This is a genomic window from Streptosporangium sp. NPDC002524 (assembly GCF_040295985.1).
GTDB lineage: Bacteria > Actinomycetota > Actinomycetes > Streptosporangiales > Streptosporangiaceae > Streptosporangium.
The window spans coordinates 1-439,161 of the sequence record NZ_JBEOWK010000008.1 but is presented as its reverse complement, the minus strand read 5'-3'; the positions used below and the strand labels follow the sequence as shown (position 1 = coordinate 439,161).

The following is a 439,161-nucleotide window of genomic DNA, read 5'->3' as shown; positions in this document are numbered from 1 at the left end:
CCACTCCCGCTCGCCCCCGCCCCCCGCTCCCGCCTTTCTAAATAAACGCCGCCCCCCCCCCCCCCCCGGGGCCGGGGGGGGGGGGGGGGGGGGCCGGGGGGGGGGGGGGGGGGGGGCCGGGGGAGGTGATCCGGCCGTGCGCCGCCCCGGATCGGAGCGGCGCCCGGATCGGAGGGGCACCCGACCTCCGACCGGCCCCGGAGCCGACCTCGGCACCGTCTCCGGCCGGCCCTGGAGCAGCCTCGACCACTGGCCCCGACCGGCCCCGGAGCGGCCTCGACGCGGCCTTGGCGCGCCACCCAAGCCGACCTCGGCCGCACCCCGGAGCCGACCTCGGGCGCGCTCCCGGAGCGACCTCAAGCGCCTCCTGGAGCGACCTCAAGCGCCCCCGGAGCCGTCTCAGAGCGGCTGGGCGCGGACCTGGTCGCGGTAGGCGCGGGCCACCGCGCGCAGCTCGGCCTCCGGGTCGAGCCCGGCCTCCCCCGCCTGCCGTACGAGCTCGAAGAGCCGCGCCCCCAGGCCGTCGGCGGGAACGCCCTCGGGGAGGGCGGCGGGGGCTCCGGCGCGCTCGGCGCGGCGCAGGAGCTGGGCGGCGAGGGAGAGGGCGGGCTGGCCCATCGGGACGCCGTCGACGGCCGAGCCCGGGTCGCCGCCGTTCTTGGCCGCCCGCTCGGCGGCCTTGATCGTCTCCCAGTTGGCGCTGACCTCGCCCGCGCCCTCCACCCGGGTGTCGGCGAAGACGTGCGGGTGGCGGCGGACGAGCTTGGCGACGATCCCCTCGGCCACGTCGTCGACGTCGAACCCGTCGTCGGGCCTCTCGGCGGCGACCCGCGCGTGGAAGGCCACCTGCAGGAGCAGGTCGCCCAGCTCCTCGCGCAGCGCGGCGTGGTCGCCCTCCTCGATGGTCTCCAGCACCTCGTAGGCCTCCTCGATGAGGTACGGGGCGAGGGACTCGTGGGTCTGGCGGGCGTCCCACGGGCACTCGACCCGGAGGCGGTCCATCACCGAGACCAGGTCGAGCAGCCGCGCGCCCGGCAGGTCGTACGAGCCCGGCACGACCTCGATCACCGGCGGGTCGTCGAGCGCCACGGCGGCGTAGCCGATGGAGCGCATCAGCGCCTCGTCGGCCTCCAGCCACACGACGGTCGCCGCCCCGGCCTCGCGGACCAGCGCGGCCGGGTCGGGGACGACCACCTCGACCTCGACCCCGGCCTCCGCCAGGTAGGGCAGGTGCGGGTGGTCAGCGGACCCGGTGCGCACCGGGCCCTCCTCCAGGACCCGCCACGCGTGGCGGCTGAGCAGCCCCGGGGCGACCCGGGGCGAGGTGGTGACGACGATCAGCGGCATGCCCGGAGGCTACTGCTGCGGCGGCGCGGGCGGCGCGTCGGCGGGACCGGGGGCGGCGGGGGCGCCGAACCGGCCGGCGTCGACGAAGACGCTCGGCTGCTGCTCGCTCCGCTGCGTGTTCGGCGTGCCGTACCGGGGGTTCCAGGTGATCGGCATGGCCTGCAGGTCCTTGATCGCCTGCTCCTGGCCGCGCTGGATGGCCGCCTCGTCCGTGCCGCCGCCGTACTTGGCGATGAGCTTGCTGAACAGCAGCTGCGCCCGGATGAAGGGACGCATCTGCGAGGGGGCCACCGCGTTCTGGAGCATCTGCTGCTCCAGCTTCTGCTGGCCGCCCTGGCCCGCGACCAGCTGGTCGATCTCGCCCTCGGTGATCGTCATGCCCTTGCTCTCCGCGACCTTGGTGAACTGCTTCGCGTTGGCCAGCTGGAAGAGCACGAGCTGCGGGACGCTGTCCTGGAACTTGAGGTCAGAGGGGGTGACCCTGGCCTTGGCCAGCGCCGCCTCGTACTCGCGCACGTTCCTGTCCAGCTCACCGGAGCTGATGCGCTCCCCGCCCACGACGGCGGCGGCGCCGGCCTGGTTCGGAGTGCAGGCGGTCAGCGCGACACCGGCGGCGGCGACCGCCAGGATGACGCGGATTCGAGTCGACTTCACATGCGTTCCCTTCACGACAAACGCCGCTTACTCTACCCGCACCGTTTCGAGGAACATCGCCTCGACGAGATCACCGCACCACTTGAGCAGATCCAGGTCGCGCAGCGGCTGGCCGCCGAGGGGCCTGGTCTTGGGCACCGGCACCAGCAACGTACCGGCCGCCTGCTTCAGCAGCGCCTTCGGGTAGAGCCTTTGCAACCTGACCTGCTGGGAGTCCTTCAGGTCCACCGGCGCGAACTTGATGTTCTGCCCCTGCAGGGTGACGTCGGTGAGCCCGGCCCGGCGGGCGCGGACCCGGAAGCGGGCGACCTCCAGCAGGTTCTCCACCTGCTGGGGCGGCCGTCCGTAGCGGTCGACGAGCTCGTCGCGCACCGCGCCGATGTCGGAGTCGGAGCCGATCGCGGCGATCCGCTTGTACGCCTCCAGCCGCAGCCGCTCGGAGGTGACGTAGTCGTGCGGGATGTGGGCGTTGATCGGCAGCTCGACCTTGACGTCGGGCCGCTCGTCCTCCTGGTAGGTGCCCGCCAGCTTGGCCTTCTGCTCCTGCACGGCCTCGGCCATCATGCGGACGTACAGGTCGAAGCCGACGCCCGCGATGAAGCCCGACTGCTCGGCGCCCAGGATGTTGCCCGCGCCGCGGATCTCCAGGTCCTTCATCGCGACGTACATGCCCGCGCCCATCTCGGTGTGCTGGGAGATGGTGGCGAGGCGCTCGTGGGCGGTCTCGGTGAGCGGCTTCTCCGGCGGGTACAGGAAGTAGGCGTAGCCGCGCTCGCGGCCCCGGCCGACCCGGCCGCGCAGCTGGTGGAGCTGCGACAGGCCGTAGTTGTCGGCCCGGTCGACGATCAGGGTGTTGGCGTTGGGCACGTCCAGCCCTGACTCGACGATCGTGGTGCAGACGAGCACGTCGAAGTCGCGCTCCCAGAAGCCCACCATGATCCTCTCCAGCTGGTGCTCCTGCATCTGGCCGTGCGCGACGGCGATCCGCGCCTCGGGCACGAGCTCGCGCAGCATCGCCGAGACCTTGTTGATGCTGGCCACCCGGTTGTGGACGAAGAAGACCTGGCCGTCGCGCATCAGCTCGCGCCGGATCGCGGCGCCGATCTGCTTCTCGTCGTACGGGCCGACGAAGGTGAGGATCGGGTGCCGCTCCTCCGGCGGGGTGAGGATCGTGGACATCTCCCTGATGCCGGTGAGGCCCATCTCCAGCGTCCGGGGGATCGGGGTGGCCGACATGGCCAGCACGTCGACCTGGGTGCGCAGGTGCTTCATCGCCTCCTTGTGCTCGACGCCGAACCGCTGCTCCTCGTCGATGATGATCAGGCCGAGCTGCTTGAACCTGACCTCCGGCGAGAACAGCCGGTGCGTGCCGATCACGATGTCGACCGAGCCCTCCCGCAGGCCCTCCATGGTCGCCTTGACCTCGCCGTCGCTCTGGAACCGCGACAGCGGCCGCACGTTCAGCGGGAACCCGGAGAACCGCTCGGCGAAGGTCGACATGTGCTGCTGCACCAGCAGCGTGGTCGGCACCAGGACGGCCACCTGCTTGCCGTCCTGCACCGCCTTGAACGCCGCCCGGACCGCGATCTCCGTCTTGCCGTAGCCCACGTCGCCGCAGATCAGCCGGTCCATCGGGATCGGGCGCTCCATGTCGCGCTTGACCTCGTCGATGGCCTCCAGCTGGTCGCCCGTCTCGGCGTACGGGAAGGCGTCCTCCATCTCCCGCTGCCAGGGGCTGTCGGGCGCGAAGGCGTGTCCGGGCGAGGCCATCCTGGCGGAGTACAGGCGGATCAGCTCCCCGGCGATCTCCTTGACCGCCTTCTTGGCCTTGGTCTTGGCCTTGGCCCAGTCGGCGCCGCCCATCCGGTTGAGGGTGGGCGACTCGCCGCCGACGTAGCGGGTGACCTCGTCGAGCTGGTCGGTCGGCACGTAGAGGCGGTCGCCCTTGGCGTACTCGATCACCAGGTACTCGCGGGTGGCGCCCTGCACGGTCCGCTGCACCATCTCGACGTAGCGGCCCACGCCGTGCTGCTCGTGCACGACGTGGTCGCCGACCTTGAGCTGGAGCGGGTCGACCATGTTGCGGCGCCGGGAGGGCAGCCGCCGCATGTCCTTGGTCGACGCCTTCTGGCCGACCAGGTCGAGGTGGGTCAGCACGGCCAGCGCCGGGGTCACGAACCCGTGCTCGACCAGGCCCGTGGTGACGTGGACGACCTTCCTGTCGGGCACGGTGTCGAGGCCCGGCTCCAGGCGCGCGGGCAGGTCGACGCCCTTGAGCAGCTCGACCATGCGCTCGGCGGGGCCGTGGCCCTCGCTCAGCAGGACGACGACCCGGTCGGAGTCGAGCCAGCCCTTGATGTCGGACAGGGCCCGCTGGGTGTCGCCCCGGTAGGACTCCACCTCGCGCGCCCCCAGCGCCTGCCCGCCGCCCGGGGCGGTGTCATCGGTGCCGGCGCCGAACGGCGCGAGCGACCACCAGGGCTGGCCGAGCCGCCGCGCGTGGTCGCGGACCTCCTCCAGGTCGCGGAACGCCGCCGCGCCCAGGTCGATCGGCGCCTCGCCCCCGGACGCCGCGTTGATCCAGGAGGCCTCCAGGAACTCCTGGCTGGTCCGCACCAGCTCGTCGGCGCGCCCCCGGATGCGCTCCGGGTCGCACACGAAGATCGCGGCCTGCCCCGGCAGGTGGTCGATGAGCAGGTCCATCTCCCCGGCGAGCACCGGCGCGAACGCCTCCATGCCCTCCATCGGCACGCCCTCGGCCAGCTGCTCCAGGATCTCGGCCAGCGAGGGGTGCGCCTCGGCGAGCTGCCTCGCCCGCTCCCTGACGTCGGCGGTGAGCAGCAGCTCCCGGCAGGGGGCGGCGAACAGCCCGTCCTCGGCCACCTCCAGCGAACGCTGGTCGGCGACCTTGAACCAGCGGATCTCCTCGACGGTGTCGCCCCAGAACTCCAGCCGGAGCGGGTGCTCCTCCGTGGGCGGGAAGACGTCGAGCAGGCCGCCCCTGACCGCGACCTCGCCGCGCTTCTCCACCATGTCGACCCGGTGGTAGCCGTTCTCCACGAGGCTGTGGACGACCGTGTCGAGATCGGCGTCGTCCCCGGCGCGCAGCCGCACGGGGCTCAGGTCGCCCAGTCCTCGTACGATCGGCTGGAGCAGCGCCCTGATCGGCGCGACGACCACGTGCAGCGGGCCCGCCGAGTGGTCGCCCTCGACCGGGTGCGCCAGCCTGCGCAGCACCGCCAGGCGCTGCCCCACGGTGTCGCTGCGCGGCGACAGGCGCTCGTGCGGGAGCGTCTCCCAGGCGGGGAAGACCGCGACGACGCTCTCGTCCAGGAGGCTGGTGAGGGCCGAGGCGAGATCCTCGGCCTCGCGCCCGGTGGCGGTCACCGCGAGGACGGTCCTGGCCGCCCCCTTGGCCCCCTCCCTGGCCAGCGCGGCCACCGCGAAGGGGCGCAGCGCCGGCGGCGCGACCAGCGACACGTCGGACGAGTCGCCCCCGCGCACGTCCTGAAGAAGGGAAGCCAGCTCAGGCTCCCCGGCGACAAGGTCCAGAAGTCCGGAAAGACTCATCAGATTCGCCCACAGCCCCACGACGGCAACACGACAGCCCCGGGCCGGGAAGACACGGGGGGTACCTGTTCAAGGCTACTTGCCCGGCCGCCCGCTCTCGCAAAGAGTGGTAAATGCGCGACGAATCGTGCTGAGTTGACTACTCTCGGTTACATGTCAGAGGTGAGGTCGGTCGTCGCTCGCGACGATCTGTTGAGTCAGCGGATCAGGGAGCAGTGGAGCGGCCAGCTCGGCCGGCGGCTCGACATCCTGATCGCCGGATGCGGATGGCCCGAGCCGCTCGATCTTGCGCAGACGGAGTCGAGGGTCATCGGGATCGACGAGGACCTGCCCGTGTTGCGCACGAGCACGTCCGCCCGCAAGGACCTGGACTCCTGGGCGCTGGGCGACCTGCGCTCGGTGCCGGTGCCCCCGCGGGCGTTCGACATCGTCTACGTGTCGTTCCTGCTGGAGCGGATCGAGCACTCCGAGCTGGTGCTCGACCGGCTGCTGACCGGTCTGCGCCCCGGCGGGCTGCTGCTGGTCAGGATGCGCGACCGGGACTCGGCCTACGGAGCGTGCGACCGGCTGGCGCCGGCGCGGCTGCGGCGGGCGGTGTGGCGCAGGTTCGCCCCCGCGGGGACCGTGGGCCCGCTGCCGGCCGTCTACGAGCAGATCGCCTCGCGCGAGGGGATGCACTCCTTCTGCCTGGTGCGCGGGCTGATGGTGACCGAGGACGTCTCCGCCAGCAGCGGGTCCGCGCTCCGCGGACCTCTCGGTAAGCTTGCCCGCGCCGCCTGCTCGGTGGTGGAGGCCCTCTCCAGGGGAAGCCGGCCCGCGTCTCACGACGAGATAACCATGGTGATCCGCAAGCCCCAGAGCCACTTCGCCCGGTTGATCTGAGATCCACCGGCCGGGGCACCCGGGATTCACCGGACCGGTGGATCCCAGGCTCGCCGGACAGGGGCCCATCGCGAGCGGGCGAGACACGAACGTCCGACGATCACGATGGTGGAGCAGATGACGGCGCCCTTCGAGTGGACCCCCGACGCCCGCGAGCTGGCCGACCTCGAGCTGCTGCTCTCCGGCGCCTTCAGACCGCTGACGGGCTTCCTGAGCTCGGCGGACGCCCACGCCGTCGACGAGCGCGGCACGCTCGCCGACGGCACGCCGTGGCCCGCGCCGGTCACCCTCACCCTGCCCGACGACCACCCGGCCTCCCCCGGCGACCGGATCACCCTGCGCGACCCCGAGGGCGCGGCGCTGGCCGTGCTCACCGTCACCGGGCGCGAGAACGGCTTCGCCGCCGGTCCCGTCGAGCCCCTGGACGCCCCCGAGCACGGGCCGTTCGCCCGGCTCCGCCTCACCCCGGCGCTGGTACGCGAGAAGCTGGACGGGCGGGAGTCGGTCCTCGCCGTCACCATGCGCGGCCCCCTGGGCGACCTCGGCGAGATCGTCGCGACCGCCCAGGAGCTGGAGGCGTCGATCCTGCTGCTCCCCCTGGCGTACGGCGAGGGCGGCCCCGCGGTGGTCCGCGCCGCGCTCAAGGCCCGCGACGGGCTGCCCGATGACACGCTCGTGGCGGTGGTGCCGCTGGCGTCCAGGGAGCCCGCCATCGACCTGGAGCTGCGCGAGCGCGTGGCCGAGGCCTACGGCGCGACCGAGCACCTGGCGGGCCCCGAGCCCGTGACGCTCCCCGGCCCCCCGCACCGGCGGGGGCTGGTGGTCTTCTTCACCGGCCTGTCCGGCTCCGGCAAGTCGACCGTCGCCCGGGGGCTGCGCGACGCGCTGCTGGAGCGCGGCAGCCGCACGGTGACCTACCTCGACGGCGACGTGGTCCGCCACCTGCTGTCGGCCGGGCTGACCTTCTCCAAGGAGGACCGCGACCTCAACATCCGCCGCATCGGCTTCGTCGCCGCCGAGGCCGCCCGGCACGGCGGCCTCGCGATCTGCGCGCCCATCGCGCCCTACGCCGCCACCCGCGAGGAGGTACGGGAGATGGTCGAGGCCGTCGGCGCCGACTTCCTGCTGGTCCACGTGTCCACCCCCCTGGAGGAGTGCGAACGCCGCGACCGCAAGGGCCTCTACGCCAAGGCCCGCGCGGGGCTCATCCCCGAGTTCACCGGCATTTCCGACCCGTACGAGGAGCCGGACGACGCCGACCTGGAGATCGACACCACCGGCATCAGCGTGGACCGGGCGGTGCACCAGGTGCTCGACCCGCTGATCCAGGGCGGCTGGATCCGCTGATCCACTGATCCACTGATCCACTGATCTGCGGATCCGGGTCCGACGGTCCGGACTCCGCGCCCGCGGTGGGGGCGGTGGAGTCCGACGGGCGCGGTCGCGGTCTCGCCGGTCGCGGCCGTGGCCGTGGTCGTGCGGTCGCGGCCGTGGTCGTGCGGTCGCGGCCGGTGGTGCGGTGGCGGCCGGTGGTGCGGTGGCGGCCGGTGGTGCGGTGGCGGCCGGTGGTGCGGTGGCGGCCGGTGGTGCGGCGGGGTCAGCCGGCGGGGACGGCGGCCTTGAGGCGCGCGTCACGGGCGAGCTCGCCGAAGGCCCTCCGGCCGCCGGGCGTGGTGTCGAACCGGGTGTCGCCCCGGGGGGCACGAGGCGAGTCGAAGTAGATCAGGGCCTTGATCTGCGGGTATTCGCCGATCTCCCGGCGTACCGAGGCGAAGAACGACTCCTTGAACCCGGGTCTGTCGTGCCGCTCGAAGACGCCCCACTCGGCGAGCATGATGGGTTTGTCCGGGAAGCGGTCCCGCATCCACCGGTAGAACCCGGACCACCGGGGGAACTCGGGGCGGGTCTTGTTGACCAGGTCGTCGAAGCTGTGGACCCGGTGGTCGACGTAGGGGTCCATCGCCACCCAGTCGACCACGTCGTCACCGGGATAGAGCTTCTCGAACCACGGCTCGGACGCCCAGTTGGGCGCGCCCATGTAGGTCATCACCGTGACCGCGTTGGTCACGCCCCCCTGCCGCAGGCGCGTCACCACGTGCCGGAACATGGCGGCGTAGTCGGCCGCCGTCATCCCCCTGCCCCGGGCCTCCCGCACGTCGTTCTCCGGCTCGTGGTGGACGGTGAGGAAGAACCTCTCGGGGAAGGTGCTCGCGATGTGGGCGGCCAGCCGGTCGATCCGCGCGTCCAGCGCCCCGCGGGCGATCTGCGCCCAGGTGTGGTCGAGGGACGGCTTCCAGTTGACCAGCAGGAGCCTGCGGCCGTCCGGGTCGCGGGCGACGGCGCGCTCCGCGGGGGTCGGGAAGAGCTCGTCGCCCCGGTGGTAGACGTGCATGACGTCGGCCCGCCGGCCCATGCGCCTCTCCGCCCTCTCCAGGGCCCGCCCGGGGGGCCTCCCCGTGAAGATCTCCGGCGCGATGCCCCACCAGGCTCCGCAGGAGGGGACGAGCCTGGCGTCGACCTCGCAGGCCGCCCGGGACGGCCCGGCCGACGGGTCCGGCGCGTTCGTGACGCCCGGCGCCTCCGGGGTTCTCCCCGCGCCCGCGGCGTTCGAGGTCCGGCCGCCCCCGGTCAGCCCCACGATCACCAGCACGAGGGTGCCCAGCCCTATCGCCAGGACGAGGCCGGAACCGGCGATTCTGACCACACGCGGAATTACGTCTATAGCGTCATTTTTCCGATGCACCGGTTCCTCACAACTGTCGCGCGTACGCATTCGTGGACGGTCCTCGACCATCACGGGGGAACACCTTCCCATCGCCCGGACGTGCCTCGTCCCGGATTTTGCCGGTCCGTGCCGTAGCCCCGGAGCGAACGACAGGAAATATCGGATAAACGGTTGTTATTCCCCTGTGATTGGCGGGGCCGACGCAAAGAAAATCTTGTGTATCGGTTCGGGGAAATGGGAACCCGACCTATAGTTCCAAGGGTTCCCAGCGTCTGTTCGCCGGAGAGGCACCCGCGACACATGAGCCCGTCACCGGACGCTCCCGTCCGCCGCGAAGGCGAGGACCTGGCGGACTACGCGTCGCTTCTCCGCCGCCGGTGGCCGATCGTCCTCTCCCTCTTCCTCGCCGGAGCCGGGTGCGGCCTCACCCTGCTGTGGCTCACCCCGGCCTCCTACACCGCCTCCGGGCAGGTCCTGGTGACCGCCACCGGCTCGCAGGAGCAGACCAACCAGGTCACCGGCCGCCAGCGCGAGCCCCTCAACCTCGACACCGAGGCCCAGGTGGCCCGCTCCGCGGTGGTCGCGGCGAAGGCCCGCGGGCTGTTCGGCGGCCTCTCCTGCCCCGCGCAGGTCTCGGTGCCGCCCAACACCTCCGTCCTGGAGATCTCCTGCGCCGCCGCCGACCCGAAGGCCGCGGCCTCGGGCGCGAGCGCCTACGCCCTCGCCTACCTGGCACAGCGCCGCGAGTCCGCCACCCAGCTGCTCACCGCCCAGCTCAAGGTCGTGCTGCTCAAGCTGCGGCAGGCCAACGCGGGTCTCACCAAGGTCGCCACCGAGCTTCCCGGCCTCGCCAGGGGGACCACCGAGCGGGCCCTCGCCCTCCAGCGGCAGAACGTCCTCGCCCGCCAGGTCCACAGCCTCACCTCCAGGTACGACGCCATCAAGACCGTCGCCGTCACCCCCGGCTCCGTGATCAGCCAGGCGGTGGCACCCGCCGGGCCCACCGCCCCCCGCCCGCCCCTCTACCTGGGCAGCGGTCTCATGGCGGGGCTGCTCTGCGGGGTCGGGGCCGCCTGGCTCCGCGACCGCCTCGACACCACCCTGCGGACCACCGCCGACGTCAGGCGCCTGACCGGCCTCGACACCGTCAACGGCGTCGTCAACGGTGTCCTCAACGCCGGGGAGGCACCCGGGCCGGCGGGCGCGGTGCTCGTGGTCGCCGTCCCCGGCACCTCCTCCCGCGAGGTGAAGGACGCCGTACGGGCCCTGAACGAACGCGGGGTTCCCGTGGTCGGCGCGTTCGTCGTCGGCGACGAGGCCCCGTCGTCTCCGTCGTCCCCGTCGTCCCCGGGGGGTTCCTCCGCTCCCTCGGCGCGGGGGCCGCGGGCTCCGCACGCCTCCCACCACGTCTCACAGGTCACCCACGTCCCACAGGCTCCGGGGGTCTCGCCCGTGCCGCGGTCCGGCGGGGCGCGAGACCCCGAGGGCCTCCCGAGGAGAGCCGGGCGGCCACTCGCCGGCCTGGCGAGCGGCCCGGTGAGCGGCCCTGGGAGCGACCCCGGGAGCCGCCCTGGGAGCCGCCCGGTCGTCCCCGGGTCGAGCGGCGAGGGCCCGGAGGCGCCCGCCCGGCCGGGAGCGCACGGGATGAACGGGATGAGCGGAGCAAGCGGGACGAACGGCGCGGGTGGCGACAGAGCGCGCGGGGCGCACGGAGTCGTCAGGCCCGAAAGGTCAGCCGGGCCACCGGAGGCACTGCCCGCGCCCGGCGCGTACGGGAACGTTCCATCGGCCGGGCAGGCGGCGGCCGGGCGGAGGGGGCGCAGGTCGTGAGGGGTCCGCGCCCGGCCGTCTGGCCGATCGCCGCGCTCCTGGTGGGATACCCGGTCTGGTGGGCGCTCGGTTTCGGGGGCCTGTCGGTGATCGTGGTGGCTCCGGCGATGGCGCTGGTCCTGTGGCGGAGACGGCCGATCAGGGCGCCGCGCGGCTTCGGGCTCTGGCTGCTGCTCCTCGCCGGTTACCTGATCAGCGCGCTCATGCTCGGCGAGATGCCGCCCGGCACCTACGGCGAGTTCGGCGCCGGACGGCTGATCGGCTACCTGATGCGCCTGTGCCTCTACGTCGCACTGTTGATCATGGTTCTCTATCTGGGCAACCTGACGCGGGAGGAGCTGCCGCAGCTCACCCTGGTGCGGATGCTCGGCGCGCTGTTCCTCACGACCGTCGCGGGCGGCCTGCTGGGCGTGTTCGCGCCGCGCGCCGAGTTCACCTCGCCGGTCGAGATGGTCCTCCCCGGCTGGATCAGCGGCAACTCCTTCGTCCACAACCTGATCCACCCCACCGCCGCCCAGGTGCAGCGGGTCCTCGGCCACGCCTCGCCTCGCCCCGAGGCGCCGTTCGAGTGGGCGAACGCCTGGGGCGGCAACCTCTCGGTGCTGCTCGTCTGGTTCGTGGTCGGCTGGTGGGTGTACGGCGGGCCGCGCAGGCGCCTCGCGGTGGTCCCGCTGGTCGCGCTGGCCGCGATCCCCGTCGTCTACTCGCTCAACCGGGGCCTGTGGATCGGGCTCGGGGTCGCCGCCGCGTACGTCCTGCTGCGCCTGGGCACGCGCGCCCGCGTCGCGACCTGCGCGGCCCTGACCGCGGGGGCGCTGGTGTTCGCCCTCAGCCCGCTGCAGGCGATGGTGACCCAGCGGCTCGACAGCCCGCACAGCAACGACATCCGCGCCTTCACCGTCTCGGCGACCCTCGCCGCCGCGGGCACCGCGCCGCTCGTCGGGTACGGCAACACCCGCAACGCCACGGGCAACCACCGGACGATCACCACCGGCAAGAGCGGGTGGTGCCCCACCTGCGGCCACCCGCCGCTGGGCGGGGACGGCCAGCTCTGGCACCTGATGATCACGCAGGGGTTCACCGGGGCCGCCCTCTACGTGGCGTTCTTCGCGGGGGCCGTCCGCCGCCACTGGCGTGACCGGAGCCCGATCGGCCTAGCCGGGGTCCTCGTGATGATCCTCACCCTCCTCTACATGTTCGTCTACGACGGACTGGTCACCCCGCTCAGCCTGTACCTCGTCTCGTTCGCGCTGCTCTGGAGGAACTCGATGGCGAGCACGGCCGCATGAACGACGCCCGCGCCCGCCTGCGCTACCTGGACCAGACCCTCGACCTGCTCTTCCCCGGTCCCGGCGACCCGAGCCCGTACACCCTGCTCCCGCACCGCCTGCTCCCCCGCAGGCTGGTCCCCCGCGCGTGGTGGCACCCCGGCAGGCGGGTCACCGTGCCGTCGGGCCGGGACGGCATCGAGAGCCACCTGAGCGAGGTGTTCGGCACCCCCGTCCGCGTCACGCTGCGCGTGCGGCCGGCCCGGCGGGCCAACCGCAAGCCGATCCTGGAGGCGCGCGCCGCCGACGGGCCGATCGCCTTCGTGAAGATCGGCGACACCGACCTGACCCGGGAGCTCGTCGCCCACGAGGCGCGGACGCTCGCCCTGCTCGCCGGTGTGCCGCTGAAGACCGTCGTCCCGCCCGCCGTGCTGCACCACGGATCCTGGCGCGGCCTGTCCGTGCTGGCGCTGACCCCGCTTCCGGTACGACGGGGACGGATACCCGCCGACGTCCTCACCGACGCGATCGCCGAGATCGCCCGCGTCCCCGGGGACGCGGCCCGGGGCACCGAGGGGCAGGGGTTCTCCTGGCACGGGGACCTGACGCCGTGGAACATCTCGCGCGGTCCCGACGGGCGGCTGCTGGTCTGGGACTGGGAGCGGTTCGGCACCGGGGTCCCGCTGGGCCTCGACGCCGTCCACCACTTCTTCCAGCGAGCCCTGCGGCGTGACGACCCGGCCACCGCGGCCAGGGCCTGCGTGGCGCGGTCGCTGCGGATCCTGGCCCCGTTCGGGCTGTCGGCCGCCGAGGCCCGGCTGACCGCGCTCCACTACCTGATCGCCCTCGCCGGCCGCCACGCGGCCGACGGCCACGCGCCCCTCGGCCCGCCGGAGCTCTGGCTCACCCCCCTCGCCGACTCCCAGGAGACCCTGTTGTGAAGGTTGTGAATCCCGCGCTGAAGCGTTCGGCCCACGCGGCGTCGGGGGCGATAGGCCGCCTCACCTCGGGAAGCCGGGTGCTGCCCTCCTTCCTCGTCGTCGGGGCGCAGCGCTGCGGCACCACCTCTCTGTACCGCGTCCTGTCCCAGCACCCGCTCGTCATGAAACCCGTCCTGCGCAAGGGCGTGCACTACTTCGACACGGCGTACGACCGGGGCCTGTCCTGGTACCGATCGCACTTCCCGCTGCGGATGTCGGCCTCCCGGCTCGCCCGCAGGTACGGCAGCCGCCCCCAGGCGTTCGAGTCGTCGCCCTACTACCTGTTCCACCCGCTGGCCGGTCCCAGGATCGCCCGCGACCTGCCGGGCGCCAAGCTGATCGTGCTGGTCCGCGACCCCGTGGAGCGGGCCTTCTCCGCGCACGCCCACGAGCTGGCCAGGGGCTTCGAGACGGAGCGGTCCTTCGCCAGGGCCGTACGGCTGGAGGAGGAGCGGCTGGCCGGGGCGGAGGAGGCCCTGATCGCCTCGCCGCACGCGACGAGCACGGCCCACCGCCACCACGCCTACCTCGCCCGGGGCCGTTACGCCGAACAGCTCGCCCGGCTCGAACCGCTGGTCGGCCGCGACCGGCTGCTCGTCCTCGACAGCGGCCGGTTCTTCGCCGAGCCCGAGCTCGTCTACGACCGCGTGCTGGCGTTCCTCGGGCTGCCGCACCTCGGCGACCCGGTGTTCGAGCGGCACAACACCCGGGCCAGGCCGGGTCCCATGTCCCGCAAGCTCCGCCGCGAGCTGACGGCCTACTTCGCGGAGCAGGACACCCTGCTGACCCCGTGGCTGGGCGCGGAGCCGTCGTGGCGTCGCTGAACCCCGCCCGCCTGACGGGCCTGACCGGGCTCGCGCGAGGCGGGGTGGCGGGGCTGGCGGGCGCGGGAGCGGGAGCCGCCGCGCAGTTCCTGACGGTCGTGGTCGTCACCAGGGGGGTGGGGCAGGAGACGGCCGGTCTCTTCTTCTCGGGGACCGCCCTGTGCCTCGCGGTCGCCACGGTCCTGCGGCTGGACGCCGGGAACGGGCTGGTCTACTTCATCGCCAGGTCCCGCTCCCCCGGCCACCGCCACACCTCCGGCACCTCCGGCTACGTCCGCGCCGCGCTCGTCCCGGTCGCCGCGCTCTCGCTGGCGACCGGTGCGGCGGTCGTCCTCACCACCTCCGACCTGGTGCTGCGGGTGCTGGCGGTGGCCCTGCCCGCGGTGGCGTGCTCGGGCGTCGTGGTGAGCGCGACCCGCGGGTTCGGCTCGATGCGGCCGACCGTGCTGCTGGACGGGGTGCTGCAGCCGGTGGCGCAGCTGCTCCTGGTCGGGGTGGTGGTGCTCACGGGCCGCGACTCCGTGCCGCTGCTCGCCACGGCGTGGGCGCTGCCGTACCTGCCGGTGCTGCTGCTGGCCTCGGTCTGGCTGCGCCGGCGGCTGCCCCGGTCCCCCCGCGCGCCGGGCACCGCGCGCGACCTGTGGCGCCACACCTGGCCCCGGTCGCTCGCGTCCGGGATCCAGGCGGTGTTCCAGCGGCTGGACGTCGTGATCGTGGCGGTGCTCGCCGGGCCCGCCGAGGCGGCCGTCTACACCGCCGCCACCCGTTTCAAGATCGTGGGCCAGCTGGCCGGTCAGGGGCTGGCGCAGGCCACGCAGCCGGGGCTGGTGCGGGCCCTCGCCGAGGGCGACCTGCCGCGCGCCCGGGAGCTGTACCAATCGGCCACCCTCTGGCTGGTCCTGCTGACCTGGCCGGTCTGGCTGGGGTACGCCGCGCTCGCGCCCTGGCTGCTCGGCGCCGTCTTCGGGGACGGCTACACCGGCGGCGCGCCGGTGGCGTTCGTGCTGGCCGCGACGATGATGCTCGCCACGGCGTGCGGGATGGCCGACGTGGTGCTGACCTCCGCCGGGCACACCGGCTCCAGCCTGGTCAACCTGGTCGCCGCCGTCGCGACGGCGGTCACGCTGGACCTGCTGCTGATCCCCTCGACGGGCTCGCTCGGGGCCGCCCTCGGCTGGGCGGGCGGCACGGTGGTCAAGAACCTGCTGCCGCTCTGGCGCATCCACCGCCTGTACGGCCTGCGCCCCTTCGGCACGCACAGCCTGGCCGCCCTGAACCCCCGGTGGGCTCCGTGACCACGCGCCCCGGCCGTCCCGGCCGTCATGACCACGCGCGGTCCGACGATCCCGTTCGTCACGACCACACAAGGCGCGGGCGCCCCGGACTCCGTGACCACGCGCGCTCCGGCCGTCCCGTTCGTCACGACCACACACGGCCCGGACGCCATGACCACGCGTGGTCCGGCCGTGCCAGGAGCTTGGACGGGCGGTGGGGGCCGTGACGCCCGTGCTGGTCACCGGGCTGCCGAGGACCGGGACGAGCTGGACGGGCAGGATGCTCGCGGCGAGCGGGGAGCTGGTCTACGTCAACGAGCCGCTCAACCCCGAACACCCGCCGGGCCGCTCCCCGGGCGTCCTCGACGCCGTGGTCGGCCACCGCTTCCAGTACATCTGCCCCGACAACGAGCGGGCCTGGCTGCCCGCCTTCGCCCGTACGGTCGCGCTGCGCTACGGGTTCCTGGCGGAGCTGCGCCGCAACCGGTCGCCGTACGACCTGGCGCGGATGGTCCGGTACGGCACCGCGTTCACGCTGGGGCGGCTGGGCGGGCGCCGGGCGCTGCTGGACGACCCGTTCGCGCTGTTCTCCGCGGGGTGGTTCGCCGACCGGCTGGGCTGCCGGGTGATTGTCCTGTCGCGCGACCCGGTGGCGTTCGTCGGCAGCTGGCAACGGCTCGGCTGGACGGTCTACTTCCACGAGCTGCTCGAACAGCCGCTGCTGACGCGGGACCAGCCCCACCTGGAGGCGTTGCGCCCGCTGGTCGGCTCCCAGGACCGCGTCGCCAAGGCCGTGGCCCTGTGGCGGGCGGCCGGGATCACCGCCGCCGGCCTGGCCGACCGGCACCCGGGGATCATGCTTGCCCGCTACGAGGACCTGGCCCGTGACCCCCTGACGGGCTTTCGCCGCTTGTACGAGTGGGCCGGCCTGACCTGGTCGGCCCGCGCCGAGGAACGCGTCCGCCGCGCGTGCACGACCGGTCCGGAGACGACCGGCTCGTGCACGACCGGCTCGGGCACGACCGGCTCGGGCACGACCACCCCGGGTAAGGCCGCCTCGGGCACCGGCTCCGGCGGTTTCGCCTGGACCGGCCTGTCCCGCACGGCCTACCGGCCGATGGACTCGCGCCGCGCCCTCGCCGAGGCCGGTGCCCGGCTGAGCCCCGAGGAGGCCCGCCGGGTCAGGGAGCTGGCCTCCGCGAAACACTGACGGCCGATCACGATGACGACGATCGGGAAGCGCGGTGAGGACCCCGCCACCGGCGCCTCACGGCCTCGGGAAGGTCCTCAGGAGAAGAGGCCGCGTACGAGGGAGACCGTGAGGAGCCGGAGCGCGTACGGCAGGTCGTCGACCAGGTAGCGGCGGGCGAGCCTGCCCGGCTCCCGCGTCAGCCGGAAGACCCACTCCAGGCCGCCGCGGCGCATCCACACCGGTGCCCGCCGGACGGTGCCCGCGGCGAAGGCGATCGCCGAACCGCAGCCGACGAACCAGGTGCCCGGCAGGTCCCGGCGGAGCGAGGCGATGAGCCGCTCCTGCCGGGGGAAGCCGAGCCCGACGAAGACCAGTCGGGGAGCGGCGGCGATCACGGCGTCGCGCACCCGGGCGTAGCTCTCGGGATCGTCCTCGAACCCGTACGGCGGGGCGCCGACCCCGGCGATCGCCAGCTTCGGATGGCGGTTCACCAGCTCGCGGGCCGCCTGCTCGGCCGTGCCCCGGGGGCCGCCCAGCAGGTACACGGGGTGGCGGTAGAAGGCGGCGGCCTCCGACAGGGACCAGATCAGGTCGGCGCCGGTGACCCTGCCCGGGAGGGGGGTGCCGAGCAGTCTCGCCGCCCACACCAGCGGCATGCCGTCCGCCACCGCGAGGTCGGCGCGCTCGACGAACCGGCGAGCCCGGGGGTCGTGGGCGACGGCCCGGCTGATGTCGACGTTCGGGGTGACGAGGTGGCCGCCCTCGCCGCGCTTCAGGGCGGCGACCACGTGGTCGACGACCTCGCTCTCGGTCATCGGGTCGATCGCGACCCCCGCCACGCGCACGCGCCTGCGCAACCGCCTGCGGGTGGCCCTGTCGGGCCGGGGCCTCCGGCGGGGGACGCCCGAGGTCGTCCCCCGCCTGGCGACCGGCGTTCCGGCCCGCCCTGCGACGGCGGGCAGGCCGGGCACCGGATCGTGACCGGTGGTCGCGGACCGGTGGTCGGTGAGGGGCGGGACCGGTGTCACGAGGTCACGGAAGGCCGGGGCCACGGGCCACGTCACCACCGACACCATGACCGGCGAATCGTGGCGTGTGACCACGGGCGAGACGACCGGTAAATCGTGACGTGTGACCACCGGCGACACGACCGGTAAATCATGACGCGGGACCACGGACGACACGACCGGCGAATCGTGACGCGGGACCACGGACGACACGACCGGCGAATCGTGACGCGGGACCACAGACGACACGACCGGCGAATCGTGGCGCGGGACCACCCGCGTGGGCTCGGCGGGCCGATCCGGCGCGAGCGGAACGACCGGCAGGCCGCCGCGGACGTTCGCGCGCGGGCGCTCGACGGCCTGCCCCGCCGCGGACGGGGCGAGCACCGGCCCGTGGGTGAGCACCGGCCCGTGGGTGAGCGTCAGGTCGTGGCGGGGGAACACCGGCGGGCGCTTGGCCGCCTGCCCCGCCGGGAGCGAGACGACCGGCGGGCCGTAGCGCGCGAGCGCCGGCGGACGCTCGGCGGCCTCGGCCTCGGCGTCGACGGCCTGGTCCGTCGTGGACGGCACGATCCAGGCACCGTGGCGGAGGGTCACCCGGGGCTGCTCGGTGATGGGCGCCATCAGATGCCGTGCCCTCGGTGGTGCAGGACGCTGAGCATGGTCCTCGCGGAGACCAGGCCCGCCGCCACCGCGAGCGCGATGGGCGCGCGGGGCTCGCCGTGGCGGGCGGTGAACGCCCGCCAGGCCCAGCGGCCCGCCTCCCGCCGCTGGCCGAGGGCCGCGTGGTGGAAGGCGAGCTGACCGTAGACCCGCGCCGCGCCGCGCGGATCCACGGCCAGATCAGGGTGCCGGGCGAGCATCCACTGCAGCCCGGCGATCCGGTCGGCCCAGCGGGCCACGTACGAGGAGCCGCCCCAGCGCACCCGGACCAGGGGCCGGTCGACGTGCACGATGGGGTGCTGGGCGGCGGCGCGCAGCGCCAGGTCCCAGTCCTCGTTCTGGCCGCTGGGGGCGCTCTCGTCCGCCCAGAGCCCGCCGCGCCGGAACAGGAAGGTCGAGGAGTGCACCATCACCATCCGCGAGCGCACCAGGTGGCGGTAGGTGACGCGGCTGGTCCCGGCCAGCCGGGGGATGCGGCGCGATCCGTACTCGACCTCGATGGCGCAGCTGGAGAAGCGCGCGTCCGGCTCCGCCTCCAGGGCGGCGACCTGGGCCCTGACCTTGCCGGGCAGCCACTGGTCGTCGTCGTCGCAGAAGGCGACCATGTCGGTGCCGAGCGCCGCGATGCCGGTGTTGCGGGCGCCGGGCAGCCCCGGGGTGAGCCGGTTGGCCATCACCCGCACGCCGCGTGCGGGCGCCTCGCGCAGGCCGGGCGCGAGTGCCCGGCTGGCCAGGAGGTCGGCCACCTGGTCGGCGACCCAGGCCGGATCGCCTCCGTCCACGACGACGACGACCTCGACGGGGCCGGGGTGGTCCTGGCCGAGCACGGCGAGTGTGGCCGCGCGCAGCTGGTCGGGCCGGTGTCCCCGGGTGGGGATGACGACACCCACCGATGCGTTCACGCGAGTCTCCTGTGATAGCCATACTTGATCATGAGGGGCCAGGTCAGCGCCGTGACCAGGCGCGACTGCCGGGACGACGCGACGGCGCGCCAGCTGTCGTCCCTGGTCAGCTCCGTGCGGCCGACCGTGAAGCGCACGGGGTTGCCCGAGGCCGTGTGCGCCGTCGAGAGCTCCGCGCAGTTGCCCGAGAGGAAGTCGAGGCGGCACGGGAGGCCGATCCTGGCGACCACGCGCCTGAGCGTGTCGGCGGGGGCGTCGAGCAGGTCCTCGTAGCGGATCCGGGTGACCGGGACGCCCCTGCGGGCGAGGAGCTCCAGGCTGAGGTTCTCGCTCAGCCAGTGCAGCGAGGTGCGGGAGGGCGACCAGTGGGTCATCGGGCTCCCGTCCTCGGGACGCTCGACCCTCCTGCGCCAGGAGTGCGCGACCGCGCGGGGGTCGCGGACCACGTGGACGACCTGGACGTCGACCCCGGCCGCCGCGAGGCAGAAGGCGAGCGAGGCGTGCTTGCTGGAGTCGATCACGACCGGGCAGTCGGCGACCTCGCCCGCCGCGTTGTACAGGTCGCGGTGGACCGCGGCGTACTCGTCCAGCTCGGCGGTGCCGGGCGTCGGCCACCTGCCGGTGCCCGCCTGCTCCTCGGCGAGCAGCCGGGCCAGGGTCGGGATGCGCCGGGTGCGGTCGACACGGGACCTGAGCGCGATCATCCGGTGGGCGAGGCCCTCGGACCAGCCGCCGAACGCGCGCTCGCCGACCTTCTCCCAGAAGGGGCACGACCCGAAGGGCTCGCCGCAGCCGCAGGACTCGTCCGCGAGCGCGCTCCTGGCCCAGAGGTGGACGACCTCGCCGAGCGGCGCGATGCCGGGGACCTCCCCCAGCAGGCGCTCCAGCAGCGTGGTCCCGCTGCGGCCGAGGCCGCCCAGAAATACCACCCGAGCAGGTGACGGACTATCAGACACAGGCACGAATCCTTACCCGACGGATACGGAACGTGCCGAGGCTAGCGCGGAGCGTAACGGAGGGGTCAGAGAACGGACAAAGGATCTACCCAGCGGGTGTAACGCCGCCCGTCTCCTGAACAGGAGGGCACCGGAACCTCACACCCCCTGCGCCGGACGACCCCCTGGCCGGGCCGCACACGGGGAGACGTACGGCTCCCCGGACGGTGAGCGACGACCGGCGCGCACCGGACGGCGGCCGACGCGAAGCGACCGCAGGCCGGCGGATAAGCGACCGCAGGCCGGCGGATAAGCGACCGCGGACCGGCGGACACGCGACCGCAGGCCGGCGGACATGCGACCGCCCACCGGCGGACACGCGACCGGAGCCCCGGGAAGAGCCCCGCCTCGCCGGACGGCCCTCTCGGGAGGGTCGTCCACGGCACCCGGGCGGCTCCGCGGACGCCTCCGGAGCGGCTCTGCGGACGACTCCTGGAACGGCACCCGCAGACGACTCCGGGAACGGCACCGCGAGCGACTCCGTGGACAGCTCCGCGGACGACTCCGTGGACAGCTCCGCGGACGACTCCGGGAACGGCGGACCGCCCGTGGCCCGTCGTGGCTCCCCATCCCGTAGCGGGGAGGCCACGACGACCGCGGGCGGCCAAGGCGAACCGTGCCTATCGGGCGTCGACGATCATCCCGGCGCCGACCGTGTTGTTGGTGGACTCGTCCACGAGGATGAACCCGCCGGTGAGGCGGTTGCGGGCGTAGTCGTCCACGAACAGCGGCTGGGTGACGCGGAGCGAGACCCGCCCGATCTCGTTGAGGCTGAGCGACTGGGCCGTCTCGTCCCGGTGCAGGGTGTTGACGTCCAGCCGGTAGTGCAGGTCCTTGACCAGGGCGCGGGCCGTGCGGGTGGTGTGCTTGATGGTCAGCTTGGTGCGCGGGGCCAGCTTGGCGGTGTCGGCCATCCAGCAGATCATCGCCTCCAGCTCCTGGGAGACCTGCGGCTGGTTGTTCGGGCGGCAGATCATGTCGCCGCGCGAGATGTCGATGTCGTCCTCCAGCCGGAGGGTGACCGACATCGGCGGGAACGCCTCGTCGACCGGCCCGTTGAAGGTGTCGATCGACGCGATGCGCGTGGCCAGGCCGGAGGGCAGGTGCATCACCTCGTCGCCCGGCTTCAACACCCCTCCGGCGACCTGGCCCGCGTAGCCGCGGTAGTCGTGCAAGGAGGGGTCGGTGGCCCGCTGCGGGCGGATGACGTACTGCACGGGGAAGCGCACGTCGACCAGGTTGCGGTCGGAGGCGATGTGCACGTGCTCCAGGTGGTGGAGCAGAGAGGACCCGTTGTACCAGGGCGTGTTCTCCGAGCGGGACACCACGTTGTCGCCGTGCAGCGCCGACATCGGGATGAACGTGAGGTCAGGCGCGTTCAGCTTGGAGGCGAACGCGGTGAACTCCTCGCGGATCTCCTCGAACCGCTCCTGGGAGTAGTCGACCAGGTCCATCTTGTTGACGGCGAGCACCAGGTGCGGCACCCGCAGCAGCGTGGTGAGGAACGCGTGCCGCCGCGACTGCTCCAGCACGCCCTTGCGGGCGTCGATCAGGACGATCGCGAGGTCGGCGGTGGAGGCGCCGGTCACCATGTTGCGGGTGTACTGGATGTGCCCGGGGGTGTCGGCGATGATGAACTTGCGCTTGGGAGTGGCGAAGTAGCGGTAGGCCACGTCGATCGTGATGCCCTGCTCCCGCTCGGCCCGCAGGCCGTCGGTGAGGAGCGACAGGTCGGTGTACTCGGTGCCGCGGTCGCGGGAGGTGCGCTCGACGGCCTCCAGCTGGTCCTCGAAGATCGCCTTGGAGTCGAAGAGCAGCCGCCCGATGAGCGTCGACTTTCCGTCGTCGACACTTCCCGCCGTGGCGAAGCGAAGAATGTCCATTAGCGCTGCTCTCCAGGGGTCGTACGGCGTGCGCGGCGGGACCGCGCGGGAAGGGACTCACGCGAAGCCGGGTGAGCCGGGGGGCACGAGGAGGCGGGGAGAAGGACGCTCACTAGAAGTATCCCTCCCGCTTGCGGTCCTCCATGGAGGCCTCCGAGGCGCGGTCGTCGGCGCGGGTGGCGCCGCGCTCGGTGATCCGGGTCACCGCGATCTCCTCGATGATCGCCTCGACCGTCGCGGCGCTCGACTGGACGGCGCCGGTGCAGGTCACGTCGCCGACCGTCCGGTAGCGGACCGTCATGTCCAGCAGCGACTCGTCGTCGTCGCGGGTGATGAACTCGCTGTCGGCGAGCAGCATGCCGTCGCGCTCGAACACCTTGCGGGTGTGGGCGAAGTAGATCGACGGGATCTCGATCTCCTCGCGCCGGATGTAGTCCCAGATGTCGAGCTCGGTCCAGTTGGACAGCGGGAACACCCGGATGTGCTCGCCCTTGCGGATCCTGGCGTTGTAGAGGTTCCACAGCTCGGGGCGCTGGTTCTTCGGGTCCCACTGGCCGAAGTCGTCGCGGAAGGAGAACACGCGCTCCTTGGCGCGGGCCTTCTCCTCGTCGCGGCGGGCACCGCCGAAGACCGCGTCGTACTCGTTCTCCTCGATCGCGTCCAGCAGCGTCGTGGTCTGCAGCCGGTTGCGCGAGGCCCTGCGGCCGGTCTCCTCGGTGACGCGCCCGGCGTCGATGGAGTCCTGGACGCTCGCGACGACGAGGCGGGCGCCCAGCTCCGCGGCGCGGCGGTCGCGGAACTCGATCACCTCGGTGAAGTTGTGCCCGGTGTCGACGTGCATCAGGGGGAAGGGAATCGGCGCCGGCCAGAAGGCCTTCTCCGCGATGCGGAGCATGACGATGGAGTCCTTGCCCCCCGAGAAGAGCAGACAGGGGCGCTCGAACTCGGCCGCGACCTCGCGCATGATGTGAACAGCCTCTGCCTCGAGGACGTCGAGCTGCGACGTGGTGTAGTCGCGCTGAAGCATCAGACTCTCCTAGCGGGGATTAGCGGTGCAGATCCCGGATTCCAGCGAGCAACGTTGGCGCCAGTCCCGGTAGGGATACAAGAATATCCGGCAGCGAGGGGTCGGGCTGGTTGTAGACCAGCGGCGAGCCGTCGATGCGGCTCGCGTGGACCCCGGAGGCGAGGGCGACCGCGACGGGCGCGGCGGAGTCCCATTCGTACTGGCCCCCGGCGTGGACGTACGCCTCGACCTGGCCGGTGAGCACCGCGGAGATCTTGGCGCCCGCCGAGCCGATCGGCACCAGGTCGGCGCCGGCGAGGCGGGCCAGGTTCTGGACGAACTCCGGCGGGCGGGTCCTGCTGACCGCGATCCGCGGCCTGGCGCCCGCCTCGGGGGCGGGCGGCACCGGAGGTTCGAGGGTGGAGAGCGTACGGCCCTGGGCGGGCAGCGCGACGGCTCCGGCCGTCAGCGTGCCGTGCTCCCAGAGGGCCACGTGGACCGCCCAGTCGGAGCGGCCCTCCTCGGCGAACTCGCGGGTGCCGTCGAGCGGGTCGACGATCCAGACCCGCTCGGCGCGCAGCCTGCGCGGGTCGAGGCGCTCCTCGCTCGTCGCCTCCTCGGACAGCACACTGTCACCCGGGCGCAACCGCGACAGGGCCTCCATCAGGAACACGTGGGAGGCGGCGTCGCCCTCCTTGCGAAGCTCGGACGGGTCGCCGAAGCCCCGCTCCGCGCGCAGGGCCGCCAGCTTCTCGCCGGCCGTCGTCGCCAGCTCCGCGGCGAGTGTGTGATCGTCGCGAACGGTCATCAGTATGCTCCAGCTCCTCGCGCGACAGCCGACCAAGTCTTCCACAGGATCTGCAGGTCCAGCATGAGGGACCAGCTCTCCACGTAACGCAGGTCCAACCGTACGGATTCCTCCCAAGAGAGGTCTGAACGACCACTTACCTGCCAGAGGCCGGTCATGCCTGGTTTGACGAGTAATCGGCGGCGGACGTCGTCACCGTACCTGGCGACCTCCTCCGGCAGTGGCGGCCGGGGGCCGACCAGGGACATGTGTCCCATGACCACGTTGATCAGCTGTGGCAGCTCGTCCAGCGAGTGGCGGCGCAGCCGGGCGCCCAGCGGGGTCACCCGCGGATCGTCGCGGATCTTGAAGAGCATGCCGGGCCCGTCGCTGGACAGGGCGATCTTCCGGCGCTCGGCGTCGACGCGCATCGTCCGGAACTTGTAGATCGTGAACTCGGCGCCGTCGCGGCCCACCCTCGTCTGCCGGAAGAACGCGGGACCCGGCCCCGAGGCGCGTACGGCCACCGCCACCCCCGCCAGCAGCGGCAGCAGCGCCGCGAGCAGCAGCCCGGCGCCCGCCCGGTCGAACAGGTTCTTGAGCACCTGGCGCAGGCCGGAGATCTCGGGGTGGTCCACGTGCAGCAGCGGCAACCCGGCCGCCGGGCGGATGGTGATCCGCGGCCCGGCCACCTCCATCAGCGCGGGGGCCACGATCAGGTCCGTGTCGGTCTTCTCCAGCCGCCAGGCCAGCCGCCGCAGCGCCACCCCGTCCATCTCCGGGCAGGCGAGCACGGCCACGGTGTCGGCCGAGACCTGCCCGACCGCGAGCGCGACGTCGGAGAGGTCGCCCAGCACCGGCACGCCCTCCACGTCGCCCGTCGCGTCGTGCGGGGCGCACGCCGCGACGACCTCCATGCCGTGGTAGCGCTCCCGGCGGAACCTGCGGACCAGCTCGGCGATCGCCGCGCGGTGGCCCACGGCCACCACCCGCCGCATGCACCCGCCCCGCGCCCTCCTGCGGTGCAGGGAACGGCGCAGGCCGTAGCGCGCGAGGAGGGTGAGCAGCGTCGTCAGCGGGAGCGCCAGCACCACGTAGCCCCGGGCGACCTCGATCTTGGTGAGGTAGGCGCAGACGGCGAGGGCGGCGGTGAGCATGAAGCCGCACTGCAGGATCCGCTGGAACTCCTCCGAGCCCAGGCCGATCAGCCGGGGCTCGTAGGCCCGGTTCAGCGCGACCACGCAGACCCAGACGGCGGGCAGGGCCGCGCTCAGCACGACGTACGGGAAGACGTAGGCGGTAACCTCGCCGAATCGAACGAACAGCGCGAGGGCCCCGGCCAGGGCGGCACAGGCGGTGTCGGCGGCGACGGCCGCCGCGCGGTGCTTGCGCACCCAGCCCGGCATGCGCCGGCGCGCGGCCGGAACGGCTCCTCGCCCGGTCTCGCGTGTCTCCTGCGTCTCCTGTGTCTCCTGTGTCTCCTGTGCGGCCTGGACTGCGGTCACGTCGCGCACGCGCTCCCCCTGCGTAACCGTTCATGGACAGACAGTTATGGAATGGTAGCGGCGGTGGGAGAGGCCCGAAGGTTGAAGACCGAAACATACATCTCTGTGGATGTAGAGGCTGATGGCCCTATTCCAGGGCCGTATTCGATGGTCAGCTTTGGTATGTCGGTGGCCGGGCGGATGACCGGAAAGGTCTTCGAACCGGTGGATCCACAGAAGCACACGCACTACGTGGAGCTGCGGCCGATCAGTGAGGACCACGTCCCCGAGGCGCTCGCCGTGAGCGGGCTGGACCGGGAGACGCTGCTCCGCGAGGGCCGCGACCCGGCCGAGGCGATGCGGGACGCCGCCGCGTGGGTCCGCGAGGTGTGCGGGAACAGCTCACCGGTGCTGGCGGCCTACCCGCTCTCCTACGACTGGATGTGGATGTACTGGTACTTCATGCGCTTCACCGGCGTCTCGCCGTTCGGCCACTCGCGCTGCGTCGACCTCAAGACGCTGTACGCGGCCAAGGCGGGCGTGCCGATCGGCTGGGCGACGAAGCGGCAGATGCCCGAGCACCTGCGGTCGCGGCGGCCGCACACCCACAACGCGCTGGACGACGCGGTCGAGCAGGCCGAGCTGCTGCAGAACCTGATGGCCTTCGACCCGCCACGCCCCTGAGCGGACCGGCCTCCGAAGGGACGGGCGTCCAAGCGGGCCGGCGTCCGAACGAGGGTCGGCCACCCGGACCGGCGCCCGAGCGGGGCCGGTCACCTGGGCGGGCGGGTCAGCCGGATGGGCGGGCCACTTGAGCGGGTCGGCCGGATGGGCCGGTCACCTGGATGGACGAGGCACCCGGCCGGAGGCCGCCGGTCACCTGGGCGGGCCGGAGATGTTCAGGTCGCCGGTGTGGAAGGCGTTCTGGGTCGGCTCCAGACCGGCCCTGATCAGCGACTCCACCACGTCGGAGGCCCGGTCGACCAGGAACGCGAGGTCCTTGCGCTCGGCGGTGGCGAAGTCGCGCAGGACGTAGGCCGCGGCGTCCATCCGGCCGGGCGGGCGGCCGATGCCGAACCGTACCCGCAGGTAGTCCTTGGTCGCCAGCGACTTGGTGATCGACTTCAGCCCGTTGTGGCCGTTGTCGCCGCCCCCCAGCTTCGCCCTCAGCGCGCCGTACGGGATGTCCAGCTCGTCGTGGACCACGACCACGCGGGCCGGGTCGACCTTGTAGAAGTCGGCGAGGGCCTTGACCGGCCCGCCCGAGAGGTTCATGAAGGAGAGCGGCTTGGCCAGCACGGCGGGGACGCCCGCGAGGCGGCCCTCCAGCACCTCCGCCCGCGACCTGTGCGCCTTGAAGCGTCCCCCGGCCCGCGCGGCGAGCTCGTCCAGGACCATGAACCCCGCGTTGTGCCGGTTCCCGGCGTACTCCGGCCCGGGGTTTCCCAGGCCCACGACCAACCAGCGGTCCACGATCGGCATCCCTTCACACGCGTCAGGGCGGCCCGTTCCCGGGCCGCCCTGACAGATCTAGCAGAGAAAACTACTCGGCGCTCTCGGAGCTCTCGTCCTCGGCGGCCGGGGTGGCCTCGGCCGTCTCGGCGGCCTCGCCCTCCGGCTCGGCGACCGGGGTCGGGGCGACGATCAGGACCAGCGCCTCGGGGTCGGCGGCGAGCGTCGTGCCCTTGGGCAGCTTCAGGTCGGCGGCGGTGATCTGGGTGCCGACCTCCAGGCCCTCGACGTCGACCTCGACGCCCTCGGGGATGTGGGTGGCCTCGGTCTCGACGGAGACGGAGACGAGCTGCTGGTCGAGGATGCCGTCGGCGACCTCGCCCACCACGGTGACGGGGATGTCGACGGTGACCTTCTCGCCGCGACGGACGAGGATGAGGTCGACGTGCTCCAGGAAGCCCCGGATCGGGTCACGCTGGACGCCCTTGGGCAGGGCCAGCTCGGCCACCGCGCCCTCGAGACGGATCAGCACGTTCGGCGTACGCAGGGCGAGCAGCAGGTCGTGACCCGGCAGGGACAGGTGCTGGGGGTCGGTGCCGTGCCCGTAGAGGACGACGGGGACCTTGTTCTCGCGACGGATCTTGCGGGCTGCGCCCTTGCCGAACTTGTCACGGAGCTCGGTGGTGATGACCACTTCGGACATGGCTGATCTCCTAGGGATCTTGGGAATCGGAGAGGTGCGTTCCCCCTCACCCGCCCTAGCGGAAGGCGTTACGAACGCACGCAATCCCACAACCCTACCGTGTCAACGGCGACGCGAAACGCACCGCGACCCCGGCCGCCCCCGGAAGGGCCCCGGCCCGCCGTCCCGGAAGGATCCCGAACGCCCGCGGAAGGGCGTCGGCCCGCCCTCCCGGAAGGATCCCGGCCCTCCTGGAAAAACCGGGTCCGGCCGGGCGGCGAAAGGCCCCGCTCCCGGAAGGCCCCGCTCCCGGAAGGCCCCGCTCCCGGAAGGCACCGCCCCCGGAACGCGTGGACGACGGTTCCCGGGAGACGGGGCCCGAGTGTCAGCTGTCGCCCTCGAAGAGGCTGGTCACCGAGCCGTCGCTGAAGACCTCGCTGATCGCGCGGGCGATCAGGGGGGCGATCGACAGCACGGTGAGCTTGTCGAACCGCTTGTCCTCGGGGAGCGGCACCGTGTTGGTGACGATGACCTCGGAGATCCTGGAGTTCTTCAGCCGGTCGACCGCGGGGTCGGAGAAGACCGCGTGGGTGGCGGCCACGACCACGTTGGTGGCGCCCTGCTCGTACAGCGCGTCGGCCGCCTTGCAGATCGTCCCCGCGGTGTCGATCATGTCGTCGATCAGCACGCAGGTCCGGCCCCTGACCCGGCCGACGACCTCGCTCACCTTCACCTGGTTGGCCACGTCGAGGTCGCGGCGCTTATGGATGAACGCGAGCGGGGTGCCCAGCGTGTCGGCCCAGCGCTCGGAGAGCCGCACCCGGCCGGTGTCGGGCGAGACAACCGTCGTGGTGGCCAGGTCGAGCTTGTCCTTGAGGTAGTTGACCAGGACGGGCATGGCGAACAGGTGGTCCACCGGGCCGTCGAAGAAGCCCTGGATCTGGGAGGTGTGCAGGTCGATCGACATCAGCCGGTCGGCCCCGGCCGTCTTGAACATGTCGGCCATCAGGCGGGCGGTGATGGGCTCGCGACCCCGGCCCTTCTTGTCCTGGCGGGCGTAGCCGTAGAACGGCATGATCACGGTGATCCGCTTGGCGGAGGCGCGCTTGAGGGCGTCCACCATGATCAGCTGTTCCATGATCCACTGATTGATCGGCCAGGTGTGGCTCTGCATGACGAACGCGTCGCAGCCGCGGACCGACTCCTGGTAACGGGCGTAGATCTCCCCGTTGGCGAAGTCGCGCAGCGTGGTGGGCGCCGCGTCGACCCCGAGGTGGCTCGCCACCTCGTCCGCCAGCTCCGGGTGCGCGCGCCCGGAGAAGAACATCAGGTTCTTCTCGCCGGTCTTCTTGATGCCGCTCATGCCGTCTCCCTCGCCTGAGAGCACACCGATGTCCGCGCGACGCTGCCGTGCCCGCCGGGCCGCTCGCTTCGCTCACTCACGTCTGGCTCCCCTGCTGTTTCCCGGCCTCGGCGGCCCTTAACGCCGCCCCGGCCGATCTGGTGCCCGCGCGCCTGCGCACGACCCACCCTTCGATGTTGCGCTGCCGCGCGCGGGCCACCCCGATCGCCCCCGGGGGGACGTCCGTGTCGATGACCGAGCCCGCGGCCGTGTACGCGCCGTCGCCGATGGCGACCGGCGCGACGAGCATGGTGTCGCACCCGACGAAGGCGCCCTCGCCCACCGTCGTGTGGTGCTTGTCGACCCCGTCGTAGTTGACGAAGATCGCCGAAGCGCCGATGTTGGCGCCCGCGCCGATCGTGGCGTCGCCCACGTAGCTCAGGTGGGGCACCTTCGCACCCTCCCCGACCTGCGCGTTCTTCATCTCGACGTACGTCCCCGCCTTGGCCTTGCGCGCCAGGACGGTGCCGGGGCGCAGGTAGGCGTAGGGCCCGACCAGGGCCTCGGGGCCGATCACGGCGTCGACGCAGACGGCGTTGCGCACCAGCGCGCCCGCGCCGACGATCGTGTCGGTCAGGGTGCTGGCGGGGCCGATCTCGGCGCCCTCGGCGACCGTCGTGCAGCCGTGCAGCTGGGTGCCCGGGTGGATCACCACGTCCGCCTCGAGGATGACGTCGACGTCGACCCACGTGGCGGCCGGGTCGATCACGGTCACCCCGGCCCGCATGTGGGCCTCCAGCAGGCGGGCGTTGAGCACCTTGCGGGCGAAGGCCAGCTGCACGCGGTCGTTGACGCCCTCCACCTCCACGTAGTCGGCCGCGACGTGCGCGCCGACCCGGTGGCCGTCCTCCCGCAGGATCGCGAGGACGTCGGTGAGGTACTCCTCGCCCTGGGCGTTGGAGGCGGACACCCGCTTGACCGCGTCGGCGAGCAGGAGGCCGTCGAAGGCGTAGACGCCGGAGTTCATCTCCTTGATCGCCCGCTGCGCGGGGTCGGCGTCCTTCTCCTCGACGATCTCCAGGACCGCGCCCGAGTCGTCGCGGACGATCCGGCCGTAGCCGTGCGGATCGGGCACCTCGGCCGTCAGCACGGTGACGGCGTTGCCGTCCTCGCCGTGCCGTTCGAGCAGGGCGGCGAGGGTCTCGGTGCGCAGCAGCGGCGTGTCGCCGTACGTCACCAGGACGGTGCCGCCGATGGTGCCGGACGCCTCCAGGGCGGTCCTGACGGCGTGGCCGGTGCCCTTCTGCTCGGCCTGGACGACGGTCTGCGCGTCGGGGTCGGTCCCGGCGAGGTGCGCCTGGACCCGCTCCCGTTCGTGGCCGATGACGACAATGAGCCGCTCGGGGTCGAGGCCCCTGGCGGCGACGAGCATGTGGTCGACCAGGGTTCGGCCGCACAGCTCATGGAGGATCTTCGGTGTTCTCGACTTCATCCGGGTGCCCTCGCCTGCGGCGAGGACGATGACGGCTGCCGGGCGCGGCACACTCACGGACGAGGCTCCCTCGGCGTCGCGGCTGAGACATGGCGAAGCGCGATGACGGATGGCCACCCCCGGGGGGCGGCATCGTCACCTGCTCGACAACGTGAGGATACCTTCCCCCCCGGGAACCCACTCAGCCGACCAGCCGAGCGAATAAAACAGACACAAGGGATGGCTCCGGCACCAGGACTCGAACCTGGACAACAAGGACCAAAACCTTGCGGGCTGCCAATTACCCAATGCCGGATCGACCAGGCGATCGGGACGGTGCCCGCGCGCCCGGCACCCCTACGATACAGAGCCCGCGCCGCCGAACGCGCCTCGATTACGGACCCGCTTCGGCGGCCCGTCCCAGCGCCCGCCCACCCGCGACACACGCCCGCGCGCGAGGCACCCGTTTAGCAGGTCGGCCGGGGGTAGAACAAGTGATGGACCCGCTACGGCGTCAATCCCGAAGAGTCATGTTCCAGACATTCGGTTCTTAGGTGTTCCTAACTTACGATGGCGTAGGTTACGGTGGCGTAGCCGCACATGAGTCCTTGGCCTATTCCGAGCCACCGCGAGGTATCGCATGACCCTCATCGAAGAACGCCCCGCTAAGGGCCCCAAACCCGACGTCGACCCCGAGCGGAAGACCCTGCCCGAGATCATCACCTTCGGGGTGGTGGTCGGCGCACCGCTGATCGCGCTGGTCGCGGCCGTCCCGTTCGCCTGGGGGTGGGGGCTCGGCTGGTCCGACGTCGTCATCGCGGGCGTCTTCTACGTGGTCACCGGGCTGGGCGTCACCGTCGGCCTGCACCGCCACTTCACCCACGGCTCGTTCAAGGCCAAGCGCCCGCTGAAGATCGCGCTGGGCATCGCGGGCAGCCTCTCCATGGAGATGTCGGTGCTCGACTGGGTCGCCACCCACCGCAAGCACCACAGGTTCTCCGACAAGGAGGGCGACCCGCACTCGCCGTGGCGCTTCGGCACGGGCTTCGTGGCGGTGTCCAAGGGCCTGCTCTGGGCGCACATGGGCTGGCTGTTCGAGGCCGACCGGGCCAACCGGGAGAAGTACGCGCCCGACCTGGTCAAGGACCCCGACATCATCAAGCTGCACAAGTTCTTCCCGGTGCTGGCGATCACCACGATGGTCGCCCCCGCCCTGCTGGGCGGCCTGCTGACCTGGTCGTGGTGGGGCATGGCGACCGGCTTCTTCTGGGGCACGCTGGTCAGGATCGGCCTGCTGCACCACGTGACCTGGTCGATCAACTCCATCTGCCACGTCTTCGGCGAGGAGGCCTTCGAGTCGCGCGACAAGTCGCGCAACGTGTGGTGGCTGGCCATCCCCTCCTTCGGCGAGTCCTGGCACAACCTGCACCACTCCGACCCCACCTGCGCCAGGCACGGCGCGCTGAAGGGTCAGATCGACCTCAGCGCCGGTGTCATCCGCTGGTTCGAGAGGGCCGGATGGGCGTACGACGTCCGCTGGCCCACGCCCGAGCGTCTCGCCGCCAAGCGCATCGCCGCCTGACCCGGAATTCCAGTGCCGTCCGACACCGGGGAAACGCCATTATGAGAACCGTGAGCGAACCCCGACGGCGCATGTCAGGCAAGGAACGCAGGGAACAGCTGATCCAGATCAGCAGGACCCTCTTCGCGGAGAAGGGGTTCGACGGCACCTCGGTGGAGGAGATCGCGGCGACCGCCAACGTCTCCAAACCGGTGGTCTACGAGCACTTCGGCGGCAAGGAGGGCGTCTACGCGGTCGTCATCGACCGGGAGATGCAGAAGCTGCTGGGCCTGGTGACCGAGGCGCTCTCCGCCTCGCACTCGCTGATCAAACTGGAGCGGGCGGCCCTGGCCCTGCTGGCCTACGTGGAGGAGAACAGCGAGGGTTTCCGCATCCTCGTCCGCGACTCGCACGCGGCCTCGGGGACCGGCACGTTCGCCAGCCTGATCAACGACATCGCGAGCCAGGTCGAGGACGTCATGGTCGACGAGTTCGTCGAGCGCGGCTACGACCCCAAGCTGGCCCCCATGTACGCCCAGATGCTGGTCGGCATGGTGGCGCTGACCGGCCAGTGGTGGCTGGACGTGCGCAGGCCGCCGCGCGAGGAGGTCGCCGCCCACCTGGTCAACCTCGCCTGGAACGGCCTCACCGGCCTGGACCCCAACCCCCGGCTCACCGCCGCCTCGCGCGGCCTGGAGCACCGGCTGTCCCACCCGCAGCGCCCGGCCGAGGCCCCCTCCCCCGGCCCGGCATCCCGCGCCGCGGAGACGGAGGGGGAGTTACCCGCCGCGGGGGCGGGATCACCCCCGCCTCCGCGTCCCGAATTACCGCCGCCCCCGACCGAAAAGGAGATCCGGGAGCTGGAGAAGGCGCGCGAGCGGGAGCTGAGGAACCAGGAGAAGCTGCGCGAGCGCGAGCTCAAGGAGCGGGAGAAGCTGCGGCAGCGCGAGGAGCGCGAGGCCGAGAAGCTGGCCAGGGAGCTGGAGAAGGCGCGGCTCCGCGAGCAGCGGGAGCTGGAGAAGGCGCGCGAGCGGGAGTATCGGGAGCAGCAGCGGTTGCTGAGGGAGCAGGAGAAGACCCGCCTCAAGGAGGCCAGGGCCGCCGAGCGCGACACCCTCAAGCACGCCAAACTCGCCGGCGAGGAGCGGGAAAAGCTTGAACCAAGTGGATAAGCAACAGCGCTCGTTGAGACTAAATTAACGTTCCGTTCAACCAAAGCGGGCATTCTGGTCATATGTCCGCTGAACTCGTTCGCCCCACCCCCGACGGGCTTCCTCTACCCCAGGAGCGCTTCCTCAACCGAGAGGAGAGCTGGCTCCAGTTCAACCAGCGAGTTCTGGAGCTGGCGGAGGACTCGTCCCTGCCTTTACTGGAACGGGTGCGGTTCCTGGCCATCTTCGCCAGCAACCTCGACGAGTTCTTCCGAGTCCGGGTGGCCGGGCTGAAACGGCGGATGGCCACCGGGCTGCTGCTCCGCACGAAGAGCGGGCTGAAGCCCCGCGAGGAGCTGGCCAGGATCGCGGCGATCGCCAACGACCTCGCGCAGCGGCAGTCGGCCTGCTTCTACGAGCGGATCTGCCCGCAGCTGGGGGCCGAGGGCATCGAGATCGTGCGCTGGGAGGACCTGGGCCGTGACGAGCGCGGCGAGATGCGCAAGCTCTTCAGGGAGCGGATCAGGCCGGTGCTGACGCCGCTCGCCGTCGACCCCGCCCATCCCTTCCCGTACATCTCCGGCCTGTCCCTGAACCTGGCCGTCACCGTCCGTAACCCCTCGACGGGGAACACGGTCTTCGCCAGGGTCAAGGTGCCCAGCCAGCTCCCCCGCTTCGTCACGGCGTCGGTGAACCGCTTCGTCCCGCTGGAGGACGTGATCGCCGCCCACCTCGGGCAGCTGTTCAAGGGCATGGAGGTTGTCGAGCACCACGTCTTCCGGGTGACCCGCAACGAGGACCTCGACGTCGACGAGGACGTCACCGAGAACCTCATGCAGGCGCTGGAGCGCGAGCTGCTCAAGCGCCGCTTCGGCCCCCCGGTCCGGCTGGAGGTCGAGGACACCATCACACCCGAGGTGCTCGACCTGCTGGTGGACGAGCTGGGGGTGGCCGAGCACGAGATCTACCGGCTGCCGGGGCCGCTGGACCTGACCGGGCTGCACGCGATCGCCGACCTGGACCGGGGCGAGCTGAGCTTCCGCCCGTTCGTGCCCGCGGAGGTCGTGCACGTCGAGGACGACATCTTCGCGGTGCTGCGCGAGCGGGACGTGCTGCTGCACCACCCGTACGACTCGTTCTCCACGAGCGTGCAGCGGTTCATCGAGCAGGCCGCGGCCGACCCCGCCGTCCTCGCCATCAAGCAGACGCTCTACCGCACCAGCGGCGACTCGCCCATCGTGGACGCGCTGATCGACGCCGCCGAGGCGGGCAAGCAGGTCGTCGTGGTGGTGGAGATCAAGGCCAGGTTCGACGAGCACGCCAACATCACCTGGGCGCGCAAGCTGGAACGCGCCGGATGCCACGTGGTCTACGGCGTCGTCGGGCTGAAGACCCACTGCAAGCTCGCCCTGGTCGTGCGCCAGGAGTCCTCTGGCGAGCTGCGCAGCTACTGCCACATCGGCACCGGGAACTACAACCCCAAGACCGCCAGGCTGTACGAGGACCTCGGCCTGCTCACCGCCGACCGGCTGGTCGGCGAGGACGTCACGGACCTGTTCATCCACCTGACCGGCTACTCCAACCACTCGGCCTACCGGCGGCTGCTGGTCGCCCCGCACTCCCTGCGCGGCGGGCTGCTGGCCAGGATCGAGCGGGAGATCTCCCACCAGGAGGCCGGCCGCCCCGCCAGGATCAGGATGAAGACGAACTCCCTGGTCGACGAGCCCATCATCGACGCCCTCTACCGGGCGTCGCGGGCCGGCGTACCGGTGGACCTGTGGGTGCGGGGGGTCTGCACGCTCCGTCCCGGCATCCCCGAGATGTCGGAGAACATCAGGGTGAGGAGCGTGCTGGGCCGGTTTCTCGAACACTCGCGGATCTACGAGTTCGGCCACGGCCGGCGCCCGGAGATCTGGATCGGCAGCGGCGACATGATGCGCCGCAACATCGAACGCCGGGTGGAGGCGCTGGTCAAGGTCTCCAGCCAGCAGCAGCGCAGCTACCTCAGCGACCTGCTGGACCGGGCCATGTCGGACGACACGACGACCTGGTGGCTCAACTCCGACGGGACCTGGACCCGCCATCCCGGCGACGACCTGCAGACCCACCTGATCGGCACCCGCCGATGGAGAGCGATCGATGACTGAGCGCGACACCGGCCGGGACGACACGATCCGCGCGGCCGGGGTGGTCGTCTGGCGCGGCTCCCCGGCCGCGCCGGAGATCGCCCTCGTCCACCGGCCCAAGTACGACGACTGGTCGTTCCCCAAGGGGAAGCTGAAGCGCGGCGAGCACCCCGTCGCGGGCGCGCTGCGCGAGCTGGCCGAGGAGACGGGGATCGTCGCGGAGTTCGGCCGGTCGCTGCCGTCGAGCCACTACCTGAAGGGCGGGCGGCCCAAGCGCGTCGACTACTGGCTGGCCAGGATGGTCGCCGAGGGTTCCCGTACCGACACGCACGAGGTCGACGACGTGGCCTGGATGCCGGTGGACGAGGCCGCGCGGCGCCTGAGCTACGAGTGGGACGCCGGGCTGCTCCACGCGCTCGGCGAGGCGACCCCGGCGACCACCCCGCTCGTCCTGGTACGGCACGGCCTGGCGGGCAACCGGCAGGACTGGAAGGGCGACGACGACGATCGGCCGCTCGACAGGCACGGGCGCGGCCAGGCCGGGGTCCTGGCGGCCGTGCTGGGCGCCTTCCGCCTCACGGAGCTGGTCAGCTCCCCCAGCAGGCGGTGCGTGCAGACCCTGGAGCCGTACGCCAAGCGGGCCGGTCTGCCGATCCGGCTCGAAGCCGTCCTGTCGGAGAGCGGCTACGACGCCCAGGCCTCCCTGCGGCTGGCCACGGAGGCGATGGCCCTGAACCGGCCCGTCGCGCTCTGCAGCCACGGCAAGATCCTGCCCGAGCTGATCACCGGCCTCGACGAGCGGGCGGGCGGCACACGGCTGGCCAAGGGCGCGTTCCTGGTGCTGCACCACGCGGGCGGCGACGTCGTGGCCGCGGACGGGTACGAGGTCTGACACCTGCGGGGTTCGCGGCCCAGTCCTCGGAGGGCGGGGCCGCGGACCCCTCGGTCCCACCGGCCGCGAAACCCCCGGTCCTACCGGCCGCGAACCCTACGGTCCCATCGGCCGCGAACCCCCCGGTCCCGTCGGCCGCGATCCCGGGAGGGCGCCCTCCGGTGGAATCCGCCGCGGGACGCCGGGGTGTTCGGGAAGGGGTCAGAGGAGCTTCGCGACGGCGGCCGTGGTCTCCGCCCAGACCCGGGGGAACTCCTCCCAAGCGCGCGCGGCCCCGGCCCGTTCCACGCCGGTCAGCACGCCGTAGGTGAACGTGTCCTCCCCGGCCAGGCGGGCGTTCGCGGCCTCGGCCGCGAGCCGCTCCTGCGCGACGACGCCGTCCATGTGGGTGCCCAGCACCTCCTGCACGGCCTCCGCCAGCTTGGCCAGCCTCTTCATGCCGAGCACCTCTGCGGTGTAGCGGGCCCGCTTGGCCGCCTTGCGCACGTCGTGCATGGCGATCTCGCGCTCGGACTCGTTCTCGATGGCCTGGGCGGTGTCGTAGGCCCTGGTGACCCGGCGCCAGCTCTTGGCGGCGACGGCGTCCAGGGTGTCGGCGGGCTTCTTCGCGGCCTTGGTGAGCACCGGGGTGCCGGTCAGGTCGTCGAGGGCGTCGAGCAGGGCGAAGTAGCGCTCCCCGCCGAGGGTGTCCCTGATCCGGTCGAGGGCCTCGTGCTCGTCGTCCAGCAGGTCGGAGCTGAGGCGCGCCCTGACCGGGCCCACGATCAGCCCGTCGTCCAGGGCGTCGAGCCTGCGCGCGAACCGCTCGCGGACGACCTCCAGGTCACGGGCCTCGCCGAGGACCGCGCCGAGCCACTTGAGCTCCTCCTGGAGGTTGTCGGTCCCCTCGACGACCGTCTTGAACGACTTCAGCGCGCTGCGGAGCCTCCGGGCGGCGACGCGCATCTGGTGGACGGCGTCCTCCTCCGCCTTCCTCACCCGGGGGTCCTGCGCGAGCAGCGCTCCGGCCTGGGCGGTGAGGTAGCCGACGACGACCTCACCCGCCGACCCCGGAGCGGTCTCGGCGCGCGGATGCTCCGAGACCGCTCCGGCGCCGCCGAGCAGGCGCGCGAGCTTGCTGGCCGAGTCGGCGGGGACGGCCCCGGCCTTGCCCAGCCGCTTGCCGACCTTCCCCAGCAGCCTCTCGTCGCCCTGGAGCAGCTCCGCCTCGACCTCGCGCCAGCGCTCGACGTGGGGTTCGTCGCCGAACACGGTGCCCTTGACCCGGTCGTCGGCGATCTCGACCAGCCCGACCCCGGCGCCGTTGACCAGGGTGGTGACGGCGCGGCGGGTGTCCAGCTCGGCGATGGGCCCGAGCGGGGCGCCCCGGGTGTAGGCGAGCACCAGGTCCGCCAGCTCGGCGGGGACGATCTTGGCGCTCCGGGTCAGCGGGTGGGTGATCTCCTGCCGGACGCCCTTGGCCTTGGGAAGCTTGAGGTGCCAGCCCGGGTCGGTGCCGCCCCTGCGCCTGCGCAGGGTGATCCCCCGCGCGGCGAGCCTCAGGTCGGGCGTGTCGAAGTAGAGGGCGACCAGCTGATGGGTCTTCGGACCCACGACCTCCGCCGAGCCCGGCAGGCCCGTGAGATCCGGCACCTGGTAGTCCACCGGCACGTCGAACTTGTCCTCAATCTCTATTCCCACAGGTCATCCCCAGATTTGCCCAGATATCTACCATGTCTTCGCAGTATTTATTGATGCCCTGTTATCCGTCCAGGAACCCCGGCCGATAGCCTCCGAGGCCGCCGGGGTGATGGCACCACCGGCCGCCCGTCCGGCCGAGCGGCAGGTCACGGGCGTGTTCGGACCCGATCGGCCGCTCGGCCGCACGGGCGCCGGTCGATTACGGCCGCCTCCCGGCACGACCGGGTCACGGGGGTGAGGTGACCATCTCACCGCGCGATCGGGTGACGGAGGCGGTGCAGCCGTCTCCCGGGCAGCCGTCTCCGAGCACGACCGGGTCACGGAGCGGGCGTCACGTTCTCCGGGTGCCGCAGGCGTACGGGGGTGAAGAGGGCGGTCACCGCGATCAGCAGGCAGCAGGCGCCCGCCAGGACGAAGACCGGGGTGGCGCCGTAGCGGGCCGCGCCCCAGGTGAGGGCGGCGGCGCCGATGGGGCCCATGGAGAAGTGGATGGTCCAGAACGCCGAGGTGACCCGCCCGAGCAGGTGGTCGGGGGTCACCTGCTGGCGCAGGGACATGGAGCAGATCCCCGCGACGCTTACGCAGCCGAGGTAGAGGGCCACGACGGCCGCCACCCCCCAGACGGAACCCGCGAACCCGGCGCCGACGATCGCGAGCCCGGCCACGGCCTGCGCGCCGATCCACGCGGGGCCGAACCCCACCCGCGCGCGCAGCCGCGCGACCAGGAGAGAGCCGATCACCGTGCCGACCGCGGCGATGCCGAGGACCACCCCGACGGCGGAGTCAGGCCGGCCCAGGTCGTACTTGAGCCGGTAGATCACGAGGTCGGTCAGCCCGAGCGTCAGGAAGACGAAGAACGACAGCAGGACGGTCAGCACGCGCAGCACCGGGTGGCGCCACAGGAAGACCGCCCCGGCCAGGATCTCGCGCCACGGCTTCTCCCGTACGGCGGGCGCCGCGGGTCCGCCGGTGGTGCGGGGGATGCGGATCAGGTAGACGCCGATCGCGGACACCGCGAAGCTCGCGGCGTTGATGCCGATCGCGGCGGTCAGCCCGAACCTGCCCGCCACCACCCCGGCCAGCATCGGGCCGAGGATCCCCGCCGCGGCGGCGGTCGCGTAGAGCTTGCCGTTGGCGTCGGTGACGCGTCCGTCGCCGACGAGGTTGCGCACCGCGGTCACGTAGGTGACCTGGAAGACCATGCCGACGGCCTCGGCCAGCGGCAACACCACGTACAGCAGCCAGATCCGCGGTCCCGTCATCCAGGCCAGCGGGATCAGGGCGTACAGGACGAGCCTGGCGAGGTCGCAGACGATGAGCAGCGTACGCCGGTCGAACCGGTCGACGAGGACCCCGGCGAACACCCCCGCGACGACCGAGGCCGCGCCCGAGACGCCGGTCAGCAGGCCCATCTGCGCGACGGATCCCGTCACGTTCAGGATCAGGAGGGGGACGGCGATGAGGGCGAACGAGTCACCGGCCACGGAAAGGGTCTGCGCGCCCCAGAAGACGCCGAACGAGCGATCCCGCCACAGCGGGCGTGGCGCTTCCGCTCCGGACCCCGCCGCTTCTCTCACCGGCCGCCTGACGCTCGTCCAATGGATCGCCGGGCCCGCCGCGACCGGGCGTGCCCGCCCGGCTTGGCCTGACACCCCGTGAGCGCGGCCCGCGTACCGCCCGGATCACACCAAATCACACCGTTCATCACTGGATCAAGCCACTTCAAGCCACTTCGGGGCGGGGCCTGGCGAACAGCTCCGGCTGCCCCCGGGCCACCGCGCGGCCCACGGGTTCGTAGGATGGCCGGTGCCCGGCGGGCGTGACCCGTGTCCGATTCCGGCTCGGGCTCGGGCTCGGATCCGGCTCCGGTTCCGGTTCAGGCTCCGGCTCCGGTTCCGGCTCGGGTTCCGGTTCCGGTTTCGGCGAGAATCCGGCTGGTATCGCGCCTTCCCGGACCGTCGCCCGGGGCGGGCTGACACTTTTCGCGCCGCTCGCCCGTCCCAATGGGGCGAGCATGTCGCGGAGACGGCTGATACAGCGGCGACAGCGACGGCAGTGGCGACAGCGGAGACAGCCGCGACGATCGGGAGGCGGATCATTGGGCGAGGCGGGAGCCGGGGACGGCGCGCTCGTCGCCGCCGCGCGGGCGGGCGACGAACCGGCGTTCGCCGAACTCGTCGAACGCCACCGGCGGGAACTCCAGGTGCACTGCTACCGGATGCTCGGCTCGTTCGAGGAGTCGGAGGACCTGGTGCAGGAGACGTTCCTGCGGGCGTGGCGCGGGCGCGAGACCTTCCAGGGCCGCTCCACCTACCGCGCGTGGCTCTACCGGATCGCGACGAACGCGTGTCTCGACTTCCTCGACCGGCACCCGCGCCGCCCGCGACCGCGTGAGACCGGACAGGCACAGGACGCGTACGCGGTGCCGCCGCCGGCCGAGGTCCGGTGGTTGCAGCCGTACCCGGATCGGCTGCTGGAGCCTGCGGCGTCCGGGGAGACGGAACCGGACGCCGCCGTGGTGGGCAAGGAGACCATCGAGCTGGCGTTCCTCGTCGCCCTCCAGCACCTGCCCCCGGGGCAGCGGGCGGCGCTGATCCTGCGAGACGTGCTCGGCTGGCCCGCCGGGGAGACCGCCGTGCTGCTCGGGACGAGCGTCGACTCGGTCAAGAGCGCCCTGAAGCGGGCACGATCGACCCTGAGGACGCACCTTCCGGAACACCGGCTGGAATGGTCGCCGCCGGCGGCCCCGACCGCGCGCGAGCGGGAGTTGCTGCGGCGCTTCATGGACGCCCACGAGCGGGCCGACACGGCCGCGCTCGCGGAGCTGCTGAGCGAGGACGTGCGGATGACGATGCCGCCGCGTCCGTTCTGGTTCTCCGGTCGCGAGGCGGTCGAGGCCTTCTCCGCACACGCCTTCGGGCCGGACTCGCCGCTGTACCGGGGAGAATGGCGGAGCGTGCCCACCCGGGCGAACCGGCAGCCGGCGGTGGCGGGGTACGTCCGGCTGCCGGGAGACTCCGCGTACCGGCCCCAGGTGCTCAACGTGCTGCGGACCGGGGGCGGGAGGATCGTCGAGATCACCGTCTTCGAGCCGCGCCTGTTCCCCGCGTTCGGGCTGCCGTCGACGTTGTCCTGACCACCGGCCGGCCCCGCGCCCGGCCGGTGACCCCTTTTCCGGCGCCTCGCCGTCTCAACACGTACGACCCCGGCAGGCGGGGTCGAGACGACGAGGAGCGAGCCCGATGGTGATCGACGACCGCGAGGACGTGATGGCGCTGCCGCAGGGGGACGTCCGCCTGCTGGGCAGTGAGGTGGCGCGGCGCCTGCTCGCCTCGAAGGAACTGGCGCGGCTGGCGTACGTGGCGGCGGACGGCACCCCGCGCGTGTTCCCGATGTTGTTCCACTGGACGGGCACCGAGGTCGTCATGTCCACGTTCGCCGGGGCGCGTAAGATCGCCGCCCTGCGGGCGAGGCCCGACGTCGCCATCACCATCGACGCCGCGTCCACGCCGCCCGAGGTGCTCCTCGTCCGCGGCCGGGCGTCGGTCACCGACGTCGAGGGGATCGTGCCGGAGTACGCGCTCGCCCAGCACCGTTACGCCGGGGCCGAGCAGGGCGCCGCCAACGTGTCGGCGGTGGATCATCCCGGTACGAGGATGGCCCGCATCGCCGTCCGTCCGGCCTGGGTCGGGGTCCTCGACTTCACGACCCGGATGCCCGGGGGCGCCGGCGCGGAGGACTTCGAGCGCCGGGGCCGGTTGTGACGGCCGGTCCGGACCCCCGCCCACCTCGGAAGGAATACCGGACATGACCACCTACGTACTGATCCCCGGTGCCGCGTCCGACTCCTGGTACTGGCACCTCCTCGCCGCCGAGCTCCGGGCGCGCGGCCATGACGTGGTCACGCCCGACCTGCCGTGCGACGACGACTCGGCCGGGCTCTCCGAGTACGCCGACGCGGTGGTCGACGCCATCGGTGACCGTGGCGACCTCGTCCTGGTCGCCCAGTCCTTCGGCGGGTTCACCGCGCCGCTGGTGTGCGAGCGGGTGCCGGTCGGCCTCCTGGTGCTGCTGACGGCGATGATCCCGTCACCGGGCGAACCGCCCGGCGCCTGGTGGGCGAACACCGGCTGGGAGGCGGCGAGGCGCGAGCAGGACGAACGCGACGGCCGGGCGCCGGACGACGACATCGCCCTGTTCCTCCACGACGTCCCGCCCGAGCTGGCGGCGGAGGCGCTGAGGAGGGGCCGAGGGCAGTCCGCCACCCCGTTCGCCGAGCCGTGGCCGCTCGACGCCTGGCCGTCCGTGCCGACGAGATTCCTGCTGTGCCGCGACGACCGCTTCTTCCCCGCCGGGTTCATGCGCCGCGTCGTCGGGGAACGGCTGGGAACCGTCCCCGACGAGATCGGCGGAGGCCACGGCATCGCCCTCAGCCGCCCCGGGGAGCTGGCCGACCGGCTGGAGGCGTACCGGGCGGCCATGGACGGTCACACCGTGACGTGAGTCCCCTTTCGCCGGGGTTCCGGGTCATCTCCGGGCGACCACGAAGATCCTGCGGAAGGGGAAGACCGTGCCGTACGGCCCGCGCGGGTAGGCCTCGCGGAGCAGCGCGGCGCAGTCGGCGAGGAAGGCGGTGGCCTCGGCGGGCTCCAGGCGGTCGAGCACGGGACGCAGGGCGGTGCCGGTGATCCAGGCGAGCACGGCGTCGTCACCGGGCAGGACGTGCAGGTAGGTGGTCTCCCACGCGTCCACCCGGCAGCCCAGGCCGGTGAGCAGGCCGAGGTACGCGGCCAGGTCGTCGACCGGGGAGGGACGGACGAGATCGCCGAGCCGGTCGCGCCACGCCGTCCGGCACAGCTCGCGGACCAGGGCGTGGCTGGGGGCGTCGAAGTTGCCCGGGACCTGGAAGGCGAGCCAGCCGCCGGGGGCGAGGGTCTCCACCCAGCGCGGCAGCAGCTCGCGGTGCCCGGGCACCCACTGCAGGACGGCGTTGGACACGATCACGTCGACCGGCCGCTCGGGACGCCACCGCGTGACGTCGTCGACGGAGAAGGTCAGCGAGCCGCCCGCGGGGGCCTTCTCGACCATGGCGGGCGAGGAGTCGAACCCGTGGACGCGGGCGCCGGGCCACCGCCGGGCGAGCTCGGCGGTGAGCTCGCCGGTGCCGCAGCCCGCGTCGACAACGTGGCCGGGGCGCTCCGCGGCTATCCTGGAAACAAGATCGAAGAATGGCCGCGAGCGCTCGTCGGCGTAGCGGCCGTAGACCAGGGGATCCCACATATCTCTTGACATCAAGACAAGTGATATCCGGCGAGATATCTCGATGTCAAGACAGATAGACTCGCGCCATGACCCTGCACCACGCGGACCACGGCCCCGGGCGTCCGTCCGCCGCGAAGGACGAGCCCGTCGCGGCCGGCGCGCCCGGCAGGGGCCCCGACGGGGACCCCCGCAGGGACTCCGGCAAGGACCTCGACAGGGACCCTTCCAAGGACCCCGGCATGGACGTCGGCAGGCACTCCGGCAGGGACCTCGGCGGGAACTCCGGCAGGGACCCCTCCAAGGACCCCGGCAAGGACGTCGGCAGGCACTCCGGCAGGGACCTCGGCAGGGACGAGGTCGACCTGCTCGTCGCCGCCTGGCGTCAGGAACGCCCCGACCTCGACGTGGAGCCGCTCCAGGTGCTCAGCCGGGTCTCCCGGCTGGCCCGCCACCTCGACCGCGCCCGCCGGGCCTCCTTCGCCGAGCACGGCCTGGAGACCTGGGAGTTCGACGTGCTCACCGCCCTGCGCCGGGCCGGGGAGCCGTACGAGATGAGCCCGGGGGCGCTGCTCCGCGCGACGCTGGTGACCTCGGGGACGATGACCAACCGGATCGACCGGCTGGCCGCGGCCGGGCTGGTGAGACGGCGCCCCGACCCCGAGGACCGGCGCGGCGTCCTGGTCTCCCTGACCGACGCCGGGCGGACGCGCGTGGACGGCGCCTTCGCCGACCTGCTGCGCCGCGAGCGCGATCTCCTGTCGGGCCTGGGAAAACGCGAACAGCAGGCCCTTTCGGACCTGCTGCGCACGCTACTTGTCCCTTTTGACGCCACCGACACCGGAGTGCGCTGACCCTTCATGCCCTCCGAGGAAGATCCAAACCCGGGCCTTCCCCGCTTCGGGACGAACCCCGGGCTCACTCGCCCAGGCGGTCGGCCAGCTCCAGCCACTCGCCCTCGATCGACTCCTTCTCCGCGAGGATCTCCTTCAGCTGCGCGTCGAGCGAGGCCAGCCGCTCGTAGTCGGCGGCTGCGTCGGCCATCGACGCGTGCAGCTTCGCCTCCCGGCCGCTCAGCTTGTCGAGCTGGCGCTCCATCCGGGAGAGCTCCTTGCGGAGGTCGCGCTCGTCCTTCGCGGACAGCCCGGGGGCCGTCTCCTTCGCGCCGGTGGACGAGGTCGCCGAGGCCGTACCGGACACCGCGCCGGACGCCGCCCGCGCGGACAGGGCCGCCCCCGAGGCGCGGCGGGCGAGGTATTCGTCGACACCGCCGGGGAGCATCGACAGCTTGCGGTCGCCGAGCAGCGCGACGGTCCTGTCGGTGACCCGCTCCAGGAAGTAGCGGTCGTGGCTCACCAGGATCAGCGTGCCCGGCCAGCCGTCGAGCAGGTCCTCCAGCTCGTTGAGCGTCTCGATGTCGAGGTCGTTGGTCGGCTCGTCGAGCAGCAGCACGTTGGGGTCGTCCATGAGGAGGCGGAGCAGCTGCAGGCGGCGCCGCTCGCCGCCGGAGAGGTCGCCGACGACCTTCCACTGCGCGTCGCCCTTGAAGCCGAGGCGCTCCAGCAGCTGGGAGGCGGTCCACTCCTTCTTGCCGACCTGGATGAACTTGCGGACCTCCTCGACGGTCTCCAGCACCCGGCGCTCCGGGTCGAGCTCGCCCAGCTCCTGCGACAGGTGCGCGAGGCGGACCGTCTTGCCGCGTACGAGCCTGCCCGAGTCGGGGTGCACCGTACCGGCGAGCAGGCGGAGCAGCGAGGACTTGCCCGACCCGTTCACGCCGATCAGGCCGACCCGGTCGCCGGGGCCGAACTGCCAGGTCGAGCGGTCGAGGACCATCGGCCCCTGACCGGGTCCCCCGGCGTGCAGGGTGACGTCCTCCAGGTCGTAGACCGTGCGGCCCAGCCGGGCGGCGGCGAACTTGACCAGCTCGACGCTCTCCCTCGCGGGCGGCTCGTCGGCGATGAGCGCCTGGGCGGCGTCGATGCGGAACTTGGGCTTGGACGTGCGCGCGGGCGGGCCCCGGCGGAGCCAGGCGATCTCCTTGCGCATCAGGTTCTGGCGGCGGGCCTCGGTGGAGGCCGCGACCCGGGCGCGCTCGGCCTTGGCGAGCACGTACGCGGCGTATCCGCCCTCGTAGCGCTCGACCGAGCCGTCCACGACCTCCCACGTCCTGGTGGAGACCGCGTCCAGGAACCACCGGTCGTGGGTCACGACCACCAGCGCGGTCCTGCGGCCGGCCAGGTGCCTGGCGAGCCAGTCGATGGCCTCGATGTCGAGGTGGTTGGTGGGCTCGTCCAGGATGATCAGGTCGTGCTCGTCGATGAGCAGCTTGGCCAGGGCCGTACGGCGCCGCTCACCGCCCGAGAGGCTTCCGGCGAGCGCCGTCAGGTCGATGTCGCCGAGCAGGCTGGCGAGGATCTCGCGGATGCCCGCGTCGCCCGCCCACTCGTGCTCGGACCTGTCACCGAGGACGATCTCGCTCACCGAGCGCGCCGGATCGAGATCGTCGCCCTGTGACAGCGAGCCCACCTGGAGCCCCCGGTTGTGGGTGACCCGTCCGGTGTTCGGCTTGAGGTCGCCGGCCAGCACCGAGATGAGGGTGGTCTTGCCGCCGCCGTTGCGACCGACCACGCCGATGCGGTCGCCCACCTCGATGCCGAGGGAGACGTCGCGGAGCAGGGGCTTGGGACCGTAGGAGTGGGAGACCGACTCAAGATTGACCAGATTCATCGCCACACAAGCGTATCCGCTCCCGACCGGCGCGCTCCCCCACCGGGAACGCCCCGGCCCGCGCGACCCACCCCGGAAACGACCGCCACCCGCGCCCCCGCCGTAAACGGCCCGCGCGGCCCGCCTCCCGAAACGACCGCCACCCGCGAGGCCTTCGCCGGGAACGGCTCCCTCCCGCGACTCGGCCGGGGAAAACAGCCCTCTCCTGAGCCCTCACCGGAAACACCCACCGGGGAAACGTCCCTGACGGGAGCGGGAACGGCTACACGATCACGGGGCCGGGGACGGGGCCGTGCGCGGTGATGACGTCGCGGGCCACCCCGGCGTCCTTCAGGGAGGCGGCCAGCTCGCCCGCGTGGGCCTCGGAGCGGGCGAGGAAGGCGCAGGTGGGCCCGGAGCCGGAGACCAGCGAGCCGAGGGCGCCGTGCTCGCGGCCGGCGTCCAGGGTGCGGGCCAGGGAGCCGCGCAGCATCACGGCTGCGGGCTGCAGGTCGTTGCGCAGCTCGGTGCCGAGGATCTCCGCGTTCCCCTCGCGGAGCGCGGCCAGCAGTGGCTCGGCGGCCTGGGGCCAGGCGACCCGCTCGCCGGTCGCCTGGCGGAGGCGGTCGCACTCGGCGTAGACCGTGGCCGTGGACAGGCCGCCGTCGGCGAGCGCGAACACCCAGTGGAAGGTGCCCGCGACGTCCAGCGGGGTGAGCCGCTCGCCCCTGCCGGTGCCGACGGCCGTACCGCCGAGCAGCGCGAACGGGACGTCGCTGCCGAGGTCGGCGGCGATCTCCATCAGGTCCTCCAGCGGCAGGCCGAGGCCCCACAGCTCGTTGCAGGCGACCAGGGCCGCGGCGGCGTCGGCGCTGCCGCCCGCCATGCCGCCCGCCACCGGGATCGACTTGCGGATGAGCAGGTTCACGCCGTACGAGCGGCCCGCGTGCCCGGCCAGCGCGAGGGCGGCCTTGATCGCGAGGTTGTCGTGGTCGCCGGGCACCTGGTCGGCGGACTCGCCCTCCACCCGGACGCTCATCCCGGTCTCCGCGGTGGCCGTGACCTCGTCGAAGATCGAGACGGCGTGGAAGACGTTGACGAGGTCGTGGTAGCCGTCGTCCCGCAGCGGCCCGACGGCGAGCTGCAGGTTCACCTTCGCGGGCACGCGGACGGTCACGGAGTTCATGCGTCCCTCATCGGGGCTCGCTCACTGGTCACGACGTCAGATCGTAACGGGATCCCTCCACCGCGCACACAAACCGGCCTGCGAATCACGCCACACCGCTCTCCGCCGCGCCCTCCGCCGCACGGTGCTCGGCGATTCGCGCGAAGTCCTCGACGGTGAGCTGCTCGCCGCGCTCGGAGGGGTCGATCCCCGCGGCCCGCAGCGCCCGCTCGGCCGCCGGGGCCGTGCCCGCCCAGGAGGCGAGGGCCGCGCGGAGGGTCTTGCGGCGCTGGGCGAAGGCGGCGTCCACCACCGCGAAGACCTCCTCGCGGGTGGCGACGGTCGTGGGCGGTTCGCGCCGGACCATCGCGACCAGGCCCGAGTCGACGTTGGGAACCGGCCAGAAGACCGTACGGCCGACGGGACCTGCGCGGCGGACGTCGGCGTACCAGGCGGCCTTGACCGAGGGGATGCCGTACACCTTGGAGCCGGGGGCGGCGGCCAGCCGGTCGGCGACCTCGGCCTGCACCATGATCAGGACCTTGTCCAGCGACGGCTGCGTCTCCAGCAGGTGCAGCACCACCGGCACGGACACGTTGTAGGGGAGGTTCGCGACCAGCGCGGTCGGCCTCTCCTGCGGCAGGTCCGCGGGCAGCACGCGCATGGCGTCGGCGAGCACCACGGTGAGGCGGTCGGCGAACTCGGGGGCGTGCTCGGCGACGGTCAGCGGGAGCTGGGCGGCGAGGACGGGGTCGATCTCCACGGCGATCACGCCGCGGACCTCGGGAAGCAGCGCGAGCGTGAGCGACCCCAATCCGGGGCCGACCTCGATGACGACGTCGCCGGGCTCAAGCCCGGCCACCCGCACGATCTTGCGGACCGTGCCCCCGTCGATCACGAAGTTCTGGCCGAGCTTTTTCGTGGGACGAATGTTGAGCTTGTTCGCCAAAATACGTATTTCCGCCGGACCAAGAAGGCTCATGCTGGTTCTCCGCACGGCGGCTGAAACCCGGCATCCACCGGTCCGCCGTGGTCTTCGACTCGTCTGCCTCGATCACCCAAGGTTGCTCTCCCATGCCATCCGACCAGTTTCCCGCACCGAAGACGATGCAAAGACGCTCGATGAAGCGCGAGGGGTTCCGTTGTGGATAACGTTGCCGTACGGGGGCCCAACGGTGAGAAAGGGAATCTTCCCGGTGAAGAGGACGTGAACCAGCCCGGTGTCGAGGGGCTGCGACCCGCCGACCCCGAGCAGATCGGGAGTTATCGCCTGCTCGGACGTCTCGGCGAGGGCGGGATGGGAACCGTCTACCTGGCGCTGGCGCCGACGGGGAGGCCGGTCGCGCTCAAGGTGGTGAAGGCGGAGTTCGCGATCGAGGAGGGCTTCGCGGCGCGGTTCCACACGGAGGTCGAGAACGCCCGGCGGGTGGCCTCGTTCTGCACCGCGCAGGTGCTGGACAACGGCAACGACGACAACGGGCGGCCGTACATGGTCACCGAGTACATCGCGGGCACGCCGCTGTCCCGCCAGATCATCGAGCACGGCGCCCTGGAGCAGGGCACCCTGCACGGCGTGGCCCTGGGGGTCGCGGCGGCGCTGGCCGCGATCCACGTCGCCGGGCTGGTGCACCGGGACCTCAAGCCCGCCAACGTGATCCTGTCCATGTCGGGCCCCCGCGTGATCGACTTCGGCATCGCCAGGGCCCTCGACTCCACGCACAGCTTCACCCGCTCGGGCGAGGTGCTCGGCAGCCCCGGCTGGTGGGCCCCCGAGCAGGTGCGCGGCCTGGAGATCACCCCGGCCGCCGACGTCTTCGCCTGGGGCTGCATGGTCGCGTACGCGGGCAACGGCCGCCACCCCTACGGGCGGGGCGACATGATGACCATGGCCACCCGGCTGCTCACCACCCCGCCCGACCTGGGCGCGCTTCCCGCTCCGCTGAACGACCTGGTCCGCCGCGCGACCGAGATGGACCCCTACCAGCGGCCCAGCGCCCAGGACCTGCTGATCGCCCTGGTCGGCGGCGGGATCGCGGCCCCGGCCGTCCCGGTTCCCGTCCGGGCCGACCCGCCCACGCTGATCGCCACGGACATGCTGAGCGAGTCGTGGGAGCCGCCCGCCAACGTGGAGCCCGACTCGACCCAGACCCTCAGCGCGCTGAACCTGGAGGCGGGGTTCACCGACCCGGCCACGGCACCGACGCCCATCCCGGGATCGATCCCCCGGTCGATCCCGGTCAGGGACCCGGCGGACGCGCCCTCCGTACCGGCCTCGTCCGCCGCCGGGGCGGCCTTCGCGCCCGCGCCCCCGGAGACCCCGGGAGTCACGGCGCCCTCCTCGACCTCGGCGGCCTCCGCGACCTCGCCGTCCGGGCCGTCCGGGCCGTCCACGATGCCTCCGGCCTCCGGGTCCCGGGCGGCGTCGGCCTCTCCGACCCTGCCCGCCTCCCCGACCTCGCCGACCTCGCCGTCCGGGCCGCCGGGATCCTCCGGGCCGCCTGGGTCGTCGGGGTCTTCTGGGTCGTGGGGTTCTTCGACGGCGCCCGAGTGGACCCCGCCGCCGAATCCGCTCCCGTACCCCATGCGGGCCGAGCCCGCGACCTCGCCGTCGCGCCCGTTCACGCCCCCCTTCCAGGCCCCGCCGTCCGGCCGGGCGGCGGGCGTCGCACCGGGCCCGGACGCGGGCCGGGGGCCGGGGCAGGAGCCGGGGCAGGGCCAGGCACGAGGCCACGCACAGAGCCAGGCGCCGGGTCAGGTACCCACGCTGCCCCCGACCGGCTTCCAGGTCCCGCCGGGATCGGCCACGCCGGACGCGAAGGGCTCGGCGCCCCGGCGGCGCTGGCTGTTCGCCGGGCTGGCCGTGCTCGCGGCGCTCGTCGTCACGGTCGTCGTCCTGATGAACATCCCCGGCGGGGACACGGGCGGCCAGGCTCGGACGGGCACCACCGGCGCCCCCGGGCAGACCGGCGACCTCGCCGGTACCGGCGCCGGCGACGTGGGCCGCAAGATCGCGACCGGCTCCTTTCTCGCGGACCCCCAGCTGATCGTCCCGCGCACCCCGGCCTGCGGGCTCACCTCCTACGGGAACGCCACCCCGGCGAAGGGCCGGTTCTGCGCGGTCCCGCTGACGCTGATCAACACCGGTGGCGAGTCGGTCCAGCTCGGTGACACCGCCGCGATCACCCTGACCGACGACCGCGGCTCGGCGCACACCCCCGAGCGGGTGTCGACGGGCCTGCCCGCCGCCCTCCCCCCGGGCACGAAGGTGGAGGCCGTCCTGGTCTTCGACCTGCCCCCGGCCCGCAGGCCCGCCAAGCTGACCGGCGTACTGATCAAGGAAGGCAGGACGATCGAGGTGAGGCTGTCGTGAGGCTGCTGCTCTCCGTCGCCGCGACCGCCGCGATCGCGCTCTCCTCCACCGGGGCCGCCGAAGCCGGGGCCGCCGAAGCGCTCACCGCGCCCGCCGGGGCCCTCGCGGCCACATCCGGTACCTCGACCGGCTCCTCGACCAGCACTGCTTTCGCCGCCTCGTCCGCCGACTGCGCCGGGGCGGGTGTGAGCGACTTCGACGGCGACGGCCTGGAGGACTCCGCGGTCGGCGACCCCTTCGCCAACCCCGGGGGGCTGACCGGCGCGGGAGCCGTCCACGTGCTGTTCGGGCGGGGAGAGAGCGGGAAGGCCGTGACCGTACCCGAGACGAAGGCGGGGGACGCCTTCGGGTGGTCGGTACGGCTGGCCGAGGTCGACGGCGACGGCTGCGCGGACCTGCTCGTCGGCGCCCCGTACGCGGACGTGGCGGGCCTCGCGGACGCGGGCGCGGTCTACGTGGTGTACGGCGGCCCCGGGGGCAGGACGGCCCGCCTGGCCGCCCCGGAGCCGGAGGCCGACGCGCACTTCGGCTGGTCCCTGACCTCGGGCGGGACGCTGGTGGCGGTCGGAGCCCCGCACGAGGACGCCGACGGCACGGCCGACTCCGGCGCCGTCTACCTCTTCGACACCCCGGCGCCCGGCACGGGACGGGACGGCGGATCTCCCAGGAGACCGAGGGCGTGTCGGGCAACGGCGAGGTCGGCGACATGTTCGGCTGGTCGCTGGCGATCGGCAGGTTCGGTGGCGGCGCGGACGAGCCGGATCTCGCGGTCGGGGTGCCGTACGAGAACGACGACGGCGCGGGCCGCCAGGTCGACTCGGGCAAGTCCGACTCGGGGTCGATCGCGGTCGTCTACGACGTGCGCGAGCCCAAGGACGAGTACGCGAGCAGGAAGTGGGACCTTCGTGAGGTGGCCAGGTCCGAGGAGGGCGACCGGTTCGGCTACTCGATGGCCTACACCGAGCAGGGCGGCATCGGTTACCTCGCGGTGGGCGCCCCGCTCGGCGACGGCGGCGAGGTGAAGGATTCCGGCCTCGTCCAGCTGTTCCAGTCCTCCGGCGACCGGGAGGTCAGCCCTCTCGCCACCCTCCACCAGGGCGCGGAAGGGGCCGAGGGCGAGGGCTACGGATTCTCGCTGGCCTTCACCGGCGAGGGCGCGGGAGAGGTCAGGCTCGCCGTGGGCGTGCCCTTCGACGGCACCGGCGGGCAGGGCGGCGTGCGGCTGGTCACGCTGGGCGAGCAGGCGACGAGCACGCTGGTCGCCCAGAGCGAGGCGGGCGACCACTTCGGCTGGTCGGTCGGGTTCAGCGGCAACCGGCTGGTCGTCGGAGCGCCCGACAGGGGAGGCGCCGGAGCGGTCGTCCTGCTGGGCCGCAACGACCCCCAGGGCATCCCGCTCTCACCGGGCACCGGGAAGATCCCCGCCCTCGAAGACGCCGCCTCTGCCGACTTCGGGTCCGCCGTGGGCTGAGCCTCCCGGCTTCGGGTCCCGTCGTGCGCCGGGACTCCCGGGTTCGGTCCTGTCGTGCGCAGGCATTTCCGGCTCGGTGTTGTCGTGCGCCGGGACTCCCGGGTTCGGTCCTGTCGTGCGCAGGCATTTCCGGCTCGGTGTTGTCGTGCGCAGGCATTTCCGACTCGGTCCCGTCGTGCGCGGGCATTCCCGGCTCGGTCCTGTCGTGAGCCGGGGCTCCCGGCTCGGTGTTGTCGTGGGCCGGGCTCCCGGGTTCGGGCCCATGACAGGACCGAGCCGGGCCGGGCTTTCCGGTTCGGGTCCCGCCGCGAGGCGAGGCCGCGCGGGTTCGGGGCTCGTCGTGGGCCGGGAGCGCATGAGATCCGGCCAGCTGGTACGAGAGGCCCGGAACCCGGCGCCCCTCACCAGGAACCGAAGACGGTCTCCCCGTTGGCGCTGATGGCGGTGGCCAGGTCGGTGAGGTCGGCCGCCTTGACCTCGGCGAGGCAGCGCAGCGTGAGCGGGATGAGATAGGGCGCGTTGGGCTTGCCCCGGTGGGGGGTGGGCGGCAGGTAGGGCGCGTCGGTCTCGACGAGGATCAGCTCCCTCGGCGCGACCCGCGCGGCCTCGCGGAGGTAGGCGGCGTTCTTGTAGGTGACCGGGCCGGAGAACGACATGAAGTATCCGGCGGCGACACACCGCTTCGCCATCTCGGCGTCGCCGGAGAAGCTGTGAAACACCACGACCTCGGGGGCGCCCTCCTCGGCCAGCACGCGCAGCACGTCGTCGTGGGCCTCGCGGTCGTGGATCACCAGGGCCTTGCCGGTCCGCTTGGCGATCTCGATGTGCGCGCGGAAGCTGGCGTGCTGGTCCTCCTTCGACGCCCAGTCGCGGTAGTAGTCGAGACCGGTCTCCCCCACCGCCCTGACGTGCGGCAGTCCGGCCAGCCGTTCGATCTCGGCGAGGGTCTCCGGCGTCGAGGCGTGCGCCTCGTTGGGGTGGATGGCCACCCCGGCGTAGACGTCCGCGTGCAGGGCGGCCGTCTCGGCGTTCCAGCGGGAGGACGGCAGGTCGTAGCCGATCGTGACGAGCCGCGTCACGCCGACGGCGCGGGCCTCGTCGAGAATGCCCTCGACGCTCGTCCGGGCCGCCTGCGCGGCCTGGGCGACCGGATCACCCGAGGACGCCTGGCGGTTGCCCACCATGATGTCGAGGTGGCAGTGGCTGTCGAACACCTCTGCCGGCAGAGGCCTGGGTGCGTCGGGAAGCTTCGGCGTGCTCACGGCGTCCAACCTACCGAGAAGCCGGTGCGGCCCGCGCCCGGTGCCGGGCGCGGGCCGCGAGAGCCCTGGTCGCGGGCCACGACTCATGGAGAACCCTGGTCGCGGGTCGCGGGCCATGACTCGTGGAGAGCCCTGAGCGTGGGTCGTGGGTCGCGGTTTACGAGTCTCGGAAAGCCGGAGGCAGGCCGCGGGCCGCGAGAGCCCGTCCTACTCGCCCAAACGGGCCAGCTCCTCCTCGACGATCTTCGGGTCGAGCTTCACGAACAGCGGGGTCGGCGGGGCGAGCGGGGAACCCACCCGGATCGGGGACGACTCCCAGCGCGCGGCGCCGTCGTAGGAGCCGGTGATGATCGGGTACGTCCTGCCGTCGTCGTCGGTGACCTCCTGGATCTCCGGCATGCCCGACCAGACGCCGGTGCCGCCGAGCATCGCGTAGATCTTGTTGGAGGAGTTGGGGAGGACCGGGGTGAGCAGCGTCTTGGCGTCGTCGACGACCTGGAGGGCGACGTGCAGGATGGTCTTCACCCGCGCGGGGTCGTCCTTGATCTTCCAGGGCTCCTGCTCGGCCAGGTAGCGGTTGGCCTCGCGGATGACCTCGAACGCCTCGTTCGTCGCGTTCTTGAAGCGGCAGTGCTGGAACTCGGCGGCGACCTTCGGGAAGGCCGCCCGGCTGCGCTCCAGCATCGCGCGGTCGGCGTCGCTGAGCTCGCCCGCCTCGGGGATGACCCCGAAGTTCTTGGCGGCCATCGAGATCGAGCGGTTCACCAGGTTGCCCCAGGCCGCGACCAGCTCGCCGTTGTTGCGGTTGAGGAACTCCGACCAGGTGAAGTCGGTGTCCTGGTTCTCCGGGCCCGCCACGGCGATGTAGTAGCGCAGCGCGTCGGCGTCGTAGCGCTCCAGGAAGTCGCGCACGTAGATGACCACCGAGCGCGAGGAGGAGAACTTGCGCCCCTCCATGGTCAGGAACTCGCTGGAGACGACCTCGGAGGGCAGGTTCAGCGCGCCGAGGGAGCCCGGCTCGCCGTCACGGGCACCCTGGCCGTTGTAGCCGAGCAGCATCGCCGGCCAGATCTCCGCGTGGAAGACGATGTTGTCCTTGCCCATGAAGTAGTAGCCGAGGGCCTCGGGGTCCTGCCACCACTGGCGCCAGGCCTCGGGGTCGCCGGAGCGGCGGGCCCACTCGATGGAGGCGCTGAGATAGCCGATGACCGCGTCGAACCAGACGTAGAGCCGCTTGTTGGCCTGGTCGCTCCAGCCCTCCAGCGGGATCGGCACGCCCCAGTCGAGGTCGCGGCTGATCGCGCGGGGGTGCATGTCGCCGAGCATGTTGAGGGCGAACTTCAGCACGTTGGGCCGCCAGTCGCCCTCCTTGGAGGACAGCCACGACGCCAGGACCTCGGCGAACGCGGGCAGGTCGAGCATGAAGTGCTCGGTCTCCACGAAGATCGGGGTCTCGCCGTTGACCTTGCTCACCGGGTCGATCAGCTGGATCGGGTCGAGCTGGTTGCCGCAGTTGTCGCACTGGTCGCCGCGGGCGCTCTCGTAGCCGCAGATCGGGCAGGTGCCCTCGATGTAGCGGTCGGGCAGGGTGCGCCCGGTGGAGGGCGAGATGGCGCCCATCGTGGTCTGGGGGAAGATATAGCCGTTGGCGTGGAGTCCCTTGAAGATCTCCTGGGTGACCGCGTAGTGGTTTTCCGTGGTGGTCCGGGTGAACAGGTCGTAGGAGAGCCCCAGCGCCTGGAGGTCCTCGACGATCACTCTGTTGTAGCGGTCGGCGAGCTCGCGGGCGGTGAGGCCCTCCTTGTCGGCCTGGACCTGGATCGGGGTGCCGTGCTCGTCGGTCCCGCTCACCATGAGGACCTTGTTGCCCGCCATCCGCTGGTAGCGGCTGAAGACGTCGGACGGCACGCCGAATCCGGAGACGTGCCCGATGTGGCGGGGGCCGTTGGCATATGGCCAGGCGACCGCGGTCAGGATGTGCTGGGACATGGTGCAAGCCTAAGGGACGCGGCCTCGGGCCTTGGTGCTGTCGTGGTTCTCCGCGGCCCCCGACTTTCCGGGAGCTTTCCCCGGCGCCGCCGCGACACTCGCGGTCACCGCGGCGCCGGTGACGCTACGGCAGCCTCGGGGCCGCCGGAGTGACGCCGTCGGCGGGGACGTCCGCCGGGTCGCCCGCCGCGGCGCGGCTGACGGCCTCGGCGGCCTCCTCCGCGGCGGAGGCGGCCACGTCGATGGGCGTCTCCTTGGTACGGCGGATGCCGAGGATGCTGATGAACAGCGCCGCGAAGATCGTCTGGAAGCTCACGATCAGCGCGGTGGCCGAGGGCACGACGATGCGCAGCGACTCCGACGGGATCAGCGGGCCGAAACTGCGCGTCTGCCAGTGGACCAGGGAGGCGACCAGGCCGCCCAGGCCGCCCAGGGCGAGCAGTCCGCCGACGATCAGGCCCTTCTCCAGGCTCACGATGTCGACGAGCTTGCGCACCCTCCGGTCTTCGGGCAGGAAGCCCTCCTCGGCGGCGTACACCTTGGTGAACAGGGCGAACAGCGACGCCTGGAAGCCGATCACCACCATGGCCGAGGCGCCGACCAGGGTGTCGACGTCGAAGGCGAGCTTGCCGATGTAGACGGGGCCGAAGGTGAGGGCGGCGCCCGCGACCAGGCCGAGGGTCATCAGGACCAGGCCGGGGATGAAGAACAGCCAGCGCGGGCTGTAGAGCATCAGGAAGCGCAGGTGGCGCCAGCCGTCGCGCCAGGAGCGCAGGTGCGGCGGGCGGGAGCGGCCGTCGGGCGAGAGCGTGGTGGGCACCTCGCGCACGTCCAGCCCGGACAGGGTCGAGCGGACCACCATCTCGCTGGCGAACTCCATGCCGCCGGTCTGCAGGCCGAGCTTGAGGATGGAGTCGCGCCGGAAGCCGCGCAGGCCGCAGTGGAAGTCGCCGATCGCGCTGGGGAAGAACAGGCGGCCGATGAAGGAGAGCACCGGGTTGCCCAGGTAGCGGTGCAGCGGGGGCATGGCGCCCGGCGCGATGCCGCCCTTGAACCGGTTGCCCATCACCAGGTCGGCGCCGTCACGGAGCTGCTCGACGAACGGCAGCAGCGCCGTGAAGTCGTAGGAGTCGTCCGCGTCGCCCATGATCACGTAGCGGCCGCGCGCCGCGCGGATGCCACCCATCAGGGCGTTGCCGTAGCCCTTGGCGTCGACGTGCACCACCCGGGCCCCGGCCTCGCGTGCGAGTTGCTGCGAGCCGTCCGTGCTGCCGTTGTCGGCGATCAGGACTTCCCCGTCGATCCCGTGCTCCCGCATGCAGGCGAGCGCCTTGCGTACGCAGGTCTCCACGGTCTCCGCCTCGTTCAAGCAAGGCATGACCACGGTCAGTTCCACGTCTCAACCCTTCACTCACTGCACAAGCCAATCTCACCATGATGCCCTCTACAGTCCCCTGCCCGGGTCAACTCCCCGAAACGGCTGGCATCCTGTAATGCATGGTGACCGCCGCCGACCGCCCTCGCCCGGACGCGCCTCCGCCCGCCCGGGGCACTCGCCTGCGGGCGTTCCTGTACCGGCATCGCCTCTTCGTGGCCGCCCTCGCGCTGGCGTTCCTGCTGCGTGTGATCACCATGCTCGGGTACGGCCCGGCCCAGTGGTTCAACGACTCCTACGAGTACGTCTCGGGGGCGGTGAACCCCGATCGGCCCAGTGCCCTGCGGCCGAACGGCTACTCCTTTCTGCTCCTGCTGCTGAGGCCGCTGCACAGCTTCGGCCTGGTGGCCTTCGTCCAGCACCTGATGGGCCTGGGCGTCGCGGTGCTCGTCTACTCCCTGCTGCGCGTCAGGTTCCGGCTGCCCGGCTGGGGGGCGACCCTGGCCGCGCTGCCGGTGCTGTTCGACGCGTACCAGATCCAGCTCGAACACCTGATCATGTCCGACGCGATGTTCATGCTGCTGGTCGTGGGGGTGGTCACGCTGGTGCTCTGGCACCGGCGGATGTCCTGGCGGCTCGGCGCGGTGATCGGATTGCTGCTCGCCCTCACCGCGCTCACCCGGTCGATCGGCCTGCCGATCCTCGTGCTGGTCGTGATCTACCTGATGGTGAAGCGCACGGCCTGGAAGACGATCGCGGCGATGATCACGGCGTGCGCCCTCCCGGTGGTCGGCTACATGGCCTGGTTCGCCTCGGCGCACGGCAACTTCGCGATGACCAACAGCGACGGCGCGATCCTCTACATGCGGACGGCGCTGTTCGCCGACTGCCGGAAGATGAACATCGACCCCCGGGAGGAGCTGGAGCTGGCGCTGCTGTGCATCAGCGCGCCGCCGGGCCAGCGCGGCTTCTCCGGGCAGAAATACCTCTGGTGGGCGCAGAACGGCCAGCGCTTCCACGCCTTCGGGGTGGGCAGCACGTTCACCCCCGAGACGAACAAGACGGCCGGGTCGTTCGCCCAGCGGGCCATCCTGTCCCAGCCGCTCGACTATCTCGGCCTCGTGGCCGGTGACTTCTTCCGCGCCTTCCACTGGGGGAGGCCGCGCTTCCCCGACTTCAACACCTACCGGCAGTACGAGTTCCTGCCGGAGACCAAGGTCCTGCCCGCCTGGTCGTCGTACCGGGGCAGCACCGACACCGACGCGCTGAAGTACGACCCGGGCCTGCGGACCGCGCCGATCCAGGGCAAGACGCGCGTGATCGGCACCGACGTCAGCGACCCGTGGGCCGGTTTCCTGCAGGTCTACCAGCGGATCGTCCGGCTGCCCGGCATCGTGCTCGGGGTGCTGCTGCTGATCGGGCTGGGCGGGGTCGCGGCGCGCTGGCGCAGGCTGGGCGGGCCGGTGCTGCTGCCGTGGCTGGCCTCGTTCGGGCTCATCCTGGCCCCGGCGGCGACGGCCGAGTTCGACTACCGCTACCTGCTGCCCGCGGTGCCGCTGGCGTGCCTGGCGGCGGCGATCTCGCTGCGCCACGGGTTCTCCAGGCCCGCCCCGGCCACGCCCGCCGCCGTCACCCCCGACGACGTCGGAACCGTCGACCCCGTCGACGCCACGACCGGGCCGATCATGATCGGCCCCGCCGCGCCGCCGCCCGCTCCGGCCGCGCCCGACCCCGTCACACCCGACCCCGTCACACCCGACCCGGTCACACCCGACCCCGTCACACCCAGCTCCGGAACAGCATCCGCGCCCACCACTCGGAGTGCGGGATGAGCTCGGCGACCAGCACCGGGTAGAGCCACCCGAGGTTGATCAGCGCGAGGAGCGTGAAGGCCCCGACGACCGCGGCCCCCACCGCCCTGCGGTTGGGCGCGGCGTCCGCCCGCCCGATGATCAGCCCGGCGGCCAGGGTGAGCGCGAGGATCATGAAGGGGAGCATCGTGATCGCGTAGAAGAGGTACATGGTGCGATTGTCGGCGAGAGCGTAGTAGAACCAGGGGAGCCATCCGGCGGCGTAGCCGAGGAGCACGGTCCCGGCGCGCCAGTCGCGGGTGGAGACGTACCAGGCGACCATGGCGATGAGCGCGGCCAGGCCCCCGTACCAGATGACCGGGGTGCCGACCCCGAGGACCGCCTCGGCGCAGCTGTCGGCGCCGCACCCGGTCTTGTTCGCCGGGTAGTGGAACGCCACCGGGCGCGACAGCAGGGGCCAGGTCCAGGGGGCCGACTGGTAGGTGTGCCCGCTGCTCAGGCCGGTGTGGAAGCCGAGCACCTGCACCTGGTAGCTCAGCCAGGACCGGAGCGAGTCGAAGACGAAGAACCCCGGACCCTGCGAGGTCGCCTGCGCCCAGTTGCGGCCCCAGCCCAGCGGCGAGGCGAACCAGCCGGCCCAGGAGACGACGTAGACGACCACGGGCAGCAGGCCCAGCGCCAGCACGCCGCCGGTCAGGTCCCTGTTCAGCGCCCCCACGTACGGCCTGTGCAGGCCGATCGCGCGGCGGGCCCCGGCGTCCCAGGCCAGGGACATCACCGCGAAGGCGACCAGGAAGAACACCCCCGACCACTTCACCGCGCAGGCGGCGCCCAGGCACAACCCGGCCGCGATCCGCCAGGGCCGCAGCCCCAGCCCCGGGCCCTGGTCGCTCAGCGGCGAGGTCTCGTACCAGGTCACCAGGCGGTCGCGCACCCAGTCGCGGTCGACGACCAGGCAGGCGAAACCGGCCAGCACCCAGAACATCAGGAAGATGTCCAGCAGAGCCGTGCGCGACAGCACGAGGTGCAGCCCGTCGAGCGCGAGGAGCAGCCCGGCGAGGCAGCCCAGCATGGTCGAGCGGGTCATCCGGCGCGCCACCCGGGCCAGGATCAGGATCGACAGCACCCCGACCACCGCCGCGCCGAACCGCCACCCGAAAGGGGTCATCCCGAAGAGCTGCTCGCCCACGCCGACCATCCACTTGCCCAGCGGCGGGTGGGCCACGTAGAGCGGGCAGGGATCGGCCTCCGGCGGCGAGCACTTGACCAGGAAGTCGGTCCTCCCCGCGATGATCATCCGGTCGGCGACCGGGTCCTTCACCGTGCCGAGCGAGGCCCGCTCCACCCCGTGGTGGATCATCGCCCAGGCGTCCTTGGCGTAGTACGTCTCGTCGAACACGACCGCGTGCGGCCGCCCGAGGTTGACGAACCGCAGGACCCCTCCGAACACCGCGACCAGCAGCGGTCCCAGCCAGCCCCAGGCCACGCTTCCCTGCATGGGCGGCAAGAGGCGATCCCGTATTAATCCCATTCGGGCAATTATGGTGATAAATCAGTTGCGATGGACAGCGTCATAAAGATCGCGTTTGGGGATTCCCGCCGCCTTCGCCACGTCCATGATCGCCTGCTTCTTCGGCACCCCGGTCTCCTCCCGGCGCGCCACCTCCTCGACCAGGTCCCCGATCACCGGCGGCAGGGCCTGCCCGGCGTACCCCGCGACGACGACCGTGATCTCCCCCTTGACGCCCCCGGCCGCCCACTCGGCCAGCTCCCCGAGGCCGCCGCGCCGCACCTCCTCATACGTCTTGGTGAGCTCCCGGCAGACCGCCGCCCGGCGGTCGGCGCCGAACGCCTCGGCCATCGCCGCCAGCGCGACCCGCAGCCGGTGCGGCGCCTCGAAGAAGACCATGGTGCGCTCCTCCTCCGCGAGGGCGGAGAGCCTGCGGGAGCGCTCACCGGACTTGCGCGGCGGGAAGCCCTCGAAGCAGAAGCGGTCGCTGGGCAGCCCCGAGACGGCCAGCGCGGTGGTCACCGCCGACGGCCCCGGCAGTGAGGTGACGGTGATCCCCGCCTCGACCGCCAGGTGGGTGAGGCGGTAGCCGGGGTCGGAGACGCCCGGCATGCCCGCGTCGGTGATGACCAGCACGGTCTTGCCGTCCTGGAGGGCCTGGAGGAGCTCGGCGGCCCGCCCTGCCTCGTTGGCGTCGTAGTAGGAGACGACCCGGCCGCCGATCTCCGCGCCCAGCTCCCCCGCCAGGCGGCGCAGCCTGCGGGTGTCCTCCGCCGCGACCACGTCGGCACTCTCCAGCGCCTGCCGCAGCCGGGGCGAGGCGTCGCCCACCTGCCCGATCGGAGCCCCTGCCAGCACAAGCCTGCCGTTGTCCGTCACCGTCCCATCCTCCCGCATCCCCAAGGACCCCCAGCCTGGGAAGAAGTTCGCGAATTGGGCATCTGGCAGATTTTTCCTGGGCTGGGGGTGGTGGGGGGACCGTACGATGTCCGGGTGGCCGTGACCGACTTCACCAACCAGGCACCGAAGCAGCCGGAGCCCCAGGAGCCCCAGCCGCCCGGCGGGGCGAGGGGCTCGGCGCGCGACCGGCTGGTGCCGCCGATGCCCGGCGGCGCCCTGTGGGGCTGGCTGGGCCCGCTGCTGGTCGCGGCGTTCGGAGGGGTCCTGCGGTTCACGAACCTCGGTCACCCGCGCGCGGTCATGTTCGACGAGACGTACTACGCCAAGGACGCCTCGGCGCTGCTCACCTTCGGCGCCGAGCACAACGTCGTCAAGGACGCCGACAAGATCCTGATGGGGGGCGGCACCGAGATCTGGCAGAAGTGCGCGCCCGCCGAGATCGACAAGTGCGCCTCCTACGTGGTCCACCCGCCGCTGGGCAAGTGGATGATCGGCGTGGGCGAGCAGATCTTCGGCATGACGCCCTTCGGCTGGCGGTTCGCCGGGGCGGTGGTCGGGGTGCTGTCGATCCTGATCCTGGCCCGGGTGGCGCGCCGGATGACCCGCTCGACCATGCTCGGCTGCCTCGCCGGGCTGCTCCTCGCACTCGACGGGCTCCACTTCGTGCTGTCGCGCACCGCCCTGCTGGACATCTTCCTGATGTTCTGGGTGCTGGCCGGTTTCGCCTGCCTGGTGGCCGACCGCGACTGGGTGCGTGATCGTCTGGTGACCTGGTACGAGACCTCGCCGCTGAGCGACCAGGGCCCGGGGCTGGGGCTGCGGCCCTGGCGGATCGCGGCCGGGTTGTGCCTGGGCGCGGCCTGCGCGGTGAAGTGGTCGGGGGTCTTCTTCCTCGTCGCCTTCGCGGTGATGTCCCTGGCCTGGGATGCCGGGGCCCGCCGCGCGATCGGCCTGCGCAGGCCGTACGCCGGGGTCCTCGGCAAGGACCTGCCGAGCGCGCTGGCGGCGATGGCCCTGCTCCCCGCCTTCACCTACATCGTCTCCTGGGCCGGCTGGTTCGCCTCGGCCGGCGGCTGGGGCCGCAACTGGGCGCAGGCGACCTCCCAGGGCCCGGGGTTCTTCGTCTTCGACTCGCTCCGGTCGTGGCTGAGCTACCACTTCCAGGTGCTCGGCTTCCACACCGGGCTGGCGACCCCGCACAACTACGAGTCCGACCCCTGGACCTGGCCGCTGCTGCTGCGCCCGGTGGCGTTCTTCTACGAGAGCCCCAAGGGCGCCTGCGGCGCCGACAGCTGCTCGCAGGCGGTCCTCGGGGTCGGCACCCCGGTCATCTGGTACGGGGGTCTCGCGGCCCTCGTCGCCATGGTCGCCTGGTACGTCGCCACCCGCGACTGGCGCGCCGGAGCCGTGCTCCTCGCCTACGCCGCCGGATGGCTCCCCTGGTTCTACTGGGCGATCGCCGACAACCGGACCATGTTCCTGTTCTACGCGATCCCCATGGTCCCCTTCATGATCCTCGCGATCGTGCTCGCGGCCGGGCTGATCATCGGCCCGGCGCGCGCCCCGCAGGGACGCCGGACCGTCGGCGCCGCGGTCGTGGGCGCCTTCGCCCTGCTCGCGCTCGTCAACTTCTGGTGGCTCTACCCGGTGCTGGTCGCCGAGATCGTCCCGTACGCCGAGTGGAGTTCGCGAATGCTTTTCAAGAAGGGCTGGATCTGAGCGTCCGCATATGAGCCACTTAGAAGACATTTCCTAGGGTAGGCACCGTGCAGGATCCATTACGCCACGTCCATCGTCAGAGCAGGCCCGCATACGGCAGACTTCGAAGCATGCCTGCACCGGACGTGGCCGCACTCCTGTCGGAGCTGGAGCGTTCCGAGCCCGCCGCCGCCGAGCACGCCCGCAGCGCGATCGACTGGCTGACCGGCGGCGAGCCACTGGAAACGATCACCGAGCTCAACGTGTGCGAATTCCTCTGGTACACCCTGCCCTCCAAGGTCACCGGAGACCGCCCGGCGATCGCCCGCGCGCTGGGCCGGTTGCTGCGGCTGGGCGGCCTGGAGCGCTACGCCGCCCTGTGCTCGTCGTCCACGACGACCCAGATCCTGCGCACCTACGCCCGGCTGGGCGAGGACGCCGGGATGGCCGCCTACCAGACCGCCCTGGACGCGACGGGCGTGCTCCCGCCCGACGTGCCCGAGCTGCGGTGGAGCTCGATCATGGGCCCCGAGGAGCTGGGCGCGCACGGCGCCTGCTCGGCCGCGCTGGAGCTGGCCATCGTCTCCGGGGAGCTCGTCCCCGACCCCGCCGAGCGGCAGAAGCTGACCAGCCACTGGCTCACCACGCCCCGTCCCGAGCTGGGCGGCGACAACTGGCTGCACCGGGTCCAGGGCGAGCGGCTCAACCGCTGGGTCCTCGGCCGGGGCACCGCCTGGCGCGAGCTCGCCCAGCCCTTCGAGGTGCGCCTGCACGCGCCCATCCCCGCGCCGGACGAGGCCCACCTGGGGGCGCTGCGCTGGCTGCTCACCGTGGGCCGCCGCCCCGAGGGCATCCCGCTGACCCAGCGGCACAACCTCGCCCGTTCCGTGCTCGCCGAGAGCACCTGGAGCGCCGCGGAGCTGGCCGCCGTCCGCGAGGTGGCCCAGGACCAGATGGGCGCGCTGCGCCGGGCCGGCAGGCGCCTGGTGACCACCCCGGCCGGCGAGCGCCTGCTCGGCGACGCCGACCTGCTCTGGGAGACCGCGGCCGCCGCCCTGCTCGCCCCCGCGTCGGGGGAGAACGGCTTCCGCGCCTCGGCCAGGGAGGTGGCGCTGATGCTGCTCGCCGACGGCGCTCCCGCCGACCGCGACCACGTCACCGCCGTGATCGACTGCGCGGAGTGGCAGACCCTGGAGGTCGACGCCTCGCTCACCGAGCTGGGCAGGCGCCTGGACGCCTTCGGCCTCCGCGTCGACGGCCGCCTCACCCCCGCGGGCCGCTCCGCCGCCCTCGCCGCCCTGCGCGGCCACGCCCTGCGCCCCCGCCAATACGTCAACATGCCCTGAGGGCTCCCCCGTCCCTCCCGTTCCTCTTCTTTCCCCTCGGCTTCCCCTTCGGCCGGAACCGTGCGGTGACCAGGGAAAGTATGGTTGGCGAAAGCCGACTATCTCTCTCTGGAAAGGGCAGTGGCAGCTGGTGCCCGACCCCATATCCGCTGACCGCGCCCCAGCGGCGGCAACATCCCCGCCCGCCCCCGGCGTCCCGTCCGCGGAGGCGGCCACCTCGGCTTCGCCGACTTCATCGGCTTCGTCAACTTCATCGCCTTCGTCGGCTTCGTCGCCCTCGTCGCCTTCGTCGGCCGGACCGGCCGGACCGGCCGGACCGGCTTCGTCGGCCGGACCGGTCGCCGAGCCCGTGGGGCCCGTAAGCCCCGCGCTTCCCGCGGGACCCGAGCCGATCCTGACCTCCGCGGGCCCCCTGATCCTGCCGGACACCCCGTCCGCGGGGTCCGGCGTTCCCGCGAGCGAGGCCGCACCCGCGGGCACGGCCACCGCGGTGGCCTCCGGCGCGGGCACGCCGCCCCCGGGTGCCGCGACGAACCTCCCGTTCGGCCGTCCCGGGCGCTCGATGAGCAACAACCCGTTCGTGTTCGGCTTCACCGCCGCCCTGGGCGTGCTCACCGCCTGGTGGCTGGTGCAGGCCGTGATGAGCGCGAGCTCGGTGCTGATCCTCATCATCGTCTCGCTCTTCCTCGCCATCGGCCTGAACCCGGCCGTCGAGTTCCTCCAGCGGCGCAACGTCCCGCGCGTGGCGGCCATCACCGCCGTCTTCCTGGGCGTCATCCTCGTCTTCGTCGTCTTCGGCCTCGCCGTGGTGCCCCCGCTGACCACGCAGTCCGCCCAGTTCGTCGAGCAGCTCCCGCAGTACGTCCAGGAGCTGCAGAACAACCCGATGATCCGCGACCTGGACCAGCGCTTCCAGCTGCTGGAGAAGCTCCAGACGTATGTGACGAGCGGCGACTTCGGCACCCAGATGTTCGGCGGCGTGCTCGGCATCGGGACGGTCCTCATCGGGGCGGTCTTCAACTCGCTGACGGTGCTGGTGCTGACGCTCTACTTCCTGGGCTCGCTGAAGTCGCTCAAGCGGATGGCGTACCGTCTCGTCCCCCGGACCCGCCGGACCCGCGCGACCCTGCTCGGCGACCAGATCATCGACAGCATCGGCGGCTACGTCGCCGGGAACCTGATGATCTCGCTCATCGCCGGTGTGACGACCTTCTTCTTCCTGAGCATCATGCAGGTCCCGTACGCCCTGGCGCTCGCCCTGATCGTGGCGCTCACCGACCTCATCCCCCTGGTCGGCGCCTTCATCGGCGCGGGGGTCGCCTCCCTGGTGGGGTTCTTCGTCTCCCCGACCGTCGGCATCGTCTGCCTCATCTTCTTCACGATCTACCAGCAGATCGAGAACTACTGGATCGCCCCGGCGGTGATGAAGAGCTCGGTCGACGTGCCGCCGCTCGCCACGATCGTCGGCGCGCTGCTGGGCGGTGCGCTGCTCGGGGTGGTGGGCGCGCTGCTGGGCATCCCGATGGCCGCGGCCATCCTGCTCATCGTGCGCGAGGTGGTCATGCCGCGCCAGGAACGCGCCTGACCCTCACTACATCCGTACATATCGTCACAAAAAGATTTTTTCGCCTCTTCACCGCAAAAGCACAGAGATCACGACAACATGCGGTAAAAGATCACTTGTACTTACTGCCTCCCCTTGGGGTACACGTGAAGAAGCACCTTCGACTCCTCTCGGCCCAGCTGCTCGCCACGGCGCTCGTCGTCACCGCCTTCTCCGGCCCGGCCCGCGCGGACACTCCCGACAGAGACCCCCAGCTCGCCGCCGAGTGGCAGACCGCCTGGGACACCTACAAGTTCTACAAGGACGTCCCGCCCCTGCCGGGGTCGGGACGGAGCCGGGCGAAGGACAGCGTCTCCATCACGATCAACGCCCCCATCAAGAAGGTGTTCTCGGCGTACTCGAACATCAACAACCACCTGGGCATGCACTCGTTCCTGAAGCGCGTCGTCACCCACAAGAGCTGGACCCAGGCCGGCAAGCGCAACGTCAACTTCACCGCGGTCGAGGAGATCCCGTACGAGGGCACGATCGTCACCAGCAACACGCACGCGCAGCAGCGCATCGACCAGGACGGCTACTACTACGAGACGGACACCTGGTCGCTGCCCAACGTCGTCACGCACCAGAAGATCGTCTTCAAGAAGCTGACCGCCGGGAAGACCCAGGTCACCGAGTACCTCACCTTCGACGCGGACACCACACTGATCGACTTCGTCGTGCAGGGCGGCGTCTCCTCCCACGAGGCGACCCAGGCGGGCCTGAAGCAGGCCATCGAGAACGGCGACATCTGACCCACCGCCCGGCCGTCTCCTGATCACGGGAACCGTTGGCCAGACGAAGCCGAAGCCACCGAAGAGCGGGCGGTGTTCCCGCCGGGAGAATGTGACGGGAACACCGCGACGACCGGCGACACCTTGCCCGGGGCGTCGTCCGGTCGCGCTCGGCCCCGCGAGCGGCCCCTGGTCTGCGCACCACCGCTCGCGGGAGTCGGGCGGCGGCGACACGGAAGCCGATCCCTCCGTGCCGCCGCGCTGCTCACGGTGGGATGTCCGGCTCGGTGTAGTGATCTCCGAGCTGTTCGGCGATGCGGCGGGCGACCTGCGGCAGGTCGTCGGCCGGGGCGTGGTCGGCGGGTTGTTCCAGGTCGACGGTGCCCCAGCAGAAGGACATGCCCTCGCGGTCGGCCCAGACGGTCAGCGTGTCATCGCCGATCACCAGGCGGGGCTGCCCCTCGTCGTAGGCGATGGCGGGATAGATCCGGTGGGTGTGCAGCTCGGTCCGCAGACGCTGGAGCGCGGTGACGGCGCCGGGCCGCCAGGTGGCCGCACTGAGCCGGTCGCCTACCGGTGTGCCGTACGACGGAATCACAACCGCTCCCTTCCGACGCTCGGCGTCAGCGCGGGACGACATGGTCGGCCAGGATCACGTCGGCCAGCAGCGGCAGCTCGCTTTCCAGCACACTGGCGGCGGGCCGGGCGCGCAGGATCCGGTAGTGCCTGGCGAGCTGCTCGGCGACGACGGGCAGCGTCAGCTCGGAGCTGAGCAGCGGGCTGCCGGAGTCGCCGTGTTCGGGGCCGGTCCACCAGAACCTCTCCCCGTCGGTGTAGGCCAGCAGCCCGTAGTGGACGGACACGATCGCGTTGCCGGAGACGAGCTTGTGGACGTCGGCCGAGATGCCGTAGACGTCATCAAGTACGGCGACGAGTTCCTCGGCACGCTGTACGGCGGGTGACCGCTCGGGCGGATCCGGCAGCGGAGTGAGCAGCGGCCGGGCGTTCGACTCCTGGCCCGTGCTCGGGGATGGAGCGTCGGCGGAGCAACCGCTCGCCGTGGGCCGGTTGAGAACCGGAGCATTAGGGTTGGTCATCGGGTCAGGACTCGCTTCCTGATCAAGGGGCCCGTTCCGGTGTCAGCTACCGGTGACGGGCTCCACCTGTTTAGGTAGTCACCTCATGAGATCGCTGTAAAAGCGCGTGCGGCCAGGTGAGAGTGAGGGAAACTGAGGGAAAGAGTTCTTTCCCTGCCTCCGAAGAGGTGTGTCAATGACCGGCGAGACTTCCCGCGACGAGATTCCTTCTTGGTCTGTGCGATTGCGAGAGGAACGGCGCAATCATGGATGGTCTCACCGGGACATGGCCAGGAAATTAGCGGAGGCAACCAGCGAGGAAGCACGTAACCGTCTTCCTGCACGTGAAAGCATCGTTCGCAACATCAAGAACTGGGAGGCGGGCAAGCATCGCCCGAAAGATCCGTATCCAAAGTTGTATGCTCGCGTTTTCGATCTCGACGAGACCGCTATCTTCGAGACCTCACCACCCGCACCCTCGACTCCCGCCGAGAGCGATGAATTAGTGGGTGTAGTGGTGGCTGAACAGAGCCTCCCATGGGTATGGGAACCGCGATCTACAGCAAGTGCCGTTTACGACCTCAGCAGAAGTGATCTAATGCTCGACCGTCGCCAAGCTATCAAAGCGCTTTCCATAACAGCAGGACTCCCGCTCATCGATCCTGTTCAGCGCTGGCTCACCAAGACCTCAGACGACCTTCCCGCCATCTCTCATCCGGGCCGCATCGGCGCTGACGAAGTGACCCGGCTTGAGGCGACTGCGGACGTCTTCAGAACATGGGACGACTCCCAAGGCGGAGGTCTGGCGCGGAAGGCCGTAATCGGCCAGCTCAACGAGGTCGCCGACCTGCTACGAGATGCACATCCGCAGGACATTACGGTGCGGCTGTTCCACGTGATGGCCGAGCTCGCGAAAATCGCCGCCACGATGAGCTGGGACTGTGGCATGCAGACCGCAGCGCAGAAGTACTACGCCCTGGCACTACAGGCGTCCAAGCCCGCCAAGGACAAGCCGTTTGGAGCCAGCGTCCTGGCGTCCATGGCCCGCCAACTGCTCTACCTCGACCAGCCACATGACGCACTGGAGCTGGTTCGCCTGGCACTGGACGGGGTTCAGGGAGTCGGCACTCCCAGACTGCGGGCCATGCTGCACACCCGCGAGGCATGGGCTTATGCCGCGCTGGGCAGGCCCGAGGCGTTCCGGCGGGCGACAGACGCGGCAGAGGACGCGTACGGCGCGATCCGCGCGAAGGATTCCGACCCCGACTGGATCACTTACTTCGACGAGGCCGAGCTCGCCGGTGTCACCGGAGGCCGCTATCTGGAGATGTCGCGCCGCAGCGGTCAGCATGCGGCCGTCGCCGTGATCCACATCGGCCGAGCGCTGGAACTCCGCCGACGGACCAGCACACGCAGCCTCGCCCTGGACCAAGTCGGGCTCGCTCAAGCGCACCTGCGCAACGGCGACCTGGACGAGGCGGTCGCGGTAGGAAGCACCGCCGCAGACACGGCTGGTCAGGTGCAGTCCGATCGAGTCCGCGTCCAGCTGCGTGAGCTGCACGCGGAGATCGCAACGCGACGAGACCCTACGCTAGCTGGCCTGAGGGAGCACCTTCAGGAGACACTGGCGCGCTGAGAAGATCGCCGTCGATCAGGAGACGCTGATGGTGCGTATCGGTGTGACCGGCCACATGAACCTGACCTCGGATACGGCTCGCCTCGTGTCCGATGCGCTTCGCTCACACCTGGAAGCGGTGGCCGATGACGTGACAGGAGTGTCCTGCATCGCTCGCGGGGCCGACTCACTGTTCGCCGAGGCCGTCCTACAGGCCGACGGCGCGCTCGAAGTCGTCCTGCCGTCCCGGGACTACCGGGAGGCCAAGGTCAAGCCGGATCACGCTGAGCAGTTCGACCGGCTGCTGAGCAGGGCTGCCCGGGTCCGTGTCATGGATTTCGACCACGCCAGCCGGGACGCGTACGTCGCGGCCAACGAGGCGATGCTGGGTTCGGTCGACGAGCTCGTGGCGGTGTGGGATGGCGAGTCGCCTGTGGATGCGGGCGGGACGGCAGGCGCCGTGGCGGAGGCCCAGCGACGTGGTGTGCGGGTGGTCGTGATCTGGCCCGAGGGTGCCACCAGGGAGTGATCGGCGTACGCCTGGACGGGAGTGAGCCCGCGCGGGTCTCACTTCTCGTTGGCGGCGTGGCCGGTGGGAGGGATGTGCCGTAGTGCGGTGAGGGCGAGGACGGCGATGCCGATCACCACGACCCCGGAGACGGCGGCGGTGAGGTTCAGGCCGGTGGTGAAGGCGTCGCGGGCGGCGGCGAGCAGGGCGGTGCCGGGGGCGGCGGGGAGTTGCCCGGCCACGGTCGCGGCGGCTTCCACATTCTCCCCGGCGGCTTCGAGCAGCCGGTCCGGGACGCCCGCGACGGTGACATCGCCGAAGGCGCTCCGGTAGACCGCCGTGGTGAGGCTGCCCAGGACGGCGATCCCCAGTGCGATTCCCAGGTCGGCGCCGGTCTCCGAGATGGCCGCCGCGGATCCGGCCTGCTCGGGCCGGACGGAGCCCACGACGAGGTCGGTGGCGAGCGCCGTGATCGGACCGGCGCCGAGGCCGACGAGAATGTTCCCGGCCACCACCACCGGTAGCCCGCCGACGGCGGCGGCCTGGGTGAGCAGCAGGTATCCGATCACCGCCACCCCGAGACCGGCCACGATGACGTACGCGGGGCGCACCCTCCGCGCCAGGACCGGGGTCGCCATGGCACTGATGATGATCACCAGGGACGCGGGCGCCAGCCACAGTCCCGCGCCGAGGGGGGAGAGCCCGGCCACCGTCTGCAGGTACAGGGCGATCAGCAGCGAGATCCCGCCCATGAGCGCGCTGTTGAGCGTCATGCCCGCCACGCCCGCGCCGAACGAGCGGCTGCCGAACAGCCGCAGGTCCAGCAGCGGATGAGCCAGCCGCCGCTGCCGGTTCACGAACACCAGTCCCAGGATCACCCCGGCCGCGAGGGCGACGACGGGGACCGGCCGCACCCCGCCCGAGGCCAGTTCCTTGACGCCGTAGACGACCGGCAGGATCGCTCCCAGGGACAGGGCCACGCTGGTCAGGTCCAGCCGGCCGGCGCCGGGATCGCGGTGGGTGGGCAGCAGGAACGGCGCGGCCACCAGCAGCACTGCCATCACCGGCACACCTATCAGGAAGACCGAACCCCACCAGAAACGCTCCAGCAGGACACCACCGATGACCGGGCCGATCGCCGTACCGCCCATGAAACAGCTCACCCACACCGAGATGGCCGTCGAGCGCTGTCCCGGGTCGCGGAACATGGTGCTGATCAGCGCCAGGGTCGAGGGCATCAGCGTGGCCCCGGCGATCCCCATCAGCGCCCGCGTGACGATGAGCATCTCCGCGTTCACGGAGAAGGCCGCGATCGCCGAGGCGACTCCGAACAGCGCGGCCCCGACCAGCAGCAACCTCCGGCGGCCGATCCGGTCGCCCAGCGTGCCCATCGTGATCAGGAAACCGGCGACCATGAACCCGTAGACGTCGGTGATCCACAACTGCTGGACGCCGCTCGCCCCCAGGTCCGCGCTGATGCTCGGGAGGGCGAGGTAGAGGACGCTGAAGTCCAGCGCCAGCAACAGGGTCGGCAGGGCCAGCACCGCGAGGCCGATCCACTCCCTGCGGCCCGCCCGGTGGGGGGAGGGGGAAGAACCGTGCTCCCGCTCGTCACCCGCGCTCTCGGCCCCGGGCCCAGGCCCAGGCCCAGCCGGGGACGTGGCAGCGCCCTCGGCCGGGGACGTGGACCCGCTTGCGTCCCCGGTCTCGGGGCCGGTCGCGTTCGTGGTCACGAGCCCGGCCGCCGCAGTTCCCCGTCCAGCTTGTCGAGCCAGTCGCCGGTGCCGCGCTCCCGCCACTCCGGCTCCTCGTGGCCGTCGAGGAAGGCGTCGTGCTCGGTGAGGACCAGCCGGGTGCCCTCACCCTCGGGGACGAACTCCACCGTCGTGAACGACACCGTGACCAGGTCCTCCCCCGAGGAGAGGGTCGAGGTGTAGACGATCCGCTCGTCCGGGACGATGTCCTGGTACGAGGACTCGAACGTCATGCCCGGACCGTTCTCCGGGCCGCCGCGGTTGACCTCCTTGCCTCCCACCCGGAAGTCGAGCTCGTGCTTCCCGTCGGGAACGGCGAACCACCGCGCCTTCGCCACGGGGTCGGCCCACGCGGCGAACACCCGCGACGGCGGGACGGCGTACGCCCGTTCCAGGGTGAACGAGGCATGCCTGACAGAACGATCGGTCATGGTCTTCTCCTTGAGTCCTTGAGTCCTTGGATCCTTGAGTCCTGGGCTCCCTGGTTCCTTGGTTCCTTGGTTCCGAACATCCCGGCTCACTCGTCCAGGAGGTCGCCGAGCCGGTCGAGCCGGTGCTCCCAGGTGGTGCGCTGCCCGGAGAGCCAGCTCTCGGCCGCCCGCAGCGCGCCGGGCTCGATGTGACAGGTGCGGACCCTGCCGACCTTCTCGGTCCTGACCAGGCCGCACGCCTCCAGCACCTGGAGGTGCTGCATCACCGCCGGCAGCGACATCGCCAGCGGCCGGGCCAGCTCGCCGACCGACGCGGGCCCGCGGACCAGCCGCTCGACCATCTCGCGCCGCGTCGGGTCCGCCAACGCCTGGAACACACGGTCCAGCGAGCCACCTTGGTTAAGCATGTCCTTAAGTATTGCCCCGGAACCGGCGAACAGTCAAGCATCCACTTAACTATCAGTCGCGGGTTTGACCTTGTCGTAGCGTCAACGTTTCTAATGAGGGCATGCGGATCGGCGAGCTCGCCGCGCTGGTCGGGGTGTCCACCCGGACCGTGCGCCACTACCACCACCTGGACCTTCTCCCCGAGCCCGTACGCCTGGGCAACGGCTACCGGGAGTACGGGCTGCGCGACGCGGTCGTCCTCTCCCGGGTGCGACGGCTCGCCGAACTCGGCCTGTCGCTGGACGAGATCCGCGACGTGCTCGCCGACGACCGGGGCAAGGAGCTGCGCGAGGTGCTCGCGGGGCTGGACGCGGACCTGGCCAGGCAGCAGGAGGGGATCGGCGCCAGGCGAGAGCGGCTGGCCGCGCTGCTCGCGGAGACGGACCCGCACCCCGACTCGATGGTCTCCCCCGCGATGGCGGCGGTGCTCCGCGACCTTCCCGCCACCGGGTCGAGGTTCGCCGAGATCGACCGCGAGCTGCTGGCCCTGGTGGACACCGTGGCCGACCCGGCGGGCCGGGCCCAGATGCTCGACCTGATGCGCCCGCTCACCGAACCAGACGCGCTCGCGCGGGGACACGAGCTCTACCGGCGGCTGGACGAGCTCGCGGACGCGGATCCCGGCGATCCCCGCGTCGCCGCGCTCGCCGCCGACCTCGTCGCCCACATCCCCGGCGAGATGGCCGCGGCGATGGTCGCGAACCTGGCCGCGGACCCCGGGCACCCGCCCGGCCCGGCGGGGGACGCGGACGGCGGGCGGTGGCTGGAGACGATGTACGCCGAGGTCTCCCCCGCCCAGGCAGAGGTGTTCCAGCTGGTCATGACGACACTCAAGGAGAGAACCTGATGCTCAGGGCCGCCCGTGCCGCGCTGTTCGCCGTCATCCCCATGGAGCTGCTGCTCGTGATCCTGCTGGTGTCGGGGGTGCCGCTGCCCGGCCCGGTGATCGTGGCGGCGGAGCTGCTCGTCGCGTCGATGCTCGTCCTGGAGGCGGTGACCGCGTACCGGCTGTTCAGGGCCGAGCGCCGGGGCGGCGCCGACCGGCGGGCGGCGCTCGGCGCGACCTTCCGCCTCCTGGTGCCCGTGCGGGTGCGCAGGCTCGTGGGGTTCGAGCTGAAGGGCGTGGCGAGCGTCGCCCTGTGGATCGCGCGCCGCCGCGACGGCGTGCCGCCCGGCGCCACCGCCGCGCCGTACGCGCGGGAGCAGGCGTCGATCCAGCTGGTGCTGCTGTTCGTGCTGATCGTGGAGACGGTGGGGATCGAGCTGCTGCTGCGGGCGCTCGACGTACCGTCCGCGCTGCGTATCGCGGTGCTGGTGGCCGACGTCTACGGGATCGTGTACGTGCTGATGCTCGCCGCGGCGAGCGTCACCCGCCCTCACGTCGTGACCGCCGACGAGCTGCGCGTCCGCTCCGCGATGTACTTCGACCTGCGCGTCCCCCGCGAGCTGATCTCCTCGGTGCGGCTGTCGCGCGACTACAACGAGAGCGGCATGATCACCTTCAGGGGCTCGCGGCTCAGCGTGGTGGTGTCCTCCCAGACCAACGTGGTCGTCGAGCTGGCCGAGCCGGTCACCGCGGTCCGCCCGCTCGGCGGACGCGCCGAGGTCACCACGATCCGCTTCTTCACCGACACCCCGGACGCTTTGCTGAACGCCCTGCGATCCCCCGCTCGGCACAGCGCCCCCTGAGCCCCCGGGGCCCGAGGTCGCGAACCGGCGCCGAAAATTCTGATCAGATTCAGTCATATCCAGTCAGAGTCGATATTGACTTCGAACGCATTAAATGTAAAGTTTCTTTCGAGAGAGCGCTCTCACGCCTCGTCCACCCCCCAGTCCCCCAAGGACCAGCCGTGAGATTCAGCATGCTGACCAGCGTGGCGGTACTCGCCGCCTCGCTCGTCGTCCCGTCCGCGACCGCGCAGGCCGCCGCGGTGCCCGAGCCCAGTCCCGACCCGTCCAAAGCGGCCACGGCCGAACAGGCGATGAAGCGGGACCTCGGCCTGACCCCCACGCAGGCCCGCGTCCGCCAGGCCCACGAGGCCGGGGCGACCGTCGTGGAGCGGCAGCTCCGCACCCGTCTCGCCGACCGCTTCGCCGGAGCGTGGTTCACCCCCGGCGAGGGACGGCTGAGCGTCGGCGTCCTGAACGGCGGGGACGCCGACGTCGTCCGGGCGGCGGGCGCGCTGCCGGTGCCCGTACCCCGCAGCGAGAAGCAGCTGGCCACCACGAAGGCCACGCTCGACCGCGCCGCGGGCTCCGCGGGCAAGGACATCCACAGCTGGTACGTGGACGTCGCCGCGAACACCGTGGTGGTGTCGGCGGCCGACCGCGCCGCCGCCGAACGGTTCGTCGAGGCGGGCGCCGTCGACGCCGCCGAGGTGCGGCTCTCCGTCAGCGAGGCGCCCAAGCCGCTGTACGACATCCGGGGCGGCGACCAGTACGTCATCAACGGCAACACGCTCTGCTCGGTGGGCTTCTCGGTCAACAACGGCGGCTTCGTCACCGCCGGGCACTGCGGCGGCACCGGCAGTCCCACCCTCGGCTACAACAACGTCGCCCAGGGCACCTTCGCCGGGTCGTCGTTCCCCGGCAACGACTACGCCTGGGTCCGTACCAACGGCAACTGGACGCCCCGCCCCTGGGTCAACAACTACGGCGGCGGCAACGTCGCCGTGGCAGGATCCCAGGAGGCCGTGGTCGGCGCCTCCATCTGCCGGTCCGGGCGCACCACCGGCTGGCGCTGCGGCGTCATCCAGGCCAAGAACGTGACCGTCAACTACTCCGGCTCGCTGGTCTACGGGCTGACCCAGACCTCCGCCTGCGCCCAGGGCGGCGACTCGGGCGGCGCCTGGATCACCGGCGACCAGGCCCAGGGCGTCACCTCCGGCGGCTCCGGCAACTGCACGACCGGCGGCAACACCTTCTACCAGCCGGTCAACGAGATCCTCGGCGCGTACGGCCTCACCCTGACCACCACCGGAGGGGGCGGCGGCGGCCGTCTCATCGGCTGGCAGGACAAGTGCATCGACGTGCCCAACAGCAACGGCGTCGCGGGCCAGCGCCTGCAGCTGTGGGACTGCAACGGCACCGCCGCGCAGAACTGGACGTGGCCCGGCGACGGCACCGTCCGCGCCTTCGGCCTCTGCATGGACGTGGCCTGGGGCTCCACCGCCAACGGCGCCGCCATCCAGCTCGCCACCTGCAGCGGCAACCCGGCCCAGCAGTTCGTCCTCAGCGGCGCCGGTGACCTGGTCAACCCGCAGGCCAACAAGTGCGTGGACGTCACCGGCTGGGGCGGCTCCGGCACGCCGCTGCAGCAGTGGGAGTGCAACGGCGGCGCCAACCAGAAGTGGCGGCGCGGCTGACCGTCCGTACGATCCCGCCGGGACGGTGAGTGTCCTCACCGTCCCGGCGGCGCTCCGGCAGCGCTCCGGCGGCGCTCCCGCAGCGACCTCCACACCGCTCCGGCAACGCTCCCGCAGCGACCTCCACACCGCTCCGGCGGCGCTCCCGCAGCAAACCTCCACACCGCTCCAGCAACGCTCCCGCAGCGACCTCCACACCGCTCCGGCAGCGCTCCCGCAGCGACCTCCGCACCGCTCCGGCCCGCACGCGATGAACGCCCCCGCGCCGCACCGCGCGAACCGTGCGCCGCCTGTCCGGCGGCGTGCGGTGACCACGCGATGCGCGCGTTCCCGCCACGCCGGAGCCGGAGCCGGAGCCGGGTCCGGGTCCGGGTCACCGACACCGGCGCCCTCGGCGGGACGTCACGACCAGGCGCCGGTGGCGGCGATCCGGTTCACGTAGGTCCCGAACAAGATCGGGGTGCGGCCGAGCACCCGCTGGACCCCGTCGACGGGCTCGGCCGTGTGACCGCCGCGGTGCAGGGCGAACAGGGCGTCCAGCGCGTCGACCGCGGCCACCGGGTACCCCTGGGCGAGCAGCTCGGCCCGGTAGGCCTCCGGGGTCAGCTCGACGTACTCGATGGACCGGCCCGCGGCCCGCGCGATGGTGTCGACGGCCGCGCCGAAGGTGATCCCCTCCGGCCCCGACAGTTCGTACGTCCGTCCCGCGTGCCCGTCCCCCGTCAGCACCGCCGCGGCGACCGCGGCGACGTCGTCGGCGTCGATGAACGCCTCGGGCACGTCGCCGATCGGCAGCGCCAGCCGCCCCGCGCGCAGCGGCGCGTGCCACAGGTCCTCGTCGAAGTTCTGGTTGAAGTTGTTCGGTCGCAGGATCGTCCACTCGGCCCCCGAGTCGCGCACGGCCCGCTCGGCGGCGGCCATGCCCTGCCCGAAGTCCTCGCCGACCAGGTCCATGCCCCGGCCGGACAGCACCACGAACCGCCTGACGTCCGTGGCCCGCTTGACGAAGTCGCCGATCGGGGCGGGGTCGTCGGGAGCCACCAGGTACACGGCCCCGGCGCCCCGCAGCGCGTCGTCCCAGGTCGCGGGCTCCGACCAGTCGAACCGCACCTCGCTGGAGCGGGACGCGGCCCTTACCCGCTCTCCCGTCGCGCGCAGGTGCCGCACCACGCGGCGGCCGGTCTTGCCCGTCGCGCCAAGAATCAAGATCTCGTTCATGTCCTAGAGCCAACCGCGCGGGGAGACGGCCGCACATGGCCGGGCGTACGCCGTGCCTGTCCGATCGTCCCGTCGCCGTGGCACCCCCCGGGCGTACGCCGCGCCGGTCCGGTCGTCCGGCTATCGTGAGCGGCATGGACCCGTACGACGACCTGTTGCGGGGTGTGCGCGGCGAGGGCTCCGTCTTCGGCGCGTCGGTGCTGTCGCCGCCGTGGGCGCTCAGGTTCGCCGACGGCCCCTCCCTGACGCTCGTCGCCCCCCTGCGCGGCGAGGGGTGGATCGTCCGGGGAGACGACGACGCCCGGCGGGTGCGGCTGGGCGAGGCGGCGATCGTGCGCGGGCCCGAGCCCTTCGTGGTCGCGGACACCGACACCCCGCGCCCGGCGCTGGACGTCCGCCGTGACGGCGCCGTCGCCGGGGACCTCACCGGCCGGACCATCCTGCTGGCCGGGTCGTACCGGGTCAACGGCGAGGTCGCCCGCCGCCTGGTCAGGGTGCTGCCCCCGGTGCTCGTGGTGCCGGACGACCACGACTGCAGCAGCATGGGCGCGTACCTGGAGGCGCAGCTCCTCTCGGGCCGCCCGGGGCACCAGATCGTGCTGGACCGGCTGCTCGACTGGCTGCTGGTGTGCACGCTGCGCGACTGGTTCGACCGGCCGGAGACGGTCAGCCCCGGCTGGTACGCCGCCCTGGGCGACGACGTGGCCGGACCGGCGCTGCGCGCCATCCACGACGACCCGTCCAGGCCGTGGACGCTCGCCTCCCTCGCGACCGCCGCGAGCGTCTCGCGCACCACCCTGGCCAGGCGGTTCACCGAACTCGTGGGCGAGCCGCCGATGACGTACCTGACGGAGTGGCGGATGGCGCTCGCCGCCGACATGCTCGCCGAACCGGCCGCGACGGTGGCCACGGTGGCGCGCAGGGTCGGCTACTCCGACGCGTTCGGCTTCAGCTCGGCGTTCAAGCGCGTCGTGGGCATGAGCCCCAGCGCCTACCGCGACGGCATCGGCACCGGCGCCGCCCGAACCCACCCCTCCCTGCGGAACGCCTGACGGGGACGCCTCTCCAAAGAGACGTCCGGCCGTGTCGATCGGACGATGCGGGCCCGCCGCGCTCGCGGCGAGGATGCTCCGCATGACGAGGGAAAGACGAACCACCCCTGACACCGTGCACCGTGACGTGTGGTTTCCCGGCCGCCTGATCGGAGGGGTGGCGCTCGTCGCCGGGCCGATCGTGTGGTTCGCGGGCCTGCTCCTGCGCCACCTGGTCCTCCACTCGGGGATTTTCACCTCCGAGCAGCTCGCCCGGTTCGGCGAGCAGCCGTTCGCCGCCCCCGCGCAGCTGGCCGCGTACGCGCGTGATCCGGCGCTGGTCACGGCCGGTTACGCCGCCTTCTGCGCGGGGGCCGTGCTGTTGCTTTTCGCGATCGTCACGTTCGCGCGCGTCATCGCCACCCGGTGTCCCGGGCTCGCGTCCTGGGGTGCCGGGCTCTTCGTCCTCGGCCTGTTCTCGCGGCTGTACTTCACCGGCGTCGAGCAGACCCTGTTCCAGCTGACGGGGCCGCTGGGCCTCGACCGGACGACCGGGCTGGCGATGGACCTCTACGTGGACATCTCGTACGGGCCGTGGCTGGTTCCCGTCCTCTGCTCCGCCGGGGCGTACCCGGGGACGCTGCTCCTGGCCGTGGGGGCCTACCGGTCGGGGACGTTCGGGCTGGTCCGGTGCCTTCTGGTGCTCGGGTGGGGGACGCTGTGGGGAGGAGTGCTCAAGGAGAGCCAGCTCCTCGACGTCGTCGGGGCCGGTCTCGCCTGCCTCGCGTTCGTTCCGCTCGGTGTCCGGGTGCTGCGGGGCGGCCCTCCGGACGCCCGGACGCGGACGGAGCGGGCCGGCCGCGTGCCGCCGCGGCTCCTGGGCTCGCGGTTCCCGGGCTTGTGGCTTCTGGGCTCGCGGCTCCCGGGCTCACGATTCCTGGGCTCACGGTTCCTGGGCTTACGGCTTCTGAGCTCACGGTTCCTGGGCTCACGGTTCCTTAGCTCGCGGTTCCTGAGCTGGTGACGGGCCGGTCTACCCTGGGTCCCGTGGTGGACGCGTCATGGGTGTGGTCGCTACGCGGTCGCCTGGCGCCTCGCGTGCTGCCCCTCCTCGCCTTCTGCGCCGCGTTCCTCCCGGTCGTCAGCGGGTCCCGGTCGTACGTCCAGGACCTCATGCAGCTGTCGCCGGTCCACGACCTCGTGCAGGCCACGGCGGTCGGGCTGCTCGCCGCGGCCGGGGTCGCGGTGGCGCCGAGGCGGATGTGGCCCCTGCTGGCGGTCACGGCCGTGGACGCGGTGACGCGGCCGTCCGGCCTGCTGGTGGCGGTGACCTCCTACGTCGTGGCGACGACCTGCTCGCGCCGGCCCCATCTGGCGGTCTACGCGATGTCCGCGAGCCTCCTCTTCGTGGTACCGCCGCCGCCCGGGACGGCCCTGGCCTCCTCGCTCGGCGGCGTGGCCCTGTTCGTCTGGCTCCCGATGGCGCTCGGGCTGTGGGCCACCGCTCGCGGGCAGGTGTTGGAGGGGCTGCGCGAGCGGGCCGACCGGCTGGAACGCGAGCAGTCCGCCCGCACCGAGCGGGCCCGCGCGCGGGAGCGGGCCCGGATAGCGAGGGACATGCACGACGTGGTGGCGCACCGCGTCTCGCTGATGGTGCTGTACGCGGGAGCGCTGGAGATCAACGCGGCGGAGCCGGTGACCGCGACGCGGGCGGAGCTCATCCGCACCACGGGAGTGGAGGCGCTCACGCAGCTCAGAGCCGTCCTGGAGGTGCTGCACACCCCGTCGGCCGGACCTCCCCGGCCCGGCGGGGAGCCCCTCGTCGAGCGGCCCGCGCTGGCGGATCTCGACCGGCTGCTCGACCGGTCGAGGTCGGCCGGTGTTCCCGTCGACCGGCGGGACGAGGGTACGGCGCGTCCCCTTCCCGCGATGGTGGAGCACGCCGCCTACCGCGTCGTACAGGAGGCGCTCACCAACGTCCACAAGCACGCGGGCGCGGTCGCGACCCGGGTGACGCTGCGGTTCCTCCCCTCCGCGCTGGAGGTGACGGTCGGCAACGCCCCGGGGGGCGGTGACCGCGTCCTGCCCGGTGGCGGGTTCGGCCTCGCCGGCCTGAGGGAGCGCGTCAAGCTGCTGGAGGGGGAGTTCACGGCCGGGCGGGAGGCGGACGGGGGCTTCACGGTGCGGGCATGGCTCCCGACGTGATCCGGGTCCTCGTCGTCGACGACGAGGCCCTCGTACGGGCCGGGCTCCGCCTGATCCTGGAGGCGGCCGACGACATCGACGTCGTCGCCGAGGCGGAGAACGGGAGCCGGGCGGTGACCGCCGTCCTCGGGCACCGGCCCCAGGTCGTGCTCATGGACGTCCGGATGCCCGGCATGGACGGCCTGTCCGCGCTGAAGGAGATCAACCGGTCGCCGGGAGCGCCGAAGGTCGTCATGCTGACCACCTTCGACCTCGACGACTACGTCCACGCCGCCCTGCGGCTGGGGGCGGCGGGCTTCCTGCTGAAGGACACCGCGCCCCGCGACCTGATCGCGGCCGTCCGCACGGTGGCCGAGGGCAACGCCATGCTCGCCCCGACGGTCACCAGACGGCTGATCGACGCGTTCGCCGACCGGCGATCACCGGACGCCCACGCCGCCCGGGAGCGGCTCGCCGCCCTCACCGGCAAGGAGAGGCAGGTCGCCGGTGCCGTCGCCCGGGGGCTGGCCAACAACGAGATCGCCCGCGAACTCGCCATGAGCGAGACCACGGTCAAGGCCCACGTCAGCCGCTCGCTCGCCAAGCTCGGGCTGACCAACCGCGTCCAGCTCGCCCTCCTCGTCCGCGACTCCGACTCCCGGTGACCCCGCGGGTCCTCCCGTCTCCTGTCTCCTGTCTCCCGTTTCCCACGTCCCGTCTCCCGCTCCCGCTCCCGGCGAAACCGAGGGCATCCGGCGAACGCGGACACTCGTATCCGGCGCGCGCGTCCGGCCTCCCGGCGAAGCCGAGGGCATCCGATGAACGCGGACACCCGTACCCGGCGCGCCCGGTGATCGGCTCGCCGCTCGTACGGGCCGGTGTTTCTGTCGGTGCGCGGCGCTAGGTTCCCGAGTCATGATCGACCGTTCAGCGGCCGGCAGGGCCGCATGGGAGCAGTGCAGCAGGGTGCGGGTGGTGCCCCCCGTCCAGCCCCGCAAGCTGGCGAAGGTGCCCTTCGTCGAGCTGGCGGACGGACGGCTGCAGGGCGTCGTGTCGAGCGGCTCGGACATCAGCCGCGTCTACGTCTCCTCCGTCGCCGCCGGAACCCACGCCTACAACTGCAGCACCAACAACAACCGCCCGTGCGGCGGCTTGCACGGCTCGCCGTGCAAGCACCTGCGGGCCCTCGCCGCCGAGGCCGTGCTGCAGTACGGCACCGACCGGGTGGCCCGCTACCTGCGGGCGGAGGTCCCCGAGGGAGCCGAGCTGATCGACTGCCTGCGGGGCGGCCACGAGCCCGCCCCCGCGGCCATGGTGTTCAGCCGTTTCCTGCGCCATCTGGCCTACCTGGAACTGCCCGACACCACCGCGCCGATCCCCGAGCTCCACTGGTTCCCGGCCACGTCACCGGCCACGTCACCGGCCGCGTTACCCGCCACGGGGGTGCGCTGATGCTCCCCGTGCAGCTGACCCGGCTGCTCGACGGCGGCCCGGCGGGCCTCGACGAGGCGCTGGAGCTGGTGACCGGCCTCGACGAGGCACTGGTGACCGGGCTGGCCCGGCTCTCCGAGGAACGCGCAGCGGCGCTGACCGCGCTCGCCGACGCCTTCGCGCTCACCCCGCTGGGCGAGGCGCTGGCGGAGGCCACGGCCGGGATCACCTCCGGCTTGGTCACCGAGGAGTCGCTGACGACGCTGGCCGGCGGCCGGGCCGCGCTGCTCGGCGCCGTGCACGACGCCCTGCTGGCCGACCTGGACGAGGCGCTCGGGCGCGAACGCGACACGTGGCAGGCCGCGCCCGCGCCCGCGCCCGCGACGGAATCCGGCAACCTGCTCGGTGCCGCCCGGTCCTGGCTGTGCGAGCTGGCCATCACCGGCTGGCGCGGGGTCGACCACGGTCTCGTCTCCGCCGCCGACCAGGTCATCGAGGCGCTGCTGGCCGTACCGGAGCACCGCAGGCCGGCGGTGCTGCTCGACGGCCTCGCCGCCGAGCTGCGCGCCTCCTGCCCGGTCGGCACGATGGAGCGGCTGCCGGTGCGGCGCTGGGCCGACCTGTGGACCCGGGCCCTCCTCCTGACCGGCGCGGGCGGCCGTACCGGCGAGCCCGCCCAGACCGACCCTGCGCGGGAACTGCGGGAACTGTCGGGACGGCTGCTGATCCTCGGTGTCGACGTGCACGAGCACTCCACCGCCGTCCAGGCGCAGGTGCACGGGGTGCTGGAACCCTCCGACGGCGGGCAGGCCAGGCTCGTACGCGCCACCGTCGCCGCCGCCAAGGTCGACACCATCTCCGGGCCCGCCGTGTGGAAGCTGCTGCACCGCCACCCCGTGCTGCTGGGCGCGCTGGCCGGGCGTCGCGGCCTGGAGATCACCGGCATGCCCGTGCTGGCGAGCGGTGACCTGCTGTGGGACGACGGCCGGGCGCGGGCCGGAGAACCGGCCGACCCCTTCGCGGTGGCCAGGCTCCGGCTGGGCGGCGTGCTCGCGCCCGCCGTACCTCCCCTCGACCGCCATCCGGTGGGCATCGCCGAGCCCGTGCTGGTGGAGGATTACAAGGTCACCGCGGAGGGCTCGTTCGATCTGGGCGACGCGGTGCTCGCCGTCGACACCGGCCTGCTGCCCGCCTGCGGACCGCTCACCCCGAAGATGGTGGCGGCCTCCTCCGCGTGCGTCGGGCTGGTCCGCTGGGACGACGGCCGCTGGCTGCTGCAGCCGCTGGCCGTCCAGACCAAGGTCAAGCGCGACACGCTCGGCGCGCACACCGGTGACTGGGCGCTGGGGCCCACCGACCCCAAGGTGGTGAAGGCCGAGGCCAGGACCGGGGACGCGGTCACCATCCTGCGCGAGCGGGCCGGACGGTTGCTGCGACGATGAGCGAGAACAGCCACGACACCGTGACGAGTGCCGAACGCAACCGGCGCCAGGTTCTCTACTGGCGGCTGCTCGCCCGCCTCTTCGACGGCGACGAGCAGCCCGCGCTGGAGACCGCGAGCGCGGCCGTCGTCGACGACCTCGGCCTGCCCGCGGCGCTGCTCGACCCCTCGGTGTCGATCGACACCCTGGTGCAGCGCTTCCCCGAGCTGGCCGACGACTTCCAGACGCTGATGACGCCGCCGGAGCACACGACCGGTCAGCCCGAACGGGCCGGTGAGTCCGTGCGCAGAGCGGCACTGGTCTCGAAACTGCTGCTCAACGTCTTCGCCACCGGGACGGGAGAGGTCACCGCCACCCAGCTCGCGGCCTGGCAGCGGGACGCGGGCTGGTTCAGGCAGGCCCTGGACGACACGCGCGGCCCCGGGACCGGTTCCGGAGCCGGTTCCGAAGACGACCCCGCCCACGGAACCGGCCAAGGGAACGAGGACGAACACGGGAGCGGCCGCGAGAGCGAGCACGGGGACGGGCGTGCGAACGGCCACGGGCGCTCGGGGGGCCGGGAGAGCGGCCTCGGCGGCGGCACCGAGAGTGACCGCGAGCTAGTCGGGGTGCTGGCCGGTCTGGAGGCCGACCTGGTCGGCCGCATGCGGCTGCGCGAGGTGCTGGCCGACCCGGCGCTGGCCAGGCAGCTCACCCCGAGCATGTCGCTCGTCGAGCAGCTGCTGCGCGACAAGTCCAACCTCTCGGGGGTGGCGCTGGCCAACGCCAAGGCGCTGATCCGCAGGTTCGTCGACGAGGTCGCCGAGGTGCTCCGCACGCAGGTCGAGAAGACCAGTGCGGGCGTCATCGACCGGTCGGTGCCGCCCAAGCGGGTCTTCCGCAACCTCGACGTCAAGCGCACGATCTGGAAGAACCTCGTCAACTGGAATCCCGAGGACCAGCGGCTCTACGTCGACCGGCTGTACTACCGGCGCACCGCCAGGCGCACCACCCCCGCCCGGCTGATCGTGGTCGTCGACCAGTCGGGCTCGATGGTCGACTCGATGGTCAACTGCACCATCCTGGCGTCGATCTTCGCCGGGCTGCCCAAGGTGGACGTGCACCTGATCGCGTACGACACCCGCGCCCTCGACCTCACCCCGTGGGTGCACGACCCGTTCGAGGTGCTGCTGCGGACGAAGCTCGGGGGCGGCAACGACGGTCCCGTCGCGATGGCCATGGCCATGCCGAAGATCGCCGATCCGCGCAACACCGTGATGGTGTGGATCTCCGACTTCTACGAGTTCGACCGGTCCCAGCCGTTGTTCGACGGCATCCAGGCGGTGCACCGCTCCGGTGTGCGGTTCATCCCGGTGGGCTCGGTGAACAGCGGCGGCCAGCAGAGCGTCAACCCGTGGTTCCGGCAGAAATTCAAGGACCTGGGCACCCCGGTGATCTCCGGTCACATCCGCAAGCTCGTCCTCGAACTCAAGACCTTCCTCGCTTAGGAGACCCCCATGACCAACGAGATGCTGCGCGCCCCCGCCGAGGTGAAGTACGCCGAGGAGCTCGACTGGCTGGAGTCGGTCGACGACGGCCCCAAGCCGTTCTCCTGGCGGCTCAGCCCCCGGATGGTACGGCTGTTCGTGCTCGGCTCCGAGCGCTCCGACGGGCTGGAGCGGGAGATCCCGCAGAAGTGGTTCGGTGAGCGCGGCTTCGTCGAGCGCAGCATCGTGACGCTCGCCTCCGACCGCGGCCTGCTGTTGATCGGCGACCCCGGGACCGGCAAGAGCTGGCTCGCCGAGCTGCTCTCCGCGGCGATCTGCCGCAACTCCACCCTGGGCGTCCAGGGCACGGCCGGGACGACCGAGGACCACATCAAGTACTCGTGGAACGTCTCCATGGTGATCGCCAAGGGCCAGTCCCGCGAGTCGATGATCCCCTCGCCGATCATGACGGCGATGGAGCAGGGCGTGATCGGGCGCTTCGAGGAGCTGACCCGCTCGACCAGCGACGTGCAGGACGCCCTGATCTCGATCCTGTCCGAGAAGTACATGTCCATCCCCGAGCTCGACACCGACAACATCGTGTTCGCCCGGCCCGGGTTCTCCATCATCGCCACGGCCAACAGCCGCGACCGGGGGGTGAACGACCTGTCCTCGGCGCTGAAGCGCCGGTTCAACTTCGTCAGGATCCCGGTCGTGACGAGCAAGGCCAGCGAGGCGGAGATCGTCCGTTTCCGTACCGAGGAGCTGCTGCGCCGCCACCGGATCGAGCTGGACCTGCCGCCCACGCTGCTGGACATCCTGCTGCGGAGCTTCGCCGACCTGCGCGCCGCGGCGGCCTCGGCCCGCAGCGAGGACGAGAAGCTGGAGTCGGCGCTGTCCACCGCCGAGCAGATCGGCGTGCTGGAGGACGCCATCCTGCACAGCAACTTCTTCGGCGACCGCGTCCTGCGCGCCCAGACGCTGGCCGGTGCCCTGGTGGGCTCGCTGGCCAGGCGCGCCCCCGAGGACCTGGCCATCCTGAACAAGTACTGGCACGGGGTCGTCGAGCCGCGCAGCCAGCGGGAGGGCGGGGAGTGGACGAACTTCCTCGAAGGCGGCCGCCAGGCCATCTCCACCCTGTCATGAGCACCGCCGTGAACCCCGCGACGAACACCGTCACGAACACCGCCGTGAACCCCGCGACGAACCCCGCCACGAACACTGCCACGAACACCGCCACGAACACTGCCACGAACACCGCCACGAACACCGCCACGAACACTGCCACGAACACTGCTACGAGTACCGTCCCGAACGCCGCCACGGGCACCGCCGCGGACAACGCTGCGAACGCTGCCTTGAGCACCGCCACGAGCAGCCCCACGAGTACTGCCACGAGCACCGCCACAAGCACCGTCACGAGCGCCTTCGCCGCGCTGCGCGAGCAGCTCCTCGGTGCCGCCGCCGCGTTCGCCGACGGCCCGGACGCGCTGCCGGAGATCCTGACGGGCCTGGTCGACGACGTCGGCCGGGCACTGGGCGAGGAGCTGGAGATCTTCCCGGTGTGCCACCACTCACCGGCCTCCGCGCTGGCCATGACGCGGCGGCTGCGCGAGAAGCGGCCCAAGGTGATCTACCTGGAGCTGTGCGAGGACCTGCGGCCGCTGCTGGAGGAGCTGCGCAACTGCCGTCTGCCGGTGGCGCTGCAGGCGTTCGCCACCGAGCTCGAAGGTTTCCCGCCGGGCTCGGGCCCGCTCTGCGTGGTGGCGCCGGTCACCGAGGCGTCGGCGGAGTACCAGGCCATCGCCTACGCCCTGGAGACCCCGGACGTCGAGCTGGTGCTGGTCGACCGCTCGTCGGACCACGTCTTCCAATGGCTGCCCAGGGAACCGGCCGAACCCTCCGAACCAGCAAAACCGGGTGAACCGGTCACCTCCGGCCGTACCGGTGAAGGTTCCGGAGAGGGCGCCGGTGACCTGCACGGGGACGCCGTGGGCGTGGAGGTGGGCGACCTGCGCCCGCGCTTCGCCGAGCTGGAGGAGCACCTGCTGCGCCACGGCAAGGTCCGGCACTGGTCGGAGTGGTGGGACCAGTACGTCGAGCAGCCGCTGACCGGCGCGGACCACGACACCTACCGGCAGGCGATGGCCCTGGTCGGCAGCCTGTTCCGGCGGCTGGCCCCCGGGGGCGACCGGCTGGCCGAGGACGAGGAGCGCGAGCGCCACATGTGGACCCGGATCCACGAGCACCTCGCCTCCTCCGGCGCCGACCCCGCGCACTGCCTGTACGTGTGCGGCGCCTTCCACGCGGTCAGCACGGTGCCCGAGTTCGGGCTCGCGTCCACCGCGCGGGACTACACCGTCACCCCCCGCACGGCCACCCGCTGGCTGTACGGGCTCATCCCCTCCAGCCACTCGGCCATCGAGACCCAGTTCGGCCTGGCCCAGGGGTCGGTGTCGATCGCGGCGGCCACCTGGGCCAAGGCCGCGACGCGCGGCGGCGTCACCCCGTACCGGATGGGAGGGCAGCGGAGCACCCGCGCGAGGACCGCGCGGGCCGCCGGGCCGGTCCCGCCGGAGCCGGTGACCGACCGGCTGTCGGGGTTCCTGTCCACCCCGCCCGCGCTGGACGGCCTGGACGAGGCCGAGCTGCGCGGATGGTGCGTCGACATCGTGCGGCTGGCCCGCCGCAACGGCTACGCGGCCAGTACGGCCGACGCCATCTCCGTGTTCGAGACCTCGATCCTGCTCGCGGGGCTGCGCAACCGGGCCAGGCCGACGCCGTACGACTTCCAGGACGCCGCCGTCACGTGCATCGAGAAGGACGCGGTGCCGGGCCGCCGCGACATCCGCCGCCTGTGCGAGATCCTGCTGGGCGGCGACCGGATCGGCCAGGTGGGCTACCACGCGCTCCCGCCGCTGGCCCGCGACGTGTACGACCGGCTGGAGCCGCTCGGGCTGGACCTGACCAGGCGCACCCAGCAGCGGGCGCTGCTCGACCTCAGCGCCGATCCCGGGCTGGTGCCGTGCTCGGACCTGCTGTGGAAGCTGCGCTACCTGCTGCCCGAGGGCGCGGTCCGGCCCATCATGGGGACGCGCCGCCTGGGCGAGCGGCCGATCCAGGAGAGCTGGGACATCGCGATCGGCCGCCACCAGCGGTCGGTCATCGAGCTGGGCTACGAGGGCGTCACCGTCGAGCAGGTGCTGGAACAGCGGCTGCGCCGCAGGGTGCGGGAGCCGCGGGCCACCGCGGGGACCGCGCTGGCGGCCGTGGAGGACGCCATCCTCTACCTGGGCGGCCACCGCCTCACCGACGAGCTCGGCGACCGCGCGGTGGAGCTGCTCGCCGCCGAACGCACCGTGGACGACGCCCCGGAGGTGCTGCACCGGATCCGCCGGTTGCTGGCCCACTACCGGGCCACCCGGCCGGACCTGCCGGCCTGGTGCGAGGCGTTCGTCACGGCCGGTTACGCGCACTACTGCACGCTGTTGCCGACCGCCTTCGTGGACGAGGACACCGGTGTCCGCCAGGTCGGCGCCACGCTCGGTTTCCTGTTCGGCATGGAGAGCCTCGCGCTGTCGCTGGGCTGTGACCGGACCCAGCTGGAGCTGGCGGTGCGGCAGTCGCACCCGGAGGCTCCCGCGAAGGTGGCGCTGCTGTGGGCGGCGAAAACGCAGCTGGGCCTGCTGTCGCCGGCCGAGCTGCGCGCCCGGTGCGACGAGCTGCTGTCCAACCCGCTCGTCGTCCCCTCCTTCCCGCTCTATCTGAGCGGGTTCGTCCAGGCTTTGGAGCCGGTTCCGGCCCTCGCGCCGTTCGTGGTCGAGGTGCTGTCCAAGGCGTTCGCCCGGCTGCCCGATCCGGTCCTGCTGCCGTGGCTGCCGACGCTGATCACGACGCTGCGGCGGCACGCGCCGGAGCTGGTGCCCGTGCTCGTCCGCGAGGCGGGCCGGACCTTCCCCGGCGATCTGGCCGGGCTCGACGCGTGGGTCCCGCCGTGGGAGAGACCGGCGCCCGCGCCCGCGAAGGCGGTCCCGCGCGCGCCGGGCGGGCCGGTGGCCGGGCCGGTGACCGCCCTGCTGGCCGGGCACCCGGGGACGTGCGACGCCGTGGCCGCGCTGCTCGGCCTCCCGGCGGAATGGCCGGCACCCGTCGACGACACGGCGGCGAGGGGTGGCACGGCGGCGGGCGAACTGCTCGCCCGGCACCCCGCGACGACCGGCGCGGTCGCGGCGCTGCTCACCGGCTGAGGGCACGGGCCGAAGCCACGGGAACGGTGAGATCCCGCCGGATTCCCGTCCGATCGACGCGATCGGGCGGGATCTCACCGCTCCCGGGTCTCGCCACGGTGTCCTCATCGGGTTCCCTCCGATACCCCTGCCGGGTTCCCGCCGACGGGTGTGCGGTGTCGAAAGCGTCCCGGCGATGACGGCGGTGTCCAAAACGTCCCCGGGGACGACGGCGGTGTCGAAAACGTCCCCGGGAAGCGCCCGCACGAAAGCCCGCACCTCCTCCAACGCCCGCCGCGCGTGCGCCTCGACATCGGCCGGCAAGTTCAGTGATCGCGCGGGAGAAGCTCTCCGGGCCGTGCTGTCCGTCATCTGCCGGGCATCGGCGGACCACTTCCCTGTCAACTCGATGTCATGAACATGGGTCAGATTCGGATCGCAGGATTCTCCGACTTCGAGGAGACCCATGTTCCGACGACTAGGCCTCGCTGTCATGACCACGCTGGCGGTGCTGGCGGCGGTCGTTCCGCCGGCCGCCGCACGGCCGCCGGCACCCACCACGGTCGCCCACCGCGGAGCGTCGGCGTACGCGCCGGAGAACACCATCGTGGCCTTCGAGCTGGCGGACGCGCAGGGCGCCGACATGTTCGAACTCGACGTCCAGCAGACCAAGGACCACAAACTGGTCCTGATGCACGACACGACACTCGCCCGTACCACCAACGCCGAGAGACTGTTCCCCGGCCAGGCGCCCTGGAGGGTCGGCGACCTCACCCTCGCGCAGATCCGCAGGCTGGACGCGGGTTCGTGGTTCGGCACGAAATACGCGGGCGAGCCGGTGCCCACGCTCGGAGAGACCCTGCGCGCGATGAGCGCGAGCCGGCTCGGCCTGCTGCTGGAGATCAAGGCGCCGGGGCTTCACCCGGGCATCGAGGCACGCGTCGCCGACGAGCTGCGACGCCACCCCTCGTGGCTGGAGCCCGGACGGCTCGTCGTGCAGTCGTTCGACTGGAACTCGATGCGCACGTTCCACCGGTTCATGCCCCGAGTCCCGATCGGCCTGATCGGCACACCCGCGATCTCCGACCTCCCGGGACTTGCGAGGTTCGCCGACCAGATCAATCCGCCCTACAACGAGCTCACCGCCGAGTACGTCAGACGCGTCCACCGCCACCGCATGGAGGTCTTCACCTGGACGGTGGACGATCCGGCGGTGATGCGGCGCGTGACCTCCTACCGGGTGGACGGCATCATCACCAACAAACCCGACCTGATGCCCTGAAGGGGGGACCCTCGCCCGGCCCCCGAGGTCTCCGGCTCCTCGACGGGACCCCCGGTGGGCCCCGGTGGGCCTTGTTACCGCGACAACGCGGAGACCGGCTCGACACCTCCTCAATACCTCCGCGACCACGACCAGGCCATCACCCCGCCATGAACCCGATTCATGTGGCCTGTCCCACCTTTTCGATCAGGGCGGCGAGGTCGGCCCGCTCGTCGTCCGCCAGGTCGGTCAGCGGGGGCCGCACCCGCCCGCCGTCGCGTCCGACCGCGGTGAGACCGGCCTTGATGATGGAGACCGCGTAGCCGCGGGCGCGGTCGCGGATGTCGAGGTAGGGGATGACGAAGTCGTTGAGCATCCCGTAGACGGCGGCCCGGTCCTGGGCGCGTACGGCGTCGAAGAACCGCAGCGCGAACTCGGGCACGAAGTTGTACAGGGCCGAGGAGTAGGTGTTGACGCCGAGCTGGAGCAGGGGCAGCGCGAAGGTCTCGGCGGTCGGCAGGCCACCGATGTAGACGAGCCGGTCGCCGACCCTGGCGTAGGTGCGCGTCATCCGCTCGATGTCGCCGACCCCGTCCTTCAGCCCGACGAGGTTGGGGTTGCGGTCGGCGAGTTCGGCGACGGTGACGTCCTCCAGCACGGCGTTGGCCCGGCTGTACACGATGACGCCGAGATCGGTCGCCCGGCAGACGGCGCCGACGTGCGCGATCAGCCCGGCCTGGCTCGCCTCGGTGAGGTACGGGGGCATGAGGAGCAGGCCGGCGGCTCCGGCGCGCTGCGCGGCGGCGGCCTGGGCGATCGCCTGGCGGGTGCCTCCGGTGGCGGGGGCGACGACCGGCAGCAGGGCGCCGACCTCGCCGACCGCGGCACGGACCACGGCGTCGATCTCCTCCGAGGTGAGCGAGAAGCCCTCCCCGGTGCCGCCACCGGCGAACAGCCCGGCGACACCGAACCCGGCCTGCCACGCGAGGTGGTCACGGTATCGGGGCTCGTCGAAGGCGAGCCGGTCGTCGAAATGGGTGACCGGGAACGAGAGCAGCCCGCTGGTCAACCGGCCGGCGAGCTCATCAGGAGGAGTCAGCGTCACCTGGCCACGGTAGGAAGCGACGACGATGCTTGTCCAAGAGTGTTTCCGTATCGCGTAATACCCCGAGAGCATCGACGTACCCGAAGAGCGTCGACGGCGGGAGCTCAGCGGGGCGCCTCGGTGTCCAGGACGGCCAGCACCCGGCCGAGCGCCGGGTTGCGCGAGTGCCGCGACCACAGCAGATGCAGCTCCACGGGCTCGGGGACGTGCGTGGCGATCGGCGCGTACGCCACGTCCGGGACGCCCAGCAGGGCGGCGGAGGCGGGGACGAAGGCGACGCCGCGACCGGCGGACACCAGCCAGAGCATGGTGAGCACCTGGCTCACGCTGTGGATCACCCGCTCCTGCGTGAGCGGCACCATGCTGACCACCAGGTCGTAGAAGTACCGGGCCCGCCGCTGCGAGTGGAAGATCAACGGCTCGGTGGCGAGGTCGGCGGCCACCACGGGCCGGTCGAGCCCGATCAGCGCGTGCCCCGCGGGGACCGCGAGCAGCAGCGCCTCCCGGTGCAGCAACCGGGAGTCGAACAGCTCGGAGTCGAACGGCGGGCGGGCGAGACCCAGGTCGAGGTCACCCCCGGCGAGGGCCGCGACCTGCTCGCGGGTCACCATCTCCGTGAGCTCGACGCGGACCTCCGGCAGCCTCCGTTCCAGCCGGTTGAGCAGATCGCCGAGCATCCCGAAGGTGGACGCGGCGGTGAACCCGAGGCGGATCAGCCCGTGGGAGCCCGACTGGACCCGTTGCGCCAGGTCGGGCGCCGCCTCGGCGATCGCCAGGATGCGCCGCGCCTCACCGAGGAAGGCCTCCCCGGCCGGGGTGAGCGCCACGCGCCGGTTGTCCCGTTCGAGCAGCCGCACGCCGACGGACGCCTCGAGTTTCTGGATCTGTCTGCTCAGGGGTGGCTGGGTCATGCGGAGCCGCGCCGCCGCCCGGCCGAAGTGCAACTCCTCGGCGACCGCGACCAGCCCGCGGAGCTGCTCCAAGGTGTACGCCATGCGCGGAAGGTATCACTCCACGCGTCAGGAGGGCCGGGCAGGCATGAAGGGCGGTCACAGGCTGCCCTGAGTCGCGGGCCGTGCCCCTTCCCCCGGCTTGAGGAGCTCTCATCCACGGCGGGCCTCGGGCATCGCGCCACGCGCGTCGGCCTCCCCGGCCCGCGGAGAGCCCGCCGCACCTCGCGGGTTAGGCATGCCTTACATATATTCGGGTGGTGAACCCTTCTGAGATCCGTACGGTGACGACCGAGGCCGAGCTGCGGGAGATCGCGAAGGAGCCGCCGCGGACCATCTGGGACAAGGACATCGCCCGGATCGACGAGCACGCGCGCACGATCATCGCGCACTCGCCGTTCGTGCTGCTGGCGACCTCCAACTCCGACGGCACCTGCGACGTCTCCCCCCGGGGAGACCCCGCCGGGTCGGTGCTCGTCCTCGACGACCACCGGCTGGTGCTCGCCGACCGGCCCGGCAACCACCGGCTCGACAACCTCCGCAACGTGCTGCACAACCCCCACGTCGGGCTGCTGTTCATCGTGCCGGGGATGAACGAGACACTGCGCGTGAACGGCCGCGCGACGCTCGTGTCCGACGCGCCGTTCTTCGACGACCTGGTGGTCCAGGGCAAGCGGCCGAGGCTGGCGGTCCTCGTCGACGTCGAGGAGCTCTACATGCACTGCGCGAAGGCGTTCCTGCGCTCGTCGCTGTGGAAGCCCGAGACCTGGCCGGACCGCAAGGAGCTGCCCACGCTCGGCCGGATCACCAAGGACCAGATGGGCCTCAAGGGGGTCCCCGCCAAGGCGATCGACGCGGGGCTCGCCCTGGACGCCAAGATGAACCAGTACTGACCCCGCGCCCGCCGTCTACCAGAACCGCACCTCGGGATAGCGGGTGGACGGCCCGTCCAGCAGCGGCTGGCGCCTGCCCTTCAGATGCAGGTCGAGGAAGGCGGTGACGTACGCGCGGGTGATCTCCGTGGAGCGCTCGCCGCCGATCGGGTACTCCGGCAGCCCGAGCTGCGGCTGGAGCACCGCGTAGTCGATGAAGCTCATGTGCTCGGCGCCCGTCACGGTGAGCCAGCGCTTCCAGTCACCGGTCACGTGCGGCCAGAACAGGTCCCAGGAGCCCTTCTTCCCACCGCCCTCCGGCTCCTGCCTCGGGTTGCCGATCATCATGAACGGCTTCCCGACCGGCTTCGCCGGTGTCGGCGGGTTGTAGGAGCCGTCCAGGTTGACCGCGGCCCTGATCCGCCGGCTCAGGGGAAGGAGCTGCGCGGCACTCTGACCGCCGACCGAATGCCCCACCATCGCGATCCTGCTCTCGTCGGCCAGCCGGTTCCAGCGCGTGCTCCGCTCAAGCCTGTCCAGCACGAACGTCGTGTCGGCGGCCCTGACCCGGGCGACCTTCTCCCCCAGCTCCGGGGTCTGGCCGCCCTTGCCCGCCTCGAACGTGACGGTCCTGCCGCCGGGGAACGTGGTGGCCACGGACTCGTAGGTGTGCTCGATGCCCGCCACCAGGTATCCCCTGCTCGCGAACTCCTCGGCCAGCGAGGTCATCGTCGCGCGGGGCAGCGTCATGCCGGGCGACAGGACCACCAGCGGCCATCCTCCCCTCCGCCCCAGCGGGGGCGCGTCGACGCGGGCGTACGTCCTCGTCCCGGCGAGCGTGTCCGGCGGCACGTCCTTCAGCTGCGGCGCGCTCTTGACGATCAGCTCCGACTCCTGGGGCGTGACGTACCGGGCCGGCCGGCCCGCGGCCTTCCGCGCCGGGTACCAGACCGAGACCATCAGCTCGCGCTTCCTGCCGGCCACCCACGGGTCGGGACGGCCGGAGTCGACCAGGTGCAGGACCGACCGTCCGACGGCGTGGCCGCCCGTCGGCGCGGGCAGGGCGAGGGCGGGAGCGGGGGCGAGGGCGGGAGCGGGGGCGAGGGCGGGGGCGAGGGCGGGGGCGGACGCCGCGGCGTCCGCCGTACCGGCGCCGGCGAGCGGGGAGAACGCGGTGAACGCGGTGAACGCGGTGAGCACGGAGAACGCGAGCACGCTCGCGGTGGCTGTCTTCCTCATGTCCCCGACCATGCGGCACGGCACGGCCGTACCGTCCCCGGCGAAAGTCACCCGGCACCCGCGACTTTCGTAGGGGTACGCCGTCCGGGCCGCCCTATAGCCTCTGACCATGACGTATGGCGACGCCGGGATCGTCGAGCGGAGCACGCCGTGGGCGCTCGGCGCGGCGGTATTCCTGCTCTCCATGGCCTCGGCGTCCGGTTCGGTGGGCGTCGAGTCGACGCTGCCCGATCCGGTGCTCGTGGCCGTCGCCGCCGCGTCGGCGGTCGCCGCGGCCCGTGCCGGGCACTCGTTGGGGCCGCTCGTCGCGGTGGGCGCCGTCGCCTACGCGTGGCTGGTGATGTGGCCCGCCGCCGTCGCGGCCTCCTACTACGCGGGCACGCGCCTGCGCCGCCGCGACCTGTGGCTCTACACCGGGGGCGCGGTCGCGGTCTTCTCGTTCAGCACTCTCGTCTCCCACCGGATCGGCGGGTACCGGGCACTGGTCGTGGACACTCCGGCCAACGCGATCCTGATGAGCGGCGTGATGATCGGGCTGCCCCTGGTGGCGGGGCTGTGGGTCCGCGCCAGGCGGCAGGTGCTCGCCACGATGCGCGAGCGGTCGGAACAGCTGCTCCGCGAGCAGGTGCTGCGCGCGGAACGGGCACGCGGCCAGGAGCGAGCGCGCATCGCACGGGAGATGCACGACGTGGTCGCGCACCGGGTGTCGCTGATGGTCCTGCACGCCGGAGCCCTGGAGGTCGGCGCCCCCGACGAGCGCACGGCCGAGGCCGCGGCGCTGATCGGCGACACCGGCAGGGAGGCGCTGAGCGACCTGCGCGAGGTGCTCGGCGTGCTGCGCTCGCGGGATCCCGTACGCGACCCGCAACCCACATTGGCCGACCTCGACCGGCTCCTCGACCAGACCCGCGCGCTGGGCATCGTGGTCGACCGTCACGACGAGGGGCCCGCGCGCCCGCTCAGTCCCGTGGTGGAGCGCACCGCCTACCGCGTGGTCCAGGAGGCGCTGACCAACGTGCGCAAGCACGCCGCCGACGCCAGGACCGACGTGTTCGTCCGCTACCGGCCCACCGGCCTGGAGGTCGTCGTGCGCAACGAACCCGCCCCCGGCGCCTCCGGCGACCTGCCCGGCTCCGGCTGGGGGCTGGTCGGCCTGCGCGAACGCGTCGAGCTGGTCGGCGGCAGGCTGGAGGCCGGTCCGCGGGACGAGGCCGGCTTCCAGGTCGTGGCCAGGATCCCGGCCACATGATCCGCGTGCTGATCGCCGACGACGAGGCGCTGGTCAGGTCCGGGCTGCGGATGATCCTGGAGGCGACGGGCGACATGGTGGTCGTCGGGGAGGCCCGCGACGGCGACGAGGCGGTCGCCGCCACCGCCAGGCTCAGGCCCCAGGTCGTGCTGATGGACGTGCGCATGCCCGGCACCGACGGCCTGGCCGCCGGGGCGCGCATCCTGGCCGCGCCCGACGCCCCCAAGCTGATCATGCTGACCACCTTCGACCTGGACGAGTACGTCCACGAGGCGCTGCGGCTGGGCGCGGTCGGGTTCCTGCTCAAGGACACCCCGCCCCGGGAGCTGGCCGCCGCCGTGCGCACGGTCGCGACGGGCCAGGCCACGCTGTCCCCCACCGTCATCAAGCGGCTGATCACGTCGTTCGCCGACAGGGCCCCCTCCCGCGCCGAGTCCGCGCGCAACCTGCTCGCGTCGCTGACCGCCAGGGAGGAGGACGTGGTCAGGGCACTCGCCCGCGGCCTGTCGAACGCGGAGATCGGGCGTGAGCTCAAGCTGGCGGAGGCCACTGTGAAGGCGCACGTCAGCCGGTTGCTCGCCAAGCTGGGCGCGGCCAACAGGGTGCAGGCGGCGATCCTGGTGCACGACGCGGACCTCGGCTGACGGCGGCCCGGTGAACGGGAACACCCGTCGTCGCGACAAGGCAGAGGCCCGCCGCAGTCCCGCGTGCCCGCGTCGTGACGGGCGAGCCGGTAGGCGTCACCGGTGAGGGCGGCCGGCCGCCAGGTCCGCGAGCTCCGCGAGTTCCGGGTCGACCCCGGGAAACGAGCCGTCGCCGAACAGGACCCGCGCCGCCAGGGCGCGACCGGCACGGCCGCGCAGCGCGGCCACCGCCGCCTCCGCCGCGACCGGGGACCGGATGCCGGCGAACGCGCGGCGCAGCAGCAGCCGGCCCCGGAACCGGCTCCGCAACGCGTTCCCGTCGTACCGGCTCAGCACGCGCCCGTCGCCGGTGCGCAGGTATCCGGCGGTGACCGCCGCGGCCAGTTCGGACATGCGCAGGCAGGGGTCCAGCCCCCCGGCCGTGAGCGGCGACACCGCGCCCGCCGCGTCCCCGACGAGCAGCCCGGCGGGGCACGCCAGCCGTCGCAGCACGCCGCCGACCGGGATCGGACCGCCCCGGCGCTCGACCGGCCCGGCGGGCGGCGTGCCGCCGGGCGCGTCCGCGGCGAAGGCGTCCAGCAGGTGGCGGACGCCGGCGCGCATCGCGTCCGGGTATCCCGCGACGCCGACATGCGCGTACCGGCCGTCGTCGACGACCCATCCCAGGTACCCCGGGGCGATCCGGGGATCCAGCACGCAGTGGAACGCCGGGGTGGTCGTGCCCGGCGCGATCGGGTGGACGATCTCGGCACCGACGAGGAAGCGCCGGTTGACGTCGAGGCCGAGGTCACGGGCCACCCGGGAGCGGGCGCCGTCCGCGCCGACGACGAACCGGGCCGTCACCGGCTCCGCGTCCGCGAACCGCGCGAGACCCGTCGACGAGCCGACGTACCGTACGCCCAGGAGGACCCGCGCCCCGGCCGACTCCGCCGCGCGGCGCGCGTGCTCGTAGACGGCCGCCATGTCGGCCACGCGGTACTCGTCCCGGTCGCTGGTGAGCCGGATCGGTGACCGCCGCGACGGCGGGTACAGCAGCACGTCCCTGACCCCCGGCCCGAGCAGGTGGTCCGGCAGGTCGAAGTCGTCGAGGGTGCGGCGTACGAAGATTCCCGTCGTGCGGATGCCCGCCGACAACGACCTGCGACGGTCGACCACCATCACGTCCAGTCCCCGTCGCGCGAGCAGGCGGGCCGTGCGCAGGCCGGCGAGACCCGCACCCACGACCAGTACGTCCACAGTCTGCATACCTCGCGACGGTAAGGGCGATACCTCATCCGTACGATGCTTTGCACGCTACCTGCCGCATACCTCCACACCGTCGCCACACTCGGGACTCCGGGCCGGGCTTACTCGGCCGACGGCCCGCACGGAATCGACGGGCCAGGCCTTCTCAGTCGGTGGCCCGCACGGAATCGACGGGCCGGGCCTTCTCAGTCGGTGGCTCGCACGTAGTCGCCGGGGGCGACCACGCCGTGGCGTCCCTCGCGCAGGACCGTGTCGAGCACCGCCCCGGCGGCCGCGGTGACGTCGGTGTCGCGCCCGACCCGGGCGATGAGCTCGTCGCCGACGGCCTCGACCCGCGCGACGCCGGGGCCGAGGGCGAGGTCGGCCGCGGCCTGGACACCGGCGAGATCGACCCAGCCCGAGCGGGTACGCGCCCAGCCCGGCCCTCGTCCCGCCGGGGGGACGCCGAAGCCCGCCGGATCGACGTCGCCGTCGGCGGCGGCGACGATGAGCCGCTCGACCCCGCCGAGGATGCCCGCCGTCTCGTCGGCGGTCGCGAGGCGGGCGTCGAGGCCGAGCCCGCAGCCGAGCGTGCCGTCCAGCCGGTAGATGTCGAACTCCGCGGGGGCGCCGAACACGCGGTCGCCGACGCCGGGTTCCACACCGTCCCCGGGCAGGATCACCCGCGCGTGGCCGGTCGTGTTGTTGACGACCACGTCCCGGTGACAGCGCGTGCCGCGGGCACGTTCCACCTCGTCCTTCGCCTCGGTCAGCCGGGCCGGGTCGTAGCGGCCGTACCTGTAGGCCGCCAGGGCCGAGGCGTTCGTCTGGGAGGCCGACCGCAGGAACGAGGGCGACGCGGTGAAGGGGATGATCGTCTCCTGGGCCACCGTGCCGACGTAGTCGCGCAGCTCCGGGGAGAAGCGGTTGTTGCACAGGCAGTGCAGCTGGCATCCCGGGGCTCCGGTCCAGCTCGTCAGCAGCGCCGCGAACGCGGCCATCACGACCGCCGGTGGCCGCGCGCCCGTGTTCGCCGCGATGCGCGCCAGCGCCTCCGCGGCGGGCCGGGAGCCCAGCAGGACGTGGTGATGGCCGCGGGCGCCGGGAAACCGGAAGGGCAGGCCGAGCGCGCACAACGGCCGCTCGGCCACCTGGCGGGCCCAGTACCTGACCGAGCCCTCCAGCCGGCGCCGCCCGGCCGGGCTGAGCTCGTGGACGGCCTGGTCGGCGGGATGGTACGCGGCGGGCGGGAGCGACCGGCCCGCCAGCAGGGCGGCGAGCTCGGCGCGCAGCACCGCCATCGCCGACAGGTCCGCCGCCACGTGCGACACGTGCAGGACCACCAGGAACGGGGATCCCGACCGGGTCACCACGCTCGCCCGCACCGGGAGGTCGGCGGCGGGGTCGAAGGCCCGGCCGGGCGGGAACCAGCCCTGGCCGGTGCCCGTGGCCTCGACCACCTCGGCGAGGAGCGTTCCCGACGCGCGCACGAGCTGCTCGCCGTCCCGCAGGAGGGTGCGCAGCGCCTCCTGGCGGCCGATCAGCGCGCCCAGAGCCGCGCCGACCGCGTCCATGGTGCTCCCCCGGGGCACGCGCACCATCGTCGAGAGGATGTCGGCCGGGCCCGGCAGGTCCGGGCTGATCCACTCCAGCACGTTCTTCTGGCCGACCGTCATGGGCCACCGCCCCGATCGGGGGCCCGAGAAGCGGACCTTCAGGTCACTCACCTCCGACACCACCACCGGTCATCGCGGTCCGCCTCGCACGGGGGCGCGCCGAACCCGGCGCGTGCCCGCCTCTCCCGGGGATGAGCCCCGAACGGTGATCGGCGACTGATCAGCAACATAGTCACCCGTCCGTCGCCCGGCAATGCGAAGGGCCACTCCCGATCCCTCGGAAGTGGCCCCTGACCTGGTGGGGACGACCGGCGGCCTCAGCCCCCGACCTGGTGAGGGCGACCGGCGCCCTCAGCCCCCGACCTGGTGGAGACGACCGGCGCCCTCAGCCCCCGACCTGGTGGAGGCGATCGGCGCCCTCAGCCCCCGGCCTGGTGGAGACGACCGGCGGCCTCAGCCCCCGACCACGAGCACGCTCTCCGGAATGACCGCCGCCGCCGCTTCCGGCCGCGGAGCCGCGAGAAGTTCCGCCAGGTGGTCCGCGATCGCGGAGATGGTGGGCTGCTGCCACAGCAGGGTCGCGGGGAGACGGCGGCCGAACCGCTTTTCCAGCCGCCGCCGGACCATGACGGTCATCACCGAGTCCAGCCCCTGCTCGACGAGGGGACGCCGGGTCGCCAGGTCCTCGGGGGCGAGCCTCATCACCGCCGCGATCTCCGCGCGGATCTCGGGCAGGACGCGCTCGCGCAGGTCCTCGGGCGCCAGGCCGGCGAACGACTCCGCAGCCCCGCCGAGATCCTCCTCGGCCAGGACGGGCGCGTCGATCACCGGGTAGCGGAGACCCGCGAGGTGTCCCACCACCCGGCCGTCCACGTCGGCCAGGATCGCCCGGACGGTGTCGTCGGCGGACGGGTCCACGGCCGCGTCGACGATCACCGTCGAGGGCGGCGTGCCGGTCAGCACCACCTCGTCGATGTGCACGACCATGCGCAGCACCGGATCGCCGGGGAACACGCAGGGCGCCACGGACATCACCGCGTCCAGCGCCGGCGCCCAGCTCCCCGGGTCCCCGGTGTGGACGGTGGCCCGCAGCGCGCCGTCCCCGCCCAGCAGCGTCTCGATCGTCCAGTCGAAGCCCGTCGAGGGCACGCCGACCGCGGCCAGCCGCCCGTGCACGAACCCGGGATCGATCGGGGCGAGAGTCCCGGCGTCCGGCAGCACGTCGGGTTTGGCCTGGCCCGGGGCGGCCACGTCCGCGGTGACGTGCACCAGCCAGGCGGGTTCGGGCTCGTCGGGGCCGGCCGGGGTGCGGGCCGCGAGCCGGATCGCCGGGGGCTCGTGCACGACCTGGACCTGCCTGCGTTCCGCGGTCATCAGCGGGTGCGTCATCTCCACGTCGGTGAGGGTGACGTCCTCGTCCTCGGCCGCCCGCAGGAACGTGTTGACGAGCACGGCGGCGGGCACGATCTCGATCCCGTTGAGGGTGTGGCTGCCCGGGTAGGGCCGGTTGGCGTCCTCCACGCTGGTCCGCCACACCCGGGTCCGGCTGCCCGCGAGGCCGCTCCCGGCCCCGAGCAGGGTGTGGGAGCCGGCGTCGTGCCCCGGGTTGCCGTCCTCGGCGTACGACTCGCGCCAGTGGCGGCGGTGCTGCCAGGCGTACGGCGGCAGGTCGGCCAGGTCGCCGGACGGCTGCAGCCGGCTCCAGTCGACCTCGACGCCGTGGCAGTGCGCCGTGCCCAGCGCGACGAGGAAGGTGAGCGGCTCCGGCTGGTTCCGGCGCAGCGACGTGCCGACGAACACGTCCTCGAACCCGTTCTCCGAGAGCGTCTCGGTCACCGAGTGCGCGACCACGGGGTGCGGGGAGATCTCCAGGAACACGCGGTGGCCGTCCTGCGCCGCGGCCGTCGTCGCCGCGACGAGCCGCACCGGGTCGCGGAGGTTCGCCGCCCAGTACGCGCCGTCCAGGACGGGCGTCGACCGGGGGTCCGCCAGCGCGGTCGTGTACATGGGGATGCGGGGCGTCCCGAACGAGAGGTCGCCGACGGCGGCGGCCAGCTCGACGGCGAGGGAGTCCATGTGCGGGCTGTGGAAGGCGACGTCCGACGCCACCCGCCGCACCACGATGCCCTCGCCCGGCCACTCGTTCACCACCTCCTCGACCGCGGCGACGTCGCCGGACAGCACGGTGGAGCCGGGCGCCGACGCGATCGCGGCCACCAGGTCGGTACGGCCGGCCAGCCGCTCCGCCGCCTCCTCGAAGGACAGGTCGACCATCACCATGGCCCCCTTGCCCTCGGCCCGGCGCAGCAGCCGGGAGCGGCGGCAGATCAGGCGGGCGCCGTCGGCGACGGTCATCGCGCCGGCCGTCACCGCCGCCGCGAGCTCGCCGACGGAGTGGCCGATGACGGCCTTCGGGGTGACCCCGTACGCGTTCCAGAGCCTGGCGAGGCCCAGCTGCATCACGAAGATCATGGTCTGTACGCGGTCGATGGTGTCGAGGTCGCCGTCGGCCAGGACCTGCCGGGGGGAGAAGCCGATCTCCTCGGCGAAGATCGGCTCCACCTCGTCGACCAGGGACGCGAACTCCGGCACGGAGAGCAGCTCCCGCCCCATCCCGCGCCACTGGCAGCCCTGCCCGGAGAAGACCCAGACCGGGCCGGGACCGAGCTCGGGCAGCACGTCGCCGGTGAGGACGGCCTCGCCCGGTACGTCCTCCGCGAGCCTGCGCAGGTTCGCCACCAGCTCGTCCCGGTCCGCCCCCACCACGACGGCGCGACGGGCCAGGTGGGTGCGCCGGAGCGCCAGCGTGTGTCCCGCCGAGGCGAGGTCGAGGCCCTTGCCGAGGCGGCCGGCGAGCGTGCCCGCGTACTGCCGCAGCGCCTGCTCCGACGCGGCCGACAGCGGGAACAGCCGCTCCCCCGTCGTCTCGTCCCGGGGCGTCTCCGGGGCCGGGGGGGCCTGCTCCAGCACGATGTGCGCGACCGTGCCGCCGTACCCGAAGCTGGAGACGCCCGCCCGGCTGGGGTGGTCGCGCTCCGGCCAGGCCGACCGCTCGGTCACCACGCGAAGACCCGAGGTCTCCCACGCGATGGCCGGGTTCAGGCTGTCCAGCACGCTCGGCGGGATCTCGCGGCGGTGGAGGGCGAGCACCGCCTTGATGACGCCGGTGATGCCCGCGGCGCCCTCGAGGTGGCCGATGTTGGACTTGACCGAGCCGATGAGGCACGGGTCGTCCGGGGAGCGGCCCGCGCCGTACACCGAGGAGAGCGCCCCGGCCTCCAGCGGGTCGCCGAGCCGGGTGCCGGTGCCGTGCGCCTCGACGTAGTCGACGGTGGACGGCGCGACGCCCGCCTGCCGGCAGGCACGGGCCATCACGTGGGCCTGGGCCTCCCCGCAGGGCGCCATGATGCCGTTGGTGTGCCCGTCCTGGTTCACGGCGCTGCCGACGACGAGCGCGAGGATCCGGTCGCCGTCGCGCCGCGCGTCGGACAGCCGCTTGAGCACGACCACGCCGACGCCCTCGCCGCGCCCGTAGCCGTCGGCCGACGCGTCGAACGACTTGGACCGCCCGTCGGGGGCGAGGGCCCCGGCCGTGCCGAGCGTGAGGGTCTGGCCCGGGGTGACCAGCAGGTTGACGCCGCCGGCGAGGGCGACGTCGTTCTCGCCGAGCCGCAGGCTCTGCGCGGCCAGGTGCAGCGCGACCAGCGACGCCGAGCAGGCGGTGTCGATCGCCATGCTGGGCCCGCGCAGGTCCAGGGAGTAGGAGATGCGGTTGGCGACGGCGCAGGTCGCGGCGCCGATCCCGGTCCACGCCTCGATCTGGGGCAGGTCCTCCAGGAGGCGGCCCCCGTAGTCGGCGGTGCAGACCCCCATGAACACCCCGGCGTCGGTGCCGGCCAGCTCGTGCGGCGGCAGGCCGGCGTGCTCCAGGGCCTCCCACGCGGTCTCCATCAGGATCCGCTGCTGCGGGTCCATCAGCTCGGCCTCGCGGGGCGACAGGCCGAAGAACTCCGCGTCGAAGCCCTCGATGTCGCTCAGGAAACTGCCGTGACGTACGGCGTCACGCAGCGCGGCGGCGTACTCGGGGCTGCGGTTCTCGTAGCGGCGCCAGCGTTCGGCGGGCAGCGGCCGGGTCGTGTTCCGGCCCTCGGACAGCAGGTCCCAGAACTCGTCCGGTGAGCCGGTGTCGCCGGGAAGGCGGCATCCGATCCCGATCACCGCCACTGGTTCCGCCCGGACCCCGCGCGGACTGTCGACCATCTGTGTTCGTTTCCCTTCGGTTCAGGCCCGCTCTTGGGTTCAGGCCCACTGAGGACTGTCGATGATCTTGATCACGGCGCTGGAGACGGTCACTCCCGGCCCGGTGCCGAGCATCAGCATGTGGTCGCCGGGGCCCAGTTGCCCGGTCAGGAGCAGGTGGTCGAGGGAGAGGACCTGGTCGCTGGCCCCGCAGTGGCCGATGGTGCGGCCGTGCTCCCAGGTCGAGCGGGACATGGGCAGGTCGAGCATGGCCATGCACCGCTGTTCGACGATCTCCTCCGAGTAGTTCATGAACGCCACCCGGGTGAGGTCGCCGGCCTCGATCCCGCTCTCGGTCAGCGCGCGCTCGACGACCTCCATCAACGCCCGCTGGATCTTGAACAGTGCCGCGGTTGCCTCGCCCCTGGGCATGACCTGCTGCCGGAACTGCTCGTTCCTGGCCGCGAAGCTCATCTTGCGCCCGACCGTGACGCCCGGCGGGAACAGGGGTTCGCTGCCCCGGTGCAGTTCCTCGGCCTCGGTCACCGTCGTCGTGCAGACCGACGTCAGGCGCGCGAAGCCCGTCCCCTTGGTGAGCACGAGCGCGCTCGCGGCGTCCCCGCCGATGTAGCCGGGGCCCATCCGCCACCGGTCCATCAGCGGGGTGCCGTAGTTGTCGGCGGCGACCAGCAGGGCGGCCTGCCGGCCGGGGACGGCGTCGAGGTGCCCGGCCGCGAGCTCCAGGCCGATGAACATCCCGTTGCAGCCCTGCCGGATCTCGGTGGCCAGGACGTCCCCGCCGACGAGATGACGCTGCAGGTAGGAGTGCGGGGGCCAGCCGTCCGGCCCCTGGTGCCACGTCGAGGCGTACAGGAGGAGGTCCAGGTCGCCCGGCGCCCGGCCGCTGCGCTTGAGCGCGCTCCGCGCCGCGTGCAGGGCCATCTCCGGAGCCGGTACGTCACCGGCCACCACCGCCCCGGCCAGGTTGTGCAGCTCGGCCTCCTCGGGTGGGTACCAGCCCTTGGCCACGGCCTTCTCGACGCTGACGACGGTCCGGGGCAGGAACGCTCCCACCCCGCTGATGTACGTGTCCGCCAACCGCATGACTCTGCCCTCGCCCGGCTAGACGGATTCGAGTTCTTCGACCATCGCCACGATGGTCACGACGTCCCGGAAGTTCTCGGGGTCGAGCCGCGCGGCGGGGATCGGGACGCCGACGTCCCTGCGGAGGAAGTTCAGCAGCCGCGCCGTCCGCAGGGAGTCGAGGAGACCCGACACGAGGAGCGGGGTCGTCTCGTCGACCTTGACGTCGTCGTCGTCCTGGACGAGGTTCTCCTGGATGAAGTCGACCAGCCTCCGCGTGAGCTCGGCCGTCCGCGTGTGCGTGAGCTCGCTCATGCGCGTGCCCCTTCCGTTTCCGTTCCCATGACGGGAGAGGCTTCCGTGACGGGAGAGGTGGCGAGGATCCTGAACACCGCCGCGGCGACGGACGTCCCCGAGCCGAACCCGACCATGAGCAGGTGGTCGCCGGCCACCAGCCCGCCGGTCGCGATCAGGTGCTCGAAGGCGATGAACTGGTCCACCGCGCCGCAGTGGCCCACGCGCCTGCCGTAGTCCCAGGTCGTCTGGTCCTCGTCGATGCCCAGCCAGGACATCTGCCCTTCGAGGTCCTCGCGGCGGCCGTGCGGCAACGCCACCCGCGTGATGTCGGAGAGCCCGATCCCCGCCTCGTCCAGGGTCTGCTCGACCTGCTGCATCATCGTCTTCTGGATCGTCAGGTGGATCCCGGTCCCGTGCGCCTTGAGCAGCCGCTGGCGGAACTCCTCGTGCCGGTCCCCGAAGCTCAGCCCCACGCCGACGGTGGCGTCCGGGGGGAAGAGGGGGTAGGCGCCGTCGTTGACCGCGTCGGCCTCCGGGATCACCGTCGCGTTCACCGACAGGAGCTCGGCCATGCCGTACCCCTTGCCGAGGAGGAGCGCGGCGGCGGCGTCGCCGATCAGCGCGCCGGGGGTCATCCGCCAGCGGTCCACCAGCGGGGTGCCGTGGTTGTCCGAGGAGACGACCATGGCCGTCTCCCGGTTCGGGTCCGCCTGCAGGTAGCTCGCCGCCAGTTCGAGCGAGCTGATCATCCCCACGCAGCCGCTCCGGATCTCGAACGCGGGAACGTTCCCGCCGAGGAGGTGCATCTGCAGGTAGTGCTGGGGCTGCCAGCCGTTCGGGCCCTGGTGCCAGACCGACGGGTAGAGCAGGAGGTCGAGGTCGCGCGGGGAGGACCCGCCCCAGCGGTCGTACGCGTCCAGGACCGCGAGCCGCGCCATCTCCGGCGCGGGCATGTCTCCGGCCACCGCCGCGCCGATCTGCTGGAACCTCTCGGCCTCCTCGGAGGGGTACCAGCCCTCGCGAACCGCCTGCTCGACGCTCACACTGTCAGGCACATATACGCCGAGGCTCCTGACGAACATGTTGGATGTACGCACACGTTTCCTAACTCATCAACTCGGCGACGATCCCGGACAACGGATTTCGGGCAGCGGAAGGCGGCTTATCCGATTTATATTCGGGCGCCGGGATATCAAGCGACCCTCGGCCGGTCCGTGAAAACAACGGGAAATAGGCCGACGAGCCGTCACGGGCAACAATAGGGGCGGCTCATCGGGGAAAGCAATATGAAGGCGAGCAATCCGGTCAGCGACATTCCGTGATCGAGGCCAAACGGAACGTGTCGGGTTCTGGAAATGCGCCTTTCCGCTCCACGTCACGGTTCCCGGATGTAATTTTCACGATCCGGGCGACGGGAGAACGGTGCCGGGCCGTCGCCGTTCGGCTCGGGCCCGGCACCTCGTATCAGGCGGGCACTCTCGTGCAGACGATGTTGTTGAGCTTGAACTGGGCCGGAATGGCGTTCGTCCCGGTGGCCGTCGCCGCGAAGCCGAAGCTCTGGCTGGAGCCGGGGCCGATGTAGGAGTTGTGGCCGGCGTCACGGGCCGTCACCTGGGTGCCGACCTGGGTCACCGCGGCGTTCCAGGCGGTCGTGATGTTCTGGTTGCCCGACCAGCCCCAGGTGAGGGTCCAGTCGTCGATGGGGCTCGTGCCGGTGTTCCTGATGGTCACGGTGCCGTTGAAGGCGCCGTTCCAGACGCCGGTGGCGTAGGTGACCTCGCAGGAGTTGCCCATCTTCAGCCCGGCGCGCAGGAAGGTCGTGAAGTTGGGCCAGGTGGGGTTCAGCGTGCCGGTGCCGACGGTCTCGGCGCAGTCGGTGGTGGTGCGGACGGTCTGCAGGCCGTACTGGGCGGGGTCCATGATCTGGGGCATCATGTGGTCCGCGGCGGGCACCGAGACGAACGTGGCGTCGCCGCACTGGGCCTTGATCCTGTTGTAGAGCAGGACGCTCTGCCCGTGCGGCACCAGGAAGTCGGCCTGGCCGTGCAGGAACAGCAGCGGCGGGTCGTTGGCGTCCACGTAGGTCATCGGGTTGGCCTGGGCCACCGTGGCCGGGCAGGTCTGGATCGGGCAGCCGACCAGGAGGGACTCCGGCGAGGCGGGAGAGTTGTGGTCGAGCCCGCCGGTCGGCAGGTTCTGCGCGTTCATCTGCAGGAAGTCGGTCGGGCCGTAGAAGGCGAGTCCCGCCTGCACGGCGCTGGAGACGCCGGTCGTGCCGACGGTGCCCTCCATCGCCGCCACGCCGCCGGAGAAGGTGGCCATCTCCGTCAGCCAGCCGCCCGAGGAGTCTCCCATGATCGCGAAGCGGTTGGGGTCGAGGTTGTAGGTGGCGGCGTTCGCGCGCAGCCAGCGGATGGCCGCCTTGATGTCGTGCACCTGGGCCGGGAAGATCGCCTGGGCGCTGGACCGGACGCTGACTCCGGCCACCGCGAAGCCCAGCGGGTTGAAGACACTCGCGATCGCGTCCGCGCCCACCTTGCCGTCGTCGCTCGTCCACGCCGAGCCGGTGTGCCAGATCAGCAGCGGCCGGGGGGTGATGCCGGTGGACGGCAGGTGGAGGTCCAGCAGATGGCCCCTGCTACCGGCCGGTTGTGCGGGTGCGTAGGCGATGTTGCTGATCACCTGCATGGCGTGAGCCGGTGGCGCCAGGGGCGCGGACACACCCACGACGGCCAGCATGGTCATCACCATGCCGACAATCATGGCCCTGCGGATTTGAGCTTGCATGGTACGACTCCGGTCGGGTCGGATGATCGCCGCTTCCCCGGTGACCGTCCGTGTCTCCTCCCGAGCCTGGGCGGCAGCGGCCAGCACGCTGACCGTGGCGCCTGCGAGAACAACGTCCTGTTCGAGTGCCGCGACTTACATCGATATGGGCGGGGAGAAGATATGACACGTAAGTGACGGTGGTCAAAGTTTTCTTCATATCGTCGCAATCGAACAGGAGAATAAGCATAAATCGTACTTTGTAGACATGTGGTACGAAGGCACTACAGATGATCCATGGCAAGCACAGGCGGTCGGATACGCGCCTGCGAGGCCTTTCAAGGCCGCCGCGTACGGAATTGGACGACGGCCGACATCTCTCCCGGGAACATGCGCCCGGGTAACCGATGCCCGTTTTACCGGCGGTAAACACCTGTGAAACACACGCCATCCGGAGATGACACCGGCGGGAGTTTCGGCTCTCTCCCGCAACTGATTCGGACATGACAATTTTCCTGGAGCCTGACGGGTGATAATGTCCACCGTCATGATCTCCACCGTTACAGGAGGACGAATGCGAAAGGCACGCGCTGTTCTCGTCTCGGCCGTCATGGTCCTCGGAGTGTCGCTGACGATCGGTGCCACACCGGTGAACGCCGAGGCCGAAAGGCTGGCGGGCGTCTTCAGGGAGCACGCGGACTGCGAGCGGATCGGCACCCAGGGCGTCAACCAGGACTGGTGGGACGACTACTCCTGCGAGTGGGAGGGCCGGTACCGCTACTACTTCCTCTACGCGTGACCCGAGCACGCGTGACCCGAGCACGCGTGACCCGAGTACGCATGACCCGAGTACGCATGACCCGAGACCACACGTGACCCGAGACCACACGTGACCCCGCGGCCCCGAGCCGCGGGTTCCTCCGCCTGCCCTGACAGAAGCGGTGCCGGACGCGAGAGGGGTGCCCCGCGGATCGCGGGGCACCCCTGGTGACGTCGCCGGGCGGGGTCAGGCCTGGACGGGCGTGCCGCCGTTGTCCACGATCAGCGCGTTGGCGTCACGGACGAGTGTCGTCCTCACCGCCGGGTCGGAGACGGTCTTCGGGTCGTTGACCGCCTCGACGAAGCGGTCGAGCTTCTTGACGATCTTCTTCTTGTCGCGCTCGCGCTCCTTGTCCTCGGAGACCATGACCTTGGAGATCTTGTCCTGGAGCTTCGCGGCGCCGGTGGGCGACAGCTGGCTCACGGCCTGGAGGCGCTCGATCAGGGCGGAGATCTCGTCGGTCGAGGTGACGGTGGTGAACCTCACCGACTGCTCGTACGTGCCGCCGGACTCGGTCTCGACGGTGACGGTGAGCGTGTGCTCGCCCAGGGCGAGCGTGTGGAGCGGCTGGACGGTCCCGGACGTGAACGGCCGGTCGTCCAGCGTGCCGGTCACGGCCTTGACCCCGGTCCCGGCGACCTCCCAGGCGATGGTGAGGTCCCGGCTGTTGCCGTACTCGGTGCCGTCCGCGACACCGGAGACGAGGATGGCGGTCCCGGTGTCCGGGAGGGCGCCGTAGACCCTCATCTCGTAGATCGAGTAGCCCCACTGGCCGGACTTCGCGGTGCCCAGCATCCGGACGTACCGGGTGTCGGTGTTCAGGTCGACGAGGTCCGTGCCGCCGTTCCCGGCGGTCTCGGTGAACCTGTCGGTCCACGTCCGGCCGTCGGGAGAGGTCTGCACCTTGTACCCCTTGGCGTAGGAGTCCTCCCAGTCGATGGCGACCTGGTGGACGGTGTAGGTGTCGCCCAGGTCCACCTGGAGCCAGTTGTCGGCCGCCTCGCTCGCGCCCCAGCGGGTGGTGCCGTCGCCGTCGAAGGCGGCGGCGGCCGTCTGCTGGGCGTTGGACGCCGACGAGGCGGTGGCCGTCTTGCCGAGGGCGATGTTCGGCGCCTCCCGGCCGTAGACCTCCATCTCGTGCAGCGAGTAGCCCCACTGGCCGGACTTCTCCACGCCCTGCATCCGCACGTGGCGGCCCAGCGCGTTCAGCGGGATCCGCTCGGTGCCGCCGGAGGAGTTCGCCTGCGTGTGGACGTCCTTCCACGCCTTGCCGTCGATCGACACCTGGATCCTGTATCGCTTGGCGTAGGAGGCCTCCCAGCGCAGGCCGACCTCGGTCAGGGCGTAGATGCCGCCCAGGTCCACCTGGAGCCAGCTGTCGGCGCTCTCGTTCGCGGCCCAGCGGGAGACCGGGTCGCCGTCGAACGCCTTGGCTGCGGCCTGGTCGGCGCCGGACTGCGAGGAGGCGGTCGCGGGCTTGTTCAGGGCGAGGTTGACCCGCGAGGTGTCCCTCAGGGTCAGGTCGAGCGTGACCGTCTGGCCCTTCTTCAGGGCGAGGACGCGGGCGATGTTCCCCAGCGGCGAGTCCTGGATCTGGACGCCGGTGCCGGTGATCTGCTCGATGCCGTCGCGCTGGATCAGGGTGAGGTTCTGGTCGACGTCGGAGGTGAGCGTCACCTTCACCTTGCGGGCGTCGGTGTCCCAGTCGAGGTCGTCGATGCTGAACCGGCTCTTGCCCAGCATGCCGGAGATGGAGCCCTTCTTCAGGCCCCTGGGCAGCGCGGGAAGCAGCTCCAGCGTGCCGGGGTCGGTCGTGGCCAGCATCTCCATCATGATCGTCGGCACGGAGTTGACGACGTCGGTGGCGAACACGCCCTTGTTGTTGTAGTGCGACGTCGCCAGGCTGCTGTAGTAGTAGTCGTCCTTGGCGAACCGCATCAGCTTCGCGTTGACGGAGTCGGCGTTGTTCAGGTTGGCGGCGATCAGCGCGCCGTGCAGCAGGCCGTGACCGGCGTTCTCGTAGTTGCCGCCGTCCTTCTTCTGCAGGAACACCTTGGCCGCGTCGTACAGCGGCTTGCTCTTCTCCGGCGTGACCTCGCCGTACGGCCAGACGGGCATCAGGCCGCTGGAGTGCCGGTGCTGGTAGGCGTTCTTGTTCGCCAGGTCGGGCCAGGCCCACTCGGCGAGCGCGCCGTCGTTGTTGACCAGGTACGGCGGCAGGTTGTCGAGCTTCTCCTGCCAGATCGCGATCTTGTCCTGGTCCTTGCCGAGCGTCTTGCTCGTCTCGATCAGGGTCGAGAGCGCGAACCGGGCTCCGGCGATGTCGTACACCGAGTTGACCGAGAGCGGCACGCCGCCTGCGGGCCGGTTCTCCGGCGAGATGGACCCGGAGAAAATGTACTTGCCGTTAGCGTCCTTCTCCACGAGGAAGTCCTGGTAGAAGTCGCCCATGTCCCTGATCAGCGGGTAGTACTGCTCCTCCAGGAACTTCCGGTCGCCGGTGATCTGGTACTGCTCCCAGAAGGGGTAGAGCAGCCACGACTCGCCGCCCGTGACGTACTGGTACGGGTAGTCGAAGTTGATGTTGGAGATGAGGCCCTCGCCGTTGGGCGTGTTGCCGCCCGTCAGCATGCCCCGGGTGCCGAGCAGCTTCTGGGCGTTGGTCCGGAAGTCCTTCTGCCACGCCTTGTTGATCGCCCAGTAGCCCGCCATCACCTCCGGCATGTCGCCGATGTTGCCGCCGGAGATCTGCAGGTTGAGGTTGGCGTCCAGGTGGTAGTAGCCGTCCCAGCCGACGTTGCTGTCACCGGTCCAGTTGCCGAGCAGGTCGGGCGGGGCCGTCGCGCTGCTCGAACCGAGCAGGTGGTAGCGGCCGGAGGCGAACAGTCGCTCGAACAGCGCCGGGTTCGGCGTGTTCGCGGTCTTCTGCTGGGCGAGCAGTTCCTCGTTGGACTTCGAGCGGTCCTCGGGGCTCGCCCCGAAGTCGACGGAGACGCGGTCGAAGATCTCGCTGTGCTTGGCCGCGTGGCGGGTGAGGAGCGTCTGGTAGTCGCCGGGGAGCGTCGCCAGTCTCGTCTGCAGGAGCCGCTTGTTCCAGTCCTGCTCGGCGGGCACGCCGCCCTCGTAGGTGCCGTCGTAGCGCTGGGTCAGCGACAGCAGCGTCACGTAGGTCGCGCCGGTGACCTGCACGTCGGTGCCGGCCATCGCCTTGACGCCGTCCGTCACGATCCGCGTGACGCCCTCGTACCCGGCGTTGTAGCTGCCGTTGGGGTACTTCACCCGCAGGTTGAGGTAGTCGACGGTGGAGTTGTTGACGGCCGTGAGGCCCTTGTTGAGCAGGTTCATGCCGGGGTCGATGGACAGGCCGAGCCTGACGTCGAGCTTCTGCCCGGCCGGGGCCGGCAGGTGCTGGACGGTGACGCCGTCGGTCTGCGACACGAAGGTGTCGCGCTTCCAGTCGCCCTTGTCGTCGGTCCAGTTCACCGAGACGACGCCGGAGGAGTAGTCGGTGGACCGGACGTAGTTGACGACCTCGCCCGCGGCCGGGCTCTGGAGGGTCATCTTGAAGCCCGGGTGCTTGCTGCCCTCGCCGCCGCCCTGGTAGCCCTGCACGTCGGCCGCGAGCTGGTTGGCCTCCTGATACCTGCCCGCGATCAGCAGGTCCCGGATCCTCTTGATGTTCGCCGCGCTGACGGTGTTGAACGTCCGGTGCGGGCGGCTCTCCGACCGCGCCATGAAGAAGTCCCGGTCGTTGAAGACGACCGTCTCGGCACGCGGGTCGCCGAAGACGATGACGCCCTGCTTGCCGTCGCCCGCGAGCAGGCCCTCCTCCCAGTCCGCGTACGTGCGCGGGTAGGAGGTGGACAGCGCCCTCGTCGCCGGGTTGCCGGGCGCGGTGAACGTCCTCGTCAGGCCCTGGCTCTCGCCGCCGCCGCTGAGCGCCGTCACCTTCACGGTGTAGGTCCGGCCCGCGGCCAGCCCCGTCACGGCGTAGGCGCGGGCGTCCGCCCCGAGCGTGGCCTTCAGCGCCTGGCCGAGGTAGACCTTGTAACCGGTCACCCCCTGGCCGTCCGCGGCGGGCCAGGTGACCTTCGCCCCGGTGGCCGCCACCTCGCTCACCTGGAGCTGCGCCGTCATCGGCCAGTTGGGGCCGGCGTCGGCGGGCTTCACCGTGCCGTACACCTCGAACTCCCAGAGCGACAGCCCCCACTGGGTCGCCGCCCTGGTGCCCTGCACGCGGACGTAGCGTCCCTCCGCCGCCGGGTCGAGCGCGATCTCGTCGGTGTGGTCGCCGGTGGGCGCGGAGTCGTCGTGGGAGCGGACGTCCTTCCAGGCGGTGCCGTTCTCCGACGTCTGGATCCTGTACGCCGAGGAGTAGGCGGCCTCCCACCTGAGCACGACCCTGTCCAGGACGTGCGTGCTGCCCAGGTCGACCTGGAGCCAGTTGGTGTCCCCGGGGTTGGAGCCCCAGCGCGTGGCGGGGTTGCCGTCGAAGGCGCGGAACGCGGAGCGGTCGTTCTGCGGCTGGCTGTCGGTCTCGCCGCTGCCGTCGTTGGACTGCGACGACGCCGTGTACGCCGACGGCGGCCGGTTCAGCGCGACGTTGACCGGGACCTCCGGCACGGCGGGCGTGCCGTAGATCTCGAACTCGTACAGGGAGTACCCGTACTGCGTCTGCGGCAGGACGCCCTGCATGCGGACGTAGCGTGCCTTCTTGCGGATCTGCACGGTCTCGACGCCACCGGCGCCGGTCGTGGTCGAGAAGGCGTCGGCCCACTTCTCGCCGTCGCCCGAGATCTGAATCCTGTACGACTTCGCGTAGGCGGCCTCCCACGACAGGACGGCCCTGGACACGTCGTACTCGTCGCCGAGGTCGACCTGGATCCAGGCGCCGGGGTCGTTGCTGTGGTCGCTCGACCAGCGTGAGGAGCCGTTGCCGTCGATCGCGTTCGCAGCGAGCAGGTTGGCGTCCTCGTAGGAGGCGGTGGCCTTCGCGCCGGGGTTGCGCGACAGGTTGACCGGCACGTCGACCGGCGGCGCGGGCGGCGTCGGCACGGTCTGGCCCGCCGGGGGCCACAGCGTGAAGGAGTTGGCGCCGTTCTTCGCGGCGGCGAACGGCCCGGCCATCACGTTCCCGGTGTTGACCGGCCGGCCGAAGAAGTCGGTGGTCACGTCGGCGGCGATGCTCTCGCCCGCGAGCGGGATGATCCCGACCCTGGCCTTCGTGGCGGGCGTGAGGCCGTTGATGCCGGAGGCGTCGAGGGTGAAGCCGAGCTTCATCTCCCGGTTGGTCGCGGTGACCTGGACGCCGGACAGGACTCCGGTGGAGTTGCCCTCCTTGACGTGCGTCTTGCCGGGCGCGTCGGCCGGCAGCGCCGAGCCCTGGACCAGGTTGTTGTACCAGAAGAACTTCTGGACCGGGTTGGGGGCGCTCGTCTCGTTCATCGTGCCGGGCTGGAAGTAGTAGTTGTCCCGGCCGCCGCCGTCCACGGCGATGCGGCCGTTGTCGACGAACATGTTGTTGGCGTACACGACGCCGGTGGCGTCCAGCATCCGGATGTCGCTGTTGCCGATGAAGACGTTGTTGTCCACGAGGATCGGACCGTGGACGGCCTCGGCGTAGTAGCCCCACGGGCTGTTCAGCACGATGTTGCCGGTGACGCGGACGTTCTGGTTGCCCCAGTCGGTCCAGATGCCGGCGGAGTTGCCGCCCTTCGAGTTCTTGAGGTAGTTGCCCTTGATGAGCCCCTCGTTCATGTAGTGGACCTTGATCGGGGCCGTCTCCGCGCCGCTGAACTCGCCGCGGTAGTTCGTGTCCTCGATCAGGTTGTACAGGATCTCGGAGTTCCAGGAGAAGACGCCCGCGATGCCGGACTGGCCGGACTTGCCGATGTAGTTGTTGCGGACGATGTGCGAGCCGTACCTGGCGGTGTCGCGGAAGTGCGTCCGGGTCTGTCCTGGCCGGTTGCCGGCCCACTCGTCACAGCCGAGCCCGATGTCGATGGCGATCGTGCGCGCGTTGACGACGGTGTTCTGCTCGATGATCCACCTCAGGCCGCCGTTGACGCTGATCGCGCCCGCCTGCCGCCGGGAGGGGCTGCTCGGGAAGTCGGAGTAGGTGCCGGCCGCGTGCTTGACGGTGAAGCCGCGGACGGTGATGTAGCCCAGGCCCCACGCGTCCGGCGCGAACACCTGGCGGCGCACGTTGATCTCCGCCAGCTTGGCGTTCGGGTCGGCGCCGTCGAAGTTGGCGTAGACGGTGGTGTTGCCGCCGGCCACCTCGGTGAACCAGGTGCCCGCCGCGGACTGCACGCTCGCCAGCGACGCCTTCTCGTAGTAGGCCTGCTCGTTCAGATAGACGTCACCGGCGGTGTAGCCGGGGAAGGTGCCGCCCTCGCCGCCCTGGGGCTGCCCGGTGGCGTACGGGTTGTAGTCGCCGAAGAAGCTCGCGGGCAGCGTGACCTTCCACACGTCGCCGCTGTGCCGGGCCCAGGTGTCGATCTCCTCCGAGCCCTTGACGACCACCTCGCCGTCACCGGCGTTGGTGTAGGTGATGCGGTTGGCCTCGGCGTCGCCGCCCCGGGCGGGCTTCACCGTCTCGCGGTACAGCCCGGCGTGCACGAGCACCGTGTCGCCGGGCTGCGCCTCCTGCGCCGCGCGGTTGATCGTCAGGTACGGCGCGGCCGCCGTACCGGCGTTCGTGTCCTTCCCGTCCTTGGACACGTGGATCTGGCGACCGGCCTGGGCGGCCTGGACGGCCTGCGCCGCCTGTGTCGCCTGCGCCGCCGCGATCGACGGCGGTGGTGGCATCGCCGAGGTGACCATGACGGCGCTCAGTATCGCGCCGAGCGCGATTCTCAGGGTCCTTCGAGGTTTCATGGGGTTCCTTCGTTGCGGATCGACTTCCCAATGGGGCCGGTGACCTCGCCGAAGGACCGGACCGACAGATCGAGCAGGGAACTGGGGAGAGCGGCGGCGCGGTCCGGGGGGATCGCGCGGCCGTCTCTGCGGGTGATGCGGAACACGTGGCTCTCGCCCGGCAGGAGGGTGACGAGGGCGTCGTCCACGGCGAGCGAGGGCGGCTCCAGGCCGAGCGGCTCCGCGAGCCGGTCGGCGAACACGCACACGTCGCGCAGCGGGGTCACCGCGGTGACCGTGACGAGCAGCGCGCCGCCGTCGGCGGTGACGCCGACGGTGCGCTCGGGTCTCGGGGCCAAAAGCTCCCGCTCCGGGCGGTAGGCCCAGGTGGTACGCACCCCGTCGGCGTCGACGACGAGCATCTCGGCCCGCGGGTCGGCGGGCGACCCGACCCCGGGGTCGACGGCGAGCCGGACGAGGCCGCCGGCCGGGCAGACGGCCCGCACCCGCGTGCGCGCGTGCTCGTGGCCGTCCAGGCCGACCCGTCGTACGAGGACGTCGGGACACCAGTCGGCGTCCGCGTCGTTCACCAGCACGAGCACGAGGCCCTCGTCGCCGGTGGGGTCGTGGGTCGGTCCCGGGCTGACCGGCTGGACCGTGGCCAGCCGGGGGGCGAACGAGTGGCGCAGGGCGTACCAGAGGGGCTTCTCGACGCCCGCGCCGTCGACGGCCGACCAGCTGATCACCGGCCAGCAGTCGTTGAGCTGCCAGACGACGGCCCCGCCGCAGCGCTCGCGCGAGCGCAGCCACTCGACACCGGCCGAGACGGCGCGGGCCTGGACCACCTGGGTCGCGAAGTGCCAGTCGGCGTCGTCGCGGGGGGTGGGCACGTGCGGCTGGAGACCGCGGGTCAGCTTGTGCACGCCGTCGATCGCGCGCAGGTGGTGGCGGGTCTGCGGCGAGTCGGGGCCGGGCGTCTCGCCCACGACGACGCGCCCGAGCGTGGTCCACGCGGGGGGACCGCACCAGCCCATCTCCGCGACGAACGCCGGGTCGTGGTGGCGGTAGTGGGCGTAGTCGCGCTCGTTCCAGGCGTCCCACAGGTGGCTCAGGCCGTGCGTGTCGGCGAGCGGGTCCCGGTCGACGGCGCCCGACCAGGGCGAGTTGGGCACGTAGGGCCGCGTCGGGTCCAGCCGGGCCAGGACCCCGGGCAGCACGTCGAGGTAGTAGCGCGCGCCCCACCCGCGTACGCCCATCTGGTCGGCCCACCCCCAGTGGTGCCAGCCGAGGACCGTCTCGTTGCCGCCGCACCAGAGCACCAGGCTCGGGTGGGACGACATCCGCGCGACGGCCTGCTCCGCCTCGGCGGTCACCAGCCCGGCCGTCTCCTCGTCCTCGCTGTAGGCGGCGCAGGCGAAGAGGAAGTCGTGCCAGACCAGGACGCCGCGCTCGTCGCAGGCGTCGAGGAACTCCTCGGTCGCGAAGTGGCCGCCACCCCAGACGCGCAGGAGGTTGGCGTTCCCCGCGACGGCCTGGTCGATCCGGTACGCCACCCGTTCGGGCGTGGCGCGGCTGGCGAAGGTGTCGTCGGGGATCCAGTTGTAGCCGCGTACCCGCACGGTCCGGCCGTTGACGACGAGCGCCCAGCGGGTCCCGAGCCGGTCGGGGGTCTCGTCGACCGCGACGCCGCGCAGGCCCACCCGGACGCTCGTGGAGTCGAGCGTCACGCCGTCGTGATCGAGCTCCGCGTGGAGGCGGTACAGCGGCTGCGCGCCGAGGCCGACCGGCCACCACAGGTCGGGGTCGTCGACACGCAGGACGATCACCGCCTCGTCTCCGGCGACCGCACCGACGGCCGACCCGGCCGGACGCCCGTCCGGGCCGGTCAGCTCGACGCGCACCTCCGAACCCCCGGGCGCGTCCACGCGCACGTGCGCCGTCACGTGGGCGGCGGTGTGACCGGGGTCGAGGCGGACGAGCGGCCGGACGTGGTCGATCCGGCCGGTGTAGGTCTCCAGCCGGATGTCGCGCCAGATGCCCGCGGTGACGTAGTGCGGCCCCCAGTCCCAGCCGAAGTTGGCCGCGGCCTTGCGCACGTGCGCGTAGGGCTCGTCGTACGGGCTCGGCAGCGGGCCGTGCGCGCGCTCGTGCTCGCGGGCGGCCTCCCACGCCGAGGCGAAGCGCACCTCGACCAGGTTGTCGCCCGGCAGCAGGACGTCGTCCACCCGCCACCGGTACGCCAGGTGCTGGTCACGCGCCGTCCCGACCTTCCGGCCGTTGACGTACACGTCGGCGATCGTGTCGAGGCCGTCGGCCACCAGGTCGGTGCGGGCCCCGGGCGTCGGCGACCAGTGGAAGTGGCGCCGGTAGACCCAGTGGGAGTGGCCGACCCACCGCTGCGCCAGCTCGCCCCACCCGACGTCGGGGTCGGCGATGAGACCGGCCGCGAGGAGCGCCGTGTGCACCTCGCCGGGCACGTGCGCGGGAACGGCCGCCGTGCGGACGGCCTCGGGGACGTCCTCCGGGCCCGCAGCCCAGGTCAGCTCCCACTCGCCCCCGAGGTCGAGCCGGACGGCGGTCCGGACGGCGGTGGAGGTGGTGGCCTGCGTGGTGATCTGTGTCATCCCTTGACCGCCCCTGCGGTGAGTGCTTCCTGCATACGACGGTTCATGAGCGAGTACACGACGTACACCGGCAGGACGGTGAGCACCGTGCCCGCGGCGAGGACGCCGAGGTTGGTCGCGTCGGAGACGAGCGTCGGCAGCGCGACCTGGACCGTCCGCACGTCCGGGCTCGTGCCGGTGATGGTCAGTGAGAACAGGTACTCGTTCCAGAACGTGAGGATCTGGAGGATCGTCACGCTGACGACGCCCGGCATCGCGATGGGCACGAAGACGCTGACCAGCAGCCGCCAATGCCCGGCGCCGTCGAGGGCGGCCGACTCCACCAGTGCCTTCGGCACCGTTCGCATGAACTGCGTGAGGAGGAGCACCGACAGCGGGAGCGCGCTCGCGGGCAGGAACAGCATCTGGAACTCGCGGGTGCCGTAGAGCCCCAGCTGGATCGCGAGGACCACCGTGGGGATCAGCGCGGCGAACGGCGGGATGAGGAACCCCGCGGAGAACGTGCCCGTGATCACCCGGGCGAGCCGGTTGTCCGTCCGGGCCAGCGCGTACGCCGCGGGCACCGCGAGGCACAGCGTCAGCACGACGGCCACGAGCGAGACGAGCACGGAGTTGAGCAGCGCGCGCCCCAGGTCGGCGGTCCGCCAGGCGGTGCCGAAGTTCTCCCACAGCCAGTTCGCCGGCAGCGAGAACGGTCGGGTGAAGATCTCGATGTTGGACTTCAGGGCGCTGACCGCGAGGTAGTACAGCGGAGCCCCCAGGAGCAGCGCGTACGACCAGGACAGGACCGTCGCCAGGGGGGTGCGGGTGCGGCGTGGCTCTTTCATCGGGAGTCCTCCTCGGAGCCGCGCAGCAGCGCGCGGATCAGGAACATCCCGGCGACGCCGAGCAGGAGCAGCGCGACGCCGACCACCTGGCTGTAGCCGAGGTCCCGCTGGGAGAAGGCCTTGGCGTAGACCAGGTACGACAACGTGGTCGACGAGGTGCCGGGCCCGCCCTTGGTGAGCAGGAGGATGAGGGCGGCCGAGGTGAACAGCGTCCAGAGGAACTGCAGCATCGCCAGCGTGCGGACGTAGTCCCGCACCATCGGGAAGGCGATCCGCCACATGATCCGCGTCCGTCCCGCGCCGTCGATCTGGGCCGCCTCGACCACCTCGGCCGGCAGGCTCGCCAGCCGGGCGGAGAACAGCACCGCCGTCCAGCCGACGCCGCGCCACAGGTCGATCGCGATGAGGCTCGCCAGCGCGGTGTCCGGGTCGGCGAGCCAGGCGGTGGCCCAGGAGTCGAGGCCGACGCCGCGCAGCAGGCCGTTCACCCCGCCGTTCGGGGACAGCACCCCGTAGAAGATCATCCCGGTCATGGAGATGGAGATGAGCCCCGGCGAGAAGTAGAGCACCGACAGGATCCGGTAGCCGCGCGGCCTGGTGGAGAGGTGGTAGCCGAGCATGAAGGCGAGCGGGATCATCACCGGGATCGCGACGGCGACCTGGATCACGCTGTTGAGCACCGCGGCGTGGAACGTCGGGTCGGCGAGGACGCGCCCGACGTTCTCCAGGCCGATGTACGCGGGCTCGTACAGCAGCCCCTTCCACCGCAGCGTGGCGATGACGAACATGGCGGCGAGCGGGCCGACCGAGAAGACGGCGAACCACACGAGAGAGGGGACGGTCAGCCACAGGACCCGGGACGGCCGCACACGGGGGCCGGTCAATGACATCGTGCGTTTCCTTCGGGCGGGGTGGGGCCGCCTGGCACGGCGGCCCCACTCGGCGGTCGGACCTCAGCCCTTGGTCGCGGTGTCGAGGCCCGCGCAGATCTCCTGCGGGGTCGCCTCGCCGTAGGCCCCGGTCAGGACCTGGGTGATCGGGTCGGACGCGGCGCCGATCCAGACGTCGGGCAGGACCGCGTAGCCGACCTCGGCGTCGAGGCCGAGCGAGGCCTTCAGCAGCGGGTCGGTCGCGGAGGAGGCGAAGTCGCCGGTGACCGGCGGCAGGATGCCCGCGTCCTTGACGAAGTCGCCGACGGTCGGCTGGTCGTAGAACTTCGTCACGAGGCGGCGGACCCTGTCGATGTTGCCGGGCTCGGCCCCCTGCTTCGTGATCATGAAGCCGACGCCGGTGAAGCCCTGGTAGGCCGTCGGCTTCGGGTAGACCGAGCCGTCCGGGACGGGGAACCCGCCGAGGGCCGTGCGCGTCTCGATCCCGGTGCCCGAGGCCTTCGACTCCGTGTACGCCCACGAGCCCGCGGACATGATCGCGGCCTTGCCCGAGTAGTAGGAGGCGTACATGTCGTCGGCGCTGAGCCCCGCGGCGTTGTCGACGAACACCTTGGCGTCGCGCAGGTCGGTGAAGAGCTTGATGCCGTTCATGACCGACGGCGTGGCGCAGTAGCCGCCCTCCGTCATGATCTTCCGCATCGCCGCGGCGTCGGTGAACGACTGCGCGATCTGGTAGAAGAGCTTCTGCCCGCTCCAGTCGTTGCCGCCGACGGCGACGGGCCCGACGCCTGCGGCGCGCAGCTTCTTGGCGGCGGCGACGAGCTCGTCGGTGGTCTTCGGGACCTCCGCGACACCGGCCTTGGTCAGCAGCTCGGTGTTGTACCAGAGCGGCCAGCTGAACCCGGAGAACGGCAGGCCCTGGATCTGGCCTCCGGCGGCGCCGCCGACCCGCCACTCGTCGAGGGCCTGCGGCTTCATCCTGTCGGCGAGGCCCCAGTCCTTGACGTACTGGTCGACGGGGACCGTGACGCCCGCGTCCAGCCAGCCCACGGTCTTGTCGAACAGGTTGACGATCACCAGGTCGGGGGACTTGCCCGCCGCCACCGCGGTCTCCACCTGGTCGTCGATGGCCTCCAGGCCCTCGATGAGGTTGATCTTGATACCCGTCTCCGCGGTGAACGCGTCGAAGACGCGCTTCTGGGCCGCGGCCGCCGAGTTGCCCGCCGTCCAGCGGGTGACGACGTCGATGGAGCCGCCGCCGCTCGCCGCGGTCGCCGGGCCCGCCGGTTCGTCGGAGCCGCAGGCGGTGAGGGAGAGGAGCAGGGCTCCGGCGGCGAACGCGGCCACCCCGCGTACGGCCCGAGGCGTGGTGCGGTGCATGGGGCTTCCTTTGCTGATGTTCCGGGGGGTGGTGGGGAAGCGTGTGTCCCAGGAGTTACCCGTGGGTTGCACGGAGATTGCGGACGCCGCCCGCACCACAGCGTGCAGGACGGGCCGACCGGAAGTCAACAAGAAAGATTAGTAATTTATTAAATGCTCGAACCGCGAACGACCAGCGTCGCCGGCGCGGCCGTGATCACCCGCGGCGCCGCCCCCGCCAGAATCTCGGCCACGGTCTCCCCGACCAGCTCGCCCAGCGCCTGCACGTCGTGGCTGACGGCGCTGAGCGGCGGCTCCGCGAGCTGGCACAGGGCCGAGTCGTCCCACGCCACCAGGGACAGGTCGGAGGGGACCCGCAGGCCGAGACGGCGCGCCTCGTGGAGCGCGCCCAGCGCCATGACGTCGTTGTCGAAGACCAGCGCCGTCGGCCGGTCGTCAGTCCCCGCGAGGGCGGTGACCGCGCGCACCCCGGCCCCCTCGGAGTAGTCGCCGTCGAACGTCGTCGTCCGCACGCCGCGTTCCGACGCGACGGCGTGGAACGTGCGGCGGCGGATGATCGTGTGCGCCATCTCCGCCGGTCCCGCGACATGGCCGAGATGCGTGTGCCCGCCCGCGACCAGCGCGGCGACCACGTCGCGCATGGCCACCTCGTCCTGCGTCCACACCGCGGGCAGCCCCCCGGCGGTGACCGGGTCGCCGATGACCACGGCCGGCATGCCCAGCTCGCCGACGAGCGCGACCCGCTCGTCGCCGGGGAGCAGGTCGATCAGGATGACCCCCCGCACCTGCCCCTGGGCCGCCCACGCGCGCATCCGGTCGCTCGCCTGCCCGACCGTGGCGACCACCTGGAGGAGCACGGGCACCCCGAGGGGGACGAGGATCCGCTCCATGCCCGCGATGAACTCGTGGAAGAAGGGCTCGGCGCCGAGGACCTCCGCGTCGCGTACGAGGGCGAGACCCACCGGCGTGCCCGTCCGCGGACGCGTCTTCGTGCCCGTCCCTGCCGCGACCATCGGTGCCCTTCCCTCGCGCACTGCCTTCGTGAACTAACCTCGTGCCCTGTAACGTAGTGCCGCCGTACGTGCGGCCGGGGCGAGAGGCGGTTGAGCGTGGCCCGACGAGAGTCCGCGGCCGCGGGACCGGGGAGCCGCGCGCTCGTCGTCGACCTCATCCGGTCCTCCGGGCCGATCAGCCGGGTGGAGCTCGTCGAGGCGACCAGGTTGACCCAGCCGACGATCTCCAACATCGTCCGGCGCCTGATCGACGACGGCGTCGTGCGCGAGACCGGCGCCACGGTCGCCACCGGGGGCAAGCCACGGACCCTGCTCGTGATCAACTCCCGCTCAGCATACGGCGTCGGGATCCGCGTCGGGGCCGACACCATGACGTGCGTCGTGACGGACACGCGGGGCGGCACGATCGGGCGCGAGCTCGTCTCCTCGCCTCCCGCCGAGAAGCCCGAGGACGTCGTGGCCCAGCTGGCCGCGCTCTACGGCGACGTCACGCGGGGGCTCGGGCTGTCGCCGCAGAGCGTGGCGGGGCTCGCCGTCGTCGGGCCGGGTCCGGTCGACGTGGCACGGGGCAGGTTCCTCGCGCTCCCGGGACTGGAGCGGTGGGCCGACCTCGACCTCGGCCAGGCCCTGGCCACCAGGCTGGGCGTGCCGGTGCTCGTCGACAGCGACGCCGCCGCGGCCGCCGTGGGCGAGTTCTGGGGACGGCAGGTCTCGCGGGAGCGGACCTTCGGGTGCCTCTACATGAACTCGGGAATCGGCTCCGGGGTCGTCCTCGACGGCGCGCTCCATCGCGGCGCCAGTTCCAACGCCGGTGAGATCGGCCACGTCTCGGTGATCCGCGACGGCGAGCGGTGCCGCTGCGGCGGCCGGGGCTGCCTGGAGCTGTACGCCGCCCCCTCCGCGCTCGTGGAGCGTGCCAGGTCCACCCCGGACCTCGCGGACCGCCTGGGCATCCGTTCCGACGACCCGGACTCGCGGGCGTTCGACGTCCTCGCCCGTGCGGCGATCTACGGCGACGGGCAGGCCCGCGCGCTGGTCGACGAGTCGGCCCTGCTCCTCGCCGACGGCGCCCTGACGCTCGCCAACCTCTGGGACCTCGACACGCTCGTGCTCGCGGGGCCGGGCTTCGCCGTCGCCGGTTCGCTCTACGTCAGCGAGATCCGCCGCCGCCTCGCGGAACGGGCGTTCTCACGCGGGGTGCACGCGGTGGAGGTCGACCTGTCGAGCAACCCCCGCGACGCCGCGGCCATCGGCGGGGCGGCCCTCGTCCTCCAGGGCTCCGTCGCGCCCGGCCACGGGCCACAGGTCACCGCGCCACAGACGTAGCGCGTCCGCTCCGGCGGCTCCCGGCCGGGCGCGACGGCACCGTCCCCGGGCGGTCACCCACCCGGGGACGAACCGACGTCGTCTTATGTCACCTCACGTCATCTCGTGTCAGCCCACGTCATCTCATCTCGGCTTACGTCGGCCTATATCCGCTCACGTCGCGACGGTGAAGGTGTCGACGTCGTACAGGTTGCCGCCGCCGCCCACGAAGACCAGGTACAGCGGCCCCGACGCCGACCCGCTCAACGTCGTCGACACCGTCGCGTAGGTATCCCAGCCACCCGTGGGCGACACCGCGACCGACCCCAGCAACGTCCCGGTGGCCGACCCCGAACGAATCTGGATCGTCCCACCGGAGCCCGCAGAGGAGACCCGGGCGCTGAACGTCCGCAACCCGGCGGTGTTCACCCCCGCGTACGCCGCCCAGTCACCGTTCTCGATGTACCCCACCGAAGCACCACCACTGGCACCCGGATGATCGGCCCGCTGCACCCCCGACTGCGACGTGAACGCCTCACCCTCGACGACGGTCTGACCGCCGGTGCCGACGGTGAAGGTGTCGACGTCGAACAGGTTGCCGCCACCTCCCACGAAGACCAGGTACAGCGGCCCGGAAGCCGACCCGCTCAGGGTCGTGGACACCGTCGCGTAGGTATCCCAGCCACCCGTCGGCGACACCGCCACCGACCCCAGCAACGTCCCCGTGGCCGACCCCGAACGAATCTGGATCGTCCCACCGGAGCCCGCAGAGGAGACCCGGGCGCTGAACGTCCGCAACCCAGAGGTGTTCACCCCCGCGTACGCCGCCCAGTCACCGTTCTCGATGTAACCCACCGTGGCTCCGCCGCTGGCACCCGCGTGGTCGGCCCGCTGCACCCCCGACTGCGAGGTGAACGCCTCACCCTCGACGGTCTGGCCGCCGGTGCCGCCGCCCGGCTGGAAGGTGATCGTGTACGTCTTCCCGGCGGTGGCGTTCCAGCTCAGCGTGTCACCGGTGCGCGTGGCGGTGACCGTCGCCCCCGCCTCGTCCTTGACCTGGTAGGTACCGGTGGCCGCGGCGGTCCTGACCTTGATCGGGGCCGTCTTGCCGGTCCGCAGGGTGACCGTCGTGGCCTTCCCCGCGCTCCAGGCGGTGTCCACGGTGACGTCGCCCCGGGCGCGCAGGCCGGTCACCGAACCGGTCGGCCACGCGGCCGGCAGCGCGGGCAGCACGTGCACGGTGTCGTGCTGGCTCTGCACGAGCATCTCCGCGACCCCGGAGGTCGCGCCGAAGTTGCCGTCGATCTGGAACGGCGGGTGGGTGTCCCACAGGTTGTCCAGCGTGGAGGACTTGAGCTGCTCGCTGAGCAGCTTGTGGGCGCGGGTGCCGTCGAGCAGCCGGGCCCAGAAGTTGATCTTCCAGGCCTTGGACCAGCCGGTGCCGCCGTCGCCGCGCGCGTTCAGGGAGACGCGGGCCGCCGCCGCCTCGGCCGTGCCGGGCAGGATCTGGTTGCCCGGGTGCAGGGCGAACAGGTGCGAGACGTGCCGGTGGGTGTCGGTCTGGGAGTCCCAGTCGGTCTTCCACTCCTGCAGCTGGCCCCAGCGGCCGACGCGCAGCCCCGGGTCGAGCCGGGACAGGGCGGTGCTTACCTCGTTCTGGAAGGCGGTGTCCACGCCCAGCGTGCGGGCGGAGGCCAGCGCGTTGGTGAACACCTCCCGGACGATCTGCTGGGACATCGACGCGCCCGCCGAGAAGTCGCCGTTCTCCGGCGAGTAGCTGGGCGAGACCACGAGCTTGCCGTCACGCGGGTCGGTGTGCAGGAAGTCCAGCCAGAACTCGGCCGCGCCCTTGATCGCCGGGTAGGCGGTGTTGCGCAGGTAATTCGTGTCGCCGCTGAACCGGTAGCTGTCGTACATGTGCTGGGTCGTCCAGGCGGCGGCCTCGGGGAACCAGAACGACTGCGGGTAGCTGTGCACGCCGGTGAAACCGTAGGGGTTGGTCTCGTTGTTGACCACCCAGCCGCGGGCCCCGTACATGTTGGTGGCCGTCACCCGGCCCGGGGCGACCATGCTCGCGACGTACCTGTCATACGGCCGGGTCGTCTCGCGCAGGTTGGTCTGCTCGGCCGGCCAGTAGTTCATCTGCAGGTTGATGTTGACGTGGTAGTCGGCGTCCCAGGGTGGATTGGTGACGTTGTTCCACACGCCCTGGAGGTTGGTCGGGAGGATGTCGTTCTCCCGCGAGGAGGAGATCAGCAGGTAGCGGCCGTAGGCGAAGAACATCGCCTCCAGCGCGCGGTCCTGCGTCGAGGAACCGCCGGTGTAGCCGCTGCGCAGCTGGTTCGTCGGCACCGTCGGGTTCGTCTGGCCGATGTTCAGCTTCACCCGGTCGAACAGGTTCTTGTAGTCGGCGAGGTGCGCGGCCTTCAGCGCGTCGTAGGTCTTGGCCGCCGCCGTGGTCACCCGCGAGGTGACCCCGGCCTGCGGGTCGGTGCCCCGGTAGGCCGGGTAGGCGTCGGAGTAGTTGGTGCCCGCCGACAGCACCAGCATCACGCTGTCGGCCCCGGAGACGGTGACGCGGTCCCCGGAGTCGGTCCTGGTGCCGCCCTGGTTGACCACCTGCACCTGGCCCTCGAACCGCAGGCCGTTGTTGGCGAGCTGGCCGCGGATGGTGAGCCGGCCGTTCGAGGCGGTCACGGTCTTGTCGTTGCGCGGCGAGGTGTGCCGCAGCGTGAAGGAGACCCGGCCGGTCTGGTTGGCCGAGATGCGGGCCACGATCACGTTGCCGGGGTTGCTGGCGAAGTACTCGCGGGTGTACTCGACGCCGCCCGCCGTGTAGCCGACCCGGGCCACGGCCTCGCGCAGGCTCAGCTCACGCCGGTACCCCGTGGTGCTCGACGGCGGGTTGGCGAAGTCGAGGAACAGGTCGCCGAAGGTCTGGTACGAACCGAAGTTGGTCTTGCCCTGGCCGAGCGCGTTGGCGACGGTCTGCGGCGTGATCCTGCCGTTCTGGTCGATCTGCGCCTGCATGTTGTCGATGGCCCCCGGGCGGGGTGAGGTCCAGTTGCCGTGGTTGTAGCCGCCGGAGGCGCCGGGACCGCCGGTCCACAGGGTCTTCTCGTTGAACTGGATCTGCTCGGAGGCCACTCCGCCGAACAACTTCGCACCCAGCGGGCCGTTGCCGATCGGCAGCGCCTGAGTCTCCCAGTCGGTGGCCGGTGAGTTGTACCACAGCGTCAGGTCGTCGGTCGCGGGCAGCGCCACTGCCTGCGCCGAGGTGGGCGTACTCATACCGGCAAGCATCGCGACCACACCTAACAGCGCGATACCCAGTCTGGAGCGCGGGAACTTGATCACACAAATTCCTCCGATCAGCGAGGGGGGTAGACAAGGAAATACCACCGAAACAAGGCTGAAACAAGCCTTCACATCCGATGTCTCTTGACCTGCTGATCAGACCCGTCTGTCGACCCGGATGTCGTAGGCCCGAGACGGCCGTGGTTCGAACGCGCACCGGCGTTCGTGGATCGCGCTCCTCCGCCGCACGGGGCCGCGACCGCGCGGAATAGGTGGGATGTTATCCGCCGGACCGCGCGTGATCCGGTCCGGCGACCCGCCTACTCCCGGTGTCGTAGAGGGACGGTTTCTCCTCCCGGTGCCGTACGGGCGGGAGCCTCCCGCGGTGGGACGACCCGCGTCGGCGGGCGAGCGACGATTACCGCCATGAGAACCCCAGCCAGGTACGTCCACGGGGCCGCGCTGCTGTCCACCGGGCTGCTCGCCGGAGCCTTCGGGTACGGCGCGGCCAACGTGGTCCCCACCTTCAGGACCGTCCCGCTGGACGTGCGTCTGACCTTCCACACCGCGATGATGGAGGTCAACGAGCCGGTCATGCAGAGTGCGATGGCGCTGGCGATCCTCACCTCGTTCGGCCTGGCCTTTGTCTCCCGAGGCCTGCCACGGCGCCTGGGGCTCGCGGCCGGCGCCCTGACGGTGGCCTCGCTGCTGGTGACGGTCTTCGGCAACATCCCGCTGCACGCCCACATCAGGCGATGGGCCGCCGCCGGCTCCGCCCCGGCCGGTCACACCGAGATCCTGCGGCAGTGGGAGCTCTTCCACACCGTCCGTACCCTGACTGGCCTGTCCGCCTTCGCGCTGACGATCGGCATCGCCGTCCTCGCCGGGCGCGAACCCGCCGAAAGAGCTGGGCGACTCACCTGGTCCAGGAGATAAGGCGGCCAAGTCCGCCCCGGTCCGCGACCGCGCCCCGGCATCGGCCGGGGGACGCGGCTCACGGCCACTTGACCTCGATCGAGCTTGAGGTTGGAGACTACTCCGCACCGGTGTTCGGACAGCCAGACGCGGGGGGCGACCGACGTGCGAGTGGTGAGGGTCACGAGTTTCGGAGATCCCGGGGTGCTGGTCCCGGGCGAGGCGCCGGATCCGGTCGCCGGGCCGGGGCAGGTGGTGGTCGAGGTGTCCGTCGCGGGCATCACGTTCGTCGAGACGCAGATCCGGCGCGGCGTCGACAGGTGGCAAGCCAGGCCCGAGCCGCCGTACGTGCCGGGCGGCACGGTGGCCGGACGGGTGGGTCCGCTCGGGGAGGACGTCGACCCGGACTGGTCCGGACGGCGCGTCGTCGCCGGAACCGGGGAGAGCGGCGGCTTCGCCGAGCGCGCGGTGGCCGCCGCGCGGGACCTGATCCCGGTGCCGGAGGGGCTGGGGCTGCCCGAGGCCCTCGCCCTGTACCCCGACGGCGGCACCGCGCTGGGCCTGGTCGAGGGGGCCCGGATCCGTCCCGGGGAGTGGGTGCTGGTCGAGGCGGCGGGCGGCGGTGTCGGCAGCCTGCTGGTGCAGCTGGCCCGGGCGGCCGGTGCCCGGGTCGTCGGAGCCGCGCGCGGCGCGCGCAAACTGGAGCTGGCTCGCGACCTGGGCGCGGAGGTCGTGGTCGACTACTCCGACCCGGACTGGGCGAAGCGGGTACGCGAGGCGACCGGCGGCGCGGGTCCCGACGTGGTGTTCGACGGGGTCGGCGGGGAGATCGGCCTGGCCGCGTTCGAGGTGACGGCGGACGGCGGCCGTTTCTCCGTCCACGGCGCCTCCAGCGGCGAGGTCACGGCGATCGACCCCGCGCGGGCGCGGCGGCACGGGGTGGAGGTGATCGGGATCGAGCAGCTCTTCGGCTTCGGGCCGAAGATGCGGCACTGGGCCGGGCGGGTGATGTCGGAGGCGGTGGCGGGCCGGATCCGGCCGGTCATCGGCCAGACCTTCCCCCTGGACCGCGCCGCGGACGCGCACGCCGCGATCGAGTCGCGCGGCGCCCTGGGCAAGACCCTGCTCCTGGTCTGACAGCCCTTCCAGGACGCCCCGCCGCCGGCTGCGACGAGCACGCGCCGAAAGGACCGGTTCGTGACACCCGCGCGGCGGTGACGGCCGACGACGCGACCGCTCGCCGGCTCACGCCTCCGACGTGGCCTGGGCGGCCGGGCGATGGCGCGGGGCGGCGAGGTCGTGGGCGGAGCGGGCCAGCCAGATCATCGTCAGCACGCTCGGAAACACACCGAGAGCCTCGACGGCACCTCCCTCGTCCGAGAACGGCAGTGCCGCCAGTACCAGAAAGAACGGCGTCACCAGGGCGGCGACGCCGTACGCGACGGTCGCCGCCCCCCAGCGGTCGTCATCCCCCTGGGCCCGCAGGACCAGCACCGTCCACGCCAGACCGGCCAGGCCACAGAGCATCTCCACCGCCTCCGGGACGGACCGGCCGACGAGGTCGAGTACGCCGATGACGGTGAACCCGCCGTACCCCAGCACCCCCGCGCCCCGCGTGAACTGCCGGTCGCGGCCCAGCACCCGCGTGAACAGCACCACGACCACCCACATCACCGCGGAGCCGATCACCGCCACCGCGTCCGCCCAGATCCACGACGCGGTGACGTGAAGCGACCACGTCGTGGCCGTCGCGCCGTAGAGCGCCACGCGCGGCCACAGGGTGTCGCCGTCCTGCGAGGACGGCGGCCCCGTCAGCGGCCCGCGCAGGATCTGCCAGATCCCCCACGCCCAGGACAGCCCGGCCAGGACCAGAAGGAGCAGGTTCTGCCCCGTCGCCGCGACGCCCTCGTCCACGGCCGCGAACACCGTCAGCCACCACAACGGGCCGAGATCCCCGGAGATCAGGGCGACGACGACGGCGACCGTCAGCGCGGCCCCGTACAGACCGGTGACGAGCAGGGCGGGGAGGGTTAAACGGTGACGACGCAACACGGGACGCTTCCCGGGGATTCGGAGGGAGGAGAGCGAATCACCTCACCCTACAATCGATCATGAGGAGCGACGCCAGGCGGAGGGCGGGCGTCCGCGGGCGCCTTTGAACGCCGTACCGGGGTGTTCACAAATCGTTCCACACACCTTTCCGATTTCCGAGCAAACGGCGACGATCGCAACAGCCCGGCTCAGGCGCTCACCTGGGACGAGTCCGGTCATCCCAGCCATCGTTGGATCGCCGCCCGGAGCGACGCGCGGGACTCCGCGTCCGGCCGCGGGACGTCGGAGGCCCACGCCACGTATCCGTCGGGCCGCAGCAGCAGCGCCGTGCACGGTACGGCGGAGCCGGGCAGTGCCGCGGTCGCGGGGTACCCCCAGTCGCCGCCGGTGAAGTCGACCAGGTGCGGGCGGCCGTCCCTGGTCAGCTCGGCGAGCCGGGCACCGTCCTTCAGGTCCAGGTCGGGAGCCCACCGACCGGCCAGCGGATGGTCGACGCCCACGTCGTAGCGGATGTCGGCGCCCGACATCAGGTCGGCGATACGACGGACGTTGCGCGGGTCGCCGAGGAGCTCGGCGAACAGCGCGCGCAGGCCGGTGACCTCGCTGCCCGGGGCGATCAGCGCGGACTGGGCGCGCGAGGACATCACCACCCGTTCGGCGGCCGGGCGTCGCTCGGACTCGTAGGTGTCGAGGAGACCGGCGGGGGCCGTGCCGCGTACGTCGGCCGCGAGTTTCCAGCCGAGGTTGACCGCGTCCTGCAGGCCGAGGTTGAGGCCGGGCCCGCCGATCGCCGAGTGCACGTGGGCGGCGTCGCCGACCAGCAGCACCCGGCCGTCCCGGAAACGCTCGGCCAGGCGGGTGTTGCCGCCGTTGAGCTTGCGCATCAGGTGCGGCCCCTGGCCATCGGGCGGGCCGAAGGCGATGTCGGCTCCGAGCACGCGGCGGGCGCTGGCCCGCAGTTCCGCGAGCGTGAGGGGTCCCTCGGCGTCCTGCCCGTTCCACTCCATGGTGGAGATCAGCGGTGCGGGGCCGCCCGGCAGGGGCGCGTACACGAACAGCCCGCGCTCGGTCCGGTGGTGCATGAACGGCGGGATGGGTCCGTACCCGGGAATGTCGAGGCCGCCGCTGACCGGATCGAGGAGCCCGGCCGGTACGGCGGCGTGCGCGGTGCGCGCGATCGTCTCGTCGGTCGTCACGCCGGGGAAGGCGATCCCGGCCAGCTTGCGTGTGACGCTGTGCCCGCCGTCGGCGCCGACCAGGTAACGGGTCTCGATCGTGTACGGCCCGGCCGGCCCGCCCACCTGGAGGGTCACGCCTTCGCTGTCCTGGGTGAACCCGGTGAGCTCGTGGCCGCGCCGGATCTCGACATGGAGCTCGGCGGCCCGTTCCTCCAGCATCCGCTCGATCCTGAGCTGCGGGACCTGAAGGAGGTAGAGGGGGTTGTCGTCCAGCGCGCTCAGGTCGAGGGGCAGCGCGCCGAAGACGAACCCGGGGGCGGGCGGGGGCGGGCCCTGGTTTCCGGTGAGCCGCTCGTACAGGCCCCGGCGGTCGAGCATCCGTACCACCTGGCCGACCAGGCCGTTGGCACGGTTCTCCCGGGTGCGCTCCGGCAGGCGCTCCAGGACCAGGGGACGGACTCCGGCCAGGCTGAGCTCGCAGGCCAGCATCAGGCCGTTGGGCCCGGCTCCGGCTATGACGACATCGGCGATCATGGCGCTCCTTCTGGGCATGACGGATCGACCGGCGGCGGGCCGGCTGATCCTCTACGGGGAAGACGGGAAAGGCGTGGGAAGGGTCAGGGAAGGGTCAGGGCGTGGGCAGGCCGGCCGCGACCTGGCCGAGAGCGTCACGGAGCAGTCGCTCGAACGGTGCCGGCGCGTCGCCGTGGAGCCACAGGTTGATGGCCGCGAGTATGGCGGCGCCGACCGTGCCGGCGACCAGGTGCGGATACAGATCACGATCGGCGTCGGTGCCGGTGCGCTCGGCGACCGCCGCGGCCAGCACGTCCAGCGCGGCCGTGTGGGCTTTGAGGAACTCGCCCCGCTGCTCCGGATGCTGAGTCATCAGCCTGACCCCGGCGCTCCAGCGCTCGTCGGCCGGACGCTCGGCCTCTCGCATGCCGAGCGCGAACCGGGCGAACACGGCGTTGGTGATGGCCTCCCACAGGGGTTCGCCGTCCGGCCTGGACCTCAGCTCGTCGGCGATCTGCACCGCTCGGTCGAAGTGCCTGGCCGCGATCGCCTCACCTTTGCTGGAGAAGTAGTTGTTGAACGTGCGGTGTGAGACGCCCGCCTCGGCGGCGATGTCCTCCACCTTGACATTGTCGAAGCCACGCTCGACGGTCAGCTTGATCGCCGCCCAGCTCAGCGCAATCCGGGTCTCTTCCTTCTTGCGCTCTCTCAGCCCCATGCGAGCACCCTACACAAATTTGCGAGTCACGCAAAAATGCGAGTCACGCAAAAATGCGTGACTCGCATGTATATGGCGGCCTCGCCCGATATCCCCTCCTCGCGCCACCACATCGAGCATCCCCTCCTCGCGCCACCACATCGAGCGGCCCGGCCACGCGCACTCACCCGCCCGGCACGTCGACAACACACCGACGGCCGCTGGGCGCCCTCGACCCAAGAAGGCCCACACGGTCAAGAGACTGGAATCGCTCACCGCTGGGACACCTCGCCAATGAAGACTCCGCTCAGCCGCTCAACCTGAGGTGACCACCACCGCTCCCCGCGACCGGCTCGAATGTGTCGGTCTCGTACGCCATGATCGGCGCTCGCATCCAGTACATCCCCTCAAGGAGTGCCATGGCCGTCACCGAAGGAGCCGGATGGTCCGGCATGCGCTGGAAGGACTGGACGGATCTCACTCTGGTCCGTGCCCGGCTCGACGCGGGCGCCGACCCGAATTCGGGAACGGACTTCCGTGGACGGCCCCTCCGTCAAGCGGCCCAGGACGGTTCGCCGGAAGTGGTCGCGGAGCTGGCCCGGCGCGTCGACGACGTCGACGCGGAGGACGAGGGCCGTACCGCGCTGTGGGCCGCCGTCTTCAACAACCGTCCCGGCAACGCCCGCGCCCTGGTCGCCGCCGGAGCCGCCCCCTGGCGGCCGATGATGAACGGCTGGCCCCCCGGACGGCTCAGCCTGGCCGGCCCCACCCCCGACCTGTTCACCCTCCCCGCCGACGGAATCGGCCTGTCGGCCGCCGAGGCCGCCGCCGTGACGGAAGCCGAACGTCTGATCACGGCGTTGGGAGACGTCGACTCCGACGGCTTCAGCCTGGCATGCGTGGCCGGCCTCACCGCGGCCGAGGCGGTTCCGCGCCTGGAAGCCGTGGTGGCCGATGACGACGACATCGAAGAGGTCATGGATGACCCCTTCTCCGACCTCGACGACAGCCTGACCGTCATCGGGGTCACGGACGTGCCCGGCGGATGCGTCGTCAGCCAGCCCTGGGGGTACGCCGCCTACGCCCACCGCGTCATGAAGCGCCTTTCCACGGGGACCGTCTGCTACGCGATGTACGACAACCCCAAGAGCGGCAAACAGGGAGGCGTCGCCCGCAACGGGGGCGTCGAGACGTCGGACACCCATCCCGGCGGCGGCAACGTAGCCGGCGACGAGCCGGCCGAGGAGATCCTCGCCGCCTACCTCTACCAGTTCCAGGCCATGGCCTACTGCTACGCCGGCGCGGGCCTGCGCCCGGCCGACGCCAGGTCGATCACCGGCCCGCCCGGCATGTGGCTCAGGCTGCCCGATCGGAACTGGTGAAGCGGCACAACGAAAAGGACCCGGCTCCATCACCGGAACCGGGCCTTTCGTCTTGCAGGGCGTTCACCAGAGCGGACGATCTGGCGGAACAGGCGCGTCTGAAGATCGCTTCCCGCGTGAGGATCGATCGTTTCCCAGCGCGCCGGACGGACTTCCACGGCCAGGGCGGGCGGTTCGCCCGGCAGGCATCCGCTCCCGTTCAAGGCGGCGGACGCCGACGGTGAACGTGGCCTCCGCCGCCGAACCGCCCGATGCCCTGGACGACAATCCCACACTATGCGAATATGTGTTCGATTGACGAAGATCGTCAACGGGGCGGGTCCCGTAGTCATGCCGGGGTGCTCGACTCCCCCTTCCCCTCCAGAACGGAGCGCCTGTGCGCCTGCCAACCTCTGCCCGCACTCCTCTGTCCCGCCGATTGGTCGCCTGGGCCGGGCCCCTGTTCCTGACGGCGGCCCTGCTCGTCACCCAGGCGCCTACCGCCGCGACCGCCGCGGCCCCCGCGACCGTCACCGACCTCGGCGTCACGGGGAAGGGTGGGGACGTGGTGGCGCGCAGCAGGAAGGTCTTCGTCGCCGCCGGTGACCAGATCGTGGTCGCGTCCACCGACGGCAAGGTCGTCGACACGATCCCCGGCCTGTCCGGCGCTGTCGCCCTGGCCTCGCCGGAGAGCGGCGGGAAGGTGTACGCGGCGCTGCGCGACTCGCACGAAGTGATCGAGATCGACATCGCCACGCTCGCCGTCACCAGGCGCATCGACCTCACCGCGTACCCGTGCCCGTCGAGTCTGGCGCAGGAGTACGACCGGCTGTGGATCGGATTCGGTTGCGGCGAAGAGGGACAGGGAGGGGTTCTCGGCCTCGTCACGTGGCCGGCCCCGCCCACCCCCGCCGTCCGGGTGGGGCCGGCCACGACCCGGGCTCCGCTCGTCGCCGTCTCGGGGAACACGCTGGTGGCCGGGGAGCCGGGAGTCAGCCCCGCCACCGTCAAGGTGTACGACATCAGCACCACGCCTCCCACTTCGCGCGGCGAGATCCGCGGAGAGGCGAACGAGCTGCCGGCCCTGCGGGATCTCGCACTCGCCGAGCACGGATCGGCGGCGCTGTCGGCACTGGACGGCACCCGCCGGTTCGACGCCTGGGACACGACAGCCCTGACCCGGGGCCGCGCCTACGACAGCAGCGGATTCGGCGAGCACGGCCTCCCCGCCGCAGTCGCGGCCAGCCCTGACGCCCCCTACGTCGTGGGCGGCTGGAACTCCTCCGCGGGCGACGCGGCGGAGCTCGTGGTGTACGACGCGACCACCGCGGAGGTCATCTACACAGCCGCCCACCAGGGGAAGGCGGTGGTGGCGGGCAGCATCGAGTTCTACGGCACAGTCACCTTCGCGGTTCTGAAAGAGCCCGGCACCGGACGGATGCACCTCTGGTGGCTGCCGCCCTCGCCCTACCACTCCTCCACGCTGACCTTGACGGCTCCCTCCAAGGTGACCGCGCTCAAGCAGTCGACCTTCAGCGGACGACTCACGCTGAGCAGCGCCCTGCCACCCGGCGTACAGACGCTCGAACTGCACAGCTGGCTCCCCGACGGCACCTCCAGGCCGTTCCAGGAGATCGCCACGGCGGCGGACGGGACCTACCGGTTCACCGACGCCCCACCGTCCGTCGGGGCGTTCAAGTATCAGGTGTACTGGCCGGGCAACTCATGGTTCCGGGGCAGCGGCTCCTCGGCGACCGTCACGGCGACCTCGTACGAGCCGACGCTCACCGTGACCGGACCGGCGGCGGGCGACGTCGGCGAGCGGCTCGACTTCGACGGCACCTTCGGCGCCGACGGCATCACCTTCCCGCGGACGACCATCACCGTCTCGCGCAAGGTCGTTGGCCCGGATGGCACCGTCACCTCGAAGAGCCTGGTGAAGTTGACCCCCGCCGCCGACGGGTCGTTCAGCTTCTCCGATACGCCGACCACGGCCGGCGAACACACGTACACCGTCAACTTGCTCGGCGACTCGACCATCAAGTCGGCGCGCACCACCCACGTGGTCACCGTCCTCCAGCCGCCCGCGTAGCATCCCGACGCCCGGGTGACGGCAACTCGACCCGCCGTCACCCGGCCGCCCGCCCCGTGGCCAGGAGAAGCCGCGTTTCCCGCGACCGGCCCGAATTTGTCGGTCTCGTACGCCATGATCGGCGCTCGTATCAGTACATCCCCCTCAAGGAGTGCCATGGCCGTCACCGACAGAGCCGGATGCGTCCGGCACGGGCTGGAACGGCCGGACGCATTCCGCTCAACTGCATGCCCAGCCCGACGCGGGCGCCGGCCCGAATCCGGGAACGGACTTCCGTGGACGGCCCCTCCACCAAGCAGCCGGGCGCGGCCCGCCTGAAGCGGCTCTCGCGGTGGCCGCACCCGGTCAGCCATGACCCAGAGCTCTGTGAACAGCTCGACACGACCGGACACCGCATCGACCTTCCCCATGCACCGATCTCCCCACTCTCGGCGAGAGCGTCATGACCGCTACGTACAGGAGGCAAGCGTGAAGCTTCTTCTCACTTCCGCCGGCGTCAAGAACCCGAGCATCCACAGCGCGCTGGTCGGCCTACTGGGCAAACCGATCGCCGACTCCAACGCCCTCTGCATCCCCACCGCCAGCTACGGGCACCCCCAGAGCAATCCCGGTGGGGCGTGGCGTTTCATCAGCGGTCAGTCCTCCACCCCCATGTGCGAGCTGGGCTGGAAGTCCCTGGGAGTGCTGGAACTCACCGCGCTGCCCAGCATCGACGAAGAACGCTGGATCTCCTGGGTCCGAGAGACGGACGTCCTGCTGGTGAACGGCGGCGACCCCCTGTACCTCTGCCATTGGATGCGGCAGTCGGGGCTGGCGGACCTCCTGCCGTCGCTGCGCGAGACGGTCTGGGTGGGACTGAGCGCCGGAAGCATGGTGATGACCCCCCGTGTCGGAGAGGACTTCGTCGGCTGGAAACCGCCTGCCGGAGGCGACAACACACTGGGCATCGTCGACTTCTCGATCTTCCCGCACCTGGATCACGAGCTCATGCCGGAGAACAGCATGGCCCACGCGGAAAGATGGGCGGCCGAAATCCCAGGCCCGGCGTACGCGATCGACGACGAGACCGCCATCAGAGTGACCGAGGGCACCGTCGACGTCGTGTCCGAGGGGCACTGGAAGCTGTTCTCCTCCTGACACCGACAGTGCTCGCACAGTGGTCGCCGGCTTTTCGCCGACCCCGGTCCGCCAAGGTCCTCCGGAGGCCGTTGTTGAACTCCTCCGCCTGGAATGCCGACGCGGTCCGCGACGACCTGCGAGCGTATGTGGTGGAGCAACTTGGTGGCACCAACGGGGTGTTGATCGTCGATGAGACCGGATTCCTCAAGAAGGGTGAGCGCTCGGCCGGGGTGCAACGCCAGTACTCCAGCACGGCCGGATCGAGAACTGCCAGATCGGCGTGTTCGTCGCCTACGCCTCACCTCGGGGGAGGGGCATTGATCGACAGGGAGCTCTACCTGCCCAAGTCCTGGGCGGCCGACCCAGAACGCCGTGCTCGGGCGGCGATTCCGGAGGAGGTCGCTTTCGCCATCGAACCGGCCATGGCGCGGGCCACGCTGGAGCGCACCCTGGTGGCCGGGGTGCCTGCTCGCTGGATCACCGCCGGTGAGGCCTGCGACGTCCCCGGTCATCACCTGAGATCCGTTCTCCGCCGCCGGGCCGCCGGGAGGTGGTAATCGCCCCCGGTGCGACCTTTCCGCGGCGGAGGGACGCGTCCGGGCGCGCGAGGAAACCTTCCGGTCTCCGGGGTCGACCTCATGTCCGGCGCGCAATTCCACAATTCCCGCGAATGGCCGCTTGTCAGGGGTGTTGCGGATGCGGTCAATGATGTGTTACTTTTCTGCGCGTTCGACTGCTCGGTAAGTGATTCCTGTTTCTCCACCATTCGACTGCGTACGGGGACGCCGTGAGTGTGAGAAAGGCACTGTTTAGAGCCACGAAGCCGGCGCCCTGGCGAGCCATGGGCCATCCGGACCGCTTTCCATCGAACCGTCGCGGGGCACGGCGCAGCCGCTCATCGCCTCATTGCGCCTACCCTCCCGATTGCCCGTCCGAACCTTGACCGTAGTCGTGTCCGCGCCGGTCACATGACCGGTGAGGCGCACTTACGCGTGTCCTGCCGCACGAAACGCGTGCGGCTTCCGTCGCATTCCAGCCGCCTGCCGTGCTGACATCGTTCCGCGATTTCGCATGGCCGAAAACGCTTGCCGAGCAAAGCTGCGCATGCACTGCCGCGTTATGCGCCGAGTGGCGGAAATACATTCCCCTCGCCGCCGTCAGAGTTTCATCGAATATAAAGGGAGAGAGAAAGTGAACGCTTCCAGGATCAACCTCAAGGGCAGGTTCGCGGTCGCGGCGTCGCTGGCGGCGGCCGCGCTACTCGCCGGCGGCCTCACCGCCACCCCCGCCGCCGCCTCGTCGGCCTCGGCGCTCGGCGGGACGTGCGAGTTCAGCCGCACCCTCTGCTTGTTCGAGGGCGCCGATCGCACCGGCGCGAGGTTCACCGTGCAGTCGTCGGCTCCTCCCGCGGGCACCTGTGTCAACCTCGTCGCACACGGCTGGGGCTCGGGGCGGGCCCACTCGGCGATCAACACCGCCAACCAGGTCGCCACGCTGTGGACCAACACCAACTGCACCGGTACGCCCATGACGCTGTTCCCCGGCAGCCCTTCGAGCTTCACCTTCAACGCGGGCAGCGTCTTCGTGTACTGATCCCCAGAGGGCGTCGCACCGCGGGGAGGGCCACGAGCGGCGGCCCTCCCCGCGGGCACGTTGCGCCCCGGCGCTTCGCCGTGCGGCCGAGATTCGTCAACGGTTGACCGGGGGACTGTCTCGTACGCGCCTCCGGCGGCCTGGAGGCGATGTGCTCAGTGGTCCCGGAGTCGGAGCGGGAGTACGACGACAACGGCATCGATCTTGACACGTGCCGCACCTCGCTGGCCAGGCCGCTCCCGATCTCTCGGAAACGGCCTCTGGCCTGGTGGAGATGAGGGGATCCAAACCCCTGCCCCCTTGGGTGCGAACCCCGGTGGGACGCACCGCTTCCGATCGACGAATGCCGTCCGGTGCCGTCACGTGCCGCGACGATGCCGTCCATTGGTCTCGGTTGCGCTCCCGTGCCAGCGGGTCCTGACTTTTCGCTGACTCCGCTCAGCCGCCCGACCTGGGGTGACCACAGCTACGGGAAGTTGTGTCTCCCGCGACCGGCGCGAATTTGTCGGCCTCGTACGTCATGATCGGCGCTCGTCTTCAGTACGTCTCTCAAGGAGTGCCATGGCCGTCACCGAAGGAGCCGGATGGTCCGGCATGGGCTGGAACGCCTGGACGGATCTCGCCGCGATCCGTGTTCGGCTCGGCGCCGGCGCCGACCCGAACTCGGGAACGGGCTTTCATGGAGCCCCCTCCATCACGCGGCCGAGGAAGGCTCACCGGAAGTGGTCGCGGAGCTGGCCCGGCGCGTCGACGACGTCGACGCGGAGGACGAGGGCCGCACCGCGCTCTGGCTCGCCGTCTTCAACAACCGTCCCGGCAACGCCCGTGCCCTGGTCGCCGCCGGAGCCGACCCGTGGCGGCCGATGATGAACGGCTGGTCTCCCGGACGGCTCAGCCTGGCCACTCCCACCCCTGATCTGTTCACTCTCCCCGATGGAGGGGCCGGCCTGTCGGCCGCCGAGGCCGCCACCGTGGCAGAGGCCAGACGTCTGACCGCCGCGTTGGGGCGTTTCAACGACGACGGCCACAGCCTCGCCTGCGTGGCCGACATCACCGCCGCCGAGGCGGTACGGCGCTTGGAGGCCGTACCGGCCGATGACGCCGACGTCGAAGAGGTCATGGAGGATCCCTGGGCGGATGTCGATGCCACCCTGTCCGTCATCGGCGTCACCGATGTGCCCGGCGGATGCGTCGTCTTTCAGCCGTGTGGACACGCCGCGTCCAACCCCGGCGTCATAGAACGCCTGTCGGTGGACACCGTCTGCCACGGGCTGTTCGCCAATCCCAAGAGCGGCAACCAGGGAGCCGTCGCCCGCGACGGCGTCATCGAGGAATGGGACACCCACCCCGGCGGCGGCAGCGTCTACTCCGGAGAACCCGCGGAGGAGATCCTCACCACCTACCTCTACCACCACCAAGCCGAGGCCTACTGTTTCGCCGGAGCGGGCCTTCGGCCGGCTGACGCCCGATCGGTCAACGGCCAGGCCGACATGTGGCTCAAGCTGCCCGAACAAGATTGGTGGAGTTGACCGGAGACACGGCGGGAAAGCTCGATTCCGCTGTCTGAGATCGGGCCTTCATCCTGTGGCTCGACCTCGCCACAATGATCATGTGATCGACTACTACCGCGATTTCTTCGAGCGGCATCAGTGGCTGGAGAACGCACTCTCCTGGACCGTCGTGCAACCCCTCGACGAGGAGATCACGGTGGACGATCTCCTGCCACGGTTGAACGGAGGCCGCGCCCCCGAGCAGCGCGTCATGGAGTGTCCCCGAGAAGAGGCCGGAGAGGAGGGTTGCCCCGTCCTCCTCGTCTCCGAGGGCGAAGGAACCTGGGGTTTCCTCGACCTCGCCGGAGGTTTCGGTCTGTCCGACCGCGTCCTCACCGCACTCAGCACGGAGTCACGTGTGTGGATGGTGACCTGGCACTTCAACGGGGGATACACGATCCTCCATGCGGCCGGCGGTGAGATCAGGGCGCGGATGCGCGACTTCCTCTTCACCGAGCACGTCGTCGAGGAAGGTGACCCGAGCATCCTGGCCGACTTCCGCGCCATGCTCGACGGCCTCGACCCGGAGGACTACCGCGGCAGACGCGGTGCGGCGTTCGCCTTCATCGAGGCGGCCACCGGCATGCGCCTGGACAGCGAGTTGCCGGATGTGGAGGACGCCCCCGTCGTCATCCTCGACAACCCTGCCGCCTGACCGGTTGTCGGCTGGCCTGCTCGCAGCGGTGGCAGCCATCCACTCCGAAGACGTCCGCTGACTTTTCGCTGGCTCCGTCCCGGAACCCTCAACGGACACCACCCCGCCCGGCCCCGGCCCCTGACGACCTGCACGCCACCTGAGCAGCAAAAAGGCCCGGTTCCATGATCTGGAATCGGGCCTTTCGTCCTGTGGGGTGTTCACGAGTAGATCTGGCCTGGGGCGCGAGAGGGATTGCGAAGATCGCTTCCCGTGCCCAGGAAGATCGCTTCCCGGCAAGAGTGCTTAACAGAATGAGCTCGGCTGCGCTTTGATATCTCGCTGTAGACGACTCCGTGCCCTTACCGTATCAACGCGCTTAGGGCAAGGACGTGGTCGTCCCTATCGCAGAAGCAGAGGTTTCCGTTCTGAAGGCCGGACTCTTTCGCTGACCACCTCGCTCAGACGAACATCCAGCAGTAGAGCAGTTGATCGTGCTCTTTCGCGCGGCGGGCTAGCCCGACAAGATCCTTGACCAGGGACACCATGTATTCCCTATCATCCGAGGAGTAGGAAGAGAATTCCTCGATCTTCGTCCAGCGTTCCGCCGCCGCGGGCAGGGACGAGTCGTCCGCGTCGGCGAGGATGTCCCGTGCGTTCACCGGCAACTCGTAGATGGCCGCCCCACCCAGGTAGGGGGAGTCCTCGGGCAGGGCGTCCCACTCCTCGTCGGTCTGCGGGGCCGGATCGGGATACGAGGGGTACAGGGGCACCGCGTCAACCAGGCCGAGGGAGAAGTCGACACCGCCGATGAACGCCACAAGTTGGCCCAGGATCACCTGAGGGTCGACCCATTTGGTCTCCACGGCGTCGAACCCGGCGACTCCGTACTCAGGATCGTCGATCACACGGGAACGGTCCGGTTGAACGGTCGCCGCCACACGATCCGCAGCCCGGTAGTACTCACAGAAGACGCTCACGCGAGCGATCCTGGCCCGGCGCGCACAGTAGGGCAACCACTCGGGCATGCCTACCCTGACCACTGTCGGACATGACCGACGCCTTGAAGCCGACAGGCTCACGGTAGGACGCTTATGTAGGCCATGTTGTCCATCGGCAGCCCCGTGGCCGCAACCTGCTCACGCAAGTCGCTGTTCATGTGCGCCCCCTTGAACTGCTCCACCGTAACGATGGCGGAAGGCCATCTGGCCGACTCAACCCAGATTTCAGGCGGCTCCCTGCGCGATACGGACCAGCCACTCTGGTTCAGCCGTTGCTCGGCCGCGGCGAGTATGTCGTCTTTCACATCGCCGTCGAAATAGATCACGAGATCGTTCACTTCAACGTACGCGTTCTCCCACTCGTGGACCATGACGGCCTCTTCGGCGACAACCCGGCCGACGGTTCGCAACTGCGAGAGCACGGCCGGGTCCACGCGCCGCACATCGGATCCGAAGAAGAAGTACAGCGCGGCCCATCCCAGGCCGACCACCAAGAAGACAGCACTCAGCGGACCCACGAGGCTCTTCAGACGTCTGTTCATACGCGACAGCACCATGCTTCCTTCACCTCCTCAACCGAATGATCATGCTGTCGGACAACGCGCCCGGCAATCAAGGGCCGGCGAGTTCGATCATCCATCCGTGGGGTCGCGCCCGGCGCCGAAGGCTTTGCAGCGACAACGGTGCAAATCTGTCTTCATCAGGGGACTGTACGGTTTTCGGCTCTGGCTCACTTTCGGTGGTAACGGAGCGTGCGCATCGAGCTGACGTCGCGGAGTTGGGTGGCTTCCTTACCAAGTGTTTGTGAGATCGTGTGCTCGCCCCTGACCATGATCACCGGACTGGGCTATGACATCCTTCTGACCAGCTAATTCGTCTTAAGTGCGTCTTTATCGCCCACGATCACGCTTGGTCACCACCGAAAGTGAGCCAGAGCCGTTAACTGGACAGACCCACCTGCCGCGGTCGACCTGACCGACGCCCGACAGCGAGCGGCTCACCTCGCGGCAAAGCCCCGCGTTCTGCCCCCGCAGCCCGACCTGAAGGCCGGCGAACTGCCGAAGATCTGCCGCCAGCACACCATCACCCTGGGCAAAGACGACCTCGGCCACCTCGACAAGTTCCGCCAGGACCTGGCCTACCTCAGTCCCGCCTGGATCGGGACCTACAAGTCTGTCCGCGCCAACACCGAAGGCATCAACGGCCGGCTCAAGGGACACGACCTCGACCTCGGCGATCCCAAGAACCGGCTCGCCCACGGACGCGTCGCCCAAACCATCCTGGTCGCATTGCTCGTCACGGTCGCCAACGACCACTTCCTCGACCAGTGGCGCCACACCCAGCAGCCTCCAGACGGGTCCGACACCTCGGCCGACGTCCTCGAAATCACAGCAGAGCAGGCCGACCGCATGCCACCCCCGGATCGGAGCAGGCCACCACCCATTCCAAGAGCCGCAATTCAGATCCCCCTGTCGCACCCAGCTCGGCGTCGGCTTCGCCATGCCCAACGACGCGAACTCGGTCCTCGACCAGCGGTCTGACACCACCTAGACCTTCCCGGGCACCTGCTCTGCAGCTTCCAAACCAGCACGAACCCGATTCGGAAACCCCCGAAACGACAAGATCCCGCCTGATCGTGATGATCAGACGGGATCCCGTCAACCTCAGTCCAGCCGTTTCAAGAACGGCTCCTGGTGGGATGTTCACGAGTAGGTCTGAACTGCGGCGAAGAATCCTTCTGAAGATCGCTTCCCGCAACCAAGAAGATCGTTTCCCGGCGCCATGGCCGCTTCACGTCTGCATCACACCGTCGGCAGCGTCACCAGTACCGGTGCCTGCTCGGCCGAGGCACATGCGGCGAGTTTGACCCGGACGGCAGCAGGCCCGCCCGTGAGCACCCGGTCATGAGACAGGCTCCTTACAAGCGATCCTTGATCATTTGTGGATCGAAGAAAATCCGCTCACGGGACTGTGGCCCACCAGTGTTGGCCTGCTCCCGAACGATAAGCGTCACTTGCCCGGCCGATATCGATGCCGAGTCGGGCTTGTCCGATCCGCGAGGTCCTTAAGGACCGAGACTCCACACCCGTATCGTCTTGTCCCCGCTGCCGGAGATGATGACGGGAGTCCCATCGCTGCGCTTACCGATCGCCAGGCCGAGGAGAGGAGCGGAATGCCCCTTGAAAGGGTCTCCAATCGCATCTCCGGCGCCCAGGTCCGATATCGACATATTGCCGTAGACGATGGCAGAGGAATCATCACCGCGTCGTCCAACCGCCATGTCAAAAAATCACTAACTGGGGCCTTGATGGGCTCACTGACAGGCTTTCCGGCGTTCAGGTTCCAGATCCGAATGGTTTTGTCATAGTTATTGGAGATGATGACAGGAGTGCTGTCACTGCGCTCGCCGACAGTCACGGCCATCACAGGGCCCGTCTGACCTTTGAAAGGATCGCCGACCAGAGTACCAAGGGGGCAACGTCGACGGAGAGCTAAAACCCTGCGGTCGAACTGGACAGCTGGACCGGTGCAAGGCCGATTTCGGACGCTGCTCTCCCCATCGATAGACTCAGCGATCCGGCGGCCAGCAACACACCGATCGTTAAGGCCAAGCTTCTTGGTCTGAATGGGGCGATACAACCCATCTCACCCACCTCGTATCCCAGCAGTCGCAATAGCCTCGTTTTCGCGTTCAAGGTCAGCAAGCTCCATTAGCAAACCTGCACGCCGACCGCACCTACGATCACGACCGCTATCGCCTCCAGATGCGGGAAAAGAGAATCGACCCACTCATACTCCCGCAGGATTTCGCACAGCTCCAGCCTGGGCGTACTTCGATGGAGGAGTCAAGCAGATCATTGCCCTACTGCACTGGTTTCGCAGCAACTGGTGGGTCCCCATCGCCAGCTTGATCACCAACAAATCTTGCTACCTAGAAGCTGATCTATCGCACTCGCATGGCACCAAGACTGCACGGAGAGAAGAAGGGTTCACTTCAGCATTGTCAAGGCAGCTCAAACTCTATAAAATCCCTTGACCAATCCAACATTGCACACTGTCGATCGGCTCGCCCTCACGGGAAAGAGTCGGATCAAACAGACGCATTATCGCCGCCCCCGATCAGCAGCTTCACCGCCAAGACCGATCCAGAATTCTACTCGCGCTAACACCAACCATCAAACCTCCGCAATAGCCAGAATTGTCGGCCAGTCCTACAGGTAAAGGAAGTGAAAATATCTCAACTAAACAAGAAAGGTCACGTTTGCTATTCACTCTGACCTACATTCACAATCACAAGCACTTCCGGATCAATCGATTTTTCTTTAATAGCTTTAATGGCCGCTTCTGGATACATCCCGACATGCAGGGGGTCAAATAATTTAATACTCAGATAGGCGCCCTTCCATATAGGCGAATGCATCTGCACGATTTGAGGGTCCTTCTGTGGAGCAGCAATCCATTTACGTTTACGCAGAAGATCACTGGCCTTATTTAAGGCCTCCTGAGCATTGGCGCCTCCGACATCGACGACAAATTTATTATCAACTTCGGTCGTCCCGTTCCAAAAGCTTTCGGTCTCAGACTCTCCCAGCACCTTACCGATGCTGCGCACCTCGCCAAGAACGGCGGGATCGGCGCGCAGCGTTACAGCACACCCCGAAACTAGAAGATAGGTACCAAGGACAATCATAGCTGTCCCGAGAGCGCAACTCGCTTTCCGTAATCCCATGGCATTGGTCAGTGACATTTTCTCGTAGACACCATCCTCACATCAGCCATCACAACTCTTAAACCCTCCCATTTTACGGGAATATGTGACACAACTCCAGAACTCATCAGCAGTCCCCCCCGATTTCATTACTGCTTCTATAAATGCCCTACGCTTCACTGCTATTGCCTTATTTGTTTCACTACCCTGCGGGACTCCAGTTTTCATCCATATTTCGAATTTCTCAAAAAGTAACTCAGTGGGCTTCTCTTTATTTATGGTCACCCCTGAGCATCCACAGTAAGCAATAGCGGCCTGTTCGTCATTAATATGATACGTACTCCCGTCCGGCAGTTTCCATTTTACGTTCTCTTTCAAGTGTTTCATCCAGGCCGCAGCCAGATGAATGGCCCCACTCGGATTATTATATAAATAGTCGGCTATTCGGCGAGAGCTTGCCGAACCCCAGTTGTACTGCTCTATTCCGGTAGTATTCTTAACTAGCATCTGTCGTGCCTTGTAAACCTCCAATTGAGTAATGCCGACCGACGTCCCTTCCCCGCTTCCGTTTATGATCATATTTCCCCAGTACTTTTTTTCGTAGCCAGAACGACCTTGCTTCACCTCCTCTTGATTGCTTTCCCAAACGAGAACGGCAAGGAGAACATTTTTCTTTATTCCATGATTGTAAGCGGCACTTTCAATGTCCCTCCAGTACGGGAGGAGATGACTATACGTATCGTAATTATTGAATTTTACTTTTCCTACAGAAGTTTGATAGTAAGCGACGCCCCCCGCTGTCACCGTGACCTTTTCTGGCTCGAAATTGTCCATCCCTCCATACATCGACCAGTTGGCGGCCAATTCCTTTTCGTCTAGTTGCGGAGTCCAGTGCTTGATATAATCCATCCGCGCTTTTTCACTGGTGCTCTCGTCCCAGTAGTTCGCCTGGTCTATCTCCCTACCGTTTTCCATGACGCCGATCCTCAGAGCCTCGTCACGATCGAACAGCGGGAACTTCGTCCACTCCCCGAAATTATCGTTATACCATTCGTAGTCCGCTTCCGTGGTCCCGTTGAACGACAGGTTCGAGGGCTGGCTTCCCCACGGGTTGTACACCGGGGGGGCCGGGTTGGCCGGCCAGTGTCCAGTCGGATCGACATGGTTGAGAGGAGCGGCATTGGCGTAGGTGTAGCGGTTGGCCTGGACCGATGGCTCAGGGTTGAGGGTCACGGTGTCACGGGAGGTGAACGCGCCTGTGCCGGGCTGGTACCAGCGGGCGTTCATGTTGACCTTGCCGGTGTCCGGGTCGGTGTACTCCCCCTGATACCCCAGGCCACGGGTGGCGCCGGTGCGATGGGTGACCTGCCCAAACGGGTCATAGGCGGTCGAGTCGACCAGCGCGGTGCCGGAGAAGGTACCCACCAAGTCTCCGTGCAGGTCGCTCATCGTCGCCAGAGCGGTAGTGCCGCCCTCTTGCAGGCTGAGAAGACCGCCGGAGACATCGCGACCATATTTGGCCTGGACGGCGCCGACGCTGTCGGTGACGGCGGAGATATCGTTGGTTAGCCCGGAGTAGACGAACCGCTGCTGGGTGCTGCTCTTGGTGCGGGAGGTGACCCGGCCCAGAGCGTCGTAGCCGTAGGTGGCGTCGCCGTCGGAGATGAGGCGGTCGAAGGCGTCGAAGGCGAGGTTGCGGGTGACACCCGCCTTGGTCTCGGTCGCGGTGGTGCCTCGTGGAGTGTAGGTGTAATCGGTGCCGTCACCGGACAGGAGTCGGTTGCGCTCGTCGTAGGTGTAGGTCTTGGAACCGGCCGCGGTGCGGTTTCCGGAGTCGTCCCAGGTGTAGGCGGTGGTGCCGCTCGGGGCGGTCCAGGAGGTCAGGCGTCCGGAGTGATCGTAGCCATAGGTGTTGGCGCCTGCTCCCGCGGTGCCGACGGTGGTCTTCGCGGTGATGTTGTCGTCCTTGTTCCACCCGTAGGTAACCTTCGCCAACTGAGTGCCGGAACTGTTCTTCAGCGTATGGGTGGCGATCCGGTCCATGGCGTCGTAGACGTAGGACTGAGTGTTGACCGGGCTCGCGGAGGTCTGGCTGGTCAGCCGGTTGCCGTTGTCGTAGCCGTAGGTCCAGGTGCGACCGGTCACCGGGTCACCAGCGGTGGCCAGGCGGTTGGCGTTGTCCCAGGTGAAGTTCGCCGTACCGGTCGGATCCACGCGCTGGGTCGGGTTACCGAGGGCGTCGTAGGTGTAGGTTGCGACCTGGACGGTGGCCTTGGATACCTTGGTCGTCAGGCCGCGGTCGTTGTATTCGAGGGCGTAGTCGCCGATCGCGGTGATCCGGCCTGCTTGGTCATAGGTGGCGTCACGGTCCGGGGTAGTGACTGAGGCACCGGTACCGGCCTGCTTGACCACCCGACCCATAGGGTCAAAGGTGCGGTCGTTACGCACCCCGCCCGGCTGCACGGTGGCCACCGAATTTCCGGCGGCGTCATAGACGGTGGTCCAGGTCCGGTCGGCCGCGTTGGGGTGAGCCGTGGTCGAAGGTTCGATCACCGACTCGGTCAGGCCAAGGCTGTTGTAGGTGGTCCAGGTGGCGTTGCCTCGGCCGTCGGTGGTGCGGGTGCGGGCGTTGGCGGCGTCGTAGCCGAACGTTGTGGTGATCGTCTTACTGGCGGAGATCGGCTCGATCATCGAGGTCATGCGGCCCAGCGCATCAAAGGTGCGGTTGGTGACGTAGCCCTCGCCTGAAGTGGTGCTGGTCGGGTTGTCCGCCAGGTCGTAGCCGTATCCGATGGTGCGTACCGTCGCGCTGGTGTTGTCCAAATTCTTGACAGAGGTCTTGCGCCCGGCTAGGTCGTAAACGACCTCGGCGGCGTTGCTCAGGGCGTTGGTGACCTTGGTCTGACGGCCTCGGATGTCGTAGAAGGTGTTGGTGGTGTGGGTAAGCGGGTCGGTGGTCGCGGTGACCTCTCCAGCGGCGTTGACCGTGTAAGTGGTGGTTTTGTTATTCGGTCCCGGCGCGACGCTCTTAATGAGGTTGTTGGCGGTGTCGTAGGTCAGTGCGGTGGTGTACGCCGCACTGGTCGGGGTGCGCTCGATCTGCGTCTGGGTGATCGTGCGACCCAGGTCGTCGTAGGTCGCCTCGACCCGCGCGCCGGTCGGATCCACCGTGGCGAGCTGTTCTCCCAGTAGGTCGAACTCCGACACCCATACCCCGCCAGGCCCGGACGGTCCAGGATCGGTCTTACGCACCGGCCGGCCCAGCGCGTCGTAGTCAGTCTTGGTGATATAACCGCGCGGGTCGGTGACCTGCGTTGCGCGACCCGCCGCGTCGTAGGTGAAGCCGGCCGTCGGAGTGATCGGGCTGCCACCGGGCGGGGTGTAGGAAGGAGAGGCGGTCGAGACCAGACGGCCTGCCTTGTCGTAGACCGAGGTGACGGTGCGTCCTTCTCCGTCCACACTTTGGGTGCGCAGGCCCGCGTTGTCGTAGCCGTACTTCACTGTCGGTCTGCCGTTGGCCGCGGCTGTCCCGCTCTTTTCGATCTTTACCTGCGGGGCTTTGGTCTCCACCAGCTGTCCGGCGATGTCATAGCGCATCGTGGTGGTGAAGTCCGCAGCGATGGCACCGGAGGCGTTGCCCCGCGGATCGGTGGTGGTGGTCATCAGACCGCGCTCGTCATAGGTGCTGGTGGTCACCAGATCGGTGGTGCCGTTCTCCACCGTCTGCCGCGTCACCTGTCCCAGGGTGTTGTGGAGGTAGCTGGTGATTTCGGTGCGAGTGGTTCCCGCCCCGGTGAAGGTCTCTCGGGTGACATTGTTGACCGCGTCGTAGACGTAGGCGGTCTGGCGATTGAGAGCGGCCGGATCCAGCGTGGTCGAGGTCTTTCGGCCGGCGGCGTCGTAGACGTAGGCGACGGTGGTCTTGCCGCCACCGCTGATCTGCTCGACGAGGTTGCCCGCCGGGTCGTACTCGCTGGACTGCAGCACCACATCGGCCGGAGTGGTCAACCCGTTGAGCCGGGCGTCGTCGGCGACGGTCTGCGACAGCTGGTTGTCCATCCAGTACGTCAGGGCCTTCTTGCGGCCCATCGCGTCGACTTGACCGGCTGTGCGTCCACCGGGGTCATAGGAGTAGGACTCCAGCACCACGTCCTGGGCGGGCTGCGGACTGACCGGGCTGCCGGTCCAGTTCTTCAGTGTCTTGGAAGCCAGCTCACCGCGCTTGGTGTAGCCGAATGTCGTGACCGTGCCCATCGGGTCGGTCGCCGACACCTGCAGACCCGTGGCGTCCCAGGTGGAGCCCATCACGCCCCCCTCAGGGTCGGTGATGGTCGCGACCCGGCCGTGGGTGTCGTAGGTATAGGTGGTGGTACGGGCAGGATCACCACCGGTCAGGTCGGTACGGGTCTCGGTGAACTTGTCACCGTCGGCGTTGTAGACGACCGTGGTCTTGGAAGTGTGGGTGACGTTGGTGACCTCGTTCTTCACCCCCGGGTCGGTCTGGGTGAGCGGGCGCCCCGTCCCGTCGTAAGTGAAGGTTGTGGTGCTCCCCGTGGGATGAGCGGTGGAAACCTCGGTGCGAGAGGTGACCCGGCCCACAGCGTCCCGCGCCGAGGTGATGACCAGCCCGGAGGGTGTGGTCTGCTCGGCGATGTCTCCGGCCGCGTTGTAGCGGTAAGTCGTCTCCTCGTTCTTGGCGTTCTTTTGCGTTTCCAGCAGTCCGACCGGGGTTGCTCCACCACCGACCGCCGACTCCGTACCATCGGTGTAGGTGGAGGTCATCGACCTGCCCGATGGGAAGTCCGGGGTGGCCGGGGTGGTCACCTTGGCCACCTCACCATAAGCGGTGTACTCGGTTGTAGTGACGTAGGTGTTGTCGGTCTCCGACGCCGACCGACCATCCCGGTAAGCGATCACCTGGTCGTTACGTGGATCGAACGAGTCAGAGGCGTTCAGGTAGTACTTCTTGAACTCCAGCGCGCATTCACCCGGAGCGCGACAGTACTTACGGGCCAGCAGGTTGCCACGCTCGTCGTAGTAGACGTCGTTGGCGATGTCATTACGGTCGATCACCTTCGACAACGAACCACTCAGGTTGTACTCGTACCACTGGGTATGACCCAACTGGTCAGTTTCGCCCAGAATACGGTAACCACGCTCAGCGTCGTACAGGTACGTGAGCGTCTCGTTGTGCGGGTCGGTGACGATCACCTGCGCGGCACTGGAATGAGGATCGAAGGTCTTGACGCCAATCTGCCAGGTACCGCCATTGGTGTCGGTATGCGTCTTGAGCCGATCAGTGGCCGCGTCATAGGTGTTGGTCACTGACACCCGCCCGGACGGCAGGGTGACGGTGGTCAACTTGTGCGGCACCTGCAACCGGGCACCGAAATGTCGCTGCACCTCGGCCACCGTCAACGGCTTGTCATAAATCGCGACTTCGTCGATTACACCCTTGAACGGGAACGCCTGCCTCGGCGAAGGTACCGCCGGAGAGATCGCCGGGTCTGCCACGCCGTTGCCGACCGTGGCGCTGTTGCGCCACGTGGACACCGCGCCGGTCAGCGTGCCGACCTGTGCCCCGTCCAGATACAGCGTCTGGTCCGATCCCGTGGCGGTGAGCACCACATGATGCCAGGCGTCATCGTTGACCACCGCCGCCGAGGTGATCGGGGAGGCAACCGCAGCCAAGGAGCCGCGCAGTTTGCCGTCAGTACCGACATACAGCATCGGCCCCCACGGAATTCCGCTGGTCTCCTGGGTGCCAGCGGCCACCAGCACCCCAGACTGGCTGGTCTTGAACCATGTCTCCACCGATACCTGGTCACCCAACTGACCGACGATGTTGGCCGGCAGTTTCAAAGAGGAGCCGGTGGTGAATTCCACCGCGGTGTCCGGGGTTCCGGCCAGCGCGCCGGGCTTGCCATAAGTCACGCCCTGGTAGGTGGCGTCCTCGGCTGCCGCGCCCAGGTCGGCTGCGGTGGTGCCGGAGGCTTCGCCCAAGGGCCAGTATCCATAAGGATCAGAGTCCAGCACACTGCTGCGGTACTGCGAGCCGTTGCCGTAGGCGTAATGCGTGCAGTTCGGAGCGGCCACCGGCGCGCACACCCCGGTCAGCTTGTCCCCGTCATAGTGATAGGTCCAGGTGATCGGCGTGCCACCGACCGGGTTACTGGACACCGCGGTGACGTGGTTCCCGGTCCAGGTGAAGGTCAGCGACCGGCCAGCGGGGGCGGTCACAGTAGACAGTTTGCCGCCGACGCCGTACGTCAGGGTCTGAGCACGACCCCGGGCATCGGTCACCGAGGTCATCTTTCCCTGGGCGTCGAAAATGTAGGAGGTGGCGGACTTGTCCATCAGTCGCCAACCACCCCCGCTGACCTCGGCCAGCGTGGCGAACATTCCCGGCGGCGGCTGGAAGGTGCTGCCGGTCTTCATGAACCGCACCTGACGCCCGTCGGGGTAGGTGATCAGTGCCGCGGTCGCCGCGCCACGCACCTCCTGCACCAGCTTCATGTCCCAGCGACTCGACCAGCCGGCGCCGAAGATGCCGTTGGTCCGCGAATCCATGCTGTTGTAAGTGCGCACCACCGACAGCGGCGGCCCTGCGCTGGGCACCGACAGGTCGGTGAAGGTGGTGGTGTAGTTACCGGCCAGCTGGTTGAACTCCCGGCCGGCGGCGCCGGCGGTGGCCAGCTGCGAAGTTAGCACCGGCTGTCGCACACCGGTGACGAAGGAACGGCCCACGGCAATCGACAGAGAGTTGGAAGTGTCGGTGATGGTGACCTGCCACCAATACTGCTTGCCCCAGGCCAGCTTGTTCGCCGGAACCTTCCAGGTGCTCACCCCGGCGGCCAGGGTCCCTGAGGAGGCGCAGCCGGTGCCGGTCATCGCCGGCACGTCACAGATATTGAACGCGTACCGCAGCGGCCCCGTCCCAATGGTGACACGCCCTTGGGCTCGCAGAGTCGGGGTGAGGGAGTCGACTAGCATACCGTCGCGGGGGAAGGCGTCCAGCAACGTGGGCTCCCCGGCCATCAATGCCGCCAGCGACGATCCGCCCGACTTTTCTTTGGCACTTTTGGTCGGCTGTGCCCCTTGGCCTCCGGAGGTGTTCTGGTCGATAAACCGTTCTTCGCGAGGCACCGCGTCTTCGGGCGGCTCTGCTTCTGTCTTCCATCCCTTGCCATCCACCGTGGTGGTCGTCACATCGGTTTTCACCAGGGAGGAAAACCCAGCCGCCGACCCGGCCAACTGCTTGGGCGTGACAGGCTGTGGCGCCGAAATCCGCAACACATCGGCAACGGCCACACCAGGCACTATGGGGATCAGTAACAGTCCAGGAAGGGCCGCCAGCAGCGGCACAATCTTCCAACGAGCCGAACGCGAGCATGACGAACTCCGGCGCATATGCCGCCACTCTCCGAACCTTCAACACGCAGGCCAACGACCCGCGTTATTCATCCCAGAGGAAGCCCACACAAGGGATGAAAATTGCGGTTCGGAGCATGCAACTCGATAGACGAGCAGAACGGTATACATGCACCGTTCCATCAAGCAAGATCTACATAAGTAACAAATAAAATAAACATGATTTCGGAGTGATGCAAATCACTCACCTATCACTTGACATTGGCCATCCAATCTGATTATGCGCTGGCAACACGCCTTAAGAATCAGATTGAATAGCTGGGCGCACATCAAAGTCTCCACACAACCCGGCGCGGTTCACTCAGGTGGGTTGATCTGCTTTGTCGGACACGCGTAGCACGGTGGCCTGATGTGCGTAGATTACTCATGAAAGGGAATTTTCCGCAGAAACACAATGGTATTTCTCGCAGGCGGCTGCGAGACTATTCGTGCGGGCTCTCTATGTCAGCGTTCGTATCTAATCCATTCTTTCCCTTCTGCGGCGATCCCCTCCAAAACGTGCAGGGTTTGATGAAGTCCCGAAGCATCTAGTGTCACCTCGGACACCGTTCCGGGATCCTCTCCCTCTTGGAGTATCTCCATTCCCGGGCTCATCACTTGAACGCTGATCTTCTGCCCGTCGACGAGAGCCAGTTCAAAGGTGCGTTCGTCGTTGTCCCCCTGGCCCACCCGCACGGCCGCGACCGCGTCGAAACGGTAGCTGCTCCGCTCCCGAACGTGGAATGCGCCTTCCGTGAAATCGAGGTCGACGGTGAGCTGGCGTACTCCGTCCGCAGTGAGAAGGAAAGCGAGGAGCCGATACTTCCTGTAGCGCCAAGGACCGTCCTTTACTCGTGCACGCCTGGTGGAGGGGGCAGGCGCTTCGATGAAGGCGTGCGCGACGACGTTGCTCATAACCAGCCTGTAGTGCTTCAGAGCGTCGTCCAACAGCACTTTCCTGTCGGAATCCAGCCAGACGGCCATCTCCTGGTCTTTGGGCTTATCCGCCAGCTTTGCCCGCCATCGCCTGAAGGCTTCCCAGTCACCGTCCAACGTCCGGCCACTCTCGCGCTCATCGGCCGCGAACCGCCATCGCTCCAAGAGGACGCCCAATAGGGCACGGGCGCCGATCCACCCACTCGCCAGCACGAGGACCGTCGAACCGGACGCGCCCAAAGGGGCGACGAGCACCGCATCACTCACTGCCCAGGCCCCACCGCCTACGAGAGCGGCAAGCCCGAGAACCGCTCCGGCCTTGGTGGACAAGGGCGTGGCAAGCTCCTCACGGTAGCTCCACAGGACGCCCTCCCGCCAACGACGCCGGACATCGTCGACCCGGTGCCTGATCAGCCAGTTGATCCTCTCTACCCCAACCCTCTCCTCCCGGTAGATCTCAACCAGTTCGTCGCGTAAGCTCCTGCGAATCCCTGCCGTTTTAGCCAGCCAGACCTCGCGCTGCACGCCATGAGGGACGTACACGGCAAAGTAGTGATCAAATCGCTGATCCACTCTTTTGGCGAAACCCTCGGGCTGCGTGTTGGTCCTGCGAGCCGAAGGCGGCCCGTACTCCATGTCCTTCGTACGGCGTCGCACTACACGGAAGCGCCACTCCAGGCCCTCGCGCGCGCCGTAGTATCCGCCGACGGCGCTCGCTAAGCAGATCATGAGGGCGAACACCCTGCCTCCCTGGACCAGCACGTAACCGATGTGGATCGTGGCCGCAAGGAAGACGGCCGTCGCCATCACGATGCGAACACAGACCCTGAGGGGGGTATCCGGCCGTCGCACTGCCCGTTCTCGCGGCTTGGACGGGGCGGGTTCGAAGAACTTCCAGATCCGGTTCGCCCGGTCGCCTGCCATTCGCTCATCCTTGGCCTGCGACAGGGTACGGTGCCACATCTGTTCGGCGATCGGACCGTCCAGGAATTGTTCCAGGTGACGCAGGATCATGGCACGTTGGGGATCGCCGAGTGCGTCCAGTTCCTTAAACAGGACGCGAGTATCCGCGTCCTTCTTTTCCGCCGAGGCCAGGAGACGGCGAATGGTTTTCACGCCGTTCACCCACTCGTCGTCGTCCGTGAGACGGAATATGTTCCGCTCGTTCCGCAACGCTGCCATCTCTTCCTTGGACAGCCCATGCCGCGTTCTCCCGCTCACCAAAGCGAGCAGCCAGTAGAAACAGACTTCGTTGGTCTTGTATCCCCCTACGACGGCTTCTTGGATGAGCTGCCAGGCTCGGCTCGACATGCCGCCGTCAAGGATATGGACGCCCGCCTGAAACTTCTTCTCAGGCGGGCTATCCGCGTAGGTCGTGTACTGGTTGACATCGCCGTGCACGACGCCCGCCTGCATGGCGACGTACGCGGAGTCCGCGGCGACGTTCGTCGGTGTGGCCTCTGGCACTGTCACGACAGCCCCTGGGCCAGGGCGATGACGATCGACAGGTTCGCCGCCAGTTCGGCCACGTCGGCGATGAGCCCGCGCACCTTCTTGAGCGCCAAGCTCAGCGCGCTCCGGCTTTGTGGCGTGTTCGACCGCAGCGCCTCCTCGGCCACGGTGAGTTCCGCCTCTGCTGCGGAGTAGGTGTCCTCATCCAGCCGCCTGGCCGCCCGCGCCCGCTGGAGCTGAGCGCGAAAATCGGAGAGCGCCGCCGCCAGGTCGGCGGGCTGGCCGGGCTCGGAGGTGATGCGAACACCGCCGTAAACGGTGCCGGCCTGCACGCCCACTCGCGCGTTGTCCTTCGCGATGTTCCGTGTCGTCTCCTGCATCGCCGAACTCCCTTTCGGTTCCGTGGCCCTGGGTTCACCGTCGTGCTGTTCGTCGGCCGCCAGCGCTTCGGCCAGAGCCGCGGCGAACGACGCCGCGTTGGCCACCGCTCGCGGCTGCCATGCCTCTCGATCCGTGACTTCCTTGCTGCCGTCCGCGCGGTCGCTGATCCCCCGCACCACGACCACCGGCAGTGCCCGGTTCAGCTGTCCGGCCTGGGCCACACCGGCGCCTTCCATTTCGATGGCCAGCGCGTCGTTGTAGTGCTCCCGGATCCAGCGAGCGTGCGCGGAAACCCTGGAATTCAGGACCACCTCGCCGGCGGCGATCGGTCCGAAGTGCACTTCGGGAAAAGGGCGGCCAGGAGAAAGATCATGACCCCAGGCACGGCTACGGTTGATGTGTCGGGCGATCTGATCGGCGATGTGCGAGGTCTCCCAGACCCGGGGCCGCCCCAAGAACCCGTCGTCCTGGCTCGTTCCTCCGTGGAACGCGTAGACGTGCGTGGCCATCACCACATCGCCCAAGGCGATGTGGGAATGCAGGGCACCGGCCACACCGACGAAGAGCAGGGCGGCGGGCTTGAACTCGGCGATGGCGCGTTCGGCCAGCACCGCCGCAGAATGGTTGCCTTTGCCGACGTGGGCCAGGGCCACCCGGCATCGGCCGTCCGCGAGGCGACCGACCTCGAAACGAGTGCCCTGAGGGTGTCGGCGCAGACGCGGAACGACCAGCTTCTCTCGGATCGCCTGGTACTCCAGATCCAGCGCCGTAAGAATGACGATCGGGGGGGTGCTCACTTCACTGCTCCTTTTCGCTGGACGACTCGAAGGGCCGGACCATCGGCGGGTACAGAACTTCATAGGGGCCGGCCGTGAACAGCCGGGCCGGTCGCCCGGTAGCGGCCTTCCGCACCGAACCGACGTCGACGATGAATCCTTCGGCCTTCTGGACCTTGCGGTAGAAGTTGCGGGGATCCAGCGGGATCCCCCATACCGCCTCGTACACCTCCTGCAGGTCCGTGATCGTAAAGGTGGGCCCGCAGAACGCCGTGGCGAGGGCGGTGTGCTCCAGCTTGACGCGGGCACGCTCGACGCCGTCCGTGACAATCCGCCGATGGTCGAAGGCGAGCTCCAGGTCTCCGGAAAGCACTCGCGCGACCGACTGCCATCTGGCGCTGGCCGCGTCCGTTCCGGCGATCGGTTCCGGCAGCCGTGGCGCGATCGCGAGGTAAGCCACAGAGACCACCCGCCCACGCGGGTCACGACCGGGGGCGCCGTACACCCCCAAGTGCTCCAGTCGTAGCTTCTCAACGTCCAGCTCGGCTTCCTCCGACAGTTCACGATGGGCCGCAGCGACGAGATCCTCTTCGGAGTGCTGCAAGAAGCCGCCAGGCAGCGCCATGACGCCTTTGTAAGGCTCGATGCCGCGCTCGACGAGCAGTATGTGCAGCTCCAACTCACGCAACGTCAAGATCACCAGGTCAATGGCGAGCAAGATGCGCGGCGGCTCCCATCCGTCATCAGTCATGCACGCGAGCCTAGCTTTTTGTCTTAATGACAAAAAAGCCAGTGTGCTGTCACCTTTGGACGCGCGTCCTGGCCGCACCTCGCCCGTTATGCCTAACGCTCTACTGACCGAACCAGAGCCACCAGGGTGCCGGGCATCGACGAACCTGTCGGATGCCCTCAGGATCAAGAAACCGGTCTCGGAGTGCTGGAGGCGGACCGAACAATTAGAGAGCGACTTCGTCGATCTATCCGGCGTCGGCACCCTGCTCGGATAATCGCCGGTCGTACTCGCAAGCCCGTGCTGGACTGACTGGAAGCACGGTACGCGTGATGGTGATCGCCCCGGCCACCTGCTACCGCACCGCACCCGCCCTACTTCAGACAGGTCGAGCACAGACATGAAGGTGCCGCTCCTGATGCCCTCGCCTCGGCAGGGGATTCAGCTATATGTCTGACGCAGGATCTCTTTCGCGGTGCACATCCGCGCCGGGAAACAGCTCCCGCGCTGGCACTTCGAGGGCGTCAGAGATCTTGAAGATCTGGTCTAGTAACGGACTGTACATGCCGTTCTCGATCCGGTTGATCGTCTTACGATCAACATCGGCCAGTTCCCCCAAACGTTCCTGGGTCAGCCCGTGCTGCTCACGTACCTCGCGGAGCCGACGACCGAATTGAATGCGCAGCTCAGTGAGTCGACGTGAAGAGGGAAAGGGCACGAACCCCAAGCTGGTGCTCAGCCCCGGCCAAGGTCCGTACCAAACTTGGTATACAGCACTCAGCGTGACGGCAGACGCGGTAGCTTGCGGTGGGCACGACAGGCGAGCCAGCGTTCTGATCACATCTCTCGCTTGGTCCCTAACGTGCTCCCGCCTACTGCCTCCGCGCAACTGATCACCTGTTGACTTGGAGGCCTACGCAGGTGTGGACACCCTGGCCGTAAATCTTGCCCCGTGGAGGAGAACCGGTGACACGCCCATCAAGGTTCGGCGTTGAGTTCAAGAAAAACGCGGTGAACCTGGTTCGTTCGACGGGTCGAAGCTGTGCGGATGTGGCACGGGAGCTCAACGTGAACCGCGAGACGTTGCGCACCTGGGTGCGTAACGCTCCAGACGCTAAGGCTCACCTGGCCCACACCGAACGTGAGGAACTCGCTCAGCTGCGCGAACAGGTTGCCATACTAAAGACAGAGAAAGAGACCCTCCGCAGGGCGGCTGCTTATTTCGCCAGGGAGATGGCCCTCTAACTTCTGCGGTCAGCGGTGAATGCCGCCAGCGCCCCAACCGTCTTGGCCTGCGGGTCAACTCATGAGGGTATCCACAGGAAGGCGTACCAAAACGGTGTCGGCCGGATCAACATCCTCACGATGCACCAAAGTGATCATCCAGCTCTCGTCGCTGAGGCCGGCGAGTTCTACACCGAGGACTGCTTGGTCAAAGGCCTTCTTGATGGATATTCCCGCCGCGATGGCGGCGTAGAAGCGGGCGGCAAAGACCGCTGCGGTGGCGTCGAGCACCGTGGAGGCCATAGCGATGACCACCGGCACGATGGGCAGCAAGTCCTCATCGGCGCCTTCGACGGTGTCGCAGGCATTGAGTACTAGCAGCACCGGCGGCGGAGCGGCAGTGTCGAGCGCTCGACCTAGCCGATCAAAGGTCAGGTCACGAGCTTGAGGGTCGTCGACGTTGCTGTTGTCCATCACGATGGCTCCCGCACCGCCGTGGCCAGAAAAGTGCACGACGTGAGGCTTGAGATCGTTGAGACCATCCAGCAGGTCTTCAGGAGCCGCGGCTGGGCGATGGTTGATCTTCACGGAGTCCCGATGCAGAGCGCCTCGTACTGCGCGCTGGACCTGAGCGACCTCGGCATCGACGCGCAGATCCGAATCGGGGTTGGCGGTTAGATAGAGCAGGCGAAGCTCTTCGATCTGGGGTGTCGGCACGCTGCGGATCTCATGGACGTGGCGAACCACCGGCCGAGACAGTTGAGCAACTTTACGGGCGTGATCGAGCTCGACACGGCGCTGCTTGGCCGAGGCTTGATCGTCTCGACGAGTGGTGGCGCGCTGGACGCGAGCGAGGCCGCTCTCAGCTGTGTGGAGTTTTTTCGTACGATCGGCAATTTTGCCTGCCAGATCGGCCGCTTTCTTTTCGCTTCCCGCGGCTTGCTTGTCGGCACGCTGGGCAGCGCTCTCGTAAGAGCGTGCCATCGACGCGCTGGTCGTAGGTTTGATCTTCGCCCGGGAGGTGGCGGCGCTGGCGCGAGCTTTCCCCGCCGCCGTTTTGGCTGCGGCCTCGTCCTTGCGAAGCGCGGCAAGCTCCTTGGTGTAGCGGTCGATCTGGTCTCGATACTGTTTTTCCGACACTCGCTTCTCCTGCACATCGTCACGGCTATCAAGCATCATGATGGTCCGGCCCGACAGTTCCGTGTGCCCGTAGCGAACCTTTTGCCGATGAAGCACGAGGGCCTGCAGATCGACCTGCGCAGCCAGTTTCACTGCGGCGGCGACCCAGAGCACACCCACTGGGTCAAGCAGTTGCTCGGTCTGGTGCCGGAGAATTACCGCCCGTGGCGGCCACTGGAGAACTACGAACTGCACGTCGCCCCCGAGGCGATGAAGAAGTTCCTCAACAACCGCGCCACCGAGACCAACAGCAGTGCGCGCATTGCGGTCGGCTTCTGCTGGCCCTGGTCCTCCCTCGCAAGGACGGCACCCTCATGAACAATGTGCGCATAGGCTCGCACCACGCCGTGGTGCACCACGGAGCACGAGAAGTACTTCGCCTGGCACCGCACCGTACCTTCAAGGTTGACATCCCCTCATAGGACGCATGCTGAGGCTGCTATATGCAGCATCGCCGCAGCCGATCAGACTCTCCAGTCCTGAACCGCCTGAGGCAGCCGCCATACCTCGCCTCATCCCACCCGCTCACACTCCCCCAGGACACGCATTGCCACCGATCATCTATCTCGACCAGAACCACTGGATCACCCTGGCGCGCGCTCGGCACGCACGGCACAAAGTGCAGCATCCCGATGAGCTCACGGCGGCGGACGCATTATGGAAGATGGCAGCCAAGCAGGAGATTCGCCTCCCGCTATCTGTGGCACACCTGGTCGAGACGGCGCGCGCCGGCGGAGGGCAACGACGCGCAGAACTGGCCGACACGATGCTCGAGGCCTACCACGGCTGGCACATGAGCCACCCTGTCGACGTACGAGCCGCGGAGATAGCCGCTGTACTGAGTGGTGAAGCCGCCGATGTCGAGGTGTTCAGCCGACAGCCCGGGACACCTTTCCTCTCTTCTCAGTTCGAGCCGTTCCACTCAGCAGATCCAGAGCTGACAGAGGACGCCCAGCGGCTGGTAGACGCACTGGTATGGCGCGACACCTGGAACTTCGCCTTGCGCCATGAGACCCAGAGCTCAGAGCAGAACAAGCAGGCTGACGTAGTCATCGAAGGATGGGCCCGTTCCCACCAGGAGTTCCAGACGTATCTCGCAGAGCACCCTGCGGAACGGGATCCTCGCCAGGTCGCAGCAGCCTGGACGCTGGGCGATCTACGCGTGGAGATCTCCATGATCGCGCACGACCTCGGTCTGTCTCCAGAGGACTTTGCGGCCACGATGAGTGCCAACAGTGTCCTAAGCGTGTTCAGCGTGATGCCGTTCATTGCACGGGTTACGGAAATTACCCACCTGCGCTTTCGCGACTCGAACGACTCATGGAAACGTAACGACCTCAACGACCTGATGTACGCCATCTGCGCGGCCGGCTATGCGGACTTCGTCGTCGCCGACAACAAGTTCGCTCACCTCGCTAACCAGGCGAGCAAGCACAGCCCGCCGGGTGCGACCGTCACCAGCAACCTCCGCACGCTTTGGGCCGATCTCCAGGCCGCCGTTTCCTGAGGAGGCTGGGGCTGGCCACCTGCGAAGGCCAGCGAAAGTATGAATCGCTCCGGGTCTGATGGAGCCTCCACTGATCCCGGAGCAGTTCATAACTTCTGCTGGGCGGTGGTCAACCCGCCCCGTCCGGGGGCGTCCGCGAGCAGACCACCCTCGAGCGCTGGCAGCAGGTTCACGACCTCCTCGGCAAGAGGGTTGGCTTGCTGGAATGCGCCCGCCGACTCGACGTGTCTCTGAACACCGTCCAACGCTACGCCCGCAGAAGCGAGCCCGACGAAGTCCGCCGTGCTCCGCGCTACCGACAGACCCGCGTCGCCCCCTACCGCGACCACCTGCGCGCCCGCCGCGCTGAGGACGCGGCCGTCCCGGTGATGCGGCTGTTCCATGAGATCAAGGAACTCGGCTACACCGGCAACCTCAGCCTCCTCTACCGCTACCTCGCCCCGGGCCGAGCCAAAGGCGACCAGCCCGTCATCACTGCCCGCCATTTCACCCGGCTCTTACTCACAGCCCCTGACCGGCTATGCGACGCCAACAGCCACCTGTTGCAGGATCTCACCGCCGCATATCCCGAACTGACCCCACTGGCTCGTCTCATCCACCCCTTCGCTGAGCTGCTCATCCCCGCCGTCGGAAACGACACCTAGCTCACCGCGTGGATCAACGCCACACGCGCTGCCGACCTACCTCACCTGCACGGCTTCGCCAATGGACTAGAGCTCGACCGCGCAGTCATCAATGCCGCTCTCCCCCTGCCTCTCCACAACGGCTGGACCGAAGGCGTCAACACCCGCACGAAAAGGATCATGAGACAGATGCACGGCCGCGCCGAATTCGACCCCCTTCGCCACCCCCCTCTTCCCGTGACCATCACCCAGCGCTACCACCGATTACGAGACAGAGCCGAAAACCGCACAGTCCCTGTGCACCGCTGCGTTCAGGAGTGCGCACACGGAAGCCTTAATAATCTATCCGAAATACCTCATAAAGGATGACCCTTTCCTACGTGTGTGCAGATCAGATCGCCAGCCGATAGCGAAGAGAGCAGCATCCGAGACAGATACAAGATCGCCACCCGTCAGCCCCCAGCCATGAGACCTGTTGAGAATGTTGCCCCAGTAACACCGACAGCAACACTGCACAGACGCATACATCCATGAATCGACTCCCCCATCTGCCACTCTTCGGTTAACCTGACCAACACTCACCAGTAGAAGAACCGAACTCGCCACAGGGTGCCGAGGTGCCATCACCATGCCGCACCCTGTAGCCGTAGATCGCCTCAGCGTGCATCGATCTTGGTGCAGCGTGCGAGCCGCATGTTTCTGGAACGTGCCAAGAGGTGTCGGCAGTGAAACAGAAGGGATGACTTCGGTGCACATCAAATCGTTTCGGGTAGAAAATTTCCGTCGCCTTAGAAGCGTAAGGATAGACCTAGACAAGGAAGCAACGGTCTTTGTTGGAGCAAATAACAGCGGCAAGACATCCGCAACGCATGTGTTTCAACGCTTCCTGGACCCGAAAGCACGCTTTCAAATATATGACTTCTCCGCTTATTGCTGGGAGGTCTTCGATAGCTTCGATCCCGTCAATGAAGACCCTCAGGTTTTACCCGAGATTAGTTTTGACATATGGCTCGAAGTAGACGACGAAAATATTCATCGAGTAATGGATCTCATGCCTGGGCTGGACTGGGACGGTGAACCCATCGGTGTACGTATGGCTTACGCCCCCAAAGACCCTCGATCACTGATCCAAAACTATCAAGAAGCACGCAAAGATCGAAAGAAATCTGATGAGAAGGTGGAGGCCGTCTACGAGCCGTGGCCCCGCAGTCTTACCGACTATCTAAGCAAACGACTTCTCAATGAGTACGAGATGCAGTGCTATATTCTGGATAGCCGAGAATTTGATAATGACTTGCTCCCGAAGCCCGGCTACGAACCACACTATCTCGCTACAGGATCGTCTAGCGTCAGCTCTATTGTGAGCAAACTTATCAGAGTCGACTTTCTCCATGCTCAGCGACATCTAGCAGACTCGGAATCGCACGGCCGTTCGGAAGATCTTTCCCGAAGGCTCAGTAGATATTATCAGCGAAACTTGCAGAAATTTGAGGCCGGCCTGGATGCTCTTGAGGCAATCGCCGGGTCAGAATCCGCACTAAACCAGCACCTTGAGCAGGCCTTCGAATCAATTTTGAAAAGTATAGACCATTTGGGCTACCCGGGTTCAGTCAATCCTGGACTCATGGTCAAAGCTTCTTTCGATATACAAAACATTCTGAGCACAAGCGCCAGAGTTCACTACTCACTTCCGGGCGCCAGCGGCAACGAATCTTCAAGAACGTCACTAGCTCTTCCTGATCTATATAACGGACTTGGTTACAAAAATCTGATCTACATGGCCGTCGAAATCTTCGACTTTCATCTCGCGTGGGAGAACACGGGCGACGAACGCCCACCGGTGCACCTCATCATAATTGAGGAACCTGAAGCCCATCTACATGCACAACTGCAGCAGATATTCATCAGCAGGGTGATTGGAATGCTACCTGAAGCGAAATCCGGGTTCCATACACAGATGGTTGTAACGACGCATTCCTCTCATGTCCTGTATGAGAGAAACTTCCGGTCGATTAGATACTTCTGTCGCGAGAGACGAAACAACTCATCAAATTTCAGCGATGTCAAAGACCTCTCAATCTTCTATGGTGGCGGAGAGGATCCGACACGAAAATTCCTGCAACAATACCTCAAACTAACGCACTGCGATCTCTTCTTTGCAGATGCCGCAATCCTGGTCGAGGGAAACGTAGAGCGCCTCCTGTTGCCGCTCGTAATCGAACAACATATCTCCGAGCTGAAGAAATGTCATCTCACGATACTCGAAGTCGGCGGTGCATTCGCTCACGTGTTTCAAGAGTTGCTGGAATTCCTGGAGATTACTACCCTTGTGATCACTGACCTCGACAGCGTTTCGGCATCACGAGAACCGAATAAGGAAGGCAAGCTAGAGAAAAACGCTAAAGCCTGCATGACGACTGAATCAGGTGCAGTCACGTCGAATGAGACGCTCAAGCACTGGTTCCGCGAAGAGACTTCGATCGAGGAATTGCTAGACCTTGATGACAGTCGGAAAATCGTCCATATTGAAAACGGAGGGTCTGGGAAAATTCGAGTCGCCTACCAGACTCGGCAATCCGCAGTCTGGAACGGCGAGAAAGCCGATCTCGCTGGTAGAACTCTCGAAGAGGCATTCGCTCTCGAAAACCTAGACTGGACGCAGGAGCAGGCAAAATCGTCCATTGGGCTACAAGTTCGGGGATCCGATAAGCTTAGCCTCCAAGATTTACACAAGAATATCTACGAAAAAGTCAGGAACCTCGACAAGACGAGGTTCGCACTCGCTCTTATCGCTGAACAGGACAAAGAGTGGAAGCCTCCGCAGTACATCCTCGATGGCCTGAATTGGCTTAGTGATCAAATGCTTCCAGCCAAGGAGGTACCTCCTCCGAGCTCACTTGACCTTGAGGAACCCAGATGACGCGCCGTATCCATGCACCTGATACTGATGCCGATAGCGAACTCAAAGAACTGCTGGACGCAGAACCCCTTCAATGCTTTATCATGATCGCAGGGGCTGGCTCGGGAAAGACCACATCCCTTGTTAAAGCACTCAGCCATATCGTCGCCAAACATGGATCGCGCTTAAGCGCCCGAACCCAGCAGGTCGCCTGTATCACGTATACGGAAGTTGCGGCCAAGGAGATCCATTCAGACGTGGGCAACAGCCCACTCATCTTTGTTTCCACCATTCATAGTTTTTTATGGTCTCTGATTAAGGGCTTCCATCGCGATATCTCGGCATGGGTCCAGAGACATCTAGAACGAGAGATTCAGCAGATTATCGAAAAGCAGAAAAGTTATTCTTCGAGAACCAAGAACACAACCATCGAGAAAGATCTCTCTTCTCTGCATAAACTCCAATCTCAACTGGAAATTATCCCTTCGATTAAGAAGTTCTCTTACGGAGTCGGGAGTGACTACACGAAAGGTGTTCTGGGCCACGAAGACATCATCCGCATGACCCCTGAGGTAATCAAGGAGAGTAAGCTATTTCGGCGGATTATCGCTAAAAAATATCCCTATATATTTGTCGACGAGAGCCAGGATACTTTCCCGGAAGTGATTGAAGCGCTCAAGAGCATCGGCACTCAGGCGAAAAACTCGGTTTGCCTCGGGTTCTTCGGAGATCCGATGCAGCAGATTTATCAACGCAGCGTCGGCCCTATTTCGCCTGAGCCTGACTGGAGAACAATTGAAAAGCCGGAAAATTTCCGGAGCTCCAGGAGAGTGCTCGAAGTCATTAATCAGGTAAGGTTCCAGGCCGACGGTTTAGTACAGATCTCAGGTCTTGACAGGGAAAAACAGCCGGAAGGAGAAGCGTTTTTCTTCGTCCTACCAGCTGATTGTGAGCGGAACAGCCAATTAAAACGTGTTCGAGAATGGCTAAGTGTTCATAGCACATCTGGGAGCTGGGCCAGTGACACAAAGGGAAGTGCGGATGGCGCAAAGATCTTGATGATCGTGCACCGCATGGTTGCAAAGGAAATGGGGTTTGAAGAACTATATAAGGCGTTTCATGACAGCAACTCCAAGAGCTTGAAACTAGGATTTGAAGAGGGAAGTGCGTGGCCCCTCCGGCCATTCAGGGAAGTCATAATTCCTATCTCCAATGCGGTGTCCATCAAGTCTCCTTCGATCATCAGGATTCTTCGACAGCACAGCACAGTTCTTTCCTCTGACGTCACTCATCAGTCCTTCAAAGACAGACTCGCTATCGCACGAGAGGCCGTCCTTCGTCTCCGTCGAATCATGGATTCTGGCGGACCTGGCTCCGTGAGAAACGCGCTGGAGTTGGTGATCCAAGAGGGCTTAGTCAGCGCCGACCCGAGGTTCCATTCGTATCTCTATCCCGATGAAACAGATGAGCCCACTGCGTTGCCGTCGACAACCGTTGAGGTCCTTGATTCTTTCATGGCGTGTGATATCGCGGAAGTTCGACCCTACTGTGAATACATCGACGAGCAATCTCCCTACTCCACTCAGCATGGCACTAAGGGTGCCGAGTTCCCCAAAGTCATTGTTGTGCTAGACGACATGGAAGCAAACTACAGTCTTTACTCATACGAGAAGCTTTTAGGGATTAGAGAATTATCCGATACAGACATTAAAAATGTGGATAGCGGAAAAGATTCTGTCTTGGGGCGGACGCGCAGGCTGTTCTACGTTTGTGTTTCGAGAGCAATTAACTCACTCGCCGTCGTAATTTTTGCAAGTGATCCCGCAGTCGCCAAAACTGCCATTGAGCAGTCAGGCATATCGGCAGAAGCCAAAGTGCTCACCATAGACGACATCGCCGATGAGAATAGCCAGCAACAAGGTGCTGTACAATTTTTTCAGAATCGCATGGACTAGGTCGATTTAATCGGTGCTCGCAACACTTCGTCGTTAAAGGTACTAGTGAGTAGGCCTGGGTAAGAAGCAGCAGGCTGTCCGGTTGGATCTCCTAACAAAGGTCTCCGGTCTGGAAACCGAACTCTTCCGGTGACTATCTCGGTCAGACGAACATCCAGCAGTAGAGCAGTTGGTCCTGCTCCTTTGCACGGCGAGCGAGCCCGACAAGGTCCCTGACTAGGGACAGCAGGTACTCCCTGTCGTCCGAGGAGGAGAAAGAGAACTCTTCGATCGTCGTCCAGCGTTCCGCCACCGCGGGCAGGGATGAGTCGTCCGCGTCGGCGAGGGTGTCACGCGCGTTCACCGGCAACTCGTAGATGGCCGCCCCACCCAGGTAGGGGGAGTCCTCAGGCAGGGCGTCCCACTCCTCGTCGGTCTGCGGGGCCGGATCGGGATACGAGGGATACAGGGGCACCGCGTCGACCAGGTCGAAGGAGAAGTCGACATCGCCGATGAACGCCACGAGCTGACCCAGGATCACCTGAGGGTCGATCCATTTGGTTTCCACGGCGTCGAACCCGGCGACTCCGTACTCAGGATCGTCGATCACCCGGGAAAGGTCCGGCTGAACCATCGCCGCCGCCCGATCCGCAGCTCGGTAGTACTCACAGAAGACGCTCACGCGAGCGATCCTGGCTCGGCGCGCACAACAGGGCAACTACTCAGGCATACCTGCCCGGTACCCCTTGAAGGCTTCGCCGAGCTTCCCACAGTGCCGATAAGGAAGGATCTTGAAGTGTGCTAGTGACTGCCAGTGCTGCACCGTTTACAGTGTGGAGTGGTTGGTCGCATGGCGTGAATGCGGCAGGCGGCTATGACTGCTTCTCCCCTGGGAGGCGATGGCGATGTCACTGTTGGAACGTGTGACTCAAGCCGAGGCGACCGCACGGCAGCAGGCGGACGAACTACGAGCGCAACTGGCCGCCATCGAAGAGCAACTGCGCCGGCTGGCAATCACCCGTGAGACTCTGACGGAGTTCGCCGACGACGAGCCCAGCGAAACCGATACGGCCGCAGACGACGGCGTGGTCATCGAGGAGCCGTCCGGCTCGGCCCATAGCGATCTCACTGACGAGCTGCCACGCCTACCGCCCTTACGGGGCTTCCGGCGGCAGGTGGTGGCGCTTCTGGCCACAGCCGAGAAGCCCATGCGGGCGCGGGAGATCGCACAAGCCATCGGCAAGCCGGATACCCGCTCACAAGTGGAGGGGATGCGCTCCCGGCTGCAGCGGCTGGTGAGCGACGGCTGGCTACGGCGCGAAGCGGATGGGCTTTATGCGCTCGCCCCCAATATCAACGGGCACGCGCCCAGCTGGGAGGCCGTTTGACCGCCGATATGTGATCACGGCCCCTGCCGTGAACAAATTGGTGCCGCCGAGATTAGGCCCTCGGCGGCACCCGGGTTGCGTGAGCGCCCAGCAGGACTAACCGACAGTGGCTCCCGCATTCCCGAGAGTAACCTGAACGAGGTGTCTTGGGGAGACGTCGAGCCCGGATTTCGCCTGCCCTGCCATCGGCAGGGTCGCGGGCGGGAAGGACCGACGATGCCCTCACCAGGGCGAAACCGAGCTCGTCCCGAGTCAGCTTCTCTTCGGCCTGATGGGCGGATCAGGCCACAACCGGATGCCCAATCCCGCCTCCAACTGGGCGATGGTGGCCACATCGGGCCAGCAACGGCCGACGGCCACGTCGTTGACGGTCTGCCGGTTCACCCCAGATACCTCAGCCAGGCGGCGGAAACTCAGCCTCTGCTCGGCCATCACGTTCTGCAGAGCGGCGGCGATGGCCTGAACGGCGAGGGCGGCAGGATGGCCGGACAAGTCCGCGTGGGGCCAGTTCTCCGGGTCCTCGGCCAACTCCCGGGGAGAGCGAGAGCGCGCGCGTCCTCCGACCATAACAAACAGATCCTTTCGGTGGATGTCGTCGCTCTGCGTAACGGCAGGTTGTTCTGCCGCTATGGATGGGGTGTGACCCTCGATACCGCGACCTCGGCAAAGATCACCAGCTACCGGCCGCAGAACGCTCCACCGGAGTGGGACCACATCTGCGGGCATGTGCGGATGCTGGTCGCCGCCAGCGCTGAGCGCTCCCCCTACCGGGTGGAACGGCTGCTCACCGCGACCACCCGCCTGGCCGTGTGGTGCCACCGCTCCGGCCTGCCGGATGACCCGGAAGTGTGGCTGCGACACGAGACGATCGACGCGTTCGTCCTGACCGGCTGCACCGACCTGGCCCCGAGTTCGGCGCAGACCTACCGCAGCTGGCTGCGGCACATGCGCGCCACCCTGGCCTGGCTGGAACGCGGCGAACAGACGCCGCCACCGATGAAGGCCCCCAAGAAGGTCAGCCCGCCGTACTCGCCGGCCCAGCTCAGCCGCCTTCGCGGCTGGGCCGAACACCTGCACGGCCAGGCCAGAGGCGACGCACTGGCATTGATGGCACTTGCCTTCGGCTGCGGTCTGACCTCTGGGGAAGTCGCCGCCGTCCGAACCGGGCACCTGCGTCGCCTGGACTCCGGCGCGATCGTGGTCACCGTCCCCGGCACCGAGCGGTTGATCGTCTGCCGCGTTGCCTGGGAGGACATCCTCGCTCAAGCCACGGACCGGCCCGGCGACGCCTTCGTCTTCCGGCCCGGGCGTGCCTCCCAGCGTGCCAAGAACCTGTTCAGCTCCTGGACGGCCCGCCACCGGCCGACCGGCGGCCTGCCCGCGCTTTCGGTGCGCCGACTGCGCTCTTCCTGGATCGTCGAGTTGCTGAGCGCGCGGATCGACGTGGGCGTGGTGGCTGCTGCAGCCGGGATGAGCGCCTCCGCGCTGGCCCGTTACCAGCATTTCGTCCCCGCCCTGGACGAGCTCACCGCGGTCGCGCTGCTGCGCGGCCGCGGCAGGTGAGTACGGCGAAGCCACGCGCCTGGCCGCCGCGCACCACCCGAGCCCGAACCACCCGCCCACGGTCTCCCACCAAGCAGACGGCACAGATCCCCGACGCCGTCATCGGCCACTACGCCCGGCTGCTGGATGACTCCGGCATCATGACGTTGATCGACGACGAGCTCGGCCCACGCCCTGGACCGGCGGGAATGCCGATCCGGGCGGTACTCGTCTGCCTGATGGTCTCGATCCACCACAGCGGCAAAGCCACCCTGGCCGAAGCCTGGCGGCTGGCCGCCTTCTGTCTGTCCCCGACCGCCCGGGAGCATCTGGGACTGGACGCCGACCGGCCACCTGCCGACGATCCGCACGCCTGCCTGGCCGACAACCGGCGTTTCTACCGCGCCTTCGACCGGCTCACCAGCCTCCTCGATCCGGCCCGGCACGACCGCCGCACCCGCCTGCCCCAGCACCAGGCCGATCTGCTCGCCGCCGCCTGGGAAGACGACGATCCCGGCCACACCCGCAAGCGGGACCTGCTGCAAGACCTCGTCACCGCGCTCGTGCTCACCCCGGTCCGCTGGGGCAAAGGCCGCGGCCACCTGGCAGGCTTTCGCGGTGACGTCGGCATCGACACCACCGCCGCCCCGGTCTTCGCCCGCCCACCCCGAACTCGCCGCTCCACCGGCGAACTGATCGCCTCCACCGAGATCACCGCAGGCTGGCACCACTCCGCCGGGGCCGGCCCACCCGAGTACGGCTACAGCGCCACCCTCACTGTCGCAGCCCGCACCCGCTCGGTTCTCGGTTCCTTCCCGCAACTGGCGCTCGGCCTGGTCCTCGACACCCCACACAAACGCATCGGCGCAGGCGCCATCACCACCTTGAAACCCCTGGTCGCGCTCGGCTTCCCTACCGCCTTCGCCGTCGTCGACCGCGCCTACACCGACCAACAACCCGCCCACTTCGCCCAACCCGCACGCGAACTCGGCTACCGGCTCGCCCTCGATTACAAAGTGGATCAGCGAGGAGTGCAGGGCAGCGCCCACGGCGCGCTGCTCATCGACGGCTCCCTGGCCTGCCCGCTGATGCCTGACCGGCTCGCCACCGCCACCACCGGCCTGGACGACGCCGCCATCCGCAGACCATCGGAAGAACTCACCGCGTTGATCACCGCGCGAGAGCCGTACTTGCTGCGTCTCAAACAGAACGCGAATGCAGACGGCGCCATCCGCTTCCAGTGCCCGGCAGCAGGCACCTCTCCATCGCTCACCTGCCCCCGCTTCGACCGCCTCCACCAGCGCGGGCCGCTCCGGCCTGCCGCGGTCGACCTGACCGACGCCCGACAGCGAGCGGCTCACCTCGCGGCAAAGCCCCGCGTTCTGCCCCCACAGCCCGACCTGAAGGCCGGCGAACTGCCGAAGATCTGCCGCCAGCACACCATCACCCTGGGCAAAGACGACCTCGGCCACCTCGACCAGTTCCGCCAGGACCTGGCCTACCTCAGTCCCGCCTGGATCGGGACCTACAAGTCTGTCCGCGCCAACACCGAAGGCATCAACGGCCGGCTCAAGGGACACGACCTCGACCTCGGCGATCCCAAGAACCGGCTCGCCCACGGACGCGTCGCCCAAACCATCCTGGTCGCATTGCTCGTCACGGTCGCCAACGACCACTTCCTCGACCAGTGGCGCCACACCCAGCAGCCTCCAGACGGGTCCGACACCTCGGCCGACGTCCTCGAAATCACAGCAGAGCAGGCCGACCGCATGCCACCCCCGGATCGGAGCAGGCCGCCACCCATCCCATGAGCCGCAATTCAGATCCCCCTGTCGCACCCAGCTCGGCGTCGGCTTCGCCATGCCCAACGACGCGAACTCGGTCCTCGACCAGCGGTCTGACACCACCTAGACCTTCCCGGGCACCTGCTCTGCAGCTTCCAAACCAGCACGAACCCGATTCGGAAATCCCTGAAACGACAAGATCCCGCCTGATCGCGATGATCAGACGGGATCCCGTCACCTTCAATGCAGCCGTTTCGAGAACGGCCCCCTGTGGAGATGAGGGGATTCGAACCCCTGACCCCTTCGATGCGAACGAAGTGCGCTACCGGACTGCGCTACATCCCCAAGACGTGGACTAGATTAGCAAACTTCCGGGGGCACTCGCGCCATCCGGAGCGCGGGTCAGTCGCCGACCGCGCGGCGGGGGGTCTCCGCGTACTGGTCGAAGATCTCGTCGCGGTGTGCGGCCAGGTCGATGATCTCGGCCACGGGGCGCTGGGCCTCCATGAGGGCAGCACGGCGGCGGGCGCGCTTGGCACGTTCCGCGTGGGCCCTGGCGATGGCTTCGCGCCGCTCGGCGTCGATCTGGACCGTGACCCTCAGAACGGCCGTGTAGGCCCCCAGGAGCACCACTGAGGGCGCCACGCCCCACCAGGGGATGACCTGGACGGCGGCGGTCACCACGGAGGCGAGCAGGAGCAGCACGCACCAGAGCGTGAGGCGCCTGCGCTTGGCCACCTGCTTGCCCCGGCGGCGGAGCTCCGCGCGGCGACGCTCGGACAACACGGCCCTACCGGTCGCGGGCTTTCCTGCCGGGGGCCGGGCGGGCTGGGCCTCGCTCGCGGTTTCCGAGGCCGCCTGAACGTTCGGCGAGACCTCCCCGGGCTCTCCGGACCCCCCTGGCTCCCCGGAAGAACCCGGGGACGCGGGCAGGTCGTCGGAGGTGACGGGCAGGGGCTCGGTGAGGGTCTCGGCGGAGTCCTCGTCGATCACCCGCTCGTCGTAGGCGTACGGCTCGATGTCCTTGTGGTTCTCGGACAGGGTGTTGCGGTCGCGGTGCAGCCACATGGGCACGAGCACGCACAGCCACATGACGACGATGGCCAAATAGAGAACGACACCGCTGCTCACGGCCACCTCCGGGCAGCATGAAGACGCGCGTGGTCTCCCGGCGCCTTCAATCTGCTCATGTCACGCACCGTAAGACCGCGTGTCACTATTTGACGAGCATTCGATGCGGTGTGTCGCGAGATCTTCAAACCTCTTCATGCGGAGTGCCACCGTGGGCGGCCGCCTCACGGGCCCGCCGCCACCGTACGAGCAACCCCCTCGGCGCGTCTTCGACCGTGAGCGCGTAACAGATGTGGTCGCGCCAGGCACCGTCGATGTGCAGGTGCCGACGTCTGACCCCTTCTTCCCTGAATCCCAGCTTTTCAACCACTCTGCGGCTCGCATGATTCTCCGGCCGGATATTGGCCTCCACGCGGTGCAGGCCGGTGGTGAAGAAACAGTGGTCGACGGCCATGGCGACCGCGGTGGGGGTGATCCCGCGACCGGCCAGCGCGCCGTCCACCCAGTAACCGATCTGGGCCGACCTGGCGGAGCCCCAGACGATGGCCCCGACGGTGAGCTGCCCGGCGAAGGCGCCCTCGTAGGTGACGACCCACGGCAACGCGAGCCCCTGCCTGGCCTCCCTGCGGAGGGTCCCGGCCATGGAGATGTAGGGACCGAGGCCGGTCTTGAAGAGGGGGGTCTCGGGGTTGCTCGGTTCCCAGGGACGGAGCCAGTTCGCGTTGCGCAGCCGCGATTCCCGCCAGACGCGCACGTCCCGCAGCCGCAGCGGCCGAAGTCCTACCGGGCCTTCCGTAAGGGTCACCGGCCAGCCACGAAGTCGATCCACATCCTCATCATCTCCCGAAGAAGGCCCGCCGTGCCATGGAAGGGAGGGAGGCGGATCAACGGGGGTGATCCCCTCCCCTGATCTGGTCCACGGCGTGCCTGAGCACGGGAGACAGCACGCCCATGCCGTCGCGCACCCCTCCCGAGGAACCCGGCAGGTTGACGATCAACGTACGGCCGGCCTGCCCGGCGAGCCCGCGGGACAGGATGGAGGTGGGCACCCTGTCCCGGTTCACGTGGCGGATGGCCTCGGCGATGCCGGGAACCTCCCTGTCGATCACCCTCCGGGTCATCTCCGGGGTGAGGTCCGCCGGGGTCAGGCCGGTGCCGCCGGTGGTGACGATCACGTCGTACCCCTCGGCGACCCCGGACCGCAGCGCCGCCTCGACCGGCTCGCCGTCGGGAACCACCTCCGGGCCGTCCACGTCACACCCGGCCGCCGCCAGCAGCTCGGCCAGCAGCTTCCCCGACGTGTCCTCGTACGTCCCGGCGGCGGCCCGGTTGGAGGCGGTGATCACCAGAGCTCTCATGGGGTCATCCTCCCAGGGTCTCGGGGGCCCGGTCTCTTGAAACCAGGTCTCTTGGAACCGGGTCTCTTGAGGAACTGGTCTGTGTGAGGACCCGGTCCGTGTGAGGACCCGGTCTGTTGAGGACCCGGTCTGTTGAGGACCCGGTCTGTTGAGGAACCGCTCTCCCGGGGGCCCGGCCTCCTGAGGAGCCGGTCTTCGGGGATCCGGTCTCTCGAAGATCAGGGGTCGTCGTGACGGGATGCTCCCGACAGGACCGGATATCCCGGAGCGGGATATCCGGGGACGGGATATCCAGGGGTGAGATATCTCGGGACGGGATGTCAGGGGCGGGTCCAGGTGCCCGTCTTGCCGCCGGTCTTCTCCTCGACGCGGACGTCGGTGATCACGGCCGCCGGGTCGACCGCCTTGACCATGTCGATTAGGGCGAGCGCCGCGACCGATACCGCGGTCAGCGCCTCCATCTCGACGCCGGTACGGTCGGCGGTCTTGACCCGGGCCGTGATCTCCACCCCCTCGTCGGCCACGGTCAGCTCGACCTTGACCCCGTGCAGCGCGATGGGGTGGCAGAGCGGGATCAGGTCGGGGGTCCGCTTGGCGCCCATGATCCCGGCGATCCGCGCGGTGCCGATCGCGTCGCCCTTGGGGACCTCCCCCGACCGCAGCAGCGCCACGGCCTCGGCGGACAGCAGCACCCTGCCGGTGGCGGTCGCCGTACGCAGGGAGACGTCCTTGGCCGAGACGTCCACCATGCGCGCCGCGCCGGTCTCGTCGAGGTGGGTGAATCCGGCCGCCTCGCCGTTGTCCCGGTCGTTCGCAGAGTTCGCAGGGTTCACAGAATTCGCAGGGTTCGCAGGGCTCACAGGGGGATGACCTCCACGTCCGTGCCCTCGGGCAGCTCGGTGACGTCCTCGGGCACCACGATCAGGGCGTCGGCCGCGGCCAGGGCGGCGAGCTGGTGGGAACCCTGCCTGCGCACCGGGCCGACCGTACCGCCGGGGCCGAGCACCCCGCGCAGGTAGGAGCGCCTGCCCTCGGGCGAGCGGAGCGGGCCGGTGGTGACCGCCCGCACGGTCGGCGTGGGCCCGTCGGGCAGACCCTGCATCTTGCGCAGCGCCGGACGGACGAACAGGACGAACGACACGAACGACGAGACCGGGTTGCCGGGCAACGCGAAGATCGGTATCTGGTCCTCGCCGACCACGCCGAAGCCCTGGGGCATGCCCGGCTGCATGGCGACCCGTTCGAACCGGACCGTCCCGAGCGGGCCGAGGGCCTCCTTGACCGGCTCGTACGCGCCCATCGAGACACCACCGCTGGTGATCACGAGGTCGGCCCGCAGCAGCTGCGCGTCGAGCTGGTCGAGGAACCCCGCGGCGTCGTCGCCGACGATCCCCGCCCGGTAGCCGTCGCCGCCCGCCTCGCGGACGCCGGCGACCAGGGCGAAACTGTTGGACTCCCAGATCTGTCCGGCCCCCAGGGGCAGGCCGGGCTCGACCAGCTCGGCCCCGGTGGAGATCACGACCACCCGCGGACGGGGCCGTACGAGAACCCTGCGGCGGCCGACACCCGCCAGCACGCCGAGTTGCGCGGGACCGATCGGGGTCCCCGCGGGCAGGACGACGTCGCCCGCCCGCACGTCCTCCCCGGACCTGCGGATGGCGTTGCCCTTCACCGCCGGGCGGCCGATCGCGACCCGCGCGGTGCCGCCGTCGGTCCACTCGACCGGGACCACCGCGTCGGCCCCGGCGGGCAGCGGGGCCCCGGTCATGATCCGCATCGTCATGCCGGGACCGATCGCCTGCAACCGGCCGTCCCCGGCCGCGATGTCGTCGACCACCGGCAGCGTCACCGGGGCGTCCGCGACGTCCTCGGCCCGCACGGCGTAGCCGTCCATCGCCGAGTTGTCGAAGGGCGGCATCGCGACCGGGGCCGTGACCTCCTCGGCCAGCGTGGTGCCCAGCGCTCGTTCCAGCTCCAGCTCCAGCGGGGCGAGCACCCGCACGGTGCGGAGGATGTCGGAGAGGTGGTCGTCGACCGATTTCATGGAGCTCATCGCGAGGCCAGGAACTCCTTGAGCCAGGGCATGAACTCGGGCGCCAGGTCGGGACGCTCGGCGGCGAACTGCACCACCGTGCGCAGGTAGTCGAGCTTGTTGCCGGTGTCGTAGCGACGCCCCCTGAACAGCACGCCGTGCACCGGGCCGCCCTGGTCGGTGCCGCGTCCGGCGAGGGTGCGGAGCGCGTCGGTGAGCTGGATCTCGTCGCCCCGTCCCGGAGGGGTGTTCTCCAGGACCTCGAAGACGGCCGGGTCGATCACGTAGCGGCCGATGATGGCCCAGTTGGACGGGGCCTCGTCGGCGGGAGGCTTCTCCACCAGGTCGGTCACCCTGACCACGTCGTCCTCGGCGGTGGCCTCGATGGCGGCGCAGCCGTACAGGGAGACCTGCTCCTGGGGGACCTCCATCAGCGCGATGACGCTGCCGCCGTGCGTGCCTCGCACCTCGATCATGCGCTTGAGGAGCTCGTCGCGGGGGTCGATGAGGTCGTCGCCGAGCAGGCAGGCGAAGGGGTGGTCGCCAACGTGCTGCTTGGCGCACAGGACGGCGTGGCCGAGGCCGCGAGGCGTGCCCTGCCGTACGTAGTGCAGGATGGCCAGGTCGGAGGGCTCCCGCACCTGGGAGAGGCGCTCGTCGTCGCCCTTGGCGACCAGGATCTCCTCGAGCTCGTGGGCCCGGTCGAAGTGATCCTCGATGGAACGCTTGTTCTTACCGGTGACCATGAGAACGTCGAGCAGCCCGGCGGAGACGGCCTCCTCGACGACATACTGGATCGCGGGCTTGTCGACGATGGGCAACATCTCCTTGGGGGTCGCCTTGGTCGCCGGAAGAAAACGGGTGCCCATACCCGCCGCGGGAACGACTGCTTTCGTCACAGCTTCGAAGTCGGCCATAACGAAACCTTAGTGGAGGGACCTGTGGGCAAGCTGACGCTGCGTGCCACGATCGAGGCCGCACGCGCCTCGATCCCCGGCGAGAAACGGCACGCGGCCTCCGTCCAGATCAGGGAATCCCTGCTGGACCGGCCCTGGGTCCAGATGGCCGGGCTGGTCGCGTGCTACTGGTCGATCGGTACGGAACCGGCGACCCACGGGCTGGTCTTCGCCCTGTGGAAACACGGCGCGACCGTGATCCTGCCCGTGCTCCGCGACGACGACGATCTCGACTGGGCGGTGTACGACGGCCCCGACACCCTCGCCCCCGGCCGCTTCGGGCTCATGGAACCGGTCGACACCCGGCGCGGCGTCGACGCCGTCAGGACCGCGGCCCTGGTGATCGTGCCCGCGCTCGCGGTCGACAGGACCACCGGGGTACGGCTGGGCCGGGGCGGCGGCTCCTACGACCGGGCCCTGGCCAGGGTCGGCCCGAACGTGCCGACGGTGGCGCTGCTCCACGAGGGCGAGCTGATCGACGGGGTGCCCGCCGAGCCCCACGACCTCGCGGTTCGCTACGCGGCGACCCCTGAGGGGATCTTCAAGACCGCTGTCGCGGAGGCCTGACCGACCGGCGGAACCGGGATGTGACCGACCGGCGGAGCGTCGGCGTACGCGGGATTGAAGCGGGACTGAAAGCGTCAGGATCGTGACAGGGAGTGGGCGCCGCCCGCGCGTGGCAGCCCTCTCGAATACGACACAATGGTCCCCGGAGTCGGAGAGGGGACCAGATGGGACTGGACGTCTGGCTGCTTCTCGGTGCCGGAATCGTCATCGCGGCCATCGTCGCAGTACGTGTCGCCCATCGGAGCGGGCTGCCCAGCCTCCTGATCTTCCTGGGCTTCGGGCTGCTCGTCGGCGAGTCCGGGCTCGGGCTACAGTTCGAGAACCCGCAGCTCGCGCAGCAGATAGGCCTGATCGCGCTGGCGATCATCCTGGCCGAGGGCGGTCTGACCACCACTTGGAGCCACGTCAAGGGAGCCATTCCCACCGCCCTGGTGCTCGCCACCGTCGGCGTGGGGGTGAGCATCGCGGCCGTCGCGATCCCGGTGCACCTGATCCTCGGCATGGACTGGCGGACCGCGTTCCTGCTCGGCGCGATCCTCGCCTCCACCGACGCCGCCGCCGTCTTCTCCGTACTGCGGCGCCTGCCCCTGCCCTCGCGCCTCGCGGGCATCCTGGAGGCCGAGTCGGGGCTCAACGACGCGCCCACGGTGATCGCCGTCATGCTGCTGAGCGCGGCCACCTCGCCCAGTCTTGGGGTGGCGCTGTTCGAGGTGGTCCTCGAACTCGTGGTGGGCGCGGCCGTCGGCCTGGCGGTCGCCCCGCTCGGCGCGTACGCGCTGCGCCGCATCGCGCTGCCCGTCTCCGGCCTGTACCCCATCGCGGTGCTCGCGCTCGCGTTCGTCGCCTACGCGGGAGCCATGCTGCTGCACGGCAGCGGCTTCCTCGCGATCTATCTCGCGGCACTGGTCATGGGCAACTCCCGGATGCCGCACCGCGCGGCCTCGCGGGGTTTCGCCGAGGGGGTGGCCTGGCTGGCGCAGATCGGCCTGTTCGTCATGCTCGGCATGCTGGCCAGCCCCTCGGAGATGCCGTCCGCGATCGTGCCGGGCCTGGTGGCCGGGCTGATCCTGGTCGCGGTGGCCCGCCCTCTGTCGATCATCGTTTCCGCGCTGCTGACCCGGCTGACGCGCATCGACCGGCTGGGCTGGCGGGAGCAGGCGTTCCTGTCGTGGGCCGGACTGCGCGGCGCGGTGCCCATCGTGCTCGCCACCATCCCCTGGGCCGCCACCTCCGTTCCCGACGGCACCGCCAAGTTCGTGTTCAACGAGGTCTTCGTGATCGTCATCGTCTACACCCTGTTGCAGGGGCCGACGCTGCCGTTCGTGGCGAAGCTCCTCAAGCTGACCACGCCCGCCGAGGCCCGCGACCTGGAGGTCGAGTCGGCGCCACTGGAGGAGCTCAACGCCGACCTGCTCCAGGTCAAGGTGCCCCCGACGTCCATGCTCCACGGCGTGGAGATCTTCGAACTGCGACTGCCCTCGGACGCCCAGGTGACGCTGATCGTCAGGGACGGCCGTACGTTCGTCCCCACCGACTCCACCAGGATCAGGGTCGACGACCAGCTGCTGGTCGTGACCACGGCCGCCTGCCGCGACACGGTCGAACGCCGGATGCGCGCGATCAGCCGCAAGGGCAAACTCGCGGGCTGGTTCGGCGAGCGGGGCACCTGATCGGGGGCCGACGCGGCGTCCGGGTGGGGTACGGCGTCTGGGCGGGGGGCGGCGTCCGATCAGGGGCCGGCGTCCGATCAGGGGGCGGCACCCGGCTGAGGTCAGACACCTGAGCGACGTCCGGCACTTAAGTCCCTTAAGTTACTTAAGTGACGTCGTCCGGCACCTGACCTGAAGGCGGCGGTCCCCGATCCGAGGACGGCCCGCATCCGAACCGGGGTCCGGCCGTACCCGATCCAGGCCCCGGCCACGTCCGAAGCGGGGTCCCGCCAAAGCCGGGGCGAGCATTTGGACACTGCCGAATCGGGGGCCGGGAACACCCGATCCACCAGGCCGGGCCACGTACGAGGCGGGATCCGGCCCCATCTGATCGGGATCCGGCTACGGAATGCGAGGACTCCGACTCGCGTTTAAGCTTGTCGGCTGCGTACCATTAGCAGTCGCGCCACTAGAGTGCCAATCGGCGCGGATCATACGAGGAGGAGCGCGTGCCCACCTACCAGTACGCCTGCACAGCCTGTAACAACCAGTTCGAAATCGTCCAGAAGTTCTCCGACGACGCTCTCACCGAGTGCCCGAGCTGCGCGGGCGACCTGCGCAAGGTGTTCTCCGCGGTCGGCATCGTCTTCAAGGGCTCGGGCTTCTACCGGACCGACAGCCGGTCTTCGTCGTCGAGCACGGTGACCTCCGCGAACGGTTCGTCGAGCTCTTCCGGCTCCTCGGACTCCTCCGGTTCGTCCTCGTCGAAGTCCTCCGACTCGTCGAGCTCGTCCGACTCGTCCTCGTCGAAGTCGTCGAGCTCCTCGTCGGACTCCAAGTCGACGAAGACCACGAGCAGCACGGCCGCCGCGGCCTCCTGAGCCACGTCGCCCGCCACTCCCACCCTCCGGCCGTTCAAGGGCGGCCACCCAACCGGCCGCCCCGGACCGTAGCCCCCATCGGCGGAAGACGGGTGGGTGACAAGCCTCAGCCTCTCCGTCCGCCGTCGGTATCGCGAGACATTCCCCGGTCGGCGTCCCGCCCGTTTCACCGAAAGCGATCGAGCGGCCACCCGCGGACGTAGTTATCCACAGGCTGTCACCCGGGCTCCTCAGGGACCGGTCCGTGGCGCTAACCTCTGCTCCATGGTCACTCGCGCGGACATCGGAGTCATCGGCGGCTCGGGCTTCTACTCCCTGCTCGACGACGCCACAGAGGTCGAGATCACCACGCCGTACGGCCCGCCCAGCGACGTCGTCACGGTCGGCCGGATCGGGTCGCGCTCGGTCGCCTTCGTGCCCCGCCACGGCCGCGACCACCGCTTCCCCCCACACCGGATCCCCTACCGGGCGAACCTGTGGGCACTGCGTTCCCTCGGCGTCCGCCAGGTCCTCGCCCCCAGCGCGGTCGGCTCGCTGCGCGCCGAGATCGGCCCCGGCGCCCTGGTCGTCCCCGACCAGATCGTCGACCGCACCTCGGGCCGGGTGCAGACCTACTACGACGCGGGCGGGGTCGTCCACGTCGCCTTCGCCGACCCCTACTGCCCCTCGGGTCGCGCGGCGGCCGTCTCCACGGCGCGTTCCGCCGACTGGGAGGTGACCGACGGCGGCACCCTCGTGGTCATCGAGGGCCCGCGCTTCTCGTCCCGCGCCGAGTCCCGCTGGTTCAGCGGCAACGGCTGGTCGATCGTCGGCATGACCGGCTTCCCCGAGTCCGTCCTCGCCCGCGAGCTGGCCCTCTGCTACACCTCGATCTCCCTCGTCACCGACCACGACGCCGGGGTCGAGGCGGGCGAGGGGGTCACCCACGACGAGGTCCTCGCCTTCTTCGCCACCAACGTCGGCCGCATGCGCTCCCTCGTCGGCGACGTCGTCGCCGCCCTCCCCGAAGAGCGCACCTGCCCCTGCCCGAACGCGCTGGACGGCCTCAAGCTCCCCTTCGACCTCCCCGGCTGACCCTGCGACCGGCGCCCTTGCACCACCATCAAGCAAGTCCCCCGACGAACCCCGAAAACGACCGAATCCCTCTCCCGTCCAAGCCACCCGGACCCGTCGAGAGTCCCCCGCCCCGCCCATCGACCGGCCATCCCACCCACCACGGGCACCGCCACTCGGCGAGGCAGCCCCACCCACTCACGGGCACCGCCACTTGGCCGGGCGTCCCACCCACCCTGGACACCGCACCGCCACGCGGCCAGACATCCCATTCACCACGGGCACCGCACCGCCACTCGGCGAGGCCGTCCCACCCATCACGGGCACCGCGCCGCCCGGCTCCCATCCCTGGAGTCAGCCATGCGCGCTCTGCGCCGCTTCCTCGACCGCCGTCACCGTCTCATCGCCACCGCCGTCGCCGCCCTGGCGATGGGCTGCGCCGTACTGGCGCTGCGCCCGGACACCGCCTCGGTGACCGTCCTGACCGCCTCCAGGGATCTTCCCGGTGGCGTGCTGGAGCCGTCCGACCTCGTACCGGCCCCGCTGAGACCCGGTACGGTCCCCGACGGCGCCCTGAGGCCCGGCACGCCGTACGCGGGAAAGATCCTGACGGGTCCCGCGCGGCGCGGGGAGCCGCTGACCGACGTCCGCCTGCTCGGCCCCGGCCTGCTGGCCGCCCACGGCGAGGGAACGGTCGCCACCCCCGTACGCGTCGCCGACCCCGAGACCGCGGGCCTGCTCTCCCCGGGTGACGTGGTGGACGTGCTCGCCACCACCTCGGCATGGGACGGCGATGTTCCGGCGACCGTCGCGGCCGAGGACGTCACGGTCCTGGCCACCCCGGGCGGGGAGTCGGAGCGCGGCGCGCTCATCGTGCTGGCCACCACGTCGGCCCAGGCGACCGAGCTCGCCTCCGCCCAGGCCGGCGGTCGGCTCTCCATCACGATCGGCCCGCGCACAGGATGAATCTCACGGCGACCGATGAAAGACAGCGGCCAGAAGCCGGGAAAGCTCTGGCCGCCCTACCCTCCGCTCACGCCGAGCACCGACTACAGAGCTACAGCGCCCGCGAGGCCGCGACCGAGCGAACCCCCTTACAGCAGGGAGCCGATCTTGGGGTCGTACTCCCAGTGCCAGGGCTCGAAGGGGCTGACGTACGCCCACTTGGGGTGGATCCAGCCGAACTTCTTGCCGTTGGTCTCCAGCCAGTTGAACTCGGCCGAGCGGAAGCGTTCGACCCCCCCGCACAGGTCGACGGCGAGTCCCAGGCCGTGGTTGCTGCGGCCCGGGACCGCCGCCAGGCCGGGACGGGTGTAATAGACCGACTGCTGCTCGGCCAGGCTGCGGTAGCTGTCGGTCACGCACATCGGCCTGCCGAACTGCCGTTTGTACGACTCGTTGAGGCTGATGAACGCGAGCGCGGCGTCCCCCCGCAGCTGGTTGCCCCGCTGCTGGAGCGGGCAGAGGTACGCCTGCGGGATGAGCCCGTTGGGAAACTCGTCCATCGAGGTCGCCCTGGTCGGGTCGCACCCGGCCGCGGGACGTCCCCTCTTGTCGATCTTGACGCCCAGTTTCACCAGCGCCTTGGTCAGGGACTGGACGATCTTCTGCGAGCGCACCCTGAGCGTCTCGATCTCGGCGCCCATCTGCGCCTCCGCGAGGAGGTTGCCCGCCCGGAGCTCCTGCGCCTCACCCGCCAGGCGCTCCCGCTCCAGTTGCAGGCGGCTGCTGTCCTCAAGGATCAGGTCGCGCTCAGCGACGATCTGGGTGAGACCGGCCATCGCACGCAGGGTGTCGGTGTCGGACTCACCGGACAGGAAACCGGCCACGTCACCACCGGTCGGCTGCTGATAGAGGACCCCGACGAGGTCCGACAGCGGCTGCCGTACCTGAGCGAAGGCCCTCTCGGCCCCCTGCAGCTCCCGCAGCTTGGTGGAGAGCTCCTTCTCCGAGGTACGGATCTGAGCCCGCCGCTGCTCCAGCGCCTTGGTCGCGGCCTCGAGATCCTTCGCGGCCTTCTCCGCCTCACGACGCAGTTCTGTGAGATTCACCGGCTCCGCGGCGACGACGGCCTGAACCTCCGCCGGCGCCCGCTGCGCGGCAGCGGCTCCCGGCAGGAAGGAAGTCATCGTCGCGACGACGGCGATCAGACCCGCTGATCGACGAGGTGGCACGTTCGACCCCTCCGTTTGCGAACTCGTGACCTGGGTCAGGCACGCACGCTACTACAGCTGACCAAGTGCACGGGCCAGCTCTCCACAGCCGTTATGCGCCGAACACCCCTTTTTGCGACCGGACAAGTCAGACTTCTTGCCGCCCCCGCTTCTTGCAGACCTCCCAGAGCCACGTCCCCTTCCACTCCGCCGAACACCCGTCGCGGGGCTCAGGTGGCGCGAGTGGCGGCGTTCGCTCCCCCCGGGACTCAGGCGCCACAGGGGGCGGCAATGCCACCTTCCGTGGCTCTCTGGAGCCTTGCGGACGGGTCTTTATGGGAACGACCACATCTGGCTCGTCCACACCATCCATCCCGTTCGCCTCACGGGCGTCATCCAGCCGGCCGGATGTGCTGGGGTTCTCCTCCGTACGACGCACTCCCGATTTCGCCGCGACAGGCACCCATCCCCCGTACACCCGCTCCGGCCGCAACGGCGGAGGCACCAGCCTCGCCTCGAACACCCGGCTCCGTACGGGCCCGACCACGACCGGCACCACGGCCACCGCGTTCCCCGGCGGCTCCTCGTCCGGCGACCCGCCGGGCCCCCCCGCCCCCAGCCGTGCCGCCGAACCGGTCCAGGCTCCCCCGCCCCCCTGAAACTCCCGCCGCTCCCCACCCTTCGCCCAGAGACCCCCATCTTCGCGAAGCGTCTCGGCATCTCTGAGTCTCTCGGCCTCTTCTGCCTCCGCGACTTCCTCGGTTTCTCCAGATTTACCAGGCCTTTCGGCCTCTCCGTATCCCTCAGGCTCCCCAGGCTCCGCATCGGCATCGGCCATCCGTACGGCCGCCTCGTAGCCGGTGAGCTCGGCCACCAGCAACCCCCCGGCCAGAAGCGCGGGCGCCAGCATCGCGCCACACAGCACCACCGGCCGCAGGGCGCGATGCCCGCGAATGCGCTTCCGTCGCCTGTCGATCACGGACCGTGACACTAACCTCGCCCACCACCGCACACCCGCCCACTTGCCGCCCTTTTACTCCAGGCCAGCGAAGCGATAACCCATCGTCTGTCCCCAACTCCCCCTCGGGGCGCGCAACCACTCGCTACTTTCGCTACTCTTACTAGGAGCCCCTGCCTCCGTAGCTCAGGGGATAGAGCACCGCTCTCCTAAAGCGGGTGTCGCATGTTCGAATCATGCCGGGGGCACCTAGTTGATCTTGTAGTCTGCCGTGTGACCTGGGATTTCTTTCCGGATACGGCTTCCGTCACGTGCAGCCGTAGGCCACCACGCGCAGACCCGACTCACTGGTCACGGTCTATTCACGAGATGATCTTGTAAGCGTCTGGCCGGTTCACACTGAGACGAGAACGCCTCAGATCCCCATGAGTCTCCTATCCCGACGGCTCTGCTTCATGACTGATTGCGCCTGCGACAGCTAACTCATCCCATTGATGTGGAGAAAGGCTAGATGTATTGACCACAAAGGTTGATGGTCTGGGTCAATTGGGATCAGCGTGCCGTCCAGAATCACGTACGCCAGCCCTGCGTCGTGGGCACGGTCAAACGCGTCGTGTAGATCTAGTACTTGAGCTGCGAGAACCTCGACTCCTTCGCGGATGTAGCGCTAGGCGGCGGCCCAGGAGACGCGGTGGTCGCGGCCAAGCTTGCGGATGTCGCGCTCGCCGCGAAACCAGCGCAGCACCATGATCGCCTGTCGGAACGAGGTCAAGGCTCGAGCTGTCGGCGAGAACGCCGCGCAGTCGGCGTTCTTGGCGCAGGAATCGGGCGACGCACTGAACCAGTGCGCGGAAGACGTCGAGCGTGGCACGATGAGCAATCACGTGGAGCCTTCTGGCCAGTTGAGCGTCTTGCGATGAGGGCTCTTTCGCCAGGGGCTCCATGTCTGTTTCCAGCCTTCGACGACTCCCCCAAAGGCCCGGAACGCCCCCATTTGGGCCCAATGCCCCCATCCCGCCGAGCTATTTCACTGAGGTCACCTCAGTGGAGATCCTTTCGGTAAAAGCGGTTCATAGCTATGATCCCGAAGGCTGCCGGAAGCTGACTCTGAGGATGCCCATGCGTGTTCTTCGCTTTGCTCCTGCTTTGCTTAGCGCCGTCCTGTTGACCGCGTGTTCGAGTGCGACGACAGACAGTAAGGCGGCAGGTGAAATGGCGCAGGCTGAGCCTTCAAAACCATCGTATGCGGGGCCCGTTGTTCCTGGCCTTGAACCTCAGCCGCTTTGGGCCAAGGGAAGCGGAATAGTGAATTTGGCGATGGGTGTTGGCAGATCGATCGCCTATATTCGCGAGGATACCCCAGGCGGTGCGCTGGTTGTTGTGAATGCCGCATCGGGCAGGGAACTTGCGAACATTCCTCTTTCCGCGTCACAGGAGGGCCTCATGTCCTCATCTCCGCAGTTCCGGCGGGACCGTATGAAGGGGAAGCCCGTTGCTGTCCTCAGATACACACGGCATGTTCCGGCGTCAGGCATGCAGTCGGCGCACGAACAGCCTATGGATCTGGTTGTGAGCGAGGACGGCGGGGTTGTCTGGCAATCGCCATCGGATAGAAGCGACTTCTTCGAAGGCGGCTATGTAATCGAAGCAGAGGTGCGTTCCGCTGGCGCGTTTGTGAACGGCTCGGGGCCTGATGAAGGTAACCTCTCTCGACTCGTCTCCATTAAGGATGGATCCGGAAGGGAGATCGTGAAGCTAGCGGCAGACAGTTACCCGACAGACGACACGTTGTATCAGGTAGTGGACGATACGGCCATCATGACCTTCTCGGAAGGCATCACCGAAGGAAAAGGAGTCAAGGCTATCGACCTCCAGCGGGGTGGTCGTACACTCTGGGAGTTGAAGGACAGTGAAGTTCTCGGCGTGTTCGGGTCGACTTTGGTCACTCTCAGGAGGACTCCGACCTCATCCTGGCAGAGAGAATATTCCCTTGAGTTCCATGACGTGAAGACAGGGAAGGCGAATGGGGTCATAAAAAATCCGCCGGATTTCGACTGCCACACCTCAATCTATGACTCGGGGAATGGGGTGGCCCTGTGCGCCAGCAATCGCGCCGCAAATCCTCCCGTAACTGCGCTGGACGTGCGCTCCGGGAAGATTGCATGGCAGCAGCCTGGCCCCCATGCTCGAAATCTCGCCCCTGTCTTGGCAGTTGAAGGTAGCGCCTATTTTCTAGTGAAGCCAGAATTCGAAAACAGAGGAACAGCTTACGTGGCAGTGAATTCCATAAACGGGAATGTACTCTCTGACAGCTTGACCGTAACTCCCATCGCTGTCAGCGATGATGGAGTTGCTCTCATACATGAAGGCAGGATGCTCTACGGATTTCGCCTCAAGTGATGCACCCCTCCATCCGCTACCCCGTCTTTCATAATAAATAATAGAATAAACATTTTCGTCATGTACTCCCATATTGGCATGGGTGTCAATGGTCGCGTGGTTGGCTTAGTCGCGCCTTTGTGCTGAACTAGTACTCCAGCCGTACTTAGTGATCTCTGATGCGTTGCCGCTGGTAGTGAGCTCGTTGAGCCCGTGCCTGGTGGCGTAATCGCCACGCTGACCAGTGTTTGATGCGCTGCTCGTCGAGGGCTGGTCGAGTCAGCGACGTGAACAGGTGGCGGATCTCGTTGGCGGAGACCACGGTCGGCAACCTGACCGGTTGCGCGTCACCTGCCCGGGCTGCCACTGACGTATCCGCAGCCGAGCCGTATGGTTCGTCGGCCAGGTCGGCGCGGGTGACGGCCAGGAAGGCCAGCGCGAGCATGGCCAGCGTGATGTAGCGGTACCAGGCCGGATAAAGCCGGACCTGGTAGTGGTCGAAGGCGGTCTCGTTCTTGGCGGCCTGGAAGCATTCTTCGATGCTCCAGCGGGCTCCGGCTACGGCCACCAGACGCGACAGCGGGACCGGCGCCGAGGTGTGGCAGCGATAGAAGGCCAGTTCCGAGGGCCTGCTGACCGAGCGGCGGATCAGCAGCCGGTGAGCCGGGCTGGTGGTGGCCACCAGCGCCCAGTCATAATGCCGCTGCCCTTTGGCGCCTGGGCCGCACGAGTGGCGCTGCCAGGCGGTCTTGGGAATCTTCGCCGCGACGGCGTCGGCGCGGACCTTGCCCGCGCCGGTGGTGATCTGATGGTGGCGGGCCACGGCCAGCACATAGCCGAGTGAGGTGCCTTGCAGATTCCGGACAGCCGTCTTATGGGCGTAGCCTATGCGGCTGTTTGGGTGGAAAGAGACTCGTTGAGTACTTCCAGGGGTGGCCGGTAGCCGAGCGCGGAGTGCAGGCGCCGACATCCTGTTTGTCCCCTGGAAACGTGGAGATCCGGCCTGAGGGGGCGGGACCTGGGAGAGGGCTTTCGAGATCTCTGAACCCTGCCGGAGATCAGGGACCGCAGGCCGACCGCGACGGCCACATCCTGTATGAGCTCCTCACGGAATGATCTCTCGGGGCGTCGCGACGGTACGGTGTGCCGATGGGGGACATCTACGAACTCGTGCTGTCGGTGGACGTTCGTGCTGACGTGACCGACGACGAGCTCGCTGAGCTGCGGTGGCACGTGGGGCAGGGGCCGCGACCTGAGCGGCTGCCGATCGGCACTGACAGGTACGTGGAAACCTATCCGCTCGGGGATCCCGACGACCCCGATTGCGAGTGGGAGGACGCGGAGGCGGAGCCCGTGTTCGCGCAGCGCGGTGCTGCACTGCGGGTGGGGGGTGCGCTCGTCGCCGAGTTGGTCGCGCGAGAGCGATCGGGCGGCTGGGCGCTGACGGTACGCCAGGAACTCCATCCCGACGACTTCTACCGACTCCGGACACTGCTGGACTGGCTCGGCCGACGCTCGGTCAACGCATATGCCGGCGGTGCCGAATCCTTCGTCGGTTACCTGCGTTTCCACGAGAGCGCTGAGATCGCGCCACTCGTTCTCGCGAACGGGCGGATTCGCGTGCCGGAGGACATCGAGTCGCATACCCCGCACTGGGAGGACAGCACGTTGTGACCGGCCCGGCCCGGTCCGGTCCGATCCGGGACATGTCGGAGAAGGCAGATGACCGAGAAGGCTCCGGTGAGATTCGGGTTGGTTAGGAGCACCTCGTGCAGGCGTTGCCGGACACCGGGCCCAGTGCCACTCGTTCGGCCGCCACTGGCACGTCATGTCTGCGCCGTGGCAAGTTCTCACGGCAGATGCTCCCGGGCGATCCCGGTGTGCGGCACGAACAAGACTCCCTGCGGGGACAGGCGGTCATCGGGCCGCTCACGTCCTGGCCCAGCGGGTCGGCGTTGGTGTTTCGGCAGGGGCAGCTCGATGACCGCCCACGACTCGTCGCCGACCTCCTACGGCCTCAGCCGCGCCGCCCGTTGCTCTTCTCACCGTCGCCACAGCGAGAGATCGGAGCACGGCGGAACTCATTCTGTCAGGCGCTTTTAGACGCGCCAGGGCATGTGCTGGAGGGTCCAGGTGTTGCCGTCCGGGTCGGCGAAGGCGGCGTAGTAGACGCCGCCCAGGTCCTCGACCGGGCCCACGTCGGCGCCGCGCTCGATGAGTGCCGTACGGGCCTCCTCGATGTCGCTCACCACCAGGTGCAGGCCGCGCAGTGTGCCGACCGGCATGTCGAGGGACTGGACGCCCTCGCTCAGGGTGATCGAGCAGGCCGAGCCCGGTGGGGTGAGCTGGACGATTCGGACCCCGTCCGCGGGCCGTACGTCGACGTCCACGTTGAAGCCGAGTCGGTCGGCGTAGAAGGCCTTGGCCCGATCAATGTCCTTGACGGGCACCGGGACGAGTTCGAGGAGGAACGTGCCGGGAGGGACGGGCGGGTTGGCGGGGTTGGCCGGGATGTCGGCGACGTCGGCCGGGATCTCGGTCTGCGTGGGCTGGGCATCGGTCATTGCGGCTTGCCTTTCAGGTTGGTCGTCGCGACTCGTCATCTAAGACGGTCGGTGATTACGACTCGCCCTTCGCGAGCGGTCAGTGCGGTCCGCCCTTCACAGGCGGTCAGTGCGGCTCGCCCTTCACGGGCGGTCATCCCGGTTCGCCCCTCACGGGCGACCGGTGCGTGGGCATCACGGCTGACCGGTGCGCGGGCATCGTGGCTCGCCTTCCGGGGCGGTCTCACGGGTCGGCGTTCGCGGTCGTCTCGTCGAGCATCTCGGCTAGGCGGTCGTACGCCTCGCCGACGCCGCGTTCCATGGGGGTGCGGAGGATGCTGTCGCGGGCCTCGCGTGAGGGGTAGCGCGCCGTGGTGGTCATCGCGGTCCGGCCGTCTCGCTCGTCGAAGACGGTGGTGACGAGGGCCTCACCCTCTTCCCAGCCGTCGTGGACCTCGCTCTGGACCAGCCGGCCGGGGGCGTCGATCTCGTGGAACACCCCGCTCTGGCCCAGCTCGGCACCTCCAGGCCCGCGTGACACGAAGCGCCAGGCGCCGCCTGGGCGCAGGTCGATCTCGCAGACGACGAGGTGCCAGCCGCGTGCGCCGTGCCATCGCCGGAGCAGCTCGGGCCGGGTGAACGCGTCGAAGACGAGCCCGCGGGGGGCGGCGAACGTCCTGGTGAGCACGAGGTCGGTGTCGGACACCGCTCGCACCTTCAGACCCTCGGCCTGGTCTTGCCGTGACATCACGGGGTCTCTCGGCTCTCTCTGCTCTCTCGGCTCTTCCGTACGGCGGCGTTCGCCTCTCCGGGTGACGGGATCTCCCGCTCCGCGGCGTTCGCTCCGCCGGGCCACGAGCTCTCCCCCTCGACCGCGTTCGCCTCGCCGGGCTCCAGCTCGCCGAGGAGGACGTCCAGCTTCTGGTAGCTCTCCTCCCAGTAGGAGCGGTAGTCGGCCAGCCAGTCCATGGCGTCCCTGAACGGGCCGGGCTCCAGCCTGCGGGGTCTGCGTTGCGCGTCGCGTCCGCGCGAGATCAGGCCGGCGCGCTCCAGCACCCGCAGGTGTTTGGAGATGCCCGGCTGGCTCATCGCGAAGGGCGCGGCCAGCTCGGTCACCGTGGCCTCGCCCTCCATCAGCCGGGCCAGGATCGCTCGCCGGGTCGGATCGGCGAGCGCGGCGAACGTCGCGTCGAGAACGTCGGCAGCCACTTTGATTACCTTTCGGTTCTATAACTAGGTGGTTTTCTACCCTGCTAGGTTCACCCCTGTCAAGGACTCCGGGCCTGGTACGACAACGACAAGGCCGCGAGGTCGTACGGCAGACGCGGCCCACCGGCACTCCGGGACCGCCGGACGGATCGACGACCGCCGGACCGGGCGGCGTACGCGCAGAGCTGCTGATCAGGATCTGGAAGGGTGCGGCATACTGCCCGGATGACGACTGACACCCCCGCGACGCTGGGGTCGATCACCTGTCCGTCCGGGCGGTTGGTGATCGCCGACACCGGTTATCTGGGGGCGTGGTCGGGGAACGCGCCACCGGTGGCGGACGAGTTCGCGCTCTCCGCCGTGGATCCGGCGTTGCGTGAGAGCGTTCGCGCGGCGGCCGACCTGGCCGTGGCCGGGCCCGACGCCGAGCCGGCCGCTCGGTCCTTCGACCGCCAGTCAGGTACGTGGCTCTACGACATCCCCGGACACGGTGTCGAGCAAATGACCGACATCTTCGCCGACCACTGCCGGGCACATGGTTTCGCGGCCTGGCTCGAACGTCAGGAACCGCGGGTGGCGCATCGTGAGCGTGCCGAACGCGCGGCACGGGCCGGCGGCTCGGAGTTCATCATGAACGGTGTTCCGGTCGTGGCGATCGGTGACCTGCCCACCGACCGGGAGATCACGGTGACGGCGACGCCCCGGGACTACGGACGAATCGGTGTGCGGTGGGAATCGGTCTCCCTGAACGTGCGCTCCACGCACCCCGCATCGACCAGACTCCTTGGCCACGTCGGGGTGGACGCGGGACGGCTCAGCCTCGTCGACGCCGACGCGCTGGGAGCGTGGTGGCACGAGGAGCCGCTCGACGGCATGGCCGACGTCGCGTTCTGGGGACGATCGGTGCGGGAGGCGGCCGTTCGCTTCGGTGCCTCGCCCCTGGCCGGTCCGGGCGAGGACGGGGTGTACGGGTGGGCGGATCTGCCCGTTGACGAGGCCGCCGGTCGTGTCGTCGCCCTGCGGGAGTGGGGGCAGGCCGTTCCGGAACGGATGATCGCGGTCGACTTCCGGCCGCACTCCCACCACTGGCAGGTCATGGCCGAGGTCAGAGCCGCGGAGCACGAGGCCGGCACGATCGAGATCGACGGCAGCCGAACCATGTGCTTCATGACCAGTTGGGGGGACGGGCTCTTCCCCGTCGCCGCCGATCATGACATCGACGGACACGTCGTACGAATTCAGATCGTGCTTGGAGATCGGCAACGCCAGGAGCGGCTTGAGGCGATGTACGACCGGTTCAAGCTGGACTGATCACGACACCGTGGTCGTTCAGCCTGGACTGAGCGGCTTGGATCGACCACAACAGCGTCGATCACGACACCGTTCGATATCGCATCGTCCAGCCGATCTGCCGTTTCCGCCGTTCTGGTGCGGCAAGGTCCTCTTCGACGAGGCGAGGTGGCGTATCGGGACGGCATCTGGGCGGGGACGACTGGGAAGGACGCGGCCAGGAAGCCGACCGACAAGGCCAAGGGCGTGTGAGGGACATCTCGACCCGTGGGGCGGCTGCTGCGACACGATCCTGCAGGCCGATGGGGCGATCGTCAACGGCGAGGGCACCGCGTCCGGCTTCGCGAGCCCGGAGAGCGTCGCCGGGCTGAGGTTCTGGACCGGGCGGCGGGCCGCTGGTTCGTCGCCGACGCTGCGGCAGCTGCCGGGCACCGAGGCCGTCTCGATGTCCGAGAACCAGAAGGTCGCCGTGTACTTCTCCGGCGCCTACCGAGCCTTCCGCCTCCCCAAGAACGCGGACCTGAAGGGCAAGCGCCGCTGCCGCGGGGCGTCGCACGTCATGCTCCCGATGGCGAGGCCGATGCTCGCCGCGTTCGCCGCGCTGGGGTGCCGTCGACGAACGTGCCACCAGCCCCGAACGAGCGGGATTTTCCCTGATCAGAGGTCCCGGAGATCAAGAGATCTCCGGTCCGAACAGGCGGTCCAGGTGGTAGTCGATGATTTTGGTGGCAGCCTCGTAGCTGCGCTGTTGGCTGAGGACGCTGGAGGTCAGGCCGTTGGCGAGGGCCAGAAGGCCGGCGACTTCGGTACGCGGGTCACGATCGGGGGTGATATCCCCGGCCTGCTGCGCGGCCGTCAGCCGTACGGTGAGGAAGTTTTCCAGCGCGTTGGGCAGGGTGAGCCCGACCGCGGCGAGCGCCGGGTCGGTGAGGGCGGCGGTGTAGTAGGCGGTCCAGGCCATGGAGTCCAGTGTGCTCTGCTCGTCGAAGGGCAGGATCGTGCCGAGGACGGCGGCGAAAACGCCTCGCGGCGTCAGCTCGCCCATGGCGGCGGCCCGCCGCTTCACCCGGCGGTCCATGCGGGCACCCAGCTCGGTGAGGCCGGACTCGAGCAGGGCCTGCTTGTTCGTGAAGTAGTACTGGACGACGCGCAGTGAGACCCCGGCCTCGGCGGCGATCTCACGCATCGACACCGCCCGCAGGCCGCGGGTGCCGGCGATGCGCAGCAGCGCCTCGGTCAGCCGGCGCCGCCGCTCATCATGATCCACCTGTCGGGGCATGCCCGTTTCCTACCTGTTGTTCGTGCTGTGCTTCGGAGGTGCGGTGGTCTCGGGCCGTGTCTGGCCGGGAAAGGTGAGGATCCGCTCGGCGACCAGTTCCGGAGCTTCGACGGGCAGCGAATGTCCGGTGCCGGGCACGATCTCCACCCGCCAGGACGGCGCGGTGTCCGCCAGCCGCGCGGCCAGCGCCCGCGCGTCGAGCAGTGCGCTGCGGACGCCCAGCAGCACCTGCACGGGCACGGACACCTCGCGTATCCGCTCGTCGGTGTAGGCGGGCGGGATGGGCACACGCCGACGGAAGAACCAGCCGACCCGCATCAGCTCCACCAGCCCGTCCTCGCGCAGCACCCCGTTGTCCACTACGCCGGCCATGCGGTGTCGCAACGTACGAGGAAGCGTGGAGGCGACGGCACCGGCAAGGGCCCAGCGGATGAACCGCCTGGGCAACGGCGCGAAGCCGCCCGGATCCACCAGCGTCAGCGCCGCGACCCGGCCGCCCCCGCCGAGTTGCTGTTCCACCGCGGCCCAGCCGCCGGAGGAGAAACCCGCCAGGTGCGCGCGCTCGGCTCCAACTGCGGCCAGGACGTCGGTGATCCAGCCACCGACCTCGGCGCCGGTCGCGAGCGTCCGCCTCTGGACCGAGCGGCCCGGCTCGCCGAGCGGGTCGACGGCGAGGACCGGGCGCGTGCGCGCCAGCGGCTCGATGTAGCGGTACCAGGCCAGCGCGTTCCCGCCGGCACCGGCCAGGAGCACCACGGGATCCCCCTCGGCGGGCCCGGCCCGGTAGACCCGCACGATGCCGGCTCGGGTCTCCACGTCGATGGCGTCCACCGGCACCGGCCACAGCTCGCCGAGCACTCGGTCGTAGACGGCGTAGTACTTGTCACGGGCAGAGTCGCTGGTGAAGGCGGACGGTCGGTCAGGCATGTGCACGGTGACCTCATCTCCCGAATGGATACAGCCGTATCCTAACGATGCGCGGGGCCGGCTGTCGCGGTGGAGCGCGGGCCGATCGCTCGACCGGAGCGACCGCATCGACCGCATCGACCGCATCGACCGCGAAGGAGCTATCCGGCTCAAGCGGCACGATCATCCACGCTCAGAGCTGGTGACACGTTCGTTGAGGGTGACACGTTCGTTGAGGGCACCCGGTGCTCGCCGTGGCGACCGGCCTCTGCTCGTGGAGCGGCCTCCGGTGGCCGCTCATCGTCTCGCCCTTGGGGAGAACCGGCCGCCGCCGGCCGGGGGCGGTTCGGTACGGACTACCCGCCCCGCTCGTGATCGTCTTCCTGCTCCTGCGGTGGCAGCCCTTCTCGGGCATCGCGAGCGGCGGGCTCAAGGGATGACGGACAAAACGGGGAACGATCGGACGGTGAACGACACCACGAACGATGTACCGGCGCATCTGCGCGCGGGGGGCACCGGCCTCGTCGTCGCCGTCGACGGCGGCCGGCTCCCGCGTGTCCTGCACTGGGGAGCGGACCTCGGCCCGCTGGGAGACGGCGCCCTGGCGGACCTGCGGCGGGCCGCGCTCCCGGCCGTCGGCGACAGCGCGGTCACCTGCCCGCAGCCCGTCCCGGTGCTCCCCCAGCTCGCGGAGGGCTGGCTCGGGCGCCCGGGGCTCGTCGGCGACAGTGACGGCCGCCGCTGGGCGCCGAGGTTCCGGCACGCGACGTACCACCTCGACAACGAGGCCCCCGGTGGCCCGGTGCTGCGCGGCACGGCGCGCGACCCGGAGTACGGGCTCACCGCCGAGATCGAGATCCAGGTCCTCGCCGCCGGTGGTCTCGTACGGCAGCGGGCCCGGATCACCAACGACGCCGAGGCCCCGTACCGCGTCGGTGGCCTGGAGACGGCCCTTCCCGTGCCGTCGGACGCGTCGGAGGTCCTCGACCTGACCGGCCGCTGGGCGCTGGAACGCGTGCCGCAGCGGCGCCCGTTCCACGTCGGGGAGTGGGTCCGGGCCTCGCGGGGCGGCAAGCCGGGGCTCGAACACACGCTGCTGCTCGTCGCCGGTGAGGAGGGGTTCGGGTTCCGGCACGGGACGGTGTGGGCGACCCACCTCGCCTGGAGCGGCAACCAGGTGCTCGCCGCCGAGCGGACCCCGGCGGGCACCAGGCACCTCGCGGCGGGAGAGGCGCTGCTCGCGGACGAGGTCGTGCTCGGGCGGGGCGACTCGTATCAGAGCCCGTGGCAGTACGGCTCGTGGGGGGTGGGGCTGGACGAGCTCGCCTCGCGGTTCCACCGGTACCTGCGGTCGCGCCCCGGGCATCCCTCCTCTCCCCGGCCCGTCGTGCTGAACACCTGGGAGGCCGTCTACTTCCGGCACGACCTCGCGACCCTGGCCGCGCTCGCCGAGCGCGGGGCGGAGGTCGGCGCCGAGCGGTTCGTGCTGGACGACGGCTGGTTCCTCGGCCGCCGGGACGACACCACCTCGCTGGGCGACTGGACGGTCGACCCGGCCGTCTGGCCGGACGGCCTCGAACCGCTCGTCGCCCGCGTACGCGAGGCCGGGATGGACTTCGGGCTCTGGTTCGAGCCGGAGATGGTGAACCTCGACTCCGAACTCGCCCGCGAGCACCCGGAATGGATCTTCGACGCGGGGCACGGCCCCGGGCTGCCCTCCCGCCACCAGCACGTCCTCGACCTCGGCCATCCGGACGCGTACGCCCACCTCCTGGAGCGGATGAGCGCCCTGGTCGGCTCGCTCGGCATCGCCTACGTCAAGTGGGACCACAACCGGTACCTGCTCGACGCCGGGCACGGCCCCGACGGGCGGCCGGGGGTGCGCGAGCAGGTCCGGCAGGCGTACCGGCTGATGGCGGACCTCAAGGCCGCCCACCCGGGGCTGGAGATCGAGTCGTGCGCCGGCGGCGGCGGCCGTATCGACCTCGGCGTGCTGGAGTACGCCGACCGGGTCTGGCCGAGCGACTGCAACGACCCGCACGAGCGGCTGGAGATCCAGCGCTGGACCGGGCTGCTGGTGCCCCCGGAGACGCAGGGCACGCACATCGGAGCCGGGGAGACGCACACGACCCGCCGCACGCATCCGCTCGACTACCGCGCGGAGAAGGCGCTGTGGGGGCACCTCGGCGTCGAGGCCGACCTGCTCGCCATGGACGACGGGACCCGCGCCGCGCTCGCGAGGTGGATCGCGTTCCACAAGGAGCACCGGGCGCTGCTGCACTCGGGGGACGTCGTGCACGCCGACCTCGCCGACGCGGCGCTGCGCCTCCAGGGTGTCGTGGCGGGCGACCGGAGCGAGGCGCTGTACGCGTTCAGCGTCGTCGAACGCCCGTCGACCTGGCCGCCGGGACGCGTCCGGCTCCCCGGACTCGACGACGAGCGGACCTACACCGTCGAGACCGTCCACCCGGGCACCCCGCCCGCGCCCGGCGCCGTGCTCCCGCCGTGGCAGCGCGACGGGGTGACCCTGCCCGGCCGGGTGCTGCGGCTCGTCGGCGTCGAGGCGCCGTCACTGGACGTAGACCGCTCGGTGCTGATCCGCGTCGTGAGCCGGACGGCGGCGTCGTGAGCCGGAGCCGTTCCACCGTCCTGAGCCGGGTCCGCTCCCCGGGCTCAGCCCTTGGCACGGTCGCGGTGTTCGGTGGGACCGGCCGCGCACAGGACGAGTACGGTCTCCTCGGTGCCGTTCGGCCTTGTCATCAGGTGGTCCGCGGCCTTCTGGAGATGCGGATCATGGGGCGGGGACCGCTGTCCGGGAAGGTGGCCGTGGTGACCGGCACGGCCTCCGGGATCGGCGCCGCGTTGGTTCCCGTCCGGGGGCTGGTACCGGCGGCGGGGCGGATGAGCGACGGCTGGGCGCCCTTCGCGGACACTCTCGGGACCGGGGGACGGGCTCCTCCGCTCCCGCGGTCACTGACGCCAGGACTTCTCGTATTTGCGGCGGTACTTGAGGTCGTCCTCGGTCTCGATGAGCGCCGCCGCCCGCCGCGCGATCGTCTCGTCGCCCGTGGCCCTGTGGAGATCGCGCAATCCGACGACGATGTCGTTCCTGATGAGCGTGGAGTTCTTCTCCGGCCCGCACTCGCCGAACCGCGCGGCGAGCGCGTCGACCACGGCCGCTCGCTGCGCGGGCCCGGCGAGCCCGATCCTCCACAGCGACAGCAGGCAGTGCCGCGCCGTCACGAACCGCTTGTCCCTGGTCACCTCCACCAGCGGGACGAGGCCCTTCAGGATGCGCTCCTCGGGGTCGCTGACCGCCAGGTTGCACAGGATCTGCGCCGCGATCGCCCGGTTGTGGTTGTCGTCGTGGGTGAGGTTGCCGACCACCTCGTCCCACACCTCATAGGCCCAGGGGACCGGGGCGCGGGTCTCCCCCATCATCTCCTCGTACGCGGCGTTCTGTCGTGCGCGGTCCTTCGACCAGAGGTCGCCGAATCCTCTCGGCGCCGAACTGCTGCTCACAGGCCTCGACTCCAACCTCGCCCGGCGATGATCTGGACGCGGTCACCCGCGTCCCGGCCCGGGGTCCCCGAGATCCCGGCATCGTACAAGGACCTGCTGGGATTTATCGGGACCTGTCGGGACCTGCCGGGAGATCCGGGTCGTTCCGGCGTCCGGCCGGCACCTGACGGATTCCCGGCGTGGAACGACGGGCGAGCGCCGCGAAGCGGGCGGCGATGACGAGTGACCACCTCTCACTAGCCAAAGGTCACCGGTCGTCGGCCGAAGGGCACCGGTCGCCGGTTACGGCAGAAAGTCATCGGCCATCGATCGAAGGCCACCGGCCACCGGCTATCGGCAGAAAGATCACCACCGGAAAGACCGGCCTCCCGGCGGCTGGGAGATCATCAGGCTAGGGCCAGGGACAGAGCCAGGGCGAGGGCCACCGGCTGCCCGGTCAGTGTGATCGGCCGGGTGTGCCCGTCCCGCGGGCCGGTCTCCAGCAATCGCTGCAGCCGGGATATCTCGGCGTGCTGGGTGTCCCGCAGGCCGCGGGCGAACGCCGCGACCTCCTCGTGCCGTACGGGTCCGTTCCTGAGGAGGTGCTGGGACATCATCACCGCCGCCTTGTGGTGCGAGATCATGTCTTTCAGGAACGCCCTGTCCAGCGCGTCACCCGACAGCTTCGACAGGTCGCGCATCATCGGCTGGTGTCCGGCCGCCGTGGCGCACCTTGGGTACCACCTGGCCAGCCACCCCTTCATCCTGACGATGTCGGCGGCCTGCGTGGCCGCGATCGTCGCGCCCAGCCGGCGCATCCTCGGGGTGCCGGAGCGCCGGAGCCGCTTCGCGGCGGTGACGGCCTCCTGATCATGGGGCACCATCCGCGTCAGATAGTCGAACTCGCTGATCTCGGTCACGTCGCTCACCCCGCCCGTGGACCGCTCGTCCGGGTCGGCCGGAGCGTCGGACCCCTGGGGCTGCGAAAGCCGATCCTCGATCGCGGACGCCACGGCGACACCCACCATCGCCACGATCACCAGGATCGATCCGAACAGGATCCTCTGTATCACCGGCCTCATATTCTTCTCCCCCGACAACCACGCAGCTCCCCCGCATCCCAGGATGGCCCCGGCCCTCCGGCGGGAACAGGGCTGTTCGGCGCGCCGGGCCGGGACCAAAGTCCTTTCCGTGGCGGCCGGTCAACGTCGCCGCCCAGGTCAGAGCCCTGGAAAGGTCATCTCACGGGACCCTGGGAAGATCATCTCACCGGGCCCTGGGAAGGTCATCCCACGGGCGTTTCCCTGACCGCGCGACCGTGCGGCCGTGCGGCCGTACCGCCGTACGCCGGACGGCCCGCTCCCGCCGGATGTTCTCTAGGCTCTCGGATGTCTTCGCAGGAAAGGACCCCCATGACCGACCACACCCTCGTCGACGCGCTGCACGAGGCCGAGCAGCGCCTGCAGGCGGCACAGCTCTCCGGAGACGTCGAGATGCTGGACCGGCTGCTCGACGAGCAGCTCGTCTTCACCGGACCGCCGGACGGCGAGTGCCACCCGGGGGCGAAGCAAATCGATCTCCACAACCATCGCTCACGGACCCAGATCATGACGAAACTCGTCCAGGAGGACCTCACCGTGATCGTCGAGGGCAGCACGGGTGTCACCTGCTTCCTCGGCACGCTGGAGGGCACGTTCGCCGGGGAGCCGTTCGCGGGACGGATGCGCTACACCCGGACCTGGGTGCACACGAACGAGTACGGCTGGCGCGTCCTGGCCGCCCACGCCGGCCTGGCCTGAGGGCCGCGGCCTCTCCCCCGCGACGAGTCCCGTTTGTTCGGGAAATTCAGGAAATTCAAGGAATCGGGAAGTTCGGGAAAGCGGCCCGGGAGGCCGCCGCTCGGGTACGTTGGGGCCGATGAACGATCAGCGCGCGGAGGTTTCACGGCCGGAGCGTGGCTACCGGCCGAGCGGGCGGGCGACGCCCGCGCAGCCGGACGTCTCTGACATATCGGATGTCCCAGGCATCCCAGAGGGCAGGGCGCGGGGCACGCGCGCGGGCCGGTCGCGCGGGAGGCCGGTGATCGCCTCGCTCGTCGGCATGGCCATCGCGGTCTCCGGCTGCGCCACCTCACAAAGCGCCACTTCACAAAGTGCCGCCGCGCAGGACACCGCCTCACGAACCGGTGCCGCGCAGGACACGACCGAACGGGACACGACCGCACGGGACACAACCGCACAGGACACGACCGCGCAGGACACCGCATCCGCGGCCTCCACCCCCTCGACGGCACCGTCGACGGCGGCGGAGCCCGAGGGGCAGGCCCCCGCGGGGCAGGCGGCACCCGCTCTGCCCGCCCCGGACGCGGCGATCCCCGCCGACCCGACACGGCTGGCCCGCGCCCTGACCACCACCACCGCGCGGCTCCAGAGCGCCATCGACGACTGGAGACGCGACGGCGACCCCGCCAAGGGACAGCCCCCCGAGCCGGTGGTGCTGCTGGCCCTGCACCAGCAGCGCATCTACCGCTACCTCGTCGTCAACCCGAAGATCGCCTCCCGCACCTACGCCAGGCTGCCGAAGGCCCTGGCCGGGCAGGCCAGGGACAACGTGACGGCGGGCCGGGGCCTGCGCTCCCTCGTCAAGCCCATCAGCGGGGCGGCGAAGTTCCGCGTCCAGCCGGCCAAGCCCGCCGACTTCCTGCTCGGCCACTTCCGGTACGCCGAGCGGAAGTTCGGCGTCGACTGGGAGGTGCTGGCCGCGGTGATGTTCGTCGAGACCAAGTTCGGCCGGGTGCGGTCACCGAGCCACACCGGCGCCAAGGGGCCCATGCAGTTCATGCCACGCACCTGGGACGCGTACGGGATGGGCGGTGACATCCAGGACACCCGCGACTCCCTGCTCGCCGCGGCCAACTATCTGCGCGCGTCGGGGGCGCCGCGCGACTACCGGCGCGCGCTGTACGCCTACAACCACTCCTACGCGTACGTCGACGCGGTGCAGCTGCACGCCCGCCAGATCAAGCGAGACATCAGGAACTACTACGCGTACTACAACTGGCAGGTGTTCGTGGTCACCACCCGTGGAGACCGGCGCCTCACCGGCCCCTGACCCCACGCCCGGCGCGGGGTTCCTCACCGGGTCCATCACTGGGTCCCTCACTGGCGGTCGCGGCTCCGCCGGAGTTCGGTGTTGATCCGCAGGGCCTCGGCGAGCTGGTCCTCCAGGATGATGATGCGGCAGGCCGCCTCCAGGGCGGTGCCCTGGTCGACCAGTTCGCGGGCGCGGGCGGCCAGGCGGAGCTGGTAGCGCGAGTATCGGCGGTGGCCGCCCTCGGAGCGCTGCGGCTCGATCAGCTTGGCGGTGCCCAGGTTGCGCAGGAAGGCCGGGGTGACGCCGAGCATCTCGGCGGCCCGGCCCATGCTGTAGGCGGGGTAGTCCTCGTCGTCGAACCGGTGACCGGAGACGTCACCCGAGCCCATCGGCCCTCCTCACGATGGTGACCCGGTGGGCCGTTCCAGTCCTGTCGGCGGTGTCGCGGAGCCTGGGCTCGACGCGGACGGCCACCGTCGTCGGTGCTTGATCCATACAACCTTCCTGTAATGCCGACAGGGGCCCCGGCGCCTTGAAGCGCCGGGGCCCACGAGGTTCAACACCATCTATCGGCCCTGGGGGCCGATCCGTTTCTTCCGCACCGGCCGTCCGATGGGACGGGGATGCGGGGATCGCGTATGCGTGACCGTAGACCACCTTCCAATCCGTGGGACTGCGGTACCCGTGCGGCGGAACATCAGCCGGCGACGGGCGATCCTGATGGCGTTCAACACTCCCTTCGCTATGCGTACTTCTTCGACCTCATCTGCCATGCCGCGCGTCCACGGCCGGGACCTTTTCGACTGCGCTGGCCCTGGCACGTCCGACGTCGCACTTCTTTCACCGTTACCGCTGTGGCAGCGCGTCCACGGCCGGGACCCTTCACCTGCTCGGCCCTGGCACGTCCGACCTTCTGCCGTCTTTCCACGTCGTCTTCCACTGTCCACGCTCGTCCGGGCGACTCGTCGTGATGCCTGAGTCCTGCGTCGCCCTCGTGGATCCGTTCCTTGCGATGTCAGAAACCATACCCCCGCTCCACACGAATGTCTACACCGGCGACTACAGGTTTTCCGTCCTCGTGAGAGTAGGAGTGGTGCGTCACTCCGAGGGGAGCAGCTCGGTGACGGCCTCCTCGGTGTCGTCGCGCAGCTCGAAGCGGGGCAGCAGGCCGGTGCGGCGCAGCAGATGCCGCAGGCCGTCCGGGACGCCCGCGAACAGGAGCCGTCCGGTGGCGGTGTCCTGGATGCGCTGCCGGGTGTTGGCCAGGATCCCCAGCGCGGTGGAGTCGTAGAAGGTCAGCTGCGACAGCTCCAGCACCAGGCGGGGACCGGCGCTCAGCTCCCAGACCTCGTTGACGTGCCTGGTGAGCGTGGGAGCGGTGATGAAGTCCAGGTGCCCGCCCACCTCCAGCACGCTGCAGTGCCCGCGATGGGTCACCCGCACCCACAACGCCTGCTTGTGACGATCCACCTCAGCCCTCCCTGGCCGCGTACCGATGGCGGACCCCCGCGATACCCCGATAACGGGCGGCAATGCGGCTTTCGGCGGACCAAACGCGGAACCGCCTTCGGAATCGTTCCCGGACGTGACGGCGGACGCGACGGTGGACGCGACGGTGGACGGGGCCGTCTCGGCGGCGACGGGCCCGCTCCGGGCGGGGACGGGCTGTATAGGCTTACCTGGCACGTACTACGAAATATCCGAAATATCCCCTTTCCTCGAAGAGCTCGTGATGGGTGACGTGATGCGCCATGTCAAGGACGTGAAGCTGGGCGATCACCTGTGCCTGGCGTTCTCGCACGAGGACGAGCAGCGCGAGGTGGTCTCCGCCTTCGTCTCCGCGGGCCTGGAACGCCGGGAGAGGGTGGTGTACTTCACCGACGGCCCGGCGTCCGGCCGGGTACGTCACTGGCTGGAGGACGCCGGGATCGACGTGACCTCGGCGATGCGGACGGGCGGGCTCGACATCGTCTCCAGCGACGACGGCTACCTCGCCTCGGGCCGGTTCGACGCCGACGAGATGATCACCGCGCTACGGCGCGAGATCGAGGCTAGCCTGGAGGCGGGGTTCACCGGGTTCCGGGTCAGCGGGGAGATGAGCTGGGCCCTTCGCGACGTACCGGGCGCCGAACAGCTCGAACAGTACGAACGCCGCGTCACCGCCCTGTTCGCCGAGGGGCTGTCGGCGGCGATCTGCCAGTACGACACGCGCCTGTTCCCCGCCGGCCGGCTCGACGCCCTGACCGGCAGCCACCCGGACGACGTGCGGATGAACGCCCTGTTCCACGACGGCCAGCTCCGGGTCGTCCCGTCCTTCGACGCCGCCGGCGCCCGGGTGCTGCGGGTGATCGGCACCGTCGACCACAGGAACACCTCGGTGCTGCGCACGATCCTGGACGCCGATTCGAGCGCGGACGTACGCTTGGACATGGCCGGCCTGGAGTTCATCGACGTGGCGGGCCTGCGCGACCTGGCACACACGGCCGCCCGTCTCCCGCGAGGACGGCGCCTCCTGGTGCTCAACCTGGCTCCCATGCTGGGCGAGGTCGTCCGCCTGGTCGGCTGGGACCGGACACCCGGCCTGATACTCGACTCGGAGGCCCTCCCCGCATGAGCGGCGTCACCGCCCGGCCCGCCGACGCGGCGTCCGGGCTGATCCACCAGGCACTGGTGTACGGCACCGACCAGGCCTTCCTCTCCGCCACCACCCCCTTCTGCCTCGACGGCCTGGCACGCGACGACAGGGTTCTCGCGGTGACCACCGAGGCCAACATCGAGCTGCTGAGAGCCGGTCTGGGCGACGCGGCGGACCGGGTGGAGTTCGTCAACGCGCGGCGCTGGTACGACGCGCCCGGCCGGACGCTGGCCGCCTACAACTCCTACGTCACCACCTACTCGCCCGCCCACCGGCGGATCCGCATCATCGGCGAGCCCGTCTGGCACGGCCGCGACGAGCGGCAGGAGGCGGAGTGGACGCGTTACGAGGCGATGCTCAACGTCGCCTTCGCCGGCAGCCCGGCCTGGATCGTCTGCCCCTACGACACGCGGACGCTGCCCGGCCGCGTCGTCGCCGACGCCCGCCGTACCCACCCGGACCTGCTGGTCGACGGTGACTCGCGGGCGAGCCGGGAGTACGGCGACCCGGCGGCCTTCACCCACGCCGCCGACCACCGTCCCCTGCCTCCGCCGCCCGCCGGGACCGGGGTGACCGTCCGGTTCGACGCCGACCTGTCCCGGATGCGGCGGCGGGTGAGCGCGTGGGCGGTCACCTCCGGCCTGTCGGGCGAGCAGGTCGAGAAGCTCCTGCTCGCCGTCAACGAGGTCGTCACCAACGCCGTCGAGCACGGCGGCGGGCACGGCGAGATCCGGCTGTGGACCGAGGGCCCGGCCATCGGCTGCGACGTCACCGACCCCGGGCACATGGGCACCCCGTTCCCGGGCTACCTGCCGCCCGACCTCGCCGGCCCCCGCGGCCACGGCATGTGGGTGGTCCGCCAGGTCTGCGACCTGGTGGAGATCCGCACCGGCCCGCCCGGCACCCAGGTCCGCCTGCACCTGACCCGCGCCTGACCCGCGCCTGACCCCGGCCCGGCCTCCCGGGATCGGGTGCCGGGCCTCGATCGGGGGTCAGGGGTTCGGCGAACGCCACATCGGGAACATCGGCGGGCCGCCGGGCAGGTCCAGCGGGTCGCCGAGGTCCCGGTAGCCGTGCCGCAGATAGAGGCTGCGGCTGCGGGTGCTGCTGGCCTCCAGGTACGCGGGGATCCCCGCCTCGTCGAGCCCGCGGTGGTACTCCTCCAGCAGCCGGGTCCCCGTCTTCCGCCCCTGGTGCCCGGGGAGCACGGCGAGGAACGCCAGATAGTGGTGCGGCTCGTGGGGATGGCGCCTCTCCATCTCCTCGCCCATCTGCTCGATGCGCTCCGCGTGGGGACCGGCGAACGCCTTCACCCGGTCGGCCCGGCCGGGGACGTCGGGAAGCGGCTCGACGCCCTTGTGGTACCAGACGGCCACGGCGGACATGTCGGCCGTCGCGTGGATCTCGCCGTGGGTGAGGGCGCCCTCGCTGAGCATGGAGAAGAAGGGGGGCATCACCCGGCGGCGGTCCTCGTCCGGCGGGATCATCCAGGCCGAGACCTCCTGCTCGTGGAAGGAGGTGGCGATGATCGCGCCGACGGTCTCGGCGGCCCCGGGGGTGTTCCGGACGCGAATGATCTCGGTCATTCGTTCCCTCCCACGGCCGCCTGGGCGCCCAGCCCGATGTTGGCGTACACCTTCGGCCGGTTGCGCCGCAGGGCGAGTCCCCACATGACGCCGAAGCCCGCGGCGACGAAGTAGATGGCGGGCATGATCCAGCGGAGCGGGGAGTCGGGGGCGACGCCGAGCACGGTGTCGAAGTTGAGCAGGACGAGCACGATGACGACGAGCAGCAGGACGGAGGAGATGGCCGGGGCGATCCGGGTCCGCCAGGCGTTCTCCTCGTTGGGGTTCTTGGAGAAGAAGACCAGCACGGAGACCGAGGTGGCCGCCAGCATCATGAGCAGCCCCAGGCCGCCGAACGATCCGACGGTGAAGAACAGCTGGACGACCGGGTCCAGGCCGAGGACCGCGTAGACGACGATCGTGGCCAGCCCGATGACGCTCTGCGCCACCGAGCCGTTGACCGGGGCGCCGGTCCGGGGGGAGGTGCGGCCGAAGGTCTCGGGCAGGACCCTCTCCCTGCCGAGGGCGAAGACGTAGCGGGAGATCGTGTTGTGGAAGGCGATCAGCGCGGCGAAGAGGCTCGTCACGAAGAGGAGGGAGCCGATGGTGGCGATGGTCGAGCCCAAGTGCTGTCCCGCCAGGTTGAACAGGAGGTTCGAGCTCTGCTCGCGCGAGGTCTCGACGATCTTGTCCGAGCCGATCGGCACGGTCATCGCCCAGGACGAGACGGCGTAGAGCCCGGAGATGACGGCGAGCGCGACGTAGGTCGCGATCGGCACCGTGCGCCTGGGGTCCTTGGTCTCCTCGGAGAACACCACCGACGACTCGAAGCCCGCGAAGGACGCGATGCAGATCGCGACCACCGCCCCGATCCCGGGGACGAAGAGGTTCGACGGGTCGAAGACGTCGAGGCTGTACCCCGCGGCCGACGGGTTGAGCAGGTCCGCGATGTCGAACAGGACGACGACGGCTATCTCCGTCAGCAGCAGGACCGACAGGACCTTCCCGTTCACGTCGACCCGCATGAGGCCGAGCGCCCCGGTCAGCACCCAGGCGACCAGCCCGATGACCCACCAGGGCGGGGAGCCGCCGAACCAGCCGGCGATCAGCGGCTGGGCGGCCGCGCCGATCATGCCGTAGAGCCCCACCTGGAGCGCGTTGTAGGCCAGCAACGCGACCCACGCGGTCGCCACCCCCACCGGCCTGCCGATCCCCTTCGCGGTGTACGCGTAGAACGCCCCGGCGTTGACGACGTGACGGGCCATCGTCACGTAGCCGACGGCGAACAGGCCCAGGATGGCGCCGAGCAGGATGAAGGCGAGCGGCACGCCGGTCACGCCGGTCGCGGCGTAGGCGGCGGTCACCGAGCCGCCGATGACGGTGAGCGGCGCCGCCGCAGAGATGACGAAGAAGACCACGGAGGGCACGCCAAGGCGGTCCTGGGCCAGTGCGGCGGAGACCGCTCCGGTTCTCTGCTCTGTCACGGACATCGGGGGGACTCCTTGGAGATGAGGGGGGTGAGCTCAGCGGCGGGTGATGACGGCGTCGCCGACGGCGGCCTCGGTCTGGGCGATCAGTTCCTGGAGCGGCGCCGGGAGGGCGGCGACCGTGCCGGAGAGATACGCCGGGTTCTGCTCCCACAGGACGAGCTGGTCGCCGCCGGTCGCGACGAGCAGCCCCAGCAGGACGCCGTCCTGGACGTTGAGTGGTTCACGGCGCTGGATCGCCAGGTTGACGCGTCCCACGGGCCAGCCCGCGACGTTCACGTCGACCGGTGTCCGCCGCCGCGACGGACGCCGGCCGGGCGGGCGCAGCAGCCCGTCCGCGGTCATCCGGTCCGCCACGTCGGCGACCGCCGTACGGGCGAGGAACTGCAGCCAGGTACGGAAACGGTGCGCGGGTTCGGCGACGATGTGCCCCAGGGCGGTCCGGGTGAGCGCGTCCTGGGGCGGCGCCGCGTCGAGGACGACGAGACGGATCTGCCCCGCCGCCGACCCCACGGTTATCCGCCCCGCGAGCATCAGTTCTCCCAGTACGGCGGCGGCCAGTCCCAGACCGGTCAGGCGGGCGTGAAGCCTCATCCGGCCGGTCGCGTTGTCATGCATGACAAAGAACAGGTCGTTGGCCAATCGGGTTCCTGAAAGATCAACTCCAACCACGAACGGCGATCGTATAGCTAAATCATTAAATTTGTCATTATTTGAACGAAGTTCTAGCGCCAAAAAGACGAACCCGACGGGAATCGAACAAGTGGACAGATGGTCCAGAAGATGGGGTTATACCGGCGAAGATCCGAAGATCGCCGCGAATCCAGAAATTTACTTATTTTTGGCCATCTGGGAGAGAGTGTCAAGAAGCGTCCGGGCAGGGATCCCCGCGGCCGGAACGACCCCGGTCAGGCGACCTCCCACGGCGGAGATCCGCCAATCACGATGAATCCTCGCATGACTTTGATACGGACATTCCCGGTGTTTTGGGACCGGCGTAATGCCGTGGCGGCTTCCGCGTTCCCGTCGGGGATGGTAGGAGCGGCTCAGGCCAGGGCGGCCGAGCCCCCGGTCACCCGGTGTCCTCCAGTTTGATCATCAGGTGTGTCACCAGCCGGTCCTGCGGCGTGGTGGCGGGGTCGGAGACGTACACCTCGCGCAGCGGGCCGTGCGGCGTGTGCCCGCGCTCGCCCACCCAGGCGAGCAGCGCGTGCGCGGTGAGGGGGATCTGGTCGTACGCCCCGACATGGGTCGCCGACGCGTACCGGCCACCGGGAAGGACGCCCGGAGAGGTCCCCGGGACGTCCCCGGACGTCTCCAGCGCGACGGCCACGGCCACCTCCTCCGCCATGTCGAGCGGGAAGAGACCGGCCAGCAGCCCGTCCGGCGGGCCCGCCGCCGCGAGCAACCGGGCCACGCACGCCGAGGTGACGGGGCCGATCCGCTCCTCGGGCGCGGTGTCCCGTACGACGGCCACCCGCCGGGCTGGCTCGCGGACGACCGTCACCTCCGGCCGGGGCAGGCCCTCGGACAGGATGCGTTCGAGCGCGGCGACGTTGCGCTCGCGGCGCGCGAGATCGGCCTCCATGCGGTCGCGCACGCCGCCGAGCACGCCCGTCTCGCCGGACAGCACCCGTCCGATCGAGGGAAGGGGTACGTCGAGCGAGCGCAGCAGGCCGATCAGCATCGCGGCGCGTGCCTGGTCGGGCCGGTAGTAGCGGTAGCCGGTGTCCGGATCGACGTGGGCCGGGGGCAGCAGGCCCAGCTCGTCGTAGTGGCGCAGCCGCTTGACGCTGATCCGGCACAGCCGCGCGAACCGCCCGATCGGCAGGTGTTCGTCGTTCACGCCATCAGCATGACGGCTCCCACGGGGGGAGGGGCCGGACCCGTCGAGGGGGGGCCGGGGCCGGGACGGCGGTGTCGCGGTCCCGGAGACGGCCGGACAGCGGACATGGCCGGGACGGCGGTTTCCGGTCGGGGAGGCGGCCGGACAGCGGACATGGCCGGGACGGCGGTTCCCGGTCAGAGAGACAGCCGGACAGCGGACACGGCCGGGACCCGGGTCGCGGGTCCCGGCCATGCCGAGGTTCCTCACTGGCCGGGCCGCCCTCACCTCGCGGTCGGCGGCGGCACCGGCCGGCCGGTGCTATCTCAACGGCCGTCGCAGCCCCGGGCGGCGAAGGCCAGGAACTGGGTGGCCTCGTTGGCGTCGAAGTTGTCGTCGGAGCCGACCACCAGCGTGCATTCGCCGTTGCGCAGGCGCGGCCCCCAGGCGAGGCTCTCCAGGTTCTGCAGCGGCGGCCGCACGGTGCCGAAGTCGGTGACGAGCCGCTTGGAAACGGGGCGGTACGGGCGTCCGGCGGTGAGGCTGTCGCGGTCCAGCACGTTCGTGGCACCGCGCAGGTCGATCTCGTACAGCTTGGCCTTGTAGTTGACGCCCTCGATCCAGGAGCGCTCCAGGGCGAGGTAGCGGTTGTCGTCGATCGCCAGGATCTCCGAGACCCCGCTGTCGGACTTGCCGTTCGCCGGGATCGGCGCCGCCGGGAGCTTGTCGATCGGGTAGGCGTACTGCCCGCGCGGCCGGCCGTCGCGGCCCCAGACGGTGATGCGGGCCGTGGCGCCCTGGGTCACGGTCGGCGGCGCGCCGTCCTCGTACCGCGGGCCCTCCGTGACGGCCGCGATGCTCCGCTGCGTGAAGGTCACCCCCTCGAACCCGAAATTGCGCCGGGGACCGCTGGTGGTGGCGGTCATCTTCAGGTTGCGGGGAACGGGCAGCTCCCCGAGGTGGCGGCCCTCGCCGTTGGTCCAGCGGACGGAGAGGTCGGACACCGGGATGTTGGGGTTCGCCGTGTCGGGCCGATCACCCTCGTTGGCCCACAGCAGCCTGCGGCTCCACCGGTCGTAGCGGATCGACTCGGGATCGGCCGACCTGGGCTGGCCGTAGGCCGGGTAGGGGCTCCCGCCGGGGCGCCGCAGGGTGGTGACGCCGGTGAGGTTCACCCCGGTGAACGCGCCGGTGACCGGGTGGATGTCGAGGCGGCCGGTGTAGAAGCGGGCCGGGTTGTAGCGCCACCGGTCGTCGGATATGAGGTACCAGGTGCCGGTGCGGGGGTCACGGTCGAAACCCGAGAAGCCGCCCACGGTCGTCCCCCGGAACCGCATCCTGTGCGGCAGGCGCTGCTCGCCGAGGAAGCGGGTGATCCGCAGCCCCTGCGCCGGAGGCGCGGCCACCACCGAGGACTCCGCGGCCTTCGCCGACGCCTGCGCACCGGCCGCCCCGAGGCTGACCGCCGTCGCGAGCGCGGCCGCGAGTGCCGTTATTCTTCGCGAATTGGTCATATGACTCTCCTCTTTCCAGTAATGATCCCGAAAGAACTGGCTGGAATATGAGACCGCGGATTGCGGAAAATTTCCACGAGAATCAACAATTCAATGCCCATTGGCCGCTCAGTGACAGGACAGAAAAACCATTTGTCATGCATTTCAATTACTAACTCGACGATCAGGGCAAGCCATTTCAAATCACGCGGGCGGGGACGCCGGGGACAGCGCCGTACGGGCGGCTCGCACCCCCGAACGCGGGCGCGCGGGGATATCCGGCGGCGCCCGCGACGCCGTGTCCGGCACGGATCCGGCACGCATTCGGCGGGGATCCGGCAGGGGTCTGGCGGGGGTCTGGCGGGGGTCTGGCGGGGATCCGGCCGGGATTCGCCACAGGTCCGGCTCGGGTTCGGCGCAGGTTCGGTTCAGATTCGGCTCGGGTCCGGCGCAGATCCGGCTCGGGTCCGGCGCAGATCCGGCTCGGGTTCGGCTCAGGTCCGGCGCAGATCCGGTTCAGGTCCGGCTCAGGTCCGGCCGGGCCGGGGAATCAGGGATTGTGGGGGGCGTTCGCCCGGCCGGGGTGGTTTCCGGTGCGAGGAGTACGCTCGATGAGACGCCGACAACTCCGCCGGGTCTACGCATATGGACATCTGGACGGCGAAACATGGCGGATACCGAGCCCGCGTGCGAGTTGCACCTGCGAATAGCCGGGCAGCCACACGACCTGATGCTGCGCCTGCACGGGCACGAGCCCACCGAGGACGAGGTGGCGGGCTGGATGCGGGACGGGTCGGTGGTCAGGCTCCAGGTCACCGAGACGGCCGGTCGGACACCTCACACCATGCTGGTGAATTTCGACAGCGTAGTTTTTGCCTGGCTCTGTCCTTACCAGTCCGGCAGAGGAGTGAATCTGTGAGGTCTCGGGAGGGCCGGAGACGGGGACGCCCCGGGTCCGGTGACCGGTGAAGGCGGTTTCGCCGGGAGGTGCCGCGCCCGAGGCGGCTCCGGTGGAAGCGGCCCCGCTGAAGGTGGCCCTGCTGGGACCGGTCGCCTGGCGTACGCCGCCGCGCCACTACGGGCCGTGGGAGCAGGTCACCAGCCTGCTCGCCGAGGGACTGACCGCCAGGGGCGTCGACGTGACGCTCTTCGCCACCCTCGACTCGATCACCTCCGGGACGCTCGACGGGGTCTGCCCCACCGGGTACGCCGAGGATCCGTCCCTCGACGGGCGGGTGTGGGAGGCGATGCACGTCGCGCACGCGCTGGGGCGTTCCGCCGAGTTCGACCTCGTGCACAGCCACCTCGACTGGCTGCCCCTCGCCTTCGCGGGCCACTGCCGCGCCCCGCTGCTCACCACGGTCCACGGGTTCTCCGGGGCGGGGATCCTGCCCGCGTACGCCCGTGCCCGGTCGGCCTACGTCTCCATCTCCGACGCCGACCGCTCCTCCGAGCTCGACTACGTCGCCACGGTTCACCACGGCATCGACCTCGGGCTCCTGCCCTTCGACCCCCGGGGCGGCCGGGGGCTGGTCGTCTTCGGGCGGGTCCACCCCGACAAGGGGACCCACACGGCGATCGAGATCGCGCGGCGGGCCGGGCTGCCGCTGACCGTCTGCGGGATCGTCCAGGACCAGCGGTACTTCGAGGAACTGGTCGCCCCGCACGTCGACGGCGAGCGGGTCAGGTTCCTCGGCTCGGTCGGCCCGGAACGGCGTGCCGAGATCCTCGGCGGGAGCGCGGCCCTGCTGCATCCCATCGCGTTCGACGAGCCCTTCGGCCTGTCGGTGGTCGAGTCGATGGCCTGCGGCACCCCCGTGGTCGCCTACCGGCGCGGGTCGATGGCCGAGGTCGTGGACCCCGGCGTGACGGGCTTCCTGGTGGACACCGTCGAGGAGGCCGTCACCGCGGTTTCCCGCGTCGGCGAGATCGACCGGGCGGGTTGCCGTGCCCAGGCCGAACGCAGATTCGGCGTGGAAAAAATGGTGACCAATTATTTACGCATCTACCGCGACATAGTGGACCGAGCGTAATCCCCTGATACTGTCGGAGTGACGTAGCCCCCGCGATCCTCTGCGGGGTCGCGGCAGCCGGGCCCCGACGAGGACGGCCCCCGGCGTCAGGCTTCAGCTCCATCCGCCACCACGCTGGCCGATGGACGTCTTCACCGCGTGAGGTCCGCACCCGTGAGACGGGGCGGCCGATGACCGGAAGGCTTGGCAGTGGCCTGTACATACGGATTTCTCAGCACCCACCCGCCCACACAGTGCGGGCTGGCGACCTTCAACTCCGCCCTGGCCGCCCACCTCACCGAGGGTGGCGCCCGCGGCGGGATCGTCCGTGTCACCACGGACGCCGACGACGAGCGCCCCGGGCCCGGGGTCGTGCACACCTGGGCCCCCGGCGGGCACGAGAGCTGGAAGGCCGCGGCCTCCGCCCTGGAGCGGTTCGACGTCGCGGTGGTCCAGCACGAGTACGGCATCTATCCCGGCACGGACGGCCAGGACGTCCTGCCGCTGTTGCGGCACCTCATGGTGCCCAGCATCGTGGTCCTGCACACCGTGCTGACCCGGCCGACCCCCCGGCAGCGAAGGCTGCTGGAGCAGATCGTGGAGGCCGCGGGCGCGGTGGTCACCATGACCGGCACCGCCCGCGACCGGCTGCTCTCGGGCTACCACGTCGACGCGGGCAAGGTGTTCGTCATCCCGCACGGGGCCGCCGACCACATGCGCGTCCCGGCCCAGCGCCGCCTGCGGCCGCACCTGCTCACCTGGGGGCTGATCGGCCCCGGCAAGGGCATCGAGTGGGCGTTGCGGGCGCTCGCCCGGCTGGGGGACCTGTCTCCCTCGCCCACGTACACGATCGCGGGCAAGACCCACCCCAAGGTGCTCGAACACCACGGGGAGGCCTACCGCGACGGGCTGCGGCGGATGGGTGAGCGGCTCGGCGTGGCCGCCTCCGTGCGGTACGACCCGGTCTACCGCGACCAGGCCTCGCTGATCCGGCTGATCCGCTCGGCCGACGTGGTCGTGCTGCCGTACGACTCGCACGAGCAGGTGACCTCCGGTGTCCTGATCGAGGCGGTGGCCGCCGGGGTGCCGGTCGTCGCCACGTCCTTCCCGCACGCCGTGGAGCTGCTCACCGGCGGGCCCGGCCTGCTCGTACCGCACGAGGACCCCGCGGCGCTCGCCTCTGCCGTGCGCCGGATCCTCACCGAGCCCGGCCTGGCCGAGGACCTCAGGAACCGCACCCACGCCCTGGTCCCGACCCTGCTGTGGCCCGCCGTGGCGGCGCGCTACGAGGAGCTCGCCCGAGGGCTGCTCACCGGACGTCCGGCGGCCGTGGCGGTGGCCCTGCCGTGACCTCCACAACCCCCGCCCCCCACGCGTCCCCCACGGTCGCCCCCGCCACCCCCGGCTTCCGGCACCTGGAGCGGCTGAGCGACGACACCGGCCTGTTCGAACACGCCAGGCACGCCGTCGTCCGCCGCCAGCACGGCTACTGCACCGACGACGTCGCCCGCGGGCTCGTCGTCACCAGCCGCGAACCGGCCCCGGCCCCCGAGGTGCGGCGGCTCGCCGAGTGCTACCTGGCCTTCCTCACGCACGCGCAGGACGGCTCGGGCGCGTTCCACAACCGGCTCTCCCACGACCGGCGCTGGACCGACGAGCCCGGTCTCGGAGACTGGTGGGGCCGGGCGCTGTGGGGCCTGGGCACCGCGGCGGCCCGCAACCCCGCCCCGTGGATCCGCGACGAGGCCCTGATCTCCTTCGCCGTCGGCGCCACCAGGCGGTCCACGCACCCGCGCGCGATGGTGTTCGCCGGGCTCGGCGCGGCGGAGGTCCTGCGCGTCCTGCCGGGCAACGCCCCGGCCGCGGACCTGCTCGCGGACGCCGCCCTCGCCGTCGGCGTCCCCTCCGCCGACCCCGGCTGGCCGTGGCCGCAGCCCGAGCTGACGTACGCCAACGCCGCCCTCGCCGAGGTGCTCATCTCGGCGGGCCACCTCGGGGGCGACGGCGCGACGCTCGCCGACGGCCTGCGGATGCTGGCCTGGCTCCACGAGATCCAGACCAGGGACGGGCGGCTGTCGGTCGTGCCCGTCGCCGGCTGGCGGCGGCACGGGCCGCGGGACCGCTACGACCAGCAGCCGATCGAGGTCGCCGCGCTCGCCGACGCCTGCGCCACGGCGTGGGCCGTCACCGGCGACCCCTCCTGGCGGGTGGGGGTACGGCGGGCGTCGGCGTGGTTCCAGGGCGCCAACGACCGGGGAGCGGCGATGTGGGACACCGCGACCGGCGGCGGCTACGACGGCCTCACCCTGTACGGGCCCAACCTGAACCAGGGCGCGGAGTCGACCCTCGCGCTCATCTCCACCCTGCAGCACGCCGAGCACCTGGCGGGCGAGCGGAGTGAGGACGTCTGAGGGGCGTCCCGGCCTGGTCACGGGACCGGCGGGGTGATGTCATGGGTGTCATGACGGGATATGGCGCGACCCTCACCCGGCGTCGCGCCCCGGCCGCGCCCCCCGGAGACCGCCGCGCCCCGGCGGGCCTCGCGGATCTCGCGGATCTCGCGGATCTCGCGGATCTCGCGGATCTCCTCGTGGGGTACGACGTCCCGGCCGCCTCCAGAAGACGTGGCTTCCCCGCCGCCTCCCCCGCAGGGGGCCGTGTCCCGGCCGCTTCCGGAAAACGCGGTCTCCCCGCCGTCTCACCCGGACGGTGCCGCGTCCCGGCCGCTTCCGAAAAACGCGGTCTCCCTGCCGCCTCCCCCGCAGAGGAGCATGTCCTGCCCCCGAGACCCCCCGGTGAGGTGTCATGACCGTTCGGGACCTGGCCGTCCGGCTCGGCCAGACCCTCGCCCCCGACCCGCGAAGAGTGATCATCAAGCTCTTCGTGCCCGGTGAGGACGCCGCCCTGGCGCGCAGCAGGGCCGCCGCCCTGATCGACCGCATCACGCTTCTCGGCCACGACGAGACCGCCGCGCTCCTGGAGGAGACGCTGCGGGGGTTCGGCGACCGGCACCCCGATCTCGCGACGACCTTCCTGCACCACTACGACCTGGTCCGCTACCGGGTCCCGAGCCATATCGACCTGCGACCGGCGGCCCGCCTCCTGGTCGGCGCCTACTTCAGCCACGAGTACGCGGTCGAGGGCGCCGCGCTGTGCAACCCCTCGATGGTCGCCCACCCCGACCAGTCCGGCCTGGGCCCGGAACAGCTGCGCGTGGTGATCAGCACGCGGCAGATCGGCGAGGGCCACCTGTCGTCCATCGGCTTCGCCACGGCGGTGCTCGGTCCCGGCGACGAGCTCGTCGTCGCCGGTCGCTCGGGGCCGCTGACCACCGGTCCCCGGCACGCCGTCCCCCACCGGCGCGACCTGCTCGCCGCCGCGCTCACCGACGAGGGCCGGGACGACGAGGTCTCCGTGACCGTGCTGGGCTCGCTGCCCGAGCTCTTCGACGACGACGACTTCGAGCGGGCGGTCGCCCGTCTCCCCGCCGACCTGCTCACCCGTACCACCACGCACGGCATCGTGGAGGAGTTGCGCCGGGCGACCACCGCCGACTACGCCGTGACCTTCCCCGCCGACGTCCCGATCGAGCGGCGGGTGCTCTGGCCCGCCACCCCGGCCGAGAGCAACGGGATGGAGGACGCCCGTTTCGTGAGGATCGTCGACGAGGACGGCAGGCCCTCGTACCGCGCCACCTACACCGCCTACGACGGGCGGCACATCCGCTCGCGCATGCTCGCCAGCGACGACCTGCGCACCTTCGAGATCACCCCGCTGCGCGGGCCCGCCGCCACCAACAAGGGGATGGCGCTGTTCCCGCGCCCGGTGGGCGGGCGGCGGCTCGCGCTGTGCCGCTCCGACGGCGAGACCATCGGCCTGACCACCCTCGGCGACGACAGCAGGTGGCAGCGGCCGGTGCCGCTGCACACCCCCCGCAGCGGCTGGGAGCTGATCCAGGTCGGCAACTGCGGATCCCCCCTGGAGACCGGGTCCGGCTGGCTCGTCCTGACCCACGGCGTCGGCCCGATGCGCCGCTACGCCATCGGCGCGCTGCTGCTCGACCTGGACGAGCCGCACCGCGTCGTCGCCGAGCTGCCGGGCACGCTCCTCACCCCCGGCGACACCGAGCGGGAGGGGTACGTGCCCAACGTCGTGTACTCCTGCGGCGGCCTGCTGCACGCGGGTGCCCTGTGGCTGCCGTACGGGGCGAGCGACGCCCGGATCGGATTCGCCCGCGTGACCCTCGACGTCCTTCTGGGGGCGATGCGGCCGCCTCCGGAAGACAGGTGAGCCCCGCACCGCCCCTCTCCTGACCGGTGGCCTGCGAGCCCGGCGCCGTCCATTGACAAAAAATAATTTTACGTACAAGATTGATTTTGCGATGAGAGACGTCCTGTACCTGGAGCAGATCGAGCAGGCCGAGGCCCTGCTCAAGCCGCAGCGCATCGAGGTGCTGCGGCAACTCGCCGAGCCGCGATCGTGCACCGAGGTGGCGGCCCTGCTCGACCAGACCCCGCAGCGGGTCTACTACCACGTCAAACGCCTGGCGGAGGCGGGCCTGGTGACCCAGGTGACCGAGCGCAGGGTGCGCGGCATCCACGAGGGCGTCTACCAGGCGAGCGCCCGTTCCTACTGGCTCTCACCCCGCCTCGTCGGCCGGATCGGCCTGCGCACGACCCGCGACGAGCTGGGCCTGGGCTACCTGCTGGACCTCATGGAGGAGGTCCAGGCCGACATCGGCGCCCTCGACCGGACCGCGCCGGAGCTGCCGTCCGTCGGCGTGTCCGGCGAGATCCGCATGCTTCCCGAGCGCCGCCAAGAGTTCCTGAACGACCTCCAGGCGGCACTACAAGATCTTTTCACCCGTTACGGCGGCGCCGAAGGGGACGCCTTCAAGATCGCCGTCGCCTGCTATCCCAAGGGAGAACCCCGTGAGTGACCCGATGAAGCTGCGCGCACGCGTGACCGCACCGCTCAAGGCGGTCCACCACGCTCTGACCGACCCGGGCGAGCTGCGCGCCTGGCTGGCCGAGCACGCCGAGGTCGAGCTGCCGCACCGGTACGCGTTCTGGGGACGCCACACCCCCGAGGGGGACGCCCCCCACCAGCGCCCGCTGCACGTCGACGACCACACGCTGCGCTTCGCGTGGCTGCTCGGCGGCGAGGAGACGACCGTCGAGATCACCCTGGAGGAGGAGAGCGCGGAGTCGACCGTCGTGTCGCTGACGCAGACCCACTTCGACCGGGAGGCCGCGCTGGCCGACCAGGGTGTCCTGGGGACCACGCAGACGTTCTGGTGCCTGTCGATCGCGAACCTGGTCGACCACCTGGAGGGCCGCCGGCTCACGCCGAAGGCGGACTTCACCTCCCCGGTCATGCGGGAGGAGATCGTCGTCGGCGGCTCGCCGCAGGCGGTCTTCGACTCGCTCGTCGACGCGGAGCAGTTCAGCCGGTGGTTCGGCTACAAGATCGACATCGAGCCGTACGTCGGAGGGCGGTTCGCGATGGGCGGCTTCGAGGCCAACGACACGCCCGCGAAGGTCGTCGCGCTGGAGCCCGGCCGCAGCCTCTCCCTGGAGTGGCCGGGTCTCGGCGTCTCCAGCTGGGAGCTGGAGGGTTCGGGCGGCGCGACGCGGCTCACCTTCGTGGAGAGCGGTTTCGACCCGGACAACCCTCCGTACGCGGGCTGGATGGGCTGGCTCAGCGGCCTCGCGGAGCTGCGCCGCTTCCACGAGCTGAGCGACTGGCGCTCGATCTGGCTGACGTGAGCGCGCCCGGCCGCCCGGAGGGGACGACGGCAGGCGGCTGACCGCGCGGGGCGGGATCGGCGGGACGCCGGTCACGCCCCGCGCTCACCGAGCCCCGTCGAGCGGTCGCGGTCACGGGACCGGGTCGATGTCACGCGACTCCGTGGGACTCGCCGCCTTCTTCGCCCTCGCCCTCATGACGAACACCCCCGCCAGGAAGAGGGAGGCGAGCACGATGGAGGCGATCAGCCATTCGTCCGACCAGTCCAGCACCCGTGGCAACGCCGTCGCGACGATGGCGAGCGCGAGGAACAGCGTCGTCCACGCGTGCGGCCTCAGCGGCGACGCCGGGTCCCCCTTGGAGTACAGGGGAGGAAACCGGCCCGTCACCAGCGCGTAAACGCTCTGCGCGATCATCACGCATCCGACCGCGAGAAGGGCCCAGCTAAGCACCGGCAGAATCATGTCCTCGCTCATCAGGATCGCCCCCAATTCCCGTCGCCCACGGACGGAACCCGTCTTTTCCGGCCGTCGGCCACCTGCCCGGGAATATGTGGGGAAAACCATTCATTCGAAGGGCGACGCGCGAATACAGCCCGCCTTTCCCATTCCGGAAGAACGAGCTGCGGAAACGCCGAAACAGTTAGCTGACGCGGAACTCGTTTCCCTCGGGATCGAGGGTCACCCGAAACCTGATCGCCATGGTCGCCTCCGTGCCGCCGCCCCACCGGCACGTCGCCGGCTCACCGGCTCACCGGCACGTCACCGGCGCCGACGACCCTGCACCACGCGTACGACAGTTCCCGTGCGCCCGGCGCTCACCAGCACATGACGGCGGCCTGGCCCGGCCCCCAGCAGGAGTGGACCCGCGCGCGGAGGACGTAGCGGCGGTCCCTGAGCAGGTGGACGCGCAAGGAGGCGTTGCGCGGGCGCCCGCCGTCGTCGTCGCCCGCCAGGTAGCGCGGGTCACCGCCGACCTCCTCGAACAGCACCAGCACCGCGTCACACTCGCCGAAGACCCCGACGGTGTAGTCACGGGTGGCGCGAGGTGCGATCACGAAGTCGCGCTGCTCCCCCGCCCCGGTGCCGAGCGGGGCGGAACGGAACGGCCGCAGCTCGGGCGGCGGCCCGTCACCCGGGGGCGGGTACCAACGGCGGGCGAACGCGGCGTCGGGCCCGGAGACAGTGCCCGGCGGCATGATCCCCGCCCGGTGGCACGAGGGTTCCAGGATGAGCCCCGGCCCGAACCGGTATCCCATCACGGACAGCGGATCCCACACGGGGCCGTTCGCCTCGCTCTCGTCGAGCCTGCGGATGACGTTGTGGAACGTCCGCGACCTCGGCCAGAGGTTCGGCGGTCCCGCGAAGTCCTCGTAGACGGCCTCCTCGTCCCAGAGGATGCCCGAGTACGGGCTCTGATGCTCGTGGACCATGCCGATGACGTGGCCGATCTGGTGCAGCACGGCGCCCCGGCCGGAGGCCCCGGTGAGGTCCCAGCCGAAGTTCACCGTGCGGGAGGCGGTCCCGACGCGGAGCGCGTCGCGTCCCACGGCCGACCACGATCCGGCGTCCCGGCGGAACCCGATCCGCACCTCGGCCTCGGTACGGTCGGCGACCTCGGCGAACCCCAGCCCGATACCGAGGTCCTTCCACTCCTGGAAACCCCGGCGCACGGCGTCGCGCTGCCCGCCGTCACGCTCCCCGTCGTCGCGCTCCCCGTCCGGGAGGTCGTGCTCCTCGTCCAGGAAGCAGTAGTGCAGGACCGTGCCGTTCAGCCACGCCCGCCGCCCCGAGAGCAGGGCCGCGCGCCGCCTCCCCTCAAGCCCGTCAGGCGGCGCGTAGGCGGGGTGCGGCGGGAGCGAGCAGTGCCGCACGCGCTCGCCGTCGCCCGCCCTCATCGAGATCCCCGCGAGGTGGCGGCCCTCGCCCGCGGGCATGGTGAGGAGATCAAGGAAACCGTGTCCACATGCCACGAGAGTGGGGACGGAACGCCGGGCGCGCATGAGTAGGGCCTACTCAACTTCACGTGTATCACGGGCGGGCGGCCCGGCTCATACCGCTGTGAGAAACCCAAGGTCCCCCTGGCCGTTCACGGCCAGGACTGAGGAACTCGATCGCGTACGGCGGAACCTGGCGGCCGGCCGCCGGGGCGTCGTCGTGACCGGCGCGGCGGGAAGCGGCAGGAGCCGCCTGGCCGCCGAGGCCATATCCGTTCTCGATACCGTGACCGAGACTGTGACCGGGCCCGCGACCAGGCCCGCGACCGAAACTGTGACCAGGCCCGTAACCGAGACTGTGACCAGGCCCGCGACCAGGCCTGCGACCGAGGCCGTGACCGGACCGACGACTGGATCGACGACTGGATCGACGGCCGGGCCGCTGACCGGGCCGACAGCCGGGCCGGTGACCAGGCCGCTGACCGGGCCGCTGACCGGGCCGGTGCACGCGCGGGTCGTGGGGACGGCGAGGACCATGGACGTCCCGCTCGCCGCCTTCGCCCATCTCCTGTTCCGCCCCCCGCGCCGCGCGGGGCTCCCCACCGGCCGGGACGCCGCGAGGCACCCCGGCTCCCCGTCCCTCACGGGATCCTCCCCTCGCCCCTCGGGACTTCTCTGCCCGCCCGACCCGGTCGAGGCACTGGAGGGGGTGCGCGTGCTCGTCGTGGACGACGCCCACCTCCTCGACGACTCCTCGGCCGCGCTCGTCCACCGCCTGGCGCTCAGGGGGCGTACCCGCCTGCTCGTCACGGTCAGGGAGGGCGTACCCGTGCCGGAGGACGTCTCCAGGCTCTGGAGGGAGAACCTCCTGCCCCGCGTGGCGCTGGCCCCCATGACGGAGGGTGAGTGCGGCGAACTACTGTCCCGGGCGGTGGGCGGTTACGTCGACACCCTCACCGTCCGGCGCCTGCACCGGGCGAGCCGCGGCGACCTCCGCCTCCTGCGCGAGCTGGTCGTCGCCGTCCACGCCGGAGGGGACCTGAGCAACGTGTCGGGGACGTGGACCTGGCGGGGCACCCCCCCGATGACGGCGCGCGTCAGGGAGCTGGTCGAGGACACGATCCGCGACGTCGACGGGGAGGAACGGGAGGCGCTGGAGCTCATCGCGTCCGGCAGGCCGCTGAGACTCGTCATGTCCGGCGACCCCTCGGCATCCACCACTTCCAGCACGCTTCCAGGCCCCACCACACGTGGCACACTTCCGGGACCCACCGCCTCCGGCACGCCCTCGGGGCCCACCACACCTGGCACGCTTCCGGGACCCAGCGGCTCCGGTACGCCCTCGGGGCCCACCTCCCGTACGCCCTCGGGGTCCGCCGTCTTTGGAACGCTCCCGGGACCCGTCGCGCCGGGCGCCCGGGGCGTGCCGGACGCCGGGACGGCCTTCGGGGTCCTCGAACGCCTGCGGGCGAAGGGGCTGGTCGTCGTGGACGACGGGCTCTCGGTCCGGCTCGCCCACCCGCTGCACGGCCCGGTGCTCCGGGCCGCCGCGAGGCGTCCGGGAACGGGCGGGCCGTCCGGCGCGCCCCGGCTCTCGCGGGCCTCGGCCACGGCCACGGCGCTGGCGGGCGAATGCGAGGAGCTGGCCGACCGCGCGTACACGGGACGGCTCTCGGGGATACCGCGCGGCACCGGCGAGCGGATGGCCGAGGACGACACCGGCTGGGACGAGCCCGCGATGCCGGAGTTCTGCGCGCGGCGCGCCCGGGTCGCCCGGCTTCGCGGGGAGACCCGTGAGGCCGCCGCCTGGAGCCGCGAGGGGCTGCGCCGCTCCCCCCACCACCGCGCCTGCCTGGCCGAGCTCGCGCACGCCTCCGCCTACCTCGGCGACCTGACGACGGCACGGCAGGCCCTGTCGCGCGGCCCGTCTCCGGGCGGGGACACGCGGGCACGCGTACGCCCCTCCGCGTCCTCCGCGTCCTCCGCGTCCTCCGCGTCCTCCGCGTCCCCCGCGTCCCCGGTGTCCTCCGCGTCCTCCGCACCGCTGGGGCCCGCGAGGGACGCGCGGTCGTGGGAGCTCGCCGCCGAACGGGCACGGACCTGGACGCTCGCCGCCGAGGGGGACCTCGACGGGGCCCTGCGCTCCGCGCTGCGTGCCGCCGGGGACGACCCGCTCGACGACGACCTGTTCGCCCTGCACGACGTGGTGCGGCTTGGGACCCCCGAGCTGGTCGTCGAGCGGCTCGGGGAGCTGGCCGACCGCGCGGAGGGAGACCTCGCCCCCCTGCTGGCGCGGCACGCGCGGGCGCTGGCCGGGCGCGACGGCGAGGCCCTGGACAAGGTGGCGCGGGGTCTCGCCGACCTCGGCCTGTCGCTGCACGCGGCGGAGGCGTTCGCGCACGCGGCCCTCGTCCACGAGGACCGGCGCGCCTCGCAGTCCTCCAGGAACCGGGCCTCGGCGCTCGCGGGCGCCTGCCAGGGGGCGCGCAGCTCCGCCCTGGTCAACCTCGCGCTGCCGAGACTCACCGCGCGCCAGCGGCAGATCGTCAGCCTGGCCGCGGCGGGCCTGACCAACCGGCAGATCGCCGAGCAGCTCACCGTGTCGATCCGTACGGTGGCCAACCACCTGTGCGACGCCTACGCGCGGCTCGGCAGCAGCGACCGCGCCGGCCTGGGGAGGCTCTTCACCGTCGGCTGACACGACGGCCCGGCCGGGCGCCCCGGGCGATCCGACCCGGCGCGCCGGAGTGCCCGGCCGGGTGCTCCGGACGACCCGGCCGGGCATTACGACCGATCCGACCCTGCGCGCCGGACGGTCCGACCGGGCACCCCGGACGGTCCGACCGTCCGGGGGCCGGACTCCACCCGGCCGTGGGCGTCGGGCTCCGCCACGCCAGGAACGCCGGACCGCACCCGACCGCACCCGAACGCACCCGACCGCAAAGGCTCCGACCGGCCGAGTAACGGACCGCCCCGGCCACAAAGGCTCCTCCGGCCAAGAGCACCGGGTTCTCCCGGCCGGAGACGTCAGGCTCCGCCGATGGCGGAGAAGGACCAGCCGGTGGCGCGGTTGAGGGCGTCGCCGGGCATCGCCAGCCTGGCGTCGCGCAGGGCCTCGGCCATGCTCAGGCCGCGTCGCAGCCCCTCGTGCAGGGCGAGCATCAGCGGCACCACCGCCTCGTCGTCGACGGGCACCGAACTCGCCACGATCCCGGCCGTGCCCAGCGGCAGCAGCGCCGCGGCGAGGCCGAGCAGCTCGTTCGCGCCGACCGGCTGCAGCCTGCCGGAGTCGCAGCTGGACAGGACGATCCGGTACGGGGCACTGCGCAGCCGTTCGAAGTCGTGCACCGTGAGCGGGCCGTCGTCCATCCTCAGGGAGGAGAACATCGGGCTGTCGGAGCGGAAGGTGCCGTGCGCGGCGATGTGGGCGAGCCTGCTGCCGTCGAGCGCCGCGAGCACGGCCGGGGCGACCGCGGTGCCCGACCCCAGCACGGTCGCCTCCCCGTACCGCGCGGCCAGCAGCGGGACCTCGGCGCCGCCCGTCGCCAGCCCCGGCCCCCTGACCAGCACGACCCGCTCGTTCGACGGCGACGGCTCGATCCGCCGGGCGCGGAGCCAGGCGCTCGCGGACGGCGACACGCTCAGCACCCGCTCGCCCAGCGCCGGCAGCAGCGCCCAGGGAACGCCGTGCAGCCTGCCCGGTGGTACGACGACCACGGGGCCGTCCCCGAGGTGGCGCACGGCGGGGCCGAGCAGCGTCTCCTGGAGGCGGCGCCCGCCCGCCTCCAGGACGGGCAACCGGCCCTCAGAGCCCCCGTACGCGATCCGCCCGAGGCCCGCGCGGGCGTGGTCGGCGTCGATCGCCGCGTCGGCCAGCCGTCCCGCGGCGAACCTGCGCACCCGGCCCCGGCCGCAGAGCAGGACGTGCAGCTCGCCGTCGACGGCGACGATCTCGATCAGCCACCCGTCGCCGAGCCCGTCGAGCAGGGGGCCCGCGTCGAAGCGGTGCCCGTCGAAGCCGCCCGCGCTGCGGGTGCGGAGCGTCCGGGCCCGGATCGCCCTCTCCAGCCGCCGCTGCTCGCGTTCGAGCGCGGGGACCGGCACGCCTCCCGGCCTCGCCGTGTCGACCCGGCTGCTGATCTCGCGGAAGGCCGTCACGTCGCGCAGCAGCTCGGGGTCGTCCGGGGGCCGGGTCGGCGGGACCGCGAGCGCGGTGGCCCGCCAGCGCTCGCTCCAGCCGAGGAACCTGCGGGGGCTCCCCCCGGCGAGGGTCGCCCGCTGCGCGAGCACGGCCAGCTCCGCCCCCTGCGCGCTGGCCCGCGCCCGCAGCTCGGAGGCGCCCAGCGTCATCCGGTGCTCGTCCAGCAGGTCGAGCCCCCTGCGGCAGGCGTCCAGCACGCCGCGCGTGCGTCCCGCCGCGGCGGCCCTGAGCGCCTGCGCCACCCAGCCGTCCACGCGGGCGAACGCGGGCCCGCGGCCCCTGGTCCTGGCCGCGGCGGCGAGGTGTCGTTCCGCGTCGGCCTCCCAGCCGAGCGCGAGGGCGGTGCGCCCGGCCAGCAGCGAGGCCTGGACCGCCTCGGGGGAGCGCAGCTCCGCCAGCCGTACCGCGACCTCGGCGGCGTCGCGCACCGAGCGGCCGGAGACCTTTCCCGCCGCGAACCTGGCCTGGACCAGCACCAGCCGGGCGTGGGCCTGCCACCAGTCGCGGCGCTGGCTGGAGAACAGCCGGATGGCCGTGCTCGCGCGGGCGATCGCCGCGTCCGGCTCGCCCGCCGCGATCGCGGCCCGCGCGGCGATCAGGAGGAGTTCGGCGCTGCGGGTCGTCTGCCCTCCCATGCGGTTCAGCTGTTCCGTGGCGGCGTCGGCCTCCTCCAGCGCCTCGCGCGCCAGCCCGGCCGCCAGGAGCACCCCGCACCGCCGGATGTGCAGCACGAACATGGGCGTGCCCAGGGCCTCGTAGCGGCTCGCGGCCTCGTCGAAGAGACGCAGCGCCGCGGGGAGGTCGCCGGACCTGAACGCCGCCAGCCCGCGGCTCTCCACGGCGTCGGCCTTGTCGTGCTCCTGGTCGGTGGTCTCCCACAGCTGCTCGGCGGCGACGAAGTCGGCCTCGGCCCGTTCGACGGCGCCCATGGCCAGGTGGACGGTCGCCCTGAGCGTGAGCGCCCGCGCGGTCCAGATCGTGTCCTGGGCGCGGCGCAGGGTGGGAATGGCCCGCCGCAGGTCGTCGAGCGCCTCGCGGTGCCCGCCGAGGACCCACCAGGCGTAGCCCCGGCGGAACAGCACGCGGGCGCCGGTGACCCCGCTGCCCCTCTCGACGGCCGCCTCCAGCGCCGCCATCCCCTGCCTGGTGCGGCCCGCGTGGATGAGGGCGGCGCCCAGGGTGGCCAGCACGTCGGCCTCCCGGTTGGGCGAACCGGACCTGGCCGCGAGGGCGCGGGCCTGCCGGAGGTGGCCGATCGCCACCATGAGGTCACCGAAGTCGCGGTGCCAGATGCCGATCACCTGGTGGGCGACGGAGGCGTCGTGCGGGGAGGGTGCGCCCGACTGCCCCGGTGGCCCCGGCGGCCCCGACAGCACGGCCCGCGCTCCGGCCAGCGCGTCCGCGGGGCGGGCGAACACCAGGGGCAGCAGGGAGAGCGGGTCTCCCGCGGGCGGCGGGATCCGCGAGCTTCCCCCGGTCACGGATCGATGTTAGACGTGGTGTGTTCAGGGCGTCCATGCCGTGGAGCCCTCCGAGGACGCCCCCGTCCGGCTCCGGCCTCCCGTTCCCGCCACGGGACCCGCCCGGGGGGTGTATCAGTGGGGCGTCGAGCGACTCTTAACCCGTGGCGACGTCAGGACTTCCCAAGACCCAGGACTTTTCCAAGACTCAGGGCATCTCCAAGACCCAGGACTTTCCAAGACTCGGGGCACCTTCAAGGCTCGGGGCATCTCCAAGACAAGGACGGCGGATATGGCACCAGACAGGTTCCAGGAACAGTTCGACCAGATCCAGGACGCCATGGGGGACGACGTCGTGCTCGCGGCGGGCTTCGAGGGCACCGAGCGCATGTTCCTCTACCAGAAGGGTTACGTCCTCGCCCGCGCGGAGGACGCCGACGAGGTCGCCTCGGTGGTCAGGGACGCGTTCGTCCGGGATCGCGGCGACGACTACCAGGCCGAGAACGTGAGGGTGGAACGGGACGACAACCCGGGCGGCGTGTTCAGGATCCGGGTCGGCGAACCGGACAGGAGGGAGCGCTCCGGCGACAAGGACGTGTCCGACGCTCTGAGGGCCGTCGAGGGCCTGGAGCGTGACAACAGCCGTCGCATGGTGTCCAGGAACCACATCGTGTCCATCGCGGTGAACTGCTGCCCCGGCGACGAGCCGGTGCCGGTGCCCCGGCACATGCCGCCCAACCCGTCGGTGGCCGAGTTCTCCGGCGAACCGGACGTGCCGGTCTCCGTCCTCGTGGTCGACACCGGGCTGGTGGAGAACTACAGGTCACACCCGTGGATGCACCGCGTCGAGGGGTACGGCAAGGAGGTCGAGTTCGACAGGGAGGGCATCCTCAAGCAGTACGTCGGGCACGGCACCTTCATCGCCGGGCTGGTCGGTGTCGTCGCGCCCGGCGCCGACATCACGGTGCACGGGACGCTCGTCAACGCGGGTGCCATCTGCGAGAAGGACCTGGGTGACAAGCTGCTCGGCGGGATGCCGAAGACGGGCAGGTGGCCCGACATCATCAGCCTGTCCGCGGGGACGGCGAGCACGTGCGAGCAGACGCTCATGGGGCTCGAAGGCTTCATGGACGCGTTGAAGGCCCACACCGAGACGCTGCTCGTGGCGGCCGCGGGCAACAACGGCAATGACATCAGGTTCTGGCCCGCGGCCTACGCCGACCACCCCGACTACGCCGGCGTCGTCGTGTCGGTGGGGGCGCTGAGGAAGGACGGCGAGGACCGCGCCTGCTTCAGCAACCACGGGCCGTGGGTGACGACGTACGCGCCCGGTGAGCGGCTGGTGAACGCCTTCACCGCGGTGGACCCCACTCCCGCGGCGTACGACTACCAGCACTCCACCTTCTCCGAGTGCCGGTACGACCAGGAGTACGACTGCACCTGCCAGTTCCCCCCGCACCGGGGTGAGCTCACCGAGAACAAGAAGTCGTCGTCGTCACCGTCGTCACCGGCCGCCCTGCCCGAACGCGTCATGTTCGACGGCCTGGCGGAGTGGAGCGGCACCTCCTTCTCCACGCCCCTGGTGGTCGGCATGATCGCCGACTACATGATGCGGAACAAGGGGACCTGTTCCCGGGACGCCGTCAGAAAGCTTCTGGACGAGACCTCCGTCGGCATACAGCGCGTCCCCGGCCCGGTCCTCATCCCCCCCACCTGGACTCCGGCGAGCGTGCGAAGTGTTCCGGCCACGCGCTGAAAACCACTGCGGGCGGATCGGCCCTCCGGCGTACGATGACAGTCCCGAAAGCAAGGGGACGTCACCGTGGACCGAGACTCGATCGGCATCCTCTTCCGCGCCGCGGTGGACACCGACGACGCAGCGGCGTGGAAATCACTGGTGGAAGGTCTCAGCCCCCTCGTGTGGTCCGTCGTGCGCGCCCACGGGCTGAGGGACGCGGACGCGCAGGAGGTCTACCAGACGACCTGGTTCCGGCTCGCGCAGAACCTCACGCGGATCCGCGAGCCGGACAAGGTCGGCGCGTGGCTGGCCAGCACGGCGCGCAACGAGTGCGTCAAGGTGATCAGGGCCGCCCGGCGGGTCTCGCCGAGCGGCGACCCGGAGATGTTCGACCGCGCCGCCGACGACCGCACCCCGGAGCAGGCGGTGATCGACTCGGAGGACGCCGCGAGGGAGCGGGAGCGGGCTCGGGCGACCTGGCAGGCCTTCCAGGAGCTCGGTGAGAGCTGCCAGCGGCTGCTGCGCCTGCTCACGGCGTCACCGCCGTTCAGCTACCAGGAGGTGTCGGCGACGCTCGGCATCGCCGTCGGGAGCATCGGGCCGATCAGGCAGCGCTGTCTGCGGCGGCTGCGCGTCCTTCTGGGCAGGCGGGGTTTCCAATGAGCGCGGGGTTCCCGATGAGCGACGACGAGCTGGAGACGGAGCTGCGCCGCGCCGTCGAGCTGTTCGATCCCGTCCCCTCGCATCTCATGCAGGCCGCGGTCGAGGCCTACACGCTGCGCACGCTCGACGCGGAGCTGGCCGAGCTGGTCTTCGACTCCCTGAGCGGGTCCTCGCAGGTGCGGGGCGAGAGGCAGCCGCGCGTGCTGACCTTCCAGGGCGTGGGGCTCACCGTCGACCTGGAGGTCACCGTGACCGCGACCGGCGGGCGGGTGGTGGGCCAGCTGATGCCGCCGCGCCCCGTGGAGGTCGAGGTCCTGGGGGGTCGTCCGGTCACGCTGACGGCCGACGACCTGGGCAGGTTCATCTACGACGAGGTTCCCGCCGGGCCGTTCAGCCTCCGCTGCCGCCTCGGGGACGCGACGGTCGTCACCGAGTGGATCACCGTCTGACGGCGGCTCACCGGGCGCGCCCGGCGCGCCCGGGTCGCCCAGGTCGCGGTCGCGGGGTCCGGGGTGCGTGCGCTCGTGGGATGTCCGTGTGACGGGCGCGGCTCCCGGCGTACGCGCCCGTGACACCGCCGCGTCCGCGTCCCACGAGGGGCCTCGGGTTTCGGTGCCCAGGTGGGGGTACCCGAACCTGTAGACGACAGGGGGATTCATGAGTGACCGCCAGACCGTGCCCGAGCTGATGGGTGAGAACGACGTCGTGGACCTGCTGGTGCGCCAGCACGCGATGATCAGGGATCTGTTCGACGAGGTCGAGGAATCCCGCACCGGGGCACAGCGGGCCGATGCCTTCGAGCGCCTCGTACGGATGCTGGCGGTGCACGAGACCGCCGAGGAGGAGGTCGTGCACCCCTACGCGCGCCTCAAGATCGAGGACGGGGACGAGGTGGTCGACGAACGCCTCGCGGAGGAGAGGGAGGTGAAGCAGATGCTCGCCGACCTGGAGAAGCTGGGCACCGACCATCCCGGCTTCTCCGGGCACCTCCAGATGCTGCGGGCGGCGGTGCTGGCCCACACCCGTGCCGAGGAGCGCTACGAGTTCGCCCAGTTGCGCGCCCGGACGAGCGTGGCCGAGCGCCGGGCGATGGCGGCCGGGGTGAAGGCGGCCGAGGCGCTGGCCCCGACCCACCCGCACCCGGGTACGGAGTCGGTGGTCATGAACCTGCTGTTCGGGCCGCCCCTCGCGATCGTGGACCGGACGCGCGACGTGATCCGCCAGGCCATGCGGGGGCAGGTCGGCTGAGGTACGTGTCTCCCCGCCGCTCTTGTCGGTGACGGCCGGTCGCGGGGGGCGGGGGTGAGGCTGGTCGGTGGGGGCGAGACCGGGGATCGAGGTCGGGTAACGGGAACGAGAGCGAGGGCGAAGCCGGGTAGCGGGGAAAAGGACGAGACCGGGGCGCGACCGGGTAACGAGGCCGGGTAGCGAGGCGGGGCGGGGGTCGAGGCCGGAGTGAGGTCTCGGTCACGGCCTCGTCGCCGCGCCCGCCTCCCTCAGCGAGGAGGCGCCGCGCCGCCAGTGACTCATGACGTGCTCGGCGAAGAGCCGGTCCAGGGCCAGGGCGCAGGCCGCCCCGTACAGGACGTCACCGGCCCGCGAGGGATACCGCGCCGCGAACGCACCGCACATGTCGTCGGCGGTGATCCGCTCATGCACGGCGTCAGTACGCACCTGCTCATGCATGGCGTCAGTACCGACCTCGTGCACGGTGTCGGTACGCACCTGCTCGTGCACGGGGTCGGTCCATGTCGGCTCGTGCACGGTGTCGGTACGCACCTGCTCGTGCACGGGGTCGGTCCATGTCGGCTCGTGCACGGTGTCGGTACGCACCTGCTCGTGCACGGTGTCGGCGCGTGCCTGTTCGTCGTAGAAACGCCTCGCCGTCTCGTCGCCGCCCAGCCTGCGCAGCCCCAGGGAGTACAGGTGGCTGGACGCCGAGGAGGTCATCTCGAACGCCGCCAGGTGGCCCAGCAGCGCCCCGAGGTGGCGCCGGTGCAGCCCGAACAGCGACATGGCGTTGGAGACGGCCAGCGTGATCGCCGGGACCCGGTCGAGATAGGCGCCGTAGGAGTCGTCCATGCCCAGCCCGCGCATGGTGGCCCGGAACAGCTCCGAGCGCGTCCGCCCGGCCCGCCCGCCGTACGCGTCCGCCTGGATCTCCACCAGCGCGGCCGTGGGACGACCGCTCAGCCGGGGAGTCGCCAAGGTGTGCGGGCCGGCCTCCCTGAGGTGGTGGATCGACCGGTGCGCGACGAACTCGCGGAACTGCTCCAGGTCGGCCTGCCGCCGGAGGAACCCCGCCAGGTCGGGCCCGTCGACGGCGGCGGCGACCAGCTCGGCCAGGGCCTGGCGCGTCTGCTCGGGGCGTGAACCGGGCGGGTACTGCACGGCCCGCGCCAGCCCTTCCTCGAACCGCGCCTCCAGGATCTCCCGTACCTCCAGCAGGGAGGGGTTCCACTCCCACCGGTCGTCCACGCCGTCGAAGCCCTGGTAGTGCAGCTCGTAGCAGACGAAGAGGGCCAGCTGCACGTCCTCGTCCACGAGGACCGGGCCCGCGAAACGCGCCGGGAACGACAGGAGCGGGAGCGAGAGGAGGCCGAAGCGGTGTGGCGGGCGTACCAGCCGTTCGAAGAGCAGGGAGGTGATCGGGCCGCGCACGGCGGGCAGCGCCGGAGCCCTGCCGGGAACCCGTGAACCCTGCGGGCTCGGGACGTCCCGGTTCGAACGCGACGAGGACGACGGGGACGACGAAGACGATGGGGACGATGGGGACGACCGGGGCGACCGAGGCGACGAAGACGACCGGGACGATGAGGACAACGAAGACGACGAGGACGACGAAGGCGCGGGGAAGCCGGGAAGCGCCGGGGGCCCGCTCGCGGCCTCGGGGCGGCCCTTCACCGTGACACCGTCGTCGTGGACGTCGGCGATGCGCCGCCCGTAGTGAGCGGACGCGTCGAACCCGCGCGTCATGCGTCCCCCCGTTCGATGACCCCCAGACCGGTCCGATGCCCGCCCCGGAGCCCTCGAAACGCCCTCAAGATCACTTCTTCCTCCCGATGAACTGCAGAAACAACGAAATATGTTGATGTTCCAGTAGCCGTGACAGGACCCCAGCCGTCCGGCTCGGGCCGGTACGGCGTGCCCGGGGCCGGGGTCGCGCCCGGCGTTCCCGTACGAGAGGAGAATGGGTTCCTGATGAGAGTCGGGATCCTGGGGCCGCTGCGCGTGGACGGCGGGCCGCCGCACGAGCACGGCACGGAGATCCACGGCGCGCGGCTGCGGGTCCTGCTGGTCAGGCTCGCCCTCGACCCCGGGCGCGTGGTCACCGCCGAGCGGCTGATCGACGACCTGTGGCCGGAGGGCCCGCCCGATCACCCGGCGAACGCGTTGCAGTCGCTGGTCTCCAGGCTCCGCCGCCGGCTGCCCGGCGCGGTCGCGTCCCACCCCGCCGGTTACCTCCTCGACCTGCCGCGCGAGGCGGTCGACGCCTGGGTCTTCGAGCGGCTGGCCGCCGAGGGCCGTGCCGCCTCGGGAGACCCCGCCTCGGCGGGCTCGCTGCTGCGCGAGGCGCTGTCCCTCTGGCGTGGTCCGGCCCTCGCCGACGCGTCCGCCCTGCCCTTCGCCGCCGCCCCCGCCACCCGCCTGGAGGAGCTGCGCCTGTCGGCGCTGCGGGCCCGCTTCGACGCCGACCTCGCCCTGGGACGCGGCCCGGTGGCGGAGCTGGAGGAGGTGGTCGCGGCGCACCCGCTGGGCGAGCCCTTCCACGCCCGGCTCGTACTGGCACTGCTCGCCGAAGGGCGCCGCACGGAGGCACTGGCGGCGTACGAACGGATCAGGCTGCGTCTCGCCGAGGAGCTCGGCATGGACCCCGGCCCCGAACTGCGCGACGCGCACCTGACCGCCCTGCGCGGCGGATCTCCACGCGCGGCTGCGGGGGACCGCACGGAACGCCGGGAGCGAGCAGAACCCGGGGAACACGGGGAACCCAGGGAACACGAGGAGCGCGCCGGGCCTCGGGAGAACCTGCCCGCGCGGTTGACGAGCTTCGTCGGCAGGCGGGCGGAGCTGGCCCGGCTCGGGGAGCTGCTCGGGACCGCCCGGCTCGTCACCCTCACCGGGCCCGGCGGGGTGGGGAAGACCAGGCTGGCGATCGAGACCGCCGCGTCCCTCGACGTGCCGGACGGGGTCTGGCTGGTGGAGCTGGCCCCGCTCTCGCATCCGTCCGGGGTGGCGGCGGCCGTGCAGGCCACCCTGAGCGGGAGCGGCCTGCTCGCGGACCGCCCCGCCGCGCCCTGGACCGGGGCGGATCCCGGGGGTGTGCCCGGTGAGGCCGCCTCCGCGGACGTCCAGGGTGACCACGGCTCGCTGGAACGGCTCGCCTCGGCGCTTCGCGGCAGGGCCCCGGTGCTGGTGCTGGACAACTGCGAGCACGTGATCGACGAGGCCGCACGGGTCGCCGACCGGCTGCTCGCCGCCTCCGGCGGGCTGCGGATCCTCGCCACGAGCCGGGAGCCCCTGGACATCACCGGGGAGAGCCTCCACCCGGTGCTCCCCCTCGGTCTGCCCGCGCCGGACGCGGGGCCGGAGGAGGCGCTGGCGTGCCCGGCGGTGGCGCTCTTCGGGGACCGCGCGGCCGCGGCGCTACCGGGCCTGCGCGTCGACGGTGACACGGTCGCCGATGTCGTACGGGTGTGCAGGGAGCTCGACGGCATCCCGCTCGCGATCGAGCTGGCGGCGGCCCGGCTGCGTTCCCTCGGCGTCGGGCAGCTCGCCGACATGATCGGGGACCGGCTCGCGTTTCGCGGGAGCCGTACGGCGCAACCGAGGCACCGCACGCTGCGGGCGGTGATCGACTGGAGCTGGGACCTGCTGGGTCCCGACGAGCGTACGCTCCTGCGCCGCATGTCGGTGTTCTCCGGCGGCGCGACCGTGGAGGCCGTGGAGCGGGTCTGCGGGTACGGCGTGGACGTGGTCGCGTCGCTCGTCGACAGATCCCTGGTCGCGGTGGTGGCGGCACCCCGGGCGGGCGGGGAGGTCCGCTACCGCCTGCTGGAGACGCTGCGCCGGTACGCCGCGGAGAAGCTGGAGGAGGCGGGCGAGACCGGCCGGTCGAGGGACGGGCACCTCCGTTACTTCGTCGAGCTGGCCGAGGCGGAGGAGCCGTCGCTGCGGACCGGCGACCAGCTGCGCGGGCTCGCGGTCCTCGACGCCGCGCAGGGCGACCTGGACGCCGCGCTCGACCACGCGATCTCGTCGGGTGACGGCGACTCGGCCCTGCGGATGATCGTGGCCAGGCTGTGGTACTGGATGATGCGGGGCGGACGCGGGGAGGCCGGGGCCTGGGCGTCGGCGGTGCTGGCGGCCGTCGGCGACGAGCCGCCCCCCGGACGGGGACTGGCGCACGCGCTGTGCGTACTGGCCGCTCCCACCGGCACCCCGGTGACGGGCGCGCGGTCGCGTGCCCTGGAGACGTTGCGGGGGGCGGACCACCCCGCGGCCCTGGGGTCGTGGGCGATCGTGAACGGCTACACGGCCGGGACGGCGGAGGCGCACGGGCGGGCGATGGCCGCGGTCGGGAGGTTCGGCGGCCACCCCGACCCGTGGATGAGGGCGACCGCGCGGCTGATGGGCGGGATCGTCGAGTTCGAGTACGGGCGGGCGGGGGCGGCACGGGCCGAGGAGCTGCTGCGGCCCGCGGTGGACGACTACCGCCTGACAGGTGACCGCTGGGGGTTGTCGATGGCCTTCTACTGGCTGTCGCTGGTGGCGGAGAACCGCGGCGACACGGCCGGTGCCCTGTCGCTGCTGGAGGAGGCGGTGACACCGGCGACGGAGATCGGCGGCCTGGAGGCGGTCCCCGGGCCGATCATGGTGCAGGTGCGCCTCTGCCGGCTCCGTTTCCGGGCGGGAGACCTCGCCGGGGCAGAGGCGGAGCTGGCTCGGGCGGAGGCGACGGTGAGCCGCGCCGGGGACCCGGTCGCTACCGCCCGCGTCCGGCACGTCCAGGGGGAGCTGGCCCTGCGGCGGGAAGACACCGAGCGGGCCGGGTCCCTGCTCGGCGAGGCGCTGGGCCTGCTGCGAGGCCGGCCCACGGCCTCCCCGCAGCTGGTGGCGCTGATCAACGTGGAGATCGCCCGGGTGCACCGGGCACGCGGCGAGCCGGACGCCGCCCGCTCCCCGCTGCGCCGCGCGCTGGAGTCGGTCGCCCCGAGCGGCGACGAGACGGTACGCGCGTCGGTCCTGGAGGAGGTCGCCGAATGGCACGCCTCGACCGGCGACCTGGAGAGCGCGTCCGTCCTCCTCGGGGCGGCGCTCACGCTTCGCGGAATCGACCGGATCGACCGGACGGCCGACCCCGCCGTCCGCGCACTGGCCGCCCGCGCCGCGGAGGTCCTCGGCGAGGACCTCCGCCGTGCGGCACACGCCCGCGGCGCCACCCTGTGCGACCCCGAGTCGTTCGCCCTGGAGGGACTCGGCCACGTGCCGCGATGACGTCGACGCCCGGCCGTAGGCCGTCACGGTGACGTCGGCGTCCGATCGCGGGCCGCCACGACGACATCGATGCTCACGACGACATCGACGCTCGGGCGCGGAGCCCTGCGGCGACATCTGTACTCGGACGCGGCCCCTATGGCGACATCTGTGCTAGGGCAGGCCCCCTACGGTGACGTCAGCGCCCGGCCGCGGGCCGTCGTGACGACGCCCGCCAGGTAGTCCTTGAGACCGTCCTCGCCACCGTGGTAGCCGACGTAGCCGTCGGGGCGGACGAGCACCAGGCCCGGCCCGTAGTGACGGTGGATCCGGCCGTCGACGTCGAGCAGGCCGTCCAGCTCGTCCGGCTCGCCCGGCTCGTCCCCGTGGAGCACGGTGTACGCGCGCACCTCGGGCCCGTACGCCGCGTTGACCTCCTCGACGAGCGCGGCATGGGCCGTACCGACGGCCAGGAGGGTGAAGTGGGGCCCCCGCAGCACGTCGAAGAGGCGTCCGGCGGGAGTCCCGGTCTCCGGGCGCGTCCCCGTACCCGGTGTCACGCCGGAGACATCCTCGCCCGGAACGACGTCCGAAGGCGCCCCCGCACCCGAGACGCCGCCGGGACGCGGCCCCGTCGAGACCTCGCCCGGACGCGTCCCTGTACCCGGCGCGCCACCTGGACGCGGCCCCGCATCCGAGACGCCACCCGGACGCGGCCCCGCATCCGAGACGCCGCCCGGACGCGGCCCCGCATCCGAGACGCCGCCCGGACGCGGTCCCGTGCCCAGTGCGGCGTCCGGGACGCGTTCGCCGCCGCGCTCGCCGACGGCCAGCGAGCCGTCCCGGTAGCCGAGCAGGAGCTGTTGTGTCTCCTCGTCCCGGACGTGCGCGTCCCGTTCCCCCGCCCCCGCGCGGCGGTGGAGCCTGGTACTGATGCCGAGCACGTCCGCCGCCACCGGGAGCCGTTCCTCCTCGTAGGTGTCGAGCAGCCGTCCGGGAGCGCCGCCGAGGACCGCCGCGAGCTTCCAGCCCAGGTTGTAGGCGTCCTGCACACCGGTGTTGAGGCCCTGGCCGCCCGCCGGGGAGTGCACGTGCGCGGCGTCCCCCGCGAGGAGGACGCGGCCCGCGCGGAATCGTTCCGCCATGCGGATGTTCACCCGGTAGAGCGACATCCAGGAGACGGCGGTGAAACGGACGTCCGTCCGCCCCGACCCCTCGTCGAAGATCTTCTGGAAGGACTCGGGGGACAGCTCGGGCGTCTCGCCGGTGATCGGCGCGGTGAACTGGAAGACGTCGGTGCCCGGGAGCGGGCACAGCGCGACGCGCATCGTGCCGGTGGCCGTGTCGGCCCAGACGTGCCAGTACTCGCGGTCGAGGTCGGGGGTCCTGACGTCGCCGATGAGCATGCGTTCGGTCTCGAACGTCTCACCCTCGAAACCGATGGGCAGATGCCGACGTACGAAGCTGCGCCCGCCGTCCGCGCCGACGAGATAGGCACACCGCACCCGCTCGACCCTGTGCCCTCCACCCCCTCCGTCCCCTCCGCCCCCGATCCCATGATCGGATCCGGCGACCGGCCCCGGGCCGGAACCACTCCCGAAGCCACCCCCCGACCCGGAACCGGAACCGGTCCCGGATCCGAGTCCCGGTCCGGTGAGGGTGACCGTGACCCCGTCGCCGTCCTGCTCGAACCCCGTCACCTCGACACCGAACTCGACCCGCCTCCCCAGCTCGGCGAGCCGGTCGCGCAGGATCCGCTCGACCCGCCACTGCGGCTGCATGAGGACCATGGGGTACGGCACCTCGGCGTCCGGTTCCCTGATCTCGTGCATGCGGCCCTCCCAGACCACCTGGTCCCCCCGGTACGCGCGCATGGCCGGGTAGACCTCGCCGGTGGCGAGGACCTCCCCGATGACGCCGAGATCGTCGAAGACCTCCTGCGTACGCGGCTGGATGCCCTTTCCGCGCGACCCCGTGGGAGGTTCGGGTGACCTCTCCACGATCCTGACGTCCACCCCGCGCCGGGCCAGGTCGACGGCGAGCGTGAGCCCGGTCGGTCCCGCGCCGACGACGAGCACCTGGTTCTGGATCATCGTTGCCTCCTCGTTGGTGAGGAGGCGAGCGTCGCGGGCGACGCTGCCAGATCGCTGTCAGCGGCCTGCCTCCGCCCCGGGGGCACTGTCACGACACCGATTCGGGATGTTTGACAAGACCGTTTACGGTCATGCCATGGAGAACTCCGACGTCCCGCGGTTCCCGCCCGTCCCCCTACCGGAAGCGGTCCTGGTGTCTGCCTCTCCATCCGCGTCGGCGCCCGCCGACCCGCCCACCGTCGCGAGCGGCGGACCGCCCCCGGTCACGCCCACCCCCGGAGGCGAAACGGACACCGCGCGACCGGCCCGCGCCGACGACACCGCGACCGGACGACCGGCCCACGCAAGCGACGCCCCAGCCGGACGACCGGCCCACGCAGGTGACACCGGAACCGGACAACCGCCTCGCACGGACGGCACCGCAGCCGGACGACCGGCCCACGCGGACGACACCGAGAGCAGGCGGCTGGCCGCGCTGCGGCGGTACGAGATCCTCGACGCCCCCTCGGACGGCACCTTCGACGAGATCGCCAAGCTGGCCGCGACCGTGTTCGAGGCGCCCATCGCCACGGTCAGCGTCGTCGACGTCGACCGGGTGTGGTTCGCCGCCACCCACGGGCTGGACGGGGTGGCGGAGGTCGGCGTCGAGCCCGGCCTGTGCGTCTCGGCGGTGCTGGCCGACGGCCCGTACGTCGTGGAGGACGCCGGGGCCGACCCGCGTACCCTGGACCACCCGCTGGTCCGCGGGGAGCTGGGGCTGCGGTTCTACGCGGCCGCCCCGATCGTCACCGCCGGGGGGCATCGGCTGGGCACCGTGAACGTCATCGACCGGCGCCCGCGCGAGGTCACCGCCACGCAGACGGCGGTGCTGACCGGGCTCGCCGCGCTGGTCGCCCGGCACCTGGACCTGCGCCTGGCGACCATCCACGCCATACGCGCCGAGCGGCTGCTCCGCGAGGAGGCCGACGATCGCGGCACCGTGACCGCCGCGCTCGCCGAGCGGCTGCGCCAGGTCGCCTCCGAGGAACGCGAGACGGGCCACCCCGCGCTGTGCCAGCTCGGCGGCTCGGGACGGCAGTGCGCCGAACCCGCCGAACTCAAGATCGCCGACGGCTGGGGCGACTCGGCGTGGGCCTGCACCACGCACGCGGAGGAGGCCCTCTTCGTGGCCGCGGTGTTCATCGCCAACAAGGACCTCGGCGGCCTGAACGCCTACCTCGACCGCCCCTGACCCGCCCCCCACGCCCGTACCCGCTCCGGCCCGGCCCGAAAGACCCTGACCGCCCCTATCGCTCCCCCGACCCGGCCCTGACCGCCCACCGCTCCCGCCTGACCCGTCACCGACGCCCGTACCCGCTCCCGCCCGATCCGGCCCTGACCGCTCGTATCACTCCCGCCCGGCCCGGCCGAGAGACCCCGACCACCCGCGCCGCTTCCAGAAGAACCGGAGGAAGCGGTGCGGACGAGCCGTCGGGGAGTGCGGTCAGGCGTCCACCTTGACGCGGCGGGCCTCGATCGCCTCCAGTCCCACCTGGTCGTCGGGGAGGGCGTCGGGCATCTCGGTGTCGAGCCGCACCAGCCTCCTGACCCGCAGCGACCCGGCGACGACCAGCGCCATCCCGAGGGCGCAGACCAGGTAGAGCAGCCCGATGCCCCGGCCGGGTCCCACCCCGATCACCGCGCCGACCGTCGAGGCGAGCGGGCCGCCGGGGACGAGCAGCGGGTCGAGCAGGGCGGCCCCCAGCGGGGCCACCAGCCCCATGCCGATCGGCAGGGTCGACCAGGCGACCAGGGTGTTCAGCGCGAAGACCCGGCCGTGGTAGCGGTACGGCACCTTGATCTGGACGATCGTGGTGTAGATCGAGTTCATCACGGTGAGGAAGAAGGTCAGCGCGAACGCGCCGATCCCGATCGTCACCAGCGACGGGCTGAAGCCGACGACCACGCTCCCCGCGGCCATGGCCAGCGTCGCGATCAGGACCCCCCGGAAGCGCCGCTTGGGCGGCCCGCCCCACAGTGCCATGGTGAGCCCGCCGAGCAGCACGCCGAGGCCGCTCACCACCGAGACGCGGCTCACGTCGGCGAGGGTCGCGAAGGAGAGCACCAGCGGGGACACCAGCAGCATGAGCGGCGACAGGAAGATGTTGAGCACCGCGAAGAAGACGAGCATCGAGCGCAGGCCCCGCTCGTTCCAGGTGTAGCTGAACCCCTTGGCGATCTCGGTGGTCAGCGGCTCCCTCGGCCGCCACGGCAGCGTGTCGGGGAAGCGGACGAGGAGCACGACGGCGATCGCGAAGACGTAGCTGACCACGTCGATGGCGACGATGCCGCCCAGCCCGATCCAGGCCAGCAGACCGGCGGCGATCAGGGGCACGACCAGCTGCGCCACGCCGCCCGCCATCTGGGTGACCCCGATCGCGTGGCCGAGATAGTGCTTGGGGACGAGCTGCGGGACCGCGGAGTTGTACGCCAGCCGCTGGAAGCTGCTCGCGACCGACAGCGAGATGACCAGCAGGTAGATCTGCCAGAGCTGGAGATCACCGAACAGGATGATCCCGGCGAGCACCGCCTGGATGGCGGCCGAGGCGCAGTCGGCCAGCAGGATCACCCTGCGCCGGTCGCCCCGGTCCACGATCGCACCGGCGAGCGGCGAGATCAGCAGCCCCGCGAGGTTGAGCACGGCCAGGATCGAGAACTGTGTCACCGAGCCCGAGTCGACCAGCACCGTGAGCGGCAGCGCCCACCCGACGAGCGCGGAGCCGATCATGGATATCTGCTGGCCCGCGGAGAAGGTGAGGAAACGCGCCATGCTCGGCTGCACGGTCTCCTTCGCGGCCTTCGGGTCCGACGTCCTGGCGACCCCGTGCACCCACCAGGTGTCGTCGGGCCCGCGTTCCGGGGGCGCGTCCAGCCGGTCGTGGACCTGCAGGATCCCGGCCAGCTCCTCGGCCCGGTAGCGCAGGAAGAAGTGCCCGCCCTCGTCGAGGACGACCAGGGCCGCGGTGTCGGCGATGAAGTGCCACTCCTTGAACCGCTCCTCGTAGAAGTCGGTCGCCGGGTCGCGTTCGCCGATCACCGAGACGACCGGGGCGCGCAGCCGCACGCGGTCGGGGGTGTCGAACAGGTCGGTGAAGTACTTCTCGGCCGCCTTGCCGTCGTGGCGCATCGTGCGGACGATCCGGTCGGCCACCCCCGGGTCGAGTTCCTCCAGGTCGACGCCCCGCGCCTTGAGCCAGTTGATGTCGCCCTGGCTGCGGCGCAGGCTCTCGAACTCCCCGATGCGCGACAGGGCGCGCATCAGGCCGCGGGGACGGGCGAAGGGGAAGATAGCCCCGATGTAGACGGCCTCGACCTCGCGTCCGGCCGCCTCCACGCGCCTGGCCAGCTCGGTGGCGAGGCCCGCGCCGACCCCGCAGTGACCGTAGATCACGACCGGGCCCTCGACGGTCCGCAGGATCTCCTCGGTGCAGCGCCTGGCGACCTCGTCGAAGTCCTCGGGCTCCTCGTCCAGCCCGACGTCGTTGCCCGGGATCGCGACGGCGTAGAGCGCCTGGTCCGCGGGGAGCGCGTCGGCGAGCGGCTGGTAGACGATCGCGCTGCCCGAGCCGTACGGGACGCAGACGTAGCTGCGCGTCACCGTGCGGCGGGGAGTGAGCCGCTGGAGCAGCGGGCGGACCCCTCCGCCGCCGGGGCCGCCGACGAACCCGGCCAGCTCCCGCACCGTACGGAAGGAGAACAGGTCCACCAGGCCGACCTGCAGGCTGCCCTCGGGCAGGGCCCTGCGCAGCTTGGCCACGACCTGGATGGCGAGCAGCGAGTTGCCGCCCAGGTCGAAGAAGTCGTCGTGCGCGCCGACGCGCTCCACCGAGAGCACCTGCTCCCAGACGGCGGCGATCGCCCGCTCGGCGTCGTTCTCCGGCTCGACGTACTCGGCGGCGTCCGGCTTCTCCGGGGCGGGCAGGGCCTTGCGGTCCAGCTTGCCGTTAGGCGTGAGCGGCAGCTCGTCCAGGGTGACGAACATCGAGGGGACCATGTAGTCGGGCAGCGTGCCGCCGAGGGCGACCCGCACCCGCGCGGTCTCCGGCGGCTCGTCCGCGACGAGGTACGCGACGAGCCGCCGGTCCCCCGGCACGTCCTCCCTGACGATCACCGCGGCGTCGCGCACCCCCGCGCGCTCCCGCAGCGCCGCCTCGATCTCCCCCAGCTCGATGCGCAGGCCGTGCAGCTTGACCTGGTCGTCGAGGCGGCCGAGGAACTCGATCGTGCCGTCGGGCAGCCACCGGGCCGCGTCGCCGGTCCGGTAGACGCGGTCGTCGCCGAGGGCGAAGAACCGCTCGGCGGTGAGCTCGGGCCGCCGGTGGTAGCCGAGGGCGACGCCGACCCCGCCGATGTGCAGCTCGCCGGGTACGCCCACCGGCACCGGGCGGCGGTGCGGGCCGAGCACGTGCAGCGTGATGTTCTGGATCGGCGCGCCGATCGGCACGCTCGTCCGGCCCGCGAGCGCCTCGGCGGTGCAGTGCCAGGAGGAGACGTCGATGGCGGCCTCGGTGGGGCCGTAGAGGTTGTGCAGCTCGGCGCCCGGCAGGGTCGCGAGGCAGCGCAGCGCCAGGTCGACCGGGAGCTCCTCCCCGCTGCAGATGACGCGCCGCAGCGAGGTCAGGTCCCGTACGCCGTCCTCAGCCAGGAAGATCCCGAGCATCGAGGGGACGAAGTGCGTCGTGGTGACGCCCTCCGAGGCGACCAGGTCGCGCAGGTAGGCCGGGTCGCGGTGCCCGCCTGGCTCGGCCAGCACCATCCTGGCGCCCGTCATGAGAGGCCAGAAGAACTCCCAGACCGACACGTCGAACCCGGCGGGCGTCTTCTGCAGGACGACGTCGTCCGGCGTCAGGCCGTAGCGCCTCTGCATCCAGTCGAGACGGTTGACGATGCCGCGATGGCTGTTCGGCACACCCTTCGGCCTGCCCGTCGACCCGGAGGTATAGATCATGTACGCGGCCGCACCGGCCGCATCCGGCTCGCCCGCACCGGCCGCATCCAGCTCGCCCGCACCGGCCGCATCCAGCTCGCCCGCACCCGCCGCGCCCGGCTCGCTCGTACCCGCCGCATCCAGCTCGCCCGCACTCGCCGGGACGGCCTCGGGCTCCCCGGAGGCCGCCCAGACGGCGGGGTCGTCCAAGGCGAGGACGGTGGCGCCGTGCCCGGCCAGCCGGTCCGCCAGGTGCCGCTGGGTGAGCGCCACGGCGGCGCCCGCGTCGGAGAGCATGAAGGCGAGCCGGTCGGCGGGATAGTCGGGGTCGAGCGGCACGTAGGCCGCCCCCGTCTTGAGCACGCCCAGCAGCCCGGTCACCAGCTCCGCCGACCGCTCCGCGCAGACCGCGACCAGCGACCCCGGCCCCACCCCCGAGCCGCGCAGCACGCGGGCCACCGAGGCGGCCCGCTCGTCGAGCTCCCGGTAGGTCAGCGACGCGCCCCCGAACGTGACCGCGGGAGCCTCGGGGCTCCGCGCCACCTGGGCCTCGACGAGCCCGTGCAGCGTCGCGCCGGAGGGGAAGTCGGCCGCCGTGGCGTTCCACTCCTCGGTGAGGAGACGGCGCTCGGCCTCCCCCAGCAGCTCCAGCTCGCTCACCGGGACGCCGGGCCTGGCGACGGCGTCCCGCAGGAGGTTCTCCAGGTGCCCGGCCATGCGCTCGACGGTCGCGGCGTCGAACAGCGCGGTCCGGTAGGTGAAGGTGGCGGTCATGCCGCCGTCGGCGGCGGGGACCAGATAGAGCTCGATGTCGTAGCGCGACGAGCCCGGCGCCATCGTGAAGTCCTCGGCCGCCAGGTCCCCGGCGGCGTCCGCGGCGACGGCGAAGTCGTGCATGGAGAAGAGCGCGTCGGCCAGCGGCTGCCTGCTCGGGTCGCGGGGCACGTCGAGCGCGTCGACCAGCCGCGTGAAGGGCAGCTCCTGGTGGTCGAGGGCGTCGACGACCACGTCCCGGGTGCGGGTGACGAGGTCGGCGAAGCCCGGGTCGCCGTCGAGACGGGCGCGCAGCACGAGGGTGTTGACGAACATGCCGACGACGTCGTCCAGCCCGTCCCTGGTCCGCCCGGCGACCGGCGTGCCGACGGCGAGGTCGTCCCGGCCGCTGTAGCGGGCGAGCAGCACCTGGAAGGCGGCGAGCAGGGTCATGAAGCGGGTCGCGCCGCGCTCCGTGCCCAGACCGGTCAGGGCGGTGACCAGCTCGGGGTCGAGCCGGTGGACGTGGGAGGCGCCGTCGACGGTGAGCCGGGGCGGGCGCGGCCGGTCCGAGGGCAGCTCGGCGCGGGGCAGCCCGGCCAGCTCCTTCCGCCAGAAGGCCAGCTCGCGCTCGAAAGGCCGCTCGCGCTGCCAGAGCGCGAAGTCCCCGTACCGGACGGCGGGCGCGGCGGGGGCGTCTCCCCGGTACAGCGCGAGGAGGTCGGCGAAGAGCAGCTGGGTCGACTGCCCGTCCGCGGCGATGTGGTGCACGAACAGCGCCAGGACGTGCTCGTCGTCGGAGATCCTGATCAGGGTGGCGCGCAGCAGCGGCCCCTCGGCCAGGTCCAGCGGCTCGGCGCTCTCCGCGCCGATCAGCTCGGCGGCCTGCGCGTCCGTGGCGGCCTCGGACAGGCGCAGCGGCACCGGCGCGGCGGGGACGACGTGGACCGCGGGCCGCCCGTCCTCCGTCGCGGGGAAGCGGTGGCGCAGGCTCTCGTGCCGTTCCGTCAGCGTGCCCAGCACCTCGCGCAGCCGGTCGACGTCGAGCGGCCCGCGCAGCCGCACCGCGACCGGGAGGGTGTACGTGGAGGTGCCCGGCGTGAAGTGCTCCATGAACCACAGGGGCTCCTGGGCCGGGGAGAGCGGCGGAGGCGTGCCCTCGGGCCTGCGCGGGATCTCCGGGCGCTCGGTTTCGACGGCCCCGCCCCGGAGCCTGCGCCTGAGCAGATCCCGCCTGGCATCGGACAGATCGGCGACGGACATGGCCTCATCCCCCTGTGACGACGTCTCCACGGGTACGCCGGGACAGCGCGGCGCCGGGGTGCGGGGGGCGCGGCGCGCTCACGATGAATCCACGGAAACCATCGGACGCGCACGCCAATGTGCGCGGAACAGGAAAGAAGGTATCCCAAAAGAATCCGCGGCTCCACCAAGGTCCACTGGCCACTTCCGGCGACAGGAAGGAGGTGGCGGCCCCCACCGCGAGCCGGCGTTCCCCCGGTCTTCCCCCGGCCTTCTTCCCGGTGCTCTCGCCGGCGTTCTCATCGGCGACGGCACCGATGGGAACGCCGGTGTTCGACCGGCAGGAACGCCGGTGTGCGGCCGGCGGGAACGCCGGTGTGCGGCCGGCGGGAACGCCGGTGCTCGACCGGCAGGAACGCCGGTGCTCGACCGGCAGGAACGCCGGTGCTCGACCGGCAGGAACACCGGTGTTCAGCCGGTGGGAACGCGAATGTTCGGCCGGTGGGAACATCGGTGTGCGGCCGATGGGAACACCGGTGTTCGGCCGGTGGGGCGCGGGGGAAAACACGGCACCCGGCGCGTGGGAGCGGGGGAACCGCCGGTCGCCCGGTACGGGAAGGTACGGTCAGCTCATGTCCGAGCGCAGCATGCCGCACGACCTCGCCGCCTGGGCGTGCCCCCACGGGCAGGACGCTCGCCGGGGTTGCACGACCTGCTACGAGGAATCCGGCGACCCCGACACCTCGAATCCCTTCTGGGAGGTCGCCGCGTGGTTCACCACCTCGCGGCCGATCCCGATCAGAACGCTCCAGGACGCGCACCACCACGGCCGTCATTTCGCCCTCGACCAGCCGTCCACGCCGCTGGTCTACCTCCTCACCGGCCGGGCCCGCGCGGGCGACAGCGTGCAGGCGATCGCGGGCGTCGTCGGCTTCCTGCTGCACAACCGGCACGTGGTGGCCGACTTCACCGTGACCGAGACCCGCGCCACCCGCCGCTCGCCCGGCACTCCCAGCAAGCCCAACGCGACCCGCCAGACCGACAAGTGGCTCCAGGACCAGCGCCGCCCCGACGGCCGCGCGCGGTGAGAGCCCCACGCGGCCTCCCCGGCAGACACGCGACCACCGCGCCGCGAATGACAAGGCGAGGCACCAGTCCCTAAGCTCGACAACACCATTGTCGAAGCAGCGAGCCGGGAGGCGATCGTGACGGCCGACCCTCCGGGCTTCGAGCTCCCGCTCCGGCTCTTCCTCGGCTTCCGGGTGCTCATCGACGACCTCCACGCGGAGCTCGCCCGCCAGGGGCACCCCGACATGCGGCCGATGCACGGCTTCGTCCTGCAGGCGATCGGCCCCGAGGGCACCACGGCCGTGGAACTCGGCCGGAGGCTGGGCGTTTCCAAACAGGCGGCGGGCAAGACGGTCGACACCCTGGAACAGCTGGGCTACGTCGAGCGCGGCTCCGACCCCGGCGACGCCCGCCGCAAGATCGTACGGCTCACCGAGCGGGGCGTCGACAGCCTCGTACGGTCGGCGCGCATCTTCGAGGACCTGCGCGCGGGCTGGGCGAGGACCCTCGGCGAGGACCGCCTGCGCGCCCTGGAGTCCGACCTGCGCGCCGTGACCCCGGAGGACGTCTTCCGCCTCGACGTCCCCGGCTGGTTCGGCGGCCACTGAACACTCACGAGAACGGCTAGCGTGCACGAAAGTCTCCATTCCAACGGAGTCTCCCTCCGAACGAGACTCCACCGAACGGGACACCACCGAAACGGACTCCACCGAACGGAACCCCGGCACGCGGGACCCCACCGGACAGGACCCCGGCACGGGAGTCCGGCGAGCGGAAGTCCGGCAGGCGGGAGTCCGGCAGGCGGGGCTCCACCGAAGAGAACTCCACCGGGCTCCGGCGATCGGAACCCCTGCGAGGGGAACACCACCGGGTGGGATTCTCTTCATCCGGGCAGCGACAGATGGAGACTCATGGACGACCACGCCTCCTGGGCGACCGGGCGCCTGCTCCTGGTCGCCGCGCGCCTGGTCGAGCGGGAGTGGAACGCCGTGCTCGCCGGGCGCGGCCTCACCCACGCGGGTTTCATGACGCTCAACGCGCTGAGCGAGGGCCCGCAGACCCAGCGGCGGCTCGCGGCGCGCACCTACGTGGAGGAACAGACGATCCGCCCCGTACTCGACCGGCTCGAACGCGACGGCCACGTCCGCAGGGAACGCGACCCGGCCGACCGGCGCCGCGTGGTGGTCACCCGCACCCCGCTCGGCGAGAGGACGTACACCGCGCTCATGACGAGCGACGTCGTGGAGAGGATCGTCACCGACCGCGTGGAGGACCCCGAGGCCCTGCGCGCCGAGCTCATCCGGCTGATCACCGGCATCAGGGGCGACGAGGCCGGGCACTGAGTTGGGGACAATGGCGGGTATGCGAATCCTGATCGTCGGCGGCACCCGGTTCGTCGGCCGGCACATCACCGGGGCCGCGCTCGCGGCCGGGCACGAGGTCTCCCTGCTGCACCGCGGCCGGTCGGGCCCCGGGCTGTTCCCCGAGGCCGAGCACCTGACGGCCGACCGCGACGCCGACCTGTCCGTCCTGCACGACAGGCGGTGGGACGCGACGATCGACGTCAGCGCCTACCTGCCGTCGCAGGTGACCTCGCTCTCCGGCGCGCTCTCCACCGGCCAGTACGCCTTCGTCTCCAGCACCGCGGTCTACCGGGCCCCCGAGGCGCCGGGCTTCTCCGAGGACTCGCCGCTGGCGGAGATCGACGGGCCGGTCCCCGAGACGGTGACGAGCGAGACGTACGGGGCGCTGAAGGTGTTGTGCGAGCGGGCGGCGGCGGAGGCGTTCGGGTTCCCGACGCTGATCGTGCGGCCCACGTACGTCATCGGCCCGCACGACCACACCGGCCGTTTCACCTACTGGGTCAACCGGATCGCGCGGGGCGGCGAGGTCCTCGCGCCCGGCGACCCCGACGACCCCATCCAGGTCATCGACGCCCGCGACCTGGCCGCCTGGATCGTCTCCATGGTCGAGGGGACGCGTCCGGGCACCTTCCACACGGTCAGCCCTCCCCCGCCGTTCTCCTTCGGCGACATGCTGGAGGCGATCGCGGCCGAGGTCGGGCCGCCGGGGACGACCCTGACCTGGGCCGGGCAGGACTTCCTGCTCGCCGAGGGCGAGAACGGGCTGTCGCTGCCCCTGTGGTCGGAGGGCGATCCGTGGATGTCGGTCAACACCGCCGACCCCGCCGCCGCCCGCGCCGCGGGGCTCGACCCTCGGCCTCTGGGACGGTCGATCCGCGAGATCCGCGAGGCGGAGTCGTCCTTCTCGAAGGACACCACCATCACCCCCGACAGGGAGGCCGAGCTGCTGTCCCGCTGGTCCGCGCGCGGCGCCTAGGACCGGTTTCCGGCCGCCCGCTCGCGGCGGTCGTCCGACGGCCGTCGAGCCACGACCGCCGGGCCGCGGCCGCCTGCTCCTGGCCGTTGGGCGACCGTAGGGTCGCGAGCGTCGGCTTCCGGCCCCGGGCCACAGCCCACGGTCCGGGATCCGGAGTCTGGGGTCCGGTGCCCGAGGTCAGCCTCCCAGCCGTGACGGCCGCAGCGGGTTGTGCCCGACCTCGAGCAGCGCCCGCCGCCGGTCGTCGTCGTCATCGTCGACCGCTCCCTCGGCCAGTGTGTCCTCGACGCGGTCGACGGCCTGCCGCATCGTCTCGACGTCGTCGGCGGTCAGGTCGGCCTTCCGCTTGCCGAGAACCTGGAGCACCTGGCGTCCGAGCGGCGGCATGGCCGCCTCGGGGCTCACCGTGTCGCCCCCGGCCGCCGACGCCGAGGCCAGGAGGAAGGCCCTCAGCTCCTCCGACGTCATGTTCACGACTTCGTGGAACTCCTGCCACACCAGGTCGAGGATCAGATCCGATTCGTCGGCCACCGTGCTCTCCTCTCATGCCGGGCCGGTACGGCCACGCCCCGGACACGAACCGGCCACCGGCGGATCGGAGCTCCCACGGGTGGGAGTGCGCGCGGCGACGGGCGCACGGCCCGCCCTACCCCGCCTTCCACACCGCTAACACGAGAGCCGGGACACGGACGGAGAAAGAGACCTTCGCAGCCGGATGAGAGCCACCCTCGGGCGGGGCCGCCCTCCGAGCGCACGCCGCTGTCCGGACAGCGGCGGCCGACCGGCCGGGGCCTCCGAAACAGAACCCTCTCGGACGGGCCTTCCGAAAAAGTCCTCCAAGGAGGGGAAGACGGCCCTGCCACAGAGTGATCTCATACAACCAAAGCCATTCCGCCACCATTTTCTTAAATGTCAGAATTTAAGATGAAATTTGTCGCCAGAGCCGAATCTGCGATTCCCGCTCCGGCACGACCTCGACCTTTCCCTTCGGCGGCGATCCCGGACCAAGGCTTTGTCTTGTGCGGGGTGAACGCCCGGATGCCCCTGAAGTAGCGTTTTGTGTGACATCGATCCCGCATATTGCTGAAAACCGGATTGGCGCCCTTCAGGACCAGGCGGCATGCCGGACTGAAAACATCAGAGAGGGAGTGACATGTTCAAGCACGTTCTCACCATCGGCACATTGGCGGCCTCCGGCTTCATCGTCGCCATGACGATGCCGGCTCAGCCCGCCGGGGCGAAGTCGACACCCCAGGAAGCCGTTCCGGTATCCGTACTTCCGAGTGATCCGTCCCCCGGCGGTCACCGACAGCACCGCTCCTCACCCAGCCGTTACCAGCACCGCTCCTCACCAGGCCGCCGGCAGCAACGACCCGAGGCCGACCGCCAGCAGCGACGACCCGAGGCCGATCACCAGCAGCGACGACCCGAGGCCGACCGCCAGGACGGCTCCTCGCCCGACCCCCGGCACTACTCCGTGCGCGGCAATCAGTACTACTGGCCCGGCAGCCCCTTCTAGTCGAGATGTTCCGACGCGGGCCGGTGGTCGTGGACGATCGGCCGGCCGGCCCTCCTCAGGCGGGGTTGTCCACCGTGAAGCGCACTCCGGAGAAGCGGCTCCGCCACTCGGTGACCTCCGGCGCCACGGTGGCCGGGTCGACGTTCTCGTCCAGGCCCCGGGCGATGAACGAGGCCAGCTCCGGCATGTCCGCCCCGGTCATCCCGAGCCTGACGAGTTCCGGCGTACCGACGCGCAGGCCGTTCACGTCCCCCTCGACCGCCTCCGACGGCAGGCCGATGCCGCAGGCGAGGAGGTTGGCCTCGCGCAGCCGCCGGGCGGCCCGCTGGCCGCCGCCGTAGCGGTGGGCCATGACGGCGAACTGGTGCGAGCGGGTGCATCCGCGCTCGGCGGCGAAGACCGGGACCCCGAGGGCGAGCAGCTCGTCCGCGAGCCGCCGCGCGGTCGCGACCATCTCCCGCGCGTAGGCGGGTCCCACGGCCTTCCAGTCGAGCATCGTCATGGCGAGCGCCGCGGTCTTGCCCGCGTCGAAGTTCGCGGTCAGCCCCGGGTAGGCGATCGCGTCGAGCCGCTGCGCCAGCTCGGCGTCGTCGGTCACGACGAGCCCGCCCGCGGGACCGCCCAGGCTCTTGTACGTGCTCATGGTGATCAGGTGGGCGCCCTCGTCGAGGGGCTGCGGCCAGACCTTCCCGGCGATCATCCCGCACAGGTGGGCGGCGTCGAAGAGCACGCGGGCTCCGACCGAGTCGGCGATCTCGCGGATCCGCGCCACGGGGTGGTGGAACAGGTTGAGGCTGCCGCCGATGGTGATCAGTTTCGGCCGTACCCGCGCGGCGAGCTCTCGCAGGGCGTCGACGTCCACCGTGTAGCCGTCGGACGTGACGGGGGCGGGGACGATCCGCAGCCCGTACAGCCCGGCCGCGCCCGGCTGGTGGTGGGTGACGTGGCCGCCGATGCTCGCCGGAGGGGCGATGATCGTGTCACCGGGTTCGCAGGTGGCCATGAACGTGTAGAGGTTCGCGAGCGCCCCGGAGCCGACCCGCACCTCGGCGTAGCCCGCGCCGAAGACCTCCGCGGCCAGCTCGGCGGCGACGATCTCGATCTGCTCGATCGCCTCCAGTCCCATCTCGTACTTCTCACCCGGGTAGCCCAGCGACGGCCGCGACCCGAGGTTGGCCGAGAGCAGGGCCTCGGCCCTCGGGTTCATGATGTTCGTGGCCGGATTCAGGTTGACCGACTCCACGTCGTGGATGCGGTGGTTGTCGGCCACCAGCCTTTCGATCTCGTTCTGGACCGAGGAGGCGGTCTGGTCCATCACGGCCTTCAGGACGGACTGGACGCGATCCTCGGTGGCGGCGGGCACCCAGGGGCGGTGGGCGAGGGCACGGGGCATCGGGTGATCTCCTGGCCGACAGGCAGACGGCTGTCGCGATGACGTCATGGTGTCTGCCACACGACGTTAGATCGCGGACGAAGCCCGGCGCATCGGGTGAAAGATGAGCTTTCTAGCTGCTTTTTCCTACATTTGCCGGAAAAAGAGCACGAACTTCCTCAGAAAAGATCACTTCTTCCACAGGAACCCCAGACACACCTCCCACCTCCCCGGACGGCCGTTCCACACTCCCGCCACTCCGCGACCGGGCCGCCCCAAAGCCTCGCGGCAGACCACCCCACGCCCCCTTGACCGAGCCACCCCCCAAAGCCCCGCGACAGACCGCCTCACGCCCCCCGCGACCGGACCACCCCAGAACCTCGCGGCGGGCACTCCAGGACCTCACGGCCGAACACCCCGAGCACCCCGAGCACCCCGAGGCCTCGCGGCCGGACACTCTAAGGCCCCAAGACCGAACCGCCCCGAAGCCCCGCGACCGCGCCCATTTAAATGAGTGAGCGACTCACTCACTCCTCCGCTAGGATGCCCGACGTGACCTCGACCTCGCCGCGGGCGGCCCCCCTCCCTCCCGACGAGCGGCGTGCGGCGCTCATCGCCTCCACCCTCTCCCTCGTGCTCGCCGAAGGCCCCGACGTGAGCACCCGGCAGATCGCGCAGGCCGCGGGCGTGGCCGAGGGGACGATCTTCCGGGTCTTCAGCACCAAGGACGAGCTCGTGAACGCGGCCGTGGCCAGCGCCTGCGACTCCTCCCCGCTGCTGGACGAGCTGGAGGCCGTCGACCGTACGACCCCCCTGGACGTGCGGCTCGTCGCGGCGGTCGAGATCCTGCAGCGGCGCACCACGCGCATCTTCCGCCTGGTGGACGCGATAGGACTGAAAGCCGTCGAGGCCGGCCGCAACAGCCAGAACCTCTCCGAGGAGAGGGCCCTCATCGAGCGGATACTCACCGACCTGATCGAACCCGCCCGCGAGCGGCTACGGTCCGAACCGCGCGAGACCGCGCGCCGGCTGCACCTGCTGACCTTCGCGTGCACTCATCCCCGGCTCGTCGCGAACGAGCCGATGGCCGCCTCGGAGATCGTCTCCATGCTGCTCGACGGCGTACGCCTGCGCCCCGGCCCTCCCGAGCCGCTCCCCTGACCACCCCCGGAACCTGACCACCCCCCGGAACCTGACCGCCTCGAACCCGACCACCGCGCCCTCGAACCCGCCCCCCGCGCTCCCGAACCGCTTCCCCGGCCCCGGCGGTCCCGGCAACCCGGGACCCCCCGCCGTCCCCGACCTCCCCGAGCCCTCTCCCACCCCTCGACCCGGCTCGACCGGCCTTGCCCCGCCCTGACCGGCCTTGCCCCCTGACCCGTCCTGACCGGCCCTGACCGGCCCCGATCCGATCCCCCGCCTCGGCGTCCTCCTTGACCTCAACCGAGGTTCACGTCGCAGGCTGATCCCCCGACACTCCCCTGGAGGAGATCCCCATGATCCCGGTTATCGGGGCGACGGGCGAGACCGGCCGGTGGCCGGATCCCCGGCACGACGCCCCTCGCCCGGCCACCCCACGTGAAGAGTCCCCATGCTGACCCGCCTGCTCCGCACGTACCTGCGCCCCTACTCGTGGGCGCTGACCGCCGTGGTGGTGCTGCAGCTGGTCGGCACCATCGCCTCCCTGTACCTGCCCAGCCTGAACGCCGACATCATCGACCGGGGCGTCGCCACCGGCGACACCGGCTACATCCTGACCGCCGGCGGCTGGATGCTGCTCGTCTCCCTCGTGCAGATCGCCTGCTCGATCGCGGCGGTCTACTACGGCTCCCACGCGGCCATGGGCTTCGGGCGGGACGTCCGCTCGGCCGTCTTCCACCAGGTCGGCGGGTTCTCCGCCAGGGAGGTCTCCCACTTCGGGCCCCCCTCGCTGATCACCCGCGGCACCAACGACGTGCAGCAGGTCCAGATGCTCGTCGTGATGACCTGCACGATGCTGGTCGCCGCGCCGATCATGGGTGTCGGCGGCATCGTCATGGCCCTGCGCCAGGACCTCGGCCTGTCCTGGCTCATGCTGGTCTGCGTCCCCGCGCTGCTGGTGTCGATCGGCCTGATCATCACCCGCATGGTCCCCCAGTTCCGCGCGATGCAGGACCGCATCGACCTGGTCAACCGGGTGCTGCGCGAGCAGCTCACCGGCATCCGCGTGGTGCGCGCCTTCGTCCGCGAGCGCGAGGAGACCCGCAGGTTCGCCGAGGCCAACCAGGCGCTGACCGACACGTCGCTGCGCGTCGGACGGCTCACCGCGCTCATCTTCCCGACCGTGATGCTGATCCTCAACGTCTCCAGCATCGCCGTGCTCTGGTTCGGGGCCGCGCGGGTGGACAGCGGCGAGATGCAGGTCGGCGCCCTCACCGCGTTCCTCATGTACCTGATGCAGATCCTCATGTCGATGATGATGGCCACCTTCATCTCGATGATGATCCCGCGCGCCGCGGTCTGCGCCGAGCGCATCGTCGAGGTGCTCGACACCGAGTCGTCGGTGACGCCGCCCAGCGACCCCGTACGGCAGGTGAGCGGGCGCGCCGAGCTGGAGATGCGCGACGTCGAGTTCCGCTACCCGGGCGCGGCGGCACCTGTGCTGTCCGGCGTCTCCTTCCGCGCGACCGCGGGGCGGACCACCGCCGTCATCGGCAGCACGGGCTCCGGCAAGACGACGCTGATCTCCCTGATACCCCGGCTGTTCGACGCCACCTCCGGCACGGTCTCGGTCGACGGCGTCGACATCCGCAACCTCGACCCCCAGACGCTCTGGACGCGCATCGGCCTGGTGCCGCAGAGGCCGTACCTGTTCAGCGGCACCGTCGCGAGCAACCTGCGGTACGGCAACCCGGACGCGAGCGACGCGGAGCTGTGGGAGGCGCTGGAGGTCGCCCAGGCCCGCGACTTCGTCGAGGCGATGCCCGAGGGCCTGGAGGCGCCCATCGCGCAGGGCGGCACGAACGTGTCCGGCGGGCAGCGGCAGCGGCTCGCCATCGCCAGGGCGCTGGTCAGCAAGCCGGAGATCTACCTGTTCGACGACTCGTTCTCGGCCCTCGACCTGTCCACCGACGCGCGGCTGCGGGCCGCCCTTCGCCCGCACACCGCGGACGCCGCCGTCGTCATCGTCGGCCAGCGGGTCTCCACCATCGCCGACGCCGACCAGATCATCGTCCTGGACGACGGTGTGATCGTCGGCCTGGGAACCCACGACGAGCTGCTGGATTCCTGTCCCACGTACCTCGAGATCGTCGAGTCCCAACTAGCCGCGGAGACCGCAGCATGAGCGACCGGCCCACGACGACGACCACGCGACCGCGCCCACCCGGCCCCCCGGCCGGAGGCGGCGGCTTCGGAGGGCGCGGCCCCTTCGGGGGTGCCGGGATGCCCGCGGAGAAGTCGATGACCTTCGGGCCGTCCGCGCGACGGCTGATCCGGCGCCTGGACCCCGACCGCCCGAAACTCCTCGCCGTGATCGCCCTCGCCGTGATCAGCGTGGTGCTGAACGTCGTCGGGCCGAAGATCCTCGGCTACGCGACGGACATCATCTTCACCGGGGTGATCGGCAGGCAGCTGCCCCCCGGCACGACCCAGGAGCAGGCGATCGCCGCCGCCCGCGCGTCGGGCAACGACAACTTCGCCAACCTGCTCTCGGGCCTGGACCTCGTGCCCGGCCAGGGCATCGACTTCGGCGCGCTGGGCACGGTCCTGCTGTGGGTCCTGGGGATCTACCTCGCGGCGTCGGCCTTCGCCTGGATCCAGGGGTACGTGCTCAACGACGTGGTGCAGCGCACCGTGTTCCGGCTGCGCGAGGAGGTCGAGGACAAGCTGAACCGGCTTCCCCTGCGGTTCTTCGACGGCCAGCCGCGCGGCGAGCTGCTCAGCCGGGTCACCAACGACATCGACAACGTGTCCCAGTCCCTGCAGCAGACGCTGAGCCAGCTGCTCACCTCGGCGCTGACCGTGATCGGCGTGCTGGCGATGATGTTCTTCATCTCGCCGCTGCTCGCGCTGATCGCGCTGGTCACCATCCCGCTGTCGATGGTCGTCACCGCGCGGATCGCGAAGCGCTCGCAGAAGCACTTCGTCGCGCAGTGGGCCCACACCGGCAGCCTGAACGCCCACATCGAGGAGGCGTTCACCGGTCACGAGCTGGTGAAGGTCTTCGGACGCCGCCCCGAGGTCGAGGAGGTGTTCAGGCAGCGGAACGAGGAGCTGTTCAAGGCCAGTTTCGGCGCCCAGTTCGTCTCCGGGATCATCATGCCGACGATGATGTTCATCGGGAACCTCAACTACGTCGCCATCGCCGTCGTCGGCGGCCTGCGGGTCGCCACCGGGTCGATGAGCCTGGGCGACGTGCAGGCGTTCATCCAGTACTCGCGGCAGTTCACCCAGCCACTCACCCAGGTCGCCTCGATGGCCAACCTGCTGCAGTCGGGGGTGGCCTCGGCCGAGCGGGTCTTCGAGCTGCTGGACGCCGAGGAGCAGGCCCCGGACCCCGCAGTTCCGGTGCCTCCGACCGTCAGGCGGGGGCGTGTCGAGTTCGAGGACGTGTCCTTCAGCTACGACCCGGAGCAGCCTCTCATCGAGGACCTGTCCCTGGTCGCCGAACCCGGGCACACGGTCGCGATCGTCGGCCCGACCGGCGCGGGCAAGACCACCCTGGTCAACCTCGTCATGCGCTTCTACGAGCTGGACTCGGGCCGGATCACCCTCGACGGCGTCGACATCACCGCGATGCGCCGCGACGACCTGCGCTCGCACATCGGCATGGTGCTCCAGGACACCTGGCTGTTCGGCGGCACCATCCGCGAGAACATCGCCTACGGCAACCCGCTGGCCACCGAGGAACAGCTCCAGGCCGCCGCGCGCGCCACGTTCGTCGACCGGTTCGTCCGCACCCTGCCCGACGGCTACGACACCGTGATCGACGAGGAGGGGAGCAACGTCAGCGCCGGGGAGAAGCAGCTGCTCACCATCGCCCGCGCCTTCCTCGCCGACCCGTCCCTGCTCATCCTGGACGAGGCGACCAGCTCGGTCGACACCCGTACGGAGGTCCTGGTGCAGCACGCCATGGCCGCGCTCCGCTCGGACCGCACCAGCTTCGTCATCGCCCACCGGCTGTCGACCATCCGCGACGCGGACCTCATCCTGGTGATGGACGCGGGGCGCATCGTCGAGCATGGCACCCACGACGAGCTGCTCGCCGCCCGGGGCGCCTACCACCGCCTGTACTCGGCGCAGTTCAGCGGCGCCGTCGTCACGGACGAGGAGGAGCCCACCGCCGTGCGCTGAACGTGACCGCGCGGCCCGGGGCCCTCCGATCCCGAGCCGCGCGGCCGTCCACCCCGTCGGACCCGCCGCCGATCGTGGCTACTCGGGCGACGGCGGGCCGCCGGGAGCCGGCGCCCCCTCACCGGAGATCCGTAGCCGCCACGCCGTCGGATTGGCCGATCCGGGAAGAAAATTCGGCCGCGTCCCGCCGGACCCGGCTCGCGGCCGTCGGCCGGAACCCGCCCGGCCCGGTCGCCGGTCGTTCTCCGTGACCCGCCGCCCCGCCCCGCCCGGCCCGGTCGCCGGTCGTCGCCATGCCCCGCCGCCCCGGCCGCCCGGCGGCTCAGGAGGGCGCGCTCCAGACCGGCCTGACCTCGACACCGGCACCCATCGGGCAGTGCGCGGCGATCTCCAGGGCCTCCTCCAGGTCGGCGCAGTCGACGAGGTAGAAGCCCGCGAAGTCCTCCCTCCGCTCGGCGAAGGGAGCCTTCGCGACCGACACCCCGTCATCGGAGGGGCGCAGCGTCACGGCCTCCCCCGCCGGCATCACGGCCTCGCCGGAGAACTCGATCCCGCGCTCCCCGAGGAACCGGGCGAACGCCCGGTGCTCGTCCAGCGCGGCTCCCATCTGCTCCTCGGAGACCGAGTCCCAGTAACCCTCGGGATCGAACAGCGACAGCATGAACCTCATGCGAACCTCCTCGTGCGGGGCGGTCGTGGACTTCCAGGTCCCGGCATGGTGCCAGAAGACGCCGACAGAACGGCCCCCGGAAGCAACCGGTCCCGCCCGGGAGAACGGCCTCCGGAAGCAACCGGTCCCGCCCGACAGAACGGCCTTCGGAAGCCTCCGGTGCCGCCCGGGAGGGAGCGGCCCGTATCACGTCTCCTTGACCTCAACTAAAGACGAGGTTGCAGGCTGGTCCAGAGCGTCCCACCGACGAAGGAGATCCACATGATTCTGGTCACCGGCGCGACCGGCAAGGTCGGCGGGCAGGCCGTGTCCCAGCTCCTCGACGCGGGCGCCGCCGTGCGCGCGCTGGCCCGCGACCCCGCGTCCGCCGCCCTTCCCGAGGGCGCCGAGGTCGTACGCGGCGACCTGGCCGACCCGGCCACGCTGGACAACGCTCTGGACGGGGTCGAGGCGGTGTTCCTCGTCTGGCCCACCCTCTCGGCCGACCACGCGGCACCCGCGACCGTCAAGGCGATCGCCGGGCACGCCCGCCGGATCGTCTACCTCTCCGCGCAGGGCGTCCCCGACCCGGCACCGGGCGTGCCCGAGCCGGACCCGGACTCGATCCTCGGCTCCCACGTCCTCATGGAGCGGCTGATCGAACGGTCCGGCCTGGAGTGGACGTTCCTGCGGCCCGGCGGGTTCGCCGCCAACACCCTGATGTGGGCCTCGCAGATCCGGGACACCGGGACCGTCCGCTGGATCCACGGAGCGGCTTCCAGGGCACTGATCCACGAGCGGGACATCGCCGCCGCCGGGGTGAGCGTACTCACCGGAACCGGAACCGGCACGGTCACCGGCCACGCCGGGGCGAGGTACGTGCTGAGCGGTCCCGAGCCCCTGACCCAGATCGAGCAGGTGACCGCCATCGGCGAGGCCATCGGGCGGCCGGTCCGCTGGGAGGAGCTCTCGCCCGAGGTCGCGCGGCGCGGGCTGCTCGACCAGGGCTGGCCGCCCGCCGTCGCGGAGGAGATGGTCGACGCGTACGCGCAGATGGTGACGTCCCCCGAGCCGGTCACCTCCACGGTGCGGGAACTCACCGGGAGGCCGGCCACCCCGTTCCGGCAGTGGGCGGCCGACCACGCCGACGACTTCCGCTGACACCCCCGGCCGGGCCGCGCCACGTCTCTTCGAGAGACGGTGCCGACGGGTCTCTCTTCGAGACACGGTGACGACGGCTCGCGCCGCGAGCCCCGGGCGGACGCGTGCGGGCGGCGGGTCAGCGGCCACGGGATCCAGGCGGTCGCGTGCGGGTCAGCGACCGCCCCACGGGATCCGGGCGGTCGCGCATGAGTGGCGGGTCAGCGGCCCCACGGGACCCGGGCGGGCGCGCACGAGTGGCGGGTCAGCGGCGCCGGGCGATGGTCACCCCGTCGCGCACCGGCAGCATCACCGAGTCCACCCGCTCGTCGGCCGCGATCAGGTCGTTCAGCCGCCGCATCACCACATGCCGCTCCTCCTGGTACGCGGGGTCGAGGACGCGTCCGCCGAGGAAGACGTTGTCCAGCACCACCAGCCCGCCGGGCCGCAGCCGGCGTACGATCTCCTCGTAGTACGCCGGGTAGCTTTCCTTGTCGGCGTCGATGAACGCGAGGTCGATGACCGGCTCGGCGTCGAGGGCGCGCAGCGTCTCCAGCGCGGGGGCGATACGCAGGTCGATCCGGTCGGCGACGCCCGCGCGCTCCCAGTACGGACGGCCGATCGCGGTCCACTCCTCGCTGACATCGCAGGCGAGCAGCCGGCCGCCGTCGGCCAGTCCACGGGCGATGCACAGCGTCGAGTAGCCGGTGAAGACACCGACCTCGACCGCGAAGCGGGCGCCGGTCAGCCGGGTCAGCATGGTGAGCAGCGTGCCCTCGTCGGGGGAGACCTGCATGCGCGCGGCGTCGGCGGTGGCCTCGCGGGTGGCGACGGCCAGCTCCCCGAGGATGTCGTCGGCCGGTGTGTGGTGGCCGAGCAGATACTCGCCGACGACGGGGGCGACGAGCTCCAGCTCACCGGCGTCGATCGGGGCGGTCCACTCGACGACGAGCTCCTCCTGGGTGGCGAAGCGCACCAGGTGACGGGTGATCACGTCCAGGACCCGGGCCAGCGACTCGGCGTCGGCCGCGGCGGCGGTCAGCTCCAGCCCGTCCGGGGCGGGCGTGAGGGTGCAGGTCCCGTCGGAAATCGTGATCGTGCCGCGACCGTCGGGGGCGAGGGCGGTGGTGGCCTTGTGGCCCATGTGCGAGACGAGCTGCTTGAGGTAGCGAGCGGAACGGGCGGTGGTGACACGGGCCGTGGCGAGGGGCATCGGACTCCTTGGGGTCTTCCGGATCAAGTGACGAAAATCCTCGCCACTTCTTCGATGAGGCGATTCTGGGCCGCCGCAGCGGAGTTGTCAAAAGTGTTTAGGATCCTGGACACTTCCGTCCATGGCAGAAGAACGGCCACCCGCGCGCGGGGGCGGCACCGACCCGGACCACCGGTCTCGCGACGAGCGGGACCGGCGGCTCCCCGACGAGCAGGACCACCTCGTGCTGCGCTCGGCCGAGCAGTTCAAGGCCCTCGGGCACCCGATGCGCCACCGCATGGTCAACGTGTTGCGCCAGCGCCCCGCGACGCTGCGCCAGCTCGCCGACGCGCTGGGGATGAGCAAGGGCACCATCGGCTACCACGTGCGCGTGCTGCGCGAGGCCGGGCTGGTCCTGCTTGCCGAGACCCGCCAGGTGCGCGGCGGCACCGAGCAGTACTTCGCGCTGGTCAGCCAGACCTTCAGGCTGCACCAGGACGCGGCGGGCGGCCCGGAGTTCCTGATCAACGCGGCACTCGGCGAGATGCTGCCGGCCGGGCCCGGCCAGGCCTCACACACCGCGCTGCGTCACCTCTGGCTCACCGACGCCGAGGCCCACGCGCTGGAGGCCCGGCTGCGCGCGACGACCGCCGAGCCGCGTTCGACGGATCCCGCGCACGGCGAGCCGTACGGGCTGCTGGTCAGCCTCTTCCGCGTCAACGTGCCCAGCCTGCCCCCGGACGACGGGCCCTGACGGCCCGCGCGGCTCACACTGCCCGCGCGGCTCACACTGCCCGCGCGGGCCGCGCGGCCCCGGAAAGATCGCTCACGACGACCGCCCCCATCGGCCCGAACCCCGATCCGGACGGTCTCCTCCCGTTCGGCGGGGGCCTGAGGTCGCCCGGCGCACGGGGTGGGGCAGCATGGAGGGGTGAGCGACGGTACGAGCACGCTGGCGGAACTACTGGCCGGGGGCGGCGTCCTGGTGCTGAGCGGCGCCGGGATATCGACGGAGTCGGGGATCCCCGACTATCGGGGGCCGGGCGGCACCCTGGCCCGGCACACCCCGATGACCTACCAGGCGTTCACCGGCGACCCGGTGGCCAGGCGGCGCTACTGGGCCCGCAGCTACATCGGGTGGCGGACGATGACCGGGGCCGCCCCGAACAGCGGCCACCACGCGGTCGCGTCCCTCCAGCGGCGGGGCCTGGTGTCCGGCATCGTGACGCAGAACGTCGACGGCCTGCACCAGGCGGGCGGCGCCCGGTCCGTCATCGAACTGCACGGCAACCTGCGGGAGGTGATCTGCCTGGACTGCGGCCACTCCAGCCCGCGCGAGGAGCTGGACCGCCGCCTGACCCAGGCGAACCCGCGCTTCGGCGCCCTGCCCACCGCGATCAACCCGGACGGCGACGTCGAGCTGCCGGACGAGGAGATGGACGCGTTCCAGGTGGTCGGATGCCGGGCGTGCGACGGAGGGATGCTGAAGCCCGACGTCGTCTTCTTCGGGGAGACCGTCCCGGCGGAGCGGGTTCGCGAGTGCTACGCGCTCGTGGAGAGAGCACGCCTGCTCCTGGTCCTCGGATCGTCGCTGACGGTCATGTCGGGCCGCCGGTTCGTGCTGCACGCCGCGAAGCTCGGCATCCCCGTGGCGATCGTGAACCAGGGCCCGACCCGGGGCGACGGCTACGCGACCCTCACCGTCGACGCCCCCCTGGGCACGGTCCTCCCGGAGCTGGTCCGCCTCATCGACACCGGAACGGTGCCCACCGGCTCACCTCACTGATCCACCGTACGGCCGACGAAGCCGAGAACGCGGTCGGTGACCAGCTCGGGGGCCTCCAGCGGGATCGCGTGGCCGATGCCGGGCACGATCTCCGCGTGGCGCAGCGGCAGGAGCCGCCGGGCACGGGCGAGGGCCCGTCGCGGCCGCATCAGCGTGGTGCGTGCCGCGAGGACGAGCTGCGTCGGCACGGTCACGCGACGGAGCTCGTCGTCGGTGAACCGCCGCGCGGGGCTGCGGTGCGGGCGGAAGGCGTGGGCGCCGAGCATGACGGGATTCATGATCTCGGCGCGCTCGACCAGGGCGTGCACGGCCAGGAGACGGGGCCAGCGGGGGTCGCCAGGACGCGGGCGCCCGTATCGCGAACACCGCCGCGAACAGCCCGAGGAGGAACCTCGCGGGCACCCTCTCCAGGCCGCCGGGGTCGAGCAGGGTGACGGAGGCGAGCCGTTCCGGCCGGTGGACGGCCTGGGCATCGCCGTGCTGGCCGGGCAGCGCGACGCGGAGAGCGCCCTGACGATCCTGCGCGGACGCCTCACCCGCCTCGTCCCCACGTGACCCCGCCCCCGTGACGTACGCCCGGCGAAAACCCACGGCGCACGCCCGGCGGAAACCCGTGACGCAAGCCCGGCGGAAACCCACGGCGCCCGTCTGGCGGAAACCCATGGCGCACGTCCGGCGGAAACCCCGTAGCGACCGCCCGGTGGAAACCCTGTGACGTACGCACGGCGGAAACCTCGTAGCCAACACCCGGCGGAGACTCTTGGGCGGCGGGCCGGTGGCTGATGCCAAGGGTCGTTACCGGCTGTCCCGGTCCAACGGTCGCCGCCCGGCCGGTCCGGTACTCCGATCTGGCACGCCGAGCACGGCCCGTACGACGGCGTCGGTGTCGGCGAGGTCCCCCAGCACCAGCTCGGGACCGGCCTCGCCCAGGACGCTCGCGTCGTTGAAGCCGGTGGCCACCGCGATCACCCTCGCTCCGCCCTCATGACCGGCGCGGACGTCGTTCGGCGTGTCACCTACCAGCACGGTGTTGCGCACGGTGAAGGGCTCCCCGTACTTGCCGGAGGCGCGCCGCTGCGCCAGGGCCACCAGCGCGGCGCGGTCCTCGTGGTCGGTGCCGTACGCGCCCACCTCGAAGTCCACGAAGCCGTCCAGCCCGAACACCGTGAGCTTCCCGATCGAGACCGGCTCGGTGTTGCCGGTGAGCACCGACTGCACCACGTCCTCGCGTTCCGCCAGCGCCGCGAGCGCCTCGCGTGCTCCCGACAGGGCTCGCCCGCGCTCCCGCATGACGGTCTCGCGCACGACGAACGCCTCGGCGAGGGCGACGTAGAAGGAGTCGAGAAGCCGGTCCGACACCTCGACCTCGTGCGCCTGGAAGATCTCGGAGACGATCGCCCGCTCGGTCCGCCCGGCCACCCGCACCGAGTGTTCCATCCGGCGGCCGGTGGTGGCGTGCAACGCGTGGTCGTAGGTGTCGGCGGTGACACCGCCGGCGTCGATCAGCGTGTGGTCGATGTCCCACAGCACGAGCGTTCTCGGGGAACTCACCGCCCGAGCATAACCAAGCCCGGATCGCCGGCTCCCGACGGCCCGTTCTCCCGTTCTTCCGTTCCCCTGTTCCCCTGTTCCCCTGGAAGGACGCTTCCCCTGGAAGGACGTGGCCCCGATCACCGGCGGAGGCCGGAACCCGGTACGAACGACATCGCCCGCGTAGACGCGGCCTCCCGCGGACGTCAGAGATCGACGCGGGCGATGAGCGGCAGGTGGTCGCTGCCGGTGGCGGGCAGGGTCCAGGCGGCGACGGGTACCGCCGTACGGGTCATGACGTGGTCGATCCGGGCGAGGGGAAAGGTGGAGGGCCAGCTGAGACCGAACCCCCTCCGCGTCGAGACCATCCGGGAGGTGAGCGGAGCCAGGCCACGGTCGTCGAGGGTGCCGTTGAGGTCGCCCAGCAGGACGACCCTGTCCAGGGGTTCCGAGGCGACGGCCGCCCCCAGCCTGACGGCGCTCTCGTCCCTGCGGCCGGACCCGAAACCGTCCGCCGGCCGGATGCGGATCGAGGGCAGGTGGGCGACGTACACGGCCACGTCACCGTGTGGCGTCCGCGCGGTGGCCCGCAGCCCGCGGTTCCAGTCGGGCCCGACGTCCGCGGGCCTGATGTCCACCGGCCGCGAGTCCGCCAGGGGATACCTGGACCAGAGGCCGACGGTGCCCACGACCGCGCGGTGGGGGTGGCCGGACGCGAGGGCCTTCTCGTAGACGGGCAGGACGTCAGGCGTCAGCTCCTCCAGTGCGACGAGGTCGGCCCCGGCCCGTACCAGGGCCAGCGCGGTCCCCCCGTGGTCGGGATTCTCCTCGCCGACGTTGTGCTGGAGCACGGTCAGGTCGCCCGGCGCCTCCCGGTCGGCGGGCAGCGCCCGTCCGCCGAAGACAGCGATCCAGACGGCCACCGGCAACACCAGGGACACCGCCGCGAGCGCCGAACGGCGCAGCAGCGCCAGCCCCAGCAGTACGGGAACGGCCAGGCCCGCCCAGGGAAGGAAGGTCTCCAGCAGGCTGCCGAGATTGCCCACGGCGTTGGGCACGACCGCGGGAAAGGCCAGCAGCCCCGCCACCAGCACGCCGACCGACGCGAGAACCCACCCGCGCGTCGGGGACCTCCCGGACGTCCGGCGCGACGCGAGAACCCACCCAGGCGTCCAGGACTTCCCAGACGTCCGGCGCGACGCGTCCCGGCCCCACCTCCGGTGGCCGGTACGACCAGAGCCCCTCTCCTCGTCGCCGACCTCCCGATCTTCGATGCTCATACGCCGACCGTACGGTCACCGCGGCCCGGCCGGGCTCCCTCCGGCGAACAGAACCCGAGCCCACGACCTCCGGCCCCGGAACGCCCTGCGGGAGGAGATCAAGTCGTCAGGCGGTCGGCGAGCCGCTCCAGGCCCTGCCTGATCATCCGCCCGTACCCGTCGTCACCGAGTGCGCCAACGGCGGCACGCCCGCGTTCGAGGTGGTCACGCGCCCGGTCGAGGTCGCCGAGCCTGCGGTAGGCGTCGCCCAGGTTGAGGTGCAGGGAAGGGTAGAAACCGCTCGCGGGACCGGCGACCCCCGCCTGCCGGGCCCGCTCGTCGGTCACCAGGTCGGCCGCCTCCAGGGCGCGAAGGTCCCAGAGCAGCTCCTCCTTCACCTCGTCCTGGACGTCGGCCATCGAGTGGGCGAGAGCGCAGCGGTGCAGGGGATCTCCCGTCGCGCCGATCTCCTCCCACAACGCGGAGAACAACTCCCGGGCGGCCTCTCGCTCGCCGCGCCGCCCCAGCTCGACACCTCGGCCGATCCTGGCCATCGTCACATCGGGCTCGGTCATCCGGTCTCCTCAACGGTCCCCAGCGAAAGATCGACAACGCTCGGCGACTGTAACGGCCACCACCGACACAAACCTGGACCAGCCGTACAGGCATCGATGTCGGCGCGCGGGTCTCAGCCGTCTCCGACCAGGCCGTCTGACGATCCCTGAGCTCTCGCCGGTGTGTGGACAGCCGGTGTGTCGACGTCGAAGAGGCGTCCCAGCAGGGCCCCCTGGCCGGACTGGAGGACGTGGCCGGTCTCCAGCGGGATCCAGAAGCATTCGAAACGGGTGGGTTCCCCCTCCCCGTCATGGTCCTCCCGGCTGCTCCACCGCTCCGGGGCGCCCCCGGTCAGCTCCAGGTGGAAGAAGTGGCGACGCTGGACCTCGAACCGGTACGGGGTGATGTCGTACTCGGTCGTGCCGAGTTTCCGCACGATCCCGAACCCGGTCAGGCCCGTCTCCTCCCGCGCCTCGCGCAGTGCCGCCGCCTCGGGGGTCTCACCGGGTTTGACGGTCCCGGCGGGAACCTGGATCCCGACCTCCTCGTAGCTCTCGTCGACGTGCCGGAACACCAGCAGCCGCCCCTCGCGTACGACATAACACAGCACCTTCTCGGTGCTCGCCTTCCCGGACAACGTCACCCCTCTCGCCGAGTACGGTTCACCCCGGCACCCCGCTCTCGACGCAGCAGCGGACGAAGTCCTGGACGACGGGGTCGGTGTCGGCGACGGGTGCCCAGGCGACGCCGACGCGGGTGGGGCTGACGCCGCTCACCGGCCGGTAGGTGACGCCGGGGCGCGCGTAGAACCGGGCGGCGGACTCGGGGGCGAGGGCGACGCCGTAGCCGTTGGCGATCGCGCTCAGCCAGTCGTCGGGCCGGTCGGTGACGGCGCCGACGCGTACCGGGTGGCCGTCACGCTCGTCGGCGGCCAGCCAGTAGTCCCGCCACCGGCCCGTCCGGGGCGGAGCCGCCACGAACGGCTCGTCCCACAGCTCCCGGAAGGGGATCAGGTCGCGCGCGGCGAACGGGTGTGCCGTGGGGAGCGCGACCCAGCGGGGCTCGGTGAACAGCACCTCCACCCGCAGGGCGTCCTGCCCGGGGAAGGGCACGCGCAGCAGGGCGACGTCGACGTCCCCGTCGGCGAGCCCGGCGGTCGGGTCCGACCACGCGGCCTGCCGCATCTCGGCCCTCCAGTCCGGCCGGCGGACGGCGAACGCCGTGACGATGCGCTGGGTGGCCTCGTTGGCGGCGCTGGCCATGAAACCGATCCGCAGCACGCGGGCCGCCCGGCCCGCCACGTGCCGGGTCTCCCGCAGCGTCCGGTCCCAGCCGTCCAGCAGGGCGGGCACCCGCTCCGCCAGGGCCCGGCCCGGTTCGGTGAGGGCCATGCCGGCCCGGGATCGCGTGAACAGCCGCACGCCGAGCAGGCTTTCGAGCTGCTTGACCTGTTTGGTCAGCGCCGGCTGTGACACGAACAGCCGTTCCGCGGCGTGGGTGAGGCTCCCTTCCTCCGCCACGGCGACGAAGTAGCGCAACAGCCGCGTGTCGACATCCATGCCGCCAGGTTATAGACGCAGGTATTGGACGCCAAGTCAGCACCCGGCAAGGCTTGACGCGGCAGCTCGCCAACATCCGCACGACCCGAGGAGAGACACCGTGCCCGTCATGATGATCCGTTACCAGGTGGCCTACGAGGGTGTCGCGGAGGTCGTCGAGGCGATCGAGACGGCCTTCGCGGAGGTGGAGAAGGAACGACCGGAGGGCGTCCGGTACGCGTACCTGCGCCGCGCCGGAACCACCGAGTTCGTCGCCCTGCTGGAGCTCGACGAGGGCGCCGAGAACCCGCTGCCCGGCATCGCGGCGGCGCGGCGGCTGCAGGCGACCGTGGCCAGGTGGGCCGTGGGCCCCGCCCCGGCACCCCAGCCCCTCGACGTCCTCGGCGCCTACCGCTTTTTCGGCCTCTCTGGCGTCTCCGGCTCTCCCGGCTCCCCTGGTTCCCCTGATTCCCCTGGTTTGTCCGGCTTCCCCAGCCTCGCGGGTACCTCCGACTCTTCCGGCTCGCCCGGCGCTCCCGGTTTGTCCGGCTCCCCCGGCCTCGCGGGCACCTCCGGCACCCCCAGCTCCCCCAGCACCCCCAGCTCCTCCGGCTCCTCCGGCTCCTCCAGTTCCTCCAGTTCCTCCGGCTCCTCCGGCTCCTCCGGCTTTTCCGGCTGAAGGCGGGCCGTACGAATGTTCGTCGCCTACGTCGTCGTCACCCTCGTCACGATCGCGGTCAATGTCTGGGCCGCCGTCGCCGACTTCTCACGGGCCGGATTCGTCCTGGCCAATTCGGCCGAGCTGGGCATCTCGCGCTCCTGGCTCCCGCCGCTCGCCACCCTGAAGGCCGCCGGAGCGGCCGGGCTCCTCTTGGGCCTGCTCGGTGTCCGCTTCATCGGCGTCGCCGCCGCCGCCGGGCTCGCCCTGTTCTTCGCCGGCGCCGTCGCCGCCCACGTCCGCGCCCGCGTGTTCCACAACATGGCTTTCCCCGGGGGCTTCCTGCTACTGGCCGTCGCGTCCCTCGCCCTCGCCCTCGCGCGGTGACCGCCAGGCCCGCCGCACGGCAGTCGGCACTCTCGGAGCAGGTTCCCTATGAGGCCACGTCGCGGGAGTTGTGACCCCGCAGGTCGGCACCGCGGGTGATCGGCCGCTTCCCGTGACTGTGACCGGGGGGCGAGTTGCCTTGACGCCAGTGACAACGTTCTAACGTGGCCGCGACAGACGGATGGCGACGTCGTCGACGCCTGGCGCGGACCACCCGGCCACGCCGGTCGGCGACCACCCCTCCGTCGCACCGGCCGGCCAACCCGAGGAACGACGATGAAGTTCGCGGTCAGCTACAGCACGCCCTACCACGGCATCGACCCCGACAAGATCATGGCCTACGCCCGGCACGCCGAGGACTGCGGCTTCGAGGCGCTGTATGTGCCCGAGCACATCGCGCTGTATCCCGGTGCGGCGGTCGGGCGCTTCGAGCTCCCGCCGTCGCTGCCGTACCTCGATCCGCTCGACTGCCTGAGCTTCGTCGCCGCGGCCACGCGGCGGATCCTGCTCGGGACGGGTGTGCTGCTCCTGCCGTACCACCATCCGGTGGTCCTCGCCAAGCGTCTGGCGACCGTCGACGTGCTGTCCAGAGGGCGGATGCGGCTGCTGACCGTGGGGCTCGGCGCCCTGCCCGGTGAGGCGAGGGCGGTGGGGGTCGACTTCGCCACCCGTGGACGTCGCGCCGACGAGGCGATCGACGTGATGCGGCTGCTCTGGGCCGGCGGCGAGGACGGTGTCGGCTTCGACGGGGAGTTCTTCGCCTTCGACGAGCTGTGCCAGTTCCCGAAGCCCTACGGGGTCACCCACCTGCCGATCCACGTCGGCGGATCGAGCCGGGCGGCCGCGCGCCGCGCCGGACGACGCGGCGACGGCTACTTCCCGGGTGGCGCGCTCACCCCGGACGAGCGCGCCCTCCAGATGGACCTCGCCCGAGCCGCCGCCGTCGAGGCCGGCCGCGACCCGGAAACGCTGGAGTACACGCGATCGGGGTCGATCGACATGACCACCGACCAGGTCGAGGCGCTCGCCGAGCAGGGCGTGACCCGCGTCGTCGTGGGTGCCACCGCCACCGAACCGGAACGGCAACGCGAGGAGCTGTCCGCGTTCGCCCAGCGGTTCGCCCTCGACACCAGTGAGACGGGGACGCGCACCTGACGCCTGCCGCACTGTTTCGCAGGACGACCGACCACCACGGCAGTCTCCAGCGAAAGATCGACAGTGCTCGGCGACCGTGGCGGCCACCGCCGACACAAAACCGAGGCATGCCGGAGACGTCCGGCCGGAACCTGGCGATTCACGTACCTCACGGTTGTCGCCCCGCACCCCAGTCCCACAGTGCCTGGAGGACGGGGCCGAGATCGCGCCCGCGGGAGGTGAGGCCGTAGCTCACCCGGGGCGGCCAGCCGGGCCGGCGGTGGCGGTCGAGCACGCCGGCCCCGGTCAGATGCGCCAGCCGGTCGGACAGCACCTTGTCCGACAGCGCGGGCAGCGCCCGGCGGAGCTCGCTGAACGTCCGGTCGCCCCGCAGCAGCTCACGGATGAGCAGGGTCGTCCAACGCCCGTGCAGGGCCGCCAGGGTGATCTCCACCGGGCACGACGGGATCGGTTCGGTGACGTTCGCGTGAGGGTCGTCGGGCAGGCCTGGAGAACCAACCGTTTGGTGAGTCACGAAGGCGCCTCCTAGCGTTGTCGCGTCCGGCCACCGCAACGAAACAGGTCAATCATGCGACAGCTTGCCCAACGCGCAGAGGACGTACCCGCGGTCTTCGCCGAGCGCTTCAACCTCGGGGACGCGGCGGCGGTGGCGGAGGTCTACGAGAGCGGGGCGGTGTTCGTCCCGGAGTCGGGCTCTCCGCTGAGCGGAGAGCAGATCAACGCCGCCAACGGCCGGTTCCTGGCCCTGGGACTGCCGATCACCGTCCGGCCACGGCACGTCCACACCGCGGGCGACCTCGCCCTGCTGATCGTTGACTGGGTCATCGACGGCACGGACCGCGACGGCCGGCCGGTACGCGTCGCGGGCACCGCCACCGACGTCGCCAGGCGCGGTCCGGATGGCTACTGGAGGTACGCCATCGACAGCCCCTTCGGCGTACGGGAGAAGGTTTGAAGGTCTCCTCGGACGTCGGGGCGACCGCGGGATCCGACGCACCCGGGGTGTCGTGACGTCCAGGCTCCCGTCACCCATGAAGGCAAGGCCGGCCGGGACACCCGCGTGATCAGGGGAGTCGGCGGAGAGTCCGTGTCTCAGATCAGGAGTTCCTGTTTCAGGCTGAACACCCTCACACATGAAACGTCCAAGCCCCTGTACGGCTTGATGATCGCAGTGAGGGTCGCCTCGGTGAGGTAGTTCGTCGGGTTGTTGGCGGCCAGCGAGTAGACCTGCAGCCCCTCGGTCGAGGAACCGCCCGAAGCGATCATCACGTGGACCCCCTCGTCGAACATGCCGTACAGGACGATGATGTCGCCCGGGACGACACGCAGGGTTTCGAGTTCGTCCACCGAAACGGGACCCTGCGACGTCACATCGCCCAGGAAGCTCGTCCATACGTCCACCCTGCCGTCGCCCTCCCTTGAGGGTTTTTTCTTCACCCCCTCAAGGAACGTCTCCTCGCTCATGTGTCCTGCCCTGACCAGGGCGTAGGGAAGAAGTTCGTAACACATCAGCTGGACGGGAGCCCGGCTGTGGTCGGGAACCGCTCCCGTGCCGCGCCAGGAGCTTCCGCTGCCCCATTCGATGGAACCGACTCCCATCAGGTCTCTGACGGCTTGGGCACACGTGGCGCCGATTGACCGGCGAGTGTCCGATGACGACGAACCGCTACTCGAAGACGACGACGAACTACTCGACGAGCCGCTGCTGCGGGACGAGCTTGAGCCGCTGCTCGAAGACGACGAACTGCTCGAAGAACTACTGTTCGAAGGCGAGCTTGAGCCGCTGCTCGGAGACGAGCTCGAAGTGCTTTCGAGTGGTTGGTCTGTCACTGTGCGTCCTCCTTCTGTCCTGCGCGACAGTCTGACGTCGGCGCGGGTGCCTGAACAGCCCGCGCCGGTGCCAATAGGGTGTCGGCCGTCAGCGCATCGGGTTCCCGGCGTTCGCGACGACCTCGAAGGACTACGGGGTGCCGGTTCCAGAGGCGCCCGTTCCGCTACCGCGGTCGTCGAGGACGAGGGCGGCCCGCCCGTCGACGCTGTAGCGGATGTGCGTGACCTCGGAGGCGTGGATCACCCTTTCCTCCTCGTCGACGATGTGCGCCAGTTCGACACAGCGACGTGGCCACCTGGTCAGGTAGAGCGGTGGCGTACCCATGCTCGCCCTGCCTTGGCGGCTCGCGCCCGGAAGTCGCGCCCTTCCGCAGGACCGAACCGGGCCTTGTGGAGACGGAACAGCGTCCACAGCGCGGCCAGGGCGGTGACGTCGTCCGCGGGTGCGGACCGCCAGGCGAGCACCCGGGCGAGAAGCGTCTCGGTCTGCTCCGGAGTATGGCCCGCCTCGATAAAACGGGGGCCGAGCATGACGGCGTCTATCCAGGCGGCACCGCGCACCGCGAACGCCCAGTCGATGACGTGTGCCCTGCCGTCATCGATCCGGAAGTTGCCGGAGTGCAGGTCGTAGTGGAGAAGGGTGTCGCCGTCCAAGGCGTCGAGGCTGAACCTGCCGAGCGCCGCCTCGTACATGGCCCGGTACGGCAGTTCCTCGGCGGGAAGAGCGAGCAGTCGCGCGGCCTTGGCCTGAAGCATCGCGACATTCGCGGCGACGCCCGGAACGGCGTCCTGGCCGGGGCACGGAGTGAGCGACTCGTTCAGGGCGACCAGGGTGTCCAGCACGAGCGGAACGTCCGGCGAACCGGGCGACAGGTCGGCGTCGCGGCCGTCGACGTACTCGTGCAGCAGCACGATCCACCCCTCCACCTCCCCACTCCACAACAGGCGAGGTGCGGGCAGGCTAGGAGGCAGAACGGTGCCAGCCTTTCGCTCCCGCGCGTACAGCGACGCAGCCGGGCTGGCGGTGGAAACAGCCTTGAGGAAGACGGTCCCGCCGTCCTCGGTGTGCAGCCGGACGGCGAGGCCGGGCATGAGCCCCTTGGTCACCGGGTCGGCCTTGAGGACCTGACCGATCCGCTGCTCGACGGTGTGACGCACGTTGCCGGGGAGGTCGTCCCACTGCGGTTTCACGGTCAGCCCTCCCTCGGGTCATCGGCGCAGCTCGCGTAACACCGGCTGCATTGACTGGCAGGTATCCACAGCTTGGGGACAACCGGCAGGCCGGGCGTGCCCGCGCGACGAGGGGAAACCGGCGCGCTACCGGACCGGCGGAATCCATGTCATTCCCAGATGACGGTGATGGGGTGATGCGAGCGGTTCAGAACGAACCGGCCTGCGTCGGGATCGTTGGTCACGGGCACGTCGGGGAGCTCGAACCGTACGCCGCGCTCCCGATAATCCGCGTTCCAGATGCGGACCTGGTCGGCCGTCTCCCGCATCAGCGTGGCCCCAGCGGGTCCGTGGCCGACGACGCCGACCTCGTACAGCTTCCCACCGTCGGTGGCCGGTAGGCCGGGGCGGATCGTGAGGTAGGCCAGGTCACCGTCGCGGACGGTGGCCATCGACCCCCAGCCGAACATCGGGCTGACCCGGCCGCGGTCCTTGGCCTCCGACTGGACGTTCATCCTCATCAGGGCGTTGCCGAGCGTGCAGGCCAGCCACAGATCCAGCCACTCGAAGCACTCCATCGGAGCGAACAGGACCCCGGTCCAGGTCTCGTGGCGCTCGGTGCCCAACACACCGGCGAGAGCGTCGCCGTCGACCATCTGGTCTTGGTGGACCTCCAACGTCACCTCTTCCGCAGGGGTGAGCCTGACGGTGCGTCGTGTGTCGTCGCCGACACCGCCGCGCAGCGGCATGAAGATCGCCAGCTCGCTGCCCACGCTGCGCCAGCAGTCGTCGCCGCGCTCGAAGGCGATGCTGCGGGCGGCGGCGCCGCGCAGGCGCAGCGGCACGACCAGGCGCCCGCCGGGGTTGAGTTGTTCCAGCCACGCGGTGGGCATCTCGAATGCGCCGACAGTCGCGATCATCCGGTCGTAGGGAGCTCCCTCGGGGTGGCCGAGCGCGCCGTCACCGAGGATGACCTCCACGTTGCTCACGCCTGCGGCGGCCAGGTGCTCCCGGGCACCGTCCACCAGGTCTTCGTCGACGTCCATCGTGACGACGTGCCCGTTCTCACCGACAAGGGTCGCCATGTAAGCGGCGTTGACGCCCGTACCGGCGCCGGCCTCCAGGATCCGCTGGCCGGGCCGCGGGGCGAGTTGCCGAAGCATCATGGCGACGACCCGCGGCTGTGAGGCGGCGCTGATCGAGGTGCCGGTACCGTCCTCCTTGGTGTGGACGACGTTGTCGTCGTACACCTGCTCCAGCGGCACGCCGGGGAGGAAGGGCTCGCGGGGTATACGCCGGAAAGCGTCCTCGACAGCGGCGTCCTGAATGACGCCCTGGGAGCACAGACGATCGGCCAGGGTCGCGCGGAGCCGCTCAGCGGACATGCCCTCACCGACAGTAGTCGCAATGGTCATTCGGCCGACCTTAGTGCTGGTGGGACGGGTGGCGAGCGTCATTCCACGCTGTCATCGACGGCCGAACAACCCATGAGCCCGCAGCCGGGAAACTCAGGCGGGCAGGTCCCAACTCGGCCCGCCGGGATCGCCCAGCCAGACACGCTGACGCTCCCCGCTCACGGTGAGCCCGTACGCCGACTGGTGCGGAGACCCCGCGTCCTGCCATACCAGAACTGCCTCCTCGACCGCGTCCCACAACCGCAACGGACCGTGCTGGCGAACCGTCCACCCACCGGCCGGATCGGGCCGTGTGGTGGCCTGCGAACCGGTGGCCACGTCCAGCAGGGCGACATCCTCTCCGCCACCCAGTTTCACCGCCGACGGCGCGGCCAGCTGCCCGACGAACAGCCCGGCCGGATCGTCCAGGACACGCGGATCCACCCGGCTGCTCCTGCCGTCCCCGATCCCGAGACGGGGAGAGGACATCGGGGGCGGGCCGTGAGGGCGGGCTGTCATGAAATAGACGTCGTCCTCCAGGAACCGCCCACTGGCGGTGCCGTCGTCGGCAAGGGTGAGGTGCGCGAACGCGACCCCACCCATCCACCCGGAAAGAGGGGCGGTGATCGTACCTCCGTCGCGGACCTGCCACATCCAGGGAATCGGGATATGGCGGACCGAGCAGGTCGCGATCAGCCGGTCATACTCGGCGTTCTCTTCGTAACCCACCAGGCCGTCGCCGACCACGAGCGTGGGCGCGTATCCGGCGACGGCGAGCGCGTCGCGGGCCCGCCCGGCCACGACCTGGTCGTACTCGATCGAGGTCACCGCCCTGTCCCCAAGCCGATGACACATCAGCGCCGTGGAATAGCCGGTTCCGGTGCCTATCTCCAGCACCTTCTCACCGCCGGAAATCCTCGCGGCCTCCAGCATCCTCACGACCAGGCCGGGCAACGTCGACGACGACGTGGGCGCCCCACGGGCGAGACCGTGTGCCTCCTCGACCATCACACCGTCGACCTGCGTCACCCACGTCTCGTCGCGGTAGACCAGCTTCAGCCATTCGTCCCCGGTCATCTCCTCGCGCCGCGCCACCTCCCACCGGTCGCCGTACTCGGTGGCCCTGGCGATCGCCGAGCCGAGAAACGGCTCGCGCGCCACGGACTCGACCGCCTCCCGCCACGCCGGGTCGCGCAGGTGCCCGGTTCGAGTGAGCCGGTCGGCGAGATCACGGCGAAGCCGCACGGCCAGGCCGGGCGTGCCATGAGCGGTCATGGTCGTTCCCCCATGAGCAGACCGGCGATGGCGGCGGCGATCGGCAGGCCGGTGGCGTCTTCCAGCCACCCCCACTGCCCGTTGGGGTTGCACTCAAGAAACACCGGAGCACCGTCGGCGGTGAGCGCGAAGTCGAACGCGCCGAAGCACAGACCGAGGTGCTCGACGTACGCGAGGCAGCCTTCGACAAGACCGGGCGGAGGCTCGACCACCGTGTACGAGAGCCGGTCGTAGTCCTGTCGCCAGTCGAGTAGGCCAGAGTCGATCCGGACGCAGAACACACGCCTGCCGACCACGGTCACCCTCAGGTCGGCCACCTTGTCGACACGTGTCTGGAACAGGTGCGCGGCGCGGCCGACGGAGTCGTCCAGGTCACCCGGTTCGACCGGGGCCGTCCATATGGCGGCGGGCTCGCCACCGAGACCGGTGTACGGGGTCGCCCGCAGCGGCTTGTAGACGATCGGACCGTGTTCGACCGCGAATGCGCGAGCGTCGTCCACCCGATTGGTGATCAGAGTGTCGGGCACGTCGAATCCAACCCGCCGCGCGGTGGCGAGTTGGAGGGGCTTGTGCTCGGCCGCGGTGATCGCCCACGGGTGGCTGACGTACTGACACGGCAGGGAGGCGAGAACCCCACCGACCCCGAAGCGAGCCTGCGTAGCGGTGAACCGCTCGACCTGAGATGGACTTTCCGGCAGGTACGGTGTGGGCCGCCGGTGGTAGACGGACCGTACCCGCTCCAGGACGATCTCCCGGGAGTGGGTGGTCAGGACTCCGCGCGGCGGGAACTCCCCGAACCACGCCGACAGGCCGGCGTGGGAGGGGAAGTCCACTCCGGGATCGAACCGGGCGACACGAGCGTCACGCTCGTTCAGACGATCGATAACCATGTCCGCCGTCGGATCGTCCAGACAGGTGAGCACCAGGATCACGTGGACAGCCCTCAGTCAGCGTCGTAGTCGGTGACCGTGGTCTGGTCTGAAGGCTGAGGAGCCGAACCGTCGCCCCCTCCTCCCGTCCTCTGCGACTTGCTGGTCTGCTTGTTGGTGCCGTGCTTGCCCGCTTCGATGATCCGGCCGGTCGTCACATCGCGGTGGACAGCGGTCTGCGTGACCGGGTCGAGTTCGACTCTGTACGGGGCGGCGAGTACGGCTTCCGCCGATGCGAACGGGACCGATCGCGTGAGACCCCACGGTTGCCCGAGTGATTTGTTCATGGCTACACCCTTTCCTCAACGTGGTGCGGGAGGTGATGCCCTGGTCCGCGCGATGCCGGGATGGCCTGAAGATCAGCGCCAGGTCCCAAACCTGACCGTCCGTGAGGGCATGTTCCGACGGTAGGAACCCGCTCACAGCGGGTCAACGGGATTGCTCCAGATTGCTCGAAAAGCAACCCGAAGGCCGGTGACCGTCAGCCGCGTGGCTCGACTTCGGCGTGCAGGTCACCGAGCACCCGAAGGATGACCTCGCGAGCCTCGCGGCCGTAGCGAGCGATACCCGCCAGGGAATCGAAGATCTTCACGTAGATCTCGATCTCGCTGGGCTGGGTGAGGGTGAGCTCCGCGGCGAAGGTCTCGACGAGTACGGTGTGACCCTCCAGGATGTGGAATCCGTGCAGGGGCGTGGCCGCGTACGACTCCCGCAGCGGGATGACTCCGAGTCGCAACCTGGGCAGCGACGTCGCGATGGACAGGCGGTCCAACTGCTCCATCAGGATCTCGCGAGGCGCTGTTCCGTACCGCAGCGCCGCCTCGGTCATCACGATGTGAACGTCCGCTTCGTACAGGACGTCCTGGCGCTTGATCCGCGCCTTGATCCCCTCTTCGATGTCGTCGCGCGCCCCCCAGATGTCCACCGAACGCCTGAAGCGCTCTCGCATGTATGGGGGAATCTGGAGCAGGCCGGGGATGACGGAACACTGGAACGACCGGATCCGCCCGGCCCCGGATTCGAGCCGGCCGATCTCCTGCTGACGCGCCTTCACCCCGTCGCGGATCCGGCGGCGCCACTCCACGTACTTCGACTCCAGGGAGCGAAGCTCCGCGACGAGGTCGGGCTCCCGCTCCCTGGCGTCCGAGATCTCCAGCCAGACCCGGATGTCGTGATCGGTGGGAGTCTGCCTGCCCAGCTCGATCTTGCTGACCTTGGATGCCTGCCACCCGGCCTGACCTGCGAGACTCCTGCCGCTCAGACCAGCGTCCAGCCGGACCTCTCGCAGTTTGAAACCCAGCGCTTCGCGTGCCTGGCGGATGTCACTCGGCACGTTTCACGAATTCCTCACGAGACACCGACAGCTTCCGGGCGAGGTCGAACCATCCGCGGTGCTCGGCCACGACGCCGGGATCGTCGATCAGCTCGGCACCCAGCATCGATCCGTCATCGGCGTCGAAGTGAAGGACGGCCGACAGAGAACGGTCGAAGCACCACACGTCGAGCTGAGGGACGCCTGCCCCGAGCGCGGTGTCGCGGTCCAGGTATCGGATGTCCTCCCCCGCCGCGTTGTTGGCCAGGGCTCCATGCAACCCGAAGCGGGCGTAGTCCGACAGCGGGAGAGAGACCACCCGGACCCTCTGGAAATATCGTCCTTCCGCAGCCGCCTGGCGGACCGAGTGAAGCCACGGCCTGCTGGCCCACTCCGGATCGGGGTTCCCCTCCAGGAACCGACGCAGCGGTTCCCGTTCGACCGGCGAGTTGTAGCGGTCGCGCGTCTCCAGACGCTGGGCGGTGGACCGGAACGAGGCGAACAACTCCTGGAAGCGGTCGCCTCTGACGAGTTCCGTCACCCTTGCTACTCCTTCGGAATGAATGTGAGCATCTCGCGGGGGATCTCGACGATAGCCTCTCCCAACCCGAGGTTGACAGCGTCACCGAGCGCCTGAGGATCGAGGACGAGCTTGCCTTGGATGGCCACCGTGCCGCTGGAGGTCTCGTAGGCAGCGGGACAGTCACCGTTCTCGGAGGACGTGCCAAGGAACCGCAGACGCATGTGCATGATCCTTCCCGGAGATTGCTACAGATAGCTAGCAACGTCGACTTTGAGGGGCGGCACAGACGACGTCAAGGCTCCGCGCGGGTAAGACCTCTGTTAAGCGCCCGTCCGGAAGGTTCGCAGAGGCGCATCATCTACCGCTGAGCGGTAACGCAGAGGTAGTGATACAAATCGCTGGCGATCGCCTTGGCGAGGCCGATGGGGACGGCGTTGCCGATTTGGCGGGCAATCTCGATCTTGCTGCCGACCCACTTATATTCGGCTGGGAAGCCTTGAAGTAGGGCGGCTTCTAGGTGGGTGATCGGACGATCGGCCTTAGGATGGAGATATCGCCCCTTCTCGGGTTTGTAGAACTCGGTACGGATCGTCACTGAAGGCCGATCCCACCAGATGCGGCCCATAACGTCGCCGGAGCCGTTTCGGTGATTGATCCAGTTCTCAGTGGACAGCTCTTTCGGCAGGGAGTGGCGGTTGCCGCCCTCGGGGATCGCTCGATAGCGCTTAAGCGAGAGTTCCGTTGGGTTACGACCGATGTGGAGATCGGTGGTACGGAAGGTTCCAGGCAGCATCACGCCGAGGAGGTCGCAGTTCCGGTCGGGGAGTTCGGTGGTCTGAGTTTCCGGGGACGTCGTGCTGAAGACCACGCTGGCTGGGGTCCAGTCCTCGACAGGCGCGAAGAGTGTGCCCTCGTCGCCCTTCTTCTCCGGCTTCCGGTGGGTTGGTTGAGGGTGCTCAAGAGGCCTGCGCGAGGGATGGGATGCGGCGAGATCCCGGTGAGTGGCCAGGACGATCACGCGCCTACGGGCCTGGGGGACGCCGTAGTCAGCCGCGTTGAGGACCTTCGTCTGTAAGACATAGTCTCGTAATTCGCCATCCTGACGGGTGGAGGCGGTGAGCAATTCGAACTCGCGAGACCGTAGAAACCGGTCCACGTTCTCGATGATGAAAATCTTAGGTTGGAGCGCGAGGACTACCCGGACGTACTCTTTCCAAAGCTCGTTCCGAGGGTCGTTCGGGTCCTCTTTACCCAGTCCGGAAAAACCTTGGCAAGGTGGGCCACCGAGGATCACGTCCACGGTGGAACCCACGTCCTTGGGGTCCCACTTGGCAATGTCGCCAGCGTAGATGTGGTCGGTTCCACCGGCTTCTTCTGCGAAGTTCGCCGCGTAGGTTGAAGCCGCCGCGATGTCCCACTCCACTGCGCCGACGGTGCGGAAAGCGCCGGGCTTGAACGTGTGGAATCCCTGGGTCAGCCCCCCACACCCCGCGAAGAGGTCAACGATGGTCATGGGGCTGGTGGGGGCGGTCATGAGCGTCACCTTACCGAGGTCAACGGGCCAGTGCTGCCGCGATTTGGCGGCCCACAGCCTCGGCGAGCGGGGGCGGGAACGCCTGGGCGACCTGTTTGTAGCGTGCGGTTTTGCCCCCGGTGACGATCCAATCGTCTGGCAATCCCTGCAGCTTCATCACCTGCTCGACGGTCAACTTAGGCGCTCCATCCCGGCCGAGCTCCAGGTCGAGGACGAAGTCGTCGTCAGGGACGTCGTTGCCGACGCCGTGGGCGTTCACGGCCAGTTCGATCCACTGCCGTTTGGTCCGGGTGGGGCCGAGGTCGGCGCCGCCGTGATTCTTCGATCCGCCCACAATCGTCGGTGCGACGCGGTTGGCCAACAACGCCCAGGCATCCGCGAAGGGCCAGCCCTTGCTCGCCATCGAGTCTCGGAGTACTTCTCCGACCGTCGCACCGACCTGCTGAGTCGGCGAAGGCCATCTGAAGCGGACGAAGTCGTCCGGACGCATGGCGACCAACAAACAGCTACGCCGGGTCTGTGGCACGCCGAAGCATTGGGCATCCAAGATATTCCATTCCCAGGAATAGCCAAGATGCTTCAGCTCGGCCTCGACCTCCTCACGGACCTGCATGAACTTCGGCGACAGCAGCGACGGCGTCGTCTCCAGCAGGATGGTGCGAGGCTGCAGCTCTATCGCGAGGTAGACAGCCGCGGCCAGCAGGTCCCGTTTGTCCGTAGTGCCCTCCTGCTTGCCAGCAATGGAGTAAGGAGTGGACGGGACGCCGCCAGACAAGAGATCGACGGTTGAGATCCGATAATCGGCTCCAACGAAGTCCTTGAAGTCCATTTCCAAGACGTTCCAACCCGGCCGGTTGGCGCGCAGTGTTCGACAGGCGTGCGGATCATTGTCGATCACGACAACCGGATCGAACCCTGCCCGCTCCAGGCCGAGCGCTTGTCCACCGACTCCGGCGCCGATCTCCAGGCCGGTGAACCGTCCGCCCATGCGTACGTCTCCTTGGCTTCGATTGCCGAGAATATGCGATCCCGCCTGCGAACCAAGCGCACTAGACCCATTCCGACGTTTCTCTGGCGCTCGGACTTTCGGTAAAGAGTTGCTTGAAGAGCGTGGCTAAGGTGTCCACCGAGGTAGACCGTGCCTGCCCATCCGGAGGACCGATCGGCAACGAATCATAAGGCACCAGCACGCTCGTCAGCTCCTCGATCCAGTCGCGATAGGCATCCACGTCTCTGGAGTTGTCCGGCGCGCGCGCCTCATAGGATAGCGTGCTACCTGCGGTGTTCACCGTTTGGGCGAGCATGTTGACCTGCCTCCCGGTACGGATCACACCGGTGGTGAGCAGTCGAATGATCGCCTGGGCGGTCGGCCTGTGGAGAATGACGTCGAGTCTCAATACCGTGTTCAACACATCTTGATTACCACAGGCCACCACGACCGGCCCATAATCCGGCCCATCTCGGAATAGTTCAGCCGCCCACCACAACCGGGCGAACGCCTGCGAATAGAACGGTCCGGAAAACCGGGCGCGGGATACCATCGGAGGATTTCCGCGAGTCAAGTGCCGCCAGTAGACATAATCAGGCGCCAGTCGTACGGCAAGATGGTTCCAGATCCGAGAGTCCGAAGCCTCACGACGGGTCAATCGCAATGTTGCGTGCAGGACCGGAGCCAGCCAAGCGTCAGCCGAGGTCCGCTCACCCGGCGTGAAGCGCTTCATCGCCTCATCGAAAAGCTGCCGTACCGGTTCGGCTTCCCATCGGGCCGGCTCCGAGATCTGGTCGATCGCGGACATCGGCAGCGGCTCACGATTCTCCAGCACGCCGGTGGTGAGAAACTTCGCGGCAGCCTCGTCGGACAACAAGCCCAGCGTCGTGTTCACTCGGTCTCCGGCCCGGTCTTCTGCAGTGATCGAATGAAGCCGCCCAGGCTCCGCGGCATCCGTGCCTGTTTGGCAGCGGCGTGCATCACCCGCGTCTGGATCCCGCCCGCGCCTTGGTTGAGGATCTCCCGAAGTGCATCGTCCAGCGAATGATCGGGGAAGAGATCGGGGAGCATGCGGCGGAGCACCAAACCACGCCAACCTTCCGGCCACTCATGGCCGTCGACATGGTGAGCCGCCTCGTTGAAGAGTGCGGTCCACGTGTCCATCGCAATCTGTGCCGCCAGTGCTTCACGCACGGGCCGCTCCGCGGCTTTGGGACTTTCAAGTACAGCACGCAGTCCGTCAAATCCGCTGTTCAGGTTGAGCATGGCCGCCTCGTCAGTGGTGGTCACCGTCCAGGGGTCACTCTTGCACCATGTCAGTTGTGGATCGTCGGCGAAGTTGATCCAGCGTGTCTGGATGGATTCCCGCTGCGTCGCCACCCGATCCCGGAGATTCACAGTCCATGGCTGTGCGACGGTCGCGATCACCCGACCGGGCACACCGTCCACTGTCGCCACGAGCTGACCGGAGACCTGGACCCGACCGAAATGGTCGTCACGATGGAGCTCCACATCGCCGATCCACTCGCCGGGCTGCCCCATCATGAGTTTCACCGCCGTATGCGTGTTGGTACGCCGTTCCGACGCCGTGGCCAGAAAGGCGAGGCTGAACCAAGGACCGCTGTCCAACTCGTGTCGCGGCGCGCTCACCTGGAGCGTCAACCGTACGACATGCCAGTCCTCGCGATCGAGGAGATGGAGCGCAACCGTGCAGTCCGGTTCCGAAATCATTCCATACGACAACGCCACATCGTCGAGCCGAACTTCGCGCACGGTCATGGTGACCTCACCGGCCAGCACCGGGTAAGGCATGATCCGCTTCATCGGTTGCCATCCTTGGCTTGGACCAGGTCGACCTCGGCGATTGCCATTCGACCTGCCACAGGATGGCTGGTCACATTGCTCACGCCCGTGAAGATCGCAGACCGCTCCCGAGCACCACACAGCAGCACATCGCCGCTCACCTCACAGTTCGACTCGGCGGCGAGCTCGGCCCAGCGCGCTTCGGGCTTGGGACCGGAACGGGTGGCAAATCGGAGCAACGGACGGAGCACCCAGGGATCCTCCCGCTCCGGCAACTTGATCTCGACCCTGATCCGCCACGCGCCGTTTTCGTCGACCTCGCCGGTCGCGCTCTTGACGGTCGGATAGCCCTTGGTGCGAGGCAAAGGTATGGGGTCGAGGCTGGTCAAATCTCGTAGGAGGGAGGGGGGTCCCCCCTGCTCGACGGGTTCGGCGGGTTTCGCGGCGCCCCGAACCATGCCGAGGATCGTTTTCCGGAATTCCCTCAACCTGGTGGCGGCGCCACGCGCGTAGGTCGAGGTCAAGTCCTCGGTGGGCTTCCAGTCGTTGTGCTCTGGTGGCTCGGCGGCCCGTAGAAACGTTTCGGCGGCTTCGTCTGCCGGCAGCCCAGCACCCGTCGCGATCCCGGCAAACAACACAGCCTGGAATTGCGCTGAACCAAGAGGCACCCCAGTGACCGGCCGATCCAATACGGTCATCCTGGTGCCACGCATGCCGACCAGCCGATTGGGCTTCTGGTCGCCCTCGGACGCCGAAGTCACCAGCAGCACAGCGCGATGTTCAATCGGAGTGGCACCGACCTCGGTCTTGCGTGGCGGCACGGTCAGCGGTACAGACAGTTCGACGACGTCATCGGTTTTGGTCAGTTGGGACACCGTGGTCCGATCAAGAAATGCCCGTACGGCACGTGCCCGCGCGGGCTCGTAGCGGTACGGATCCACCCGCTCTTCGGCCACCACCACCTGACCGTCGCACAATGCCTCTACCGAGGCTTCCAACATGGGCGCCTGACCGCGCCCTGCGACCATGGACGCCCAGAAATCCGAGGCCAGGCCACGGACGAGAACCGTGTGCATCTCTTCGAGGGTGCTTGCCTCACCGGAAGGATCATGCGCGCCGACGATCAGAAAGCTCGTACCGGAGTCGACACTGCCTCGGGCGAGATACAGCTCTTCGACTGTGCGCTCACCGGCCCACCAGGACCGGGCGGCGGACTCTCGCATGGGGTCGCGACTGCCGAGCCATGCCGGTCCGGCGTACTGAACACCGTTCAGCTCGTGCCAGGGCAGATCGGTGCGACCGATCATGCGACGCTCGTGCAGGCCCTCGTAGGGCTCCGAGAGCGTGCTGTTCACGATGACCGTCCCGAACCGGCTGGCGCCCCAGATGGTGGCCTTGCCCAAACCGAATGAGCCGCCGGCAGTGCCCCTTTTGTGGCTGTCGAGTTGCCTGCGGACCACTGCGGCGAATCGCCCGTCGTCGTACTCCGGGCCGGTCAAACCGTTGGCGTTGTAGTCGTCGATACGGAGCAGGAGCAGTTTGCCGGTCTCCCGGAGTTCGCGGAGTCCGTCCGCCAACATACGGCCGACCTTCTGCTTCGGGTCGCTGGCCGCCTCGATGTGGAGAACAAGGTCGTCCCAGCAAATGGCCTCCTGCAACCGGCGCAGACGTTCTCCGGTGATCTCGTGCAGGATGAATCGCACCCGAACCGGGCGTGTCCGGTCCCGGCGTTCGTCGAGGCTGTTCTGCGTCGCCTCCCTGACGGTGATCGCTAAGGAAGAGTCGAAGGCGAAGGCCGCAGCGTTCCCCAGCTCCCGACCACCGTCAGAGTGCGCCAAGCGGTGATGCCAACCGACATAACCGCTGGACTCGGGAGCTTCGTCACGCGTGGCCGAGGAACCGACGGCCAAGTCGAGGACCTTCTCGATCGCCTGGATCTTGTCGATCCGGGGAGTCGCGCGGCCGGTGATCCAGGCCGAAACCGCGGCACGGGTTACGTCCAGAGCGGCGGCCAGATCCGACTGGCTCATGCCCTTGCGCCGCAGCTGTCTGCCGAGCCAAGCCCCGAATGCCTCCGGGTCCCGGGTGATGTCGTCACCGTCCTGCATCATCGCGAGGTTTCTCCAGGTGAGACGGGGTTTGTTTGACGCCCTATGCTAGCGCTTAGCAAAAATTGACGCCATCTGTGGAGGCTTGCCCCTATAGAGGTCCAGGGCTGTCCGGAGCCGCCGTACTACCAAGGGGCCGCTAATGCGGTTGATTATATTGTCCGGATTTGTCGTACTTTGATTATCCATGTCCGCAATTTACAGATCAACCTTGCTTATCAGGTTCCTATGTGGCAACATGGCGTCACCCTAAGGGCGAGTCGGCGCAAAGGCTCCAATCGCCTGACTGTCTCCCTGTTTGCTTAACGGCATCGAGTCGAATCCGAGTGTGCCCAGATGCGGGCGGCAAGCTTGTCGTTGTGAGTTCCTCTGGAATGCCTGGATAAGTCTCCCGCCACTGCTCCACCTCCCATATTTGGTCATTTTCCTCTCCAGGAGTTGACTGCTGTGAGCAGCGAAAAGCCCTCCGTCCTTGACGTTATCCTTCAACAGACCGTACGTGTGCTTGAGACATACAAAATCGATCCCGGCCTGATTCAGGAACACGCCAACGGTGAGCGACGTATCAAAGAAGGCGGCTACGGCGACCGCCAGATCTATGAGCTTGTCCAGAACGGCGCCGACGAGCTTAGGAACGATCCAGGCGGAGAAGTCGCCGTGGTCCTCACCGACACTCACCTGTACTGCGCAAACCAGGGAACCGCAATGACACCCGATGGCGCGGACACCATTCTGCGCATGGGGGTTTCGCGCAAGCGAGGAGGCCAGATCGGTCGGTTCGGTGTCGGTGTGAAGTCCGTCCTGAGCGTGACGGACGTTCCCGAATTTTTCAGCAGGGAGGACGACAGGAGCTTTGGGTTCGACAGGGAGTGGGCTGAGCTGGAGATCAAGCGAGTCCAGCCTGCCGCCACGGAGACACCGGTGCTCCGGATCGCCCGACCGCTCGACCGGAACCGTGCCGCCACCACCGACCCAATTCTCAAAGAACTGCTCTCATGGGCGACGACGGTCGTACGGCTGCCACTGAAGCCCGTCGCCGTCGCGCGGTTGGCCAAGGACCTCGACGAGTTTCCGGCGGAGTTCTCCCTTTTCTCTCCACATGTCGGAACGGTCACGCTGGAGAAGCGGCTGTCGGGGAAGGTCTCCAAGCGGCAGGTTTTTCAACAGGCCGACGGCGATCGACGTACCTTGCAGAAGCTTGTGTCCGTCGAAGGCAGGGAAGAGCGGGGGGAAACCGCTGGTTGGCGGGTCTTCACCCGCGTTTACCGTCCCTCCTCCAAGGCCCTGGAAGAGGCCGGTGAGCTTCACGACCGCCCCGAGATCGACATCGCATGGGCGGTGCCGGATGTGGAGGGACGGGCTCCCGGGCGGGGACAGTTCTGGGCGTACTTTCCGACGAACTACACCACGACGCTGCGCGGCATCGTCAACGCACCGTGGAAGACAAGCGAGGACAGGCAGAACCTGTATGCGAACAACCGATTCAACGATGAGCTGATCGACGAAGTCGCGAAACTAGTGGTTTCGTCCTTCCCGTCATTGGCTCGGCCGGGTGATGCGGGGGCATATCTGGACTTCGTGCCGGCGCGAGGGCGGGAGGAGCCGCAGTGGGCAGCTGAGGCGCTGGTGGCGAGTATCTGGAAAATTTCGCCTGATTGGCCCGTGTTCCCCGACCAGGACGGGCGTTTCGGTACGGCCAGCGATGTCCGCCTACACCCTGCCGACCTGCGTCCGGAATGGCTTCTGTGGTGGGGAGAGCACACAGGTCGGCCGGTGAACTGGGTCCACCACTCAATCGAGAAGGCGAAGCATCGGCGAGACGGTGCGAACACGATTCTGAACCACTCCACGACTCCGGTCGCCACGGTCAAGGAGTGGCTGGAGGCACTCGTTTCCGATGGCTCCCCGGAAGCGTCGGCGCGAGCGGTGCTCATCGCTGCGGACATGAAGCTGCACAGGCATCCGCAGGCGGAGGACGCCCTGCGAGCCAGGATCGTCCTTACAGAAACGCTTGGCATGGTCACGCCCTCTACTCGGGTCTTTCGGCGTTCCGCCGCCGACGGGCTCGCCGACAACACGGTTTACGTGGACGAACACGTCTACGCGGGCAACGAGGTCATCGCTCGGGCGCTGGACTCGCTCGGGATTCACGAGGCCCATCACGTCGGTCGGTTCGCATCCGTGGTGGAGCGCGGTTTCCAGGGCTACACCGACCGTGACTGGGCCGCGTTCTGGGAGCTGGCGCGGCTGGCAGGCCCTGCCGGTGTTCGTGCCGCGTTCGACGGGCGCAGCATCAACACCGCGAAGGAACTCAAGGTCAAAAACCTGACGGGTGAGTTCCGTAGGATCAGGGACTGTCTGCTCCCCGGCCGTGTGGTTCCCGGCGACGGTTCCCGCGACAAGCAGATCGCGGTGGACATGAACTTCCACCGGGATGACCGGGCGTTTCTCCCCGACCTCGGCTTGCTCGAAGGCCCGATCGCCAACGTGGATCCCCAAGGAGAGGAGTGGTTCGAGAACTACAAGGAAACCTGCTGGAAGCAGTACGTGGCCAAGCTTTCGGCGGGCGAGGCCCGGCCCACTCTGGCCAAGATGCACTTCGACGGGACCAAGCCTCCGGGGCCGCTGCATCTGTTCACATCGCTCTCACCCCAGGGACGTGCGGCTTTCCTCAAGGCCATCCCATCAGGCGGGGCGGTGACGAACTGGACCATGCAGGCGGGAAACAAGGGCGTGGCCAGTCGCAGGCCGATCGCATCACCGATTCGATGGCTGGCACGCAAGTACGGCTACCTGCAGACATCGCGCGGACTAAGAACGATCGCGCGTTGCGTCGGCTCCGAGCTGATCGACCACAAGGACGTGCTGCCGGTCGCCGACGTGTCCGCCGGTGTCGCCTCCATGCTCGCGCTGCCACACACACTGGGAGAACTGCAGGCGTCGCTGTGGACGGAACTGGTCGAGGAGGCGTCCTCGTCGACCGACGACACCTTCCCCGGCAAGGTCTATGCCCTGATGTTCGAGGTCGGCGCTGACTTTCCCGCAGGGGCCACGACACGGTGCCGGGTGGGCGACGAGTGGCGTAGCGACGTTGCGGACAAGGACATCGCAGTGACCGCGGTTCGTTCCGAGTACGAGGCGCTCATACGTGAGAGGGTGCCAGCCCTGCTGGTCCCGACCGACTCGCTCGCGGAGACGATGCGCGAGGCGTGGGACATGCTCGCCCCCTCGGATGCGATCCAGAAGGAGACCAGGTACGTCGGGCAGGCGGAAGCGGTACTGCTTCTGGAGGAGTTCCCCTACCTGAAGACGCTTCGACAGTCGCAGGTGGAGGGTTGGTCCACGGTTCGGTGCGACGAACTGGAAGAGATCGTCAGGACTCCCAACGGCATGCGGACTCAGTCGATTCCCTCGGCCATGCTGGCGCAGGAACGCAAGGTTCTCGTTCGGATGCCGGCAGACGATCTACAGGTGCTCAACGCCGTGGACCGGACACTGAAACTCTCCCTTGGTCCGGCGCACTGCAAGAGCGTTCTCGACCGGCGTGAGGCCGAACGCGACAACAAGCGCGTCCAGCAGATACGCCAGACCGAGGGGCTGGTTGAAAAACTGCTCCTACTTGTGGGAACCGAAGCGCTGAGGCAGGGACTTCCAGAGGGTCTGCTGGAGAGCGACCAAGCCAAAAAAGATGCCGTCCACGGCGAGCAGCGCACCGCCGAGCTGGCCCACAACGCCTATGGGACCGAAGTTCTGCGGAACTACCGCAAGGACATCGAGGTGGCGTTCCCCCAGCTCTCCGCGAGCTTCCGCGGCGACGCCACATCGGTGCGCATTGTCAACGACCTCGGCTTCCCCGGCGAATACGCGGGAACCAGGGGAGAGACGCTGCCGCCTTTGGAAAAGGTCTCGGGACCGACCGCCTTCCCGCGACTCCACGACTACCAGGAAAGGCTGGCACAAAAGGCCGTTGAGTTGCTGACCAAGTACGACGCACCGCGAGCCATGCTGTGCCTGCCGACCGGCGCGGGAAAGACCCGTGTGGCCGCCGAAGCCGTCATTCGGGTGATCAAGGAACGCGGACTGGGCGGCCGCCCGGTGCTCTGGATCGCCCAGAGTGGGGAACTGTGCGAGCAGGCGGTCCAGAGCTGGTCCTTCGTCTGGTCCAAGGTCGGGCCGGCTGAGCAACTCGTCATCAACCGACTCTGGTCCAATCGCGAAGCCGCTCCCAGCAAAGACACGGCTCAGCTGGTAGTCGCCACTGACGCCAAGCTCGCTGTCTGCCTGTCCACGCCCGAGTACGCCTGGCTTCGCGACCCGGCGCTCGTGATCATCGACGAGGCGCACGCCTCGATCACGCCGGAGTACACCCGCATTCTGACATCAATGGGCCTGACGTTCAGAGAGACGTCTCGTCCCCTGCTCGGTCTGACGGCCACGCCGTTTCGCGGCTTCAATGAGACCGAGACCAATCGCCTGGTCGACCGTTACGGGGGGAACCGCCTTGACGAAGGCGTCTTCACGAGTGGGGACCCTTATGCCGAACTGCAGGAACTGGGCGTGCTCGCGCGGGTGAATCACCAGCAGCTCGAAGGCATGACGCTTACTCTCTCGGCGGAGGACCTGAGGCTGGCGACCGCCTTCGAAGGAGCGAGGCTGCCCGCTTCCGTGGAGGAGAAGCTGGGGCGCGACATCGAACGCAACCGGACGCTCATCCAGAAGATCCAGGCACTGCCGGAGGACAGTCCGATTCTTCTCTTCGCCGCCTCGGTCAACCACGCCAAGCTCATGGCCGCTCAGCTGAACGACCTGCGCATCAGGTCGGCGGCGATCGACTCCGGCACTCCGGACGCCGACCGACGCACCTTGATCGAGAAGTTCCGGCGGAAGCAGATCCGCGTGCTGGCCAACTACGGCGTACTCGCCCAGGGCTTCGACGCCCCGGCCACCGAGGTGGTGATCGTCGCCCGGCCGACCTACAGTCCGAACGTCTACCAGCAGATGATCGGGCGCGGTCTCCGTGGCCCGAAGAACGGCGGCAAGGAGACCTGCCTGATCCTCGACGTGGCCGACAACATCATCAACTACGACCGCCAATTGGCCTTCACCCAGTTCGAGCACCTCTGGGGCAAGAAGTGAGCGACGCCTACAGCGGCACCCCCCCGCTCACCGATGAGCAACAGGCTGTCGTCGAACAGCCGGCTGACGCCCTGACCCTGGTGACCGCCCAGGCGGGTGCGGGCAAGACGCACACTCTCGTACGTCGGCTCGACCGGCTGGTTGCCGAGGAAGACCTGAGCGCCGGAGAGATCTTGGTACTCACCTTCTCCCGGGCCGCCGTACGGGAACTGCGGGAGCGGCTCTCACGCTACGGCGACACCGCCCGGCACGTACGTGTGCAGACCTTCGACTCCTGGGCGCTCAACCTGCTGATGCAGGTCGATGCCCTGGGCGACTGGCCTAACAAGTCCTTCGAAGCCCGAATCGAGGGTGCGCGGAAGGCGCTCGACGAAGGACTCACCGACGATTTGCACGAAGACCTCCGCCACGTCGTCATCGATGAAGTGCAGGACCTGGTGGGAGCGCGTCGAGATCTGGTGGAGGCGCTGCTTGACCGGTTCGACTGTGGATTCACCCTGGTGGGTGATCCGGCCCAGTCGATCTATGGCTTCACGGTCAACAACCCTGAGGAGCGCAAACTTGAGACCAATCGGTTCTTCGAGTGGCTCCGGAGCACGTTCGGTGAAGATCTGACGGAGCTTAGCCTGACAGAGAATTTTCGGGCCCGTAAGGACGAGGCCAAGGTGGCACTCGCTTTCGGCCCCAAGCTCCGACTGCTTTCGGAGTCGGGCAACGTGGACGGCGAGGCACACTACGAAGACCTTCGGGACGCACTCAAGGGCGTCATGGACTTCGGTGACTTCGACGGGCTCGCCGCCGATGCGTTGAGCAGCTACGGCGGCACCACCGCGATCCTGTGTCGGACCAACGGTCAGGCCCTGATCGTTTCCGAACGCCTCCATTCAGTCGGTGTTCCGCATCGACTTCAGCGGTCTGCGCGGGATCGGGCCGTTCCGGCCTGGCTCGGCATGCTGATGGCGCGGTGCGACTCGTTCTCCCTGAGACGAGAGAAGTTCGAGGAGTTGAGCCGCGACCTTCCGCTGCCGGACGGTTCAACCGGTGGCCTTCTGTGGCAGTTGCTTCAGCGCACCGGTTCTGGGCGCGGATCGGATCAAGTGCTCGATCTTTCCCGGTTGCGGGCGACACTCGCATCCGGGCAGTTGCCCGACGAGTTGACCGCACAACCGCCGGCACAGTTGGTGGTCTCATCCTTCCACCGAGCCAAGGGACTTGAATTCGATCGAGTTCTCGTCGTAGATCCCGGTTCACTGCAGGTTTTCAAGGCCAAGAAGCACAAAAGCACCGAGAAGGATGCGGCGGAGGAAACGCGGCTGCTTTACGTGGCCATGACCAGGCCGCGGAACGAGCTCTATCGAATCGCGGCCATGGAGAACCTCAACATACGCGTCGACGATCGAACCGACCGGTGGGGGCGCTATTTCTACCAGTACTGGCGTCGTGACGGTCTGGAGCTTGGGGGCGGCGACGTGCTCGCCGACCAGCCTGCCGGGACGGTGGATTTCGACGCCGATGTCGCCGAGGTGCAGTACTACCTGGCGACAACCGTACGCCCTGGCGACATCGTGGAGCTGGAGCGCCTCTACCCGGATCCCATTGCTCTTCTGGAGAGCCCGCCGTACGTCATCAAGCACCAAGGGCGCTCGATCGGGGTGGTCTCCGAGCGGTTCCGTGCCGATCTGTACCAGTACTTGAAGACCGGTAAGGCCTACACTCCGCAGAACTTTCCAGCCGTGATCTCCGGTGTCCGCATCGACGTGGTGGAGACCGTCGCCGGCAATGAGGCGGCGGGCATCCGCGCCGGACTCAACCAATACGGGATCTGGCTGGCGCCGCGTCTCGTCGGTCTGTCCACCTTCACCTGGGACAAGAAGGAACTCGATGTCCAAGCACAGTGAGCACTACGCTTTCCGGACCGACCTGGTCGAACGTCTGCGGCTCGACATGATCGGCCCGGTAGACGGAGAAGACGAGACCCTCAAGGACTCCCCCGCGACGTCGTACGCCGCGGGCGTGCTCTTTCCGCAGCGTCGTGACCGTGAGAAAGTCGCCGAGGAGGCGAGGGAGCGTGATATGGATCTTGCTTCCGAGGCCCACGTCAAGGATGACGCTCCCGACACCGGTGTCTCCCTGGCGAACGACCAGGCCCCTTCCTCCATGGGGTTGACCTTCGGCGTGGATCCCCGCGTTTCACCGACCATCACCGTGACTGTTTCCGCCGCCGTCTACGAGCCGGTCGACAGCGCCGGGCGTCCAGTGAAGGCACAGCGGGCCGAGCGCCGAGCCACCGAGGAACAGGAGTTGCGTTGGCGGCGTCGCCGGCTTGAGCTTGCTCCCTTTCCCGTGGACGTCCGGACGCCCAACCAGATCGAGGAAACCCTCGCTCCTGGGATCGAGCTTCGGGTGCGGGTGCGAAAGCCGGACAAGGGCGCGGTCTCCGTCACTGTGGCCCTGCTCAATGTTCACGAGGTCGAGCAGTTCGGCATCCGGGACGCATACTGCCTGTTCCAGCCGAAAATCCATGTCGTAGGTGAGCCGGGCACGAAGCCGTTCGTGGAACGGCCGGTCCCGGTTGGCGCCGACGAAGACGAGATCCACACCAACCGGCTTCTCTACCGCCACGCGCCGAACTTTGCGGCCGGGCACGGCTGCGCGGCCAACTGGGATTGGACAGCGCCGGCACCGCGAGACGAGGCGCTGCTCAGGGGCACGGCGGCGGCGGTGGCCGAGATCTGGAGCGAGTTCGTCCCGACCAAGGAAGTGCTTCTCACCGACTCCAACCCGGAGATCGACGACTCGGCGCTCCGCATGATCGACCTGGCACGGAAGTCCGACGAGGAGATCTTGACCGCTCTACGGGGACTTGTGGAAGGCTACCGGGCTTGGATCGCCGAACGCGCCGAGGAGTCGCGGCTGCTCGGCGCCACCGACTATGCCAAAGCCGCCCGGGAGCAGATCAAACAGTGTGAGGTGGCCTGCGACCGGATGGTCTCGGGCATCGAGACGCTCCGGCGCGACCCCCAGGTCATGACCGCCTTCCGCCACGCAAACGAGGCGATGGCCGTGCAGCGTGGGCGGACGAGTTGGATCAAAGCCCGTAAGCAGGGCGCGATCGACCTGGCCGGCAACAAGTGGCGGCCGTTCCAGGTCGCCTTCCTCCTGCTCTGCCTGGACGGAATCGTCGATCAGGACCACGAGGATCGACACAAGGCCGATCTGCTCTGGTTCCCCACCGGGGGTGGTAAGACCGAGGCATACCTCGGCATCATCGCCTTCACCGTCTTTCTGCGTCGGCTGAGCAAGAAGGAGAAAGGCGGCGGCGTTACCGCGATCATGCGCTACACGCTGCGGCTGCTCACCCTGCAGCAGTTCGAGCGCGCTGCCGCCCTCATCTGCGCGATGGAGGTCATCCGTGGGCAGCGACCCAACGAACTGGGCAAGGAAACCATCTCCATCGGCATGTGGGTGGGCGCCGCGGCGACACCGAACAAGCTGAAGGTCGCGGCGGAGAGCCTGAAGAAGCTTCGGGACGGTGGAGAGCTGCACAAGGAAAACCCGGTCCAGCTTCGCTTCTGCCCGTGGTGCGGAACCGAAATGGGGCCGGACGAGTATGAAGTCGACGCCGCGAGCTCCCATATGCGCATTTTCTGCGCCGCCGAGGACTGCGACTTCCGCGACGCGCTCCCGGTCCACGTGGTGGACGAGAAGATCTACGCGGTTCGCCCCACATTGATCATCGCGACCGTGGACAAGTTCGCGCAGATCACCTGGCGTCCCGAGGTCGCCGCTCTCTTCAACCGTGATCGAGAGGGTACGGCAGCGCCGGAGCTGATCGTCCAGGACGAGCTTCACCTGATCTCCGGACCTTTGGGAAGCCTCACCGGACTCTACGAGACGGCGGTCGACGTCGCTGCGGACCAGCCAAAGGTGATCGCGTCCACCGCGACGATCCGACGAGCCAAAATTCAGGGGCTCAGGTTGTTCAACCGCGAGGTGGCGCAATTTCCGCCCGCTGGATTGGACGCTCGCGACTCATGGTTCGCAGTGGAAACCCCGGCCGAGAAGAAGGCGTCGCGCCGTTATGTCGGGCTGCTCGCACCCAACACCAGTCAAGCCACCCTGTTGGTCCGTTCCTACGCGGCGCTCCTGCACCATGCTAATGACATCGACGGTCCGGACGCAGTCCGAGACGCCTACTGGACCCTGGTCGGCTACTTCAGCAGCCTACGACTTCTCGCCGCGGCCGAGCTGCAGGTTCTCGACGACGTTCAGAAATGGTTGGAATACCTAGCGGATCGGCACGGCGGTCAGGCTCGTCGTGTCGACCTGCTCACCGAGCTGACCAGTCGGGTGAAATCCAGCGACGTGCCGAAGCGGCTGAAGGACCTGGAGCGCAGTCTGCCCGACGACAGCGTCTTCGACACGGTCCTGGCGACCAACATGATCTCGGTGGGTGTGGACGTCGACCGGCTCGGCCTCATGGCCATCATGGGTCAGCCGCAGACCACGGCCGAATACATCCAGTCGAGCAGCCGAGTCGGCCGTCAACATCCCGGCTTGGTCGTCGTGCTCTACAACGCCAACCGATCCAGGGACCGCTCGCACTACGAGAGCTTCGTCCCCTATCACTCGGCGCTCTACCGGCAGGTGGAATCGACCAGTGTTACGCCGTTCTCGCCGCGCGCCCGTGACCGAGCCCTCCACGCCGTCCTGGTCGGGATGGCCCGGCTCATCTATCCGGAGCTGCGTTCCAACGGCGCGGCTGCAAACATACGGGAACACATGAGTCGGATCGAAGAGCTGGTCGAGCTGATCCTGTTTCGGGTCAAGACGGTTGACGAGAGCGAGCTGACCGGAACCGAGAAAGACCTCAACGACCTCGTCGCGAAATGGGTGGAGCTCGCCGACGACAATCCGGCCCTGGCCTACGAGGCCAAGCCCCGGTTCAAGCGCAGTGAGCGTCGGAATCCCGACGAGGCGCTGCTCTGCACCTACACCGATTCCGATCTCACGAAGGCCATCCCCACGCTGTGGAGCCTGCGTGACGTCGATGCCGAATCTGATTTCTACCTGGAGCGATGAGATGGCACTACGTGGCGGACGGACCCGACAGCCGGGTCGAAACGGCGATGCCGACATCACTCGGAAGCCGCTCGGTGCAGTGAGGCGAGCCCAGACAATCACCACGTACGGCGTTGGCTCGATGATCGCCATTGAGGACCAGTCGTACATCGTGAGTGGGCTCGACAGCTGGCGCGTGTGGCCCTCAGACGTGATCTACGAGCCGCGCCTTCAGCACTGGCTCCGAGTCTCCAAGTTCCAGCTCCCACCGGCGGACGCCCCGTCTTCCGGAGACGGGATCAAGGTTCGCTTGTTTCCGGAGATGTACTCCTGCGGAACCTGCAAGAAGCTGCAGGATTTTCCGCGATTCGGCTCGCCGGCAGGTAAGAGCCTCTGCGGCGTCTGCGAGAAACCGTTGACTCCCTCGCGATTCGTGATCGCCTGCGAGAACGGGCATCTGGACGACTTCCCGTACTTTGAGTGGGCGCACAAGAAGAGCGAGTCTTCACGTGGTGAAGACCAGCAAGTCAAGCACGAACTCACCCTGGAGAGCACGGGCCAAACGGCTTCACTCCGTTCCATTGTGATCAAGTGTTCCTGTGGGGTGCGCCCGGTTTCGCTCGAAGGTGCTTTCGGCGGCGGTGCCATGTCCGCACTGGGGATCAAGTGCAAGGGGCGGAGGTCCTGGCTCGGACGCAACGCCAGAGAACCTGAGTGCACCGCTGTACCGCGGACGCTGCAGCGAGGCGCTTCGGCGGCGTGGTTCCCGATCACTAGATCGGCGCTGACGATCCCGCCGTGGTCGGAGACGCTACAACGTCGGTTGAACCCGCACTACGCCATCTTCGGTGTCCTGTTGGATCACAACATGCCCGACCCCGTCATCCTCGACGCGATCGAAAAAACCGACATCATGGATGACGGGCGATTCACGGCGGAAGAGGTTCTCGCGGCCGTACGTCGGCGTAGGGATCTGGAGGCGAGCGCCCCACCCGACTCCGACGAGACGGTCATGTTCGAGTCGGCGAACGAGCTCCGTCGGGAGGAGTACAACCAGCTCTACGACGGCACCGGCAGCGTCGGCCGCGAGGACCACTTCGAGTGCGTGCAGGCTCCCGGTGACGGCAGCGCCCTTCCCCACGGCATCACCCGCTCCATGCTGGTGAAGCGGCTTCGCGAAGTTCGTGCGCTGCAGACGTTCACCAGGGTCACCGTGCCCGACCCGGCGGGAGGCGACAGTCGCAAGGCCGCCATGGCGAACGGGACGGTCGACTGGCTGCCGGCGATCGAGGTCAGCGGTGAAGGAGTCTTCCTTGCCGTTGACGAGCTGCTCCTGCAGGAATGGGAAAAGCGGCCGGGCCCGGTCAAGCGGGCCGATCAGATCCGGCGCAATCACACCACCATCCTGCGAGAGCGAGCGGAACGAGCTGGAAGCACGAAGCTTCCGGGCGACATCCAGTCGCCGGTGACCCCTCGCTATGTGCTTCTCCATACGTTGGCGCACGTACTGATCAACGAGTGGAGTTTGGACTGTGGCTATCCCGCAGCGGCACTGCGCGAGCGCCTTTACGTCTCCGACCACATGGCCGGTCTGCTGATCTACACGGCTACCAGCGATTCGGCCGGAAGCCTGGGTGGCGTCGTGGCTCAGGGCGAGCACCGTAAACTCCACGAGACGCTGGAGTCGGCGCTCGCGCGCACTGAATGGTGCTCCCAGGACCCGCCTTGTATGGAGTCCGAGGCGAGCGGCATGGACAGCCTCAACCTGGCTGCCTGCTATGCCTGTGTGCTTCTACCCGAGACCAGCTGCGAGACCAACAACGTCTTCCTGGACCGGGCCATGCTGATCGGAACCCCTGAGGACCCGTCGATCGGTTTTTTCCATGAAGGCAAGTGAGTAGCGTGATCTTGCGACCCGATCGTGACGGTCGGACCGCAAGCCGGGCTGGAGAGGAGAAGGCATGGCACGTCTGGGCATTCACCAGGACTTCCTGCAGGATCTGATCCGCCTGGAGCGTCCGGTCCAGCAGAAGGTCGTCGACACCATCCTCAAGTTCGAGCAGACCGCACATGCCGGAGCTCACCTGGAAAAGCTCAACAACATCCGTGAGGAGCGGCTGAAAAGCATTCGGATCGACCGAAGGTATCGGGGCATCGTCCTGGTCCCGGACAAGGGCGATCAGCTCACCCTGCTTCGGGTCGACACCCATGATGAGGCTTATGCATGGGCTCAGAACCGTCGGGTGTCGGTCAACATGGCCACCGGCCGCATGGAGATCCGCGACGAAGCGATCATCGACGCAACGATCGAGGCGCTGGCGCAGGCCCCGGTGGAGCCGCTGAGGTCGCTGTTCGACCATGTTTCCGACGCCGACTTGATCCGGCTGGGTATCGACGACCAGATCCGCAATTTTGCGCGGATGTTGACCGACGTGGCCGTGCTGGAGGCACTGGAGGGCAGGCTTCCGCAGATCCAGTACGACGTGCTCTTCGGACTGGCGGCCGGGATGTCCCCCGAGGATGTCTGGAACGACGTCGTCGACTCCGCCGTACCGGAGAAGATCGACTCGGAGGATCTCGCTGCCGCCACCCGACGCATGCCCGACAAGGTGGCGTTGGTCCAAGGGCCTGACGAGCTCATGGAACTGTTCGACAAGCCGTTCGCGCGGTGGCGGGTCTACCTGCATCCTCTGCAGCGGGAGGCAGCCTTGCGGCCCTACTCAGGTGCGGCCCAGGTGATCGGTGGTCCCGGCACGGGCAAGACCGTGGTGGCCTTGCACCGCGCCAGGCACCTCGCCCGACAGGGTGGTCGGGTGCTGCTCACCACGTTCACCGCGACGCTTGCCCGGTCGCTGGCAGAGTCGCTTCGGCTGCTGGAGATCGACGATGAGGTTCTGTCCCGGATCGATGTGCTCACCGTGGACCAGGTCGCCCGTCGAGTGGTCGATAAGGACTCTGGGAAGTTCGCGCTGCTCCGTGACGATGAGGAGATGGAGATCTGGCGGCGGATCGTGCGTCGTCGTGACCTGGACTTCAGCGAGACGTTCCTCCGAGAGGAGTGGCGGCAAGTAGCCCTTGCCCAGGAGATCATCGCCTCCGCCGAGTACCTCTCCGCCCGTCGGGTCGGGCGCGGCCGTCGACTCGGCTCCTTGCAGCGGGCGCAGATCTGGCGGGCGATCGCAGAGTTCGAGCAGGAGTTGAACGAACGCAACCTTCGCACGTTCGAAACGGTCTGTGTGGCGGCGACACGCTTGTTGGCCGAACGGGACGGAAAGCCGTACGACCACGTGATCGTGGACGAAGCCCAGGACTTGCACCCTGTCCGCTGGCGGGTACTGCGAGCAGCGGTGGCCGAGGGATCCGATGACCTGTTCATCGCCGGCGACACACACCAACGGATCTATGACAATCGGGTCAGCCTCGGTTCGGTCGGTATCCACCTGAGCGGTCGATCCACCCGACTGAAGATCAACTACCGCACCACCGAGGAGATCCTCGCGTGGAGCTGTGCCATGCTGGCCGGCGAGAAGATCGACGACCTTGACGGGCAGCAGGTCAACCTGACCGGCTGCCGATCCGAGGTTCACGGTGCCAAGCCCGAGCTGTTCGGAGCCTCGACCAAGAGCACAGAGCTCGCTCACGTGGTGGAGACCGTTCAGTCGTGGCTGGACGCAGGGGTGCAGCCCGAGGAGATCGGTGTCGCAACGCGGTCGGGACTGTTGGCCCAGGACGCGGCAGCCGCGCTCACGCGTGCCGACATCGCTGTCAGCCATCTCACGCGTGACAAAGACGGCGCCGAGGGGCACGTACGGGTCACCACCATGCATCGGATGAAAGGCCTGGAGTTCCGCTGTGTGGCAGTGATCGGGGTGGGCGCGAACCAGGTGCCTGCCGCAAGTTCGATCACACCGCTCGAAGAGGACGCCACCACTCACTGGAACGACCTGCAGCGGGAACGCTGCCTGCTTTTCGTCGCTTGCACTCGGGCCCGCGAACGCCTTCAGGTCTCGTGGCACGGTGAACCAAGCCCGTTCCTCAACCTTGCCAGTGACTGACGATCGCCGCGATCTCCTCGTTGGAGATCGCGGCAAGTCTCACCGGGTACGGCATGCGGTTCCGGCTCGTGACGAGCATCCCCTCATCGGGATGCAGCGACTCGGCGCCCATGTGATCCAGCACCCGCATGCTCTGTTCCGCCGTTGACACCCTCAAGGCCAGTCTGGCCGTGATGTAAGCCTTGACCCGACCGGTGATCACATGTTCGTCCGGCGAGGCCGTACGAACGATGACATGAACGCCGGCCGCGCGGCCTTCTCTGGTCAGCTCCGTGATGGCCTTCTCCGTGGGAGCCGACCGCATGGCTTCGGCCAGCTCGTCGACCACCACGAGCACGTCCGGATGAACCAGCTCGGCATCACCCAAGGCCACGAGCGGGACAGGCGCTCGCCCTTCACGCACCTTCCGGTTGAACTGATCGGTGGTTCGGCTGTGCGTCGCGGATAGATCGGCATAGCGTCGTTCAACCTCGGCGACCGCCCAAGCCAGCGGATTTTCCTGGCTCACTGCGTGGGGAAGCTCCGTGAACGGACTCAGGCCGCCCCTGCGGGAGTCAAGCAGCGCCAGGCGAAGCCGACGTGGGCTCCGGCGCATCAGGGCTGAAGCGATGAGGGTGCGGAGTGGGTCAATCTCACCAACAGCACCGCCAATCAAGAAATGTGGTGATTGTGTCAGATCCAAGACGGCGGGATTCCGATCTCGGTCGCGTCCGAGGATCAGCGCGTCTCCCGTGGGTGTTTCGCGCAGTAGATCGCCAAGGCTGATCAGGTCGGGCAGGCCGTGCGGCACTTCCACGCCTACGGCGGCCACACCTGGTAGGGGCGAAGTCGATCGTTCCAGCTCGACAAGTCGGACCGCAGCATTGTTCAGGGCCGCGGCAAAGATTTCCGACAACGCGAACACGGCGGCGGCGGGCGTAGCCGGACCAAGCCTGATCTCGAACCGAGTCAGACCGGGGGCTCGAGTGTATCCAGCCACCTTGACATCGATTCGTGCCTTGCGTAGAACAGCCTCGATTTTCTTTCTCGCGATGTCGTCGCCGTCGGTGTGCTTCCGCTCCGGAACGCCCGACTTCAAAAGTCTTTGCGGTGGAGGCTGTCGGACACTTTCGTCGCCGGCAGACGGTTTGGATTTGGAGGCCGGAGGCGTCCGCATGGTCTTCAACCGGGCGGCGACCTCCATGGCCGTCTGCGGGCGATCCTCCGGCTTCTTGGCCAGCACTTGGAGGACCAGGTCATTCAACTCGGCCGGGATTTCGGCGCGGACGACACTCGGTGCCTCTGGCGTTTTGGAGCCGTGCTGGAAGATCAGTTGCCAACCGTTGCCGAGGAAGGGGCGATCTCCGGTCACCATCTCGTAGAGGACGCAGCCGAGCGAGTAGATGTCGCTCCTCTCGTCCGGTTGGCCGTCGAACTGCTCGGGAGCCATGTAAGCGGCGGTACCCACCTGCCCGGTCGCCTTGCCCTGATCGGGATCGAGGACCTTGGCGATTCCGAAGTCGCAGAGTTTCGGCCGATCGCCATGAAGAAGCATGATGTTGGCGGGCTTGATATCCCTGTGGATGATTTTCTTGGCATGTGCGGCGGCCAGAGCGTCCGCCAGGCGCGCTCCGATGGTTATCACGCGCTCGATCGGCAGACCGTTCCGGGCCTTGGACATGACCTTGGCCAAGTCCTCGCCGGGCAGCAACTCCATGACGAAGAACAACCGGCCTTGGTCTTCATCCGCATCGTGGATGACGACGATCCCGACATGCTGAAGGACACCGCAGATCTGTGCCTCGACCCGGAAGCGCTCAAGCCGATGCGGCTCCGGATCGAGGTGACTGGGAAAGACTTTGACCGCCACCTCGCGCTTCAACCGCAGGTCGAACCCTTTCCAGACCTCACCCATGGCCCCCGCGCCCAGCTTTTCGTCCAGGCGATACCGATCGGCCAACGTGACACCGTTCAGCACGGTACCCTCCGTTCCGACCAACGGGAGTCATCGAGGTCGCGGTACTCCGCCCGACGGCTCGGGCGGTTGAGTTCCGTACGGATCGTAGTCGCTCCGCAGGATATGGCTACATTCGTGGGAAAACCGGCTCTTCCGTTATCGGCGCCCCGAAGACCGCGCCGTTCAAGAGTGCGCCAGCCGGAACAGAGCGCGTCGCCATCCGGTCGCCACCGGTCCGCTGCGCAAGCAGGACGTCGTACGGTAGAGCCGTGACGCGAACGGGTGCCGAGTCGTGGGCGTCCAGCGCCGCGACTCGGGCAAGCATGAGATCTAACAAGGGCCGGGATACGAAGCCGGAGCTGGCCCTTCGTCGAGCCGTGCACGCGCTTGGCCTGCGTTACAGGGTCTGCATTCGCCCCCTCAAGAGTGTTCGTCGGACCGCGGACTTGGTGTTTACGAAGGCGAAGATCGCTGTCTTCCTCGACGGGTGCTTCTGGCACGGGTGCCCCCAGCACCATACTGTCGCGGTGACCAACGCAACTTTTTGGGCAGAGAAGGTACAGCGAACCCGAGAGCGCGATGCCGAAACCGATCGGCTCCTCGGGGAAGCCGGATGGTTGACGATTAGGGTGTGGGAACACGAAGAGCCCATCCGAGCGGCAGTACAGATAGCGGAAGTTGTTAATTCCCGTCGCGCAGCGGCGCAGGAGAAGGAAGCCTGAAGAGATAGTTGGACAACAACGGATACAGCGGTGTCCTCACCACCTGAGTCGACGACCCCGAGGCGTGACCGTCCGCAATGCCGATTGCCGAATCGACAGCGATATAGCCAGGCCTACGCGAGCACTTACATCCTGTCGTCTGGAAATCTCAGAAACCTTGGGACACCGGATACTGTCGACGATCCGCGGACAATCTCTGTCAGTGTTGAAGCTAGCTGTCAGGGTCGTGCAGCTTTCTGAGTGCGGCGTCCCAGTCGTAGTCCAAGAGCTCCCGCCCATCAGGAACCAGGGAGAATGCGCGAACCAAGAACTCTTCCAGATCCTGGCGAAGGATCCAGGCGTGGAGCCGCTCAGTCCGGGGAAGCTGAAGAATGGCCTGCAGCCATCCAGAACCCGCATCCTGGAGGCAAATGTTACTGCAAGAGCACTCGTTGGGTGGGCATGACCGGTTGAGCCCGGCCGCGACAGCGTCCCGGGGAATATCGAAGGCTGTGAAATTCGGAACGTTCACGTGCACGTGAAACGGCACCTTGGGATCGTATTCGAGAAATGCGGAAATTTTCCCCTCCCCTTCAGCGTCTAGGTGCAGGGAAATGCACGTCATAATTCCTGCCATGTGAGCCCCCTTTAAGGTCGGCACGGGACAGGAGGGTCCCGCTTTAGCCTTTGTTATGGATTTACTCTGGTCGAACCGGGCCGGGCTATAATTAATTTTACAAAGGTAGACCTACTGCGAATTTTTTGCACCATAAACAGGCCCATTGAGGCTAAATACGGAAGAATGGGCGCAAAAATTAGAAGCGGGTCAAGCGATAAGATAGCAACCTTGTTCGCGGATAACCATTGCATAAGCTACCGAGCCTGTCCAGACGGGATCTCGATAGTTTCGAGGGGTTTGCTCATTACTGTTCCCCTAGATGGCAGTATGTCGGAATTATTTTCTTGAAGATCTTGGTGGCATTGGGTGGAGTAGGCGGGCCAAGCGAGATTCGCCAGGAACTTCTCGCGATCAGGGAGCGATCTTGAGGCGATTGCAACCCTTATTGGAGGCGCGAGAAGACGGGCGTTGCGACAGAGCCGAGCCCGAGGTCCACACACGCCCAGGGGAGCCGAGGACGGAACCAGGGTCCAGCCAATTGTCTGACGTCTGTCCAGCTCCAGTCGCCCTGAGGTTGGACTGGTCAGCGACCATCGCCACGTCCGCAGTCGAGGAACTCGTCAGACATTCCGAGGGGTCTAACGCCGCCTCCGACGAGGCAACTTGGCAATCGGAGACGCCAAGGCTCTAAGCATCACTTGGAGTGTCGGTGGCTCACATAGTAGAAACGGTTAAAATAATTTGTCAATCGAAAATTGACGCCCGCATTATCTGTCAAATTCAGTCCGCTGGCCATCGCGTTTGCATGGGCTGGCCGCCTTGGCTTCCCCTGTACCGGGTAGTCAGCTGGTCGACTGTGTCAGCAGTGGTCGGCATCTGTGGGATCGGCCGCCAGCATTATCCGGCAAGCATCGATGCCTGTGTGACGCACAGCGTTGGTAACCCGCTTCTCGCGTGATCAAACGGGATACCCGTTCTTCCCACCTCAGCCCGCTCCCGGGCCGCCCCCTGCTGTACCAGTTCCTGGAGTAACGCCCCCATCGCCACCGCCTTACCTCAGAAGGTGAGGCGCGGCTCTCTGCTCACCCCAGCCCGAAACACGAATCCCCAGCTCAGTTACTCCTTTAGAACAGCTACACCCAACGGCCATCCTGCCTCAAGACGCGCCCTCCTGCTTTGGATGAGTGAACGGTAAGGCATGAGCGCCACGCCAAAAATGTCAGAGAATGTGCATCCGTACACCAAGCCGCCTGATCCGCTCCCGGTAGCCGTACCGTTCAAGCTCCAGCAACGTCCGTACGGCCTGCTGAGCCATCGGGTGGTTACGGACGAGCATCGGGGCGATCTTCTCCGCACGTTCGAGTTCGGTCAGGGCGTCATCGCGCTTACCGCACCACAGCAGTCCTCGGGCATAGTCCAGATGGTGGTAGCCGGCACGGCTGGCATGGAGATCCTTGGGAAGGTGAACCGTCTGCGCTCGTTGTACGGCCCGGGGTCCGTCACCGAGCTCGACGGCTACGGCCACACCGTGGATGTCGATGTTGGGCTGGTTGGTGGACAACTCGTAGTAGTTGGTGCGCTGACGCGCTCCGAGCCGGGTGACCGCCTCGGCCGCGAGCTGGTGTCGTGACCATGCCTCATCGGCATCGTTCTTACGAGCGGCCGTGATGGCAGCCCTCAGTTGAAGTCCGCCCCAGACGGCCAGTGCCTCCGGATGACCTGCGGTGTACTCGTCCTCGATCTTCGTGCATGCCGTGTCGAGCACGGCGAGCGCGTCGTTCCACGAAGTGCTGGCCCACAGGTTCCGAGTACGTAGATAGGCGAACAGCGCTTCGCTGTAGACGTCCCCCGCTCGTTCCCCCGCCCAGTGAATGCGGCTTGTGGCGATCACCGAGAGATCGGCGTAGCCGAGGTTGTAGGCAACCGTGTCGGCTGCCCGGTATGCGATCGAGAGCAGTTGGAAGGTCTTTCTTCGATCGGCATCGGCACACAGATGAGTCGCCGCCTGGAGTTCGGCGATCAGCGCGGGAGTCCTGTCGGCCATATCGGCGTAGCGCGTCTCCCGCCGTAGCCACATCAGGCGTTCAACATCGGATCGCAGCTCGGCGATCGGGCGTACCTCGCCGGCCCACTCGGGGTCGAGGTCATAGCGCTCCAGGTGCCGACGGATCTCGGGGATCGCCGAGTGGCCGCGGTCCTCGGCCGGAGTGTCGCCGCGGTAGGGACGCGCGGTGAGCCCGTTGGGATGTACGCGCAGCACCCGAGAGAGGGTGTTGACCAGCGCGATGGAGTCGAGGGGAATGCTGTCGTTCTCCACTCCGGACACCCAGGACTGCGCACGGCCGATGCGCCGCGCCAGCTCGTTCTGGGTGATGCCGACGCGCTTACGAGCACGTCGTACGCGTGTTCCCACACTCTCCGCCGCCGGATCCGAGTAGGCCATGGCCTCACGGTAACCCGCGATGACGTGCTTGGCTCCTCTTCTCGTCAAAGTATCAACGGCGCTGATGTCGCTGCCTCTGCGCATCAATAGCTTCACTCTCCGTGAGAGGCGATGGGCATGGACGTGACAGCCGGCAGCGGGGAGTACAGGGTGCCCCGCCTGATGCGTACGCGACCCCTCACACGGAAATCGCGGCTTCCCGAAGCGGGAGCGGGTCCACCGGCCAAGGCACGGACGTGGCCGGTGACATCACCATGAAAACGGCTCTGCCAGGGCGAATGACGTCGCCCGGCAGAACCTCGACCGCACGCTGGAGGTGCGACCTGTGTCCAACCCTAATAGAACCCCAAAGATCATCTGGGTCCGCTGGCACGCCGAGCAGCCACCCTCGCCCCTGGGCTGTCGCTGGTGCGGCCATCCCCCGTACGCGCACGACGCCGCCAGCCTGCCGCATCGGCCCGGTCACCTGTGGGAGCAGCCCACTCCGGCCCAGGTCCGCACCCGTATGACGGCCCGGCGTCGCCTCGGGCTGTGCGGTCGGCTGCCCTCGGCCGTGCCTCCAGTGCAAGCCGCGCCCACCACACCCGCCGCGCCGAACCCGTTCACCGCCGTGACCGCGCGCCCGGCGAGCCGTCCCTTCGCGGGTTCTCCAGTAGGAAGGGGACGTCACGCGCGACCGGCCGCGATGAGCGCGCCACCGTACGGGCAGCCACCGTACGGGCAGCTGCCATACGGGCAGCCGTCGTACGGACGGGAGTCGCCGGGTGTACGGCCCTGGCCGGGCAGGCGCGAGGCGTACCGGAAAGGGGTGACGGCATGAGCCCACCACCTGTCGAAGCGATCGCCGAGACAACGGAAGACCTTCCCGCTCCTCTCTCCCCAGAGCCCGGAGAAGGCGACACCGGTGCGCCGACGCTTCGGTTCATCGGCTGGTGTCTCTGGTACGGCAAGGCCACCGAACGCTGGTGGGCGCTCTCCCCCGCCTGGTGCCGGGAGCGCGTCGGACTGATCGAGGCCGACACCTTCGCCGAACTGGTCGCACGGATGCGGCACATCGAGAACTTCGGTTCCCACCTCGCCCCCGAACAGCGTGAACGGCCACGGCGTCCTCTCCCCGAGACGAGTCGCCGAACGGCCGTTCCGGAGCCGCGGCCCGAAGGTGTCAACGGCCCCGAGGGCGTCAGGTTCACGGAAAGGGACGCCGGGAGCGGGAATAGCATCGCGATCACGAGGATGGGGGGGTCACCGGGATGGCGGGGCGACTCCTGTCCGTGCTCGTCGGCGTGTTCGCTGACCGGTTCCGGGCGACAGCCGACGGCCCCACGGAACCGGCCCAGGCGAGAGCGGTATGGTCGCCGCACCTGGGCCACGTGCCCGGATGGCCGACGCCCTCGGGTCACGCGGGTCACGTGCCCGCGAGGTCTCCGGTGATCTCTCAGCGATTCGGGGCCACCCGCGACCAGGTCAGGACCGCGCGAAACTTCGTCGCCGAGGTCCTCGGGGACGACCACCCGCTGTACGACGACGCCGTGCTCCTCACCAGCGAACTCGCGACCAACGCCGTCGAGCACCCCACCCGGCCGGTCGCCCCCGAAACCACCGACACCGCGTGGGACGGTACGGGACCGGTCGAACGGCCCGGGGAATTCGTCGTCACGGTGGCCTTCGTCCCGTACGGCGTGCTGGTCACCGTCCAGGACCCCGGCTCCTCGCGAATTCCCCGTACGGGGAACCCCGGGGTGGACGCCACGGGTGGTCGGGGGTTGATGCTCGTCAACGACCTCGCGACCCGCTGGGGATTCCACCGTGACGACACCGGGACCGTCATCTGGTTCGAGCTCGGCCCACCCGGCTGAGAACCCGGGCGAGCCGGATGAGAAACCGGGCGAGGCCGTCGAGAGCCGGGCCATGGCCGACGCCTTGGCCGGGCGGGCAATGCGGCACGGCTGGACCCCGCTGTTCCCGCAGCGTCATCCCCATGCCGGTGGTGAGCGGCACTATGCCGCCTACCTGAAGGACACCGACCTGAAGGACGTCGACCTGAAGGACACCGACGGACCCGAGGTCGAACTCGTCGCCCTCGAAACATCACGTCAGGACTGACACCGCCCCACGGCTCCGGCCGAGTCCGTGCGGCACGCGAAACGTGCCGCGGCCTGGCCCGGAGCCGCTTGGACGGCAGGAGTTTCTCGGCCGCGGTTTTGTCGGACGCTTGCGGCAGGCTGTCCGCGACCGGCCGGAGTTGGATCTATCGAGGGACGCACATGGCGCGCATGCTCCGCAGCATCGACGAAGAGGTCTACGTGGAGTACGGGTCGTTCGCCTTGGACAGCACCGACCTCGGGGGGTGGACCAGCCCGGAGGGCTACCACTTCATCGCGGCCGTCCGGATGGAGGCGTGGGACACCGAGCCGCCGAGCCTCGAAGGTCCCTGGACGCCGGTCGACCGGACGACCTTCGTGGCGGACAGCGGTGTCGTTCATCTGCTCCTGATGATGGACGGTCGTGGCCACGACTTTCTCATCGGACCGCCGTGTTTCGAGTACGGCCTGACGATGCACTTCGAGCGGCTCACCAGCGACGACGATCCGGATGAGGACACGGATGATCCCGAGGAGCGGTGGCTGCTGCGCTTCTGGCCGATCCGTGACGCGTTCGATCCGCTGCTGCACCTGCCGGCCGCGCCGTACATCGTGCCGACGCCGAAAGAGTACGTCCCGTCGCCGCTTCCGCCGGAGATGCCGCCTCCGCCAGTCGAGCCCCGGCAGGTGCCCGTCCCCGTGTCGGCCGCCCAGGACTGGGCCTCGATGCGGACTGACCCCTCCCGGCCGACCTTCGAGGAGTGGCTGAGCAGGACGAGGGAGCGGCTCCGCGAGAAGGGCGTGACGATCCACGAATGGCTGCGGCGGCAGGGTGTCGAGATCGAGGACGGAGCCGAGATCACACCGGAGAGCATCGCTCGTCCCGAGGACCGTCCGGGCCGGTTCGCCGATCCCCTCGTCGACCGGTACTACGCGCGGCAGGAGCACTTGGGAGGCCTTCCGTACTGTTTCCCCGACTGGGAGCCGCACGAGCAGGAGGAGCGGCTGCGGGAGCTGTCCGACGAGGAGCGCATCGCCGAGGAGCTGAATCCGGAAGGTTCACGGACTTTCACCATGCCCTACCAAGCGCGGGGAGTGGAGAGCCTGTCACCCGGGGTCAGCCGTCGCCTCTGGCGGTGGGAGAGCGACGTCATCGGCGGACAGCCGTTCGACGGTAGTCTCACCGTCGATCGGCAGGTGCACGTCCGCGATCCGCATAATCGCCAGATCTTCGTCTCGGGCATCGTGACCGTTCTCCGCCTTGAGCGGTACAACGGACGCGCCGACCACTACGTGGTCAGGGACGCCGAACCACACGAGGCGGCCCGCGTCCTGTGCGCCGAGGCCACCTGGCGAGACCGGTAGTGCGACCCGGAAAGCGCAGGGCCGTAATCGTCCGTCCCGCGGGGAAGCTCAGCCGACGCCCGGCTTGGTCGTGAACGGAGTCAGTCGGCGTCCTGGTCCAGCGCGTGGCGCAGGTAGAACTCGGGCTTGGCCAGATAGCGGCGCCAGTGGTCGACCACTTGGAGCTTGTCCCACTCGGTGGTGTGGATCCCGTGGTCGTCGAGTTCGAGGATCTGGGCGCCGGGCAGGCTGGCGAGGATCGGCGAGTGGGTGGCACAGATGATCTGGCCGCCCTCGCCACGCACCCGGTCCATCAGGCTGAGCAGCCGCAGGCACGAGGCGAACGACAGGGCCGCCTCCGGCTCGTCCATCAAATACAGGCCGGGACCGGTCACCATCCGTTCGAGAACCGTGAAGAATCCCTCACCGTGTGACTGCTCGGTGAGGTTCTCCTCCCAGTAGCCGTACAGGCCGGACACGTTGTTCCCCAGGTTGAACAGGGTTTCGGCGCGGAGGAAGAACCCTCGCCTCTTGAGCCGGGGACCGTGGATGAGCCGCAGCCCGAGCGAGGTCAGCTCGACGTCCAGGACCTCGCCGAGCGGGGTGGCCGCGGGTCCCCTGCTGGCGTACTTCGTCCCGGCCTTCCCTCCCTCGGAGTTGATCCGGCACACGTCGGCGACGGCCTCGACGATCGTGGACTTCCCCGAGCCGTTCTCCCCCACCAGGAACGTCACCGGAGCGGTCAACTCGACACCGTCGACCAGGTGCGCGACCGGGGACAGGGTGAACGGCCACTCGCCGGGGTGGGGGGTGGGAATGCGCAGGTTCGTGATCAGCATCGCGGTCATTATCGCCGACCGCGCCGGAGTCTCCACACGGTACGGGCGCGGAGGGGATCGGCGAGGGTGACCTGGTCGCCCTCGACCACCCCGTCGAGGAGGCCAACGGCGGCCGGGGAGCCGGGCCGACCGGTGGGATGTCGAGTCCCATAACGGCCGTATCGCCGAACTCGCCGAACGTCTTCGCGCCGAAGACGCGGAACACGGCGGCGCGGTCCTGGAGGTCGTGCGCCATCTCGACGAGCACGAGGAGAACCCCCGGAACACCCTGGATCCGGAGCCGTCCCAGAAACCCGATCTGCTCGGCTGGCACCTCGACCTCGACGTGCTGTGCTTCCTGACCGCCACCGGTGCCGCTCTGGACGTCGACGAGTACGACATGACTTGGACCCGCACCTGTCTGAGTCGCGGGACGCCGCTCTTTCATTCGTCGTGACTGTGGCCTTCCTCCCCCACGGTGTGATGATCACCGCCCAGAACCCGGGCTGCACCCGGATTCCTCACGTTGGAAACTCCGGCCTGGACGCCACCGGCGGCGCTCATCGGGGTGGAGTGCTGTCCGGCCGAGACCGTCAACCACGGGGTTAACGACCGTTGCGATGGTCGCCGTTGATCCGCGGTACCGCCTGGCGTGATGCTTGCTTCATCCAAAGAACACGCATGTCAGGAGGTGGATGGGGATGTCCTTTCACGGTGCCGCGGGATGAACGTCGTCTCTTCCGCGGTGTTCCTGACCGTCGCGCCACCATCACCGTCCCGCTCCGGCGGGAGCCATGGGGGGAGCTGCCGACACAGCTCACCGACCCCGACGGTGTGAAGATCCAGCTCGTCGAGTGGATCTCCCCCATCGCGAGCTGATGACTCCGGACCGGCCGGCCTGGTCGCGTCGTTCACAGCCACAGCCACAGACGCAGCACAGCCACAGCCACAGCCACAGACGCAGCACAGTCACAACCACAGCCGTCGACGTCCCCGCCGTCACCGTCGACGTCGCTGCCGTCACCATCACCGCCACGGCCACCGTCACCGGCGTCACCGCCGTGTCAGCGGTGGCGTCAGGGCGGCGACACCTCGGTATCAGGGCGGTTGGCGATGGTGGAGCCATGAACGGTTCGGCGATCGCGGCCTCGGGACTGCGAACCGGGCCACATCAAGGGACTGCGCACCGAACCACACCGAACCACACGAACTTCACCCCCGACCTCGTACGTCGCTCGTGGAAGCCACAAGTGTCGCCTCGGGGCGGGGCTCGCAAGAACGAAGACTGATCGAACACTGTCTGCAAGGAGACTCATGATGGAAACCGGCAAGAGCGGCTTCTCGAAGTCGGGGCTGCGCAGGTTGCACGGCGTGCTGGAACGGCATGTCGACTCCGGGAGGATTCCCGGACTGGTCGCCCTGGTCAGCCGGGGCGGTGAGACGCACGTCGAGACGATCGGGACGATGTCCCATGACGGTGGCGCGCCGATGCGCCGGGACACGATCTTCCGGATGGCGTCCACGTCCAAGCCGGTCGCGATGGCGGCGGCGATGGTCCTGGTCGACGAGTGCAGGTTGCGGGTGGACGACCTCGTCGAGCCGTGGCTGCCGGAACTCGCCGACCGGCGGGTGCTGAGGCGGATCGACGGCCCGCTGGACGACACCGTGCCGGCGCGGCGGCCGATCACCGTACGGGACCTGCTGACCTCGACGTTCGGGCTCGGCATGGACATGACGGCGCTGGGCACCCCGATCATGGGCGCGATCTTCGAGCAGGGGCTCACGCCCGACCTGCCGGAGCCGATGCCCGAGCCGGACGAGTGGATGCGCCGCCTCGGCACGCTTCCGCTGATGCACCAGCCCGGGGAGCGCTGGCAGTACCAGATCAGCCACGACGTCCTCGGCGTGCTCGTCGCCAGGGTCACCGGCCAGTCGTACGGGGCGTTCCTGCGCGAACGCATCTTCGAACCCCTGGGTATGAAGGACACCGGCTTCCACGTGCCCGCCGAGAAGATCGACCGGCTGCCGACCCTCTACGCCCCCGACCCGCGGAGCGGGGAGTTCGTCGTGTGGGACGAGGCCGAGGGGGGACGGTGGAGCCGGCCTCCGGCGTTCGAGGGTGGCGGCGGCGGGCTGGTCTCCACCGCCGACGACTACCACGCCTACTTCCGGATGCTGCTGAACGGCGGGACGCACGGGACCGAGCGGATCCTGTCCCGGCCCGCCGTCGAGCTGATGACCACCAACCGCCTCACGCCCGGGCAGCAGGCCGCCCGGCACGCCATGGCCGTCGACAACGTCCACGTGTCGCACGGCCAGGGGCAGCACGGCGGCTGGGGCATGGGGATGGCGGTGCGCACCTACCGCGGCGACTACGCGCCCATCGGCCAGTTCGGCTGGGACGGCGGGAGCGGCACCTCGACGTACGCCGACCCGGACAACCGGCTCACCGGGATCCTGCTCAGCCAGGTCGGGATGTCGGTCCCGGACCCGGCGCGGCTCATCCACGACTTCTGGACCACGCTCTACCAGGCGATCGACGACTGACACCGAGGCTGGTACGGCACCAGCGGGGCGCGTTTCACCATCCGTCCGTTTTCCTCTTTCCTCATGATCCCAAGGAGCACATCACCATGTCCGTCACCCTTACCGACCAGGACAAGCAGACCCTGCGCACCGCCGCCTACGGCGCCGTCACCCTGCTGTCCGCCGCCGGTGCCGCCGGCAAGCCCGGCGCCCACCGCATCGCCACCGACGGCTCCATCGCATTGGCCTCCGCGACCGGCCTGGTCGGGCACGTCCTCGCCGACAAGTCCACGGGCGTCAAACTGAACGGCAAATCCGTGGCCGCCATCGCCGACCACGTACTCCCCGCCCTCACCGCGTCCATGAGTCTGCTCAAGAAGCAGGACCCGGCAGAAGCCGACAACTTCCGCGCCACCGTCCTCCTCGCCCTCGAAACCGCCACCCACCACGGCGAGCCCACCCCCACCCTCACGGACATGACCCGCAAGATCACCACAGCCCTCGACGCCGCCTGAGGGGCTTCACGGGGGTTCTGTCCGGACCCCCGTGACACGGCGGTGTGGCGGGCCGGGCGGGGGGTCATGCCCGGCGAACGTCGACGAGTACGACATGATCCGAACCCGCCGAAGTCCCGCGAGCCCGGAAGACAAGTGGGCGCTCACGGGCAAAAGGTGAGCGCTCACGGGCAACGAATCAGGTCCCCGCCTCGCGCAGACTGAGGTCGACACGAGGTGTCACCGGCGTACCGCTCGACGGAGCCTCGCCACGGACATGCCCGGCGCCTTCCCGAAGGGCCGGTCGCGTCGTCGGTGGCCATGGAACGGGGAAAGCATCGAAACCGTGCGAAGCGGTCGCGGAAGACCAGGGGAAAAGGGGAAATCATGAGAAAACCGAGCTCTCGAACGGTCCGCTACCTGATGCTCGCGATCGCGCTCGTCGTGTCGGTGATCGCGCCGACCTCCATGGCCTACGCCGACGCCAAGCCGCCCACCCCGCCCCTGGTCGCCCCCGTGGACCCCCCGGCCCCCGCGCCCGCCGAGTCCAGCGGCGCGAACGTGGCCGCCGTCGAGTGCTGTGGCCTGGTGGTCCGATACAACAGCATCCAGAACCTGGTCATCGCCAAGGACATCCGCAACACCAACGCGGGATACGGCAGCAACTGCGACATCTGGAACTGGAACGGCGGCAACCAGACCTCCTGGGTGACGGTCGACCGCAACTGCCGCACGACGAGCATGAACGGGCACACGTACAGCTACAACGCCGGGTACAGCGACACCGACGCGTTCACCCTCCAGTACGAGCCGTACTGGCTGAGCATGCACGGCACCTGGCACCGGATCGGCGCCAACGTCTACACCAAGATAAACGGGCTGGAGACGGCGAAGTGCTACCGCGAGTCCGACGGCGTGAACTGCTACGTCGTCTACTGACCTCGATGAGGTAGGCGGGCGCCTCCCGGCGGAGGCCGGCCTGACCACCGGCTGACCAGGTGAGATGTCCCGGGTGTCCTCGGTCCGCGACGCGGGCCGAGGACATCTGAGCATCGGGGTGCCCTCGCCGGAACCGGCCCCCGGCTCCGGTTCCGATTCCGGCTCCGGTTCCGGCCCTGGTTCCGATTCCGATTCCGGCTCCGGCTCCCTGAGACGACGCCACGCTTTCAGAGGAGGACCCCGGTGAGCTTCTCGCTGAGGGACCACAGGCGGGCCGCGGAATCCGGGTCGATCGAGTAGGGCATGACGCCGAAGGCGAGGGACTCCCGGGTCCGCATCCGTTCCTCGGCCAGGGCGACAGGGTCGTCGCCCTCGGGGACGAGCGGGGCGATGTCGGAGTTCTCGCAGTAGACGCCGCCGTGCCCGTCGAGCAACGGGCCGGTGGCGCACCACACGCTCGTCGCGGCACCCTGCTCGGGGCTCTTCATGTTCCGCGACGGGTCGACGATCGGTTCGCCGTCCTCCCCGATCATGCCCATCCGCTGGAGGACGTCCGGGCTGGTGTGCCGTACGAGCGGGGTGAGGATCCTGCCCGGGTGCAGGGAGAACGCCCGGACGCCTTGGTCGCGCCCGCGCCGGTCGAGCTCGACGGCGAAGAGGTTGTTCGCCGTCTTGGACTGCCCGTAGGCGCTCATCGGTTCGTACGGGCGGCGCTCGAAGTGCACGTCGTCCCAGACGATGCCGGAGTAGCGGTGTCCCCACGACGACACCGCGACGACCCTCGCGCCCTCGGCCCGCAGCAGCGCGGGCCAGAGCCGGAGCGTCAGCCGGAAGTGGCCGAGGTGGTTGGTCGCGAAGTGGGACTCGTGGCCGCGCGCGTCGCGCGAGAGCGGGACGGCCATGATCCCGGCGCTGTTGACCAGCATGTGCAGCGGCCGGTCACCGTCGAGGAAGCGGTCGGCGAACGCGTCGACCGACGCGGGGTCCTGGAGGTCCATCGGTTCGAGCCGGACGCCGTCGATGCCTGCGAGGGTCTCGGCCGCCTTCTCGCGGTTCCGCACGGGAACGACGACCGACGCCCCCGCCGTGCGCAGCGCGCGGACCGTCTCGACGCCGAGGCCGGAGTAGCCGCCCGTGACGATCGCGGTCCTGCCGGTGAGGTCCACTCCGGCAACGACCTCGGCCGCGGTCGTCGCGGGGCCGTATCCGGTGCCGAGCGGGGTCTGCGGTGTGGGTGTGGGCGTGGTCATGCGATCGCCTCCGGGACGTCGGGGTCGGAGTAGCCGGGATGGCCGGGATTGTCGGGGTCGGAGTAGCCGGGGTGGCCGGGGTGGCCGGGGTGGCCGAGCTTGATGTGGCGCGCGGGTCCTCCTGGGGCGCCCCGATGAAACGGAGGACTCTCCGCTTTATTGGACCGACGTTAGTGGAGGATCCTCCGCTTAGCAAACGCGCCTTGTCTCCCCTGGAGCGCCCGGCCGATCACCGCCCTGGCCGATCAGCGGGGCGGTCGATGTTCGCCGGTCCCTTGGCCTCCTGACCTCCGGTTCCGACAAGCGAGATCATTCGGCATGAGCTGTGGCCCTTGGACATACGAGGTTCCACGACGCTGCGAGGTCGGGGACCCTGTTCTCCCGGCGGATCACCTCGTCGGAGGAGCGGAACGCCGCCGCTCCCAGCAGGCCGGGATCTCCGGGCGCCCTGGACAGCAGCGGAATCCGTACGCACAGATAGCGGCCCACCCCTCGGTGTCCATCGACCTCCCGTCTTCCCTGTCGTTCCCCGGCCGAGATCATCGGGCGCGGTCCCTCGAATCGTTCGGCGGGGTCACGTCAGGTGAGCCGATGGCCCTTCCCCTGGGACGGTTCCGGGGCTTCCGGCCGGGCCGATGCCGTTCAGGACGGTGGTGAGCAGGCCCTCGACGAAACCGGGGGGAATCTCCAGGGTGGCCGCCGCGCCACCGCTGAGCAGGTGGGGCAGGACCAGCTCGTGGCAGGCGCCGATGATCATGGTGGCGGCGGCCTCGGGGTTTGCTTCCGGGGCAAGGCGTCCGAGGTCGCGCTCGGCGCGCAGGTATACGGCCAGGTCCTCGCGCAGTCCCCGGCCGCCCGCCATCGGGTTGGGCAGGTTCGCGAACCGGACGAGGACCTCCGGGCGGCCGAGCAGGCCCGCGAAGGAGGGCAGGATCGCGGCGTGCAGCGCCAGCCCCTGGGTGATGTAGGCGCGCAGGTTGTCCTCGACGGTTCCGCTTCCGGCCCTGGTGGGCCGCTCGCCCAGCTCGCGTTCGACGGTACGGACGTGGGCGTGCAGTGCGAGCGCGAGCAGCTCCTCCTTGCCCGCGAAGTGGTTGTACAGCACGCCGTCGGCGACCCGGGCCTCGCGGGCGATGTCGCGCACGGTGAGCCCGGCGGCGCCGCGCCGGGCCATGAGGCGTTCGGCAGCGGCGATCAGGTGCTCGCGCAGGGTCTGATCGCCCTCGCCGTCACGCAGGGCCGCTGCTTTTCTCGGGGACATCACATCGCATCGTAGTGACCGCCGGAAGCGGATGATCACCAGGAGCGGGTGACCACCGGAAGCGGGTGGCGGTTGCGGGCGGGTGGACCGCGGTGAGGGGTGGGGGGCGGTTGTGGACGGTGGCGGTGGCGTTCGTGGGCGAATCGCGGTCAGGGGTAGGGGGCGGTTGTGGGTGAGTGGCGGTTGTGGGCGGATCGCGGTCAGGGGTGGGGGGGTTTGCGGGTGAGTGGCGATCAGGGGTGGGCGGTGGTCAGGGGCGGGTGGCGGTGATCAGCCAGGCGGCGCCGCGCAGCCGTACGGCGCCGGGCTCCTCGTAGGGCCGCAGCGCCGCCGTGAGCGCGTCGAGGGCTCGGGCCGCGGTGTCCTCGCCGACCTGGTCGAGGGCGAAGCGGACGGGACCCCACGCTCCGAGGAAACCGGCCGCGTCGGCGGCGTCCTCGCCCCACACCTGGGACGCGTCGACCGGGGTGCAGGTCACCTTCTCGAAGCCCGCGCCGGTGAGCACCTCGTGGACGCGGGCCGGGTCGGCCAGCGACTCCGGACCGGGAGCGCCGGGCCCGGCCGGGGCGGGGCTCGGCGGCAGGTGCTCGGCCATCGCCGCGAAGACGGCGCCCAGGTCGTTGTCGGCCATTCTCCGCAGGGACAGAATCGCCAGGCGTCCACCCGGTCGCAGCGCGCGGCCGATGTTGGCGAACGCGGCGACCGGATCGGCGAAGAACATGATCCCGAACCGGCTCACGGCCACGTCGTAGGCCGAGGCGGGGAAGGGGTGGATCTGGGCGTCGCCCTCCTCGAAGGTCACATTGGCGACCCCCTCGTCGGCCGCGCTGGCACGCGCTCGCCGCAGCATGGGCGCCGACAGGTCGATCCCGACGGCCTCTCCGCGTCGCGCCCGCCCGGCGGCCAGCCGCGTCACCTGCCCGTTGCCGCACCCGACGTCGAGCACGCGGTCCCGGTCACCGATGGCGGCCGCCGCGAGCAGGTGGTCGTTGAACCCGCTGTTCACGGCGTCATACCGGGCCTGGTGATCGGCCCAGTGGCTTCCTTCGTAGCCGTTCCACGCTTCCGCCTGCTCGGTGTTGACGATGGAAAGCATCGAAATTTCTCCCGTGGGTCTCTCAGAACGTCCCGAACGGCTCCGCCGACCCGTCTTGGGCGCGACCGCGACGTTGATGTCATGAACATGCGTTCATGAATGCTTGTTCATAATGAGGACATCGGGCGGGAGATGTCAATCGCCGGTTCAGGTCGAGCCCGGAGTGGGGAGAACGGGCGACTTACGCGATCATGCGGCGGATTTTGTTCACGGGGGCGGCCTGTCCCTCGCGGGGGCCGTTGCGTTGTTCGCCAGGACCCGTGTCGTTCGCGGGGACCGTCGCGTTGTTCCCGGGGACGCGTTCCATACGCGGGGAACCGCGCTGTTCGCGGAGGCCGACTTGCCGTTCGCGGGGACCCGTCGTTCGCGGGGACGCGTGCCGTGCGCGGAAACCGTCGCGTTGTTCCCGGGGACGCGTTCCATACGCGGGGAACCGCGTTGTTCGCGGAGGCCGACCTGCCGTTCGCGGAGACCCGTGTCGTTCACTGGGACACGTGCCGTTCGCTGGGACCGTTGTTCGCGAGGACGCGTGCCGTGCGTGGAAGCCGTTGCGTTGTTCGCGGGGACCCGTGTCGTGCGCGGGGACGTGTGCCGTTCTCGGGGAGCGGTGTCGTTCCTCGTTCAGTCGAATCGGATGTGTTTGGCACCCGTCCACGCGCGGCGCAGGCGCCCTCGTAGCGCGCCGTCCGTGTCCGGGGTTAGCGTCAGCCCGGAGGAGGCGGCGATGTGGTCGGCGACTCCCGGAATCGTGAGGTCGTCGGTCCATACGTGCTCGGCGAACTCCGCCTCACGCAGCCGCTCCAGGCACGGGTCGAGTCTGGACACGGCGAAGCTCTCCCGGCGCAGGGGCGCGCCCTTGCCGGCCACGTACTGCAGGACGTGGCCGAAGCCGCGCTCGCGCAGGCGGCGCAGGACCGTCTCGCGGCGAGCCAGCAGCGCGAAGTGCCTGACGTCGTGGCCGCGCTCCCGCAACCGGCCGACGGTCTCGCGGAAGTACGCGGGCTCCACGACCGTCATCGGTGCGATCACCGTGCCGTCGTGCTTGGTGAGAGCCAGGTCCAGCACCTCGTACACCCCCTGCCGCCAGGCCGGGAGGTCCTGGAAGTCCCCGCGCAGGGGTGGCGGTGTCATCCGGTGCAGGCCGAAGCCGACGTGTTCGGGATCGCAGACGACGCTTCCCGGGAGCCGCCGCCGCAGTTCGTACGCCGTCTGCGTCTTGCCCCCGCCGAAGGGGCCGTTGATCCACAGGAGCATGTCCCGAGCCTACGAGGCCGGGGGGCGTCGCCCGCCGCCGTTCGTCCTGGAACGCGGCGTGGGTGAACGGCGTGGGTGAACGGCGTGGGTGAACGGCGTGACCGGATGGTCCGGCAGGCGTGCCTGGATCTCACCGGGACATGCCGGGACATCGCGGCGGTGGGTGCCCCGGCTCGCCGTACGCCCCGGAGGTACGGCGGGCCGGGGATTAGGTAGGGAGTCCGGGAACCCTGGGACTCAGGACGCGGGCCTCTCGTCGGTCCAGCCGGTTTCGAGGACGGTCTCGGAGTGCCACACGGTGCCCGGTTCGAATCCGGCCTGCAGGCCGCCCGGCCGTACGACGACGCTCTCCGTAGCCAGTGCCCTGCCGGTCGCCTCGTCGAAGATCAGGCGGTTCCGCAGGGCTCCGTCGTCGGCGCTCTTGTCGGTCACCTTCGCCCTGGCCCGTTCCTCGATGGAGACCGCGCTGCCGGTGCGGCCCTCCGCGTCGGTGACGCCGCGGGCGACCTTGATGGTCTTGAGATCGGCCAGCATCCGGAAGGCGGCGCCGCGCACCTTCGGGGTGATCGGCATGTCGGTGACCAGCCCGACCGCGACGGAGAACAGCCAGGCGTCCGACGCCATCGGGATGTCCGCCTCGGTGGACATCCCCCTGTACGAGCGCAGCAGCCAGGCCTTGAGGGCGTCGGGGTCGGCGGGCAGGCCGCGCAGGTCCCTCATGGTGACGTTGCGGCCCAGCCAGAACACCTTGTCCCCGTCGACGAGCGGGGCGTGGCTGTCCTTCGCCTCTCCCGGCTCGGTCGACAGGACGTACCCGCCCAGCCTGCTCCCCCGCTTGCCGGGGAACTCGACCTCGATCCTGGCCGGGGAACCGGCTCGCTTCCAGGCCGCCTCGTCCTCCGCGCTCGCGGGCCGCGCCCCGAGTGACCACGTCCGGTCCCACCGGTCCGCGCCGGTCGCCAACGGGGTCCAGGCCTCGTTCCGCGTCCGTTCGACGAGCGTGTAGTCCCCGTCCGCCGCCTCCAGCAGGTTCCGGGTCACGGACGCGGTGTGCCAGTAGGCACCGGTCGTGTCCGGCTGGCGGGCCGCTCCGTGGGCGGCGGCGAGCAGGACGGATCGGCTGGAGACCTCGGTCTGCGGAGCGGGGACCGACGAGCTGGAGGCAGACGGGCCGGAGGCCGATGGGTTGGAGGCAGACGGGCCGGAGGCCGACGGGCCGGAAGTCGACGGGCCGGAAGTCGACGGGGCGAAGACCGTTCGGGCCGGGTCCGCCTGGGCGGGGGGCGCGTCCGGGACCGTGCCGTCGGTCGCGGAGACCGTGACGGCGACCGCGGTCACGGCCGCGGCGGCTCCGGCGAGGCCAAGACCGACGCCGAGACCGAGACCGAGGCCCCACCCCGGGCGGACGGCCCCGCGCCTCGCCGGTGCCCGCCGGGGCCACGCCATGGCCCGGGAGAGCTCGGCGGCCCTGGTACGCGGATCGACCGGGGTGTCCCCCAGGTGCTCGGGGCGTGCGGCCCGCAGCTGATCGACGGGGTTCATGACCACTCCTCGCTGAGGTTCCTCATCCGGGGTCCGGGGTACGCGGCGGTGTCCATCCGCTGCTTGAGCCGCTTGCGCGCGCGGTGGAGCCGTACCCGGAAGGCGGTCGGGGAGCAGCCGACGACCCGAGCCGCGTCGCGGGGGGAGAGCCCCTGCCAGGCGGTCAGGATCAGGAGCTCCCGGTCGTCCTCCGACAGGCTCGTCAGCGCCTTGAGCACGCTGAGCCGTTCCGTGACCTGCTCGGCGACGTCGTCCTCGGTCCAGGCCCGCAACTCGGCGTTGAGCGCGTCACGCCGGACCTCCGCCCGGATGTTGTCGCGCAGCACGTTGCGGGCCACCCCGAGGAGCCACGGCAGGGCCGGCTCCGGCATCTCCTCCAGCCTTCGCCAGGCGATCGCGAACGTCTCGCTCACCACCTCGTCCGCCACCTGCCGTCCCGCGCGGCTGACCGCGTAGGCCCAGACGCGCTGTCGGCACTCGTCGTACACGCTGGTGAACCGCTGCGAGTCGTCCGTCACCGCCCCGCCCCCTTCGTACCGGATGTTGTTCTGACACCGGGAAATGGCCGGGGCCCCTCGTTTGTTACCTGACCTCTTCCGAAAAATGGTACGAAGTGCCACAAATCAGGAGCAGGAGCGGCTCCGGGCGCCCGGCTCGCGGTCCTCGCGTCCGGCCCGCTCGCGCGTCAGCACTTCGTCCCCGCCGGGGGCAGCACGCGGTCGGTGAGGTAGTGGTCGATGTGGGCGCGGGCGCAGGGGTTGAAGCCGTGGAGCGTGTGGCCGGGCCCCTCGTGGCGGACGGTGACGCTGCCCGGCACCTGCCTGAGCACCCGCTGGACGGCGTCGGACTCGCCCCAGGCGCCCGCGCCGAGCATGGGCGGCAGGCCCTTCGGCAGCGGGGCCGGCGGGTTGGTCACCGGCACCGGCCAGCCGACGCAGCCGAGGGTCCCGGTCGCCAGGGTGTTGGCGGTGCCCGCGTCGGGCGCGACCTCGCGCAACCGGGTGATCGTCGTCCGCAGCTCGGCACGGTTCGCGGGACGCGGCCAGTCGACGCACTCGGTGACGCCGGTCGACTGGTCGGGGTAGCGGGCACCGCGCTCGGGCACGAAGCCGGAGGCGTCGCCACCGGCCGCCGCGCGGATGTCCCGCGCCAGCTTCGGCCACGCCTCGCCCCCCATCCTGGCGGAGCTCACCGCGAAGGCCTGCAGGTCGCGTCCGTCGTACGCGATGCCGGCCTTCTTGGCGGGGATGGGGGTGCGGTCGGCCGCCGCGACCAGCTTGCGCCACTTCGCGGGCACGTCGCGGCACTTCCCCGCGGCGGCGCACCAGTCGAAGAAGCGGCCGACGGCCTCCTCGTTGCTCCTGGCCATCGCCTCCAGCTCGCCGGTCCAGTCGGAGGTGCTGTGGTTCCACGTGCCGTCGAGCACCATCGCGCGCACCTGGCCGGGGAAGAGGCGGGCGTAGTCCTGTCCGTAGAACCCGGCGTAGGAGGCGCCGTAGAAGTTGAGCTTCGCGCCGCCGAGTGCCTTTCTGATCGCCTCCATGTCCCTGGCGTGGTCGGCCGAGCTCATGTTGGCGAAGAGCTCGGGATCCTTGTTGCGGCAGGCCTCGGCGTAGCCGCGGTTGGTGTCGGAGAGCCGTCCGAAGTCGGCGTCGTCCTCGGGGAACTCGGGCAGCGGGACGCGTGTCCAGACGCACGGCAGGCCGGTGCTCAGGCCGCGGAACTGCTCGCCGTAACCCCGGGTGTCCCACGTGACGATGTCCATGCGCTCGCGGAGCCCGGTCCACCGGTTCTCGGACCGGGTGATGGCGATCCCCGGCGCGCCCGGCCCGCCGTAGGCGATCAGGACGGAGCCCTCGGAGGTGCCGGTGGCCTTGAGGCGGCCCAGCTTCAGGGTGATCTCGCGACCGTCGGGCCGCTGCCAGTCGACCGGGACCCGCAGGTCGGCGCACTCCATCCCGATCTTGTCGTCCGGGCAGGCGCTCCAGTCGAGGGGATCGGTCCGCGGTGCCTGCACGCCCGAGCCGAGGAGGGTCAGGGCGATGGCGATTGACGTCAGCATGACGGCCACGATCGCCGAACGGCCACCTCGGCCACATCGGATCCCGGTCTGATTCCGGGGACGGCGAATCAGACCGGGGGATGTCATCCCGCGAGGAGCGGGCTCCGGCGCGAGCGTCCGTCTCCCGCGCGGGATTTCCGCGTTCGACAATCAAGTGAAGCAGGTACTAATGTGATGCTTCATTATGAAGGACGTACATAAATCATCGACAGCGTTCACCCGTGATCCCGACGGCTCCCTCTTCGACTCCGGGGCGAGGGCGGCCATGGCCCGGTTCACCGCCGGAGACGACACTCTCGCCCTCGAGGCCGCGACCGCCGTCCGCACCGCTTTCCACGCGGTCGAGCGCATACGCGCTCACGGGGCTCGGGGCCGCGGGCTGAGTTCGGGAGCGCTCGACATCCTGATGCGCCTGAGCGCCTCGACCGGCGACGGGTTCAGCATCGGCGACCTGGCCCAGTCGGCCGGAGTGAGCTCGCGCAACGTCACCGGGCTGGTCGACACCCTCGAACGCGACGGGCTGGCGCGACGGGTCCCCGACCGTCACGACCGGCGTTCCGTCCTGGCCCAGATCACCCCCGCGGGACAGGCGTGGATCGAGTCCTTCCGCCGGCCGACCCAGGCCGCCATGGCGGCGATCTTCCGCGACTTCACGCCCGCCGAGCTGACCCAGCTGCGACACCTGTGCCTGCGCCTCGCCGAGAACCAGCACCGGGTCTCCCTGCACCTGGAGCAGGCCAACGGCACGGACGGCACGGACGGCACGGACGGCACGGACGGCGTCTCGTCGTGAGCCGGGCGGCCCGTCCGGCAGGCCACCGGACACCGGACCCGGCGAGCCCGGGAAAGCGCTCGTTTCCCGGTCTGCTTCCCGGCTCGCTTCTCGGTTCGTTTCCCGGTTCGTTCATCAGTGGGCATGTCAGCGCATCGGCACGCGCCGAAGACCCGGTGTCCTCCGGGACCGGAGCCCAGGCGTCCGCGCGGGGGCGATCCGTCGTCCGGGGATCACTCAGACAGGAGACAGCGAAATGGCTTCCATCCGCACAGAGGTCGTGATCGACTCCAGCCCGGAGCAGGTGTGGGCGGCGATACGCGACGTGGGCGCGGTGCATCGGCGCCTCCTGCCGGATCGCGTCGCCGACACCCGCATCGAGGGCGACGTGAGGATTCTCGTCTTCCCGGACGGCAACGTCGTCCGCGAGCTGATCGTCGATGTCGACGACGCGACTCGCCGGCTCGCCTACGCGGTGATCGAAGGCGCGCGACCGCCCCTCGCGCACCACCACGCCTCGTTCCAGGTCCTCTCCGAGGAGCCCGGCCGCAGTCGGCTCGTCTGGATAACCGACGTGCTGCCGGACGCGTTCGCGGGGGAGATCCGCGCGCGCGTCGAGCGGGGGGCGGCGGACATGAAACGGACGCTGGAGAAGGCGGTCGTGGATTGAGTCACGCCGAGCGCACGTCGCCGTCGAAGACCTTGTCCAGGAAGCCCTCCAGGTTGACGGCGGCCCGGAGGATCCGCTCCTCCGTGGTGAGCGTCTCCTCGAACCGCACGCCGGAATCTGTCCGCTTCACGCCCCGCACGTAGAGGGAGCAGGCCAGGTCGGCGCACATGTAGGTGCCGACCGTGTTGCCCTGGCGGCCCGCGGCGCCGATCCTGGGCGCGACGAACAGGGCGACCCCCGTGCCGGAGTGGGGGGTCACGCAGATCGAGCAGACGGTGCTCTTGGTGAAGCTCCTGCGTACCTCCTGCGCGACGCGCAGGGTGACGCCGACGAGCTCGCCGTTCCGCTCGGCGACCAGGTAGCCCCGGTCGGGAGCACCGGGGTCGCGCCAGCCCAGGAAGTCGAGGTCGGTCCAGGAGAGCTCGGGCAGGTTCCTGGGCAGGTTGATCCTGCGCGCCTCCCCCTTGGAACAGTTGACGAAGGATCCGCGGATCTCCGCCTCGCCGACCGGTTTCATGGTTCACCCACTGTCATGAAGATCGTTGAAGAGCCCCCGGGACCTCGTCCCGACACCGCGATCGGCGTCTCCACCGACCGGCGGGCGATCGGGCCAGGCCGCTCACGGCCTGGTCAGATCGGGTCACAGCCGGTTCGCGGTGTTCCCGGGCCTCCGGCAGCGGTCAGTGTCTCAGCACGACATCGGGGACGTCGAGGGATTTTTCCCCGCTGCCTGAGAACACACGAGGGCACGCGAGGACACGTAGGGCACGCGAGGACGCGCGAGGGCGCACGCCTTCCGCCGAGCGACCGGCGGATCCTTCGGGGTGGTCGTGACAGGCGAACGGTTCTCCGGTCTCCCGGGAGAGACCGTTCGCCCGGGAGCGAGGCCGTCGCCTCACCTATCACCGGGACGCCCTCTCGTACCGGACCAGCACGGACCAGCACCGGACCGTCGCGGGGCTCGTGCCGGGCTCGCGCCGGGCTCGTGCGGGACTCGTGCGGGACTCGGGCCGGGCTCGCGTCAGGCTCAACCCGGCTCGTACCGGATGACAAGAAGATCAGGATCATCCCTCGCGCCACCGGCGTCGAAAGCCGATGATGAACGAGTGTCCAAGTCCTCCCTCTCCGCGCCGCGCACCCCCGACGCGGTCGCCTCGGCCGTTCCCCTCGCCAGGCGGCCCGTCGGCGTGGTCGCGCTGGCCACGTTCGCCGTGCTGCTGGTCGCGAGCCCGCGCTATGGCTACCACCGAGATGAGCTGTACTTCCGGATGCTGGGCGAGCAGCCCGCCCTCGGATATTTCGACACCCCGCCGCTGACCCCGCTGATCGCGCGGGCCTCGATCGCCGTGTTCGGCGACACCGTGGTCGCCCTGCGCGTCGTCCCCGCCCTGATCGCGTCGCTCGTCGTCGTCCTGGTCGCCCTCCTGGCCCGGGAGTTCGGCGGTGACCGGAGGGCTCAGATCATCGCCGCGGTGGGAATCGCCACCACGAGCCTGCTCCTGATCGGCGGGCACTCCCTGCTGACCCTGGGGGTCGACCTGCCGTTCTGGATCGCGGCGGCGCTGTTCGCCGTACGGGCGCTGCGGGGCGACGGCCGCTGGTGGCTCGCGCTGGGCGTCGTCGCGGGGCTGGCGACGTACAACCGGCAGCTGATCGCGCTGCTCCTGATCAGCGTGGGCGTGGGTGTGCTCGTGGCGGGGCCGCGCGAGATCCTGCGGGACCGCAGGCTCTGGTTCGGCGCATTGCTGGCCCTCGTGATCGCCGCGCCCAACCTGGTCTACCAGGCGACCCACGACTGGCCGCAGCTGACGATGGCCGGGGCGCTGGAGGTCGACGACGGCGCCGACAACCGCCTCACCTTCTTACCGCTGCAGCTCATGATGCTCGGCCCGCCCCAGGCGGTCCTCCAGGTGGTCGGCGCCGTACGGCTGTGGCGGGAACCCCGCCTGCGCTCCCTCCCCCTCGCCTACCTGGTCGCCTGCGCGCTGACGCTCTACTCGGGCGGGCGTCCCGACTACGTGTCGGGCCTGCTCGTACTGCTCTTCGCCGCGGGGTGCGGCCCGGCCGCCCGGTGGATGGCGGGTACGGGACGACGCGTGCTGCTCGCCGCCGCCCTGGCGGTCAACGCGGTCATCTCCGTCGTCTTCGCGCTGCCGGTGATCCCTCCCACGGCCCTGGAGGGCAGCCTGGTCGTCGAGGTCAACGAGGTGGCGCGCGAGTCGATCGGATGGCCTGAGTTCGCCGCGCAGGTCGGGGCGGTGGTCGGCGGGCTGACGCCTCAGGAGCGCGCGCAGGCCGTACTCATCGCCCCCAACTACGGCGAGGCCGGGGCGCTGGACCGCTACGCCGAGGAGTACGGCCTGCCCGAGATCTACAGCGGGCACAACGAGCTCTACTGGCGCGGCCCGCCACCACCGTCCGCCCGGATCGCCGTGGTCGTGACCGACGCCCCCCGCCGCTACGGTCGCAGGTTCGCCACCTGCGAGGAACGCGGCAGGATCGACAACGGCGTCGGCCTGTCCAACGAGGAGCAGCACCTGCCCATCCTCCTCTGCCGCGATCCGGTGCGCCCGTGGCCGCTGCTCTGGCCCGAGATACGGAACAACAGCTGACATCCCGCCACCCGCGAGACCCGCTTCCCGGCCGGGGCCTGTTTCCCGGCCGGGACACATCTCCCGGTCGGGGCGTGTTTGCCAGCCGGGTCGCCCGCCGAGCTCAACACTCGGGCTCGGTGGGCGGGCTGCTCGGGCTTGGCGTTCGGGCTCGGCAGGCTCAGTGGTCGGCGAAGGCGAGGCCGCGTTCGGCGAGCGCCTCGCGCAGGCGGCCGATGGCCTTGGGGCCCATGCCGTGCAGCCGCAGGAGCTCCCGCTCGCTCGTGGCGGCCACCTGGGCGAGCGTCGTGTATCCGGCCGCGGCGAGGGCCCCGCGCGCGGGCCGTCCGATGTTGGCGGGGATGTCGACGAGGACGTCGTCCCGGTCGCCCTGCTCGTGGGTCGTCATGATGCCTCCTCGCGGAACGGTCAGCCGGTCACCTCGCCACGCAGAACCCTGCGGCACGGAGAACCCTCCGGCATGGAGAAGCCTCCGGCACGGGAACCCCTCGGCACGGAGAGCCCCTCAGCACGTGGGAGCTCCTCGGGACGCGGGAGATCCCCGGCGCGAGAGGCCCACGTCGTGGGTGCCCGGCGTCATCAGACCCCTGCGTCGTGGGAACACGCGGCGCGGTGGCGCAAGTCTCGCACTCCCCTACGACAGAATCGGCGACGAGATCGGCGACGGGATCGGCGGGACTCCTGCGCGGGCGTCGGGCGACCACCGACATCGGATGACCACGGGTGCCGGGTGACCTCGGGACGACCCGTCCCCGCCGGAGGCGGAGCCGGGTGTGTCAGATCTCCTTGAGGAAACCGGCGTCGACGGCGAAGTCCGCGCCGGTGGTGCTCGCCGAGCGCGGTGAGACGAGCAGGGCGATCACGTCTGCGACCTCTCGCGGCTCGACGAGGCGGCCGGTGGTGAGCTTCATCATCTCCGCCGCGAGACCGTCCAGCACGGTGTCGCGATCGGTTCCCGCCTGCGCGGCGATGATGTCGGCCGCGCCGCCCGCCTCGGTCCACCACGCCGTCCGGACGGGCCCCGGCGACACGGTGTTCACCCGGATGCCCTGCGGCGCGAACTCCTCCGACAACGCCTTGGTGAGATTGTTCAGGCCCGCCTTGGCCGCGTTGTAGTCGACGTTCATGGGAGCGGGCAGCCGGGCGCTGCCCGAGGACACGTTGACGATCGAGCCTCCGCCCCCCTGGAGCATCACCGGAACGGCGGCACGGACGGCCCGTACGACCGAGAACAGGTTGAACTCGAACATCGCCCGCCAGTCGTCGTCCGTGGGGGCGAGGAACGAGAAGCGCGGCAGGGCCGCACCGGGCGGCGGGCCACCGGCGTTGTTCACCAGGATGTCCAGCCCGCCGAACGCCTCCACGGCCCGCGCCACGATCCGGCCCGGCGCCTCGGGGTCGGTCAGGTCGGCCAGCACGTGGAGGAGGTCGGCGCCGTCGAGCGCGTCCAGCTCCGGGCTGCTCTTGCGCGAGGCCGCGACGACGCGGGCCCCCTCGTCGAGCAGGGTACGGGTGACGGCCAGGCCGATGCCCTTGGAGGCACCGGTGACGACCGCGACACGGCCGGAAAGCTGCAGGTCCATGGAGTAAGCCCTCTCGTCGTCGGGCCCCGTACGGAGGGAGGGGCCCTGCACGCGAGCAAAGCTATGGCGAGCACGCGACTCCGGGCTGGCAGGATTCAGACCGGCAATTCCGGCCGGATTCGGACTTCCAATCCGGCATGAGCGCGCCCGCGGAACCCCGATCCGGCATGAGCGTTCCAGCGGACTCCTCATCGGGCGTGAGCGCTTCCTCGGGCCCTTGATACGGCAATGAGCGCTCCCCTGGACCTTCAATCCGGTGTGAGCGCTCTCGGCCGTCCGGGCGCTCGCGCCAGGCGGAAGCGGCGCGATGGCGCGGTGATGCGGTGGTGCAGTGGCACGGTGATGCGGTGGCGCGGTGATGCGGTGGCGCGGTGATGCAGTGGCGCGGTGGTGTGGTTTTCGGGGCCGTGACGCCCGCCCATCAGCGGGCGTCACGGGGTACCGGGCGTCGGAAGGGCCTGTCCGGCCGGGCGACGGCCGACCGGACAGGATCTCGTCAGCTGGAGTAGGCCTCCAGTTCGAAGACGCGGGCCGCGGCATCGCTGTCGCTCGTCGGGGTGATGACGTTGAGCCGGACGTACCGGGCACTGACGGGGGTGAAGGTGTGGGTGGTGACGTTGGCGGTGTTGCCCCGGACGCTCGCGACGTTCGTCCAGGTGGTGCCGTTGGTACTCACCTGGAGGTCGAAGTCGCGGGTGTTCCAGCTCGCCTTCTCACCGCCCGCGCCGGAGTGTCGCACCACGAACCGTCCCACCTGCGTGTTCGACTGCAGGTCGACCTGGAGCCACTTGTTGGCGCCCAGCGCGCACCACTTGTCGGAGTTGCCGCCCGTCCAGCTGCCGTTGACGGCCTTGGCCGGAGCCTCGTTGGCCGCGCACTGGTTGCTGGCGGTGGCCGGCTTGTTCAGCGCGAGGTTGGTGACCGGCTGCGTCGTCTCGGGGACGTAGAGACGGATGTCCGTCAGGCTCGCGCTGCCCTCGTAGACGTTGGTGTAGAGGTCGCCGATCACGAAGTAGTCGGGATACTGGGACCCGGCCGGCCACTGGTTCGGCCAGGACGCGCTGCCGTTCACGTCGTTCTGGACGAGGGTGGCGTTGTAGCGGCCGTCGTACTCACTGGGCTTGACGTTGTAGTGCCAGATCGGCGCGTTGTTGACGATGAAGGGGCGGTGGAAGCGGATCGTCTTCTGCCCGACCCGGGCGAAGTTGCCGCTGGCCTCCAGCACGTAGCCGGTGGCGTCGCGCTCGATGGCGAAGGTGTAGGACTGGTTGGGCATCAGCTCGGGCTGGATCTCCGCGGCCGACGACAGCTGCTGCTCGGCCACGCCGCCGGAGCAGCTCGTCATGAACCACTGCGAGTTGCCCGCGAGGCCGCCGGGGCCCGGCGTCCAGTTGGGCAGGCCGCTGATCCACATGTTGACCGTGTTGAAGTTGCCGTCGCGGTAGTTGTAGTACTGGTTGGTGTTGGAGTTGCAGACCCGCCCGCCGGTGCCGCTGCCGACCCGGTCGGGGTGCTGGGAGAAGGAGTCCATCAGCACCTTGCGGCGATAGTGCCAGAAGTGGTTGTTCCTCGGCGCGGGGTTGGCGAAGTCCACGATCGACATGAAGTGGAAGCCGTTGTAGCCGTACGGGCCTGACCGCACGTCCTGCCACTCGCAGTAGGGCGCGGCGGCGTTGCCGCTCCAGCCGGGGCTCCTGGACCCCTCACCCCACGGGTGCTGCGTCTTGCATCCCTGGGTGCTGTAGCCGTTGACCTTGCCGTTGTATTCGATCGAGCCGTTCCGCTTGCCGCCGAAGTCGATGGTCTTGAGCTTGTACTCGACGCGATACTGGTCGGGCAGCTTGTTGGTGGGCCGGAAGATCGCCCCGCCGGTGTGGTCGGGCACGTTCAGCACCGCCGCGGGCGCGCCGCCCACCGTCGCGGTGGTGATCGACGGCGGCGACTCGATGACGCCGTCCTTGTTCCAGTCGCGGGCCGAGAGCGAAGCCGTCAGCCAGCCGCCCTGGCCGACCGGGAACTCCTTGCGGTAGGTGGCGAAGGAGTTGAACGCGGTGGTCCAGGCCGGCCCGTAGTCGTTGCGGTACCACTGGCCGGAGTCGTCCATGATCGTGTCGAACGGCGTGGTGTAGTTCTCCCTCACCCACGGCGCGTTGCCCGTGTTGATGGGGGAGGAGAAGTTCTCCGAGTGCAGCAGGGTCCAGGCCGCGGCGCTCTTGGCCGCGCCCGCCTTGCTCTCCGCGCCCGCCTTGGCCTGCTGATCCTGCTTGTCCTGCTTGTCCTGCTTCTCTTGCTTGGCCGGCGCGCTCGGCGTACTGGACGTGGGACTCGGACTGGGGGAACGGCTTCCGGCCGGTGCGGCGGTGTCGCCCGTCGCGGGGGTGCTGACCCCGAACGAGGTGAGTGCCACGACGGTCGTGGTGACCGCGGCGAGGGCCGCCTTGCGCGCGGCCCCTCTGACGTTTCTTCGCATGGGTTACGTGCCCTTCACTCGACGAGTAAGGCGTTGTTCGTGCCTGAACGCGACCCGCGCCCGCGCGGGTGTGCGCACCTCCGTCCCGATACCGGTGGTCACGGGTGGCGTCGCCGACCGCCACCCGGCCTCCGTTCACATCCGGCCGTACTCCGCGAGCCGCTCCCCCGAGCGGTCGCGGGCCCGCGCCGTTCCCCCGAACGGCCGCGGATCAGAACCCGTTCCCGAACGGCCGCGGATCAGAAACCGCTACCGAACGACCGCGGATCAGAACCGTTCCCCCGGACGGCCGTGGATCGGGAAGGGTTAGAAGCCGCCCTTCGGGTCGAAGTACTCGGCCGCGTTCTCCTTGGTGACCCTCGGGGAGGGCACCACGGTGTCCTTCTCGACCTTGGCGCCGCTCAGGATCTCGACCGCCCGGTCCAGGCCCATCGCGCCGATGATGTCCGCGTCGTTCAGGCCGGTCACCAGGTAGTTGGTGCCGTCGAGGATCGCCTTGAGCGCCTCGGCCTGGCCGTCGACGCCCGCGATGATGATCTGCTCGGCCTTGCCCGCGTCCGCGATGGCGCGCTGCGCGCCCAGGCACATCGCGTCGTTCTCGCAGAACACCGCGACGAGGTCGGGGTTGGTCGCCAGCAGGCTCTCCATCACGGTCAGGCCGCCGTCGGATCCCCAGTTGCCGAAGTCGGGGGCCTCGACGAGCGTGATGCCCGCGGTGCTCCCGAGCACCGACTTCACGCCCTCGGTACGGGCCAGGCCGATGCTGTTGTCGGCGGGACCGCCCTTGATGATCGCGACCTTGCCGCCCTTGGGCAGCTTCTCGGCGAGGAACTGGCCGTTCTGCACGCCGATCGCCTTGTTGTCCGGGCCGATCCAGCTGGTGTACTCACCGGCCTGGAACTTGCGGTCCACCAGGACCACGGGCTTGTTCGCCGTCTTGGCCGCGTTGAGCGCCGCGGGCGCCGACTCCAGCGGGCCGCCGGAGATGATGATGGCGTCGACGTTCTTGCTCAGCAGGTCCTCGACGTTGGAGGCGAGCTTGGCCGCGTCGCCGTTGGCGTCGGTGCTGATGACCTCGATCTTGCCCTTCTTCTTGGCCTGGGCGGCGATCGCCTTGTCCATGCCGCTGAAGTAGGGGCCGCTCAACATGAAGTTGGCGACGCCGATCGTGTAGGAGCCGTCTCCGGAGGCGGAGGCCGCGGTGGTGGGCTCGCTCCCGCTGGACGAGCAGGAGGCAAGGCTGAGAGCGAGAAGGCCGGCGGCAATCAGGCTGCTGAATTTCCTAGCGTTCATTTCGGTATACCTCGGGGGGTGTTGTGGAGCGGGTACGTCAGGTACGCGTCTGGTTGGCGCGCTGGACGAGGATGACGGCGATGATGATCAATCCCTTGAGCACCTGTTGCCAGAAGCTCTGCACGCCGTACAGGTTGAGGAGGTTGTTGATCAGTACGAGGACGAGGACGCCGCCGAAGGTGGCCTTCGCGGAGCCGCGCCCGCCCGCCAGGCTCGCGCCGCCGATCACGCACGCGGCGATCGCGTCGAGCTCGAAGGCGACCCCGACGCTCGGCTGGGCGATGCCCACCCGGCTCGCCAGGATGACGCCCGCCAGGCCGGCGCACGCGCCGCTGATCGTGTAGGCGAGGATCACGTGCTTGCGCACGTTGATGCCCGCGAGCCGCACGGCCTCGGCGTTGCCGCCGATCGCGACGATGGAGCGGCCGGCCGGGAAGCGGGTCAGGAACAGGCCGCCCGCGAGGAACACGACCAGCATGATCACGGTGCTCAGCGGGACGGGGCCGAGCATCGCCGAGCCGAGTGTGAGGAACGCCGGGTCCTCCGGGGTGATCGGCACCTCGGAGTAGACGAACGCCAGGCCCCTGACAGTGGTGAGCGCCGCGAGGGTCACCACGAAGGGCGCCAGCCCGAACCGGGCGACCAGCACACCGTTGACCAGCCCGAACCCGATCCCGCAGGCGATGCCCACGAACGTCGCCATCGGGATGGGGAGATCGGAGACGAGACCGGCGGTGATGATGCCGGAGAAGGCCACCACCGACCCGACCGACAGGTCGATGCCGCCGGTGAGGATCACCACGAGCATCCCGTACGCGAGCAGGCCGGTGGTGACCATCTGCTTGAGCAGGTTGGTGAGGTTGGTCGGGGTGAGGAACGTGTCGGAGGTGAGCGCCGCCACCGCGACGAGCGCCACGATGAGCGTGACGAACGCGACCTGCGCGGTGAGGTCCCGGCCCCCCAGGACCAGCCTGGGGAGCCTCCCGGAGATCGAGGCCGCCGGACCGGCGGGCACCGTGGCGGGGGAGGCCGGGCCCTTGGGGGCGGGGGCGGTGGGGGCCGGATCGGTGGAGGCCCGTGCGGGCCCCGCCTGCTGCCCGGTCACGCGATCCCCCCGAACGCGGCCCGCCGCCGGGTCGTCCGGTCCTCGCGGGTCGGCCGGAGGGCCGGCCGGGTCATGTCGTCGCTCCGGGCTGGCCGGGTCATGCTGTCCCTCCGTGGTGGGCGGGTCATGCCGTCCGCCCGATCGAGTGGGCGAGGATCTCGTCCTCCGTGGTCTGGTCGGAACGCAGGTCGCCGGTGATGCGCCCCTCGTTCATCACGAGCACCCGGTCGGTGGCGCCGAGGACCTCCGTCAGGTCCGAGGAGATGAGCAGGACCGCGAGGCCCTGCCTGGCGAGGTCGTCGATCATGCGGTAGATGTCGACCCTCGCCGCCATGTCCACGCCGCGGGTCGGCTCGTCGAGGATGAGCACGCGCGGCTCGGCCAGCAGCCACTTGGCGAGCACGGCCTTCTGCTGGTTGCCGCCGCTGAGGTTGACCACCGGCATCGAGGCGCACCCCGAGGGCTGGATGCCCAGCCGGTCGATCATGTCGGTGACGTTCCTGCGCCTGAGGCCCGTGTCGATCAGCGGGCCCCGGGTGGCCGAGTACAGGGTCGTGAGCGTGATGTTGTCGAGCACGCTCATGCCGAGTACCAGTCCGGTGCGCTTGCGGTCCTCGGTGACGAGCGCGAGCCCGGCCGCGATGGCCTCGGCCGGCGTACGAAAGCCGACGACACCGGCCCGGCCGCGCGCCCGGTCGGCCGGCGCGGACGCGGACGCGGGCTCGGCGCCCGTCCGGACAGCGGACTCGGCACCGGACCGGACGCGCCCCGGGTCAGCGGGCCCGGCACCGGACCGGGCGCGTTCCGCGTCGGAGGACGCGGACTCGGCACCGAGACCGACACCGACACCGGCCCCCGCACCCGCACCGGCAGCGGCACCGACACCGGCACCGACACCGGCACCGACACCGACACCTGCACCTGCACCGGCACCTGCACCGGCACCTGCACCTGCACCTGCACCGGCACCGGCACCGGCCTGGACGCGCTCCGCGCCGAAGGACGCGGGCTCGGGGCCGGACCGGACACTTACCTGACCCGCGGAGGCGGGCTCGGCGCCGAAGACGCAGCGGGCCAGCTCGCTGCGGCCGGAGCCGACCAGGCCGAACAGGCCGACGATCTCCCCCGAGTGCACGGAGAACGAGACGTCCTCGAACTCGCCCCCGCGCGAGAGCCCGGAGACGCTGAGCCGTACCTCGCCGTGCCCGGCGCGCCGGTCGGGGTAGATCTGTTCGAGGCGGCGGCCCGCCATGAGGCGGATCAGCTCGTTCTCGCCCGTGCGGGCGGGTTCGGTCGTCTCGACGATCCTGCCGTCCTTGATCACCACGATCGAGGTGGCGAGCTCCAGGACCTCCGCGAGCCGGTGGGAGACGTAGACGACCAGCACCCCGCGCTCCTGCAACCGCCTGATCAGCGCGAACAGCGATTCGAGGTCGCTTCCGGCCAGCACCGCGGAGGGCTCGTCGAGCACCAGCACGCGCGGCTCGTCCACCAGCGCCTTGGCGATCTCCACCATCTGCTGCCTGGCCACCGTCAGGCGGCCCGCGACGGTACGCGGGTCGATCGCGCCGAAGCCGATGCTCTCCAGCAGCTCCCCCGCGCGGGCGTGCGCCGCCGCCCAGTCGATGAACCCGCCGCGCTTCCTGGGGAAGTGCCCCATCAGCAGGTTCTCGGTGACCGACAGCTGGGGTACCAGCGTCAGCTCCTGGTAGACCGTGCGGATGCCCCGGGCGTGCGCGTCGTGCGGCGAGCGCAGCTCGACCCGCTCGCCGTCCATCCACATCTCGCCCGCGCTCATGGACTGGGCGCCGGCGAGGATCCTGATCAGGGTCGACTTGCCGGCTCCGTTCGCGCCGACCACGGCGAGGACCTCGCCGGGGTGGCCCACGAGGTCCACCCCGTGCAGCACCTCGACGCCGCCGTAGTCCTTGCGGACGCCCCGGAGCTCCAGGCTCATCCGAAGGCCTCCATGACGATGACCGTCTTCTGCCGGGTGAAGTCGAGGACGGTGTCGTGCAGGCCCTCGCGGTAGCCGCCGGTGTCCTTGGTGCCGCCGAACGGCAGGTTCTCGGCGCGCAGCGCGGTCGAGCCGTTGATGACGACCCCGCCGACGTCGAGGCGCCGCGCGATGGAGAACGCCCGCGAGACGTCCCGGGTGAAGACCGCTGCGTGCAGGCCGTACGGGGACTCGTTGGCCATCCGTACCGCGTCGAGGGGGTCGGTGAAGCGGGCGACGGGCGCCACCGGGCCGAAGATCTCCTCGGCGAAGGTGGGGCTGGTGGCGGGCACGTCGACCAGCACGACCGGGTCGACGAACGCGCCGCGTCTGCCGCCCCCGGCGGCGAGCCTGGCGCCCTCCCCGACGAGCCTGCCGACGGCCGCCTCGACCCGCTCGGCGGCCTCCTCGGCGATGAGGGGGCCGACGTCGGTGTCCTCGAGCAGCTGGTCGCCGACGGAGAGCTTCGCCGTCTGGCCGAGCAGCGACTCGACGAAGGCGTCGTGGATGCCGTCCTGGACGTAGACGCGCTTGACCGCGCAGCAGATCTGCCCGTTCCCCCTGGCCAGGCGGCCGAGGACGACGGCGCGGGCGGCCTCCTCGGCGTCGGCGTCGTCGCAGACGATGAGCGCGTCGTTCCCGCCGAGCTCCAGGAAGACCTTCTTCAGGGTCGCGGCCCCGAGGCGGGCGATCTCGCGGCCCGCCGCGGTGCTGCCGGTGAGGCCCACCGCCGCGATCCCGGGGTGCTGCGCCAGCGTCTGGGACACCTGGACGCCCCCGGTGACCAGCTGGTGCGCGTGGGCGGGCGCGCCGGCCCGCTCGACGAGCTCGGCGACCCTGACCAGGGACAGCGGGCAGCGGGCGGGCGGCTGGACGACGACGGCGTTGCCCGCGGCGAGGGCCGCGGCGGCCTTGTGCGCGTACAGCTCGACCGGGTAGTTGAACGGGACCAGCGCCGCGACGACGCCGAGGGGCTCGCGCATCGTCACCGCGAGGTGCCGCTCCAGGCCGGGTACGGCGTCGAGCGGGATCTGGCGGCCGAAGAGCCTGGTGGCCTCGCCCGCGTACCCGCGGAAGATCCGGATCGCGGCGTCGACCTCGCCCCGGGTCTGCTGCACGGGCTTGCCGTTCTCGGCGGCGAGCAGCGTGGAGAGCTCGTCCCGTTCGGCCTCGATCAGGTCGGCCACCCGGCGCAGGAGGTCCGCGCGCTCGTGGGCGGGCATCGCCGCCATCGCCCGCTGGCCCTCCTGGGCGGCCTCGACGACCGCGGCCACCCGCTCCGCGCTCGCCGCCTCCACCTCCCCGAGCTGCTCGCCGGTGCCGGGGTTACGGATGGTGATGACGGAGGCGTCCGGCGAGGTGAGAGCGGACATTTATAGCACTTCCTTCCATACAAGCCATGCGGTACGAGCTGCGGGTCCTGGGAGAGGACGGGTTCAGGCGGGTTTGCGGGTCCTGGGGGCGGCGTAGCCGATGCGGCGGCCGATGTCCGCGGCCATCCCGAGCGCGACCGGCGCCAGGCGGTGGCAGTCGCCGAGGCTGAACCGTCCGGCCGGCGCCGACACGCTGAACGCCCCCACCGGGCGGCCGGAGGCGTTCATGATCGGCAGGCCGATGCAGCGCACCCCCTCCTCGTTCTCCTCGTCGTCGATCGCGAAGCCCTGGTCGCGTACGGTGTCGAGCTCGGCGAGCAGCGCGTCGCCGGTGAGGCTCCTGGGCGTGCGGGGCTCCGCCTGCACGGCCAGGATCTCGGCGCGGCGCGGCTCGTCCAGGAACGCGAGGACCGCCTTGCCCATCGCGGTGCAGTGCAGCGGTACGCGGCTGCCGATCCGGGAGACCAGGCGCACCGACTTGGCGCTCTCCACCTTGTCCACGTAGACGATGTGGTGGCCGACCGGGACCCCGAGGTGGACGGTCTCCCCGCTGATCTCGACCAGCTCGGCCAGGTACGGCTGCGCCGCGGCGCGGAGCCCGTCCTCCTCCAGGTAGCGCCCGGCGAGCGTGATGAGGGTGACGCCGAGCCGGAAGGCACCGGTGGCGTCCCGCTCCAGGACGCCCAGCTCCAGAAGCGAGATGGCATAGCGATGGGCGGTGCTGACCGCGACGCCGGTGTGGGCCGCGAGCTCGCCCAGGGTCATTCCGGCCTGGCCGCTCCCGGAAACGGCGCTGATCAGCTCAAATGCCTTATCGACGCTGGATGATTTCCTACCGCTCTTCATTCGAGTTACTCGAATCTATTTTCAGATATTTGTAAGATTTTTGCGATAGTTACATTGGCGATAAGCAGTGTCAACCCTCGCGCACAAATAGCCCCCGTCTGGAGTGAGGCAGGCGTGGTCGGACTTGTAGGCACGAACGACCACAAAGCACTACGATCAGGCATATGTTCCACCAGAGCGCGTGCCACTGCCTGCTGTGCGTCGAGCAGGAGGTGGAGCTCGACGAGACCGGTCTCAGAACGATGCGGAACGTCCGGGATCGCGGGTGGGCGGTGGTGATGGTCCCGGAGGACGAGAACGGGCCGGGCTGGGCGTTCACCGTCGGACTGTGGCACACGCTCCGCTCCCCCGAGGCGGCCATGTTCGGTCTCCGCGCGGACGTGATGGGCAACTGCCTCGACACCCTGGCCGACGAGGTCGCCGCCGGGCGCCACCTGGCCGAGGGGCGGGAGCGGGACGACGTGATCAGGAACTACCCGGTCGTCGCGAGAACGGTGGACACGAGCTGGTACCGGTCGCTGTTCGGCACGGCGCTGCACTTCTACCAGCGGCCCCCGCTGTCCTTCATGGAGATCGTCTGGCCGGACGCCGTGGGCCGGTTCCCCTGGAACGACGGCTGCGCCCCGCGACTCCGCGAGCTCCAGCCCGCGCTGTGGATCCCGAAGGACGACCACGCCCCGGGCCCCTGGACCAAACTCCCCTGAGACGGACCCCGGTTCGACACCGGCACCGACACCGGTATCGACACTGACCTCGCGGTGGGCCGAAAACCGAAGAATCGGACAAATAACTTAAGTCGCCTGTTTATTGGTGACTAGGGAGCTTACTTCGCAAAACCTTTTATAAAGCCCAAACCTATTTCCGCATGAGACCTCCGGCCGTCTCCGGGGGCGAAGCGCGATCGGGGAACGGCTCTGGGAACCGCGCCCCGGCGTCGCCCGCACGGCTCGCGCGTCCCGCCCTCCCCGCGAAACCTTCCGCCCCGCGGAAACCGCCCTCCTCGCGAGGCCTTCCGCCCCGCGGAAGCCTCCCACCTCGTGAAGTGCCGGTTCCCAAGGCATCGGGCGACCCCCCGGCGGCCACCCGCCCCCTTCACCCGACCGTCCTCTCGGTGACCCCTGGTTTTTGTACAATTGTTGACTCTGCTTTACTAACCGGGGGGAAATTCCGTGCTGAGGGCGACGCTCCGAGAACGCGTGCGTTACTGGTTCGACAACACCATGTCGCGGGGCACGACAGCGCTGATCGGATGGCTCGCCCTCATCTCTCTCGGCCTCATCCTGCTGGTCACGGCGCTGGGCCTGTGGCTGACCCCCGACGAGGCCGCGAAGCACAACGGCGCCCCGGGCATGCTGTGGATGACGCTGATGCGCGCGCTGAGCCCGGGGAAGGTCGCGAGCGACACCGGCAGCGCGCCGTTCGTCGCCCTGATGTTCGTCGCGTCGCTGGGCGGGCTCTTCATCGTCAGCGCCCTGGTCGGCGTCCTCTCCAACGATCTCAAGAGCAGGTTCGAGGAGTTGCGCAAGGGCAGGTCCCGGATCATCGAGACCGGTCACATCGTGGTCCTGGGCTGGTCGGAGCAGGTCTTCACGATCGTCGGCGAGCTGGCCCAGGCGCACGCGAGCGACCGCAGGTCGGTCATCGCGATCCTCGCCGACAAGGACAAGATCGAGATGGAGGACGAGATCCGGCAGTTCGCGAGCGAGACCGGCAGGACCAGGCTGGTCTGCCGGACCGGGCGGCCCACCGAACCGACCGACCTCGACCTGATGAACCTGGCCGCGGCCCGCTCGGTCGTCGTCCTCTCCCCGCAGGGCGAGGATCCCGACGCGCACGTCATCAAGACGCTGCTCGCCCTGGCCAAGCGGCCCGGCGGCCACCCGCCGGTGGTGGCCGCCATCGCCGGGAGCTCCAACATGGCCGCCGCGCGTCTCGCGGGCGGCCCCGACGTCCACCTCGTCGACTCCGACGACACCGCCTCCCGGCTCATCGTGCAGTCGTCGCGGCAGTCGGGCATGTCCGTGGTCTGCATGGACCTGCTCAACTTCAGCGACGGGGAGATCTACCTGCGCTCCGACCCCGACTTCACCGGCATGACGTACGGCGAGGTGCTCCCGGCGTACCAGACCGCCACGGTGATCGGGCTGCGCAGGGCCGGGACGGCGATGCTGAACCCGCCCATGAGCACCGTGATCTCCGGCTCCGACGAGATCATCGTGATCGCCCACGACGACTCGATGATCCACCTGGCCGCCGGGATGCCCTCGGCCCGCGAGGAGTCGATCGTCCTGGTCGAGCACACCGGGCAGAGCGCCGAGCGCACCCTGATCCTCAACTGGAACGGCCGGGGCCGCCAGGTCGTCCGCTATCTCGACGGGTACGTCGCGCCGGGGTCGGTCCTGGACATCGCCTCCGACCACCCCGACGCGGCGATCGGCTTCGAGGGGCTGGGCAACCTCACGGTCAACGTCAAGGAGTGCGACACCTCCGACCGCTACGCGCTGGACTCCCTCGGCCTGGGCCTCTACCAGCACGTGATCGTGCTCTCCGACGACCGCTACAGCCCCGGGCACGCCGACACGCGCACCCTGACGACCCTGCTCCAGCTGCGCGACATGCAGTCCGCGCGCGGCGAGCGCTACTCCATCGTCAGCGAGATGCACGACGAGAACAACCGGAGCCTGGCCGAGGTCACCAGGGCCGACGACATCGTGATCAGCGACACGGTGATCGGGCTGCTGCTCGCCCAGCTCGCCGAGAACCGGCACCTGGCCGAGGTGTTCGGCCGGCTCTTCGACTCGGGGGGCTCGGAGATCTACCCGCGCCCGGCGGAGCGGTACGTCCGCCCCGGGGCGCCGGTCGACTTCGCCTCGGTGATCGAGTCGGCCCGGCGCCGGGGCGAGACCGCGATCGGCTACCGCCTGGCGGAGCGGGTGAACGAGGCCCCGCACTTCGGCGTCGTCCTCAACCCGGACAAGTCGCGGCCGCTGCGCCTCGGCCCCGGCGACTCGGTGATCGTCCTGGCCGAGCGCTGACCCGCCGGGGCGGGGCCGTACGGGTCAGGCAGTGATCATGAAAGCGAGCCCGAGCAGCACTACGACGGGGATGACCCAGACCACGGCCTCGATCGCGAACTCCTTGTACACGGTGAGCTTCTCCCTCTGAACACTCTGGACACCCCGGGCACCCTGGGTACGAAAGACACGCAGGACGCCCTGGACACTGCCTGACACGGAAACGACGATGCGCAGCATATGCGTACCGGCGGGTGTCCCCGTACCCGGGTCGGGGCCGGCCGGGGTCTCCTCCGGCCCTACCGGGTCAGATAGTGGAAGCTCGGTTTCGGGTGCATCAGGAAGTCGTGGTGGGAGATGTTCCAGGCGTAGGCGCCCGCCATCGTGAACTCCACCAGGTCGCCGGGCTTGAGCGCGATGGGGACCCGGCGGGCCAGGGTGTCCTTGGGCGTGCAGAGCTGGCCGACGATCGTGATCGGCTCACCCGCCTCCGTCATGATCAGGGGCTGGTCGTGGCCCTTGGTGGCGGGGGTGCGGATGTGGTGGGTCCCGCCCGCCACGACCGCGAACAGCTCGCCGTGGACGCGCTTGACGTCGATGACGCGCGTCACGTATCTCCCGCAGTAGACGGTCAGCGAGCGTCCCGGCTCGATCCGGAGCGTCTCACCGGGGCGCCGGAGCGCGGCCAGGCCCTTGCCGTAGGCCGTCCAGTCGAACCGGTCATCGGGGTCGGCGTAGGAGACGGCCATGCCGCCGCCGAGGTTGATCTCGGCCGCCCCCAGCGTGCGCGCGTAGTCCAGGACGGCCGCCGCCAGCTCCAGCATCCGGGGCGCGTCGAGCCCGCTGGCCAGGTGGGCGTGGATCCCGTGCAGCCGTACGGCACTCTGGGTCTCCAGCAGGGCGACGCATTCGGCGATCCCGGCGGGGTCCATCCCGAACGGCGTGGCGCCGCCGCCCATCGCCAGCGAGGCCCCCTCGATCGGGACGTCCAGGTTGACCCGGAGCAGCACGTCAGCCGGGCGGCCGGACGCGAGCAGGCGGCGCAGCTCGCCGGGGCTCTCGACGTGCAGGCGGGTCACGTCGCCGAACAGCTCGGCGTCCGTCTTGCCCGGCCCGCCCAGCGCGATCGGCGCGTGCGGGAAGTGCTCGCGCACGTGCGCGAGCTCGCCGCCCGAGGCGACCTCGAAGCCGTCGACGTGCGGGGCGAGCGTCCGCATCAGCTCCGGGTCGGGGTTGGCCTTCACCGCGTAGTACAGCTCGACGTCCCCCAGCGCGGCGCGGACGTCCCTGACGTGGGCGCCGAGTTCGACCAGGTCATAGACGTACGCGGGCAGCGGCCCGGCCAGGAACGACTCCGAGGTCTGCGGCTGCGCCGCGACGGTGGCTGTCACTACGTGCTCTCCGATCTTGGGGTACGGGACATGGTGCGGAACGTCAGGCGAGCGGGAACCGGGTCTCGATGATCAGATAGTGCGCGGGGGTGACGGTGGTCGTGACTTCGACCACCCGTCCGTCGGCGGTCTGACCGGTGTGGTTGATGTCCAAAACGCTGCGTTCCGGGCTGATCTCCAACGCGTTGACCTCCGCGTCCGTCGGCGGCCGGACGGCGAATCGCTCCGTCGCCACCGTCTGCGGGTAGCCGATCTCGGCCAACGCCGATTTGACCCCGCCGACGATCACCGATTCCCCGTCCTCCAGAACGGTGTCGGCCGCGATGTCGAGCGGGAACCAGGACGCGTTCAGACGTACCGGTATGCCGGATGCGAGCAGACGGCGCCGCCGGACCAGGCAGTTCGCCTGTCCCCGTGACACTCCCAGGGCATCCGCGACGCTGTCGGGCGGTGCTGCCCGTTCGGTGGTGATCTCGTGCTCGGGCCGGAGTCCGATGGCACGGATCTCCGCGTCGAACGCGCCACGGGCACCATCGGCTTCGCGAAGCTCACGCGCGTAGCGAGCCGGTGAGTGTGTCAGCGGCGGAAGCCAGGTGACCATCGTTCCGCGCCCCTGACGAGCGCGAACCACTCCCTCGGCGGCCAGCACCTGCATCGCCCTGTTGACCAGGCTTCGAGACGCGCCGTACCGCTCGGCGAGTTCGGGCTCCGGTGGGAGGAACGTCGCGGGCGGGAAGTGGCCTTCGATGATCGCTTGCCGGAGTTGGTTGGCGATCTCGCGGAAGCCATGCCTGCTCACCTGTTGCACTGTGCCCCCATGTTCTGTCGACCGTTCACCGAAACGCCAATCGTTTGGAGTTCATTGACTTTAGCGGTCGGCGAGCCCACTATAGCAAACGATAAACGTTTGTCGTTTCGGAGAGTGTGCGGCAGCACGATGGGACGCAGCAGGCCCAGATGGAGCACCCGCCACCTGAAGCAGGGCATCACAAAGCGTTACGGACCGGCAAAAGTACGGAACGACGGCAACGATCAACCTGTGCTCGGCTCGTCAAGAACCCGAAGGAAAACGGATCTGCCCCAGTAGACCGAGTGGGGCCAGGAACGCGCGCTGGAGGTGCAATCCGTGGATCGCTCTAGAGCTTCCCTGCCTGCCGTTGACGCGGTCACGGCGGAAAATCAGGACAAAGCGCTGGCCGTCGTACAACGGCTTCTGCAGGAGCGAGGAGTTCGCACCCGCCGCCACAACATGATCAGTCTCGGGCTGTTCGCCGACCGTGCCGCCCAGTGGCCCGATCAGCCCCCTGTCACGTGGTCGATGGAACGACATCCGCCCGAGCTGGCCGTGATCGGCTCCGAAGGCTGCCGGGACGCCACCGTGAGGATGGGGGCGTGTGCCGGCTGCTATGTGGTGGCTGTGCGCGGCGGCGATACGGAGACGGTCCGGTGTGACGAACCGGAAAGGGTTCTGGATCTCATCCTCGCGATGGGAGGTACGCCATGACCGCGCCCGCGACGTACGGGTCGGCGGCGGTGGACGCGGCGGAGAGGCTCCGGGAGGCCCTGGCGGGTTACGAGATCGTCGCCGACGTTCACGACGGCTACGGGCTGGCGCTGGTGTCGGTCGGGGTGGGCCTGGTGGTGTGGTCCAACGGGGAGCGGTTCTGGTGGCACACCGGCTGGAACGCCGAACGTCGGCGCGCTGTCTACGCCTGGCAGGAGGCGGCCGAACCCGGCCGGGCCGCGCGACGGATCGCGTTCCACCACGCCGGCCTGTGCGAGACGACTCCCCCCGCGCCGGACACCGCGAGCCCGCTGTGACCTTGGCGGAACTGACGAAGCTCTACGGGCACACCTGGACGATCTCGGAGGCGGCCGGAGGCGGCTGGTACGCCGTGCGGCGCGCGGACATGTCGGTGTACGGGCTTGAGCACGGCCTGTCCAACATCCGGTGCGGGGCGACCCTGGCCGAACTGGCCCGTCGCCTGGACACGGAGACACGGCTGGAGAACCGACCTTGGCGACGCGTGCCGCTGACATCGGCACCATAACTCCGCAGAAAGGCACGGTCGCCTCGGAATGGGTGAGCCTTCACCCTGGCCTGTGGACGCCCGGATGGCTTCCTGCCCATTTTCCTGCCGGGTGCCGTCTTTCGGCAGAGCCGGTAACCGCGACGAGTGAACAACCTGGAGGGCGACATGACCATCGTGCACAAGCTCATCGTGAGTCCGTTCCTCGGTGAGTACCTGGTGCTCCGTCCCGGCAGTCCGGGGGGACTGAAGGTCTCCGAAGGCAGGTATCGAGAGCTCACCAACACCGCGTCGTCGCCCACCTGGTTCACCGACGCCGTCCGCAGATCATGGGATGACGACGTCTCCGGCAGCCCGTTCGCCGAAACAGTCCTCATCAGGCCCGAGTCCCCGTACGGCTACGTTCGCGCGACGTACGAGCTCAACCTGGGGTGCAACTACGACTGCGAGCACTGCTACCTCGGACTGAAGAAGTTCGAGGGGCTGTCATGGCCGGAGCGGGAAAGGCTGCTCTACATCCTGCGGGACGCGGGGGTGCTGTGGCTTCAGCTCACCGGTGGCGAACCGATGATCGACAAGCTGTTCCCCGAGGTGTACGGCCTGGCCTACGAACTCGGCATGATGCTGACCATCCTGTCCAACGGCTCTCGCCTGGCAAACCCGAAGATCCTGGAGCTGCTCACCACCCATCGGCCGCACGACATCACGTTGAGCATGTACGGAGCGACCGAGGCCAGCTATGACGGACTGACCCGCCGCCGAGGGGCCTACCGGCTGTTCACCAGGGGAGTGGCTGCGGCGCGTGAGGCCGGTCTCCCTCTGAAACTCAGCCTGATCGTGACCAACACGAACCAGCACGAGCTTGAACAGATGCAGGCGATGGCTGACGAATGGGGAATCCCGCACGCGGCCTTCATGAACATGTCGCCGACCATCTACGGCGGCCCGGAAACTCTCCCTTCGCAGTCGGTGGAGCACCTGCGTGAGCGCAAACCGTTCACCGGCTGCCAGGCGGGACACACCTTCTTCCACGTAGACCCGCACGGGATGGCCAGCATTTGCAAGATCGGCCGCGATCCGCAGATCCCGTTGATGGACGAGGGGGTGGAAGGGCTGGCCAGGTTGGGCGCCATTGCCGATTCGCTGCTGCTGCGGCAGGGCGGATGCACCGGCTGCACACTGAGCGGCTCGTGCGGGACCTGCATGCCGCTCGTCACCCTCTACCGCAAGGCGAAGTCGCCCCTGCGGAACTACTGCCAGCACCGAGAAAGAGAGGAGGTGAGAGATCGATGATCGCCATCTTCGTCGAAGTTGGGACCAGACCCGCCGGCAGACCGGAGGTTGAGTTCGTCGCGGACTTGGACACACTCGTTGACTCCAACAAGTGTTCCTGCTCTGCCGGTGACGATCAGCCCTACTAGAAGACGCCGGGGTGAAGGGCCGCCCTACGATATCCGTGGGGTGGCCCCTCAGCGTGAGAGACGGAGAGCCATGGCGGTTGTGCGCGTCCACTGGGATGATCTTCCGGATGAGACCAGGGCCGCCGTCGAGAAGCACACGGGGTCGGTGTGGTCGTCACAGACGGTGTCGGAAGGACTGAACTCCGCCGTCGCGGCACTGCTGGACACCGCCTCGGGCAAGGTGTTCGTCAAAGGGCTGCGCCGGGATTACCCTCGCCGGTGGACCCAGGACATGGAAGCGATGATCAATCCGTGCGTCCGCAGGTTGTCTCCTCCCCTGCTGTGGCGGGTCAAAGGCGAGTGGGACGTCCTGGGGTTCGAGGCGGTCGACGGCCATCATGCTGACTTTTGTCCCGGATCACCGGACCTTGCTCCTCTTGTGAACACCCTGATAACGCTTGGAAGGCTTCCGTGTCCGGATCTGCCGGTGAAGGTCGCCGAGCATCGCTGGCGGACGTACGTGGCAGCTCCAGAAGAACTGGAATGGTTCAAGGGTGATCGGCTCCTGCATACCGACTACAACCCGGTCAACGTCCTGATGACCGGCAGCGAGGCATTGCTCGTCGACTGGGCGTGGCCCACCCGAGGAGCCGGTTGGATCGACCCGGCGTGCCTCATCCTGTGGCTGATCGCGGGGGGCCATTCCGCACAGGAGGCGGAAAAGGTCGTCGGAAGGACGCCCGCGTGGTCAAGCGCGCCTGAGCAGGGCGTAGAGGCCTTCGCTGGGGCGAGCGTACGGATGTGGGATGAGATCGCGGAAAACGATCCGGCTCCATGGACCAAGCGGATGTCGGCCGCCGCGTACGAGTGGCTGGAACACCGGATCCGAATGGACAGATCCGGCTGAGGGCAGGCGCGGGGACGGGTCGGGAATGCCGGGCGCGGCCGGACGTGCTGTCGTGGTCGGACATCCGCGATCACCATGGGAGCCGTCATGACCGTTCGAGAGCTGCGCCTGGTCGTCACCGCCGCCGACTACGACGAGGCGCTGCGTTTCTACCGCGACGTGCTCGGCCTGCCCGAGCGGGCCGCGTACTCCTCGCCCGACGGCCGGGTGACGATCCTGGAGGCGGGCCGGGCCACCCTGGAGATCGCGGACCCGGCGCAGGCGGAGTTCATCGACCGGGTCGAGGTGGGGCGGAGGGTGGCCGGGCGGATCCGGGTGGCGTTCGAGGTGGACGACTCGGCCGCCGTCACCGCCGAGCTGGCCGGGGCCGGGGCCACGGTGCTCGCCGAACCCGTCCGGACCCCGTGGAACTCGCTCAACTCCCGTCTTGAGGGTCCGGCCGGGCTCCAGCTCACGCTCTTCACCGAGCTGGGGGAGGCCGCCGAGCCGCGGGACACCCCCTAGCCCCGGTCGAGACCGGGCCCTCCGCCCCTGGGGCCCTGTGGCCTCTGTGACCTCTGTGGCGTGTCCCCGGCGGCCCTTGGCCCTGCCGGACTCGGCCTCCGGCCCTGCCGGACTCGGACTCTGGTCCTGTCGGACTCGGACTTGGACTCGGCCTCGTCAGAGGCCGGAGCCGCCGGTGGCGTCGAGGGTGGTTCCGGTGACCCAGCGGGCGTCCTCGGAGACCACGAAGGCGACGATGTCGGCGACGTCCTCCGGGGCGCCGATCCTGGCGAGGGCCGCCAGCCCGGACGCGTACGCCAGGGCCTGCGGGTCGCCGCGCAGCCAGCCCGCGTTCATGTCGGTGTCGGTGATGCCGGGCGAGACCGAGTTCACGGTGATCCCGCGCGGGCCGAGCTCCTTGGCCAGCGTCCGGTTCAGCACCTCGATCGCCCCCTTGGTCGCGACGTAGGCGGGACTCTCGGGGAAGGCGATCCTGGTCACGCCGGAGCTGATGGTGACGACGCGCCCGCCGTCGCGCAGGAGCGGCAGCGCCCGCTGGAGGATGAAGAACGGCGCCCTGACGTTGACGGCGAACATCCTGTCGTACGCCTCGGGCGTGGTCTCCGCGATGCCGCCGGGGACGATGATCCCCGCGTTGTTGACGAGGATGTCGAGCGCGTCCACCTCCTTCTCCAGGGCGGCGAAGAGCGTCTCCACGTCCCCGTCCACCCCGAGCTCGGCCCGGACGGGGAACGCCTCGCCCCCGGCCTCGGTGATCGCCGTCACGACCTCCCCGGCCGCCGTCTCGTCCCGGGCGTAGTGGACGGCCACCCGGACCTCCTCACGTCCCAGCCGCAGGGCGATCGCCCTGCCGATCCCCCTGCTCGCACCCGTCACCAACGCGGTTCTCACATCGCCTCCCGTATTTATAGCGACCGCTACAGAAAAGGACCGTAGCAGGGTTTTTTAGCGAGCGCTATACAATGCTCCGGTGAGCAGGAAGCGAGCCTTCGACCGTGACGCCGTGCTGGAGATAGCGATGCTGGAGTTCTGGCGGCACGGCTACGAGGCCACCTCCATCGCCTCCCTCACCACCGCGATGGGCATCCGGCCGCCCAGCCTGTACGCCGCCTTCGGCGACAAGCGGCATCTGTTCGAGGAGGTCGTCCAGCGCTACCGGAGATACGACTTCACCGCGCGGGCGCTGGCCGAGGAGCCGACCGCGCGGGCGGCGATCGCCAGGGTGCTGCGCGAGGCCGCGGCCAACTACACCGCGCCCGGGCACCCGCCGGGCTGCCTGGTCTTCAGCGCGGCGGTCAACGTCGGCCCGGAGTCGGCCGACGTGCGGGAGGCGCTGCGCGGGATCAGGGAGGCGGCCAAGGCCGCGATCGCGGCGGTCATCGCCTCGGACGTGGCGGCGGGCCTGCTCCCCGAGGACACCGACCCCGACATCCTCGCCCTGTTCTACGCGGCCACGGTCCAGGGCATGTCCACCCAGGCCCGCGACGGCGCGACCCGGCGGGACCTGGAGCGGGTCGCCGAGCTCGCGATGCTCGCCTGGCCCGGGAAGCGGGAGGACGCAGCGGAGGGACCTCCCGGCCCCGGCCCAGGGTGATCTGGTCAGTGACCTGGCCGGACCACCCGCTCCCGGCCGAGGGTCCCCCTCAAGAGCTCACCCGCCTCTGTCCGGGGGGTCCCCCTCCAGGGCTCACCCGCTCTTGGCCGAGGTGTCCTCCGGTGCCGCGTCGGGGACGGAGGCGCGGAGCCAGCGGGTGCCGTACGGCTCCAGCGTGAACTTCACCCGGCCGTCGGCGGGCAGGGCGATGGTGCCGTCCACCAGCAGGTCGACCAGCGTCTCGCAGCCATCGAGCTTCTCGAGGACGAGGTCCACCTTCGCCTCGCGGTCGGCGAAGTTGTGGACGGCGACCACGGTGCCGCCCTCGGCGTCGGCCCGGTGGGCCAGCACGGCCACGTCACCGGCGTCCAGGATCTCGTACGCGCCCCAGGCCAGCTCGGGCGACTCCCGGTAGCGCTCGACCAGGAGCATGATCCACCGAAGCAGCGAGTCGGGGTCGCGGCGCTGGTCCTCGACGTTGACGTTGCGCGGGCCGAACTTGCCGGTGGGCGAGGGGACGTTGGTCTTCGGGTCGGGCGAGAAGCCGCCCTTGGCCGACCACTGCATCGGGACCCGGACCGCCATCCGGCCCTCGGCCTTCAGGTTCTCGCCGAGGCCGATCTCCTCGCCGTAGAAGAGCACCGGCGTGCCCGGCAGGGAGAACAGCACGCTGTAGGCCAGCTTGAGCCGCCGCAGGTCGCCGCCGAGCATCGGGGGGAGGCGGCGGCGCAGGCCCCGGTCGTACACCTGCATGTTCTTGTCGGGGCCGAAGGCGTCGAAGACCTCGTGCTTCTGCGCCTCGGTGAGCTTGTCCAGGGTCAGCTCGTCGTGGTTGCGGACGAACATCGCCCACTGGGAGTCGTCGGGCGGCTCGGGCCGGTCGCGCAGGGCCTCGGCGAGGGCCTCCGGGTTCTGGCGGGCCATCGACAGGTGGAAGCGCTGCATGGCGATGAAGTCGAAGCACATGGTGACCTCGTCGCCGTTCCCTGCGTCACCGAAGAACTTCATCAGGTCCGGGTAGGGCAGGTTGACCTCGCCCAGCAGGATCGAGGTGCCATCGCGGCGGTTCATGAAGGCGCGGAGGTCGGCGAGGAACTCGTGCGGGTCGCCGCCGATGCCCTCGATCAGGAACGGCACCGCGTCCACCCGGAAGCCGGACAGGCCGAGCTCCATCCAGAAGCCGAGGATGCGCGCGATCTCGTCGCGGACCTGCGGGTTCGCCGTGTTCAGGTCGGGCTGGAACTTGTAGAAGCTGTGGTAGTAGTACTGGCCCGTCTTCTTGTCCAGCTCCCAGAGGCTGTCCTCCTTGTCGGGGAAGACGATCGCCTTCGGGTCGACGGGGCCGGGCTCGTCCTGCCAGACGTACCAGTCGCGCTTGGGAGAGTCGCGGCTGGAGCGGGCCTCCTTGAACCAGGGGTGCTCGTCGGAGGTGTGGTTGACTACCAGGTCGGCGATCACCCGCATGCCCCGGTCCCTGGCGGTGCGCATGAACTCCACGAAGTCGCCGAGCGTGCCCAGCCGGGGGTCGACCGAGTAGAAGTCGCTGATGTCGTAGCCGTCGTCGCGGCTGGGGCTGGGAAAGAACGGCATCAGCCAGATGCAGGTCACCCCTAGCCGGTCCAGGTGGTCGATCTGCTGGGTGAGGCCCCGGAAGTCGCCGATGCCGTCACCGTTCCCGTCCTTGTAGGTCTCGACGTCCAGGCAGTAGACGACGGCGTTCTTCCACCACAGATCGGCCGTATAGGTGAGTCGCATGCGTCCGCACTACCCTCCCTTGACGTGTTTATGAGACAACGCTGACATTGGGCCGTCGCCCGCGAGATCACGAGGCCTCCGGCACGTTACGGTGGACGGGACGGCCAGGAGGAGACCATGCGACAGCTGAGGCGCGGCGCGCCCTTCGGCTGGCTGCTCGCCCTGCTGCTGCCGCTGCTCGTCTCCGGCGGGCTGGGCGGGAGCGGCGCCGCCGTCCTGCTGCGGCACACCGCCGTCGCCCAGGCCTCCGGGGAGCACCAGCGGCTGTCCCGCCCGGTCTCCGACGGCGGGCACAGGAACGCCCACGTCACCGGCCTCTCCGCGGCCGGGATCGGCCTGGGGGGCGGGGGCGGCCATCCGCTCGCGACCCCACCGGCGGACCTCCGGCACCTCTCTCTCGCCACCGGCCAGGACTCGCGCCCGGCCCGAGACGACGACACCCGCTCGCTCGCGGCCCTGCTCGTCAGGCCGGGACGCGCGCCGCCCGCCTCCACAACCGGCTGAACCGGCCCGGAGCCGCTCCGGGTCTTTCGCCGTACCGGAAAACGCCTTTCCCGTCCTGAAGGCCGCCGTGCTCCCGTCCTGGAAGCCGCCGTGCTTCGTCTTGAAGGCCGCCGTGCTTTCGTCCTGGAAGCCGCCGTGCTTCGTCTTGAAGGCCGCCGTGCTTTCGTCCTGAAGGCCGCCGTGCCCGAAGTCCGGCGTACGCGGAACACGCCGTACGCGGAACACGCAGGCGTCCCGGAAAGAGCGGTCCCTCCGGCATCCCCGAGGACAATCCCCCAGCCTGTGGAGGCTCCCATGTCGCGTGCCCCGGTGGTACGCGCGGTGGCGGCGCTCGCCGTCATCGCCACCTCGTTGTTCATCGCCCTGACCATGTCGCCGCGCCTCGGTCTCGACCTGCGCGGCGGCACCCAGCTCGTACTGGAGACCAGGGACTCACCGACCGTCAAGGCCGACGCCGCGGCCACCGACCGCACCCTTGAGGTGCTCCGCCGCCGGGCCGACGGCCTGGGCGTGGCGGACGCGCCGCTGGCCCGCTCCGGCGAGCGGCGCATCATCGTGGAACTGCCCGGCGTGCAGGACCCGACCAAGGCCGCCGAGGTCATCGGCAAGACCGCGCAGCTCACCTTCCACCCCGTCCTCGGCGTCCCCGACCCGGCGGCCGGGACCAAGCCGGGGAAGGGGGAGCAGTTCCTTCCCGACGAGAGCGGCGGCCCGCTGCACATCGGACCGGCCGCCCTCACCGGCGAGGGCGTCAGCGGCGCCGAGGCGGGGATCGACGCCCAGCAGGGCAGCGGCTGGTTCGTCACCGTCGACTTCCGCGACAGCGGGCAGGCGGAGTGGGCCGAGCTGACCGGCCAGGCCGCCTGCAACCAGCCGGGCGACCCCAAGCGCAGGATCGCCATCGTGCTCGACTCCAAGGTGATCGTCTCGCCCCAGGTGAACGAGGGCGTGGCCTGCGACGTGGGCCTGCCCGGCGGTTCCACCCAGATCACCGGCAGCTTCACCTCGGAGGAGGCCGCCGACCTGGCCCTGCTGATCAAGGGCGGCTCGCTGCCCGTCCCCGTCGAGATCGTCGAGCAGCGGACCGTCGGCCCGACGCTCGGCGCCGCCGCGATCACGGCCAGCGCCCAGGCCGCGGTGATCGGCATCGCGCTCACCGCGCTGTTCATCGTCGTGACCTACCGGCTGGTGGGCCTCATCGCCGCCCTCGCCCTCGGCTGCTACGCGCTGATCTCGTACGCGGCGCTGGTGGCCCTCGGCGCCACGCTCACCCTGCCGGGACTGGCGGGCTTCGTCCTGGCGATCGGCATGGCGGTCGACGCCAACGTGCTGGTCTTCGAACGGGCCAGGGAGGAGTACGCGGCCGAACCGGGGTTCAGGGGCGCGCTGGAGAAGGGCTTCCGCAACGCGTGGAGCGCGGTGGCCGACTCCAACATCACCACGCTGCTCGCCGCCGGGCTGCTGTTCTTCCTGGCGTCCGGGCCGGTACGCGGTTTCGGCGTCACGCTCAGTATCGGCGTGATCGCCTCGCTGATCACCGCGATGGTCATCACGCGCGTCCTGGCCCAGTGGGCGGTGAGCCTCCAGGCCGTGTCCTCGCGGCCCAGGCTGACCGGCCTGTCCGACATCGGGCGCGTCCGCACCTGGCTGAACGCGCGCAAGCCGGACCTGATGGGCCGCCGCGCGGTGTACTTCCTGGTCACGTGCGTGCTGGTGGCCGCGTCCGTGGCGGGAGTCGCGGTGCGGGGGCTCGACTTCGGCGTGGAGTTCACCGGGGGCAGGCTCGTGGAGTACTCCGCGAGCACCCCGATGACCGCCGACGCCGCCCGCGAGCTCGTCAGCGAGGCCGGGTTCCCCAACGCGGTGGTGCAGTCCTCCGGCGAGGACATCTCCGTACGGGCCGGTCAGATCGGCCCCGCCGACGTGGTGCGGATCGAGAGCGCGCTGGAGAGCGGGGGCGCCCAGGTCACCAAGGAGCGCGACGAGCTCGTCGGGCCGAGCCTCGGGGACGAGCTGCGCCGCAACGCGCTGATCGCGCTGGGTGTCGCGCTCGCCGCGCAGCTCGCCTACCTCGCGTTCCGGTTCCGCTGGACGTTCGGGCTGGCGGCGGTGCTGGCCCTGGTGGCGGACGCGGCGATCGTGGTCGGCGCGTTCGCGTGGCTGGGCAAGCCGGTGGACGGGGTGTTCCTGGCCGCGATGCTCACCGTGATCGGCTACTCGGTCAACGACAAGGTCGTGGTCTTCGACCGGGTCCGCGAGCTGTGGGGCGCGCGGCCGAAGGCTCCGTTCGCCGAGGTGACGAACACCGCGATCCTGCAGACCGTTCCCCGTACGGTCAACACCGGCCTGGGCGCGCTGTTCATCCTGGCCGCGCTGGCGGTGCTCGGCGGTGACTCGCTGACCGACTTCGCGGTGGCGCTGCTGATCGGGATCGTCGTCGGCACGCTCTCGTCCGCGCTGGTCGCGGGACCGCTCGCGATCGAGCTGGAGCGGCGCAGGCCCACCGCACCGCCCCGGCCCAAGCGGCGGGGACCGGCCCCGGCCCGCGAGGGCTCGGGCGCCGTGGTCTGACCACCACGGGGACCTGGCGGACCTGGCGGGCCTGGCGGACCTGATGGCGTGGACTTGACGGCGGGAACCTGACGGCGCGGAGCCGGGGACGGGGAGCTAGGGGCTGGGAGCTGAGAGCGATGGTCTGGTGGTGGCGGTCTGACCACGATGGTCCGGCCGGGAATGAACGGGCCAGGAATGGTCGGGCCGCCTCCGCGTTTCCTACTAACCCTACAAATGATGGGTGAATTTATGCACAAAACTATTGCCATCTGCGACTAAAGGCAGAACTCCCCGGCTGGCAAGGGTGCTCGACAGGGGCACAACACTGTTGCGAGATCTTCGGCCGTTGAAGCAGAACGGTCACGAAAACGGGGAGAAAGCATGAGCCACGCGGTCAAGATGAGCCCTCAGATGCAGAAGTGCATCGATGCGTGCATGGAGAGCCACAGCCGTTGCGAGCAGACCATGACCTACTGCCTCATGCAGGGGGGCCAGCATGCCGACATGGCGATGATGGGTCCGCTCATGGACTGCGCCGACATGACCCGCATGTGCGCGGACATGATGATGCGCCAGTCGCCGATGGCGATGGAGATGGCCGCGATGTGCGCGAAGGTGGCGAACAAGTGCGCCGAGGCGTGCATGTCCATGGGCAACGACTCCATGATGAAGGAGTGCGCCAACGCGTGCCGGATGTGCGCCGAGGCCTGCCAGGCCATGGCCGGCGCGCGCGCCTGATCGTCCTGCCCTAGCCGGGCCGTCCACCTCGATAGAAGTACGACGTGGACGGGACGCGGGGCGACGTGACAGCCGTGACAGCGCAGAGGGCGAGAGGGGCGCCGCCGATCCGATCGGCGGCGCCCCCGTCATGGCCGCACTCATGGCTCTGCCGTGCTCGTGGCTCTGCCGTGCTCGTGGCTCTGCCGTGCTCATGGTTGTGCCGCACCCATGGTTGTGTCGTACTCACGGCTGTGTTGTAACGATGGGAAACCTCCGCTTTCAGCCGGAAGATACGCCTCGAATCCCGCTAGTGTGCTTGGCGTCTGATTTCCCTGCTGCCGAAGGCGGATGCAATCGTGGCGGACGACTACGCGACGACTTTCAAGATCGTTGATGTTGACGGTGACGGCCTCATCTCGATTCCCGAGCTGACCAGGCTCATGGAGGTGCTCGGCCAGCCGATCACCCCGGAGGCGGCCGCGGCGGCCGTCGCCAGGATCGACCAGGACGGCGACGGCCTCATCTCCCTGGAGGAGTTCGCCGGATACCTCGCCCAGACCCGGGCGGGCTGACCTTCCCGTACCAGATCCGGGCACCCCAAGCCCGGACCGGCCGACAGGCCGGACCCGATCGGGGCACCCCGCCCGCACCTGAGCCGGGTGCCCCGATCGGGTCCGGCCCCGTCGTTCCCGTCCCGGCCCCGTCGTTCCCGTCCCGGATCCCACCCCGGGCCCGTTGACCCTCTCGGCCCTCTCGCCCCTCGCGGGCCCGTTGGCCCACGCCGGAAATCCCCGCGGTCAATCCCCGCAGGCGATCCCTGCCGGTCAATCCCCGGCTCGACATCCCCCCGGACATTCCTCGCCGGAGAATCCCACAGGGAAAGCGGACGCACATCGCCGACCTCTCTCCTACGCGACCGAGCCCTCTCCTCGCTCCGCCCCGCCACCGATCTGGTGGCATGTTGACTCACCATTGACCGGGCAATAACTTTGGGTAGTCATGTCAGCGCTCAGCGTAGCGAAGGCTCGGGATGACGCGTGGGCGCCGGTGTTTCCGAACGGGTGTCGCACGCCGGTCCCCTTCCAGAAGGTGACCTCGCGTCTCACGCGTGAGGCCGTCCGGTCGCCACGATCCGCGCTTTCGCTCGCTTCCCGCACGTCCCGGCCGGAAGGCGATCCGGCGGCTTTCGCCTGGCCGTCTCGGGCGCCGCCCGCACGGGGATGACGCGGGAAGCGCCCCACAGAGGAAGAAGGCAGCAGCAGTCGATGAGGAGCGCATCCAGCGGCCGCGCCGGGAGCGCGCCGTACGACTCGCGGGGTGCCCGGCATCCGGTGACGATCATGGCCGAGCAGATCACCGACGTCTTCCTCGATCTCGGTTACCGCGTCGCCGAGGGGCCCGAGGTCGAGGCCGAGTGGTTCGCCTTCGACGCCCTCAACATGGACGACCGCCACCCCGCCCGCGCTCCCGAACGCACCTTCCACGTCGAGCACCCCTCGGTTCCCGGCCGGAGGTCGGGTCTCGTGCTGCGCGCGCACACCTCACCGGTGCAGGTACGGGCGATGCTCGACACGCCCCCTCCCCTCCGTGTGGTCTGTACGGGCCGCGCCTTCCGTCCCGACACGGCCGACACCACCCACAGCCCGGTGTTCCACCAGGTCGAGGGCCTCGCCGTCGACCTGGGCCTCACCATGGTCGACCTGAAGAAGACCCTCGACCACTTCGCCGCCTCCATGTTCGGCAGGGGCACGGTGACCCGGCTCCGCACCCACCGTTTCTCATACACCGACCCGTCGGCGGAGGTGGACGTGGAGTGCACGGTCTGCCGTGGCACCGTCGCGGAGGATCCCGCCACGGCCCCTCGGAAGAGTGCAGCCGGAGACGCTCCCGTCATTGCCTCCCGGGAGAGCGCCGCCGGAGACGCTCCGGCGGGCCCGTGCGGGACGTGCGGCGGCGCGGGATGGATCGAGTGGGGCGGCTGCGGCATGGTCCACCCCCGGGTGCTGGCCGCCTGCGGCGTCGATCCGCACAGGTACGGCGCCTTCGCCTTCGGCATGGGCGTCGAGCGGACGCTGATGCTCCGTTACGGGCTGAAGGACATGCGCGACGTCGTCGACGGCGACGTCCGCTTCCCCCTCGGAATGGACGAGTCGGCCCCCGGCGGCCCGCGCCCCCGGCCCCTTCCCCGGGTCACGGCCACGATCACGGCGCCGGCCGCGACCCGGGCCGTGCCGGCCGCGCGGGCCGTACCCGACATGGAGACCATCCCGCTGGCGCGCGGTCACGCTGCCAGGGCCGTACGGAGACGGGAGACCGGGGGCGGGCTCACCCGGTCACAGGACCTGCGGCGGCGGATCGGGCACGCGCTGGCGGGGGCGGGATACGTCGAGACGCCGTGCTTCCCCTTCGTCTGCGACGCCGCGTGGGACGCCTTCGGCCTGGCACCCGACGACCCGCGCCGCGCCACGCTGACGCTCACGAACCCGATCAGCCCGCGCGAGCCGTCGCTGCGCACCACGCTTCTCCCCGGGCTGCTGGGCGCGCTGGGCCTCAACCTCACCCGGGGAAACCCGGCTCCGGCGCTCTTCGAACAGGGAGCGGTCTTCGTGCCGCCCGCGAGCGGCCACCTCCCGCCCGTCCCCCGGGCGGACCGCCGCCCCACCGACGACCAGCTCGACGCGCTGAACACCGCCCTCCCCGCCCAGCCCCGCCACCTCGCCGCCGCCCTGACCGGCGAGTCGTCGTGGGCCCGCGCGGTCGACGCCGCGCGTACGGCGGCGCACGTCATGGGGGCCGGGCTGGTCACCCGGCCCACCGAGCACGCGCCCTGGCTGCCTGGACGCTGCCTGGAGCTGCTCGTCGGCGAGGCCGTGCTGGGACACGCGGGCGAGCTGCGCGCCGGTACGGTCCAGGCGCTGGGCCTGCCTCCGAGGACGAGCGCGATGGAGATCGACCTCACCGCGATGGAGCACCTCACCGACCCCGGGAGCCGGTGACGACTCCCGAGGCGGCCGGTCGGCGGAGGATCAGGCGGTCGTGAGATAGATCTGGCCGAAGACCTCGGAGAGCTTCTTGAGGTCGGTGGTCGCGTCCGTCTCGGGGCTGGCCGGGTTGTAGACGCCGGCCAGGCGGCGCTGGATCGGGAGAAGCTTCTTCAGCTGGTCCCAGGCGGTGAGCCGGGTCACCGCGCCCTGGGCGTTCTGGACGCTGGTCCACACGTTCACCTGCTGGGCGCCCCCGTCCTTGACGGGCGCCGACAGCCGGGAGGCGATCCTGGCGGCGGTCACCTGGCCGACGAGCCCGGTCTCCTCGGCGGCGACCTGGGCCAGGACGTCCCACGAACGGGCGCGGACCTGGATCCACTGGTTGAGGTGGGCCTGCTCGGCGTTGATCTTCCAGGCGTCGTAGCCGCCGTACAGCAGGCCGCTGTCCAGGGAGAGCTGGTCGACGCGGCCCGCGATCAGGGGAGACTCGATCTTCTCGGGGGCGAGCAGCGGGTACCGCTTGCGCATCTCGGCCTTGCAGGCGTCGTTCGCGCCGCAGGCGAGCTCGGGAACCACCGTGTGGATGCCCAGCCGCTTGCCGGGCGCGGCCTGGCGGAGCGCGTCGGAGGCCGCGGCGACGAACGCGGTGATCTCCTCGTCGGTCTTGAACGTGGTGTTGTAGCCCAGCTGGGAGGTGAACCGGATGCCCGCCACCTCCGGGCGCGAGGCGAGCGCGCCGATGCGCTTGACGGCCGCGGCGAAGGTCTCGGCTCCGGCCTTCCAGTCGTCGGCCAGCTCGGTGTCGATCCAGACCCTCAGCTGTACGGCCTTCGCGGCGGTGATCGCCTGACCGGCCGGAGTCTGCGCCGCCGCCGCGATCGCGGGGTCCTGGACGCCCGTGGGGGTGGGGGTCGGCGTCGGGGTGGAGGTGCCGCCGGTCTGCTCGTCCCCGGCGACCGTGCCGTCGCCGCCCTCGCCGTGCCCGTCGACCGAGCACGGCTGACCGGCCTCGCACTCGGGCGCGCCGCCGTCTCCGGCACCCTCGGGGAAGGGCGAGTTCTCGTCGCCCTCGGAACCGCCGCCGGGCGGCTCCGGGCAGGCCGACCCGGCGGCCGAGCAGTCGAGGAACTTGCCCTCGCTCGGGGTGGCCTCCTTGAGATGGGCGCCGTCGTTGGCTCCCCAGAACAGCGCGACCCCGAGGGCCTCCTCCGGCTTGGCCAGCCAGGTGCACACGATGTAGGCCGGGGCGTCGGCTCCCAGCAGGTCGTTACAGCTGCGGGGATCGTCCTGCGAGTACGCGGCCCCGGGTGTCATGACACCGACGAGCGCGAGCGCGGCGCCCACGGCGAGAGCCCGGCGCAGATTAAGTCGCATGTCCTGAACTCCCCGGAAATCTGGGCAAAACGATCGATCCGCACTTTACCCAGATCACAAGGGGCTCGACAGCCCCAGTCAGGGAATCATCAGCATTCTGATATCTATCGCTGTCTCATGCCGAACCCGTACCGGCCATCACACTTCACACCGACGCCGCGCCGGAGTGAGCCGGGCCGTACCCAGGGTGAGGACGGCGGGGCATGGTGGCTAGCGGGGATGCCGGAGGTCCCGCTGGCATGGAGGTCCGAACGGAGGCTGCCATCGCAGACGGCGGGCGGCGGAGACGACATCATGATGCGGTGGACAACTGCCCAGAGGCGGGAGGGCTCCCCCCGGCCATCGATCTGCCCGCGAGAAACACCGTCGCCGTCGACGGAGGCACACCGATCGACACACACCGGAACGGACCCTCATGTCGCCTCGTGCCAAGGATCTGAGTATCGGGTTCCACGGCCTTCCGAGGGCGGACGAGATCATGCATCTCGCCCTGGCCACCGGCAACCTGCTGAACCGGCTGGAGAGCGCCAGAAGCCGGGTCGACCAGTCGCTGACCCAGCAGCGGCGGTTCGTGGCCGACGCCTCCCACGAGCTGTTCACCCCGATCGCCGGGCTCAGGACGCTCCTGGAGGAGGCGCGGCTCCACCCCGGCGAGACGGATCTGGACGAACTCCTGGCGGACGCGCTGGAGGGCGTCGGCCGTCTCCAGACGATCGTCACCGACCTGCTGGTGCTGGCGAAGGTGGGGGCGAACCCGCCTGACGCGTTCGTCAACGTGGACCTGGGGGAAATGGTCCGCGCCGCGATCGCGAGGCGCGAGAACGGTGTCCCCGTACGGCTCCGGCTCGCCCCCGGAGTGCGGGCGAACGTCGTCGACGCGGAGATCACCCGCCTCCTCGCCAATCTCCTGGACAACGCCCAGCGCCACGCCAGGCACACGGTGCTGGTCGAGGTGTGCCGGAACGGCCGGTACGGCGAGCTGGCCGTCGCCGACGACGGCAACGGCATCGCCGCCGCCGACCGGGAGAGGGTCTTCGAGCGGTTCACCCGGCTGGACACCGCCCGCTGCCGCAACCGGGGCGGCACCGGGCTCGGCCTCACGATCGCCCGTGACATCGCCGAGGCCCACCGGGGGACCATCGACGTGGAGGACTCCAGTACCGGTGGCGCGCGCTTCGTCCTCCGCCTCCCCCTCGCCGGCGCCGTCACGGAGTAGAACGGGACGAGGCCCTCGCGAGCCGGCGACGAAGCCCTCACGAGCCGGCGCGGTCACGGCCAACGTCGTCACGGGCCGACACCGTCACGCGCAGGCAGCATCAAGATCGACGCCATCACGGACCGGCACCGTCACAGGTCGGCATCACCACGGTCGGCGCCATCACGAACCGCTGGCATCACGAACCGCTGGCATCACGGGCTGGCGGCATCACGGTTGGCGCCATCACGGACCGGCGGCATCACGGTCGGCGTCATCGCGGGTCGGAACCATCACGATCGGCGTCATCACGATCGGTATCGTCACGGAGAGCGACGTCCCCGCCCCCACGGAGCTCATGATCCTCAGCCTGCCGCCGAGCGTCTCGACGCGGTCCCTGAGCCCGATGAGCCCCGACCCCTTGCCGTAGTCGGCCCCTCCGTCTCCGTCGTCGCGGATCGAGAGCCGGAGGGCCGCTCCGGCCATGCCCAGGGTGACGTGCACCACGGAGGCGTTCGCGTGCTTCACCACGTTGGTCAGCGCCTCCGCCGCCGTGTAGTAGACGGCCACCTCGACGCGCTCCGGCAGACGCGGGACGGAGGCCAGTTCGAGCTCGACGGGGAGGGCGGAGCGGCGCGCGAGGGCCTTCAGGGCGGGCACGAGCCCGCCCTTCGAGAGAATCGCCGGGTGGATGCCCCGTGAGAGCTCCCGCAGGTCGTCCACGACCCCGGTCAGCCCCTGGACCGCGTGGGACAGCCGCCCCCTGAGTTCGGTCATCGGCGGCGGCACACCGGCCTCCACGGCGCGAAGTTCGAGCCCGAGCGAGACCAGGCGCTGCTGGGCCCCGTCGTGCAGGTCGCGCTCGATGCGGCGGCGGGTCTCGTCGGCCGCGGCGACGACCCGGGCGCGGGAGGCGGCGAGCTCGGCACGGGCCTGGGCGTTCGAGATGGCGGTCGCGACGAGCTCGGTGAAGTCCATCATGCGCTCCTCCCCGCCCTCGAACCTCGGCTCCCGGGTGCTGGAGAAGATGATCATCACCCCCCACAGGCATCCGTCGACGACGACGGGCGAACCGACGGCGGAGGTGACCCCCATCTTCTTCGCCCATGTCGCGATCTTTCCAACGCTCTGGGCGTAGTCCACCCTGCGCATCGGGCGTCCCGTCTCCAGTACGGCGGACGAGACGCTCACCTCGTTGAGCGGCCACTGCGAGCCGAGGGGCAGCACCTTCTCCGTACCGGCGTCCCGCCAGCTCCACGAGCCCAGCACCGTCACGTGGCCGGGGTCGTAGCGGCTGATCGCCACGTGGTCCGCCTCCATGAGGGACCCCATCTCGAAGGCGACCGCGTTGAACAGCTCCGCCGAGGAGATGCCCCGCGCCACAAGCGTCGCGACCCGCCGCAGCGCCGCCTGCTCCCGGGCGATCCGGCGGATCTCGTCACGGCTCGACGCCAGGACGACCTCGGTTTTCTCCCGATCACGCGCCGCCCTCAGCAGCGCCTCCAGGGAGGGCGCCATCCGTTCGCGCAGACGTCTCCGTACGGGCTCGGGCACCCCGGCGGGCAGGACCAGGGTGCCGACCCTGGCGCCGTTCTCCGTGAGCGGCAGCGCCTCTCCGTCCTCCTCCTCGGGGATCTCCTCAAGCCGGAGCTCCAGGTCCGGGGCCCCGAGAGTCCGTGACAGGAGACGCGAGGCCGGTGGCAGCGCGGCCTCCAGGTCCTTCGTACGCAACAGGATGTGGGCCAGTTGCGCGGCGAGATCGGCCTCGCGCCGGCGGTCGTCCGCCTGGATGTTCAGCGAGCGCGCCAGCGCCGCGATCGAGCTGATCACCAGCCCTACGAGAAGGAAGATCGGGAGCGGGGTCCAGAGCCAGTGCGTCTCGGACGAGAGGCTCCACGCGGGCGGAAGGTTGAAGTAGGTGAACGCGACGGCGCTGCCCGCCAGGGTCGCCAGGCCCAGCCCCAGGCCCCACACGACCGAGACCAGCAGGACACCGAGCAGATAGATCCCGCCGAGGAAGTCGCCCGACGTCACGCGCTCCAGGAAAAGGGACAGCAGGGCTTCCGCCGCGATGCACAGGGCGCCACAGACGACCCCTGCCGCGAGGGGAGGACGCTTTGTGCGCAGCAATAACGACAAAAGCCGTTCGCGCATAGAGACTAAGATACTCGCATGTCAAGAAGGGGGTTGACGATTATTTCCCGACCGCGCTCCGTCCGTACGACCGCTCGGGCATCCGATATGCAATGCCTTTAACCCGGCATGACCATTTCCGTAACCAGAATTCGGGGAGAAATGCATGGCGAAAGAGCGGGAACCGTGAGCGGGGAGCGGATACGAATAGCGCTGGCGGACGACGACGTGCTTTTCCGCGAGGGGGTGGCGAGCCTCATGTCGCGGTCGGGCTTCGAGGTCGTCGGCCAGGCCGGGGACGCGACGGAGATCCTCGCCCTCGTCCGGCTGCACCGGCCGGACCTCGTCATTCTCGACATCCGGATGCCACCGGCCCACGCCAACGAGGGCCTCGACGCGGCACGGGTGATCCGCGAGGAGTTCCCGGAGACGGGGATCCTCCTGCTGTCCGCGCACATCGAGGTGGAGGAGGCGATGGAGCTGCTCGCCACGGGACACCGGGTCGGCTACCTGCTCAAGAGCCGGGTGACCGGGGTGGACGACTTCGTGGAGACGCTCGGGCGCGTCGCCCAGGGCGGCTCGGTCGTCGATCCGAGTCTCGTACGGGAACTCATCATGACCCACCGCAGGGACGACCCGCTGGGACTCCTCACCGCGCGCGAGCAGGAGGTCCTGGCCCTGATGGCCGAGGGGCGCTCCAACTCCGGCATAGCGCACAAGCTGTGGATCACCGAGGGCACGGTCGAGAAGCACGTGCACAGCATCCTGTCCCGGATGCGGATACCGGGGACGGAGGACGACCATCGCCGCGTCCTCGCCGTGCTCACCTTCCTCGACGCCCGCTGATCACCGGCATCCGCTGATCCCGACGCTCACCGATCCCGGCACCCGCTGATCTCGACGCTCACTGATCCCGGCACCCACTGATCCCGATGCTCGGGACCGGCCGATACCGGGACTGTTCGCCCGCACCGGGGCGACGGTGACGATCGAGGCGTGGTCCCGCCTTCCGGCCGGGGCCGGACGACGCTCGAAGCGCGATCACCGTCCAGCGAGATGCCCGGGACACGCGACGACGGCCTCGGCGGGCATCCTGGACACCGGAGACGCTGTCCGAAGCATGATCCCCGCCCGGTGGGCGTCCCGGGGGCCGGGCGATAATCGGGGCATGCTTCCAGCCCAGCGGGCGTTTTAGATGCCGGCCGAATCCTCGCAGACCCTGGAGCGCGGCCTGCGGCTGCTGCGCCTGCTCGCCGACGGGCGGCGGGGCCGTACCCCCACGGAGCTGGCTGCGGAGCTGGAGCTGAGCCGCCCGGCGGTGTACCGGCTGCTCACCACCCTCCAGAGCGAGGGCTTCGTCCGCCGGGACGGCGACGGACGGGTCCACCTGGGCTTCGGGGTCCTCGTCCTGGCCCGTGCCGTGCAGCCGCTGCTGCGGGAGGGCGCCCTCCCGACCCTGCGCAGGCTGGCGGAGGAGGTCGGGGCGACCGCGCACCTGACGGTGGCCGAGGGCGACGACGGCCTGGCCGTGGCGGTGGTCGAACCCTCCTGGACGAACATGCACGTCGCCTACCGCGAGGGCTCCCGCCACCCGCTGGAACGGGGTGCCGCCGGACTGGCCATCCTCGCCCTGCGCGAGGGCCGTACCGGCTATCTGGTCTCCGAGGGCCAGCTCCAGGAGGGGGCCAGAGGTGTCGCCGCCCCCGTGCCCGGCCTCCCCTGGCTGGAGGCGTCGGTGGGCGTGGTCACCTTCACCCCGCTCGACCCGGACGCCGTGGGCCCCCGGGTCGCCGCCGCCGCCGCGGAGCTGTCGGGCTCGCTGACCTGATGCCTTCTTCGTCGCATCTCAACCGGACGTACCGACGAATTCCCCGATAAGGCCAGAAATCCGTAAGACGCAAGACGCAAGATCCTCGTTCTTCGATGCCAGGAAAAGAGCGCCCCGTGCCCCAGGAGTCCGCCCTGCGCGCTCCCACCCAGATCGACTCCAGCGTGGCCCATTCCGCCCGGATCTGGAACTACTGGCTCGGCGGGGAGGAGAACTACGCCGTCGACCGCGAGATCGGTGACCAGTTCGTCGATATTTTCCCGGACATCGTGGATATCGCCCGCTCGTCCAGGGCGTTCCTCTCCCGCGCCGTCCGGTACATGGCCGGCGAGGGCGGGATCCGCCAGTTCCTCGACATCGGCACGGGGCTGCCCACCGCCGACAACACCCACCAGATCGCCCAGCGGGTGGCCCCGGACGCGCGCATCGTCTACGTCGACAACGACCCCATGGTGCTGACGCACGCCCGCGCCCTGATGATCGGCACCGCCGAGGGCGTGACCGAGTACGTCGACTCCGACGTGCGCGACCCGGACGCGGTCCTGGAGGCCGCCAGGGCCACCCTGGACCTCGACAAGCCCGTCGGGCTCATGCTGATGAACATCCTGGGCCACCTCCCCGACATCGACGAGGGACGGGCGGTCACGCGCCGCCTGCTGGCCGCCCTGCCCTCCGGCAGCTACCTGGCGGTCGCCGACGGCACCAACGTGATCCGCGGCCCGGAGTTCGAGAAGGCCATCGCCCTCTGGAACGAGGCCGGCTCGGCCCCGTACGTCCTGCGCAGCCCCGAGCAGATCGCGAGCTACCTCGACGGCCTGGAACCGGTGGAACCCGGCGTGGTCTCGTGCCCGCTCTGGCGACCGGAATCGTCGATCGCCGCTGGCGACCGCGAGGTGGACGAGTTCTGCGCCGTAGGCCGCAAACCCTGACCTCCGGCCACCCCCTTGGCCCCTGGCCCTCTGGCCCCTTGGCCCCTGGCCCCCTGCCCCCTGGTCCCCTGGTCCCCTGGCCTCCTGCCTCACGGCGACGACCGCCGGACCCCGGCCCCCGCCTCACAACGACGACCGCCGGATCTTCCCCCCTCAGGGGCGGTCGCCGAGGAGGTGGGCGATGAGCTCCGCCCGGTTGGTGAGGCCGAGCTTGGCGAGGACGCTGCGCACGTGGCTCTCGACCGTACGCTCGCTCAGCACGAGGTGTTCGGCGACCTGCCGGTTCGACAGCGCCCGCGCGACGAGGCCCGCCACCTCGCGTTCCCGGGCGGTCAGCGGGTCGGCGGCGCGATGCCGGGCCTCGATGTCGGCCAGCAGCCGATCGGCGCGGGCCAGCGGTCCCGGCAGGTCCAGCCGCCGCGCCTGGGCCGCGGCGCGGGCGGCGAGCGCCGCCGCCTCGGCGTGATCACCGGCCGCTCCCCGGCGCCGCAGCACGTCGGCGAGGGCGAGCCAGGTGTGGACGAGCCAGGGCCGCGCGTCGAGCCGGAGATTGATCTCGGCCGCGGCCCGCAGCGTCTCCGCGGCCTCGTCGAGCCGTCCCATGACGGCGGCCATCCGGCCGAGGGCCCGCGCCGAGGCGCCCCCGCAGAAGCTGTCCGCGTTCCCCGGGAGGCCCCCGGCGGCGGCCCAGGGCAGCCACAGGGCGTGCGCCCACCCGGCGGCCTCGGCGTCGTCGAACGCCTCGACGAGTTCGGTCAGATGCTGGAGGACTCCCATCCCCCGCACCCCGGGCACCGGCTCCCGCAACAGCAGGCGCAGGCGCTCGTACCCGGCGAACGCCTCCCCCGAGGCCCCGTCGAGGTGCAGGCACAGGGCATGGGCGGCCTCGACGACGGGGATGGGAGGGAGCGCCGCGAAGGACTCCCGGTAGCCGGTGGGCAGGTCGCTCCGGTCACCGCGTACGAGCGCGAGGAGCTGCCCGAAGACGTCCGTGACCAGGTACGCGAGAGGATCGCCCATCCGGACGGCGATCTCCCCCGCCTCAGCCGACCGGGAGCGTGCCCGGTCGAACCGGCCCGCCAGCGCCTCGCGCGCCGCCGACACGCGCAGGTGGTACCAGCGGGCCACGGGCAGGCGCGCGGTCGCGGCCAGCTCGCCGAGCCTGGCGATCTCGTCGTCGACCGCGGCGAGATCGACCAGCTGGTAGCCCGCGTCGACACGCCAGACGTGCCCACGCGCGGCGGCCATCGGCCGACCGGCGCGCGACGCGGTCCGGATGGCGAGCTCGCCGATCCGCAGGCGCTCGACCACGTCGTCCGGCCCGTCGAGGACCCCGGCCCTGGCCCGCCCGGCGTCCAGCAGCGCGACCGGATCACCGCACGCCTCCGCCAGCCGCAGAACCTCCGCCGACTCCCGTACGGCACCCGCAGACCTCCCCGCCTCGACCTCCAGGCACGCCTTCCGCGCGAGCAGGCGGGCACGGGCGACGGCCACCTCCGAAGCGGTCATGGCACGAGTGCCCTCCGCGCCGGTATCGGTGTGGGGGACGGTTCCCGGCAGGGCGTCCGGAGCGTCCGAGGGGGCCGGAGTGTCCGAGGGGTCCAGGGCGTCCGAGGGGTCCAGGGCATCCAAAGCGTTCAGGACATCCTGGCCATCCAGTACGTCCAGGGCATCCAGGGCATCCAGGGCATCCAGGGCATCCAGGGCATCCAGAGCGGACAGCGCGCGATCGCACAGGGCTACCGTCCGCACGACGACCGACGGATCGCCGACCCCGCAGATGACGAGCGCGGCGGCGGTGAGCAGGTCGGGCCGCCCGGCGAACTCCGCCGCGTCCGCCGCCTCGCGGCAGTGCCCGGTGCTTCGCGGGATCCACCCGGCGAGGCGTTCGGCGGTCGCGAGCTCGACGAGGAGCTCCGCCCGCTCCGCCTGCCCGGCTCCCACGCGGCCGAGCGCCTCCAGAGCCTGGTCGAGCGACCGGACCGCCTCCTCGGGGGCCAGCGACCGCAGCGCGTACGCGGCGGCGGCCCGTGTCCAGCGCAGGGTGGCCCGCAGTGCCTCGGCGTCGTCACCGGCCTGCCTCCAGTGGGCCGCGATACGGGCCGCGTGCGCGGGATCGGCGCCCAGCCGCCGCTGCAGCGACTCGGCCGCCCTCCGGTGCAACGCGATGGCCGCCGGTACCGACTCCGCGACGACCCCCTCGCGGACCAGGGCGTGGGTGAAGCGGTACCGGGGCGGCGCGTCACCGGTACGGGTGAGCAGACCGGTCCCGGCGAGCGCGTCGAGATGGCCGGACACCGTGGCGGGAGGCAGATCCTCGACGTCGGAGAGCAAGGCGAGGTCGAGGTCCTCGCCGAGCACCGCCGCCGCGCTCGCCGTGTCCCGTACCGCCGGATCGAGCCCGTCGAGCATCTTCGCGACGAGAAACCGCAGATCCGCCGACGGCAGCAGAGGAAGCCACTCCCCACCACCGGCCTCACCATCGGCCCCGCCATCGGCCTCGGCTCCGGGACCGGTGGCAGGGCCGGTCCTCATGTCGGAACCGGTCCCCGCGTCGGGGCCAATGCCAGGGCCGGTCCCCGCAGACCCGGTTCTCGTGCCAGGGCCGGTCCCCGCAGCAGGGCCGACGCGGGGGGCGGTCCCCGTGGCGGAGCCGATGCCAGGACCAGGGCCGGGGCCGGGGCCTGGGCCTGGGCCTGGGCCAGGACCGGGGTTGAAGCCGATCTCGTCGAGGGCCCGCGCCATGATCGACACGAGCAGCGGCAGCCCGCCGGTTCGCTCGTGCACCGAGCGAGCCACCGAACGAGCCGCTGAGCGGGCCACCGGATGAGCCACCGGGTGGGTCGTCGAGGAGGTCACCGGACGGGCCGGGGTGACGCCGCGCGGCAGGACCGCGAGGTATCGCTCGACGTCCGGCAGCGTGAGAGGCGTGAGCGGGACGATCCGTGCCGCGCGACCACGGGCGACCTCTGCGAGGGTTTCGACGGCTCGCCGGGTGGTGGCGTTCCTGTGGGTCACGACGACGAGCAGTCGCGATTCCGCGGCCTCGAACGCGACATGGCGGAGCAGGGCCAGCGAGGCCTCGTCGGCGTCGTGGAGGTCCTCGATCACAACGACGAGCCCCTTGGCCTCCTCCGCGGCCCCGACGAGAACGTCGGTGAGGGCGGCCATCAGCCGAAAGCGCACCGCCGCCGCCTCGAATGCGTCCATCGCGCCGGATCCCCCGACGCCCCCGGCGGCCCCAGCGAGACCAGTGGCCACGCCGATCCCGACAGCCCCAGTGGTCTCAGCGATCCCGATGATTCCGGTGATCCCGGTGACCCCGGTGATTTCGAAGGGCCCTGCGGGTTCAGCCGTCCCGTCAATCCCAGCGGTCTCAACCGTCCCAGTGGTCCCAGTGGTCCCAGCGGTTTCAACCGTCCCAGCAGTCCCGGCGGTCTCAGCGATTCCGGCGAACCCGGTGATTACGGCAACCCCGGTAGGAAGCGGCCCCCCGGGGATTTTCCCGATGACGCGTAGCCACGGCCACAGCGGCGGGGTGCCGTCCTCCGCGAGGCAGCGTCCCCACAGGACGGCCGTCTCCCCCGCGACGGCCTCCTCCACCAGCCGCGACTTGCCGATTCCCGCGGGTCCCGAGACCAGGACGACGCCGCCCCTGCCCTCGTGAGCGGCCGCGATCGCCTCGCGCAGCAGTGCCGTCTCGCGCTCGCGCCCGACGAAGGCGTCCGGGCCGCGTCGGATGTCCATCCTCCAAGTCTGACAGCGCGAGTCCGGCAGCGCGGGTGACGGAACACCGGCCCTTCGTACGAGAACCGACAAGACCGGCAGGCTCCCGAACCCCGAATTCCGGACCCCCGGGCTCCCCGGGCCGGTGGTACCGGCTTCTCAGTACCGATGTTCAGTGCTGCCCCGGATGGCCACGACGCGTACCGGACCGAAGCTCGACGTACCGGCCGCACGACGCGAGAAGGGCACCGAGGCCGGAAACAACGCGAAGCAACGCAGAGGCAGAGACAGAGAGACACAGAGAGGGAATGCCGGTGGAACTTCACGAGTACGTGCGGTACGACGCCGTCGGGCTCCGTGGCCTGATAGAGGCGGGTGAGGTCACCGCCGCCGAGGTCGAGACCGTCGCCCGGGAGGCCCTCGGGACGGCGAACGCGGAGGTGAACGGTCTCGCGCTGCCGCTGTTCCCCCGGGCGCTCGACCACTCCGCCGACGGGCCGCTCGCGGGGGTGCCGTTCCTGATCAAGGACAACGGCCCGGTGGCGGAGGGGGTGCCGTTCTGCTGCGGGAGCCGGAGCATCGAGGGGGTCGTCGCCCGGCACGACACCGAGCTGATGACGCGGTTCCGTGCCGCCGGACTCGTCACCCTGGGGATGACCACCGTCCCGGAGATGCTGATCAGCTTCTCCACCGAGTCCGTCAGGTACGGGCCCACCCTCAACCCGTGGGACCCCCGCCGGGGTGTGGGCGGTTCGAGCGGGGGCGCCGCCGCCCTGGTCGCGGCCGGTGCGGTGCCCATGGCGCACGGCAGTGACGGCGCCGGTTCCATCAGGATCCCCGCCTCCTGCTGCGGGCTGGTCGGCCTCAAGCCGAGCCGGGGCAGGACGCCGTGCGGGCCCGACCTGGGCGAGGCGCTGTTCGGGCTGTCCTACGAGCTCGGGCTGACCCGTACCGTCCGCGACACCGCCCACCTCCTGGACGCCGTCCAGGGCCCGGCCCCCGGCGACAAGTACACCGCCCCGCCGCCCACCGGCCGGTACGCCGACGAGCCAGGGGCCGATCCGGGCGTGCTGCGGGTGGCCGTGACCACGCGGGCGTGGTCGGGGGCGGCGGTGGACCCCGAGGTGGCCGCGGCGGCCGTCGAGGCGGGCCGCGTACTGGAGAAGGCGGGACACCTCGTCACCGAGGCGAGCCCGGCCGTCGACTGGGACGCCGTCATGCGCGCCATGGTGCCGACCGCGACCCTCGCCGTCGCCGCGCCGCTGCTCACGGCCCTGCGACCGCCCGACCCGGCCAAGGTGGAGGCCGTCACCCTGCGGGCCTTCGAGGAGGCGAGGGAGCTGGGCGTCGCGCGCCTGATGGGGGCCTTCGACGCGCAGAACCGGGTGAGCCGGTTGGTGGGGGCGTTCTTCACCGGGTACGACCTGCTCGTCACCCCGACCCTGGGCCGCCTTCCCGCACCGCACGGCACCCTGCGGTACGACGATCCCGGCCACACCGTGACGAGCTGGCTGGAGTCGATCTTCGACTACGGGCCGTTCACCGCGGTGTTCAACATCTCCGGCCAGCCCGCCATCAGCCTGCCGCTGGGCCGGAGCGAGGAGGGGTTGCCGATCGGGGTGCAGCTCGTCGCCGCCTACGGCCGCGAGGACCTGCTGCTCCGGGTCGCCGCCCGTCTGGAGGAGGCCATGCCGTGGAAGAACCGGACCCCTGCGCGGCACCTCCTCGCCGGGCTCCGGTGAACCCGGAAGGACCGTGCCCTCCGAACTCGAAAAGACCGTGCCCTCTGAACCCAGAAGAACGCACCCTCGCGCCGGGCCCGGTGACCCCGGAAGGACGTACCCCCGCGCCGGGCTCCCGTGAACCCGGAAAAACGTACCCCCGCGCCCCACCCTCTCGCCGGGCTCCCATGGACCCGCCGGTAGGGTGGACGCCGGTGCGCCGGGAAGTCTGGTCGGCAGTGTCCGACCCGACCCCGAAGTCGGTGGTCCCCGCCCCGACACCGAAGTGGAGCACCCATGAGCGGCACCTCACCCGGCACGCCTCGCCTGTTCAGCCGGGGTTCGTGGGACGAGGCCCGGCGCGTCGCGGACATCCTGCGCGGGGAGACCGTCGGCGGGGCGCTGCTGCTGGCCGGCGCGGTGGCGGCGATGATCTGGGCGAACTCCCCCTGGTCGGGAGCCTACGAGGCACTGCGCGCCGTCAGGGTCGGTCCCGCGGCCCTGCACCTGGATCTGAACCTGGCGGCCTGGGCCTCGGACGGGCTGCTGGCGATCTTCTTCTTCGTGGCCGGGCTGGAGCTCAAACGCGAGTTCGTCGCCGGTGACCTGCGCCAGGCGCGGCGGGCCGCGGTGCCGGTCGCGGCCGCGTTCGGCGGCGTGCTCGTCCCGGCCGTGCTCTACCTGCTCGTCACCCTCTCCAGCGGCGCCGGGGACGGCGCGGCGCGGGGGTGGGCGATCCCGACGGCCACCGACATCGCGTTCGCGCTCGCCGTGCTCGCGGTCATCGGCCGGTACCTGCCCGCGGCGTTGCGCACCTTCCTGCTCACCCTGGCCGTGGTGGACGACCTGCTCGCCATCGTCATCATCGCGATCTTCTACACCGCGGACCTGTCAATCCTGCCCCTGCTGGGCGCGCTGGTCCCGCTGGCGCTCTTCGCCCTGCTGGTCCAGCGCCGGGTGCGCGCCTGGTGGCTGCTGCTCCCGCTCGCCGCCGCGACCTGGGCGCTGATGCACGCCTCCGGGGTGCACGCCACCGTCGCGGGGGTGCTGCTGGCCTTCACGGTGCCGGTCGTCCGCAGCGAACGAGCGGGGGGCCCGGACGCCGGGCCCGGCCTGGCCGAGCACTTCGAGCACCGCCTGCGGCCGCTCTCGGCCGGGGTGGCCGTGCCGGTGTTCGCGTTCCTGTCGGCGGGGGTGAGCCTCGGCGGCCCGAGCGGCCTGGCCACCGCCCTGACCGACCCGGTCGCGGTGGGCGTCGTCATCGGCCTCGTGGTCGGCAAGCCCATCGGGATCATGGCCGCGACCTGGCTGGTGTCCCGCTTCACCCGCGCCGACCTGGACGAGAGCCTGGCCTGGGTCGACGTGGGCGGGCTGTCGGTGCTGGCCGGGATCGGGTTCACCGTCTCCCTGCTCATCGGGGAGCTCGCCTTCGGGGCCGGCAGCGAGCGCGACGCCCACGTCAAGGTGGCGGTCCTGACGGGCTCCCTGATCGCGGCGCTGGCGGCGGCGATCGTCCTCCGCCTGCGCAACCGGGTCTACCGGCGCATCCACGAGGCCGACACCGCCGACCTCGACGGCGACGGCATCCCCGACGCCTACCAGGAACGTCCCTGAGCGCGCTCGGACGGCATCCCCGACGCCCTGCCGGGAGTCCCTGAACGCGCTTCAGGAGAGCGGTTCGGGCGAGAAGGGGCTCGGTGGGCACCCGACACAGGCGGCGCGGAAAATGTCGGGCGCCCGGGGCCGGTGTCGTCGCACGATGGGGGCATGGACGACACGACCTTGGTATCCAGCTTCCTCCGCGACGGCTTCGTGAAGCTGGAGGGCGCCGTCGCGCCGCGCGTGGCCGCGGACTGCGCGCGGCTGCTGTGGCGGGAGACGGGCTGCGACCCGGACGATCCTGCGACGTGGACGCGGCCCGTGCACTGGGTGCCCGGCATGGCGCAGGGGCCGTTCGCCGCCGCGCCCAACTCGCCGTTCCTGCAGCACGCGTACGACCTGCTCGTCGGCGCGGGACGCTGGGAGCCGCGTTACTCGCTGGGCACGTTCCCGCTGCGCTTCCCGCACGAGGAGGAGCCGGACGACGCGGGCTGGCACATCGAGGGGAGCTACCTGCCGGAGGGCGAGAGCTGGTACTTCACGAACCTGCGCTCCCGGGGCCGGGCACTGCTGATGCTGTTCCTGTTCAGCGAGGTCGGCGAGGAGGACGCCCCGACCCGGATCCGGGTCGGCTCACACCTCGACGTGCCGAAGGTGCTGGAGAAGTACGGGGAGGACGGGGCGAGCGGGCTGACCCTCGCGCCCGACCTGGTGGCGGCGTCCGACCACCGGCCGCTCGCCCTCGCCACCGGATCCCCGGGCGACGTCTTCCTGTGCCATCCGTTCCTGGTGCACTCGGCGCAACCGCACCACGGGACGCGTCCGCGCTTCATGGCCCAGCCGCCGCTGATGCCGGCCGCGCCGTACGAACTGGAGCGGGCCGACGGCGCGTACTCACCCGTGGAGATCGCGATCCGCCGGGGCCTGGGACACGACACCCCCGGCCCGGCGTAGGCGGGCCGCACGGCCGCGGCGTTCCGGGCGTGGGACCGGATCGGGTGCGCAGAGAACCGGCACGTCCCACGGGAACGACGTTTGACATCTCCTCGCCCCTGACAGATGGTTGTTCGTATAAAGGACGCATGCGTCCGATAAACGGACAGAGCTGGGAGAAGCGGATGCCGTACTACCGGGTCGTGGGGGAGATCCCCCGCAAGCGGCACGTACAGTTCCGGAGGCCCGACGGCGGGCTGTACGCCGAGGAGCTGATGGGCGAGGAGGGGTTCTCCAGCGACTCGTCGCTGCTCTACCACCGCCACCTCCCCACGGCGATCATCAAGGCCGAGGCCGTCGAGCCCGACGCGTCGCAGGGGCTCCTCACCCCCAACGTGCCCCTCTCCCCCCGCCACCTGCGCACCCAGGACCTGCCGGCCGGGGGCGACCTGATCACCGGGCGCGGGCTGCTCGCCGGGAACGCCGACGTCCGCATGTCGTACGCCGCGAGCGAGGCGCCCAGCGGGCTCTACCGCAACTCCATGGGCGACGAGTGCGTCTACGTCGCGAGCGGGCGGGTCAGGTTCGAGTCGACGTACGGGGCGATCGAGGCCGGGGAGGGCGACTACGTCGTCGTCCCCACCGGGACGATCCACCGCTGGGTGCCGCGCGGCCCCGTCACCGCGTTCACCGTCGAGGCGGCGGGGCACATCCGGCCGCCCAAGCGCTACCTGTCCAAGTACGGCCAGTTCCTGGAGCACGCCCCCTACTCCGAGCGCGACCTGCGCACCCCGCAGGAGCCCATGATCGCCGAGGGCGAGGAGGTGCCGGTGCTGGTCCGCACGCGCGGCGGGCTCACCCGGCTGGTCTACCGCGACCACCCGTTCGACGTGGTCGGCTGGGACGGCTGCCTCTACCCGTACGCGTTCAACATCAACGACTTCGAGCCGATCGTGAAGCGCACCCACGCCCCGCCGCCGGTGCACCAGACCTTCGAGGGCCCCAACTTCGTGATCTGCTCGTTCTGCCCCCGGCCGCTCGACTTCCACCCGGACGCGATCCCGATCCCGTACAACCACCACAACGTCGACTCCGACGAGCTGATGTTCTACGCGGGGGGCGACTACACCGCGCGCAGGGGCTCGGGCATCGACGTCGGCTCGGTCTCGCTGCACCCGGCCGGGTTCACCCACGGACCGCAGCCCGGCGCCGTCGAGGCCGTGATCGAGGCGGTACGGCAGGGCCACACCCGGACGAGCGAGCTGGCCGTGATGGTCGACACCTTCCGCCCCCTCGACCTCGGCCCGGCCGGGCTGTCGGTGGAGGACCCCGCGTACGCGTGGACATGGGCCCGTTGACACACGCCACCCGGGACACGGGCCCGTTGACACACGCGACCCAGGACACGGATCGGAACACCGCCCAGGGCGCGGACCCGTCGCCGCGGCGGCGCGGGGCACGATCGCGGGCCCGTCACGGGGTAGGGACAGGACCATGAGCGCACACACGAGCACGGGGACGGGCGCGGCTGTGAACGGCGTGGGCATGGGAACGGCGGTGCTCTTCCGGGAACTCGTCGACGACGCCGGGCTGTTCCCGCCGACCGGGCTGCCGATGGCCGAGGCCCTGGAGCGGCACAGGAACGACCTGGCGGGCAACGACCCGGTGCTCACCCACCGGTTCCTCTGCCCGGCCGGACGCCTGGCGGAGCTCCGCGACCACCTGACCTTCCCGATCCGGGTCGGCCTGATCCTGGACACCCCCGACGTCCCGCCCCTCGACGGCGTCGCCGTCGAGCTGGTCGAGGTGCGGCAGGCGCCGGGCGAGACCCCGGGGACCGTCTCGGAGCGGCTGGCCGGACGGCTGCCCGGCGACGCCCGGCTGTTCGTGGAGGTGCCCGCGGGCGACCTCGCATACCTGGCCTCCCTGCCGCGCGACGCCACGGGGCCCGGCCTGAAGTTCCGCTGCGGCGGGCTGACCGCCGGGGCCTTCCCCGGCGCGGCGGACCTGGGCGCCCTCGTCGCGCACTGCGCGAGACACGGCGTGCCGTTCAAGGCGACCGCCGGGCTGCACAACGCGGTCCGCCACTTCGATCCCGTGCTGGGCGTGGACCGGCACGGCTTCCTCAACCTGGTCCTCGCGGTCTGCGCGGCCGTGGAGGACCGCGATCCGGTGCCGGTGCTGAGGCTGACCGACGTCGGCGAGCTGGTACGCCTGGCGCAGGCCGTGCCCGACGACACCGCGGCGCGCGCCAGGGAACTGCTGGTGTCGTACGGATCGTGCGACACGCACACCCCGATCGAGGACCTGGTGGCCCTGGGCCTGATCGCGCGCCGCCCGCCCGCCCCCAACACGGAAGAGGAGAACGCGTGATGTCTTGGGGCCTGGAGAACCTGCCCTACGGAGTCTTCTCCCGCCACGAGGGGGAGACCCCTCGCGTCGGCGTCCGGTACGGCGACCACGTGGTCGACCTGGCCGGGGCCCTGCACGACGAGGTCTTCGCCACCGGCTCGCTCAACGCCTTCATGTCCAGGGGCCCGGCCGCGTGGCGCGACACCCGCGCCCTGATCCAGAACAAGCTGAGCACCGACCGGGCGGTGATGGGGCCGCACCTCGTCCCGCTCGACCAGGTCACGTTGCACCTGCCGGTCGAGGTGGCCGACTACGTCGACTTCTACTGCTCGCTGGAGCACGCCTCCAACCTGGGCCGGATGTTCCGTCCCGACGAGGAGCCGCTCAAGCCGAACTGGCGGCACCTGCCGGTCGGCTACCACGGCAGGGCCGGGACGGTCGTCGCGTCCGGCACCCCGGTCACCCGCCCCTCCGGGCAGCGCGGCGCGGGGGTCTTCGGCCCGTCCGCCAAGCTGGACATCGAGGCGGAGCTGGGATTCGTCGTCGGCACGCCCACGGCCCTCGGCGACCGGGCCGGGCGGTTCGAGGACCACGTGTTCGGCGTGACCCTGGTCAACGACTGGAGCGCCCGCGACCTCCAGGCCTGGGAGTACGTCCCGCTGGGCCCGTTCCTCGGCAAGTCCTTCGCCACCTCGGTGTCGCCGTGGATCACCCCGCTCGCGGCCCTGTCCGAGGCGCGCGTCGAGGGCAGGCCGCAGGACCCGGAGCCGCTCGGCTACCTGCGCCGCGAGGACCCCTGGGGGCTCGACCTGCGGCTGGAGGTCTCCGTGAACGGGGAGGTCGTCTCCCGGCCCCCGTACCGGGACATGTACTGGACGCCCGACCAGATGCTCGCCCACATGACCGTCAACGGCGCCGCCCTGCGCACCGGCGACCTCTACGCCAGCGGCACGGTGTCCGGCTCCGAGCCGGGCGAGCGCGGCTCGCTGATCGAGCTGACCTGGAACGGGACCGAGCCGCTGAAACTGCCCGACGGCTCGGCCAGGGCCTTTTTGGAGGACGGGGACACCGTCACGATCACCGCGACCGCCCCCGGGCCCGGCGGGACCACGATCACCCTGGGCGCGGTCTCGGGAACGATCGAGCCCGCCCGGTAGCCCCGGGATCCGGCGGCGCGGCCGGGCCTGTCGGCGATCCGGCGAAGGACATACGGTGGGGAGAGGAACCTCCCGGACGTCCGGCGCGTTGTACAGGCAGGAGGGCCGGAGCATGGAGTATTGGGTCATCTGGTTGATCTTGGCGGTAGCCCTGGGGGTCGCCGAGATACTCACCCTGACCACCGCTCTCGGCCTGCTCGGGGGAGCCGCCCTCATCACCTCCGTCGCCGCCGGGCTCGGCCTGCCGATCCCGCTCCAGCTCGTGGTGTTCATCGCGTCCCTGATCACCGGGGTGGTCGTGGTCCGGCCCATCGCCAAGCGCCAGCTCACCATGCGGCAGCCCCGGAGCCAGCGGTTCGGGATCCAGGCGCTCGTGGGCAAGCCCGCCTACGTCCTGCGCGAGGTGACCGGCCGGGACGGCCGGGTGCGGATCGGCGGCGAGGAGTGGTCCGCCAGGGCCTACGACGAGACCCTGGTGATACCCGCCGGGGCGACCGTCGACGTCATCGAGATCGAGGGCGCGACCGCGCTCGTGTATCCACGGGAGTGACACCATGGACGCTCTGCTCATAGCCGGACTGCTCATCGTCCTGTTGGCGGTTTTCACCGTGATCCGCTCGGTGCGCATCGTCCCCCAGGCCAGGGCCCGCAACGTGGAACGGCTGGGCCGCTACCACAGCACGCTGAAGCCCGGCCTGAACTTCGTGATCCCGTACATCGACCGGGTCTACCCGATGATCGACCTGCGCGAGCAGGTCGTCTCCTTCAAGCCCCAGCCGGTGATCACCGAGGACAACCTGGTCGTCGAGATCGACACAGTGCTGTACTTCCAGGTCACCGACCCCCGGGCGGCGGCGTACGAGATCGCCAACTACATCCAGGCCGTGGAGCAGCTCACGGTCACCACGCTGCGCAACGTCGTCGGCTCGCTCGACCTGGAGATGACGCTGACCTCGCGCGACACGATCAACAGCCAGCTGCGCGGGGTGCTCGACGAGGCGACCGGCAAGTGGGGCATCCGGGTCAACCGGGTGGAGATCAAGGCCATCGACCCGCCGAAGAGCATCAAGGAGGCGATGGAGAAGCAGATGCGCGCCGAGCGGGACAAGCGCGCCGCGATCCTCAACGCCGAGGGCCAGCGGCAGTCGCAGATCCTCACCGCCGAGGGCGACAAGCAGAGCGCGATCCTGCGGGCCGAGGGTGACCGGAGCGCCGCGATCCTCAAGGCCGAGGGTCAGTCGCAGGCCATCGACGAGGTCTTCCAGGCCGTGCACCGCAACGACCCCGACCCCAAGCTGCTCGCGTACCAGTACCTGCAGGTGCTGCCCGAGCTGGCCAAGGGCCCGAACAACACGTTCTGGGTGATCCCCAGCGAGGTCACCTCCGCGATCCAGGGCGTCTCCAGGGCGTTCACCGAGGCGCTCCCGCAGTCGTCGGCCGTCCGCGAGACCCCCAGGGTGAACGAGGCGGCGGCCGAGGAGCGGATGCTGGCCGAGAAGGCCGCCGCGGAGGCGGTCGCCGAGGCGGCCGAGGCCGACCTGGGCCCCCGCCAGCTCAACGCGCCCCCCGCCCACCTGCCCGGCGACGACCTCCTCGGGACGGGCACGGGCACGGGGACGCCGTCAGGAGCCGGAACGCCTTCGGGAGCGGGAACGCCTTCGGGAGCCGGAACGCGTGAGGAGCACCGCCGCACCACCTCCTGACCCCCTCCTGCCCCTCCCGCCCCTCCCGAATCTCCGCCCACGCGGGCCCGGCGCCGGACGACGGCGCCGGGCCCCGGCCGCGGGCGGGGCGTTCGGTTCGCCCGTACGGAGTCACCGTCCGCCTCAGCCGTGACGGGCCTCGATCTTCGACAGCCACTGCTCGCAGTTCTTGCAGGCGCCGCGCGCCTGCCACTTCCCGCCCTTCTCGTTCCAGGTCTCGGCGTGGAAGTAAAGGGTGCCCGGCTCGATCTTGGTCGCGGGCGTGACGGCCCTCGCGATGAGGAACTTGTTCATCGCGTCGACCTCCGCGCACCCGGTGACCGGCCACGACTCCGCCTGGACCACTCCGGTCAGCAGTTTCTTCATGACCGGGTGCTGCACCACCGCGTAGGCGTACGCCCCGCTGGTGCCGACGTAGACCGTTTCCGAGACCGTGTCGGCGAGACCCGAGATCACCATGCCGACGGCGTTGTTGTTTCCCGAGCCGTACCGGTTGCGCTCCTTGACGGCCTCGCTCCTGGCCCATCCGGCGACCTCCTGGCGCCGGGCCTCCCGCGCCTCCCGCGCCAGCCGCAGATCATCCGCGGCCTTCACCTTCACGTAGTAGGGCCAGCCGCCCTCGTCCTCGTCCCTGACCCACTCGACGAACGTGGTGCGGGCGGCCGTCTCGGCCGTGCCCGCGATGATCGCGCTCTCCAGGCGCGACAGCTTGGTCATCAGGAGCTCGACGTGCGGCTTCTCCTTGTTCACGATCGTCATCTTGTCGTGGAACCCCTTCAGCAGCGTCCGGGCCCCGAAGGCCCAGGCCTTGACACCTGCCGGGGGGACCAGGTCGTCCGCCGTGGGCAGGACGACTTCCGTCTGCTCGCTCATGATGCGCCCTTCCGTGTGCGTGTGGTTCGCACAAGCATGCGCACGGACGATGTATGACCGATCACAGAGTGATATACGCCTTTTGCAACCGCCATTTGGTTCCGCCGATTTGAGAGGAAATGTCTGGGTAACCCTCTAGGTCTCGGGGACCGGGCGTGAAGCAACGCTGTGGGTGGGGTTAAGAAAACCGCGATGGACACCCCCGAAGGCGACCGGGCACAGTGCGTAGGGTCGGAGCTGAGGGGGAATCCGCTATGAAAGCGCTGGTCAAGGAGAGGGCCGAACCCGGCCTGTGGCTGGCCGACGTGCCCGAGCCGTCCGTCGGTCCCGGCGAGGTGCTGATCAGGGTGCTGCGCACCGGGATCTGCGGCACCGACCTGCACATCCGGAGTTTCGACGCGTGGGCCCGGCAGACGCTGCGGACGCCGCTCGTCATCGGCCACGAGTTCTGCGGCGAGGTCGTCGAGGTGGCGCCGGGCGTGGAGGACATCACCCCCGGCGACCTGGTCAGCGGCGAGGGGCACCTGGTCTGCGGCAAGTGCCGCAACTGCATGGCCGGACGTCGGCACCTGTGCCGCAGCACGATCGGGCTGGGGGTGAACCGCGACGGCGCCTTCGCCGAGTACGTGACGCTCCCGGCCTCCAACGTCTGGGTGCACCGGGTCCCGGTAGACCTCGACGTGGCCGCGATCTTCGACCCGTTCGGCAACGCGGTGCACACCGCCCTGACGTTCCCGATGGTCGGCGAGGACGTGCTGATCTCCGGCGCCGGGCCGATCGGGCTGATGGCCGCCGCGGTCGCCACCCACGTGGGCGCCCGCAACGTGGTCGTCACCGACGTCAGCCCCGAGCGGCTGGAGCTGGCCCGCAAGCTCGGCGTCACCCTGGCCCTGAACGTCGCCGAGACGTCCGTCCAGGAGGGCATGGACGGGCTGGGCATGCGCGAGGGCTTCGACGTGGGCCTGGAGATGTCCGGGAACCCGAAGGCGCTCCGCGACATGATCGCCTCCATGTCCCACGGCGGGAAGATCGCGATGCTCGGCCTGCCCGCCGAGGAGTTCGCCGTCGACTTCGCGACGATCGTGACCTCGATGATCACCCTCAAGGGGATCTACGGCCGGGAGATGTACGAGACGTGGTACGCCATGTCCGTGCTCCTGGAGAAGGGCCTCGACCTCTCCCCGGTGATCACCGACCGCTTCTCCTACCGCGACTTCGACGCGGCCTTCGACACCGCCGCCGGAGGCAGGACCGGCAAGATCATCCTGGACTGGACGACCTGATGCCGGACGACCTGATGCCGGACGGCTCGATGCTGGATGGCCCGATGCCCAGTGCCGTCCACAGCGGAACCGACAAGATCACCTCGGATTGGACCGCCTGATGTTCGACAATCTCCGCGACGACTTCCGTACGACCCTGAACGAGATCGCCGAGGCCGGGCTGCTCAAGCCCGAGCGGGTCATCACCACCCCGCAGCGCGCCGGGATCGCGGTCGCGGGCGGCGGCGAGGTTCTCAACTTCTGCGCCAACAACTACCTCGGCCTGGCCGACCACCCCGAGGTGGTCGCCGCCGCCCAGGAGGCCCTCGGCCGCTGGGGCTTCGGCATGGCCTCGGTCCGCTTCATCTGCGGCACCCAGGAGGTGCACAAGGAGCTGGAGGCGCGGCTCTCGGCCTTCCTCGGCCAGGAGGACACCGTCCTGTACAGCTCGTGCTTCGACGCCAACGGCGGCGTGTTCGAGACGCTGCTCGACGACCGCGACGCGGTGATCTCCGACGCGCTCAACCACGCGAGCGTCATCGACGGCATCCGCCTGTCCAAGGCGCGGCGCCTGCGCTACGCCAACCGCGACCTGGCCGAGCTGGAGTCGCGCCTCAAGGAGTCCGCCGACGCCCGGCGCAGGCTGATCGTCACCGACGGCGTCTTCTCCATGGACGGCTACGTCGCGCCGCTGGAGGAGATCTGCGACCTGGCCGAGCGGTACGGGGCCATGGTGATGGTCGACGACTCGCACGCCGTCGGCTTCGTCGGCGAGCACGGCGGGGGCACCCCCGAGCTGCACGGCGTACGGGACCGGGTCGACATCCTCACCGGCACGCTCGGCAAGGCGCTCGGCGGGGCCAGCGGCGGCTACGTGGCGGCGCGCAGGGAGATCTGCGAGCTGCTCCGCCAGCGCTCGCGCCCCTACCTGTTCTCCAACTCGCTCGCCCCGGTGATCGCCGCCGCGTCGCTGCGCGTCCTCGACCTGATCAGCGGCTCGGACGAGGCCCGGACGCGGCTGCGCGCCAACACCGAGCGGTTCCGCACCGGCATGACCGAGGCCGGGTTCGACATCCTGCCCGGCGACCACCCCATCGTCCCGGTGATGATCGGCGACGCCGCCGAGGCCGCCGCGATGGCCGAACGCCTGCTGGAGCTGGGCGTCTACGTGATCGGCTTCTCCTACCCCGTGGTCCCGCACGGCCAGGCCCGCATCCGGGTCCAGCTGTCCGCGGCCCACTCGGCCGAGGACGTCGACCGCGCCCTGGCGGCCTTCGCCACCGCCCGCGGCTGACCACACCGGCCACGCCTGGGCCGGGCGCCCCGAGCCGAGCGCCCGAGCCCCGAACCGGGCACGCCCCGGACCGGCACGCCCCGGACCGAACACCTCGGGCCGGGCATCCCGGACCGAACATCCCGAGCCGAGCCCCCGGGCCGAACGCCGACGGCCCGGTCCGGCCCCGTGAACGAGCACCGCCGCACCCCACCACCAAGCCCCGGCCGCACCCCACCACCAAGTACCGATAACGATCACCAAAAGGCCATTTGTCGCAGTTCACGGGTGACCTCGGCGAGAATACAGAGGTGATAGACACGCGGCGGCTCAGAACCCTGCGCGCGGTGGCCGACCACCGCACGGTCACCGCTGCAGCCGCCGCGCTGCACCTCACCCCCTCGGCGGTCTCCCAGCAGCTCGTCGCCCTGGAGCACGAGGTGGGCCACCGGCTGCTCGACCGCGACGGCCGGGGGGTGCGGCTCACCGCCGTCGGGCGCATCCTCCTCGGCCACGCCAACGAGATCCTCGCCCAGCTGGAACGGGCCGAGGCCGACATCGCCGCCCACACGACCGGCACGGCGGGCGAGGTGAGGGTGGCCTCCTTCGCCACCGCGATCGGGCTGGTCGTGGCCCCCGCCGTCGGCACCCTGCGGGACAAGGAGCCCGGCATCCGGGTGCGCGTCCTGGACGCCGAGGGCGACCAGAGCCTGACCATGGTCCTGGACGGCGCGGTGGAGGCGGCCGTGGCCGTGGAGTACCGCGGGGCCCCGGCCGAGGACGACCGGCGGCTGTCGCGCATCCCGCTCTACTCCGAGCCGTTCGACCTGGTGCTCCCCCGGGGGCATCGCCTCTCCGGGAGCGAGGTGACGGTCGCGGACCTGTCGGGCGAGAGCTGGATCGGCCCCTACCCGGGCAACCCCTGCCACGACGTGATCGCCCTGGCCTGCGAGCACGCGGGCTTCACCCCCGAGTTCGCCCACTCCTCCGACGACTTCAGCGCGGTCGTCGCGCTCGCCGCCGCCGGGGCCGGGGTGGCGATGGTGCCGCGCCTGGCCCTGCGCGGCACCGACCCGTCCGGCGTGGTGATCCGCCCGGTGCCCGGCCCCGAACGCCGCGTCTTCACCGCCGTACGCCGGGGCGCGGAACGGCACCCCTTGCTCGTCCCGCTGCTGAACGCCCTCCAGGACACCGCGACACCCCTGGGCCGGACCCCGCCCCTGTGACCCCCGCGAGCCGGATGTCCGGTGAGAGGACCGCCGGCGTCCTCGGCGTGTACGGAAGGCCGCCGCGCCCGTCGTCCCGGCCCCCGGGTTCCGGAAGCACGGGGAGTTCATCGCCGTCGTCCGTCCACGACCTCCCCGGAGCGGGCCACCGGTGCCGGCGGCGGCGCCACTGGCAGCCCATCACCGCCATCAGGATGGTCGCGGCGATCACCCCGGCGATCACTGCCTGGAACACCAGATGCACGGCCACCCACCCCATCCCCTAAGTCCGTTATGCGGCTTTTCGTAAAGCAGCGAGTTCCCGGACGCGGCGACTTGGACATTTTTTGGAAAGCGCTTTACCGAGCCGCCCCCGCCCGGCCGTCCCGCGGGGGCGGATCCCGCCCGGCGGCCACCCCCGTCCCGCGCCCCGGCGCCGGAGGACGGGACGTCAGATCGCGTACGTCAGACGGAGAAGTCGCGCAGCAGGCCCGTGTACCGCTTGGGGCCCGGAGGGGCGAACTCGCTCCGGGTGCTGGTCCGCAGGCCGAGGGAGACCAGCGACTCGACGAGCTTGGTCGCCACGGTCACGCCGTCGATCACCGGAACCCCGACGGCCCGGGAGACGTCCGCGCAGAACGAGGCCATGCCCGCGCAGCCGAGCACGATCGAGTCGCATCCGTCCCGCTCCACGGCCGCCGCGCAGAGGGCGGTCACCACCTTCCGCGCGTCCGAGGAGGGGTCGTCCAGCTCCAGTACGGGGATGTCGCAGGCGTGCACCCCCCGGCACGCGCCCGCGAAGCCGTACCGGGTGGCGAGGTCCCAGGCCCGGCCCGTGGTCCTGGCGAGGGTCGTCACGACGCTGAAGCTCCGGCCCACCAGGGTGGCGGCGTGCATCGCCGCCTCGGCGATCCCGACCACCGGTCCCGAGGCAAGCTCGCGGGCGGCGTCGAGGCCGGGGTCGCCGAAGCAGGCGATCACATAGCCGTCCGCCCCCGCCGCCTCGCCCGCCGCGATCTCCGCCAGCAGGCCCGGCACGGACAGGGCCTCGTCGTAGTGGCTCTCGATCGACTCCGGGCCCATGGTCGGGTTGACGGCCGTGACGACGGTGGACGGCGCCGCGACCGCGCGGGCGCACCGGCCGATGTTCTCGGTCATGGCCCGCGCGGTGTTGGGATTGATCACCCGGATATTGATCTGGGACATCAACCGGCCAGGGCCGTGCCGTCCGACACCCGCTCGGTGTCGCGGTCGAGGCCGCCGATCCTCGGCGAGATCCGCTCCAGCGCGGTGAACGCCACGAACCCGAGCCCGCAGCCGACGAACCAGCTGTAGTCGGCGATCCAGGTCGCGTCGGCCGTGGTGAGCCCCAGGTCGAGCACCATCTTCGGCACCAGCACCGACGCGATCGCGGGGACCCCGCTGAGCACCGTCGCCCAGACCGCGTTGGGGTTGTAGCCGCCCCGGAAGAAGTAGCGGCCGGTCGGTTCGAGGGTGAACATGTCGTCCACCCAGACCCGCTGGCGGCTCACGATGTAGTAGCCGGAGATCAGGATGCCGAACAGCGGCCCGATCAGGGCGCCGAGGATGCCGAGCGTGTAGTGGATGGCGTCCGGGTTGCTGTACCAGTTCCACGGCGTGAGCAGCACGGAGCCGACCGCCGCGATCATGCCGCCGGTCCGCCAGCTGATCTTCTGCGGGTTCACGTTGGAGAAGTCGAACGCCGGGGAGATGAAGTTCGCCACGATGTTGATGCCGATGGTCGCGATGACGAAGGTGAGCCCGCCCAGCAGGATCGCGAACGGCGTGTCGATGCGCTCGACCGTATGGATGGGGTCGGTGATGAGCTCGCCGAACACGGGCACGGTCGCCGACGCGGTGACCACCGTGAGCAGCGAGAAGAACAGGAAGTTGATCGGCAGCCCGAGCAGGTTGCCCTTCTTCACCGCCGCGAACGACCTCCCGTACCGGGAGAAGTCACCGAAGTTCAGCATCGGGCCGGAGAAGTACGACACGACGAGGGCGATCGCGCTGAGCATGACCGGGATGGACGCGCCGAAGTCGAGGTTCTCGCCCTCGGAGAGGTCCAGGCTGATGTTCTCCCAGCCCGCCTGGCTCACCAGGTAGACGGCGAGCACGACCATGACGACGTACACGGCGGGCCCGGCCCAGTCGATGAACCGCCTGATCGCCTCCATGCCCTTCCAGAACACGGCCGCCTGGGCCACCCAGAGGATGGCGTAGCAGATGTAGCCGAGCGCGGACAGGCCGAGGAAGCCGCCCTCGTTCAGCGACGCCGACGCGGGCCAGAACTTGAGGAAGATGATGATGAGCGACTGGGAGGCGAGGTAGGTCTGCACCCCGTACCAGGCGATCGCGATGAGACCCCGGATGATCGCGGGGATGTTCGCGCCGCGCACCCCGAAGATCGCCCGGTTGATGACCGGGTACGGCACCCCGGTGACCTGACTCGGCTTGGCGACCAGGTTGCAGAACACGTTCACGATGATGATGCCCGCGATCAGCGCGAACAGGACCTGCCAGCTCGCCAGCCCGAGGGCGAACAGGCTGCCCGCGGTGACGTAGCCGCCGACGCTGTGCACGTCGGACATCCAGAAGGCGAAGATGTTGTACGAGGACCACGTCTGCTCGCGGAGCGGGGCGAGGTCCTCGTTCGCGAGCCGGGGGTCGTAGCCGGGCTTGACGAGACCGGCGCCGACGGGCATGCCTGCGGCCTCGACGACGTCGTGTAGTTTCGGCTGGGACGGTGCGCTGTGTTCGGTCATTGTCAGCTTCCGTGGGGGGTACGGTGCGGGAACCGGTGCGTCCCGCGCGCGGGTGTGCCGAAGCGGAAGGTGCCGGGCAACCGGCCCGGGATCGGCTCGGGGATCAACTCGGGATCGGCTCGGGATCGGCTCGGGATCGGCTCGGGATCGGCTCGGGATCGGCTCGGGATCGGCTCGGAGAACTCGAAGGATCGGCTTCGGAGGATGGGCGAGGATGGCGTGTCGGCGAGGCCGCGGCAACCGTGCGGGGTCGCGTGACGGGCCGCGGCGTGGGCTGTGGCGTGAGCCGGGGCGTGAGCTGCGGCCGAGGCTCGAACCGCGGCCGGAGCCGCGGCGAGGGCTGTGGCCGAGACCATTGCGAGGGCCGTTACGAGGGCCGTTACGAGGGCTGTGGCGTGGGCTGTTAAGTGGTCACTTAACAGCTGCCGTCAATGTATGCCTTGACACCCGACCCCTAATTTCGCCCGCGTAAAGGCCTTGTGACAATTGGTGTGGAGGCCGTGACAGCCATGACCCCGGAACCCGGCACGGAGATCGAGGCGATCACGAACGAGCACCTCGGCCGCAGGCTCCGCGAGCTGCGGCTCCGGTCGGGGATGTCGTTGCGGGCCCTCGCCCGCGAGCTCGGCATCTCGCCCAGCGCGGTGTCCCAGATCGAGCTCGGCACGATGCGGCCGTCCGTCAGCAGGCTCATCGCCTTCGTGTCCGCGATCGGCGTGCCGCTCGCCGCCGTCTTCGACACCGCGGAGGTGCCCGGCGCCGACCCGGAGAGGCCGGACGCCCCCGCGGGCCGGTTCGCCATCCGGCGCTCGTGGGAGGTCGCGCCCATCCGGCTCAGCGGGGGCATCACCTTCCGCAGGCTCTCGCCCACGCCGTCACCCGACGTCGAGTTCTTCGAGTCGACCTATCCGCCGAACTCGATCTCCAACGCGCACGGCCACTTCCTCAAGCACGAGGGCTACGAGGTCGGGACCGTGACCCGGGGCGAGCTCACCATCGACTTCGAGTCGGAGGTCGTCACCCTCGCCGAGGGCGACTCCATCACCTTCCCGTGCAGCCGCCCCCACATCATCGGCAACCGTTCGGAGACCGTCACCGCCGTCGCGACCTGGCTCATCGTCCACCACTGAGTTCGCCGCTGAGCTCGCCGCGGGGTTCGCCACTGAGTTCGCCGCGGGATTCGGCCCGGGGTTCGGCATCGGATTCGCCGCCGGCTTCACCATCGGATTCACTGTCGGCTCCGGCTTCACCATCGGGTTCACCTCCGGCCGCCGGGGACTCCCTGCGACGGTAGGAGAGGATCACGCCCGTCGTGTAGAGGCCCACCCCCAGCAGGACCATGAACACGATCGTGGGCCACTGCAGCCACGACGGCAGGTAGAGGGCGAGGAACCACGCGCGCGTCGGGCTTTCCGACACCTTGAGGTAACCGGCCAGCAGCCCCTGCGGGAACAGCGGGATCGCGCCGACCGTGAAGCAGAACCCGATGATGATCTGCTTGTGGCGCGGCAGTTCCTCGAAGGGGAGCCGGCCGCCCGCGCCCGGCTTCGGAGCCGGACGGCGGCCGGTGCGCATCGTGTCGAGCAGTTCGGGCCCCTTCTCCAGCAGCCGCCGCTCGGCGAGCAGCCCGAACCCCCAGTAGCAGAGCACGCCCGTCAGAGCCCCGACGGCCACGCCCGCCCAGCCGAACAGCCCGGTCACGATCGCCGCGGGGGCCGCGGTGAGGGCCGCCAGCGCCAGCACCGCGTACACCATGCCGGTGACCGCGCCCTCCTCCTCCGTGGAGCGCAGCGGGTTGCCGCCGCGCCGGTGCGGGTCGGTGCCGGGGATGAGCCCGTACACCGAGACCAGGGGGACCAGCCCGGCGCCGCCGCCCAGCAGGGCGAGGAGGACGGCGAGCAGGATGGGCCACGGCCCGCCGGTGACCGCGGCGAGGGAGACCGTCACCACGACGGCGACGGGCGCGACGGTCAGCAGCCACGCGTGCTGCCGCCCCCGGACGTCGCTCGCGCCGGGCGTCATGAGCGTGAGCCACAGCGCGGTGCCGTCGGTGCCGTAGAGGTTGGCCGACATGGCCGCGGCCATCACGACGAAGACCGGTCCCGCCCAGGGCAGCATCCCCGTCCAGCCCAGCAGCAGCGGGGCCGCCGCGAAGGACACGCCGTAGGCGAGGGCGAAGGTCAGCTGGTGCGTGCGCACCAGGTCACGCGACCAGGTACGCAGCTCCTTGGCGAGTACGGCGCCGGAGGCGGTGGTGGCCCGGATCGGACGCCGTCCCCTCGTGGCCGCCCTGGACGCCCCGGCCCGCCGGGTGAGCAGCGCCGCCCACGCGGCCAGCAGCAGGACGACCAGCAGCGCCATCCCGCCGAGGGCCGCCAGGGCCCGCGGCCAGTCGGCGGACGCGGCGGCCTCGACCGCGACCGCCCCCCAGCCGGAGGGCAGGTAGCGGGTCGCCGCCGTCACCACCGGCGGGACACCGGCCGTCTGCCCGAGCGCCATGAAGACGACCCAGATCTGGCCCAGGAAGGCGAGGATCAGGCCGTTGGTCAGGCCGGCGCCGATCGCGCCCACGCGGGAGCGCAGGGCCAGGCCGAGCAGGGCGACCGCGACCCGGGAGAGCAGGACGAACATCGCGAGCTGGAGCAGCAGCGCGGGGACCGAGACGAGCGCGGCCGCGACCCCCTGCCGTACGCCGAAGACCGTGAGCCCGGTCAGGGCGAGCAGGCTGATCACAGGTGCCGCCCCGACGAAGGCCGCCATGAGCAGCCCCGTCGCCAGGCGGCGCGGTCGCAGGCCGAGCAGCGTGAAGTACTCGGGGCGGAGCGTCTCGTCGCCGCCGCCCGCGAAGACGGGACCGAAGATCCAGCCCAGCATCCAGACGGCGTAGACGGCCGGGAGCAGTTCCGGCCAGGAGAGGGCCACGAAGATCGTGCCGGCCGCGAGGACCAGCCCGACCAGCGCGCCCATGACGACGAAGCCGGCCCGCTGCCCGCTCATCGAATGGCGGAGCACGGCCACCTTCATGGTGACCATGGTCAGCTCGACAGCCACGTCAGCTCCTTCACTCCGCCGTCGGCGGTGCCGACCAGGCCGACGAAGGTGTCCTCAAGAGAGCCGGTGCCGCGAACCTCGTCCAGGGGTCCGGCGGCGGCGACCCTGCCCTTGTCGATCACCGCGACGTGGTCGCAGAGCTGCTCCACGAGGGCCATGACGTGGCTGGAGAGCACGATCGACCCGCCCCCGGCCACGAAACCGCGCAGGATCGTCTTGATCGTCGCGGCGGACACCGGGTCCACGGCCTCGAAGGGCTCGTCGAGCACGAGCAGCCTCGGCGCGTGCAGCAGGGCGGTGGCCAGGCCGATCTTCTTGCGCATCCCGGTGGAGTACTCGATGACGAGTGTCTTCTCCGCCTCGTCGAGCTCCAGCACCGCCAGCAGCTCCTCGGCGCGCCGGTCGACGACCTCGCGGGGCAGCCCGCGGAGCAGCCCGAGGTAGGTCAGCACCTCCCGGCCGGTGAGCCGTTCGGGCATGGCCATCCCGTCGGGCAGCACGCCGACCAGCGTCTTTGCCGTGGCCGGATCGGACCAGACGTCGGCGCCGAAGACGCGCGCGTGCCCCTCGTCGGGACGCAGCAGGCCGACGGCCATGGACAGGGTGGTCGTCTTGCCCGCGCCGTTCTGGCCGACGAGCCCGTAGAAGGAGCCCTGGGGGATGTTCAGATCCACGTGGTCGACGGCGACCTTCTCGCCGAAGGTCTTGCACAGACCGTGGATCTCAAGTGCTGCGGGCATGGATCACTCCGGATCGCGGGGGGAAATCGGCCGGTTCGCGCGCGAGGTGACCGAGGCATAGATCAGGACATATGAGCATCCGAGAACTTACAACGTCGACAGCGGCGCGTACCAGGCATGTCCTTGGAAGGACAATTCCCCGACCGAGGAGGGGGGATCTCAGCGGCCAAGGCGTCCGGCCCCACGGAAGACACCGGCCCGCGACGCCGGGCTTCGGTGAAGGTCTCGCCTCGGCCGGTTCGTCCGAGGAAGCGATGATCACTCGCAAAGCGTGCGATATACGAGTTGTCGCGACATTTCGGATGGGTTACCGTCCGCCGCCAGCTGGATGTGAGGACCCCTCGGATTCACCGGCCACCACCGTTCCACACCGGCCGACACCGACCGACACCGGACGCCACCGGACGCCACCGCGCGGCCCCGCACACTCCGGTGCGACACCTGGTGACCCCGGACTCCCCCGCGTGGCCGGACGCGCCGGCCCGCCCCGCACGAGCCGTACGACCTGTATGAGCGGACGCGATCCGGCCGACCTATCCTGGGAGAGGTGGAAGAGAACCGGGCACGACGGATCGTTGACGCGCTGCGCGATCGCGGTATAGACGGCCACCTGGCGAGGGTCGGCGTGTATCAGTTCGGGATACGCGTGTCACTGCCCGACGGGCGCGAGGCCGAATGGGACACCGACGGCACCGCGGGCCTCGAAGCCCAGGTGATGCGCAACGGGATGCTGGTCGGTTTCGTCCCCGTGATCGAGGGGTCCGAGGACTTCGACGAGCAGCAGGTCCTCGACGCCATCGCACGCACCGACTACGACCAGCCCATCGCCAGGCAGCGCGCGCAGGCGCCGCCACCGGCCGAGCCCCTGCCCCGCGTCGGCGGCGTCTTCCGCCGCTTCTTCGACGGCTTCCGCTACCGGTGACGATGGCCTGAGCGGATTCCACCCGCACACCCGCACATCCGCACACCCGCCAACCGCCCGCCGCCCCTCGGCAGAAGGGCGACGGGCGGTGGGGGTGGGAGTGGGGTGGGGGCGGCTCAAGCGTAGGAAGACGGCTCAGGCGTAAGACGACGGCTCAGGCGTAGGACAACGGCTCAGGCTTGGGAAGACGGCTCAGGCGTAGACGGACGCGAGCCACTCGCCCCAGGTCCGCTCGGCGTCGGCCCGGTCGACGTCGGCGAAGACGTGGTGGCCGGTCATGATGACGCCGCCGCCCCCGACGAACCGCAGCAGCGCGTCGTCGGTCCGCACCCCCAGGAAACCGGGGGCGAGCACCGTGTCGACCACCCCGTCGACGGTCTGTCCCGCGACCGTGAAGTGCACCTTGTCACCCTCCCTCACCTGCTCGGACAGGCCGACGGCGCGGGTGAGGCCGGCCCAGACCCGGTCCTGGTCGGGCTGCTGCGGGCCGAACGCGGCGACCGGCACGGCGGTGCGGCCCGGGAAGTGCTCCAGATACCGCGCGAGAGTCCGCAGGTAGAGCGGGTTGCCCTTGCGGAGCGCGTCGTACTCCGCCTCCCAGTCGCCGGTCAGAACGCCGCTGTGCACGAACCGCAGCGTGGTGCCGCCGCTGTCACGGCCCTCGACGAGGTATTCGAACGCCATGAACGCGCCGTCCTCGCCGGGGTCCGAGCGGTAGCCGAACCGGTGCGGCGGCTCCCAGGCGGTGACCGTCGCCTCGCCGGTGAAGCCGGGCATCGCCATGGACGTCCTGCCGCCCTCGCGAGGCTCGATCTCGTTCTTGCCCATGAACCACGAGTCGACGCCGGGGCCTGTCGCGATCGCCTCCCAGACCTGCTCGGGGGTGGCCTGGAGGTCCACGTCATGGGTGAGACGAAATTCATGCGACATTTCATGACTCCTTGGTGGCGTTGCCGTTCGCGGCGATCCGCGGTGCGGTGTTCGAGATCCCCACTTCGAACACGCCTCGACGATAGCGACCGATGACTTCTGCCGTCAAGACAAGAAAAATTGTCGGTGCCGGGTGAGCGGACCACCTCGCGGAACACGGCCGGGCCGAGGCCCCCGGCCCGGCCACGTTCTGAGGCGGCCGGGCCGGGGGCCTCGGCGGCGGCCCGCCGATCCCCGAAGGACCGAAGGACCGAAGGACTCCCCCGGCCCCGCGCACGAGCGGCCTGTCTCCCCGGACTAGGTCAGCTGGGTCGAACAGCCCAGGCGCTGTCCCGTCCGGACGAGACTCTCGGCGAACCCCTGCCGCGTCCTGTCCGCGAAGCCGACGAAGAAGCGGTTGGCCGCCGGCACGCCCCACCGCATCCACTGCGCGACGTTGAAGACCCGGTGCACGAGCAGGGCGCCCCGGGGGTGCGGTTCGACGCTCCACTCGCCTCGGTACCACCAGCCGCCCTGGAAGGAGATGGTGTGACCGGTGACCTCCACCGTGGAGGTGTGGCCGGGGAAATCCTCGACGGTGAAGCGGCCGGTGCGCCTGCCGCCGGGCAGCAGCGCGTCCGCCAGGTCGTCGAAGACCGCGGCGACCGGCGCCTCGACGATCCCAGCGACCTCGGTGATCAGCTTTCTCTTCGTCACCGCGCCACCCTGGTGTTCTGGAAGGAGGCGAACCGCCACCCTTCGGGCGTGCTGACGGCGGTGAAGGAGACGATCGACGCGCGGAGCTCGCCCGCCAGGTCGGTGCCGCCTTCCGAGATCACCAGGACCGCCGCCTCGGCCAGCGGTTTGACCTTGATCCGGTCGTCCGGGAGGGACATGGCGGAGCCCTTGAGCGGGCCGTCGAAGAGCCATCGGTGCGAGGACTCGATGGCCGCCCGCCCCTCGACGTGCGTGCCGTTGAAGACGATGTAGTCGGCGTCCTCGGTGAAGAGGGCGGCGTAGGCGGTGGCGTCGCCCGCGTTCCACGCCTCGGCGAGGCGGGTGAGCAGGCCGGTGATCTCCGTGTTCACGGACATGGCGCGATTCCTCGTGGTCGCGGCGCCTATCCTGGAGGTTGCGAGTCCAGACAGGGCAGGCGCCTTGTTGGGATGTGTGGCTGCCAGGGTGTTGACGCACCCTGGCAGCCGTTTCTCATGGTTCGTCGATCACCTGCGACAGCAGGTCCTGTCTGACGGTGCCCGACCAGTCGAGTTCCCCGGACTCCAGGCGGGCGACGACGCGTCGCACCCAGGCCAGCTCGGCCTCGCTCAGCGTGTGCTCGTAGTCGACCTCGATCATCAGGATGTCGGGCAGTCCGCCCTCCTTCATGACGCGCAGGTGGGCCTTCATCCCGGCCAGCAGGCCCTCGATCGTCGCGGCCCTGGCCCGCAGGGCGCGCAGCGCGTCGGGCACCGGCAGGGTCCCCATCAGGGAGACGGCCGCGGTGAACGTACGGCGGTCGGGACCGGGGTTCTCGAGGAGCGCGCGAAGCCTGGTCGCCAGCTCCTCGCGGCCCTCGTCGGTGATCTCGTAGACCGTGCGCTCCGGACGGCGGCCCTCTCTGCTGGTCTCGACCGGGACGATCAGCTCCTCGCCGGCGAGCTTCTCGACCGCGTGGTAGAGGCTCCTGGGCAGCCCCGTCACGTAGTCCTTGTGCGTGTCGACGATGAAGCGGTGGAGCTCGTAGGGATGGCCGGCACGCACCGAGAGCATGGCCAGCACGGTCAGGCCGACCAGATCAGGACGTCGCGCCATGGTGATGCCTTCCTCTATATTGCGTTATGCACTATAGCAGAAGCCACGATTACCCCAACCGGCTCAGGCTCGACGGCACCGTCGGCAGCCGTGACCTCGCGACGTCACCGGAGCACCGGGCGACCGTCTTCCTCGACACCCTGGAGGACGGCAGCCTTTCCAGGGTGTCGAGGAGGACGCGTGTCACCACCCGGCGGGTGTCATTCAGGACAGAAACCGACCTGTATCAGGGCTAGCTTCGTCATCACATCGAGGCATTCGTAACCAGGAGGCAGTCCATGTCCTTTGAGCCGATCCCCCAGGGCTACGGCACCGTGACGCCGTGGATCATCTCTCACGCCACGACGCGGCTCATCGCCTATCTGAGGGAGGCCTTCGACGCGGAGGAGCTTGCCTGCCTGACCGGTGAGGACGGACGGGTGGCGCACGCGGAGGTACGGATCGGCGACTCGGTGGTGATGATGTTCGACGGGCGGCCGGAGTGGCCGCCGACCCCCGCCTTCCTCCGTCTCTACGTCGAGGACGCCGACGCCGTCCACCGTCAGGCCGTCGCGGCCGGCGGCACCTCGGTCACCGAGGTCACCCACCTGTACTTCGGCGACCGCGTCGGGCGGGTGCGCGACCCGCTGGGCAACCTCTACTGGATCCAGGCCCGCGTGGAGGACGTGAGCCCGGAGGAGATGGAACGCCGTCTCGGCGACCCCGCGTTCGCCAAGGCGATGGAGTACGTCCAGAGCGCCGACTTCTTCCCGCCCCAGGACCCCGGACCCCGCTGACGACCCCCACCCCGACCCCGGCCACCACGCCGCCCTCGGAAATGAAAACGATTCTTTACATGGCCTTGGAGGTGACTGTATGTTGTCGAGCAATCACTCTACGAACTCGACGAATGTAGGTGAGCCACATGCCGGACAACGGCACCGAACGCTCTCCCGACCCCCGGGTGGCGTTCGCGGGCGCGGCGGCGGCCGACACGGGTGAGACGGACGAGCGACCGGGAGCGGCGGATCGCGCCGCCGTGGTCGCGAAGACCGAGGACCATCTCCCTCCCCTGGCCGACGACCCGATCGACGACAGGCCTCTCGCCCTGCGATTCACAGAGCCGGGGGAGTAGGGATGCAGCTGCACTTCCGTAATCGCTACACCTCCAAGGTGTGGGTCGCGATCATGTTCTACAGTCCCGACGGCTGCCGCGACTACGGTCAGTGGGGCACCCGGGGCTGGTGGCCCATCAACCCGGGCGGCGAGGCGTTCGTCCTCAACACCGACAACCGCTACGCCGCCTACTACGCCGAAGCGGCCAACGGGGCCGTCTGGACCGGCGCCTACGGCCCGATGTACGTCTACCAGAACGCCTTCGACTCCTGCGTCAACATCGGCAGCACCGCCGCCAGGCTCGTCGGCACCCGGCTGATCGACATGAACGGCTACTCGACCTACTACGTGAATCTCACCTCCTGACGCGCTCCCCCCACGTCACGCGCCGACCGGCCCCGACCGGTCCCGCGCGGCAGTGGGAGCGGACGCGGATGAGCGCCTCCTGAGAGACGGACACCGGAATCCCTTCTCCGGGGTCCGTCCCCCTTCGCCCGGGAGGCGCTCGATCCCGGCGGCCACGGCGACCACAGCGACCGCGGGGGACCACAGCGACTACGGGGACCACGGCGACTGCGAGGACTCCGGGGACTACCGGGGACCCGCCCGCCCGGCACGGTCCGGGCTACCCGCGGGCTATCCGCGGGCGCCGTCTCCGGCCACCGCGACCGCCTCGGTGAAGTGCTGATACCGGGTCAGCTCCTCCTCCATGGGGACCAGCACCAGCTCGCGTCCGACCTTGTCGACGCTCGACCGCAGTGCCTTCGCCGCCTTGCGGGCCCGGCGCCGGCCGCCGAGCCAGGCGGCCACCCGGGAGAGCAGCGCGATCAGCAGCCCGAGCAGGACGCCCCCGATCAGCAGCGTGGTCGGCCAGGGCAGCTCTCCCACGGTCGGCATGTAGAGCTGCGGAAGCCGGAGATAGTCGAGGGCGACCAGGGCGAGCAGCCAGATCACCCCGGCGAGCATCGTCGCGAGCACCAGCCACTGCGCCAGCCCGGCCAGCCGCCACCACAGGGGCCGCCGGGAGACCCCGAGCGAGGTGGTGGCCACCGCCCGGTCCAGGCCGTCCTCCAGCTCGTCCCCGCGCGACCTCGCCGCCTGCCGTACGGCGGCGGCCCACGGTGCGGGGAGCCCCGCGGCGGCGGCCCCGGCGGCCTCGCGGATCGCGGTGTCCATCCGGGAACGCTGGACGACGGTCGCGACGGGGATGGACGTCCTTCCGACGACGCCGCCCGGCTCCACCGGCTCCTCCCCCGCCGTCCTCGCCCCCGCGGCGGACCGGCTCGCGGCGTCCAGGCGGAGGCGGCGGAGCGGGTCGGGGCGCAGGCGGCGGATCCATCGGGTGGGCGGCCATCCGGTGGCGGCGACCGAGCGGTGCCGGTGGGACTTGGCCACGGCCTCGACGACGACCGGCACCCCGGCGGCCTGCGACAGCGCGTCCCGCAACGGCCTCGCCAGGCCGTCCGGCCCGCTCGCGGCGCCGGGAGGGGTCTCGCCGGGGGCGACGCCGGACGCCTGGAGGAGCGCGTCGGCGGCCATGCCCGCGTCGGCGGCGAGCCGGGCGGACCAGGATCGCCGGTCGGCGACCCTGGAGGTGAGCAGCGAGCGCAGCTCGGGGACGCCCGCGCCGGTACGGGTGGACACCCCGACCACCGGGACCCCGGTCAGGCCGTCCTCGTCGAGGAGCCGCCGGAGGTCCTTCAGGCACCGCTCGGCGGCGGCCGGGGAGAGCCGGTCGATCTGGTTGAGGACGACGACCATGACCCCCCGGTGCCGGGCCAGCGGCCGGAGGTAGCGGTCGTGGACGGCCGCGTCGGCGTACTTCTGCGGGTCGAGCACCCACACCAGCAGGTCGACCAGCTCGACGAGCCTGTCGACCTCCAGCCGGTGCGACGGCTCGATCGAGTCGTGGTCGGGCAGGTCCAGCAGGATCAGCCCGGCGGCCTCCCCGTCCAGCCCAGGCGCGCCGGACGCCTGCCCGGGGACAGCGGAGGCACCCGAGGCGTCCGACGGCCGGACAACGGCGGCGGACGCCGGGCTTCCGATGGCGAACGGGACGGCCGCCGTCCCCCCGCTCCCTTCGTTCGTCACGGCCCCGCTCCTGCCGTCCGGCCGCTCGACGCCGGATCGGGGTTTCTCGCCGTTCCCGTGCCACGGGCCCTGGACGGCCTGCCCGGAGGCGTCGAGCAGCTCGTGGCGGCGGGGGATCTCCAGCCAGTCGAGCAGCGGCCCCGCCCCCGCGCCCTCCCAGAGGGCGGCCTGGGCGGTGGAGGTGGTCGGGCGGGTGACGCCGACCGTGGCGAGCGAGGTGCCCGACAGCAGGTTGAACAGCGAGGACTTGCCGCTGCCGGTGGCCCCGGCCAGCGCGACCGCGGTGTGGTCGACCGACAGGCTCGCCCGTACCCCGGCGCGGGAGATCACCGCACGCGCGGCGGCGACCGCGTCGGCGTCCAGCCTCCCGTCGGCCAGGTCGGCGGCGCGGGCCAGCGCCGCCAGCCGGTCGTCCAGCGAGACCGTCTTCTCTCGTCGCAGCAGCTTCACGCCTGGCCCGCCTCTCCGGTTCCCGTGCCGGTGGCGCGCGGGACGCCGTCGGGCGCGCCGGTCACGCGTGGGAGGCCGTCGGGCGGTCTCCGGGACTCTCCCACGGCCAGCGGGACGGCCCCCGCGGGGAGGGCGGCCCGGCGGTCCGCGACGGGGAGCTCGCGCAGGTGCTCGCGTACGGCGTCGGCGGTGGCGCGGAGGGCGTGGGCGGTGCCCTCGGGGGGCTGGACGGCGTCCAGCAGGTCGGTGAAGCGGTCGGCGTCCTGGCCGAGGAGGATCGCCACGCGGGCGCGCAGGTCGGAGCGGGCCTTGACGGTGAGGTCGCGGACGGCCTGGTCGCCGAAGACGGCCTCCAGGACCTTCTGGCTGAGCACGCTGGTGCCTCCGGCGATGCCGACCTCGATGCCGGTCAGGCCGCCGGTCGAGGCGAACACCGCGATCATCAGCAGCAGCCCGGCCCCGTTGAGGCCGAACGAGGCGACGCGGGCGGTGGTCCGCTTGTCCGCCCCCTCCTCGCGGACCAGGTCGAGCACGTACGACTGCCAGCCCCTGACGGCCTCCTCCGCCCTGGCGGGCAGGTCGGCGGAGGCGCGGCCGAGACGTCCGGCGACGGCGACCCCCTCGCGCTCCAGGAGGGCCCGGCCCGAGGGGTGCGACGACCACGACTCCAGGAGGCGCTCGGCGGCGCCGTCGGCCGAGGCCCTGATCAGCGCCTCCACCCCGCTCTCCAGGGCGTTGCGCAGCTCGCTCTCGGGGGCGGGCCGCCCGGTGACGAACGCCACGACCCGGTCCCTGAACCTGCCGACCCGGCTCTCCAGGGAGCGCATCAGGTCACCGGTCCCGATGAAGTCCTGCCAGCGGGCCAGGACCTCGCCGCGCAGCAGCGACCCGTCCCGCATGCCCTCGTCGAAGGAGGCGAGGCCCACGGCGTAGGCGGCGTCCGCCGTCGAGCGGAGCTCCTCGGCGCCGGTGTGCTGGCGGTCGACCGCCGCGGCGAGCGCGGGCACGCGGGTGGAGAGGCTCTCCAGCGCGCCGGACAGGGTCTGGCGCACCACCTCGGCGCGGGAACGGGAGTCGGCGGCGATGGTGATGAGCCAGTCGGCGATCGGCTGGACCGCCTGGCGCGGCAGGCGGGCGTTCTCGTCGGGCAGTGTCAGCTCGGGGACCTCGAAGAGGTGCGTGCCGCCCAGGCCGTTCGTCTCCAGCAGCCGGTTGAGGTCCTTGCGCACCACGCCCATGGCCTCGGGAGGGACCCTGGACAGGACGACGGCGAGGGCCGTGCTCCGCTCCCTGGCCGACCGCAGGAAGCTCCAGGGGACCTCGTCGGCGTACCGGGCGGCGGTGGTGGTGAACAGCCACAGGTCGGCGGCGGCGAGCAGCTGCGCGGCCAGCTCGCGGTTGGCCGCGACGATCGAGTCGATGTCGGGGGCGTCGAGCAGGGCCAGGCCGGGCGGGACGGCCGCGGCGGTGACGATCCGGAGCGTGCCGGGCTCGCCCCTGCCGCTCCCGGTGACGCGCGGCAGGCCGGGCAGGACGTTCTGGGCGGTGAACCACTCGCGGTCGACGGGGCTGGTGACCAGGGTGGGGGCCATCGTCGTGGGCCGCAGCACGCCCGGCTCGGAGACGTCCTCGGCGACCAGGGAGTTGACCAGCGTGGACTTCCCGGCCCCGGTGGAGCCGCCGACGACGGCGAGCAGCGGGGCGTCGATCGCGCTCAGCCGGGGGATCAGGTAGTCGTCGAGCTGGCCGGTGAGCTCGCGCAGTGCCCGGCGGTCGGCCGTCACGTCGCCGATCGCGAGGGGGAACAGCTCGCGGTCGAGATGCCGCCGCAACTCCCGCAGCGTCTCCAGAAGACCGTCGTTGTCACCCATACGGTCGATCCTGCCCTGCGAGAGACCCTCTAGACGCGTTTGGCCCCACCGCTCGACCGGGTTACGGGGGCGAACTCGGTAAAGCGGTGGGGCCCTGCCCTCGGACCTCATCCGCGGGCCGTTTCGAGCTCGTCTCCCCCGCAGCTGGAGGCGAGCCCGAGCCCTTCGGATGCTTCCGAGGTGATCGGGGGTCGTGCATTGTCTATTTGAACACACAAAGCTCAGAAACGGGTCAGCTGAAGCTGAATATCAGCTGAAAGTTCAATCACTGTGGGGCGGTCGCAGCACATAGCCCACCCCGCGGAGGGTGTGGATGAGCCGGGGCTCGGCCGTGTCGACCTTCCGGCGTAGGTAGGAGACGTAGGACTCGACCACCCCGGCGTCGCCGCCGAAGTCGTAGTTCCAGACGTGGTCGAGGATCTGCGCCTTGGACAGCACCCTGCCGGTGTTGACCATGAAGTAGTGCAGGAGCTTGAACTCGGTCGGCGACAGCCGCACCGGGACGCCGGAGCGCCAGACCTGGTGCGCCTCCTCGTCCAGCTCCAGGTCGCCGACCTGCAGGCGGACCGGCAGGTCGAGGTCCCCCCTGGTACGGCGGAGCACGGCCCGGATGCGGGCGAGGACCTCCTCCAGGCTGAACGGCTTGGTCACGTAGTCGTCGGCCAGCCGCAGCCCGGCGACCTTGTCGTCGGTGGCGTCCCTGGCGGTCAGGAAGAGCACGGGCATCTGCCCGCTCATCTCCCGCAGCCGCCCCGCCACGGCGAAGCCGTCCATGTCGGGCAGCATCACGTCCAGCACGACCAGGTCGGGACGGATGCGCTCGGCGAAGTGCACGGCCTCCCGGCCGTCCACCGCGGTCACCACCTCGAACCCGGACAGGCGCAGGCTGGCCGAGAGCAACTCCCTGATATTCGGTTCGTCGTCCACGACCAGCAATCGGGCTTCCACTCTGTCCAGCACCCCCTGAGGCTCGCCCACCACTCTGGAACGCAGCTCAGCCAGGGCTGAACGTTTCCTGAGAACCGTCTCAGCGCCATCCGCCGGCCGCGGCACGCGGTGCGCCTCCGCGCCCGGGAACCGGTCCGGCGGTCCCGGCCTGCGGTACGCCCCCGCGTCCGGGAACCGGTCCGCCGTTTCCGGGAGCCGGCCCGCCGTCGCGTCCGGCGGGTGGCGCGTCGTCGCGCGTCGTCGCGCGTGAGAACCGTCGTGCCCCGGGGAAGCGCCTCACCGCCGGTTCCCGGGAAAGGCCCGCTTTCCTGCGTGGCCGGTTCAGCGGCGTCCGGCGCCCTCGTTGATCGCGGTCGCGGTCACCGAGCCGTCGTCGGCCGCCGCGCCGCGCACGACCACCGCGCCTCCGGGCTTGAGGTCGGTGACCTTGCCCTGCTTCGTGACGCGTACGGACGTCTCGTCCGTGGTGTTCACAGTCACGACCGAACCGTCCGCCGTCTGGACGTAGACCTTGCCGCCCTCGACCCGCTGCACCGTGCCGACGGTCATGCCGCCCCGGCCGCCACCGCCCTGACCGGCTCCCTGGCCTCCCTGTCCGCCCTGCCCCCCTTGGCCTCCTTGGCCTCCTTGACGGCCCTGGCCGCCCTGCTGGCCGCCGAAGCCGCCGGGGCCACCGAAGCCGGGGCCCGCGCCGCCCTGCCGCGTCGCCGCCGCGGGGGCGCCGGACGGGCCGCCCATCGCCTTCTGCGCCTGGATGCCCACGATCACCCCCGCCACGAGCATCACCCCGGCACCCAGCACGAGGGTGAGCTTCGACAGGCGGCGCGGCGGCCGGGCCGCCAGCTCGCTGTCCAGATCCCCCCGGAACGGGGAGCCCTCCAGGGATCTCCCCGCCGGGACCGTCTCGTCGGCGTTGCCGCCCATGTGTCTCTCCTTGCTTAACGCCCCAGGCCGCGTTGGCCGTACGGGTCACTCGTGACGCAGGGCCTCGATGGGCCGGAGCCTGGCCGCCCGGTTGGCCGGGTAGCCGCCGAAGAACAGCCCGATGCCCACGGAGACGCCGAGGGCCAGCGCGATCGAGGACGGTACGAGCACCGGTGAGATCCCGGCGATCGTGAAGCGGGTCCCGGCGAACGCGATCGCGACGCCCGACAGGCCGCCCACCAGACTCAGCACCGTCGCCTCCAGCAGGAACTGGCCGAGGATGGCGCTCCTGGGCGCGCCGATGGCCTTCCTGATGCCGATCTCCCTGGTCCGTTCGGTGACGGTGACGAGCATGATGTTGGTGATGCCGATGCCGCCGACCAGCAGGGAGATGGCGGCGACCGCGCCGAGCAGGGCGGTGAAGATCCCGACGGTCGAGCTGACCGTCTCCTGCAGGGTGGCCTGGTTCAGGATCCGGTAGTCCGCGACGCCCGTCGGGGTGATGCCGTGCCGCTGGTTCAGTACGGCGGTCACCTCGGCCTGCGCGGAGTCGGTCGCGTCGGCGCCGGTCGCCTGCACGATGATCGAGCCGAGCGCGCCGAACCCGGTCAGGCTCTGCTGCACGGCGGGCAGCGGCACGACGGCCACGTCGTCGGCGTCCTGCATGCCCGCCGAGCCCGACTCCTTGAGCACCCCGACCACCGTGAACGGCACTCCGGAGACGCTGACCGCCCTGCCGACCGGATCGGCCGTGCCGAACAGCTCCTCGGCCACCGTCCGCCCGATGACCATGACCTTCCTGGCGGCGAGCACGTCGTCGTTGACGAAGTAGGTGCCGCTGTCCACGGGCTTGTTGGTCGCCTCGAAGTAACTGGGGTAGGTGCCCACGAGCTGCGCGATCGTGTGGCTGGCGCCCTCGTGGACGGCGGTGGCCGCGTTCGCGGTCACCACGGGCGAGACGCTCCGCACCGAGGGGACCTGCTCGCGGTCGGTCAGCGCCCTGGCGTCCTCCAGGGTGAGCTGCCTGGCCTGGGTGCGCGGGCCCTCGTTCTGGCCACCGGCCGCCCGGCCCCCGCCTCCGCCACCGCCCCCTCCTCCGAAGCCACCGCCGCCCCCGCCTCCTGCGAAGGACGCCGAGACGGTGAGGGTGTTGGCGCCGAGCCGCTGGATGGACTGCTGGATGCTCTGCGAGGCCCCCTCGCCGAAGGCGACCAGCAGGATCACGGCCGCCACCCCGATGAGGATGCCGAGGGTGGTCAGGAAGCTGCGCAGCTTGTTCGCGGCCAGCCCGCGGAGCGCGAACCTCAGGATTTCGAGCCGGCTCACGCGGTGACCTCCGGCGCGCGGGGCGGAAGGCCGCCGGAGGGAGCCTCTGACATACGGGACGGGAGGCCGTCTGCGGCAGCACCCGGTGTGTGGGGCGGGAGGCCGTCCGCGGGAGCTTCCGATGTGCGGGGGGCGGAGGCTCCCGCAGACATGCGGGGCGGGAGGCCGTCGACGGGGGCCTGGCGGCGGTCCTCGACGATCCGGCCGTCCACCAGGCGGATGACCCGCTTGGCGTGGGCGGCCACGTCGTCCTCGTGGGTGATGATCACGATCGTCCGGCCCGCGACGCTCAGCCGGTCGAGGATGCCCAGCACGTCCCCGGTGGAGGCGGTGTCGAGGTTGCCGGTCGGCTCGTCGGCGAGCAGCAGGGCGGGCGCGGTGACCAGCGCCCTGGCCACGGCCACCCGCTGCTGCTGGCCGCCGGAGAGCTCGTTCGGCTCGTGGCGGACCCGGTCGGACAGGCCGACCTGCTCCAGGGCCGCCAGCGCGCGGGCCCGCCGGTCGGCGGCGCCGACCCCGCCGTACGCCATGGGCAGCTCGACGTTGGCGAGCGCGCTCATCCGGGGGATGAGGTTGAACGACTGGAAGACGAACCCGATCTTCCGGTTGCGGAGTACGGCGAGCCTGCGCTCGTCCAGCGAGCCGACGTCGGTGCCGTCGATGCGGTAGTCGCCGGAGGTGGGCACGTCCAGGCAGCCCAGGATGTTCATGAGCGTGGACTTGCCGGAGCCCGAGGCGCCCATGATGGCGACGTAGTCGCCCTTGTCGACGCTGAGCGACACCCCGCGCAGCGCCCGGACCTCGGCGTCTCCCCTGCCGTACACCTTGGTGATGTCCGTGAGGGACAGGACGGGGACGGTCATCGGCCGTTCCCTCCGCCGACGGGGCGCATACCGCCACCGCCGCCACCGCCGCCACCGCCACCACCGTTGCGGCCGCCGCCACCGCCGAAGCCGGGGAAGCCGCCCTGCTGGCCGGTCTCCGTGGCCACCGGGCGGACCACCTGGTCGCCCTCGGCGAGCCCCGACCTGATCTCGGTGAGCGCGTCGCCCTTGATCCCGGCCTCCACCTGGACGGGCACCTGGCGTCCGTCCCGCAGCACGGTCACCGTGCTCCGCCCGCCCGCCGTGGAGATCACCGCGGAGGAGACGGCGAGCACGTCCTCGGCACGTTCGACGACGACCCCGACCGTGGCCGTCTGGCCGAGCCTGACCTCCTTCGGCACCTTGGTGAAGGAGATCGTCACCGGGTACTGGACCACGTTGTTGCTGGTGGTGGCGGTCGGCTGGATCTGGGTGACCTTCCCGGACGCGGTGACCCCGGTGAGCGCGTCGAACCCGATGGAGGCCGCCTGGCCGACCTTGAGTTTGGTGACGTCGGTCTCGGTGAAGGTGCCGACGAGTTCGAGCCTGCGGGTGTCGGCGAGGTCGATGAACCCGCCCGAGGCGTTCGCGTTGGCGTTGGCGTTGGCTCCGGACCCGGCCGAGTTGTTCGCGTTGGTCGCGGCCTTGGCGGCGGTGCCCGAGGAGCCGCCGACCGTGCCGTTGACGGCGGTGATCGTACCGGCGAACGGCGCCTTGATGACGGTGCCGTCCACCGCGCGCCTCGCGGACCGGTAGGTGTTCCTCGCCGTGACGTACTGGGCGTAGGCGGCGGCGGTCGAGGTGTCGTCGTCCGCGGTGTCGAGGGCGGCGGCGGCCGCGTCCAGGCTCTCCTGCGCGGAGTCGTCGTCCAGCCGGGCGAGGATCTGCCCCGCGGTGACCTTGTCACCGGCCTTGACGTAGATCTTCTCGACGGTGCCGTTCGACCCGAAGGAGAGGGACCGGGCGCGGGCGCTGGCCACGGTTCCCGAGGCGGAGACAGAGGCGGAGACCGTGGCACGGGTCACCGGCACGGTCCGCACCGCGGCGTCGGCGGACGAGGCCTCGCCGCCGAGGGAGGAGTAGGCGATCACCACTCCGCCCAGCAACAGGACCCCCAGGGTCCCGTTCACGATCAGCGCTCCGCGCTTGGTCGACAGCTTCACAGCGCCTGACCCTGGCGCACCAGGCTTGGAACTCACCCCGGCGAAGGCTGAAGATTTCCTGTAGACGCCGTCTTACCGCCCACGATGCACAGCAAACCTTCAGGGGGCTGTGAGCATGCTGTGAATCAGGCGGTCCAGGATGTCCGCCATGAGACCGACCCATCTCCCGAAGAAACTGCGCGTGGGAGGGCTCGCCCTGGCCGCCCTCGTCCTGGTGGGCGCGGGGGCGATCGTCGTGTTCGACGGCGACTCCGGCCAGGCGCCCCGGGTGGAACTGGCGTCCGCCAGGCGCGGAACGGTGACCGCCGCGGTGTCGGCCGCGGGCAGCACCGTGGACGACGGCACCCGCGAGCTGGCCTTCGGCGGATCGGGGACGGTCACGAAGGTCTACGTCAAGGCCGGGGACAGGGTCGGCAAGGGGGACGTGCTCGCCAGGATCGGTTCCGCCCCCGCACGCGAGCGCTACGACGCGGCGAAGGCGCAGCTCGCGGCGGCCGAGGAGGAGCTGGACACGGCGGGAAGCACGCCGGAGGGCACGGGGAGTAACGGGAGCACGGGAACGACCGGGAGTACGGGGACGACCGGGGCCAGGCAGCAGACCGGGAGCCAGGACGGGGGCCGGACGGCGGATCGGACCGGGGACCAGGCCGGGGACCAGACCGGAGAACAGGCCGGGGACCAGACGGGGGCCGACCGGACCGGGGATCGGACCGGGGATCGGACCGGGAGCGACCAGGCGGGGGCCGACCGGACCGGGCCCGCCAGACAGGCCGGTTGCGAGCCCACGGCGACGCGGCCTCCGGGAGCGGGGGCGACGCCCACGCCCACGCCTACGCCCACGACCGCCCCGACCAGGACGGGTGTCTCCACGAGGCCGGAGCCCGCGCGTACGCTCTCACCGCCTCAGGCGCCCGCGCCGACCGGATCGGCGAGCCCGCTCCCGCCGTCTCCCGCCCCCACCTCTGCCGGATCGGCGAGCGCGTTCTCACCGTCCCGGGCACCCGCGCCGGCCAGACCTGCGCAGACGGTGCGGGTCGCCCCCGTGGGTGGGGTCGTCCCCGCCGGGTACCGCTTCGCGGCGGCCCCGGCACCGGTCCTCACGCCCACCCCCACCCCCGTTCCGGCGCGGCACTCCGCGTCCGTACCGGCACCGGCCGCGACACCGGCGGACGCGCGGACGGACGACGGTCCTCCCCAGCCCGCGCCCACGGTCACCGTCACCGTGACGGCCGCGCCGACGGTGACCGTGACGGCCACCGCGACGGTCACCGTCACCGCGAGGCCGCACGGGGGCGGGGCACCCACGACCACCGGCCCCGGTCCGGCGGGCCCGTCGACCGGACCCGGCGAGCACCCCGGGCCGACGCCGGGCCCCACCGGTCCCACCGGTCCCGCCGGTCCCACGGGCACGGCGGCACCGACCGCCACCGCCAGGCCCACCCCCACCGCCACCGCGTGCCCCACCCCGAAGCCGAGCGCGAGTACGGGAACGGGCACGGACAGGGGCACGTCCCCGGACAGGAACACCGGACAGAACGCCCGGCAGGGGCTCCAGCAGAACGGCGGGGCGGGCCGTGGGACGCTCACCGTGGAGCAGGCCGAGGCCCGCGTGAAGCAGGCCCGGGCGGAGCTGACCGACGCCACGGAGGAGCTCGCGGGCGTACGGATCGTCGCCCCCGCCGACGGCACCGTCATGTCCGTGGCCGGTGCGGTCGGCGACAGCGCGGGGACCGGCACCTTCCTCACCCTCGGGGACCTGGACGAGCTCCAGGTGGAGGCGCTGTTCACCGAGTCGGACATCGGCAGCCTGAAAGCCGGGCAGAAGGCGGCGATCACCCTGGCCACCCGGCAGGGCGAGAGGTACACGGGCACCGTGACGGGGATCGCCCCCACCGCGACGACCAGCGACCGGCTGGTGAGGTACGGCGTCACGATCGCGTTCGACGAGCCCCCTGCGGACCTCCTGGTGGGCCAGACCGCCTCGGTCACCGTGACCGTCGCCGAGTCCGCCGAGACGCTCTACGTCCCGGCGCAGGCCGTACGGACCAGGGACGGGATCTCCAGGGTCACCGTGCAGGGCGGCGCCGAGCGGGTCGTGGAGACGGGGGTCCGCGGCGACCGGTACGTCGAGATCACCTCCGGGCTGTCCGAGAACGACCGGGTGATACTGCCCGGCGGCGCGGCCGGAGGGGAGTTCCCCGACAGCAGCTGGCCGGAACCCGGCACCGGCACTCCCTGAACCGGGCGGTGACCGCTCGATCGGCGACCGTTCGATCGGTGACCAGTCGATCGGTGACCAGTCGATCGGCGACCAGTCGATCGGCGACCGCTCGCTGACCGGGCGGTCACTGGCTGGGCGGTCACTGGCTGGGTCGGCGGAATCGCCCGGCTCCAGGTGGGTCCGATCGACCTCGGAAGCGAGATCCGGCCAGGCCGTCCCCGAATCCGGCCGAATCCGGGGACGGCCGCTCATCCGGATCCGGAGACGATCGCTCAGCCGGACCCGGGAACGACCTCTCGGTCGGATCCGAGGACAGCCGCTCGGTCAAACCCGGGAACGACCGCTCGATCAAACCCGGGGACGGCCGCTCAGCCAGATCCAGAAACGACCGCTCAGCCGGATCCGAGGACGGCCGCTCAGTCAAACCTGGGGACGACCGCTCAGTCAGACCCGAGAACAACCGCTCAGCCGGAACCAGAGACGACCGCTCAGCCGGACCCGGAGACGACCGCTCAGTCGGATTCGGGGGCGAGGGGGAGGATCACCCGGAACGTCGAGCCCTTGCCGGGTTCCGACTCCACGCCGACCCGGCCGCCGTGGGCCTCGACCATCGCGGCGACGATGGCGAGGCCGAGACCGCTCCCGCCGTCCTCGGGGGCGCGACGGCCCCGGGCGGAGTCGGCGCGGTAGAACCGCTCGAAGACGCGCTCGCGCTGCTCGACGGTGAGGCCGGGCCCGTCGTCGGCGACCTCGATCACGGCCATGCCGTCGTCGCCGGAGAGCGCCACCCGCACGGGGGTGCGTTCGGGGGTGTGGGTGAGCGCGTTGGTCATGAGGTTGCCCACGACCTGGCGGAGCCGTACCTCGTCGCCGGAGACGATGAGCGCGGAGCCGTCCACCGAGAGCGTGACCTCGCGTTCCGGGGCGAGGATGCGGGCGTCGCCGACGGCGTCGGCGGCGATGGCGAGCAGGTCGACCGGGCGCATGACCATCGGCCGCTGCTGGTCAAGCCGGGCCAGCATCAACAGGTCGTCGACGAGCAGGCCCATCCTGACCGCCTCGGACTCGACCCGGCGCATCAGCGGCGCGGCGTCGATGCCGGGCGCCTGCCGGTAGAACTCGGCGAAGCCCCGGATCGAGGTCAGCGGGGTGCGCAGCTCGTGCGAGGCGTCCGCGACGAACCTGCGCATGCGCTCCTCCGAGCTGCGGGCCGAGGACTCCGACTCCGAACGGGCGCGGAAGGCCGTCTCGATCTGGGCGAGCATGCCGTTCAGCGACCGGCCGAGGCGGCCCACCTCGGTGCGCGGGTCGGCGTCGGGGACGCGGCGGCCCAGGTCTCCGGCGGCGATGGCCTCCGCGGTGCGCTCGATCTCCTCCAGGGGACGCAGGCTCCTGCGGATGATCACCACCCCGGCCCCCGCGAGCATCAGCACCAGGCCGCCCCCGCCGAGCAGCTCCACCAGCGCGAGCTGGCCGACGATCTGCCGTACCTCGCCCATGTCCACGGCCACGATGAGGCTTCCGCCGGTGTCCAGCGAGGTCACCCTGACCCGCCAGTCGCCGCTCTCGTACGAGTCGGCGCCCTGGCCCGGGGAGACGATCGGCCCCGGTCTGCCCTCCACGTCGATGCCGCTGAGCAGGACGACGGTCTTGTCGTTCTTGGTGCGGAGTTCCAGCCTGGCGTCGGACGGCATCGTCTTGCCCATCAGCGCGACGGAGCCCCGGTTGTTCATGCGGCGCAGGGCGGAGTCGACGGTCAGGTCGATCTGGCTGTCGACGCGGTCGATCAGGTAACCGCGCATGATCGAGACGCTGCCGATGCCGATGAGGGCGAGCGCGATCGTGAGCAGGACCAGGATGACGCCGATCAGCTTCACCCGCAGGGGGGTCGCGTTGAGCATCACGGCGCCGGTGGTAAGCGCAGCACGTATCCGACGCCGCGCAGGGTGTGGATCAGCCTCGGGTCGACGTTGTCGATCTTGCGGCGGAGCACGGAGACGTAGGACTCCACGATCCCGGCGTCGCCCCTGAAGTCGTAGTCCCACACATGGTCGAGGATCTGGGCCTTGGACAGCACCCGCCCCGCGTTCGCCATGAAGTAGCGCAGCAGCTTGAACTCCGTCGGCGACAGCGCCACCGCCCTGCCCCTGCGCCACACCTCGTGGCTCTCCTCGTCGAGCTCGACGTCGGCGAAGGTGAGCCGGGGCGGCCGGGGCACGAGGTCGCCGGAGCCGGTACGGCGCAGCACGGCCCGGATGCGGGCCACGACCTCCTCCAGGCTGAACGGCTTGGTCACGTAGTCGTCCCCGCCCACGGTCAGCCCCCGGATCTTGTCCTCGGTGGCGTCACGCGCGGTGAGGAAGACCACCGGCGTGTCGCTGCCGCCGCCGCGCAGGCGCCGTACGACGTCGAAGCCGTCCATGTCGGGGAGCATCACGTCGAGCACGATGAGGTCGGGCCGGTGCCTCTGGACGGCGGCGACGGCGTCCGTGCCGTTGCCGGCCGTGTTGACACCGAACCCGGCGAACCTCAGGCTCGCGGCCAGAAGCTCGAGGATGTTGGGCTCGTCCTCGACGATCAGCAGGCGGGCCTCGGGTGAGTCGGTCACTGGTTTATTTTCACCGGCCCACATGAGAAAGCAGTTAACTGGTCAACACTGAGGCTAACCCCACAATATGCCTGGCAATCGCCAAACTTGACGTGGCAGCCGGTGAGGGGGCGTTGCGGACGAGGGCGACGCGGCCGTGCACGTCGATCGCGAAGTCGTCCAGCATGCCGCCCCGCCCGTCCACAGCCTGTGCGCGGACGCCTCCCGCGGTCCTGACCAGGTCGGCGCCGGTCAGCGCCGGGACGTATCGGCGCGCGGCCCGGAGGAAGGATCCTTTACCCACCGAACCGGCCACCTCCCTGATCCCGGTCCGCCAGTGCCTGGCGGCGAGCCGCCGGGTGCCCCGCCAGGCCAGGATCCGGCCCAGGTCGGCGAGATCGACGTCGCGCCAGGAGTAGCCCTCCAGCACCAGCGCCATCACCGCGTTGGGGCCGACCAGCACCTCGCCGTCGATCCTGCGGGTCAGGTGCACGCCGAGGAAGGGGTATCGAGGGTCGGGAACCGGGTAGATCAGCCCCCGGACCAGGTCCTTCGCCTTCCCGGCCAGCGCGTAATATTCGCCGCGGAAGGGGACGATCCGGACGTCCCCGGGAATCCCGGCCAGCCGCGCGACGGTGTCGGTGCCGAGCCCGGCGCAGACGATCACCCTGTCGAACTCCAGCGTCCGCTCCCCCGCCAGGACGCTCACCCCGCCCGCGGTCTCCCGTACGGCGCGCACCGGGTGGGACAGCAGCACCGAGCCGCCCCTCTCCTCCACGTCCAGGGCGAGGCGCCGGGCGACGGCGGGGAAGTCGGCGATCGCGGTGTGCGGGGAGTGCACGGCGCCCACGCCGACGGCGTGCGGCTCGATCTCGCGCAGGGCGAGCGCGTCCAGCTCGGCTATGCCGGGAACCCCGTTCGCGCGGGCCCGCTCGGCGATCCTGCGCAGCTCGGGCCGCTCGGGCCCGGTGGAGGCGACGACGAGCTTGCCGACCTCGTCGTACGGGATGCGGTGCTCGGCGCAGTACTGCCTGAGCATCGCCACGCCCTCCCGGCAGAGGGTGGCCTTGAGCGAGCCCGGGCGGTAGTAGATCCCGGCGTGGACGACACCGCTGTTGTGGCCGGTCTGGTGGGCCCCGACGCGGTCCTCCTTGTCGAGGACGGTCACGGTGGCCCCGTGGGTCAGCGCCGTCTCCCTGGCCACGGCGAGCCCGACGATCCCCGCGCCGACGATCCCGACCTTCACCTCCGGCTCCTCCCTGCCTCCTGCGAGGTCGCTTTCCTGGGTTCTGTCAGGGTAGGAAGCGTGTCATCGTGTGACGTCACCCCGCCAGTCTCCCGGCCTTGCCGGTGGTGAGATGCCCCTCCTGCGCCAGCCAGCGCAGCGAGTCGGCGATGGTCTCCTGGACCGGCCGCAGGCTCACCCCGAGCGCCTCCAGGGTCGGGGTGTCGTACGTGCGGACCATCGTGACCATCATCTCCACGGCGTCCCGGGTCAGCGGGTAGTCGATCTCCTTGATCAGCTTCATCACGTCGCCCACGGCCGCCGCGCCGCGCAGCACCGACCGGTGGATCCGGAACCTCCGGCAGCGGTTGCCCGTCACCTCGTCGCAGACGTCGGCGAGCTGCGCCCAGGTGAGGTAGTGCCCGCCCAGCATGAAGCGCCGTGGGCCGCGCCCCGGTTCGAGGCAGCGGGCGAGCACGACGGCCAGATCCCGCACGTCGACGATGTTGGCGCCGCCCTCGGTGATCGGCCAGCCCTGTTCCAGACCGGCGCGCAGCCCCTCCACCATCGCGTCCAGCGAGGGCTGGTGCGGGCCGGTGACCCCGGCCGGGTAGACGATCGTGATCGGCATCCCCTGCTCCTGGAGCCGTCTGGCGTAGCGCTCGGCGGAGATCTTGCTTCTGCCGTATCCGTTTCTGGGCGTGGAGAGGGGGCTCTCGGTCGTGATCACCGGTCCGGCCGGGGGCACGAAGACGCCGACGCTGGAGATGTGCACTATGGGGTCGAGACCGAGTTCCACGGCCTGTCCGAGGACGTTCTTGACTCCGGCCACATTCGTACCGTTTAGGTCCTCGGCACGGCCGATCACCCCGATTTCCGCGGCGGCGTGAATGACCGCGTCGCACTGTTCGAGCGCCTCCCGCACGGCCGCCGCGTCGCGGATATCGGCCTTGCGCAGCGGAATCGACCCCGTCACCCCGACGGAGGCGAGCACCTCACGCGTTTTCTCTGGATTGCGGATGAGAAGAAGCGGCTCATGCCCGTCGGCGAGGAGCGCGGCGACCGCATGCGAGCCGACGAAACCTGATGCCCCGGTTACCAGAACGCGCATGCTCGAAAGTTAGCGGCAATCCTCACCGCAAGAGAAGGGATAACCGGCCTGGTTCTTAACCGTCATTGGCCATGCGGGAAACACGTCCAGGCCGGTCAAGGAATACGCGAATATGTCGGGGCAATAAATGGCGATGCGGTCATTCATTTTCGGTATGGGGTCGTGCGGGGGATCGCGTATGAGATCGCGTACGGGATCGCGCATGAGATCGCGTACGGGACCTCGTATGAGGTCACGTATGGGATCACGCGCCGGATCATGTGTGAGATCGCGTACGGGGTCGCGCGGGATCGTGTGTGAAATCACGGGTGAGCACGGGTGAGATCGTGCGTGAGATCGCGTACGGGATCACGTATGGGATCGTTTGTGAGATCGCGCTCGCACCGGCTTCCGAGGGGCGGCGAACGGCGTGTGTCCACAGCCGTTACGCACATGTCTCCGGTCCGTCGCCCACCCCGGTCTCACGGAGGGGTATACCTTGATCAGGCCGGATGGCGGCCGAAACCGACCGCGTCACCGGGTGGAGATACGAGGCGATGAGCAGACAACTCTCCATCGGCGTCGACCACCACGGGCACGCGGACTGCACCGTGATCACCGTCACGGGCGACATCGACCGCAATTCCAGCGAGTTGCTCAGGGAGACCATCGAGCGGCTGGTCTCCGACTACCGCCCGCGGATCGTCATCGACGCCGGAGGCATCACCTTCTGCGACTCCACGGGGCTGCGGATACTTCTCAGTGGCGCGCGGGTGACCTCGGAGGCGGGCGGGTGGCTGCGCCTCGCCGGGGTGTCGGACGTCCTCAAACGCCTCCTGCAGGTGACCGATCTCCTCACCTGGTTCCCCGTCGACCCTGACGTGGCGACCTCTCTCGACCACGCCACCCGCCGCGACCTGCAGTCCCCCGGCTGAGCCCAGAGCGGGTCGGGCTTGCCCGGCCGAGCCCCTGAGCGCCCGCAACCTCCCGGCCCGCCCCCCGAGCAGCCCGCGCTTTTCCCGGCCAGACCCTTGAGCAGCTCGCGGCCCCCACCCCCGAACGGCCCGCGACTTCCCGTCCGAGCCCCTGAGCGGCCCGCGGCCCCCGGCACTCGGGCGCTCGGGGGCGGTCAGCGCATCCGGCCTACCGCGCCCCGCAGGCGTCGTACGTCCCGCAGGCGTGCCTCGTAGGTCGCGCCGACGACCACGAGCAGCAGCCCGCCCAGCGCCATCGGCACCCATCGGGGCACCAGCACGACCACCTCCGCGATCCACGGCGCCAGTTCGTGCAGGGCGACGACGGCCAGGGTGAGCCCGCCGAGGACCGCCGGGGCCTGCAGCCGGAACCGGGCGCCGATCAGCAGCACAGCCAGCGAGACCACGCCAAGCAGCAGCGGCCGGAGCCAGCCCGGGCCGGTGAGCAGCGCGAGCATGCTGGGCACCAGGCTGGAGACGAGCCCGGGGCCGTAGGCGACCCAGGACGACGTCTCCCCTCCACGCGCCCGCCACCAGCCGAACCCCAGCAGCACCAGCGAGAACGGGACCGTGTACGCCTCGATCACGCTGATGTCGGAGGCGAACAGCCGGAGCCAGGCGGCCAGCAGCAGGAAGCCCGTCCCGGCGTATCCGGCCCACCGGCGATCGGGCCGCAAGGCCGTACCGGTCATCAGCACGCCCGCCACGGCGCAGGCCAGGCTCGCCGACGGCAGGTCGGCCGAGGCGAGCGACAGTCCCGCTCCCGCGAGGACGTACCCCGCCGTCTCCACGCCGACCGCGAACGACGCCCTCCCGAACCGGCCCGCCACGGCCGCCGCCACGCAGGCCACGGCGAGCGGGCCGAACGCCGCGTGCCGTACCGGCCAGTCCACCGCCAGCCCGGCGGCCAGCGCCTCCCCGCCCGCCAGCAACGTCGCCAGCCCCGCCGCGACCGGTGCCACCGCCCCCGCCCCCGCTCCGGCCCTCGCCCGGTCCCCCGGTACGACCGCCACCGCGATCACCGCCAGGGCGGGAAGGACGACCAAGGTCGCGGGCTCGCTCATGAGGGCCCAGGAGATCGCCACGAAGGCGGTCCACAGCGCCGCCACCCCGCCGAAGACCGCGTCCGCGCGGCTCCGCGCCGCCGTCCACGCCGCCGGGAGGGTACCGGCGACGAACAGCCCCAGCTCCACCCCGTACGGCAGGGCGACCGACACCGGCAGCGCCACCAGCAGCGCGGGCCAGGCGAGCAGCGCCGCCCTGATCGCCCCCCGGCGGCGCGCGACCTGCCAGGAGACCAGCACCGCCGCCGCGGCGACGAGGCCGACCACCACCACGAGCAGCGGACGGCCGCCCGCCGGGCCCGTCATCGCCGTCCACGGCCGTACGAGGGGGCGGTGGAAACCGAGGACCGCGGAGACGGCGGCGTGCGCGGAGACGACCGCGAGCACCGCCAGCACGGCGCTCAGCACCAGCCCGGCGGTCCGCCGGGGATCGCCGTTCCTCACAGGCGTGGCCGGTCGGCCGCCGTGCGGGGCGAGGAGTGCCGCGAGCACCGCACCGGCGGCCAGGGACAGGGACAGGCCGTCACCCGCGGGGAGCCACCGTGTCCCGGCGGAGAACGCCCACACCAGGCCGGTCGCCGAGAGCACGCACGCGACCAGCGAGAACGCCGCCGCCTCACGTACCCGGGCCGCGAAGGCCGCCGCTCCCCACGCGACGAGCAGGACACCGAGCGTCGCGTACGTGCTGGACCGCCCGGCGAGCGCGGTGACCGCCGCCACCGCGGACACCACACCGGCGGTGATCGCGAAGGCCCCCGCCCATTGCGGTCGCCGGACCAGGGTCACACCGGCCACGAGGACGACGGCCAGCGCCGACAGGACCACGAGGTCCACCCGGTGTCCCCAGCCGAAGGCGACGGGGGCGACGACCGTCGCGAGTGTCGCGGTGGCGAGCGCGGCGAACCCCATGGCGGCCCGCCCCCGCGCGGCCGCCAGTCCCGAGGCGACGGCCAGCAGCCCCGACACGACCGGGAACTGCGGGAACGGCGCGATCAGCCGGGCGTCGGCGAAGCCCGGAGACCCCGACCACACCTCGCCCAGCCGGTTGAACGGGGCGAACAGGGTGAAGATCACTTCGTTCGCGAAGGGGAGTGCGGTGGCCGCCGCCAGCGCCCCGGCGAAGACGGCCCCGGCCGAGCGGACCCGCGGGTCGCCCAGGCCGGGCGCGTACAGCATGACCGCCACGGTGACCAGCGCCGCCACCGTGTACGGCACGGCCCACCAGGTGGGCGCCATCAGCGGCCAGAGGGGGACCGCCAGTCCCGCCGTCAGCGTGAGCACCGAGACGACGGTGACGACCGTGAGGCGGTCCGTGTTCCGTACGCCCCGCGCGACCACGAGTCCGATCACGGCCAGCGCGACCAGCAGCAGGGCCTCCCGGAGCGAGACGATCACCGGAACGTCTCCGGGGAACGGGCCCATCTTCCTCAGGAGCGACTCCAGGAGCCCGTGGCACGCCCCCAGGCCCCACACCACGCCGAAACAGGCCCCGACGGTCGTCAGCGGCCCGCGCCCGCGCCTGCCGGACGCGCGCCCTGGCCCGCCGGGCACCTTCCCCGGCTCGGTGGGCACGCTCTCCGGCGCACCGGACACGTTCCCGGGTGTGCCGGACGCCTCCCCGGGCGCGCCGTCCTGTCCGGGACGAGCCGGATCGCCCGGCAGGCCCGGTGATCCGGTTCCGAACGCGCCCTCGGACGCTCCCTCCGGTGTGCCCTCGACCTCGATCTCGGCTCGGGCCATGAGCTCGGCCCCGGCCTTCCCCGAAGCCGCGGGCGTCGCCGCGCCGATGCCGGGCTCGGGAGTCCGGCCCGCCGCGTGGAACACCAGGAAGGCGGCGTCGGCGGCAGCCGTCGCGGCGAGCGCGGCGGTGGTCCACGGTGTCGCCTCGCCGAGAGCGAGCAGCGGGAGCGGGAACTGGGCGAGGACGATCGCGACGGGCAGCGGCAGCCGCAGCGGGAGGAGTCGCGAGTAGCTTGCCATGGCGAGCGCGACCAGGGCGAACAGCAGGGCGGCGTAATGATGTCCGGCCAGGCCGTCGGCCCCGGCCAGCCCCGTCCGCCGGGCCGCGTAGCCGTCCAGGAAGAGCAGCGCCGCGCCGAGCATCGTGATGGTCTCGGCGGTGGTGACGAGCCCGCGCCTCACCAGGAGCCCCGGTGCGGCGAAGGTCAGCCCGGTGACGGCGGCCAGGATCGCCGCCCGGCCGCCGAGGCCCATGCTCCCCCAGCTGACCACCGTGAACACCACGGCCGCGACGACCAGCAGCAGCCCGCCGAGGCCGAGCAGCAGGTTCTGCACCGCCCGGGGTGAGAAGTCCTTCCCCGGTCCCGGGCCCGCCTCCGGCTCCGTTCTCGGCCCTGATACCGCCTTCGGCCACCCGGCGTGCTCCGGCGTCGCCTCTCGCCCGGCGGGCTCGGGCGGCGTCTCCGGCCGTCCGGCGGGATTGCCATCGGCCGGACCATCGGCCGGATGGGCCCACCCCTGCCCGGCCCGTCCGGCCTGCCCGGCCTGCCCTGCTCGCTCCTGCCCGGCCGGTCGCTGACCGGCCTGTTCCCGTTCGGCCTGTTCGGCTCGTTCAGCCCGTTCGGTCCGTTCGGCCCGTTCCTGAGCGAGCAGGCCGAGCAGGTGGCCGCGCCGGGTGAGAAGTTCCGCCTCGCGGGCGCGCAGCCCCGCGAGGGCGCCGTCGAGCCGCCACAGCTCGGCCGCCACCGGCCCCCTCAGGGGCAGCGCGCAGCGCGGGCAGCGCTCGTGCGTCCCCGCGAGGGGGGCCGAGCACTCAGGGCAGCCCACCCGGGAGGGAGAGCGGAGGCTCGGCCCGGGGCGTTCGTCATGCATGGTCCGAAGGATGGCGTAAGCGGCTTGACGTCCGCTTGCGCCGGATCACTCAACCGAGTCTGAGTATCTCGGCGGGTTCCATCGGAAATCCCAGCGGGTTCCGCAGGGCATCCCCAGCAGGTTCCACGGGGGCATCCCAGGGGTTCCGCGGGGGCATCCCAGCGGGTTCCGCGGGGCGTCTCAGCGGGTTTGCGGGGTCGTCTCAGCGGGTTCTGCGGGCGATCAGGGCGATGACGCCGATGGCGCCCGCGGCGATGACCAGCCAGAGGAGCACGGCCGAGATCGGCAGCCCCGTGTCCGTACCGGCGCCCTCCTCACTGCTCTTCACCGCGGCGACCGGCGTGGGCTCCGGATCGCCGGTGGCACCGGAGGCCGGGGTGGGAGCCGCCTCGCGGCGGGCGGACGTGGGTTCGGGAGCCGCGGCGCCGAGGACCTCCTCGGGCAGCGGCACCCGGTAGACCGGGCTGCGGCTTCCCTCGCTGCCGGTCAGCAGGTACCTGCCGTCGCGCGTGTAGGTGATCGACTCGGCCTGCTGCAACTCCGGCATCGTCACCCGGGCGATCTGCTCTCCCGGGGCGCGGTAGACCGTGGCGGAGAAGTAGGTACGGATCACGAAGCTCGACCCGTCGGGGGCGTAGGCGGCGTCGGTGGCCATGATGGGCGCGGAGCCGACCTTACGGAGCACGTTGACCCTGTCGGTGCGCAACCGCTTCGGAGCCTGGTAGACGGCACCGGCGAACTGCTTGGTCACGATGGAGAGGCGGCCGGTGCGGGGGTGCACCATGATGCCCTCGGCGTTGTGCCCTCCGTCCTCGTAGCGGAACCGGTAGCGGACGGCGGGGAGGACGGCGTCGCTCAGCGTGTCGGGCTCCGCCACCTTGTACACGGAGACGTCGGGCCAGGCGCCTTCGAGGTTGTCGCCGATGTCGGCGAACCAGAGCACCCCCCGCCCGGTCCGCGGGTCGGTGGAGGCCGCCATGCCCTCCCAGTCGCGGGAGGCCGCCCCCCGCAGGGTGAAGGTCGCGCGGGTCCGCCCGTCGGGGCCGACCGCGAAGAAGACCGGCCCCGCGGAGCTGTCGTTGTGGGTGTAGTAGACGTCCTTGCCGGTCGGCGAGACCGCCAGCCCGCTCGACTCGGTGATCCGGCTGTCCTTGAAACGGAAGAGGATCCGCTCCCCGCCGTCCGCCCGCCCGGCCTTCGCGGACGCGGCCTGACCCGCCTCCCGCGCCGGATTCGTCCGCGTACCGTACTCAGTCTCCCGCGCCGGGTCCGTCCGCGTGCCGTGCCCCGCCTGCCGCGTACCGTGGTGCCCCGCGTCCCCTCGGACGCCCTGCCCCGCGTCCTTCCAGGCACCTCGCCCCTCGCCCGCCCACGCGCCCTGTCCCGCGAGGACCGCGGCCGTGACCAGGCCCGCCACCGCGAACGCGCGAACCGAGACTTCCCCCGCCTTACTCAGCATTCAGCCATCATGCCCCGGCGGTACGCGCGGGCGTCACCGACGTGGCGGGTCCGGACGACACGGATTTCCTCACGAACCCGCTCGCCTGGAGTGCGCTCCAGGTACCTAGGGTGAGCGTATGGATTACACGCAGCTTGGCCGTACCGGCCTGAAGGTCAGCCGCCTCTGCCTGGGCACGATGAACTTCGGCCCCTTGACCACGGAGGAAGACTCCTTCGCGATCATGGACCACGCCCATGAGCTGGGGATCAACTTCTTCGACACCGCAAACGTCTACGGCTGGAAGAAGGGCGAGGGCGTCACCGAGCAGATCATCGGCCGCTGGTTCGCCAAGGGGGGCGGGCGCCGGGAGAAGACGGTGATCGCCACGAAGCTCTACGGCTCGATGGGAGACTGGCCGAACGAGGGCCAGCTGTCCGCGCTCAACATCCGCCGCGCCGCCGACGCGTCGCTGAAGCGGATGCAGACCGACCACATCGACCTCTACCAGGCGCACCACGTCGACCGGAACACCCCGTTCGACGAGTTCTGGGAGGCCATGGACATCCTCAAGCAGCAGGGCAAGATCCTGTACGTGGGGTCGTCCAACTTCGCGGGCTGGCACATCGCCAAGGCCCAGGAGAGCGCGAGGCGCCGCAACAGCGTCGGCCTGGTCTCCGAGCAGTCCCACTACAACCTGATCACCCGCGCGCCGGAGCTCGAGGTGATCCCGGCGGCCGAGGACTACGGTGTGGGCCTCATCCCGTGGAGCCCGCTCGCGGGCGGCCTGCTCGGCGGCATCCTGCGGAAGATCGACAAGGGGCGTTCGGCCTCGGAGACGATCACCAAGCAGCTGGACAGGCACCGCGACAAGATCGAGCGTTACGAGGAGTTCTGCGACGAGCTGGGCGAGGACCCGGCGAACGTCGGCCTGGCGTGGCTGCTCCACCAGAAGGTCGTCACCGCGCCGATCATCGGGCCGCGCACGCTCGACCAGCTCGACGGCACCACGAAGGCGCTGGAGATCGTTCTGGACGAGAAGGCCCTGGCCCGCCTGGACGAGATCTTCCCCGGCTTCAAGACGGCTCCCGAGCACTACGCCTGGTAACGGGTAACGATCGGCCCGGAGGCGCGAACACGGCCGCCGGGCGGCTAGGACACGAGGGCGCCGATCACCACGAGGAGCACGAGCAGTGCGAGCACCGTGGGCAGCAGCCAGCGACGGGGACGATCCACGTCCTGGAGCCTAGCCCTGCCCACGGGGTGCCCGTGCCGCCAGACGCCATTCCTCGACCGTCTCGTAGCGGGCCTCGGCCCCGCCGGGGGTCCCGCCCCCGAAGTTGCTCCGTATCAGGTGCATCGTCCCCGCCTCCCACGCGGCGCCGGAGAACGTCCCGAACGCCTCGACCAGCGGGCTCACGTCCATGTCGGCGCGGCACCGGGCCAGGCTCAGGTGCGGCGTGAACCTCCGGCGATCCGTCTGCCCGGCTCCGGCGTCCAGCGCCTCGGTCCCGACGTGGTCGGCCAGGCGGGCGAGGCCGTTGCGGTCGCCCCCCAGACCGGTCAGGAAGACCCGCGCCCGACCGGCCGAGGGGAACGCTCCGGCACCGGTGAGGGACAGCGTCATCGGCGGGTGGCGCGTGGCGGCACCGGCGAGCCTCGTCCGCAGGCCGGGCAGCACCCGGTCGGGCACCTCCCCGAGGAACGACAGCGTCACGTGCCAGTTCGCCGGGTCCAGCCAGCGAAGCCCCGGCCATCGCGGCCGGTGGGCTTCGAGGGCGAGAACGAGCTCATCGCGCACCGGCGGTGGCGGCAGTAACCCCACGAACAGCCGCATTCGACCTCCTGCTGATCACCTTTGTCAGCATTATGGCCACACCGGAGCCGATCAGGGTGAGCGCACCGCCCACCATCACCCCCGCGCGCGGTCCGCCCAGCTCGGAGATCCAGCCGAGCAGCAGCGCGCCGAAGGGGGCTCCCCCGGTGAACACGAGCACGTAGATCCCCATCACCCGGCCGCGCATCTCCGGCGAGGTCGCGAGCTGCACGCTGGCGTTGGCGGCGGTGTTCACCGAGATCAACGCGATGCCCGCGGGCACGAGGGAGACCAGGTAGAGGGGGTACCACGGGGCCAGGCCGCTGATGATCTGGAACAGGCCGAACGCGACCGCGCCGCCGAGCAGCAGCTTCCGGCTGGGCCGTACCCGCCGCGCCGCCATGAGCGCGCCCGTCAGCGCGCCGACCGCGAACATGCTGGAGGCCAGCCCGAACGAGGCCGCGCCCGCCCCGAAGACCTGACGCGCCATGAGCGCGATCGACATCGAGAACGACTGCGTGAACAGCGAGACGAAGGCGATCAGCAGTATCGGCATGAGCAGCTCGGGCCGCACCATCACGTAGCGCAGGCCCTCGCGGAGCTGCCCCTTCGCCCTCGGCACCGGCTCCGGGGTGGTCAGCTCGGAGGTACGCATGAGCATCAGACCGGCGAGCACGCCCGCGAAGGAGATCGCGTTGATCAGGAAGATCGGGCCGGTGCCGCCGAGCGCGTAGATCAGGACACCCGCGACGGCCGGGCCGACCACGCGGGCCAGGTTGAAGCTCGACGCGTTCAGCGCGATCGCGTTGGACAGATCCTTGCGGCCGACCATCTCCACGACGAACGACTGCCGGGTCGGCACCTCGACACAGGCGATGAGGCCGAGCAGGAACGCCATCACGAACACCTGCCAGACCTGGGCCGAGCCGGTCACGACGAGCACGCCCATGGTGAGCGCGAGCAGGCCCATGAGCGACTGGGCGACGATCAGCAGCGGCCGCTTGGGATAGCGGTCGGCGAGCATGCCGCCCCACAGGCCGAAGAGCAGCAACGGCAGGAACTGCAGCATGACGGTCACGCCCAGCGCGAAGGCGCTGCCGTGCGTCAGGTCGAGCACCAGCAGGTCCTGCGCGGTGCGCTGCATCCACGAGCCGACGTTGGAGACCACGCCTCCGGCCGCGAACAGCCGGTAGTTGTAGACGCGCAGGGACCGGAACATCCCGCCCCGCGTCTCGGGGACGGGCTGGGCTGTGCCGCTCTCCGTGGCCTGGAACTCGTTCGCGGTGGCGGCGGCTCTAGCGGCCCTCGCGGCCCGCCGCCGCCGGACCCTCGCCCTCAGCCCGTTCTTCCGGCCGGTCTTCCGGCTGTGCCTCCGGCCCTGGCTCTCGTCCGGCTCCGCACCGGCCTCCTGGCCCGGCTCCCCGTCCAGCTTTACGCCGGACTCCCGGCCCGACTCCTCGTCCAGCTTTACGCCGGACTCCCGGCCCGATTCCCCGTCCGGCTTCACACCGGACTCCCGGCCCGGCTCCTCCCGCGGCTTCGGCTTCGTACCCGATTCTCCGCCTGGCGCGGCGGATGGCGCGGCGGATGGCGCGGCGGATGCCCCGGCGTCGCGCGGGGCCGCCGGGGCCTCGGGTTCCTCGGGGTCGGCTAGATCCGGCTGAGCTTCTCCAGTATCGGAGCCGCCTGCCGGAGCGTCGCCCTCTCCTCGGGTGTCAGCTCCTTCAGCCGCTGCGTCAGCCACGCCTCCTTGAGGCGCCGCTCCTCCCTCAGCAGGGTTGAGCCCTGCTCGGTCACGCCCACGGTCACCTGCCGCCGATCGGTCGGGTGCGGTGTACGTGACACCAGCTCCCGCTCGGCCAGCACGGCGATCACGCGGGTCATCGAGGGCGGCTGGACCTTCTCCAGATCGGCCAATTCGCCGGGGGTTATCCCGGAATGCCGTTCTACGGCGGCGAGCGTCGCGAGCTGGGTGGGCGTCAGCGAGTGCACCGCGGCCTGCCTGCGCAGGCGTCTGTTCAGTCGTGCCAGCGACACGCGCAGAGCCGAAGCCAGACCGGCGTCGCTGCGCAGGCTCGCGACGTGGTCCTTCCTGGGGTTGTTCATTAGCGTAAGTCATTACCTTTGCTAACTATATACGTATGCACGTGATTCCCTCCAACGGGTTTCCTTCTCGGCGCGGGCCGTACAGCGTGCCAGACGGACGGGGGATCGCCAACCTCGCCCGGAGCGCCCGGCGCCCCACGGGTCCACGGGTCCACAGAGCCCGTTGACTTCACTGTGCCCCGGAGATACGGGGGTTCACCGCGCGGGCCCGCCGGGCTCCCGGCACACGACAGGAAAGCCGTACAGGGAGCGGGACAGCCCATGATCCCGACGATCGGAACGACCACCCGGAAAGGACTCCCCCACTGGAGCGGTCGGCCGATGCGCCCCCGAATCTCATCGAATCTCACCGGATTCTCAGAAAGGGATGAGGGGGGTCTCATGTGGCCGCCCGACCATCGGTTCGGTAGGCGCTCCGCATCGGACTAGGAGTCATATGAACCGCACCAAGCGCATGATCATCGTCGCAGGCGTCGGCACCGCTCTGGCCGGAGGGCTGGCCATCCCCGTAGCGGCCTGGGCGACCAGTCCCACCCCCACGCCGTCGTCCTCCTCCTCGGCGACCCCCGGTCCCGCCCCCGACGGCGCGGAGCACGGCCCGCGCGGTGGCCACGGCCACGGCATACGTGGCGACCGCGGGGAGATGGCCGCCAAGCTCGCCAAGATCCTCGGTGTCGACGAGGCCAAGGTCACCACGGCCCTGGAGGAACTCGGGAAGGAAGGCGGACCGGGCCGCCCGCCCAAGGACGCCGAGGCCGCTCCAGGGAAGGACGCCGAGCAGGCCGCCGTCCGGGAACGGGCCGAGGCCCTGGCCACCAAGCTCGGCCTCACGGCGGACAAGGTCGCCGCCGCGCTGGAGACCCTCAAGCAGGAACGTGCCGCCGAGGCCGAGGCCGCCCTGGCCGAACGGCTGAAGCCGGCCGTCACCGCCGGCACACTCACCCAGGCCGAATCCGACGCCGTCCACAAGGCGTACCGCGCGGGCCTGATCCCCGGCGGTCCCGGCGGCCCTGGCGGCCCTGGCGGCCCTGGCGGCCCCGGAGGCCCCAGAGGGCGTTGAGAGCACGACAAGACGGCGCACGGAAAGGGGGACGTCGGGCAGAACAACGTACGGAGATGAGAGCGTCAAGCGGGACGGCGCACGGGGGGGAGGGCGGCGAGCAGGACGGCATTCGGGAAGGCCGCAAGGTCGCCGTCCGGTCGGCCCCCTGAGACCGGTCGGCACCCCCAGCCCGGCAGGCACGTCCGGACGCCCGCCCACGGCGACGGAACCGGCCGGGGTGAAACCGTCGCCGTGGCTGTCGGAGTACCTCGGGAGCCCGGCGCGCCCGGCGTCGCTCACCGCGCTCACTGTGCTCACCGCGCTCACTGTGCTCACCGCGCTCACCGCGGCGCCCGGCACGACACGCACCCGCGCAGGACGGACCTTCCAGCAAATCCATATACGCTTACCACCTGAACTGTATGCTTGGAAACCTACAGTTCAGGAGACAGCAGTGCTCAAACCACCCAGGCTGCTCGCCCGCGACTCCGAGTGGTCCATGCTCACCGAGTTCGTCACGCATCCCGACCCCCGTCTGCGGCTGGGAGTCCTGTCAGGACGGCGGCGGGTCGGCAAGAGTTACCTCCTCCGCGCGCTGGCCGACACGATGGACGGCCTTTACGTCTCCGCCGTCGCCGAGGAGGGCACGGTGGCCGCTCGACGGCGCTTCGCCGACGACCTCGCGCGATATGCGGGAGTGAGCTCCGGCCTCTTCCGCGACGACGCCGGCCTGGGAGTCCCTCCTCGATTCGGCGATCAGCCTGACCATGCGACGGCGCGGCGCCTCCGGACTGCTGGTCATCGATGAGCTGCCCTACTGGATGACGCACTCTCCGGAGCTTCCCGGCCTGCTCCAACTGCTCTACGACCGTTCACAGACCGGCCACGGCCACGAGGGCGGACGAGTGATCGTCTGCGGATCGGCCATGTCCGTGATGAACGATCTCCTGTCCGGCACGAAGGCCCTGCGCGGGCGGGCCGCGGTCGACATGCGTCTCCAGCCGTTCGATCCGAGCACCACCGCGCTGCACTGGGGCATCGACGATCCGGCGACCGCTCTGCGACTGCACGCCACGCTCGGCGGATCTCCCGGATACCGCAACCTGACCTCGTCACCTTCGCCTCAGACCCCCCAGGAGTTCGACACCTGGATCCCCGCGACGGTTCTCGACCCCGGTCAGGCGCTCTTCTCGCGCAGCGAGGCCGAGTATCTGCTGCGAGAGGACCCGCGGTTCACCGGGAGCTCACTCCACTACGCGATCATCAACGCGGTCGCCACCGGCGCCACCAGTCCGACGAAGATCGGCGGGTTGGTCGAACGCGACCGCACATCCCTGACCCGCCCGCTCGAGATGCTGACGAGTTCGGGACATCTCGACTACTCGACCGACCCGCTCTGGGAACGTCGCCCGGTGATCACCGTCGCGGATCCCATCATCCGCTTCCACAACCTGATCACCGTTCCGAAACGGGACCTGATCGAGACGGGCGGCGCCGCCCGGGCATGGCACGAATCTCAGCCCACCTTCATCTCCCGTGTCCTGGGCCCTCATTTCGAGGAATGCTCACGCGAGTGGCTCCGCCGCCACACCGACCCCTCCCTCCGCGCGGGAACGAGCACGATCGCCTCGACAGTGATCAACGATCAAGGCGGACGGGCCAAACACGAAATAGACGTCATCGCCCTGGACCGGAGATCCGGCCGCGCCACGGTGGGACTCATCGGGGAGGCGAAGGCCACCCTCGTAAGGCGAGGCCCCGCAGACCTGGAGCGACTCGACCGGCTGAAGGAGATCCTTCGAAGCCAGGGACACGACGTCACCTCCACCCGGCTGGCGGTCTTCTCCCTGGAAGGCTTCCATCCCGACCTCGTGGCCGTCGCACGCCGCCGTGGCGACGTCCTCCTCGTGGACCTGCCGTCCCTCTTCGGGAAAACGGAGGCCACCGTCCTGCCGGCATGATCTGGAAACGGACCTCGGGTCGCGGGCGGGATGCCCGGCGCGTCGGCGCCCGCCGCCCGGCGACCGCGATCCGTCCACCACGGTTCCGCTCCGCCGTACGACGAACGGGAGAAGGCCGTCACGATGATCATCTTCTTGGATCACCGTGACGGCCTTCGGGCCGTCGCTCAGCCCAGGCCGAGCAGCGCCTTGATCGGGCCCAGTGCGAAGTAGATCAGGAACAGCCCCGCGACCGTCCACATCAGCGGGTGGACCTCACGCGCCTTGCCCTTGACGGCCTTGACCAGCACGAAGGTGACGAAGCCCGCACCGATACCGGTGGCTATCGATTTCACTATCGACTCAGGTAACCATGTACGCATGACATGGACTCCCCGCCGTGTCGGCGGTCGCACCAAACCGGACATCAACCCTGACCTGATCGTTCGGGCTCTCTACGCCCGCGAGTCCGAGGACGCAGACGGAGAAGGCGAGCAGGTGACGAACCGGCTCGACGACCTACGCGGCTTCTCGGAGATCGGTACGGCCCGCCCGGCGCCGGGCGGTGTCTTCACCGGTGGACGGCGAATCCCCGGCTGCTTTCCGGGGTAGTTGTACGAGCTTCCGGCTTTGAGTTCTCCCTCCCACCCGGCGGACTTCATGGGCCGGTCCTGTAAGGCGCTGCCAGGGCGAAAGCCGGGCGATCAGCGCCGGACGTCCTATCCGGGGCGACGGCCGCGTGAGGGGCGCCCCGAAAGCACCGGGCGGATAACGCGTGAGGGCCGACCGTCGCCGCGGGAGGCCTCAGTGGCCGAGTCTGCGAACCGCCGTTCCCAGAATGCGCTCCAGTGGAAAATAACCCATCTGTCTGGAGTCGAAGCTCGCATCGGGATTGTCTCCCAGGAGAACCATCTGTCCCTCCGGGACGTTCTCCTCCCCGGCCTCGGCCAGGGCGGGAACCGTGTCACGGGGTACGGGGTCACCGGAGGTCGCCGCCACCCGCTTGATGATCCATCTTCGTCCGGTGATCTCGGACGGCCCCGTCGCGTGCCCCACGGGCGGGTCCGGCCACACGCCACCGTTCCCCGGATACTCGACGACGACGACCTGTCCCGGAGCCGGGGTGAAGTCACGCCGTACGAGAACGCGCTCACCGTGGTGGTAGGTCGGCTCCATACTCCTGCCGCGCACGGTCACCGTGACCAGTTTGCGCCTGAGCTTTGATAGGACGCCGAGGCAGAGGCCGATCAGCATCACCAAGCCGCAGGTCAAACCCCAGCCGCGTTCTCCGGCGAGCGACGACGTCAGTAGGCCGCCGCCCCCGAGGACCGTCAGCACGAGCGGCGTCCACCGTGAAGGGGACATGTGCCGGCGTCGCGGGGCGTCGCCGGACACCAGGAAATCCTCGGGTCTCGTTCCGTCAGGGGGTGTCAGGGCTCGCGCCCTGCCCGGAGGGCCGCCGGATGGCGGGATCCGCGGGAGCGACGGGAGGAGTGGTTCGGATCCGGACCCGGCCGATGCCGCCTCGTCCCGCTGTGTGCCGGGTGTCATCGCGTTCCTCCCGTCGACGCCGTCTCGTCCCGCGCGCCGGTCTGGTATCCGGACGCCTGCAATGTGAACAACCGGGCGTATTCGTCGGCCCCGGTCATCAGCGCGGAGTGGTCGCCCTGCTCGATGACGCGGCCGCCGGAGAGCACGACGATGAGGTCCGCCTCACGCACGGCACCGAGCCGATGCGAGATGAGCAGGCTGGTCCGCCGGCCACGATGCCGTCTGAGGGCGGTGTGCATCTCGTGCTCGGCCTGGGCGTCGAGCCCGGACGAGGGCTCATCGAGGATCATGAGTTCACGGTGGTCACGCAGGAACGCGCGGGCCAAGGCGAGCCGCTGCCACTGTCCGCCCGAGAACGCCACTCCGGTGTCCGGATCATCCTTCTCGGACTCCATGAAGAACACCCTCGACAGCAGAGAGTCGTATCCCCGGGGCAATTCCATGATCTTGTCGTGGATGCCGGCGTACTTCGCGGATCGCTGAATCCGCTCGTGGTTCCCCAGCGCATCCAGATCGCCGAGGGCGATGTTCTCCGCCGCAGTCAGGTCGTATTCCATGTAATCCTGGAACGACGCGCCGATTCGCTTTCTCAGCTCGGCGGCGTCGACGTCGCGCAGATCGACGCCGTCCCACAGGATCGCACCGCGGGTCGGGTCGTAGAAACGGCACAGCAGTTTCACCAAGGTCGACTTTCCCGCACCGTTGAGCCCGACCAGTGCCGTCGCCCTGCCGTGAGGAATGTGCAGGTCGACTCCGCGCAGGATCCACGGGTGGGAATCGGAGTAGCGGAACCACACGTCGCGAAACTCGATGCCTTCCCGCAGTTCCGGCAGGACGCGTGGATTTCGGGCCACCGGGAGGTCGGACCGAGTGGCGATCACCGTCAGGTAGTGGTCGAACAGCAGTAACGCCTGGTGGGTTCGCGCCATCGCATCCGCCAGTGTGCCCAGGGCGCCCTGGACACCGGCGACCGCCGCTATGAAGATCGTGATATCGCCGACGGACAGGCCTCCTGAGCCGGCGGCGTTCACCGCCCACAGCAGCCCGCCGCCCGACACCAGTGCGCCGGCCAGCCCCAGCAAGGACTGCGTGCAGACCTCGCGTCTGTCCATGGCTTGCCTGGCGGCGTTGGCGGTACCGCGTTCTTCCAGCATCCGCCCGCGGAAGAAGGCCCCAATGCCGAACAGCCGGATCTCCTTGGCTGCCCGCACGCTGGTCAGCAGGTCACTGTAGAACATCTCCCGCCGCTCGACCGGGCCGATGTCCCAGATCATCCGTGCTCGCCGCCGTGACAACATGAGCTGAGCGGCCAGCGTCGGCACCCCCGACGCCAGGACCAGTACGGTCATCACCGGGCTGAGGAGAAACAGCGAGCCGGTGAAGCCGGTGATGGTGACAGCCGACTGCGAGACGCTCAGCAGCCCGTCGACGGCCCTGTTGGGAATCGTCCCCCCGGACTGCTGCGCGAGCCTTATCCGGTCCAGGAAGGGCGGGTCCTCGAAGTTGCCCAGCCCAACGAAGCCCTCGGTCGCCGTGAACAGGTGGTCCTGCGCGAGCAATCCCACCTTCCGATCCATCTGCGCCTGAAGGTACTTGGTCATCTGCGGCATGACCCCGACGGCGACGCCGGTCGCCGCGAGGCCCGCACCGAGCGTGATCAGCGTTCCCGGCGGTGCGCCGCCGATGACGCCGTCCAGCACCGACTTGGTCAGCCAGGCGATCACCACCGGAAGCGCTCCCGTGGCCAGCGTCAGCGTCACGTACAGGGCCAGGGCGCCGGAAGCCGCCTCGGCGGCCAGGGAAAAGGCGGCGAAGATCCGCCGTACCGTCGATCGCGTCTCCGCCCGCCCGTGTCGCGGCATGACGTCCCCGGCGCCTGGCCCGACATTCCGCCCCTGGTGTGGCGTGTCGTCCCCGGTGTCCCCGGTGTCCGTGGTGACGTGGGTGTGCCCGGTCTCCTGTACGTCGCTCATGCGGTGGTGACAGGATGCCCGAGGTTCACTTCGTTCGCCGTGACCACGAGCCGGCCGTCGGCTCTCGTGCCGACCCTCACCAAGGTCGGGTACGCCTTCGTCTCGAACGCGGTGCTCAACGCGCCCTCGGCGTTCTCGACCACCACCCGGGTCACCGGGTTCAGGTCACCGACGAACCCGGCGGCCTCGTCAGGGTCGCCGACCACGACGGCCAGTAGCCGATCCCGCCCGCCGGGCAGCTTCCTCGCATACTCCACGAACGCCGGAACCGTGGTCTTGCACGGCCCGCACCCGGGGGAGAAGAACGCCACCAGGCTGTCGTCGGACATGAGGCCGTCACTCAGCAGTTCGCCGTCCACCGTGGACGTCAGGAACCCGCCGATCTCCTTGCCCACCGGGATCGTGGGGGGACCGCTCATCCCGGACAGAAGGTCGGAGTGCTCGCGCAGCCGTTTGATCACTCCCACCGTGAGGATCAGGTTGACGGCACAGAACATTCCCACGAGCGTCATCGCCACGACAACGATGGCCATTGTTGCTCTCCTCTTCTCGGTTACCGGCTGTCGCGGGCGAGGCCCGGTGCCTTGTCGATGGGGTGGAACAGGTCGAGGATCTCGTCGCTCACGACGGCCAGGCCTCCCCAGACCAGGCCGCCGAACACGGCCACGGCCGTACCGGCCGGAGCCAGGGGACCGGTCACCGGTGCGGTCACGGCACCCAGGACGGCGCAGAGAACGAGGATCAGGTTGCGGGTGATCTGCCGGGGGCCGAGGGGGGACGCCGACACCCCGAAGCACCGGCACGGTGCGCGGACTCCCCGGTGGACCGCCGTGGCGACGGCGACCGTGAAAACGGCCAGCAATCCCGTCGCGAGGAGGAAACCCGCCAGGGCTGTGAATGGCCCGGGAAACGCCAGCAGGCCGCAGACGGCGAACTCCGAGGCTATTACAAAAATCGCTGCCGGCCGCCACAGGGAGGGTGGCATTATCCGCATGCCGCCCAATGAGGTCGTGAAGTCATCGAAGGCCCGCCGCCCCATGACCTTGCTGACGGCCGAGGCCAGGAAGACGACGCCGATCAGAAGCCGCATGCCGATCGCTATGTATTGCACCGAAATTTTCTCCGCGCTTACGGTGGGTCGCGAGGGGCCGAGCCCGGGGAATATCCGCGTCAGTGTCGAGTCCTGAAGGCGGATACTCCCCGGGCTACGTGGTGACTACCTGCAGCGGAGCTCGCCGTTGCAGGTGTTCACGGAGCACGCGGAACCCGCGCACTGCCAGCAGGCACTCCAGCTGTACCAGCCGCAGGCCTGGGCGTCGGTCTTGGGCACGAACCGGCTGAGAAGGCTGCTTCCCAGCGCTTCGATCCTGGCGTACATGAAATCACCTTTCCTGTCAGGGACATTGATTTGTACGAGGGAATTATTAACTTATGCGGAGAAGTGATGGCAACAGCCTTAAACACTTCATGTAATACCTATCTGCATGGTAGGAAATGCCTTTTATCAGGCTGTTCTCCGAACCGGCCGTTCTTCAAAGGAAGGCGGGGCTGCTCGATTAACGGCGCATACGCCCTGTAGCCATTTAATGGCGCACCGCCAGCGTGGGGTGTGTCCGGCCGGAAGGTGCCGAGAAACACACCTCTCGGACGGGACACGTTCTCTTCTTTTCGGCGACGATGCTCAGGGCCGGCGCCTTCCGCCAATGCTCATGACCAATGCCCGCGCCCATGTCCGCCGGTGGTGAAAGAATTCCCGCGCCGCGCCGCGCCTCTCCGCATCGCGAAGCCCGGCGCATCGCGAAGCCAGGTCGCGCCGGGAAAGCCGGCGCCGAGAACGGCGCTCCGCCTTCTCAAAGAAGGCGGTCGACCACGGTGTGGATCCCGGCGGCCTGGGCTTTCACGATCATCGTCCGCAGCCCCTGGTAGACCGCGAGAGCCGCCCAGGCCTCCTGGAAGGCGCCGTCGGGCCTCTTGGAGCGCAGCACGATCTCCGTGTCCGCCTGCCCGCCGGGTCGGAGACAGGTGAGAAACGACCGGGGGCTCCACCTGCTCGCGTAGGTGTCGGCCAGTTCGGCCGCGCTCGCCTCGTCCGGGTCCAGGACGCTGCTGACCAGGTGGCCCTCTTCCGTGCCGGAACCATGTCCCGCCACCCGTACCCGTACGGGCCTTCCGGTCCGGCCCGGGGGCGATCCGAGGTGGGAGATCCACGACCCGTCCGGCAGGGGCGCGACGACCGGGAAGGAAACGGACCGCGGGGCGAGCGAGATCAGGGCGGCCCCCCGGGCCGTCGCGGCCGAGTGGTGAGCCGGGGAGAAGAGCCGGGGAGCGACGGCCAGCACGGTGCCCGGCCCGAAGGCGGCGACCAGCCTGCGGAACGACGCGCTCTCATTGGCGGTGTGGCCCTCGACCCGCGCGGCCGCGATCGTCCCCGTCCGGCAGTCAGCCCCCACCATTACCCGGACCTGAGGAAACGCCTCGGTACCGGTGTCGCCGGGAGGACCGCTCAGCCGCTCCTGGTTGGCCTTCGTGGGCTGGGCACGCAGCCCGAATCCGTCGACCGCCACCACCATACGGTCTCGCCATCGCCCGGCCGCATCCCCGCGGAGCGGGACGGCCGCGTACTTCAGCAGCAATGTCAGCGGCTCGCTGCCCAGCCGGTGTTTGGCGTCCGATATCGACGAGGAGACCGGCGGGCGGACGTCGTCGCCGAGGCGGGTGTTGTTCAGCCAGGCCAGCCCCGTGGTGAGTCGTTCCCACACCTCCTCGTGGGAGTGCTCGTGCCACAACACGCACGCCAGAACGTAGTAGGTGACCAGCTGTGCGGGGAGGGTTCGCGACCGTCGTTCTTTCGCCCCCGCCTGCTCGACGGCGGCCCTCACCATCGAGGGCGGGAACATCGAGACCAGCGTTCCAAGCGCGATGTGATCCCTCGGATGCGCGATGCGCGATCTGCTCTGCCCTGCTCTGGCCATGACGATCCCGCTTAATCGAGCGGTTCCGCGCGAATGCCCCGGTGTGCTCGAACCAGCCTGCTCATCACGCGTTCACTCCATTTCCATCGTCCACGGCCGGTGGTGTCCACGCCCTGGCGGGGCCCGCGGGCGCCGGCGACGCCGAGCGCGGCGGCCAGACAGGCCAGGGGGATGACCGGCAGCACGTAGCGATGGTCGAAGTCCAGGACGGCCACCGGCGCCACCAGCAGGAACACCGCCGTTCCCAGGGGAAGCAGCGCGCTGCGCCGCGTTCCCCGCGCACCCGGCGACAGCGTCGCCCGCCGCACTCCCGGAACTCCCGGCGTGCCGGGCGACGGTGCTCCGCGCCACACTCCCAGCGCGCCCAGCAGCAGCAACACGGCGAGCATCGGCCCTCGGACGTAAGCCGGATACTGGTAGGCCGACAGGAAACCGGCGTAGGGGGCGACGGAACGGACACCGTCCACCGCCGGGTCGTAGGTGTGGACGATCCGCCTCGCCGCCGGGTCGTCGCGTAGCGGCCAGTTCCCTTCGACGAAGCCGAAGGCCGGTCTAACCCGCTTGGGGTGAGGCACGGGGGTCCAGGTGAAGGCGAGCAGGGTGTCGCCGACGACCGAACGCGCATAGTCGAACGGCTGGGCCGCGATGGCACGCACGGCGAACTCCCGGGCCAGGTCGTTGTTGCCGAACCCACCCGGCATCCGGTTGATCGCCGAATCGGCCGCCCAGACATACTCGGAGGCGGCGTCCTGCCGTGAGCCGTTCGGACACAGGGGGGCGAGTTTGCGCGGCGGCCTGACGACCTCGCAGTCGGCGAAGGTCATCGTCCGTGCCCACAGCGCGACACCGTCCCCGCCGACCAGGCCGAACCGGCCGTGGTGCCTGCCGTACCAGCCGGCGTAGAGCGCCAGGGGAAGGGCGGTGACCACCGTGAGCACACACAGCCTCCGCCAGCCGACACGACGGATCAGCAGGTACGCCGCCACCAGGACGATCAGCGGGACCGCGATCGTCCTGGTGAGCGCCGCCGCTGTCAGCAGCAGACCGGCCGAGGCGACCTGCCACGCCGACGGACGCGGCGACCACATCAGCGCGGTGACCGCGGAGACGACCAGGAAGACGAACAACGTGTCGGACAGCACGCTGTGCTCCAGCGCCAGGAACGACGCGTTGAGCAGCACCGGGACGGTGGCGAGCGTCGCGCCCCAAGCGGGCAGCGACATACGGCGCAGCAGCGCGTAGATCATCACCCCGACACCCAGCCCGAGCAGGTGCTGGAACGCGGTGACCACGGCCAGGCTGTGAAAGGGCCGCAGCGCCCACAAAAGCATCGGATAACCGCTGGGCTGGAATCCCCATAACGGGCGCAGACGTTCGGCGGCGTCCAGATAGGCGTAGGAGTCGCCGTAGAAAAGCCAGGCCGGCCGGTATCCCAGCATGGTGACCACCCGCAGTGCCACGGCCAGCGCCAGAACCGTCAGGAACAGCGCGTGACGTTCCGCGCCGGGGCGCGGCCCGAGGACTCCACGCGGCCGAGAGAACACGGGATCCGGCCGGACGTCGGTCGAACCGGCGGCGGACGTGGAAAGACTGAAAAGCGTTCGGAAATCGTGGGCGTGCATAGGTCACCCCGCTGTCGAGCCAGGTGTTTCCCGGCATCAGTGCGGTAGTACAGCCAACAACGGATAACGCCGACGTAACCGTCTGTGGTTACGTCGGCGTTAGGTGGGCTCGGTGACAATGGCCGTGACACGCCCGTGCGTCGGGGCTTGTCCGAGAGGAACACAGGTGCCGGTTCGGAGGAATGCGAGTGCGTGTACTTATCGCCGAGGACGAGCGGATGATCGCCGACTCGGTCGCGGAGGGGCTGCGGGCCCACGCCCTGGCCGTGGACGTCGTCTACGGCGGCGACACCGCCCTGGACCGGCTCGCCGTCAACGACTACGACGTGCTCGTGCTCGATCGTGATCTTCCCGGTGTGCACGGGGACGAGGTGTGCCGTCTGCTGGCCGGTTCCGGCTCGCCCATCCGGGTGCTGATGCTCACCGCGGCGAGCGACGTGCGCTCTCGGGTGGCCGGGCTGGCGCTCGGCGCCGACGACTACCTCACCAAGCCTTTCGCCTTCGAGGAACTGGCCGCCAGGGTGCACGCCCTGGGCCGCCGCAGCCGGCTCGCCGTTCCCCCCACGCTGGAACGGGCCGGGCTGCGGCTCGACCCGGCCCGGAGGGAGGCCTATCGGGACGGCCGGTACGTGCCGCTGGCTCGCAAGGAGTTCGGGGTGCTCGCCGAACTCCTGCGCGCCGACGGCGCGGTCGTCTCCACCGAGACGCTCCTGGAGAAGGCCTGGGACGAGCACATCGACCCCTTCACCAACACGGTACGGGTCACCCTGGTGAAACTCCGCCGCAAGCTCGGCGACCCGGCGGTCATCGAGACCGTCCCCGGGGTGGGATACAGGATCCGATGAGGCTCACCATCCGGATGCGGCTCACCCTGCTCTACAGCGGCATGTTCCTCGTCGCCGGCGTCGCACTGCTGGGGGTGACCTACCTGCTGATGCGCGCCGGCCTGCGGGAGCAGCTCGCGGTCCTGGCGCCCTCCCCGCGTTGCGTGCCCCCCGCCTACACCGGGTGCGACAGCGGCGACAAGATCCTCTACCTGGTCCCGAGGGAACAGGTGCTCATGGCGCAGCGGCGGTACGAGCAGACCACGCTGCGTTCCCTGCTGACCCAGGGATACGTCGCGCTCGCCCTGGTCGGCGCGGCGGCGCTCGGGCTCGGCTGGCTGGTGGCCGACCGGGCGCTGCGTCCCATCCGCCGGGTCACCGAGACCGCCCGCAAGGTCGCCCACGGCCGTGACCTCACCGAACGCATCGCCTACACCGGGCCGGGTGACCACATCAAGGAGCTGGCCGACACCTTCGACATCATGCTCTCCCGTTTGGCGCACGCCTTCGACGGCCAGCGGCGCTTCGTCGCCAACGCCTCCCACGAGCTGCGCACCCCCCTGGCCATCAACCGGACCCTGGTGGACGTCGCGGTCGCCAGGCCGGGCGCGACCGAGGACGTCAAGCGGCTGGGTGAGGCCCTGCTGACGGTCAACGCCCGGCACGAGCAGCTGATCAACTCTCTGCTCATTCTCGCCGACAGTGAACGGCCCATCCTCAACCGTCACTTTCTCGACCTGGCGGACGTGGCCGAGCACGTCGTGGACCTGGCGGCCCCGGAGGCCGGTGAACGCGGGGTGAGCATGGAGTGTTCGCCGCAGACCGCGCCCACCACCGGCGACTCGGTCCTGCTGGAACGGCTTGTGCAGAATCTGGTGGAGAACGCGATCCGCCACAACCACGCGGGTGGCCGGCTGTGGGTGACCACGCAGAGCCACGCTGGCCGCGTCAGGCTGGTCGTGGCCAACACCGGGCCCGTGGTCCCGGCATACGAGATCGGCAACCTATTCGAGCCGTTCCGGCGGCTTCACGCCGACCGGCTGAGATCCGGCCACGGCAACGGCCTGGGGCTGTCCATCGTGCGGGCCATCACCGAGGCCCACGGCGGCGTCGTGACCGCCCGGCCCCGCGACGACGGCGGTCTCACGGTGACGGTCGAACTGCCCGCCGAGCTCCTGTCCGATCCCACCGGACGTCGCGAGGACCCCGGTCCGCGATGATCGTCCCGGACGTTGATCACGACGGCCACGGGGTGGACGATCAGGCACGGACGCCCGTGACCCGGATCCCCGCGTGCCCCCTCCGATCGCACCACCCGGGTGTGCAACCGCCGATTCCCGGCGCTTGCACACCCGACGTCACGCCGCCTCCCGACCCCCTCGTGCCGTGACCCGCGCGATCACCCGTAACTTCCGCGTGCTCGCGGGGGCCGGGGTCCGCGGTGGCGTCATCCCCGCGCTCGCGCCCCGGGCCGTGCCGTCCGGTGCTCGAGCTCGTCGGCGAACTCCGCCCAGGCGGCGGCGTTCTGCCTAGCGACCTGGCAGACGAGGCCGGCGCAGTGCTCGGGAACCGCGTCGATCAACTGCTCCCCTCCGGGCGTGAGCGAGGCGCTGACACTGAGCAGCCGCAGGAGGAGCCGGCCACGCTCTCCGGATCGCAGCGACGGATCTCTGATCAGGATGCCCAGCGGTGACGTCCGGTCCCGGTCGTACCCGGATCCGGACGCCCGGCGCGGGCCGGGGGAGACGAGCGTGGACGGGGCGTCAGGAGTCGTCGACCGGTTCCGGGAGACGGTCCCGGGGGGTGTGTCCGCGGACTTCAGCGAATTCGGCAGGGGATGCTCGCCCCGCCGCAGGCGGTCACGGACGTCGCGTACGGTGCCCGGTGAGATCCCCGCCTGTTGTGCGATCTGCCGGAGTGAGGCGTGCGGCCCTTTCTCGATCAGCTCGGCCGCACGGATCCGGCCGGCGGAGCTGTCCAGCGGACGCACCTTGCCGTCATGTCCCCGCCTTACCGTCGGCTGGGCGGTCTCGGCGAAGGCGGCGCGGCGGATGCGGCTCACCGTCCGAGCGGACAGCCCGGAGATCCTGGCGATGGCCCTGTCGGACAAGTGCGGGTGTGACCGGACGATCCGCTCAGCCGCCGCAGCCCGGTCACCGGCGGAGAGCGGGAGGCCGTGCGAGGTGTTCTCCCTGACGGCGACCACGAAGGCGTCATGCTCGTCACCTTCGAAGAACCGCACCCGGATCGTGTCGTCCCCGCGCAGCGTCGCCGCCCGCAGCCGGTGCATCCCGTCCAGCACCCGCATGGTGGAGCGGTGCACGATCACCGGAGGAAGCGCGGTGCCCACCTCGAAGAGCAGCCGCACGTGCTGGAGGTCCTCTCCGACACTCCGCGGAGAGTCAGCGGGAAGCAGCGAACGGAGGGGGACGGTCTCGACCGCCGACAGCATGGACCGGGAACGGTCGCCGGGTTCTTCCCTCCCGGCCTGGGCGACGTCCGACGACGTGGTCACTCCGTTCCGGATGGCCAAGGTTCTTTCCCCTTCTGGCGGAGCATTTCTCGACTTCTCCGTTGTCGCACCGGACCGGTCGGCCTGAACGGGCCGCCGGGCCGGGGCGGCGGGCGGGCGGGACGCGTCCGCCCCCGGCCGTCCCCCGAGGGGGTGTTCGAGCTGTCGCGCCGGATGGTGATCGGGTCCGGGGGGCAGGGATGGGGATGAGGAGGAGGAGATCACGCTCATATCTCTTTTCGAGATGCCGATCGATGCCGCCCGCCGCCGTAACGTCAGCAGCACGCCGGTGAACAGCTCGTACCTTTCACTCAACGCACAACCGCGCATGGGCCCACAAGCCGGAGCGGGACCGCTGGCGACCTCACACCCCCAATTGGTTTCCCCGGACATCGTTCACGACAAGTTGAAGTCACTTTGGTCGCACGGTTTGAGGGTTGTCAACCGTTCTGGCCGAAGATGGCGTACATTGAGGGTCTCAGTTGACGCCGGTATTCCAGGAGGATCGGCGGGAGGATGGTGAAACAGACACCGCACGCGCGAATCGGATGAGTCGATCCTTGTAACCTGCGGTTTCTTCGGAAGACGATCCGCTTGTACATTGGTTGACACGCTACCGACGGCTTCGGAGATCTATGCCCATGCCTGATAGACCACTCAGCTTGGCGGAGAAATTGGACACCCTGTTCCAGTTGCGTCTTCGTCCTGAGCGTGCAGAGGATCCGAATGCCGCCCAACGCCAGTTCTCCTATGGAGAGGTCGCCGAGGCCATCCAGCAGCAGACCGGAGGTCGTATTCGCATCTCCCGTCAATACCTTCAGATGATCCGCGAGGGGCAGCGGCCGGGCAACCTCAGCCTTGACAAGGTGGTCGCCCTGGCGAACTTCTTCGGAGTCGACCCGATCTACCTCTACGAACCCGGCCATTTGGACCCGGAGGACGAGGCGAGAGTGGACGTCCAGGTTCGCCGTATCGACGAGCAGCTGAAACTCCTGAGGAGCATGCGGGACAACCAGGTCCAGTGGTTGGTGGGGCGCCTTCTCGACCCCTCTGCGGAGGGGCGGGAGCGGATCAGCCGGATCATCGAGGCGATCCGCAGCCTGGAGGCCGCGATCGGCCCCGGTTCGCCGGCTCCCTCCTCACCTCCGGACGCGACGGACGCTCCCGGGCCCAGGGCCTGACAAAGCGGGCCATCCGCCCAGGCCTTTTGAGGTTGTCCGTACATCGCCCTCCATGCGATACCGCCATGCGACGCGATATACGATACGCCTTTTCGGGCGCGATCAGAGGTGAGAATGATTCACATGCCGGACGGTCCCCATTGAAGAGGGCGCGACGTACACCATGTGAACTGCTGATAGAGGAGCTTGAGGACGGAGACGTCCTACCCGATCCCTTCGATCTGGATGTTTTTGTCAGTCGTGTGGAAAAACGGAGAGCCCGCCGTATCCGTCTGGTCGCCATGTCGGCCGTCCGCAGTGCGCCGTGCGGTCTCTACATAAAGTCGAAGACAACTGATTTTCTGTGTTATGTTCGCAGCGAATCCCCGCTGCACCAGTGTCACATCGTCCTGCACGAGCTGGGTCATCTGCTGCTTGACCACCACGACAGCGGGTGGCGCAGCGAAGAGCTCCATAACATGCTCCTTCCCGACCTGGACCCCGAGATGATAAAAAGCGTTCTCTGCAGAAACGGTTATACGAACCCCGCGGAGGACGAGGCGGAGGCATTCGCCGATTTGATTCTCGCCCCACGGGTCCTCACTCCCGGCCTCAATATCGTGTCGGCGACCGAGCCGCCCCCCGACGTCGCCGACGTGATCAGGAATATCGAGAGGGCCTGGGGCGCCCAGGTGGGACGGGCACGTGACTGAGGCTTTCTACTGGGTGGAGGTCGTCGTCATATGGGCGATCGCCATTCAGACGGTCCGCCATCTGACCGCCCGCCGCCGCTCTCCCGCGGACACCGCCTCACTGGTACACGTGGTGACACTCGGTCTGGGAGCGGTGGCGCAGTCCCCGGACGTCCGCCCCCGGCTCGATCTGCTGACGGGCGTCGACGGGCTCGGCCGTTGGCTGTCGTTCAGCATCATCCTGTGCTCGATGGCCGCGTTCTGGACGGTGGTCGCCTATGTGACGCACCGCCAGGCCGGCCGTCCCCCGCGCGTCCGGGCCCGTCTGATCGGGGTGGCCTGCGCGATCGCCGGCATGGGAGTGACGCTGCTCGGATCGGGCACCCGCGACGACGTGGGCGCGAGCTTCCTCGCCGTCTACGGCGGGAACGCGCTCGTGGTCTGCTGTTACGCGATCTTCCTCGGTTACATCGCCGCCGTTCTGGTGGACACGCTGCGCTCGGCCTGGCGGTACAAGAACTACGCCAGGCAGTGGTATCTGCGGGTGGGGATGCACATCCTCGTCGTGGGTGACATCTGCGGGCTGGTCTACTGCCTTTATCTCGGGTCCACCGTGGCGACGAGTTACCTGGCATTGCCCTTGCCGCCAGGGGCGACTACCTACGCGGCGACCTACATCGGCTTCGGGGCCGTGGCGCTCATCCTCGCCGGACCGACGATCAGTGTGTGGGGACCCCGGCTGACGGGGCCCTTCCGGGTGGCGGCCCAACGGCTGGCGCTACGCCGTCTCCACCCGCTGTGGCTGGCATTGACGACCGCGATGCCGTACCTGAGGAGCAGGCCGTCACACGCGCTCGGTGACGTCGTGGGCTACCGGCTGTACCGCCGCGTGATCGAGATCCGTGACGGCCTGCTCATCCTGGAGCCCTATCGGGACCTCGCGGCGGAACAGCGGCCCGTGGCCGACGTGGCGGCTGACGCCCGGTCCATCGCCGTGGCTCTGCGCGCGTTCTCAGTCGGTGAAGGCGGTGAAGGCGGTGAAGGCGATGAAGGCGGCGAGAGCAGTAAGGGAGCCGAGATCGTCGAGGTGGCCGAGAGCGGTGTGGGCGGGGAAAGTGAGGAACTGGCCGGCGCCTTCACCGACGACGATGACCAGCTGGACACGAACCGGGAGCCCGGCGGGCACGACGGCGCGGTGATCGCGCCGAAGATGCCGCTCATGAAAGACGAAGTCGCCTACCTGACACGACTGTCCCGCGCCTTCGAGCGCTTCGAGAAAGAGAGCTGACACCCGGCATGCCTATCGTCGATTCACCCCGGAACCACGATGAGCGCGACATCCCCGAGATCGGGCCGGTGAGACGTTGGACGTTGCCGTCCGGCGAGGAGGGCTACCTGGTCACGCGGCACGAGGACGTCCGCCGCGTCCTGTCCGACCCGGTGTTCAGCAGGGCGGCAACTTTGGAGCCCGGCGCCCCTCGCTACGCGCCGAGGCCGTCGCTGGGAGTGCCCGACAGCCTGCTCGACATGGACGCGCCCCGCCACACGCGGCTGAGGGGCATCGCGTCCAGGGCCTTCACCCGCCGCCGCGTCGAGGCTATGCGGCCGGGTGTCCAGGAGGTCGTCGACCGGCTCCTGGACGACATGGCACGGACCGGCCCGCCCGCCGATCTGGTGGAGGCGCTGTCCGCCCCCCTGCCGATCACGGTGATCTGCCAGCTTCTCGGCGTGCCGTACGAGGACCGGGTGACCTTCCGTGAATGGTCGACGGCGATGCTGTCGGTCACGGACCCGCCCGAGAAGGTGTTCGAGGCTGCCGGCAACCTGCGCGCCTACATGTCCGACCTGGTCGCCTCCAAGGCCGCCGAGCCGGGTGACGACCTGCTGAGCGCTCTTTCCACGGCGGATGAGGAGGGAGACGCGCTTACCGGTCCCGAGCTGGTCAACCTCGCGGTGGTGCTGCTCGTGGCGGGGTACGAGACCACGCAGAGCCAGCTCACGGCGGGTGTCCACGCGCTGCTGCGCCGACCGGAGCTGTACGCGGAACTGTGCGCCGACCCGTCGCTCGTCCCCGCGGCGACCGAGGAACTGCTGCGCGCCCACCCAGCCGTCCCCCAGCTCCTCTTCCGGGTCACCACCCGGGACGCGGAGGTCGCGGGTGTGACCATCCCCGCACGCAGCGGGGTCGTGCTGTCGGCCGTCGCCGCGAACCACGACGGCGCCGTCTTCGCCGACGCCCACGGGATCGATCCGCGCCGCGACGACAACGTCCACCTGACCTTCGGCCACGGTCCGCACTTCTGCCTGGGCGCGCTCCTAGCCCGCACCGAACTCCAGGTGGCGCTGGCCGCCCTGGTGAGCCGGTTCCCCGCCCTGGAACTCGCCGTACCCTCCTCGGAGATCCCCTGGCGGGCCGGTCACCTCGTCAGCGGCCCCACGGCGTTGCCCGTGACATGGTGATGGCCGCCCCCGGCCGCCGGAGTATCGCTACGCGCCGGAGAGGTTGGCCAGGCGGTGTGGACGCCTGGCCCGATCTCGCGGATGAGCCGACGGCTGGCCCAGCGGGGACAGTTGCCGGTACATGGTGTTGAGAGTGACATCGCCGAGATGGCGGGCGATGTCCTGGGCCGGCCACGAGCGATGAACTCGCGTATGTGCTCCCGCCAAACAGCACCCGCAGGGCTTCGTCGTCTTTCCGCCCGCATGAGTCTGCACAGACGCTACCGAACGCCTTCAACTTGGCGATGGCGGACGACCGCCATGGTGATCATCCTCATAGATCACCATGACGGTCTTAGCTCGGTTCTCAGCCGAGGTTGAGCAGCGCCTTGATCGGTCCCAGTGCGAAGTAGATCAGGAACAGCCCCGCGACCGTCCACATCAGCGGGTGGACCTCACGCGCCTTGCCCTTGACGGCCTTGATCAGCACGAAGGTGACGAAGCCCGCACCTATGCCGGTGGCTATCGAGTACGTGAACGGCATCAGAACGATCGTGAGGAACGCCGGGATGGAGATCTCGTAGTCGGTGAAGTCGATCTCGCGGATTGCGGTCATCATCAGGAAGCCGACCACGACCAGGGCGGGGGCGGCGGCCTCGTAGGGGACGACGGCGACGAGCGGCGAGACGAAGATGGCCAGCAGGAACAGCACGCCGGTGACGACGCTGGCGAGGCCGGTGCGGGCCCCCTCGCCGACACCCGCCGCCGACTCGATGTAGGTCGTGTTGGAGGAGACGGAGCCCGCGCCCCCGGCCGCCGCGCCGATCGAGTCGACGAGGAGGATCTCGCGGGTCTTGGGCAAGGTGCCATCCTCCCTGATCAGCCCGGCCTGGCCGCCGACGCCCACGATCGTGCCCATGGTGTCGAAGAAGTCGGTGATCAGCAGGGTGAAGATGAGCAGCAGGGCCAGGATGACCGAGACGGAGCCGAAGGCGCCGAGCGGGTCGAACTCCCTGAACAGCACCAGCGGGTTGTTGAAGCCGAAGATCTGCTCGGGCAGCTGGGGGACGACGAGCTGCCAGCCCGCGGGGTTCGGCGGCTGACCCGGCGTCACCGAGGCTCCGACCTTGGCGATCGCCTCGACGACGACCGCGAGGACGGTGGTGGCGATGATGCCGATCAGGATGGCGCCCTTGGTCTGGCGCGCCACCAGCAGCACGATCAGCAGCAGACCGGCCACGAAGACGAGGATCGGCCAGCTGGTCAGCGAGCCCGCGATGCCGAGCTCCAGCGGCGGCCCGGCCGCCACCCGGCGGACGAAGCCGGCGTCCACGAAACCGATCAGGGCGATGAACAGGCCGATGCCGACGCTGATCGCCGTCTTGAGCTGGGGTGGGATGGCGTTGAACACGGCGGTTCGGAACCCGGTCAGCACCAGGAGCGCGATGATCACGCCCTCCAGGAACACCAGGCCCATCGCCGACTCCCAGGACATCTGCGAGGCGATGCCGTAGGTGACGAAGGCGTTCAGGCCGAGGCCCGCGGCCATCGCGAAAGGAACCTTGCCGATGACCCCCATCAGGATGCTGAGCAGTCCGGCCACGAGGGCGGTACCGGCCGCGACGAGCGGGATGTTGGGCGTGCTCCCGTCGCCGATGAACTGGCCCTCGGCGTCCTTGACGGTCGCGATGATCAAGGGGTTGAGCACGACGATGTAGGCCATCGTGAAGAACGTGGCGAACCCGCCGCGCACCTCCCGGCCCACGGACGAGCCACGATCAGAGATGAAGAAGAAACGGTCAATCTTACTTATTCGGGGGGTTTTAACATCATTCACTCACGCAGAGTGACAGCGGGATTCCCTCCCCGGAAGACCCGGCTGTTGATGGTGATGCTTTCGAGACGGATTCGCGTCTTGACGTAATCCGTTTTGCGAACAGTGAGACGTCGTCGCCTAGTCTGGAGCGCGTGAACCAGCCACGACGCCCGGAGCTGCAGCCGTTGAAGACCAACGACACGCTCACGATCCTCACGGGTACGGGCCTGTGGGCCGTCGCCTTGGTCGTGCTCCTGGTCGCGCAGCCGGATCCCGAGTACCGCTGGTGGATCTGGACCTGCGTGTCGGGCATCTGCGGCGGCCTCTTCGGCATCTGGTTCGTACGCCGCCGCAACCGCCGCAGGCCCCCGCCCGAGGAACCGATCGAGCCGACCACCGCGATCCTGTGACTCCCGCGCGCCCCGGCGAGCGTCCAGGTCGAGGCGGCCCAGGCCGGCTAGGTCGAGGCGGTCCAGCTGTCCAGGTCGGCCTCGGCGAGCAGCAGCGGCACCGCCGCCGGATCGCGCAGCAGCGCCGCCACCGCGAGCCGGTCGCCCCACTGGCCGGACGCCCAGGCGAGCCCGCGCGCCAGCCCCTCCGCGCCCGAGGCGTGCACCGCGCCCTCGAAGAACCGCCAGGCGGCGGGGACCCCGTCCACCAGCAGCCTCTCGTGCTCCACGTAGGTCGCGGGCGCGGTCGGCAGCAGTGACCGTACGGCGGGCGGGACGTCGCGCCTCTCGCCCGAGGACGTCACCTCACCCGCGGCCTCCTCCCCCGCCAGCGGCAGGTCGAGCAGCTCCGACAGCGCCTCGGCCATATCGAACGGGGCCAGGATCAACGGGCGGCCCGCGACGAGCGGCAGCAGGTCCGGCGCCTCGACCACGACCGGCTCACCCGCCCCCTCGTCGGTGCCACCGGACAGCACCCGGCCGTCCTCCGCGTCGACGGCGACGATCGCGTCGCCGAGGATGGCCCGTACGGCGCGCGGAGGCCCCACGCGGGCCGGGTCGACCCCGGCGAGGGCCACCCACAGGGAACGGAGCTGGGCGCGGTCGACCTCCACGGAGGGGTCGCCCAGCAGGTCGAGCAGTTCGTCGGGACCGCCGTGGGTGGCGAGCAGGTCGGCCAGCGTGCTCCGGACCCCGATCATCGCCAGCGCGGCCTCGTCGACGACGGCCGGGGCGTCGCCGTACAGGCCGAACAGCAGCGGGTCGCCCGCGGGGAGCCGCAGCTCCGTGGGACGCCGGCCGGCGAGCACCGGGTGCGTGGAGAGCCACCAGGCGGTGTACGACGGCACCTCGACGATCTCCCCCGCCACCAGGATCCGCAGCGGGTGCAGCACCGAGCGGAGCGGCGGGCGCGACAGCAGGGCGAGGGCGGCGGGCCAGTCGGCGACGTACTCCAGGTCGCGTACGGCGGAGAACTCCCGGGCGACCGGCGGCACGTCCATCTCGGGCAGCAGGTCGAGGACGGTCTCCAGCCACTCGTCCTCGCGGTCCAGGTCGTGGTCGCACTCGTCCGGGTCGATCATGACATCGGAGTCGTTGACCACGGCGAAGCCGTCGAGCACCCCCGCCGCGGCGAGCACCCGGGGACCGTAGCGCTCCACCAGCTCGGGCGCGGCCGTGCCGAAGTGCGTCTCCGTGTCGAGCAGCCCGGCCAGCAACCCGTCGGCGAGGAGCAGCTCGCCCGCCGGGTACAGCTCGCCGTCGGCGCCGCGCAGCGCCAGCTCGGACAGCCAGGGGGCGTCGCCCGCGGTCAGCCCCGCGGCGTCGACCAGCGCGAGCACCGCCTGGGCCACCGGCTCGGAGTCGGGGCTGTCGAGCGACTCCGAGACCGCCGAGCGGGTCAGCGGGTCCTCCAGGACCGTACGGGGGGTGGCCTCGCCCGCGCCGAGCCTGAGCAGGAGAGGGTGGGCCGCGTCCGGGTGCACCACGCGCAGCCCGAGCGGGGCGAGGACGGCCGGGTCCAGCGCGGAGCCGTCGGTGAGCAGCAGCGTGCCGCGCGGCCCCCTCACCAGGCGGCCGTCGGCCAGCGGCACCGGCAGCGCGCCGAGGGCCTCGGGGTCGTCGGCGGGCAGCACCTCGTACAGCGACCGCCACCAGGCCGGGTCCCTGTCCTTGACGGCGTCGCCGGAGAGCATGTCCACGATCTCGGAGAGCGTCACCCGGCTGACGCCGAGCGCGGTGATCGCCGGATGCCGGGACGGCCACCCCGCGGGCAGCAGGCCGGGGATCATGGGGGCGACCCTCTCCAGCAGCTCGGCCGGGGCCGCGACCACGGAGGCCTGCCGCCCGGAGACGACCGGTTCCTCGCCGTCGGGGAGCGGGGCCGAGGGGGTGGCGGCGGCGGCCACCTCGGAGGGGTCGGGGAGCAGGAGCGAGGCACCGGACCCGCCGGGCCTGCCCGTCGAGGCCGGGTCGGCGGGCGGGGAGAGGGCGGGGAGCAGCGGGGCGTCGGGGAGCCTGCGCAGGATCGCCCGGCGGATGCGGGCGTCGAGCTCGCCCTTGCCCATCATGCCGGGCACGAGGTCGAGGAGCCGGGGCGTACGGGGCAGCCCGGCGAGCAGTTCCAGATAGGTGTCGGCGGCCCGCTCGACCAGGAAGTCGGCCAGCGGACCCGGCGCGACGTGCCGCCGGTCGGTGGCCATCGGGAACGAGGCGATCAGCAGCGCGGGCAGGTCCAGCGGCTCGTCGCTCGGGGTGGGCGCGTGCACCACGGGCGGCACCAGGGCGGGCAGCGGCCGGGGCTCCCCGGCCTGCGCCGCCTCCCGCGAACCCCCCGGGACCCCGCCCGCGAAACCGGCGGACCCGGACCCGGCGGAACCGAGACCGGCGGAACCGAGACCGGCGGACCCGGACCCGGCGGAACCAGCGGAAGCGGGATTGGCAGAAGCAGGACCGGTGACGGGTACGGCCCAGCGGACCAGCCAGTGCGGCCGGGAGCGCTCCTCGGTCGGGCGGTCGGCGAAGAGCTCGGCCACCTGCTCGGGGGTGAACCGCCCGGAGGCCGAGACGACCTTCCAGCCCTCGGCGGTGACGGCCCGCGTCTCGCCGTCCACGTCGACCTCGATCGACTCCAGGGCGGGCAGGCCGAGCAGCAGGGCGGGGCTGGTCTCCCTCAGCATCGCCCGTACGGCCTCCTCGGCCGCCTCGTCACGGAGCGGCAGGCGCACGAGCGTGTCGAACCCGGCGGGGATCTCGACCGGGCCCGAGGGGAAGGGCAGGCGCAGCAGCGGGACGTGCCCGCCGCGCTCGGCCAGCTCCTTGGCCAGCTCGGGCTCGGCGGCCACCAGGGCGGCGGTCTGGTCGCGGGACCAGCGGACGACGCCGGAACCGAGCGAGCCGATCACCGGCTCGTCGCAGACCGACACCACGGCCGCGAACCCGACGCCGAACCGTCCGGCCGCGCGGGCGTCGTCGCGCTTGGCGGAGACGCGCAGCGTGGACAGACCCTCGATCCCGGCCCTGTCGACCGGGGCACCGGTGTTGGCGGCCGACAGCACGCCCTCGCGCAGCGAGAGGCGGAGCCGTCCGGGCACCCCGGCGCGGAGCGCGGCGTCGGCGGCGTTCTGGGCGAGCTCGACGATCAGCCGGTCACGGTAGCCGCCGAGCGCGAAGTCCTCCTCCGCGTTGGCGTCCTCGCGGAACCGGGAGGGCGAGGCCGTCCAGGCGGCCAGGACGGCGGAGCGCAGTCGTTCGGTGCCGAAGATGTCTGTCAAGGCGATGCTTCCAAAGGTCGATGCCCCGCACGACCGGGCGTCCCGGCCGGAACGGCCGGGAGGGCCAGGACGGCCGGGACGCCACGGGAGCGGCGCCCGGCCGCGAAGGCCGGGTGTGCCGCCTGGACGGCGGCGGGGCGGGATGGACCCGGTGCCCCGGGTTGGGAACGGCCCGGCGGCGCCGGGTCAGGAGTGACCGAGCGGCTCGGAGGCGGTGTCGTCCACCGATCCGGCCAGATCCGGCTCCGCTCCGTTCTCCGCGGTGTCGTAGGAGAGATCGTCGAGGATCGGCGAGGTCGGCTCGACCTGGTGCGGCAGCACGGCCGCCTCGGAGTGGGCCCCGCAGCCGTGGTCGGCGGCGACCACCCGGCCGTCGTCGGGGGCGTACTCGTTCGCGCAGACCCCGAAGCCGGTGCGCAGCGCGCCCGCGAGCGGCCAGTAGAAGCCGCAGGTGGAGCACTGGGCGGGCGCGGCGTGCGCGAGCGGGGTGTGCGGCCCCGACTCGCCGGAGTGCCAGCGCCGCACGGCGCGGTCGCGGCCGATCGGGGAGAGCACCCGGGCCCGGCCGAGGCCGTACTCGAAGATCATCTGGTGGTCGGAGTCGTCGTCGGTCTCGGTGAAGCCGGGCGCGAGCCGGTCGTCGTCGTCGGAGGTGGGCAGCAGGTCGCCCACGCCGAGGTCGCCGGGCAGGAGCCGCTCGCTCCACGGCACCCACTGCGGCGGCATCAGGGCCCCCGCGCCGGGCAGGAGCACGACCTCGCTGACCGTCACGTTGCGTGCCCGGGAGGCGCGGGCGACCGTGACGGCCCAGCGCCAGCCCCGGTAGGCGCGGTCGAGACAGGCGAAGTAATGGGTGACGACGCGGTCGCCCTCGCCCTCGACCCCGAGGTGGTCGCCCACCTCTCCGGGCTTCACGTTCTCCTCGACCGCGGCTCTGGCCAGGTCGACGGCCGCGACGCACGCCTGGTCAAGGACCACGGCACGGGATCGAGTCCGGCTCAAGAGTCGTCTCCCGTCAGCCTCGCAGCACGACGGCTGCTGTCCCTACTGGCTCGCTCGCTCACTGCGCTCACAGTTCATTCTCGCCCATGACCGGAGCGAACGGCACCGTGGACATCCCAGCGACATCCCATCATCCACGGAGTGACCTAGCGCACCGGACAACTCACCCGCCCTTCGGGTATGACTGGATACGTGGCAGCTGGGTGGGAACGGGCGCGGAAGACGGCGGGCGAGGCCTCTCGGCGGGTCGGCGAGGCCGCCGCCGCCGCGGGCCGGGCCGCCGTGCGAGCGGGCCGTGGCACGAGCCGGGTGACGGCGCGGGCGGGCAAGGGCGCGGGCCGGGCGACGGCGCG

349 protein-coding genes, 3 tRNA genes and 6 pseudogenes are annotated in these 439,161 nt (G+C 70.2%); 171 read left to right on the top strand and 187 right to left on the bottom strand.

The window, feature by feature from the left end; genetic code table 11:
• Positions 1-399: 399 nt before the first annotated feature.
• Genes ABT053_RS17235 through mfd form a run of 3 tightly spaced genes read right to left on the bottom strand, consistent with a single transcriptional unit; the run spans position 400 to position 5,571 of the window.
• A complete protein-coding gene (locus ABT053_RS17235; RefSeq protein ID WP_350970001.1) occupies positions 400-1,347 on the bottom strand; it encodes a nucleoside triphosphate pyrophosphohydrolase in 948 nt (315 codons plus the stop codon).
• Between the two features lie 9 nt (positions 1,348-1,356).
• Positions 1,357-2,001 (bottom strand): SurA N-terminal domain-containing protein, encoded by a 645-nt coding sequence (locus ABT053_RS17230; RefSeq protein WP_350970000.1) that lies wholly within the window; start codon positions 1,999-2,001, stop codon positions 1,357-1,359.
• Positions 2,002-2,028: 27 nt separating this feature from the next.
• The gene (gene mfd / locus ABT053_RS17225) at positions 2,029-5,571 is read right to left on the bottom strand and encodes a transcription-repair coupling factor (RefSeq protein WP_350969999.1); all 3,543 of its coding nucleotides are present in this window, start codon (positions 5,569-5,571) and stop codon (positions 2,029-2,031) included.
• A gap of 153 nt (positions 5,572-5,724) precedes the next feature.
• On the opposite strand from mfd, the gene ABT053_RS17220 reads away from it, so the two are divergent.
• Together ABT053_RS17220 and cysC are read left to right on the top strand one after the other, a co-directional pair.
• A complete protein-coding gene (locus ABT053_RS17220) occupies positions 5,725-6,453 on the top strand; it encodes a class I SAM-dependent methyltransferase (protein WP_350969998.1) in 729 nt (242 codons plus the stop codon).
• A gap of 117 nt (positions 6,454-6,570) precedes the next feature.
• Positions 6,571-7,800: an adenylyl-sulfate kinase gene (cysC, locus tag ABT053_RS17215; protein WP_350970017.1), complete on the top strand. Its 1,230-nt coding sequence runs from the start codon at positions 6,571-6,573 to the stop codon at positions 7,798-7,800.
• A gap of 250 nt (positions 7,801-8,050) precedes the next feature.
• On the opposite strand, the gene ABT053_RS17210 is transcribed toward cysC, so the two are convergent.
• The gene (locus tag ABT053_RS17210; RefSeq protein WP_350969997.1) at positions 8,051-9,157 is read right to left on the bottom strand and encodes a glycoside hydrolase family 26 protein; all 1,107 of its coding nucleotides are present in this window, start codon (positions 9,155-9,157) and stop codon (positions 8,051-8,053) included.
• A gap of 321 nt (positions 9,158-9,478) precedes the next feature.
• Between ABT053_RS17210 and ABT053_RS17205 the strand changes: the two genes are divergently transcribed.
• The 6 genes from ABT053_RS17205 to ABT053_RS17180 all read left to right on the top strand — a co-directional run bounded on the left by ABT053_RS17205 (position 9,479) and on the right by ABT053_RS17180 (position 16,564).
• A complete protein-coding gene (locus tag ABT053_RS17205; protein WP_350969996.1) occupies positions 9,479-11,008 on the top strand; it encodes a YveK family protein in 1,530 nt (509 codons plus the stop codon).
• Positions 11,005-12,297, top strand: a complete 1,293-nt coding sequence (locus ABT053_RS17200) for a hypothetical protein (protein ID WP_350969995.1) — start codon at positions 11,005-11,007, stop codon at positions 12,295-12,297. Before ABT053_RS17205 ends, ABT053_RS17200 begins: the two co-directional genes overlap by 4 nt.
• A complete protein-coding gene (locus ABT053_RS17195) occupies positions 12,294-13,217 on the top strand; it encodes a hypothetical protein (protein ID WP_350969993.1) in 924 nt (307 codons plus the stop codon). Before ABT053_RS17200 ends, ABT053_RS17195 begins: the two co-directional genes overlap by 4 nt.
• Before the next feature lie 5 nt (positions 13,218-13,222).
• Positions 13,223-14,080: a sulfotransferase family protein gene (locus ABT053_RS17190; protein ID WP_350970016.1), complete on the top strand. Its 858-nt coding sequence runs from the start codon at positions 13,223-13,225 to the stop codon at positions 14,078-14,080.
• Positions 14,068-15,375 (top strand): lipopolysaccharide biosynthesis protein, encoded by a 1,308-nt coding sequence (locus ABT053_RS17185; RefSeq protein ID WP_350969992.1) that lies wholly within the window; start codon positions 14,068-14,070, stop codon positions 15,373-15,375. The genes ABT053_RS17190 and ABT053_RS17185 overlap by 13 nt, the downstream gene beginning before the upstream one ends.
• Before the next feature lie 202 nt (positions 15,376-15,577).
• A complete protein-coding gene (locus tag ABT053_RS17180) occupies positions 15,578-16,564 on the top strand; it encodes a sulfotransferase (RefSeq protein WP_350969991.1) in 987 nt (328 codons plus the stop codon).
• A gap of 77 nt (positions 16,565-16,641) precedes the next feature.
• On the opposite strand, the gene ABT053_RS17175 is transcribed toward ABT053_RS17180, so the two are convergent.
• From ABT053_RS17175 to ABT053_RS17145, 7 genes are all read right to left on the bottom strand, one after another.
• Positions 16,642-18,177, bottom strand: coding sequence for a WecB/TagA/CpsF family glycosyltransferase (locus ABT053_RS17175; RefSeq protein WP_350969990.1), 1,536 nt, complete (start codon positions 18,175-18,177; stop codon positions 16,642-16,644).
• Positions 18,177-19,118 (bottom strand): glycosyltransferase family 2 protein, encoded by a 942-nt coding sequence (locus ABT053_RS17170; RefSeq protein ID WP_350969989.1) that lies wholly within the window; start codon positions 19,116-19,118, stop codon positions 18,177-18,179. The genes ABT053_RS17175 and ABT053_RS17170 overlap by 1 nt, the downstream gene beginning before the upstream one ends.
• Positions 19,115-20,047, bottom strand: coding sequence for a sulfotransferase (locus ABT053_RS17165; RefSeq protein WP_350969988.1), 933 nt, complete (start codon positions 20,045-20,047; stop codon positions 19,115-19,117). The genes ABT053_RS17170 and ABT053_RS17165 overlap by 4 nt, the downstream gene beginning before the upstream one ends.
• 686 nt (positions 20,048-20,733) lie before the next feature.
• Positions 20,734-21,996 (bottom strand): sulfate adenylyltransferase subunit CysN, encoded by a 1,263-nt coding sequence (gene cysN, locus ABT053_RS17160; RefSeq protein ID WP_350969987.1) that lies wholly within the window; start codon positions 21,994-21,996, stop codon positions 20,734-20,736.
• Between the two features lie 112 nt (positions 21,997-22,108).
• A complete protein-coding gene (gene cysD, locus ABT053_RS17155) occupies positions 22,109-23,023 on the bottom strand; it encodes a sulfate adenylyltransferase subunit CysD (RefSeq protein WP_350969986.1) in 915 nt (304 codons plus the stop codon).
• Between the two features lie 19 nt (positions 23,024-23,042).
• A complete protein-coding gene (locus ABT053_RS17150; protein WP_350969985.1) occupies positions 23,043-23,810 on the bottom strand; it encodes a 3'(2'),5'-bisphosphate nucleotidase CysQ in 768 nt (255 codons plus the stop codon).
• Positions 23,810-25,195: a sugar transferase gene (locus ABT053_RS17145; protein WP_350970015.1), complete on the bottom strand. Its 1,386-nt coding sequence runs from the start codon at positions 25,193-25,195 to the stop codon at positions 23,810-23,812. The genes ABT053_RS17150 and ABT053_RS17145 overlap by 1 nt, the downstream gene beginning before the upstream one ends.
• A gap of 303 nt (positions 25,196-25,498) precedes the next feature.
• Between ABT053_RS17145 and ABT053_RS17140 the strand changes: the two genes are divergently transcribed.
• Positions 25,499-25,957, top strand: a complete 459-nt coding sequence (locus ABT053_RS17140) for a 3'-5' exonuclease family protein (protein WP_350969984.1) — start codon at positions 25,499-25,501, stop codon at positions 25,955-25,957.
• Positions 25,958-26,149: 192 nt separating this feature from the next.
• Here the strand turns inward: ABT053_RS17140 and pth are convergent, their stop codons facing one another.
• From pth to ABT053_RS17115, 5 genes are all read right to left on the bottom strand, one after another.
• A complete protein-coding gene (gene pth / locus ABT053_RS17135; protein WP_350969983.1) occupies positions 26,150-26,755 on the bottom strand; it encodes an aminoacyl-tRNA hydrolase in 606 nt (201 codons plus the stop codon).
• Positions 26,756-26,816: 61 nt separating this feature from the next.
• Positions 26,817-27,428, bottom strand: coding sequence for a 50S ribosomal protein L25/general stress protein Ctc (locus ABT053_RS17130; protein WP_350969982.1), 612 nt, complete (start codon positions 27,426-27,428; stop codon positions 26,817-26,819).
• A gap of 364 nt (positions 27,429-27,792) precedes the next feature.
• Complete coding sequence (locus ABT053_RS17125; RefSeq protein ID WP_350969981.1) at positions 27,793-28,770, bottom strand: ribose-phosphate diphosphokinase; 978 nt, start codon at positions 28,768-28,770, stop codon at positions 27,793-27,795.
• A 76-nt stretch (positions 28,771-28,846) separates the two neighbouring features.
• Complete coding sequence (glmU, locus tag ABT053_RS17120; RefSeq protein ID WP_350969980.1) at positions 28,847-30,298, bottom strand: bifunctional UDP-N-acetylglucosamine diphosphorylase/glucosamine-1-phosphate N-acetyltransferase GlmU; 1,452 nt, start codon at positions 30,296-30,298, stop codon at positions 28,847-28,849.
• 163 nt (positions 30,299-30,461) lie between these two features.
• A tRNA-Gln gene (locus tag ABT053_RS17115) sits at positions 30,462-30,536 on the bottom strand.
• A 324-nt stretch (positions 30,537-30,860) separates the two neighbouring features.
• Here ABT053_RS17115 and ABT053_RS17110 point away from each other — a divergent pair.
• The 4 genes from ABT053_RS17110 (at position 30,861) to ABT053_RS17095 (ending at position 35,950) form a co-directional block, all read left to right on the top strand.
• Positions 30,861-31,802 carry an acyl-CoA desaturase gene (locus tag ABT053_RS17110; RefSeq protein WP_350969979.1) on the top strand — a complete coding sequence of 314 codons (942 nt, stop codon included), beginning with the start codon at positions 30,861-30,863 and terminating at the stop codon, positions 31,800-31,802.
• A gap of 41 nt (positions 31,803-31,843) precedes the next feature.
• A complete protein-coding gene (locus ABT053_RS43465; protein ID WP_502991787.1) occupies positions 31,844-32,953 on the top strand; it encodes a TetR/AcrR family transcriptional regulator in 1,110 nt (369 codons plus the stop codon).
• A gap of 62 nt (positions 32,954-33,015) precedes the next feature.
• On the top strand, positions 33,016-35,079 hold the full coding sequence (locus ABT053_RS17100) for an RNA degradosome polyphosphate kinase (protein ID WP_350969977.1): 2,064 nt from the start codon (positions 33,016-33,018) through the stop codon (positions 35,077-35,079).
• On the top strand, positions 35,072-35,950 hold the full coding sequence (locus ABT053_RS17095) for an NUDIX hydrolase (protein ID WP_350969976.1): 879 nt from the start codon (positions 35,072-35,074) through the stop codon (positions 35,948-35,950). Before ABT053_RS17100 ends, ABT053_RS17095 begins: the two co-directional genes overlap by 8 nt.
• Positions 35,951-36,151: 201 nt before the next feature.
• Here ABT053_RS17095 and ABT053_RS17090 read toward each other — a convergent pair whose 3' ends face one another.
• Both ABT053_RS17090 and ABT053_RS17085 read right to left on the bottom strand, forming a co-directional pair.
• Entirely contained in the window at positions 36,152-37,630 is a 1,479-nt protein-coding gene (locus ABT053_RS17090; RefSeq protein WP_350969975.1) for a CYTH and CHAD domain-containing protein, read from the bottom strand.
• A gap of 317 nt (positions 37,631-37,947) precedes the next feature.
• Positions 37,948-39,207 carry an MFS transporter gene (locus ABT053_RS17085; RefSeq protein WP_350969974.1) on the bottom strand — a complete coding sequence of 420 codons (1,260 nt, stop codon included), beginning with the start codon at positions 39,205-39,207 and terminating at the stop codon, positions 37,948-37,950.
• A 521-nt stretch (positions 39,208-39,728) separates the two neighbouring features.
• Here ABT053_RS17085 and ABT053_RS17080 point away from each other — a divergent pair.
• The 3 genes from ABT053_RS17080 (at position 39,729) to ABT053_RS17070 (ending at position 42,133) form a co-directional block, all read left to right on the top strand.
• The gene (locus ABT053_RS17080; RefSeq protein ID WP_350969973.1) at positions 39,729-40,766 is read left to right on the top strand and encodes a sigma-70 family RNA polymerase sigma factor; all 1,038 of its coding nucleotides are present in this window, start codon (positions 39,729-39,731) and stop codon (positions 40,764-40,766) included.
• A gap of 106 nt (positions 40,767-40,872) precedes the next feature.
• Positions 40,873-41,394, top strand: coding sequence for a pyridoxamine 5'-phosphate oxidase family protein (locus ABT053_RS17075; RefSeq protein WP_350969972.1), 522 nt, complete (start codon positions 40,873-40,875; stop codon positions 41,392-41,394).
• A gap of 43 nt (positions 41,395-41,437) precedes the next feature.
• A complete protein-coding gene (locus tag ABT053_RS17070; protein ID WP_350969971.1) occupies positions 41,438-42,133 on the top strand; it encodes an alpha/beta hydrolase in 696 nt (231 codons plus the stop codon).
• Positions 42,134-42,157: 24 nt separating this feature from the next.
• Here ABT053_RS17070 and ABT053_RS17065 read toward each other — a convergent pair whose 3' ends face one another.
• On the bottom strand, positions 42,158-42,922 hold the full coding sequence (locus ABT053_RS17065) for a trans-aconitate 2-methyltransferase (protein WP_350969970.1): 765 nt from the start codon (positions 42,920-42,922) through the stop codon (positions 42,158-42,160).
• Positions 42,923-43,254: 332 nt separating this feature from the next.
• Between ABT053_RS17065 and ABT053_RS17060 the strand changes: the two genes are divergently transcribed.
• Positions 43,255-43,743 carry a MarR family winged helix-turn-helix transcriptional regulator gene (locus ABT053_RS17060; protein ID WP_350970014.1) on the top strand — a complete coding sequence of 163 codons (489 nt, stop codon included), beginning with the start codon at positions 43,255-43,257 and terminating at the stop codon, positions 43,741-43,743.
• Positions 43,744-43,807: 64 nt separating this feature from the next.
• On the opposite strand, the gene ABT053_RS17055 is transcribed toward ABT053_RS17060, so the two are convergent.
• From ABT053_RS17055 to rsmA, 3 genes are all read right to left on the bottom strand, one after another.
• Entirely contained in the window at positions 43,808-45,619 is a 1,812-nt protein-coding gene (locus ABT053_RS17055) for an ABC-F family ATP-binding cassette domain-containing protein (protein ID WP_350969969.1), read from the bottom strand.
• A 262-nt stretch (positions 45,620-45,881) separates the two neighbouring features.
• The gene (locus ABT053_RS17050; RefSeq protein WP_350969968.1) at positions 45,882-46,784 is read right to left on the bottom strand and encodes a 4-(cytidine 5'-diphospho)-2-C-methyl-D-erythritol kinase; all 903 of its coding nucleotides are present in this window, start codon (positions 46,782-46,784) and stop codon (positions 45,882-45,884) included.
• Between the two features lie 85 nt (positions 46,785-46,869).
• Positions 46,870-47,745, bottom strand: coding sequence for a 16S rRNA (adenine(1518)-N(6)/adenine(1519)-N(6))-dimethyltransferase RsmA (gene rsmA / locus ABT053_RS17045; protein ID WP_350969967.1), 876 nt, complete (start codon positions 47,743-47,745; stop codon positions 46,870-46,872).
• 225 nt (positions 47,746-47,970) lie between these two features.
• Between rsmA and ABT053_RS17040 the strand changes: the two genes are divergently transcribed.
• Both ABT053_RS17040 and ABT053_RS17035 read left to right on the top strand, forming a co-directional pair.
• Entirely contained in the window at positions 47,971-50,133 is a 2,163-nt protein-coding gene (locus tag ABT053_RS17040) for a serine/threonine-protein kinase (protein WP_350969966.1), read from the top strand.
• Positions 50,130-50,543 (top strand): annotated as a pseudogene (locus ABT053_RS17035) (FG-GAP repeat domain-containing protein); the annotation flags it as partial. The gene ABT053_RS17040 and the pseudogene ABT053_RS17035, both read left to right, overlap by 4 nt.
• 41 nt (positions 50,544-50,584) lie before the next feature.
• Here the strand turns inward: ABT053_RS17035 and ABT053_RS17030 are convergent.
• Entirely contained in the window at positions 50,585-50,728 is a 144-nt protein-coding gene (locus tag ABT053_RS17030; RefSeq protein WP_350970018.1) for a hypothetical protein, read from the bottom strand.
• 84 nt (positions 50,729-50,812) lie between these two features.
• On the opposite strand from ABT053_RS17030, the gene ABT053_RS17020 reads away from it, so the two are divergent.
• The gene (locus ABT053_RS17020; protein WP_502991785.1) at positions 50,813-51,604 is read left to right on the top strand and encodes a hypothetical protein; all 792 of its coding nucleotides are present in this window, start codon (positions 50,813-50,815) and stop codon (positions 51,602-51,604) included.
• A gap of 401 nt (positions 51,605-52,005) precedes the next feature.
• On the opposite strand, the gene ABT053_RS17015 is transcribed toward ABT053_RS17020, so the two are convergent.
• From ABT053_RS17015 to ABT053_RS17005, 3 genes are all read right to left on the bottom strand, one after another.
• The gene (locus ABT053_RS17015) at positions 52,006-52,866 is read right to left on the bottom strand and encodes a TatD family hydrolase (RefSeq protein WP_350969965.1); all 861 of its coding nucleotides are present in this window, start codon (positions 52,864-52,866) and stop codon (positions 52,006-52,008) included.
• A 207-nt stretch (positions 52,867-53,073) separates the two neighbouring features.
• Entirely contained in the window at positions 53,074-54,855 is a 1,782-nt protein-coding gene (metG, locus tag ABT053_RS17010) for a methionine--tRNA ligase (protein ID WP_350969964.1), read from the bottom strand.
• Positions 54,856-54,979: 124 nt separating this feature from the next.
• On the bottom strand, positions 54,980-56,251 hold the full coding sequence (locus tag ABT053_RS17005) for a glycosyltransferase (RefSeq protein WP_350969963.1): 1,272 nt from the start codon (positions 56,249-56,251) through the stop codon (positions 54,980-54,982).
• Positions 56,252-56,352: 101 nt separating this feature from the next.
• On the opposite strand from ABT053_RS17005, the gene ABT053_RS17000 reads away from it, so the two are divergent.
• Complete coding sequence (locus ABT053_RS17000; RefSeq protein WP_350969962.1) at positions 56,353-58,062, top strand: hypothetical protein; 1,710 nt, start codon at positions 56,353-56,355, stop codon at positions 58,060-58,062.
• Here ABT053_RS17000 and ABT053_RS16995 read toward each other — a convergent pair.
• Both ABT053_RS16995 and rsmI read right to left on the bottom strand, forming a co-directional pair.
• Positions 58,010-59,539, bottom strand: coding sequence for a dolichyl-phosphate-mannose--protein mannosyltransferase (locus tag ABT053_RS16995; protein WP_350969961.1), 1,530 nt, complete (start codon positions 59,537-59,539; stop codon positions 58,010-58,012). The two genes, ABT053_RS17000 and ABT053_RS16995, sit on opposite strands and share 53 nt — an antisense overlap.
• Before the next feature lie 54 nt (positions 59,540-59,593).
• Entirely contained in the window at positions 59,594-60,448 is an 855-nt protein-coding gene (gene rsmI, locus ABT053_RS16990) for a 16S rRNA (cytidine(1402)-2'-O)-methyltransferase (protein ID WP_350969960.1), read from the bottom strand.
• A 96-nt stretch (positions 60,449-60,544) separates the two neighbouring features.
• Between rsmI and ABT053_RS16985 the strand changes: the two genes are divergently transcribed.
• The 4 genes from ABT053_RS16985 (at position 60,545) to ABT053_RS16970 (ending at position 65,850) form a co-directional block, all read left to right on the top strand.
• Entirely contained in the window at positions 60,545-62,170 is a 1,626-nt protein-coding gene (locus ABT053_RS16985; protein ID WP_502991784.1) for a dolichyl-phosphate-mannose--protein mannosyltransferase, read from the top strand.
• Between the two features lie 110 nt (positions 62,171-62,280).
• Positions 62,281-63,495, top strand: coding sequence for a hypothetical protein (locus tag ABT053_RS16980; RefSeq protein WP_350969959.1), 1,215 nt, complete (start codon positions 62,281-62,283; stop codon positions 63,493-63,495).
• A gap of 349 nt (positions 63,496-63,844) precedes the next feature.
• A complete protein-coding gene (locus ABT053_RS16975; RefSeq protein ID WP_350969958.1) occupies positions 63,845-65,080 on the top strand; it encodes an AI-2E family transporter in 1,236 nt (411 codons plus the stop codon).
• Positions 65,081-65,205: 125 nt separating this feature from the next.
• Positions 65,206-65,850, top strand: a complete 645-nt coding sequence (locus tag ABT053_RS16970; protein ID WP_350969957.1) for an SRPBCC family protein — start codon at positions 65,206-65,208, stop codon at positions 65,848-65,850.
• 244 nt (positions 65,851-66,094) lie between these two features.
• Here ABT053_RS16970 and ABT053_RS16965 read toward each other — a convergent pair whose 3' ends face one another.
• Both ABT053_RS16965 and ABT053_RS16960 read right to left on the bottom strand, forming a co-directional pair.
• Positions 66,095-66,427 carry a hypothetical protein gene (locus ABT053_RS16965; RefSeq protein WP_350969956.1) on the bottom strand — a complete coding sequence of 111 codons (333 nt, stop codon included), beginning with the start codon at positions 66,425-66,427 and terminating at the stop codon, positions 66,095-66,097.
• Between the two features lie 25 nt (positions 66,428-66,452).
• The gene (locus ABT053_RS16960) at positions 66,453-66,926 is read right to left on the bottom strand and encodes a hypothetical protein (RefSeq protein ID WP_350969955.1); all 474 of its coding nucleotides are present in this window, start codon (positions 66,924-66,926) and stop codon (positions 66,453-66,455) included.
• A 175-nt stretch (positions 66,927-67,101) separates the two neighbouring features.
• Here ABT053_RS16960 and ABT053_RS16955 point away from each other — a divergent pair, with 175 nt between their 5' ends.
• Both ABT053_RS16955 and ABT053_RS16950 read left to right on the top strand, forming a co-directional pair.
• Complete coding sequence (locus ABT053_RS16955; protein ID WP_350969954.1) at positions 67,102-68,541, top strand: helix-turn-helix domain-containing protein; 1,440 nt, start codon at positions 67,102-67,104, stop codon at positions 68,539-68,541.
• A gap of 28 nt (positions 68,542-68,569) precedes the next feature.
• The gene (locus tag ABT053_RS16950; RefSeq protein ID WP_350969953.1) at positions 68,570-69,049 is read left to right on the top strand and encodes a hypothetical protein; all 480 of its coding nucleotides are present in this window, start codon (positions 68,570-68,572) and stop codon (positions 69,047-69,049) included.
• A 38-nt stretch (positions 69,050-69,087) separates the two neighbouring features.
• Here ABT053_RS16950 and ABT053_RS16945 read toward each other — a convergent pair whose 3' ends face one another.
• From ABT053_RS16945 to ABT053_RS16935, 3 genes are all read right to left on the bottom strand, one after another.
• Positions 69,088-70,572, bottom strand: a complete 1,485-nt coding sequence (locus tag ABT053_RS16945; RefSeq protein WP_350969952.1) for an MFS transporter — start codon at positions 70,570-70,572, stop codon at positions 69,088-69,090.
• Positions 70,573-70,757: 185 nt separating this feature from the next.
• Complete coding sequence (locus tag ABT053_RS16940; RefSeq protein WP_350969950.1) at positions 70,758-71,213, bottom strand: SRPBCC family protein; 456 nt, start codon at positions 71,211-71,213, stop codon at positions 70,758-70,760.
• Between the two features lie 86 nt (positions 71,214-71,299).
• Entirely contained in the window at positions 71,300-71,620 is a 321-nt protein-coding gene (locus ABT053_RS16935) for an ArsR/SmtB family transcription factor (RefSeq protein WP_350969949.1), read from the bottom strand.
• Between the two features lie 101 nt (positions 71,621-71,721).
• Here ABT053_RS16935 and ABT053_RS16930 point away from each other — a divergent pair, with 101 nt between their 5' ends.
• From ABT053_RS16930 to ABT053_RS16920, 3 genes are all read left to right on the top strand, one after another.
• Complete coding sequence (locus ABT053_RS16930) at positions 71,722-72,507, top strand: MerR family transcriptional regulator (RefSeq protein ID WP_350969948.1); 786 nt, start codon at positions 71,722-71,724, stop codon at positions 72,505-72,507.
• Positions 72,507-73,349: a hypothetical protein gene (locus ABT053_RS16925; protein WP_350969947.1), complete on the top strand. Its 843-nt coding sequence runs from the start codon at positions 72,507-72,509 to the stop codon at positions 73,347-73,349. The genes ABT053_RS16930 and ABT053_RS16925 overlap by 1 nt, the downstream gene beginning before the upstream one ends.
• Before the next feature lie 161 nt (positions 73,350-73,510).
• Entirely contained in the window at positions 73,511-75,025 is a 1,515-nt protein-coding gene (locus ABT053_RS16920) for a ricin-type beta-trefoil lectin domain protein (protein WP_350969946.1), read from the top strand.
• A 402-nt stretch (positions 75,026-75,427) separates the two neighbouring features.
• On the opposite strand, the gene ABT053_RS16915 is transcribed toward ABT053_RS16920, so the two are convergent.
• Positions 75,428-76,243, bottom strand: coding sequence for an NmrA family NAD(P)-binding protein (locus ABT053_RS16915; protein WP_350969945.1), 816 nt, complete (start codon positions 76,241-76,243; stop codon positions 75,428-75,430).
• Between the two features lie 134 nt (positions 76,244-76,377).
• Between ABT053_RS16915 and ABT053_RS16910 the strand changes: the two are divergent.
• From ABT053_RS16910 to ABT053_RS16865, 10 genes and pseudogenes are all read left to right on the top strand, one after another.
• Positions 76,378-77,287, top strand: a pseudogene (locus ABT053_RS16910) (AraC family transcriptional regulator); the annotation flags it as partial.
• A 90-nt stretch (positions 77,288-77,377) separates the two neighbouring features.
• Complete coding sequence (locus ABT053_RS16905) at positions 77,378-78,298, top strand: hypothetical protein (RefSeq protein ID WP_350969943.1); 921 nt, start codon at positions 77,378-77,380, stop codon at positions 78,296-78,298.
• A 23-nt stretch (positions 78,299-78,321) separates the two neighbouring features.
• Positions 78,322-79,479 carry a sensor histidine kinase gene (locus tag ABT053_RS16900; protein ID WP_350969942.1) on the top strand — a complete coding sequence of 386 codons (1,158 nt, stop codon included), beginning with the start codon at positions 78,322-78,324 and terminating at the stop codon, positions 79,477-79,479.
• A complete protein-coding gene (locus tag ABT053_RS16895) occupies positions 79,476-80,123 on the top strand; it encodes a response regulator (RefSeq protein WP_350970010.1) in 648 nt (215 codons plus the stop codon). Before ABT053_RS16900 ends, ABT053_RS16895 begins: the two co-directional genes overlap by 4 nt.
• A 250-nt stretch (positions 80,124-80,373) precedes the next feature.
• Positions 80,374-80,910 (top strand): hypothetical protein, encoded by a 537-nt coding sequence (locus ABT053_RS16890; RefSeq protein ID WP_350969941.1) that lies wholly within the window; start codon positions 80,374-80,376, stop codon positions 80,908-80,910.
• On the top strand, positions 80,910-82,331 hold the full coding sequence (locus tag ABT053_RS16885) for a hypothetical protein (protein WP_350969940.1): 1,422 nt from the start codon (positions 80,910-80,912) through the stop codon (positions 82,329-82,331). Before ABT053_RS16890 ends, ABT053_RS16885 begins: the two co-directional genes overlap by 1 nt.
• Positions 82,328-83,818 (top strand): VWA domain-containing protein, encoded by a 1,491-nt coding sequence (locus ABT053_RS16880; protein WP_350969939.1) that lies wholly within the window; start codon positions 82,328-82,330, stop codon positions 83,816-83,818. The genes ABT053_RS16885 and ABT053_RS16880 overlap by 4 nt, the downstream gene beginning before the upstream one ends.
• A 9-nt stretch (positions 83,819-83,827) precedes the next feature.
• On the top strand, positions 83,828-84,943 hold the full coding sequence (locus ABT053_RS16875; protein ID WP_350969938.1) for an ATP-binding protein: 1,116 nt from the start codon (positions 83,828-83,830) through the stop codon (positions 84,941-84,943).
• A 212-nt stretch (positions 84,944-85,155) separates the two neighbouring features.
• Entirely contained in the window at positions 85,156-88,044 is a 2,889-nt protein-coding gene (locus ABT053_RS16870; protein WP_350969937.1) for a DUF5682 family protein, read from the top strand.
• Positions 88,045-88,489: 445 nt separating this feature from the next.
• Positions 88,490-89,305: a glycerophosphodiester phosphodiesterase gene (locus tag ABT053_RS16865; RefSeq protein ID WP_350969936.1), complete on the top strand. Its 816-nt coding sequence runs from the start codon at positions 88,490-88,492 to the stop codon at positions 89,303-89,305.
• Positions 89,306-89,465: 160 nt separating this feature from the next.
• On the opposite strand, the gene kdgD is transcribed toward ABT053_RS16865, so the two are convergent.
• Together kdgD and ABT053_RS16855 are read right to left on the bottom strand one after the other, a co-directional pair.
• Positions 89,466-90,389, bottom strand: coding sequence for a 5-dehydro-4-deoxyglucarate dehydratase (kdgD, locus tag ABT053_RS16860; protein ID WP_350969935.1), 924 nt, complete (start codon positions 90,387-90,389; stop codon positions 89,466-89,468).
• Between the two features lie 104 nt (positions 90,390-90,493).
• Positions 90,494-91,384, bottom strand: a complete 891-nt coding sequence (locus tag ABT053_RS16855; protein ID WP_350969934.1) for a LysR family transcriptional regulator — start codon at positions 91,382-91,384, stop codon at positions 90,494-90,496.
• A gap of 215 nt (positions 91,385-91,599) precedes the next feature.
• Here ABT053_RS16855 and ABT053_RS16850 point away from each other — a divergent pair, with 215 nt between their 5' ends.
• Entirely contained in the window at positions 91,600-92,232 is a 633-nt protein-coding gene (locus ABT053_RS16850) for a pyridoxamine 5'-phosphate oxidase family protein (protein ID WP_350969933.1), read from the top strand.
• 15 nt (positions 92,233-92,247) lie between these two features.
• Here the strand turns inward: ABT053_RS16850 and ABT053_RS16845 are convergent, their stop codons facing one another.
• Positions 92,248-93,450, bottom strand: coding sequence for an alpha/beta hydrolase family protein (locus tag ABT053_RS16845; protein ID WP_350969932.1), 1,203 nt, complete (start codon positions 93,448-93,450; stop codon positions 92,248-92,250).
• A gap of 109 nt (positions 93,451-93,559) precedes the next feature.
• Here ABT053_RS16845 and ABT053_RS16840 point away from each other — a divergent pair, with 109 nt between their 5' ends.
• Together ABT053_RS16840 and ABT053_RS16835 are read left to right on the top strand one after the other, a co-directional pair.
• Positions 93,560-94,699 carry a sensor histidine kinase gene (locus ABT053_RS16840; RefSeq protein ID WP_350969931.1) on the top strand — a complete coding sequence of 380 codons (1,140 nt, stop codon included), beginning with the start codon at positions 93,560-93,562 and terminating at the stop codon, positions 94,697-94,699.
• Complete coding sequence (locus ABT053_RS16835) at positions 94,696-95,343, top strand: response regulator (protein ID WP_350969930.1); 648 nt, start codon at positions 94,696-94,698, stop codon at positions 95,341-95,343. The genes ABT053_RS16840 and ABT053_RS16835 overlap by 4 nt, the downstream gene beginning before the upstream one ends.
• A gap of 96 nt (positions 95,344-95,439) precedes the next feature.
• On the opposite strand, the gene ABT053_RS16830 is transcribed toward ABT053_RS16835, so the two are convergent.
• The 7 genes from ABT053_RS16830 to ABT053_RS16800 form a co-directional block, all read right to left on the bottom strand.
• Positions 95,440-96,588, bottom strand: a complete 1,149-nt coding sequence (locus tag ABT053_RS16830) for an FAD-dependent monooxygenase (protein ID WP_350969929.1) — start codon at positions 96,586-96,588, stop codon at positions 95,440-95,442.
• 185 nt (positions 96,589-96,773) lie between these two features.
• Complete coding sequence (locus ABT053_RS16825; RefSeq protein WP_350969928.1) at positions 96,774-98,294, bottom strand: condensation domain-containing protein; 1,521 nt, start codon at positions 98,292-98,294, stop codon at positions 96,774-96,776.
• Positions 98,295-98,636: 342 nt separating this feature from the next.
• The gene (locus ABT053_RS16820) at positions 98,637-102,443 is read right to left on the bottom strand and encodes a type I polyketide synthase (protein ID WP_350969927.1); all 3,807 of its coding nucleotides are present in this window, start codon (positions 102,441-102,443) and stop codon (positions 98,637-98,639) included.
• Positions 102,444-102,482: 39 nt separating this feature from the next.
• Entirely contained in the window at positions 102,483-103,526 is a 1,044-nt protein-coding gene (locus ABT053_RS16815) for a ketoacyl-ACP synthase III family protein (RefSeq protein WP_350969926.1), read from the bottom strand.
• An 18-nt stretch (positions 103,527-103,544) separates the two neighbouring features.
• Complete coding sequence (locus ABT053_RS16810; protein WP_350969925.1) at positions 103,545-103,820, bottom strand: hypothetical protein; 276 nt, start codon at positions 103,818-103,820, stop codon at positions 103,545-103,547.
• Positions 103,817-104,857, bottom strand: coding sequence for a ketoacyl-ACP synthase III family protein (locus tag ABT053_RS16805; protein ID WP_350969924.1), 1,041 nt, complete (start codon positions 104,855-104,857; stop codon positions 103,817-103,819). Before ABT053_RS16805 ends, ABT053_RS16810 begins: the two co-directional genes overlap by 4 nt.
• Before the next feature lie 409 nt (positions 104,858-105,266).
• Positions 105,267-106,589 (bottom strand): cellulose binding domain-containing protein, encoded by a 1,323-nt coding sequence (locus ABT053_RS16800; protein ID WP_350969923.1) that lies wholly within the window; start codon positions 106,587-106,589, stop codon positions 105,267-105,269.
• Positions 106,590-107,142: 553 nt separating this feature from the next.
• Here ABT053_RS16800 and ABT053_RS16795 point away from each other — a divergent pair.
• Entirely contained in the window at positions 107,143-107,367 is a 225-nt protein-coding gene (locus tag ABT053_RS16795; protein WP_350969922.1) for a hypothetical protein, read from the top strand.
• Between the two features lie 207 nt (positions 107,368-107,574).
• Here ABT053_RS16795 and ABT053_RS16790 read toward each other — a convergent pair whose 3' ends face one another.
• From ABT053_RS16790 to ABT053_RS16765, 6 genes are all read right to left on the bottom strand, one after another.
• Positions 107,575-114,267, bottom strand: a complete 6,693-nt coding sequence (locus tag ABT053_RS16790) for a discoidin domain-containing protein (protein WP_350969921.1) — start codon at positions 114,265-114,267, stop codon at positions 107,575-107,577.
• A complete protein-coding gene (locus ABT053_RS16785) occupies positions 114,264-116,870 on the bottom strand; it encodes a glycoside hydrolase family 2 protein (protein ID WP_350969920.1) in 2,607 nt (868 codons plus the stop codon). Before ABT053_RS16785 ends, ABT053_RS16790 begins: the two co-directional genes overlap by 4 nt.
• Complete coding sequence (locus ABT053_RS16780) at positions 116,867-117,697, bottom strand: carbohydrate ABC transporter permease (protein WP_350969919.1); 831 nt, start codon at positions 117,695-117,697, stop codon at positions 116,867-116,869. Before ABT053_RS16780 ends, ABT053_RS16785 begins: the two co-directional genes overlap by 4 nt.
• Complete coding sequence (locus ABT053_RS16775) at positions 117,694-118,587, bottom strand: carbohydrate ABC transporter permease (RefSeq protein WP_350969918.1); 894 nt, start codon at positions 118,585-118,587, stop codon at positions 117,694-117,696. The genes ABT053_RS16780 and ABT053_RS16775 overlap by 4 nt, the downstream gene beginning before the upstream one ends.
• Before the next feature lie 63 nt (positions 118,588-118,650).
• On the bottom strand, positions 118,651-119,967 hold the full coding sequence (locus ABT053_RS16770; protein WP_350969917.1) for an ABC transporter substrate-binding protein: 1,317 nt from the start codon (positions 119,965-119,967) through the stop codon (positions 118,651-118,653).
• A gap of 149 nt (positions 119,968-120,116) precedes the next feature.
• Positions 120,117-120,980 (bottom strand): LacI family DNA-binding transcriptional regulator, encoded by an 864-nt coding sequence (locus tag ABT053_RS16765; RefSeq protein WP_350969916.1) that lies wholly within the window; start codon positions 120,978-120,980, stop codon positions 120,117-120,119.
• Positions 120,981-121,076: 96 nt separating this feature from the next.
• Here ABT053_RS16765 and ABT053_RS16760 point away from each other — a divergent pair, with 96 nt between their 5' ends.
• Entirely contained in the window at positions 121,077-122,306 is a 1,230-nt protein-coding gene (locus ABT053_RS16760; protein WP_350969915.1) for an ROK family transcriptional regulator, read from the top strand.
• A gap of 153 nt (positions 122,307-122,459) precedes the next feature.
• Here the strand turns inward: ABT053_RS16760 and ABT053_RS16755 are convergent, their stop codons facing one another.
• Positions 122,460-125,576, bottom strand: a complete 3,117-nt coding sequence (locus tag ABT053_RS16755; protein WP_350969914.1) for a glycosyl hydrolase family 95 catalytic domain-containing protein — start codon at positions 125,574-125,576, stop codon at positions 122,460-122,462.
• Positions 125,577-126,008: 432 nt separating this feature from the next.
• Here ABT053_RS16755 and ABT053_RS16750 point away from each other — a divergent pair, with 432 nt between their 5' ends.
• Both ABT053_RS16750 and ABT053_RS16745 read left to right on the top strand, forming a co-directional pair.
• Positions 126,009-126,518: an anthrone oxygenase family protein gene (locus ABT053_RS16750; protein WP_350969913.1), complete on the top strand. Its 510-nt coding sequence runs from the start codon at positions 126,009-126,011 to the stop codon at positions 126,516-126,518.
• A 153-nt stretch (positions 126,519-126,671) separates the two neighbouring features.
• The gene (locus ABT053_RS16745) at positions 126,672-127,634 is read left to right on the top strand and encodes a zinc-binding dehydrogenase (RefSeq protein ID WP_350969912.1); all 963 of its coding nucleotides are present in this window, start codon (positions 126,672-126,674) and stop codon (positions 127,632-127,634) included.
• A 108-nt stretch (positions 127,635-127,742) separates the two neighbouring features.
• Here ABT053_RS16745 and ABT053_RS16740 read toward each other — a convergent pair whose 3' ends face one another.
• The 3 genes from ABT053_RS16740 to ABT053_RS16730 form a co-directional block, all read right to left on the bottom strand.
• A complete protein-coding gene (locus ABT053_RS16740; protein ID WP_350969911.1) occupies positions 127,743-128,549 on the bottom strand; it encodes a hypothetical protein in 807 nt (268 codons plus the stop codon).
• Positions 128,550-128,764: 215 nt separating this feature from the next.
• Complete coding sequence (locus ABT053_RS16735) at positions 128,765-130,261, bottom strand: FAD-dependent monooxygenase (protein WP_350969910.1); 1,497 nt, start codon at positions 130,259-130,261, stop codon at positions 128,765-128,767.
• A 94-nt stretch (positions 130,262-130,355) separates the two neighbouring features.
• On the bottom strand, positions 130,356-130,958 hold the full coding sequence (locus tag ABT053_RS16730) for an acyl-CoA-like ligand-binding transcription factor (protein WP_350969909.1): 603 nt from the start codon (positions 130,956-130,958) through the stop codon (positions 130,356-130,358).
• A gap of 398 nt (positions 130,959-131,356) precedes the next feature.
• Here ABT053_RS16730 and ABT053_RS16725 point away from each other — a divergent pair, with 398 nt between their 5' ends.
• The 7 genes from ABT053_RS16725 to ABT053_RS16695 all read left to right on the top strand — a co-directional run bounded on the left by ABT053_RS16725 (position 131,357) and on the right by ABT053_RS16695 (position 139,307).
• A complete protein-coding gene (locus tag ABT053_RS16725; RefSeq protein ID WP_350969908.1) occupies positions 131,357-132,319 on the top strand; it encodes an ankyrin repeat domain-containing protein in 963 nt (320 codons plus the stop codon).
• Between the two features lie 418 nt (positions 132,320-132,737).
• Complete coding sequence (locus ABT053_RS16720; protein WP_350969907.1) at positions 132,738-134,390, top strand: YncE family protein; 1,653 nt, start codon at positions 132,738-132,740, stop codon at positions 134,388-134,390.
• 468 nt (positions 134,391-134,858) lie between these two features.
• Positions 134,859-135,527: a Type 1 glutamine amidotransferase-like domain-containing protein gene (locus ABT053_RS16715; RefSeq protein ID WP_350969906.1), complete on the top strand. Its 669-nt coding sequence runs from the start codon at positions 134,859-134,861 to the stop codon at positions 135,525-135,527.
• Entirely contained in the window at positions 135,410-136,066 is a 657-nt protein-coding gene (locus ABT053_RS16710; protein WP_350969905.1) for a transposase, read from the top strand. Before ABT053_RS16715 ends, ABT053_RS16710 begins: the two co-directional genes overlap by 118 nt.
• Positions 136,067-136,700: 634 nt before the next feature.
• Positions 136,701-137,102 (top strand): peptidase inhibitor family I36 protein, encoded by a 402-nt coding sequence (locus ABT053_RS16705; protein ID WP_350969904.1) that lies wholly within the window; start codon positions 136,701-136,703, stop codon positions 137,100-137,102.
• 722 nt (positions 137,103-137,824) lie between these two features.
• On the top strand, positions 137,825-138,631 hold the full coding sequence (locus ABT053_RS16700) for a DUF6461 domain-containing protein (protein ID WP_350969903.1): 807 nt from the start codon (positions 137,825-137,827) through the stop codon (positions 138,629-138,631).
• Between the two features lie 82 nt (positions 138,632-138,713).
• Complete coding sequence (locus tag ABT053_RS16695; RefSeq protein WP_350969902.1) at positions 138,714-139,307, top strand: hypothetical protein; 594 nt, start codon at positions 138,714-138,716, stop codon at positions 139,305-139,307.
• 440 nt (positions 139,308-139,747) lie between these two features.
• Here the strand turns inward: ABT053_RS16695 and ABT053_RS16690 are convergent, their stop codons facing one another.
• The 9 genes from ABT053_RS16690 to ABT053_RS16650 form a co-directional block, all read right to left on the bottom strand.
• Complete coding sequence (locus tag ABT053_RS16690) at positions 139,748-140,266, bottom strand: hypothetical protein (RefSeq protein WP_350969901.1); 519 nt, start codon at positions 140,264-140,266, stop codon at positions 139,748-139,750.
• A 98-nt stretch (positions 140,267-140,364) separates the two neighbouring features.
• Positions 140,365-140,844 (bottom strand): hypothetical protein, encoded by a 480-nt coding sequence (locus tag ABT053_RS16685; protein WP_350969900.1) that lies wholly within the window; start codon positions 140,842-140,844, stop codon positions 140,365-140,367.
• 333 nt (positions 140,845-141,177) lie between these two features.
• Positions 141,178-141,624, bottom strand: coding sequence for a hypothetical protein (locus tag ABT053_RS16680; RefSeq protein ID WP_350969899.1), 447 nt, complete (start codon positions 141,622-141,624; stop codon positions 141,178-141,180).
• A gap of 1,928 nt (positions 141,625-143,552) precedes the next feature.
• Positions 143,553-144,035 carry a hypothetical protein gene (locus ABT053_RS16675; RefSeq protein WP_350969898.1) on the bottom strand — a complete coding sequence of 161 codons (483 nt, stop codon included), beginning with the start codon at positions 144,033-144,035 and terminating at the stop codon, positions 143,553-143,555.
• 24 nt (positions 144,036-144,059) lie between these two features.
• Positions 144,060-151,307, bottom strand: a complete 7,248-nt coding sequence (locus ABT053_RS16670) for an RHS repeat-associated core domain-containing protein (RefSeq protein WP_350969897.1) — start codon at positions 151,305-151,307, stop codon at positions 144,060-144,062.
• A gap of 564 nt (positions 151,308-151,871) precedes the next feature.
• Positions 151,872-153,815: a hypothetical protein gene (locus ABT053_RS16665; RefSeq protein ID WP_350969896.1), complete on the bottom strand. Its 1,944-nt coding sequence runs from the start codon at positions 153,813-153,815 to the stop codon at positions 151,872-151,874.
• Positions 153,812-154,972 (bottom strand): 5'-methylthioadenosine/S-adenosylhomocysteine nucleosidase, encoded by a 1,161-nt coding sequence (locus ABT053_RS16660; RefSeq protein WP_350969895.1) that lies wholly within the window; start codon positions 154,970-154,972, stop codon positions 153,812-153,814. Before ABT053_RS16660 ends, ABT053_RS16665 begins: the two co-directional genes overlap by 4 nt.
• A gap of 1 nt (position 154,973) precedes the next feature.
• Entirely contained in the window at positions 154,974-155,702 is a 729-nt protein-coding gene (locus tag ABT053_RS16655; RefSeq protein WP_350969894.1) for an NUDIX hydrolase, read from the bottom strand.
• Between the two features lie 424 nt (positions 155,703-156,126).
• Positions 156,127-156,399 carry a helix-turn-helix transcriptional regulator gene (locus tag ABT053_RS16650; RefSeq protein ID WP_350969893.1) on the bottom strand — a complete coding sequence of 91 codons (273 nt, stop codon included), beginning with the start codon at positions 156,397-156,399 and terminating at the stop codon, positions 156,127-156,129.
• Between the two features lie 248 nt (positions 156,400-156,647).
• Between ABT053_RS16650 and ABT053_RS16645 the strand changes: the two genes are divergently transcribed.
• Positions 156,648-156,926, top strand: a complete 279-nt coding sequence (locus tag ABT053_RS16645) for a transposase (protein WP_350969892.1) — start codon at positions 156,648-156,650, stop codon at positions 156,924-156,926.
• Positions 156,927-156,980: 54 nt separating this feature from the next.
• Here the strand turns inward: ABT053_RS16645 and ABT053_RS16640 are convergent, their stop codons facing one another.
• A complete protein-coding gene (locus ABT053_RS16640) occupies positions 156,981-158,141 on the bottom strand; it encodes a CHAT domain-containing protein (RefSeq protein ID WP_350969891.1) in 1,161 nt (386 codons plus the stop codon).
• On the opposite strand from ABT053_RS16640, the gene ABT053_RS16635 reads away from it, so the two are divergent.
• From ABT053_RS16635 to ABT053_RS16615, 5 genes and pseudogenes are all read left to right on the top strand, one after another.
• Positions 158,133-158,402: a DNA/RNA helicase domain-containing protein gene (locus ABT053_RS16635; protein ID WP_350969890.1), complete on the top strand. Its 270-nt coding sequence runs from the start codon at positions 158,133-158,135 to the stop codon at positions 158,400-158,402. The genes ABT053_RS16640 and ABT053_RS16635 overlap by 9 nt on opposite strands.
• A gap of 229 nt (positions 158,403-158,631) precedes the next feature.
• Entirely contained in the window at positions 158,632-159,591 is a 960-nt protein-coding gene (locus ABT053_RS16630; protein WP_350969889.1) for a hypothetical protein, read from the top strand.
• Between the two features lie 87 nt (positions 159,592-159,678).
• Positions 159,679-160,439, top strand: a pseudogene (locus ABT053_RS16625) (transposase); the annotation flags it as partial.
• A gap of 523 nt (positions 160,440-160,962) precedes the next feature.
• Entirely contained in the window at positions 160,963-163,134 is a 2,172-nt protein-coding gene (locus ABT053_RS16620; protein ID WP_350969888.1) for an ATP-dependent nuclease, read from the top strand.
• Positions 163,131-165,068 (top strand): UvrD-helicase domain-containing protein, encoded by a 1,938-nt coding sequence (locus tag ABT053_RS16615; protein WP_350969887.1) that lies wholly within the window; start codon positions 163,131-163,133, stop codon positions 165,066-165,068. The genes ABT053_RS16620 and ABT053_RS16615 overlap by 4 nt, the downstream gene beginning before the upstream one ends.
• A gap of 142 nt (positions 165,069-165,210) precedes the next feature.
• Here the strand turns inward: ABT053_RS16615 and ABT053_RS16610 are convergent, their stop codons facing one another.
• Complete coding sequence (locus ABT053_RS16610) at positions 165,211-165,729, bottom strand: hypothetical protein (protein ID WP_350969886.1); 519 nt, start codon at positions 165,727-165,729, stop codon at positions 165,211-165,213.
• 217 nt (positions 165,730-165,946) lie between these two features.
• Here ABT053_RS16610 and ABT053_RS16605 point away from each other — a divergent pair, with 217 nt between their 5' ends.
• Entirely contained in the window at positions 165,947-166,435 is a 489-nt protein-coding gene (locus ABT053_RS16605) for a hypothetical protein (protein WP_350969885.1), read from the top strand.
• Positions 166,436-166,687: 252 nt separating this feature from the next.
• Here the strand turns inward: ABT053_RS16605 and ABT053_RS16600 are convergent, their stop codons facing one another.
• Positions 166,688-166,963: a helix-turn-helix domain-containing protein gene (locus ABT053_RS16600; protein ID WP_350969884.1), complete on the bottom strand. Its 276-nt coding sequence runs from the start codon at positions 166,961-166,963 to the stop codon at positions 166,688-166,690.
• Positions 166,964-167,074: 111 nt separating this feature from the next.
• Here ABT053_RS16600 and ABT053_RS16595 point away from each other — a divergent pair, with 111 nt between their 5' ends.
• Complete coding sequence (locus ABT053_RS16595; RefSeq protein WP_350969883.1) at positions 167,075-167,998, top strand: site-specific integrase; 924 nt, start codon at positions 167,075-167,077, stop codon at positions 167,996-167,998.
• A gap of 140 nt (positions 167,999-168,138) precedes the next feature.
• The gene (locus ABT053_RS16590; RefSeq protein WP_350969882.1) at positions 168,139-169,788 is read left to right on the top strand and encodes a hypothetical protein; all 1,650 of its coding nucleotides are present in this window, start codon (positions 168,139-168,141) and stop codon (positions 169,786-169,788) included.
• A gap of 244 nt (positions 169,789-170,032) precedes the next feature.
• Here ABT053_RS16590 and ABT053_RS16585 read toward each other — a convergent pair.
• The 7 genes from ABT053_RS16585 to galU all read right to left on the bottom strand — a co-directional run bounded on the left by ABT053_RS16585 (position 170,033) and on the right by galU (position 175,139).
• Positions 170,033-170,106, bottom strand: a tRNA-Ala gene (locus ABT053_RS16585).
• A 57-nt stretch (positions 170,107-170,163) separates the two neighbouring features.
• Positions 170,164-170,892 carry a divisome protein SepX/GlpR gene (gene sepX, locus ABT053_RS16580; protein WP_350969881.1) on the bottom strand — a complete coding sequence of 243 codons (729 nt, stop codon included), beginning with the start codon at positions 170,890-170,892 and terminating at the stop codon, positions 170,164-170,166.
• A gap of 124 nt (positions 170,893-171,016) precedes the next feature.
• Positions 171,017-171,661: a GNAT family N-acetyltransferase gene (locus tag ABT053_RS16575; protein ID WP_350969880.1), complete on the bottom strand. Its 645-nt coding sequence runs from the start codon at positions 171,659-171,661 to the stop codon at positions 171,017-171,019.
• 55 nt (positions 171,662-171,716) lie between these two features.
• A complete protein-coding gene (locus tag ABT053_RS16570) occupies positions 171,717-172,190 on the bottom strand; it encodes a MogA/MoaB family molybdenum cofactor biosynthesis protein (protein WP_350969879.1) in 474 nt (157 codons plus the stop codon).
• Between the two features lie 320 nt (positions 172,191-172,510).
• A complete protein-coding gene (gene moaC, locus ABT053_RS16565; RefSeq protein WP_350969878.1) occupies positions 172,511-173,023 on the bottom strand; it encodes a cyclic pyranopterin monophosphate synthase MoaC in 513 nt (170 codons plus the stop codon).
• 23 nt (positions 173,024-173,046) lie between these two features.
• Positions 173,047-174,234 carry a molybdotransferase-like divisome protein Glp gene (gene glp, locus ABT053_RS16560; RefSeq protein ID WP_350970009.1) on the bottom strand — a complete coding sequence of 396 codons (1,188 nt, stop codon included), beginning with the start codon at positions 174,232-174,234 and terminating at the stop codon, positions 173,047-173,049.
• Between the two features lie 5 nt (positions 174,235-174,239).
• Positions 174,240-175,139, bottom strand: a complete 900-nt coding sequence (galU, locus tag ABT053_RS16555; RefSeq protein ID WP_350969877.1) for a UTP--glucose-1-phosphate uridylyltransferase GalU — start codon at positions 175,137-175,139, stop codon at positions 174,240-174,242.
• A 24-nt stretch (positions 175,140-175,163) separates the two neighbouring features.
• Between galU and ABT053_RS16550 the strand changes: the two genes are divergently transcribed.
• The 5 genes from ABT053_RS16550 (at position 175,164) to ABT053_RS16530 (ending at position 180,294) form a co-directional block, all read left to right on the top strand.
• On the top strand, positions 175,164-175,745 hold the full coding sequence (locus ABT053_RS16550) for a 5-formyltetrahydrofolate cyclo-ligase (protein WP_350969876.1): 582 nt from the start codon (positions 175,164-175,166) through the stop codon (positions 175,743-175,745).
• 164 nt (positions 175,746-175,909) lie between these two features.
• Entirely contained in the window at positions 175,910-177,415 is a 1,506-nt protein-coding gene (locus tag ABT053_RS16545) for a potassium/proton antiporter (protein WP_350969875.1), read from the top strand.
• Positions 177,416-177,903: 488 nt separating this feature from the next.
• Entirely contained in the window at positions 177,904-178,275 is a 372-nt protein-coding gene (locus ABT053_RS16540) for an FmdB family zinc ribbon protein (RefSeq protein ID WP_350969874.1), read from the top strand.
• A 264-nt stretch (positions 178,276-178,539) separates the two neighbouring features.
• Positions 178,540-179,349, top strand: a complete 810-nt coding sequence (locus ABT053_RS16535; protein WP_350969873.1) for an S-methyl-5'-thioadenosine phosphorylase — start codon at positions 178,540-178,542, stop codon at positions 179,347-179,349.
• Positions 179,350-179,688: 339 nt separating this feature from the next.
• Complete coding sequence (locus ABT053_RS16530) at positions 179,689-180,294, top strand: RcpC/CpaB family pilus assembly protein (RefSeq protein ID WP_350969872.1); 606 nt, start codon at positions 179,689-179,691, stop codon at positions 180,292-180,294.
• A gap of 128 nt (positions 180,295-180,422) precedes the next feature.
• Here the strand turns inward: ABT053_RS16530 and ABT053_RS16525 are convergent, their stop codons facing one another.
• Entirely contained in the window at positions 180,423-181,379 is a 957-nt protein-coding gene (locus ABT053_RS16525) for a D-alanyl-D-alanine carboxypeptidase family protein (RefSeq protein WP_350969871.1), read from the bottom strand.
• Positions 181,380-182,614: 1,235 nt separating this feature from the next.
• Between ABT053_RS16525 and ABT053_RS16520 the strand changes: the two genes are divergently transcribed.
• Together ABT053_RS16520 and ABT053_RS16515 are read left to right on the top strand one after the other, a co-directional pair.
• Positions 182,615-182,687 (top strand) — tRNA-Arg (locus ABT053_RS16520).
• A gap of 964 nt (positions 182,688-183,651) precedes the next feature.
• Entirely contained in the window at positions 183,652-184,839 is a 1,188-nt protein-coding gene (locus ABT053_RS16515; protein WP_350969870.1) for a hypothetical protein, read from the top strand.
• Between the two features lie 145 nt (positions 184,840-184,984).
• Here the strand turns inward: ABT053_RS16515 and ABT053_RS16510 are convergent.
• A pseudogene (locus ABT053_RS16510) lies at positions 184,985-185,665 on the bottom strand (transposase family protein); the annotation flags it as partial.
• Positions 185,666-185,967: 302 nt separating this feature from the next.
• Here ABT053_RS16510 and ABT053_RS16505 point away from each other — a divergent pair.
• Entirely contained in the window at positions 185,968-186,492 is a 525-nt protein-coding gene (locus ABT053_RS16505) for a hypothetical protein (protein ID WP_350969868.1), read from the top strand.
• A gap of 425 nt (positions 186,493-186,917) precedes the next feature.
• Here ABT053_RS16505 and ABT053_RS16500 read toward each other — a convergent pair whose 3' ends face one another.
• The 3 genes and pseudogenes from ABT053_RS16500 to ABT053_RS43460 all read right to left on the bottom strand — a co-directional run.
• A complete protein-coding gene (locus ABT053_RS16500; RefSeq protein ID WP_350969867.1) occupies positions 186,918-187,382 on the bottom strand; it encodes a VOC family protein in 465 nt (154 codons plus the stop codon).
• Positions 187,383-187,605: 223 nt separating this feature from the next.
• Positions 187,606-188,067, bottom strand: coding sequence for an SRPBCC family protein (locus tag ABT053_RS16495; protein ID WP_350969866.1), 462 nt, complete (start codon positions 188,065-188,067; stop codon positions 187,606-187,608).
• A 274-nt stretch (positions 188,068-188,341) separates the two neighbouring features.
• Positions 188,342-188,570, bottom strand: a pseudogene (locus tag ABT053_RS43460) (ArsR/SmtB family transcription factor); the annotation flags it as partial.
• A gap of 225 nt (positions 188,571-188,795) precedes the next feature.
• Between ABT053_RS43460 and ABT053_RS16485 the strand changes: the two are divergent.
• Positions 188,796-189,881 (top strand): hypothetical protein, encoded by a 1,086-nt coding sequence (locus ABT053_RS16485; RefSeq protein ID WP_350969864.1) that lies wholly within the window; start codon positions 188,796-188,798, stop codon positions 189,879-189,881.
• A gap of 652 nt (positions 189,882-190,533) precedes the next feature.
• On the opposite strand, the gene ABT053_RS16480 is transcribed toward ABT053_RS16485, so the two are convergent.
• Both ABT053_RS16480 and ABT053_RS16475 read right to left on the bottom strand, forming a co-directional pair.
• Positions 190,534-191,139 carry a TetR/AcrR family transcriptional regulator gene (locus ABT053_RS16480; RefSeq protein ID WP_350969863.1) on the bottom strand — a complete coding sequence of 202 codons (606 nt, stop codon included), beginning with the start codon at positions 191,137-191,139 and terminating at the stop codon, positions 190,534-190,536.
• Between the two features lie 9 nt (positions 191,140-191,148).
• Positions 191,149-192,066 (bottom strand): alpha/beta fold hydrolase, encoded by a 918-nt coding sequence (locus ABT053_RS16475; protein WP_350969862.1) that lies wholly within the window; start codon positions 192,064-192,066, stop codon positions 191,149-191,151.
• 445 nt (positions 192,067-192,511) lie between these two features.
• On the opposite strand from ABT053_RS16475, the gene ABT053_RS16470 reads away from it, so the two are divergent.
• Positions 192,512-194,674, top strand: a complete 2,163-nt coding sequence (locus tag ABT053_RS16470) for an alpha-galactosidase (protein ID WP_350969861.1) — start codon at positions 192,512-192,514, stop codon at positions 194,672-194,674.
• A 341-nt stretch (positions 194,675-195,015) separates the two neighbouring features.
• Here the strand turns inward: ABT053_RS16470 and ABT053_RS16465 are convergent, their stop codons facing one another.
• Both ABT053_RS16465 and ABT053_RS16460 read right to left on the bottom strand, forming a co-directional pair.
• Entirely contained in the window at positions 195,016-195,567 is a 552-nt protein-coding gene (locus ABT053_RS16465) for a hypothetical protein (RefSeq protein WP_350969860.1), read from the bottom strand.
• 386 nt (positions 195,568-195,953) lie between these two features.
• A complete protein-coding gene (locus tag ABT053_RS16460) occupies positions 195,954-196,619 on the bottom strand; it encodes a DUF305 domain-containing protein (RefSeq protein ID WP_350969859.1) in 666 nt (221 codons plus the stop codon).
• 339 nt (positions 196,620-196,958) lie between these two features.
• Between ABT053_RS16460 and ABT053_RS16455 the strand changes: the two genes are divergently transcribed.
• Both ABT053_RS16455 and ABT053_RS16450 read left to right on the top strand, forming a co-directional pair.
• Positions 196,959-197,345: a nuclear transport factor 2 family protein gene (locus ABT053_RS16455; protein WP_350969858.1), complete on the top strand. Its 387-nt coding sequence runs from the start codon at positions 196,959-196,961 to the stop codon at positions 197,343-197,345.
• Positions 197,346-197,625: 280 nt separating this feature from the next.
• The gene (locus ABT053_RS16450) at positions 197,626-198,657 is read left to right on the top strand and encodes a lytic transglycosylase domain-containing protein (protein WP_350969857.1); all 1,032 of its coding nucleotides are present in this window, start codon (positions 197,626-197,628) and stop codon (positions 198,655-198,657) included.
• A 47-nt stretch (positions 198,658-198,704) separates the two neighbouring features.
• Here ABT053_RS16450 and ABT053_RS16445 read toward each other — a convergent pair whose 3' ends face one another.
• Entirely contained in the window at positions 198,705-199,028 is a 324-nt protein-coding gene (locus tag ABT053_RS16445) for a helix-turn-helix domain-containing protein (protein ID WP_350969856.1), read from the bottom strand.
• 709 nt (positions 199,029-199,737) lie between these two features.
• Positions 199,738-200,109: an STAS domain-containing protein gene (locus tag ABT053_RS16440; protein ID WP_350969855.1), complete on the bottom strand. Its 372-nt coding sequence runs from the start codon at positions 200,107-200,109 to the stop codon at positions 199,738-199,740.
• A gap of 262 nt (positions 200,110-200,371) precedes the next feature.
• Here ABT053_RS16440 and ABT053_RS16435 point away from each other — a divergent pair, with 262 nt between their 5' ends.
• Together ABT053_RS16435 and ABT053_RS16430 are read left to right on the top strand one after the other, a co-directional pair.
• Positions 200,372-201,253 (top strand): MEDS domain-containing protein, encoded by an 882-nt coding sequence (locus ABT053_RS16435; protein ID WP_350969854.1) that lies wholly within the window; start codon positions 200,372-200,374, stop codon positions 201,251-201,253.
• Positions 201,250-202,209 (top strand): anti-sigma factor RsbA family regulatory protein, encoded by a 960-nt coding sequence (locus tag ABT053_RS16430; RefSeq protein ID WP_350969853.1) that lies wholly within the window; start codon positions 201,250-201,252, stop codon positions 202,207-202,209. Before ABT053_RS16435 ends, ABT053_RS16430 begins: the two co-directional genes overlap by 4 nt.
• A gap of 57 nt (positions 202,210-202,266) precedes the next feature.
• Here the strand turns inward: ABT053_RS16430 and ABT053_RS16425 are convergent, their stop codons facing one another.
• The 5 genes from ABT053_RS16425 to ABT053_RS16405 all read right to left on the bottom strand — a co-directional run bounded on the left by ABT053_RS16425 (position 202,267) and on the right by ABT053_RS16405 (position 207,665).
• The gene (locus tag ABT053_RS16425; RefSeq protein ID WP_350969852.1) at positions 202,267-202,860 is read right to left on the bottom strand and encodes a GNAT family N-acetyltransferase; all 594 of its coding nucleotides are present in this window, start codon (positions 202,858-202,860) and stop codon (positions 202,267-202,269) included.
• Positions 202,857-204,329 carry an APC family permease gene (locus tag ABT053_RS16420; RefSeq protein ID WP_350969851.1) on the bottom strand — a complete coding sequence of 491 codons (1,473 nt, stop codon included), beginning with the start codon at positions 204,327-204,329 and terminating at the stop codon, positions 202,857-202,859. Before ABT053_RS16420 ends, ABT053_RS16425 begins: the two co-directional genes overlap by 4 nt.
• Positions 204,330-204,362: 33 nt before the next feature.
• Positions 204,363-204,998, bottom strand: coding sequence for a GOLPH3/VPS74 family protein (locus ABT053_RS16415; RefSeq protein WP_350969850.1), 636 nt, complete (start codon positions 204,996-204,998; stop codon positions 204,363-204,365).
• A 400-nt stretch (positions 204,999-205,398) separates the two neighbouring features.
• A complete protein-coding gene (locus ABT053_RS16410; protein WP_350969849.1) occupies positions 205,399-206,172 on the bottom strand; it encodes a MerR family transcriptional regulator in 774 nt (257 codons plus the stop codon).
• Positions 206,173-206,477: 305 nt separating this feature from the next.
• Positions 206,478-207,665 carry an esterase-like activity of phytase family protein gene (locus ABT053_RS16405; protein WP_350969848.1) on the bottom strand — a complete coding sequence of 396 codons (1,188 nt, stop codon included), beginning with the start codon at positions 207,663-207,665 and terminating at the stop codon, positions 206,478-206,480.
• 646 nt (positions 207,666-208,311) lie between these two features.
• Here ABT053_RS16405 and ABT053_RS16400 point away from each other — a divergent pair.
• From ABT053_RS16400 to ABT053_RS16370, 7 genes are all read left to right on the top strand, one after another.
• Positions 208,312-208,563, top strand: coding sequence for a hypothetical protein (locus ABT053_RS16400; RefSeq protein ID WP_350969847.1), 252 nt, complete (start codon positions 208,312-208,314; stop codon positions 208,561-208,563).
• Positions 208,564-208,654: 91 nt separating this feature from the next.
• Complete coding sequence (locus ABT053_RS16395) at positions 208,655-209,677, top strand: glycosyltransferase family 4 protein (RefSeq protein ID WP_350969846.1); 1,023 nt, start codon at positions 208,655-208,657, stop codon at positions 209,675-209,677.
• Between the two features lie 189 nt (positions 209,678-209,866).
• Entirely contained in the window at positions 209,867-211,006 is a 1,140-nt protein-coding gene (locus ABT053_RS16390) for a glycosyltransferase (protein WP_350969845.1), read from the top strand.
• Positions 211,003-212,067, top strand: coding sequence for a glycosyltransferase (locus ABT053_RS16385; RefSeq protein WP_350969844.1), 1,065 nt, complete (start codon positions 211,003-211,005; stop codon positions 212,065-212,067). Before ABT053_RS16390 ends, ABT053_RS16385 begins: the two co-directional genes overlap by 4 nt.
• A 394-nt stretch (positions 212,068-212,461) precedes the next feature.
• On the top strand, positions 212,462-213,946 hold the full coding sequence (locus ABT053_RS16380) for a glycoside hydrolase family 130 protein (RefSeq protein WP_350969843.1): 1,485 nt from the start codon (positions 212,462-212,464) through the stop codon (positions 213,944-213,946).
• A 91-nt stretch (positions 213,947-214,037) separates the two neighbouring features.
• Positions 214,038-214,595 (top strand): helix-turn-helix domain-containing protein, encoded by a 558-nt coding sequence (locus ABT053_RS16375; protein WP_350969842.1) that lies wholly within the window; start codon positions 214,038-214,040, stop codon positions 214,593-214,595.
• A complete protein-coding gene (locus tag ABT053_RS16370; protein ID WP_350969841.1) occupies positions 214,588-215,424 on the top strand; it encodes an SRPBCC family protein in 837 nt (278 codons plus the stop codon). Before ABT053_RS16375 ends, ABT053_RS16370 begins: the two co-directional genes overlap by 8 nt.
• Positions 215,425-215,535: 111 nt before the next feature.
• Here ABT053_RS16370 and ABT053_RS16365 read toward each other — a convergent pair whose 3' ends face one another.
• Both ABT053_RS16365 and ABT053_RS16360 read right to left on the bottom strand, forming a co-directional pair.
• Positions 215,536-215,868: a hypothetical protein gene (locus ABT053_RS16365; protein ID WP_350969840.1), complete on the bottom strand. Its 333-nt coding sequence runs from the start codon at positions 215,866-215,868 to the stop codon at positions 215,536-215,538.
• A 353-nt stretch (positions 215,869-216,221) separates the two neighbouring features.
• Positions 216,222-217,340, bottom strand: a complete 1,119-nt coding sequence (locus ABT053_RS16360) for a M12 family metallopeptidase (protein ID WP_350969839.1) — start codon at positions 217,338-217,340, stop codon at positions 216,222-216,224.
• A gap of 466 nt (positions 217,341-217,806) precedes the next feature.
• On the opposite strand from ABT053_RS16360, the gene ABT053_RS16355 reads away from it, so the two are divergent.
• Complete coding sequence (locus tag ABT053_RS16355) at positions 217,807-220,038, top strand: helix-turn-helix transcriptional regulator (RefSeq protein WP_350969838.1); 2,232 nt, start codon at positions 217,807-217,809, stop codon at positions 220,036-220,038.
• 329 nt (positions 220,039-220,367) lie between these two features.
• Here the strand turns inward: ABT053_RS16355 and ABT053_RS16350 are convergent, their stop codons facing one another.
• Positions 220,368-223,022 (bottom strand): CHAT domain-containing protein, encoded by a 2,655-nt coding sequence (locus tag ABT053_RS16350; RefSeq protein WP_350969837.1) that lies wholly within the window; start codon positions 223,020-223,022, stop codon positions 220,368-220,370.
• A 271-nt stretch (positions 223,023-223,293) separates the two neighbouring features.
• Here ABT053_RS16350 and ABT053_RS16345 point away from each other — a divergent pair, with 271 nt between their 5' ends.
• The 4 genes from ABT053_RS16345 (at position 223,294) to ABT053_RS16330 (ending at position 226,650) form a co-directional block, all read left to right on the top strand.
• Positions 223,294-224,757 (top strand): S8/S53 family peptidase, encoded by a 1,464-nt coding sequence (locus ABT053_RS16345; protein WP_350969836.1) that lies wholly within the window; start codon positions 223,294-223,296, stop codon positions 224,755-224,757.
• A gap of 66 nt (positions 224,758-224,823) precedes the next feature.
• The gene (locus ABT053_RS16340) at positions 224,824-225,402 is read left to right on the top strand and encodes an RNA polymerase sigma factor (RefSeq protein WP_350969835.1); all 579 of its coding nucleotides are present in this window, start codon (positions 224,824-224,826) and stop codon (positions 225,400-225,402) included.
• 14 nt (positions 225,403-225,416) lie between these two features.
• Entirely contained in the window at positions 225,417-225,851 is a 435-nt protein-coding gene (locus tag ABT053_RS16335; RefSeq protein WP_350969834.1) for a hypothetical protein, read from the top strand.
• Positions 225,852-226,059: 208 nt separating this feature from the next.
• Positions 226,060-226,650 carry a hemerythrin domain-containing protein gene (locus tag ABT053_RS16330; RefSeq protein WP_350969833.1) on the top strand — a complete coding sequence of 197 codons (591 nt, stop codon included), beginning with the start codon at positions 226,060-226,062 and terminating at the stop codon, positions 226,648-226,650.
• Positions 226,651-226,869: 219 nt separating this feature from the next.
• On the opposite strand, the gene ABT053_RS16325 is transcribed toward ABT053_RS16330, so the two are convergent.
• A complete protein-coding gene (locus tag ABT053_RS16325) occupies positions 226,870-228,063 on the bottom strand; it encodes an iron-containing redox enzyme family protein (RefSeq protein ID WP_350969832.1) in 1,194 nt (397 codons plus the stop codon).
• Here ABT053_RS16325 and ABT053_RS16320 point away from each other — a divergent pair.
• A complete protein-coding gene (locus ABT053_RS16320) occupies positions 228,047-228,349 on the top strand; it encodes a hypothetical protein (RefSeq protein ID WP_350969831.1) in 303 nt (100 codons plus the stop codon). The genes ABT053_RS16325 and ABT053_RS16320 overlap by 17 nt on opposite strands.
• 254 nt (positions 228,350-228,603) lie before the next feature.
• Complete coding sequence (locus ABT053_RS16315; protein WP_350969830.1) at positions 228,604-231,900, top strand: AfsR/SARP family transcriptional regulator; 3,297 nt, start codon at positions 228,604-228,606, stop codon at positions 231,898-231,900.
• Positions 231,901-232,067: 167 nt separating this feature from the next.
• On the opposite strand, the pseudogene ABT053_RS16310 reads toward ABT053_RS16315, so the two are convergent.
• Positions 232,068-233,987 (bottom strand): annotated as a pseudogene (locus ABT053_RS16310) (FAD-dependent oxidoreductase); the annotation flags it as partial.
• A 121-nt stretch (positions 233,988-234,108) separates the two neighbouring features.
• Between ABT053_RS16310 and ABT053_RS16305 the strand changes: the two are divergent.
• Positions 234,109-235,203, top strand: coding sequence for a GAF domain-containing protein (locus ABT053_RS16305; protein ID WP_350969829.1), 1,095 nt, complete (start codon positions 234,109-234,111; stop codon positions 235,201-235,203).
• Between the two features lie 252 nt (positions 235,204-235,455).
• Here ABT053_RS16305 and ABT053_RS16300 read toward each other — a convergent pair whose 3' ends face one another.
• Complete coding sequence (locus tag ABT053_RS16300) at positions 235,456-240,954, bottom strand: non-ribosomal peptide synthetase/MFS transporter (RefSeq protein ID WP_350969828.1); 5,499 nt, start codon at positions 240,952-240,954, stop codon at positions 235,456-235,458.
• A gap of 611 nt (positions 240,955-241,565) precedes the next feature.
• On the opposite strand from ABT053_RS16300, the gene ABT053_RS16295 reads away from it, so the two are divergent.
• The 4 genes from ABT053_RS16295 (at position 241,566) to ABT053_RS16280 (ending at position 244,341) form a co-directional block, all read left to right on the top strand.
• Positions 241,566-242,021, top strand: coding sequence for a hypothetical protein (locus ABT053_RS16295; protein ID WP_350969827.1), 456 nt, complete (start codon positions 241,566-241,568; stop codon positions 242,019-242,021).
• 117 nt (positions 242,022-242,138) lie between these two features.
• Positions 242,139-242,609: a MarR family winged helix-turn-helix transcriptional regulator gene (locus ABT053_RS16290; RefSeq protein ID WP_350969826.1), complete on the top strand. Its 471-nt coding sequence runs from the start codon at positions 242,139-242,141 to the stop codon at positions 242,607-242,609.
• A 303-nt stretch (positions 242,610-242,912) separates the two neighbouring features.
• Positions 242,913-243,344, top strand: a complete 432-nt coding sequence (locus ABT053_RS16285; RefSeq protein WP_350969825.1) for a MarR family winged helix-turn-helix transcriptional regulator — start codon at positions 242,913-242,915, stop codon at positions 243,342-243,344.
• A gap of 19 nt (positions 243,345-243,363) precedes the next feature.
• Positions 243,364-244,341, top strand: a complete 978-nt coding sequence (locus ABT053_RS16280; RefSeq protein WP_350969824.1) for an NAD-dependent epimerase/dehydratase family protein — start codon at positions 243,364-243,366, stop codon at positions 244,339-244,341.
• A 177-nt stretch (positions 244,342-244,518) separates the two neighbouring features.
• On the opposite strand, the gene ABT053_RS16275 is transcribed toward ABT053_RS16280, so the two are convergent.
• Complete coding sequence (locus ABT053_RS16275; protein ID WP_350969823.1) at positions 244,519-244,872, bottom strand: DUF3140 domain-containing protein; 354 nt, start codon at positions 244,870-244,872, stop codon at positions 244,519-244,521.
• Positions 244,873-245,494: 622 nt separating this feature from the next.
• Between ABT053_RS16275 and ABT053_RS16270 the strand changes: the two genes are divergently transcribed.
• On the top strand, positions 245,495-245,860 hold the full coding sequence (locus ABT053_RS16270; protein ID WP_350969822.1) for a hypothetical protein: 366 nt from the start codon (positions 245,495-245,497) through the stop codon (positions 245,858-245,860).
• Positions 245,861-245,915: 55 nt separating this feature from the next.
• Here ABT053_RS16270 and glyA read toward each other — a convergent pair whose 3' ends face one another.
• Entirely contained in the window at positions 245,916-247,253 is a 1,338-nt protein-coding gene (glyA, locus tag ABT053_RS16265) for a serine hydroxymethyltransferase (protein WP_350969821.1), read from the bottom strand.
• Between the two features lie 531 nt (positions 247,254-247,784).
• Here glyA and ABT053_RS16260 point away from each other — a divergent pair.
• From ABT053_RS16260 to ABT053_RS16250, 3 genes are all read left to right on the top strand, one after another.
• Positions 247,785-248,393, top strand: a complete 609-nt coding sequence (locus ABT053_RS16260; protein WP_350969820.1) for a TetR/AcrR family transcriptional regulator — start codon at positions 247,785-247,787, stop codon at positions 248,391-248,393.
• A 430-nt stretch (positions 248,394-248,823) separates the two neighbouring features.
• Positions 248,824-250,557, top strand: coding sequence for an ABC transporter ATP-binding protein (locus tag ABT053_RS16255; RefSeq protein ID WP_350969819.1), 1,734 nt, complete (start codon positions 248,824-248,826; stop codon positions 250,555-250,557).
• 98 nt (positions 250,558-250,655) lie between these two features.
• On the top strand, positions 250,656-252,566 hold the full coding sequence (locus ABT053_RS16250) for an ABC transporter ATP-binding protein (protein ID WP_350969818.1): 1,911 nt from the start codon (positions 250,656-250,658) through the stop codon (positions 252,564-252,566).
• A gap of 322 nt (positions 252,567-252,888) precedes the next feature.
• Here the strand turns inward: ABT053_RS16250 and ABT053_RS16245 are convergent, their stop codons facing one another.
• Positions 252,889-253,236, bottom strand: a complete 348-nt coding sequence (locus ABT053_RS16245; RefSeq protein ID WP_350969817.1) for a YciI family protein — start codon at positions 253,234-253,236, stop codon at positions 252,889-252,891.
• A gap of 261 nt (positions 253,237-253,497) precedes the next feature.
• Here ABT053_RS16245 and ABT053_RS16240 point away from each other — a divergent pair, with 261 nt between their 5' ends.
• Positions 253,498-254,376, top strand: coding sequence for an NAD(P)H-binding protein (locus tag ABT053_RS16240; protein WP_350969816.1), 879 nt, complete (start codon positions 253,498-253,500; stop codon positions 254,374-254,376).
• Between the two features lie 244 nt (positions 254,377-254,620).
• Here ABT053_RS16240 and ABT053_RS16235 read toward each other — a convergent pair whose 3' ends face one another.
• Positions 254,621-255,568 (bottom strand): DUF2218 domain-containing protein, encoded by a 948-nt coding sequence (locus tag ABT053_RS16235; RefSeq protein ID WP_350969815.1) that lies wholly within the window; start codon positions 255,566-255,568, stop codon positions 254,621-254,623.
• A gap of 121 nt (positions 255,569-255,689) precedes the next feature.
• Here ABT053_RS16235 and ABT053_RS16230 point away from each other — a divergent pair, with 121 nt between their 5' ends.
• Both ABT053_RS16230 and ABT053_RS16225 read left to right on the top strand, forming a co-directional pair.
• Positions 255,690-256,301, top strand: a complete 612-nt coding sequence (locus tag ABT053_RS16230; RefSeq protein WP_350969814.1) for an ArsR/SmtB family transcription factor — start codon at positions 255,690-255,692, stop codon at positions 256,299-256,301.
• Positions 256,302-256,478: 177 nt separating this feature from the next.
• The gene (locus ABT053_RS16225; RefSeq protein WP_350969813.1) at positions 256,479-257,333 is read left to right on the top strand and encodes an NAD-dependent protein deacetylase; all 855 of its coding nucleotides are present in this window, start codon (positions 256,479-256,481) and stop codon (positions 257,331-257,333) included.
• On the opposite strand, the gene ABT053_RS16220 is transcribed toward ABT053_RS16225, so the two are convergent.
• From ABT053_RS16220 to ABT053_RS16195, 6 genes are all read right to left on the bottom strand, one after another.
• Positions 257,327-257,641 carry an alpha/beta fold hydrolase gene (locus tag ABT053_RS16220; protein ID WP_350969812.1) on the bottom strand — a complete coding sequence of 105 codons (315 nt, stop codon included), beginning with the start codon at positions 257,639-257,641 and terminating at the stop codon, positions 257,327-257,329. The two genes, ABT053_RS16225 and ABT053_RS16220, sit on opposite strands and share 7 nt — an antisense overlap.
• Positions 257,642-258,128: 487 nt before the next feature.
• Entirely contained in the window at positions 258,129-258,884 is a 756-nt protein-coding gene (locus ABT053_RS16215) for an HAD family hydrolase (protein ID WP_350969811.1), read from the bottom strand.
• 185 nt (positions 258,885-259,069) lie between these two features.
• The gene (locus tag ABT053_RS16210) at positions 259,070-260,143 is read right to left on the bottom strand and encodes an endonuclease/exonuclease/phosphatase family protein (protein ID WP_350969810.1); all 1,074 of its coding nucleotides are present in this window, start codon (positions 260,141-260,143) and stop codon (positions 259,070-259,072) included.
• Positions 260,144-260,241: 98 nt separating this feature from the next.
• Positions 260,242-260,697, bottom strand: a complete 456-nt coding sequence (locus ABT053_RS16205; RefSeq protein ID WP_350969809.1) for a hypothetical protein — start codon at positions 260,695-260,697, stop codon at positions 260,242-260,244.
• A gap of 113 nt (positions 260,698-260,810) precedes the next feature.
• Positions 260,811-261,314 (bottom strand): NUDIX hydrolase, encoded by a 504-nt coding sequence (locus ABT053_RS16200; protein ID WP_350969808.1) that lies wholly within the window; start codon positions 261,312-261,314, stop codon positions 260,811-260,813.
• Positions 261,315-261,339: 25 nt separating this feature from the next.
• Positions 261,340-262,236, bottom strand: a complete 897-nt coding sequence (locus ABT053_RS16195) for a LysR family transcriptional regulator (protein WP_350969807.1) — start codon at positions 262,234-262,236, stop codon at positions 261,340-261,342.
• Between the two features lie 100 nt (positions 262,237-262,336).
• On the opposite strand from ABT053_RS16195, the gene ABT053_RS16190 reads away from it, so the two are divergent.
• The 3 genes from ABT053_RS16190 to ABT053_RS16180 all read left to right on the top strand — a co-directional run bounded on the left by ABT053_RS16190 (position 262,337) and on the right by ABT053_RS16180 (position 264,415).
• Positions 262,337-262,894: a hypothetical protein gene (locus ABT053_RS16190; protein WP_350969806.1), complete on the top strand. Its 558-nt coding sequence runs from the start codon at positions 262,337-262,339 to the stop codon at positions 262,892-262,894.
• Between the two features lie 15 nt (positions 262,895-262,909).
• The gene (locus ABT053_RS16185) at positions 262,910-263,260 is read left to right on the top strand and encodes a DoxX family protein (protein ID WP_350969805.1); all 351 of its coding nucleotides are present in this window, start codon (positions 262,910-262,912) and stop codon (positions 263,258-263,260) included.
• A gap of 276 nt (positions 263,261-263,536) precedes the next feature.
• Positions 263,537-264,415 carry a TIGR03619 family F420-dependent LLM class oxidoreductase gene (locus ABT053_RS16180; protein ID WP_350969804.1) on the top strand — a complete coding sequence of 293 codons (879 nt, stop codon included), beginning with the start codon at positions 263,537-263,539 and terminating at the stop codon, positions 264,413-264,415.
• 148 nt (positions 264,416-264,563) lie between these two features.
• On the opposite strand, the gene ABT053_RS16175 is transcribed toward ABT053_RS16180, so the two are convergent.
• On the bottom strand, positions 264,564-264,929 hold the full coding sequence (locus ABT053_RS16175) for a winged helix-turn-helix transcriptional regulator (RefSeq protein ID WP_350969803.1): 366 nt from the start codon (positions 264,927-264,929) through the stop codon (positions 264,564-264,566).
• Positions 264,930-264,983: 54 nt separating this feature from the next.
• On the opposite strand from ABT053_RS16175, the gene ABT053_RS16170 reads away from it, so the two are divergent.
• Positions 264,984-265,370 (top strand): YybH family protein, encoded by a 387-nt coding sequence (locus ABT053_RS16170; RefSeq protein WP_350969802.1) that lies wholly within the window; start codon positions 264,984-264,986, stop codon positions 265,368-265,370.
• Positions 265,371-265,507: 137 nt separating this feature from the next.
• On the opposite strand, the gene ABT053_RS16165 is transcribed toward ABT053_RS16170, so the two are convergent.
• From ABT053_RS16165 to ABT053_RS16095, 15 genes are all read right to left on the bottom strand, one after another.
• Positions 265,508-265,879 carry a hypothetical protein gene (locus tag ABT053_RS16165; protein WP_350969801.1) on the bottom strand — a complete coding sequence of 124 codons (372 nt, stop codon included), beginning with the start codon at positions 265,877-265,879 and terminating at the stop codon, positions 265,508-265,510.
• A 496-nt stretch (positions 265,880-266,375) separates the two neighbouring features.
• On the bottom strand, positions 266,376-266,570 hold the full coding sequence (locus ABT053_RS16160; RefSeq protein ID WP_350969800.1) for a hypothetical protein: 195 nt from the start codon (positions 266,568-266,570) through the stop codon (positions 266,376-266,378).
• Positions 266,546-267,436: a phosphotransferase family protein gene (locus ABT053_RS16155; RefSeq protein ID WP_350969799.1), complete on the bottom strand. Its 891-nt coding sequence runs from the start codon at positions 267,434-267,436 to the stop codon at positions 266,546-266,548. The genes ABT053_RS16160 and ABT053_RS16155 overlap by 25 nt, the downstream gene beginning before the upstream one ends.
• 149 nt (positions 267,437-267,585) lie before the next feature.
• Positions 267,586-268,830 (bottom strand): methyltransferase, FxLD system, encoded by a 1,245-nt coding sequence (gene fxlM / locus ABT053_RS16150; RefSeq protein WP_350969798.1) that lies wholly within the window; start codon positions 268,828-268,830, stop codon positions 267,586-267,588.
• 93 nt (positions 268,831-268,923) lie between these two features.
• A complete protein-coding gene (gene tgmC / locus ABT053_RS16145; RefSeq protein ID WP_350969797.1) occupies positions 268,924-270,084 on the bottom strand; it encodes an ATP-grasp peptide maturase system methyltransferase in 1,161 nt (386 codons plus the stop codon).
• The gene (gene tgmB / locus ABT053_RS16140) at positions 270,081-271,007 is read right to left on the bottom strand and encodes an ATP-grasp ribosomal peptide maturase (protein ID WP_350970008.1); all 927 of its coding nucleotides are present in this window, start codon (positions 271,005-271,007) and stop codon (positions 270,081-270,083) included. Before tgmB ends, tgmC begins: the two co-directional genes overlap by 4 nt.
• Positions 271,008-271,027: 20 nt before the next feature.
• A complete protein-coding gene (tgmA, locus tag ABT053_RS16135) occupies positions 271,028-271,300 on the bottom strand; it encodes a putative ATP-grasp-modified RiPP (RefSeq protein ID WP_350969796.1) in 273 nt (90 codons plus the stop codon).
• A gap of 194 nt (positions 271,301-271,494) precedes the next feature.
• Positions 271,495-272,346: a helix-turn-helix domain-containing protein gene (locus ABT053_RS16130; protein ID WP_350969795.1), complete on the bottom strand. Its 852-nt coding sequence runs from the start codon at positions 272,344-272,346 to the stop codon at positions 271,495-271,497.
• Positions 272,336-272,866 carry a DUF6879 family protein gene (locus ABT053_RS16125; protein ID WP_350969794.1) on the bottom strand — a complete coding sequence of 177 codons (531 nt, stop codon included), beginning with the start codon at positions 272,864-272,866 and terminating at the stop codon, positions 272,336-272,338. The genes ABT053_RS16130 and ABT053_RS16125 overlap by 11 nt, the downstream gene beginning before the upstream one ends.
• Before the next feature lie 5 nt (positions 272,867-272,871).
• Positions 272,872-273,069 (bottom strand): hypothetical protein, encoded by a 198-nt coding sequence (locus ABT053_RS16120; RefSeq protein ID WP_350969792.1) that lies wholly within the window; start codon positions 273,067-273,069, stop codon positions 272,872-272,874.
• A gap of 137 nt (positions 273,070-273,206) precedes the next feature.
• Positions 273,207-274,382, bottom strand: coding sequence for a DNA cytosine methyltransferase (locus ABT053_RS16115; protein ID WP_350969791.1), 1,176 nt, complete (start codon positions 274,380-274,382; stop codon positions 273,207-273,209).
• Between the two features lie 19 nt (positions 274,383-274,401).
• Complete coding sequence (locus tag ABT053_RS16110; RefSeq protein ID WP_350969790.1) at positions 274,402-275,370, bottom strand: DNA cytosine methyltransferase; 969 nt, start codon at positions 275,368-275,370, stop codon at positions 274,402-274,404.
• A 61-nt stretch (positions 275,371-275,431) separates the two neighbouring features.
• Positions 275,432-276,265, bottom strand: coding sequence for a DUF6339 family protein (locus ABT053_RS16105; RefSeq protein ID WP_350969789.1), 834 nt, complete (start codon positions 276,263-276,265; stop codon positions 275,432-275,434).
• Positions 276,262-277,194 (bottom strand): hypothetical protein, encoded by a 933-nt coding sequence (locus tag ABT053_RS16100; RefSeq protein WP_350969788.1) that lies wholly within the window; start codon positions 277,192-277,194, stop codon positions 276,262-276,264. Before ABT053_RS16100 ends, ABT053_RS16105 begins: the two co-directional genes overlap by 4 nt.
• Complete coding sequence (locus tag ABT053_RS16095; RefSeq protein ID WP_350969787.1) at positions 277,191-279,281, bottom strand: helix-turn-helix transcriptional regulator; 2,091 nt, start codon at positions 279,279-279,281, stop codon at positions 277,191-277,193. Before ABT053_RS16095 ends, ABT053_RS16100 begins: the two co-directional genes overlap by 4 nt.
• A 447-nt stretch (positions 279,282-279,728) precedes the next feature.
• Here ABT053_RS16095 and ABT053_RS16090 point away from each other — a divergent pair, with 447 nt between their 5' ends.
• The 5 genes from ABT053_RS16090 to ABT053_RS16070 all read left to right on the top strand — a co-directional run bounded on the left by ABT053_RS16090 (position 279,729) and on the right by ABT053_RS16070 (position 293,533).
• On the top strand, positions 279,729-284,417 hold the full coding sequence (locus tag ABT053_RS16090; protein ID WP_350969786.1) for a DEAD/DEAH box helicase: 4,689 nt from the start codon (positions 279,729-279,731) through the stop codon (positions 284,415-284,417).
• The gene (locus ABT053_RS16085) at positions 284,414-286,315 is read left to right on the top strand and encodes a UvrD-helicase domain-containing protein (RefSeq protein WP_350969785.1); all 1,902 of its coding nucleotides are present in this window, start codon (positions 284,414-284,416) and stop codon (positions 286,313-286,315) included. Before ABT053_RS16090 ends, ABT053_RS16085 begins: the two co-directional genes overlap by 4 nt.
• Positions 286,299-289,499 carry a helicase-related protein gene (locus tag ABT053_RS16080; protein ID WP_350969784.1) on the top strand — a complete coding sequence of 1,067 codons (3,201 nt, stop codon included), beginning with the start codon at positions 286,299-286,301 and terminating at the stop codon, positions 289,497-289,499. Before ABT053_RS16085 ends, ABT053_RS16080 begins: the two co-directional genes overlap by 17 nt.
• Positions 289,468-291,375: a DrmB family protein gene (gene drmB / locus ABT053_RS16075; RefSeq protein WP_350970007.1), complete on the top strand. Its 1,908-nt coding sequence runs from the start codon at positions 289,468-289,470 to the stop codon at positions 291,373-291,375. The genes ABT053_RS16080 and drmB overlap by 32 nt, the downstream gene beginning before the upstream one ends.
• Before the next feature lie 64 nt (positions 291,376-291,439).
• Positions 291,440-293,533 carry a UvrD-helicase domain-containing protein gene (locus ABT053_RS16070; RefSeq protein WP_350969783.1) on the top strand — a complete coding sequence of 698 codons (2,094 nt, stop codon included), beginning with the start codon at positions 291,440-291,442 and terminating at the stop codon, positions 293,531-293,533.
• Here the strand turns inward: ABT053_RS16070 and ABT053_RS16065 are convergent.
• Positions 293,514-295,490 carry a DNA translocase FtsK gene (locus ABT053_RS16065; protein ID WP_350969782.1) on the bottom strand — a complete coding sequence of 659 codons (1,977 nt, stop codon included), beginning with the start codon at positions 295,488-295,490 and terminating at the stop codon, positions 293,514-293,516. The two genes, ABT053_RS16070 and ABT053_RS16065, sit on opposite strands and share 20 nt — an antisense overlap.
• Before the next feature lie 248 nt (positions 295,491-295,738).
• Between ABT053_RS16065 and ABT053_RS16060 the strand changes: the two genes are divergently transcribed.
• Positions 295,739-296,191 carry a very short patch repair endonuclease gene (locus tag ABT053_RS16060; RefSeq protein ID WP_350969781.1) on the top strand — a complete coding sequence of 151 codons (453 nt, stop codon included), beginning with the start codon at positions 295,739-295,741 and terminating at the stop codon, positions 296,189-296,191.
• A 211-nt stretch (positions 296,192-296,402) separates the two neighbouring features.
• Here ABT053_RS16060 and ABT053_RS16055 read toward each other — a convergent pair whose 3' ends face one another.
• Positions 296,403-296,807 carry a hypothetical protein gene (locus tag ABT053_RS16055; RefSeq protein WP_350969780.1) on the bottom strand — a complete coding sequence of 135 codons (405 nt, stop codon included), beginning with the start codon at positions 296,805-296,807 and terminating at the stop codon, positions 296,403-296,405.
• Between the two features lie 1,201 nt (positions 296,808-298,008).
• The gene (locus tag ABT053_RS16050; protein ID WP_350969779.1) at positions 298,009-299,232 is read right to left on the bottom strand and encodes a helix-turn-helix domain-containing protein; all 1,224 of its coding nucleotides are present in this window, start codon (positions 299,230-299,232) and stop codon (positions 298,009-298,011) included.
• A gap of 1,427 nt (positions 299,233-300,659) precedes the next feature.
• On the opposite strand from ABT053_RS16050, the gene ABT053_RS16045 reads away from it, so the two are divergent.
• From ABT053_RS16045 to ABT053_RS16035, 3 genes are all read left to right on the top strand, one after another.
• Positions 300,660-301,088, top strand: coding sequence for an ATP-binding protein (locus tag ABT053_RS16045; RefSeq protein ID WP_350969778.1), 429 nt, complete (start codon positions 300,660-300,662; stop codon positions 301,086-301,088).
• A 52-nt stretch (positions 301,089-301,140) separates the two neighbouring features.
• Positions 301,141-301,335 (top strand): VOC family protein, encoded by a 195-nt coding sequence (locus ABT053_RS16040; RefSeq protein ID WP_350969777.1) that lies wholly within the window; start codon positions 301,141-301,143, stop codon positions 301,333-301,335.
• A 161-nt stretch (positions 301,336-301,496) separates the two neighbouring features.
• Complete coding sequence (locus ABT053_RS16035; protein WP_350969776.1) at positions 301,497-302,678, top strand: hypothetical protein; 1,182 nt, start codon at positions 301,497-301,499, stop codon at positions 302,676-302,678.
• An 80-nt stretch (positions 302,679-302,758) separates the two neighbouring features.
• On the opposite strand, the gene ABT053_RS16030 is transcribed toward ABT053_RS16035, so the two are convergent.
• A complete protein-coding gene (locus ABT053_RS16030) occupies positions 302,759-303,496 on the bottom strand; it encodes an AAA family ATPase (RefSeq protein ID WP_350969775.1) in 738 nt (245 codons plus the stop codon).
• 226 nt (positions 303,497-303,722) lie between these two features.
• On the opposite strand from ABT053_RS16030, the gene ABT053_RS16025 reads away from it, so the two are divergent.
• From ABT053_RS16025 to ABT053_RS16010, 4 genes are all read left to right on the top strand, one after another.
• Positions 303,723-303,932, top strand: coding sequence for a hypothetical protein (locus ABT053_RS16025; protein WP_350969774.1), 210 nt, complete (start codon positions 303,723-303,725; stop codon positions 303,930-303,932).
• Positions 303,933-304,792: 860 nt separating this feature from the next.
• Entirely contained in the window at positions 304,793-306,022 is a 1,230-nt protein-coding gene (locus ABT053_RS16020) for a serine hydrolase domain-containing protein (protein ID WP_350969773.1), read from the top strand.
• Between the two features lie 86 nt (positions 306,023-306,108).
• Positions 306,109-306,516 (top strand): hypothetical protein, encoded by a 408-nt coding sequence (locus ABT053_RS16015; RefSeq protein ID WP_350969772.1) that lies wholly within the window; start codon positions 306,109-306,111, stop codon positions 306,514-306,516.
• Positions 306,517-306,882: 366 nt separating this feature from the next.
• Positions 306,883-307,434 carry a hypothetical protein gene (locus ABT053_RS16010; RefSeq protein WP_350969770.1) on the top strand — a complete coding sequence of 184 codons (552 nt, stop codon included), beginning with the start codon at positions 306,883-306,885 and terminating at the stop codon, positions 307,432-307,434.
• 227 nt (positions 307,435-307,661) lie between these two features.
• Here the strand turns inward: ABT053_RS16010 and ABT053_RS16005 are convergent, their stop codons facing one another.
• The 7 genes from ABT053_RS16005 to ABT053_RS15975 all read right to left on the bottom strand — a co-directional run bounded on the left by ABT053_RS16005 (position 307,662) and on the right by ABT053_RS15975 (position 315,899).
• The gene (locus ABT053_RS16005; protein ID WP_350969769.1) at positions 307,662-308,684 is read right to left on the bottom strand and encodes an oxidoreductase; all 1,023 of its coding nucleotides are present in this window, start codon (positions 308,682-308,684) and stop codon (positions 307,662-307,664) included.
• Between the two features lie 574 nt (positions 308,685-309,258).
• Positions 309,259-309,945: a TetR/AcrR family transcriptional regulator gene (locus tag ABT053_RS16000; RefSeq protein WP_350969768.1), complete on the bottom strand. Its 687-nt coding sequence runs from the start codon at positions 309,943-309,945 to the stop codon at positions 309,259-309,261.
• Positions 309,946-310,195: 250 nt separating this feature from the next.
• Complete coding sequence (locus ABT053_RS15995; RefSeq protein ID WP_350969767.1) at positions 310,196-311,041, bottom strand: class I SAM-dependent methyltransferase; 846 nt, start codon at positions 311,039-311,041, stop codon at positions 310,196-310,198.
• Positions 311,042-311,662: 621 nt separating this feature from the next.
• Positions 311,663-312,295: an AAA family ATPase gene (locus ABT053_RS15990; protein WP_350969766.1), complete on the bottom strand. Its 633-nt coding sequence runs from the start codon at positions 312,293-312,295 to the stop codon at positions 311,663-311,665.
• Between the two features lie 237 nt (positions 312,296-312,532).
• Positions 312,533-313,837, bottom strand: a complete 1,305-nt coding sequence (locus ABT053_RS15985) for a CU044_5270 family protein (RefSeq protein WP_350969765.1) — start codon at positions 313,835-313,837, stop codon at positions 312,533-312,535.
• A complete protein-coding gene (locus tag ABT053_RS15980; RefSeq protein WP_350969764.1) occupies positions 313,834-314,355 on the bottom strand; it encodes an RNA polymerase sigma factor in 522 nt (173 codons plus the stop codon). The genes ABT053_RS15985 and ABT053_RS15980 overlap by 4 nt, the downstream gene beginning before the upstream one ends.
• Before the next feature lie 167 nt (positions 314,356-314,522).
• Positions 314,523-315,899, bottom strand: coding sequence for an alpha/beta fold hydrolase (locus tag ABT053_RS15975; RefSeq protein WP_350969763.1), 1,377 nt, complete (start codon positions 315,897-315,899; stop codon positions 314,523-314,525).
• A gap of 184 nt (positions 315,900-316,083) precedes the next feature.
• On the opposite strand from ABT053_RS15975, the gene ABT053_RS15970 reads away from it, so the two are divergent.
• On the top strand, positions 316,084-316,692 hold the full coding sequence (locus ABT053_RS15970) for a MarR family winged helix-turn-helix transcriptional regulator (RefSeq protein ID WP_350969762.1): 609 nt from the start codon (positions 316,084-316,086) through the stop codon (positions 316,690-316,692).
• Between the two features lie 235 nt (positions 316,693-316,927).
• Entirely contained in the window at positions 316,928-317,341 is a 414-nt protein-coding gene (locus ABT053_RS15965) for an SRPBCC family protein (protein ID WP_350969761.1), read from the top strand.
• Between the two features lies 1 nt (position 317,342).
• On the opposite strand, the gene ABT053_RS15960 is transcribed toward ABT053_RS15965, so the two are convergent.
• A complete protein-coding gene (locus tag ABT053_RS15960; RefSeq protein WP_350969760.1) occupies positions 317,343-317,858 on the bottom strand; it encodes an FBP domain-containing protein in 516 nt (171 codons plus the stop codon).
• A gap of 589 nt (positions 317,859-318,447) precedes the next feature.
• On the opposite strand from ABT053_RS15960, the gene ABT053_RS15955 reads away from it, so the two are divergent.
• The gene (locus tag ABT053_RS15955) at positions 318,448-319,953 is read left to right on the top strand and encodes a glycosyltransferase family 39 protein (RefSeq protein WP_350969759.1); all 1,506 of its coding nucleotides are present in this window, start codon (positions 318,448-318,450) and stop codon (positions 319,951-319,953) included.
• 160 nt (positions 319,954-320,113) lie between these two features.
• Here ABT053_RS15955 and ABT053_RS15950 read toward each other — a convergent pair whose 3' ends face one another.
• From ABT053_RS15950 to ABT053_RS15915, 8 genes are all read right to left on the bottom strand, one after another.
• The gene (locus tag ABT053_RS15950; RefSeq protein WP_350969758.1) at positions 320,114-320,341 is read right to left on the bottom strand and encodes a helix-hairpin-helix domain-containing protein; all 228 of its coding nucleotides are present in this window, start codon (positions 320,339-320,341) and stop codon (positions 320,114-320,116) included.
• 388 nt (positions 320,342-320,729) lie between these two features.
• On the bottom strand, positions 320,730-321,587 hold the full coding sequence (locus tag ABT053_RS15945) for an SDR family NAD(P)-dependent oxidoreductase (protein ID WP_502991778.1): 858 nt from the start codon (positions 321,585-321,587) through the stop codon (positions 320,730-320,732).
• Between the two features lie 445 nt (positions 321,588-322,032).
• On the bottom strand, positions 322,033-324,006 hold the full coding sequence (locus ABT053_RS15940; RefSeq protein ID WP_350969757.1) for a discoidin domain-containing protein: 1,974 nt from the start codon (positions 324,004-324,006) through the stop codon (positions 322,033-322,035).
• 306 nt (positions 324,007-324,312) lie between these two features.
• Positions 324,313-325,299: a substrate-binding domain-containing protein gene (locus tag ABT053_RS15935; RefSeq protein ID WP_350969756.1), complete on the bottom strand. Its 987-nt coding sequence runs from the start codon at positions 325,297-325,299 to the stop codon at positions 324,313-324,315.
• Positions 325,300-325,336: 37 nt separating this feature from the next.
• The gene (locus tag ABT053_RS15930) at positions 325,337-326,404 is read right to left on the bottom strand and encodes an ABC transporter permease (RefSeq protein ID WP_350969755.1); all 1,068 of its coding nucleotides are present in this window, start codon (positions 326,402-326,404) and stop codon (positions 325,337-325,339) included.
• Between the two features lie 124 nt (positions 326,405-326,528).
• Complete coding sequence (locus ABT053_RS15925) at positions 326,529-328,361, bottom strand: sugar ABC transporter ATP-binding protein (RefSeq protein ID WP_350969754.1); 1,833 nt, start codon at positions 328,359-328,361, stop codon at positions 326,529-326,531.
• Positions 328,358-329,773, bottom strand: a complete 1,416-nt coding sequence (locus tag ABT053_RS15920) for an aldehyde dehydrogenase family protein (protein WP_350969753.1) — start codon at positions 329,771-329,773, stop codon at positions 328,358-328,360. Before ABT053_RS15920 ends, ABT053_RS15925 begins: the two co-directional genes overlap by 4 nt.
• Before the next feature lie 63 nt (positions 329,774-329,836).
• Positions 329,837-330,619: an IclR family transcriptional regulator gene (locus tag ABT053_RS15915; protein WP_350969752.1), complete on the bottom strand. Its 783-nt coding sequence runs from the start codon at positions 330,617-330,619 to the stop codon at positions 329,837-329,839.
• A 164-nt stretch (positions 330,620-330,783) separates the two neighbouring features.
• Here ABT053_RS15915 and ABT053_RS15910 point away from each other — a divergent pair, with 164 nt between their 5' ends.
• Positions 330,784-331,323 (top strand): DUF4262 domain-containing protein, encoded by a 540-nt coding sequence (locus ABT053_RS15910; RefSeq protein ID WP_350969751.1) that lies wholly within the window; start codon positions 330,784-330,786, stop codon positions 331,321-331,323.
• A 465-nt stretch (positions 331,324-331,788) separates the two neighbouring features.
• Positions 331,789-333,654: a CASTOR/POLLUX-related putative ion channel gene (locus ABT053_RS15905; protein ID WP_502991777.1), complete on the top strand. Its 1,866-nt coding sequence runs from the start codon at positions 331,789-331,791 to the stop codon at positions 333,652-333,654.
• Positions 333,655-333,678: 24 nt separating this feature from the next.
• Here ABT053_RS15905 and ABT053_RS15900 read toward each other — a convergent pair whose 3' ends face one another.
• From ABT053_RS15900 to ABT053_RS15890, 3 genes are all read right to left on the bottom strand, one after another.
• Positions 333,679-333,852 carry a hypothetical protein gene (locus ABT053_RS15900; protein WP_350969749.1) on the bottom strand — a complete coding sequence of 58 codons (174 nt, stop codon included), beginning with the start codon at positions 333,850-333,852 and terminating at the stop codon, positions 333,679-333,681.
• Between the two features lie 80 nt (positions 333,853-333,932).
• Positions 333,933-335,024, bottom strand: a complete 1,092-nt coding sequence (locus tag ABT053_RS15895) for an alanine racemase (RefSeq protein WP_350969748.1) — start codon at positions 335,022-335,024, stop codon at positions 333,933-333,935.
• 43 nt (positions 335,025-335,067) lie between these two features.
• The gene (locus ABT053_RS15890; protein ID WP_350969747.1) at positions 335,068-335,823 is read right to left on the bottom strand and encodes a GntR family transcriptional regulator; all 756 of its coding nucleotides are present in this window, start codon (positions 335,821-335,823) and stop codon (positions 335,068-335,070) included.
• Positions 335,824-336,150: 327 nt separating this feature from the next.
• Between ABT053_RS15890 and ABT053_RS15885 the strand changes: the two genes are divergently transcribed.
• The 6 genes from ABT053_RS15885 to ABT053_RS15860 all read left to right on the top strand — a co-directional run bounded on the left by ABT053_RS15885 (position 336,151) and on the right by ABT053_RS15860 (position 339,865).
• Complete coding sequence (locus ABT053_RS15885; RefSeq protein WP_350969746.1) at positions 336,151-336,528, top strand: hypothetical protein; 378 nt, start codon at positions 336,151-336,153, stop codon at positions 336,526-336,528.
• Positions 336,525-336,845, top strand: coding sequence for a hypothetical protein (locus ABT053_RS15880; RefSeq protein ID WP_350969745.1), 321 nt, complete (start codon positions 336,525-336,527; stop codon positions 336,843-336,845). Before ABT053_RS15885 ends, ABT053_RS15880 begins: the two co-directional genes overlap by 4 nt.
• Positions 336,846-336,847: 2 nt before the next feature.
• Positions 336,848-337,075 carry a hypothetical protein gene (locus ABT053_RS15875; protein WP_350969744.1) on the top strand — a complete coding sequence of 76 codons (228 nt, stop codon included), beginning with the start codon at positions 336,848-336,850 and terminating at the stop codon, positions 337,073-337,075.
• A gap of 126 nt (positions 337,076-337,201) precedes the next feature.
• A complete protein-coding gene (locus ABT053_RS15870) occupies positions 337,202-338,347 on the top strand; it encodes a radical SAM protein (RefSeq protein WP_350969743.1) in 1,146 nt (381 codons plus the stop codon).
• Positions 338,348-338,545: 198 nt separating this feature from the next.
• A complete protein-coding gene (locus ABT053_RS15865) occupies positions 338,546-339,361 on the top strand; it encodes a hypothetical protein (RefSeq protein ID WP_350969742.1) in 816 nt (271 codons plus the stop codon).
• Positions 339,362-339,448: 87 nt separating this feature from the next.
• Positions 339,449-339,865: a VOC family protein gene (locus ABT053_RS15860; RefSeq protein WP_350969741.1), complete on the top strand. Its 417-nt coding sequence runs from the start codon at positions 339,449-339,451 to the stop codon at positions 339,863-339,865.
• Between the two features lie 156 nt (positions 339,866-340,021).
• On the opposite strand, the gene ABT053_RS15855 is transcribed toward ABT053_RS15860, so the two are convergent.
• A complete protein-coding gene (locus ABT053_RS15855; protein ID WP_350969740.1) occupies positions 340,022-340,756 on the bottom strand; it encodes an SDR family oxidoreductase in 735 nt (244 codons plus the stop codon).
• Between the two features lie 79 nt (positions 340,757-340,835).
• Here ABT053_RS15855 and ABT053_RS15850 point away from each other — a divergent pair, with 79 nt between their 5' ends.
• On the top strand, positions 340,836-341,459 hold the full coding sequence (locus ABT053_RS15850; protein ID WP_350969739.1) for a TetR/AcrR family transcriptional regulator: 624 nt from the start codon (positions 340,836-340,838) through the stop codon (positions 341,457-341,459).
• Positions 341,460-341,552: 93 nt separating this feature from the next.
• On the opposite strand, the gene ABT053_RS15845 is transcribed toward ABT053_RS15850, so the two are convergent.
• Entirely contained in the window at positions 341,553-343,214 is a 1,662-nt protein-coding gene (locus ABT053_RS15845) for an alpha-amylase family protein (protein WP_350969738.1), read from the bottom strand.
• A gap of 117 nt (positions 343,215-343,331) precedes the next feature.
• Here ABT053_RS15845 and ABT053_RS15840 point away from each other — a divergent pair, with 117 nt between their 5' ends.
• The 5 genes from ABT053_RS15840 to ABT053_RS15820 all read left to right on the top strand — a co-directional run bounded on the left by ABT053_RS15840 (position 343,332) and on the right by ABT053_RS15820 (position 349,987).
• The gene (locus tag ABT053_RS15840; protein WP_350969737.1) at positions 343,332-343,718 is read left to right on the top strand and encodes a hypothetical protein; all 387 of its coding nucleotides are present in this window, start codon (positions 343,332-343,334) and stop codon (positions 343,716-343,718) included.
• Between the two features lie 294 nt (positions 343,719-344,012).
• Positions 344,013-346,289, top strand: a complete 2,277-nt coding sequence (gene secD / locus ABT053_RS15835; protein WP_350969736.1) for a protein translocase subunit SecD — start codon at positions 344,013-344,015, stop codon at positions 346,287-346,289.
• A gap of 363 nt (positions 346,290-346,652) precedes the next feature.
• On the top strand, positions 346,653-347,009 hold the full coding sequence (locus tag ABT053_RS15830; protein ID WP_502991776.1) for a four-helix bundle copper-binding protein: 357 nt from the start codon (positions 346,653-346,655) through the stop codon (positions 347,007-347,009).
• Positions 347,010-347,347: 338 nt separating this feature from the next.
• A complete protein-coding gene (locus ABT053_RS15825; RefSeq protein WP_350969734.1) occupies positions 347,348-347,563 on the top strand; it encodes an EF-hand domain-containing protein in 216 nt (71 codons plus the stop codon).
• Between the two features lie 693 nt (positions 347,564-348,256).
• Positions 348,257-349,987, top strand: coding sequence for a tRNA ligase subunit PheS family protein (locus ABT053_RS15820; protein WP_350969733.1), 1,731 nt, complete (start codon positions 348,257-348,259; stop codon positions 349,985-349,987).
• Positions 349,988-350,017: 30 nt separating this feature from the next.
• On the opposite strand, the gene ABT053_RS15815 is transcribed toward ABT053_RS15820, so the two are convergent.
• On the bottom strand, positions 350,018-351,349 hold the full coding sequence (locus tag ABT053_RS15815) for a hypothetical protein (RefSeq protein ID WP_350969731.1): 1,332 nt from the start codon (positions 351,347-351,349) through the stop codon (positions 350,018-350,020).
• A gap of 478 nt (positions 351,350-351,827) precedes the next feature.
• Here ABT053_RS15815 and ABT053_RS15810 point away from each other — a divergent pair, with 478 nt between their 5' ends.
• Positions 351,828-352,565, top strand: a complete 738-nt coding sequence (locus ABT053_RS15810; RefSeq protein ID WP_350969730.1) for a sensor histidine kinase — start codon at positions 351,828-351,830, stop codon at positions 352,563-352,565.
• A gap of 225 nt (positions 352,566-352,790) precedes the next feature.
• Here the strand turns inward: ABT053_RS15810 and ABT053_RS15805 are convergent, their stop codons facing one another.
• Positions 352,791-354,698 carry a sensor histidine kinase gene (locus ABT053_RS15805; RefSeq protein ID WP_350969729.1) on the bottom strand — a complete coding sequence of 636 codons (1,908 nt, stop codon included), beginning with the start codon at positions 354,696-354,698 and terminating at the stop codon, positions 352,791-352,793.
• A gap of 141 nt (positions 354,699-354,839) precedes the next feature.
• On the opposite strand from ABT053_RS15805, the gene ABT053_RS15800 reads away from it, so the two are divergent.
• The 3 genes from ABT053_RS15800 to ABT053_RS15790 all read left to right on the top strand — a co-directional run bounded on the left by ABT053_RS15800 (position 354,840) and on the right by ABT053_RS15790 (position 357,434).
• Positions 354,840-355,523: a response regulator gene (locus ABT053_RS15800; RefSeq protein ID WP_350969728.1), complete on the top strand. Its 684-nt coding sequence runs from the start codon at positions 354,840-354,842 to the stop codon at positions 355,521-355,523.
• Between the two features lie 349 nt (positions 355,524-355,872).
• Positions 355,873-356,505, top strand: coding sequence for an IclR family transcriptional regulator (locus tag ABT053_RS15795; RefSeq protein WP_350969727.1), 633 nt, complete (start codon positions 355,873-355,875; stop codon positions 356,503-356,505).
• A gap of 95 nt (positions 356,506-356,600) precedes the next feature.
• Positions 356,601-357,434, top strand: coding sequence for an SAM-dependent methyltransferase (locus tag ABT053_RS15790; RefSeq protein WP_502991774.1), 834 nt, complete (start codon positions 356,601-356,603; stop codon positions 357,432-357,434).
• Positions 357,435-357,587: 153 nt separating this feature from the next.
• Here the strand turns inward: ABT053_RS15790 and ABT053_RS15785 are convergent, their stop codons facing one another.
• Positions 357,588-361,181 carry a helix-turn-helix transcriptional regulator gene (locus tag ABT053_RS15785; RefSeq protein WP_350969725.1) on the bottom strand — a complete coding sequence of 1,198 codons (3,594 nt, stop codon included), beginning with the start codon at positions 361,179-361,181 and terminating at the stop codon, positions 357,588-357,590.
• A gap of 293 nt (positions 361,182-361,474) precedes the next feature.
• On the opposite strand from ABT053_RS15785, the gene ABT053_RS15780 reads away from it, so the two are divergent.
• The 8 genes from ABT053_RS15780 (at position 361,475) to ABT053_RS15745 (ending at position 370,625) form a co-directional block, all read left to right on the top strand.
• Complete coding sequence (locus ABT053_RS15780) at positions 361,475-362,902, top strand: amidase (RefSeq protein ID WP_350969724.1); 1,428 nt, start codon at positions 361,475-361,477, stop codon at positions 362,900-362,902.
• A 276-nt stretch (positions 362,903-363,178) separates the two neighbouring features.
• Positions 363,179-364,495, top strand: coding sequence for a Na+/H+ antiporter NhaA (gene nhaA / locus ABT053_RS15775; RefSeq protein WP_350969723.1), 1,317 nt, complete (start codon positions 363,179-363,181; stop codon positions 364,493-364,495).
• Positions 364,496-364,648: 153 nt separating this feature from the next.
• Positions 364,649-365,434 (top strand): phytanoyl-CoA dioxygenase family protein, encoded by a 786-nt coding sequence (locus ABT053_RS15770; RefSeq protein ID WP_350969722.1) that lies wholly within the window; start codon positions 364,649-364,651, stop codon positions 365,432-365,434.
• 164 nt (positions 365,435-365,598) lie between these two features.
• Positions 365,599-366,771 (top strand): homogentisate 1,2-dioxygenase, encoded by a 1,173-nt coding sequence (locus ABT053_RS15765; protein WP_350970005.1) that lies wholly within the window; start codon positions 365,599-365,601, stop codon positions 366,769-366,771.
• Positions 366,772-366,907: 136 nt separating this feature from the next.
• Positions 366,908-367,786 carry a hypothetical protein gene (locus ABT053_RS15760; protein ID WP_350969721.1) on the top strand — a complete coding sequence of 293 codons (879 nt, stop codon included), beginning with the start codon at positions 366,908-366,910 and terminating at the stop codon, positions 367,784-367,786.
• Entirely contained in the window at positions 367,786-368,922 is a 1,137-nt protein-coding gene (fahA, locus tag ABT053_RS15755; RefSeq protein ID WP_350970004.1) for a fumarylacetoacetase, read from the top strand. Before ABT053_RS15760 ends, fahA begins: the two co-directional genes overlap by 1 nt.
• A 112-nt stretch (positions 368,923-369,034) precedes the next feature.
• Complete coding sequence (locus ABT053_RS15750; protein ID WP_350969720.1) at positions 369,035-369,472, top strand: NfeD family protein; 438 nt, start codon at positions 369,035-369,037, stop codon at positions 369,470-369,472.
• Positions 369,473-369,476: 4 nt separating this feature from the next.
• Positions 369,477-370,625, top strand: coding sequence for an SPFH domain-containing protein (locus ABT053_RS15745; protein ID WP_350969719.1), 1,149 nt, complete (start codon positions 369,477-369,479; stop codon positions 370,623-370,625).
• Positions 370,626-370,748: 123 nt separating this feature from the next.
• Here ABT053_RS15745 and ABT053_RS15740 read toward each other — a convergent pair whose 3' ends face one another.
• On the bottom strand, positions 370,749-371,498 hold the full coding sequence (locus ABT053_RS15740) for a hypothetical protein (RefSeq protein WP_350969718.1): 750 nt from the start codon (positions 371,496-371,498) through the stop codon (positions 370,749-370,751).
• A 254-nt stretch (positions 371,499-371,752) separates the two neighbouring features.
• On the opposite strand from ABT053_RS15740, the gene tdh reads away from it, so the two are divergent.
• The 3 genes from tdh to ABT053_RS15725 all read left to right on the top strand — a co-directional run bounded on the left by tdh (position 371,753) and on the right by ABT053_RS15725 (position 375,259).
• Positions 371,753-372,781 (top strand): L-threonine 3-dehydrogenase, encoded by a 1,029-nt coding sequence (gene tdh / locus ABT053_RS15735; RefSeq protein WP_350969717.1) that lies wholly within the window; start codon positions 371,753-371,755, stop codon positions 372,779-372,781.
• Positions 372,782-372,881: 100 nt separating this feature from the next.
• Entirely contained in the window at positions 372,882-374,054 is a 1,173-nt protein-coding gene (locus ABT053_RS15730; RefSeq protein ID WP_350969716.1) for a glycine C-acetyltransferase, read from the top strand.
• A gap of 290 nt (positions 374,055-374,344) precedes the next feature.
• Positions 374,345-375,259 carry a LysR family transcriptional regulator gene (locus tag ABT053_RS15725; RefSeq protein ID WP_350969715.1) on the top strand — a complete coding sequence of 305 codons (915 nt, stop codon included), beginning with the start codon at positions 374,345-374,347 and terminating at the stop codon, positions 375,257-375,259.
• A 444-nt stretch (positions 375,260-375,703) separates the two neighbouring features.
• Here the strand turns inward: ABT053_RS15725 and ABT053_RS15720 are convergent, their stop codons facing one another.
• Together ABT053_RS15720 and ABT053_RS15715 are read right to left on the bottom strand one after the other, a co-directional pair.
• Complete coding sequence (locus ABT053_RS15720) at positions 375,704-376,444, bottom strand: aspartate/glutamate racemase family protein (protein ID WP_350969714.1); 741 nt, start codon at positions 376,442-376,444, stop codon at positions 375,704-375,706.
• Positions 376,444-378,024, bottom strand: coding sequence for an NCS1 family nucleobase:cation symporter-1 (locus ABT053_RS15715; RefSeq protein ID WP_350969713.1), 1,581 nt, complete (start codon positions 378,022-378,024; stop codon positions 376,444-376,446). Before ABT053_RS15715 ends, ABT053_RS15720 begins: the two co-directional genes overlap by 1 nt.
• A gap of 509 nt (positions 378,025-378,533) precedes the next feature.
• Here ABT053_RS15715 and ABT053_RS15710 point away from each other — a divergent pair.
• On the top strand, positions 378,534-379,154 hold the full coding sequence (locus ABT053_RS15710) for a helix-turn-helix domain-containing protein (RefSeq protein ID WP_350970003.1): 621 nt from the start codon (positions 378,534-378,536) through the stop codon (positions 379,152-379,154).
• Here the strand turns inward: ABT053_RS15710 and ABT053_RS15705 are convergent.
• Both ABT053_RS15705 and ABT053_RS15700 read right to left on the bottom strand, forming a co-directional pair.
• Positions 379,138-381,075 (bottom strand): GumC domain-containing protein, encoded by a 1,938-nt coding sequence (locus tag ABT053_RS15705; protein WP_350969712.1) that lies wholly within the window; start codon positions 381,073-381,075, stop codon positions 379,138-379,140. The genes ABT053_RS15710 and ABT053_RS15705 overlap by 17 nt on opposite strands.
• Complete coding sequence (locus ABT053_RS15700) at positions 381,060-381,815, bottom strand: ABC transporter ATP-binding protein (protein ID WP_350969711.1); 756 nt, start codon at positions 381,813-381,815, stop codon at positions 381,060-381,062. The genes ABT053_RS15705 and ABT053_RS15700 overlap by 16 nt, the downstream gene beginning before the upstream one ends.
• A gap of 547 nt (positions 381,816-382,362) precedes the next feature.
• On the opposite strand from ABT053_RS15700, the gene ABT053_RS15695 reads away from it, so the two are divergent.
• On the top strand, positions 382,363-382,737 hold the full coding sequence (locus ABT053_RS15695) for a hypothetical protein (RefSeq protein ID WP_350969710.1): 375 nt from the start codon (positions 382,363-382,365) through the stop codon (positions 382,735-382,737).
• Positions 382,738-382,929: 192 nt separating this feature from the next.
• On the opposite strand, the gene ABT053_RS15690 is transcribed toward ABT053_RS15695, so the two are convergent.
• From ABT053_RS15690 to ABT053_RS15675, 4 genes are all read right to left on the bottom strand, one after another.
• Positions 382,930-383,667, bottom strand: a complete 738-nt coding sequence (locus tag ABT053_RS15690) for an SRPBCC family protein (protein ID WP_350969709.1) — start codon at positions 383,665-383,667, stop codon at positions 382,930-382,932.
• Between the two features lie 297 nt (positions 383,668-383,964).
• A complete protein-coding gene (locus tag ABT053_RS15685) occupies positions 383,965-384,363 on the bottom strand; it encodes a hypothetical protein (protein ID WP_350969708.1) in 399 nt (132 codons plus the stop codon).
• Positions 384,360-384,740, bottom strand: a complete 381-nt coding sequence (locus tag ABT053_RS15680; RefSeq protein ID WP_350969707.1) for an SgcJ/EcaC family oxidoreductase — start codon at positions 384,738-384,740, stop codon at positions 384,360-384,362. The genes ABT053_RS15685 and ABT053_RS15680 overlap by 4 nt, the downstream gene beginning before the upstream one ends.
• Before the next feature lie 115 nt (positions 384,741-384,855).
• Positions 384,856-385,458 carry a PadR family transcriptional regulator gene (locus ABT053_RS15675; RefSeq protein ID WP_350969706.1) on the bottom strand — a complete coding sequence of 201 codons (603 nt, stop codon included), beginning with the start codon at positions 385,456-385,458 and terminating at the stop codon, positions 384,856-384,858.
• 26 nt (positions 385,459-385,484) lie between these two features.
• Between ABT053_RS15675 and ABT053_RS15670 the strand changes: the two genes are divergently transcribed.
• The 4 genes from ABT053_RS15670 to ABT053_RS15655 all read left to right on the top strand — a co-directional run bounded on the left by ABT053_RS15670 (position 385,485) and on the right by ABT053_RS15655 (position 386,919).
• The gene (locus ABT053_RS15670) at positions 385,485-385,694 is read left to right on the top strand and encodes a hypothetical protein (protein ID WP_350969705.1); all 210 of its coding nucleotides are present in this window, start codon (positions 385,485-385,487) and stop codon (positions 385,692-385,694) included.
• A gap of 42 nt (positions 385,695-385,736) precedes the next feature.
• The gene (locus ABT053_RS15665; protein WP_350969704.1) at positions 385,737-386,234 is read left to right on the top strand and encodes a VOC family protein; all 498 of its coding nucleotides are present in this window, start codon (positions 385,737-385,739) and stop codon (positions 386,232-386,234) included.
• 128 nt (positions 386,235-386,362) lie between these two features.
• Positions 386,363-386,572, top strand: a complete 210-nt coding sequence (locus ABT053_RS15660; RefSeq protein WP_350969703.1) for a hypothetical protein — start codon at positions 386,363-386,365, stop codon at positions 386,570-386,572.
• A gap of 2 nt (positions 386,573-386,574) precedes the next feature.
• Positions 386,575-386,919 carry a DUF1036 domain-containing protein gene (locus tag ABT053_RS15655; RefSeq protein ID WP_350969702.1) on the top strand — a complete coding sequence of 115 codons (345 nt, stop codon included), beginning with the start codon at positions 386,575-386,577 and terminating at the stop codon, positions 386,917-386,919.
• A 270-nt stretch (positions 386,920-387,189) separates the two neighbouring features.
• Here the strand turns inward: ABT053_RS15655 and ABT053_RS15650 are convergent, their stop codons facing one another.
• From ABT053_RS15650 to ABT053_RS15620, 7 genes are all read right to left on the bottom strand, one after another.
• The gene (locus ABT053_RS15650) at positions 387,190-389,094 is read right to left on the bottom strand and encodes a GTPase family protein (protein ID WP_350969701.1); all 1,905 of its coding nucleotides are present in this window, start codon (positions 389,092-389,094) and stop codon (positions 387,190-387,192) included.
• Positions 389,091-390,965 (bottom strand): ABC transporter, encoded by a 1,875-nt coding sequence (locus tag ABT053_RS15645; RefSeq protein ID WP_350969700.1) that lies wholly within the window; start codon positions 390,963-390,965, stop codon positions 389,091-389,093. The genes ABT053_RS15650 and ABT053_RS15645 overlap by 4 nt, the downstream gene beginning before the upstream one ends.
• Positions 390,966-391,226: 261 nt before the next feature.
• Positions 391,227-391,925, bottom strand: coding sequence for a response regulator transcription factor (locus tag ABT053_RS15640; protein WP_350969699.1), 699 nt, complete (start codon positions 391,923-391,925; stop codon positions 391,227-391,229).
• Between the two features lie 309 nt (positions 391,926-392,234).
• Entirely contained in the window at positions 392,235-392,837 is a 603-nt protein-coding gene (locus ABT053_RS15635; RefSeq protein WP_350969698.1) for a hypothetical protein, read from the bottom strand.
• Positions 392,838-392,882: 45 nt separating this feature from the next.
• Positions 392,883-394,163, bottom strand: coding sequence for an ABC transporter permease (locus ABT053_RS15630; protein ID WP_350969697.1), 1,281 nt, complete (start codon positions 394,161-394,163; stop codon positions 392,883-392,885).
• A complete protein-coding gene (locus ABT053_RS15625; RefSeq protein WP_350969696.1) occupies positions 394,160-395,026 on the bottom strand; it encodes an ABC transporter ATP-binding protein in 867 nt (288 codons plus the stop codon). The genes ABT053_RS15630 and ABT053_RS15625 overlap by 4 nt, the downstream gene beginning before the upstream one ends.
• Complete coding sequence (locus ABT053_RS15620; RefSeq protein ID WP_350969695.1) at positions 395,023-396,189, bottom strand: efflux RND transporter periplasmic adaptor subunit; 1,167 nt, start codon at positions 396,187-396,189, stop codon at positions 395,023-395,025. The genes ABT053_RS15625 and ABT053_RS15620 overlap by 4 nt, the downstream gene beginning before the upstream one ends.
• 148 nt (positions 396,190-396,337) lie before the next feature.
• On the opposite strand from ABT053_RS15620, the gene ABT053_RS15615 reads away from it, so the two are divergent.
• The gene (locus tag ABT053_RS15615) at positions 396,338-398,428 is read left to right on the top strand and encodes an efflux RND transporter periplasmic adaptor subunit (RefSeq protein WP_350969694.1); all 2,091 of its coding nucleotides are present in this window, start codon (positions 396,338-396,340) and stop codon (positions 398,426-398,428) included.
• 494 nt (positions 398,429-398,922) lie between these two features.
• On the opposite strand, the gene ABT053_RS15610 is transcribed toward ABT053_RS15615, so the two are convergent.
• The 4 genes from ABT053_RS15610 to ABT053_RS15595 form a co-directional block, all read right to left on the bottom strand.
• Positions 398,923-400,311 carry a HAMP domain-containing sensor histidine kinase gene (locus ABT053_RS15610; protein ID WP_350970002.1) on the bottom strand — a complete coding sequence of 463 codons (1,389 nt, stop codon included), beginning with the start codon at positions 400,309-400,311 and terminating at the stop codon, positions 398,923-398,925.
• Complete coding sequence (locus ABT053_RS15605; RefSeq protein ID WP_350969693.1) at positions 400,311-401,042, bottom strand: response regulator transcription factor; 732 nt, start codon at positions 401,040-401,042, stop codon at positions 400,311-400,313. Before ABT053_RS15605 ends, ABT053_RS15610 begins: the two co-directional genes overlap by 1 nt.
• A 10-nt stretch (positions 401,043-401,052) precedes the next feature.
• Positions 401,053-402,243: an L-2-hydroxyglutarate dehydrogenase gene (lhgD, locus tag ABT053_RS15600; protein WP_350969692.1), complete on the bottom strand. Its 1,191-nt coding sequence runs from the start codon at positions 402,241-402,243 to the stop codon at positions 401,053-401,055.
• 76 nt (positions 402,244-402,319) lie between these two features.
• A complete protein-coding gene (locus tag ABT053_RS15595; protein ID WP_350969691.1) occupies positions 402,320-403,333 on the bottom strand; it encodes an NAD-dependent epimerase/dehydratase family protein in 1,014 nt (337 codons plus the stop codon).
• A 536-nt stretch (positions 403,334-403,869) separates the two neighbouring features.
• On the opposite strand from ABT053_RS15595, the gene ABT053_RS15590 reads away from it, so the two are divergent.
• Positions 403,870-404,247 carry an STAS domain-containing protein gene (locus tag ABT053_RS15590; RefSeq protein ID WP_350969690.1) on the top strand — a complete coding sequence of 126 codons (378 nt, stop codon included), beginning with the start codon at positions 403,870-403,872 and terminating at the stop codon, positions 404,245-404,247.
• Positions 404,248-404,441: 194 nt separating this feature from the next.
• On the opposite strand, the gene ABT053_RS15585 is transcribed toward ABT053_RS15590, so the two are convergent.
• Together ABT053_RS15585 and ABT053_RS15580 are read right to left on the bottom strand one after the other, a co-directional pair.
• Positions 404,442-408,182 (bottom strand): coiled-coil domain-containing protein, encoded by a 3,741-nt coding sequence (locus ABT053_RS15585; protein ID WP_350969689.1) that lies wholly within the window; start codon positions 408,180-408,182, stop codon positions 404,442-404,444.
• A 202-nt stretch (positions 408,183-408,384) separates the two neighbouring features.
• A complete protein-coding gene (locus ABT053_RS15580; RefSeq protein WP_350969688.1) occupies positions 408,385-409,641 on the bottom strand; it encodes a hypothetical protein in 1,257 nt (418 codons plus the stop codon).
• Positions 409,642-409,759: 118 nt separating this feature from the next.
• On the opposite strand from ABT053_RS15580, the gene ABT053_RS15575 reads away from it, so the two are divergent.
• Complete coding sequence (locus ABT053_RS15575) at positions 409,760-410,728, top strand: aldo/keto reductase (RefSeq protein WP_350969687.1); 969 nt, start codon at positions 409,760-409,762, stop codon at positions 410,726-410,728.
• 138 nt (positions 410,729-410,866) lie between these two features.
• Here the strand turns inward: ABT053_RS15575 and thpR are convergent, their stop codons facing one another.
• The 3 genes from thpR to ABT053_RS15560 form a co-directional block, all read right to left on the bottom strand.
• Positions 410,867-411,457, bottom strand: a complete 591-nt coding sequence (gene thpR, locus ABT053_RS15570; RefSeq protein ID WP_350969686.1) for an RNA 2',3'-cyclic phosphodiesterase — start codon at positions 411,455-411,457, stop codon at positions 410,867-410,869.
• Positions 411,411-412,943 (bottom strand): MFS transporter, encoded by a 1,533-nt coding sequence (locus ABT053_RS15565; RefSeq protein WP_350969685.1) that lies wholly within the window; start codon positions 412,941-412,943, stop codon positions 411,411-411,413. Before ABT053_RS15565 ends, thpR begins: the two co-directional genes overlap by 47 nt.
• A 143-nt stretch (positions 412,944-413,086) precedes the next feature.
• Entirely contained in the window at positions 413,087-413,542 is a 456-nt protein-coding gene (locus ABT053_RS15560) for a MarR family winged helix-turn-helix transcriptional regulator (protein WP_350969684.1), read from the bottom strand.
• Positions 413,543-413,978: 436 nt separating this feature from the next.
• On the opposite strand from ABT053_RS15560, the gene ABT053_RS15555 reads away from it, so the two are divergent.
• The 3 genes from ABT053_RS15555 to ABT053_RS15545 all read left to right on the top strand — a co-directional run bounded on the left by ABT053_RS15555 (position 413,979) and on the right by ABT053_RS15545 (position 416,545).
• Positions 413,979-414,602, top strand: a complete 624-nt coding sequence (locus ABT053_RS15555) for a hypothetical protein (RefSeq protein WP_350969683.1) — start codon at positions 413,979-413,981, stop codon at positions 414,600-414,602.
• A 436-nt stretch (positions 414,603-415,038) separates the two neighbouring features.
• The gene (locus tag ABT053_RS15550) at positions 415,039-415,392 is read left to right on the top strand and encodes an ATP-binding protein (RefSeq protein ID WP_350969682.1); all 354 of its coding nucleotides are present in this window, start codon (positions 415,039-415,041) and stop codon (positions 415,390-415,392) included.
• Positions 415,352-416,545: an ATP-binding protein gene (locus tag ABT053_RS15545; protein ID WP_350969681.1), complete on the top strand. Its 1,194-nt coding sequence runs from the start codon at positions 415,352-415,354 to the stop codon at positions 416,543-416,545. The genes ABT053_RS15550 and ABT053_RS15545 overlap by 41 nt, the downstream gene beginning before the upstream one ends.
• Positions 416,546-416,712: 167 nt before the next feature.
• On the opposite strand, the gene ABT053_RS15540 is transcribed toward ABT053_RS15545, so the two are convergent.
• The 8 genes from ABT053_RS15540 to ABT053_RS15505 all read right to left on the bottom strand — a co-directional run bounded on the left by ABT053_RS15540 (position 416,713) and on the right by ABT053_RS15505 (position 424,564).
• The gene (locus tag ABT053_RS15540) at positions 416,713-416,880 is read right to left on the bottom strand and encodes a hypothetical protein (protein WP_350969680.1); all 168 of its coding nucleotides are present in this window, start codon (positions 416,878-416,880) and stop codon (positions 416,713-416,715) included.
• Positions 416,881-417,328: 448 nt separating this feature from the next.
• Positions 417,329-417,862, bottom strand: a complete 534-nt coding sequence (locus ABT053_RS15535) for a S26 family signal peptidase (RefSeq protein WP_350969679.1) — start codon at positions 417,860-417,862, stop codon at positions 417,329-417,331.
• 209 nt (positions 417,863-418,071) lie between these two features.
• The gene (locus tag ABT053_RS15530) at positions 418,072-420,048 is read right to left on the bottom strand and encodes an ABC transporter ATP-binding protein (protein WP_350969678.1); all 1,977 of its coding nucleotides are present in this window, start codon (positions 420,046-420,048) and stop codon (positions 418,072-418,074) included.
• The gene (locus ABT053_RS15525; RefSeq protein ID WP_350969677.1) at positions 420,045-420,581 is read right to left on the bottom strand and encodes a thioredoxin domain-containing protein; all 537 of its coding nucleotides are present in this window, start codon (positions 420,579-420,581) and stop codon (positions 420,045-420,047) included. Before ABT053_RS15525 ends, ABT053_RS15530 begins: the two co-directional genes overlap by 4 nt.
• A gap of 20 nt (positions 420,582-420,601) precedes the next feature.
• Entirely contained in the window at positions 420,602-421,159 is a 558-nt protein-coding gene (locus tag ABT053_RS15520; protein WP_350969676.1) for a MauE/DoxX family redox-associated membrane protein, read from the bottom strand.
• Between the two features lie 105 nt (positions 421,160-421,264).
• Complete coding sequence (locus tag ABT053_RS15515) at positions 421,265-421,426, bottom strand: hypothetical protein (RefSeq protein WP_350969675.1); 162 nt, start codon at positions 421,424-421,426, stop codon at positions 421,265-421,267.
• A gap of 472 nt (positions 421,427-421,898) precedes the next feature.
• Positions 421,899-423,020 carry a transposase domain-containing protein gene (locus ABT053_RS15510; RefSeq protein ID WP_350969674.1) on the bottom strand — a complete coding sequence of 374 codons (1,122 nt, stop codon included), beginning with the start codon at positions 423,018-423,020 and terminating at the stop codon, positions 421,899-421,901.
• 11 nt (positions 423,021-423,031) lie between these two features.
• Positions 423,032-424,564, bottom strand: a complete 1,533-nt coding sequence (locus tag ABT053_RS15505) for a hypothetical protein (protein ID WP_350969673.1) — start codon at positions 424,562-424,564, stop codon at positions 423,032-423,034.
• Positions 424,565-424,830: 266 nt separating this feature from the next.
• Between ABT053_RS15505 and ABT053_RS15500 the strand changes: the two genes are divergently transcribed.
• Positions 424,831-425,487, top strand: a complete 657-nt coding sequence (locus ABT053_RS15500; protein ID WP_350969672.1) for a response regulator transcription factor — start codon at positions 424,831-424,833, stop codon at positions 425,485-425,487.
• Entirely contained in the window at positions 425,484-426,686 is a 1,203-nt protein-coding gene (locus tag ABT053_RS15495; RefSeq protein WP_350969670.1) for a sensor histidine kinase, read from the top strand. The genes ABT053_RS15500 and ABT053_RS15495 overlap by 4 nt, the downstream gene beginning before the upstream one ends.
• 227 nt (positions 426,687-426,913) lie before the next feature.
• Here ABT053_RS15495 and ABT053_RS15490 read toward each other — a convergent pair whose 3' ends face one another.
• Positions 426,914-427,999 carry a ParB/RepB/Spo0J family partition protein gene (locus tag ABT053_RS15490; protein ID WP_350969669.1) on the bottom strand — a complete coding sequence of 362 codons (1,086 nt, stop codon included), beginning with the start codon at positions 427,997-427,999 and terminating at the stop codon, positions 426,914-426,916.
• Positions 428,000-428,640: 641 nt separating this feature from the next.
• Between ABT053_RS15490 and ABT053_RS15485 the strand changes: the two genes are divergently transcribed.
• On the top strand, positions 428,641-429,159 hold the full coding sequence (locus tag ABT053_RS15485; protein ID WP_350969668.1) for a helix-turn-helix domain-containing protein: 519 nt from the start codon (positions 428,641-428,643) through the stop codon (positions 429,157-429,159).
• Between the two features lie 203 nt (positions 429,160-429,362).
• Here the strand turns inward: ABT053_RS15485 and ABT053_RS15480 are convergent, their stop codons facing one another.
• Positions 429,363-429,614, bottom strand: coding sequence for a hypothetical protein (locus ABT053_RS15480; RefSeq protein WP_350969667.1), 252 nt, complete (start codon positions 429,612-429,614; stop codon positions 429,363-429,365).
• 3 nt (positions 429,615-429,617) lie between these two features.
• On the opposite strand from ABT053_RS15480, the gene ABT053_RS15475 reads away from it, so the two are divergent.
• Genes ABT053_RS15475 through ABT053_RS15465 form a run of 3 tightly spaced genes read left to right on the top strand, consistent with a single transcriptional unit; the run spans position 429,618 to position 432,290 of the window.
• Complete coding sequence (locus ABT053_RS15475) at positions 429,618-429,851, top strand: hypothetical protein (RefSeq protein WP_350969666.1); 234 nt, start codon at positions 429,618-429,620, stop codon at positions 429,849-429,851.
• Positions 429,844-431,118 carry an MAB_1171c family putative transporter gene (locus ABT053_RS15470; RefSeq protein WP_350969665.1) on the top strand — a complete coding sequence of 425 codons (1,275 nt, stop codon included), beginning with the start codon at positions 429,844-429,846 and terminating at the stop codon, positions 431,116-431,118. Before ABT053_RS15475 ends, ABT053_RS15470 begins: the two co-directional genes overlap by 8 nt.
• Positions 431,119-431,126: 8 nt before the next feature.
• Positions 431,127-432,290 (top strand): cytochrome P450, encoded by a 1,164-nt coding sequence (locus ABT053_RS15465; protein ID WP_350969664.1) that lies wholly within the window; start codon positions 431,127-431,129, stop codon positions 432,288-432,290.
• Positions 432,291-432,636: 346 nt separating this feature from the next.
• Here the strand turns inward: ABT053_RS15465 and ABT053_RS15460 are convergent, their stop codons facing one another.
• Positions 432,637-434,106, bottom strand: coding sequence for an NCS2 family permease (locus tag ABT053_RS15460; protein ID WP_502991771.1), 1,470 nt, complete (start codon positions 434,104-434,106; stop codon positions 432,637-432,639).
• A gap of 131 nt (positions 434,107-434,237) precedes the next feature.
• On the opposite strand from ABT053_RS15460, the gene ABT053_RS15455 reads away from it, so the two are divergent.
• Positions 434,238-434,495: a DUF2530 domain-containing protein gene (locus ABT053_RS15455; RefSeq protein WP_350969662.1), complete on the top strand. Its 258-nt coding sequence runs from the start codon at positions 434,238-434,240 to the stop codon at positions 434,493-434,495.
• Between the two features lie 47 nt (positions 434,496-434,542).
• Here the strand turns inward: ABT053_RS15455 and ABT053_RS15450 are convergent, their stop codons facing one another.
• On the bottom strand, positions 434,543-437,806 hold the full coding sequence (locus ABT053_RS15450) for a sacsin N-terminal ATP-binding-like domain-containing protein (RefSeq protein ID WP_350969660.1): 3,264 nt from the start codon (positions 437,804-437,806) through the stop codon (positions 434,543-434,545).
• 186 nt (positions 437,807-437,992) lie between these two features.
• Positions 437,993-438,808 (bottom strand): DUF3027 domain-containing protein, encoded by an 816-nt coding sequence (locus ABT053_RS15445; RefSeq protein WP_350969659.1) that lies wholly within the window; start codon positions 438,806-438,808, stop codon positions 437,993-437,995.
• Positions 438,809-439,161: the final 353 nt, after the last annotated feature.

Excerpts from the sequence above, each read along its gene's own strand:
- ABT053_RS17235 (WP_350970001.1), bottom strand. The coding sequence starts at position 1,347 with ATGCCGCTGATCGTCGTCACCACCTCGCCCCGGGTCGCCCCGGGGCTG.
- mfd (WP_350969999.1), bottom strand. The coding sequence starts at position 5,571 with ATGAGTCTTTCCGGACTTCTGGACCTTGTCGCCGGGGAGCCTGAGCTG.
- ABT053_RS17220 (WP_350969998.1), top strand. The coding sequence starts at position 5,725 with ATGTCAGAGGTGAGGTCGGTCGTCGCTCGCGACGATCTGTTGAGTCAG.
- cysC (WP_350970017.1), top strand. The coding sequence starts at position 6,571 with ATGACGGCGCCCTTCGAGTGGACCCCCGACGCCCGCGAGCTGGCCGAC.
- ABT053_RS17205 (WP_350969996.1), top strand. The coding sequence starts at position 9,479 with ATGAGCCCGTCACCGGACGCTCCCGTCCGCCGCGAAGGCGAGGACCTG.
- ABT053_RS17195 (WP_350969993.1), top strand. The coding sequence starts at position 12,294 with ATGAACGACGCCCGCGCCCGCCTGCGCTACCTGGACCAGACCCTCGAC.
- ABT053_RS17175 (WP_350969990.1), bottom strand. The coding sequence starts at position 18,177 with ATGGCGCCCATCACCGAGCAGCCCCGGGTGACCCTCCGCCACGGTGCC.
- cysN (WP_350969987.1), bottom strand. The coding sequence starts at position 21,996 with ATGGACATTCTTCGCTTCGCCACGGCGGGAAGTGTCGACGACGGAAAG.
- cysD (WP_350969986.1), bottom strand. The coding sequence starts at position 23,023 with ATGCTTCAGCGCGACTACACCACGTCGCAGCTCGACGTCCTCGAGGCA.
- ABT053_RS17150 (WP_350969985.1), bottom strand. The coding sequence starts at position 23,810 with ATGACCGTTCGCGACGATCACACACTCGCCGCGGAGCTGGCGACGACG.
- ABT053_RS17145 (WP_350970015.1), bottom strand. The coding sequence starts at position 25,195 with ATGCCGGGCTGGGTGCGCAAGCACCGCGCGGCGGCCGTCGCCGCCGAC.
- pth (WP_350969983.1), bottom strand. The coding sequence starts at position 26,755 with ATGCCGATCGTGGACCGCTGGTTGGTCGTGGGCCTGGGAAACCCCGGG.
- ABT053_RS17130 (WP_350969982.1), bottom strand. The coding sequence starts at position 27,428 with ATGTCCGAAGTGGTCATCACCACCGAGCTCCGTGACAAGTTCGGCAAG.
- ABT053_RS17125 (WP_350969981.1), bottom strand. The coding sequence starts at position 28,770 with ATGAGCGGCATCAAGAAGACCGGCGAGAAGAACCTGATGTTCTTCTCC.
- ABT053_RS17110 (WP_350969979.1), top strand. The coding sequence starts at position 30,861 with ATGACCCTCATCGAAGAACGCCCCGCTAAGGGCCCCAAACCCGACGTC.
- ABT053_RS43465 (WP_502991787.1), top strand. The coding sequence starts at position 31,844 with ATGAGAACCGTGAGCGAACCCCGACGGCGCATGTCAGGCAAGGAACGC.
- ABT053_RS17100 (WP_350969977.1), top strand. The coding sequence starts at position 33,016 with ATGTCCGCTGAACTCGTTCGCCCCACCCCCGACGGGCTTCCTCTACCC.
- ABT053_RS17095 (WP_350969976.1), top strand. The coding sequence starts at position 35,072 with ATGACTGAGCGCGACACCGGCCGGGACGACACGATCCGCGCGGCCGGG.
- ABT053_RS17075 (WP_350969972.1), top strand. The coding sequence starts at position 40,873 with ATGGTGATCGACGACCGCGAGGACGTGATGGCGCTGCCGCAGGGGGAC.
- ABT053_RS17070 (WP_350969971.1), top strand. The coding sequence starts at position 41,438 with ATGACCACCTACGTACTGATCCCCGGTGCCGCGTCCGACTCCTGGTAC.
- ABT053_RS17065 (WP_350969970.1), bottom strand. The coding sequence starts at position 42,922 with ATGTCAAGAGATATGTGGGATCCCCTGGTCTACGGCCGCTACGCCGAC.
- ABT053_RS17055 (WP_350969969.1), bottom strand. The coding sequence starts at position 45,619 with ATGAATCTGGTCAATCTTGAGTCGGTCTCCCACTCCTACGGTCCCAAG.
- ABT053_RS17050 (WP_350969968.1), bottom strand. The coding sequence starts at position 46,784 with ATGAACTCCGTGACCGTCCGCGTGCCCGCGAAGGTGAACCTGCAGCTC.
- rsmA (WP_350969967.1), bottom strand. The coding sequence starts at position 47,745 with ATGAGCCTTCTTGGTCCGGCGGAAATACGTATTTTGGCGAACAAGCTC.
- metG (WP_350969964.1), bottom strand. The coding sequence starts at position 54,855 with ATGTCCCAGCACATCCTGACCGCGGTCGCCTGGCCATATGCCAACGGC.
- ABT053_RS17000 (WP_350969962.1), top strand. The coding sequence starts at position 56,353 with ATGGTGACCGCCGCCGACCGCCCTCGCCCGGACGCGCCTCCGCCCGCC.
- ABT053_RS16995 (WP_350969961.1), bottom strand. The coding sequence starts at position 59,539 with ATGCAGGGAAGCGTGGCCTGGGGCTGGCTGGGACCGCTGCTGGTCGCG.
- rsmI (WP_350969960.1), bottom strand. The coding sequence starts at position 60,448 with ATGCGGGAGGATGGGACGGTGACGGACAACGGCAGGCTTGTGCTGGCA.
- ABT053_RS16980 (WP_350969959.1), top strand. The coding sequence starts at position 62,281 with ATGCCTGCACCGGACGTGGCCGCACTCCTGTCGGAGCTGGAGCGTTCC.
- ABT053_RS16960 (WP_350969955.1), bottom strand. The coding sequence starts at position 66,926 with ATGACCAACCCTAATGCTCCGGTTCTCAACCGGCCCACGGCGAGCGGT.
- ABT053_RS16955 (WP_350969954.1), top strand. The coding sequence starts at position 67,102 with ATGACCGGCGAGACTTCCCGCGACGAGATTCCTTCTTGGTCTGTGCGA.
- ABT053_RS16950 (WP_350969953.1), top strand. The coding sequence starts at position 68,570 with ATGGTGCGTATCGGTGTGACCGGCCACATGAACCTGACCTCGGATACG.
- ABT053_RS16940 (WP_350969950.1), bottom strand. The coding sequence starts at position 71,213 with ATGACCGATCGTTCTGTCAGGCATGCCTCGTTCACCCTGGAACGGGCG.
- ABT053_RS16935 (WP_350969949.1), bottom strand. The coding sequence starts at position 71,620 with ATGCTTAACCAAGGTGGCTCGCTGGACCGTGTGTTCCAGGCGTTGGCG.
- ABT053_RS16930 (WP_350969948.1), top strand. The coding sequence starts at position 71,722 with ATGCGGATCGGCGAGCTCGCCGCGCTGGTCGGGGTGTCCACCCGGACC.
- ABT053_RS16925 (WP_350969947.1), top strand. The coding sequence starts at position 72,507 with ATGCTCAGGGCCGCCCGTGCCGCGCTGTTCGCCGTCATCCCCATGGAG.
- ABT053_RS16915 (WP_350969945.1), bottom strand. The coding sequence starts at position 76,243 with ATGAACGAGATCTTGATTCTTGGCGCGACGGGCAAGACCGGCCGCCGC.
- ABT053_RS16905 (WP_350969943.1), top strand. The coding sequence starts at position 77,378 with ATGACGAGGGAAAGACGAACCACCCCTGACACCGTGCACCGTGACGTG.
- ABT053_RS16890 (WP_350969941.1), top strand. The coding sequence starts at position 80,374 with ATGATCGACCGTTCAGCGGCCGGCAGGGCCGCATGGGAGCAGTGCAGC.
- ABT053_RS16885 (WP_350969940.1), top strand. The coding sequence starts at position 80,910 with ATGCTCCCCGTGCAGCTGACCCGGCTGCTCGACGGCGGCCCGGCGGGC.
- ABT053_RS16880 (WP_350969939.1), top strand. The coding sequence starts at position 82,328 with ATGAGCGAGAACAGCCACGACACCGTGACGAGTGCCGAACGCAACCGG.
- ABT053_RS16875 (WP_350969938.1), top strand. The coding sequence starts at position 83,828 with ATGACCAACGAGATGCTGCGCGCCCCCGCCGAGGTGAAGTACGCCGAG.
- ABT053_RS16865 (WP_350969936.1), top strand. The coding sequence starts at position 88,490 with ATGTTCCGACGACTAGGCCTCGCTGTCATGACCACGCTGGCGGTGCTG.
- ABT053_RS16855 (WP_350969934.1), bottom strand. The coding sequence starts at position 91,384 with ATGGCGTACACCTTGGAGCAGCTCCGCGGGCTGGTCGCGGTCGCCGAG.
- ABT053_RS16845 (WP_350969932.1), bottom strand. The coding sequence starts at position 93,450 with ATGAGGAAGACAGCCACCGCGAGCGTGCTCGCGTTCTCCGTGCTCACC.
- ABT053_RS16840 (WP_350969931.1), top strand. The coding sequence starts at position 93,560 with ATGACGTATGGCGACGCCGGGATCGTCGAGCGGAGCACGCCGTGGGCG.
- ABT053_RS16835 (WP_350969930.1), top strand. The coding sequence starts at position 94,696 with ATGATCCGCGTGCTGATCGCCGACGACGAGGCGCTGGTCAGGTCCGGG.
- ABT053_RS16830 (WP_350969929.1), bottom strand. The coding sequence starts at position 96,588 with ATGCAGACTGTGGACGTACTGGTCGTGGGTGCGGGTCTCGCCGGCCTG.
- ABT053_RS16820 (WP_350969927.1), bottom strand. The coding sequence starts at position 102,443 with ATGGTCGACAGTCCGCGCGGGGTCCGGGCGGAACCAGTGGCGGTGATC.
- ABT053_RS16815 (WP_350969926.1), bottom strand. The coding sequence starts at position 103,526 with ATGCGGTTGGCGGACACGTACATCAGCGGGGTGGGAGCGTTCCTGCCC.
- ABT053_RS16810 (WP_350969925.1), bottom strand. The coding sequence starts at position 103,820 with ATGAGCGAGCTCACGCACACGCGGACGGCCGAGCTCACGCGGAGGCTG.
- ABT053_RS16800 (WP_350969923.1), bottom strand. The coding sequence starts at position 106,589 with ATGCAAGCTCAAATCCGCAGGGCCATGATTGTCGGCATGGTGATGACC.
- ABT053_RS16795 (WP_350969922.1), top strand. The coding sequence starts at position 107,143 with ATGCGAAAGGCACGCGCTGTTCTCGTCTCGGCCGTCATGGTCCTCGGA.
- ABT053_RS16790 (WP_350969921.1), bottom strand. The coding sequence starts at position 114,267 with ATGAAACCTCGAAGGACCCTGAGAATCGCGCTCGGCGCGATACTGAGC.
- ABT053_RS16785 (WP_350969920.1), bottom strand. The coding sequence starts at position 116,870 with ATGACACAGATCACCACGCAGGCCACCACCTCCACCGCCGTCCGGACC.
- ABT053_RS16780 (WP_350969919.1), bottom strand. The coding sequence starts at position 117,697 with ATGAAAGAGCCACGCCGCACCCGCACCCCCCTGGCGACGGTCCTGTCC.
- ABT053_RS16775 (WP_350969918.1), bottom strand. The coding sequence starts at position 118,587 with ATGTCATTGACCGGCCCCCGTGTGCGGCCGTCCCGGGTCCTGTGGCTG.
- ABT053_RS16770 (WP_350969917.1), bottom strand. The coding sequence starts at position 119,967 with ATGCACCGCACCACGCCTCGGGCCGTACGCGGGGTGGCCGCGTTCGCC.
- ABT053_RS16765 (WP_350969916.1), bottom strand. The coding sequence starts at position 120,980 with ATGGTCGCGGCAGGGACGGGCACGAAGACGCGTCCGCGGACGGGCACG.
- ABT053_RS16755 (WP_350969914.1), bottom strand. The coding sequence starts at position 125,576 with ATGAGTACGCCCACCTCGGCGCAGGCAGTGGCGCTGCCCGCGACCGAC.
- ABT053_RS16750 (WP_350969913.1), top strand. The coding sequence starts at position 126,009 with ATGAGAACCCCAGCCAGGTACGTCCACGGGGCCGCGCTGCTGTCCACC.
- ABT053_RS16735 (WP_350969910.1), bottom strand. The coding sequence starts at position 130,261 with ATGATCGCCGATGTCGTCATAGCCGGAGCCGGGCCCAACGGCCTGATG.
- ABT053_RS16730 (WP_350969909.1), bottom strand. The coding sequence starts at position 130,958 with ATGGGGCTGAGAGAGCGCAAGAAGGAAGAGACCCGGATTGCGCTGAGC.
- ABT053_RS16725 (WP_350969908.1), top strand. The coding sequence starts at position 131,357 with ATGGCCGTCACCGAAGGAGCCGGATGGTCCGGCATGCGCTGGAAGGAC.
- ABT053_RS16710 (WP_350969905.1), top strand. The coding sequence starts at position 135,410 with ATGGGCGGCCGAAATCCCAGGCCCGGCGTACGCGATCGACGACGAGAC.
- ABT053_RS16685 (WP_350969900.1), bottom strand. The coding sequence starts at position 140,844 with ATGGTGCTGTCGCGTATGAACAGACGTCTGAAGAGCCTCGTGGGTCCG.
- ABT053_RS16675 (WP_350969898.1), bottom strand. The coding sequence starts at position 144,035 with ATGTCACTGACCAATGCCATGGGATTACGGAAAGCGAGTTGCGCTCTC.
- ABT053_RS16655 (WP_350969894.1), bottom strand. The coding sequence starts at position 155,702 with ATGACTGATGACGGATGGGAGCCGCCGCGCATCTTGCTCGCCATTGAC.
- ABT053_RS16635 (WP_350969890.1), top strand. The coding sequence starts at position 158,133 with ATGAAGCACGAGGGCCTGCAGATCGACCTGCGCAGCCAGTTTCACTGC.
- ABT053_RS16615 (WP_350969887.1), top strand. The coding sequence starts at position 163,131 with ATGACGCGCCGTATCCATGCACCTGATACTGATGCCGATAGCGAACTC.
- ABT053_RS16605 (WP_350969885.1), top strand. The coding sequence starts at position 165,947 with ATGGCGATGTCACTGTTGGAACGTGTGACTCAAGCCGAGGCGACCGCA.
- ABT053_RS16590 (WP_350969882.1), top strand. The coding sequence starts at position 168,139 with ATGACGTTGATCGACGACGAGCTCGGCCCACGCCCTGGACCGGCGGGA.
- ABT053_RS16570 (WP_350969879.1), bottom strand. The coding sequence starts at position 172,190 with ATGAGAGCTCTGGTGATCACCGCCTCCAACCGGGCCGCCGCCGGGACG.
- glp (WP_350970009.1), bottom strand. The coding sequence starts at position 174,234 with ATGAAATCGGTCGACGACCACCTCTCCGACATCCTCCGCACCGTGCGG.
- galU (WP_350969877.1), bottom strand. The coding sequence starts at position 175,139 with ATGGCCGACTTCGAAGCTGTGACGAAAGCAGTCGTTCCCGCGGCGGGT.
- ABT053_RS16545 (WP_350969875.1), top strand. The coding sequence starts at position 175,910 with ATGGGACTGGACGTCTGGCTGCTTCTCGGTGCCGGAATCGTCATCGCG.
- ABT053_RS16535 (WP_350969873.1), top strand. The coding sequence starts at position 178,540 with ATGGTCACTCGCGCGGACATCGGAGTCATCGGCGGCTCGGGCTTCTAC.
- ABT053_RS16530 (WP_350969872.1), top strand. The coding sequence starts at position 179,689 with ATGCGCGCTCTGCGCCGCTTCCTCGACCGCCGTCACCGTCTCATCGCC.
- ABT053_RS16515 (WP_350969870.1), top strand. The coding sequence starts at position 183,652 with ATGGCGCAGGCTGAGCCTTCAAAACCATCGTATGCGGGGCCCGTTGTT.
- ABT053_RS16505 (WP_350969868.1), top strand. The coding sequence starts at position 185,968 with ATGGGGGACATCTACGAACTCGTGCTGTCGGTGGACGTTCGTGCTGAC.
- ABT053_RS16500 (WP_350969867.1), bottom strand. The coding sequence starts at position 187,382 with ATGACCGATGCCCAGCCCACGCAGACCGAGATCCCGGCCGACGTCGCC.
- ABT053_RS16485 (WP_350969864.1), top strand. The coding sequence starts at position 188,796 with ATGACGACTGACACCCCCGCGACGCTGGGGTCGATCACCTGTCCGTCC.
- ABT053_RS16480 (WP_350969863.1), bottom strand. The coding sequence starts at position 191,139 with ATGCCCCGACAGGTGGATCATGATGAGCGGCGGCGCCGGCTGACCGAG.
- ABT053_RS16475 (WP_350969862.1), bottom strand. The coding sequence starts at position 192,066 with ATGCCTGACCGACCGTCCGCCTTCACCAGCGACTCTGCCCGTGACAAG.
- ABT053_RS16455 (WP_350969858.1), top strand. The coding sequence starts at position 196,959 with ATGACCGACCACACCCTCGTCGACGCGCTGCACGAGGCCGAGCAGCGC.
- ABT053_RS16445 (WP_350969856.1), bottom strand. The coding sequence starts at position 199,028 with ATGGGCTCGGGTGACGTCTCCGGTCACCGGTTCGACGACGAGGACTAC.
- ABT053_RS16435 (WP_350969854.1), top strand. The coding sequence starts at position 200,372 with ATGGGTGACGTGATGCGCCATGTCAAGGACGTGAAGCTGGGCGATCAC.
- ABT053_RS16430 (WP_350969853.1), top strand. The coding sequence starts at position 201,250 with ATGAGCGGCGTCACCGCCCGGCCCGCCGACGCGGCGTCCGGGCTGATC.
- ABT053_RS16425 (WP_350969852.1), bottom strand. The coding sequence starts at position 202,860 with ATGACCGAGATCATTCGCGTCCGGAACACCCCCGGGGCCGCCGAGACC.
- ABT053_RS16420 (WP_350969851.1), bottom strand. The coding sequence starts at position 204,329 with ATGTCCGTGACAGAGCAGAGAACCGGAGCGGTCTCCGCCGCACTGGCC.
- ABT053_RS16405 (WP_350969848.1), bottom strand. The coding sequence starts at position 207,665 with ATGACCAATTCGCGAAGAATAACGGCACTCGCGGCCGCGCTCGCGACG.
- ABT053_RS16400 (WP_350969847.1), top strand. The coding sequence starts at position 208,312 with ATGGCGGATACCGAGCCCGCGTGCGAGTTGCACCTGCGAATAGCCGGG.
- ABT053_RS16380 (WP_350969843.1), top strand. The coding sequence starts at position 212,462 with ATGACCGTTCGGGACCTGGCCGTCCGGCTCGGCCAGACCCTCGCCCCC.
- ABT053_RS16375 (WP_350969842.1), top strand. The coding sequence starts at position 214,038 with ATGAGAGACGTCCTGTACCTGGAGCAGATCGAGCAGGCCGAGGCCCTG.
- ABT053_RS16365 (WP_350969840.1), bottom strand. The coding sequence starts at position 215,868 with ATGATTCTGCCGGTGCTTAGCTGGGCCCTTCTCGCGGTCGGATGCGTG.
- ABT053_RS16360 (WP_350969839.1), bottom strand. The coding sequence starts at position 217,340 with ATGCCCGCGGGCGAGGGCCGCCACCTCGCGGGGATCTCGATGAGGGCG.
- ABT053_RS16345 (WP_350969836.1), top strand. The coding sequence starts at position 223,294 with ATGGCACCAGACAGGTTCCAGGAACAGTTCGACCAGATCCAGGACGCC.
- ABT053_RS16335 (WP_350969834.1), top strand. The coding sequence starts at position 225,417 with ATGAGCGACGACGAGCTGGAGACGGAGCTGCGCCGCGCCGTCGAGCTG.
- ABT053_RS16330 (WP_350969833.1), top strand. The coding sequence starts at position 226,060 with ATGAGTGACCGCCAGACCGTGCCCGAGCTGATGGGTGAGAACGACGTC.
- ABT053_RS16315 (WP_350969830.1), top strand. The coding sequence starts at position 228,604 with ATGAGAGTCGGGATCCTGGGGCCGCTGCGCGTGGACGGCGGGCCGCCG.
- ABT053_RS16305 (WP_350969829.1), top strand. The coding sequence starts at position 234,109 with ATGGAGAACTCCGACGTCCCGCGGTTCCCGCCCGTCCCCCTACCGGAA.
- ABT053_RS16300 (WP_350969828.1), bottom strand. The coding sequence starts at position 240,954 with ATGTCCGTCGCCGATCTGTCCGATGCCAGGCGGGATCTGCTCAGGCGC.
- ABT053_RS16295 (WP_350969827.1), top strand. The coding sequence starts at position 241,566 with ATGTCCGAGCGCAGCATGCCGCACGACCTCGCCGCCTGGGCGTGCCCC.
- ABT053_RS16285 (WP_350969825.1), top strand. The coding sequence starts at position 242,913 with ATGGACGACCACGCCTCCTGGGCGACCGGGCGCCTGCTCCTGGTCGCC.
- ABT053_RS16280 (WP_350969824.1), top strand. The coding sequence starts at position 243,364 with ATGCGAATCCTGATCGTCGGCGGCACCCGGTTCGTCGGCCGGCACATC.
- ABT053_RS16270 (WP_350969822.1), top strand. The coding sequence starts at position 245,495 with ATGTTCAAGCACGTTCTCACCATCGGCACATTGGCGGCCTCCGGCTTC.
- glyA (WP_350969821.1), bottom strand. The coding sequence starts at position 247,253 with ATGCCCCGTGCCCTCGCCCACCGCCCCTGGGTGCCCGCCGCCACCGAG.
- ABT053_RS16255 (WP_350969819.1), top strand. The coding sequence starts at position 248,824 with ATGCTGACCCGCCTGCTCCGCACGTACCTGCGCCCCTACTCGTGGGCG.
- ABT053_RS16250 (WP_350969818.1), top strand. The coding sequence starts at position 250,656 with ATGCCCGCGGAGAAGTCGATGACCTTCGGGCCGTCCGCGCGACGGCTG.
- ABT053_RS16245 (WP_350969817.1), bottom strand. The coding sequence starts at position 253,236 with ATGAGGTTCATGCTGTCGCTGTTCGATCCCGAGGGTTACTGGGACTCG.
- ABT053_RS16240 (WP_350969816.1), top strand. The coding sequence starts at position 253,498 with ATGATTCTGGTCACCGGCGCGACCGGCAAGGTCGGCGGGCAGGCCGTG.
- ABT053_RS16235 (WP_350969815.1), bottom strand. The coding sequence starts at position 255,568 with ATGCCCCTCGCCACGGCCCGTGTCACCACCGCCCGTTCCGCTCGCTAC.
- ABT053_RS16230 (WP_350969814.1), top strand. The coding sequence starts at position 255,690 with ATGGCAGAAGAACGGCCACCCGCGCGCGGGGGCGGCACCGACCCGGAC.
- ABT053_RS16210 (WP_350969810.1), bottom strand. The coding sequence starts at position 260,143 with ATGAGCATCGAAGATCGGGAGGTCGGCGACGAGGAGAGGGGCTCTGGT.
- ABT053_RS16205 (WP_350969809.1), bottom strand. The coding sequence starts at position 260,697 with ATGACCGAGCCCGATGTGACGATGGCCAGGATCGGCCGAGGTGTCGAG.
- ABT053_RS16195 (WP_350969807.1), bottom strand. The coding sequence starts at position 262,236 with ATGGATGTCGACACGCGGCTGTTGCGCTACTTCGTCGCCGTGGCGGAG.
- ABT053_RS16185 (WP_350969805.1), top strand. The coding sequence starts at position 262,910 with ATGTTCGTCGCCTACGTCGTCGTCACCCTCGTCACGATCGCGGTCAAT.
- ABT053_RS16180 (WP_350969804.1), top strand. The coding sequence starts at position 263,537 with ATGAAGTTCGCGGTCAGCTACAGCACGCCCTACCACGGCATCGACCCC.
- ABT053_RS16170 (WP_350969802.1), top strand. The coding sequence starts at position 264,984 with ATGCGACAGCTTGCCCAACGCGCAGAGGACGTACCCGCGGTCTTCGCC.
- ABT053_RS16165 (WP_350969801.1), bottom strand. The coding sequence starts at position 265,879 with ATGAGCGAGGAGACGTTCCTTGAGGGGGTGAAGAAAAAACCCTCAAGG.
- ABT053_RS16160 (WP_350969800.1), bottom strand. The coding sequence starts at position 266,570 with ATGGGTACGCCACCGCTCTACCTGACCAGGTGGCCACGTCGCTGTGTC.
- fxlM (WP_350969798.1), bottom strand. The coding sequence starts at position 268,830 with ATGACCATTGCGACTACTGTCGGTGAGGGCATGTCCGCTGAGCGGCTC.
- tgmC (WP_350969797.1), bottom strand. The coding sequence starts at position 270,084 with ATGACCGCTCATGGCACGCCCGGCCTGGCCGTGCGGCTTCGCCGTGAT.
- tgmA (WP_350969796.1), bottom strand. The coding sequence starts at position 271,300 with ATGAACAAATCACTCGGGCAACCGTGGGGTCTCACGCGATCGGTCCCG.
- ABT053_RS16120 (WP_350969792.1), bottom strand. The coding sequence starts at position 273,069 with ATGCGTCTGCGGTTCCTTGGCACGTCCTCCGAGAACGGTGACTGTCCC.
- ABT053_RS16115 (WP_350969791.1), bottom strand. The coding sequence starts at position 274,382 with ATGACCGCCCCCACCAGCCCCATGACCATCGTTGACCTCTTCGCGGGG.
- ABT053_RS16110 (WP_350969790.1), bottom strand. The coding sequence starts at position 275,370 with ATGGGCGGACGGTTCACCGGCCTGGAGATCGGCGCCGGAGTCGGTGGA.
- ABT053_RS16100 (WP_350969788.1), bottom strand. The coding sequence starts at position 277,194 with ATGAAGCGGATCATGCCTTACCCGGTGCTGGCCGGTGAGGTCACCATG.
- ABT053_RS16095 (WP_350969787.1), bottom strand. The coding sequence starts at position 279,281 with ATGCAGGACGGTGACGACATCACCCGGGACCCGGAGGCATTCGGGGCT.
- ABT053_RS16080 (WP_350969784.1), top strand. The coding sequence starts at position 286,299 with ATGTCCAAGCACAGTGAGCACTACGCTTTCCGGACCGACCTGGTCGAA.
- drmB (WP_350970007.1), top strand. The coding sequence starts at position 289,468 with ATGCCGAATCTGATTTCTACCTGGAGCGATGAGATGGCACTACGTGGC.
- ABT053_RS16070 (WP_350969783.1), top strand. The coding sequence starts at position 291,440 with ATGGCACGTCTGGGCATTCACCAGGACTTCCTGCAGGATCTGATCCGC.
- ABT053_RS16055 (WP_350969780.1), bottom strand. The coding sequence starts at position 296,807 with ATGGCAGGAATTATGACGTGCATTTCCCTGCACCTAGACGCTGAAGGG.
- ABT053_RS16050 (WP_350969779.1), bottom strand. The coding sequence starts at position 299,232 with ATGGCCTACTCGGATCCGGCGGCGGAGAGTGTGGGAACACGCGTACGA.
- ABT053_RS16040 (WP_350969777.1), top strand. The coding sequence starts at position 301,141 with ATGGCCGACGCCTTGGCCGGGCGGGCAATGCGGCACGGCTGGACCCCG.
- ABT053_RS16035 (WP_350969776.1), top strand. The coding sequence starts at position 301,497 with ATGGCGCGCATGCTCCGCAGCATCGACGAAGAGGTCTACGTGGAGTAC.
- ABT053_RS16030 (WP_350969775.1), bottom strand. The coding sequence starts at position 303,496 with ATGCTGATCACGAACCTGCGCATTCCCACCCCCCACCCCGGCGAGTGG.
- ABT053_RS16020 (WP_350969773.1), top strand. The coding sequence starts at position 304,793 with ATGGAAACCGGCAAGAGCGGCTTCTCGAAGTCGGGGCTGCGCAGGTTG.
- ABT053_RS16015 (WP_350969772.1), top strand. The coding sequence starts at position 306,109 with ATGTCCGTCACCCTTACCGACCAGGACAAGCAGACCCTGCGCACCGCC.
- ABT053_RS16010 (WP_350969770.1), top strand. The coding sequence starts at position 306,883 with ATGAGAAAACCGAGCTCTCGAACGGTCCGCTACCTGATGCTCGCGATC.
- ABT053_RS16005 (WP_350969769.1), bottom strand. The coding sequence starts at position 308,684 with ATGACCACGCCCACACCCACACCGCAGACCCCGCTCGGCACCGGATAC.
- ABT053_RS16000 (WP_350969768.1), bottom strand. The coding sequence starts at position 309,945 with ATGTCCCCGAGAAAAGCAGCGGCCCTGCGTGACGGCGAGGGCGATCAG.
- ABT053_RS15995 (WP_350969767.1), bottom strand. The coding sequence starts at position 311,041 with ATGCTTTCCATCGTCAACACCGAGCAGGCGGAAGCGTGGAACGGCTAC.
- ABT053_RS15990 (WP_350969766.1), bottom strand. The coding sequence starts at position 312,295 with ATGCTCCTGTGGATCAACGGCCCCTTCGGCGGGGGCAAGACGCAGACG.
- ABT053_RS15985 (WP_350969765.1), bottom strand. The coding sequence starts at position 313,837 with ATGAACCCCGTCGATCAGCTGCGGGCCGCACGCCCCGAGCACCTGGGG.
- ABT053_RS15975 (WP_350969763.1), bottom strand. The coding sequence starts at position 315,899 with ATGCTGACGTCAATCGCCATCGCCCTGACCCTCCTCGGCTCGGGCGTG.
- ABT053_RS15970 (WP_350969762.1), top strand. The coding sequence starts at position 316,084 with ATGAAGGACGTACATAAATCATCGACAGCGTTCACCCGTGATCCCGAC.
- ABT053_RS15965 (WP_350969761.1), top strand. The coding sequence starts at position 316,928 with ATGGCTTCCATCCGCACAGAGGTCGTGATCGACTCCAGCCCGGAGCAG.
- ABT053_RS15960 (WP_350969760.1), bottom strand. The coding sequence starts at position 317,858 with ATGAAACCGGTCGGCGAGGCGGAGATCCGCGGATCCTTCGTCAACTGT.
- ABT053_RS15950 (WP_350969758.1), bottom strand. The coding sequence starts at position 320,341 with ATGACGACCCACGAGCAGGGCGACCGGGACGACGTCCTCGTCGACATC.
- ABT053_RS15940 (WP_350969757.1), bottom strand. The coding sequence starts at position 324,006 with ATGCGAAGAAACGTCAGAGGGGCCGCGCGCAAGGCGGCCCTCGCCGCG.
- ABT053_RS15935 (WP_350969756.1), bottom strand. The coding sequence starts at position 325,299 with ATGAACGCTAGGAAATTCAGCAGCCTGATTGCCGCCGGCCTTCTCGCT.
- ABT053_RS15925 (WP_350969754.1), bottom strand. The coding sequence starts at position 328,361 with ATGAGCCTGGAGCTCCGGGGCGTCCGCAAGGACTACGGCGGCGTCGAG.
- ABT053_RS15920 (WP_350969753.1), bottom strand. The coding sequence starts at position 329,773 with ATGTCCGCTCTCACCTCGCCGGACGCCTCCGTCATCACCATCCGTAAC.
- ABT053_RS15915 (WP_350969752.1), bottom strand. The coding sequence starts at position 330,619 with ATGAAGAGCGGTAGGAAATCATCCAGCGTCGATAAGGCATTTGAGCTG.
- ABT053_RS15910 (WP_350969751.1), top strand. The coding sequence starts at position 330,784 with ATGTTCCACCAGAGCGCGTGCCACTGCCTGCTGTGCGTCGAGCAGGAG.
- ABT053_RS15880 (WP_350969745.1), top strand. The coding sequence starts at position 336,525 with ATGACCGCGCCCGCGACGTACGGGTCGGCGGCGGTGGACGCGGCGGAG.
- ABT053_RS15865 (WP_350969742.1), top strand. The coding sequence starts at position 338,546 with ATGGCGGTTGTGCGCGTCCACTGGGATGATCTTCCGGATGAGACCAGG.
- ABT053_RS15860 (WP_350969741.1), top strand. The coding sequence starts at position 339,449 with ATGACCGTTCGAGAGCTGCGCCTGGTCGTCACCGCCGCCGACTACGAC.
- ABT053_RS15845 (WP_350969738.1), bottom strand. The coding sequence starts at position 343,214 with ATGCGACTCACCTATACGGCCGATCTGTGGTGGAAGAACGCCGTCGTC.
- ABT053_RS15840 (WP_350969737.1), top strand. The coding sequence starts at position 343,332 with ATGCGACAGCTGAGGCGCGGCGCGCCCTTCGGCTGGCTGCTCGCCCTG.
- secD (WP_350969736.1), top strand. The coding sequence starts at position 344,013 with ATGTCGCGTGCCCCGGTGGTACGCGCGGTGGCGGCGCTCGCCGTCATC.
- ABT053_RS15830 (WP_502991776.1), top strand. The coding sequence starts at position 346,653 with ATGAGCCACGCGGTCAAGATGAGCCCTCAGATGCAGAAGTGCATCGAT.
- ABT053_RS15820 (WP_350969733.1), top strand. The coding sequence starts at position 348,257 with ATGAGGAGCGCATCCAGCGGCCGCGCCGGGAGCGCGCCGTACGACTCG.
- ABT053_RS15815 (WP_350969731.1), bottom strand. The coding sequence starts at position 351,349 with ATGCGACTTAATCTGCGCCGGGCTCTCGCCGTGGGCGCCGCGCTCGCG.
- ABT053_RS15810 (WP_350969730.1), top strand. The coding sequence starts at position 351,828 with ATGCATCTCGCCCTGGCCACCGGCAACCTGCTGAACCGGCTGGAGAGC.
- ABT053_RS15805 (WP_350969729.1), bottom strand. The coding sequence starts at position 354,698 with ATGCGCGAACGGCTTTTGTCGTTATTGCTGCGCACAAAGCGTCCTCCC.
- ABT053_RS15800 (WP_350969728.1), top strand. The coding sequence starts at position 354,840 with ATGCATGGCGAAAGAGCGGGAACCGTGAGCGGGGAGCGGATACGAATA.
- ABT053_RS15795 (WP_350969727.1), top strand. The coding sequence starts at position 355,873 with ATGCCGGCCGAATCCTCGCAGACCCTGGAGCGCGGCCTGCGGCTGCTG.
- ABT053_RS15790 (WP_502991774.1), top strand. The coding sequence starts at position 356,601 with ATGCCAGGAAAAGAGCGCCCCGTGCCCCAGGAGTCCGCCCTGCGCGCT.
- ABT053_RS15785 (WP_350969725.1), bottom strand. The coding sequence starts at position 361,181 with ATGGACATCCGACGCGGCCCGGACGCCTTCGTCGGGCGCGAGCGCGAG.
- nhaA (WP_350969723.1), top strand. The coding sequence starts at position 363,179 with ATGAGCGGCACCTCACCCGGCACGCCTCGCCTGTTCAGCCGGGGTTCG.
- ABT053_RS15770 (WP_350969722.1), top strand. The coding sequence starts at position 364,649 with ATGGACGACACGACCTTGGTATCCAGCTTCCTCCGCGACGGCTTCGTG.
- ABT053_RS15765 (WP_350970005.1), top strand. The coding sequence starts at position 365,599 with ATGCCGTACTACCGGGTCGTGGGGGAGATCCCCCGCAAGCGGCACGTA.
- ABT053_RS15760 (WP_350969721.1), top strand. The coding sequence starts at position 366,908 with ATGAGCGCACACACGAGCACGGGGACGGGCGCGGCTGTGAACGGCGTG.
- fahA (WP_350970004.1), top strand. The coding sequence starts at position 367,786 with ATGTCTTGGGGCCTGGAGAACCTGCCCTACGGAGTCTTCTCCCGCCAC.
- ABT053_RS15750 (WP_350969720.1), top strand. The coding sequence starts at position 369,035 with ATGGAGTATTGGGTCATCTGGTTGATCTTGGCGGTAGCCCTGGGGGTC.
- ABT053_RS15745 (WP_350969719.1), top strand. The coding sequence starts at position 369,477 with ATGGACGCTCTGCTCATAGCCGGACTGCTCATCGTCCTGTTGGCGGTT.
- ABT053_RS15740 (WP_350969718.1), bottom strand. The coding sequence starts at position 371,498 with ATGAGCGAGCAGACGGAAGTCGTCCTGCCCACGGCGGACGACCTGGTC.
- tdh (WP_350969717.1), top strand. The coding sequence starts at position 371,753 with ATGAAAGCGCTGGTCAAGGAGAGGGCCGAACCCGGCCTGTGGCTGGCC.
- ABT053_RS15730 (WP_350969716.1), top strand. The coding sequence starts at position 372,882 with ATGTTCGACAATCTCCGCGACGACTTCCGTACGACCCTGAACGAGATC.
- ABT053_RS15720 (WP_350969714.1), bottom strand. The coding sequence starts at position 376,444 with ATGTCCCAGATCAATATCCGGGTGATCAATCCCAACACCGCGCGGGCC.
- ABT053_RS15715 (WP_350969713.1), bottom strand. The coding sequence starts at position 378,024 with ATGACCGAACACAGCGCACCGTCCCAGCCGAAACTACACGACGTCGTC.
- ABT053_RS15710 (WP_350970003.1), top strand. The coding sequence starts at position 378,534 with ATGACCCCGGAACCCGGCACGGAGATCGAGGCGATCACGAACGAGCAC.
- ABT053_RS15700 (WP_350969711.1), bottom strand. The coding sequence starts at position 381,815 with ATGCCCGCAGCACTTGAGATCCACGGTCTGTGCAAGACCTTCGGCGAG.
- ABT053_RS15690 (WP_350969709.1), bottom strand. The coding sequence starts at position 383,667 with ATGTCGCATGAATTTCGTCTCACCCATGACGTGGACCTCCAGGCCACC.
- ABT053_RS15680 (WP_350969707.1), bottom strand. The coding sequence starts at position 384,740 with ATGTCCGTGAACACGGAGATCACCGGCCTGCTCACCCGCCTCGCCGAG.
- ABT053_RS15675 (WP_350969706.1), bottom strand. The coding sequence starts at position 385,458 with ATGGCGCGACGTCCTGATCTGGTCGGCCTGACCGTGCTGGCCATGCTC.
- ABT053_RS15670 (WP_350969705.1), top strand. The coding sequence starts at position 385,485 with ATGCACTATAGCAGAAGCCACGATTACCCCAACCGGCTCAGGCTCGAC.
- ABT053_RS15665 (WP_350969704.1), top strand. The coding sequence starts at position 385,737 with ATGTCCTTTGAGCCGATCCCCCAGGGCTACGGCACCGTGACGCCGTGG.
- ABT053_RS15660 (WP_350969703.1), top strand. The coding sequence starts at position 386,363 with ATGCCGGACAACGGCACCGAACGCTCTCCCGACCCCCGGGTGGCGTTC.
- ABT053_RS15655 (WP_350969702.1), top strand. The coding sequence starts at position 386,575 with ATGCAGCTGCACTTCCGTAATCGCTACACCTCCAAGGTGTGGGTCGCG.
- ABT053_RS15645 (WP_350969700.1), bottom strand. The coding sequence starts at position 390,965 with ATGGGTGACAACGACGGTCTTCTGGAGACGCTGCGGGAGTTGCGGCGG.
- ABT053_RS15635 (WP_350969698.1), bottom strand. The coding sequence starts at position 392,837 with ATGGGCGGCAACGCCGACGAGACGGTCCCGGCGGGGAGATCCCTGGAG.
- ABT053_RS15625 (WP_350969696.1), bottom strand. The coding sequence starts at position 395,026 with ATGACCGTCCCCGTCCTGTCCCTCACGGACATCACCAAGGTGTACGGC.
- ABT053_RS15615 (WP_350969694.1), top strand. The coding sequence starts at position 396,338 with ATGAGACCGACCCATCTCCCGAAGAAACTGCGCGTGGGAGGGCTCGCC.
- ABT053_RS15610 (WP_350970002.1), bottom strand. The coding sequence starts at position 400,311 with ATGCTCAACGCGACCCCCCTGCGGGTGAAGCTGATCGGCGTCATCCTG.
- ABT053_RS15605 (WP_350969693.1), bottom strand. The coding sequence starts at position 401,042 with ATGTGGGCCGGTGAAAATAAACCAGTGACCGACTCACCCGAGGCCCGC.
- ABT053_RS15595 (WP_350969691.1), bottom strand. The coding sequence starts at position 403,333 with ATGCGCGTTCTGGTAACCGGGGCATCAGGTTTCGTCGGCTCGCATGCG.
- ABT053_RS15590 (WP_350969690.1), top strand. The coding sequence starts at position 403,870 with ATGAGCAGACAACTCTCCATCGGCGTCGACCACCACGGGCACGCGGAC.
- ABT053_RS15585 (WP_350969689.1), bottom strand. The coding sequence starts at position 408,182 with ATGCATGACGAACGCCCCGGGCCGAGCCTCCGCTCTCCCTCCCGGGTG.
- ABT053_RS15580 (WP_350969688.1), bottom strand. The coding sequence starts at position 409,641 with ATGCTGAGTAAGGCGGGGGAAGTCTCGGTTCGCGCGTTCGCGGTGGCG.
- ABT053_RS15575 (WP_350969687.1), top strand. The coding sequence starts at position 409,760 with ATGGATTACACGCAGCTTGGCCGTACCGGCCTGAAGGTCAGCCGCCTC.
- thpR (WP_350969686.1), bottom strand. The coding sequence starts at position 411,457 with ATGCGGCTGTTCGTGGGGTTACTGCCGCCACCGCCGGTGCGCGATGAG.
- ABT053_RS15560 (WP_350969684.1), bottom strand. The coding sequence starts at position 413,542 with ATGAACAACCCCAGGAAGGACCACGTCGCGAGCCTGCGCAGCGACGCC.
- ABT053_RS15555 (WP_350969683.1), top strand. The coding sequence starts at position 413,979 with ATGAACCGCACCAAGCGCATGATCATCGTCGCAGGCGTCGGCACCGCT.
- ABT053_RS15545 (WP_350969681.1), top strand. The coding sequence starts at position 415,352 with ATGCGACGGCGCGGCGCCTCCGGACTGCTGGTCATCGATGAGCTGCCC.
- ABT053_RS15530 (WP_350969678.1), bottom strand. The coding sequence starts at position 420,048 with ATGAGCGACGTACAGGAGACCGGGCACACCCACGTCACCACGGACACC.
- ABT053_RS15525 (WP_350969677.1), bottom strand. The coding sequence starts at position 420,581 with ATGGCCATCGTTGTCGTGGCGATGACGCTCGTGGGAATGTTCTGTGCC.
- ABT053_RS15515 (WP_350969675.1), bottom strand. The coding sequence starts at position 421,426 with ATGTACGCCAGGATCGAAGCGCTGGGAAGCAGCCTTCTCAGCCGGTTC.
- ABT053_RS15510 (WP_350969674.1), bottom strand. The coding sequence starts at position 423,020 with ATGGCCAGAGCAGGGCAGAGCAGATCGCGCATCGCGCATCCGAGGGAT.
- ABT053_RS15495 (WP_350969670.1), top strand. The coding sequence starts at position 425,484 with ATGAGGCTCACCATCCGGATGCGGCTCACCCTGCTCTACAGCGGCATG.
- ABT053_RS15480 (WP_350969667.1), bottom strand. The coding sequence starts at position 429,614 with ATGGAGCTCTTCGCTGCGCCACCCGCTGTCGTGGTGGTCAAGCAGCAG.
- ABT053_RS15475 (WP_350969666.1), top strand. The coding sequence starts at position 429,618 with ATGCTCCTTCCCGACCTGGACCCCGAGATGATAAAAAGCGTTCTCTGC.
- ABT053_RS15465 (WP_350969664.1), top strand. The coding sequence starts at position 431,127 with ATGCCTATCGTCGATTCACCCCGGAACCACGATGAGCGCGACATCCCC.